The following is a 461,373-nucleotide window of genomic DNA, read 5'->3' on the forward strand; positions in this document are numbered from 1 at the left end:
TCGCGAAATGCCTCGTCCTCGACGGTCGGCACGTGTACAGCTGACAGGTCGCCAGCCCGTAGGGACCGCACAAGCTTGACCGCATCGCGCCGGTCCGTCTTGACGCGCTCGCCGGGTTTCCTTGGAATCAGTGACGGTGCGCACACCATGCAGTCGAATCCCTTCTGGACCAGTTGGCGGTAAAGCCCGTAGCCACATGGCCCTGCCTCATAGACGACGCGTACGTGTCGCGCTTTCGATTGAAGACGCTTGCACAGGCGATCGATATCCGTCTTCGTCGTACCGGTCTTGCCGGGCAGTTCGACCTCGCCCGCGCCGAGCGCATAGGCGACCGTGATCGACTCCTTGTGAACATCCAGTCCCACGTACACCGTGCTATCGTTTTCCATGCTGGCCTCCGTGCCGGAAATCGCCAGGTGTGGCGCTGTCCACACCATGCGGCTCTGGCAGAAATGCTAACCCGCGTCTGATTCCTCACGGCGGGCCAGCCTCTGCCTCACGGAAAGTCATAGTGTCTTATACAGGGCCGTAGTCCGCAGATATGACTCTCATATTTGGAGCCGTGGCTAAGCGAGGATTTTGCGGATGGCAGACGCGAACTCGACCGGAAACACCACCTGACCGCTGTCCGTCAGCACGCGGCCGAGTTTGCAGGTCTTCCAGGCCCAATGGTCCATCGTCTTGTCGGATATAGCCGACGCAAGAGCCTTTTTCTCTTGCGCGGTCAGTTCCACTCCATTACCTACAACGGAAGGCGGTTCCTGCGGCGTATCGCCCAGAACGGCCTTGTCAAGTTGACGTCTGTAGACTATCTGCCCAGCGCAAACGTACGTATCCTTACCAGATAGACTTATGAGAATGCGGCATGGACAGTCCAACCATGCCATGCGACAAAGCGCTCCTGGAGTAAGCGGTGACCGTGATAAAGCGATTTCGCTTTCTTCATCACTTCATTCTACCGCCGCCCCATCAACCTGACAGTGCCGCTGAAACTGGTCGCCGAATGTGGCACCGACATGTCGCGCTGGCCGACGGTGAAACACTTCACATCGTGGCTGTGTCTGGCGCCGGGCAACAAGATTTCCGGCGGCAAAGTGCTGTCCTCCAAAACGCGTCGCTCATCCAGCAAGGCTGCTGCTTCGCTGCGTCTCGCTGCCGTCACGATTGGCAAGACGGACACAGCACTGGGCGGTTTCTATCGACGGCTGTCAGGCTCGCGACGATCTGCGCGACGTGCTCGACGCGGACCTCTGCGCTGCTCGATGCGACGCGCTCTTTGCGCGCGTCGGTCGCGGCTTCGAGCTCCCTGCTCTTCGAGTCGACCTGCCTTTCGAACTGGCTCGCCCGCTCGAACTGCTGAGCGTGGCCGCATCCTCGCGCTCGCGCTTCAGCTGTGCGACGCTCGCCTCCAGCTCGCGGATTTCCGCCGGCCGCGAGGTAGCCGCCAGATGCACGCGCGCGCAAACCTGATCGATCAGGTCGACCGCCTTGTCGGGCAGGAAACGACCACTCATGTACCGGTCGGACAGCTCGGCCGCCGCGAAGATGACTTCGTCGTGGACGGTGGATGATGAGCTTCGAGACGGTCGCGCAGACCCCGCAGAATGCGGTTGTGTCGCGTTAAGGGCGATGAGACGATTAGGAGCCTGAGATGAAGAGGATTGCTTACATCACGAGAGAATAGAATTGTTCGGCTGCAGTCGATGCGGCGCCATCGTCACGCATCTGCCCCTTGCGGATCATGTGCGCGATCTCTATGCCCGACAGGATGATGCGTGCACAGCGAAAATCCTTGAATCCCATCATCGGTTTGATGATGCGTTTGATGGCACGGTGATCCTGCTCGACGACGTTGTTCAGGTATTTGTTTTGCCGAACCTTGATCGGCGTTGAACGCTCGGCATTGAGCGCTTCAAGCGCAGCCAGATTCGCGCCGCTCTTGTCCAAGGTAATCGTCTCGGGCTCGCCGTTCTGTTCAATTGCCTTCTCGAAGTAGCGGCGAGCGGCGGCCTTATCACGATGGGCGCGCAGCAGGAAATCCACCGTATTGCCCGCCTTGTCGACGGCACGGTACAAATATTTCCATTGGCCTTTCACCTTGACGTAGGTCTCATCGACACGCCAGCTCTTGCCGACAGGCCGTTTGCGTTTGCGGAATGCTTTTTCAAACACCGGAAGCAGCTTGATAACCCACCGGTGCACGCTGGAATGATCCACATCGATGCCCCGCTCGGCCATCATTTCCTCAAGGTTGCGTAGGCTCAGTGAGTACGCCACGTACCACCGGACGCACAGCACGATCACGTCCAGCGCATAGTGCAGCCGCTTCAGTACCTCGCTAATGCCAGCGGGCAGCGTCTTGCGCGGCGTCTTCGTCTTTGCCATCATGCTTGTCATGCGTTGCGGTCGACGAATTTTACTTGACCGCGTTAATGCGACAAAACCAGCAACCGACGTGGTGCTTGAAATCGTGCGCGAGGAACCGTACTGCGTGGTTCGCATTACAGACAACGGCTGCGGCCGCACGCCGGATCAGCGACCCACGGTGGACTCGTTCGGTCTGCTGGGAATTCGCGAGCGCGCTGGGACCTTGCGCGGTGACCTGCAGATCCGGACCGCGCCGGATCACGGCTTCGCACCCACGGTTTCGCTGCCGCCTGACGCCGTCGAAGCGTCCACCGGGAAATCTGTCCCGGGTCCGCCGGAGCCGACACGCTAGCGCGTCGGCTTGCGCTTTGCGGGCGCTGTGTGGGCGCTTTGTGCGCTTCGTGTGCGGCACAGTGGACACCGGTCGCACCGTCGTCGCCGCGCTCACCGCCCTCACAACGCGCCCGTCACATCGGCGTGAAAACGACCGGATATTCCAGATGATCCGTCACGTCCTTCACGCCCGGCACTCGCGCGGCGGCGGCGAGGATCGCCTTGCGCTCTTCCTCGGAGCGCACCACACCCCAGCAATGAACGACGCCCTCGGTGACTATCAGACCGTCGGCGGCCATGGCCCAGCGATGGCCGTCCAGTTCTTTCGCGATGGCCTGGCGGATCTGCTCGTCCGAAGGTTGCGTATCGAGCTGCGCCGGAGCGCAACTCGCGAGCGCGCGCACGAGGTTGGACCTGCTGACGATGCCAGCAAGCCTGCCCTTGCGCAGCACGGGCAAGCGCTTGATGTGCTTGCGTCCGAGCAGTTCGGCGACCTCGGTGAGCGGCGCGGCTTCGTCGACTGTGACCGCGGGTGTGCTCATGACGTCGCGTACCTTAATCGAGTGTTCCTTCAGATATTCGACCGCGAGCTGACGGGTGGGTGCGAGGAATTCGGCGAGCCAGGAGCGGCGCGGGTTTTCCGTACCGGTTTCGACACGCCTGAGCAGATCGCCCTCGCTGACGATGCCGATGACGTCCCCCGTCTCGTCGACGACGGGCATGCCGCTGACCCTGTTGTCGGCGAGCAGCCTGGCTGCGTCGTAGACCGAGCTGTCCGGTGCGATTGAAACAACCTGAGTGGTCATGATGTCCGAGGCTTGCATGGTAAGTCTCCGTTTCGAGAGGGGGCCTTGTTGCACATGAGTCTAGGCTGGCGCGAGGAAGCGCATTTGATACGGGTCAAACGACGCGTTAGCGGGCCGATCGCATTGGACGACATGATTGGTTGCCGCCTTCGGAACATGGTTGACCTGCGTCAATCCCGTGCGATGGCGCCTCCCGTCTCTGCGGAAACCTGGCGAAACGCGACGCTGAAGGCCGCCATGAATTCGTCGAGCCGTCCAGGTTCCAGGCCCTCGATTCCAGCGGCGCCGACCCGGCCGTTGCCACCGAACCTCCTGCAGAGGACGTCGGCGCCTTGTGGGCGCTCCAGCGGAGCCCTGACGCGCGCCATGTATCGGCCGTCGCTGCGAGTCGTCAGCACCGCGTGCGCCCGCGCCGGCTCGCGCCGCGCAATGAGATTGGCGAATTCGCCACGTACTCGTCGTGCCCAAGCCGCATCGGGAAGAATATGCAGCGTCCCGCTCGCGAGTCTCTGGATTGCCGCGAGTCGATGAGCATGGTCGATGTCTTCGGCGCGCAGCGTTTCGAGTTTGCGAAGCACACCAGTCGAGGCAATGAACTCCAACGGGCTCCGGAATGGCTGCCGGCGCTGTTGTCCCCATAGGCGTTGTAGTTGATCGCCATGCCGAGCCCGGGCAACTTCTGCTCGTCGGAAGAGCTCATCGCACAGTCTGCGGCGGCCCGATGCGCCGCGTGATGCAAGTTGTCGCCATAGGCCGGCACCGCCCATGGCCTGTGCCGGCCTTGCAGATGGCGATCCACGATCAGCCCTGTGCACACATCGGGTGACGTATCGATGTGCGTCGTCAACAGCGCGTGTTCGGGGACAAGGCCGGGAAAACGATGGTCGAAATATTCGATCTCCCCCCCCGATCGAGTAGGGCAGTGAGCGAATCGCGGTTCGAGTCGAGCGAAATATCGAGCACGCTCACACGATCGCGCATCTGAGCGTGCGCGTGACGCAACAGCGTCACTTCGCGCTTGGCGCCGGAAATCAGGATCGCGTCGGCGGGTTGGGCGAGCCGCAGCTGGTGCAGCGCACAGATGCCATCGGCATCGCCATTGAATATGTCGAATTGATTCATCGCCCCCTCCACTCGCGCCGGCCTCGCGGCGCCCCGTGCGGCATCTATCATCGCGCGCGGTTTGATCCGTCGCGGCGGTGACGTCTGATCCCTTCCACATCAAAGCGTACCTCCGCTCTCGCCTGCTTGATGTGGATCAACGCGACAGGGTGCCTCGACCGTAAGGTAGAACCCATTCCAGTATGGAGAAATTCATGGCAGGCGCACACAGTCGCCCCGCGCTGGGTCTCATGCCCGACGCCGACAACCGTCCTTCGTCGAACGACGCACAGCGCCTCAACGCGCCCACCCGGGTCGGGGCGAAGCGGCCCGCGCGCCACCTCGCGGGCGGCGCCGGACCGGCAACCCCTGCGCTGCCGCCGCGTGTGCGCCGCCTCGTCGAAAACCCGACCTATCTACAGGCGGACGAAGACCTCGGCTTCCTGCGCAGACCGGAAATGTGCGGCATCCGCCTGCAACTCGACTACTGGAAAACGGAAGAAAGCCTGCAGCGGCACGAGATTCGTCACACGATCGTCGTGTACGGCAGCACCCGAATTCCGGAGCCCGGCAACGCGCGCCGACGGGTTAGGGACGCACGACGCGCGCTGCAGGAGCGGCCTGATGCACGCGCGAACCAGCAAGCGCTGCAAGTCTCGCAGCATCTGCTCGAACTGAGCCGGTACTATGCCGCCGCCCGCGAACTGGGCCGAATCGTCGGCAGCGCGCGACGTACAGGCACGCTTTCGTCGCTTGCGATCGTCACCGGCGGCGGCCCCGGCGTCATGGAAGCGGCGAATCGTGGCGCCTACGATCGCCGCGCGCCAAGCATTGGTCTGAACATCGCGTTGCCCCACGAGCAGCAGCCGAATCCGTATATCACGCCCGACCTGTGCTTCAGGCTTCACTACTTCGCGATCCGCAAGCTTCATCTGCTGGAGCGCGCGCAGGCGGCCGTCTTCTTTCCCGGCGGTTTCGGCACCTGCGACGAACTGTTCGAAGTGCTGACCCTGCTCCAAACGAAGAAGATCAGACCACTGCCCGTCGTGCTGGTCGGCGAGTCATACTGGCGGCGCGCGATCGATTTCGCCTTCATGGTCGCTGAAGGCATGATTTCGCCGGAAGACACGGAGCTCTTTTTGTTCAGCGAAACGGCCGGGGAAATCTGGTCGGCGATCGTCGCCTGGCACGAGAAGCATCGAGCGGATCGGTGAGCATGCCTGTTGGCGCGGCGCTTTCTCGCGAAGCACGCCGCGCGAGCCCTTCGGTCCGGCTCTCAGACGATCACCAGACGATCGACGACCGCCTTCACGCCCCGGGTCCAACGCGCGGCGCAAAGGTCTCTTCACGCTCCTGCGTGCCTTCACGATTCGGCCGCGCGCGCGCTCTTACGTACACAGGCGTGCACGAGTCCGATGTCCTTGACCGAAGTCAATCACCGAGCCTGTGCTGCTTCATGCAATCGCGATGCATCGTCTTCCTTGACAGCCGATTGCTCCAGGACCGTGCGCGCGGCCTCGCGCCCGCGCTCTTGCAGCGCCTCGATGGTCGCGGCCGAAAAATCGAAATCCGCGGCAAACGGCAATGCGTCGCGCAACGAGATCCGCGACACATGGATCGGCGCGCGATTGCCCATCAAGCGGATATAGCTGGGCCGCTGGCTAAGGCGTCTCGCGGTGCCTGGATCGACTTCCTGCATCAGCTCGAGCACGAGATCGCTGAAGTCGTTCGCGTACTCTTCGAAGCGCAGGTCGCTACGAGTGCGATCGGTATAGACGAGCTCATCGCGTCGCCGCATCACCTCGACCAGATTCGCCGGCATCGGCCGTCCGCCGGAAAAAAGGTCGAGCGCGAACACCCGACCGCCGAGGCGTCCACATCGCTCGATCACGAGCTCCAGTGGTGAATTGCTGACGATACCGCCGTCCCAATACGCACGCCCGTCGATCGTGGTCCACGGCATCGCGGGCGGAAGGCTTCCGCTCGCGAGCAGATGCTCGGGCGTCAAGCGGTCCACATAGCTGTCGAAGATCCTCTGTTCGCCGCTCTCCACGTCGACTGCGCCGATCAGCAGCCGGGTCGGGCTGGCAGCCAGCGAATCAAAATCGACATAGCGGCGAATCAGCGCCTTGATGCCGGCGGGATCGTAATAGCTCGTCCACCATGGAGCCAGCGCATTCGCCCCGAGTTCGCCGTTCCACCAGCGTGGCCGCAGGAAATTCGGCACGCCTAGCCAGAGCGTGTACGAGAGCATGAGCATCTCGTGCAGCGAGGCGGCTGCGGGCATCGGCAGCGGGATGGAAAGATCGCGCCAGAACTGCTTCAAAGGCTCCGACGCGCAGCCGGGATGGCTCGCCACGATCGCGCCGTTGAATGCGCCGATAGAAACGGCCGAAATCACATCCGGACGCACGCCCCGCTCCTCGAGCGCCTGGATCGCACCACATTCGAAGGCCCCGAGCGCGCCGCCGCCTTGCAGGATCAGCGCGGTCTGCGTGGGCAGACTCGTCAGCGGAAAATGCACGTCCGGGAGCTGCGCGTGCGCCGCGTGCAGACCAACGCGGTGACGAATGAGCTCTTCGGCGGCGGCAATTTCCTCCGCGCCGCGACCTGCGGAAAACACCGCTCTCAATACGTTGTTTCGCAGATAAAGCACGGACCACGCGCCATCGGAGGGTGTGCCACGCTCGATCGTTTCGCACTCCGGCTCGGCGTCGCCCATGAACGTATAAGGGATGCCGAACGCGCTGCCGTAGAAGATCGACACGTCGCGATACGGTATCCCGTTGCCCAGCATGTTGCGCGCGGCCAGCCTGCCTTGCCGCGACGCATTGTCCCAGTGCTCGATGCGCCGTCTGATGGCGAACACGGGATCGAAAAAGTTCGCGACGTCACCGGCCGCGTAGATGTCGGGGTCGGACGTGCGCAGGCATTCGTCTACCAGCACGCCGTCGTCCAGTGCAATGCCGCTGTCTTCCAGGAACTCGGAATTGGGCGCCACACCGATCGCCACGACGACGAGTTCGCAACCGATCGTCTTGCCGGTCTCCGTGAGCACCCCCGTGACATGCGTGTCGCCGAGAAAACGGGTGACCGTGCAGCCAGTCAAGGTCCGGATGCCATGCTGCGCACAGCGCTCGGCAAACCACGAGGACAGCCCGTCGGCGTGCAGTTGCGGCATCACGCGCGCCTCGCGCTCGATCAGCGTGACCTCCGCCCCGGCCGCGCGCAGCGCACCCGCGACTTCGATCCCGACGAAGCCCGCGCCGAGCACCACCGCGCGCCGCGCCGATGCAGCCGCCTCGCGCAGTGCCGCCGCGTCGGCGATATCGTGGATGAACCGGATTCCCCGCAAATCGTGTCCCGGCAGGCAGAGGCGGCGCGGCGATGCACCGGTCGCAATCAACAGCTTGCCGTAGCCGAGCAGCCGCCCGCCGGAGAGTGTGACCACATGCCGGCTGGGCTCGACGCGCACGGCTCGCGCGCCGATCAGCACGTCGATGCGATGGGCTTCGTAGAACTCGGTCGGATGCAGGGCCAGTTGAGGGCCGCTGAGGGCGCCGCTCAGAAACTCCTTGGTCAATGGCGGTCGCGAGTACGGCAGCGCCGCCTCCGCGCACAGCAATGCGATACGGGCGTCGGAGCTTTCCCTGCGCAACGCGCGGCCCGCCGCGACACTGGCCGCGCCGCCGCCGGCCAGGAGGAAATCGTAGGTGTCGATAGCCGTCGACGGTCGCGCCATGCACTCGCTCCCCACCGGCCGATTCGTAGTTTCGTGCCGCCAGTCGATACGGCGCGCGTCGTTCATCGGCTCATCCCATCAACAGTGAATGAATATGAAGTTCGGCGTTGCGGGCCGTCCGCCCCGCGGATCCGGACCATAAACGTAAGCAACGACTTCACTGTAGCGTCGGCCCTTGCACGACTCATGATCCACGTCAAGAGGCCGCGGCACGCCTGCGATCAAATCAGGCCATGCGGGCAAATGTCGCAGCTCAATGGAGAAGCCATGAAACTGACCTTTCTCGGTGCAAGCGAGACCGTCACCGGTTCGAAGTACCTGCTCGAAGAACCCGGCTTGCGCATCCTCGTGGATTGCGGTTTGTTTCAGGGGGTGAAAAATCTGCGGCTTCGCAACTGGGCCCCGCTGCTGGTGCCGGCCGATTCGATCGACGCGGTGATCCTGACTCACGCTCACATCGATCACAGCGGCTACCTGCCGCTGCTGGTCAGGAACGGCTTTCGCGGTCCGGTGTATTGCACGCCGGGCACCGCCGCGCTTTGCGAGATCATGCTGCCCGACAGCGCAAGACTTCAGGAGGAGGAAGCGGCTTTCGCGAACCGGCACGGGTTCTCGAAGCATCAGCCGGCGTTGCCGCTCTACACCCTCGAGGACGCACAGCGAGCGCTGCACCTGATGGCGCCACGGCGCTTCGATACGCCGGTCGAGTTGCCGCATGGGCTGTGCTTCCGTTTCCTGTCCTCGGGACACATCCTCGGGGCGGCGAGCGTCATCATGTGCCGCAATCACAAGGTGCTGGCGTTTTCCGGCGACGTGGGCCGCCCCGACGATCCGATCATGCGCGCGCCCACCCCGCTCGCGCATGCGGATTACCTCGTCGTCGAATCGACCTATGGCGACCGTTTGCATGCGGACTCGAATCCCGAGGACGAACTCGAACGCATCTTCAGCCGGACTTTTGCCAAAGGCGGCGTGGTGGTGATGCCGTGCTTCGCCGTCGGACGCGCGCAGGAGATTCTCTACTACATCGCGAAACTGAAGGAGACCGGGCGCATGGCGCACGTGCCCGTCTATCTGGACAGTCCGATGGCGACCAGCGTGACGGAGGTGTATCGCAAGCATCTGGCGGAACATCGGCTGACGATCTCCGAGGCGGCCACGATCGACAAGGCCGCGATCATGGTCAGGAGTGTCGACGAATCAAAGGCAATTGCGTCGCACAACGGCCCGATGGTGATCATCGCCGGCAGTGGGATGGCCACCGGCGGGCGTGTGCTGCATCATCTGCGGCTGTATGCGTCCGATCCGCGCAACACCATCGCGCTCGTCGGCTATCAGGCGGCAGGAACGCGTGGCGCCGCGCTAGCCGCCCACGAGCCGTCCATCAAGTTGTTCGGCGAATATGTGCGCGTGCGCGCGAACGTTGAATCGATCTCCTCGCTATCCGCGCATGCCGATTACCGCGAGCTGCTGAGCTGGTTGTCGAGCCTGACCGACCCACCCACCCGCACCTTCGTCACCCACGGCGAGCCCACGGCGGCCGATGCGATGCGGCGGCGCATCACGGAGACACTCGGCTGGTCCTGCGAAGTCCCCACTTACCTGCAAACTGCCGATCTCGGAGACTTGTAAAGCGTTCAGCGGTCAATTGCCAGGGTCGGGCGCGGCAGGTTTGTTGCGCTGTGCACCGGAGATAACCGCTGGCCCGCGGTCGCCGTGCCATGACCTGCGTCGATCAACCCTTTGTCCAGCAGCCGCACATGGAGCCGCGAGCGCGCACCGCAACCGCAGCCGGGAGCGCGCATGAATTGACGCGCGCGGCGAGACTATCCGCGCGGCTCGTCAGGATGACAGGGACGCGAGCGCCCACCACGAGGCCGGCGCTCGCCGCGCCGCCGAGAAACTCCATCTGCTCGACCAGCATGTTGCCGGCTTCGAGGTCGGGCACAAGCAGGAGTCCGCATGTCCCGCGACGGGCGAGTCGATTGCCTTGATCCGCGCCGCGCGCATGGAAACGGCGCTATCGAAGGTGAGCGGGCCGTCGACCGTCGCACCCGTCAACTGACCGCGATCGGACATTTTGGCAAGCGCCGCGGCGTCGATGGTCGACGGCATACGCGGATTGACCGTTTCGACCGCGCACAGCACCGCGACGCGCGCGTGTGCGACACCGAGCGCATGGGCAAGGTAGATCGCGTTCTGCGCAATCGCCTGCTTCTGCTCCAGATCTGGGGCGATGTTGACGGCAACGTCGGTGATGATGAACGGACGCTCATACGCGTGTGTCTCGACGAGGAAACAGTGCGACAGGCGTTTATCCGTGAGCAGTTCCGAGCCTGGCGCGAGCACCGCGCTCATCAGTTCGTCGGTGTGCAGGCTGCCTTTCATCAGCGCGTCGGCCGCGGCGGCATGACTGTGTGCCACATCTTCGATCTCGAAGCGTTCGAGATCGACGCCAAGCGTACGCGCCAGCGCTTCGAGCTTTGCGCGCGGCGCCACGATCAACGGCGTAATGAGACCCGCACCGGACCGCGTTCGCGCCGCCAGCATGCCTTCGAGACTCAGTGCGTCGCACGGATGCACGACGGCCACGCGCAGCGGACCCGAGGCGCGCGCCAGTTGTTCAAGCGCCGACGGTTCGCCGCTCGCGCCGCGCAGCAGGGCGGGAAGCCTGTCGGCCACGCGCGGTGCGAGCAGGCGTAACCGGGAGTTCCGGTGTCGCGGGCTGACGGGCTTGCTCTTCGGCGGGCATGTGAGCAATATCGTCCATTTCAGGAGGGAAGCGTGGCAGTCATCGCGCGAATTTCATCCCTCATGCCTCACATCAGACCGTGATGGTGTGCGTCGACTTCAGCGCGATCCATGTCATGCCTTCGCGCAGCCCCTCGAGCACCGCTTCCCGCTCCGTTGCAAACGCCTTTGCATGACGGAACGAATGATTGAAATCGCCCTCCGCCGACGTATGCCGGACATCGATCGTCGCCTGGTATCCGCCATCCTGGGCCGCATCAGTCTTTACACTCACGGACCAGGTTCCCTCCTGCACGTTTGCCGATAAGGTCATGAGAGACTCCTTGTCTTTTCCCGATTAGCGCCCGCCGCACATCATTCGACGACGAGATCGTCGACCACCGCACACACACCGGGCGTGCTCCACGCGACGCCGCGCGCAAGCTTGCGTTCTGCGTAGGAGCCCACCTTGCCCGTCAGGGTGACCGTGCCGTCCTTCACGTCGATACCGATATGCTTGATTTCGCGCTCGGCGTGACGCCGCATCGCCTGTTCGATGTTTTTGCCGATCTCGTCTGACCCGATCTTGCGGTGCACCTCGATAGCGGTCGTGAGGCCTCGTACGCCACGCATGTGGCCGACAGCGCGCGCGATGATATGGCGCTGATAGGCCCAATCCACCGCGCCCGTCAGCGTGACCCAGCCCTTTTCTACCTGGATCTTCACCGCATCGTCGGGCGCAGCGACGCTCCAGTGCAAAATCGCGCGGACCGCGCTAGCCAGGTCCTCGTCAGTATGTTCGTCCTTTTTCGGCAAGCGGACCTGCATGTCCACTGCCACGCCCTTCACGCCGGCCACGCGCTGCGCCGCCTTTTCCGCCGCGAGTTTCTCCGCAAAGCTCGGTGGATGGCCGGAAAGCGTCACGACACCGTTCGTTACCTCCACGCCGATATCCGTCGCGGTGACGGCCGGATCCCACTCGAGTTCATCCGCGACGTCCCTTTTCAACTGCCAGTCGGTTTTCATGACGCCACTCCTTGCAGTGCATGCTTTTGACGAATCGTGGCTCGCGCCATCACCAGAAAGATTCGTCCCGCAGCGGCGCGGCGACCCTGATGCAGATCAACTGCGCGTGGATTGCCGCCTGTAATCTGATTCGGGCGTGGCCGCTCTTTTGTCGCGCTGTTGTGTCGATTATTAGCGCGGTGGAGCGTGCGCTCGGCGCTGCCAGACTGCTGAAGCTCCGCGCCACGAGCGTCATCTGCGGTGGGCTCATCCAGCTTCTGACCGCCATCGCTTTGCGCGGCGACGCGTACCCGACCGTCGGCGCGTCGGCCTGCATATTCGGCGTGCTCATCGCCTACGCGCTGCTTTTTCCTCGACGGTGGCTGGTCCTGCTGTTCTCCCACCCGTCCCGATGCCCGCAAGGCTGTACGCGACCGCGTACGCGCTGACCGAAGTGCTGCTGGGGGTATCGGGCGAAGAGCCCGGCGTCGCGCATTTCGCGCACCTCGGCGGCATGCTGGGCGCGATCACGATGATGTGGTATTGGCTGCGCAAGCCGCGTCACGATGCGTTTGACTGAAGTCAAACGCAGAGCGCCAGCTCACCGGTATGTTGAAAACGATGCATCGGCAAACCAGCGAACGCATCGTCTGCTCCCCGGAGGAATCGACCATGTCCGACGTGCAACTGCTGACCTATGAACCCGCGCCCGGTCGCGCGCCGTCCCACGCTCAGGGGGAATCCCCCTCTTTCATCGAATTGCCGATGCCCGACATGTTCTCCGGCGCGCCGCTGATGAGGGCGCTTGCGCTGCGCGCCAGCACACGTGAATTTTCCGACGCGCCGCTTGGGCTCACCACGCTCGGCGCACTGCTGTGGGCCGCCAACGGCGTCAATCGTCCTGCTACCGGTGGCCGCACGGCGCCGTCGGCGCATGCCTTCAACGAAATCGACCTCTATGCGGTGCTGCCCAACGGCGTCTATCGCTACGATCCGCCGTCGCACCGGCTCGTGCTCAAGCATGCAACCGACGCGCGCAATCTGACCGGTTATCAGGATTTCGTCGGCGCGGCTCCGCTGGACCTCGTGTACGTGGTCAACATGTCGCGCCTGCTCGAGATGCCACCGCAGCAGCGCGATATCTTCTCCGCTGTCGCGGCGGGCGCGATGGCGCAAAACGTCGCGATGTATTGTGCGTCGCAGGGGCTTGGTAGCGTCGTGCGCAGCTGGATCAATCACCGTCTGCTGAGCGACGCGCTGCGACTGAACGAAGACGAACTGCCGATCCTCGCGCAGACCGTCGGCGCGCTCGGCACAACGCTCACGTCTTTGGCCGACTGAGACAAACCAGACGCCTGCCGCAGCGAGTTCCGGCGATCTTCTCCATTCCAACACCGGGCTTCGTGGCATTGGCATAAAAAAAGCGCGCCGCATGCGGCGCGCCCTCTTCGCGCTCTCCCCGCCTTAGTTGACGGTCAAACGCTTGTGATCGCCCGAAGTCTTTTTCGGCAGGCTCAGCGACAACACACCGTCCTTGTATTCGGCTTTCGAGTTGCCCTCGTCTACTTCGCCCCCAAGCGCGAACGAGCGGCTGAAGGTGCCGGCATAGCGCTCGCGCCGAACCACGCGCTCGCCTTCCTTTTCCTCCTTGTTGCGCTCGACCTTCGCGTTGATCGACACGATGCGCCCATCGATCTGTACGTCAATGTCCTTCTTGTCCACACCGGGCAACTCGGCTTTCACCGAATAAGCTCCGTCGTTTTCCGTCACGTCGATCTTCATCGACGCGAGTTCGTTGTCCTGCGTCGTCAGCATCGATCGCATCGGCCGGAAAAACCCCTGAAACATTTCCGAAACAGGATCCAGCGAAAGCGGATCAAAACGCGTCAGATTGCTCATTGCCTCTCTCCTTCAGATAAGCAGGCCACAAGATGGCCCTGTTGGTCGGCCCGAAGCGGGTTCGCCGCATCGCCGCGGCGCCACAAACCCCTGGTGCGACAATTTCGCTGTTGCGGCTGTGTCACCGCGCGAGCAGCCCTTGCACCCCAGTGATGGGTAGAGCACTCGCGCGTCGTCGTCCCGCACCTTGAAACCGCACCTTCAGCGTAGCCGCGCGCCACATTGCGTCGTTGATCCACGTCAAGCGCGGCTGGACACATCGGCATGCCGCTGCGGGCCACCCGAGTCTCATGCGCCGCGCGCTGCGCGACTTCTTCCGCCGCCCCGGCGTCGTTGATACAGATCAATCCGGCAACCCTACGCATTGGCTTAAATACGCTCACGATCCCGGCGGCCAGCCGACGCAGATGCCGGCCGCCTCACCTTGTGGAGGTCTGCCGTGTCGCATGAAACACTCGTATTTCACCAGGACGCGCGGCAATTGCTGCTGAACGGTGTGAATGCACTTGCCGAGGCCGTGAAAGTCACCCTTGGCCCGGAGGCCGCAACGTGATCGTCGAGCGCCCGCCCGGTGCGCCGGTCGTTGCAAACTCGGGCGTGATTGTCGCGGGTGCTGTCGACCTGACCGATCCCTATGAGGAAATGGGCGCCCAGCTGCTGCGCGAGGTCGCCACACGCACGAGCGAAGTGGCTGGCGACGGCACGACCACCGCCACCACGCTCGCGCAGGCCATCGTCGTCGAGGGCAACAAATGCGTGACCGCAGGTTACGATCCGATGGCGCTCAAGCGCGCGATCGAAGACGCCGGCAAGCAGGTCGTCGCGGAGTTGCACCGGCTTGCGCGCCCGTGCGCGTCAGCCGACGAAATGCGCCAGATCGCGACGATTTCCGCGAACGGAGATGTCAGCATCGGCACGCTGGTGGCGCAGGCCGTCGAGCGCGTCGGCAAGGAAGGCGCGATCAGCATCGAAGATGGCTCGAAACTCGACGATGAACTGGAGACAGTCGACGGTTCGCTGCTCGACCGCGGCTTCGTCTCGCCGCTCTTCGTAGATGCGGATCACCGCGACGTCGTACTCGACGACCCACGAGTCCTGCTTTGCGACATGAACGTGTCGTCGATCGCGCAATTGCTGCCGGTCCTCGAAGCCGTGATGGGAACGGGCAAGCCCCTTCTCGTCATTGCGAACGAGATCGAAGGTGAGGCGCTCGCTACGCTCGTCGTCAATCATCTGCGCGGCACGTTCAGATCCTGCGCGATCCGTTCACCCGGTTTCGGCGCGAGCCGCACCGAACAGCTCGCGGATCTCGCCGCGCTCACGGGCGCCAAGGTCATCTCGGCACAGACAGGGCGCACCCTGGAGAACGCCACCCTAGACGACCTGGGCGCTGCGCGGCGCATCGAAGTCTCCCGCGACACAACCACGATCGTGGCGGGTCACGGCGATCACACGCACATCGCCGAACGGATCGCGGGGCTGAAAACACGGCTCGAGACGATCTCCGACACGCACGAGCGCGATGCGCTCAACCGGCGCCTCGCCAAGCTGGCGGGCGGCGTCGCAGTCATCCGCGTAGGCGCGGCGACCGAAACCGCGCTGCGCGAACGCAAGAATCGCTTCGAGGACGCGCTGCATTCGACCCGTGCCGCCGTCGAAGAGGGATTCGTGCCCGGTGGTGGCGTCGCCCTGCTGCGCGCGCGCCGTGTACTCGCGCAACACGGTGAAACGCAGCAACAGACAATCGGAACAAAGATTGTGCACGATGCGCTTGCCGCGCCGTTACGCCAGATCGCGCAGAATGCCGGCGCGGACGCGCAGGCCATCGTGCATGCGGTGGCCGAGGCCGACGGTGCGTTCGGCTACGACGCCGCTCACGCGGAATTCGGCGACATGATCGAGCGCGGCATCGTCGATCCGGTCAAGGTCGCGCGCACGGCACTGCAGAATGCGATCTCCGTCGCCTCGCTGCTGCTCACGACCGACTGCATGATCGTCCGCCCGCCGCCGGAACGCAACGGCGCGGCGGGGCGCGGCGCGTTGCCCCGGGAGTTCGTATGAGCCTGGCGCCGCTCCGCCTCGGACGGCGCCTCTCGTGACGAACATGCTGCGGCCGTCGTCGCGATGCCTCGCGCCATGTGCGATACGCTGTTCGGTTTCGATGCGGCAAGGCGCTACTCCCGTTCGAGTCAACATGAAATCGAAGCCAATGCGCGTGCGTTGCGCACGCCACGCACGCGCGACGGCTCAGCGCATCCAGCACGTTGCAAACCTTGTGCGCGCCGCGCGGCGCCGCGTGCGCGGGCTCGACGCGGCCCTGCGCAGGCCAAGCACATACCGTCACCCGGCGGGCAGGATCTTCAGGATCGAAACACATATCCCGGTCGTGTATCTCGCCGGCCGCTTCGCGTACAAGATCATCAGACTGTCTTTCAAAGTCCAATGTTGCCTCGCTGTATGCCAGGCATCGAGTAGCTTCCCAAGCCTACTTCCGCAAGATTGATCGCCTCGTCGACTGCTCCATGGTGAGTTCCAGACAAAGCAATCGCCGCCGGGTGGGCGACGCCAGCGTCATCGATCTCGTGATCGAGCTTCGCAGACGGCTGGACGGCGCGGACACCATGCTCGCGCTGAATGAGCTGCCGACGCCCGTACAGACCGCGGCTGGGCAACTGAGGGAAGCGGCGAGGCTTTGTCGCAGTAAGCGCCGGGTATCATGCACTCTGACAATACGAACGATTGGACGCTTGATGACGACTCTCAATCCAGCCTTGGCACGAGTGCTCAAGCGTTTGCACTATCCACTCGACGTGATCCTGACGTGCGTGCGCTGGTATGTGGCGTATCCGCTGAGCCTTCGACACCTGGAAGAGATGATGGCGGAACGCGGAATCTCGGTCGACCATTCAACTGTGCACCGCTGGGCCATCAAGGTGTTGCCGGTCCTGGAGAAGGCCTTCCGCCGCCACAAGAAAGCCGTCGGCCGGAGCTGGCGAATGGATGAAACGTATATCAAGGTCCGAGGCCAGTGGAAGTATCTGTACCGCGCAGTCGACAAAGAGGGTAACACGGTGGATTTTCTGCTGCGTGCCCATCGCGACAAGGCCGCGGCGCGGCGCTACTTCGAAAAGTCAATCGAGCAAAACGGCGAACCCGAGACGGTGACAATCGATAAAAGCGGTGCGAACCTGGCCGCGCTGGATGCTCTCAACGAGGAGCGGCAAGCACCGATCAGGATTCGCCAGAACAAGTATCTGAACAATGTTGTCGAGCAAGATCATCGGGCGATCAAGCGACGCACGCGGCCTATGCTTGGCTTCAAGAATTTTCGGTGCGCCCGGATCCTGTTGAGCGGCATCGAGCTCATGCATATGATCGCCAAGGGCCAAATGCAAGTCCGTGGCCTCGGATACACTCGTGCCGAGCAGTTCTACTCACTGGCGGCATAAGCAGTCCTACTTAAACTGCCGTTTGTTCGCATCGTGCTCTTACCGCGACAAAACCCATGCGGATGAGGTGGGCTTTGTGCTGCATGCAACTGCTCGTAAATGATCGGCGAGCGATAGCCAAGCCCGCTATGAAGGCGAAACGGGTTGTACAACGCCTCCAGGAAGTGAAAGATCTCGCGCCGCGCCTGTTCATGCGTGGCGAAGTGCGAGCGCGCAAGCAATTCACATTCAGGTGTGGCGAAGAAGGCTTCGCACATGGCGTTGTCAAAGCAGTCGCCAGCGCTGCCCATGGACGGGCGCACGCCAGCCTCGCGGCAGCGGCGGCCGAAGGCAATGGACGTGTATTGGCACCCCTGGACGCCCTTCTAAAGATCAAGGCGTAATTTGGACCTGCGCTATCTGGCGGTTTCTCTTTCGAATGATGTAATAGACTTCGCGGGCGATATAGCGCTTGAGGCAGCGGATCGCTTCGAGTTTTGAATGCCCCTCGCTGACGCGTTTGTCGACGTACGCCTTCGTACGAGCGTCGGTTCTCAACCGACCGATGGCGATGATGTGCAAGGCGCTGTTAGCTGCGCGGTCGCCACCGCGATTGAGCCGATGTCGCGTCACCTTACCGGAAGACGCCGGCACGGGGCTTACACCACAAAGAGCGGCGAAGCTGGCCCCTGACTGAAGCCGGTCGCTGTTGTCGCCAGCGGTCAGCAACAGCTGCGAAGCGGACTCATAGCCAATCGAATTGCGGGAGACGAGATCGGGGGCGAGTTCGTCAACGAGGGCCGCTATCATGACGTCGAGGTCGGCGATCTCGTCGTGCAACTCCAGATACCTACGTCCCAGTGACTTCAGCGTAATCCGGTAAGCAGAGGTCAGGTTCCGATAGTCGGACAGATCGGGACGCCACGCGGCCAATGTGCGGATGAGCTGCATGCGGGTCATCGCGCGTAGCGGTTCGCGTAACTCGTCAGGCGCGCAGACGATGGTATTGTGGATCAGCTGCAAGGCGACGCGGCGAGCCGAAATGGCCGTCTTCCGGCAGACTTTCAGAACGCGCAGCGATTCAATCATGCCATCGCGCGTCTTTGGCGTGACCGTACGCACACCGGCAAAGGCAGCGTGAGCCGCGTTGCAGGCATCCAGCGTATCGTCCTTGCCACGTTTGCGCCGGTCGCTCTTGTCCGGCGCGGTGACCTCCAGCACGGTTACATGGGCCTGCTGTAGGTAGCGGAGTAAGCCCGCGCCGTAGGTCCCGGTGCACTCGACGCCGACCCGGACAAGCTCACCAAATGAGCGCATCCAAAGCAACATCTGCTTGTAGCCATGCCGCGTGGTTGGGAAGCATTCACTGCCAAGCACGCGATCATGTTCGTCAACGACAGCCGCGAAATGCAGATCCTTATGCGTATCAACGCCGCCCACGATGCTGCGATGGCCAGCAGTAGCCTGTTCTTCTTTCATACAGCCTTGCTCCGGTTGCCGATGGGGTATGGGCGATTTCACCGGCATCGAGTACCTGGACAAGACAGTAAAGTGACAGGGCGTCAGGCCCTTCTTGAGTCACACGTATCGACGAGGCGAAACCTCGCCGTTCGGCGGTTCCGGACGACCGACAGGTCCAGGGAAAGACATTGAGTCGATCGGAATGTGGGTCAGGTCGCCCGGAACGCTCTACGGCAGCAGACCTCTCCTGAAAGCCCCCGTTGCAAAGCGCAGACTGCCCGGAAACATCTGGTACCCATGGCGGATTCAACGGGTCGTTGCAACATCTCCTAAAGGAGGTGTCAAATGGGACGACCACAGGGTTGGGGTTCGGAACAGACAGGAAGACCATAATGCAATCGCCCGGCAGGCCAGGTGTCAATCAGCGAGAGACAAAGCGAGCGTTCTGGACTTGTGTCGCGCAAGGCATGGAGAGCGAGGCTGCGGCGCGCGTGTGTGGCGTGTCCCAACCTTTGGGGCCAAGATGGTTTCGTGATGGAGGCGGAATGCCGCCGATCGAGCTGACGCCGGGCACTGCGCCTTATCTGTCTTTTTCTGAACGCGAGGAAATTGCGCTGCTACGGGCGCAGGATTGCGGGATCCGTGAGATCGCGCGAAGACTGCAGCGCTCACCTTCGACCATCTCGCGCGAGTTGCGCCGTAATGCTGCAACCCGTAGCGGCACATTGATATACAGGGCGACTGTTGCTCACTGGAAAGCTGAGCGGGCCGCGGAACGTCCGAAAGCTTCCAGACTGACCAAGAACGATAGATTAAAGAATTATGTGCAGAGTCGACTGGCGGGCTGCGCCTATCCTGAAGCCAGGATGGCGCAATGGAGACAATCATGGCCCCCCACCTCTTTGCGGGACTGCGCCCGTCCATACACGCGCGGCAACGTGAACGGCTCGCGCAGCGCGGCTGGCGAGCGCTAGACCGCGCGATGCAACAGCCCAGCACGTACCGGCACCCGGCGGGCCGCATCCGCCGTATCGAAACGCACATATCCGTTGTATATCTGGCGGGACGGTACGCATACAAAGTGAAAAACCCGTCGATGCCGGCTTTGTGGATTTCACGCGCACCGACGTGCGCGATCGCGCATGTGAGGACGAGTGCAGATTGAACCGGCGCTTCTCGCCTGAACTCTACTGCGACGTCACGACGATCATGCGCAGAGGGCGCGTGTATCGGGCCCACGGGACTGGCCATGCGACCGAGCGCGCTGTTCGTATGCGGCGCTTCGACGAGCGCGAGGTTTTCGCGGCACTGCATGCGCGCGGCGCGCTCGGCTTTGCAGAAGTGGACGCACTGGCCGCGGAGCTTGCATCCTTCCACAGGCGGGCGGCACATACGCCGCCGCGCGCCATGCTCGGCTCGCCGCCGGTCGTTCGGGATCAGATGCAGACCGTGCTGAAGGCGATCGAACGCGAGACCGGGACGCCTCTCGGCAGCCATATTTCCGCATGGTGTGAGCGCGAAGGCGAACGCCTCGCCGGCCATTTCGACGCGCGTCGTGCGGGCGGCTTCGTCCGCGAGTGCCACGGCGACCTGCACCTCGACAACATCGTGCGGCGCGTCAAGCGCGTGCTCCTGTTCGACTGCATCGAATTCGACGACGCCTTGCGCTGGATCGACGTCGCAAGCGACCTCAGCTTTCCCCTGATGGACCTGCAGGCGCGCGGTCGTCAGGACCTTGCGGCACGCCTGTTAAATGGCTGGTTGCAACGCACCGGCGATTTCGCCGCCCTGCCGGCGCTGCGCTACTACATCGTCTATCGCGCACTGGTACGCGCTCTCGTGGCCTTGTTGAAAGCGCGCCAATCCCCTGAAGAGACCGGCTTCGCCCGAGCCGCGCCGTATTTGAAGCTGGTGGATCGTTTGACCGCGTCGCAACGCCCTTATTTGTTGTTGTGCCACGGCTACTGCGGCTCTGGCAAGTCCGTGGCGAGTGAAGCGCTAGCGAGCCTGATTGGCGCGGTGCGGCTGTCGAGCGACGTCGAGCGCAAGCGCGGCCGTCTTTTTGCCCCCATCGATTGCAGGCCCCTTCCCGCTGCGTCCTACTCGACCCAATCGATTGATCAGCTATACGAAACGCTGCTGCGACTGGCGGAACAGGCGCTGCTGGCCGGCTATCCCGTGCTGGTCGACGCGACCTTCCTGAAGCGCCTACATCGTGCCCGCTTCGTCGCGCTCGCCAGCGCGCTTGCCGTTCCCGTGCTCCTGGTCGATTTCCATGCGCGCGTACATCAACTCGAAGCGCGCGTGCGGGCGCGTGCTGCCGCGTCGCAAGGCGAATCGGATGCCGGTCCGCTCATGCTGATCCGGCAACTTGCGAACGAGGAACCGCTGTCCCCGGAAGAACTGCAGCGAACGGTGAGCTTCGACACTGAAGTGCCGATCGCCAATTTTTTCAACCTGGGCTACTGGGGAAAACTGTTGCGGCGGCTCTGCGCGTTGCAAGCGGCCGCAGCGCCGGAAATGGCGCACGGCGAGAGCAGCCCGGAAGTCGTGTGACGCTCGGCCGGTCGTCTCACCGCATGTGCATGCCGCCGTTAATAGCGAAATCCGCGCCCGTGATGAACCCGGCTTCATCGGAGCACAGAAATGCCACGAGGGCGGCGACCTCGTCTGGTTGACCGAGACGGCCTACGGGTATCTGCGGCAGAATCTTTGCTTCCATCACGTCCTTGGGAACGGCTGCGGTCATCGCCGTGGCGAGATAGCCGGGCGATACCGTATTGACTGTCACTCCGTGCCGCGCCGTCTCCAGAGCCAGCGACATCGTAAAGCCGTGAATGCCCGCTTTCGCCGCCGCGTAATTGGTCTGTCCGAAGGCGCCGCGTGCGCCGTTCACGGAGCCCACATTGATGATTCGCCCAAATTGCTGCTTGACCATCTCACCGAGGAGCGGCTTGGTCACGTTGAACATCGAATCGAGATCGGTGCGCAGTACTTTGTCCCAATCCTCCTTGGTCATCTTTGCAAAGCTCGAATCGCCGGTGATGCCTGCGTTGTTCACGAGAATGTCGACCGTGCCAAATTCGGCGAGCACGCGCTTTGCGCAATGCGCGCATGAATCGAAGCTGGACACGTCGGCATCAAATGCGACGAAATGGCGCCCGGCATCGCGCTCGCGCGAGAGCCACGTAGCAACGTGATCGTTGCGCTCGGAGTGCGACATGGCGACCACCACGCCGGCATCGTGGAGACGCCGGCTTATTGCGGCGCCGAGGCCGCCCATGCCGCCCGTAACGAAAGCCACGCGCCTAGTCGACATGATGGTCCCCTTCCTGATCATGGCCGTTGGAGGCCGGCGATTTGACCGAATTCGGTGCGTTGACGGGCGCGCTCCGGCTGGCGGCATCGCCACGCGATGCACGTGCGAACGCCTGGTCCGCTACCGCGCTCTCCGCGGGCTGCAGCCACGCCTGCCACGGCAGCACGGCCTGACTCAGCGGCGCATGGGTCGGCCATTGCCGGAGCGAGGCAGACTGCCAGCTCGCGAGCGCTTCGTGCAGACCTTCGCTGAATTCGCCTTGTAGCCGCGCGGCAGAGCCAAGCCCTTGCTGCCAAAGGTTCATGGTGGCAGCGATGTAATCGCGCACCACCGTGTGGCAAGAAGCGGCGAATTCGCTCCAGTCATGAGCGGCCGACAGGCAATGCTGAATCGCGTGAGCCGCCGCGACGTCGCGCCGGATATGCTCCAATTCGAGCCTGCAGGCCTGTTGTCGAGCTTCGTGGTTGAATTCCAGCATCCGCAGCGCGAACGCAAGATTGGCGCGGCACAGGTCGAAGGGAGGAACAGATTTGCCAGCCATGACGAATCTCCTGACGTAAGCAAGCGACGAAAATGAGTGCAGCCAAGAATCTGCGGCGAACGCATACGCGACAGCGGTGCATCCAATGTAGGCGCGACCGTCAAAAGCCGGTTGACTTGCATCAATCAAGGAATGGCTCGCTGCAATCCGGTGCCGGCTGCTCGCAGGGCGAAAACGGTGAAGTGTGTAGCGCGCTGACGTTAGGCGGCAGAAAACGACGTACCAGTTGAAGACCGCTGTCAACTGTTGATCGACGCGGTGGAGGATCACGCGATCTCCATGCTCGACCCTCCGGGACGCTTGGCGAGCTGCAACAGCAGATCGACAGCATGCTGGGCTCGTTGCGCCGCATCGTCACGAATCTGCGGTCACCGATGCTCGATGATCTCGGACTCGGCGCCGCGCTCGGGTGACTGACCGACGATTTCATGCAGAAACGACGCCAGCGGATGGCCAACTGCACGGTGCGACCGACACCAGCGACGACATCAACCAGATCCTGCAACTAGCGCGTGAGGCGGGCATGCTCGTCACACTCGACGGCCAAATTGGCAGGCAGAAGTACCAGAGCGTCGCTGGATCGCTGAAGGCATTTCAGCGTTTCGCGCAGGCGCTACGCGAAATTGCAACGCATCCTTCGGCGCACTGAAAAATCGCGGTTGTGTAAAGCCCCTCCCATTCCTCATTAGACGGCGTGCGAAATGAAGCTACCTTTCTCGGTGCGACCGAAACCGTCACCGGTTCAAGGTATTTGCTCGAAGGCGCGGGACTGCGGATACTGATCGACTGCGGCCTTTATCAGGACACGAAGAATCTGCGCTTGCGCAACTGGAGCCCCTTGCCCATCGATGGCGGCCACACTGGACGCGGTGATTCTCACGCACGCACATCTGGATCACAGCGGCTACCTGCCGGCGCTTGCTCGGATCGGTTGTCGCGGGCCGGTTTACTGCACTCGCGACCTCTGCCAGATCATGTTGCGCGACAGCGCGAGATTGCAGGAAGAAGAAGCGGCCTATGCGAACCGGCACGGTTTCTCCAAGCACCATCCGGCACTGCCGCTGTCCACAGTAGAAGACGCCGAACATGCGCTTGAACTGCTCGAGCCGCGCGATTTCGACATGCACAAGCGCTTGAACGAGCATGCCTGTTTCCGACTGCTGCCGGCTGGACATATTCTCGGCGCGGCGAGCGTGCTGCTATGCGTCGAAGGCAAGGTGATCGCATTTTCCGGCGATGTCGGCCGGCCGAACGATCCGATCATGCGTGCGCCGATGCCGCTCGCACACGCGGACTATCTGATCGTCGAATCGACCTATGGCGATCGCCTGCATGCGAGAACCGATCCTGCCGCCGAACTGGCCGACATCTTCGCAAACACTTTCCGGCGCAGCGGTATCGTCATCATTCCGTGTTTTGTGGGACGAGCGCAGTCCATTCTTCATTACGTTGCCCAGCTCAAAGCGACCGGCCGGATGGCGAACGTACCGGTGTTTCTCGACAGTCCGATGGCGACGAGCGTCACGCAGCTTTACCGGCATCATGTAGGCGAACACTGACTGAGTTCGACCGAGGCGAACGCGATCAGCCATGCCGCTCAGATGGTGCACACCGTCGACGAATCGAAGGCTATCCTGGGCCGGCACGGCCCGATGGTGATCATCGCAGGTAGCGGCATGGCGACCGGCGGGCGGGTCGTGCATCACCTGAAAGCGTTCGCGCCCGACCATCGGAACACGATTGTGCTGGTGGGCTACCAGGCAGCGGGCACGCGCGGCGCTGCGCTCGCGGCCGGTGCGCCGGAAATCAAGATTCATGGCGAGTACGTGCGGGTGCGCGCTTCAGTGGTGAACCTCTCGTCGTTGTCGGCCCATGCAGACTATGCCGAATTGTTGTCGTGGCTGCAGTCGATACCGAAACCGCCGCAGCGTACGTTCGTCACGCACGGCGAGCCGGCCGCCGCCGACTCCATGCGCCGCCATATCGAGGAAACTTCTCATTGGCCTTGCGAAGTGCCGGTCTTTCTTCAAACTGTCGAACTCCCCGGGTCCGCCGGATATGCGGGCGTCGATCCGTGTGCCGCCGGCGCCGCCGCAACGACGGCCGATGGCGTCCCAAGGCCCCAGTTGGCTGGCGAGCGGCCAGCCCAGGAAAAGCCGATTCGCTCCGCCGAATTCAAGCTGGTTCTGTCAGTGCGCTCGGCGCTGCCGATCAACATCAGCCTGACACGCAGCGAGCGTGAAATAAGCTGCGACTCGCGCAGCACCACGGCTCGTCCTGATGCTCGAGCGTCAGGACAGCCGAGTACGCACTCGCGCCAGCTTGGGCCTGCGCCCGCGTGATACGGACCTCCTCCTGTAGCAACCCAGTTATTTCGCGCGTCGCTACAATTTGATCGGCATAGGCAGCGCGAGCGATCTGCGCATTGACGACGTTGGCCGTGAGCGTCAGATAGGTGACCAGGACGCTATATCGCTGCACGTCGTCACGCGCGCGCAATGCCTCGACCATGCGCGCATGTCCGCCCCAGATATCGAGAACGTAGCTGACGCTTGCAGACAGCGTGAACAGACTGAAGAGCGTCGATGGCTGATCGGAGCCGATGCGTACGGGCGAATATTTCTGCCGTGACGCGCCGAATCCCGCGTCGACCTGCGGAAGGAATACACCGGCGCCGGCCCGCATCTCGTCTTCGCTTTGACGCAATGCAGCCTGGGCACTCTCGATAGTAGCGTTGCCGGTCAGCGCCTCGCTGACGGCACTGTCGATCGCGGGTGAGCCGAAAAGCGTCCACCAGTCAGTCGGGAGATCAGCTAGCGCAGAGAGTCGTTGTGACGCGCCAGCCGCTCCAGATCCAGCGCTTTACCTGGCGCGAGCGCCATGTGGAACGACCAGTCGAGCGCCGCCATGGCAACCGAAGCAGGCGACAAACCACCGGTTAGTGTGGCGAGCGCCGCGTGAGCGGAAAGATCCAGTTCATTACGCAAAAGCTCGCCCCCCGAAAGCCCATGTATCGAAGTGGTATGGCCGTCCCGCGTGACGGATAGTCGATCAGCACTGGCGTGCGGCGCCGGCTGACGTACCAGACGCCTCGTCGTTTGCCTTGTCTTCGGGAATTCGCTCAAATGGTTTGCGCTCAATTTCCGTTCGCCCTTTGCTCACTCCGAATGCAACTTTGAAGTCCACTGGATAATCACCGGTACCAGCGTTGAGACTACGCAGACCGGAGCGAGGCGGCTTGATTTGCATCAACGAGATCGGGTTCGCATGATTACCGAACGATTCTGATGCTGCATGTCTCACATTTGATGCGCATCAAGGCACAGCGGTCCAGCGCGTCTAAGGTGAGCGCATGCGCCGATTCGTGTGTAAATGCATCGTCGCTTACTTCGAACGGAGTCAGCCATGACCGATATGCAACTGCTGTCCTACGAACCGGCGCCCGGACGCGCCCCTGCTCCCACGCGCGGCGAAACCCCCGCAGTGATCACGCTGCCCAAGCCAGACATGGCCGGCGGCGTGCCCCTGATGAAAGCGCTCGCGCTGCGCGCCAGCACCCGAGAGTTTTCCGATGCGCCTTTGTTGCCCGCGACTCTCGGAGCTCTGCTGTGGGCGGCGGACGGTGTCAACCGTCCGGCCAACGGCGGCCGCACGGCGCCGTCGGCCCATGCCTTCAATGAAATCGATATCTATGCAGTACTGCCGTATGGAGTCTATCGGTACGACGCGCCGAAGCATAGGCTCGTGCTGAAGGAGCAGAGCGACGCACGCAATCTGACCGGATATCAGGACTTTGTCGGCGAGGCGCCGCTGGATCTCGTCTACGTTGTCAGCACGTCGCGCCTTCTGTCCATGCCACCTCAGCAGCGCGAAATCTTCGCCGCCGTCGCGGCTGGAGCAATTGCACAGAACGTGTCGCTGTACTGTGCGTCAGCAGGACTGGGATGCGTCGTACGCGGCTGGATTGACCACCGCGTTCTTGGCGATGCTCTCAAACTGAACGAGGACGAATTGCCGATTCTGGCTCAAACAGTAGGCGCACTGGGAACGACATTGACATCGCTCGCAGACTGATGCGGGCAGATTGGCAGCGGGGCTGTGCAGGAAAGCGAGAACTGTCATCGGTGGATGGCCCGTTGTGGCTCGCTCATCGCGCGATGTCTGTGCAGCAGGCATGAGCTGACTACCGGCATACATCATCGACGGGATGCCGGCTTCGAAGAGGCGCCCATGTGGTACGGCTTACTTGATACACAGCGGCGCCTCGCCAAAGCCGTTGCCGACAGCGCCCTCAACGTCTGCCAAGCGGGTTGCGACGAGTGGGCAGCGGCCATGCCTCGTGCGTCGCGCGACTGGTTGGTCCGCGCCACGTGCGCATTCGACACCGCGCCACCGTTTGCGATTGCCGCCGTGCAAAGCGGGGGCGAATGGGTTCCAGTTGAAGAGTGCGTTGCGGACGAAATGGCGATCGGCACGCTTCGCAAGTTCACGCGAGCGGGCAGCACCGCCACCGGACCGGGGAGCCATCCGGTCCTTCTTTGCGCGCCGCTCGCCGGCCATCACGCTGTGATGCTTCGGGAAACCGTCGAAACACTGCTTGAAATGCGCGACACCGTCTATATCACCGACTGGGCGGACGCCCGCGACGTGCCACTCGCGGCCGGCCCACTCGCCTTGACCGATTATGTCTGCTCGCTCGAACGCTTCATGCGAACGGTTCGGGCATGTGGAAAGCGCATGCACATCGTTGCCATTTGCCAAGCCTGCGTGCCCGCTCTCGCCGCTGCCAGTCTGCTGGCCGGCAGCGAGCCGCATTTGCTTGACAGCGTCGCATTGCTCGGCGGTCCCATCGACACGCGCCTGCATCAGACTTCCGTGGATCGCTTCGCCAATTTGCACCCGCTGCAATGGTTCCGCGACAATGTGATCGACATAGTGCCGCCGCCGTACCGGGGGGCCGGACGCCGTGTCTACCCTGGCTTCATGCAGCAGGCCGCCATCATGGCCGCGCACCCCGGGCGTCAACTTGAGCTAGAGGCACGTTATTGGTCGAGCTGGTTCATGGGCAATCTGCGCGATGCGCAAAGCGCGCTCCGTTCGTTGAATGAATACGCCGCTGTGCTCGATATGAGCGAGTTCTATTTTCTCGACATGCTCCGCGTGGTGTTTCAGGAACACCTGCTGGCGCGGGGAGCGTGGGCTATCAGTGGGCGGTACGTCGACCCGAGCGCGCTCGCGCAAGTCCCGCTTTGCACGATCGAGGGCGACCGCGATGACATCACGGGCGCCGGCCAGACTCACTGCGCGCATGCGCTATGCCACGCGTCGGATGCGCCGCTCAATATGTGGATGACCGTCGACCGATGCGACCATTACGATCTTTTCACGGGATCGCGCTGGCGCAATGCAGTCCACCCGGTTCTATGCGAATACTGGCGTGCTGTCGAATGCGCCAGCGAAACGACAGCCCAAACGGGCCCCGGCATCCAATGATCCATATCAAAACTGCCCCGGGCCAATGCAGTGCAATGGCAAGACGGTTCACCATGATCCACGATGTGTCGAGAGATTGCCGCGCCTTCGCCGCGGTGGTGATCTGCCCGACATTGCGCGAATTGTCTGCTCGCTGATTACGGTCCCCCTTCAATTGTTCGATGCTTGCCGCCGTTTCTCCCAGCGACGCGGCTTGCTTTTCGTGCGTTGAGAAATCAGTGTCACCTTAGGCAAGCTTCCCTGAACCGGTCGCAATTGAATCGATGGTTTGCTGATTGCTTTTGCACCAGCTCGCGCAACTGTGCATCGTCGCGTCTCATCGTGCAGCCGGCGTTGAGCGACTGGTAGCCCCTTCTTGGCTCTGCGTCCGGCTACCCGCCGTATATCGACGCCGACATCACCGTGTTGCTCAAGGCTTTGCTCCGGCTGAAGAACAACGTCTTCGACGACCGTGCAATCGCGCTACGGAGTTGTCTGCAAAACGTCCACGACGCGTTTGGTGTCTGGGAATCGGCAGACAGGCTGTTCTCGATTGCCTCGTGACTGGAGTCTAAGCGAGCGCATGCGCCTTGCCGTGTGAGGCTAGAAAGGTCCCGTGAGCGTTGAGTAGGAAATTTCCTACGTGCGCTCCGAGACACCTACCCGAGCATCATCCCCCGCCGATTTCATCTCGGTCCCGCGCGGCCGATACTTCCATGCATGCCCGCGAACATGTCCATTAGTAATCCGTTGAAAATTTTCCTGATCGAGGACTCGATTCCGGTTCGCGGACAACTGGCAGCACTGATTGGCAACATCGACGGCGTTGAAGCTGTCGGCGAGGCAGAGACGGCAGATGCGGCGACGAGCGCTATTGGAGTTTGTGGTCCGGACGTTGCCGTGGTGGATTTCCATCTGGCCCAAGACACCGCAATGGATGTCCTTGCAAACCTGGCAGGAAGCAACCGCCACGTCATTACGATTGTGCTGACAAACCACGCAACCGCTACCGTGCGCGAGGCCTGCCGTCGGGCGGGAGCGGACTACTTTTCGACAAGACCAGCGAATTCAGTCTGGCACTCGACACCATCAGGGTAATCGCCCGCAACCGTAGAGCGTGCGCAACTGAATCGAAAGGAGGGAATTATGTTTGACTCTACCAACTGTGTTGCTGAAGAAGTGCCCGTTTCGCTACCCGCGTCGCGCACCGAACGTCAGGGAGGAGCCAATGGTCAGACACGACCCGGTACGCGCTGCTCCAGTTGCGCGATGAGGACCGTCTGCATGCCGCGGGGCCTGACCCCCGACGAAGTAGCTCGCCTCGATGCAATTATCTGTTCTACGCGCCTGGTCAGGCAGGGGGAAGCGTTGTATCGTGCGGACGACTCTTTTCAGAGCGTTTATGCTGTCCGCGCTGGATCGTTCAAGACCATCGTCATCCATCGCGATGGCCAGGAGCACGTAACGGGCTTCCATCTTGCGGGTGATGTACTCGGGCTGGACGGTGTCGGCTCCGGTCGTCACGGTATGGACGCAGTAGCCATTGAGGACAGCAATGTATGCATCATCCCGTTCCATCTCCTCGAATCCCTGTGCCGGGAAACGAAGGTTGTCCAGCAGCTGGTACACAGGATGATGGGCGGCGAGATCCTACGCGAAACGACCCTCATGATGCTGCTCGGCACGATGTCCGCCGAGGAGCGCGTTGCCACATTTCTGATCAATCTGTCCGATCGCATGAAGGCGCGCGGCTATTCGGCCGCTGCGTTCAATCTGCGCATGACCCGGCAAGAAATCGGGAGCTATCTCGGCATGAAACTTGAAACAGTCAGCCGCATGTTATCCAAGCTGCAAAGGGACGGGCTGATCGATACGAATGGCAAGCAGATTCGGATTCTCGATCTCACCGGCCTCAACCTCGTTTAGAGAAAAACCCGGAAGGCACGGCAGCACGCGGCCCGGCAGTGCCGATGTGCGAGAGAGCGGCGCCGGGAAACGATTCAACGCAGCGCCTTGCACGAACAAACGACGCGCCAATGTGACGGAACCGGAGTTTAAGAATTTGGCACGCACGTCACGTGGAAGGCGCGGCGTTGGCATCACGCGAATCAACCGACAGTACCCGGCGGCATTGGTCCATGTCGAGTCGTCCGGCACCTGGCTCGTAAGGGACATCGCATTACCATATCTGGGGACTGAATCAGACTTCCACAGCGTCTGACGTCACGGCCGGCTTTCCTCCATGATGCGCGAAAGCGGCACCCGTGCGGTAGTGGTAACGCCGCGCCCAAGGCTGCTGTCGACGGACAGAACGCCACCCAGCTGGCTGATCCGCTCCCGCATGCCAAGCAGGCCGAAGGAGTCGGTTCGCGGCGCCGAATCTGTCGGTAGCCCGGCGCCGTCGTCGTGGATTCGCAGGTGACAGTATCGGTCATCGGCCAGCAGCGTCACCGATACCTCGTTCGCCTGTGCGTGGCGCGCGACATTGGTCAACGCTTCCTGGACCACGCGATACAGGGAAATGGCGGCCAGATCGTTCACGCGTAATGCCTCAGACCGGATCTCGCATCGTACAGCACGCCGTAACGTTGCTCAAAGCCCTCCGTCATCCATTCGAGCGCCGATTCCAACCCCAGGTCATCGAGCACGGGGGGCGAAGATCGGCTGCAGTACGCCGCATCGATGCGGCCATTGCGCCGATCTGACCGGCCATTCCGCAGATTGAACCCAGACGCTCGCGGGTCTTCCCGGCGACAAGCTGCGCCAGTTCCGTTTCGTGAAGCGCGGGCGTCATTTTGAGCGCAGTATCTGCTGCCCGAGATCGTCGTGCAGTTCGCGTGCAATTCGCTTCTGCTCATTCTCACGTGCCTGCTGCACCAGTGCGGACGCAGCACTCGCACGCTCAAGCTCCTCCAGCCGACGACGCTCTGTCATATCACGGGTGATCTTCGCGAAGCCCAGCAACCCGCCATTTTGCGCACGCGCTATCCTTCGTCCTCGACGCGCCCCCGCGACGCCGCTGCGGCGAGCAACTGCTCAGGTTTTCCGGCGGCGATGTCTTCGTCGGTATAGAAAACTGAAAAGTGCCTGCCTATGATTTCATCAGGAGAATAGCCTTTGATTCGCTGGGCGCCCGATTCTAGCTCGCCACATTGCCCGACGCGTCAAGCACGAAGATCGCGTAATCCTGTACCGCTTCGATCAGCAACCGATAGCGGTGCACGATGTCGATGTCGCTCAGGTTCCGCGAAGTGCTCGAGTCGGAACTGCCCTGCCGCATGACGATTTCCTCGAAATTGGACGTAGCTTGGTGCGGGCGGCGGGATGGCAGGACAAATGGTCGGTTCAGACCCGACACTAGGTGATCAGTGATCTGATAAAAAATCCTAGATCAGTGATGGCGATCGGACAAGGTTCTGCGCAACGCAGCCCCGACGATTTCGGCGCCTTGCGAACCAGCGCCGCGTGCGGTCTGGCGCTCAGACGATGCGCCGCAGTCAACGCCGCGCAGCATCGCCGCCAACGATGAGGTGGCAGGATCGAGAACCCGGCGGTTCGTTAGCCGCGTTTCGCGAAGTCGCTCGCGCGAATGACAGGTTGATGATGGGTTTGCGGTTTCCCGGGTGGCTTCTGTGTCCGATCCGCGACTCAATTGAGAGAAACGGACGAAGCAAAATGCCAGTGATTGCCTAGCACGCAGGCAAACAGCGTCACGAGCACGACCAACCCGTGCGCCGGGTTGCGCAAGCATGCCTGGACCTGTTCGCTTTTGCCGTGCCCGAACAGACACCATAAACAGAAGTGCTCGCAATTGTTGGTCAGAAGCCGATAGTTGCGTTCGCCGAGACGTGACGCGGCACGGCGTACGGCCGCAAGGCCCGTGTATCGCGCAAAGGGATGGGAAATGACCTCAACACCGAGGCCCGCCGCAAACTCGTCGATCGAGACGATTTCAACCGGACCCCGGCAGAAGCGACGGGAAAAGCCCGCGTAGTGGATGACCTTTCCGTCTCCGATATAAATGCCGTGGTGTACGTAACCCGGCCGTCGCGTGGTCAGATGTGCTCCGCGCGGCAGGTCAGCCTGGAACGCATTGTTTGCGTTCTGCACATGATCGGGTTGGTTCATGGCTCGCTCCTGCGCGTCGAGATGCCTTCTGCTCGTGTCTGACCACACTGCCTGCATGAACGCGCAGGTCACTGCACGACTGACACTCGCTTGCTGACATCCTTCAGTATTGGGAACGGCTCGTTTCGCAGCAATCAGCCTCGGCTGGACTTGCCGTCCGATGTTTGGCAACGACGTAGGAACTCTCTGACAGCGGACGAGGGATGCACCATTTCTTTTGATTAACCTCAAAAGTTACCTCGACCAGACGCCCACAATCTTCATATCGGGGATCGCGCCTCGGATCGCGCACCTCAAAGGCAGAGGAGACATAGCGGAACCCCCTCGGAGACGTGTTCACATTCAAAGCGGTGATCTCATGGATTCATATTGGACGGATGACGAACCGCGATTTAGCGATCGCGCGGAGGCAGGACGCATGCTTGCGCGACAACTGAGCGGATATGCGGGACGCAGCGATGTGATCGTACTGGCATTGCCGCGTGGTGGCGTGCCAGTCGGCTTTGAGGTCGCGCAAGCTCTGGATGTCGAGCTCGACGTGCTGGTCGTGCGCAAGCTGGGGGTGCCGCACTATCCGGAACTGGCAATGGGCGCAATCGCGTCCGGCGGGGCACTTTATCTCGACGAGCAGACGATCCGGATGGCAGGCATCACCCAGCCAGAGATTGTCGCCGTACTCAACGATGAACGCCGCGAACTGGCGCGACGGGAAGCGTTATATCGTGGGCAGCGCGCGCCGCTGAATGTCTGCGGGCGTACAGTCATCATTGTCGACGACGGGATCGCCACCGGCTCGTCGATGCGCGTCGCCATCGACGCATTGCGCACCGGCAACCCAGCGCGAATTGTTGTTGCCGTGCCGGTCGCGCCCGAGGACACTGCGCAACGACTGTGCGGCCTCGCCGAAGAGTTCGTCTGTACGCATACCGCGCGTCATTTCGGCGGCGTCGGCCGGTTTTACCGGGACTTCGGGCAGACAAGCGATGCGCAAGTGCGCATGCTCCTCGCTCGCTCACATCAGGACATTTCGTAATGCACCCGGCCACCACGCCCTTTCTTGCCGTCCGCGAGCTCGCGCAACGGCTCAATGACAACGACAGCGACTACGACGTGCTGCTGGAGATGGCGCGCGATCGCGAGTTCGTGCTGCTCGGCGAAGCCTCGCACGGCACGCAGGACTTCTACCGAATGCGAGCACAGATTACGCGGCGCCTGATTACAGAGGGTGGCTTTGACGCTGTCGCAATCGAAGGCGATTGGCCCGACACCTGGCGCGTGAACCGTTTTGTGCAAGGCGAGGGCGATGCTAATGCAAATGCCGCACTGGAGGATTTCAAGCGTTTCCCTACCTGGATGTGGCGCAATCGCGAAATGCACGACTTCATCCTGTGGTTGCGTGACCATAACGCCTCGCTGGCGTCGGAAGAACGGGTAGGCATTTATGGCCTCGATCTGTACAGCATGTACCAGTCAGCCGATGCTGTGATCCGCTATCTCGAACAGGTCGACCCGGAGCAGGCCACGATGGCGCGCAAGCGGTACGCGGCCCTTGATCACGTGCGCGAACCCCAGGCCTATGGGTATGCCGCTGCGGTCGGTGCCCGGCCGGATGCACGTGAAGGAGTAGTCGCGCAGTTGCTGCAACTGCGCGCCGATGCGCTCCTTCATCTCTCGCAGGATGGCCTTGCGGCACTCGACGCACAGTTCTTTGCGCAACAGAACGCCGAAGTCGTCGTCGACGCGGAACACTACTACCGGTCGATGTTCGGACGGCGCCTGAACACATGGAATCTGCGCGACGCGCACATGTACCGGACGTTGTCCGCCCTCGCCCGTTATCGTCTGCGACGTGGCGGACGCGGCCGGACTGTCGTCTGGGCGCACAATTCGCACTTGGGCGATGCACGCGCGACCGAATCCTGTCTGCGCGGCGAGTGGAATCTTGGGCAACTGGTGCGTGAAGCCGTCGGTGCAAAAGCTTTGCTGGTCGGTTTCAGCACCTACACCGGCCATGTATCGGCTGCGTCCCAATGGGACGGTGACGTCGAACACAAATGGGTACGGCCGGCACTGCACGACAGCTATGAATATCTGTTTCACCGCACCAGGCTAGACCGGTTTTTCCTGCCGCTCAAAGGGGTTGCGGCAGAGCCGCTTCGTGAGGCCATGCTCGAACGGGCGATCGGCGTGATCTACCTGCCTCAGACCGAACGCGAGAGCCACTATTTCTGGACATCCCTCGCCCATCAGTTCGACGCCCTGTTTCATCTGGACGAGACGAGCGCCCTAGAGCCGCTCGATGCGCCGCCTCACTGGCACCGTCGTGAGGAGCCCGAGCAGGCGGCCTGACCACAACGATGAGATATAGAGGTACCACATGCGCGAAGCTCAGATGAATGATGTACTCAGATGAATGATGTATCGATACCGTCTGGCGACGTGCTGCTGAAGGGGGTTCTGGTGCAAATAGGAAAGCGGGTTGAGACGTTTCCTATCGGAAGGATACCTTATCGAGCGGACAGGACTGCATTCCATACGGCGGGCGCGGTAGCCTTCTTGAGGCCGAGCTCCGTGAGATCGAACTGGCCCTTGCGAATGCGATGCGTCGATTCGATACCCGAAATTGTGGTCGCGGCGCTCCTGAACCGCTTGAATCCAAGCATCACGTTGGTTCTGGATTTGATGCGACGATGGTCCTGTTCGATCACGTTGTTCAGATATTTTGAGGACCGGACCTTCGTGTCTTCGGGCAGCAGACCATCGGCCTTCATCTCGCGCACCGCGCGGTGCGAGGCTGCATAGCCATCGAGCGTGATGGTCTCCGGCGACCGGCCCTGATGCCTGATAGCCTTGCTGAAAAAGGCTCTGTCAACTTGTCGGGCGTAGACTACCTGAGCAGCTAAAGCATAGTTATCCTTATCAGATAACGCACTCGACTGCGGCAGTAACAGTCCATCCATGCCATGTGGCGAAGCGTTCCTGGAGTACGGCACGATGACATGCCGCGTTCATCTGATGTCTGGGCAACGCGAAGTGCTGCCGGATTGGGCCGAAGCATGAGAGGAACGCCTGCGTGCGACGCGCATCGCGAAAGCCGCACATCTGTCGTTCGCGCCTGCGGGTCGGCTGGTGGCTGTTCTCAGCACGGTTATTTACGCGTGCAGCCGCTTTGACGAAGACGTGCTTAATATGAGCGAGCTCGGGAATGTCGGCCTTTGCTGCGGGATAGCTGCGCAGCTGGTCGGTAACGATCTTGCGCGGCAGCGGGTTTGAACGCAGCACCCGCCGGAAGAAGCGCTTTGCCGCAGCCTTGTCGCGCCGCTTTTGCACCAGCACGTCGAGTTCGACACCATGCTCGTCGACCGCTCGCCACAAAAGATACGGCTCGCCGCGCAGTGTGACGAACATTTCGTCCAGATGCCATGTACTGCCCGGCTTGCGCCGCGCCGCTTTGGCACAACAGGCGAATCGAGCGCCGAACTTGTCACACCAGCAACGGACCGTTTCGTATGTGACCACGACACCACGCTCGAGCAACAATTCCTCGATGTCGCGAAGGCTCAGGTTGAACCGGAAATACCACCGAACCGCGCAACTGATGACGACTGCAGGGAAGCGGTGACCGTGATAAAGCGATTTCGTTTTCTTCATCACTTCATTCTACCGCCGCCTCCCCATCAACCTGACAGAGCCGGGGCGTTGAATGAAGATGGCTCCTGCTATTTCTCTGGTCACCTAAAATATAAGCATGCGTCTGACCGCAATGGGGGCTGCCATGAGCCAGTCAAGATCAGTTTTGTAGTGGCGATCCTGGTGCTGCTATGCGTCGCGATATTCGCAGCCGCACGGTACAGGCGAGAACACACGGACGAGCCGGTTACCCGTTGGCTAGACGCGCATCCGATCAAGGACTGGCTGCGCCATAAGCACTGAGTGATTCAACATGATTTTTTTGGAAACGCTGGGGCGCGCGCGAGCTATTTCTCTATCGTGCGGTTTGTCGCCTGATGTAAAGCGAGAACAGATTGAAAAGGATGATATGACGTACGCAATGTGGGGCATCTCGGTCGGGCTGGCACTGATGTTCGGCGTGTCGCTGCGGCGATACAGGCGCAGCCTTCTGCGCAAGCGGGAGATCCGTTGGATGGGTGAACACCATGTGTTGGACAGGCTACGCAAGCAATTGGGATTGTCGCTCCAGAAATGACACGCGCCGGGCAGATTGGCAGGTTGCAAAGACTACTTTTTGGAGGAGCTGGCGAAATGACCATGAATTACGCAGGCAGGTCGCATGATGAAGCCGTGGCAGCGCGGCACAGGCAGAAGCAAAAGGCACAGGAACAGGCCGGCGGCGAGATGGCGATAGAAGGGACGGAGGCCGACGCGGAGCATAGTTGCGGCGAGCTCTCCGAGCGGGGAAAGCAGGTATGGCGAAGTGGAAGCGGGATCAACGGTGGGGGGAAGGAGTGATATGGTCTCGGTGAGCTGATGCGATGCGGGCGGACATTCACTTCGCCCGCCATCGTGAGCAGGCCCCGTTCCGCTACTCCGGAACCCGTCTACGCGGTCTTGAGACGTAGACCGTATTAATTCTGTCACCGTTGCGACAATAAATTTGTCAATCTGCGGTCGTGCGGCGCGTCATCGCCTGAAAAGCCTTGCTGCATACGAAATCCATAGGGCGAAATAAAAGTGTCAACTGCAGGCGCAGATGTGATGAAGCGACTGCCCGGTCCGCGCCACTCCACACCGAAGGCAATCGGCTTGTCTCACCCCCGCCGCCCCGGTTGCCGGACTTCCGAGCTCGGCCCAGCAGCCGGTCGAGGCGTCTATCCACTTTGCATGCCCGAGGTCTCGTCCGTCCCTTCGCAATGGCCGGTTTCCGGCGAGCAAATTGACAGCGGTATTGCCTCATGGCGGCCATGAAGGGGCATTGGCGGACACCACTCTTGTGACGTACAGACGTCGGCTCTTCGACAACAAGCGGGCATTCGGTCAACCATGGCGACTGGGGCGGATTGTGCGAAGACTCCGCGGCCAACGGCGATCGCCATTCCCTTACGCTGAACCCAGTGGGCACAATGTCTCCTCGCAGCGTACGCGCATAGCAAGCGCGGCCTGTACCTGCGTATGATCTAACAACAGCGTAGCGAACATACTGCGGAGATCCGCACAGCAGCCGCGAACGTCGGCGAGAGCGAGCCAGCCGCAGCGAAACTCATTGCTTTTCCTTGACCGGAGCCGTCCGGATGGACTTTAACGTCGGCCTTTTCGAAGTCCTGTTGCTCGTGTCTGCATTGATGGCGATGCTTGTGCGGCGCTTACACATGCCGTACAGCGTCGGGCTGGTTATCGCGGGTATTGCCCTCTCTCTCGTCGCTTCTTCCAGATTTCCCGCTATCCCGCTCAACGAGGATTTCATCTACAACGTCCTGCTGCCGCCACTCATTTTCGAAGCGGCGTTTCACATGCGGTGGGGCGAGATTCGCAGAGACTTCGCCGTCGTGCAGACCTTAGCTATCGTCGGTGTGCTCGTATCGGCCGGCGTGACCGCAACGGCCATGCATTACCTGTTGCACTGGGAATGGATTTCCGGCCTGCTTTTCGGTATGTTGATTGCCGCCACGGATCCGGTCTCGGTCCTAGCAACATTCAGAGAGGCAGGAGTCGCAGGCCGCTTCAGGCAGTTAATGGAGGCAGAAAGTCTGTTCAACGACGGGACGGCCGCAGCGGGCTTTCGCGTTGTGCTGGCGTTCGTTGGTGGTACGCACGTTCATTCGATCGACGTGCTGAGGATCTCGGGCGTCGTGCTTCTCGGTTCGGTATTTTGCGGTTTGCTGATTGGCAACGTGGCGCTGTCGCTGCTACACCGCACCGACGATCATCTGGTCGAGATTGCGTTCGCAATGATCGCGGCCTACGGCTCGTTTCTGCTTGCCGAGAACCTTCACCTGTCCGGCGTGCTGGCAACGCTGGTTGCGGGCCTCGTGATGGGCACGCGTAACGCGGTCAATCCGATGACGAAGCGGGGCCGGGAAGCCGTTGAGAACGTGCTTGAATACGCGGTATTTTCCGCGAATTCATTCATCTTTCTCTTCATTGGGATCCAGCAGGCGCAGCGGGAATATGAAACGGTGTGGGCCTCGATCGGCGTCGCCGTCGTGGTCGTAATGGTAGCCCGAGCTGTAGCCGTTTACCCCTGCTGCATGCTTTTCTCGCGCACGTCGCTGCGCATCGAAGTGCGGCATCAACATATCCTGTTCTGGGGGGGCATGCGCGGTGCTCTCGCCCTGGCTCTCGCAATGGGGTTGCCGCCCGGCGTACCGCGTCGCGAGGAAATCGTCACGGTGTCCTTTGCCGTAGTCGCATTTTCAATTTTTGTTCAGGGCACAACGATGACAGCGCTGCTGCGGCGCTTGCGCGTCGTGTGACGCTGCCGCCACAGCCGGTGCAGATTTCAGTGGAGCATCGTGACCGGTGTTGAAGTCAGGCGCCATAGCCTGGCGAGAACGGTCCATCTGTGGAAAAAGCCCAGGTGGCTTGCGTCGAGCACCACGATATCCGCATGACCCTTTGCAGCACACTGCGCGATTGTCCGCTCCGCGGGCCCAAACACGCGTTTCCATGTGTACGGAACTCCGGCATCGTCGAGAATCGCCCGCGTCTGCATGAGCGCATCGAGCGCTAACTGCTTCTCCCGTCTGTGCAGCGCTGCCGGTGAATGAAAAGCGGCGGCACGACCCTGCGCCGCATCATCGAGCACTTCGATGATCTCAACCTCGGCTACGCACCGTTCGGCAAACAGGAACGCCCCGTGGCGCGCAGCCTCGGTTGCCCCTCTGGCACCGAGCACGGGAATAAGCAGTTTCAGCACACCAACCTCCAGTACACAACGACCGGGCGTTACAGTTTGATTGAAGCACGGACATCGCCACGATGACGTAAAGCTACAGGAGCAACGCATAAAAATGTCGTCAATATCCAAAGTCCATCGGTATCGTGGAGCCCTGAGCGGCGCAGCTCACCCGACGCCGACCAGGCAATATCCAACCCCGGTCTCCGTGACAATGTGCCTGGGTCGGGCCGGGTCCCCTTCAAGCTTCTGGCGCAGATGCGCCATATAGATCCGCAGATAGTGTGCATTTTCCGCATGGTCGGGTCCCCAGACCTCCTGCAGAAGCTGGCGATGAGTCAGCACGCAGCCCGCATGACGAATAAGGGCGACCAGCAGGCGATATTCGATGGGCGACAGATGGATCCTCTCACCGTTGCGCTGTACCGACCTCGCCGCCAGATCGACCGTTACCGCGCCGAACGATACCCTGGGCGAATCCGCTGTCACGGAGTGATCCTGCCTGCGCAGCTGCGCCCGGATTCGTGCCAGCAATTCGGCGATTCCGAACGGCTTGACCACATAGTCGTCCGCCCCGGCGTCGAGTGCCGTCACCTTGTCCTGTTCCCCCGAGTGTGCCGACAGCACAATGACCGGCACAGCAGACCAGCCGCGCAGTTGCCGGATCACGTCTACACCATCCACGTCAGGCAAATCCGGGTCGATAATCACCAGATCAGGCCTGGCGGTGGCGGTCGTGGCGAGACCCTCCTGACCGGTGCCGGTATCGAATACGCGCATCGCCTCGCGTTCCAGCGAGGCTCGCACATACCGGCGAATCTGTCGGTCGTCCTCGATCAGGACAACCGTGACGGTCGGATCGCTCATGACATTCAAAGGCGATTCATGCTGTTGCCGGAGACCTTCGACGACGAGCCCGGGGACGTTCCAATACCGGGAAGCTCCGGGACTTCCGTTTCCGTGGGCGGCGTTTCGTCCGCAGGCAACATGAACCAGAAACAGGCGCCGAGCACTTTGCCGTCCATATCGGTGCGGTTCGACGCGCCGATCCTGCCCCCGTGCGCCTCGACGATGGCGCGGCAAATGGCAAGCCCGAGACCCATGCCCGGGGGTGCCGACTCCTTCTCACCACGGGTGAATTTGTCGAACACCCGGGATTCCATTCCCGCGGGCAGACCTGGCCCGCTATCGCCGACTTCGACCCGCACGTAGCGGTGCGCCTCTTCCTGCATCATGGACGCATCGATGGTGACCGGCGACCCTGCGGGCGTGTATTTGGCCGCGTTCTCGAGCAGGTTCGCGAAGAGCCGGTCCACGAGTACCGCGTCGAGCTGCACGAGCGGGAGATCCGGGGGCACACGCGCCTCGACCCTGCGGTCCCCCAGCATGCGTCGGCAACCGGCCAGCGCGGCGCCGATCACCTCCTCGATCGATGACCACTGCCGGTTCAGCCGCATGCTGCCCTCCTGGAGTCGCGCCATGTCGAGCAGATTGATGATGAGTCCATTCATTCTCAGTGCCTCGTCTTGGATCGCCTCCGAGAGTTCCTGTGCCCTGGGGCCGCCCAATGCGGCGATGCCCTGTTCGGTCAGCACCGATGCGAATCCAACGATTGACGTAAGCGGCGTGCGCAGGTCATGGGAAATCGCGGACAACAACGAATTGCGCAGTCGTTCCGATTCCATGCTGACCAGTGCATCCTGCGCGATCTCGACGTAGTGCACCCGCTCGAGCGCCAGCGCGATCTGCGCGACGAAGGTGTCGAGCATGCGTCGCTGCTCGGGCACGGCAAATTCCGCCATCCGGTCGGAGACCAGCGCGATCACGCCGCGTGTGCGCATCGGTGCCTTGAGCGGCAGGTACAGCGCCTTCGCAGCGGGCAGTGTCTCCGTGCCTTGACCAGCCTGTTTCTGCTGGTCGTAGACCCACTGGGCGATATCACGATCGAGATCGGCGTCGTCGAGTGTGATCGCCGGGTCGGGATTCTCGACCTTGGGTCGTACCTTCTCTGCGCTGTCTGGCAGCAGGATCGCCGTGCGCGCCTGGAACACCTCGCTCACATGACGCATGCCGATCTCGATGATCTGGTCCGTCATCAGCGCGCCACCCAGTTCGCGCGTCATCGCGAACATTGCCCCCGTGCGCCGCTCGCGCAGCGTGGCCAAGTGCGCCTGGCGCTTGAGGCTCGCCGTCAGGTGACTGATCGTCAGCGAAGTCATCAGCATCACGGCGAAGGTAAGCAGATATTGCGTGTCGGCGACCGTGAACGACATCCGCGGCGGCACGAAAAAGAAGTCGAATGCCGCCACGCCGAGAAACGAGAACAGCACGCCTGGCCCGCGCCCGAGGCGTGCCGCGGTGAAGACAGCGCCAAGTAGGTAGAGCATCACAAGATTGGTCTGCGCGATCCGGTCGAGCAGCATGCCGGCAATAGCCGTAATTGCAGAACAGATTGCGAGTGCCCAGGCGTAGGAGGCCGGTGAAGAGCGGCTCGCTCCCAGATCGGGCCCTGCAAACCCGCTTGCGGCATCGTGGCGCTCGGCGGCTTCACGCACCGCGCCCGAGTTGACTACAGTGACGTCGATATCGCGCGCCGACCAGACCATCTGCTGCGAGACGGACGGCATGAGACGCGCGCGCCACCCCCTCACGGATGAGGCTCCCACCACCAGCTTCGATACGTTACGCATGCGAGCATACGCAATGACCGTCGGCGCAACCTCGCTGCCTTGCAGCGTGACGGTTTCCGCGCCCAGCTCGGACGCAAGCCGGAGCGCGTCGAGCGTGCGTTTACGAATGGAATCAGGCAGCCGCTCAAGCTTCGGCGTTTCGACGTAGACGGCCAGCCAGTCCGCTTTCTGGTTCGAAGCGAGGCGCGCCGCAGCGCGCACGAGATTGCTGCTCGCCTGGCCCGCGCCGACGCACACGATGATGCGTTCGCGCGCCTGCCAGATGCGCTCGATCGACTGGTCGGCGCGGTACTCGCGCATCTGCGCATCGACACGGTCGGCGGTACGGCGCAACGCGAGTTCGCGCAGCGCGATCAGATTGCCCTTGCGAAAGAAATTGCGAACCGCATGCTCTGCCTGCTGCGGCATGTAGACCTTGCCTTCGCGCAGCCGGTCGAGCAGTTCTTCAGGCGGCAGATCGACCAGCGTCACCTCGTCGGCGAGATCGAATACGCGGTCGGGTACCGTCTCCCACACGCGGATGCCCGTGATCTGACCGACCACATCGTTCAGGCTCTCGAGATGCTGGACGTTGACCGTCGTGAACACGTCGATGCCGGCATCCAGCAGTTCCTGCACGTCCTGCCAGCGCTTCAGGTGCCGGCTGCCCTGGACGTTGGAATGCGCCAGTTCATCGACGAGGATCAGCTGCGGCTTGCGCACTAGCGCGGCATCGAGATCGAACTCGGCGAGCAGGCGGCCGCGATATTCAATGCGCGCGGGTGCGATGACCTCCAGGCCTTCGATCAACGCGAGCGTCTCCTTGCGCCCATGCGTTTCGACGACTCCCACCACGACATCGGCACCTTCGTCCTTGCGGCGTCGCGCGGCCTGAAGCATCGCAAACGTCTTGCCGACGCCGGCCGACGCGCCGAAGAATATCTTGAGCCGTCCTCGCTGGCTTTTCTCCTCGTCACGCTGCAGCCTGTCCAGCAGTTCGTCGGGATCGGGCCGGTTCATCGCATGTCTCCTTGCGAGTCATCCCGTTATCCTGTCCTCGCGGGCAAGCGAGTTGGCCGCGTACCGCCGTGCCGGGAGAAACTCAATTCATCGGCTTGATCTCGTCGAGCGCGAGATTCAGCGTCAGCACATTGACGCGGCGCTCACCGAATATGCCCCATTGCCGTCCAGAGGTGTTTTGCGCGATCAGTCCGCTCACCTGGTCAAGCATCAGCCCGCGAGCTTTCGCCACGCGCGCGGCCTGATATGCCGCCGCAGCCGGCGTGATATCGGGATCCAGTCCGCTACCGGAGGATGTCACGAGATCCACGGGTATCGGGGTGGTGTTCGACGGATCTGCCTCATGCAGTGCCGCGATGCGCCCTTTCACTTCGTCGGCAAGCGCCGGGTTCGTCGGACCGAGGTTCGAGCCACCGGAATTCTGTGCGTTATAGGGATTTGGCGATGTTGCGGACAACCTGCCCCAGAAATAGTACGGTGCGTCGAACTGCTGGCCGATCAGCGCGGAGCCGACCGGCTTGCCGTCCTTCTCGATCAGGCTGCCGTTGGCCTGCCGCGAAAATATGGCCTGGGAGACCGCCGTCACCACGAGCGGATAGACGCCGCCTGTGATCACCGTCAGCAGCACAAACAACACCAGCACGGGGCGCAAGAAATTGTTCATGGCTCAGACCCATCCAAATACGGTAAGTACGACGTCAATCAGCTTGATGAACGGAAATGGTAAAAGAATCCCGCCGAGGCCATAAATCAGCAGATTGCGGCGCAGCACCGCTGCGGCGCCGAGCGCACGGTACCGCACACCCTTGAGTGCGAGCGGGATGAGCGCGACGATGATCAGCGCGTTGAAGATCACGGCGGACAGAATGGCGGACGACGGCGAAGTCAGGTGCATCACGTCGAGCACGCGCAGGTTCGGGTAGGTCGAGGCGAAGGCCGCCGGAATGATCGCGAAGTATTTCGCAACGTCATTGGCGATCGAGAATGTCGTGAGCGAGCCGCGTGTCATCAGCATCTGCTTGCCGATCTCGACGATTTCGATCAGCTTGGTCGGATTCGAGTCGAGATCGACCATGTTGCCCGCTTCCTTCGCGGCCTGCGTGCCGCTGTTCATCGCCACCGCGACGTCGGCCTGGGCGAGCGCGGGCGCGTCGTTGGTGCCGTCACCCGTCATCGCGACGAGCCGTCCTTCCGTCTGGTGCCCTCGAATCATCTTCAGCTTGGCTTCGGGCGTGGCCTCAGCGAGGAAGTCATCGACGCCGGCTTCGGCCGCAATAGCTGCGGCCGTCAGCCGGTTGTCACCCGTGATCATCACGGTCTTGATGCCCATCTTGCGCAGTTCGGCGAAGCGCTCCTTGATGCCGCCCTTGACGATGTCCTTCAGTTCGATCACGCCGAGTACGCGGGCCGGGCCACTGCCGTTACTGCCGTGGGCACCGGGTTTTTCCGCGACCACCAGTGGCGTGCTGCCGCGTCGCGCGACGTCGGTCACTGCGGTGTTGACCTCGCCAGGATAGCGTCCCCCCTGCGCCTCAACATACAGCTTCACCGCATCCGAGGCGCCCTTGCGGATCTCCCGGTCCGGCAGATCGACACCGCTCATGCGCGTCTGCGCCGTGAAGCCGAGAAAAGTGGCGTGCAACGCCCCCATGTCGCGCTCCCGGATGTTGAAGCGCTGCTTCGCCAGCACGACGATGCTGCGGCCTTCGGGCGTTTCGTCGGCAAGCGACGCCAGTTGCGCCGCGTCGGCGAGGTCCTGTTCCGAGACACCGAGAGCCGGTATGAAAGCCGACGCTTGCCGGTTGCCCAGCGTGATGGTGCCCGTCTTGTCCAGCAGCAGTACGTCGACGTCACCAGCCGCCTCAACAGCGCGTCCGGAAGTGGCAATCACGTTCGCCTGCATCATCCGGCTCATGCCGGCCACGCCAATCGCGGAAAGCAGCCCGCCGATGGTAGTCGGGATGAGGCAGACCAGCAGGGCCACAAGGGCCGTAATGGTCACGACATGGCCCGCCTGTGCAGCCGAAACGGAGAAAATCGAGAACGGCAGCAGGGTTGCCGTGGCGAAGAGCAGCACGAGTGTGAGCGCCACCAGCAGGATCGTCAGCGCGATCTCGTTCGGCGTCTTCTGACGCTTCGCCCCTTCGACCATCGCAATCATCCGGTCGAGAAATGCTTCTCCGGGGTTGACCGAGACCCGCACGACAATCCAGTCCGAGAGCACGCGCGTGCCGCCCGTGACCGATGAGAAGTCGCCGCCGGATTCGCGGATCACCGGCGCGGATTCGCCTGTGATGGCAGATTCGTCGACCGACGCGACGCCCTCGATGACCTCGCCGTCGGCGGGAATCGTGTCGCCCGTCTCGACCAGCACGACGTCGCCCTTTCGCAGGTCGGTCGACGTCGTGATCGTGACGGCCGATTTCGGATGCGGGTCGTTGAGCTTCTTCCCCACCACATTGTGTTTCGCGCTGCGCAGCGACGCTGCCTGCGCCTTTGAGCGGCCTTCGGCCAGTGCTTCGGCAAAGTTGGCGAAGAGCACGGTGAACCACAACCACAGCGCGATGGCAAGAATGAAGCCGGCGGGCGCCTCGGCCTGACCGGCAAGCGCGGCAAACCAGAGGATCGTGGTCAGCACGCTGCCCACGTAGACGCAAAACATCACGGGATTGCGCAACTGCGTGCGCGGCTCGAGCTTTCTGAATGAATCCACAATCGCCGGCTTCACGAGCACCGGGTCGAACATCGAGCGCGCGGCCGTTCGTGCCTGACCAAGGTTGTCGGGGCGATGGGTGGGCTGTTGACCGGACGTAGTCATGCTTACCTCCAACTCAGTGACCCGCAATCATTGACAGATGCTCGGCAACCGGACCGAGCGCAAGCGCGGGCACGAACGTGAGTGCGCCGATCAGGAGCACGGCACCGAGCAGCATCACGACGAACAGCGGGCCATGTGTGGGCAAGGTTCCTTCCGTCACCGCGATGCGCTTCTTCTGCGCGAGCGACCCCGCGACGGCGAGCACCGCTACCGCCGGCACGAACCGGCCGAACCACATGGCTATGGCCAGCAGAACGTTATAGAACGGCGTATTGACGGAAAGACCCGCAAATGCACTGCCGTTGTTGTTCGTGGCCGAGGTGAACGCGTAGAGAATCTGGGAGAAACCGTGCGGGCCGGGATTGGAAATACCCGCGGTGCCCAGCGGGGACAGCACACCGATCGACGCCCCAACGAGGACGATCATCGGCATGATGAGGACCGCGATCGACACCATCTTCATCTCGTACGACTCAATCTTCTTGCCGATGTATTCAGGCGTGCGGCCAATCATCAACCCGGCAATGAACACGGCGAGCAGTGCAAAGACCAGCATCCCGTAGAGGCCTGAGCCGACCCCGCCATATACGACCTCGCCCAGTTGCATCATAAGGATCGGCACGAAACCACCCATCGGCGTGAGCGAGTCGTGCATGTTGTTGACCGCCCCACACGATGCCGAAGTGGTGGCGACCGTGAAGATGCCGGAATCGGCAATTCCGAACCGCACCTCCTTGCCTTCCATGTTGCCACCGGTCTGCAACGCCGACCTGGTCTGGTCGACCCGCAGCGAGGTGAACAACGGATTGCCCGCCTGCTCGGACGAGATCTCACCCCAGCAACCAATCGCAAATGCAATGGTCATGGCCGCGAGCACCGCGTAACCTTGCCGGTTGTCGCCGACCATCCGCCCGAAGACGATGCACAGGGCCGCGCCGATGCTCAGCATGGCAACCATCTGGATAAAATTCGCCAGTGGCGTCGGGTTCTCGTACGGATGCGCGGAATTGGCATTGAAGAATCCGCCTCCGTTCGTGCCGAGCATCTTGATTGCTTCCTGGGAGGCTAGCGGCCCCATTGCAATGGTCTGCTTGTCCGCCTTCATGTCCTGCATCACGGGATTACCCTTTGCATCCTTGAGCGGATTGCCCTGCGCATCGGTCTTCGGCGCCTGGTAGGTCGTGACCTGAAGCGTCGGAACGTCCACGTACGACCTGAAGTTCTGGATCGCGCCCTGACTGACGAACACCAGCGCGATGACAAACGCGATTGGCATCAGGATGTACAGCGTGGATCGCGTCAGGTCGACCCAGAAATTGCCAATCGTCGTTGCCGTGTGGCGCGCGAATCCCCGAATCAGCGCCACGGCCACTGCAATGCCCGTCGCTGCCGAAAGGAAGTTTTGAACGGCCAGCGCCGTCATCTGTGTGAGATAGCTCACTGTCGTTTCCGGCGTATAGTTCTGCCAGTTCGTGTTGGTGATGAAACTCACCGCCGTATTGAACGCCGCATCAGGCGTCATGGGACCGAAGCCCTGCGGGTTCGCAGGCAGCCATTGCTGCAGACGCAGAAAGCCATACACGGCCAACGCGCCCAGCGCGTTGAAAAGAAGCACTGCGAACGCGTACTGCTTCCACGACATCTCGGACTCGGGATTCACGCCCGCAAGTCGATACAGGAAATGTTCGACCGGCCGCCCGAACTTGCGCACGACGGCAGAGGAACCGTCCAGCACCGAGGTCATGTAGTGACCAAGCGGGATGGCCACAGCGGTCAGGACGACGATAAAAAGCACGACGTGCAGAGTGTTGTAGGCGTTCATTCGAGATCCTCCGCGCGCAGCAGTGCGTAGACGAGGTACACGAACAGGAGAAGCGTCGCAGCGGCGGCGATCCAGATCATCCATGAGGTCATGGGCGGCCTCCCGGTGCGTTCCTGTGCAATTTCTCGCAGCCGATCACCAGCGCGAGAGAGAGCCCCAAAAAGGCGGCGACGCCGACTATGTAGATCAGGTCCATTTCTGTTCCCCCTGACGGATCGCGCAACGACGAGGTAATACCGACCCCTCGTGAAGGACATGACAAGCCTAGGCAACGGTAAATAAAAGAGGCGTAAAAATCGAGCGCTCAAATGCAAACGCCAAGGCAGCTAATACACCCCACTTCCTGGAAACCAGATGGATCAAGTAAATGAGTTATTTAATTAATAAACCGATGAATGCGGCATCGTGTTTGCGCAGGTTCTAACAGGACGAATGTTCACTTCCTGATATATGAAACGCGTTCTGTTCGAATGAACGGACTGCCCTGTCGTACGTAAGGTTAGATGTGGCGGACTGGCCGAGTTTGACTCACATCAAAGGCATATGATCCAAGGGTGGGACGCCGGGTGCTCCGAAGATCTCGCTGCCCGTAGACGGACACCATCCAGGCGCCAGTCCAGCCCGCCTCGTTCACGCTGTCAGGCACTGCATCCGTTAAAACCACACAGCTTTAACCTCAATGTCGAACCAGCCTAACGCCAGCATCGATCCGACTGACCAGCGCGCGAAGCACGCAGGTCCTCCTCGTGCACCGCGCGCCACGCACGGAACCGGTGCAATGGCATCGCTGGCCCTCGCAGCGCTCGGCATCGTGTTCGGTGACCTTGGGACCAGTCCTCTATACGCGATGCAGGAGGCTTTCAATGGCGCGCGTGGCGTGACCGCGTCGCCGGAAAACGTGGTGGGAATCGTCTCGCTATTCCTGTGGTCCCTCATTCTGATGGTGAGCATCAAGTACGTTCTTGTTCTTATGCAGGCCGACAACCGCGGCGAAGGCGGGCTGCTGGCACTCCTCGCGCTGCTGGTGGGAGAGCGTACTGGTCGCGAGACACGACGGGGGCTCTGTCAGGTTGATGGGGAGGCGGCGGTAGAATGAAGTGATGAAGAAAACGAAATCGCTTTATCACGGTCACCGCTTCCCTGCAGTCGTCATCAGTTGCGCGGTTCGGTGGTATTTCCGGTTCAACCTGAGCCTTCGCGACATCGAGGAATTGTTGCTCGAGCGTGGTGTCGTGGTCACATACGAAACGGTCCGTTGCTGGTGTGACAAGTTCGGCGCTCGATTCGCCTGTTGTGCCAAAGCGGCGCGGCGCAAGCCGGGCAGTACATGGCATCTGGACGAAATGTTCGTCACACTGCGCGGCGAGCCGTATCTTTTGTGGCGAGCGGTCGACGAGCATGGTGTCGAACTCGACGTGCTGGTGCAAAAGCGGCGCGACAAGGCTGCGGCAAAGCGCTTCTTCCGGCGGGTGCTGCGTTCAAACCCGCTGCCGCGCAAGATCGTTACCGACCAGCTGCGCAGCTATCCCGCAGCAAAGGCCGACATTCCCGAGCTCGCTCATATTAAGCACGTCTTCGTCAAAGCGGCTGCACGCGTAAATAACCGTGCTGAGAACAGCCACCAGCCGACCCGCAGGCGCGAACGACAGATGTGCGGCTTTCGCGATGCGCGTCGCACGCAGGCGTTCCTCTCATGCTTCGGCCCAATCCGGCAGCACTTCGCGTTGCCCAGACATCAGATGAACGCGGCATGTCATCGTGCCGTACTCCAGGAACGCTTCGCCACATGGCATGGATGGACTGTTACTGCCGCAGTCGAGTGCGTTATCTGATAAGGATAACTATGCTTTAGCTTCTCAGGTAGTCTACGCCCGACAAGTTGACAGAGCCGAAGTGAGATCGTCTCAGTCCTTGTCCTTGTCGTTCTTGTCCTTGAGACGAACGACGGGGTTCATGCGTTCATCTATCCATTCGATTGCCCATTTGTGCGCATAGGCTATTGCATCCGCCTCGTTGCCAAAATCCCCGAGGTCGCCTGACTCGTGCACTTCGTCCAGACCGGCCTCCGATAAATCTTGGCACGGTTCTATCCTCGCTCGAGGGAAGTACCGACCGAGCGAAAACTCCGCAGTCACGTCAATGTCGCATGTTCCATATAAAAAATGCATGATTTATCTCGAAGGTCATACCATGACGTCAGGTCACGATGCGTGCAAACTGAACGGTATACCCGCAACGTCAGGGCTGCATGACGCAAATCAAACGCAGACTATTTTCCCGTTGCGACGTGGGGCTAGATGGCCAGGGCTCTAGCAGAAGGTTCTGGTACGAATTCGCGGTGAGCTAAAGTAGAGGCTTTTAGCGGCGGTGATGCAGGATGGCGAAGAAGCTCCGGGATCTGGACGAACTGTTCAAAGGTCGGCACGTTGAACGCGAACTCATCATTCTCTGTGTGCGCTGGTATTGCCGCTACAAGCTCTCGTATCGGGACCTCGCCGAAATGATGGTGGAACGCGGACTGCACGTCGCACATACGACCATGATGCGCTGGGTCCAACGCTACGTGCCGGAATTCGAGAAGCGTTGGGCCCGTTATGCGCGCCAAACCGGCCGCTCGTGGCGCGTCGGCGAGACGTACATGAAGGTGCGCGGGCGGTGGGTCTACCTGTACCGCGCCGTTGATCGCGATGGCAATACGGTCGACTTCAGGCTCAGTCCGAAACGTGACGTGGCGGCGGCTAAAGCCTTCCTGCGCAAGGCGCTCAGAACCCAGGGCCGGGCTCCCACCAGCATCACGCTCGATGGCTACGCGGCGTCACATCGGGCAGTGCGCGACCTGCCCGGCGACAATCCGGCGTGGCGCAACACGAAGTGCCGCTCGTCGAAGTATTTGAACAATCTGATCGAGCAGGATCATCGCGGCGTCAAGTCGCGGATTGGCCCCATGTTGGGGTTCAGGAACCTCGACTGCGCGGCGATCACACTGGCCGGCGCCGAACTCCTGCATCGCATTCGCAAGAACCAGTTTGCCATCGGTCGCCTAAGTATCAAAGACCAAACTCCGCCTGCAATCTGGAGTGCCGTGCTTGCGGCATGACGCGACGGGGTGGCACACACTTCGCTCGCCCCCGATCTAAATTTTTGCACCACAACCGCTCAGGCCAAGACGTTTTCTCGCGCCGGGATCGTCGACGATTTCTTCGCGACCAACGTGGGTGATGATCAATGGGTGCTGACGCTGGTCGTCGTCAGTCGGCAGGGTCGTCAGATGCAGGTCCAGTTGCGCACTGCGCGCGAGCTCGATCCTCGCAACGTCCGCCATTCAAAACGCTGGACGCTGCGATCAGCGCGGCTGGCGAGATTGGCTTCGACGTCCGTACCATTGGGATTGCACGAATCGGTCAACGTCCACTATCGCGCGCCGGCAAGGCCAGGCGGGGCACGCAGGAAGCTCGCAGCATGCTGCCCGACGCGGACTAGATCCATCGACTGAAAATATGAAAAGAAGCGCCGAGAATAGGCTAAAGGTGGTGGCGGTCCGCGTCGATCCGCAGGTCGAGCACAGGTTGCGGCTGCTCGCTGAGGCCACTGGTCGCAAGCAGTCGTTTTTCCCGCAGCAATTGATCGAGCGTGGCATTGACGCGATGGAGGAAACATGGCTGCCGCCGGCGACGCTCGCGAAGATCCGTACGGGCGAGTTCCCAGAATTGAATGAGCCGGGTGCGTATTTCGGACGAAGGTGACCGGCCGTTTCGGGATCGTGACCGGCGATTTCGGCAACGTGACCGTCCGTTCCGGGGACGTGACCGATCGGACCGGACGGCAGGACTGGCGTTGCGCATGACATCAACCACGCGAGCTATGCTCGCCGGCTTTTGCCGGAGAGAGCATGCCCGCGCACCGGATGAACATGCGCATGATCAAGGACGTTTTACGACTTAAGTTCGACGGCGGTTTCTCGCATGATCGAATCGCCGCGTCGCTGGGCATTTCCAAGGGCGTGGTCACGAAGTACGTCGGACTGGCGGGTGCCGCCGGGCTGGATTGGGCGATCGCCTGTGATATGGACGAAGGCGAGCTCGAACGACGGCTTCTTGGCAAGCCCACCGGACCCGCGGCCTATGCACAGCCCGACTACGGTCGCATTCATCAAGAGCTGCGCCGCAAGGGCGTGACGCTGACGTTGTTGTGGGAGGAATATCAAGCAGAGTTCGCGAATCGGAAGACCTACCGCTACACGCAGTTCTGCGAGCACTATAAGGCGTTCACGAAACGGTTGAAGCGCTCGATGCGGCAGATCCACCGTGCTGGCGAGAAGCTATTCGTCGACTTCGCCGGTCCCACGTTGGCGTTGACCACAGGGCGCCGCGCGCACATCTTCGTGGCCGCCATGGGCGCATCGAGCTATACATTCGCATGCGCCACGCCGGCCGAGACGATGGAGGACTGGCTGAGCGGTATCGCCCGCGCGCTGACCTTCTACGGCGGCGTTCCCCAACTGATCGTGCCGGATAACCCGCGCGCGATGATCGCCGATCCCGATCGCTATGAGCCTCGCGCCGGCGACACCGTGCTGGACTTCGCGCGTCACTACGGCACCTCATTTCTGCCTGCACGCGTTTATCGCCCGCAGGATAAGCCGAAGGTTGAAGTGGCGGTTCAGGTGGTCGAACGTTGGATCATGGCGCGCCTGCGTCATCGCCAGTTCGAGTCGGTCCAGTCGGTGGACGACGCGATCCGCCCGCTACTGAAGAACTTGAACGAGCGCCCGTTTCAGAAGCTGCCGGGATGCCGCGCCAGCGCGTTCACCGAATTAGACGCGCCGGCCCTACAGCCACTGCCGGTGCAGCCGTATGAGCTCGCGCGGTTCAAGGCAGTAACGGTCCACATCGACTACCACATCGAGATCGATAAACATCGCTACAGCGTTCCTCACGCGCTTGTTGGACTCAAGCTCGATGCGTGCATCACTGCCGGCGCTGTCGAGTTGTTGCATCGCGGTCGCCGTGTGGCCAGCCATGCTCGCAATGATCGCGTAGGAGGCTACACCACCGTCGTCGAGCACATGCCGGCGGCACACCGCGCCCATCTCGAATGGACTCCGCAGCGGCTTATCCACTGGGGTCAGCAGATTGGCGGCGCCACCGGCGCGCTCGTCGCGCGGCTTCTGCAGGAACAGCGCCATCCCGAGCACGGCTATCGGGCGTGCCTTGGCTTGCTCTCGCTCTCACGTCGCTATGGTCGCGACCGTCTCGAAGCGGCGTGCGCGTTGGCGCTCGAATTGGGTGTACATCGTTACCGCCACGTGCGCGACATCCTCATTAACAACCGCGACCGCGCGGCAGCGACCACGCCTGTCGAATGGGTCAGTCCGAGTCACGCGCATGTCCGTGGCCCCAGCTACTACCAATAAAGAGAACCCGTCATGATGATGCACCAAACCTTGACGCAACTACGCACCCTGAAGTTGGATGGATTCGCCGACGGATTGGAAGAGCAACTGACGCAGCCCGGCACGGCGGCTCTGAGCTTCGAGGAACGCCTGTCGTTGCTGGTCGACCGGGAAGCAAGTTGGCGCGATGATCGTCGCCGCACCCGACTGCTCAAGCAAGCGCGCCTCAAGTATCCGCAGGCCGCCATCGAAGATCTCGACACTCGCGCTGGTCGAGGCGTGGACCCGCGTTCGCTCACAAGCCTAGCTCTTGGCGACTGGGTCGAATCGGGATACAGCCTGCTCATTAGCGGCCCAACCGGCGCAGGTAAATCATGGCTCGCTTGCGCCCTCGCGCAATATGCCTGCCGACGCGGGCACTCCGCGTTGTACCTACGTGTGCCGCGCCTCGGCGAGGAACTACGCGTCCTCCACGGCAACGGCGGCTTCACCAAATGGTTGCTGCAGGTTGCTCGAGTTGATGTTCTCCTGCTGGACGATTGGGGAATGGCTCCGCTCGACGCGATGGTTCGAAACGATTTGCTCGAGATGATTGATGACCGGTCTGCCGGCAAAGCCACGATCGTGACCAGCCAGCTACCAATCGAACACTGGCACGGCTGGATAGGCGACGAGACCATCGCCGACGCAATGCTAGATCGCCTCATGCAGCGTCATCACCGCATCAAACTGACGGGCGAATCTCTCAGAAAAGCATCTCCGAAGCCCAGCGTGCTGGAACCAGAACTCGACCAAAACTAGCGAGGAAATCTACAATCGATACCGCGCAACGCCCGACCCTGCCAAGTCGGTCACGTTCCCGAAATCGGCGGTCACGTTCGCCGAAATACGCACCATGAGAGAATTCTTGCTCTTGCACGTGTTCTCATCCTCGTCGCCTCATGAAGATCCTCGAATACACCGGGCTCGACACCTCACGCGTCAAGGCCAGCTACGACAAGGTGACGGCGGCCATCGCTCGCCACGACTTCCGTGCTGCCCAAGTCAAGAAGCTCGCTAATCTGAGCCACGGCAAGTTCTACCGGGCGAAGCTGGATGACGCCGACCGGCTGTTGTTCTCGCTGGTGCGCCACGGGGATGAAGTCTGCGCATTGATACTGGAAGTGATCGCCAATCACGCCTACGATAAGTCACGCTTCCTGCGCGGCGCGGCGATTGACGAGAGCAAAATTCCAGACATCAGCGCTGATGACGCCATCAGGGAGGCGCAACCTCTACGCTACCTTCATCCCGAACGTACCGGCATTCACCTGCTCGACAAACCGATCTCGTTTGATGACACGCAGGAGACCATTTACCGACAGCCACCTCCGTTGATTGTCGTCGGCAGCGCTGGCAGCGGCAAGACCGCACTGACGCTTGAAAAGCTCAAGCATGCCGAAGGTGAGGTCCTCTACGTCACTCACTCCGCCTTCCTGGCGCAGAGCGCCCGCGACCTTTACTACTCCAACGGTTTCGAACATGGCGGTCAGGAGGCCGTATTTCTGTCCTACCGGGAGTTTGTCGAGTCGATCCGCGTTCCGGCAGGACGCGAGGCTAGCTGGCGCGACTTTGCGGGCTGGTACTCCCGTATACGGCAGAACTTCAAGGATGTCGAAGCCCACCAGGCTTTCGAGGAGATTCGCGGCGTGATTGCTGCCGGGTCAGGCGGTGTCCTGTCGCGCGACGAGTATCAAGCACTGGGCGTGCGTCAATCGATCTTTCCCGTAGAACGGCGCGACCAACTCTACAATCTGTTTGAGAAGTATGGCGCCTGGCTGGCCGAGGCAAAGCTCTACGACCTGAATCTTGTCGCACACGACTGGCGAGCGCTGGCAGCGCCGCGCTACGACTTCGTGGTTATTGACGAGGCGCAGGACATCACCACCGTGCAACTCGCGCTCGTACTGAAAACCCTGAAGAAGCCTGGCCATTTCATGCTCTGCGGGGATTCCAACCAGATTGTCCATCCCAATTTCTTTTCCTGGAGCCAAGTCAAGAGCCTGTTCTGGAAGGACCCGAAACTGGCCGAGCGACAGGAATTGCGCGTGCTGGAGGCCAACTTTCGCAACGGCCTGGAGGCCACTCGCGTCGCCAATCAGTTGCTCAAGATCAAGCAGCGGCGCTTCGGCTCCATCGACCGCGAGAGCAACTTCCTGGTCCAGGCCGTTAGCGGCGAGACTGGCCAGGTTACGCTGATATCCGACAAGGACGCCGCCAGGCGCGAACTGGACCAGAAAATTCGCCAATCCACACAGTTCGCCGTCCTGGTAATGCGCGATGAGGACAAGGCCGACGCCCGCAAGCACTTTGCCACGCCGCTATTGTTCTCGATCCACGAAGCCAAGGGTCTCGAATACGAGAACATCGTGCTCTACCGCTTCATCTCGGATCACCGCGGCGAGTTCAACGATATCGTCGAGGGCGTCGCCAAGGCCGACCTAGCGGTCGAGACACTGAATTACAAACGCGCCAAAGACAAGAGTGATAAGTCGCTCGAAGTCTATAAGTTCTTCGTCAATGCCCTGTATGTAGCGCTGACGCGCGCCATCAAGAACATCTACATGATCGAGTCGGACACAGGGCATGAGTTGTTCGGGTTGCTGGATCTCGTCGTCGGCCAGACCAGGATCGAGGCCAAACAATCCACGCTCGAAGACTGGCAGAAGGAAGCACGCAAGCTCGAACTTCAGGGCAAGCAGGAGCAGGCGGAGGCCATCCGCCGCACCATCTTGAAGCAGGTTCCGGTGCCTTGGCCGGTGTTCGATGATGCCAAGGTCCGGGAACTGCTGATCAAGGTCTTCCGCGAGCAGTCTCCGGGCAACAAGGGCAAGCAGCAACTCTTTGACTATGCCACCTGTTTCGACGAACCGCAGCTCGCCGAGTGGCTGGCAGTTGAGGCGAAATTCGAGCAGGCACGGACCTTTGATCAGCAGCGCGCGGTGTTCGCCCGCAAGAGCTACGTCCCTTACTTCGCCAACCACTTCAAGGACATCCTCAGGCAGTGTGACCTGCATGGCGTCGATCATCGCCTGCCAATGAACCAGACGCCACTGATGGCCGCAGCTGCTGCAGGAAACGTGGCGCTGGTGGAAGCACTGCTGGAGCGCGGTGCCGACCGCGATGCCGTCGATCACTATGGTCACAACGCACTGCACTGGGCTTTGCGTCAGGCATTTGACGATGCAAAGTTCGCTGCTGGCCCGCTGGCGGCAATCTATGAATGCCTGGCTCCGCCCTGCATTGATGTCAGAGCGTGTGATCGCCTGGTCCGCATCGACCGGCATCTGTCTGAATACTTTCTGTTCCAGACCCTGTGGGTATTGTTCAAAGCCCGATTCAGCAAGATACGACGCAATGCAGACAGCGCGTTCCAGACCCAAATCATCCTCGATGCCTGGCAACACTTACCCGCTAACGTAGTGCGGCCGGAGCGCAACAAGCGCCAGCATCTTTCTGGCGTGCTGGCGAGGAACGAAATCGACAGAGACTATGCCTACAATAGATCCCTGTTTCTGCGTGTATCCACCGGACGGTACCAGTTCAATCCCAAACTCGCTGTGCGTCGCCGCCAGGGCGAAGAAGTAAACTGGATCCCGATCTACACGGCACTCAATCTCCCGTTGATTAGCGAGTTTGCCTACAACGACGGCTGGATCAGCACCTGGAACAATATTGACAAGCTTGTGATCCTTGCCGGACTCCCTGAACGAACCACACCAATCGCCGCTGAACGCTTCACCGAGCGGCAAGCGGCCAAAATGAGGGAGTTGGACGAACGCAGAGCCAATCAACTTGCTGCCAAAGCACGTATTCATGCCGCCGTCGAAGGCACCCAAAACAGAGCGCCACCATGGGGAACAAAGGAAGCCAAACGGCTTGAAATCGAACGTGTGAGACAAGAAATCGAAAGACGTAAGAAGAAGTGACTTGCCGCTCCTCGTTGGCCGTATAAAGCGCTTCGCATAACGCCGATCAATCGCTGCCGGACTCGAAGAGTCGAAGGCCGCTGTGCCCTGGAAGCAGCCGCCAGAGCCGCGCCGGATTGAACGGCGGCAACGGGTCGGGTCGCGTCAGCCCCGTCCTTCAGCTCATCGCCGAAAAGCGGCCGATGGGATTTGGCTTCTCGAAAGCGGCCTGTCGTCAGCGCGCACTCACGACCCATCTCTGCCGTTCGACGACGGGTCGCTGCTTTGTCTCTTCTTGCACTGAAGCGGTCATGCGCATTACGACGTCGCGGCTAGCTACGACCGTCGTGCTGATCACGTTGTCGTGAAGTTGAACGCGGGGTTACTCCTGTCGTTCCCTCTCATATGTCGGCAGGTCTGGGCGGCGCAGCACGGGAGATATAGCAGGTTCGTCAGCTTTGTGGGCTTTCCGTTGATGGGCAATGGATGGTCATCGATAACGGCCCAATGACCCGTCTGCCGCGCGACGCCGCCTGGTCCGCACGTGCGCGCGGAATCGGCCGCCTTGCCCCATACGCGAGTAAATCCCAAGTCTGAGAGCGCTTTCGCTTTGCTTTGCCGAGTTCTACCATTGTTAATGTAGCGTTGCTGTAGGCGTTACCGGTTCTTCCCGGATCTGTCTCGCGACCCTTGGCTGTTCTCTCTTCTTCCCTGGCTGATGTCGCTATGGCTATTCGATCGCTCGAACCTGACCTCAAGGGAGGTTCTGGTGGCTCAGGGTAACTTTTCGCCTCACAATTTCGCTAATCTCAGCGAGGTCGAAATCGATCACCGTTATCGGTTGTTGATTGACGCCGTTGAGGACTACGCGATTTTCATGCTTGATCGTTCTGGAAACGTCGCAAGCTGGAATCCCGGTGCGCAACGCGCCAAAGGCTATTCTCCAGACGAAATCGTAGGACGGCATTTCTCCGTTTTCTACACCGACGAAGATGCGCTGGCCGGAAAGCCCGCGCAACTGCTAGCCGCTGCGAGAGATCACGGCCGGGCCGAGGATGAGGGGTGGCGGATCCGAAAAGACGGTAGCCGGTTTTGGGCAAACGTCGTTATCACAGCCGTTCGGAATGAGGGTGGTGACCTGGTCGGATACGCCAAGATTACGCGCGACCTCACCGAGTCACGTCGGCTTAATGAACTGGAACGGGTTACCGCCGACTCGGCACTGGTCCAGCGTGCTCAGGAAAGCGAGAAAAAGCGCATTGCGCGTGAACTTCATGACGATCTGGGTCAGCGGATCTCCGCACTGAAGATGACGCTTGCCCTGCATGAGACGGATATCTCGCAATATGTTCCTAAGAACGTTACGGGGCGCCTGAGTGGGATTCGTGAGCTTGCCACCCAGCTCGACGCGATGGCCACGGCAATGCGACGTATCGCAGCCGACCTTCGTCCGCCAGTGCTCGATGACCTGGGGCTTGAGGCAGCACTCGAGTGGATGACGGAGAACTTCGAACTGCGCTACGGCATGCCGGTGCAGTGTGAGATTGACGTAGACGAGTTGCATCTCAACGACCTGGCAGCCATTTCGCTTTTTCGCGTGGCCCAGGAGGCGCTGACAAACATCGCAAGGCATGCGAAGGCAAGCCAGGTGGCCGTCACGCTGTCAACGGACGACAAGGACTGCGATCTGCGTATCCGCGACGATGGAATCGGTCTTCCGGCAGAATCGGAACTGCGACCAGACGCATTCGGCATGCGCGGCATGCGCGAGCGGATCGCGCAATTGGGCGGAAACCTGTCCGTCGAGAGTAAGCCTGGCGAGGGGGTGACCGTTGCCGCGAAAGTGCCGCTGTCCCGGATCACAGTCGCAAGCTAGTTCCTCTCGCCGGATCTTTCCGTGGCCGACCTAGAGATCGCCGCTTCGCTGTCGGGCCAGCGTGTTGATCGTGGCAATCGCGGCCGATATTTCGTTGGTCTTGTCAAAGAAATGGTCGGCCCCCGCTGCGGTAGCTGCTCGGCGGACCGCTGGGAGTGAATGATTGGTCAGGACGATCTGTATCGCTGCGCAGCGTGCCGCTTTCAGTTTTCCGATAACATCCAGACCGCTGCCGACCCGAAGGTGTATGTCGACGAGCACCACGTCTGGCATCAGCAGAAGAATCTCTTCGACGGCGGCGGTGGCGTCGTCAGACGCTCCCACCACTTTCGCCAGTCCCGATGATTCGATCAGCGCGACCAGGCGCCGGAGAACGATCTCCGAATCTTCGATTACATAAACGGAGAGTTTGGAGAAATGATGGTCCACGGGCACAAGCTCCAACCGATTCCACTTCAAACGCGCGAACTTCTCACGGTTCATCCACCGATGGTCCGTACGTCAGCGTCACGCAAGTTCGTCAGCCTGGGGTTGATCCAGATCAGTGCCTGCGTGCTCAGCCATTATGTAGTCTCTTCACGGAATTCCAGAGAGGCGCGCGCCGATCGGGCACCGGGGCTTCGGACTAAATCAGCCCTCTTGCGCAACTGACTTAAGGCGCTGAAAGCGTCAGCGACAGCGTTATGATCTGCGCCCGTTCTAATCGTCTTCGCTGGCCCAGGAGCCGAATGGTCGACCGATCGTCAGCGTCGGATCAACCGATCAACCGACGTCCAAACGTCAAGACGTGAAGCTCGGATTCGTAGGTCAATCACGGCCAGCGTGAACCGGCACAGAGCGCAAGAGAGATACGAACGGACACCATTTTGCTCCTGGCCGCTAAAACCGAGCGAAATAGCGCCAAGATGTTATTCGCTTGGCCGTTTTCCGTGAGTCCACGCGATACTGATCCCAATGATCATCCTAGTCGTATCTCTCTAATCGTAGGAAGATATGCATCTGCCCGTCGCTAGACAGCCGGTTCCCGAATTTCAATATCAGCAAGCCAAAGAGATCTACTCGAGGCTTTGCCGGGAATATATTGCGCATCGTGGCAGCGATGGCGATTATGTTGAATACGTGCGTTCGGTTGTCGCCAATGAAGCCAGCCTGGTGAGCTTGCCCCGGATTCCTGCATGTTGCGTTCTCTTCATCGCGACATCACCATATACGGCTGTGATATTTGCGCTGACGGGCAATTCAAGGAATTCCACGACTACGCAGGATTGCAGTTCACCACATTGAAGGACGAATACCTGCTTCCCTACAGAGATAATCAGTTCGACGCGGTGATCGGCAGTGGGGTGCTCGAGCACGTGGCCAGAGAGCAAAAAAGTCTCGACGAGCTGTGGCGCGTCCTCAAGGACAACGGGATATTGGTGATCACATTTCTGGAGCCTGTCAGAATTTTAGTGTGCCGAGGTCATGAGACGATAACGGAAACAACGTCCTATGACCGAAGCAACTGTGACTAAGAAGATCAAGAACCCGAAGGCGCCGAAGCTGTTTCCCGATGAACTGATCGATCAACTGCTGGCGCAGATTCAAAACAAGGATGCGGAGTCGGTTCTCGGCGAATCGGGCCTGGCCGGGCAACTGAAGAAGCAACTGGCTGAGCGCATGCTGGCGGCGGAGCTCACGCATCACCTGGAGAACGAGGTTGAGCAAGGCAAGGCCGGCAACCACCGCAACGGCACGAGCCATAAGACGGTCATCACGCCCAACGGCGAACTGAATCTGGATATCCCGCGTGATCGGCAGGCAACGTTCGAGCCGCAACTGGTCGGCAAGTATCAACGCCGGCTGCCGGGCTTCGACGATCACGTCATCAGCATGTACGCGCGCGGCATGAGCGTGCGCGAGATCCAGGGCCATTTGCTGGAACTGTATGGCCTGCAGGTGTCGCCCGATCTGATTTCGACTGTCACCGATGAAGTGCTGGCCGAGGTCGAACAGTGGCAGCAACGCCCGCTTGAGGCGATGTATCCGATCGTGTATTTCGACGCACTTCGGCTGAAGATCCGCGACGAAGGCACGGTCAGGAACAAGGCGGTGTATCTCGCGCTGGGCATTCGCGCCGACGGCCGCAAGGAAGTGCTGGGTTTGTGGATCGAGCAAACCGAGGGAGCCAAGTTCTGGCTGAAGGTCTTCAACGAACTGAAGAACCGTGGCCTGCACGACATCCTGATCGCGGTGGTTGACGGTTTGCGCGGCTTCCCGGAGGCGATCGAAGCGGTCTATCCGGCCGCCCAGATTCAGACCTGCATCGTGCATCTGATCCGCAATTCGCTGAATCTGGCGAGCTGGAAGGACCGCAAGCCGTTGGCGGCTGCGCTCAAGCCGGTCTATCAGGCCGCCTCGGCCGAGGCGGCGGCAGTGGCGCTCGACGCCTTTGCGCAAAGCGAATGGGGCCGCAAATTCCCTACCGTCGCGGCCATGTGGCAACGCCAATGGGAACAGGTGATTCCCTTCTTCGCCTATCCCCCCGAGGTGCGTCGAATCGTTTATACGACCAACGCCATCGAGAGCATGCACATGCAGTTGCGCAAAATCGTCAAGAATCGCGGCCACTTCCCCAGCGACGAAGCCGCCAGCAAACTGCTGTATCTGGCCTTGCGCAACATCGAAAAGGATTGGAAGATGCCGCCTATCACCTGGCGGCAAGCTGTCAATCAGTTCGCCATTCTGTTCGGCGAGCGATTCACCGCCGCCATGAGCTGAGATTTTTTAACCGACCTCAGCACACAAAATTCCTGACACCTCCCATTTCTGCCAAACCGATTGTCGCTGACAGAGAATGCCTGCCGTCTCATGAAGAAGCCTCAAGGCCACAATAGGCTATACAGCCTGAGCGATGCGAAAAATGGGCTTTGTCGCAGTAAGCGCCGGGTATCATGCACTCTGACAATACGAACGATCGGACGCTTGATGACGACTCTCAATCCAGCCTTGGCACGAGTGCTCAAGCGTTTGCACTATCCACTCGACGTGATCCTGACGTGCGTGCGCTGGTATGTGGCGTATCCGCTGAGCCTTCGACACCTGGAAGAGATGATGGCGGAGCGCGGAATCTCGGTCGACCATTCAACTGTGCACCGCTGGGCCATCAAGGTGTTGCCGGTCCTGGAGAAGGCCTTCCGCCGCCACAAGAAAGCCGTCGGCCGGAGCTGGCGAATGGATGAAACGTATATCAAGGTCCGAGGCCAGTGGAAGTATCTGTACCGCGCAGTCGACAAAGAGGGTAACACGGTGGATTTTCTGCTGCGTGCCCATCGCGACAAGGCCGCGGCGCGGCGCTACTTCGAAAAGTCAATCGAGCAAAACGGCGAACCCGAGACGGTGACAATCGATAAAAGCGGTGCGAACCTGGCCGCGCTGGATGCTCTCAACGAGGAGCGGCAAGCACCGATCAGGATTCGCCAGAACAAGTATCTGAACAATGTTGTCGAGCAAGATCATCGGGCGATCAAGCGACGCACGCGGCCTATGCTTGGCTTCAAGAATTTTCGGTGCGCCCGGATCCTGTTGAGCGGCATCGAGCTCATGCATATGATCGCCAAGGGCCAAATGCAAGTCCGTGGCCTCGGATACACTCGTGCCGAGCAGTTCTACTCACTGGCGGCATAAGCAGTCCTACTTAAACAGCCGTTTGTTCGCATCGTGCTCTTACCGCGACAAAACCGTTTTTCCTCATCTGGCCGGGTTGCTGTGTCGGACTTGGCTTGGTCCGCTGATTGGTGGGCGCGCCCGCCCATGCTAACGAACGACGATTCTCTGCCCATCGGCACGACGGCCATAGGCCCATCCCCGACACTCTCGCTGCGCGGCGACGGTCGCCGCACAGCGATTTGCGCCCAGCGGGAGCGCACTCAGCAGCTACCGTTGTTTGTTCTGCAAGGGTCTTTTACAAAGTCTGCTGTAATAACTCTCGACCTTTGGCCGTTAGCCACGTGAGGACCAAGGTGTACCGCCGTTCATACCTCCGCGTCCTTGACTTAATGGTTTTCCCGTCAGTCCACTAGTTCGAGGGTTGTAGAAGTATGAAACTGTCTTTTTCGCAGAAGCTCTGGCTGCCGCTGGTCCTCGGCCTCTTATGTCTTGCCGGAATGTCGATCTACAACGCTTACCAGACGAAAGCAATGCGCCTGGATGAGCGAAAGGCCGATCTGATACACGTGTCGGAACTCGCGCTGAGCGTGATCAAAGCCTTCGGCGATCAGGTGGCCGCCGGCTCCATGCCGGAAGCAGAAGCGCAAAAACGGGCCTTGGACAGCATCCGGAACATGCGGTACGGCGAAGCGGGCTATTTCACGATCTTCAATTCGCAGACGATTCTAATGCACCCGACCAACGCAAACATGATTGGTAAGGACGTCAGCGATTTCAAGGATCCAAACGGCGTCGCCATGTTCAAAGATGCAGTGGCCGTCGTGCAACGCGACGGCAAGGGTTTCAGCACGTATACCTTCGCGAAACCCGGCGCGAGCGACGCCTCTCCCAAGATCTCGTATGACACAGGCTATCAGCCGTGGGGCTGGTTCCTGATGACGGGAGTCTATGTCGATGACATTGACGCGGCGTTCCGCTCGACGCTGTACCAAAGCCTCGGCATCCTGGTGGTACTGGCCGGGGCCCTATCGGCGGTCGTGGTGTTGCTCAACCGGGGCATTCTGCGCTCACTCGGTGGCGAACCATCCTACGCTGCCGAAGTTGCCAACCAGATTGCCAACAATGATCTGACCGCGGTGGTCAGGACGGCGCCGAACGACCGCTCGAGTCTGCTGTTTTCGATGAAACGCATGCAGGAGCAGCTCACGCAGACGATCGGCGCCATCAAGGTTTCAGCTGACTCGATCGCTACTGCCACTCATCAGATTGCCGCCGGCAACCAGGACCTGTCGCAGCGCACCGAAGAGCAGGCAGCGTCGCTCGAAGAAACGGCCGCGAGTATGGAGCAGTTGACCTCAACCGTCACCCAGAACGCCGACAATGCGCACCAGGCAAATCAGCTCGCTGCACAGGCAGTCGAGGTGGCCGAACAAGGCGGTACCGTGGTCGCTCGCGTCGTGGAAACAATGGATAACATCAACGCCAGCTCCGACAAGATTGCCGATATTGTCGGCATCATTGAAGGTATCGCCTTCCAGACCAACATCCTCGCCCTGAACGCAGCCGTCGAAGCCGCACGTGCGGGCGAGCAGGGACGCGGCTTCGCCGTGGTGGCCGCCGAAGTGCGCTCGCTAGCGCAGCGTTCTTCGACCGCGTCGAAGGAAATCAAGGAACTGATTCACGCTTCCGTAGAACGGGTGCGGGCCGGCGCCGGCTACGCCCAGGAAGCTGGCACCGCGATGGACAAGATCACGCATGAGGTCCGGCGAGTGACAGACATCATGAGTGAAATCGCCGCATCATCCCAGGAACAGAGTAAGGGCATCGGCCAGGTCAACCAGGCTGTTACGCAGATGGACGAAGTCACGCAGCAGAACGCAGCGCTGGTTGAGGAAGCCGCGGCGGCGGCCAGTTCGCTGGAAACGCAGGCGGGCGATCTGAAATCCGCCGTTTCCATGTTCAGGCTGGATGCCTCGCGCGGTGCGGACTGGCGTTCTACAGCACAACCGCATACTGCAGTTGCGGTGCGCGCCAAGGCTCCGATCGCCCCAGCGCTGAAGCGACCCATGCCGCAGCCTGTTCAGGTAGCGAAAACCGCTGAGGCCAACGATTGGGCCACTTTTTGAATAGGCTGGCAAACCGGGAGCCTTCACGATTCGTGACGGAAGCGGATCCTGGCTGTCTCCCGGACCCGACTGGGCAGGGATAATACAGTCTGTGGAAGCAGTTAATCCGATAAGAACGCGTGCGCCTGGTCCATGACTGGCTCGCCGACGAATCTTAGGTGCCCGTCGCTTCGCCGAATGGCGACTCGTCGCTCATCAGCGGACCTTCGCCAACCGACTGCGAAGGACTCTTCATGGCCGGTCACTGCCTGATGAACCCAACTCAAACTGCCTCAGTTCACATCATGCCGCCGGTGGCGCTGCCTGTCCCGCCAGTGCCGGATGAAGGTGAGGACGTCGTGGTGAGCGGATGAGCGAGACCCGCTGCGGACAGCAGCGAAACGGCAACCGGATCGAGCATGCCATCGACATCGATGGCGCGTGCTGTCGCCAGCGCGCCGAGATCGCTGTCGACCCCTGCTTGCCCGACGATGAACTGCGTCGTCAGAAACGCCGGTGCCGTCAACGTGACCGCATATCGCTGCTGCAGATTCGTGACGACTGCCGATTGCGCAGCCAGTACAGCGGTCTGATTTGCCAGCACCTGCTGGAACTGCAAGTTGCTCGGGAAGCCCGCAATCAGACTGGTCTCGCTCGTGCCAAGTTGCGAAGCGAGGTAGACGAGCATCAGTTCCGTCTCGGGTGTCGTATTGAAAGTGCCGCCGGCAAATGCCAACGAATGCAAGGTGGTGCCGCCGGAGTTCACGGTGAGGATGCAGGGAAGCGTGGCGCTTAAGGTAATGCTGTAGCGCCCACCGCCGTCTGACAGTGTGGAGGCCGAACCCGAAGCACAACTGAAGCTAACCACCGCGCTGGCGAGCGCCTTGCCGGCAGCTGCGGTGCCGGATAGGGCGACGTTTGGCATCCCGTTTCCGCCGACACAACCGTCAAGGCTGACGCAACTGTTTCTGCCGCACGCGACGAGTGTTACGAGCGACGCTCCGCAAAGTGCGGCCAGCACCGGACGAACGAAACGTATATCGTGAGTGTTCATGGCCGCCTGCCGTTGATAGAAGGGGATAAGGCGAGCCGCGCCACGCAAAGGGACCGGCGCTTCGATTGATTTTATGCCCTATGCGCCCACGTTTGTCGCATCAATTACGTTGATCGCGCTATCGGCCATTGCGGCTATCGACGACCCGTCGTTTCAGCATTCGGCGAATCTCAGCATTCGAGCGAGGCGTGGGACTGGAGTCGACCCAACACGGTCAGACAGCATCCTCCAGACCGGTCACTCAGCCGAATCCATTTCCAGCGAACTGGAGCGCCAATAAGCGGCCGCTTGCGAAGTGACCCGATCGGCCAAGAGCCGCCGGTCGAGGTCACCGTCCAATTTGAACCGCCGCGGTATCGTCCGCCCTCGCTCAATGGCCGGTTTCCGGCGAGCGAATAGCCGGTGGCGCTGCCTCATCGCGGCCATGAGCGGGCATTCGCAGTCACGTCAACCACCTATCTTTTGAAGGCTTCCGTGCCAGCAACGCCCCCAGCCGCAGTCGCGTCGCCAACTGCAGTGGCGAATGTTTCGGTGACCGGTTCTGCCACTGAACTTAAGCGAACCAGCCCTTAGCCCGGATTCCGTAGGCTGCCGTTTCAACGCCATCGCCTGCTCACGGCGGATCCTTGAGCAGGCGCAACTCAGCGTGCGCTCGTGCTTTCTGCTCTTCGAGCGACGTCTGAATCTGCATCTGCGGCAGTAGCATCTCGATGCCAGCTTCTTCCATTCTTAGTTTGAGCCGCTCGTTGAACGCTCGCGCCACGCTCCAATGCTGTAAAGGAAGCGTCTTGATCTGCCCTTTGACGACGATGCAGTTTGCTTCAAAACGCTCGAGGCCGAATACCTCGAGCGGCGCAAGGATGTGGCTGCGATAGCGGAAGTCCGCGCTTAATTCGGCCCCCACTTCCACAATCATTCGCCTCACCTCCTCCAGGTCCGTACTGAACGGCACGCGGACTTCAAATACCGCATTGGCGAAATCGCGCGAGAGGTTTTTCACAATCTTGATTTGCGAAAACGGAATCGTGTGGACCGCGCCTTGTCCATCACGCAGGCGCACTGTTCGAATCGTGAGGTCCATTACGGTGCCGGCGTGTCCGTCCACATCGATCCAGTCGCCGACTGAAATCGTTTCCTCGACGATGATGAAGAGCCCGGTAATAAGGTCAGTGACGAGCGACTTGGCGCCGAAGCCGACCGCCAGACCGATGATCCCTGCCCCGGCGAGCAGCGGCGTCAGGTTGATCCCGAGCGCCGCCGCGGCCACGATGGCGGCAAGCGTGGCGACCGTAACGAAGACCGCGTTGCGTACGAGCGGCAGCATCGTGCGCGCCCGCACGCCAGGACTGAGGGCCTTGTTACGCGCGCTGTTCGGCCCAAACGTCTCGAGGATCACCGTGTCGATAATGATCCAGATAAACCACGCGCCGAACACGGTCGCGAGGACCGCTATCAGCCCCCGCCGGAAGCCGGGAGTCATCGTGCTGTGCTTAATGAGCCGTGCAATCGGTCCGCTCCACAGTTCCAGCTCGAAGCGCAGATACGCGAGCCAGATCAGCATCACGCCTAGCGTGCAGGCAAAGTGCAGCAGCCGCGTGAGATGGGGGGCGCGGCGGCGGCTGCGAGGGTCGCGCTGCCGAGTGAAATGACGCATCAGCGCAGACACGAATAGCGTGAGTACAAGCAGCGCCGCGCTTAGTAGCGAGGGCCGCAGCACATCGCCCTCTGCGCCGCGCCCGTCGAGTATCGCGACAACCGACGCTGCCGCGATAAGCAGTATCGGGATATGCCATAGCGACGCAAGGATATCGAGCGCCTCGGTTGCGAATTGATGATCGCGCCTCCGCGAATACGGACGATTGCGAATTAAGTGCGTAACGGGTCGCCGGTAAGCGAGCGCGAAATAGCCGGACAGCAAGGCCGCGGTCAGACTGGCGAAGGTCGACACGATGCCTGCGAGATTGGGTCCTACCTGGCGCATGACATCATTGTTGGCCATCGCGTCGCCGAGCGCGCCGCATGCACCGATCAAAAAGAGCGGCCAGGGCGCGCGCGCAAGCAGTTGCCGCGCCGCGACGCGTCGATGCGCCGTGCTGAACACGGAGATGATGATCAAGCAGACGGCGGAAAAGATCGATCCCGCGACGATTGAGTATGCGACGACGATGCCGAGTGTGCGGCCAAGCGCCTCGGGCATCGCACTCACGAAAACTAGCATCGCGACGAATGCGGCCAGCCAAGGCGCGGTCTGCCGGAATGCAAATGCAAGCAACTGTGTCCACGTTGGATTCGGCACAAGCGCGACGTTTTTGCCATAGCGCGCGAGAATGCGCCGCTGGACGTGGCGCAACGCTAATGCGCACAGGCCCCAGCCCGCTAGCGTCGCGCTCAGTCCGCCTAAAATCTGCGCGAGCGACCCGCCTCGCGTGCCCGTGACGATGCCTTGCAACTCGCCGGCGGCATCGCGCGAGCGCACTCCCCACGCACGAAGCGGAGCGCCTCCCCCAAGGTTGGTTTCAACGGAAGCGATCCCCGATGCAATCGCGCCCAGGAAATCCGCATGCCCCGTCGGGGGCGGCGGCGCCATAGTGTTCTGCGTCGAGTCACGAAGGGCTTTGAGTTGCGCGACAAAGGTCGAGCGTTGCGCATCGTTGTCGAGCGTTGCGATGAGGCCATCCAACGCTCGGACCATCTCGGCCCGGCTTGCGGGGGATGGCGCGGACGCGGCGGGCGTCTCCGAGGCTGGAGTCGGAACCAACCTTTGCACGGCGACCGTAAGCGGCGTAGCCCTCGCAGACGTCAGGCTCGCCGCACATCCTATGACGACAGTGAGCGCGATAGTGCACCTTGTCAATGCGCTCATGGAGACTCCCTCCAGGCACGTCGCCGGTTTGCCGGATCGCGAACAACGTAAACGCGCGGTCTACTCCACCTCTAGCAAAGATTAGCCGATTCAATCTCAACGTGCACCTGCGAAGCAGTGTTGTGTTACTGGGCAGCAGCGCCGCCTTCAAGACCTCCCGTACCCGCTAGTTCGGCCGAAGGAAGGTGCATCTGCCCGGCTCATGCCTACTCAACGGCTGCAGTCGGATATGCAGCGGTCGTTCTACTGACGGCTGCTCCCGAATCCCGAGGGGCCGCAACTGGCCGCATCAAGGCGATGCAACCGGCAATCCGCTCGCCCGAAAGCGGCCATTCAGCGAAGGCAGACCGAACCTCGACTATGCGAATTGGATGGTGACCTCGACCGGCGGCTTCTGGCCGTTCATCGACTTATGCGAACTGCATACACCGCGAATGTCGCGGGGTCGCGATCGACAGCGCGCGACCCGGAGGCGACACTCACAATCTCCCCACAGCGGCCACTCAGATTGGCGACAAAGTACGCCCTGTACGGTTTGAGCAGAGCCCGATTGGCCCCCACTCGTTCCGCGCGATGGCCAATACGGTCGTGGTGCACTCGTGGCCCTTGAAGCGTCGATCATTGACGCGTTCTGATTCAACACGCTTTCCAACCGTTTTGCAGAGCCTGATCGCCGCCTTGCTCTCCGACGTCTGCGCAATGATTCGCTGAACTGCGAATTCAAGGAAGCCAAATTCCAGCGAGGCGACCATTAAGCGATTGTGCCTATCTCGCCGCAATGCATTGTCACGGGATCTGCTGAACCCATTGACTCCGCCAACCGCGCATTCAGGGCTTCAATTATTTTCTCTTCCTGCATGGAGTGCCTCCGGCTACCTTACGTTCACCTATTGCGTGCGTCGTGGGATAAACCCGGGCGCCCGTCCAGACGACTTCGAGACTCCACGAAGCATGTGCTCAATGTGTGCTCTTGCCGAGGTCTAAACTTCATCGTGATGGGCAGTTGCTAGCAAGGGGACGACTTCACGAATTGTCTACGATCTTCGAGCCGGTGTCGAACGACCGTTCCTGGCCGAACCCGGTCCGATGCGGACCGAGGTCGATCGCCGATCGCCGCAGGGATGCGAAAGGCAGAGACCGACCCGAAGGAGCCGCTCAGATCGTCGCGGGTGTGGGGCGGATTTCTGCTGCACAACGGCCATTCGCTCCCGAAACGGTCACCAACAAAATATACGTCCGAAGGAGCGGCTCGCTCGCGGGACAAGAACTGACATTCACTGCCGGCGAAGTGTTACCGAAGTCGCTTCAGACATGACCCGACATGACTATCGGACGAAGCGGGCACCAAAAATTGAGTCTCGATGCGTCGCTGTCTCGCCCGGCTATCCAGCGGCCCCGTTCCCCCGCAATCTGCTCCGTCACTGCGAGGAATCTCGCGACGTCACTCGGTCCATGGCAATGCAGCGGGGAGATGCGCACGGCATCGTCGAGGCCGAACGACTTCAGCATTCGGCCGGAATAAAGGCTCGAAACGATGCGCTCGTACACGATCACTCCACGCTCTTCATATGCGCGCACGGCGGCCGTCGGGTCCAGACCACCGAAGCCGATGCCTGCAATCAGGTCACGGCGCGTGAGATCGTCGTGATCCCAGAATACTCGCACGCCTTCGATAGCTCGCAGACCGCGTCGTCCTTCAACCCCATCGAGCAACAGTGAAAGCAGCGCGCGCTCGTGCTCCTCAATGCGTTGCATGCCCCGCACGAACAACTCGCGCCGGTTTTCTGCGTCGCTGAATTGCGCGCCGATCCACGCGACATAATCGACGATCGCGCTCACCACAGCGAATTGCGCCGGCGCAGGACTACCAAGCTCCCAGATGCCCTTCTCTTTAGCGTCGAGCCGGTGATGCGGCAACTCTGCGAGACGTTCCGACAGCCACGCGACGCCCGCCCCTCTACATCCAAAGAACTTGTATGGCGCGAAGTTGATGCCGTCGACAGGTGTTTTCTGCAGGTCGATGACCGCATGCGGCGCATGCTGGACCGCATCGTAATGATAAAAAGGCCCGGTTTCTTTGCACGCGCGCGTTCGACGATCGTCGCGATGTCCAGCTTCGCACCCGAGATGTTCGATGCATACATGACGCTTAGCAACGCCGTCTCGTCGTCGACCAGTGAAACGATCGCGTCGAAGTCGACGCCGCCCGTCTCAGCGTCAGACTGGAGGAAATAAAATCCATCCCGCTTTTCCAAGATTCGGTAGATCCAGCCCCGTGCTCGTTTCCCACAGCGTGCCCACGCTGATCTGGTAACACGTCGCCGCCGGACCTAGCCAACTGCCAAATGCCTCTTCGAAAAACGGTCGCGGCGCAACAGCCCATGGCTTCCCAAGATCAGGCATGTTCGCGAGCGACGCGCTGGAGATGTGAAATGCCGATAGGTTCGTCGCCGTTTCGGATAGAAAGCTCCGCTGCATCGTTTAGGATTGTAGAAATGGCGCCGGTCAGCCCACCGCTCGCTTCCAACACATACTGGACGATCTCACGCCGGCAAGATCGGACGGTTTCCTCAGCGGTAACACCATTTCGAATGCGACGAGAAGCCGCCGAAGGCTATCGCTCTCCCTCCACCGCGGTATCTCGAATGGCCGGTATCGGCTCACTATCTGCGGATCGGTTTAACTTCCAAAGAACGAAGGCGTCGTTCACGTGCCCGCGCTGGAATCGGCGGAACTCTGGCCGAGCTAGCGCGCGGTCAGACTGGCGGTCCATCCGTATCACCGGGCACCAAGCTCGGCTGCACGAGCCGATGCGTGCAACTTGTGCGGTCGTCGATCGCATCCATCACGAGTTCCGCGATGATGCGCCCCGTCGACTGACCCGTACGCTGCACAACGGCCGTGACAGTGTGAGGAAACGCCACATCCGGCGGCACGCCGTCGTACACGATCAGCGAGACCTGGGTGCCGACTTTCTTGCCACTCTCTACAAGCACGCGGTACGCGCCCGTCCCTGCGATGTTGTTGTCGACCAACACGGCGGTGGGCGGCTGCGCGCGGCTGAGCAATGCGTGCATCGCCTCGTGGCCGCCGGTCCTGTCGAATGACGTATCAATCAGCAAAGACGCGTCCGGCTCGATGCCGCCACCGCGCAACGCAGCGAGGAAACCCTCGCGACGCTGAGCAGCAAAGCTCATCGACAGCGGCGCGCTGATCATAGCGATGCGCCGATGACCAAGCCCGATCAGACGTTCGGTTGCCGCGCGCGCGCCCGCCTCGTTATCGAAATCAAACCATCGATAAGGCTGCGATGTATTGGTGCGGCCGTACGCGACGAAACGAAAGCCGTGGTCCTGCAGAAAACGTATGCGCGGATCGTCAACGAGCGTTCGCGCTACGACGAGCGCATCCACCAGCTTGCTGCCGACGAGCCGGCGATATGAATCCAGTTCGGCGCCCGGCCGCGCCGACACGATGATCAGATCCAGCCCATTCTCCGCGAGCGTCTCCGTCATGCCTGCAACGACTTCGCCAAAGCGCGGGTCGCCGAGGTCACCCGCACCGAACGGATAGACAATGCCGACCGCCTCTGCGCGTCCGGTGGCAAGCCGGCGCGCGGTCGGGTCCGCATGGTAGCCGAGCGCTGCCGCGGCCGCCTTTACCCTGTCGCGGGTTGCTTCATTCACGTCGTCGTAACCATTGAGCGCACGGCTCACCGTCGTCCTCGAAAGGCCGAGCGAGTCGGACAGCGTCTTGAGATTTACCTTCACCGTTTCACCTTGCAAAACTAAAGGCACCGCACCCGCGCGGACGTACCTCGACAGCACCATTCTATCGTGTCACATAACTTTCTTTGCCTTCCAAACCGGTTTTGGCTATTATCCAAACCGGTTTGGATGTAACGCAACAGCAATCTTATTCACTTTTCGGGATGCGGCCCCATGACATTGCTTCCGTTTTTTTCGACCCCCACGCGCCCTCGCCTCCGAGCTGGCGTCGTCGCCGGTTCCTTACTCGCTGCCAGTGGCACGCCCGCCCAGGCCCAGTCGGCTGCCGGTTTCCCTGCCCCGACTCCACACTCGCAGCAGGCCTATGACCCCGAGAGCAGTTTCACCATGCGCTGGACCCGTGCTGACGTCCGCCAGATCAAGGCGCAGTCGCACACAGCGACGGCTGCGGACAAGAACTCACTGCCCGCCTCGCTGACGATGCCGGACATTGCATCGAACTTCCCACTGATCAACCCGGACGTGTGGGTATGGGATACCTGGCCGCTGTCCGATGTTCGCGCGAACAATCTGAGCTTCAAGGGCTGGGAAGTGATCTTTTCGCTGACGGCCGATCCGCATGCGGGCTATTCGTTTGACGATCGCCATGTGCATGCGCGGATCGGTTTCTTCTATCGCAAGGCGGGCATTCCGGCCTCGCAGCGCCCGGCCGACGGCGGCTGGACTTACGGCGGCCATCTGTTTCCGGACGGTTCCAGCGTCAGGGTGTTCGGCACCGCACCAATGACGCAGAACGCGGAGTGGTCGGGCTCGGCGCGTCTGACGAACGGCAATAACGTGAGCCTGTACTACACGGCGCTGTCGTTCAATCGCACCGCCGAGGGTGGCCAGGACATCACGCCGCCCATCGCCATCATCTCGCGCACGGACGGTCACATTCACGCCGACGACAAGCACGTTTGGTTCGACGGATTCGACAAGCACGAGGCTTTGCTCGAACCCGACGGCAAGCTGTATCAGTCACGCGATCAGAACGGTTACTACTCGTTCCGCGATCCGTTCGTGTTCGTCGACCCTGCACATCCCGGCAAAACCTATATGGTGTTCGAAGGTAACACGGCGGGTCCCCGCGGCGCGCGCACGTGTACTGAAGCCGATCTGGGCTATGCGCCCAGCGATCCGTACCGCGAAGACCTAAACGCCGTGATGGATTCGGGCGCCACATATCAGAAGGCGAACGTAGGGCTTGCCGTCGCGACGAACGAAAACCTCACGCAGTGGAAGTTCCTGCCGCCTATCCTGTCGGCCAACTGCGTGAACGATCAGACCGAGCGGCCGCAGATCTACATCAAGGACGGCAAGTACTATCTGTTCACGATCAGTCACCGCCCGACCTATGCGGCGGGCGTCGACGGGCCGGACGGCGTCTACGGTTTCGTAGGCGACGGCATTCGCAGCGACTTCCTTCCGCTGAACAAGGGCAGCGGTCTCGTGCTCGGCAATCCGACCGACTTCGACCAGCCGATCGGCGCGCCGTATGCGCTCGACCCCAACCAGAACCCGCGCGCGTTCCAGTCGTATTCGCACTATGTGATGCCCGGCGGTCTCGTCGAATCGTTCATCGATGCGATAGGTCCGCGACGCGGCGGCACGCTCGCGCCTACTGTGAAGCTGAACATCGCGGGCCCGTCCACGTCCGTCGACAGGACATATGGCAACGGCGGACTCGGCGGCTATGGCGACATTCCCGCCAATCTGGACGCCGGCCGCGGCCAGTCCGGCGATCACTAACCAAAGACCGCACCCGGTCAGCAGCGCGAGGACGACCATTGCAAAGCGCTGCAGCCGCATGGCAAGTGGACCGAAGCCCGGTCGCGGACAGCTGATCTGTCACGCCCGGGTACCGGTCCACTGCGCTGCGGCAACCGGCACTAGGATTGTGACCATGAACCGCTGCTGGATTCCAGACTTGCATCAATATCAAGGCCCGGCTTACCGCGCAGTCGTCGCGGCAGTCGAGGCCGACATCGCAACGGGCCAGCTCAGGCCCGGCGACCGCCTGCCGTCGCAGCGCGTGCTTGCGGATTTCCTCGGCCTGAATGTGAACACCGTGAATCGTGCGATGCGCGAGACGGCGCGTCGCGGGCTCACCGCCGCCAACACGCGCAAGGGCACCGTCGTGCTCGGTTTGGAATATCACCGGGCCGTTGTCAGTGCTGCTTGAGGCGGCGCTTACGCCCCGTGCCTTCGCGCAGGTGCTTCCCAGCACATGTGCGGCTCTGCCTCACACGAGGACGGGCCCACCACTCGTTAAGACATTACATGCACGCGCTCCAACGATTTTCCGACTTCACTCCGCACTTACGGCCCGCACGGCTGTTCGCCTTGCTGAGCGCATCTATCACGGCGTGCGTCGCGGCATGCGTCGCCTTGGCATCGCCGTCGTCTTCCGACGGCATCGAGAACGGCACCACCCAATGGCGGTCTGCGCTCCACTACACTCCACAGCGCAACTGGATGAACGATCCCAACGGGCTCGTGTACCACAACGGCGTTTATCATCTTTTCTACCAGTACAACCCTGGCGGAATTGCGTGGGGGAACATGTCGTGGGGGCATGCAACCAGCGGCGATCTGCTCCACTGGCGGGAACAACCCGTTGCAATGCATGCCGATGCGAACGAGGAAATTTTCTCGGGTTCGATCGTCGTCGATGCGCGCAACTCGTCCGGCCTCGGCCCGCCTCATTCGACGCCGCTCGTTGCGCTGTACACGAGCGTGTACAAGGAAGGTTCCGGACACGCACCGGGTGTCCAGGCCCAATCGCTTGCCTATAGCCTCGATGACGGCACTACATGGCAGCAGTACAAGCGCAACCCCGTGCTCACGCTCGAACCGGAATCGAAGCAGTTTCGGGATCCAAAGGTTTCCTGGTACGCGCCCGGAGCTTATTGGCTGATGACCGCAGTTGTCGCCGACGCGCATGTCGTGAAGATGTATCGTTCCAATAACCTCATCGACTGGATGTTTCTCAGCGACTTTTCGCTTCCCGATATTCCGCACCGCGAAGCGTTGTGGGAAATGCCGGACCTGTTTCCTCTTTCACTCGATGGCGACGGCAGCAAGCAGAAGTGGGTAATGATCGTCAACGTCAACCCCTGGTCGATTTCGGGCGGCTCCGGGGCGATGTACTTCATCGGCGAATTCGACGGCAAGAGGTTTACGCCGGAGCATATTCCGCCACCGGGTTCGGACCCGTCCCGCTATCTGTGGCTCGACCATGGTGCGGACTATTATGCTGCGGGCACGTTCGCGGGCGCACCTGGCGGAGCGCCTGTCACAATCGGCTGGATGAGCAACTGGGACTACGCGGACCGCATACCCACCACGCCGTGGAAAGGTGCAATGGCATTGCCGCGCAAGCTCGCACTCAAGACGCTCGACGGGGCGCCGAAACTGACCTCCGAACCGGTCGATCAATACGCGGCGCTCGTACATGCGAGTGCCACGACGAAAATCGGCGAGGTCAGTGTCAGTTCAGGCACTCAAGCTCTCCCACCATCAACGCGCGGGGTCGTGCAGGACATCGAGTTGACGATCGACCCGCAGTCAGCCCAGCGCATGGGACTCATCGTGCGCCGATCAGCGAATGGAAAGACTGGCACGCGAATCGTTTACGACGCCCGCCGTCAGACGTTGACGCTCGACCGGACGGACTCCGGCGTGACCGGTTTTTCGCCTGCGTTCAGCAAGCGGCACATTGTCAACTTCCCTCTCGCGGGCGGTGCATTGCGGCTTAGGGTCGTAATAGACAGAGACTCCGTGGAGGTCTTTGCACATGACGGCGCGACCGTCATCACCGATCTTGTCTTTCCGGCACTCGAGGACGACGGTGTCGCTGTTTTCGCCGACAACGGCACGGCGACTTTCCGTGACATCGCGATCACCGAGCTTTCCGCGAGGACGGCTCGTCGCAAGCAGACAGCCGCACCATAAACTTGGCATCATCTCACGCGGTGCGAAGAATCCCAGCACTAATGATGGAGGCGATGGAAGGGCTTGTCGCGGTAATGCTCAACGAGCGAGCGAAATTGATATGCGAAGTCCTGCTTATATTGCGAGGTCGTAGAATTGATCAGCGTCCGACCGATGCGGCCCGCGAGGACACTGCATCTGTCCTTTTGCGATCATATGCATCAGCTCAACTCCGGCGAGCAGGATCCGGGCACAGCGAAAAGACTTCAAACCGAGCATTGGTCGCGTCCGTCGCTTGATCGCCCGATGGTCCTGCTCGACCAGGCTGTTGAGATATTTGGACCGCCGGATCTTGATGGGCACCTCACGATCGGCATTGATCGCTTCGAGAGCGGCGAGATTGGCGCCGCTTCGGTCGATCGTCACGGTGTCGCTGTCGCGATAGATGCGACCAATCATGCAGGGAGCCATACCCGAAGGTTACATCTCAATGCTCAAACGAGTTGGCTGCCGCAAAGCACGTCAGGCAACCGTCGGCCATGAAGAGACGTTCGACACACATTTCTGATTCGTCGACAATTGGTGACCGCAAACAACCTTCGATGGAAAAGCTGAGATGCTGCTGCGGCCGACAGAAGTCCAGATTGAATCAACCCGGCTCTTGATCAAACCGTTCTCGGCCAACGACGCGGATGCCACGTTCTCATGTATAACCCCTTCGCTCACCCGTTACATGGCGTGGGAGCCGCCGGCATCCCGGCATGACTTCGATGGAGTTTGGCGGTCCTGGATACCGTCGATAAACGACGGGTCGGACTATGTATTTGCGATCCGGCAACGCGCTGACGGGAGTTTCCTTGGGCTGACCGGCCTTCACCGCGTACGCACCGAGAGCCCGGAACTCGGCATCTGGATTCGTGAAGATCGTCATCGAAATGGTTTTGGTCGCGAGGCCGTAACCCTGGTGGCACACTGGGCAACGCGAACCATTGGCTGTGCCAGTTTCACCTATCCGGTTGCCGAACAGAACCGCGCCAGCCGGCGCATCGCCGAAGCGTTGGGCGGCGTCATTGTGGATAGCCGGGCGACACCAAAGTACATATCCGTCGTTTACCGAATTCCTCGCCGGCCAGTCATGCGCGAGGTATAAGCGGTTCGGCCCACAAACTGACATCCGCCGGGCAGGAAGTGTCATTCGCCGCTACTCTTGAACAGACGTTGAGACGTCGGTTCTGCAACCGCAAGCGGCCATTGACCTCCGGAACGCAAACGCTTTCGGGCGTCGACGGCTCGCCGCGAGACTGGTACCGAAGAAAAAACAGTCCGTCGGGGCAAAGGCGCCGCCACCCCGCTGTCGCCAAAGAGCGCTCCTCATTTGCCGAAGTTGGGAAGATGATCTCGCACTTCTCATAGCAGGTGTTGACGAATTGGAAGAACAGATTGTCGCCGTTCAGCCCGAGAGAAAGAGATCGAATCTCATCGATTAATGTTGCCCGCAACCTTGATCTACGACTTTCCGCTAAACCCAGGAGCGCGGAGTTCGTCCTGACCATGAGCTGCCTGGCCCTTCATGTACGATGATGTGCCCGATGGATTCGACCGCATCAAGCGCCGCATGCTGATTGGCGCGATCGACGCGGATCGGAATTCGGCTTATCCGCAAGGGCCGTCCAGCCGTGAAGTCCACTCATGGATGGGCAAGTTGCCATCGGAGGATGGGGTGGCTTGCGCCGGCTGGCATTGCCCACGTGCCGTTTGGACCGAAGTCGTATGAAGCGAACGATGAAGCCATACTCATCTGCGCGGTGGTGAGGCCGTTAGAGGCCGGTAGTCCCGGTCCGGAGAGGACAGCCACTGGCGCGAGCGTCGTCTCTGTATTCCAGTAAACGTCAGTTGAGATCGGGGCGGAGTTGAAGGCCACTATCCCCGCCGGCTTCTGGATCACAGGTCCGACCGCGAACGACTCGCTGATAGCGCCCGAATTCCTCTGTACCAGGCCGGCGCTGCCGCAGGGGTTTCCTCCGGGGCAGGTTCCGATGTACCGGACGCTACCGGTTGCATACGATTGCGTTACTGATCCCTCGTTGCTACCCACCAGGCCGCCACCGCCGCCGCTATAGGGCCCGGCGGTGACGTTACCGCTGGCATAAGACTGCACGATACGGCCAGTCGCGAGATTTTTACCCACCAGTCCGCCGAGGGTGTATTGCGCGGAGACAGTAACGCTGCTCGACGACCGCTGGATGATGCCATAGTTGTATCCGACCAGACCACCGGAATCCGTGACATCGTTCAAACCGGTCATCAAGTTGATCGACCCGGCGGTGCTGTCAGACAGTACCGTTCCATAATTGACGCCGGCCAGGACGCCATAGGAGGCGAACTCGATAACAGAAGTACTCCTCGTAGCGCTTCCGACAACGGTCAGGTTACGAACAATTCCTCCTGTGCCGATAACACCGAACAAGCCCCACGCACCCATCACCGAACCTTGTTCTCCATGGTCCCCGCGAACTGCACCAAGGGTAAGATTGGTGATGGTGTGACCTGCGCCATCGAACTGCCCAGTGAACGGCAAATTTATCGACCCGATCGTCTCAAATAGCGTCGCACCGGCATCGATGTTCCTGCCCAGCGCATAGTTGCCGGCGGGGTCGCTCGCGACGCTTGTCAGATCGGTCAGGGAATTGACGAGTTTGTAGCTGGTGATCTGCGTCAGCAATCCGCTGAAGTCGGCCGCCGCCCAAGCCGGGTTGCGCCGCTGCGCGCCGGCGACGTATGTGCCGTTCATGTCGTAGAAGGCGCTGACCGCGCCAGTGCTCGCTGACCAGTCCAGCGTGCCATTGTTTGCGACGCTGCCGCCGTTATTGAGGCCTGATGCGTCGGCGCGCAAGGTCAGATTGCCCGCACCATTGTTGGTGATAGTCGCATCCGTCGTCACGGAGACGTTGTGGTACGCGGCGAGCGTAAGCGAAGCCGGACCGGACCAGCGCAGGCTCGACGCGACGCCGAGGTCACCCGTTGCACCGTTGGTTCCCGTCGTGGTCAGGTCGACCGACGTGCCCGCGTTCAGGCTGCGCTGCAACGCATGCGCGGCGGCATCATCAATCGTGAACTCGGGCGTCGACAGATTCCATTGTCCCGCTTGAACCACTGCGTGCCTGCCGAACGCCAGTTGCGCCGCCTGCGTATCGACGGCTCCCCCGCTGCCGTCTGCGTTGCTCGCGGCAATCTTGCCGGACTGGTCGATACGGCCGCTGTCGGCAACGAGCCAGACGTGCCCGTCGCGGCTTGCCGTGCCGGTTGCACGGATGCGCGTGCCGCCGCCCGCGAGGGCATACACGTTGCCGTCGGCGGACTGCAGGCTGATCTGCGCGGCGGTTATCCGTCCCTTGTTGACGACCGTACCCTGACTGCCCGTCTGCACGAACACCTGCCGGCTGCTCGTCGAATCCTGCAACAGCACCTGCCCGCCTGCGGCCAGTTCCGCCGTGCCGTTGGGCGCTGCCACGGTGCCGGCGTTGATGACGGCGTGTCGCGCAATCAGGAACACATCGCCGCCGCTCGAACTGATCTTGCCAAGGTTGATCACGCTTGCATCCGAGTCGCCCGACAGCGTGAGCGCGTCGCTGCCTTTCATGAAGGCGTCGTTGCAGGCATCCAGCGTGGACGCGACGAATCGTCCCCCGGTTGTCACCGCGCCCGACGGCCCCACGACGATGCCCTGCGGATTGATCAGATAGAGGCTGCCCGTGGCACTAAGCCGGCCGAGGATGGCGGACGGCGAGCTCCCCGTCACCCGGTTGAGCGTCGCGCCCGTGCCGTTGTCAAACGTCACGCTGTTGTTCCTGCCAATCGAAAAACTGTTCCACTCGATCACGCCGCGCGTCGAACCCGGTTGCGTGATCACGAGCCCGTTGCCCTGGCTTGCTATCGCGCCCGAGCCGGCCACGTAAGTGCCGCCTTGTGGAAGGACGCCCGCCGCGAGCGTCGCAGCGGAAAAGGACAACCCGATGAACGAAATACCGACGGCGAGCCACAGGCGTCCGTTTGCTTGCCCACGAAGGAGTGGGCGTCGCGCGGGCCGAGGTAGTTTTGGACGTGACATACATCCCCCTTTCCGCGCGGGGCGCGGAATGGTGCCAATGACCCCGCAGAGCCGACCGGAAACACGTGAGTCGCGGCGTCTGAAAGATAGTCGAGCGCCGAACAGTCTGGTTGACGTATGTCAAACGAATCAACGCCCAAGGGGAATGCTGGACGTCGATTTGTTAAATGCCGCAGACTTTTGTTGCGCCCCGATAAGACCTCCCCCAAAAATTTGACAAACTATCTTTAGATATATATCTTACGACACATCTTAAGACACAAATGGAGTGTGCGAGATGCGTCATCATCATCGTTCAGGCCGCCCGCACGGCGGGGACTATCCTTTCGGCGCGGGTTTCGAGCGCCGGTTGCTGCACGCTTGGTGGCATGCGTTCGGCCATGATCATGAAGCTCACGGCCGGGGTCCCGGCGAACACGCCGATGCGGGCCATCGTTTCTCGCCCCATGCGCTCTGGCATGCGATTGGACGCCACCATGACCACCGCGGCGGGCGCGGGCATTTCGGCGGCGGGCCAGGCGGGTTCGGCGGCGAAGGCGACGGGTTTCCGCGCGGCCGTAAATTCAGTTCCGACGATCTGCAACTGCTGTTGCTCTCGCTGATCGACGCGCAACCGAGCCACGGTTACGAACTCATCAAGGCGCTGGAAACACGCTCGAACGGCTTTTATAGTCCGAGCCCCGGCATGGTCTATCCGGCGCTCACGTACCTGGAAGAACTCGGCTACGTCACCGTACAACTCGAAGGCAATCGCAAGCGCTATGAACTGGCGCAGGCGGGGCGCGACTATCTCGCGGCCAACCGCGACCGCGTCGAGCTGATGCTCGCGAAGCTCAGCCACATCGCGCGCAAGATGGATTCGGTGCGTCGCGCGTTTGCCGGTGAAGAGCCGGCCGACATCAGCGAAGGCGGTTGGGCGCCCGAGTTGAACGAAGCGCGCCGCGCGCTGAAAAATGCGCTGCTGCGTCGTGACAATGCGCCGGCCGACGAACAGCGCCGCATTGCCGCGATCCTGATGCGCGCGGTGAAGGAGATCGAAGGCGGGCGCAATCCGGGCAGCGGTCATAGCGACGACGCATCCACGGCGTGACATCGCGAACGCCGGCGTGTCACGCCCGGCTCTTCATCCCACGCACGCCGCGCTAACGCGCGGTACGCGACTCACCGAACCCATCGCTTTGCATCGGACCAGCTCAATGACGACTTCAGAAAACCGACCCGACCTCGCCGTGCATCGCGTGCGGCACCCGCTCAAATTCCGCCTGCTGCAAGTCAGCAAAGTGCAGGCACTGACACCGCACCTGATCCGCGTGACCTTCACCGGCGAAGACTTGCACGACTTCGTGTCCGCTTCGTTCGACGATCACATCAAGGTGTTCTTCCCCGAACCGGGCGCGGACAAACCCGTGCTGCCGGAAGCCGGCCCCGACGGTCCGGTGTTTCCCGAAGGGCGGCGCCCCACCGCACGCGACTTCACGCCGCGCCGCTTCGATCGCGAGGCACATGAACTCGACATCGAATTCGCCATGCACGAAGCCGGCCCGGCAGCCACATGGGCTGCACAAGCGCAGGTCGGGCAGTATCTCGGCATCGGCGGGCCGCGTGGCTCACTCGTGATCCCCGCGGCTTTCGACTGGCATTTGCTGATCGGCGACGACACCGCGCTGCCCGCAATCGCGCGCCGACTCGGGGAACTGCCGGCCGGCAAGCGCGTGGCCGCCGTGATCGAAGTGGCCGACCCCTCGGCTCGCATCGAGTTCGAGACTCAGGCCGAGTTGCATCTGGTGTGGCGTTATCGCAGCGAAGCCGGCTCTCGCGGCGAGGCTTTGCTGCAAGCGGTCCGCGAAATGTATCTGCCCGAAGACGGCGAAGGCTACGTGTGGGCTGCGGGCGAGTCGGCGACCATCCGCGCGATTCGTCATCACCTGTGCACGGAGCGTGGCGTGGACAAAGCGCGTATTCGCGCGGCGAGCTACTGGAAGCAGGGCGCGGCGGCCGTGCATGAAACGATCGACGACTGAGCGCCGTACGAGCATCCGGCTTATGCGATGGGCGGCCAGACGCGTGCAAGCGGCGCGCTTATAACAACAACAAGGAATCTTGCCAATGTATTCAATTGACGCAAAGCATGAGCGCCGTTTGCTCTGGCTGCTTGCGCTGACCCAGTTCACCATCATCATGGACTTCATGGTGATGATGCCGCTCGGTCCACAGATCATGCACGCGTTCGGCATTGCGCCGGCCGGCTTCGCCACCGCGGTGTCGGCGTATTCGTGGTGCTCGGGCCTATCTGGGCTTTTCGCGGCCACCTACATCGACCGCTTCGACAGACGCCGTCTGCTGCTCACCATGTATGCGCTGTTCGCGATGTCGAATCTCGCGTGTGCGCTGGCGAGCAGTTTTACGTTGCTGCTCGCCGCGCGGGCTTTCGCAGGGATCACGGGGGGCGTACTGGCATCGGTGATCATGGCGATCGTCGCCGACGTGATTCCTGTGCAACGACGCGGCGCCGCAACGGGCACGATCATGACGGCCTTTTCTCTCGCCGCAATCGCCGGCGTGCCGGCCGGCGTGATGCTTGGCGCGCATTTCAGTTGGGCCGCGCCGTTCTTCCTGCTGGTCGGGCTGTCATTCGCCGTGTGGGTGGCGGGCTGGCAACTGGTGCCGTCGCTGGCCGGACATCTCAGCCGGCGCCAACCGCCGCTCGCCGAAATACTGCCCGATCTGATGCAGCTTCTCGGCAACCCGCGGCATATGGCCGCCTTTGCACTGACCTTCGTGATGATGGTCGCGCATATGCTGGTCATCCCGTTCATTTCGCCGGTGCTCGTTGCAAATCACGGCGTGTCGCCCGAGCAACTGTCGTGGCTATATATGGCCGGTGGAGCAGCAACGTTCTTCACCTCGCGACGGGTCGGCAGGCTCGCAGACCGGTTCGGTGCACGGCGCGTCTTCCGTATCACGGCGCTGCTTGCCTGTCTGCCAGTCCTTTTCGTCACTCACCTGCCGGACCTGCCGTTCTATGCGCTGCTTCTGTTCTTCCCGGTTTTCATGGTGCTGATGTCGGGGCGAATGGTGCCGATGCAGGCCCTCTTGACCACCGTGCCGCAGCCTGATCGACGCGGCGCGTTTCTCAGCGCAAATAGCGCGCTCCAGGCGCTCGGCACAGGATGCGGCGCTTGGATCGGCGGTCTCATGCTCGGTAGTTCGTCCGCCGGCAAGATAGTCGGCTATGGAACCGTTGGATGGGTGTCGGTCGCCGTCGCGCTTACCGGCATTCTGTGGGTTTCGCGAGTTCGAGGCGCTCAGAGCGATAGCGCCACACCGGCACCCGCGGTCGTCCACAGTGAGGTCGTCAGCGAAAGCTGAGACTCACGGCCCCTACCGCACGGCCCCGGCGCGGTCATCAGACCGGTTCCGCGCCGAGATCCGCCAACGGATGCGCCTCCTGCTTCCACGGCGAACTCAGAAAGTGCCTGACACGCTCGGGCCGCACTTCTGCGAGCGTGGCAGGCGCCCAGCGTCCTTTGCGATCTTTATCGATCAGCTGCGCGCGCACGCCTTCGCAGAAGTCGCCCTCCTCGATTGCGCGCTTCACGATGCCCAGTTCCATCCGGAAACACTCGGCGAGCGTCATCTGCCGGCCACGCAACAGCGCCTCACGTGTGACGTAAAGCATGGTGGGTGAATGCGCGGCGAGCGCGTCGTAAGTGGACTGTAGCCACTGCCTGACTTCCCGCGGCGGGTCGCGTTCGAGATCCTGCCGCAACGTAGCCATGATTCTGTCGACGCCGGAACGCCGGTCGAAGTGCCGCTGGATCAGTTGCGTGAATGGCGTGATCGCCGCGTGCGGCACGATGTTGCACGGCGGCTCGACGACCCCGCGCAATGCGCTCATCAGATCGCCCTCGTGCGACATGTGCTGCAATCGCTGTTCGCACGAAGCCAGCCAGTCGGCCGGCACACATTGATCGGCCAGTTGCAGCCGCAACGCATCGGCACCGGACAACGTCGCGCCCGTCAGGCCCACGTACAACTCGAGTTCCGCGGGCATCACGCTCAGAAAACGCGTTGCGCCGACGTCCGGCAGGAAGCCGATGCGCGTCTCCGGCATCGCAATCTTGCTGCGCTCGGTGACGACGCGCAAACGCGCCGCCTGTCCGAGGCCCATGCCGCCGCCCATCGCGATACCGTCGAGTATTGCCACCACCGGCTTCGGAAAAGTGTGCAGTGCGTAATCGAGCCGGTATTCGTCGACGAAAAACGCCAGCCAGCGGCCGTCGCCGTTTGTGGCGAGCCGGTGCACTTCGCGCACATCGCCGCCCGCACAAAAGCCCTTGTTTCCAGCCCCTTTCAAAGCAATCGCGACAATGCTGTCGTCGTTGCGGCAATGCTCGACGAGCACCGCGAGCTCGCGAATCATCGCGTGCGACAGCGCGTTGAGCGCGGCCGGCCGGTTCAGCGTGATGACCGCGACACGGTTGATCACGCGAAACTGGATTTCTCGTTGAGCTTCGCCGCCTGTAACGGACGCGTTCTCGCGCACGACGCTCTGCAAGGCGCTCATCGTTGCGTCTCCCCGTGAGCGTGCGCTGCGTGCGTCGAACTCGTTGCGGGTTCGCCTTGCGCGATCTGCCAGCGCGGCGTGCGTTTTTCGAGGAACGCATTGACGCCCTCGCGCTGATCGGCACCGTCAAACAGATCGACAAAGCGCTCGCGCTCCAGTGCAAGCGCGGCTGAGCGCGGCACGCCATTGCGCGCCTGATGAATCAGTGTCTTGCTGAAGCCGACTGCCTGCGGGCTCAGTGTCGCGACGCGCGCCGCCATGCTCAACGCAGCCTCGCGCGCGGCACCCTTCTCCACGACTTCTTCAACCAAACCGATGCGCAGCGCGGTCGCTGCATCCACGCGTTCGCCCGTGAGAATCATGCGTTTCGCCCAGCCTTCGCCGACGAGCCACGGCAGCGTTTGCGTTCCGCAACCGCAAGGCAACAGGCCAACTGCGGTTTCGGGCAGCGCCATCACCGCGTGCTGTTCGGCGATGCGTATGTCGCACGCCAACGCGCATTCCAACCCGCCGCCCATCGCAAAGCCATTGATCGCGGCGATCACCACGGGCCGCGCATTCTGCAACGCTTCAAAGGCCGCGCCGAAGCGCGTTGCCGCGACGCGCGCCATTTCGCGATTGCCGTCGGCGAAAGCGTTGAGATCGGCCCCCGCACTGAAGAACTTCGGACCTTCGCCGGTAATGACTATTGCGCGGACACGACTCTCGCCGTTCAGGCGCTCTACCGTCTGCTGCAATTGCAACAGACCGTCAGGTGTGAATGCGTTCGCAGGGGGACGCTTCAGCGTGAGTTGCGCGACGGCGCCCTCATATGCGTAGTCGAGTTCGATCATCGCGCATCTCCATTACCGCTGGCTTTGGCGGTGCTTTCTGCTGTCTCGCGACGATAGAGCTTGATGACTGCGGAAAAGTCCAGACGACCCGCGCCTTTTGCGCTCATCGTTTGATAAAGCTGCTGCGCGAGTGCGCCGAGATAGACCGGTTGACGCGCGAACCTGGCGGCGTCGGCGGCTAGCCCGAGATCTTTCAGCATCAGATCGGTGCCGAAGCCACCGCTGTATTCCCGCGACGACGGCGCACTATCGATTACGCCGGGCATCGGGTTATACGTGTCGGAGCTCCAGCACCGCCCGGTCGACGTATTGATAATACCGGCCAGCACTTTCACGTCGATGCCGAGCGCTTCACCCAGCGACATGGCTTCCGCCACGCCGGCCATCGTGATGCCGAGCACGAGGTTGTTGCAGATCTTCGCGATCTGGCCGGTGCCGGTATCGCCGCAATGCACGATGTTCCTGCCCATCGCCGACAACACCGGCTTGACCTTCTCGTACGCACTGGCACTGCCGCCGACCATGAACGTCAACGTGCCCGCAGCCGCACCGCCGGTTCCGCCCGACACGGGCGCATCGACAAACGTGTTGCCCCGTTGCTGCGCGAGTTCGGCAAACGCCTTCACACTTGCCGGATCGATCGTGCTCGAATCGACAATGGTCACGCCTTGCGGGATGCCGGCCAACACGCCGTCGTCCGCGGTCAGCACGCTGCGCACATGCGCTGCCGCAGGCAGCATCGTGATTACGCATTCGACGTCGGCCACCGCCGCTTTCGGCGAAGCGGCAGCGTGAGCGCCCGCGTCGCCGAGCGCCTGCACCGCTTGCGCATTGAGGTCGAATACGTTTACCGCGTGGCCGGCCTTCAGCAGGTTGTGCGCCATCGGCGCGCCCATGTTGCCGAGCCCGATAAAGCCTATTTTCATGATCTCGTCTCCGTTGTCGCGGCGTCGTTTAGCGCAGGCTGATGGTCGTGTTCACGCCGTCGTTGACCGTGTCGTCGTCGAACCAGCGCGCCGTGACGGTCTTGGTCTGCGTGTAGAACTGCACGACCTGCTTGCCATAGGGGCCGAGGTCGCCGAGCTTCGAGCCGCGCGAACCTGTAAAGCTGAAGAACGGCACCGGCACCGGAATCGGAATGTTGATGCCGACCTGGCCCACGTCGATTTCGCTCTGGAACTTGCGCGCCGCCGCGCCGCTCTGCGTGAAGAGGCCGACGCCATTGCCGAACGGATTGCTGTTGACTAGCGCGATCGCGTCGTCGAGCGTCGCCGCGTTCAGCACGAGCAGGACCGGCCCGAAAATCTCCGTGCGATAGATCTCCATTTCCGTGCTGACGTCCGCGAAAATCGTCGGGCCAATAAAATTGCCTTGCTCGTAGCCGGGCACCGTCACGTCGCGACCGTCGAGTGCGAGCGTAGCGCCCTCTTTCACACCGGCTTCGATCAAGCCGAGAATGCGCTCTTTCGCCGCGCGCGAGACAACGGGGCCGATATCGGTGTTCGGCTCGTTACCGGCGTTCACCTTCAGCGTCTTCGCCTTGGCGACGAGGTCCGGCAGCCATTGCTGCGCGGCGCCCACCAGCACCACCACCGAAGTCGCCATGCAGCGCTGCCCGGCCGCGCCAAAGCCCGCACCCGCAAGCGCATTCAAGGTCTGCTCGCGGTTTGCGTCGGGCAGCACGACGGCATGATTCTTAGCGCCCATCATCGATTGCACGCGTTTGCCGTGTTCGCTGCCGAGGCGGTACACATGTGTGCCGACCGCCGTCGAGCCGACGAACGAGACCGCTTTTACCAGTTCGTGCGTGCAGAGTGCATCGACCACGTCCTTGCCGCCGTGCACCACGTTCAGCACGCCTTTCGGCACGCCCGCCTCCAGCGCGAGTTCGACCAGCTGCATTGTCGACATGGGATCCTGCTCAGAAGGCTTCAGCACGAACGTATTGCCGCATACGATCGCCATCGGGAACATCCACAGCGGGATCATCGCGGGGAAGTTGAACGGCGTGATGCCGGCACACACGCCGAGCGGCTGGCGCAGCGTGTAGGTGTCGACTCCACCCGCGACGTTTTCCGCGAATTCGCCTTGCTGCAAGGTGCCGATAGAACAGGCATGTTCGACCACTTCGAGTCCGCGGAAGATGTCGCCTTCTGCATCGGGAATCGTTTTGCCCTGCTCGGCGCTCAACGTCTTCGCGATACGCGGCATGTGTTCGCGAATCAACGCCTGGTACTTGAGCATGATGCGCATGCGCGCGCCGATCGGCGTGTCCTTCCACGTTTTGAACGCGGCATGCGCCGAGCGGATCGCTTCGTCGACTTCACCGGCGGTAGCGAACGGAACGCGCGCGAGCATCTGTTGCGTCGCCGGGTTGACGACGTCGCGCCATTCGGTCGTCCTGGATTCGACGAACTCGCCGTTGATCAGCAGCTTGACGGTATTCGAAGCAATTGCGCTCATGCTGAAACTCCTGTGCGTTGGCCGCGTGACGGCCGGACAGTGACTGAAAACAGAAAATGTTCGGTAACGCTCTGCGCGGCTCAGCGCAGGTCCGGGAAATCTTCCTCCCAGTACTCGTCCGGCAAGCGCGCCGGTTCCGGCTGACGCTCCATTTCACGGCGCCGCAACTCGACGCGGCGAATCTTTCCGGAGATGGTCTTCGGCAACTCGCTGAACTGCAGACGGCGAATACGCTTATACGGTGCGAGTTTTTCGCGCGAGAACGCAAACACGGCGCGCGCGAGCTCAGGCCCCGCCTGATAGCCGTGGCGCACCGTGACGAATGCCTTGGGCACCGACAGGCGCAGCGCATCGGCGCTCGGCACGACAGCCGCCTCGCCGATAGCCTCGTGTTCGATCAGCACGCTTTCGAGTTCGAACGGGCTCAACCGGTAATCGGACGATTTGAAGACGTCGTCTGCACGACCGACATACACGTAGTAGCCGTCCTCGCGGCGCAGCGCCACATCTGACGTGCGGTAAAAGCCGTTGCGCATGGCTTGCGCGGTCGCTTGCTCGCTGTTCGCATAGCCTGTCATCAGACCGAGGGGCCGCTGCTTGCCATCGGGTCCAATCGGCAACGCGATCTCGCCTTCGGTCACCGGTTGATCGTCGGCGTCGAGCAACTCGATTCTGTAGCCCGGCAACGGACGGCCCATCGAACCCGCAACGACCGGTTGCCCCGGCGAATTGCCGATCTGGCAAGTGGTCTCGGTCTGCCCGAAACCGTCGCGAATCGTAATGCCCCAAGCGTGCTTCACGCGCTCGATGATCTCCGGATTCAACGGCTCGCCCGCGCCGACGATTTCACGCAGCTTCACCGGATAATCGGTAAGGTGCTCCTGCACGAGCATGCGCCACACGGTGGGCGGCGCGCACACCGTCGTGACGTTGAAGCGCACCAGCACATCTAGCGTGTCTTTCGGCACGAAGCGCGCAAAGTTGAAAACGAATACACAGGCCTGCGCATTCCACGGCGCGAAGAAGCAGCTCCACGCGTGCTTGGCCCAGCCAGGCGAACTGATATTCCAATGGATGTCGCCCGGTTGCAGGCCGATCCAGTACATCGTCGACAGGTGGCCGACTGGATAGCTTTGATGCGTATGCTCCACGAGCTTCGGCTTGGACGTCGTACCGGACGTGAAATAAAGCAGCAGCGGATCGGTGGCACGCGTCACACCGTCGGGCGTGAATTGCGGCGATGCGTCATACGCCGCCGCAAGATCGATCCAGCCGTCGCGCGGTGTGCCCACTGAGAGACGCGTCAACGGCACGTCGAGCGAATCGAATTTGGATAGCTCCGCGCTGTCGACCACCACGAAGTTCGCGCCGCCGATCTGCACGCGGTCGCGCACGTCGTCGGCGGAAAGCTGGGTCGTGGCCGGCAGCACGATCGCGCCGAGCTTCATTGCGGCGAGCATCACGTCCCACAGTTCGACGCGATTCGGCAGCATCAGCAGCACGCGGTCACCGCGTTTCACTCCGACGCTGCGCAGGAAGTTTGCCATGCGCGCTGAGCGCTCCGACATTTGCGCATACGAGAGACGCAGCCCTTCGCTGGCCGGGTCGTCGACGATCCACAGCGCGGTGTTGTCGTTGTCGCGTGCGATGACGTCGAAGTAATCGAGTGCCCAGTTGAACTGTTCCAACGCGGGCCATGCGAATTCGCGGTAAGCGCGCTCGTAATCGGTTCGATGGCGCAATAACAGGTCACGCGCGTCGAAAAAGGCTTTCGCTGCAGTCATGGTCGTCTCCTGATGGGCGCGGTATGAATCCGCGTTTGCTCGGGTTTAGTTTTATCCGCAAGCTATTTTGCGCTCAAACGCCGTTCGCACAGCGTTCAAACGTGACGCGCGATCACCATGCGCTGCACTTCGCTGGTGCCTTCATAAATCTGCGTGATGCGGGCGTCGCGGTAGTGGCGCTCCACCGCGTAATCCTCCAGATAGCCATAGCCGCCGTGAATCTGGATCGCGTTCGAGCAGACCTCTTCTGCGACCTCGGACGCGAACAGTTTCGCCTGCGATGCCTCCGACAGGCACGGCTCGCCCGCCGAGCGCAGGCGCGCCGCATGATGCACGAGCAGACGGGCGGCGTTCAGGCGCGTGGCCATGTCGGCGAGCATGTTCGCGATGGTCTGGTGGTCCTTCAGCGCCTTGCCGAATTGCATGCGCTCGCTCGCATAGGCTCGCGCGGCGTCGAACGCGGCTCGCGCAATACCCACGGCTTGCGCGGCGATGCCGATGCGCCCGCCTTCGAGATTCGACAGCGCGATGCGCAAGCCCTCGCCCGGTTCGCCGAGCAGATTCGCTTGCGGCACCGCGCAGTCGTCGAGTGAAATCGGACACGTGTCGGAGGCGCGAATGCCGAGCTTGTGTTCCGGCTTGCCGACGTTGAATCCCGGCGTATCCGTCGGCACGATGAACGCGGACAGGCCACGCTTGCCGCGGTCGGGATCCGTGACCGCGAATACGATCGCGATGTCGGCTCGCGCGCCGTTGGTCACGAACTGCTTGCTGCCGTTGAGTATCCATTTGCCGTCCCGTAGCACCGCTCGCGAGCGCAGATTGTTCGCTTCGGAGCCCGCCTGCGGCTCGGTCAGGCAGAACGCGCCGATGCGCCGTCCGGTCGCAAGGTCGTGCAAATAGCGGTCTTTTTGCGCGTCGCTGCCGAAGTTCAGGATCGGCCCGCAGCCGACCGAGTTATGCACGCTCATCAGCGTCGCACACGCGGCGCAGCCCGCGGCGATTTCTTCCAGGGCGAGCGCGTAGGCCACGTAGTCGGTGTACGAGCCGCCCCACTGCGACGGCACGATCATGCCGAGAAAGCCCAGATCGCCCATTTGCCTGACCACGTCCGCCGGGAGTTGCGCGTCGCGATCCCATTGGGCAGCGTTCGGCGCGAGGCGCTCGGTCGCGAAGTCGCGCGCTGCGTCGCGGATCATGCGTTGTTCTTCGGTGTAGAAGCTGTCCATGGGTCCGAGTCCTTTGCTTGCGTTCGAGGCAAGTGTAGGCAAGCGACCCGCCGGCTTCGATGCTCAGCCCGATCATTGTGTGTGAGCGCATTTGCCATACTGGTACGATGTAGTGCTGCCCACGCGGCCGCTCTCTCGTCCCCTGTTGATTCACCATAGGGAAAACGTTGAGCGCGATTGCCACTCTTGCCCGCTTGTGAACAAACGCCGATGAAGACCGATAAAGGCACGATCTCCGTAAGTCTCGTCGAGGAAACACTCGCGCTTGCCAGGGCATGCGGTTTCGATGCGCTCCCGCTCGCCGAAGCTGCGGGCATCGCCGCGCCCATGCTGGCATCGCCGAAAAGCCGCGTGTCGTCCGCGCAATACGGCGCGCTGTGGGCGGGCATAGCACGCGCGCTCGACGACGAGTTCTTCGGTCAGGACTCGCATCGCATGAAATGCGGCAGCTTCATCGCGATGACGCAGACGGCGCTCACGGCGCGCAACGGCGCGCAGGCGCTGGCGCGAGCGGTTGGCTTCATGCGGCTCGTGCTGGACGACCTGGGCACGTGCATCGAGACGGACGCCCAGCACGTGCGACTGCGCTTCGTCGAACGCAAAGGCGCAAAGCCGCCGACGATGTTCGCTTACGCGACGTATTTCATCGTCGTCTACGGGCTCTTGTGCTGGCTCGTCGGACGCCGCATACCATTGATCGAGGCGCGCTTTCGCTGCGCGGAGCCTCCCGCCGCGCACGAGTACCGGCTCATGTTCTGCGACGACATGGCATTCGGGCAACCGGAGTCGTACGTGGATCTGTCACCGGTGTTCGCCGACCTACCCGTGATCCAGACGGCCAAGTCGGCCAAGCCGTTCCTGAGAGACGCGCCGGCAAGCTTCATCGTCAAATACCGTAATCCCGGCTCCTTCGCGGCGCGCGTTCGCAAGACGCTGCGCGCGCTGCCCATGATGAACTGGCCCGCAGCTGACCAGATGGCCGCGCGCCTGCACGTCGCCGAGGCGACGATGCGGCGGCGGCTGAAACAGGAGGGTCATACCTATCAGTCGATCAAGGACGACCTGCGCCGCGACATTGCAATCGGCGAACTGCAGCAATCCGGGCGCACGATCGCGGACATCGCCGCATCGGTAGGCTTCGCCGAGCCGAGCGCATTTCATCGCGCATTCCGCAAATGGACAGGCATGCGGCCCACCGACTACCGGCCGGTGCGTGCGGACTTCACGCGGCGCCTGGAATCGGACTAAGCTGTAAGCAGCAGGCCAGTCTTACTGGAGTGTCGGCCCGCGCCGGTCGATACCCGTCGACGGCGCGCGGCGCCCTTAGCGATGAGCACGTATCCGCGTCGCCCGTTCCGGCAATCCGGCGCGCATCGGCCGTTTATCCACGGCGGTGTTGTGCGCCCGCTCATGCGCGGCATGACCGCGCGCGGGATGCTTTTGGCGTTCGTATTCGGGATCGCGGTTGCGTTCGTAAGTGGCTTGCTGTTCGCGTCATGCGAATACTCGTTCGCGCCCGCAGCCCAGGCAGCGCCGGTCACTACACAGGCCGCCACCGGGCATGCGCCCAACAGCGTCGTCGTGATTCCGATGAGCGGCGCGATCGGTCCCGCAAGCGCCGACTTCATCGTGCGCAGCCTGCAGCGCGCCGCCGACGACCACGCTCAGCTCGCGGTGCTGCAACTGGATACGCCGGGCGGGCTCGATACGTCCATGCGGCAGATCATCAAGGCAATACTCGGCTCGCCGGTTCCGGTCGCGACGTTCATCGCCCCGAGTGGCGCGCGGGCGGCGAGCGCAGGCACCTACATCGTCTATGCAAGCCACATTGCGGCGATGGCGCCGGGCACCAATCTCGGTGCGGCGACGCCGATCCAGATGGGCATTGGCGGCGCGGAGCCGCCAGGCCGCGAAAAGCCGGGACTGCCCGGCTTGCCCGGTACTGACGACCGGGAGCCGAAGGCGCCGGCCAGTTCAGCGGGGGCTGCTTCCGGCACTGCATCCGCCGGCGCTTCCGGCAACGCTTCGCGCGGCGCGGCGAGTGACGCCGCTACCAGCGGCGCAAGCGCGCTCCCGCTCGACACTCAATCGACAGAACTGCGCAAGCAGGTCCACGACGCCGCTGCCTACATCCGCGGCCTCGCGCAAATGCGCGGGCGCAACGCCGATTGGGCCGAACGCGCGGTGCGCGAAGCGGTGAGCCTGAGCGCTAGCGACGCGCTCGCGCAACATGTCGTGGATCTGAACGCGCGCGATGTGCCGGATCTGCTGCGCCAGCTCGATGGCCGCACTGTCACGACGAGCACCGGCAACGTCAAGCTCGCGACAGCCCAGGCCCCCGTCGTAATGCTCGAAGCCGACTGGCGCAGCCATTTCCTCGCGGTGATCACCGATCCGAACGTCGCGCTGATGTTGCTGATGCTAGGCATGTACGGCCTCTTCTTCGAGTTTGCCAATCCTGGCTTCGTGCTGCCGGGCGTAGTCGGCGCAATCAGCTTGCTGATCGGTCTGTTTGCCATGCAGATGCTGCCGATCAGCTACGTCGGCCTCGGTTTGATCTTTCTCGGCATTGCGTTTCTGATTGGCGAGGCGTTCCTGCCGACGTTCGGTTCGCTTGGCTTCGGCGGGATCGTCGCGTTCGTGATCGGCGCGTTGATGTTGATGGACACCGATGTGCCCGGTTACGGCATCCCGTTGCCGATGATTGCCGCCGTCGTCGTATTCAGCGTGGTGTTCGTGCTTGGCGTGTCGAGGCTCGCGCTGCGCGCGCGGCGCAGGCCGGTCGTGACCGGTTCGGAAGGGTTGATCGGCAGCGTGGGCGTCGTGCTCGAAGGCGGTCTGCCTGTTGGCTCCGCTGCGGCCAATGGCATGGCCGCCGGCTGGGCGCAGGTCAAGGGCGAGCGCTGGCAGGTGTCGAGCGCGGTTCCCGTCGCGGCGGGCCAGGCGGTGCGCGTTACCGCGCGTAATGGGCTGACGCTAACGGTTGTGCCCGTGGCGCCAGTCGAGGGCATGGTGGAGCAAAGGGCTCGCGCGGGAATGGGGTGATGTGGGATGGGGGTGATGGGCTGAAGCGCTAACTCTGGTCGACCGCTCTGCATGGGACCAGAGTAAGCGCTGAAGCGCTAACTCTGGTCGACCGCTTTGCATGGGACCAGAGTAAGCGCTGAAGCGCTAACTCTGGTCGACCGCTTTGCATGGGACCAGAGTAAGCGCTGAAGCGCTAACTCTGGTCGACACAGGAGACAGTTCATGATTGGGTTTACTTTTGGTTTCACCAGCATTCTGATCCTGATGGCGGCCGCGCTCATCGCTTCGTCAATCAGAATCTTTCGCGAGTACGAACGCGGCGTCGTGTTCATGCTCGGCCGTTTCTGGAAAGTCAAAGGGCCGGGGCTCGTGCTTATCATTCCCGTCGTCCAGCAGGTCGTGCGCATTGATCTGCGCACCGTCGTATTCGACGTGCCGCCGCAGGATGTCATCACGCGCGACAACGTCTCGGTGAAGGTCAACGCCGTCGTGTACTTTCGCGTCGTCGATCCGGAAAAAGCCGTGATCCAGGTGGCACGCTATTTCGAGGCGACCAGCCAGCTATCGCAAACAACGCTACGCGCAGTGCTCGGCAAACATGAACTCGATGAACTGCTCGCGGACCGCGAACAACTGAACGCCGACATCCAGAAAGTGCTCGATGCGCAGACTGACGCGTGGGGCATCAAGGTCGCGATCGTCGAAATCAAACATGTCGACATCAACGAAACCATGATCCGCGCGATTGCCCGTCAGGCCGAAGCGGAGCGCGAACGGCGCGCCAAGGTGATTCACGCGGAAGGTGAATTGCAGGCGTCGCAGCATCTGCTGCAAGCAGCACAGACGCTCGCGCGCGAGCCGCAGGCGATGCAGCTGCGCTACCTGCAAACCCTCACCACGATCGCCGCCGACAAGAACTCGACCATCGTTTTCCCTTTACCGGTCGATCTGCTGAACGCTGTGGTCGAGCGTCTCACCAGACCGCCGTCACCTTGATCCCGAACACCACTTTCGCTCGTCGGATGAACGGTGCACTGCCTCGCAACGCCTTATCCCGGATACGTGCGAAATTTACAATGTTCGAGTCGTCTATCACCGCTCCGAAGGAGCCCGTCATGAAAGTGTTCTTTCGATTTGTACCCGGCGCGCTCTTGGCCGCCGCCAGCATGAGCGCCGCGTTTGCGCAGTCGTCAACCCGCGCCTACGATCCCTCTGCGCCGAAGACGCGCGCCGAGGTCAAGGCCGATCTGGTCGAGTGGCGCGCCGCCGGCTATGACCCGCTCGACTGGATCAATTACCCGTACAACGCGCAGCGCGCCGCACGCATCGTCGCCGAACGGCGCGCGCAGCAACCGGCGCCGAGCGTCACGCAATAAACATCGCTCTGCCGAACGGCAGGCTGCGCTGCCCCGCACCCGCGATCGCAACGGTCGCGAGCGGCGGGCGGCTCGAATGCAGCCTGCCGTTCTTAGCTTGATTCCGGCTTCGGCCTTCTGGGCCATCTCAGCGCGACATCGTAAATTCGCTTGCGGCTGCGGCGGGGGCGCTGGCAAGGTATCATCTCGCCCCTACGACGAGAGACCCGCCATATGGATTCAATAAAACGTTACTTTGGCCTCGACGCGGCCGGCACAAACCTGCGCACGGAAGTGCTGGCCGGCCTGACGACTTTCCTGACCATGGCTTACATCATCTTCGTCAACCCGGCGATTCTGGGCGACGCGGGGATGCCGAAAAACGCCGTGTTCGTTGCGACCTGTCTGGTCGCGGCGCTGGCCTCGCTGATCATGGGCCTTTATGCGAACTACCCAATAGCGCTCGCGCCCGGCATGGGGTTGAACGCGTACTTCGCGTACACCGTGGTCAAGGGCATGGGTTTCACGTGGCAAGCCGCGCTCGGCGCAGTGTTCGTTTCCGGTTGCCTGTTCCTCGTGGTCACGCTGTTTCGCGTGCGCGAAGTGATCGTCACCGGCATTCCTCACTCCATACGCATTGCCATTACCGGCGGCATCGGCCTCTTTCTCGCGATCATTTCGCTGAAGACGGCGGGCGTAGTGGTCGGCAATCCGGCCACGCTCGTCACGCTCGGCGATCTGCATAACCCGCATGTGGTGCTCGCGGTCATCGGCTTCTTTGCCATCGTCACGCTCGACTACCTACGCGTGCGCGGCGCAATTCTGATCGGCATTGTCGGCGTGACCGTGCTGAGCTTTTTCTTTGGCGGCAACCAGTTTCACGGCATCGTTTCGGCGCCGCCGTCAATTTCGCCGACACTGTTTCAGCTCGACATTCGCCGCGCATTGTCTACGGGCGTGCTGAACGTGATTCTGGTGTTCTTCCTCGTCGAACTGTTCGATGCAACCGGCACGCTCATGGGCGTGGCCAATCGCGCGGGCTTGCTGGTGGAAGGCAAGATGCACCGCCTGAACCGCGCGCTGCTGGCTGACAGCACTGCCATTCTGGCCGGTTCGATGCTGGGCACATCGTCCACCACTGCTTACATCGAGAGCGCGTCGGGCGTCCAGGCAGGCGGGCGCACCGGCATCACCGCGATTACCGTGGCCGTGCTGTTCCTCGCGGCGCTCTTTTTCGCGCCGCTCGCGGGCGTGGTGCCCGGTTACGCGACGGCGCCGGCGCTGCTCTACGTGTCGTGCCTGATGCTGCGCGAAATGGTCGACCTGCCGTGGGACGACGCAACCGAAGTCGTACCGGCCGCGCTCACCGCATTGCTGATGCCGTTCACCTACTCCATCGCCAATGGCGTGGCGTTCGGTTTCATCTCGTATGCGGGGCTGAAGCTGCTCACGGGCCGCGCGCGTCAGGTGAAGCTGGTGGTGTGGATCATCGCCGCGATTTTTCTGTTCCGCTATTTCTATCTCGGCAGCGAGTAAGCTCACACCGGGCCCGGCGTGCCGCTCTCCTCAGGCACGCCAGTTCGCTTCATAAAAGCGCACATAGCCGCTTCGCAGCACGACGCACTGCGCGCTCGTTTCCGACAGCAGACGCCGCGTGGCTGCTTCGATTCGCTCACGGTGCGTGTCGAACGCGCCCACCATGTCTTCGAGACGCGGTGAAGCGGCACCAAAGTGATCTTCCAGCGCTTCCGCGGTGATCGTGCACTCGACCCTCTGCCCATCGACCAGCGCCGGAAACGCCAGGGTGAGTTCGCGACCTGAATATTCAGGACTTTCGTTCGGGAAAAGGATCTGCATGGGAGTCACCTGGAAGTTGGGCACTGCGCATGATTCGCATGGGTAATGCGCACGCCGGTTAAAGCTGGTCGCGCCTTCAGCTTCTTCCTCCTTGTCTAATGCTGGCGACGCGGGCTCGTCATCCGTCGCATGCGGACGCAGTTCGCGCCCCGCGAGGATGATTTGATTCACTTTAGACGAGTTCGCGCGCGGCGCAAGTTTTCCTTTTTGTTTGCATGATCGCGGTGCGGGGCGCGCACAGATTGTGCACGGTGCGTCGTGCCGCCGCGGTATTTTCCCTGCCGCGCACAACCGTTGACGTCCTGTACTATCGGTGTTGGGCCGCAAGCGTGCATGCTGCGCTGCGGCATCGAAAGGCGGGCAATGTACCCGCCTGTCCGATCACCGGAGACATGCCTTGACCCATCGCACTGCAACGCCGCCCACCGTCGGTCGGCCCGACGTCATCGCGCAAGCTCACGCGCGCTCGGTCGAACTCGGGCTGCGCGCATCGGAAGCGCCGGATTTTCATCCGCTGAACCGGCTTGCACTGCGCGAACTGGTGGATCGCAATCAGTCGCTTTATACGCACGCATTGCCGGTCATGGAAACGCTGCACGCGCAGATCGTCGATACCCAAAGCATGGTGCTGCTGACCGACAGCCGCGGCGTGATCCTGCATAGTCTCGGCGACAGCGATTTCGTCGAGAAGGCGAACCGTGTCGCGCTCTGTCCGGGTGTATCGTGGGCGGAGGCCGATCGCGGCACGAATGCTATCGGCACTGCGCTCGTCGACGCGCAGCCGACCGTCGTTCATGCAGATGAACACTTTCTGCACGCTAACCGTATTCTCACCTGTTCATGCGCGCCGATTGCGGATCCGTTCGGGCATACCATCGGCGCACTCGACGTCAGCGGCGACACACGCGGCTTTCACAAACATACGCTCGCGCTCGTGCGCATGTCCGCGCAGATGATCGAGAATCATCTGTTCTCCAATCAATTCGCCGATGCGGTCCGCGTGCACTTCCACGCGCGCGCCGAATTCATTGGTACGCTCTTCGAAGGACTTGCCGCGTTCGGCGCGGACGGTACGTTTCTCTCGGCAAACAGGAGCGCGTTGTTCCAGTTCGGCCAGCCGCTCGCCGCTTTGCAGAGACAACCGTTCCACGCGCTTTTCGGCGTCCCTTTCGCCCACGTGTTGCAGCAGATCGCTCGCGCGACCGGCGAGAACACCGTGCTCACGTTGCCGAGCGGCGTGCGGGTCGTCGCGCGCGGCGAATATGCCGCGCAGCGTTATGTGACGCCGTCAATCGGCGCAACGGAAGGGTCGCGCAGCGTTACGTCGAAAAGTGTGCGTGGTGTGCCGCATACCGCCAATCCGGCGCCCCTCGCTACGCTTGAAACGCTCGACACCGGCGACGCGAAAGTGGCCGCGATTCTGGCGCGCGTGGCCAAGGTTCGCGGCCGCGACATTCCGATCCTGATCCTCGGGAAAACGGGCACCGGCAAGGAGTGGCTCGCGCGCGCGATCCATCACGATTCGCCGCGGCGCGCGGCGCCGTTCGTCGCGTTGAATTGCGCATCGCTGCCCGATACGTTGATCGAAGCGGAGTTGTTCGGCTATGAGGACGGCGCGTTCACCGGCGCTAAAAAGCGGGGCAGCGTCGGCAAGATCGTGCAAGCCGACGGCGGGACGCTCTTTCTCGATGAAATCGGCGATATGCCGCTCGCCCAGCAAGTGCGGCTGATGCGCGTGCTGCAGGAACGCACGGTGCTGCCGCTCGGCGGTACTCGCGCGATTCCGGTGGACCTGCGGATCGTGTGCGCGACGCACCGCAATCTGCGCGCAATGATCGCAGAAGGCACCTTCCGCGAAGATCTGTACTACCGGATCAATGGACTCGTAGTGACCTTGCCCGCACTGCGCGAGCGCACGGATCTCGCCGCGCTGGTCGGGCGAATGCTCGAACTCCAGCCCGAGGCCGACGGCTTGCCGCGCCGCGTTTCTGCGGCGGTTCTCGAGCGCTTCATGCAATGCCGTTGGCCCGGCAATCTGCGGCAACTGGCCAATGTACTGCGTACCGCAAGCATCATGGCCGAGGGCACGGAGCAGATCGAACTCGACGATTTACCCGAAGACTTTCTGCACGATTGCGACGATGCGGCGGCCGACGACAACGCGCCGTCAACTGCCGGAGCCGCTGATGATGCGACAGGCGATGCAGGCAGCGCACACACACTTCAGCCTTCGCGAATGGACGACTGGCAAGCCGCGCTGATCGCGCAGACGCTGGCGCGCCTCGACGGCAACGTATCGGCCGCGGCACGAGAACTGGGGCTCGCGCGCAATACGGTGTACCGATATTTGCGGCGCGGTGGGGCGGCTCATTAGGGTGTTGTTGCTGCGGGGTTGTTGCTTAGTGCTTTCCGCTGCCATCAGAGTGCTCGCATCACAACGTCCACACTGCCGCCGCCCTCCTGTTGACCCCGCGCATTGTCCATCCGCCGTGTAAAGTGTGACGCGTCCAGCCACACATTCTCACGATGTCCGATCAAAACCGCCCGCCTCTCGTTCGCGTGGAGCCGCTCGGCTGCAGCTTCGAAGCACCCGATACGCTGACGATTCTCGAAGCCGCCGGCTTTGCGAACCTGCGTCTGCCCCGCTCGTGCCGCAACGGTACTTGCCGCACATGTCTGTGCAAAATGACGGCCGGACGCGTGCGCTATACGATCGAATGGCCTGGACTCAGCCGTGACGAAAAACAGGAAGGCTACATCTTGCCGTGCGTTGCGATCGCTGAAACCGACGTAGTGATTGAAGTACCGGAAGCGACAGAAATCCCGCCATCACGCTAAACAACGCGACGCGAGATCCCCGATGCTGATGCGTCCGGTGTGCGCGCGTTCACTCTATCGCAGCAAAGCGCGGCATCTTCGCGCCCTCATGCTCCACGAGCTCGAAGAACACCGACGCCGGGCGCGTCCAGATCGTGCCGTTGGCCGCTCTGTAGACGATCATCGTGACAGCCGGGTCCGACTCCAGCGTCGCCTCGCATATCAGTTCGTAAATACCGCCTTTGTAATGCCGGTAACGTGTGGTCTGCACCATTGAATAGTCCTTGTGAGGAAGCGCCAGATTCAGCCGCCCTCTTTCATCTGCTTCAGAATTTTGTAGACGGTCGCACGCCCCATCGTCAGCACGGCGGCCACATAGTTCGCTGAACTGCGTCCGCGAAACGCGCCCTGCGCATGCAGCGCCTCGACGATTTCGCGCTTATGCTCGCGTGTGAGCGCGTTGATGCCGATTTGCCGCTCGCGCAGCCACGTGTGCAGGTAAGTATTGATCCGGTCCTGCCAGTCGTCGCGAAAGAGGTCTTCGGCAGGAGCATCGGTCAGATTGCCACCCCGAATGAAGAGATCGAGCGTGGAGCGCACATCTTCGAACACCGCAATATTGAAGTTGATGCACAGCATGCCGGCAGGCTTGCCGTTGTCGTCGAACAGGATGTTGCTCACGCAACGCATGCGGCGGCCGTCCCAATTGAGCTTCTCGTACGGGCCGATGGTGCGGCCGCGCGCCGCATAGTGCACTTCGTCCAGCACCGAGGGTCCGCCTACTTCGAGCTTCGACAGATTGTTCACGAGGTAGGCGATGGTCTGATCCCGCAAGTCGTGAATCACAACCTCCGCGCACGGGTAGAAAAGCGCAGCGATGCCGTCGGCGATGGGAGCGTAACGCTCGAGCAGCAGGTCTTTCACAGGAGACACGGTTGTCTGGCGCATTGAAAATGGCAGCGTTCGAGGGCGCTGTGTTGAAGGCGAATGATCGAAAATCGGGCAGTTCAGCGACGTGCGGCCCGCCCGGCAACTCGCCATTGTAGCCACCCGCATGGCCGGCGGAGCGCGGCGAATTTTGTCCTCGTGGCAAGCGCTATTTTTTCGTGCGATAAAAGGCGATCTACTTCACGGAGCAGCAGATGGCAACGCTCGAAGCATTTCGCGCCGTGCTCGACGACAAGAGAACGCCGGAAATCATTCGCAACCACATCATCGATTCGCTGCAATACGCGCTGCGCAATCACGGACAGATTTTTACGTCGAAGGAAGTCGAATGGCTCGCCGCGTGGGATGACGCGCGCATTCCGCTCGCGGCGTCCCGCGAATTACAGAAGCGCATTGCCGAGACCTCCGGCTAGCCGGCTTTTCCGGTCTTTCCTGGTCTTTTGCGCTCTTTGGCGCTTTCTCGCGTCCCGCCGGACGCCCGCCTGCCGGGCGGTCTGTTCGTGCGGGGAACTTTTTGCTATCCAATTAGCCCTATTTAGTGCATCATATTGGAATAGTCGTATTCCGCATTTGCAGCACTGGCAGTCTCAACCCGGCATTTTTCGCGGCATCTCCGCAACATCCCCGACTGTTCGGCCGCCGCCCGCCGGCGATCCCGTCACTCCGGCAATGCGCCGCCTGCATTAGCCGTCGCGAGTTGTGCAGCTGTGTTGTTCAACGGGTTTCCGCTTCCCACCCGCTGTCCGCGCGACATCAGCGTGTTTTTTCTCCATCGAATCCGCGACTTTGCGCGGCGCGCTCAAGCCCTTCCCATTGGGCCTGTGCCAACCTTTTTCCATGGCGGCGCGCCTCAAGGTGCTGCGCTGCCCGGCCAGTCGTGCCGCGCGTAACACGCGTGACACACCGGCCACGTAATACAGGATACTTATATGCTTATGAACTCAGCAGTCAAGACGTACAAGGGTTATGAGATTCACCCGCTCGTCTATCCGCGCCGTCCCACAGACGGTCAGACGAGCCGCAACCCGGACGCAGGCTACGACGCGTCGGTGCGCATCTGCCGTGTCGGCGCCAATGCGGCGGCCGAGGGCCGGGTGTTCCGCCTGCAGTATCTGTTTCCGTTCGACGGCACGGGCAAGGCGCGCATTGCGTGCATGGCTCACGCCGAACAACTGATCGACGGCCGCGTGGATGGCCAGTCGGTCGCCGATCTTTGAGCGGCACGAGCCGCGGCAACACGCGCGGCACTAGTATCGGCGCATAAGCCGGTGCCGCAAGCGGCGGCCTCGAGCCCGCCGGCAACCGTATCAGATGCAGCGCCGCCGCAAGGCGTCGCGCACCCCTTATCCCATCGACCAGGAGTTATGCATGGCGAAAGAAGAACTGCTTGAACTTGACGGTATCGTCGACGAAGTACTTCCGGACAGTCGTTACCGCGTGACGCTCGACAACGGCGTTGTAGTTGGCGCTTACGCGTCCGGACGCATGCGCAAGAACCATATTCGTATTCTCGCGGGCGACCGCGTGACGCTGGAACTGTCGGTCTACGACCTGACCAAAGGACGGATCAACTTCCGTCACAAAGACGAGCGCGCAGGCGGTGGCGGCGCTGCCCGTAGCAACTCGCAATTCCGTCGCCGTTAAGGCGAACGGCACGCGGCCCCATTCGGGCTAGCTGGCGTGCCCCTGCAGCAACGTTGTTCGCGCAGCCTTTCGCGCGCCTTCTCCGGTTCGGCTCCGGTCGAATCTGAGCGGCGCGCAGCGGCGGCGCTTTATCTCAGCAGTTCGTCGCGACGATCGTTGCGATGTCAATCGCGCTTCGTGCGCTCTCCTTGTTTAGCTGTACCCACATGGTCGATTGCTCTCGCGCCGCTTCGGTGCATGGCTCTCGCACGCCCCTTCATGGTGCATGACTTCAGTCATCAGGCTTGCGTTGAATTCCCGAGTTGCCCGCAGACCAACGCTTAGCGGTTAATGGCATAGACGTTGCTTAAATGATGGTCAGTCGTCGATTGCCACTACTCCATGCTGCGTGTTCTCCTCGTCACCGATACCGACAAGCCGATAGGCGACCTGCGTGACGCGCTCGCACGCCTCGGCTACGAGATGCTCGCCAGCACCGCGACGCCGCACGCGTTGCATAGCGTGGTTCAGAGCGAACGGCCGGACGTCATCATCATCGATACCGACTCGCCTTCGCGCGACACGCTCGAACAGCTCGCGGTGATGAATGCGACCGCGCCGCGCCCGGTCCTGATGTTCAGTCACGACGCCAACCAGCAGTTGATCCGCGACGCCGTCGGCGCGGGCGTGACCGCCTATCTCGTCGAAGGACTCGAAACCGAACGGCTTGCGCCGATTCTCGAAGTCGCGCTTGCGCGGTTCGCGCAGGAATCGCAGTTGCGCGAACGCCTCGCGCAAGTCGAGAACGAACTTGCGGAGCGCAAGCTGATCGACCGCGCCAAACGCCTGCTGATGGATCAGCAGAAAATCACCGAGCACGCCGCCTACGCCACGCTGCGCAAACGCGCGATGAATCAGGGCGTCAAGCTCGCCGAGGTCGCGCGCGCGGTCGTCGCGTCGGCTGAATCGCTCAAGTGAAGCACGTCCATGAACACTGCCAGTCACCTCGCATCGTCAGCATTAGCGCCGTTGGAGAAGACCCACCTGCGGCTCGGCTTCGTGGCGCTCGCCGATGCCGCGCCGCTCATCGCCGCGAAGCTGCTTGAATTCGGTCACGCGCACGGCCTCACGCTCGAACTGTCGCGCCAGCCTTCGTGGGCAGCGGTGCGCGACAAGCTGCTATCCGGCGATCTCGATGCGGCGCACACGCTTTACGGCCTCGTCTACGGGGTGCAACTCGGGCTGGGCGGTCCGCAAACCGACATGGCCGTGCTGATGGTACTCAACCGCAACGGCCAGGCGGTCACACTGTCGAGCCGTCTCGCGGATGCACTCGCCGAACATGGCAACTTGCCCAAAGCGCTCGCTACACTCGGACGCAAGCCGGTATTCGCGCAGACGTTCCCGACCGGTACGCACGCGATGTGGCTGTATTACTGGCTCGCTGCGCAGGGCGTGCACCCGTTGCGCGACATTGAAAGCGTGGTGATTCCGCCGCCGCAAATGGTCGCGGCGCTCGCGGACGACAAACTCGACGGCCTGTGTGTCGGCGAGCCGTGGAACGCGATGGCCGAGGCGGAAGGCGTCGGCAGAACGGTCGCGTATACGAGCGAAGTGTGGCCCGACCACCCCGAGAAAGTGCTCGCATGCCGGCGCGATTTTGTGAGCGCAAATCCGAACACGGCGCGCGCCCTCGTACAGACGATGCTCGAAGCGTGCCGCTGGCTCGACGGCCCCGGTCACCGCACTGAAATCGCGCGTTGGCTCGCCAGGCCGGACTATATCGGCATCGACGAGGCTCTGATCGCGGCGCGCTTCGGCGACAGGATTCCGGCCTCCGTGCCGCGCGGTCTGCCGATGCGCTTCTTCGACAACGGAGAGGTGAATTACCCTCACCCATTCGAAGGCGCGTGGTTCCTGACTCAGTTCGAGCGCTGGGGCATGATCGACGCACGCAGCGATTACACGCAGATCGCGGAGAGCATCAACCAGACGCAGCTTTATCGCGAAGCCGCCGCACAGGTGAAGGTGGCGGTGGCCGCGCAAGAGAAATCCCGAACGTTCATGGACGGCAAGGTGTGGGACAGCGCGACGCCGTCCGCTGGTTTTGCGCGTGCATTCGACGTTCGACGATAAGCTTGCATGCCGGGCCCGGACTCCGATCCGGAGCAAGGTTAGAGCGATAGACGCAGATACTCAGGTCGGTGTCATCAAACAATGCGCGAGGCGCACCAGCGCTCACCAGCGCTCTATCGCCCCGCTTCCTGCGCACCTCGCTCTCCATCGCGAACGCTGCGCCCCCCGGAGCTCAGCCCCGCTCTCAGAAATTAAACTTGTCGATATTGCTCGCATCGAACGTTGTCGGCGGTCCGAGAATGATCTCGCCTTGCGGACCGATGGTGCGCTTGCCGAGCTTACCCGCATCGAACGATTCGCCCTCCTTGCCGTTGATCGTTCCCGACGCGAGCGCTGCCGCCGCGTAGCCGGCGAGATAGCCCAACTCGTTCGGATCCCACAACTGGAATGCCTTGACCGTGCCGTTTTTCACGAACGCGCGCATCTGGTTCGGCGTGCCGAGCCCCGTTACCGCGACCTTGCCCTTGCTCGACGACGACGAGATGTAACGCGCCGCCGCCGCAATGCCGACCGTGGTGGGCGCGACAATCGCCTTCAGGTTCGGATACGCCTGGAGCAACCCCTGCGTTTCGACAAACGACTTCTGATCGTCGTCATTGCCGTAAGCGATTTTCACCAGTTTGATCTTCGAGTACTCAGGCTTCTTCAACTCCTCCTGCATCCACTTGATCCACGTGTTCTGATTGGTCGCGTTCGGCGTCGCGGACAGCACCGCGAATTCGCCCTCGCCGCCCATCAGTTTCGACACGAGTTGAATCTGACCACGGCCGATGCCTTCCGCGTTCGCCTGGTTCACGAACAGTTGACGACCCTCGGGCGCCGTGTCCGAATCGAAGGTAACGACCTTGATGCCTTGCGACATCGCCTTCTTCAGATACGGCACGACCGCGTTGGCGTCGTTGGCCGCAATCACGATTGCATCCTGACGCTGGGTGATCAGCGTGTTGATGTACTGCACCTGCGACGACGCCCCGGCATCCGACGGCCCCACCACCTTGCCCACGCCTCCGAATTCCTTGATCGCGGCGAGGCCGCCGTCGTCGGCAATCACTTCGTATGGGTTGTTGATCTGCTTCGGCACGAATGCGATCTTCAGGCCATTTTTCAGGCCCGCGGCGGACGCCGCGCAACTGATCGCGAGCAACGCAACGCAGAGCGCCGCCGCGCCGGTGTGACGTAGTGGTTTGAACATGAAGTGTCTCCTGCCGTGTAGTTGGACGTTGTACTGTCCGGGTTTGATGATGACGTTATTGAGAAGAAGCGGACCTCGCGATGAAACGCCGGTCACGCGCCGCGCGCCAGCGCGCAACCAGATTGGGTATCAGCACCGATGCAAGCAGCAATACGCCGGTGACGATGGTGAGCGTCTCGCTCGAAACGTCGTCGAGCGTCAATGCGTTCTTGAGCACACCGATAATCAGCAGCGACAGCAGCACGCCGATCATCGAGCCGCGTCCACCGAAAATGCTCACGCCGCCGAACAAAACCGCTGCGATCACCGACAACTCGAAGCCCTCGCCGTTGTCGCCTCGCGCGCTGGTGAAACGCAGCGTGTAGACCACGCCCGCGAGCGCGCTCATCAGACCGGACAGCACGAACAGGCGTAACCTGATCTTCGTGACTTCGATGCCGGAGAATGCGGCGGCAGTCGGATTCGCGCCGATTGCGTACAGGCTGCGACCAAACGCGGTGGATTGCAGCAACACGGTGAACAGCACCGCGCCGACGATCACGATCGCAAACGGCAACGGAATAAAAGTGCCGCCGAGCGTATCCATGCCGAACGCCGTGTAGGCCGGGGGAAAATCAGCGACGGCCTGGTCGCCGAGAAGCACGTAGGCAAGCCCGCGAAAAAGCGCGAGCGTGCCGATGGTCACCGCGAGCGAAGGCAGGTTCAGCTTGACGATCACGAGCCCGTTCAGCAGGCCCGCCAACGCGCCGGCAACCAGTACGAGCGCGATCACGACAGGCATCGGCAAGCCCATGTGCCACAGCACACCCATCAATGCACTGGATGCACCGAGTACCGAAGCCACCGACAGATCGATTTCAGCGGCAACGATGATCAACGTCATCGGCAGTGCCATCAACGCGATCTCGGTGAGATCCGCCAACACGTTGCTGAGATTCGCACCGGTCAGAAAGACCGGAGACAGCACTCGCCCGAGCACGATCGACAGAATCAGCACGATCACGAGCAATACTTCCCATTGCAGCGGCGTTTCGCGTTTGCGCGTGAGCAGCGCGGAATCGGGTTTAGCCATGATCGCGTTTCCTCATCATGCGTTTGGCGACTGAGCGGGCGAGCAACGTATCGGCCGTAATGGCCGCGACGATCAGCGCACCTTCAATAGCCTGCTCCCAGAATGGAGAGACGTGGAGCACGACCAGCGCAATGCTGATCACGCCCAGCACGAGCGCGCCGAGCGTGGCACCGAGTATCGTGCCGACGCCGCCCGTGATCGCGACGCTGCCGACCACGGCAGCCGCGACGACCTGCAGTTCGATGCCCTTTGCGGTGCTGGCGTCAACGGTGCCGAAACGCGCAAGCCACAGTGCGCCCGCGAAGCCAGCAATTGCACCGGACAGCAGAAAGCCCGCCATGACCCGTCGTTCGACGTTGACGCCCGCGAGACGCGCCGCCTCGGGATTCGAGCCGATCGCATAATGCTCACGGCCGCCGCGAAACTGCTTCAGGTAAATAGCGAGAGCAAGCAGCACGACGAGCGCGATAAGCGCAAGCGTGGGTATGCCGAAGAAGGTGCCAGTCGCAAGCCGCGAAAAGGTATCGGGCAGACTGGTGGCGTTGATCTGTCCGCCGTGCACCCACGCATAATCTGCGCCCCGAAATATATAAAGTGTGGACAGCGTTGCAACGAGCGACGGCACGCGCCCCACCGCCACGAGCAGCGCATTGATGCCGCCCGCCACGAGACCGATGCCGAGCCCCGCCGCGAGCGCGACGACCACCGGCATCTGCGGAAATGCGACGTACAGGCTGCCCACTGCATAGGCGCTGATGCCGACCGTCGAGCCCACCGACAGATCGATATGACGCATCAGAATGACCACCGTCATGCCGGCAGTCAGCAGGCTGATGATCGACACATTGAGCAGCACGTCGCGCAGATTCTGCAGATTCAGGAACTGAGGCCTCGCGAGCGCGGTGCCCACGATCAGTAGAATCAGCACGACGAACAGCGTCGTCTCGCGGCTCTTTGCGAGGTTCGCTGCAAAGCCGCCCGCTGTGGCCGGCGGGCGCTTCGAAGGCGGCGGCGCCTGGACCGGCGCGGGATGAGTCGAAGAATGGCGCATCATGCCGCGTTCCCTAACGGTGGAATCGGTTGTCCCAGCGCCGCGGCCATGATGCGTTCTTCGTCGGCCTCGGCGCGTGCAATGTCCGCACTGATACGCCCTTCGTGCATGACCAGTACGCGGTCGGCCATGCCCAGTACTTCCGGCAATTCGCTCGAAATCATCAGCACTGCCATGCCGTCGCGCACCAGTTCGGCAAGCGCGCTATACACCTCCGCTTTCGCGCCGACGTCGATACCGCGAGTGGGTTCGTCGATCATCAAAACCTTCGGGTTCGTGGCGAGCCACTTGCCCAGGACGACTTTTTGCTGATTGCCACCCGACAGCGTGCCGACCGGCGCGTTGGGATCGCCCGCTTTCAGCCGTAGACGCGTGCCCCACTGATTAGCGAGCTGCGTCTCGCTGCGCGTCGTGATGAGACCGTGTCTGACGAGACGGCCGAGCACTGTCATCGACGCATTGCGCGCGATGCTCAACTCCAGCGCGAGCCCTTGCTGCCGGCGGTCTTCCGGTACGAGCGCGAGGCCTGCGCGCACGGCGGCGGCAGGACTGCCAGCCGCGAGCGGTTTGCCGCCTATCTGGATGTGGCCGGCGTCGAGCGGGTCGATGCCGAAAATCGCACGCGCGACTTCGCTGCGACCTGCGCCGACCAGCCCCGCCAGCGCCACGATTTCGCCTGCCCGCACGTCGAAAGAAATGTCCTTGAAAACGCCCACGCGCGTGAGCCCTCGCACCGAAAGGCGCACTTCGCCAGGCGGTCGCTCCGCTTTCGGATAGAACGTCTCCAGATCGCGGCCGACCATTTTTGACACGATGGCGTCGGTGTTCAGATCGGCGGTCATGCCGTCGAACACCTTCGCGCCGTCGCGCATGATGGTGACGCGTTGCGTCAGCGCGAAGACTTCATCGAGACGGTGCGTGATGAAGAGTATCGCCACGTCGCGCTCGCGCAGCTTGCGCACGATTGCAAAAAGACGTTCCACTTCCGTCAGCGACAAGGCCGCTGTCGGTTCGTCCATGATCAGTACATTGGCGTTTAGCGACAACGCCTTTGCGATTTCGATGACTTGCTGATCTGCAATGGACAAGCCGCGCACCAGTTGATCCGCGCGCAGATCGACGCCGAGCGAGGCGAGCAGTCCGTCTACCTCGCGGCGCATCGCGTCGTATTGAATGCGCCCGAACCGGTCGACCGGCTGCCGTCCCATGAAAATGTTTTCGGCGATCGACAGATCGAAGAACAGTGTAGGTTCCTGATAGATGACCGCGAGCCCGGCATCGCGCGCTTGAGCAGGCGTGGCGAAGCGGCGCGCCACGCCGTCCACCAGCAGTTCGCCGCTATCCGGCTGATGCACGCCTGCAAGGATCTTCACGAGCGTGGACTTGCCCGCGCCGTTCTCGCCGAGCAGCGCATGCACTTCACCCGGCCACAGCGAGAGATCGCCGTCCGAAAGCGCGCGGACCCGGCCGAACGATTTGCTCGCGTGCCGCAATTCGAGTCTCGGCACGGCGGATATAGGTTGCTGCACTGCGTGTCTCCTTCTTTCACGTTATGGCGTGCGCGGCCTGCTTGTATCCACGCGACCCGCTTCAGATGCGATAGAAACCCTCGGCATTACCGCAAAAGAGCGCCTCTTTCTCTGCAGCGCTCGCACCTTCGACAATCGTTGCATACGCATGCCACAAACCCGCGTAGGAGCCGAACAAGCGATCGACGGGAAAGTTCGACGCGAACATTGCGCGCTCGACTCCAAACGTGTCGATCGTTTCGAGCACGTAGGGCCGCAAGCTTTCCACAGTCCACTGATGATCGAACATCGCAAGTCCGCTGATCTTCACGCAGACGTTCTCGCAATCCGCCAGCATGCGCATGCCGTCGCGCCACGCCCGATAGCCGGCAACGCTGTCGCGATCGACGAACATGCCGGCATGGTTGACAGCGAAGCGCGTGTCGCCATGCGCGCGCGCCAACGCCGCGGCCTCTTCCATTTGCGACGGATAAAGTTGCAGGTCGAACGACATGTCGTAACGGCGCAGCAACGCAAAGTTCTCACGCCATTGCGGCTCGCGCATGAAATGGCGGCCCACATAGTCGAACAGCCTGTTCTCGTGCACGTTGAGAATCTGCCGGATGCCACGCGTATTGGCGAACGACGCATGCGCTTCGAGCAACGCGGGCGCATCCGCTGAAGACAGATCCACTGCCGCGACAATCGCGTTCGGCATGCCGCGCGATTCATGACGATCCGCAATGCCTTGCAGCCAGCGCGTTTCCTCGACGGGGTCGGCAGGATCGTGATTCGCTTCGACATGCACGACTTTCTTCACATCGATATCCCCGGCTTCGCCGAGCAGATCGGCGAGCAGATAGTCGTGCTTCAGGTCGCGCGCATCGCCAACAAACGACACGCCAGGATTTTCCAGCCACGGATAGCGATGCGTCTTCAGGTCCCACAAGTGAATATGCGAATCGACAACCTGCATGCGATGCCTCCGTCGTTTCAAGCGTGGATGTCAGCGCGAACGTCAGCCCAAACCTCAGCCGAGCGAACTCAGGCGGAACACTTGTTCGAGTGGTTGCTGATGCGGCGTGTGATCCGGCGCTGTATGCATGATGTCGGCCATGTAATCCCACCATTTGCGCATGACTTCGAGCTCAGGGAGCGCGTCCATCGTGTGATGCGTGGTTCGCGTGAGCACGGCGAATAGATGATCGGTGCCGGGATCGAAGAAAATCCGGTACTCGCGCACGCCCGCGTTGTGCAACGCGTCAACAAGCTCTGGCCAGATCTGGGCGTGACGGCGCTCGTACTCCTCGCGCATGCCGGGGTTGAGCACCATCCGGAAAGCGATTGTCTCCATTGCGGCTGTCTCGTCGTTATGGGCGCCTTCGCGGCGAAGCGCCTGCAAAGACTATAATTCGTGCGTCGATAGCATCTCAATCCGTTGTTGGGATTGGGCGATCCACAAACCGAATCGCACGGCAACCATGAGCCAACTCTCAGCAACTGTCGCACTCGTCAATCGGCTCAAGTTCAAGCACCTCGCGCTGCTCGTCGCGCTCGACGACGCACGCAACCTCCACCAGGCTGCGGAAGCAGTGAACGTTGCACAGCCGAGCGCCAGCCGCATGTTGGGCGATATCGAAGAGGCGTTCGGCTTCCTGCTGTTCGAGCGCAACGCGCGCGGCATGACACCCACGCCGCTTGGCGTCGTCACGCTGGCCTATGCACGGCGTGCGCTCGCCGAACTCACGCGTTTCGCCGAAGACCTGGAAGTCAAACGACGCGGCGGACATGGACAGTTGACCGTCGGCGCGATCATGGGCGCAGCGCCCGATCTGATGGCAATGGCCGTCGCCGCGTTGAAAACCGAAAGCCCGTTGCTGAACGTGCGTATTCTCGGCGAGACCAGCGACCAGGTCGTGCAATTGCTGCATCGCCGCGAAGTCGACCTTGCGCTTGGACGCCTGACGAGTCCGCTGCAACACAACGATTTCAGTTTCGAACCGCTCGCGCGCGAGACCTTGCTGCTCGTCGTGCGCTCGGTGCATCCGCTTGCGAGCCGCGCGCGCATGACGCTGCGCGAACTGATCGACTGGCCTTGGGTTGCGCAGCCGGTGAGCAGTCCGGCCCGCGTGCTGTTCGAGGAAGAACTCGCGCGTGCGGGGCTTGCCACGCCGGTCAATCTCACCGAATGCGCGTCGATCTTCGCCACATTGCAATTGCTGGAAAACTACGATGCTGTGGCGATGCTGCCGGAGTCGGTAGTCCGCGATCATTTGCGCGGCAAGCTGCTCGTCGCGCTGCCGCTCGAGATCGGCAAGAGCCTTGCGGGCTTCGGCATTCTCACGCGCAAGGAAGAAACGCTCGCCGAACCCGCGCTGCGCTTCATTGAACTGCTGCGGGGCTTCTCGCGGCTTCTTACGCGCGAGGATACCGCTGCGTCCGCGCAAGCCGCTGTTGCTTCCGCTCCGGTCAGTTGATTTCCGCATCGCGCGTCATTGCAGATTGACGAACAGGCCGCCGTCCACCAGTAACGCCGCACCCGTCACATAACGCGCGCGGTCGGACGCGAGGAACACCACGCATTCGGCCACGTCTTCGGGACGGCCCAACCGGCCCAGCGGAATGCGCTTTTCGAAGTAGGCCTTCTTCGCTTCGTCGGCGAGATCTTCGGCGTTCAGATCGGTTGCGATCGTGCCGGGCATGACTGAATTGCAGCGGATGCCGTACGGTCCCAACGCAACCGCGCATGACTGCATCAGCGAATGAACGCCCGCTTTGGTCGGCGTGTAATGCGTCTGCATGCCGCCGCCCACTAGCGCGCTGATCGAACTGGTCGCCACAATCGCCCCGCCAGTGCCTTGCGCTTTCATCTGCTGCGCGGCCGCCTGCGTGACGTAGAACGCGCCGTTCAGATTGACCGCGACTGTCGACTCCAGCACCTCCGCCGGCATGTCGAGAAACGCATGGAATGGACAAATGCCCGCGTTGCTGGCGAGCACGTCGACCTTGCCGAATGCGTCGACGGTCTGGCGCACCAGTAGCTGACCTGTTTCGCGCGCAGCAACGTTGCCTTCCACTGCGATCACGCGCCGCCCGAGCGCTTCGATCTGCTCGACCACTTCGGCGACCGCGGAACGGCGTCCGTACGACGCGTCGTTATCGCCCCAGTAGTTGATCGCCACATCCGCGCCTTCCGTTGCGCACGCGACGGCAATCGCGCGGCCAATGCCGCGTGAGCCGCCGGTGACGATCACGACCTTGTCCTTGAGAAGCACGTCACTCTCCTTTGCTGGGTGATCCTGACTACGGCAGCCATCAACGCGGATAAGGTCGCACCAGCGCACATTCCGGATTGAGCCTCACGCCGAAGCCCGGTGTGTCCGGCACCTTCATTCGTCCGTTGACGGGCACCGGTTCGTCGAGCAGAAGCGGCGTGAACATGGGCACCACTTCGTCGGCCTTGGGCGCCATCATCAGGAACTCGGAGAAAGGCGAGTTATGACGCGTGACGACAAAATGGTAGCTATACACGGACGAGCCATGGGGCACCACCATCACGTTATGAGCATCCGCAAGTGCCGATATCTTGATCAGCTCGGTGATGCCGCCGCACCAGCCGACGTCTGGCTGGATCAGATCGCAGCATTGCATTTCGAGCAGCATGCGAAAGCCCCAGCGCGTCGCCTCGTGTTCGCCCGTGGACACCATCATGCCGCGCGGCACGTTGCGGCGCAGTTCGGCGTAACCCCAGTAGTCGTCGGGCGACAGGCACTCTTCGATCCATTTGAGTCCATACTCGTGCGCGGCGTGCGCGAGGCGCGTTGCATACGGCACGTCGAGACTCATCCAGCAGTCGTACATCAGCCAGAAGTCGTCGCCCACGCGGCTGCGCATGTCCGCGAGCTTTTCGAGGTTGAGTTTGAGCCCGGCTTCCCCTTCAGCCGGGCTGTGCTGCAACGGCAATTTTCCGCCGATGAAACCCATCTCCTTCGCAAGGTCGGGACGTGCGCCGGTCGCATAGAACACGAGTTCGTCGCGCACGGGACCGCCCAACAGCTGATACACGGGCTCCTTACGCACCTTTGCGAGCAGATCCCACAAGGCGAGATCGACGCCGGAGATCGTATTGAGAACCACGCCTTTGCGCCCGTAGTAAAGCGTCGCGTAGTACATTTGATCCCACATCTTCTCGATGTCGGTCACGAGCTGACCTTCAAGAAAACGAGCGAGGTGTTTCTCGACGATGAACGCGCCAATTTCGCCGCCCGTCGTCACCGCAAAGCCGACCGTGCCGTCGCTTGCTTCTATCTCGACCACCAGCGTGCCCAGCACATTGATGCCGAACGACTGGCGGCTCTGGCGATACTCGGGATAGCGCGCCATCGGTGTGGAAATGTGATCGTCGATCCAGTGTCCGCCGGGCTGATCGTGGTAGTCCGCGCCGCCGCCGCGGACGATGAAGGCACGCACGTGCCGGATAGTAGGCATGGCCATGAGAGAGGGGCTCCGTGATAGGCGTCGAACGAGTCGCCGGAAATGTGCCCTTAGCGGGCGCGGTGCAGCAAGTCGTGGGTTTGGCCGGGTGCCTGCGCGTGACCACGCAGCAGCGTGCCGATCAGCAGCGCGGCGATGAGACTCGACGCGCCCAGCACGACCAGTCCCGCAGATGTCGAGGAAAACGCGTGTTCCGCAGCCGTGCGCAAGCTGGGCGCAATAAAGCCGCCGAGGCTGCCGAGCGAATTGATCAGCGCGATGCCGCCCGCGGCGGCCGCACCGGTTAGCAGGCGTGTCGGGAAGGTCCAGAAAAGCGGTTGAGCCGCGATGAAGCCGCTCGCCGCGCAACACAACGCAGCGAGCCCAATCGCGGGGTCATGAGCGAGACCCGACACGCCGATGCCAAGGCCCGCGACGACAAGCAAAGCCGACGCCCAGAGGCGGTGACCGCCCGTGCGATCCGCGCTGCGCGGCACATACCAGGTCACCACGAGCGCGCACAGCCAGGGCAATGCCGCGACGAGGCCGACATGAAATCCCACCGTCGTGCCGAGCAGAGCCGCGACTTGTTGCGGCAGATAAAAGATCACGCCGTACACGCTCATTTGAATCAGCAGATAGATCAGCGAGAGCAGCAGCACGCGACGATCCACCAGCGCGGCGAGAAGGCGATGCGGTCCACGCACGGATGCCGCACGCGCGTCTTCGTCGAGAGCCGAGCGCAGACTTGTGCGCTCCTGCTCGTTGAGCCAGCGGGCGTTTTCCGGACGATTGTCGAGATACCAGAACGCCCAGACGCCGACGAGCGTTGCCAGGCTGCCTTCGACGAGAAAGAGCCACTGCCAGCCCGCGAGACCGAGTGCGCCATTCAGTTCGAGCAGCAAGCCCGACAATGGACTGCCGAAAATAAACGCCAACGGTGCGCCGAAATAAAACATGCCGACGGCCCGAGCACGCGCGCGCTGGGGAAACCAGTGCGTCAGGTAATAGATCACGCCGGGGAAAAAGCCTGCTTCGGCAACGCCCAGCAAGAAGCGCAGCGTGTAGAACGTGGTGGAGGTATGAGCGAGACACATTGCTGCCGATACCAGTCCCCATGTCACCATGATGCGGCACATCCAGGCACGCGCGCCGACACGATGCAGCAGCAGATTACTTGGCACTTCGAACAATGCATAGCCAACAAAGAATACGCCCGCGCCGAATGCGAACGCTGCGTTCGAGAGCCCCGTGTCGTGTTGCAGCGCTTTTTGCGCGAAGCCGATGTTCGCGCGGTCAAGAAACGCCAGCACGTACATCAGCAGCAGGAACGGCAACAGCCGGCGCATTACCTTGCTGTTGATCGCCTCAAGTGAAGCGCTCGCATGCGGGTCCATGTCGTCTCCTTCGCGCAGCTCGCGTTGGCGGCTGCGCGGTTCTTGTATATCGTGCTGCGTGCGGCTCGTATTTTCCGGGGCGACGCATATCCGGGACGCCCGCGCGAATGCTCAGTAAGTCGCGCGTCCGCCCGACAGGTCGAATACCGAACCGGTGCTGAACGCGCAGTCTTCGGATGCGAGCCAAAGAATCAGCGACGCCGCTTCCTCGGGCAACAGGAAACGGTTCATTGGAATCTTCGAAAGCATGTAGTCGATGTGCTGCTGCGACATCGAATCGAAAATCTCGGTCTTGGCCGCAGCGGGCGTGACCGCATTGACGAGAATGTTCTTCGTCGCAAGCTCTTTGCCAAGCGATTTCGTGAGGCCGATCAGCCCCGCCTTCGACGCGCTGTAATGCGAGGCGTTCGGGTTGCCCTCTTTGCCCGCCACCGACGCGATGTTCACGATCCGCCCATAGCCCTGCTTCAGCATCTGCGGAACGACCGCGCGGCACGTGAGGTACGGGCCGATCAGATTCACGTCGATCACGCGGCGCCAGACGTCCGGCTCCAGTTCCCACGTGGTGCCGTTGCCGCCAGTAATGCCCGCGCAGTTGACCAGTACGTCGATCGCGCCGTGATCCGCAAGGGTCCGTTCGACGGCTTGCGCCACAGCCGATTCCTGTGTGAGCTCGACGGTCACTGCCGTCACCTTGCCGAGTTCGCTGAGCTCGCGCTGACTGCGCGCGAGACGTTCGGCGTCGACGTCCCATAGTGCGACCGACGCGCCCGATTGCAGCGCCCGTTGCGCCACCGCGTAGCCGATGCCGCGAGCGCCGCCGGTAATGGCGACAACGCGTCCGTCCAGATCGATTCGATTCATTTGTGTCTCCTGTCGCACGGTTCCCGCGCGCCCAAGTTGTTGTAGCCGTTAGCGTCCGTGTTGCGCTTCACGCCAATATACGAGCGACGCGATGCCTCAACAATCCGAGAATTGGAAAGGTCGATAACAAAAGCGGATCGGACCGCGGCGCCGAAGGTCATCATCGGAAAATCAGGGACCAGAACGAACCCGACGCGCAACGGGTCGGCCGCCGCTGCGATCATTTCGAGGGCGTTATTGGAGGATCGTTCCATCGTCGGGTCACCGGTCGGCGTTTGTGAACCGACAAACTTGCCCTTATTGCCGGAGAGTTGTCAACGATTGATCAGAAAGGAAGAAGCGGCCAGAGCGGAATAGGGATGTGATGCAAATCGCCTGGTAACTACAGAGTCGCGCGACCTGATGAGATGCGGCATGGCTGCGCGTGTACAGAAGAAGACGCCGTCCACATTCGCGGACATGACCTTGCGCCAGTCCGCCGTGGAGACGTCCGCGAACTTCCTTGGGACGAGAACAGTAGCGTTATTGGTGAGCGCATCGAGACGACCGAAGCGGTCAACGGTGGCATCGATGAGCGCTGTCGCCTGAGCTTCGTCCCCACGTCCGTGACCTGGACTAGCGTACGAGCACTATCTAGCCGCAACTATCACGCGGGAATTATCCGCTGTGCTTTCAGCCGGCCAAACAGATCGAAGAACGCCTGATCGGTCGCCTGAAAGTCCAGGAAACCGGCCTTCCGGCTCTTCGACATATCGGTAAGCACTTCCATCGGACGGCCGAGGTCGGCGTCCGAATGCCACCACGATGCAAGCCTGTCGATGTCGCCCTCGACGAGATCGAAGCGCGCGGCAATCTGCCTCCACTGTGCGCCCGCATCGCGCATGCGGCTTTCGAGAGGACGCACTGCTCCGTCAAATGCGACGGCCTCGACGCCAAAATAGTCTGCGATACGGGACCACATCCATTTCCAGCGGAAGACATCGCCGTTGACGACATTGAAGTCCTGATTGCGACCCGCTTCCGACGTCGAGGCCCATTCGAGATGCCGCGCGAGAAGACGCGCATCGGTCATGTCGGTCAGGCTGTTCCATTGCGTCGCCGAGCCGGGGAAAATAAACGGCAGTCCTGCTTGCTTGCAAAGCGTCGCATAGACTGCGAGCGTCGTGCCCATGTTCATCGCGTTGCCAACCGCGAATCCGATGATCGTGTGCGGCCGATGAACGCTCCATGTAAAACCCTGACGCCGCGCCGCGGCGAATACGCGGTCTTCCTGCTCGTAGTAAAAGTTGTCGACGTTCTGACGGCCTTGCTCTTCCCGAAACGGTGTCTGCGGAACGGCGCCTGTCGCATAAGCCTCGAAGGGGCCGAGATAGTGCTTGAGTCCGGTCACCAAGGCAACATGCTCGAGTTTCGACGGCCCGGCTTCGAGCGCATCGAGTACGTTGCTGACCATGGCGCCGTTCACACGGATGTTCTCGAGCTCGGTCGCCTGCCTCGCCCAGGCAGTGAAGAACACGTGAGTTACGTCGAGCGAGTGAAGCGCGGCCCGCACCGACTCCGCCGATGCCAGGTCGGCAATGATCGGCTGAACCGCTGGCGACACCTGTGTGCGGCCGCGAGATAGCCCGTAGACTCCCCAGCCGGCCTCGATCAGCCGATCGGCCAGATTGCTGCCTGCGATGCCGCTGGCCCCGATGATAAGAGCGCGATTTTTCATGAAATGAACGTTACTCGTTGAGATATCTGGGAAACGACTGCCTGCTTCGTGCTTTTGCAGCCGCGTGCGTGAAACGGTGTATCCGTCGGCTATTCAAGCCGGACTTTACGGAGGACCAAACGACGCCATGGTCGGGCGGACGCCTTCGAACGCCATCTGCAATACCTGCCTGATGCCACTTTGGGAAAGTGCGCGGGGATTGAAATACGGCGAGCGCATCGCGATTTCCGCGGCACGGTCGAGATCGCCCTCCTGAATGCCGAGCTCGGCAAGCGAACGGGGCGTTCCCAGGGCCCGGCCGAGATCAAAGAGCGCAGCCACTGGATCGCTCATATCGAGTGCCCGGCGCAGGCGCTGAGCGGCATCGGGCGCCGACGGCAGGTTGAACGCCATGGCGTAGGGCAGGACCACGGCATGCGTCTCCGCGTGCGGCAAATTGAAGGTGCCGCCAAGCGTATGGCACAGCTTGTGATGCAAGGCCATGCCCACATTGCCCAGCACAGTGCCGCAAAGCCATGCACCGTATTGCGTGATTTCTCGAGCAGCCAGATCGTCGGGACGTTCGCATACCGATACCAGGCCTCGCGCAAGACTGCGCACGCCCTCTTCCGCGAACATCGACATGACCGGATTGATGTCCTGCGCGTACAAGCCCTCAGCCGCATGGGCGATGGCGTTCAGTCCGCTGGTGGCGGTCAGCCCCACTGGCAAGCTCAGCGTGAGCGTGGCGTCATAGATCACCGTGCGCGGCAAAACGCGATGACTCTTGCCGGTCTTCTTCTCGCTGCTCGCGGTCAGCCCGTAGATGGGAGTGACCTCGGAGCCCGCGTAAGTCGTGGGGATCGCGACGATCGGCAAGCTCGTCTCCAGCGCGATTGCCTTCGCCAAGCCCAGTGTGGAGCCGCCTCCTGCCGCGACCAGTCCATCGGCTCCGGCATCGCGAGCCGCCTCGACACCGGCTTCGGCGGTTTCGACCGGCACGTGCATGACTGCCCGATCGAAAATCGCATGGCAGCGTCCTCCGCCCAGCTCGCGCACGCGCTCGGCTAGCGCGCGTTGCTCAAGCGTCGAAAGCACGAGCGCGCGACGGATGCCGAGTTCGTCGAGTTCGTCACTGAGCCGCGCGAGCGAGCCCGCGCCGAAAACAATGCGGGTCGCGCGGGTGGAATAGGTGAATGGCGTCGCGATGCTGGGTGTCATGATGAACGGTTCAGGACAAAGTCAAAGGCGAGCGTGCTGAACGGCGACTGCATGCGCGTGCCGTCGGGCGCCACTCCCTCTTCATGGTGAATCCAGTCCGCAATTAGCGACGAGCGCACACCGAACACGGCGTCGGAATCGAGGTAGCGGTCACCGTCGCGAAACACATGGGTCACAAGCCGCTCATAACCGGGCGCGGTGATCATGAAATGCAGATGAGCGGGACGCCACGGGTGGCGTCCAAGCGCGGCCAGCAGCTTGCCTACGGGTCCGTCGTGCGGAATCGGATAAGGCTCCGCCACGATCGAGCGAAAGTGATAGGAACCATCGGGCAAGCTGTGCAGCACTGCCCGCGCCCGGTGCGTATCGCCTTCGTACTGAACATCGTAGAAGCCAGCCGAATCTGCCTGCCAGACCTCGATCCGCGCATCTGGCACAGCTTCGCCCTCGAGCCCCATGATGCGGCCTGAGACGAAGCATGGCTCGCCGCCGGCACCGTTGGCAATGTCGTCGCCATTGCTATGCACTGGCGCGCCGCCGACGAAAAATGGCCCGAAGACCGTTGCCTCGGTGCATCCGACGGGCTTCCTGTTCGCCATTGCGGTGACGAGCATCGAGAGTCCGAGCGTGTCGGAAAGCAGAATGAACTCCTGACGATTGCCGTCCGTGATATGGCCGACCTCCGTCAGGAAGCGGATACCCGCTTCCCACTCCTCTTCGGTCAGCCGCACCTCGCGTGCGAAATCATGAAGATGCCGGACGAGACTCGTCATGACCGCCCTCAGACGGACATTGGACGCCCCTTCGTGGCGCTTGAGTACCGCATCAGTGATGGTGTTTTCGTCGAGATTACGCATGGCGATTTATCGGTCGTGAAGCATGGATCAGCGGTTGTCGACGCGCTTGAGAAACGGGCGGATGTCGACGCTCTTCCAGATGCCGGCCTCGTTGAACGGATCGTTCGTGTTGAAGCGGACAACCTGGCCGATGTCGTCGGCTTCATAGAGGAAGAAGCTGCCGATCATCGTCGCCTCGTCCGCCGCAAGCAGCGGGCCGGACATCACTATTTTGACCGGCGCCGTCGCGAGATAGGCTTTGTGGGCGTCGTAGTGGGACAGGCGGCGTTCGACCATGCCGTCATGGTCGAGGCAATAAACGGTGTAATGCATGTGCGACTCCTGATAGTTGTGATGCGAGCGGCGCTCAATTGTGCAAGCCGGAGCTCAATTCAACCGCGCGCACGATCGAGAAGAAATCGAGTTCCGCGCCGTCCGCGTCCACATACTCCGCGAACTGCTTGCGCACCAGGGCGGCGGCCGCCATCGGCACGCCTGCGGCTTCGCCGGCATCCACCACCAGCGACATGTCCTTGAGCATCTGCCGCGCTGAAAACGCCGGCTTGAAATCGCGCTGCTTGAGCGGATCGAGCTTGTACTTGATGAGCGGCGAAGCGGCGACGCTATCGCCGATCACGGTCAGCATCTCGGTCCAGTCGAGGCCGCCTTTCTTGCCGAGCGTGAGTGCTTCCGCAAGCAGCACCGCCGTCGACCCCACCAGATGATTGATGGCAAGCTTCAGATAGCGCGCCTGCTGGTCTTCACCAACGTAATACTGGCGTGCCGAGATCGCTTCGAATACACCGCGCGCCGCGTCGAACGCATCCTTGGGGCCCGACGCGAACACGGTGAGCTGGGCCTTCTCCGCGAGGACGGTGCTGCCCGAGACCGGCGCCGCGATATAGCCGATGCCCCGCTCTTTCGCAGCGTCGCGAACGGCTGCAGATGCTGCCGGCGACACTGTGCTCATGTCGACATACACGGCGCCCACCGGCAGGTTCGCGAACACACCTTGCGACCCGAGCGCGACCTTCAACAGAACCGCGTCATCGGGGATGATGGAAAAGACGAGTTGCGCCGATGCCGCGAGCGCCGCGATATCGGGCGCCGGCCTCACGCCGTGCGTAGCGAGTTCGCCGAGGCGTCCCGGATCGACGTCGTACACGACCACGTCGTAACCCGCCTTGAGCAGGTTGAGGACAATGGGTGTGCCCATCTTGCCGAGGCCAATCCAGCCTATCGAAGGCTTTTTCACCTTGTTTTGATCAGTCATTCGTGCGTGCTCGCTTGTCAGGTCGTCTGCGGGTTGATCAGGATCTTCATCTTGTCGCCACCTTTGTCGCTCAGGGCGTCGAAGCCCTTGGCCACGACGTCGTCCGCGTCGATCAGGTCGTGAATGAGTTTCTCCACCGGGAATTTTCCGTTCGCGATCATGCTGATGATGCGCGGCCAGATGGTGACCGGATAGCACCAGGTGCCCTCAATGTGAATGTCCTTGAGCGACCACTTCATCGGATCGACAGTGGCGGTCCCCACGTGCAAGCCGGCCTGAACGACTGCACCGGCCGACCGCACGGCGTCGACGCATGCGTTCAGCGCGTGCTGGTTGCCCGAACATTCGATCGCCACGTCTACTCCCACGCCTTCGGTCAGATCGCGAATCCTCTCCGGCAACTCGCCCTCCGTGGGATCGAAGATCTGCGTGGTCACGCCGAACTCCGACATCTTTGCGGCACGGGCAGGGTTCGGTTCGCTCACGAAGATCTGGGTGGCGCCGGCCGCATGGCACGCGAGCGCCGCCAGCACGCCGATCGGCCCCGCGCCCGTGATCAGCACAGACGAGCCGACCGTCACGCCGCCGCGATCCACCGCATAGAGGGCGACCGCCGCGGGCTCGATCAGCGCGCCCTGCTTGTCGCTGACGTTGTCCGGCAGCTTGTTCGCGTGATAGTCATTGAGAACTGTATATTCCGCCATGCCCCCACCGTCCCAGCTCAAGCCGACGCACCCCATCTTCGTGCAAAGGTGACGCATGCCCCGCGCGCAGTAATAGCACTGCCCGCACGATGCCAGCGGCATGACCGATATGCGGTCGCCCGGTCGCACGTTCTTCACGTCCCGCCCCACTTCGAGCACTTCGGCGCTGAACTCGTGGCCGAGCACCTGCGGCGCCTTGGCCCCCGTCAGCGGATGCGGCTCGGTCGGGACGACGATCGGACCTGCCTGGTATTCATGCAGGTCGGTACCGCAGATGCCGCACCACATCGGTTTAACGATCATCTGATCTGCGCCGATGCCGCTCGGGTCCGGCACGTTCTCCACGCGAATGTCGTGTGCACAATGAAACCTGACTGCTCTCATGCCTGCCTCTCCTCTGCTGGACGCTCGCCCGCGCTAGCGTCGTTCCTGAAATCCGGTCTGCTAGCGGTGCCGCCGGGTCACATAGCAGGCCGATGCGCCGATGATGATCACGCCCTTGACGATGGTCTGCGCCTGAACCGGCATGCCGATCAGCAACACGATGTTGAATACGATGATGAGAATCGCGGCGCCCATCAGTCCGCCCGGCAAAGTACCGCGCCCGCCTGACAGCGCGACGCCGCCCATAACCGCCGCAACGATCGAATCGAGTTCAAAGCCTTTGCCGACCCAGTTGTCGACGATGCCGACAAAGCCCGACAGGATGAGCCCCGCCAGTCCCGCCAACAGCGAACTGAGTACATAGCAGACAATGCGCACGAGATCCGGTCGTACGCCCACCAGACGCGCCGATTCCGAATTGCCGCCCACCATGAAGACGCGCCGCCCAAACGTGGACCGATGCAACAACACGCCGAACACCGTGGCGCACGCGGCCAGGATCAGTATGTTGACCGGCAGCCCCGCGGCAAAGCCGGTACCCATTTCGTGAAAAACGGGCGGGACGTTGCCTGAGGGCGCGCCTTGTGTGTAGGCGAAGCGAAGACCTTCGAGCACGACGGCCGTAGCGAACGTCGCGAGAAACGGCGAGACCTGCCGTTTTGTGATAAGCAGTCCGTTCAACAGGCCGGAGCACATGCACATGGCGACGGTCGCGCCGTAGATCGCGGGCGCCGATGCGTTCGTGCCGTCGAAGCCCGTAGCTATGACTGCAGCCGTCGCCATCACGGAAGCGACGGAGAGATCGAGCCCGCCCACGAGGATCACGAACACCTGCCCAATGACGACGATGCCAAGCGGCGCGAACTGCATCAGCATGTTCACGACATTGTCGCGCCGCAGGAAGGTAGGCGAAAACACACCGGAGGCAATGACCAGGACCGCGAAGAAGACATAGATGCCGTAGCGGCGCGCTGTATCTATCGAGAGATAGCGTGCAAGCGACGGACGTTTGGAGAGAACTGAACTCATGCTGTCACCCGTTTGCGCTGCGCATTGACCGACACCGCGATGATGACGGCTACCCCCTGGACAATCAGTTGGTACTGCGACGCGATCCCGGCGAAGTTGATCAGGTTGTTGAGAAGACTCAGCAGATACACGGCAATCAGGGTGCCGATCACGCCACCCCGGCCGCCGGTCAGCACGGTGCCGCCCACCACCACGGGCGTGATCGACGCCAGCGTGTAGTTCACGCCGAGATAGGGCTGTCCGGAACCGAATTGCGCAGCCAGATAGATGCCTGTCACGCCCGCGCAGATTGCGGAGAAGACGTAGACGAAGAGGATCACGCGCGCCTTGGGAACGCCTGTGAGGCTGGCCGCATGTTCGTCGTCGCCCACCATGTAGATGTAGTGTCCGAGGCGCGTGCGGCGCATGAAAAACGACAGCGCAAAGTAAAGCAGTACTACGATCGTCGCCGTCACCGGTATGTTCAGGAAGCGGCCGTAGGCAATCGAATCGAAGCCGTCGGGAACATTGCCTGCCGGCCCGAGTGAGTAGTACAGAATCGCGCCCTGCAAGACGGCGCCCATGCCGAGCGTCACGATCAGCGGATGGACCTTGAGCCGCAGCACGAGGCCGCCATTAATCAGGCCGACTACTGCTGAAAGCAGCAGCACGACAACGATGGCGCTCGTCCATCCGCCATGAGGGTTGTCCGCGAGGCCGGACGTGAGAGTCGCGCTCGCGCTGATGAGCGAACCTACCGAGAGGTCGATGCCGCCTGTCAGGATGGCGAGCGTCTGCCCGAGTGCCACAAGGGCGAGTCCCGTGGCTTGCTGATGAACATTCAGCAGGTTGCCGACGGTCGCGAAGCGGTCGCTGGCATAGGCGCCTGCGATCAGGAGCAAAACCAGCAGACAGAACCCTGCCAACGGAGCGGCGTTCTGTGCCATGTGGCGCCGCATGCCGGTTGCCCTGCCGTCGGTCCGATCAATAAGCGTGCTCATGCGCGTCTCCTGTGGTTTGTGAGGTTTCGGTCGTGGCAAGGCGCATGATGTCGTGCTCGGTCATCTGTTCGCCGCTCACTTCGCCGTTGATACGGCCTTCCCGCATGACCAGCACGCGATCCGACATGCCGATCACCTCCTGCAACTCCGAACTGATCATCAGGATTCCAAGACCTCTCGAGGTCAATTCGCGCATGACGCGGTAGATCTCGGCTTTTGCACCGACATCGACGCCACGGGTCGGCTCGTCGAGAATGAGTACGCGCTTGCACACACGCACCCAGCGGCTTATCAGCACCTTCTGCTGGTTCCCTCCGGAAAGCGTGGCAACGCCGCCGGCGGGATGGGCGCCTGCAATCCTGTATTCGTTGATCGCTGACTGTGCCGCTGCGCGCTCCAGCGCCGGTCGTATCAGGCCAAAGCGCGACACTTGCGCAAGGGTCGTGGCCGTGACGTTCTGCACGACATCGAGCAACATGAGCAGCCCCTGGGACTTGCGATCCTCGGTGACAAAACCCAGCCCGAGCCGGATGGCGGTTCGCGGCGTCATGCGGGTGCGCCGGGTACCACCTATATCGACGGTGCCGCGATGCGCTCTCAGCGCACCGAAGATTCCTGCGGCGAGTTCCGTGCGCCCCGATCCCACCATGCCCGCGATGCCCACGATCTCGCCGGCACGCACGGTAAGCGACGCGTCGAATACGCGATTGCCCACGCACAGACCGTTCACCTCCAGCAGATTCGGAACGCCGGGCGCGAGGACCGGCTTGCCCGGATAGATGTCCTTCATCTCGCGGCCCACCATAAGACGTACCAGTTGATCGCGCGTGGTCTCCGCGACGCTGTGCGTCGCGACCTTGCGGCCGTCCTTCATCACCGTCACCCGATCGCACAGCTCGAATATCTCGTCGAGCCGATGCGAGATATAGACGACCGCGACGCCCTTTGCCAGCAGCGCACGCACGCGCGCAAATAGCAGTTGCACTTCCTTGCCCGCGATGACCGCAGTGGGCTCGTCGAGGATCAACACGCGCGTCTCGCCGGCCATGGCCTTGGCGATCTCGACCATCTGCTGATCGGCGACGGAGAGGTTGCCGACGCGCTCGCGGGAATCGAGCCGCACGCCCAGTTCGCCCAGCAACGCCTGTGCATCCCGATTCATCCGGCCATGATCGAGTAGCCCGATCCGCGTGCGCGGCTCGGCGCCCGCGAAGATGTTCTCAGCGACCGTAGATTGCGGAAACAGCACCAGCTCCTGATGGATCACATGGATGCCATGGCGTTTCGCGTCTGCGGCCGATTTCCATTGCAACGGCTGGCCGGCGAAACGTATCTCGCCCGAATCCGGCGCATAGACGCCGGCCATGATCTTGGTGAGCGTCGATTTACCCGCGCCGTTCTCGCCCACCAACGCATGAATCTCACCGGCGCGCACACCGAGCGACACTTGGTCGAGGCTTTTCACGCCCGGGAATTCCTTGGTGATCCGGATCACCTCTAGCAGATCCCCGGCGCTGATGTCATCGCGCCCGTTCATTTCTCACCCGGTAGCTTGACCTTGAAGGTCGCCGGGTTGTAACCCGGGCCCATACCGCCGTCGATGATTACATCGGGCGGTCCCTTGCTGTCGACGATCTGATCGATGTACTGGTCCGGATGCGGCACTGACGCCGTCTCGTCCCCGCGCGTCAGCGCGATCTGCGGACTGATCTCGTAGATCTTAGGCACGGTCTGACCGCCGAGGACCTTGAGCGCAACCTCGATGGAAGTGCGGCCCATGGTTGGCGGATAACCGATCTCCAGCATTGGAATCTTGTACTTCAAAGCAAGCTGGAGCGGGCCGTTGAGGTCCGCCGTCGTATGAGGCGGGATTTCGCCGGCCTTGAAGCCCGCCGCAATGAACGCGTCAATGGACCCGGCGACGGGCAAACCATGGGCGCACCAGACCGCGTTGATGGCGTGTCCGTACTTGGCGATCATCGCCTGCATCTGCTGCTTGGCCTTGACAGGGCTCCAGTCCGAGTAGACCGTATCGAGTACCTTGATGTCGGGATACTGCGAGAACACCTGCCTCGCCGCAGCCTCGCGGTCGGCACTGACGCTCGAACCCGCCTGTCCCGCAAGCATGACCACGTTGCCCTTGCCGTGCAGCTTCTCGACGATCCATTGCGCCCACACTCGTCCCATCATGGCATCCGAGCCGGTCACGAAGGAGACAAAGTTATCCGAAGAGATCCGGCGGTCGGCCATCACGACGGGGATGCCCTGCTTCATCGCGCGCGAGACGACAGGATCGAGCGCCCTCTGGGTGTTCGCGCTGACTATCAGCAAGTCGACGCCGCGCGATATCAGGTCCTGGATGTCCGCGGCCTGCTTCGCGTCGTCCATGTTGCCGTTGGTGACGATGAGCTGCTTGATGACATCGGCGTGCTCCGCCGCCGCCTTCATCAGCGAGTGCTGCATGACTACGCGCCAACTGTCGCCAAGCCCCGCGTTGGCGAAGCCGATCACGTAGGGCGGCTTCTTTTTGAATTTAGCGGTATCGGAGAAAGGAATCTGAACGGCGGGGTTGAAAAGGAAGGTTCGCGCGGCTCCTGCGTAGTCGGCGCGTGCGCTCATGGATGGAATCATCAACGCGGCAGCGAGGGCAAGCCCGGTTGCGCGGATCAGGCGAAACGAAAGATGCATTTATGTCTCCGTGAATGTTTTTGTCGTCCTGCCAGTCGTTCATGCACGGGCCTTTCATCTTCATTCGGATCACGACATATAATCGTTTCACCGAACACCGGATGGTGAACGCCAGCGACGGGCTCAGAGTGACACGGTTCGTTTCGCTAAACTAGCAACTGCTATTACTAGTAATGGCAGTAACAGGAATAGGAAAACTCAAGGAGACGAATCGGTGGAAAAGCAGCAGCGGTTAAACGAACTGGCTGATTTCTTGCGCACTCGCCGAGCTCGTCTGCGTCCGGAAGACATCGATTTCCCATCCGGTCCACGACGGAAAACCCCTGGGCTTCGTCGTGAAGAGGTTGCTGAGAAGGCGGGAATCAGCGTCACGTGGTACGCGTGGCTCGAACAGGGCCGCGAAGTCAACGTGTCGTTTCGAACCGTTGAGAGCATAGCTAATGCATTGAAACTCTCTCCGCACGAACGGACACACCTCTTTGAACTTGCGAACCATTACACGCCGCCCGGGCCTTATCCAATCGCGCAAAACGTGACTGACACTGTGCGCCGGATGCTGAAGCAATTAGGCAACATGCCGGCGTATGTTGTCGACGGCAACTGGAACTATGTCACGTGGAACGAGGCTGCAACTAAAGTGTTCACTGACTTCAGAAACCTGCCGGCCGGCCGTTGCAATCTCCTATGGTTCACGTTTCATGCGGAAGGTGCCCGAAAGCTGTTTCGAGAGTGGGACGCCTATGCGAAATGCGTTCTCGCACAGTTCCGTGGAGACTACATTCTCCGTCCCTCTGGGGAAGTATTCCTTCGAGACCTCGTCGAAGAACTGAATGACACCGACTCCGAGTTTTGCAAATGGTGGGCGGAGCACGACGTGCTCAAGCGCAGCGACTGGCGAAAGGTGATCGAGCATCCCGTTGCGGGCGTACTCGAGCTGGATGCACTGTCGCTCGAGGTGCCCGATGCTCCGGGTACTCGCATCATGGTGTACACCCCCGCACCCTCCACGGATACCGCGGAACGCATCGAGGCGCTGATGAAGAGCACACGCTCAGCTACGAAATCTTTCGAGGCAGCAACGGTCCTGGAAACCTTCCGCAAACCGGTTGCGCCACCGCCGAAAAAAGCGTCCTATTGAACCAAACTGGCGACGCTGTCAGGCGCACTCGCCGACGCCCTGCGTTTGCGCGGTGTGCAGGAGCCTGACGCGAGCCTCGTCGCCGAAGCGGGCATTGCGGTTTTCCGGGTCGCGTTCGGCCAGTGGATTGCCGGCGCTGGAGAGCGTGCATATGGTGAGATCGTGAGCGAAGCGCTTGTGCGATTGCGGACGCTGGCTTCACTCTGAAGCCACCTCGAAGTTGGCAGTCTTGCTCCATCCTTGCCGGCGCGTCAAAAGTACGCCGACGTGAACGCCTTTCCCGCCGCTCGCCTTCGAAAACGAGCGCGGGCCGATCTCGTCAGGCACCACCTTCAGGAGCAAGGGTGAGTCCGTAGCGAATAGTGATGACAGAAACGCCCGTCTATATCGAGACGATCAGGGCGCGCGCAACAACTCAAATTCCTTCAGATGACCCGATGGCAACTTGTCCCGTCCCGGGTCCGCGGGCAGCTCAATACCATACTCCCGCCTGACTACGTCAGAGATAAGTTCGTAGCAGCTACCAATCCGAACCACTTCAACTTCAGGAAACCGGAGGATGGTTGCCGACCGTTGATAGTGGTGATACTTGCGCAAGCCGTAATTCAGGATGATGTCGGCGGCCGCTTTGATCTCCGGCTCGATATCGTCGACACGAAACTTGGGTCCGCTTCCGCTGAGGTTCGCCGACGAACCAAAAAGAGGTTGCACCGCTTCGCGACTCAGGCGACAGAGTTCGTTGTAAATGGGACCCGCGTTCAGCAACATGGCGATGGTGCCATTTGCTGTACTTGCCTCGAGCAACTCGTCGTCGATCTTCTGAAGAAGCGGGTGGTCGAGACGGCACGGTGCGATTGCACCAAGCGGCAAGTTGTAGTCGAGGGTGATCGACTCGATGATGTCCTGCGAACGTTTGTCTAGCGCATGAATCTCTCGTTGCGTGATTGCGTCGCCGAGGATGGCATTGCGCTTGTGGCTGCCTCGCTTCTTCGTGTCGAAGATTTTCTGCATGGCGGCCTTACTGCTGCCGACCATGCCGTATCCGACATCGTTTGGCCAGATTGCAATGCCTCCTCCAGCAACGACTTCAAAGACCCTGCGTACATCGCTTGCGATATCGATTCTCGGCATGCTCGTCTCCGATGTAAGAAATTCGTGAATGTTGTTTCGTTGGTCGTACAAAGCATTACGACCTGGCGGACGCGCGTAGCACCGGCGGGACGCTGCACTGGCCCTGCGAGTCCATCAGCCTTAATCGTACCTCATGTCATAACATCATTGTACATGGTAGTATACCTAGTACGGCATGCCAATACCCGCACATTTCTTTGGGCATGCGCTGCTACCAATGGAGGATTACCGCAATGAGTGTGACGACGCTCGATTCGAACACAGCACTAGTAGTCATCGACCTTCAGAAAGGCATTGCTGCCCTTCCCGTCATTCATCCGATCGACCAGATTACCGAGCGCGCCAATGCGCTTGCCGCGGCGTTTCGCAGCCGCGGGCTGCCGGTAGTACTGGTGAATGTCGCCGGTGGCGCGCCCGGTCGGGCAGAGTACGCCCACAATACGGCCGACTTCTCCGCCGATTGGACCGATCTGATTCCGGAACTCACGCGTGACGCGGAAGACCATCTCGTTACCAAACAGACCTGGGGCGCTTTCCCGGGCACGGCGCTCGAGTCCTGGCTTCGTTCTCAGGGCGTGACGCAAATTGTCCTCGCCGGCATCGCCACCAGCATCGGTGTCGAGTCAACGGCACGCGAGGCGCACGCTCTTGGCTTTAACGTAACGTTGGCAGTCGATGCGATGACCGATCTGAGCGCAGAGGCGCATGACAACAGCGTTTCGCGCATCTTCCCCTGGCTCGGAGAAACCGGTACGAGCGAGGAGATCCTGGCCCTCGTGCAGAAAGCAGGATCCTGAGGGGTAGCACCTACCTTTGTAAGTAGCTGGCCGAAGCAAAAGAAGGCCGCGTTGCACTAAAAGACATCGCGGCCTTGGCTCAGCTACAACTCCTCGCTCCGTCCGTCAACTGAACAACCCTGCCGCCTCCATCCTCATGGGCTGACCAGCCTCGGATTCAGAGGCCGATACGATCCGATACGTAAAGCTGTCCGCCCGGAAAGTGGCCGTCATGCTTTGTATGGGTCGTCCAGTCGTGTCGGACACGAGGCGCTCCATGACAAACACGGGATCGCCCTTTTTCAGTTCGAGATGCTCGGCGACTTTCGCGTCGCACGCTTGAGCACGCATCTCCATTTCGGTCCGAGCGGCGCGCAGACCGCGAGTCGCCAGCTGGTCGAGCATGTTGGTCGCTTCCAGTGCCTCTTTTGTCAGAAGCGCCCCGATCGGCGCCGGCACCCGCGCAACAGTATGCAGAACCGGACGATCATACCGGCGCCGCAAGCGCGCCACCTCGAGAACGGGTTCGCTGGCGTCGACCTGCAAGCGTTGCGCCTCGTCGGCACTTGGCATCTTCCAGACGTACGAAAGCACGTGGGCCACAGTGCCACGTCCGATCTCGAGGATCGACGGAAGGTCCTGGTCGATAGCCATGGTCGTCGATGCAACTAGCGGAGCAGCGACTCTGGCAGGCCGTCCCCGGCCGCGCTCGATCAACCCGGCTCGTTCGAGGTCATCCAGCGCCCGTCGCACGGTAATGCGACTGACTCCGTACTGCTTCTCCAGCTCCTTCTCGGTAGGAAGCACGGTTCCGGGCGCGAGTTTGCCACGCTGGATCGCCCCCACCAGGGCCTGATGCACGCGCGCGTAGAGAGGGCCTTCTTTGGGTTCTGTCATATCGCTAGCCACGCTTAAAGAAGTCATATTACCTCTCCGCCACATAGACTGCCAACGCCGGTTGTCCTGCCTACCGAGAAAGAATATTCCTCATGGTAAACACTTCCAACTAGATATAACAACAACTTGCATCTAGTCATAACACGTTATACAGTAAAAGCACGCTGGCACCACCGGAGAAGAAATTGGAAGCAGTCAACAAGCTGCGAAAGCAGCTGGAATCGAAGGAACTCATCGTTGCGCCGGGCGCGTGGGACGGCATAAGCGCGCGGCTCATCGAACAGGCGGGTTTTCCCGTCGCCTATATGACGGGCGCCGGTGTTGCAGCGGCGAACGGCTATCCAGATTTCGGGCTGGTCACCCTGACCGAAATGACCGCGGCCGCACGGACCTTGACCCGTTCGGTGTCGATCCCTGTTATCGCGGACGCCGACACGGGGTTCGGGAACGCCCTGAATGTGCGCCGCACCGTCCAGGAATATGAAAAATCCGGCGTCGCTGCCATCCAGATCGAAGACCAGTTGTTTCCGAAGCGCTGTGGTCATCTGGAAGGAAAGGAACTGGTCCAAACGACAGAATTCGTGGAAAAAATTGCGGCAGCCGCCGCCGCACGTGGCGAAGGCGGGATGTTGATCGTTGCGCGCACCGATGCTCGCGCTGTGACGGGGCTGGACGATGCAATCGAGCGCGTGAACCGGGCACTTGATGCCGGCGCCGACATCGCTTTCGTCGAGGCTCCGCAATCGGCCGAAGAGGCTGCGGCCATTGCTCGCCGAGTGAATGGCCCGTGCCTGCTCAACCTGGTCCCGGGCGGCAAAACACCCAATATTCCTTTGAAAGACGTTGCAGAACTCGGCTTCCGTATTGCGATTCTGCCCGGGCTGTTGCTGACCAGCATGATGGGCGCCGCAGATCTCGCACTCTCGACCGTACGCGACACGGGTCGCGTCGAGGTGCGTCCCGATGCGCTTCCTATTCGCGAATTGTTCAACCGGCTCGGTGCGCTCGAATGGCAGTATGCGGCTGCGTCGGCCACCGGTCGTGACGGAGCAAGATAATGGCGCAGACACTGTTCGACCGGATCTGGGATGCTCACGTCGTCACTGACCTGGGCGGCGGCTGGGCGCTGCTGGCAATTGACCGCCATCTCCTCCACGACCTCTCCGGCCCCGGAGGTTTTGAAACGCTCGCTGCGCGTGGACTCCCTGTGAGCCGGCCCGACCTCTCGTTCGCGACGGCGGACCACGCGGTCAGTAGCGCCCCGAACCGTACCGGCGAGACGAACCCGGCGGGCGCAAAGCTGTACGCGAGCCTGCGCCGCTTCTGCGACAGCGCGTCCGTTCCCTTCTACGACCTGGGCAAAGCGGGTCAGGGCATTGTTCACGTGATGGCACCGGAGATGGGCCTCACGCTGCCCGGAACGACTATCGTGTGCGGCGACAGCCATACCTGCACGCATGGCGGCCTGGGCGCACTCGCATTCGGTATCGGATCATCGGAGCTGGCACACGTACTGGCAACCCAAACCGTTCGCCAGAAGAAGCCCCGTCAGATGCGTATCACTTACACGGGTGCGCTGGCCAAGGGCGTGTTCGCCAAAGACCTCGCTCTCCATGTGATTGCAAAACTCGGTTGCTCAGCCGGCGTGGGTTACGCCATCGAGCACTCTGGGCCAGCGCTGAAAAGGCTGAGCGTCGAGGAGCGACTGACACTGTGCAACATGTCGGTGGAACTCGGCAGCAAGATTGCCTTCTGCCCACCCGATGACGTGACCTTCGACTTTCTCCGTGGCCTGCCCTACGCACCTGCAGGTGGCGAATTCGAGCATGCCGTCAGCGAGTGGCGCAAGCTCCGCTCCGACGACGACGCCCACTTCGACGTCGAAGTCGGCATTGACCTGAGCGACGTAGAGCCGATGGTGACCTGGGGCACGACACCGGAGCACGCGTTAGCCGTTACGTCGGCAGTTCCAGATCCGACAGACAGCACCGACGCTCAGCGCCGCAGGGGTGTTGAAGCCGCACTTGAATACATGGGTCTTTCCGGCGGGCAATCGCTGGCAGGCACCAGCGTGGACTGGGTGTTTATCGGTTCGTGCGCAAACTCCCGCATTTCCGACCTGCGCGAAGCGGCGTCGATCGTGCGAGGCAAGCACGTTGCGCCCAATGTGCGGGCATGGGTCGTTCCCGGCTCCCAGCGGGTCAAGGAGATCGCCGAGGCCGAGGGACTCGCGGACGTATTCCGCGGTGCCGGCTTCGAATGGCGCGAGCCTGGATGTTCGATGTGCGTCGCCGCCAATGGTGACGTCGTGCCGCCCGGCCAGCGCATTGTCAGCACATCTAACCGCAACTTTATCGGCCGTCAGGGACCGGGCGCGCGCACGCACCTCGCGAGCCCCGCAACGGCTGCGGCTGCCGCGATCGCAGGCGCCATCGTCGATCCAAGAAGGGGATAAGCAATGGAACGCTTCGAAACTGTCAGCGGGCCCGCAGCGCCCCTGCTGCGGCGCGACGTCGATACAGACATCATCATCCGTATTGAAAGGCTCACCGGCCTGCCAAAGGATCAACTCGGCCAATACGCTTTTGAAGTCTGGCGCGGACCCGATTTCGTCCTTGATCGGGAGCCCTTCGTCGGAGCGCCGATTCTGATTGCAGGTGCGAACTTCGGTTGCGGATCATCGCGTGAAGCCGCCGTATGGGCATTGCAGGGTTTGGGACTTCGGGTCGTCATTGCCCCGTCGTTCGGCGAAATCTTCATGTCCAACTGCTTCCAGAACGGCGTGTTGCCGGTCGTGCTCCCCGAACAGCAGGTCGCAAATCTTGCAGAGCAGGCGCAGAGCGGCGCAGCAGTCACTGCCGACCTCGACACCTGCGTCATCACGGCTCCCGATGGAACATCCTTTCCATTCCAGGTAGACCCCGTAAGGCGCGAGATGTTGATTGAAGGAGCCGATGAAATGTCGCTCACTCTTCGCAGACAAGACCTCATCCGCCAGTGGCAGGCAGACGACGCACGTCGTCGTCCATGGGTCTACGTCGGGTCACGCTCAGCTGACTAGCTGTTGAACTCGATGCTCAGAACTACTACGGAGACAGAAATGAAAGGCAAGAAGGGAATTCTGGTTGCGATATGGCTGCTGCAGGTCGTCAACTATATCGATCGCGTCGTCCTTGGTTTTGCAGGACCCGCGATGATGCAGACGCTTCATCTCAACCCGCAGACATTCGGTGTCATCCTGTCGGCGTTCGCCGTGGGTTATCTCGTATCGCAGATGCCGGGAGGTTGGGTCGCAGACCGCTTCGGCACACGAGTCGTTCTGGTCGTCGCACCGCTCTTCTGGGCACTGCTGACTGGGCTGACGGGGCTATTTACCGGAGTCGCGATTCTTGTCTTCGTGCGCTTTGCATTTGGTGTGTCCGAAGGCTTGTCGAACCCAGCGATCTACAAGCTGGTCGGCGACACGTTCGACGAGCGTGAACGCGCCCAGGCGGTTGCCTGGTGGGCCACGGCCATCGCGGCAGCGCCCGCCCTGTCCGGCCCGCTCGTCGGGACACTGCTCACCTCCTTTGGCTGGAAGGCGGTATTCGTCATGCTCGCCGCTCCGGCAATCGCAATCGCTGCGCTCAACGCTATTCTGCTGCCGAAGAAAGCCGAAGTAGCAGGTGCCGTCGGAACGACCGACCAAGTCAGAATCCCGTTCCGGATTCTGGCGCAACAACCGGCGCTCTGGCTTATCAGCGGAGTCTTCTGCTTCTGGAACGCCGCGTACTGGGGCCTGCTCGGCTGGATGCCAAGCTATCTCGCGCTCGAACGGCACATCGACCTGAAATCCGCTGGGATGCTCGGTGGCATTCCGTATGTCTTCGGCGTGATCGGGCTGATTGTGACCGGCTGGCTTGGCCGTGGCCCCATGCTCAAGCAACGACCTCAGCTTCTTAGCGGTATCAACCTGCTGGGCGCCCTTTGCCTGTTCGCCGCCTATTACAGCAACACACTTCAGTTGTGTATCGCTGGCTTGTGCGGTGCTGCGTTCTGCATCTACGGCGGTCTTGGCACATACGGCACCTTGGTGCTCGACTTCGCGCCGAAAGAAGCCCGCGCCGCCTACGCGGGGATCGTGGCAACCGTGGGCATGATCGGCAGCGTACTCGCCCCGCTCGTGATCGGAACACTGGTGAAGGACACGGGCACTTTTGCGAGCGGGTTTGGCGCAATGATGGCTTCGCTGTTCGTTGCTGGCTGCTGTGGTTTCGCGTTGGTCAAGCATGCGCCTGCGCGCTTGCAACCAGTAACCGGCGCCTGAGCGCTATCGACGGAGTTACAGCAAATGCGCTCTACGATGATGGACCAACCGCTCCTTATCTCTTCGATCATTCGTCATGCGGCAGCCTGTCACGGATCTACGGAAATTGTCTCGCGGATAAGCGACGGGTTGCTGCATCGAACGAACTATGCCGAGGTCTACGAACGCAGTAGCAAGCTTGCCAATGCACTCGCCTCCTGGAGATTGCAACGCGGAGACCGCGTTGGAACGCTCGGTTGGAATGACCATAGGCATCTGGAGATTTATTACGGTGTCTCGGGTGCGGGTTTCGTCTGTCACACCATCAATCCGCGACTGTTCCCGGATCAGATCGTCTATATCGTCAACCACGCCGGTGACCGTTTGTTGTTCGTGGATCCCAGCTTCGTTGGACTGGTAGCGGGTGTGCGGCAGCGCCTTCAGTCCGTAGAGCGAGTCATCGTTATGTGTTCGGCGAGCGCCATGCCGCCGGAGGCCATCGCTGAGGGTTTCGAGTGTTACGAGGAAGTCATCGCGGCGCATAACAGCACGTTCGACTGGCCGCGGCTGGATGAGACCGACGCGGCCGGCCTCTGCTACACGTCCGGCACGACTGGCGATCCTAAGGGCGTGCTCTATAGCCACCGCTCGACTGTGCTTCATGCGTTGGCGGTCTGTGCGCCAGATGCCTTCAACCTGGGCGAGTGCACGACTGTCATGCCGGTTGTGCCTATGTTTCACGTCAATGGCTGGGGGTTACCGCATGCCGCGCCGATGGTCGGTGCGCGGCTCGTTCTCCCTGGGCAAAAACTCGATGCGGCTAGCCTGTACTGGCTTATTACAACCGAGAAGGTCACGTTCACTGCGGGCGTGCCGACCGTCTGGGGCTCGTTGCTGGACTGGATTGACAACAACAAGGGTGAGATCGCCCCGTTGGAACGCGTCGCGATCGGAGGCGCTGCATGTCCTCAGATCATGGCCGAGCGTTTCCACAAACAGGGGGTTGACGTCGTCCATGCATGGGGCATGACGGAGACCAGCCCTGTAGGCCTGGCCAATCGCTGCCCAGTGCCCGCATCGACGGCGGCGGGGGAAATCATGTCGCCCCATCGACGACTGAAGCAAGGCAAGCCACTGTTTGGAGTCGAGACGCGGCTCCTCAACGATGACGGCCGAGTATTGCCGCACGATGGCACTACTTCCGGGCGCCTGCAGGTCCGAGGCCCATGGGTTGCATCTTCCTATTTCGACCTCCCGCTGGAAAGCGCAGATAGAGCCAATGACGGATGGTTTGAAACCGGCGATATTGCGACGATCGAGGCAGCCGGAACAGTTGAAATCGTCGATCGTGCCAAGGACGTGATCAAGTCGGGCGGTGAGTGGATCAGTTCCGTTACGCTCGAAAATGCCGCGATGTCCCATCCCGACGTCTACGAAGCGGCCGCTGTCGCCCGCGATGACGAGCGATGGGGCGAACGTCCGGTGCTTTTCGTGGTACTTCGCCCGGGAACAGCACCTTCTAGAGAAGGGCTGCTGTCTCATCTCGGCACGCGTGTCGCTCGTTGGTGGGTCCCGGATGACATCCACTTTGTCGACGATTTGCCCCATACCGCCACAGGCAAGGTCGTCAAGGCCACGCTTCGGAGGCGCCTCAGACAGTGACGTGCTTCGACACGGCCCAACGATCCATGCAGACCGCGCAGCGGTCAGCCGGCAATCTTGGCGAAGCGATCTGGGACGGCCGCATTGCTAGGCGCCTGACTTCACAGATCCGCCATCGGGCGCGTCGTGCGGAAGGGACCAGCCGAAATAGACCTCTGCCTCGACGATCTTGCCACCGCGGACGGTTAGCCTCTCCGTATTGCGGAATCGTCGATTGCGAACACTCGTTCCTTCGTAAACGACGAAGACCTGTTCGCCATGAACAACGACATCGACGAACTGAATGTCGGTGATCGTCTCGCTGTTGGGCCAACAACGCATGAAGTAGGTGTTGCGATCCAGGCGGTTATCCAGAGGGCTGGTGAAATGGAAGTCTTCGCCGATCAGAGCCTCGATGGCGGCGCGGTCCTTACGTACATAGGCGAGATAACTCGCACGGGCGATGTCGGCAGGATCTTGCTGCATATACGTCGTCTCCATTGAATGTTTCAAGAAGCGCCTCAACAGCCTGTTCCTGCAGGTGGTCCTGCAGGAAATTCAGGTGAATCGCAAGCTTCTGGCCATTGTCGACCGGCGCCACCTCCTTTGGCTCCTCATGCGTCCACGATCACTTCAAACCCGCCGTAGATCAGCCGCTTGCCGTCGAAAGGCATCGGATTCGTGTCAGGCTGCAGCCGTGGGTCAGCCATCACCGCTTTCATTCCGTCGTCTCGTGCCTGTCGCGAGGGCCAAACAACCCAGGAGAACACCACCGCCTCGTCATGCTGCCGTTTGACCGCCATCGGAAAAGACGTCACCTTCCCTTCCGGGACATCGTCTCCCCAGCACTCGACTACCTTCAATGCGCCGTGCTCCTTGAAGACGGCCGCTGCCGATTCGGCATGCTTCCGGTACGTTTCACGATTGGCCGTGGGCACCGCGGCGACAAATCCATCTACGTAAGTCATGAACGATCTCCGTTGGCGTTGATAATGAATAGGGGCGCAAAACCGGCGTCAGGACCGCATTGCCGCAATCTTGCCGCCCTATACGCACGACGAACGACGCTTGAGGAAATCGACAAAGCTCACGAGATATTTCGATGTCGTCTAAAACCTACGCTTGCGGGGGAGCGGCGTGCGGACTTCCCAACTTCTCAAAAGTGCGCAACGCAGTCAGAACAAAATATGTAGATCAACGTCAGCGAATGGTCAGGCTGCAGAGTGCGCCGATGTTGGCAGCCACGCGGAATGACTGTTCATAGTCAAACTTTACCAGGTACCGTCGGGTTTAAAATTAATCTGGATGGACTCAACGCGCTGTTGCATTGCGCGGCTCCTGACACAAGCTGGCTATGCACCCTTGCTGCCGGAAACCCATTGCCTCGTATATTGCTCCGGCATGGTAGGTTTCATCTGCAACTATGACAAGCCGGTCCGAACGCGCGGCGGCCAGGCTGATAACCTCGGTCATCAAGGTTTTGCAAACATTTCGGTTTCGATGCTGTGCCGCAGTTATAACTGTCTGGAACCGCCCAATGCCGTCAAGAAAGAACAATCCAAGACTTCCTACCTGCTCATCCCCGATAAAGGCCCCCCACCAGTTTCCCATGCCGCGTTCGATCAGGCTCCTGTAAGCCCTCTGTTGATGCGCCACGTAGCGCTGCGAGGTAATGCACGTCGGATCTTGCATGTCGGCGAGTTGCATTCGGGACCAATCGTCCCATTCCTTTTGCATGGCAAACGCGCGTACCTTGACAAATGAATTGGTCGCGACTGGGTGTATCTCATCAGGGCGGGCTACCAGCACCCGACAGACGGTCGCGTCGTAGCCTCGTTCCACGAATGCATCGAGGGACACAACGCTGTCGGCGCTTTCCGGCCAAGCAAATGTCCGGTGTGCAATGAGCGGTGGTGTGCCGATGAGGTGGCCGAAGTCATGCTCCAGCGATTTCAGGTCACTTACTGAGGGTCGCTGCTGCAAGACCAGCATGTTGCCGAAAAAGTATTCGGGCGCGTCGGGTGTGCGGACGACGATATAGTCACCGCGTGACTCGACCACCCCGATTTCCGTGTGCAGCAACAGATCCGTGGCGAGGCCAAGGCTGTCGGGGAATTGTTGCATTCTTAGTATCGTCAACAATGAACGCAAATCGTTCCTTGCTTTTATGCGTATCGATTGTTCGGTCAAGGCGGATCACAATGTGCTGACGGTCTCGTCGAAATCCAGCTCCACGGTTGCGATTGTCAGCGATCTACTCGGCCGTGTCGACCGGCCGAAATTGGCCGCACTGCATCCCACGACCGTGCTCAACGCGCGCCCTAAGCGCGTACTTCGTGCAAAGGCATGACGCGACCCTGAAGCGACATCCAACGTCCAACTCGCAGTTGTCCGCTCACAGGCGTGAGCAGACATCCCGGAAATCCGCTTGGGTGGCCTGTCCCTCGGCTGTTCCCGGCCGCCGTACACGGTTGCTACTCGCTCACCAATGTCGACTTTGCGGAAGGCCCCGGCGCTGAACCACGTCATCGCGTGACGTTGTCCCGTCCGACGATTGTTTGCACAGTGCCGCTATCAGCAGCAATTGCGGAAAGCGCCCGGGCTCTATCTGTGCCGATAGCAACGTCCGCCCGCTGGACGAGGCGATGCGAATGGACGGATCAGTCCATGCGCAGACCGATAGTTGAGGCTCGTTGGCCAAAACAGCGCTACACTCAAAATGGGATAAATTCCGGAGCAGTGCCATGACCGACTCCACCCCCCAGAGCACATTTCGCGGTCTTCCCCTGACGCCGGAGCAGGACGCGGAAGTCAGGCACTACATAAAGAAGAAAGGGCAGCATGGCGTGCCGTGGGACACTCCGGAGTTGGATGCCATGCTTCGAGACATGCTCGAGCCCCCGGGCGACGACGATGGAGGACTCGGTTCCACCGTCGACGAAACGAAGGCGGCCACAGAACGCGCGACAGCTTCCATCGACGAGACCATGGAACCCATTGAAGCCTGCGAAGAGCGGAATGCTGCGATGGAAACCGAGGGTATGAGGGGACCGAAGCGTTGAGTCGCAGGCAGTGCTCGCGACTGGCGGTGAATTAACCTACGCGTTCGGCCCGTGGCATGAGCCTGTTGGGAACCCGGAAACACATCGACTGCGGCTCCGCCGTTCATCTTTGCAATCAGCGTCCCCCAACGGCGAGAAGAGGGTCCTTGCCGTTTACTTCGGGGCCTGCTCCCCTGAGACATCCTTTCGATGTACGTCCTATCTGCATCAGGAGGAGATCGTGAAAGGCGATATGCATCTTGCACTCGCAACATTGAAGACTCTCGAGGAGGGAAAGCGCGCTCAAGGATGCGTTCGATGTTCCGAACCGGGGTGTGTGGTATCAGTTGAACGTGCTGGCCGACGCAGATCTCGTCCGCTCGATGGGTAGCGACTGGCGGCTAACCTGGGACGGCCACGAGTTTTTGAAGTCGGCGCAGCGCCACGGTCGCCCACGGCTTCACGTCGAAATTCATTCGGCCTCGAACTGGATGGCGGTATGGAACCGTACCCGTTCTTGTTATGTCTGCGCCAGCAGACCTGACATCAGAGCCCTTTTATGATTCTCCTACCGGGACGATGCACGCGTCACCGGAAAAAACCGGCTCTTCGCCGATTCTTCCACGTTCAGGGTCGCACAAAGCCGCTTCCAGCACCCAGCAATTTCCTTGCGTGCCTGACCCATTGCTTCGGCCGTCTGTACTGAGTCTTGTCGACGGCCCGCCCTTCATCTTCGGGGGCCACCGGCATGCCATCATCCGTCGCATTCGCCGCGGCTTCTCTCTGCTTCCTGCTTTCTGCCAGTTCTTCGGCATTTACCTGGTCATCAATCATGATGCACTCCTGCTATGGAAAAACTGGTTCGCCAACAGGCGGTTGGCGTCGCCCCCGATAGCCGGGACGACGCGACACATCGTAAGGGTTTTGGACACTGACGCGCTCGCGGCGTGGGATGTAAGCCGTCGGCGAATACCCACGGGAAAAAACGGCACCTAGGACAATTGCCCTTCGTCTCGGTTTCCAAGTTCGTGTATAGCAGCCAGCGTAAAGAACGTAGAGCGCGTCGAGTGTCGCTCTTTTGTTGCAGCATCTACTCTCTGCAGCAGACTCTCGGGCAGACTGAACTGGACGCTCACGGCTTTCGAGGTAACCCGCATCAGATTGATCTCGATGAAAATCCAGATTCCTTGCCCATCGTCCATGTCGAGCGATTGCAGTTCCGATGTACTGCAGGTGGGAGCGGGTATGAGTTGCTCGCTGCGGTTATACATCAGTTCGACAACCTCCTGTGCCATGCGTTTCAGTTCATCGAACGAATGGCCACGCGCAACTGCTCGGGGAAGATCCGGAAAACTGGCACGAAAGCCGGCAGCTCCATCACGGTGCACATAAAGCGGATATTGCATGACCTGCTCCACTCAAGCCTTGGACTGACATTCGATGTGTCAGAGTCGGGTCGCCTCAACCTTGCCATCGACGATGTCTTTGCCGTATTGCATCGCGACCTCGATGGCGTCGCCCGCGCTGGTTGGACTTCCCGCGTCGAACAACGTTGCGAAGCGCCGGGCCTTGACCTCGCTGAAGGGAATGGTGTCGATTCGCACGACGGATGAGAACTGGCGCGGACCTTTGGCATACGGGTCACGGTGCAGCGGGAATACCTGGTGAGAGTACGCACGTAGCTCGTACCCTCTGTATTCGATGGTGGGGATGGTCATGATGGCGCGCTCCTTAAGCTATACCGACCGTCATGAAGCCATGCCTGTCCGGATGCGAATAAGGACGGTCAGGTCATCTGGATGTTTTCACCATGCGCTCAATGCCATCGAAAAGCAAACTAAATCGTGACGTGGTGAATGTGACGGCTTGCGTCGTACTGGCATCGCAAAGACGACCTGCTCATGCACGCGGTTCTGCTGCTGCACGTGAGCCGCACACCACAATCGCCTACGCAAAGTCGGGTACCGCTTACACCGTTTGCGCGCGGCCATCGACGGTAACCACGCGACTGGCGCTCGACTCGGCAACAGCGACGCTGGAAGGACCGGCGCAAAGGGATACATTCTCGTTCCGGCAGTAACATCTGAAATGGGTCACATGTTAGTCTCCGTCGACAGAGGGGAGGCTTCCATGCAGCGAATCATCACATACCGCGGCTTCGAGATTCACGTCGAATTGACTCCGGCTGCAGAGCAAACGTTTGACGTGACTTTTCTGATCAAAGGCGGTACCAACCTCGAAGTGCTCGGCGCGCGGGGAGGCCGCGTAAGGTTGCGCAACGGCCCTTTTACCGAGCGATGGGCCTACCTGGTGGCTGAAATTGCAGGTCAAGCCGCAATCGACGTGTTACTCGGGCCGGTCGACTGATTCCGCTTTTGTTTCCTGACTCTGTATCGGCAAAAAAGCTGCGAGGTCGGCGTCGGCCAGCGCTATGCTTATACTTGGACCAAGCCGGGTTCCGTTGAAGTCACACAGGTCATCGGAAGCGTCTGCACCGCGGCATGCATCCCGACAACAAGACCGTCTGCGCCCGACACAAAGGAGCCCGAAAGATCTCTCCCGACGATTTTACGGCGGGTATAACCCTTGATGCGCTTTGCGCCGGCATCTCGTCGGTCATCTCGCCGGCCTGCGACAGCATGAAGACGGCGCAGTCGGTGCCCTTGGCCCAGCAGGCAGGATCGCTTGCTCGCTCCCAACGCAGAGTGAGGACAACGGTTTCGTTGGCAGTGTATCCGTGGCAAACGGTTCGCCGCACATTCTCCGAGGCCTGTTTGTAACTGGTCATGGGGTTGCCTGGCAGCGAGCTGCTCGCCGGTTCGTGACGGCGAGCTAGCGCGTCCGCATGCTCGGATCGCGCCGGCCGGTTTTGGCCTCTGCCTGGCTGACAGGTCCGGTGGTCAGCTATGGGCCCCCTCATCAAACGACAAACACAGGAAGACAGCCATGAGCGAACGACTGGTTGACGTCATAGATAGTAGCGGCACCGTGCTGCACACGTACCCGATTACGCTGGGCGAGTCGAGCAATGTCCCCGGCGACGCCGAATTCCAGGCGAAGGCGCTGGAAGCGGCAGCGCACAGCCGACTTGTCCCGGACGCTGAGCTCTGCACTCTGACAGCCAGGCTGCACACGGGTCGGGGCGGTCAGATGGCTCCATACGGCGATGACCTGGAGAAAAATTCAGAAACGAAACTGGGTTTGGACCAGGCTGTTCGGGAACGCGCGTATCTGCTCTGGGAGAAAGAGGGATGCCCTGATGGGCGCGCGGACGAGTACTGGCATCGCGCTCTCGACCAGCATCTTCGGGAGCGGGCCTATGTTCTGTGGCAGCAGGAAGGAAGTCCCGAAGGGCGACAGGACGAATATTGGCGTCGGCTTGTCGATTTCCAGGCTCAGTGATTCTTGCCGGGCCCGGAATGTCCGGTGCGTACAGGATGGTTAACGGCAAGCATTGGCGACATCAGCCTCGACCAGGCCGACCTGGTCGAGCGGATCGACTTCCGCTTCGCTGAACCACCGATATCCGAATTTGCGATACGCTTCCGCTCAGAAGCCCGGAGCGGCCTGCGCGTATTTGCGCCGACGGTCCGTCTAATGCCTGAGATGCCTGATACCAACAGCATTGACGGAAGCATCGAACTCAGGAATTTCATGTTGCTGTTACCGGTGACCAGTACGGCCCCGACGATACCTGATCGGCTCATGCTATTCACCTTGCGGATCAGCTTCTGAAAAAATCTTCAGACCTATGGCCATTTGTCACCGTCCAGGAATCAGCGCCTGCATAACCGAAACTGAACCTCAACCAGCCCAGGTAGATAAAGACGTTATGGCGCGTTAAAGGGTATACAGTGAGGATACCGGCCGCCCATTCGTGGCCTACAGCTTCAGGACGCTATCATGCAATCGCAAATTAAACGTACGTCGGGTGCAATTCGCAGCGAGAGTCCAGACGCCGTAGAACGCAGGGCACGTGCCCACATACTCGGCACTGCGGACGCTGCGAGAGCGGAGAAAAGACGCGCCAGTTACGCCACGATTGACTCCAACGCCACTAAATGGCGGTACTCGGCCGTGTACGGAAAAAGCTGATCGCGGTGCTTAACTTTCCCAACCCCAGCCGTAGCTACGATACCGCCCGACATTGCGTGTGTTTCTGGGGGTATGACAATTCGCGTGAAATCACCTTCATGGTCGACGACACGTTGCTCAGAACTCTGCAGCCTGGTCTTGGAACCGACGAGCGCTCGGTGCTTGGCGCCTTCGACGAGTTCCGTGAAAAGGTCCTCCAACTCGCCAACAAGCAGTATGTCGCCGGGCCACAGAATCGGTATTCGATTTCATGAGCTACCGCTCTGCCGCGACAATGCTTCCTGATCTGTCAGTTCGCGGCCTCGCGGAGCGCCCTGTCCTCCTCTAAAAGGGGCAACGCCGGTTGGCTTCTGACAGCGATAAGAAGTGCCACTATCGCCTGTGCTGCGTTCAAGAGCAAGGTAGCCTGAATCGGCCTTCCAGGCGCCTCCTCAATGGCAGTGTCGCAGGTGCAGCGGTCATGCGTGCCATCGTTCCGGCCGGATGGCGAAGCGAGCATGGATTCGACGCCGTAGTGGGCCAACGCCCCACCTGCAATTAGACTCGTACCGAGGGTTCGCGCCGGCCCGCATGGTGCAGCGCCCGGGCATGTGCCGGCTCGCCACCGTCTCCGGATTGTTTCTGACGTGGATGAGGCGCCAGCGGCCGCCACCGAGAAAACATGGCTCGCACCATGAAGCTGCGCGGTTCGCACGCGAAACAGGGAGCGTTGAACGAAGATGGCTCCTGCGATTTCTCTGTCCACCTAAAATATAAGCGTGCGTGCGACCTCGAAGAGGGTTGCCATCAACCAGACCATGATCAGTTTTGTAGTGGGGATCGTGGTGCTGCTATGCGTCGCGATATTCGCCGCGGCACGGGACAGGCAAGGACGCAAGGACGAGCCGGTTACCCGTCGGCTAGACGCGCATCCGATAAAGGAGTGGTTGCCCCATAAGCACTGAGTGGTTGAAGATGATTTTTCGAAACGCTGGGCCGCGCGCGTGCTATTTCTCTATCGTGCGGTCTATCGCCTGATGTAAAGCGGGAATAGATTGAAAGGACGATATGACGTACGCAATTTGGGGAATCGTGGTTGGCCTGGCGCTGATGTTCGGCGTGTCGCTGCAGCGGTACAGGCGTAGCCTTCTGCGCAAGCGGGAAATCCGTTGGATGGCTGACAACCATGTATTGGACAGGCTACGCAAGCAATTGGGATTGTCGCTCCAGAAATGACACGCGCTCGGCAGATGGAGAGTTGCAAAGACTACTTTTTGGAGGAGTGGCGAAATGACCATGAATTACGCAGGCAAGTCGCACGATGAAGCAGTGGCAGCGCGGCACATGCAGAAGCAAAAGGCACAGGAACAGGCCGGCGGCGAAATGGCGATAGAAGGAACGGAGGCCGACGCGGGGCATAGTTGCGGCGAGCTCTCCGAGCGTGGCAAGCAGGTATGGCGAAGTGGAAGCGGGATCAACGGTGGGGGGAAGGAGTGATAGGGCCTCGTCGATGCGATGCGGGCGGAAATCACTTGGGCCGCCGCCATTGGGAGTAGACCCCATTCCGCCACTCCGCCACTCCTGCACCGCGACGTTGATGGCGGCGAAATGACCGGCATTGAAGCTGGCTTCCCGAAAGGGTGATCGAATCCGGTGCACATCGATCCACCCGCTTATTTTGATTGCGATATGAGGCCGGTTACGGTTACTGCACTGGTACAGAAGAAGACTGCGTAACGTGCCACCATTTCTGGATCTTCGCGACCAACAAAAGGGCGCGCGGCCATAGGTTCCATTCACGCGCCCTAAATCGCTTTAACGCACAGCAAATTAAAGATTCAAAGTCCTGGGCGCCTGTCAGTCTGCCGATTTCCCGCGCTTCTTGTGTGACGAACAACAGTTGGACATACTCATCACCCTCCAAAAGCGAATCGCGGTAGGGTAATGGTGAAGACGCAGCCGACGCCCGGTAGGTCGCGGACGCTGAGAGTACCCGCATTTGCTTCCACGTTACGCCGCGATATGGCAAGACCTAGTCCCAAGCCTGTCCTGTCCTCGCTGTTCTGGGGAAACGGCACAAACATTCTTTCTGCATCTCCGGGCGGCAGACCACCGCAATGATCCTTGACGTCGATCAGGATCCGGTCAGACAGCGCATAAGCTTCCAACGTCACCTCTGTGTGAGGACGTGTGAATTTGAAGGCGTTTTGCAGCAGATTTGCTAATGCCGAATAGAGCTGATCACGGTCTCCGCTAATGGCAAGCCGTGCATCCACCGCCGAAACCGTGAGCGCGCAACCGCGAACCTTAGCCGCAAGGTCAGCGGCATACTTCACTTCAGCTATGAAATCAGTGACAGAGAACAGTCCGGATTGCCCTGAAATCCCGCTTGCCTTTCGAACCTCGTCCAGCGAGTGACTGATCAGATCGCGCAATCCGTCCAGGCTACGCTCCAGAACTGCGCCAGTAGCTCCGGACAGGTTCAGATTTCCGGTTTTTGCGGCTGTGAATGCCAGTGTTGCGGTTTGCAGGAAGTTACGCAGTTCGTGCGCGAAGGACCCGAGCCTTTGATGCATTTCGATAGCTTGACGATCCGCGATGGCAAAATCGCGTTGATAGCTGAATTCAGTGACCGCATCGGCAATGGCATTGTCCAGGCATCGGTTGAGCGTGCGAAATTCGTCTGTCAGAAATGGAGCATCGCGCTCAAACGCGAGGTCCGTGATCGCCTGGCACAGGTCGCCGTAGTCGTGAACGACCTGATCGACCGAGAAGCCGAGTGTCAGTAACGTCCGTCCGTGCTCTGCCGCTGACTTACCGATTTCAGATTGGGACGCTCCTCCGCCCGAGGGACCCGAAATCTTGCGACTGTCCATGGGCTGCGACGTCTGCTCCGTCCTGAGGGTCCTGATGAGCTGATCCAGGAAAAGCGGGATGCCATTTTGCAGTTGTTGCGCCGTAGCCTGACGCGCCGGCCTCTGAGCCACCTTCGCGCGGCACCGTTCTATCAACGCATCGCGATTGGTTGCGAGAAAAACATGCATCATGAAACACCCCCAGAGCGCCCGAGCCCGGCTTTTACAAAATGGCATGCCGACGCTTTCAGGCGCGTTCGCATTTGGCGATATGTCTTTGTCGCATCAATCGCGATCCCTTGAAGAAAAAGAAGCCGCAGCGTTTGCCGCGGCCTTTGGAAACACACGCGCCGGCATCAGCCAAACGCTAGACGATTATCCTGAGGATCGCCGTGGTTGTCGGTACGCTGTCGTACGGCTCGTCAGGGCGTTCCGACGCAATGCTGCGACTGAGAGGAGGAATGAAAACGGCTTCTCAGCCGTGCGGCGCTAGCGCCGATAGAAAAAGCTGCGCATGGATAACTGCGCACGGGCGTGTGATGCAGGGGTTATTCTTTGGGGTTCGTCGCCGCTTCAGAGGTTGCGGAAAAGCCGTTCGCATTCGCGGCGCACGACACCGTAGCACTCGCAAACGTGAGACTCGAGCGAGGAGCGGTCGATCACTTCTATCCGTCCACGGTTATAACGAATCGCGCCGCTCGCCTGGAGTTGTTGCGCCACCTCGGTCACGCTGGCACGCCGCACACCCAGCATATTCGCTACCAGGTCCTGCGTCATCTGCAACTCGTTGCTCTGAAGGCGATCCAGACTCAGCAACAGCCATCGGCAAAACTGTTGTGCGATCGAATGATGCCGGTTGCAGACTGCAGTCTGGGCCATCTGAGTAATGAGTGCCTGCGTGTAACGCAGAAACAGACGCTGGACATAGCCCCCGCGCGCAAACTCCTCGACGGCGAACTGGGCGCTCAGCCTATAGGCTTTACCCGCGCTTTGCACGACGGCACGATTGGAGATCGTGTCCCCGCCCATAAAGAGCGCTACGCCAAGAATTCCATCTTTACCGACGACCGCAATCTCGGCTGACTGCCCGTTTTCCATCACATGAAGCAGGGAGATAATTGCTGTGGTGGGCAGATAAACGTGCGTCAGGCGATCCCCCGGTTCATATACGACCTTTCCGAGAGACATGGCGACGGGAGACAGGTTCGGCAAGATGCGCGCCCGTTCTTCCGCGGGCAGACCTGCAAGCAACTGGTTTTCGTCCTGCACCGGCTCCCCGTCGTACAACGAGTTGCGACCCAAATCCCTTGCCTGCATGCCACGCGACACCCGCGCAGTCAGATTGATGTGTTGCCGCTCCAGTTCCTTCCGGTTCTGTTCTGGCAACAGGCTGAGCACAGCCGAACGCAACGTGTCATGCCCGAGCGCGTCGAGGATTTTGAGTTTGGTAAGCGTTCCCAGATCGCTTTTGCCCGTGCGCCACGCCGAAATCTGCGCGCGTGTGAGTCCCAGGCTCTCGGCCAATTGTGCATCGCTGCCAAACTCGCCGAACCGTTTCACGTCGTCGTACAGCGCATGCCAATCGAATGTCATTCAGTAAGGGCGAAAGGGTTTGTCAAATGAGTTTGACGCGAGTATGGTGGTATGAAATACTGCCGCGATACAAACTCCGCAAACTACGACGTAAAGTGTATTCGGGCGTTATAGCACATCGCGTGCGGACAACGAATGAAACGTCCCCACCCCCTCGACATTGCCTTCCGTTATAACCGGAGTCTTCGCTTGAACGATTTGACATCGTACGTGCGGCTGCCGCATGGGCACGACTCCGTAGATCCGCTAACTGTTGCGTCCGAGCCTATGGACGACGACCAGTTCTCAGCGCGTCGGATTGAATTCATTCGTCATTTGTTCGGCTATTCCGCTTATCTGCGCGAGCACGCCAGGGCGACGCCGGTGTCTGACGCTTTCCTGCCAGTATTCGTCATGCTGCTGGAGGTCCTCGAGCTGAACGCTCCAATCGAAGCACGTCAATGCGTCGCCCAACTCACCCAGGTGATACGGGTGACGTTTCCCGGCCTGGACGTCGATCCTGTACAGGCTCTGGAAACGGCCATCACCGAGCTCAAGCCGTCCGGGACCTGAGAAAGCTCTTCCCGAACTCCGGTGACTGGAGGTAGCTGAGCCCTCCAGTATCAACAACATTGCTCCGCAGCGCTAAGTAAATCGCAGATGGCAGATCAAGGTAGGGAAGCCAGATCGGGCGGTAACGGCAAGCGCCACTTCACCCGTATCTTTGCCATTTCGACTTTCAGCGACTGGCTCATCCTGGCGGGGACGACCGTCGCTGCCGTTCTGACGATCCTGTTCATGATCGGTTTGTATTGTTTGGGTGATGCGTGAGGTTTCCTGGCAGAGGGCAGCCTTCTTTACAGACGCGATAACCAGGCGCAAGACCTTGGTCAGCTAGCGCTGTGTGGCATGGGCCGCACTTTAAGGTCCGTCACCGCGCGCCGCGTCGGACGCGCCGATGACCCCCGGTGTCTTCCAGAATCGAGCCCCGTTTTCTTCAATTCACGTCTGCGCGGCGCGGATGGCGATGCCGAGCAGTTCGCGGGTTCCCACATGGTGATAACCTGATCCTCCATACTTTCTATTCAACGTCCTCCGCTGCCAAGTGCGTCGAACCGCGACGAGTTGACACTGTGATTGCAGATTGCCCGATCGAACGCATTGAAACCGTGCTGTGGCTTGGACGAATGGGGACAGCCCACATCCCGGACTTGGAGTCGCAACCATTGGCGGGCAGCTAAGCGTCGCTCAACGGACATTAAAAGACGCCTGCCGAACCGCCGCTCATGGCCGACAAGCGCACGCTCGCCGGCCACCGGTGATCACACTTCGGTTTGCTCCGCCATTTCGAGAGCATCGTCAACCTCAATCCCGAGGTATCGCACGGTGCTTTCTATTTTTGTATGGCCCAAGAGCAATTGGACCGCGCGCAAGTTCTTAGTGCGTCGATAGATCAACGACGCTTTCGTTCGTCGCATGGTGTGCGTACCGTACGCGGTGTCGTCAAGCCCGATTGACGCGACCCAACGATGAACGATGCGCGCATATTGGCGCGTCGACACATGCGCTGAGGCATGCAGTCGACTTGGAAACAAATAGTCGGCAGGCTTTAACCCCCGTGCCGAAATCCAGGCAGAGACACTTTGACGAGTCTGCTCCGTGATTTCGAACTGCACTGGTCGATGCGTTTTCTGCTGCATGAAAGTCGCGCGAGCTACGACATGACCTCCCATGGAGACGTCCTGCACTTGCAAGCGTGTCAAATCGCACGCTCGAAGCTTACTGTCGATCGCAAGGTTGAACATCGCCAACTCGCGAGCGTTGGATGACATGTGGAGCCTTGTCCGAATCGCCCAGATCTCACGAAGCTTCAACGGAGGCTTCTGTCCGGTCAGCCTCCCCTTATTCCACGGCACCCGACGAGCGGGCGAACAATTAAGCGCTTCCATGGCAACCTCCTCTTCGATGAAGGGAGATCAATCTTGCGCTCACGCCAGCGGTCGCTGTTCAACCCCGAACGGACTTTCGGCCTGCTCAAGACCGAACGACCGAAGTCAGACCGTTAACGCCCTTAGGAAAACTCCCACCACTTGCTGGTTAAATCCCGGGCGCGCGTGACTGGTGAACTTCAGTTCACGGATTCGTCGAGGTACGAGGTCCACACAAACCGGAGGCAGCGATCGCCGACGCAAGAGGGTGATACTCTTAGGCATCCGATTCGCAAATGTACGCGTGCTCTTCGCCGCTGCTCGTCGAGAGTAATATTCTTTGGAGAATTCTGATGGGGAAGAAATCGGCTTCTGTCGATGCCAGCGACTCGAACGAAACAACTGAACAGGCGTTGGCGGCACTGACAATACAGATCAAGGAGTTTGTGCAGAACAGGTCGCTCGACAGCCGGTTTGCTGCGAAACTCGTAAGGCGGTTGAAGAAGGAAGCAGATGCCATTCTGGAAGGCAGCAATGCAACGAAGACGGGGCAGAAGGAGCTAAAGAACGCCTTCGACGCAGTTGACGCGGTGCTGCGTGAACACGATGCAGCGCTGCTCGTCACGGCAAACGCGGCGCTGCGGCAGACAGACAACGCAGCTAGTAGCAAGAAGTCGCAGCAACGGCCAAAGGAAGGTTGAGCAAGCCACCGCCTGTCGAAAGCGTCTTGCTTCCTTACACCGGCAGTAGTTCTTTCCTTGGGCTACAGGTTTGCTTAGTGTATTGGGGGGCGTGACGGTGGCCCACTGATGCGAGCGGGCTTTTCCATGTCTGACCATCCGCAACAGTGCGCCATTTCGGTCCATCCTGCTCTTGCTAGCTAACGAATCGGGGATCTCACGAAATATCCGTACGACAACTTGGCCGCCGGCATCGTGTGTCTCACCATGGCGTTTGTATGCCTAGGCGCGTTGCTGCTCGGCTGCCCTGGTCGGCGGCTAGAAACCCCGCTTCTCGCTTAGAGGTCGCTGGGTCTGAGGCTGCCTGGATCGCCGACCATCGCCTCAAACACATCGAGTGTGAATTCAGCACTGACGATGTCCCATTCTGGTGAGCCGAAAGGCACGTCCTCAGGGTTCTTCTTTCCTCGCATCCGACGCACGATGCGCACCGTCGAGGTGTGCACCATTATCTGGTCATACAGGGGATGATCGGGGCCATCGGGGCGGTCCTTGTTCATGGTTGAATTCCGACGGTCGATGGATACACTGTAGTCCACACGTTGAAGGAAATGTATGAAGCCGACCAGATTGCGACTGCCGCGCGAGGAAACGAGCGACCTTGCCGACGACCTTACCGCCTGGGCAGCATCGAGTGGCGTTGATCCTGGCCTGACCGTCGTCAGTGAAACCGGCGGCCCGGCCAACGATAGTTCGCCTGTGCTGTACGCTGCCTACGTCAGCGAAAGCTTCTTCGAGCAGTTCCCGGAATGGCGGATGTATATCGAGCAGTAGTCCGTGCACTTATATGTCCCGCAGCTCGCGGTCGCACGCGGCAGAGATGCTGCGGACAACTGGAGATTCGTAGTCGAGCCTCCAGCTGTCCGTGAACAGTTCCGCAAGCTTGTGTTCATTGGCGAAGTGCGGCAGGTTGCCGAAGTCCGACGCCACGATTTCCGAGACACACTTGAAGTGCATTCGCTCAAGCCAGTCTACCTCTGCGCTATTGGCGTAGAGCCATATGTGCAGAGACTCGACGAAGTGGTCAGTCCTTAACCAATCGCCTGTGCGCGCGCGAGCGATCAATTGCGCTACGACCAGGTAGCAGAGCAGTTCGACCTTGGCTTTTGGCTGCATTGAATGTCAGGCGGGTTTAGAGTTCGAACAGCCTGACGAAATCTTCAGCGGACGGTCGCGCAGGGGCCTAGCTTTCGAGCATACTCTACGCCCGTCGCTTTGCCTTCTTCTTTTCGTCATCCGAGCCGATCCCGCGGACCCAGTGCACGCAGCCTTGTTCTGGTTGGGCGTTGACCTGCGGGCGACCGCCGTACATGCATAGAACGATCGAGCCGCCGGCGCGGTACTCCGCGAAGTGCTCGCACCCGATGCAGGGTGCGCGGATTCCCGTATGGGTCGAAATGAGGCGTGGTGTACACCCTGTATGGATGTACAGTATATGGCGAGACACAAGCCTATGGCTGATTCGCACTTGCCGGGAAACGGAATTAGCTGGACTAGAGCGCGCTTAGCTGGACTCCAACGCACGAAATTGTTTGGACTGTCCGGGTCGGCGGTGGTAGCCAGCAAGACCGGTCTCCCTAGGCGGTGGTTATGCGAGGGGACCGGCACTTCGCGACCCTAAGCTGTCGTCCCCTGTAATACCGTGTGACTAACTACGAAAGTCACCGTGCTACGATACCTGGAAGCGAGGGGGTGGCATGAACCCGAACCGATTTTGGGTCGGCAACATCGAGTGCACATTTCGAGCGGTTCCAATTGGCGAGAGCTGGGCGACACAGATTGTGCAAATGATCACGGCAAGTCTCCACCTGGACTTGCCCCCGCATGACCGGACATGCGGTCACGCTTAGGTTGGTGAATTTGCTCGCTGGCGAAACTCGCGTGGCGAGCAGTATTTCAGGGCGCTGTGCGGATGCGACTCGTTGTAGTGGTCAAACGCGATGGCCAGGTTCTGCAACGCGGTTCTCGCGTCCGGCTTGGGCATCCACGAGACGTAGTCTCTCTTCATCGTTTTGACGAAGCTCTCGGCCATGCCGTTGCTCTGCGGACTTCTGACCGGCGTCGTGATGGGTTTCAGGCCCACTTTTTTCGAGAACGTCAGCGTGTCCTCGGCCAGGTAGCAGGAACCGTTGTCGCTGAGCCATTCGATTTCGTTGTCGGCTTTCAGCGCACCATCGAAACGGTTTTCTACAGCCTGAAGCATCACATCGCGCACCATGTCTCCGGTATAGCCTCCAGTGGTCGCAGCCCAGCTCATGGCCTCCCGGTCGCAGCAGTCGAGTGCAAAGATGACGCGCAGCGGCGAGCCGTCATCACAACGGAATTCGAAGCCGTCCGAGCACCAGCGCGCATTGCTCCGGTCCACCGCGACCCTGCCGTCGTGTCGGCGCGTTGACTGGGCATGGCGCGGGCGGCGTTCGAGCAGCAGGCCGTAGGTATGCATAACCCGATAAACCCGTTTTGCATTAACGCGAGGCTGCCCCTGTGCGTCGCGGTTTCGCCGTAGCAGGGCCCAGGCGCGCCGGTAGCCGTAAGTTGGCAAATCAGCGACCAACTCCTGGAGCTCCGCGACGAGCGGCATGTCGTCACGGGCGGGCGTCTTACGCCTGTCGACCCATTCAGCGTCGCGCTTTGATTTCACCGCGAGATTCGAGCGCGACACACCCAGGACTTCGCAGACCGTCTTCATCGGTCGTCCCCCGGCAGCAATGGTGAGCGCGCAATCAATTTTTTTGCCCGGCCGTACTCCACTGCTTCGCGGAGGATTTCCACTTCCATCGTCTTTATATGGACGCCTCCGGCTTGCCAAGGACTTGTTGCGTTGTCGAACAGATGCAGGCTGCGGTTTTATATTCGGCCCGTGCAGGTCGATGCCCGCTGGCCCCAATGGAATCCGCTGACTCAATCCTCATTTTTGCCACGGACCATGACGTCCGGAAGACGATGCAGGTTTGATGAGTCTCGGTCTTACCTGTTTACCATTGCAACGTCACCTTGCGCAACCTTGAACGATAGAGTTGAGAATCAGAACGACGTGGTACGGTGGTGGGTCAAGTCGCCGCGACGGGCGGTGGGTAGCTAGCGCTGTATGAACGACCGTGGGCCAGCAGCGCCCATATAGTTCGGGCAATTTTGTTTGCCATCGCAACGACTACGACATTGAGCGGACGACGCATGCTTAATTGCACGGCCCACGAACCTGGGTCTTTCGCATGTTTCATGACGGAGCGGGCACCGTGAATCATAAGGGTCCGCAGATATCGGTCTCCTCGCTTACTGATGCCAAGCAGGCGGACCTTGCCACCAGTTCCGAACTGCGCGGGAACAAGCCCCAGCCACGCCGCGAATTCCCGCCCGGACCGGAAGGCTTTCGGGTCGCCCATGGAAGCGACAGCGGCAGTAGCAGTGAGGAATCCCACGCCCGGGATTTCTGCGATTGCCCTGCAGGCCGGGTTCTCACGTAACCATGCACGTAGTCGCTGCTCAATGACAGCAATCTGCTTGTCGATATCGACTAGCCGCTGCCATTGCTCTCGAAGAGAATCTATCAATACCCGTGGCAGGCGCGAATCGAGACGCTGCAGGACGTCTGGCATGGCCCGGTTCATTGCCGCACGCCCAACGCCCATCACTTCTCCGTACTCTCCCAGCAAACCCCTCAGACAGTTGGACTGGGAGCGTCGGAATATAACGAGCTGCTGCCGCATTCGATGCAACGCAAGAACGGCCTGCTGGGCTTCAGTCTTAACCGGCACGGCCCTCACACCCGGGTGTTTTGCTGCTGCCCAGATGGCACGCGCATCAGCTACGTCATTCTTGTTTCCTGTCACGAACGCCTTCACCAGCTTGCCGGGCATCAGCTTGACCTCGTGCCCGAGCTCAATGAGACGACGTGCCCAGTGCTGTGAACCTCCACAAGCCTCCATCCCAACAAGGCATCGTTCGCGATTAGCAAAGTGCTCCAGAAACTCGGTACGACGAAGCTGTCTGTCGAACACCTCGCCGGTATCTGTAACTATCCAGTGCAGCTGGAAAACCCGCTTGGCGATGTCTACGCCCACGACTGTCGGTTCCATTTGCGCTCTCCGGTAGGACGAGGCCTCAATTATGCGATGAGGAGGCGTCCATACCATTTTTGCCCAGCAGTCGCTGGAGTTCACGAATCTGCTTCATCGCTTCGGCCAGGTCGGATGCAGGCACAACCTGCTCGCCAGCACTGACTGCTGACAGGCTTCCGTCCTGATAGAGCTTGCGCCAGGCGAACACCTGGTTTGCATTCACCTGATGACGACGGGCAACTCCGGAAACGCTTGCTCCGGGCTCGAAGGTCTCGCGCACTATCGCGAGCTTCTCATCGACAGAGCGCCGGCGGCGCTGTTCGGGCTGGGTCAGAACTTCAATCGGTTCCACGTTAGAGCTGGGCTTAAACATAGGCGTAAGACTACCTCAAAGTTTAAGCGTTACCTCGTGTCCGGTTTTCGCGGGGGCCGGCCCACCACCGGAAGTGAGCACGAGTGGCGGCGTAGTGCTTTTCGGGACCGAGGCAGAGGCACTTTCCTTTGCCGAAGGGTTGGCACATGATCTGGCCGAATCGCATCTGAAGTAGGTTGCTCTGCCGTGACCTGGTCTGACTGCTTATCACGACTGGCGTAATGACGTTACTTTCAGGCAGCCTCGGTGACGCTCCGGTTAGCCGCTATCGAAGGCGAACCGGACTTTCGAGCGTCGTCGCACCACCTCCATCGAGCGGCAGTTCCTGGCCGCACAGCGACCGATGGTTCATCGCATCCGGCGTCGCCCGGGTTCAAACGCAGTGTGCTCCACTATCTCAAGCGCACCATCTGCCTCGAGGCCAAGAAGTACCATCGAGGTAAGGGAGACGTTGCAGAGCGTTCAATCCATTGCCGCGCTGGCTTCATCCATGCTCGATGCCAAGCAGCCGCGCGTCCAGCCGCCGCGCTAGCGCCGCGCCGCCTTCGCGCATCACTGCATCGTGGTTCCACTGGAAAACCGGTCGCAACAACGGCGCCAATGCATTCATCCAGGCGCGGTTCGTATGCACGCACCAGTCATAGCGGACCACGGTAAGGTTACGCCCGACGGTCGAAAAGCTCCACCGACCGGCCCCTTCAACGTCGCCACTGGCTTCCCCCTCGAGCGCGACCAACGGGTCGACGCGCGTCACCCGCATATCGAACACGAGGCGATAGGGCAACCAGCCTTTCCACGTATAGCGTTGCACGACGCCCACGCCCTGATCGGAACCAGCCTCGAGCTGGTCCACGCGCTCGACGTTATTCCACCACTCGGGCCAGCGCGCCGAATCCTGGATTGCCGCCCAAACTTCCTGCACTGGCGCATCGATGCGCCAAATGGTGGAAAAGCGGTATTCGACCGTCCGCAAGCTGCCTCCGTTCTTAGTATTTTTCTAGACGGTGTTATGCACTTTTGTTAAGGGATGCGAAGTGAACAAGCATAAGCACGGAGAACACGACAAAGTGCAAGCCAGCCAAGGTTTCGGGCAGTCGCTCGTAATCCCTGGCCAATCGGCGGAAGCGGTTGAGCCAGCCAAAGCTGCGCTCGACGACCCAGCGACGTGGCAACAGTACAAAGCCTTTTTTCGCCTCCGACAGCTTGATGACCTGAAGCTCAATGCCCTCGTCGAGTGCCGCCTGCGCGGGCTCTTCGCCGGTGTACCCCTGATCTGCAAATGCTACCTTGACCGTCTGCCCCGTGACCTGCTGGACCTGCCGCGCCAGTTCTCCAACCTGTGCGCGCTCCTGTTCGTTGGCTGGCGTCACATGCACTGCGAGCAGTTGTCCCAAGGTATCAACCGCGATGTGCACCTTGCTGCCTTTCTTGCGTTTGTACCCGTCATAGCCTGCACGCGGTCCGCTCTCGCACGTCGATTGCAGCGTCCGGCCATCAAGGATCACTGCACTGGGCTGACCTCGACGATCCTGCGCCACCCGGATGATCGAGCGCAGGTCATGGACCATGGCTTCGAAACAGCCCGCCTGAATCCAGCGTTGCGTCTGCTGATAGACCGTCTCCCACGGCGGAAAGTCATTGGGCAGCAGACGCCACGGCGCACCCGCGCGGACAATCCAGCGCAAAGCGTTGAACATTTCGCGCAATTCGTATCTGCGTTGTGGTGCGTCTTTGCTCATCAAGGTCAGGTACGGAGCAGCGAAGTACCACTCTTCATCCGACACATCCGTTGGATAGGGTCTGCGTTTTTTCATCCGGCCAGGATACCAGGTCTGGCCGAAAGTTCATAACACCGTCTAGAGATTTTGTCAGACGCTCATTGCACTTGCCATCACCGGCGAAACAGCACCGCGTTTCCACCCCTCGATACCTCGTTCGAGCTATCTGCAACAAAACGCAGGACAGAGACAGCCGGTCTGTGCACGAGGGCCGACGGCCGCGAGCTTCATCCAAACCCGGCCTAGTGCTGCCTGACGCGACCGCCTCATGTCGACCCGATGCAGACGGTCATAGTGCTCGCGGAGAGGGTCCGCTTTCAATACCGTGCTGCCGATGCCGTTACCCGGATTCGTGCGCTTCGTCACGAAGATCCTGCGCAATAAAATCGACAAACGCGCGGATTCGATTTGACATCTGATGTCGTTGCGAATACACGGCGAATATATCGGCGTTCGGCGTATCGTGATCGGGTAGCACGACGACCAAAGAACCGTCAGCCAGATAATGTTTGATGTCCCACTCGGCCCGCATCAGGATGCCGTGTCCTTCAAGAGCCCACTTTACGGCGATCTCTCCATCGTTCGTTGTCAGCGTGCCATTGATACGCACAGCCTCGGTTTTTCGCGACGAGCCCCTTCCCGAAGTCAGACGCCACACGCCATAGGCTTCGTCGCCCTGACGGATGCCGATGCAGTTGTGTCGGGTCAAGTCGTGCGCGGTCATCGGCAGCCCGCGTGACGCGATATACGAAGGTGCGGCACACAGCAAGCGCCGGTTCGCCGCAAGACGGCGCGCGACCACGCGCGTATCGGGCGGCTCGCCGAAGCGGATGCAGACGTCGAATGCATCGTCCGTCAGCGGCGGAGGCGTCACGGACAGTTGAAGTTGCACCGACACCTGCGGATATGTCGCGACAAAGCGCGAAATCGCGGGCGCCACATGGCTGCGCCCAAAACCGAGCGTCGCGTTCACCCGCAGCAGTCCCTTTGGACTTTTCTTCGCGGTACCCAGCAGTTCGGCCAGTTCGTCAATCTCGTCGAGGATTCGACGCGCGTGCTCGAGGTACAACTCGCCCTCTGGCGTGAGCATCATCCGGCGTGTCGTGCGGTTGATCAGGGCAACGCCCGCACGACTCTCCATCTGGGTTAAATGCTTGCTTACGGCCGGCGGCGTCAGGCCAAGTTCCCGTGCCGCCGCGCTCAGACTGCCTGACGCGGCGAGGGTCGAGAAGAAACTCAGATCGGACGGCTGGACGGTGTCGAGCATGGCCTCCACCTATGAATCCAAGTTAAAGATACTTTGAGTTTAGCACCGGTTTTTGTCTCTGGAGATGGGTAAAGTTCATTCACACCCACAACACCTGAAGGACGGAGACATGAAGACCTATCGCATCGCAACCATCCCCGGCGACGGCATCGGCAAGGAAGTCGTACCCGCAGGCGCGCAGGTGCTCCAGGCACTCGCAAAGACGACGAAGTCGTTCGCATTTGAATTCGAAAACTTCGACTGGGGCGGCGACTACTACCGCAAGCATGGTGTCATGATGCCCGAGGACGGCCTCGACTCGATCCGCGACAAGGACGCGATCCTGTTCGGCTCGGCCGGTGACCCGGACATTCCCGACCACATTACGTTGTGGGGTTTGCGTCTCAAGATCTGCCAGGGCCTCGATCAATATGCCAACGTCCGTCCGACGCGCATCCTGCCGGGCATCGACGGGCCGCTCAAGCGCTGCAAACCGGAAGACCTGAACTGGGTCATCGTCCGCGAAAATTCAGAAGGCGAATATTCCGGCGTAGGCGGCCGCGTCCATCAGGGACATCCAATTGAAGCGGCAACCGATGTGTCGATCCTGACCCGCGCTGGCGTCGAGCGCATCATGCGTTTCGCGTTCCGTCTCGCGCAATCGCGACCACGAAAACTGTTGACCGTCATTACCAAGAGCAACGCGCAACGGCACGCAATGGTGATGTGGGACGAGATCGCACTCGAAATCTCGAAGGAATTCCCGGACGTCACATGGGACAAGGAACTGGTGGACGCATCGACCGCCCGCATGATCAACCGTCCCGCGACACTCGACACGATCGTCGCTACCAACCTGCATGCCGACATTCTCAGTGATCTCGCCGCTGCACTCGCCGGCAGCCTCGGCATCGCCCCGACTGGCAATATCGATCCGGAGCGGCGCTTTCCGTCCATGTTTGAGCCGATCCATGGCTCGGCGTTTGACATCATGGGTAAGGGGCTGGCAAATCCGGTCGGCACCTTCTGGTCCGTCGTCATGTTGCTCGAGCACCTTGGCGAAGGCGACGCTGCCAGGCGCGTGATGCAGGCAGTCGAGGCGGTCACCGCCGACACGTCCTTGCATACACGTGATCTCGGCGGCACAGCCACGACGGCGCAAGTGACGGCCGCTGTTTGTTCGCTGATCGAGAAAGCTGCCGTCCCTAGCGGCAACGCTGCATAAGCACAAACACATCCGCGTACTTGCAAATCTCGGACCGCGAGCCCACCCGCCGGTGGGTTCGGTCGAAAAGCGCGGACTAAACACCTGACATAAAGACATCGCCGCTGCGCTGCGCGGTCGGCTGAACTCGTCCTTACGCGACAAATACAACGCAGGAGACAAGATGTTCACTCCCCTCAATCTCGCACCGTTCATCTCTGTTCCGGCTTGTGCGACCACACGAGAACAGACATGAAAACGGCCACCCACTTAAAGTCGTCGGCGGACATCGACACGCGCAGCGAACGGGATATCGATTGTCTGCTGCAAGACATGTTCGGGGCCGCTATCGCGACTGCACAGCCGGCACTACGTGTGCCCGACTTCCTTCCGACTCCGCCTCGCGGGCGAACAATTGTCATTGGCGCAGGCAAAGCGTCGGCCGCCATGGCAAAGGCTGTCGAAGATCACTGGACGGGCCAAATCGAGGGTCTTGTCGTCACACGTTACGGATACGCCGTTGCGTGCGAGCGAATCGAAATTGTCGAAGCGGCTCATCCGGTTCCCGATGAGAATGGGCTGAAAGCGGCTGGGCGAATGTTGCAGCTTGTCTCGGGACTGACAGCCGACGACCTCGTTCTCTGTCTCATCTCAGGAGGTGGATCTTCGCTGTTGCCGTTACCGGCTGAAGGCCTGACGCTGCAGGATAAGCAGGAAATCAACCAGGCCTTGCTATCCAGCGGCGCGACCATCTCCGAAATGAACTGTGTCCGCAGACACCTCTCGGCAATCAAGGGTGGTCGCCTTGCTGCGGCCTGCTACCCGGCCCGCGTCGTCAACCTGATCATCTCCGACGTGCCCGCCGACGCCGCAAGCGATATCGCATCGGGGCCGACCGTGCCGGATACGACGACTTGCGCGGATGCGTTAGCAGTGCTGCGACGCTACGAAATTTGTGCATCCCCCGCCGTCATCGATCTACTGGAAAGCAATCGCACAGAAACTCTGAAGCCCGATGACCCGCGCTTGCCCAACATCGAGACTCACCTGATTGCTACGCCTCAACTCGCTCTCGAAGCCGCAGCAACGCGCTCACGCGCGGCAGGAATTCAAGCGTACATCCTCGGTGACGCAATCGAGGGTGAAGCCCGTGACGTAGGTGCTGTGATGGCCGGCATCGCGAAGCAGGTTAGCCGACGCGGCCAGCCCTTCTTAACGCCCTGCATCCTGCTGTCCGGCGGTGAAACCACGGTCACCATCCGCGGGACCGGCCGCGGCGGTCGCAACGTTGAATTCCTGCTCTCGCTTGCGGTCGCGCTGAATGGTGAACCCGGTGTTTTTGCTATTGCGGGTGATACGGACGGCGTTGACGGCCAGGAGGAGATCGCTGGCGCATTGCTCAGGCCCGACACCCTGGCGCGCGCCCGGGATCGCGGCATCCGGCCAACCGAGCGTCTCGAAGACAACGACGCACACGGCTTTTTTCAGGCGCTTGGCGACTCGGTCATCACCGGGCCGACGCTGACCAACGTCAACGATTTTCGTGCCATTTTCATTGCCGCTCAGCACGGCGATCTTTCAGGGAGTAGATAAGATGCGCCGCAATCGAAATGCAAAAATTGTCGCCACACTGGGTCCGGCCAGCACTAGCCGTGAAACCATTGAAGCGTTGTTCAAAGCGGGAGCGGATGTCTTCCGGCTGAACTTCAGCCACGGAACTCACGAGGATCATCAACGTCGCCTCGAAGTCATCCGGTCTATCGAGCAAGACGCAGGTCGGCCCATCGGCGTGCTTCTTGACCTTCAAGGTCCGAAGCTGCGGATCGGCACGTTCGTCGACGGCCCCATCAAGCTTGAGAAAGGCGCAACGTTTCGACTTGATCTCGACGCAAAGACTCCCGGCGACATCAATCGCGTCGCCTTACCGCATCCGGAAATCTTCGCGGCGCTCAAGGCGCAAACAAATCTTTTACTTGACGACGGACGTGTGCAACTCCGGGTCGAGCGTTGCGGTCCGGACTTCGCCGAAACCTCCGTTGTCGTCGGGGGCGCGCTCTCCGAGCGCAAAGGCGTCAATGTTCCTGACGTGGTGCTTCCGCTCTCCGCGATGACGGACAAGGACCGTCGCGATCTGGAGTTCGGCCTCACGCTAGGCATCGACTGGTTGGCGCTTTCCTTTGTTCAACGCGTCGAGGACATCATCGAGGTCCGGAAAATTGTCGGCGACCGCATCGGCATCGTCGCGAAGCTGGAAAAGCCTGCGGCGATCGGAAGCCTTGATGCGATCGTCGCGGAAGCAGACGCCGTGATGGTCGCCCGCGGCGACCTCGGTGTAGAAATGCCGGCCGAGCAGGTGCCGGCAATCCAGAAGCGCATCGTGCGTGCCTGTCGCAAAGCCGGCAAGCCAGTCATCGTGGCCACGCAGATGCTCGAGTCGATGGTTACGGCCCCTGTTCCTACGCGAGCAGAGGCCTCTGACGTCGCGACGGCCATCTACGACGGCGCCGACGCAGTGATGCTATCTGCCGAATCGGCCAGCGGCAAATATCCCGTCGAAGCCGTACGGATGATGGATCTCATCATCGCCCAGACAGAAGCCGATCCGTACTACCGCGAGGTGATCGCGGCCTCGCATGCGGCACCTCATGCAAATACCGCGGATGCAATCGGGTATGCGATGCGCCATGTCACAGGTCTGCTTAACGCGATCGCGACGGTCGCCTACACGAGTTCCGGATATTCGGCGCTGAGGATGGCGCGTGAACGACCGTGTGCGCCGATTATCGGCATGACCCCGCGACAAGCTACGGCCCGTCGCCTGGCTCTTGCGTGGGGTGTCCACCCCGTCCTTTGTGACGAAGTCATCGACGTGCTCGAAGTCAGCGACCTTGCGTGCGACACCGTCCGCGAAGAAGGGTTTGGAGAAACAGGACAGACCGTCGTGATTTCTGCGGGAGTGCCTTTTGGGACACCCGGCACAACCAATCTTCTGCGTATCGCGCAAATCCAGTGAGGACGACATGACACGCATTCAAGACGTCAAGGGCTTCGAGCTGCTCGATTCCCGAGGCAATCCGACCGTCGCGGCGCAGGTGACACTCGACGATGGATCGAAAGGGTTCGCCGTGGCGCCGTCCGGCGCATCGACCGGCGCGCGCGAAGCGCTGGAACTACGCGATGGCGACAAGTCGCGATACGGCGGCAAGGGTGTGCGGCGTGCGGCAAGCCACGTCGATGGCGAGCTGCGCCAAGCGTTGCTCGGCCTGGATGCCGCCGATCAACCGGGCATCGACCGCCGCATGATCGATCTAGACGGCACGCCGACAAAGGCACGTCTCGGCGCCAACGCGATCCTCGCGGTCTCGCTGGCATCGGCGAAGGCGGCCGCGGCATCGGCGGGCCTGCCGCTGTACCGCCACGTCGCGACGACGCCGAGCGCCCGCCTGCCCTTGCCGATGATGAACATCATCAACGGCGGCGCGCACGCAGACAACAACGTCGATCTGCAGGAATTCATGATCCTGCCGCTCGGCGCGCCGAGCTTCTCGGAAGCGTTGCGCTGGGGCGTCGAGGTGTTTCATGCATTGAAGGGCGTGCTGAAGGGCCGGGGGCTCTCGACATCGGTCGGCGACGAAGGCGGGTTCGCGCCGGATCTGTCGTCGAATGAGGCCGCGCTCGACACGATCATGCTGGCGATCGAGACCGCCGGGTTCGCTCCCGGCAAGGACATCGGCCTCGGACTGGATACCGCGAGTTCCGAGTTCTTCCATGACGGTAAGTACGTGCTGGCGTCGGAGAACCGCAGCTTCGATTCGCAGGCATTCGTGGACTACCTCGCGAAGCTCGCCGATGGCTACCCGATCGTGTCGATCGAGGACGGCATGTCGGAAGGCGACTGGGAGGGCTGGAAGCTCCTGACCGATCGTCTCGGCGGCCGCATGCAACTCGTCGGCGACGATCTGTTCGTGACCAACACGGAGATCCTGAAAGAAGGGATCGAAAGGAAGGTGGCGAACTCGATCCTGATCAAGCCCAATCAGATCGGCACGCTGACCGAGACGCTCGCTGCCATCGCGATGGCGGACCGCGCGGGTTACTCGTCGGTGATCTCACACCGTTCGGGTGAGACCGAGGACACGACGATCGCCGACCTCAGCATCTGCACCGCTGCAACCCAGATTAAGACCGGTTCGCTCTGTCGTTCCGACCGGGTGGCGAAGTACAACCGGTTGTTATTGATCGAGGCGGAAGTCGGTGCTGAGGCTTTTTATTCCGGGTCGCAGGCGCTTGCGTCAGTTCGAAAGGCGTAACACGCAAGAGCGGTCTAGAAAGACCAGCTTGCAGAGCGAACCCAAACTTGAGGCCGCATAAGACGGCTGTTTATCAATCAGAAATCTGAAGTAGGAGACATATCATGGATCAGGACCTCGAAAAACGTACCTTGCGCAAAGTCACTTGGCGTATCGTGCCTTTCATTATGCTGTTGTACTTTATCGCCTATATTGACCGGGTCAACATAGGCTTTGCGTCCCTAACGATGAGGACGGACCTAGGGTTCACTGCCTCGATCCTCGGTCTTGGTGCCGGGATCTTTTTCTGGGGCTACTTCTTGTTTGAAGTGCCTTCGAACATTGCTCTGCACAAAGTGGGCGCCCGTTTGTGGATTGCTCGGGTTATGCTCACGTGGGGCATCATTTCCGCGTGCATGGCCTTCGTGAAAGGGCCCACAAGCTTTTACATTGTTCGTTTCCTTTTGGGCGCAGCCGAGGCAGGCTTCTTTCCGGGCATCATCCTGTATCTCAGCTATTGGTTCCCGGCACGTCATCGCGCAGGGGTGGTCGCTTTTTTCATGGCCGCGGCTCCGATCTCTACCGCCCTCGGGTCACCACTCTCTGCCGCATTGCTCGAAATGCACGGTGTCATGGGTTTGCACGGCTGGCAGTGGATGTTCATTCTGGAAGCAATACCGGCGGTGATTTTGGGTATCGTCGTCTTCTTTTACATGACGGACAGGCCCGAAAAAGCGAAATGGCTTAAGGACGACGAGCGCGCTTGGCTGGTCGGTGTAATGAACGACGAAAATGCAAGGAGAAGCTCAAGCGGTGCAAAGCACGGAATTATCAGTGGCCTGGCCAATCCTCGTGTACTCGCATTGTCCCTGATCTACTTCGGTACCTCAGCCGGTTTGTACACGCTTGGGATCTGGGCGCCTCAGATCATCAAGCAACTGGGAGTTTCGTCGATGACGGTCGGTTTGCTCAATGCGATTCCTCCCACTGTATCCGTGGTAGCAATGGTCTTATGGTCGCGCCATTCTGACCGTACTAACGAACGCACTTGGCACGTGGTGATTGCATGTGTGGCGGCGGCAATCGGGCTTTCGGTTGCGGCGGTTTCCAGCAGTGTTGTCGGTCTGATTGCTTCCCTGACGCTGGTCAATATCGGAATCAGTTGCGCCAAGCCTCCTTTGTGGACCATGCCGACCATGTTTCTGTCCGGTGCTGCGGCCGCCACGGGTATCGCCACGATCAATTCAATCGGCAATCTCGGCGGATTTGCCGGCCCTGTGATGATTGGGTGGGTCAAGGACCAAACGGGCAGCTATGCCGGCGGGCTCTATTTCGTTGCCGGCCTTCTCGTGTTGTCCGCTGTGATGACGCTGCTGCTAGCTCGCTCGCAGAAGTCGCCAGTCACGCCTGGTAGTGCGGCGGTGCATTGATTCTCCAAATGCAGGCCTTTAAGCTCAATCCGTTGTCGCCGCAGTCCGAGCTAATTGGACATGCGGACGGCAACGAGCTCTCGGCGCCATTGAACATCCGGGCGAGGGTCGACTACACGGGCAGCATGTAAGGTCAAAGTTTTTCTATAGTCACAGCATTAACAGTACAAGGCGATGGTCCGCGACGACGCCTGCCGATCCGCCGGCGCAACAGTGGCGCCGAACGCACCGGGTCGTCCGGCAGGTTCCGCTGAAAAGGAAGTATCGTCATGTTCCGAGTATGTTTCTTTCGGATGCCGGAGCGGCTGCGGTATTGCAATGATCAACTCGGTCGGCAATCTCGGGGCTTCGTCGGCCCCTTTGTGATCGGTTGGCTGAAGAATGTGACCGGAGGTTATTCGGCCGGGCTGTATGTTGTGGCTGCGACGTTGGCGGTATCTGCCGTCGTGACGTTGATGCTGAGTCGGCGAGCACGGCAAACACACGCACCGGTTGGCGAGCGACACCGTCACTAAACGTACTCATCGTCGGGCATCGAAGCGGTCGGCATATGGATTCAATCTGGCGTTGGCCGGCCGCCGGGATCTCATTGATGTCGCGAAGACGGCTTACTGAGAGACTTCATCGAAAGCGGTCGTTTGGTGCCACACCTGCGACCGTCCCTTCCTGGCCGACCTCTGCCCCACGCGCCCCGCCTTAGCTGACACGCTGCAGCCGTCATGCACCGAGGCGCGCGCCGTACCGGGTCCCGATCTCGACCAGCTTCGAAATGTCAGGCGGCATCGCGGTGACTTCGCTATCGATCGTCGTGAACAGGTTCGCCGCCTGGCTACTTTGGCTGGTAATCGACAGCATCTGGACCCCGCCGGGGCCGCACCGGAAGCTATGAACCGTGCCGGCCGGGACATGAACAAACGAGCCCGCGGCCGCCATCACCGTGGTGCCGTCATAAGTAATTTCGACGCTGCCGTCGATCACGTAGAACGACTCGTCCCAGTCATGGCTGTGCGGGGGCGGCCCGCTTCCTTCCGGGCCGTGCTGCAGGAAGACTTCGTAGCCGTGCGTAGTGGCATGGTCGGCGAGGACCGTGATTTTTTCGCCGAGGACATTCAGCGCACGCGCGTAGGTTTGTGGCGTCACGAACAAGGGCTGGGGTTTCATGTCGGTCTCCTCGATAGTCGATCAAAACCGTTGGGGGCTCGCGGCCGGCGCATAACTGTCTTGATGTTCGAAGCGAATTCCGAGCCGCCCCCGAAGTCCGTTCGATCAGGTCTAGCAGCGACCTGCTACCCCTTTCTCAGGTCGGGCGCGGTTCCGTAGTGCCTACCTCCTCGAGCAGCTCGGCTTGAACAAGGGATCGCTCGATGAGAAAGAAACCATTGAGGGTGCGCGCGTGCCGGTACACTGACATCGCGCGTATTCATGCACAACTCCTTCATGCCAGTTGTGCGCGCTGAAGATCAGAGCTTGTGCGCTTCGAACTCTTACCTAACGGGCTGCAACTAATATAGTGCAGGCGCGTTCGAAAAGGGTAAGTATTGGTTAAGTGGCGTGCGTGGACACGTCGTCACCTGGCACAAAACTGCGAATCGGTCTGCCACAATCGGCCACGGCCGAGCCATAGCCACTGGACTCATCCATGCGCTCGCGGCGATCAACGTCGGCGATGAACTGTTTATCGACTACGGTCTTGTCATTGATGGCGAGATCACCGACGACGTTTGGACACAATACGCCTGTCATTGCGGCGCTTCCGGCTGCCGTCAATCGATGATCGGCGCCACCCGCATGACTTTCAGCAAAGCCTGTCGTGGCGCTAATGCGCCATCGGACGGATGGTCATCCGCATGATCAACGCATGGAGTGTTCGGAGCGAGCCCCGACCTTGAATGCCTCGTGTCGACCCATCGGAGCCATTCGATCGGAAGCCGTAACGCGACCGCTTCGAAGACCGGACCGGCTAGTCGCAAACACCCCAACCAACCTTTGCTCGATGAAGATGCCGTTGCCAGCACGCCGTGCATGCGAAGTGCATCACGTAAGCTTGAAGTCTTGCTCACGTTCAATCCTCATACATGTTCGCGCTTGTATTGACGATGCCCGTTTGCTAACGCTTTGTAAGCGTTTGAAGCGCATTGCCGAAATTCGTTTATTTGTCTTTGCGTCCTTCCACCCAATGGAGGTTCTGCATGACGTCGAAAGTCACCCTGATATACAAGCGGACGAAAAACCTTCGGGCTGTTCAACTCCTGCTTGGCCATTCCAAACTGGAAAGTACCGTGAGATACGTTGGAATCGAGGTTGACGACGCACTCGAGATATCCGAGCAAACTGAGGTCTAAGCTGGTCATTTCCGGCCGCACGCGGCATTCGTTTGACAACGTGCGTGCGGCTGCTATCTGGCGAGATGTCGTGCGAGTACACCCGGCCAACTCCGTCCTCCCGATCCCGCTCCCCCTTACCGGCATCTATGTCGGTAAAGCGGTCGTCCGCGCTGGCGACCCGGCTGGCAAGTGCGCAGCCTTGTCGGATTAGGAGCGGGCGAAGCAGGTTCGGGGGAACTGCATCGGATCGTTGGTTTCGGCGTCGCCGCCGGGTTCGAAAAGCGTGACTGTCTGAGATCGGCCGGATTCGTTTGCGAAGCAAAATTTTCGCGCTGGCGAGCCAGTTCATCCTGTAGTCAGGGTTTGCGGGGCGACCCGGAGATTCTCGGACTGAAGGGGGCGGGCCTGGAACCGCCGCCGGCCCGAACCTTCCGCTATTGCAAGACCTGGTAGATCATGGGCCCCTGCCTGTATGGACGGGGAAATGGCGGCGCCCAGTATCCCGCTCGGTAAGCCGGGTACGAAATTGGGCTGGCGACGGCGACGACCGGCTGCACCACGGCCTGGACCGGGTACGGGTACTCCTGTGCGTCCTCCTCCTGGGTATAGACCGGAACGTACTGGACGGCCGGTGGTGGCGCTGCATAGGCCTGTTGCACGTACACCGGCTGCGGATAAGCCGACGGGCCGTTGTTATAAACCGGCGCTTGCGCATAGACGGGCGTCGGCTGGTAACGCGCTGGCGGCGGCGCGTACTGCGGCTGCTGCACCACCGCCTGGTACCTGGGCTGGTCCGTCAATGGGCTCTGGGCGACGCGCGGTTGTGGAACGGGCGCCTGCAACGCCTCGTCCCCGTCCGGTATGCCGGGCGGAAGCGGCGGCACATCGTGCGACTGGACCTGCTTCGGTGGATGCTTCAATTGATTCCGCAAGGACGCATACGTCTCGGCATCCTCCTTCGCCCGAGCGAGATAGCCATTGTGGTACGCATTGCCCAGGTCTTCCAGACGTGCTTTGTTTTCTTCGTCGGCGGTCATACTGTCTTCGCCGGGGTCGAGCGACGGATCCGCCGCACCGTCGGCATAGGCGGACTTCGGACCATCGGCCCAAGCTGGCATAGATTGCAGCGATGGCGCAAAGGCTGCCGAAGCAACCGCAATCCCTAACAATGATTTTATTCTCATAGTTTCACCTCGCAGCTAGAGAGAAAAATGGAAGCACTCCGGCCACCTCCCGGGGGTCCGCGAGCCAATCCGCAACGCCGCACCGCACACCAGAAGCTGAGTTCCTGGAGGCTGCGCACCCGCGAGTAATCCGGACTTGCGAGCATTTCCTGGCCTCTTTCAGGACCGCGCAGGCTGGCAAACGCACGGTTTGGCGATTGCAAGTCGTTGGCGAATGGCGCTTGACGGGGCCGCGGCGCTCCGTGGCACATTTCGCCACCGGCAACTCGGCTATCCATCTCTCATTTGCGGCTGCTTCCTCTCCGAAACAATCGAGCGGTGGTTCGGACATCCGGCCGGAACCACGCTAGATACCGCATGGTGTTCGCTCGAGAAGGGAAACTCCGTGCGGGAATACTCACATCTCGTCGACAGGCATACGCGGGAAAACCAGAATCGCGGAAGATGACAGTGGCGTGACGCACTACCGGTGAGTCGTCAGTGCGTACCCCGACCCACTCCGGTCCAGACAACTTTCTCCAAACCGGTCAGCCAGCCAAATTCAGGTTTTGCAAACGGGAGTGAGATGGTATGTAGGACTACCGGAGAAAGGTCCGTTTAGCTAAAACGGAATTTCCAACTCTGTGCGAGGTTGGCGTTGGCGTAGCTCATGTGCGGTCGTTATCAGCGTTGTTGTCGGAAATGAAGCGGGACCCAACGACGGTCGCGGCAGACCCCGTCTTGTGAACATTCGCCCGTTGACGCCCGGCTCGCTGAAATAATGCGCGGTCCCGATACGTTAGTGCAATGTGCCGGCTCTCCCGGCGCCTTAAGCTGGCCTCCATCGACGCCACGCGCGTGGCCGGCGCGTCGATCCGTCCATGCCATCCGCCCACCCGTCTTCCTTCGGAGCCAGTCCATGTTCACCTTCACGCATAGCCTTCCGGATATGCAACTTGACAAGGCGCGTACCGCGCTCGTTTTGACCGACATGCAGAACGAGTTCTTCGAAGAAGCAACCGACACGTACTACGAAATGATCGCACATTCGCTCAAGGAGCGGAATGTGATCGCGAATACGGAAAGGCTGCTCCAGACCGCACACGAGCTGGGTATTTACATCATCCACTCGCCGCACTGGTTTTATCCACACGATCTGCAATGGAAGGTGCAAGCGGCGGGTCCGCTCGGAAGCTACCTGGGTAGCATCGGTTTCTGCGGACGCTCCAGTCCGATCGATCTCGACGGATTTGAAGGCTCGCGCGCCGATCTCTACGAGCCGTTCAAGCGCTATCTGAAAGACGGACACGCCTGCAACTGTGCGCCGCACAAGCTCTTTGGCTGCGAGTCGAACGATGTCGTCAAACAGCTTCGCATGCGGCGCGTGACGCAGGTCGTGATGGTCGGGCCCGCCGCCAACGTGTGCCTCGAATCGCATATGCGCGACATCATCGAAGCGGGCTTCGAAGTGGCGATGGTGCGCGATGCCGTCGGCGGCGCAGCCAATGAAGAAGGCGACGGGTATCAGGCGGCGATGATCAACTGGCGCTTTATGGCGAATTCGCTGTGGACCACGGAACAAGCCGTCGCCGCGATGCGCGCGGCCGTGTGACCGCTGGCGTCCAGACTTTCGCATACAGGAATCGAACCACGAAAGCCCCTCAGTTGACCGCCTACGGCGAGCCGCGTGACGTCGTGACACTCGTCGATCTGCCCGATCCCGGCGCGCCCGCCGCCGACGAGATCATCGTCCGTGCGGCGGCCCGAATTAATCGGCAGCGCCTGCTCGAGTGCCTCGACCGTTTCGGCCAGCTCGTCATCTGGAGCGGCATGGGCCGCGAAGCGTCGTTCATCCAGCCGATTCCACTCATCTTCGGCCGACAGTCGCTGCATGGCAGCTGGATCATGAACTGGCTGAAGGAGCCGCGCAACATGGAACGGCTCGTCGCACTGTGCGGGGAGCTTGCGCCGCTGGTCGAGACGCCTGCCGATTGCCCGCTGATTACAGCCGCCCCACCGCACCTGCCGCCATCACGGCGAGCATCAAGACCGCCGCGCCGGTCCACATCGACGCATGCAGATTAATGTGATCGACCGCAAATCCGCCGATCAACGAGCCGCAGGTAATCGAAAGCTGGAATACGCAGGTGTTCATGCTCTGCGCCGCTTCAGGCGCGTGTTGGGTCGCACTGAAGAGCCATAGTTGCGTGCCGACCGGCGCCATGCCCCAGCACACGGCCCACACCACAAAGCCCGTCAGCGCAACGGCCACGTGATGCGGCGCTGCCGCCAATGCGAGCAGCGAGACGACGAAGAGCGCGACGTTTGCGTACACGGTCGCGCGAAGATTGCGGCTTGCCAGCGCACCCGCGACGAATGTGCCGACCACCGCTAGCGCGCCATACAGCAGCAGCACGACGCTGATGGCGCGCGATCCGATTTGCACGACTTGCTCCAGATACGGCGTGACGAAGGTGTAAGCCGCAAAGTGACCGGCGACGATTAAGACGATCGCAAGATAAATCGCGATAATTTTCTTCGACTTCAATAGGCCCACAAATTCGGCCGGCGTCACTGCGGCACGTGTCTGGATCTTCGGCAAAGCGACGAACTGGAATGCGCACACCGCGATCGCCAGCACGCTCGCGATGCCAAACGCGACGCGCCAGCCCGCGTGATCCGAGACATACGCGCCCAACGGCACACTCACGACCGTGGCCAGCGAAATGCCCGAGAACACCAGCGATGATGCTTTCGACACCCGATCCGCAGATACGAGCCGCGATGCCGCGATGATCGAGATTGACCAGAAGCCGCCGACGCCGATGCCGAGCAGCACGCGCGCGAGCAGCAGCACCGCGAAGTTCGGCGCGAGCGTCGACATCACGCCCGATGCGACGACGAGCGCAGACAGCGCGAGCAAAACGCTGCGCCGGTCGAGCCGCCCTACCGACAGCGCGACGACGGGCGCGGCGATAAAGCCGAACGCGGCCGTAGCGGTGACAGTCAGGCCGGCAGTGCCTTCCGATACGCCGAAGCCCTTGACGATGCCAGGCAGCAGTCCGACCGGCAGGAACTCGATCACAACCAGCGCGAAGCCGCCCAAAGCGATCGCTATTACGCCGCGCCAGCACGGGCGATCGTAGGAAGCGGCATTCGGGCGCGTTGAAGCAGTCGACATTGACAAGTCCTCGCGGTCGCGGTCCCACATCGACTGACAAACGATGCAGCACACGCTTGAAGGGCAGAAAAAAGACACGGAATCGATCCGTGCCGGCGACGCAAAAACGGGGTTGGAGGAGCGCCTCGCGTCAGCAATCGGTTACGACGGGCATCAGTACATCATGGACTGTGCGATTCGTCATCAGACGAAGGTGTCGGCCGCCATGCACGACGATACGAACGGTCCGCGCGAACAGCGATCACGACACGCCGACAACCTGCGCCATGCGCAGCAGTTCGGCGAGCGATTCCGCCTCCATCTTGCGCATGATCTGGCCGCGATGCGCCTTTACGGTGATCTCGCTGATACCGAGGTGCTCGCCAATCTCACGGTTGAGAAAACCTTCGACGATCAGCGGCAACACTTCGCGCTCGCGGCGCGTGAGTGACGCATGGCGCGCCTTCAATAGCGACTTGCGCGCCTCGCGTGCAACCAGGGTTTCGCTGTGCACGATCGCGGCACGGACCGCATCGAGCAACACGTCATCGTCGAAGGGCTTGGCGAGAAATTCGATCGCGCCCGCCTTCATCGCGCTCACTACGGTGCGCGTGTCGTCCTGCCCGGTGATAAAAATGATCGGCGTGGCGGGACGATCGACGACGAGCGACTTCTGCAATTCCAAGCCGGTCAAGCCGGGCAACTGGATGTCAAGCACCAGGCACCCTGGGCCGCGCGTTTGCGAGTGAGAGAGGAATGCATCGGCGCTCGCGAAACTCCTGACATCGAGGCCTTCATGACGCAGCAGCGCTTCGACCGACTCGCGAATCGCGATGTCGTCGTCGACCAAGAACACGGTCGGCGGAAGACTCGCCGGACGATGCACAAACGGGCGAGCCGTATGGACAAACGGAGCGTTCATGACAGTTCTCCCGATGGGTTGGATCGTCTTTCAATGGCCGCGCTCAACGCGTCCGCCATTTCCACGTCGCTAAACGGTTTGTACAGACAGGCCACGGCGCCTTCGGCGAGCAACTGATCGCGTAGAGCGTCGTCCTGATGCGCAGTGATATAGACCACGGGGACCAACCTGTTTTGAGTTTTCAGTTGCGCGATCAGATCGGGACCGCTCATTCCAGGCATCATCACATCGACGATCAGGCAGCGCGTTTGGGTCACCGCGTCAGAACACAGGAACGACTCGCCCGAAGCGAACGCGCGCACGTTGAATCCCAGTTCCCTGACGAGATCTGGCAGCGATTCGCGCACGGATTCGTCGTCGTCGACTACGCTGACCAGCGGCCACAGTTTCATTGCGGATCCCTACACGCGCCCTCAAAGCAAGCCGTTTCAATCTCTCGCCGTCGTCTTCAGGCGAGGCAATGCCACAGTCAGCTTAGCGTTCGCGCGTGCGCGGGTCATTATCCTAAGGTGTCGGTCAAAGCCTACGGCGCGCGAGATTCTCCTTCCGGGTCCGGGTCGCCCTGCGCATTGCGTCCAAACGGAATCGAAAAGCCGAAGGTTGCGCCGCGCCGCAGATTCTTCTTCGCCCACAACTGACCGCCATGCGCCTTGATGATCGAGCGGCTCACCGACAGTCCGATGCCCATGCCTTGCGTCTTGGTCGTGTAGAACGGCTTGAACAGTTGGTCGATCGCCTTATCGTCATAACCGACGCCGGAATCGCGCACGGACAGACACGCACCGCCACCGCATTCGCTCAGCTCGATCACAATCACGCGCGGGCCGTCGCTCGTCATGTTGATCGCGTCGATGGCATTGCGTACGAGGTTCATCATGACCTGCTGCAGCTGGATGCGATCGCCCTCGATGGGTTGCAGCACGCTGTCGAGCAAAGGCACGAGCGTGATTCGATGACGCCGCACATCGCCTTGCACCAGGTCAATCACCTCGCGCGTGGCCTCGCCAAAGTCCCACCAGCTCGCATTTATCTTCTCCTGGTTGAAGAGCGTGCGCAGACGCGAAATCACGGCCGCCGCGCGCTTGCCGTCGCGAACCGTTCGTTGCGCCGTGGCAATCGCGCCAGCGATGTTCGGCGGATCGCTGCCTAACATGCGCAGGCACACGTTCGCATTCGTGACGATGCCCGCCAGCGGCTGATTCACTTCATGCGCGATCGATGCGGTGAGAATGCCCAGACTGCTTGCACGGGCGGCCTGCGCGAGCTCGGCGCGCGCCTGCGCGAGCGCTTCGGAAGCGCGACGTCGCTCGGTAGTGTCCTGCACCGTGCCGACGTATTCGGTTTCGCCAGTCAGCGCGGTCGTCACATAGGCGCAGTAGTGCAGATACCGGATGGAGCCATCCGGCATCACGAGCCGCATGTCATCTTCGATGTCTCCGCGCTCGACGTCACGCCTTGCGGTGTCGAACATGAAGACGCGATCGCCCGGATGGGTACGTGGTTCGAGCGCCGCGCGTGTGATCGGCGTGTCCGTGTCGATGCCGAACATCCGATAGAGCGGCTCGCTCCACGCCATCCGGTCCGATCCCACCCGCCATGAAAAAATGCCGAGCCCGGCGAGCCTTTGTACTTCAGCGAGCAGCGCCTCGCTGCGCCGCACGCCGTCTTCCGCGAGCTTGCGATCTTCGATGTCGGTCGCCGCGCCGTACCAGCGCACGATCGCGCCTGATTCATCGCGGAACGGTTCGACGCGCAGCAGGAACCAGCGATAGACGCCGTCGCGCCGGCGAATCCGCACTTCCGCGTCGCTCGGCAGACCGGTCGCGAGCGAATAGCGCCATTGGTCCATGCGCCTGCCGAGGTCCTGCGGATGGATCGCGTTTTGCCAGCCGAAGTGACGCGACTGAGCGGCGCTCATGCCGGTGTAGACGGTGTGCGCGCGATTCAGATATTCGCAGGAGCCGTCCGGCAAACTGCTCCACACCATCATCGGAACGAGATCGAACATAAGGCGCAACTGCCGGTGAAAGAGCGCCTTTTCGATCAAAAGCGGAGACTGCCGCTCGCGCAACCAATCTTCGACGCAATGCGCCGCTTTGCGGGCGGCCACGCCGAGCGCGAGACGCTCCAGCGCATCCGGAAATCCTGCCCTGCTCGCGCTCGCGATGAACACGCCCGGCGTTGGTCCGGCGTGGAATTCGTAGCGGAACGTCGCTGCGGCGTGGGTCGCGCGCGCGTTGTCGTGCGCGACGTCCACGCGAAGATCGTGCGCGGCATCGTTCAGCGACACCTGCACGCGGTCGAGTCCAAGCGTGTCGACAAGGCCGCGCAGCAGCGTATCGATGGTGGCTCTGGCATCGCCATCAGGCGAGGTCAGCAAATTGGCCAGAGCGTCTTCGCGCTCGCCGGTGCGATCCTCGCGATCCGCATACCACCGCTCATTGCTCGCATCCTGGGTCGTCGCCCGGATCGGCCGCTCGGATCCGGCTCTGGCTGCGCCATCATACGGATATCGCTTCATGACTCGCTCCCGTCACAAGACCGCTTGTCGCGCGTCGATACCTGATCGATGGAATGAACGTCATGGTCAACACAGAACAAAGGGCACGCGGGAACGCTCGCGCGTTCGTCATGCATGCATCGGATGGATGGAGTGAAAACGACCGAAGCATCGGCCAGCGACGTTGACGTTGCCGTTAGCAAGTCGTGCAAGCCGGCTGACGTTCGATAATAATGAATGTTAGCAATGCCGCTTCCACCCTCTTATTCCGATTTGAGTGAATTCATGACTGCACGTTATAAGCTGTGCGAGGCCGCGCGGTGAAGTTCAAGCTGAGACAAATGGAGGTGTTCCGCGCAGTGATGCTGACTGGCACCGCGAGCGGTGCCGCCCGCATGCTGTATGTTTCGCAGCCCGCTATCAGCCGATTGCTGACGCATACCGAAACCAGCATCGGCCTGAAACTGTTCGAACGCGTCGGGCGCAAACTCGTGCCGACTGAGGCGGCGCTCGCGTTGTTCGAGGAAGTGCAGCAGGTGTACGACGCCGCACTGGGCGTGGACCGCTTCGTCGAAAACCTTGCGAGCCAGGCGGCGATCGAATTAAGCGTAAGTTGCAGTCCGGCGCTCGGCCTGAGTCTCCTGCCGCGCGCCATCGAGCTGTTTCACCGGCGCGAGCCGAAGCTGCGGATCCACTTCTATACGACCTTGACCGTCGACGTGCCCAACGAACTGTTGAGCAAGAAAACCGATCTTGCCGTGACGTTGCTCCCGCTCACGAACTCGAATTTGACGGTTGAGGCGATCGGCACCGGCCGAATCGTCGCGGCGATGATGGGCGATCATCCGCTCGCTTCGCAGACATCGATTAGCGTCAAAGACCTCGTCGGCCATTCCGTGATCCTGCCTGCGCCGAACATCGCTTATGGCCGGCTGATTCGCGCGGCGTTCGAACGCATCGGCGTGGACATCACGCCGACCTTCGAAGTGCCGCGTGCGGAGCTTGCGTGCGCGCTTGCGCGCCGCTCGCTTGGCATTGCGTTGACTGACGAATTTGTCGCGAGTCCGGATATCTGGACCGGCATGGTCGTGCGTCCACTCGCCGAACCAATCACGTATGACATCAACCTTATTTACCCAAAGTATTCGGCGCGTTCGAAAGCGGCGGAGGAGTTCATCCAGGTGTTGCGCGAATGCATGCATCTGCACGCAGCCGGCAAGCTATGCGTATGACGAGCGGCCCCGAGGCCGCCGGTCTGTTCTGAAATCAATGGAATAACGATGGATCGACTCGAAGCGATGGAAATGCTGCTCAAGGCAATCGACAGCGGGAGTCTGTCGGCTGCTGCACGTGAGCTGAAGATTCCGGTCAGCACGCTCACGCGCAAAGTCGCCGAACTGGAAGAGCTGCTCGACGTACGGCTGCTAATTCGGACGACGCGGAAACTGACGCTCACCGATTCCGGCACATCATACGTCGCTGCCGCGCGCCGCATTCTCGATCTCGTGCGCGAACAGGAACGCGAGGCGACCGGCGAATTTGCCACCGCGCGCGGCGAGCTGATCGTCACGGCGCCGGTGCAATTGGGACGACTTCACGTGTTGCCGGTCATCAACCAGTTTCTCACTCAGTATCCTGACATCACGGTGCGCCTGCTGCTGTCCGACCGCAATATCGACCTGATCGATTCGCACGCCGATCTGGCGGTACGCATCGGCGAATTGCCGGACAGCAGTCTGATCGCGACGCGCGTGGCGTCGTTGCGGCCGATCGTCTGTGCGAGTCCGGCGTTTCTGGAGCGGCATAGGCCGCCGCACGAACCTGCCGATCTCGTGAAGTATCCGTGCGTCGTGTTTAACAGCCCGTATCTTTCGCCGTGGCGCTTCCGCCAGCCGGACACGGACAAGGTGTTCACCGTCGAAGTCGCGCCACGACTGGAGGTGACGGCGCCCGACGCAGCGGTATCAGCCGCCGTCGACGGCGTGGGCATGACGCTCGTCTTCGAGCATGACGCGGACGAGATGCTCAGGGCGCGTCGACTAGCCATTGTGTTGCCGCAGTACGAAGTCGGTCCGGTGCCGGTTCATCTCGTCCACGTCTCGCGTAACCTGATGCCGGTGAAACTGCGCTTCTTCATCGATTTCGCCGCACCGAAACTGCGTGAATCGATGGCGCATTTCGGCAAGCGCACGGCGTGACGTCAAAACGCGTCTTCTCGTACCGCTTCGGCATCGTCGGACAAGTAAGGCCGCTTTAACCACCGTTCGCCCCATTGCGCTAGCGCAAGCAGCACCGGATACAGATCTTCGCCTTTGGCCGTCAGCCGATAACCGAACGTATTCGCGCGATCCGGCAATTCGAAACGCTCGACGATACGCAGCGTCATCAGTCTCTCGAGGCGAGCGGCGAGCACATTGCGGGCAATACCCAATGCGCCTTGCAATTCGACAAAGCGCGTGCGCCCTTCCATGCATTCCCGGACGATTAACAGCGTCCACCACTCGCCGACCTCATCGAGGGCGCGAGCGATCGGGCATTTCATCTCATCGAAGCGTTTGCGATACATGACGCATGTTTTATCACGCATCCGCCCCGCCATTTCCTCACATTTCGGGGAACACATTCCCGACGCCGGCCAATAGTCTCACGCAACCGCACTCCCTATAGTTTCGTCACGCAACCGATGAGTCGCCAAGCAACGGAACAAAGGGGATAAGGCGTTTCAATCGATACCTTGGTCTATTGCCGCTGCCAGGCCGGCGTGGCGTAATCGGCAGCGTCTTCGACTGACTGGACGGATTTCTTTTCTTCGATCGTTCGATGGCGGCGGGAGAGCTGCCGCCTGAAAAAGCCAGTACGCAAGCCACATCTCACTCAATCCGCCGCTGTGCATCTCATTCGCCACGGCGGTTCGATCAAGCGCTTAAAAGGAGTCGGAATATGTTGCTCAAAGGAAAGAAGGCCGTCGTAACCGGTGCAAGCCGCGGTATCGGCGCAGCCATCGCGAGGAAGCTCGCGCAGGAAGGCGCCGACGTCGTGATCACGTTCGAAAAGAGCATCGACAAGGCCAATGTGATCGTCGAAGCCATTCAGGCCGCCGGTCGCAAGGCACTGGCGATCCAGGCAGACAGCGCGCAAACCGAAGCCGTCAAGGCGTCGATCGATAAGGCGCACGCATTTCTCGGCGGCATCGACATTCTCGTGAACAACGCAGGCGTGATTCGCATCGGACCGCTGGAGAAGATGCCGCAAGCGGACATCGACGCGATGGTCAAGATCAACATTCAGGCGCCGATCGCAGCGACCCAGGCTGTGATGCCGCTTCTCGTCGAAGGCGGGCGCATCGTCAATATCGGCAGCTTCTTTGCCAATAACGTCGCGTGGCCGGAGCTCACCGTTTATTCGATGACCAAGTCTGCGCAGATCTCCTTCACCAAAGGACTTGCACGCGAACTCGGCGTGCGCGGCATCACGGCCAATCTCGTGCAGCCTGGCGCGATCGACACCGACATGAATCCAGCCGAAGGCGACTTCTCGTCGGTCACCAAGCCGCTGATTCCGGGCAAACAATACGGCACGGGCGAGGACATTGCCAACGCAGTTGCGTTTCTTGCCAGCGATGCAGCCAGCTATGTCAACGGCGCGGCGCTTACGGTCGATGGCGGCCTGACCGCGTAACGCGCGCTGCCCGCGCCGCCTGTGTCACAGCCGAGCCATCCGCAGCATGCCGACGGGCGAACCTCCCTTTCGAGAATCAACATGAACGATCGACTTGATCCATCCGAGGCCCGCCTCATCGCTCCCGAATCATCGGTCCCGCCCGACGCGCGCCGCTGGCTCTGGAAAGGCATCGCAGCAGCGGTGCTGGCTGCGCTCGCCGTCGGCGCGTATCGCTATCACGACTCGCGATCAGCCCCGGTCGCTGCACCGCCGCCGCCCTCTGTGTCGGTCAGCGCGCCGTTGCAGCGGGATATCGACAGCCGGCTCGGCTTTCTCGGGCAGTTTTCCGCGGTAGACAAGGTGGAGTTGCGCGCGCAGGTCGGCGGCACGCTCGCGAAGATCGACTTCAAGGACGGCGACATCGTGCATCGAGGCGACGTGCTGTTCGAGATCGATCCGGAGCCGTATCAGATTCGCCTCGCGCAGGCGACGGCGCAACTTGAAGCGGCCAATGCGAAGCTTGCGCTCGCCACGCGGCAACTGGCACGCGCGCAGGAACTGCAGAGCTCGGAAGCGGGTACGGTGGAAAACGTCGATCAGCGCGTCGCCGATCTTCACACGGCGCAGGCCGCCGTGAATGATGCCAATGCGGCGATCCGCGATGCAAAGTTCGATCTCGGCCGCTGCCGGATCGTCGCGCCGTTCACCGGCCGCATGGGTACGCATCTGGTATCGGTCGGCAATCTGGTGTCGGGCAGCCGGGCGGGCAGCGGACCGACCACGCTGCTCGCCACGATCGTGTCGATTGACCCCGTGTATCTCGACTTCGACATGAGCGAGAACGACTTCGCGACCTTCCAGCGCGCGCACGAAACGCAGAAAGGGCCCCTCGCCAGCACGGTTTACGTGTCGCCGACCGGCGATGCGGGCTTCAGCCGTCAAGGCACGCTCAACTTCATCGACAATTCGCTCGATCGTTCGAGCGGCACGATTCACGCACGCGCGACCGTACCGAATCGCGATCTGACGCTGACGCCAGGCGGCTTCGCGCGCATCAGGCTCGCGGTGTCTGGGCCGCAAACGGCGCTGCTCGTTCCGGACGCCGCCGTGCTGGCCGATCAAACCGATCACATGGTTTTCGTAGTCGGCAAGGACGGCGTCGCGACGCCGCGACGCGTGCAGATCGGCGATTTGCGCGGCGGCTTGCGCGTGATTCGCGCAGGCCTCACGCCGAACGACTCGGTGATCATCGACGGCATTCCGGCAGTTCGGGCCGGCGGAAAGGTGTCGCCGCACGCTGGCGCTATCCGATACGTGACGCAGCAGAACGACGGCGGAGAACACTCGTGAGAATGACCCACTTCTTCATCGAGCATCCGCGCTTTGCCGCAGTGCTCAATATCTTCGCCGTGCTGATCGGACTCGTGACGATGGTGTCGCTGCCGATCGCGCAATATCCGAACATCGTGCCGCCGACCATCCAGATTACGACAGCGTTTCCGGGCGCGTCGGCGGACACCATCGCGCGCACCGTCGCCACACCGCTCGAACAGGCGATCAACGGCGTCGAAAACATGGACTACATCACCAGTCAATCGACCGGCAACGGCTTGCTGACTATCACAGTAATCTTCAAGGTCGGCACCGATGCGAATCTTGATCTGATGCTTACGCGCAATCGCGTGGAAGACACGCTGTCGCGTCTGCCGGAAGAGGTGCAACTGCAAGGCGTGCAGGTGAAGAAGACGATCCAGGCGCTGCTGCTTGGCGTACATGTTTACTCGCCGGACGGCTCGCGCAGCGCCGAATACATGGCGAACTACATGCTGCGCATTCGCGACGAAATCGCGCGTTTGCCCGGCGTCGCGGATTTCCAGCTGTACGGCGACCGCCAGTACGCGATGCGCGTCTGGATCGATCCGGACAAGGCTGCGGCCTACAACATCAGCGCCGGCGAAATTCTCGCCGCACTGCGCGCGCAGAACGCATCGGTGTCCGCCGGCACGTTGAACGCCCCGCCGGTCACCCAGAACGGCGCCGCGTATCAGATCAACGTCGATACGCTGGGCCGGCTCGCCACACCTGAACAGTTCGGCGACGTGATCGTCAAGTCGGATCCGAACGGCCGCGTCACTCGCATCCGCGATATCGGGCGCGTCGAACTTGGCTCGGTCGATTACGGTTCAAAGGCGTATGCGGACCGCTTTATCGGCACGCCGTGGTTCGTGGTCGCGACGCCCGGCACCAACGTCGTGCAGCTCGAACACGCGATCTGGGCCAAGATGGCGGAGCTCAAGAAGAGCTTTCCGCCCGGCATCGATTACATCGACATTTACGATCCGACCACCTTCGTCGGCCAGTCGATCGAAGAAGTCGTGAAGACGATATTCATCGCCGTGCTGCTGGTCGTGGGCGTCGTCTATCTGTTCCTGCAGAACTGGCGCGCGACCATCATCCCGGTCGTCGCGATTCCGGTCTCGCTGGTCGGCACGTTCTCGATCCTGTCGCTGTTCGGCGCATCGATCAACAATCTGTCGCTGTTCGGGCTCGTGCTCGCGGTCGGCATCGTGGTGGACGATGCGATCGTCGTGGTGGAAAACGTCGAGCGCAACATGGCACTTGGCATGTCGCCGCGCGAGGCCGCGCATCAGACCATGAACGAAGTGTCGGCGGCGCTGATCGCGATCGCACTGACGCTGTGCGCGGTGTTCGGGCCCGCCGCGTTGATGTCCGGCATCACCGGCCTCTTCTTCAAGCAGTTCGCCATCACGATCGCAGCGTCGACGGTCATCTCCTGCTTCGTGTCGCTCACGCTGAGTCCGGCGCTTTGCGCAGTGCTCCTCAAGCCGCACGATGCGGAACACGAGCAGCGCGGCAAGACGGGCGTGCTGAACCGTCTGCACGATCTCGTATTCGACAACTTCAACTCGGCGTTTACGTGGCTTTCGTCGCGCTACGGCGATCTCACTGGACGCTTCGTGCGCGCGACCACGGTAATCCTCATCGTGTACGCGGGCCTGATCGCGGCGACCGGCTTCCAGATGTCGCGCATGCCGACGGCGTTCATTCCCGATCAGGACATTGGCTATCAGGCGATCATCGCTTTCCTGCCGCCAGGATCGAGCCTCGAGCGCACCGACGCGGTGGTCCGCGAGGTCAACGACATCGCGCTGAACACGCCCGGCATCGAGCACACGTCGCCGGTCTCGGGACTCGACGTGACGACCGGCACCATCGCGCCCAACGTCGGCACTGTCTTCGTCGGCTTGCCGTCACTGTACGGCAAGCATATTCGCGGCGTGTCCGCGTCGACCATGCTGGTTACGCTGAGAAAGCGGCTGTCGGCCGTGAAGGACGCGGTGGTGATCGTTGTGAATCCGCCGCCGGTGCAGGGCCTCGGCGCGGCGGGCGGCTTCAAGCTGATGCTGGAGGATCGCGGCGGAGTCGGATCGCAAGCGCTCGCGCAGGCGGCCAATGCGCTCGTCGCGGCGGCGAACAAGGATAAAACGTTCGGCGGCGTGTTCACGCTCTACAACGCGGGATCGCCATCGGTGTACGCCGATATCGACCGGCTCAAGGCGGAGAAAGTCGGCCTCACGCCCACCGACGTGTTCTCGACGATGGAGCTGTATCTCGGTTCGCAGTACGTGAACGACTTCAACTACCTGGGCCGCACGTATCAAGTGCGCGTGCAAGGCGACGAGGATTTCCGGCGTTCTCCCGACGATCTGGGTCGCCTGAAAGCGCGCAACGCCGTGGGCGAAATGGTGCCCATCGGCACGGTCGCGACCTTCAAAAACACCACGACGCCCTATCGCGTGCCGCGCTACAACCTTTATCCGGCCGCCGAAATCATGGGCGCGGCTGCGCCGGGCGTCGCGTCAGGCGATGCGATGGATCGCATGGAGCAACTCGCCGCGCAGGTTTTGCCGAACGGCGTCACGTTCGAATGGACCGATCTCGCGCATCAGCAGAAAGAGCAGACGACGTCGCCGTTGATGATCTTTGCGGCATCCGCGCTATTCGTGTTTCTCGTTCTCGCGGCGCAATACGAAAGCTGGAAGACGCCGCTCGCGATCGTGCTGATCGTGCCGATGTGTCTGCTCGCCGCCGCCATCGGCCTGAACATTCGCGGCATGCCGATCGACATTCTCGCGCAGATCGGATTCGTGGTGCTGGTCGGACTCGCCGCGAAGAACGCGATCCTGATTGTCGAATTCGCGAAGCAGCGGCAGGAGGAAGACGGCGTCGGCGCGGAGGATGCGGCGGTACACGCGGCGCACGTGCGGCTGCGCCCGATCCTGATGACGTCGCTGGCCTTCATTGCGGGTGTCGCGCCGCTTGCGGTGGCTTCGGGCGCGGGCTCGGAGATGCGCCAGTCGCTCGGCACGGCAGTGTTCTTCGGCATGCTCGGCGTGACGATCTTCGGGCTGGCGTTCACGCCCGCGTTCTACGCCTTCGTCCGCAAGCTCGGCGTGCGCGACCCCAAACCATTGCCGCGCAAGCTCGGCACCGGAGAAGTCAAATGAAGCCCACGTTGAAGTCGCTGACGGCAGGCGTGATCGCCGGCGCGTTGCTGTCGGCTTGCGCAGTGGGGCCGGACTACGTTGCACCGACGACGGACCTCGCGCCCTTTCACAACACCGACGCGCTGGCGAGCCGCAAACCGCCTTTACCTGCACCGCCGCTCGATCGCTGGTGGACCGGCTTCAACGATCCGGAACTCGAGAAGGTCGTGCAGCGAGCGCTCGACCAGAATCTCGGTTTGCAGGCGGCGATCGCGCGCGTGAGTCAGGCACGCGCGGCGGCCCAGGCGGCAGGCGCGCAGTTGTTGCCCACCGTCGATGCCGGCGCGTCCGCGACGTTCCTGCATCAAAGCACGACGAGTCCGCTTGGCGCGCTGGCGAGCGCGTTTCCCAACTACAGCCGCGATCAGCGCGAGTACGTTGTGGGCGCGACGGCGAGCTGGGAGATCGATCTCGCCGGCGGCTTGCGGCGCGCACGCGCCGGCGCTCGCGACGAGGAACAGGCCGCCGAGGCGGACCAGCTTGGCACGCGCGTCACGGTCGTGGCCGACGCGGCGGACGCCTACCTGCAGATTCGCGGCTTGCAGGCGCGCATCGCCGTCGCGCAGGATCAGATCGATACCGATGCACATCTGCTCGAACTGGTGCAAGCGCGCAAACGCGCGGGCGCGGCCACCGAACGCGAAGTCGCGCAGGCGGAAGCGCTCTACCGGCAGGCGCGTTCGTCGATGCCCGCGTTGCGCGTTGGGCTCGAAGCGCAACTGAACCGGCTCGACGTGCTGATGGGCGCGCAACCCGGCACCTACGCCGCCGAACTCGGCGCAAACAGCGCGGCGATTCCGGCAGTACCCGCTATCGGCACCGGAGATCAACCGGTCGACGTGTTGCGGCGGCGGCCCGACATCATCGCGGCGGAACGGCGCCTTGCGGCATCGAACGAGCAGATCGGCGTCGCCATCGCCGATTACTACCCGAAGATCTCACTATCCGGCGCGCTCGGCTTCGACAGCATCACGAGCAACCATCTGTTCAGCGCGAAGTCGTTCCAGCCCCTCGGCACGGGCGCGCTGCAATGGCGGCTATTTGATTTCGGCAAAGTCGATGCGCAAGTGAAGCAGGCGCGCGGTGCTTATGCCGAAGCGCTCGCCCAATACCGCCAGGCCGCGTTGAAGGCGACCGAAGACGTCGAGGACGCATTCGTGACGCTCGCGCAAACCGAAGTGCGCACGCAGGAGTTGCAGCAGGAAGTGACCGCGCTCGTGAAGTCGCGCGATCTGTCGGAGCGTGCATATCGCGCAGGATCGATCACGTTGACCGACGTGCTCGATGCCGACCGGCAACTGCTGTCCTCCCGCGACGATCTCGATGCGACCCGCGCTGATGCGGCGCGCGCGGCCGTCAGAACTTTTCGGGCGCTCGGCGGCGGCTGGGACACGCCGCAACAGGTCGCGCAAACGCTGAAACCGGCGCAGTCGCCGTAACACGGGACGACGCGCCGATGCACCCCTTCATCACACCAGGAGACGAAGCATGCGGAGAAACACTGAACTGCTGAGCGCGATCCTTTCCTTCATGCAGGAAGACAAGGACCCGACGCAATGCTGCAAGGATATTGAGACCGCCGTCGGCACGTCCGAGGGGCACACCTGGCCGGAGGTGCGGCTGCATCTGGCGCTGCTGAAGGACATGGGCCTCGTCACCGAATGTACGACGCCCGCCGAATATCGCCTCACGAGCGCGGGTTACGACGTGGTGGAAAGCGAAAATCCCATCGAGCGCATGAAGCTATGGACGCAGACCGCAGGCGGCGCCAATACGCCGGTCGCGCCGACGTTTTCAAGCTCGCGCCATCCGCTGCCGCCAGCCTTGCGCAGCCAGCGACAAACGTAACCTCACCAGATGTCGAGGAACTGTTTCCCAATGCCAGCCGGTAGTACGGCAACAGCGGCTTACCTATAGTTTCGTCACGCAACCGAACCCGCAGCAAAGAGAGCCACCGATATGGACCGCCGACTACTCACACTCGCGCTGGGCACGTTCGCCCTCGGAACAGACAGCTTCGTATTCGCGGGCATCCTGCCCGAACTCGCCCATTCGTTTGACACCAGCATTGGCGGCGTCGGGCAGCTGATCACCGCCTATGCGATCACCTACGCGCTTTTGGGACCGACGATCGCCGCGCTTGCAGCGCACGTCGGACGCAAGTGTTTGCTGCTGAGCGGCATCGGCTTGTTCGTGGTAGCCAATCTCGGCACCATCGTCGCGCCGAATCTGACCATCGCGCTCGTCACGCGTGCGCTCGCCGGACTCGGCGCCGCGATGTTTTCGCCGACCGCGAGCGGCACGGCGGCGATGCTGGTCCCGCCCGAGCGACGCGGCTATGCGTTGTCGGTCATTGTGGCCGGCCTGACTACCGCGACCGCGCTGGGCTCGCCTCTTGGCGCAGTGATCGGCGGCTTCGTCAGCTGGCACTGGACGCTCGTGCTGGTGGCCGCGCTTGGCGCGGGCGCGTTCGTCGGCATCTGGGCCTTCCTGCCAGACGTGCCGCTGCCGCCCGCGATCTCGCTTGCGCAACGGCTCTCACCGCTCACGGATTCCCGTGTGGGCCTCACGCTCGCCGCGACGGTGCTCGCGCAGATCGGCACGTTCATCATCTACAGCTATTTCTCGGTCGTATTCGACCGGGCCACGCATCACGATCCGGCCGTGCTCGGTGCTCTGCTAGTGTTGTGGGGACTCGCCGGCACGGCGTCGAACCTGCTGACCGGCCGCGTGCTGGACCGCATCGGCTCGCGCAAGGTGGTCATCGTGATGATGGCTGCGGTCGCCGCGGTGATTTTGACAATGCCGTGGTCTGGCGCGCACCTATGGAGCGCGGCAATCGCCGTCACGGTTTGGGGTGCCTGCGCCTGGGGCGTGCTCGTTCCTCAGCAGTTCAGACTCGCGAGCCTCAATCCGCCGATGACCGCCGTGCTGGTCGGGCTGAATACATCGGCGACGTATGTGGGCGTGTCGATCGCCGGCGGCATCGGTGCGTGGATGATCCCGGTGATCGGCAGTCATAACCTGGGTTATCTGTCGGGCGCGCTGGTGCTGCTTGCGCTTGTCGTTTCCGAACTCGCTACCTGGAGGATCCAGCATGTCGCGCGCTCGAAGCCTGCGAAAGAAGTGCTGACTGCCTGATCCGACTTTTCACTCAACTGAATATGGAGCACACCATGTCTAGCGTCGCCGCATTCCGCAAGCTGCACGACAATACCGTTCCGCTTCGTTTGGCCAACGCGTGGGACGCAGGCAGCGCGCGGTTGATCGAATCCCTTGGGGCAAAGGCAGTCGCCACGACAAGCGCCGGTTTCGCATGGGCGCTTGGTTATCCAGACGGCCGTCAGTTGCCGCCCGACGAAGTTGTGGACGAAGTCCGCCGCATCGCGCGCTTGCTGAAGGTACCGCTTACCGTCGACATCGAAAACGGCTACTCGGACGACGCAGCGAAGGTCGCGCAGTTCGTCATGCGGCTCGTCGATCTCGGCATAGCGGGCATCAATATTGAAGACGGCCGGGATGCGCCGCCCGTGCTCGAACGCAAGATCGCCGCGATCAGCGATGCGGTGGCGAAATCAAGCAACGATCTGTATATAAACGCGCGCAGCGACGTGTTTCTCGCAAGTCTGGTCGACAAGTCGAAACTGGTCACCGAATCGATCGCGCGGGGCAAGCGTTACATCGATGCGGGTGCGGACGGCCTGTTTTTGCCGGCGCTTTCGAACCCGAAAGACATCGAGGCGATCGTGGCCGCCATCGACGCCCCGCTGAACGTGATGGTCGTGCCCGGTCTCGCGGATGCGAAAACGCTTGGCCAGCTGGGCGTGCGCCGTCTGAGCGCGGGCGGCGCGGTCGCGCAGATCGTCTTTGATGACGCGAGGACGCTCGTCAAGCGTTTTCTGGAAGACGGCAGTTCGGAGCCGCTCGGGAAAGGGATGGCGTACGCCGAGATTCAAAGTCTATTCGCGCAAAAATGCTGAACTGGCGGTCGCGGTGGCGCTCAACCCCGGAAAAGTCCAAACCGATGGCGCGCCCGGTCCGCTTTCAGACCGGGCGATGAAAGCTTTGAGGGCGAGCCGGTATCAGCTCGGGTGGTGCCCCGTGTCGGCAGCGCCCTTCGCGTAGGCAATGCATTGCCTCGCGAGGACTTCAGTCGGGTCAACCAGTTGCACGCGCCCGCCGTTACGGTCGACGAATTCGCCAGCGGGAAGGAGAATCGGCAGCTCTGTGCATCCGAGGATGACGACGTCAACCCCGTCGGCAATCAGCCCTTCGACTGCCGCGATGATGTCTTGCTGACACTGACCCGTCGTAAAACCTGCCTTGACGCCGTTCTTTCCGTAGATGGCGTCCATCACCCGCGCCTGCAACGCGGCGCCAGGGGCAATCTGGTGCAGGCCCTGCGATTCGAGAGCCTCCTGGTATACCCCGCTGCCGATCGTGCCTGATGTCGCCAGCACGCCGACATCGCGCAAGCCGGGAAAGGATTCACGCAGGTAGCGAACGGTGAGGGTCAGCATGTTGACGATAGGTATCCCGAGATACGGCTGGATCCGGTCAACGAACGCATGCGCGGTGTTACAGGGGATTGCGATAATGTCTGCGCCACCGTCTTCCAGTTTTTTGCACGTGGCATAGAGCGAGACGGTCGGGTCCACCCCCTCACTGATAAGGTTCTCTGACCGGTCGGGAATCTGCGGATTATGCTCAACCAGCAGCTTGATGTGATCCTGATCGCGTGACGCCGGCGTATGGCGGATGACCTTGTTAAGGAAATCGACCGTCGCAGCAGGGCCAACGCCACCCACCACGCCGACCTTGAAGACGGGAGCAGGCGAACCGGGACTGCCGGAGACGACATACTGCGCATACGCCATGTTGGAATCGACAAGTGGCACCTGCAACTGACCGATTTCCCCGGCGACGAGCGCGATTTCCGTCATGCCCGGCACGATGACGTCGACGCCCTGATCCACGAGGCTTTCGCACGCGGCGCGCAGCAACGCCACAGGGCGGCCACGAAGATTACCGCTCTTGATACCATCGGTGCCGTAAATGGCTTCGGTTACCGTATCGGTATCGTCGGCAGTGTGCGGATACACCACCTCGAATTCGGGGGCGGCGAAATACCGTTCAAAGAGCCGCTTGCCACGAATGTAATCGGATGCGAGAACGCCGATACGCTTTGCGGCCGGGAACTTTCGCCGCACGTGGCTGCGAACCGCTTCGACGATATCGACAATCGGCAGGCTGGTGTTTGCTCTCAGTTCGTCGATAAACGTATGACTCAGAAAACATGGGAGCACGGCCATCGTTACCCCGCGCTTCTCGAAATCGCGGATCATGTCGAAGATGTAGAGCTTGCGCTCCGTCGTCGCAGTACTACCCGCCCCCTTAAACGGGCGCTGCTCGAAGATAACTTCGGCGTGCTCCGCATCGGAGGACGCCGGCGTCGCCTTCACGATCTTGAAGAACACATCGGCACTTGCTAGCGGGCCCAGTCCTCCGACTACACCCAGCTTGCGCCGGCTTTCCGCCACAGTCGCGCTCATTGTGCACGGGCCTCCGCCTGCTCGAAGGAGGTGTTCGTCGATTTTGCTTCGCGCGCAGCTTCCCATTTCGCGATCACAGCAGTCGCAACGCTATTGCCAATGACGTTGGTCATCGTGCGCCCCATATCGAGAATCTGGTCGATCGCCAGGACCAGCGCAACACCGGCGACGGGCAGATGAAACATCGGCGCAACGGCCGCAACGACGACCACCGACCCGCGCGGCACACTTGCCATACCCTTGCTGCTCAACATCAAAATCAGCAGCATGAAAATCTGCTGCGACACTGGCATGTGGACGCCAAAGGCCTGCGCAATGAAAATCGCCGCGAACGCCTGATACATCATCGAACCGTCCAGGTTGAATGCGTAGCCCAGCGGCAACGTGAAACCGACCACCTTCTTGTCGACACCGAACTTCTCCAGTTGCTCGGAAAGTCGCGGATATGCAGCCTCGCTGCTTGCTGTCGAGAATGCAATCATCGCGGGTTCACGCACTGCCTTCAGCAGACTACCCACCTTGCGGCCGAGGAACACGTAACCGATTGCGATGAGAATTGCCCAGAGGACCAGCAGCCCGAGGTAGAACGAACCGATGAGCTTGCCGTAGGTGTAGATCACGTCAAGGCCACGCAGCGTCACAGACGAAGCAATGGCACCAAAGACACCAAGCGGCGCAGCACGCATGACGTAGTTCGTGAGCCGAAGCATCACAGGGACCATTCCGTCGATCGCCTGGATAACGATCCCGACGCGCGGGTCGCGCTTCAGTGCACTAAGGCCGACGCCAAGAAAGAGTGAGAAGACGAGAATCTGCAGAATGTCATTGCGCGCCATCGCATCCAGCAGGCTTGTCGGGAACGCGTGCGTGATGACGTCCTTGACGTTCAGTGCGGCCGTATTGAGCCCCGTGTTCACTTCGCTGGAGCTTTCGGTCAGATGCAGACCTGCGCCGGGTTGCAGCACGTTCGCCATGACGAGCCCGAGTGCCAGCGAGATGAGCGATGCGCTGATGAACCATCCCACCGAGCGCAGCCCGATCCGGCCAACATCGTCGCCGCTATCCATCCCCGCCAGCCCCGACACGAGTGTGACGAACACCAGCGGCGCGATGATCATCTTGATCAAACGCAGGAAAATATCCGTGACAATGGAGAAGTAGCCGGCGACCGCTTTCAACGTGGCGGGCTCAGCAATGTTCGTGTGGCACGCGTAGCCAGCTCCGACTCCAAGGAGCATCGCTATCGCGATGCTCAGGGTAAGGCGATTCTTCATGGTCATCCGTCCTGTAGCGGCGTGGACGATGGAAAGCGACAGCCACGCGCGGGAGAAGAAATGAAAGCAACGCTGGGAGCGGCACTTTCACCGTAGAACGGATGGTAGGGGCGTTCAAAAATACGTTAATGCTGTTAAGACATGCTCCCATGCGAAACTCGCATAACGCGGGAGAACCCTATTCCAGCGTGGCGGAGCCGGCGCGCAGGTGATGCCACAGCGTGTCCAGGAATTCGCTGCGATTCGTTGAATCACGATAGGCGCGCAGTTCCACCTGCAGGTGCCAGCTCGCCGGCCCTGCCGGTACGAGGTCGCCATCGGCAAGTTCTTTCGTAATCGTGCTTTTGGGAAGCCAGGCCACGCCTTCCCCTTCCATGACGAGTTTCTTCAGGACTTCGGCCATGTCGGACTCGTAGTGCAGCCGTAACGACAGCGAATCTGAGGCTCGCTTGAGCAGCAGTGCCTGACACCGCCCGAAGTAGCTGGTTTCCGTGTAGGAGATGAGAGGTAGCGGGCGTTGCTTCGTTCCGGGCAAGCGGAACCTGGGTGCTGAACGCTCGTTTGACCTGCTGGTTGGCATCAGCGTATCAAGACCAACGGTGACATGCTCGTACCTCGCGGCATCGAGATGGAGGGGAAGCTCCGGATGATGATAGGCAAACATCAGTTCGCAGTTTCCGTTCACGAGCATGAGAATCGAATCGTGAACGTTCGTCGGAATGACGCGCGCCCGCACCTCCCCGAATTGTGGGGCGAGTGCCTTGAGCCACGTCGGAAGGAAATTCAGCGCTATCGTGTGTCCCGCACAAATCTGCAGACTCTTGCCCGCAATGCGCTGCTCGGTGCGGATGATGGCGCGCGTATCGAGAAGCCGGGCGAGAACATCGTCGGCGACTTCGCGAAACAGCTGACCCGCGGGCGTCAGGACGGGCGGAAAGCTGCTGCGGTCGATCAGTTCAGCGCCGACCCATTGTTCGAGGGATTGAATTCTGCGGCTGAACCCGGATTGCGTGACATTGCGAAATTCAGCCGCGCGGGAAAAGCTCTGGTACTGGGCAAGCGCGATGAAATCTTCAATCCATTTGATTTCCATGTTGGCCTTCGGACCGTATTCGGAATTGTCGATTTTAGCCGCACCGCGGCTTGGGGATCGTTCGGCTGCAGATGCCAGCTCACCGGACGTCCACGTTCCGGTGCTGATCGGTGCCGGGCATCATCCGAGGCACTGAAGATGCGTCGGGCGAGGACGACCAGCAAATGTTCATCCACTGCTTATGCGGAGCCGACGCTCCAATGTCCGCGAAGGGCTTTGAGGTGGCCGCGTCCTCTCGCAACCGCTTCTCCAAATGTCGCCCATGAAGAAACGGCTGGCGCAGGTCGCCTCCGTTCGCCTGTCGCTGCGTCGCATAACCGGCTACCGGATCAATTCTATGCAAACATGATCGGCATGTTGCATGAGCATATAGCCAGCAATACTTACGATGCTACGGAAAACAACGTCAACGCTCCCATGCAGTCGCGGGACCGCCTGTTCCAGCATGAGTCGATCTACCATGCAATCCGGGATGGTAATCCGGACGCGGCGCAGCACGCGATGTTCGTACACATCGATTATGTTGGGAAGCAGTTCAACTTATGAGTCAGACGGCCGAAATTGCGCGGTATTGGCAAGCGGTGTCAGGGGCGGGGTGGCATCCGATCGACAGCGTTGCCAGGCGCCGCACCTGGAAACAGCGACAGCCGGAGTCCAATGAGTGCATGCAGCGCACCTTTGCGCAGCTTGTAGCCGGGTGCATCCGGATCGGCCGCGAAGTTGGCCATGATCCGCGCGATGGCGGCATCAACGTCGATTGCAAGTGTCAGCGGTACGCTTTGACGGTGACCCGATTCGACACACCGTTCATAGTGCGACCGAACGTCGTCGAGCACCCGGTTTAACACGACTGGCAACCCTCCGGGAAACTTGCCCGAGAGTCTGCGGAGGTCGAGTGTATTGAGCGCGATGCGCATGTCGCGCAGGCTTTCAATCGACGGATCGGTGTAGTCCTCGCTTGGCGCCACGCGTGGAATAAGCTGCATGAGACGGTCGAGCATGCGCGCGTTCAGATCGCGTTGCTGATCGACTGATAGCGTGGACCCGCTCAAAATGACATCCCTCCAGCTGGACCGGGTCAGTCGCGCCGCCGCGGCATCTGCTCCGAACGGGCGGATTACTCCCGTCATCAACGAAGCGAAGAGCACCCCGGCCAGCCCTGCCAGATTGGCATTCAGGAAGTTGAGAATGTTCGCGTCATAGGCGCTATCGATACCGAGAAAGGTCGCGGTCGTCAGCGAAACAAGGGTCGATCTCAACGCCCATTTCGGGCGAGGCATCAATAGTCCAAGTGGAACGAAGACGAAAGAAAAGAAAATGACCAGCACCGGAAAGTCCTGGCCACTCGGTAACACGAGGAACAGATAGAACGCTGAAATGATAACGCCCATCGTCGCACACCTGACGAAAGTGATCATCATCGGCACGGGCTCATCGAGTGCGGCGAAAAAGCAGACGCCGATAGCGCCCAACGAGACAGCCGCCGCACCGTCCTGCCAGCCGGAAGCGATCCACAGGCACGACAAAACGAAAACGACGAGTCCCGCCGAGAAGGCGGAGAATAAGGCAAGACCTCGGTCGAGAAACGCGTGCCGGGTGCCGACCCGCCAATGCCGGAAGCGCGGCCGCCAGTTCCCTCGTTCGTGAACGATGATAAGGCGCAGGGTCCGGCAATCGACCCAAAGATCCACCAGCTGCCGCAACCGCCAGAGCGCGCTGGATGACAGCGCCGCCTGCCAGGTCGTCAGTTCGTTACGGGCCGATTCCAGTTGCGCAATACGCATCCGTAATAGTGGCGCCTCGCGCTCCGGGTCCTCGCTGAGCGGCGCGTCCATCCAGCGTCCGATATCGCGCAGCAGTTCACCGATGCCTGCGGGCGTGTCGGAGCCCGATTTCCGCGCGGCCGCGAGTACGTCCGCGAGCGCCGACGTGATCGGCAGTATCAGCTCCATCCGGCCTTGAAGTTCCTCGCTGCGCGCGAGTATCGCGGGGTTGGCGTGATCGTACGCCAGCTGGCTCAACAGCAACTCGAAGCCGCGCGCACTCGACGCCATCTTTTGACGGCTTCCCGAAACCAGCGCTCCCGCAACCCGGCCATCCAGCGACTCTTTAAGGTAGAGGGTGGCCTCGCGGAACCACGAGTCGGTTCGCTCGATCAGCGTTGGCGCGAGCCGGTTCGGGAAAAGAACGCTGCCGACGATGCTCGCGCAGACGATGCCAAGCGTGATTTCTTCGGTCCGCGCCACTGCAACATCGAAGATGGTCAGTGGGTTCGACAAGGCTGGCAGAGCAATGACGGACAGCGAATAACTGGCGAGCAGGAACACGTAACTGCGCGCGGCTCGCGTCGAGATCGAAATGTACACGAACACGCTTGTCCATAGCGCTATGAGCGCGCTCAACAGATAAGGCGTCTCCGCGAATGGCGGCACGAGGGCGACGGAGGCAAGCGCGCCAAGCACGGTACCGAGCACGCGGTATAGCGCCTTTGATCGTGTCGCTCCGACAAACGGGTTCGATACGATATAGACCGATGCCAACGCCCAGTATGGCCTCGGAAGGTCGAAGTAGAACGCGATGTAAAGCGCGAGCATCCCTGAGAGAAAGGTCTTTAGCGAAAAAATCCAGTCACGTAGCGAGGGGAGTTTCATCGGAAAGATCGCGTTGGGATGAGTCTCTCTCCCGGCAGGTCGGGTTGGGCTCGCAGTGAAACGACCAACAAGTGTGCTACGTTTCGCCGGAATCTGGGTGGTCAATCGCACCTGGCTGCGTGCGCGTCGAGGCCGCAAGGCCGTGGACACACTGCCGCGCCGCGCAAAGTATGCCGCCTCACTTGTCGGGTTTGTGCACCGCTTGCGGATTCGTGCGCCTGAGGCCTTGCGAACGGTCGCTTATGTCCATGTAACAACGTTCGACATTGCGGATTGAACGACCGCTACCTGGCCATAACCGACGCCTCCATGTCTGAGCAACGGGGCCAGCGGAAGACTCTTCATGGCCGACTGCACGCGCCCGCCCCGCATAACTCGCTGGCGTGACCCGGATGACCGCAATGGTCGCCGGACAAGGGCCGTTGACTGCCTTAGGACCAACGACGCGGGAGATCCGCCTCTCCAGCGAAGCTCCGAGGCAAAAGAGACTATCGTTAACTCCAAACGATCTAGCCGGTGGAACCGTTGGCATGTCTGGAGCTTTTTTCGACTGGGAGTCTTAATGGAAAATCGTATCCATCATTCATATCTCGTGTCCAAAGTGATGCCGGCCGAGCAGGCGGCGACTCAGATTCGACCGGGTATGACCGTCGCCATGAGTGGGTTTACCGGGGCGGGATATCCCAAAGCGGTGCCTTTAGCATTGGCCGTACAGATCGAAGCCGCGCATGCCCTCGGAGAAAAATTTGCTATTCGAATACTGACCGGCGCCTCCACCGCTCCTGAACTCGATGGCGCGCTCGCGAAGGTGGGAGGCATTGAATTCCGCTTGCCCTATCAGTCCGATCCGGAATTGCGTGCCCGAATCAATCGCGGCGAGATCGAGTATATGGATATCCACTTGGGACAGGTAGCGCAGTACACCTGGTTTGGCTTCCTGGGTAAGCTGGATGTGGCAATCATTGAGGTTGCCGGAATATTGCCTGACGGGCGTTTGATTCCATCGACCTCCATAGGCAACAACAAGACGTGGCTTGACCTGGCTGACAAGGTGATCATCGAAGTGAATTCGGCCCAACCAGCCGGGCTGGATGGCATGCACGACGTCTATTACGGCACCGCCCTTCCCCCGGACCGCAAGCCTATTCCATTAGTTCAGCCTGGAGACCGTATTGGCGAGCCGTACTTGCGGGTCGATCCAGCGAAGGTGATCGCTGTCGTGGAAACTCACGGTCCGGATCGTCTGAGCCGATTTTCCCCGCCCGATGAAACCAGCATCCGGATTGCGAATCACCTGGTCGAGTTCTTCCGGCACGAGATCGCGATGGGGCGGCTCGCACAGCAGTTGCTGCCGTTGCAGTCCGGCGTGGGGAATATCGCCAATGCGGTGCTAAGCGGGCTGCGAGATGGGGGATTTCAAGGGCTTACAGCCTTTACGGAAGTCATCCAGGACGGAATGCTGGATCTGATCAGGACCGGAACCATCCTGACCGCATCGGCGACCGCGCTGTCGCTGAGCCCCGAAGGCGTCGAGGAATTTGGCCGAAATATCGAGCTCTATCGCAGCCGCATCGTGTTGCGCCCTCAGGAAATTTCAAACCATGCCGAACTGGTTCGCAGGTTGGGCTGTATCGCCATCAACGGCATGGTCGAAGCCGACATCTATGGCAACGTCAACTCAACCCATGTGGCAGGCACTTCGATTATCAATGGTATCGGCGGATCAGGAGATTTCGCTCGCAACGGGTTTCTGTCGTGCTTCGTCACGCCCAGTACCGCCAAAAATGGCGCGATATCCTGTATCGTCCCGATGGTTAGCCATGTTGACCACACCGAACATGACGTAGCCGTAGTGGTCACCGAGCAGGGGCTCGCAGACCTGCGTGGCTTGTCGCCCAAACAACGCGCGCGCGTTGTCATCGACAATTGCGCTCATCCTGATTACCGTCCGCTACTAGATGACTATTTCGAGCGTGCGCTCCGCAACAGTCCGGGAAAGCATACGCCTCACCTCCTTGGCGAAGCCTTGTCATGGCATGAGCGGTTCATCGAAACCGGCCGGATGAAACCGTGAATACCTAGCCCATCTGTCAGTGCAGAAGGCGCTTGCAGCCCTCAACGCGTAACCGTGAGCACGCGGCGGAGCGACGGGCCGCCCGTCTGGCAAACCTTAAGAAAGAGCGCCCTGCCGAGATGTCGACGCCGCATCGCCGATCGGTCTTATAGGCCAATGGCACTGAGTCGAACGTGGCGTACCGCGAACGGCCGCTTCCAAAGCAAGCGTGGGAGAAGGTTCGGCAATTCAGCCGGACTAGGGCGCCCGCTGAAGGAGGTTCAATACGAAACTGGCCCGCTGCCGGGCATTGCCGCGCTAGCGAGCCAGTTCTTTAAATACGGGCGCGTAAGAGGTGCTGTGCGCTCAGAGGGCGGTGCTCAACGACTGGATGCGTCCGGCAGCCTGTTGGCATTCGGGCATCAACGCATTAGGGATGGTTGTACATCGCATTCCAGTCGGCCTTCGACACGGCCGGGCGTCCTGCGTCAGACGAACCGCTCACCACACCGCCGTAACCGCTCGTTGCACCGTTTTGCGCAGCCACCCTGGCTTCGGCAGCCTGGATGTCGGCGGGGTAAGACGGGTCTTCGCCGTGAGCCGGGTTATAGCCAGCCTTTTCGAGCTGAACCAGTTCAGCACGCACCTGCGCACGGGTCAAAGGTGCATTCGATTGGGCGAACACGGCAACGGGAGCAGCAAGGGCAGCGGCAACGACGACGGCTTGAATAAGGAACTTCATGGTACTTACCTCCAGACTTTGTTTGGTCCTGCTACGAACAGCCCTGTTCGTAATCCAGTGATTGCAGTCTAGGGAAGGTCTGCACAACATGTTTTCATGTGCGCCGATCTTTTTTCACGTTGGGCGTATCGGCCGCAGAGTCTGCCAGCAGGTTGATCGTGCGGCTTTTGAAGCATGATGACCTTCGTTTGCCGAGATTCACGGCCTGATGCGCCGGGCGTTTCACGCTTTGTTTAAAGCCTTGCGCGCCATCCAGAGGTTGCCCAGCGCAAACAGTGTCGTGATCTGCGCGGTGTTCTTCACCAATCCTCGGTAGCGGGTCTTCGTGTAACCAAACTGCTGCTTGAGCACGCGAAACGGATGTTCAACCTTGGCGCGCACGCCAGCCTTCAGGCGCTCAATCTGGTTGTATATCGCGTCCAGACGATTGGTCAGGTCCAGTTGTCGACGCTTGCCCGGTCGCATCGCGACATGCCAGCGTACCGGGTTCGCCTGACATCGCTTTTCTATACCCTGATATCCGGCGTCAGCGTACACATCCTTTTCCTGGCCGTGCAACAACGCTTCGGCCGCATTGATGTCGTGCACGTTGGCTGCCGTACCAATGACGGTGTGGACCAGCCCCGACTCTGCGTCCACGCCGATGTGCGCTTTCATCCCGAAGTACCATTGATTCCCTTTCTTCGTCTGATGCATCTCCGGGTCCCGTTTGCCAGAGCCGTTCTTTGTCGAACTCGGTGCGCTAATCAAGGTCGCATCGACCGCTGACCCTGCCTTCAACATCAAGCCTTTTTCACTCAGGATCTCATTGACCAGGGCGAGCATCTGCGCGGCCAGTCCGTGCGTTTCGAGAAGGTGGCGGAACCGCAGAATCGTGCTTTCGTCTGGCAAACGCGTCATACCTTCGTCCAGCCCCGCAAACTCACGGTACAGCGGCACGTCATAAAGCGCCTCTTCCATCGCCGGGTCCGAAAGCCCAAACCACTGCTGCATGAAGTGAATCTGCAGCATCGTCGCAACCGGAAACGGCGGCCTTCCAGTCTTACCCTTCGGATAGTGCGGTTCGATCAACGCAATCAACCTCGACCATGGCACAACGCGCCTCATCTCATCGAGAAATTCCCGCTTGCGCGTGCGTTTCGTTGAAAGATCCAGGCCAAGACCGAGCTGTGTCATCGAGGAACTCCTTTAATTCCCGTTCTTCCAGGATAGGACAACCAGACTTCGACGCCAGGACTTTTGCAGACCATCCCTAGGTAAGCATGCGCTTAAGATTAAGGCAACTGTCAGGAAGGGATTGTTGCAGGATTTGTGCAAACCTTAATTAGCGATCAGGACTGCGCCCCCCAGAGCCGATCTTCGGAGGGCGGGATAATGAGCCATGGAGGAGACAAGACAGGGTGTAGCCCTTAATCGCCAGAACGCGTTGCGGCACACTGTTCCAGCTTATCGGTTTGCTAGTCGGCAGACGGTTGGCCTCCCACGCAGTGGGCCCTTCGCGGCAGAAGTTTTGCGCGGCGCGTCACAATTGTCGCCAGTTAGCGCACTGGCCTCCTCCTAGGACCTGGCCGAACGGGCCGGGTTTTGTACATACTATTCCCGACTGTGACTCTGCAAATAAACAACACTCCATAACTAAGGATGGTCTGCAAAAGTCCTGGCGTCGAAGTCTGGTTGTCCTATCCTGGAAGAACGGGAATTAAAGGAGTTCCTCGATGACACAGCTCGGTCTTGGCCTGGATCTTTCAACGAAACGCACGCGCAAGCGGGAATTTCTCGATGAGATGAGGCGCGTTGTGCCATGGTCGAGGTTGATTGCGTTGATCGAACCGCACTATCCGAAGGGTAAGACTGGAAGGCCGCCGTTTCCGGTTGCGACGATGCTGCAGATTCACTTCATGCAGCAGTGGTTTGGGCTTTCGGACCCGGCGATGGAAGAGGCGCTTTATGACGTGCCGCTGTACCGTGAGTTTGCGGGGCTGGACGAAGGTATGACGCGTTTGCCAGACGAAAGCACGATTCTGCGGTTCCGCCACCTTCTCGAAACGCACGGACTGGCCGCGCAGATGCTCGCCCTGGTCAATGAGATCCTGAGTGAAAAAGGCTTGATGTTGAAGGCAGGGTCAGCGGTCGATGCGACCTTGATTAGCGCACCGAGTTCGACAAAGAACGGCTCTGGCAAACGGGACCCGGAGATGCATCAGACGAAGAAAGGGAATCAATGGTACTTCGGGATGAAAGCGCACATCGGCGTGGACGCAGAGTCGGGGCTGGTCCACACCGTCATTGGTACGGCAGCCAACGTGCACGACATCAATGCGGCCGAAGCGTTGTTGCACGGCCAGGAAAAGGATGTGTACGCTGACGCCGGATATCAGGGTATAGAAAAGCGATGTCAGGCGAACCCGGTACGCTGGCATGTCGCGATGCGACCGGGCAAGCGTCGACAACTGGACCTGACCAATCGTCTGGACGCGATATACAACCAGATTGAGCGCCTGAAGGCTGGCGTGCGCGCCAAGGTTGAACATCCGTTTCGCGTGCTCAAGCAGCAGTTTGGTTACACGAAGACCCGCTACCGAGGATTGGTGAAGAACACCGCGCAGATCACGACACTGTTTGCGCTGGGCAACCTCTGGATGGCGCGCAAGGCTTTAAACAAAGCGTGAAACGCCCGGCGCATCAGGCCGTGAGTCTCGGCAAACGAAGGTCATCATGCTTCAAAAGCCGCACGATCAACCTGCTGGCAGACTCTGCGGCCGATACGCCCAACGTGAAAAAAGATCGGCGCACATGAAAACATGTTGTGCAGACCTTCCCTAATCTCTGTGCCTCACTGAAATGACAGGCTACGCTCCCTTGATGGTCTTATTGTTCCGAGCGTTGAAAAACTTTCCCAGTCAGCTTACTAATTACTGTGGATTGCTAATGAATAAAGTACTCATTTCCATCGCCGCTGGCGTGCTATTCGCAGCCGGGGCATCGTCGGCATTCGCACAGAGCTCTGTCACGCTGTACGGCATCGTCGATGAAGCCATCCGGTATCAGACGAACGCTGGCCCGGGTGGCAACGACCAGGTCGCCATGACGTCCGGTCCGGAAACCCACAGCCGCTGGGGCTTGAGGGGCAGCGAGGATCTGGGGGACGGCTGGTCCGCAATCTTCCGCCTTGAAAACGGCTTCGAAGCCTTTAATGGGCAACTACACGCCCCTGGCACACTGTTCAGTCGGCAAGCTTTCGTGGGTGTGTCGAACAAAACGTGGGGCTCGCTAACCTTTGGCAGGCAATATGCGCCGGCCTACGACACCTTGGGCGATATCTTTGACCCGCTGACCGTTGGCAACTATTGGCAAAACAGCTGGATGTATAACGGCATCGGCCCTTACCTCGAAGTCAACAACTCGGTCAAGTACAAGGGCAGCTTCGATGGCTTGGATGTCAATGCCCTTTACGGCTTTGGCAACCAGCCGGGCGCGGTCGGTCTCGGCGCCACCTATGCCGTGGAACTGACGTACACGTACGGCCCTGCCATGCTCAACGCAGGCTTCCAGCAGGTCTCCGTTCCGACATCTGCAACTGGCTCGTCGGTTGGCACCAGTGTCGGCAGCTTAATCAATGGCGCCAAGACCAACTTCCTGCACATCAGCGGCGCGTTTCAGGTCACCCACGACATCCGCCTCCTGGCCGGCTGGCTGCGGGGGCAGGACCGGACTGGATTGACCGACAGCTACATGCAGCAATCTGGCGCGCCGACACTGAAGGGGGGCAGCCCCAACCGTATCGACGACACCTATTACGTCGGTGCGAACTGGCACGCCATGCCTGCGCTGCTGTTCACGTTCGCCTACTACTACGGGCAGACTCGCAATGCTGAACTGCTCGACGGCACGCTCGGCAGGGGGGTGAATCAATCGGCTACCGTTCTCGCCGAATACTCGTTCACGAAGCGCACGGAAGTCTACGGGATCACGGACTTCGCGCGCGGCACAGGCGCCTTCTCCGCCGACTACCCCGGCGGGGTCAACGGCCAGGGCGTCCCGACCAACACCATTGGCCGGACCAATCAGGTGGGCGTGGCAATCGGACTTCGCACGATGTTCTAAAGACGCGTTCGTACCCTCCGACGAGGACCCGCGTCGGGTGCACGGGCCAGCGCAACAGCGTCAGCGCGTGCGCCCTTTCTCGATGAGGTGAGTTTCCCACTCGGCGTCTTATTCGTTGCTGTGGCGATCTTGTGCCGAATGCTTTTCTTTGGGCCGGCTTTTTTTGATTGCAGTGTTCTTCGCAGCCGACTCCTTCGCCGGTACCTCAACCTTCTTCGCGGCAATGGTCTTCGCCTCCGGCGTGGCTTCAGTCGCTCCTGCGATCAGAAACCTGCTTCGATCTTTCGCATCAGCAATCCACGCCGGAGCCCGTCCACGGATTCGGTTTACGCAAGCCCGCGAGCTGGGGCACTACATCCTTCCTCGGAAGACCCGAACAAGCTTCGAGTGCACTACCGACGACATGGATGACTGGCAGGCTTACGACCGTGCTATGAAAATGAGCCGACAGGTTCGCAGCAAACCTGTTGATGCCTCTCGATGATTTTCGCAAACAGATATCCAATAGTGTAGATTTCGATCAAATTGGTGTTTGCGCCAGGCGCTACGGCGTCTCTCTAACAGCTGCGGCGTTGCGCTGGGTCGACGCGACCGACGCAAAGCTTGTCCTCGTCTCCTCGGCGGACGGCTTTATTCGCTGGTCGTTTTCGAGCAAATCAGCACGGGAATCGGGAGCGTTCCTCAGGGCACGCAAGAGCGTTGTCGAGGTGCCGTCGGGCTCTCTTGCCGCAGAGGTTAGCGTCACTCGCGAGCCGGAAGGCGTTCCGATCGACGCAAAACTTTGGTTCCCCGATGCCCACGCTAAAACAAAGATCCGAGAGATGAAGATTGCATCGGAGCAGTTTGGAATCTCTCGTTAATCGAACTGCCTCGTACTGAGTCAGTGTGGGCTCCGTGGGAAACGAAGCTGCAGTAATAGCGGCGGCTAAATCTCAACTGCCTGTCGTGTTGCAATCAGCGCCCTCGGTGTTCGTGGTGTCGTCGAATTGCGGTGCATTAGGCATCTGTGAAGCGCTTACACGCGAGGGGCCAAGAGTCTTGCCCTGAATCGCATGGACGCAATGGGCCAGCGCGAATGCCGCCTCTGTTCTAATGCAGAACATACGGTACCTGAAACCCGACCGTGCACGCAGCACTCTAGCGACAGCCCGAGAACTTACACGGGGTCTTAATTCGCGTCGTTACGATCTATCTACGGTCTGGGACTGCGAGAAGGGTTGCTGCCACTGCGATGCCTGGCCGCTACTAGCTTCGGGCGCGACCGTGCATCAATAAGGCGAGATCAGAGCGCTTCCTGGCAAAGCGCCATCATTCGCTGAACCATCGTGCTCGCTTCGTTCAGTTCCATTTCGCTAGTGAAGAGCGCCTGTACATTCGACAGTCGGACCGCAACGCCCGCGTCCTTCAGATCCCGGCTCGCGATCTTCAAAGCGAGTTGCCCGATGTTCACGCGCTCGAGCCATTCCATGCTCATGTTGTTTTTCGCGAGCCACTGACGGCAGCATTGGACGACGTGATCCACACGCCACTCCGCACTGAGTGCATAGGAGGCCGCTGCAATCGCTACGAGAAAGCACAGCAGTTCTGCGCGCGTGGCAGAGGGTTGTGTCGATTCCGTGTGTTTCATCCGCTTGTCTTTTGCGTGAGTGCGTCCGGCTTTCGCCTGGCTTCTGGCTCGTGCTTCATTCATCAGCACTCGCCGGGCGTGTCAAAGGTACAGATAGTCAGCAAACGAAATTGCGGGCGCGCGCTTGAAAATCAATACCGCGTCGACGCCCGCAGGCCTCGATGTGTGATTAGTCTCCACACGCCGCACTGCACTCGGCGCAAGCTACCGCTTTCGGCGCGAGTTTGCCCGCGCCGCTTCGGCCGAAGCTCACGAGCGCCGCCAGGCCGAGCAACGCGAGGCCGCTGCCGAACAGGAAGTCGGTAGAAATGCCGACCTGATCGACCACGATACCGCCGATTAGCGAGCCCGCCGCAATCGCCACTTGAATGATGCTCACAAAAAGCGCAGAGCCCGCTTCCGGTGAATCCGGCGTGGCCCGCTGAATCCAGATGCTGAAGCATAGCGGCAACGCGCCGAAAGAAACGCCCCACGCGAGCACGAGCGCGACGACGCCGATCGACGAATGCTGCAACATGGGCAGCAAAATGAGCGCGAAGATCAGCAGCGAGATCATCGCACCGAGCGAAATTTTCAGGCTGCGCGTGACCGTCGACGAAACCGCAAAGTTCGAGAAGAACCCGATGATGCCGAAGCCGAGCAACAACCAGGTGACAGTCGCCATCGAGAGATTTGCATTGCGCAGCAGGAACGGTGTGATGTACGTGTACGACGAGAAATGCGCGCCGAACACAAGCCCGACCATCAACATGCTCCTGCGCGGATAGGGCCTGCGCAACACCGAAACCAGATCGTTCAGACGCAATGCGGCGCTCGACGGCAAAGACGGCACGAACAGGAACTGCGCGATGAGCGCCGCCGCGACGAGACCGCCCGTGGCCATAAACGACGCGCGCCACGACGCGAGACTTGCAATGAAGGTTCCGAGCGGCACGCCGATTACCGTTGCGCAGGTAACGCCGGTAAGAATGGTGGCCATTGCGCGGGCCGAATCTTTCGGCTGCACGAGGCGCCCGGACGCGGCAGTCGCGAGTGTCCAGAAACCGCCCAAGGCGGCGCCGAGCAATGCGCGGCCCACCAGCATCAAACCGAAGTTCGGCGCGAATGCGGAAATCAGATTCGACGCCAGCAATAAGGCCGTGAGTAACAGAAACACGAGCCGCCGATCCATTCGACCGGCGACCAGCATCAAGCCGGGCGCCGAGATCGCGGCGATAACGCCGGGCACAGTGACCATTAAACCGGCCGTACCGGCAGACACGCCGAGATCCGCGGCGATGCGCGGCAACAGGCCGACTGGCAAAAACTCCGTGGTGACGAACGCGAAGGCGCCGATCGCCACGGCCACGACTGCGAGCCATGAACGTAGCGACGACGATGGCGCATCGCCGGGCGCGACGGCGCTCGCCGGCAGATTATCTTCTCTTAACATAGTATTGTTTGCGAGTTATTAACAACGAATGGGATTGGAGCGACTGCACATTGCTAATCACGCTCGAAGATCGACTCGCAAGCTGTACGGCACGAGTAAAAAAGCAGGCCATATTGGCCTGCTCTGAAATTCGATCGACGAAGTGGTGGGTGCATGCTGAAACGGAACACACCTTAACATCGTATTAAATCGCTCGCTGAGCCCTGCGAAAAATTGCAGTTGCGGGTGGGGTTATTCGAGCGATTCGAGTGCCGTTGAGCGCTCACCATTCCTGCGAAGACGACGCACGGCAGCGTTGGGCATGACGCTTGCTGAATGCGCGGACAGCATCCAGTGCACTCATCGCCCACACAAAGGAATTCGAATATGGTTAGCACCCGCCCCTGCACCGCGACCTGCGTCATCGACGGCATGCCGGTCACCCTGACCTTTTATCCCGACAGCGGCATACTGCGGATCGCCGATCCGTCGGGTACATGTATCAAGGAGACGCGCTGGCATGCGTCGTGGCGTTCGCTGCTCGACGAGTTCCGCCGCTTCGGCGAGCGGGCCGCGATGCAAGGGCCGGGGGTCGAGGCGATGGTGAGCCGCATCGTCGAAAGCTCCGAGGACACAAGCGCGCAACCCGCGCTGGCATGAACGGAAACGAGGTGGTACGCCAACTCAGAGCGCACCACCTCGACGTATTGCGCGGCTTACTGACCGAAGTAAATCCTGCATTGAGGGTCGCCCGAACAGGGCATATTTTGCCGGGTTCCCCATTCTGATCGCCCTGCCGCGGTCCCGCCATAAGAGACATTCTGAACGGACTGAGACGCCGTTCCCGCGGGTTCTATCAACGACATGTCGGTCGTTGCCTGTGCCGATTCGTTCGCATGCTGCATCAGCCTGTGGCCGGAGGTTGTGCCGGCGCCCGGCTGAGTCGGCGCGTCGTCGGCGATTGCGGCTCGCGGCGCGAGGAAAAGAACGGCGCTCACCACCGCCATCAATAAACGAAGTTTCATGGTCCAGACTCCTTGAATCCGGCGCAGCAGTATCGTCCCTCCTCATAATCGATCTGCGTAAAAGACCTTCTGGCCGATGGAGGCCGACGCAAGTGCCAATAGCGACGCGGGCCCGCTGCGTCGACCCGTCGAATGCAACCAGCAACGGGTCGCCCGCGCCCTGGCCGGCGCCGGATACGCGGGTACGATGCGGAATCAGGCGCCTCAGGCTGGAAAACACGGATTGTTCTCTCCGCTATTCTTTTATAGTTCGGCCGCCACGGAATTCAAATTGGCGCACGGAACCGGTGAACAATACTGGGGGCGGAGCGAACAACCTTCGCATGAGCGTTCAAATGCGACAAAATCAGTTAAAACGGTGCGTGCATTGCGCGCGCAGTGCGTTATGATGCTGTCATAACCACAAGAAAGGGCCGCGCGCGAAACGCCGTCGTAAGACAGTGCGTGGACGCGAGACCAGCCGCCCAAATCAGTGCATCGTCATCATCGTTGTTTCCAATTCGATCAATAACCTCACCGCGGACCGGCGCCATTTAATTGGACTCGAAGCTCTCGCGGGTTTTCCTCGCAATCTGCATTTGACAGAACGCTGGACGCTTTAGAAGGACTAATATCTTATGGACGAAAGGAAGCGAGATAGCATGATTGCGTATCTCCGCCATCGCATGGAAGAGTTTGGCATCAAACCGGAAGACCTTGCCGCCCTGCTAGCATCCGAACCTGCCGCGCAAAAGAACGCACGCTACCGCAGCGCGACAGGAGATAGCTGGGACGGCCAGGGGGAAATGCCCCAATGGCTCAAGCAGGCAATCAGCGCAGGCCAATCAATCGACCATTTTGAATTATCGGCTCCGCCCGCACCCGCGCCGCAGCCGAAAAAGCGCGTCGACTGGAAGAACGATCCATTTGCAGGCAGTCCGCTCGCGCGCTCGAACGAGCACTGAGCGGCCGGCGCCGCGCTATCGCTATACGTTACAGGTTGGGCAAACTGGCAGGAGCACGAGTGCGTGCACCGCGGGCCGACGTCGCTCGCGACAGCAGCGCATCTTGCGGCGCTTCAATAAAGGCGCTTAACTGACGCACGATTTGCCAGAACACCTTTTGAAACAGGCGAACGCGCTCTGACTCGGATATACCGTCGGCGAGCGGATCGGCGAAATGCCAGGCAGCGAGTTCGGGGTCTCCCGGAAAGGCGGGCGCATGCGGAGCCGAAACGCTCGCGTCGAGCGCGACCACGAGGTCCATGCGGGGCGCCCATTCGCCGGTGAATTCAAGCCAGCTTTTCGGGCATAGCACGCCGAGGTCCGACACGCCGGGCCGCAATTGCGCGACCGTCAATGGATGGACCCGCAAGGCCGGCTCGGGCCCTGCGCTGAATGCCTCGAACCGGTGCCCAGCCAGTTCCCGAAGCAGAGCTTCTGCCATGATGCTGCGTGCTGCATTCTCACGGCAGAGAAACAGCACTTTATATTTCCTGGTCACGCTTACCCCGTACTCTGTTTTTGTATCTTCTAGGTGCGATTGTGCCCGCTGAGTCTTGCGCCCCCGTGACAGTACGATGTCTTTAATCCGCGCGCTACGGGAATTTGCCCCTGGAAACACCCTGAAGAGGGCGAGGGAGGCCAGATAATCAGAACTTCAGCCCATTGAGGAACTGAAACCACAGCCCGCCCAAGCCTCCGGCCGGGTGTGCCTCCCCTGCCGCTTCCTCGCGTTTGCCGTGGGCTGCGCGAGCGGCATGCGCGTCGCGATCGGCAGTTTCTTCGCTATGGGCGCCCGCCGTTGCCGGTTCAAATGACCTGTCGGCGCTCGCTTCGTCGGGCGCGGCGTGAGTAGCAGTTGCGTTCACTGCGGTCTCGCGCCGCGAAGCGTGCAACGCCGCTACGCTATCCGCGATCTGCGCGGCGCGCGCGGGATCGCATTCCCGCCCGAGCAGTACGCCGAACACGACATCGCGGTTATGGCCTTCGTCGGCGAAACGCATTGCAAGTGCGACCATTCTGGCGTAAGCCGCCTCTTCTGCCGCACGTGCGGCCGCCTCGCGCTCCGCCTGTGCCTGTTGATGGCGCGAGCGCTGTCTCTCCCATTCCCGCATCTGCTCGGTGTAGACGGCGTCGTACACCTTGCGTTGCTGCGCGTCGGACAGAATCGCGTAGGCGTCGCTGATCTCCTGGAAGGTGGCGCGCGCAATTTCCTCGGAGCCCACGTTTCGGTCGGGATGCCACTTCATCGCGGCTTTGCGGTACGCACGCTTGATTTCTTCGCCGGTGGCGTGCATCGGCACGCCGAGGGTGTCATAGAGGGTTGCCATTTGCCTGCTCGAGCTCGCCGGGTATTGTGTCGCGAACCATCGTAGCACGCGATAAACGGCTGGACCGTGAACGCGCGGCGTCTGCACGTTGTGAGAACCGGCGGACAAAAAAAAGCCCCACCACTAATGTGGCGAGGCCGAGTCCCATGTCAAGGAGTGTCATGGAGGAGACGCTTCGATCATAGCGGCCAGCACTCGCGCTCCCAACCAATTGTTCGCCATATGCTTATGGGGCACGGTCAAGTGCGGATAATCAGGCGCAATCGGTACAAATCAACGCGGGCACAGCCCCCCACGCGCACACCCACGCCTCGCGGTTATATGGTTAGAACAAAAAGTCGCTTCGTGCGGGGCCCCGCGCTCATTAAGATGGTGCTTCAAAGTCCGGTTTACCGGGCCCGCCTCGGCGCGGACTCGCGCAAAAGCGCCATGATCCGCTACAGAAGGAGCATTTCGTTGACCAGTTTCGACCATAACCGCCGGCCGCTCGTTGTCGGCATTGGCGGCACGACGCGGGCGGCCTCGTCGACCGAGCGAGCGCTCGGCTTTGCGCTGCGTGGCGCTCAGGCTGCGGGCGCCACTACGCGGCTGTTCGGCGGCACGTTCCTGCATAGTCTGCCGCACTACGCGCCGGAACACAGCGAACGCACCGACGAACAGCTCGAACTGATCGAAGCGGTGCGCCACGCCGACGCGCTGATCATCGCGACGCCGGGCTATCACGGCGGCGTCTCCGGACTCGTCAAGAACGCGCTCGATACGCTGGAGGAACTGCGCGCCGACGAGCGTCCATATCTGGACGGCCGCGCGGTCGGCTGCATCGTTACGGCCTATGGCTGGCAAGCCGCGGGTTCCGTGCTGACTTCTCTGCGCTCGATCGTGCACGCGTTGCGCGGCTGGCCCACGCCATTCGGGGCTGGCATCAACACGCTCGAAACGCGCTTCGAGAGTGTCGACACCTGTTCCGACCCAAAGGTGGTCGATCAACTCGCTACTGTCGGCCAGCAAGCCGCGCAATTCGCGCTGGCCTTCAACGCGCATCGCGCTGCCAGCCCGAATGCATCAGGCACCTCACAGCAGCATGCGCAACCCGCGCGTCTGCTGCACGCGGTTTAATTCCCTCGCCTACAACGCCCCCCCGGCCGCGTCCGCGGACCGGGGCACTCGCGCTTGTACGAACCGTGCGCCACATAACAGACTAATAACGTTGCGCGCGGGATAGTGTGTCCGAACCGGGCAAACATGTCGTTACCCGGTCTTCTGACAAGCGTTCCGGACCTCCGCTAATTTGCTTGCGAAGAAAGATTGGTTCACGGGCCCTTCAGTGCGGCCTACGCTTGAGCCTGCCCGCCGACTCATCCGCCGCCTGATGCCCACGCAAACGCGTGGCGTCATATGCACCGGCTCCTTGCAACAATAAGCGGGCATCTTCACTGCCACAACTATGAATCCACATATCCGCTACAAGGGCTACGAAGTGGCACCGGCCGTGCAACGTTTGCCCAATGGGCTGTTCGCCGCCAACCTGACCATCGAAAAAGCCAGCACGAGCCGCAGCCAGGCATATTGTTTCGACGCGCTCGATTATTTCTTCGACGAAGAACACGCGCTCGACTACGCGTTTCTCTGGGGACGCATGTGGGTCGATAATCAGCAGTGACCCCGCAGTGACCCCGCAGTGACCGCCCCGTGACCACGATCATCAGGCGCCAGCAGTGGAGCGCACGCGCCATATCCGGGGGCAATGTGACAGAATAGGCGACACATCGAGTTCGCTCTCTGTAGGCTTGCCATGTCCGACACATTGACAGATGTAGCCGAAGACCACAGCCTGCGCCACTGGACGTTCACCGGCACCGCCCGCGTGAAGATCGGCTCCGAGGCGCACAAGCACATGTTCTGCCGCATGTTGCTCGAGACTCACGATCCTTATAAACCCGCCGTGATCGACTGGCCTGCGCTGTCGCCCGATGCGCTCGAGCGGCTGTGCTCGCTGCCCATCTGGGACATTGCGGTGCAGACCGAAGGCCGCGCGTCGATCAACGTTCACACGTACGCGGAGCGACTGAGCGACCCGCTGCTTCGCGAAGCCATCACGATGGACGGCGACGAAGAGGCCCGTCACAAACGCGTGCTTGCAAAACTGATTGCGGCATACGGCATCGAGATCGCGCCCGAACCGCACTATCCGCCGCCGCGCGATTCGGAATGGGCATGGATGCGAACGGGCTACAGCGAGTGCATCGACAGTTTCTTCGCTTTCGGCCTGTTTCGCGCCGCGCAGCAGTCAGGCTATTTTCCCGAAGCGCTCGTCGAAACTTTCGAGCCGGTGATCCAGGAAGAAGCGCGTCACATTCTGTTTTTCGTTAATTGGGTCGCGTGGTATCGACATAATATGCCGCTGTGGCGCAGGCCGTGGCACGCGTTGCGCGTGGCCGCGATCTGGGCCGTGCTGATCTGGGAGCGCGTGGCGATTGCGAGAGGCATCGACGCGAGCGGCGCCGCGCGCGACTCGAACTTTCTGCCTGCGAACAGCAATGTGATCGGCGAAGGGCTCGATACGCCAGAACTGATCGAGCTATGCCTCGCGGAGAACGAGCGCCGCATGAGCGGCTACGACTTGCGGCTGCTGCGTCCGCGGCTCGTGCCCGCGCTCGCGCGATTCGCGTTGCGTTTCATCAAACGTTCGGCTCGCACAAACACTGCACCATAAGGAACACGTCCATGACTTGGACCGTCGATGAACAGCTTGCGTTGAGTGCAACCGACGCAGTCGCCGCGATCCAGTCGGGCAGGCTCAAGGCAACAGATTACGTCGCGACACTTCTCGCGCGAGCGGCGGCGCTCGGCACGCTCAACGCACTGACCGTGATCGATCTCGACGGCGCGCTCGCGGCCGGCCGGCGCATCGACGCGCTGCCCGCGTCGGCGAGAGCGCAACTGCCGCTTGCCGGACTGCCGATCGTCGTCAAGGACAACATCAATACCGCGGGACTGCAGACCTCCGCAGGCACGCCCGCTCTGGAAGGTTTTGTGCCGGGCACCAACGCGCCTTCGGTGCAGCGTCTCATCGACGCGGGGGCGATCATTCTCGGCAAGGCCAACATGCACGAGCTCGCGTTCGGCATCACGAGTACCAATCTCGCGACGCATGCCCAGCCCGTGCGCAATCCGTACGATCCCACGCTCATTCCCGGAGGCTCGTCGGGCGGCACGGCGGTCGCAATCGCTGCACGCATCGCACCTGCGGGCCTCGGCACCGACACCGGCGGCTCGACACGAATCCCCGCCGCGTTGACCGGCACCGCAGGCTTTCGTCCGTCGGTTGGCAATGGCGGCGCCGAGCGGCGCTATCACGACCCCGATGCCGTGGTGCCGATCAGCCATACCCGCGACACCGTCGGGCCGATGGCGCGCAGCGTGGCCGATATCGCGCTGCTCGACGGCGTGATTACCGGCGCGGGTCCGTTGCCCACCGTCTCGCTGAACGGATTGCGCATCGGCTTGCCGGCGCCACTGTGGGAAGGTCTCGCGCAGCAGGTCGAGGACGTGGCGCGCGCCGCGCTGAAACGGCTCGAAGCAGCGGGCGTTGTTTTCGTGCCGGTGGCGATGAGCGAACTAAACGACCTCAACGGTATGGTCGGCGGCCCGATCGCTATTCACGAAGCGCGCGGCGATGTGAACGCCTGGCTCGTCGCCAACCAGGCGCCGGTGCAGACCGTCAGCGAACTGGCGGCTCGCATCGCGAGCCCCGATGTGCGTGCTATTTATGACGCGGTGATCGCGGGCTCGCTCGACGCGCACTACGAGCCGGCGCTCAATCACTGGCGGCCATTGCTGCAGGCCTATATCGCGACGACTTTCGCCGATGAACGTCTCGATGCGCTGCTGTTTCCCACCACACGGCTCACTGCGGCGCCGATCGACGAGATCAACGGTTCATCGACCGTCTCCATCGACGGCGCGCCGCCCATCGATACGATGGAAGCGTTCCTGCGCAATACCGATCCGGCCAGCACGTCTGGCATTCCCGGACTGTCCTTGCCCGCGGGAATGAGCGCACATGGTTTGCCGGTCGGTCTCGAACTCGATGGGCCGCTTGGCAGTGACAGGCGCCTGCTCGCAATCGGCGTGGCGTTCGAACAGTTATTGGGCACATTGCCGCCGCCCGTGCTTTAAGCAAGATAAAACATGCCCATAGAAATAACCCGCACTCAGGCTCACGTCAGCGATTACGATCACGCATCGATACAAACACCTTTAGACAGGCCTCGATTTTCCGGAGCCGATGGTCGCCGACCAATGGGGACATGCACGCGTTACTTCCGGCGTGTCGTCGCGGCGCTGGGCATCGCGCTTGCCGCCGCCGGATGCGCGCGTCTTGCGGCCGTCGATTCCAATGCGTTATGGAAGATCGTCGATATGCGCTGCGTGCCTTCGCAACAGGCGACCGGCACGCCCGGTCAATGCACGTTCGTGGATCTCGACAAACGCTATGCAATCCTGAAGGATATCGTCGGCCGCTCGCAGTATCTGCTGATTCCGACGGACCGTATCAGCGGCATCGAAAGTCCGCTCGTGCTCGCGCCGCATGCCCAAAGCTATTGGGCGGACGCGTGGGGCTCACGCGACTACGTGAATCACTCGGTCAAGCGGACGCTGCGCGACGATCAGTTGGGGCTCGAAATCAACTCCCAATTCCGCCGCTCGCAGAACCAGTTGCATATTCATATCGATTGCATGCGCCGCGATATCAGCGACGCGCTCGCGCGCCACGCGAAAGACGCGCCCGGCGAGTGGCATTGGGACACGCTCGACGGCACCCGTTACCGGGTCATGCGAATTACCGCGCTGAGCGGCACGAGCGATCCGTTTCGCCTCGTTTCGCGCGACAACCGTAACGCCGATGCAATGGCGATGCAAACCATACTTGTCACGGGCGCGGGACCATCGGCCGACAAAGATGGCTGGCTAGTCGTGAATAGCGGCCTCGATGCGGACAATGGCAGCGGCTCCGCCGAAGACCTACTCGATCACTCATGCCGCGTCGCCGACGCCTCATAGCAGCAGCTGATTCGAGAGGCGCTCCCGTGCGCGCGCAGGATGCGAGCGAGAACGCGCTCACCATGGCCGGCGCACCGAGTCCAGATAGCGCGTCAGAATAAAATGCGCTACATCGTTCGAGTGATAGGCCGACACCAGTTGCGCTACCCACGGCTCGCCCCGCTCGGCCTCGCGTACCGCCAGCACGCCGGCGTACGGTGAGCGGGCGTCCTCAATGCCGATGCTGTCGCGTGCAGGATAAAGTCCAGCGCGTTGCGCGCTCTCGCTGTCCATCACGACAATCGTTGCCGCATTCAACGCCGCGACGAGCCGGTTGCGGGGCAGCGCACGCAGCGTCAGGTTGAGGCGATTGCCCGTCACGTTCCGCAACGTCGCGTGGAGGCCGGCGCGGTCGTCGAAAGTTAGCAGTGTGTAGTTTTGCAGCAGAACGAGCGCGCGCGCCATGCCTTCCCGGTCGTCAGGAATGACGATGCTCGCGCCACGGCGGATTTGCGCGAGGTTCGTCAGTTGACGCGAGTAGAGCGCCATGGGCAGGGTGACCGTCGTCGCTACTGCATAAAGCGGGTAGCCGTGTTTTTTGCTCGACGCTTCAAAGCCTGGGCCGTCTTCGAAGCTCGCGGCGTCGATACGATGCGCGGCAAGCGCCGCGTCGATCTGCGCGCCGCTATCGAACGTCACCACTTCGATGTCGAGTCCGCGAGCGGTTGCGACGCGCCGCACTTCGTTCATGATTTCGGCATGCGTGCCGCGCGTGACGCCGACTTTCACGGCCGACGGCGCGGCATCCGCGAAAACTGCTGCTCCCCACATGGCCGCCGAGCCGATCAATACCGCGCTAATCGCTGCGTGCACAACACGTTGCGGATTCATCCTTTGGTGTCCCGCAAGATGGTCCTGAAACCGATATGCGATGCCGGCAGGTCCGCTTCCTGTTGCTCGCGCGAAGACGCCCGGTAGCGCACGCAGTAATCTCGCGAGCACAGGAACGAGCCGCCCTTGATGACCATCCGCGTGTCGTGTCTGCGCGTGGCCGGTGCGATTGCCGCGGTATCGCCATTCGTATGCGATTGGTGTTCGCCTGTGTAGACGTCCCTGGTCCACTCCCATGCATTGCCGATCATGTCGTACAGCTTGAACCCGTTGGCCGCATAACAGCCGACGGGCGACAGACCCACATGCTTGTCCTCGTTGGTATTGAGAACGGGGAAGACGCCTTGCCAGTAATTTGCGGCGGGCTTGCCGTGCGCGTCGCGCGGTGCTGTGTCGAGGTCCGCGCCCTCCTGCCCGCCCTTCGCCGCGTATTCCCATTCGGCCTCGGTCGGCAAGTCGCGGCCAAGCCACCGTGCATACGCAAACGCATCGGCTTGCGTGACGAGCGTCACCGGTTGACTCATTTTCGCGTCGATGTTGCTGCCCTCGCCCGTCGGATGCCGCCACGATGCCCCCTTGACCCAGCTCCACCACGCAAGGTCGCGCGCGTTCATTTCTTCCCGCGTCGGAACGTGGAAGACTGCCGCGCCGCCCTGCTTTTCGGCGTCAGTGACGTAGCCCGTCGCGTGGACGAACGCGGCGAATTGCGCATTCGTCACATCGGTCTGATCGATCCAGAAACCACCGACGCGCGTAAGTCCGTCGCCCACCGGCCGCTCGTTTGCATAACCGCGTGTGCTGCCGAGCACGAAGGTGCCGCCGTGCAGATGCACCATGCCGGCCTTCGCGTCGTCGCGCCAGCCAACGGGCAGACCCGCGTAGCGTTCGCACTGCGCTTCTGAGCCGAGCGGCGCAAGCGGGCGCGCGCGGTTCAGATCGTCGAAGCCCGCCGTTCGCGCGGGCCACGCCGCGACCGCGAACGCCACGCAGAAAACGGCGGCGAACAGGCCGCCAAAGCCGGCAAGCGTTCTTGCTCTGATGCTCATGACAGTGGCAATCCCGCTCAGTAGTAGCCGCGCGGCCGCAGGGGTTCGACGCCGCCGACAGTGGACATGTATGCGTTCCACTGCTGCACGAGCCCGTCGATGATCGACGGATTCTGCGCCGCGACGTCTGTCGTCTCGCCTCGGTCCGACGTCATGTCGTACAGTTGCCAGTGGCCATCGACGGGTCCCAGCGGCGGCTCCGTCCACAACGCCTTCCATTTGCCGTCCGCGCTGCGCAGGTAGCCGCGCCCGTACGCTTCATCGCCGAACGACGCGGTATGCACGGCGCTATTCGACTGGTCGTTCAGAACCGCCAGCAACGATTGCCCCGTCACGGGATACACGTAGCGGTTGTTGTAGACCACCTTGCCCTTGTTCTGATCGACGCCCGTCAAAGAGTTGATTAACGGCGGAGCCGGCTGCGTCGGCGGCGTGACACCCGCGACGGCGAGGAACGTGGCCGTGTTGTCGGTGACGTGAGTGAAGACACGCAAGGTCGGTTTCTGAATGGTCTGCCCGGGCAAATGCACGATCAACGGGGTCGATACGCCGCCCTCGCCGGAATAGCCCTTGGTCAGACGGAACGGCGCCGCGCTGACTTCGGCCCAGCGCAAGCCGTACTGCAAGCGCTTCGCGTTCTGCAGCCCGTTGTCGGTGCCGAGGGTCGAATAGACCGGCTCCGCCGCGTTCGCCGTATCTGTCGCCGTCGGGTCGGCGCCGGAGTCGATCGGCCAGCCTTCGGCCCCGTTGTCCGTCTGGAACATGATGAACGTGTTGTCGTACTCGCCGATGTCTTTCAGATGCTGGATCAGCAGGCCGATGTTGTGATCGAGGTTGTCGACCATGCCGGCATAGATTTCCATGTAGCGCGCCTGCGCTTTCTTTTCATCGGCTGACAAACTGGCCCACGACTTGTTCACATTGCCCGGACCGTAGTCGCTATAACCTTGCGCGGCGCTGTGGACGGCGCTGACGTATTTCGCGTTGACGGTGCCGTTGCCGGCGGTTGCCGGCGTAGCCGCGAGCGTTTCGGGCGCGCCCGCATACGGGTTGAAATCGGTGGGAATGATGCCAAGCGCCTTTTGCCGCGCTATGCGCGCCGCCCGAACCGCGTCGTAGCCGGCGTCGTATTTGCCCGCATACTTGTGCAGATACGGTTCAGGCACCTGCAGCGGCCAATGCGGCGACGTGTACGCCGCATACGCAAAAAACGGCTTACCGTCGGCTTTGTTCGAATCGATGTACGAAATCAGTCTTTGCGTATAGAAATCGGTCGAATAGAACACGGCCGGGCTGCCGCCCGCGCCGCCCGGTTGTCCCGGCTGACCCGGCTGAACGTACTGCCCGTCTTCGGTGTAGTTCTTCGAGCCGGCGGGCTCGTGTGCGAAGTGGTTCGTCGCCGCGCCGCCGAGCAGCGCGTAACTATGCTCGAAGCCCCATTGGTCCGGCGTCTGTCCACTGCCCGTCGCGCTGCCCACAATGCCCGAGCCGATATGCCACTTGCCTGCCATGTACGTGTGATAGCCGGCGTCCTTGAGCAGTTGTGCGACCGACAACGCGCGATCGTTCAGATAGCCTTCGTAGCCAGGCAGACCTTTGCGTTCGTCGGTCGGCACACCCATCGTGCCCTCGCCCACCAGGTGGTGGTCGGTGCCCGAAATCAGCATCGCTCGCGTGATTGCGCAAACCGTTCCTGTGTGATGGTTCGTGAGAATGCGTCCGGATTGCACGAGCGCATCGAGATTCGGCGTGTCGATGTCGCCGCCGAACGCATGAATGTCCGAGTAGCCCAGATCGTCCGCCATGATGTACAGAATGTTCGGGCGTTTCGCGGCGACCGGCGTGGCAGCCGGCGGTGTTGGAGAGACCTCGCCGGAACACGATGCAAGCGCAACGATGCTGGCAACGGCGGCACCGAGTGCCCGCAGCCTGGGAATGGTTGGGAACGCCGCCGGATGCGAACTCGAGCTTTTCATTGTTGTATCGGCCGTGGTTGTCTGAGCGCGAGATGGTAGCAACCGGTAATTCGCCGTCCAACCAAGGTTTAGTGAAAAGCTAGAGACGTTCTGTGCTAAAGGATCGTTGTGTGTCTGCGGCTGGGGATAGCGTCTGTGTTGCTTGCGGCTGCGGGTATCAGTGGTAAGTAGTCATGGACGACTGCAGTTTCGTCAATGCGCCGCGTCTGAACGCAAACCAGCCTTGTGAACCTTGCATCACGACTTCGTCGCCTTGCCAGAACACGCGCTTGACCGTCATACGCGCGGCAACGCGCTGCACAAGTGCAGGACGGCGGCGAAGGTCGTACAGCACCGGGCCCGAATCGGTCTGCACGAGCATGCGTCTGACCGCATCATTTGCGTTGCCCACGTCGTCGAAATGCGTGAGCGTATTTGCGCCGAAACGATCGAATACTTCGTTCTCGAGCATCGCCGTGAAATCATGCCCTGCGCGAACGAATTGCAGTTTGCCCGACGGTGTATCGAGCGGGCCCGAGTCGTTGCTTTGCGCATGAACGCCAGTCGCTAAAGAGGTGGCTGCGAGCGCAGCAACTAGTAGTCGTCTCATGTTGCCTTTGTTCAGAGTGACGGCAATCATCGGTCGGCCAGATCGCCAACCGGGTGCCAACCGAAAACCAACCGCACTATTAACGCTGCGGATGTTCAAGAAAGAATCGCAGCATTTCTGCGCTCGCGTCGGGACCTGCGGGATCTGTATAGCTGCCCCGCGCATTGCCTCCGGCCCATGCGTGCGCGGCGCCGTGAATGGTCCACAGTTCTGCGTCGACACCGTCCGCTGACACGAGCCGCGAGACGGTACACGCGCGTCCGCCTGCATCGGTCCGACGCTGCTCGCCGTCGCCATGCGGCCGCGCTGAGAAGCCGTCGACGAGTTGTGCCGCATTGCGTATGTTAACCGTGGCGTCAGCGTCACCATGAAACACGATCACCGGCCGCTTCGGTAACGAGGCCGTACCGTGCGCGGCGCGCCGTGCCTGTACTGGACGCTTGCCGCCTTTCATCGCTGCGAGTGCGGACGGAAGATCGTGCGCGCATCGTGCCGGAAGACCCGAATGCACGCCGGCCGCTGCGTAGAGTTCCGGATATTCGCCAATCATGATCGCCGCCATTGCGCCACCAGCCGAGAGCCCCGCGACGTACACGCGCGCAGGATCGACGTTCTGCTCGGCAATGATCTCGCGTGTGATGCCAGCGATCAACGAGGGCTCGCCGCGTTCGCATTGCTGGTCAGCAGGCTTGAACCAGTTCCAGCATTTTGACGGATTAGCCTGCTGCGGTTGCTCCGGGTAAGCGACCAGAAATCGATGCCGCTCCGCAAGAGCGTTCATCTGAGTGCCCGCGGCGAAATCGTCGGCGTTCTGTGTGCAACCGTGCAGCATGACGATCAACGGAAGCGGCTCGCCCTGGCTTTCCGCCGGCACATACAGCCGATATTGCCGGCGACCGGCGGCGTTCGAAAACGCGTGCGTGCTGAAGTGTCCCCGGTCCTGGATATCGGCGCGTGCTTCGCGCGCATTGACCGTCTCGGCGTGCTTTGTCGCCGGTCGCTCGAACGGAACGGTGAACGCTTCCGGCGTGGCATGCCAGGACGCTGTTCCGTGCATGGAGCCCTCGGCGTTACCGCCCAGAGCACGTTGTATTGCTTCAGTAGCTTCGGCGGGTCCACGGGTGCGCAGCAAGGTCATTGCTTCGCGCATCGAGGTCAAAAAACCTTCATCGAGTTTCATCTGTTTTGTCCGGTAAACGTGTTGAGTGTCGTGCGTCGGCAGTTAGCGGATTCTGCCGGCGAGCGCCGTCTTGACCGCAGCGGATGCGTGAAACGCGCCGAGCACGACAACGCTGTCAATGGTCGCGAGCGCGAGTTCGGGAGTGACGTCGGCAGCAATGCTGGCCAGTCCGAGCACCTGGATCGTGAGACGCTGATGCGCCGCACGAACCGTCTCGAGATCCTCTCGCGAAAAATGCTGTAGCCCGAGCACGAGCGCGCGGCGGCTCACGGTCTCCTGAACAACCTGCGCGTGGAGCGCAAGCTGGTTGCGGATAGCCGTGCGGATCAGATCGGTCCGGTTCGAATAGAAACCTTCCTGCACCAGCAGGTCGATTTGTCCAAGGTCAACGGGGCCGAGGTTGATCGTGATTTTTTCCGACTCACCGCCCTTCGGGCGGCTTGCGAGATTTGCTGTTGAATTTTCCATGTTTCCATCCGAACACCATCCAATGGGATGGTTATAGGCTTCTTTTGGATGCAGTGCAACATGAAAATTGGGGGCCACTACGTTCGTGAGCGGCCACGCGCGGTCGTTGCGCGGCGCTGTGTAGATCAGCGTTACGCGCCGCGTTTAGATGATCAGTGGGGAATCTGCTTCGACGTCTTACCGTGCGAAGCACGCAGGCCGCGCACGAGCTAGCCCAAAAACCGCGCCCAGGCCGCGCGGATGCGCCGCCCGCGATCTTCGAGGAGATATGAGCCGCCCAGCGCGAATAGACCTGAGATGATGCCCGTCAACACGTGCTCGACGACGGGGACGCGGTAACGACTCGGATGCGAATAGGCATCGCCGATCGCAGTCAGGCAGCCGACGACCAGCGCATTGCCGTATCGGTGCGCATAGAGTTTCCTCGCCGGTGTGAAAGTCAGCAGTACGGCGAGCACGCCGGTGAACAGTCCAGTCTGCAGTGCAATCGCCCAATGCGCGAGGCTCAGCAGGTTGCCCCAACTCCCGGGCATGCACGTCATGCATGCGCTGGTCGGCTGCCAGAATCGCCGGACGAAGAGCCTGAGCCGTTGCTTCCATTCGACTAACATGATGTGTTTCCGGTCGATGTCCCGTCGCGGACGCTAACTGCCTATCATCGGCATTCTCTTCACACGTTTGGTCCTGCCCATTCGCCGGATCAGCAGCAGGCCGGCATACTGCCCGGGACGCTTCGCTTGCCTGCCGCCGAACTGACACAGTAAGCAGAATACGGCCGAAAGAATATGCCGGGAGGCGCGGCTCGGTGGCGAACGCGTGTTCATCACATAACGATATGCGCTGTGCGACCGGTTCGCTAACGCGTTTCGCCACTACACCCTTCGACCGTTCCGCCGCCCACGCATCGCTCGCCGTCGACCGCCGACTACTTGCTCAAGCCAAGCATCTCGTGCACGGCATCACGATAGGTCCGCAACGGGCGTCCGAGCATCTTCGAGAGCTCATCCACTGCATTGTCACCCCCGCGCATACCGTGGCGCTGGATGCCGGCCATCATCAGGCGCATGTCGTAGGCCAGCCAGTCGGGCCCATTCCCCGCCAGTTGCCGCTCGAAACCGTCCAGGTCGTCGCCTGCGTAGCGGATTTCGCGCTGCAACGCTTCGCTCCAGATGCGCGCGACCGACTCGCCGGTCAACGCTTCGGGGCCGACCACGTCGAGCGTGCGGCCGGGCAGTGCATCGGGTGCGCGGTGCCGCGCCAGCAGTTCGGCGGCGGCGGTGTCGGCGATGTCCCGCACGTCGACCATGTTCACGCCAGCGTGGCCGATAGGCATCGGGTAAATGCCGTGGCTCTCGACGACGGATTTGATGCGCTCGTCGTTCTGTATGAAGTAGGCGGGACGCAGAATGGTCGCGGGCATGTCGAGGCTTTGGATCATCCGCTCGACGGTGTGCTTGCCTGTGAAATGAGGCACATTGGTATAGAGGTCGGCGTGAATCACTGAGAGATAGACGATGCGCTCGATGCCCGCATCTCGCGCCAGGTTCAACGTGACGAGTGCCTGCGTGAGTTCATCCGCCACGACCGCGTTGAGCAGAAACAGCGTGCGCACCGACGACAACGCCGCGCGCATCGAGCTCACACTGCTCATATCCCCGACGACTTCCGCCACGCCAGACGGAAGCGCCGTTTTACCCGGCGCTCGAACCAGCGCTTTGACTTCGACGCCGCTGGAAGCGAGGCGCTGGACGATCTGCATACCTACGGTGCCCGATGCACCGGTGACGAGAATACTCATGATTTGCTCCAATTCTGGAAAGTCGATTTAAAGGAAAAAATCCGCCACGGTTTTGCCGACCTGTGGCTGGGTCCGATTGCGTTCGATCGCCGTGGGCAACTCTTCGAAGCGTACGACGGCGCTGACCTTGGACTGCAAACGCCCGTGGGTCACGTCGTCGGCGATCTCTTGCAGCCGCGCGGCATCCGGCGTGTTCACGAACCACAAGCCGCGACGCCCGGCCGGGGCGCTCGTCACAATGTCCGGCGACGCGGTGCTCACGACCACCCCATCAGCAGAAAGCACGGACCACGAGCGGGCAAGCACGTCGCCGCCGACATAGTCGAGAACAAGGTCGACGCCGCTCACCAAGGTTTCGAACTGCTGCTGGTCGTAGGCGATTACATGGTCCGCGCCGAGGCTGCGGACATAGTCCACATCGCTGCTTAGGGCGGTCGCAAACACCTCGGCGCCGGCCTGATGCGCGTACTGCACCGCGAATCCGCCCAGACCGCCGGCCGCGCCTTGAATCAGGATGCGCTGTCCGGCACGTATCGGTCCGGCGAAGTTAAGGCTTTGCCATGCCGCCACCGCTGCGACCGGTAACGCTGCCGCCTCCACGCAGCTCATCGAGTCGGGCACCGTGGCGAGGTTGGCCGCATTCACGGCCACTAGCTCGGCGTAGGCACCCAGCGCGCCTGGCGCACCCATTACGCGGTCCCCTTTGCGCAACCGGGTAACGCCGGGGCCCACTGCCTCCACGACGCCGGCCAGTTCAATGCCGAGAACGGTCGGCAATTCGAGCGGAAAAGCGTCCTTCACGTAACCCTCCCGAACCTTCCAATCCAGTCCATTGACACCGGCGGCATGCACACGGACGAGAACCTGGCCAGCTTCCGCCAGCGGTGCGGCGACGGAAGAAATCGTGATGGCGTCAGGACCGCCGTACCCGGTCAGGACGACTGCGCGAACGTTGTTCATAAGAAGCTCCTTTGAGCGTTTGGTTGCGTACACCCCAACAATAAGGAGTTTCACATTCAAAACAAATACCATAAAATGGAGACGCTCTGTATCACTTTTGAGACACTATGGACCTGAACGCGCTGGACGACTTTCAACTCGTGGCCGCTCACGGCGGTTTTGGCAAAGCGAGCCGCGCCAGCGGCCGTTCCAAAGCCACACTGTCGCGCCGCGTCGCCGATCTCGAAGATGCGTTGGGCGTTCGGCTCATCGAGCGAGGCACTCGTAGCCTGGAGTTGACCGAGGCCGGTCAGTTGCTGCTGACCCGAACCGAAGGGCCGATGCACGAGGTAGCCGAAGCAGTCGCGGCGGCACGAGACGGGCTCGCCACGCCGCGGGGCCGCCTACGCGTCGCGGCACCGTTGCTGTTTTCGCAGATGGCGCTGGGGCATCTCGCCGCTCAGTTCCTTGCCAGCTATCCCGAAGTGGAACTCGAAGTGGTCGCCGACGATCGCGCCGTCGATCTCGTCGACGAGCATTTCGACGCGGCCATCCGCATCAATCCACATAGCGACAGCACATTGGTCGGCAGGTGCTTCGCCAAGGACCGGCTGGTACTGGCCGCCGCGCCATCGGTTCAAATGCCGCAAGGCAGCGGCGATAAACCTTTTCCGGTTCCCGCCGTCGTCATGCCGAGCTATCGCGACGGAGAAGTCTGGTCCGTCCGCAATGGTCAATTCACTGTCGAGCCGCAACCTGTTCTACGTCTGTCTTCACTGTTGATGGTCCGCGACGCCATTGCCGCCGGCGCCGGGGCGGCCATGTTGCCGGAGTCGATCATCGGAAGTCTGCTTGAGGACGGCAAACTGGTGACATGGGGAATCGCGGGCAACGACGTCGAGCTTTGGGTCCTGCACACGTCCCGTCGTTTGCAAAGCCCCAAAGTGCGGGCCTTCGTGGAGTTCATGTGCAGCCAGTATCCAGAAGGATCGTTCACCATTCCGACAAAGTGAGTTTGTCTGGGTCGTTGCCCACGTCACAGTTAGGCCCAATCCTGGCCGCCCTTACCCGTTGCGGCGAAAATGCAATCCTGAACAAATTGGTTCTGGCGCGGCGCATGGCTCGGTAGGATCGCTTCAAACATGCATCCGACCGATCCAGCCAATGGCGATCTACCTCGACGACACGCAACGCAAAGCCATTGCAAGGCTGGCAACGAGTTGGACCTGGCGCACGCAATGGCCAACGTGGCTACTGATCGTCGCGATTTACAGCGCATGGTTCGGCGTTGCAACCCATGCGCGCATGCTCGGCCTGCCGCTGACCGCAACCCTGCTCGCGTTGGTCAGCGCGTGGTACATGTCGCTGCAACACGAACTGCTTCACGGCCACCCGACACGCTCACCGCGCGTGAATGCACTGTTTGGCTTCGCGCCGCTGGCCGTGTGGTTTCCGTATCGCGTGTATCGCGAGTCGCATCTTCAGCATCATGACGACGCGCATTTGACGCACCCGGGGCGCGATCCGGAAAGCTATTTCGTCGATGCTGGTGTGTGGGAACGCGCCGGCTGGGCGATGCGCGCGCTGCTTATCTGGCGCAATACGTTCGTAGGCCGCCTGGTCGTGGGACCGGCGTTTGCGATTGCGGCGACAGGTGTCGATGCATTGCGCAAGGTAAAGCTCGGCGATTGGCGCGATGTGCCCGCCTGGCTCGCGCACTTCATCGCATTGGCCGCGCTCACCGCGTGGCTGCACTACGTGTGCACTATTCCGGCGTGGGTATTCATCGTCGGCGTGGGATATGGGTCGATGTCGCTCGGCTCTATTCGTTCATTTCGCGAGCATCGCACTGCAGACGATTCCGAACATCGCACGGTTTTGAACGAGGCGGCCCTCTTCTGGCAGCTGCTCTTTTTGAATAACAATTTTCATCTCGTTCATCACGACTTGCCGCATGTGCCTTGGTTCGCGCTGAAAACTGTCTATCAAGCATCCCGCGAACAATACATCGAGCGATCCGGAGGTTTTCTGGTCGCCGGTTATGGCGAATGGCTCACGCTCCACGCTTTCGCGCCGGCCGAGAACCCGCTGCATAACGGATCGCGCCGCTTCGAGCCTGTATCGCCGGAAGCAGAACTCACGTAGACAACGCGCGGTTCGTCAACACGCAGCGCGAGCAATTGGAAAGCCGCCAGGGGGCAACAGGGGTCAACTTGCGCGGACTGCTGCACGGTAAAACCCGAGCCTGGACTCGCTTTTACCAGGCTGCATCGTGAAGACAAGCAGGCGCCGGTCACTCACACTGCGCAAGGTTCCGCAGCAATCCCGCGCCCAGCAAACCGTCGCCACCATTCCCGAACCGGCAGCGCTGGTTCTCGAAGTCAGAGGCTCGGACGGCTTGAATACCAATCTCGTCGCGCAGCGCGCCGGCGTCAGTGTCGGCACGCTTTATCAGTATGTCCCCAACAAAGACGTGCTTATCGTTGCGCTGAGCAAACGCGAACTGGCCGTCTTCTTTGCAGAAGCGCAAGGCGCGTTGCACGAGCCGACGGGTCAGAGCGCGTTGAAGCACCTGATCACCGTCTCCGTGCGTCAGCAGCTTCGTCGTCCCTTGCAGGCCCGTGTGCTCGACTTCGAGGAAAACCGCCCTGCCATCGCAAGAGAACTCGCCAAAGCGAAAGCAGCTTTTCGCGATGTGATCGAGCAGATGCTGCCGCGCGCCTGAAGTCGAAGCTCGTCAAACGCCCACTCGCTGTTTTGCCCGAGCGCGCGGGGCGCCGCTGCGCGCCGGCGGCACAACATCCGCGAGCAGTTCGTCATGCAGGCCACGCAAGACTTCCACGAACGCCAACGCGAGCCGCTCCCGCGGCCTGTGCGGCGGAAACAGCAGATAGGTCTGAAAGCGCGTGGCCGGCACGAACGGGCGAATGGCGATGTCCGGCCCGGCATAGTCGCGCGCGACGATCGGATGCGCGAGCGTCACGCCCATGCCGTGACGGACCATCTCGCAGCACATCGCCGTGTATTGCGCCTCGATTGCCAGCACGCGCTGCACGCCCGCGCGCAGGAACACTTCGTCCATCAACGCGCGCGTGCCGTCACCGTGACAAAGCGAAATGAACGACTCGCCCTCCAGGTCCTCCGGCTTGATGATGCGTTTCGCCGCGAGCCGATGCGCCGCCGGCATCACGCACACGGCGGCCACGTCCGAAAGCTGCTCGACCTCGCAATCGGATGCCTCGCTCACGTACACAGCCACACCCAGGTCGCAGAACTGCGAAGCCGTCCAATGGTTGACCGTGGCCGACGTGTTCACATGGAGCGACACGGTCACGTCGGGAAATAGCTCGACAAAACGTTTGATCGCATGCGGCACCAGCGTCATGCCCGCCGAAGGCATGGCTGCGATGCGCAAACGTCCGCTGCCGAGGTTGCGAATCTGCGCGGCCGCATTCGCCAACCCCTGCAAGCCGACGAAAGCGCGGTCGACTTCGCGAAAGAACGCCTCGCCCTCGCTCGTCGGAATCAGGCGCACGCCGCTGCGCTGAAAAAGTTGCAAGCCGGTATCCCGCTCCAGCTGTGCGATGAGACGGCTCACGTTCGGCTGCGACGTGAATAGAGCCTTGGCTGCGGCGGTCATCGACCCCGACACCATCACCGCGCGAAACGCCTCGATGTGCTTGAGATTCATGCGTGTTTTCCCCAGGCTAATGCGTGCCAATCCATATCAATTATGCATGGATAGGTATTTTATTCGTATTGGACGACATGACCAGCCGGCGCGACACTGCTTTTCACCGACGGGCAGCGAAGCCCGCCCCCACACCTCGGAACTGGAGATCGTCGTCATGAAAAGAGCGTTGCATCGCCGTCTGTCCGCCCCGTCCCACACCGCAATCGCGGCCGTTTCCTTCGCCTTGAGCCTCGCCGCGCCGCTTCTCGCGCAAGCCGAGACCACTCTTTATGTGGCCAACGTTGGCGGTTCTAACGAGCAGGTCTACCGGCAAAAAATCATTCCGGCGTTCGAAAAGGCGCATAACGTCAAAATCGTTTACGTCGCGGGAAATTCGAGCGATACGCTCGCCAAGCTCCAGGCGCAGAAAGGTCACCAGCAGATCAACGTCGCGGTAATGGACGACGGCCCCATGTATCAGGCGATGCAATTGAATCTGTGCGCAAAGCTCGACGACGCGCCGGTGATGCAGGACGTCTACCCGCTCGCGAGGCTCGGCCCAACTGCGATAGGCGTCGGCATGGTCGCAACGGGCATTGGCTACAACGAGGAAGCATTCAAGAAGGCTGGCCTGCCGCCGCCCGACTCGTGGAAGTCGCTCACGGACAGTCGCATCAAAGGCAAGCTTGGCGTGCCGCCGATCACCAACACGTACGGCCTGCACACGCTCGTGATGCTGGCGCGTCTGTCCGGCGGCGGCGAGAAAAATATCGATCCGGGCTTTGCCGCAATGACGAAACAGGTCGCGCCGAACGTGCTGTCCTGGGCGCCGACGCCCGGCGAGATGGACGGCCATATGCAATCAGGCGACGTGATTCTCGCGCCGTATGGCAGTGGCCGCGCGGTGGCATTGCAGAACACCGGCTTTCCGCTGAAATTCATCTACCCGAAGGAAGGCGCGGTCGCGTTGCAGGTAGCGGCGTGCGTCGTCGCCGAGAATGCGCAGCCGCAGTTGTCGCAACAGTTCGTGCAATACCTGTTGAGCCCGGAAGTGCAAACCGTGCAGGCGCAAGGCATCGGTCTCGGTCCGGTCAACAAGACAGTGAAGCTGGCGCCCGACATCGCGGCGCGCGTGCCCTATGGTCCCGATCAGATCTCGAAGCTGACCTCGATGGACTGGGCGACCATCAACCAGCATCGCACGGAATGGACGGAGCGCTGGAACCGTTCGGTCGAGCGCTGATGCGCGGCACCGGCAAGTCCCTCGCGCGGCGCGCGATCTGATGAAGGAGCGAGGCGTATGGCCTTCCTGACTCTGCAAGGCATTTCGAAACGCTACGGCGATTTCACCGCGATCGAGCACATCGATCTGGACGTCGAACGCGGCGAGTTGCTTGCGCTGCTCGGCCCGTCCGGCTGCGGCAAGACCACCACGCTGCAGATGGTCGCCGGGTTCGTCTCGCCGACCACCGGCCGCATTCTGCTCGATGGCCGCGACATCACGAACGAGCGTCCTGAGAAGCGGGGCATCGGCGTCGTGTTCCAGAGCTACGCGTTGTTTCCGCACATGACGGTGGCAGGGAACGTCGGCTTCGGGCTGGAGATGCGCAAGGTCAGGCGCAAGGAGCGCGAGGAGCGTGTTGCCGAAGCGCTGTCTCTCGTGCGCCTCAGGGGCCTCGGGCATCGCTATCCGAAGGAACTGTCGGGCGGCCAGCGGCAGCGCGTCGCCATTGCACGCGCCATTGCCATGGAACCCGAACTGCTGCTGCTCGACGAGCCGATGTCGAATCTCGACGCCAAGCTGCGCGAAGAGATGCACATCGAACTGCGCGCGATCCAGAAGCGCCTCGGCATCACGACGATTCTGGTCACGCACGACCAGGTCGAGGCAATGACCATGAGCGATCGCATCGCCGTCATGCATCGCGGCGTCATTGCGCAACTGAGCACGCCCTACGACGCCTATGAGCGCCCCGCCACGCCTTTTGCGTCCACGTTTCTCGGCCGCACCAACGCGTTCTCCGGCGAGGTGTTGCGCCGTAATCCACGTTGCGCGGAGGTCGACGTCGCGGGCACGACACTGCATGTGCCGCACGAAGGCCGCCATGTGGACGGCGCAGTGCATGTATATATCCGGCCCGAGAAAGTGCACCTTGCCAACGGCGATGCCCGGCTGCGCGGGCGCATCGCGACGCGTGTGTTCGTCGGTAATCAGTGGCTGCTCGAAGTAGACACCGAACTCGGCAAGCTGCGGGTCGCGCAGCCGAACCACGGTGCGCCGCCGCCCGAGGAAGGCCATGAAGTGGGCCTCGCATGGACCGACGACGACCTGCGCGTGCTGACGCAAGACAGTCCGGAGGGCGCACATGGCCACGCTTGACGACGATCGCCCCGGCGCCGCGCCGTGGTTGCTGTCGGGTCCGGCGCTGCTACTCTTTGTCGGTCTCTTACTGGTCCCGCTGCTGCTTACACTGATGCTGTCGTTCCGCGTGTTCAGCGATACGGCCGGCGTCACCGCGGCCTATACGCTCAAGAACTACTGGGAGGTGATCAGCGACCCGTACTACGGCACGATCTTCCTGCGCACCGCCGGTCTGGCCTTCGCCGTCACGCTGCTGTCCATCGTGCTCGGCGTGCCCGAGACCATCGTGCTCGCGCGGATGAAGCGTCCGTGGCAGTCGCTGTGTCTGCTGGTCGTACTGGGGCCTCTGCTCATTTCGGTGGTGGTGCGCACGCTCGGCTGGCAGATTCTGCTCGGCAACAACGGTGTGCTGAACAACGTGCTCCAGTCGCTGCACGTCACCAGCGAGCCGATTCGTCTGGTATTCACCATGACGGGCATGATCATCGCGCTAACCCATGTGCTCGTGCCGTTCATGGTGATGTCGGTCTGGGCGACCATGCAGAAGCTCGATCCGCAAGTGGAATGGGCCGGCCGCTCGCTGGGCGGCTCGCCGTTCGCGGTGTTTCGCCGGGTGGTGCTGCCGCAGATCATGCCGGGCGTGCTGTCGGGCTCGATCATCGTGTTCGCGCTGTCGGCATCCGCTTTCGCCACGCCTGCGCTGATCGGCGGCCGGCGCCTGAAGGTGGTCGCCACCGCCGCCTACGACGAATTCCTCGGCACGCTCAACTGGCCGCTCGGCGCGAGCATCGCCGTGCTGCTGCTGATCGCCAACGTGGCCATCGTGATGGGCTGCAGTCGAGTCGCCGAACGCCGTTTCCGGCACATCTTCGATTGAGCGAAGGAGAGCGATCATGAAACAGAACGGCATTCTCGGGCTCGTCTACAACGCGTTTTTCCTGAGCTTCATCCTTGCGCCCCTCGTCGTGGTGATGCTCGTCGCTTTCACCGACAAGGGCTTTATCTCGATGCCTTTCGACGGTGCGTCGCTGCGCTGGTTTCGCGCGATCATCGAGAACGGCGACATTGTCTCGGCCTTCTGGCTATCGGTGCGGCTTGCGTTCGCGGCCGCGACCATCGGCGTGCTGCTCGCAGTGCCCGCCGCGCTTGCCATTGCGCGCTATCGCTTTCCTGGCCGCGCCGCGCTCACGAGCTTCTTTCTTTCACCGATGATGATTCCCGCCGTCGTGCTCGGCATCGCGTTCCTGCGCTTTCTGTCGCTGCTGCATCTGTCGGGCTCGTTCTGGTCGCTGGTCTGCGCGCATGTGGTCATCGTTCTGCCGTATGCGCTGCGTCTCGCGTTGTCGTCGGCAGTCGGGCTCGATCGCGATGCGCAACGCGCCGCGCTTTCCTGCGGTGCAAGCCGCTTTACCGCGTTTCGCCGCGTGGTCCTGCCGATGATCCGCACCGGCGTAGCGGGCGGCTGGGTGCTTTCGTTCATCCAGAGTTTCGACGAACTCACGATGACCATCTTCGTCGCAACACCGGGCACAACCACCCTGCCCGTCGCCATGTACAACCAGATCGCGCAGACGATCGATCCGCTCGTCGCTTCGGTGTCGGCGGTGCTGATCGTGGGCACGGTCCTGCTGATGGTCCTGCTCGACCGCATGGTCGGACTGGACCGCATTCTGATCGGAGAAGCGCAATGACATCGACAAGCACCGCCGCGAGTTCCGATACTCTCGCGGACGTGGTCGTCATAGGCGGCGGCCTCGTGGGTTCGGCCGTGGCCTACGGACTTGCCCGCGAAGGCGCGCGCGTAACCGTGCTGGACGAGGACGACGGCGGCTTTCGCGCGTCACGTGGGAATTTCGGCCTCGTCTGGATCCAGGGCAAGGGTTATGGCCTGTCTCCATATGCACGCTGGTCGCGCAGTTCGGCCACGCGCTGGCCGCAACTCGCGCAGGCGCTGCGGGACGAAAGTGGCATAGACGTGGCGCTAAAGCAGCCGGGCGGCTTCCACTTCTGCTTCAACGACGAAGAACTCGCCGAACGCGACAAGCGCCTCTCTACCCTGCAAGCAGAACTGGGCGATTACCCGTATCAGATGCTCGATGCCGCCGAAGTCCGTGCGCGCATTCCGCAAGTCGGGCCTGCCGTAATCGGCGCAAGTTACACGCCGATGGACGGCCACGTGAATCCGCTCAAGCTGCTGCGCGCGCTGCATACCGCAATGCAGGCTCGCGGCGTGCGCCTCGTGTCGAGCGAGCGGGCGCAGCGCATCGAGCCGCAAGCGCACGGCTTTGTCGTGCACGGGAAACGCGGGACCTATCGTGGTGCAAAAGTCGTGCTCGCGGCGGGACTCGGCAATCGCGTGCTCGCGCCGTTCGTCGGGCTCGACGCGCCGGTCGCGCCCAATCGCGGCCAGGTGCTGGTGAGCGAGCGCGTTGCGCCGTTTCTCCACTATCCGACGCTCAACGTGCGCCAGACCGACGAGGGGAGCCTGCAGTTCGGCGATTCGATGGAAGAAGTCGGCTTCGACGATTTCACGACTACCCATGTGCTTGCTGACATCGCCCGGCGTGGCGTGCGTGCATTCCCGATGCTGAAACACGTGCGGCTCGTGCGCATGTGGGCCGCGTTGCGCGTCTACAGTCCCGACGGCTTTCCGATCTACGACCAGTCCGAGGCGCATCCCGGCGCGTTCGTCGTCACTTGCCACAGCGGCGTGACGCTGGCGGCTGCGCATGCGCTGCGCGTCGCGCCGTGGATCATGGGCGCGCCGATGCCCGGCGAACTGCCCACCTTCTCCGCGCGACGCTTCGAGCACGCGCGAGAGCTGATTCCCGCACATTGAATTCGACATGACTACTCAATCGACTCAAATGCCGACTCACGCCCTTTTCAAGCCGCTGGACGGCGCGCAAGGTGCGGCCGCCACACCCGTCGCAATCTGGTTCAACGATCAGCCGCTGACCGTGCCAGATGGCCGCTCCGTCGCGGCAGCGCTGCTTGCCGCGGGCGTTTCGCGGTTTCGCGCCACGCCGGTTTCGGGCGCTCCGCGCGCACCGTTCTGCATGATGGGCGCGTGCTTCGAATGCCTCGTCGAGATAGACGGCGTGCCGAGCCGCCAGGCCTGCATGGTCGAGGTCAAGGCGGGCATGCGAATCCGCTCGCAGGAAGGCGCGCGCGACCTGCCACCCGCGGACCTGACAGATGTACCTTTGGAGAATGCCCATGGCCGCTGAATTTGTTTCCGAAGCAGTGGACGTCGTCGTGATCGGCGCCGGTCCCGCCGGCATGAGCGCGGCCACGCGCACGGCGCGCGCCGGGCTGAAGACGGTGCTGATCGACGAACAGGACGCCGTGGGCGGCCAGATCTATCGCGGCATCGGCCGCGCCGATGCGCGCCGCAAGGAGATACTCGGAGCCGACTACGCGGCGGGCGCGGCAATCGCCGATGCATTCGCCGCCTCCGGCGCGCGTCACGTGACCAACGCAACTGTGTGGCAAGTCACGCGCGAGCGCGGTATCAATTATCTGAAGGACGGCAAGATCGGCAGCTTCGACGCACAGCGCGTGATTCTCGCGAGCGGCGCACTCGAGCGCCCGTTTCCGATCCCCGGCTGGACGCTGCCGGGAGTGCTGACCGCGGGCGCGGCGCAGATCCTGTTGAAGAGCGCGGGCGAAGTGCCTGCCGCACCGCCGGTGCTGGCGGGCTGCGGACCGCTGCTGTATCTGCTCGGCTGGCAATACGTCCGCGCCGGCGTGCCGATCCGCGCGCTCGTCGATACCACGCGCCACGAGGATCGCTGGCGCGCGAAGCGTCACATGCTTTCGGCGCTGCGTGCGTGGCCGTTCCTGAGCAAAGGCCTGCAACTGATCCGAACGCTGCGCAATGCCGGCGTGCCCATTTTCGAGGCGGCGGACGACTTGCGCGTGGAAGCGCGCGTCGGCGCCGATCATGTGGAGCGCGCCGCCGCGCTGCACTTCACGACCCAGGGCAGCGCGCATCGTCTCGAAGCCGATGTGATTCTTCTGCATCAGGGCGTGGTGCCGAATACGCAATTCACGCAGGCGTTGCGCGCGTCGCACCGCTGGGACAACGACCAACTCTGCTTCACCCCGAAAGTGGACGCGTGGGGCGAACTGGACGTGCCCGGCATTTTCATCGCCGGCGACGGTGCGGGCATCGGCGGCGCACAGGCGGCAGCCTTGCAGGGCGCACTGGCCGGCCTCGCGGCAGCCGCGCAACTGGGCGCGATCACCGCCGCTGCACGCGATGCGCAAGCCGTCGGGCACCGCCGCGACCTCGCGGGCGTCATGCGTATCCGGCCGTTTCTCGACAGCCTGTACCGCCCTCGCGACATCAACCGCATTCCGCGCGACGAGACGATTGTGTGCCGTTGCGAGGAAGTCACCGCGGGCGAGTTGCGCAAGTTCGTCGAGTTGGGCTGCGTCGGGCCGAACCAGGCAAAGTCGTTCGGACGTTGCGGCATGGGTCCGTGCCAGGGGCGCATGTGCGGTCTGACGGTGACGGAGGTGATCGCCGATGCGCGCCGCGTCTCGCCCGCCGAAGTCGGCTACTACCGCATCCGTCCGCCGATCAAGCCGCTCACGCTCGGAGAACTGGCCGGTGAATGACACGACCGTCATCCAGGAAGCCGATGTGCTCGTGGTCGGCGGCGGGCTGCACGGCACGAGCAGCGCGCTTCATCTCGCGCGCCGCGGCGCGAAGGTGATCGTGCTCGAAGCCGATTACGTCGCGCGTCATTCGTCGGGCGTCAACGCGGGCGGCGTGCGAACGCTGGGCCGTCCGTTGCCCGAGATTCCGCTCGCACTGATGTCGCGTGAAATCTGGCATGGCATGACCGACCTGCTCGGCGAGGATGGCGGCTTCGTGCCTTCAGGCCAGTTGAAGATCGCCGAGACCGACGACGAACTGCAGGCATGCCGCGAGCGCGTTGCGCTGCTCGAATCGCACGGTTTCACACACGAGAAAGTGATCGACCGCGACACCGTGCTCGAACTCGAACCGGCGCTCGCGCGGCACGTCACAGGCGGAATCTGGGTCGAGCGCGACGGCTATGCACTGCCCTTTCGAACCACGACGGCGTTCCGCCTTGCGGCGCAGCGCCTCGGCGCCCGTTTTCTGGAAGGCACGGCCGTGCACCGCATCGAACAAGGCGGCACGCGCTGGCTCGCCGTCACGCCGCGCGGCACCTACAGTGCGGAGAAGCTGCTCGTCACCGCGGGTGCGTGGTCCGGCGAACTGGCGAAGCAGGTGGGCGAGCCCGTGCCGGTACACCCGGAGGGTCTGATGCTGATGGTCACGCATCGCGTCGCGCCGTTCTGTCGTGCCACGCTCGGTGCAACCGGCCGTCCGCTGTCGTTCAAGCAGTTCGACAACGGTACCGTGGTGATCGGCGGAAAGCTGATCGGTATCGCCGATCTGTCGAACCGTCACGGCGAAGTCGACTTCGCGCGGCTCGTGCGCAGTGCACGGACGGTAACCGACCTGTTTCCTCATCTGCGCAATCTCGGCGTGAACCGTGCGTGGGCCGGCGTCGAGGCCTTCACCGAAGACGAACTGCCAGTCATCTCCGCAAGTCGCAAGGCGTCGAACCTGTACTACTCGTTCGGCTATTGCGGCAGCGGCTTTCAGCTCGGACCCGGTTGCGGCAAGCTCGTGTCCGAGCTGATGCTCGACGGCACGCCGTCCATTTCGCTGGATGCATTCCGGATCGACCGGTTCGAGCGCAGCGCGGCTTCTTCGTCTGCGAGCGCGGCGCATCTCGTCACGCAATAAGCGGTTCCCTTTTTGCACCGTCGCGCGTTTCATGAGCGCGCGCGGCGGCTTCGTTCGACCTCAACCAGAGACATTGTCATGACCGATATTGTTCGCATCGAAACCAATCAACGCATGAGCCGCGTCGTCAAGGCTGCCGGCCTCGTATTCATCGGCGGTCAGACCTCCGCAGATCACACACCGGACGTGAAAGTGCAGACCGCGAAAGTGCTGGAGAAGATCGACGGCTTCCTGGAGAAAGCCGGCATCGACAAGACGAGACTCGTTTCTGCCCAGGTATGGGTCGCGGATATTGCGCGCGACTTCGCCGGCATGAACGAGGTGTGGGACGCGTGGGTTCCGCAAGGTTGCGCGCCCACGCGCGCCACCGTGCAAGCGCAGCTTGCCGCGCCGGAATTGCTGGTGGAGATCGCCGTGGTGGCGCTCGGCTGAGACCGGTCGAGGGGCGGCACGTGAGCGCGACTGCTGGTTCGCTCACGCGCCGGAGTCCGGTTCTGCCCTGACTCCTGCGGAGCCGACCCAGCGTTTGAGCCGGTCGCTCGCAAGAGAGATCGTCCGTGGCAATATTCGGTTGCCGGCCCGCTCTTCGAGCGAGGCCTGTATCAACGCAACAGGAAACCTGCCCATGGACGACGACGCCAGCGCCTTCAACGGCCTGCGCCCGCGCTTGCAGAAAATCGCTTATCGAATGCTCGGCTCCGTAGCGGAAGCGGAAGACATCGTGCAGGACGTCTGGCTGCGCTGGCATGCGGCCGCCCGCGAAAAAATCGACAACGCGGAAGCGTGGCTCGTTGCGGTCACGACCCGCGTGTCCATCGACCGTTTGCGCGCTGCCAAAACGCAGCGCGAGCACTATACGGGCATCTGGTTGCCCGAACCGCAAATGACCGGCTCGCCCGCTACGCCCGAGGAGGCGGTCGAACGCAGCGACGACGTGTCCGTCGCGTTCCTGATGCTGCTGGAACGGCTGACGCCCGAAGCGCGCGCCGCCTTCCTGTTACGCGAAGTTTTCGATGCCGACTACGACGAAGTGGCCCGCACGATCGGCAAGAGCGAGGCGGCCTGCCGTCAGCTCGTGAGCCGTGCCAAAGGCCAACTTCGCGATGAGCGTGCGCGTAATGCCGTGCCGCAGGAGACGCATCATCGTCTTTTGCGGATGTTCGCGCGGGCTGTCGAGCGTGGCGACTTCCCCGCGATCAACGCGTTACTTGCCGAAGACGCCATGCTGATCGGCGACGGCGGCGGCAAAGTGCCGAGCGCGCCCCAGCCGATGCTCGGCGGCCGCAGAATCGCGCAGCTGTTCTACGCGTCGTCGCGCCGCTATGGCAGCGAGCTCAGTATCAGGCTCGTGGTGCTCAACGGTGAGTGGGCACTGCTGCGCTTTATCGAAGGCAAGCTCGAATCGGCACAAGCGGTCGAAACGGACAATGAGCGTATTGTCCGCATCCTCGTGCAGCGCAATCCCGAGAAGCTCGCGCGCCTTGCCGCGGCCTTTCCGAACGCTTGAGTCCACATGCGGCGCGCGGCGCCGGCGCCGCAAAAGCGCGGGCGATGTCACAAACGGCGCGACTGATACGTCTAGCCGGTTTTAGACCTCACGAGTCGCGCCGCATGTCAGATTACCGATCACCTCGCCCTGTACCCGGCAGCCAGGACCCGTTCGCGAGCAGCTTTGCGACCACCTATGCCGGCGTCGTATCATTCCTGGCCGTCGCCAATGAAGGCAGTTTCGCCCGCGCGGGCGATCGCCTCGGCATCGGCCGCTCCTCCGTTAGCCGCAACGTGCAGAAGCTCGAGGCGCAACTCGAAGTGCGCCTGTTCCTGCGCACGACCCGCAGCACGTCGCTCACCCGCGAAGGCGAACTCTTCTACGAGAGTTGCCAGCCCGGCATCGAGCGTATCGTGGCGGCGCTCGACGGCATGCGCGATCTGCGCAGCGGGCCGCCGCGCGGGCATTTGCGCATCGCGTCGACGTCGGGCTTCGGCCGCAAGATCGTCGCGCCGCTATTGCGAGACTTTCACTCGCGCTATCCCGGCATCACGCTCGAACTGCTGCTGAACGATCGCCCCGCCGACTTCACCGCCGACCGCGTCGACGTGTCGTTTCGCGACGGGCGCATGGAAGACAGCGGGATCGTCGCGCGGCAGCTCACTGCGATGCAGATGATCGTCTGCGCATCGCCCGCCTATGCGCGCCAGCACGGTCTGCCGCGCCACGTCGACGAGCTTGCGGATCATCGCTGCATCAACCTTCGCAACGCCTCTGGCCGCGTCAAGGACTGGCAGTTCAAGGTGGATGGCAACCCGCTGCGCCATCAGCCCGCAGCGCAGCACACGTACAACGACCCTGACCTGATCCTGCAGGCGGTGCTCGACGGTCTCGGCATCGCACAATTGCCGGGTTATCAGGTGCGTGACCTGCTTGGCGACCGCAAGTTGCTGAGTTGCCTCGCGCAGTACGCGCCCGACGACGAAGGTCACTACATCTGCTATCTGAGCCGCCAGCACCTTCCGGCCCGCATCCGCGTGTTCGTCGACTATATGATCGAGCAAACGCGGGCGATGAATCCGCCATGTGAAACGACGGTGACGTCCGCGCCGGCTTTATCGACGGTCGAGTGAACCGCGAGTTCGTCAGACGGACGCGCGCGGTGCCGGATCGCGATTGATGCGGTAAAGACAACACCGTGAGTGCCCGCACGGGCCTCGCGTCACGGCCGGCGTCCGCCTACCATGAAGCTATGCGGCGTCTTGCCGTTAATTACGAAGGGGGCTCGATCATGAAGATCGTTGTTATCGGCGGCACCGGCCTGATCGGCTCGAAGACCGTCACGATTCTGCGCGACGCCGGTCACGACGTCCTCGCTGCGTCGCCCAGAAGCGGTATCAACACGCTCACCGGCGAAGGCCTTCAGGAGGCGCTCGAAGGCGCGCAAGTGGTAATCGACCTGGCCAATTCGCCGTCGTTCGAAGACAGCGCAGTGCTCGAATTCTTCGAGACTTCCGGTCGCAACCTTCACGCAGCGGAGGCCGCTGCGGGCGTCGGCCATCATGTCGCCCTTTCTATCGTGGGAACCGACAGGACGCCGGAGAACGGTTACTTCCGCGCCAAGGTCGCGCAGGAGAAGCTGATCGAGGCTTCGGGCATTCCGTACACCATCATTCGCTCGACGCAGTTCCTGGAATTTCTCGGCGGCATTGCCGCGTCGAGCGCCGAGGGCAACACGGTCAGGCTTTCGCCGGGACTCTTCCAGCCCATTGCATCCGACGACGTCGCGGCCTTTGTTGCCGATGTCGCGCTTGCAGCGCCGCGCAACGGCATCGTCGAGATCGCGGGTCCGCAACGAGCCCCATTCGACGAAATCATCGCGAGCTACCTGAAGGCGATCGGAGATCCGCGCGAAGTCGTGCGCGATCCGGAAGCGCGCTACTTCGGCGGTCGCGTCGAGGAGCTTTCGCTGGTGCCATTGGGCGAAGCGCGCCTTGGCCGCATCGGGCTGGAAGAATGGCTCAGCCGGTCAAAGGCGGCAGGCTGACTGGGCGTCGGTGGAAAGACCTCGGGCTCGGTGAAACGCACGTTGCCGTTGCGGAAAGATCGCTATCTAACCACTCTCAGCCGCGCGGCATTCTGTGCCGATTCGAGCCGGTTGCCGCCCAACGATTTGGCGCGGTAGAGCGCCTCGTCGGCCGCGGCCAGCAGTTCGGCAAGCGACTGGCCCGCGTCCCCGGAATGCGCGAGGCCGACGCTCACCGTAGCCTGGATATCAACGCCATCCACCCTGTGCGAAACGGTCTGTGCAAAGCGCCTGACAATAGCCTCGCCAACGTCGTGCGCGCGGCGTTCGTCATGGCGCGGCAACAGCACAGCGAACTCTTCTCCGCCGATTCTGGCAAGCACCGCCTCGCGCCCCACCACGCTGCGCGCAACTTCCGCGAATGACTTGAGCACTTCGTCACCGGTCTTGTGACCGTAGCGATCGTTGAGCTTCTTGAAGCCGTCGAGGTCGAGCGCAAGCAGCGACACGGGACCGCTTTCACGACCCTCACCGAGGACCCGCATGCCTTCCTCGAAGAACCATCTGCGATTCCCGAGACGGGTCAGGTAGTCGGTCTGCGATTCGTGCAGGAGTTGCCCATGCGTTTCCTCGCGGATCATCTTCAGCACGGTCATCGGCAGAATGACCGAATACAGGACACCCTCGTACATCGTGATTGCGCCGATGGTGGGCAGCAGGCCCATTCCGTAACGCGTCACGAGCCAAGGCAGAACCAGAGCCCGAAAGACATAGAAAAGCGCGTGGATCGCCGTCACCGCCACCGCGATACGCCGTGACTGGAAGGCTTTGAAGTCGTCGCTTCGAAGAAACTCGCGGGACGTCATGCCGCTCGCCGCCGCGATTGCGACCGCGCTCACGTAAGCCCACACGGTGCTCTCCCAGCGCGCACCGCCCACTGCCCATGTCAGCGCCATGAGAAGGAGCAACGCGAGCGAACCGGCCGGGTATCGCCGGCCGCTTAGCAACGCGACACCGTGCAGGACCAGCAGGTAGCCCGTCAGAATGACCAGATTGCTCAGCGCGGAGCCCCACGGCCCGGGCAGATTGTGACGAAACACGGCCGCCGCGCAACCGGTTGCGAGCGTCGCATATCCCGCTGCCAGTACTCGCAACTCACGGCTTCGCCGCGGATGGCTTTGGTGTTCCCAAAGCGTCATTCCGGAACTGGCGAATAGCGTTCCGATTAAAAGCAGGTAAAGGGTGAGGAGATCGACATGCATCGCTGACCGGACAGTTCCACGCCGGCAGGATGCGGCGACTGCGGCATTTTACTTGTATCGGAACGATGTGCTCCGCTAATAGAGGCAGCCACTCTTTTCCACGAGCTTGCCGATAACTCAATGCGCCATTAACCGCCGCACCTAAAAAGCACTCGACGAAGTGCCGCTGAACCATAAGTGCATTTCAATTGAATCGCATCGATGCCTCCCCCGACACCCCTAAATGCGACAGAAATAGTCGCAAAACGTTGTGATTCATCGGGTTCGTTTTTGAACCGCATCTGCTACCCTGAACCTGCCGATTTCGTGCGGGCCCGCGCGCATGCGCCGGCTTCATTGCCACATTTTCTTTGCAATCGGTCTACGCAGCGAAGCGAATCCGCGAAGTCTGCGCTACATCTGCTTCTACATATTCATCTTTAATCACCGCATGGAGTACGCGATGTTGGAACGGCTGGGCTCACGGTTTGTCGCCATTGGTGTTTTACTGATCGTCGCGGGTTGCGGCGGCGGAGGCGGCGGGGGTGCCTCGAACACGGGCGCCGCTGCACCGGCATCCGGCGCATCGGGCACGAGCGCGACTACACCGACACTGGCCGCCGCTACGCCTGTGATCGACGGCACGACGCTTGGCGATGCCAACTGGCCCACGGGCTCCACATCGTCGGGTGGCCTCGGCCAGCCGGTCGGCGGGCTGAACTGCGGGTTGCGCAGCAATGCCTATACCTACACGCATCTGTCGATCTATCAGAACGGCCGCCTGCTGTCGGTGCCCGCCAACATCGGCACGGTCGGCCCGACCATGACGGCGCAGACCGGTTGCGCGTATCCGCTGCACACCGTCGACGCAAGCGGCAAAATTCGCATGGATACGACCACTGGCGCGTCGTACACACTCGGTCAGTTCTTTGCGATATGGGGCGAAACGCTCGGTGCGTCGAACGTCGCGGGCCTGAGCGGATCACCCGTTACGATCTATGTAAACGACGGCGGCGCGCTTTCGCAATACAAAGGCGATCCCGCGAGTCTCGCGCTCCCGCCGCATGGCGAAGTCACCATCATGACCGGCACGCCGTTGACGCAGATTCCCACCTACACATGGACCGATCCGCCGCCCTTCGACCCGAATCCGGTCACGCTCGCCTATCTGGGCGTGGTGGGAAGCCAGTACTGGCCGGCCGGCAATACGGCGACCGGCGGGAACGGCGCCACGGTCGACGGTTTGGTCTGTGCTGCCGGGATGAGCGAGCTGTACCACGTGCATGCGCATCTCGCGATCATCAAGGACGGCCAATGGCTCGCTATGCCGGCGAACGTGGGCATACTGTCGCAGTGCAACTATGAAATGCACACGCATGACCAGACCGGCATCATTCATATCGAAACGCCGACCCTCAAGACGTTCACGCTGGGTCAGTTCTTCGACATCTGGGGCCAGCCGCTCTCCAGCACGAACGTCGCGGGCATCACCGGAAACGTCGTGGCGTATATCAACGACAACGGAGATTCGCGCCGTTACATGGGCGATCTGCGCAATATCGAGTTGACCTCGTTGCGCGACGTCACATTGCAGATCGGCACGCCGCCAATCACCTCGCTTCCGACATACTCGTGGTACGAGTCGCAGTAACTGGAAAGTTCGCAGCATGCGCGATTGCGGACAATAGCGGCGACGGCGGTGACGCTCAACGCGTCCAGCCGACGCCGCAAGACCGCAAACATCATTGCTGTCACCGCCGGTAACGGGCCGTGAAACCGCGGCTCACGCATGCATCAACTGCACGAAAAGCTGGCTGCTGAATTTACATCGCCGCTCTTATAGCGCGCGACCTTCGGATATGGACACAGCGGCCGTGTGCGGCCTGCGCCCCACTGCGCAGGCACTTCGCTATTCGGTATCGCATTGCTCGCATCGCGAGCGGTCGCGATGACGCTATCCGGTGCCTTGCCCTGCTCGACCCATGCGACCATTGGCGTGAGCATGTCGAACTGATCGGCTGCGGGGCCACCCGAGCAATGGTTCATTCCTGCGACCGTGAAGAGCCGCGCGAAGCTGCTCGCATCGCCGCCATTCGCCGCCATCACGCGTTGATACCAGTCGGTCGTATCGTTCGACGAAAACACCGGGTCGCTCGTGCCGTGATACACCATCAGCTTCGCGCCGCGTTGCCTGAGCGCGCTGAGATTGGCCTCGTCGGGCGGCGTCATGAACGACCACGACGATTCCGTGTACGCGCCGCTCGCCGCAAAGATCTTCGGTGCGTCGGTGTCCATGCTGAAGTTCAATGCATACGATGACAACTGGCTCAGCAGCGAAGCGCTCTGCGGCGGCGTCGCGAATGTAAATGCAGCGGCGGCGGGGTCGAGCGTGATGGAGTTGCTCTGCTTCCACGCCGCCCAGCCAGCGCCGCTCACGCCCGCATCGTAGGGAAAGCTCGCGTACAAGGCGGTGCCGGCGCTGTTGCGCGCGCCCGAGAACACATTGCCGACCGCTTCTTTTTGCGCGGTAGTCAGGCACGTTCCGTCACGCACATTGCCCGAACAGGTCGGCAAGTCAGCGGACAGGTTGAAATTCGCCTGGCATGCCTTAATGTCCTGCACCATGCCGTCGGCGACGCCATCCAGTGCATCGCACTTCGCAATGATCCGCGACGCCACTAGTTGGCGTTCAGCGGCAGTAAAGCCGGTCTTGATGTCGGGCAGGCCATTCGCGGTTGTTGCAGTCGCAACCTTCGCGAATTGCTGCGCGCCCCACATTTCGCCGATGGCCGCCTTCGGCAAATGAAAGCCTGGATCGCCCGCAATGATCCCGTCGAATTCGGCCGACGATCTCGCCGCCGCCACCATCGCGTGACGCCCGCCGTTCGAGCAACCGTCGAAATAACTGCGATCCGGCGCCTTGCCATAGGCGGTGCGAATGACCTGCTTGGCCATCGGCGTGAGCGTCGCTACCGCGTTATAGCCGTAGTCGACACGCGCCTGCGGGTCGAGACCAAATAGCGGATTCTGCGACGACGAGTGTCCCGCGTCGGAACTGATCACGGCGAACCCCATGTTCAGCGCATCGTTGAGCGGTCCGCCTCCGCCGATCTCGCCGGTCGCCGTCACCACGTTGCCGTCGAGCCCGCCGTTGGCCTGATAGAAGAACCTTCCGTTCCATGCAACGGGCAGACGCATCTCGAAGCCGATTGCGTAGGTCTTTCCGTCGACGGCGCTCACGCGCTGATTCATCTGCCCTTGAACGACACAGTGCTCGGCGATAGGCTTGCTCGCCACCGTCAGCGTTCCGGCCGGTACGTCCTGCACGGAATTGAACGTGGTGTTGGCGAAGGACAATTTGCTCGCCAGCGCCGCGCAGCTTCCGACGAGCGTTGCCGGTGTGGCCGCGCTCAGGTGCGGCAACGTCAATGTGTTATCGGAAGAGCCACCGCATGCTCCAAGCGTCGCGCACACGGATACCGCAATCACAGACTTTCTCATTCGATGTCTCCTAGAACGCGTGCTTGATACCGACCATCACACCTGTCTGACCGACGCCGGCGGCGGGCGTCGTGCCGCCACCACCGCCGCTCACCGAATAGCGCGCCTTCGCACTGTTCGCCAGATAGGCGGCCTGCGCATACACGGACGAGCGCTTGCTCAACAGATACGTGGTGCGCAGCGCGCCCATCGTCGCGCGGGAGTCGTGCACACTGTTGACGATGCGGAACACTTCTCCGTCGACCAGAAACGCGGGCGTCACGAAGTACGACGCGCCGACGAAGAACAGATCCGAGCGCACGTTCGGCACCGCCGGCGAGTCCGTCACGACGCGCCGACCAAGCCAGCCAGCGCCGAGCTTCGCGCCCGCGTACTGTGCATAGGCGCTCACATGCGTGCGGGCGTCCTTGTCCGCGGCGTTGCCAAGCGGCGTAGGAGCGACGCCGTCGAAGAAGTTCGCCTGCGCATTTGTGCCACCGCGTTGCTCCTCATATGAAGCTGCGACGCCGAAGTTGGGTGCGTCATATTTCAGCATTACCGACCAGTCGCGGCACTCGGTCGGATGGCCCGCTACCGAACCCGCGCAGGTGCCCTGCCCAGGCGAGTTGCCGGTACCGGCCGAATCGCGGCCGAACGAATACCCGGCGCCGAGCGTGAAGCCCTTGTACGTGCCCAGGTACGTCGCCGAATTATCGGCACGCGCGTTGGGCACATACGCGTCGAGCGAACCCATGCCGTAGATGTCCGGGCCGATGATGTCGGCGCCTTGCAATGCCAGATACGTCATCGTGTATTGCCGGCCGAATGCCACGGTCCCGTATAGACCCTTGAGGCCGACGAATGCCTGCCGTCCAAACAGTCGCCCACCCTGGCCGGAACTGCCGTCGCGAACGTTGAACCCGCTTTCCAGTGTGAAGACAGCGCTATAGCCGCCGCCGAGATCCTCGGCACCGCGCAGGCCCCAACGCGAAGGCAGCTCGCCCGTTACTGCCGGCATGCGAAACACATGACCGCCCGCGGCGTTCGCATGCGATACGTATTCCACACCGGTATCGATGATCCCGTACAGCGTGACGCTCGACTGCGCGAGCGCGGTCGTACTCAGCGCGCACAGGGCGCCGGATATAAAAAGGCGGGTCGTGACTGTTTGCATCGTTGTCGTCTCCAAACGTTGTGTTTTCTTTTTCAATTGATTTGATAAGGATGTCTGATCAGTCGTTTGCACGCGGACGGCGAATCAGCATCAGAGCCGCCGCCGCGGCAATCAGCGTGACGGGAATGCTCGCGCCGATCACCGTCGACGAACTGCGGCCCATGGCCAGCAACTGGCCGGCCGCAAGCGGGCCGACCACCGAACCGACCCGCCCCACGGCGACCGCTGCGCCGACACCCGTGCCTCGCATCGCTGTGGGATAGAACGCAGCAGAGAGCGCATACAGCACTGACTGGCCGCCGATCACGAACATCCCTGCGAAGAACGCGGATACCGTCAGCGCCGCGAAACCCGGCGCGATCGACAACGCCGCGAGCGACGCGATAATGCCGATGTACATGCCGGACACCACCACACCGCCGCGCAAACGGTCCATCAACATGCCGATGAAAAGCGCGCCAAGCCCGCCGCCGATGTTGAAGAAGATCTGCACATAACCGACTTCCGCGCGCGCGAGTCCGCGAGCCGCCATCAATGACGGCAACCAGTTCAGCAGGAAGTACAGAACGATCAGCGTGCAAAAGTAGCTAATCCAGATTTGCAGCGTGGAGAGCCCCCGGCTCCCGCCGAACAGCACTTCGCCGACGGGCGCGGGCTTCGCGTTCATGCCGTGTGACGCACGGCGAAACGCGGACGACTCAGGCAGGAATGCGAGCAGAAGCGGCACCAGAATGAGTGGCCCCGCGCCGCCCACATAGAAGATGTGTCGCCATTGCGTATCGCCGATGCTCACAATGCCGACAATCGAGGCGATGACTCCGCCAAAGGGAATACCGCAATACATCACGCTAACGGCGGTATTGCGCGACTTCGGCGAGACCGCCTCCGACGACAGCGCGATCAGGTTCGGCAACGCGCCGCCCAGCCCGATACCCGTCAACACGCGGACAAACACAAGCATGCCGAAGCTGCTGACGAACGCCGTCGCAATAGACAGCAGACCAAACAGACACGCGGACAGAATCAGTATCCTCTTACGGCCAATCCGGTCGGCGAGCCTTCCGCCCAACATCGCGCCCGGCAATAGCCCGAAGGTGCCCGCGCTGAACGCAAGCCCCATTTGCGCGACGCTCAAGCCGAACTCGCGCGCCATGCGCGGCGCCGCGACGCCCACCGATTGAAGGTCGAGCCCCTCGAGCAACGCAACCGCAAAACAAAGACTCAACGTGACGGCGGCGCCCGTTCGCGCGGTGGCTGGCGCCATGCCGTCTGCCGGCAGTGCTGTTCTGGTGGATTTCATGTCTGTCTCCTGTCGGCCGGAGCTGACGCTTTCGCGTCTTGTTCCGGTCACTGCAAGTTGATTGCTGTTTATTGTGTCGATGACTGCCAATGCATCCGTATCGCCGCCTTATATCAGGCTTCCTGACATCACGGGTGAACAAAAGCGCGTTCATGAGAACGCGCTACGGTCAGTTGCGATGGAGCATATTAAATATCAGGCGACCTGACAAAACAAGGTGAGCGTCTTTGGTAAATACCCCAGGTACATTCAACGCAAGGGTTTCCACCGATCACGTGGTGATTGTGCCCAAAGCCGCTTGATAATAGACTTGTATCAGGCTACCTGATACGGCGCGTGCATTGATGCTTTAAAGCAAACGCTATCGGGTGCTCGCACATCACGACAAACGATACGCGCCCAGGCGCGCTGGAGCTACGAAATGGCAAGTTATGAGGGTCGCTGGAAGACGGTGGACGTGAAAGTCCAGGAAGGCATTGCATGGGTGACGTTCAATCGCCCCGAGAAACGCAATGCAATGAGTCCCACGCTCAACAGCGAAATGATCCAGGTACTGGAGACGCTGGAACTGGACGCGGACGCAAAGGTACTGGTGCTGACAGGCGCCGGCGACGCATGGACGGCGGGCATGGATCTGAAGGAGTACTTCCGCGAAGTCGATGCCGGTCCGGAGATTCTGCAGGAAAAGATTCGCCGCGACGCATGCCAATGGCAATGGAAGCTGCTTCGCATGTACTCGAAGCCGACTATCGCCATGGTCAACGGCTGGTGTTTCGGCGGCGGCTTTTCCCCCCTCGTTGCGTGCGACCTGGCTATCGCGGCGGACGAAGCCGTGTTCGGCCTCTCTGAAATCAACTGGGGCATTCCGCCGGGCAATCTGGTCAGCAAGGCAATGGCGGATACGGTCGGGCATCGTCAGGCGCTGTACTACATCATGACGGGCGACACGTTCGACGGGAAAGAAGCCGCTGCAATGGGACTCGTCAACAGCAGCGTGCCGCTCGAACAACTGCGTGCGAAAACGGTCGCGTTGGCCGCGAAGCTGCTCGAGAAAAATCCCGTCGTTCTGCGCGCCGCCAAGCATGGTTTCAAACGCTCGCGCGAACTGACGTGGGAGCAGAACGAAGACTATCTGTATGCGAAGCTCGACCAGGCGCAATTGCGCGATCCCGAGAAAGGACGAGAAGAAGGCTTGCGGCAATTCCTCGACCAGAAATCGATCAAGCCTGGCCTTCAGGCGTATAAGCGCACTGAGTGACGAACAGGTGAACATTAATCCCGTAGCCTGCCCGCACCTACGCGCAGCACGGGAAAAAGCATGCAAAGGAGACAGCCATCGTGAACGAAGTAAGTATGTTGATCGGGGGCAAGGACTGTCCGGCGTCGGGCGGCGCCACGTTCGAGCGGATTGATCCGGTTACCGGCGGCGTGGCTTCGCGCGCGCCTGCTGCCACGCTCGCCGACGCGGACGCCGCTGTCGAAGTCGCCGCCGCCGCGTTTCCCGCGTGGTCCGCGCTACGGCCGACCGAACGCCGTGCGCGCCTGCTGAAAGCCGCTGACATCATGGACGCAAGAGCGGGCGCGTTCATCGAATGCGGCATGGCCGAAACCGGCGCGATGGCCAACTGGTACGGCTTCAACGTGCATCTCGCAGCCAACATGTTGCGCGAAGCGGCGGCCATGACTACGCAGATCGACGGCAGCGTGATTCCGACCGACACGCCTGACAACATTGCTCTCGCGGTGCGCCAGCCATGCGGCGTCGTGCTCGGCATCGCGCCGTGGAATGCGCCGGTGATTCTCGGCACGCGCGCTGTCGCGATGCCGCTCGCGTGCGGTAACACCGTCGTGCTGAAGGCATCGGAAGCCTGCCCGGCCGTGCACAGAATGATCGGCAGCGTGCTGCAGGATGCGGGACTCGGCGACGGCGTCATCAACGTGGTGACGAACGCGCCGGACGACGCGCCTGCCATCGTCGAACGGCTGATCGCGCACCCCGCCGTGCGTCGCGTAAATTTCACGGGATCGACCCACGTGGGCCGCATCATCGCGATGCACGCGGCCAGGCATCTCAAGCCCGCACTGCTCGAACTCGGCGGCAAAGCACCTGTTCTCGTGCTTGATGACGCGGATCTCGACGCAGCCGTGGACGCGATTGCGTTCGGCGCCTTCTTCAACCAAGGGCAGATCTGTATGTCGACGGAACGCGTGATCGCGCATCGCAGCGTGGCCGATGCGCTCGTCGACAAGCTCGCTGAGAAAGCGCGCACGCTGGTTGCCGACGCACCCACCGCGAAGGACTCCAAGCTCGGCGCGATGGTCAGCGCACAAGCTGCGCAACGCGCAACAGCGCTCGTGCAGGACGCACGCGAACACGGCGCGAAGATACTCGGCGGGGGCACCTTGACTGGCGCAATCATGCAGCCGACCATCGTCGACGGCGTTCTCCCGGCTATGAAGCTCTACGCCGAAGAATCGTTTGCGCCGGTGGTCACCGTGCTGCGCGTGGACACCGACGACGAAGCCGTGAAAGTGGCGAACGACAGCGAGTTCGGCCTGTCCGCCGCTGTCTTCAGCCGCGATATCGCACGCGCGATGAGCGTCGCGAAACGTGTGGAGTCGGGTATATGCCACATCAATGGACCGACCGTTCACGATGAAGCGCAGATGCCGTTCGGAGGCGTGAAGGGAAGCGGCTACGGCCGTTTCGGCAGTAAGGCGTCGATTGCCGAGTTCACGGACTTGCGTTGGATTACGATCCAGACGGGTCCGCGTCACTATCCGATCTAGGCCGCTCGATCAAACACATCTCGATCTGACACGAATGCCGCTCAGCGGCATCATTCGAATCCCGCATGCTTCGCAGCAGACGAAGACGGCGGGAAGGAGACAATAAGTGAATTTGCAGCCGACTCAATCCAGTGTCGATAGAGAAACGCCCGTGCGCTATCGCGAAGTGCGGATCGGTTCGGCGCCCGCTCGCGTTCGCCGTGACGGCGACGTGTGGTACATGGAGTCCGCCGCAATGCCCGGTAACTATCCGCAGCGCCTGACCGACCGGCTGGCGAGCGGCGCGCGTGCGCATCCGGACCGCTGGCTCGTCGCGCGCCGCGGCACGAACGGGGAATGGCAAGGCATCAGCTACGCGCAGATGTTGCAACGTGCGCGTGCCATCGGCCAGGCGCTGCTCGAGCGCAACCTGTCGGCCGAGCGGCCCGTCGCGATCCTCTCCGGCAACGATCTCGAACACATGATGATCGCGCTCGGCGCAATGTGGGCCGGCGTACCGTACGCGCCCATTTCGCCCGCGTACTCCCTCATTTCCAGCGATTTTGGCAAGCTGAGGCATACGCTTGATCTGCTCACGCCCGGCCTCGTCTTCGCAACCGATGCCTCTGCATTTGCCGCTGCAATCGACGCAACTGTTGCGGCCGATGTCGAAGTCGTGACGTCCACGGGCTCCTGTGCCCGCCCCGTGACGAAGCTGTCCGCGCTGCTCGACGCTACGCCTACTACCGTCGATGCCGCGCACGAAGCGATCGACCCGGACAGCATAGCCAAATTCCTCTTCACGTCAGGCTCAACGACGCTGCCGAAGGCCGTTCCGACGACCCATCGTATGCTTTGCAGCAACCAGCAGATGCTGCGCGAAACGTTTCCCGAGTTCGCCGACGAGCCGCCGGTACTCGTCGACTGGCTGCCGTGGAATCACACTTTCGGCGGTAGTCACAACGCGGGCATCGCGCTCTATAACGGCGGCACGCTTTATATCGACGACGGCAAGCCGGTCGGCAAGAAGTTCGAAGAAACGCTGCGCAATCTTCGCGAGATCGCTCCGACGATCTACTTCAATGTGCCCAAGGGCTGGGAAGAACTGACGAGTGCGCTTGAGACCGACGCCAAGCTGCGCGAGACATTTTTCTCACGCGTGAAGGTGTATTTCTTTGCGGGAGCGGGACTCTCGCAAGCCGCCTGGGACCGACTGCAACAGGTTACGGAGCGCTTTTGCGGCGAGCGTATCCGCATCATGGCGGGTCTCGGCATGACGGAGACTTCGCCGTCGTGCCTCTTTACGACGCTGCCCGCGAAGGGTGCCGGTTATGTGGGCGTACCCGCGCCGGGCTGCGAAGTGAAGCTCGTGCCCGTCGGGGACAAGCTGGAGGCGCGCTTTCGTGGTCCCCACGTCATGCGTGGCTATTGGCGAATGGACGGTGCAGCCACTGGGAATTCATTCGACGACGAAGGCTATTACTGCAGTGGCGACGCACTGAAGTTCGTCGACCCGCAACAGCCCGAACTGGGCTTGATGTTCGACGGCCGCATTGCCGAAGACTTCAAGCTCAGCTCCGGCACCTTTGTCAGCGTCGGCCCGATGCGCGCGCGCGTTATTTCGGCGGGCGCGCCGTATGTGCAGGACGTGGTCGTCTCTGGATTGAATTGCGACGACGTGGGCTTGCTCGTGTTCCCGCGACTCGACGACTGCCGGCGACTCGCGCAACTGCCTGCGTCGGCGAGCGCGTCCGAAGTCGTGAGCGCGCCCGCCGTGCGGCAGTTCTTCGTCGAATTGCTCGATCGGCTCAATCGCGAGTCGACAGGCGGCGCGACCACGATCGCACGAATGCGTCTGCTCGACGTCGCGCCGTCGCTCGATCTCGGTGAAATAACCGACAAAGGCTCGATCAATCAGCGCGCCGTGCTCACGCATCGCGCTGAACTCGTGCAAGCGCTGCATGACCCGATCCAGCGGGATCCGGCCGTCATTTACGCGCCGCATGTCCGGACCTGAAGCCGGGCAATGCGAGGCGCCGGCCGCAGCATGCGGCCTGAGCGCTTACTTGCGTGCCGGCACGGGAGCGAGAACTTCGTGCGTTCCGGCCGCGCGCTGCGCCGATTTGTGGACCATCGTGTACGCGTAGTCGACGCCCATGCCGTACGCGCCCGAATGTTCCTTGACGATGCCCATGACTGCGTCGTATGTCTCTTTGTGAGCCCAGTCGCGTTGCCATTCGAGCAGCACCTGTTGCCACGTCACAGGAACAACGCCGGCCTGGATCATGCGCTGCATCGAATATTCATGCGCTTCCTTGGAGGTGCCGCCCGACGCGTCAGCCACCATGTAGATCTCGTAGTCGCCTTCGTCCATTGCGCACAGCGAGAAGGTGTTGTTGCAGACCTCGGTCCACAAACCCGCCACCACCACTTTCTTGCGGCCGTTGGCGGCGAGCGAGTCGCGAACCTTCTGGTCGTCCCACGAATTCATCGACGTGCGTTCCAGCACCTTGTGGCCGGGGAACACGTCCAGCAACTCCGGGTACGTATACCCGGAGAAGCTTTCCGATTCCACCGTCGTGATGGTCGTGGGAATGTTGAACACGCGTGCGGCCTTGGCAAGGCCAACCACGTTGTTCTTCAGCACCTGCCGGTCGATCGACTGGACGCCGAAAGCCATTTGCGGCTGGTGATCGATAAAGATGATCTGCGAGTTCGCAGGCGTGAGGACTTGCAGTTTCGGATTAGCCATGGCTTTGTACGTCCTAGGTGTCGATAAGGGTTTGCTGAACAGGGAAAACATGCCGCATTCGCTTCACAAGCGAGGAAAAACTGGAATGCAGTCTATCGGCGGGCTTGCGGCGAGTCCTTGTCCAAGTCCTTAATCGTTCTTAAAAATAACAAACCGAAAGGTTTCATCCTTAAGGACCACCACACCGCAAGGCGCGAGCTACCGTGCGGCCACATCCTTTCGATTCGAAAACCTGTCCGCGCACAATCGGCCGCCTTCATGGGATTGGGCCAAAACACCTTCGTTTAGCGACGCTGGCAATTAGCGCGACTTCCGTACGTTAACCTCGCATCGTGATACATCGGCAGGCCTGGCCGGGCCCCTGATGTAGCGCGAATAACTTACGGGAATTCGAAAAATGACGACGACCAATTCAGTCCAGTTTCCGGGTGAATCCGGCCCCTCTGTGCCTCAACAAAAAGCGCCATCGTCCACAAGTACCGCCCCACTGCGCCGCCAATCGACAGTTCGCAAGATGAAAGAAGCGGCCAAGTCACTATTACCGGCGCCACTGTTCCTGAGCTTGCTGCATCACAAGGAAATTGGCCGCTATCCGAGCCTGCTGCGCCCTACTACCTTCAATGAGAAGATCTTGCGTAAAAGCCTGCGGCCCGATCCGTGGTTCGCAGAGTTGACCGACAAGCTTACGGTTAGAAAATATGTAGCGAGAGTGTTGGGAGAGGAGCACGTAATACCGCTGCTCGCAGCGCCGGACACCTTTTCGAAAGAAGTATTCGATGCGCTGCCGAACTCGTTCGTGATGAAAGCCAATCACGGCAGCAGCTATGTGGAAGTGGTGAGAGACAAGTCCACACGCTCGTTCGAGGAACTGCGAGAGCTTGCCGATCACTGGTTGACACTCGACTTCTACAAGATCGCGCGCGAGAAACACTATCGCCAGATCGAGCCACGCGTTTTCTTCGAGCACCTGTTGCTCGATGCGAGCGGCCAGATTCCTGCCGACTACAAACTGCACTGCTTCGGCGGCCGAAGTGGAAGGCCCACCATTTACATTCTGGTGATCTCGGACCGGTTCGGCCCGAACACGCGTGGCGACATATACGACGCCAACTGGAACCATCTGGACATGGCGATTGGCGCCTACAAACCCAGTGCAGAGCCGTCGCCCCGCCCGGAAAACCTGGAAGCCATTCTGGACGCCGCCACCAAGCTATGCAGCGATTTCGATTATGTTCGCGTGGACCTGTATGCGCCGGATAACCAGATTTACTTCGGCGAATTGACGTTTACGCCCGGCGCGGGCGTACTGCCATTCACGCCTGACAAGGTCGACTACGAGTGGGGAAAACTCGTGCCCGACGCGTTCCTTTCAACAAGGCCGCCTTTACCGACCCCGTCGACGCAACCGGCGTAACGTTTGCCGGTTTTTTTCGGCAACTTTTGTCACATGACGCGCGCCGCATGAGGGCATTTTCCCCGCTTTACCGAAGCTCACGCGAGCCGCGTCCAGTTGTGTTATCGACCGCACATATCGCACTACCGCCCATTGGCGGGGCAACGAACGGAAAGGTAAATTCATTCGTGCTGGCTTTAGAGGTCAACGCGAGCGGAACCCGAGGCGGCCTGTAGTCGCCGGTACGCTGCGCTTCCGGTTTATGACAGGTGGTGAATAAATATGCAAAACGTGACAATCGTCATCTGCAATTACAACTATGGCCGCTTTCTCGCCAAGGCCATCAACTCAGCCCTCGAACAGGATTATCCGGCCACTCAAGTGCTCGTAATTGACGACGGATCAACCGACGGTTCGCGCGAAATCATAGAAAGTTATGGCTGTCGCGTTAAAGCGCTTTACAAGCAGAATGGCGGCCAGGTGTCCGCCTATAACGATGCAGTGAACATAATCGAGACAGAATTTGTGATTCTGCTCGATTCCGACGATCTGCTCTATTCTCACGCGGTGTCGAAAGTGATGCGCGTGTTCGATAGCGGTAACTTTGTCAAGGTCCAGTTCCGGCTCGACGTCATCGATCCCGCAGGCAAGCCGTCGGGCACTTATGTACCGCACTCCGCAGCTCCCAGCGACTGCGGCAGCCCTTTGCGCCAAGGCTGGCTGTATCCATCGCCGCCTGCATCGGGCAACGCTTACCGCACAAGCGCATTAAAGAAGATATTTCCCGTTCCAGAGGCTGACATCAATCGTTACGGAGCGGACTTCTATGCGATCTACGGCGTCGCCTTGTTAGGAGCCGTTGCAACGATTCCAGAATCGCTTGGTGCTTACCGCGTGCACCGCACCGAAAACTCGGGGATCGATTTCGCAAACTCCGAAAGCAACGACAAAGCGCCCAAGGCGCTGACCAAACGCTGGGCCATTCTGCGGCAAATGGCGCGCGCGCGTCTGGGGATCGAACTTCCGCTGTCGTTTCATGACTTCTCGCTTGAGAAGGCCCATTTCTGCTCTGCCGTTTATCAGGCGCCGTTAACGAAACGCTGGCGATGGGTCAGTCGGCAGTCGCATAGTTACTTCCGCTCGATCGTCGGAAACCCGTTCTGGAGCTACAAGAAAAAGATTGGCACGCTCGTGTTGTCCAGTCTCTGTTTGCTGCCTTTCTCGGCGCTCTCCGATTTCGCCGTTCGTTACATTGCGAATCCCCTTGCCCGGCGTCGCCTTTAGTTTTCCGAAACAAGTTCAATCGTTGTTTGCGGTTGGCTTCAATCTTTAAAGCGTGCCCGGTGCGTTGCACCTGATGCCATCGCAACAATTTGCATGGAAGTGATGATGAACAAGTTCGTTGGCCTGGATGTACTGCGTTTCGCGCTGGCTCTGTATCTGATGGTGTTTCATTCGATACATCAGTATCCGCAATACGTGACGCTTCCGTTCGTTGAGTTGGCCAACCTGGGCGGGTTCGCCACGAGTTCATTCTTCATTCTGTCGGGCTTCATTCTCGCCCACGTCTACTTCGGGCGAACCACCGAGTTGCGAGGCGGCACACGCGAGTTCTTCGTGAAACGCCTTTCCAATCTTTATCCCGTGCATCTCATTGCGCTCGTACTGGTGCTGCTGGTCTCGGCGGCAGGCACGCGCGGATATCAGCAGTTCGCGATCATGTCGCTCGACGACGCAGAGCACTACGTCACGCTCGGCCCCACCGAGACCGCCATTAATTTCGTGCTGAACCTGTTCTTGCTGCAGGTGTGGAATCCGCTATACGGGTCGGTTAATCCGCCATCATGGTCGCTGACGACATTGTTTTTCTTCTATCTCGCGTTTCCATTTTTCGCGCCGCGGCTTCTCAAAGCCCGGAACAAATACCGGCTGTTATTGATTTTGTGGGTGCTTTATCTTGTCCCGCCTGTGCTTGCGACGCTGATGCACTGGTACGGCCCCGCGGCGGTCGGCATAGTCACCCGCAACCCGGTGCTGCGACTGCCCGAATTTCTGGTCGGTATCGTCCTGTATGGACTGTTTCGCGAAGGACATCTGGCCGCCATTCACCGCAGCGGCATGAAGCTCGCCGCAGCGTTGCTGGTGTTCGCAGCCTCGTTCGCAGCCGCTGCGTGGCTCGAGTCGCACGGATCCATCAATACACGTTATCTCGTTCATAACGGCGCATTGATGCCTGCAGAGCTGTTGCTCGTCGCCGTATTCGCCGGCCTTTCGGTTCCGTCCAGATTCGCGGCGCTATCGACTCGTTTAGGGAACTCGGCACTCTCGCTCTTTGCGATTCATGTGCCGATCTTCCTCGTCATGATGAAGGTGTTGAAACTGCTGTCTATCGGCAAATCGCCCCTATGGTGCGCTTCGCACTTTTCCGAATGCGTCGCGGCTTCGAAAGAAGTCATACCCAGTATGGCGACTTATCCGCTGTATCTGATCGGGACGGTGATTGCGGCCGTGTATTTCCAGGAGCGGCTGGTCGCTCCGTTGAGAGACTGGATTCGCGGCCGCTTCCTCAGGGCGAGGACGAGGGCGCCGGCAGCAGAGCCGGGAAGTGTTTGAGGATTGACGCGGCCGCGAGGCGGTTCAGCGCAAAGCGGCCGGCTTGAGAATCACCTTCAAAGGCACCTTCAAAAGCTCGCAAACGAATGCACGAGCCGATTGAAAGCTCCGGCGTTCGACACATTCATGCCGTGCGACGCGCCCGCAATGGTCTGCTTGTCCGCGTAGTCGATCCAGTCCGCGAGTTTTTCGACGTTGTTGCGGAACATGCGAGGGCTGCGTTGCCCTTCGATCAGCAGCGTTCTGCATTTCACACCGCGTGCGGCGCCGCGTGAATATGCGGGCAGCGGATCGCGCAGCTGTTTCGGCAAGGTGGCCGCATTGTCGGTGGCCATCGTGCGAAAGGCTACAGAACTCTTGCGCCATGAGCCCGGCGCGCTGACCGAGTCAACGAACAGTTCAAGACCTGCGTCGATCTCGCCTGCTTCTATCAAGTCCACAACGCGAGCGCGCAGCGCGTTCGTCGCGGTCGGCAGCGACGCGCCGGGCATGCCGTCTATCTGTAACGGACCGCCTGGGTCCGCAAGCGTAAGCGTCTTGACGAGTCGCGGGTACTCACGCGCCAGGTTGAACGCGACGCAACCGCCGCGCGAATGACCGACCAGATGCACAGGCGCGAGGCCGAGCGCCTCGATGAATTCGGCCAGTTCGGCAACATGCGTTTGCCAGCCGAACTCGCCCTGAATGCACGCGTAAGCCGCGGGCCAGTAATGGCTCAGGCTCACCGAGATGCAGCGGAAATGCCCGGCAAGCGCCGCCGTCTGTGCGCTCCAGTAGCGGTAGTCGCACAGCGAGCCATGCACGAACACGAGCGGCTCTCCCGTTCCGCACTCGACGTACGGCACGCTAATGCCCGATGCGATGGTCGCAAACGAGACTTCGGGCGCGGCAAGCAGGGAGAAATCGGTTCGGGCGTTCATACACTGGCTCCTTTGCCTGCACTATGCCGCACGTCAACATTTAAGAAAATCGCGTAATATTGATGGAATCCATTCGATTTTCTGATACCAGACCTTGAAAGCACTCGATCTCGATGTGATGACGATGATCGTCGCCGTCGCGGACACCGGCAATATCAGCCGCGCGGCGGAAGTCGTGCACCGCTCGCAGTCGGCGGTGAGCATGCAGATCAAGACGCTCGAAACCGCGCTCGGCAAGCCGCTTTTCGTGCGCAAGCCGAGGAACGTCATACCGACACAGGACGGCGAAGTGCTGCTCGCTTACGCGCGGCGCATGCTGGCGCTGCGCGACGAAGCCTGGGCCGCCGTGGTTCGGCCCGACGTCACCGGCCGCGTGAGTATCGGCGTGCCGGACGACTATGCCTCCTCGCTGCTGCCGCCGATCCTCAAAAAATTCTCCGCAACTTATCCGAAGGTCGAAATCCGGGTGGTCGGCCTGCCGAGCGTCGCGCTCGCGCCGATGGTGAAGGACGGCTCCGTCGACCTCGTGTGCGCAACGCGGGTCAAGGGATTGTCGGGCGAGTTTTTGCGGCTCGAGCCGATGGTCTGGGCGGCGTCGCCGAGCGCACACGACATCTGGCGCGAAAGGCCGTTGCCGATAGCCGTGTTTTTGCCCGGCAGCGTCGCGCGGGAAAATGCGATCCGCAGCCTCGAACACGCGAAGATCAGCTACCGGACCTCATATGAAAGTCCGAGTCTGATGGGACTCGTGTCGATGGCCGAAGCCGGCCTTGCGATCGTTCCGCTCGCACAATGCGCCGTGCCCGCGCATTTCGCGCTGCTTGGTCATGCGCAGGGGCTGCCCGAAATCGCGGCGCTCGAAGTCGTGCTCGCGCGAAGCACGGCATCGAAACGCCCTCCGTGCGATTTTCTCGCGGAGAAGATCATTGCGGAACTGAGGCGCTAGCTCGCCGCCAGAAACTGAACGGTGACAGGCGCGACCTTCTCCGCGCGAGGCAGGTCGGCCGAGTGTATAAAGGAAGCTGCATGTCGTCCAAACCGGGCTTGCCTCTTTCGATGAACACGTCCCTTCCCGATCCAGCCGGCGCGTTATGGCCGGCCATCGTCCGCCAAACCGCGCATGCGCTCGATTGCGGCGCGCTGCTTCCGATACAAACGAGCCGCACTACCATCGATGACAGCGGCGTGCGGTTTGTGGTCCGGCAAATTTCCAGCCTCGTCCGCAAAGAAAAGGACGCGCAGCAGCGCAAAGCCGGATCGAGCGGCGCTCGCGCGTCCAACCCTTTCCTGCCCTACGACCCGGATCTGTTCGTCGCCGACCTTTCCGACACGCATGTCGTCCTGCTCAATAAATTCAACGTTATCGATCACCATGTGCTGATCGTTACGCGTCGCTTCGAGCTACAGCGAGCCCTGTTGAATCTCGCGGACTTCTGCGCGCTCTTCACTTGCATGACGCAGTTCGAGAGCCTCGGCTTTTACAACGGCGGCCCCGAAGCCGGCGCAAGTCAGCTTCATAAGCATTTACAGATCGCGCCCTTGCCGCTCGACGACACTACGCCACAACTACCGATAGAACCGCTGCTGGCGTCGGCGCGCATGGACGGCTCCGTCGGTACGGTGCCGGGGCTCGGCTTTCCGCATGCGTTTGTCGGCTTCGATCCGGCACTTGTATCGCGTCCGTCGGAACTGGCGCGCAGTGCTTTCGAGCGGTACATGTCGTTGCTCGCCGCGACCGGATTGCACGCTGTCGATGTGGACGGTGAACCGCTGCAATCGGCACCTTATAACCTGCTCGTCACTACGCGATGGATGATGCTCGTGCCTCGCCGCGCCGAACACAGCGAGGGCATTTCGATCAACGCGTTGGGATTCGCCGGATCGCTTTTCGTGCGCAACCAAACACAAATGGACATCATCAGGACGCGCGGTCCGATGAGCATGCTGAAACAAGTCACGGGGACCATCTGAAGCATCGGCATCTGTATCCTCACTTAATCAGCGGTGAAGAACGAGGCGCAGCTGTCCATTGCTACGTCGTGATCGATTCCTCGCTTCGGGTGGCCGCTGTCCGCACGCTGCCGGCAATCGGTGCGCTCTCTGCGCGAGCGCCTCGCGCAGGACGGAAAAGGCTCGCGCCGACGCGCATCCACGCGAAGAGAAAGGCAGTATCCGGCATGAAGCGCCAGACGAGCAGCAGCAGCGCGAGCGCTGCGGGACACCAGCGCAAATCGGTCGGCACGCTTTCCCGGTGAGCGAGCCGTGCATCGAGCAACGCGCCGCGCAATGACGCGGCGTCGATGAGGCGCCCATAGCCGAAACCGACTTGCCCCGCCACCGACGACAGATAGTGCCCCTGCAACGCCGACAACTCCTCGCGACTGACGGCATGAGTCGCGGACGCGTGCATCTGCGGGACCTGTACCACCTGGTCCGCCTGCCAGTAGCCGATGCGATTTCCGTAGGCATCGCTGCGCGGAATAGGCGCTGGTTGATCGCCGCCCACGCCGATCAACCAACCCTTCACGTGAGCAGGATTGATATCTTGCTTCAGCGCATCGGAGGGCAGCAGCGGCGGCGCCTCCTGACCATCGGTCAGGAACACGACGGCCGTGCTGTCGCCGATCTCCTGCGCCACGCGAACCGCCGAGTACACACCGCCTTCGGCAATACGGCTGTAGTTAGTCCAGCGCATGTGCCCGTCGATCCGATCCAGCGACGACAGCAGCGCGTCATAGTTGCCGCAGACTTCCACCGGCGCCACGAGCAGAAAACTTCGCTGCCCGGTGAATGCACTCCAGCCGACTTTCGAGCCGCACGGCAATTGACCGAGTGCATCGCGCATCGCGGCGCGCGCAAACGCGAGCCGGCTCACCGGCGCGCCGTTCAGCACGACGTCCTCAACGTACATGCTCTGCGTGATATCGAATGTGACGACATAGCTCGACGTGTCGCGCGGCAACGCCACCGGCGGCAAGGTGAGCGCGAGAATCAGCAGCACGAGCGCGGCTGGCATCGTCCAGTGACGCCCTGCGAGAAAACCACGTGTTTGTGCCCCGCGGCTCACGGCAAATCCTTGCTTTCGGGATCGCGCACTTTGACGTCGTGCTGCTCCTTGACGTCCGGTGCGCCCGACGCGGAACGCGTTTCGGGGGCGAGCCACAACGCCCGTTCCAGGTTGTAGCGCGCATCCCAATCGTCCGCAGCAATGCGTAGCAGGCTGCGGTAGCGCGCCTTGGCTTCCTCGACCATTGCAAGCGATTCGATCGCGCCGGCAGGGCTATGACCAATTCCCTGCCGCAGGTACAGGTTGCCGAGATCGAACAGCGCCGTGCGTCCGACCTCGCCTTCGGGCTGCTCCCGAATCAGCGACTCGAAGAGTGGGCCCGCCGCATCGTAAGCGCCGTCGCTCGATAAGGCCACTGCGCGCGCGAGCCTGACCTGGGGGGCATCGTCGGTGCTGGCCACGCTGCGCTTCGCATCTTTGGACGCCGCTTTGGTCGCCACGACGGTCGCCGCAACGGTCCGGTTTACCTGCTCCGCCCGCTGCAATCCGATCCAGTTGTAAGCCGCCACTGCCGCGCAGCAAAGCGCCACGGCTCCGAAGATCATATGTACCGACGCGCGCTTCACGACCACACCCGCACCTGAAAAAGCCGTAGCGCCATCAGCAGGACGCAACTTGCGAGTGCGACGGCAAAACAGTACGGACTAAAGTCCTCGCGCGGCAAACGCTCGATAAACGTAGTCAGCGCATTTTGCTGGCGGTTGATCTCGGCCATCGCGTCCCTCATTGCTTTTGCGTTACCGGTCTGGAACAAACGATAAGGTGTCTTGAGCGACAGAAAATAGCGGTGCAGCTCCGCTTCGGCGGAAGACTCGCTGGCAGGTACTGCTGCATTCAGATCGGGGCTGTAAACGCTGCTGCGCAAATAGATGAAGTAAAGCGCAATCTGATTGCGCAGCAGACCGTCCTCGATCAACTGCCGCTCGCGCGCGTCGAGCTTCGCGCCGCCGTCCGAGACGAGCACGATCGCGCGGCGGCTCGACGAATGCTGCTGATTGAACTCACCGATTGCCGTGAGCAGCCCGAGATCGAGTTGCGTATCGGGCATGCCGCGGCCCACCGCAGTACCGGCGATAGCGGCGTCGATCGCACGATGGTCGTAAGTGAACGGCATCGCAAGCAACGGGCTCGTGCCGAACATCATGAATGCGAGCCGGTCGTTCGGCCTCTGCGCGACGAACTGCGTCAACGAAGCGCGCGCCACTCTGTTCTTCGATTCCCCTGCGCTCACCTCGACACCTTTGCTGTTCATCGGCTCGTCCATGCTGGCACTGCGATCCATCAGAATCAGAATCTGCGCGCCGCTGCCCGTACGCACCACCTCCCGGGGCGAACGCCCGGGACCGGACAAACCGACGACGATCGCGAGCATCGCCAGCACCGCACTGCCCTGCGCGACGGCACCGATCCATCGTCCGGCTCGATCGTCGGGCAGCCATGCGATCCATGAGAACGGGAGCGTGTCGGCGCGGCGGGGCAACAGCGGCAGCAACACGAGCGGCAGCAGCGCAAGCAGCCAGGGGTGAGCCAGGTCGAGCGCCATGTCGTTCATCGCTGGTGACGCCGCTCCGCGCGATACAGCGCCTCGCACAGAGTCCGCAGCGGATAGGCGTCGCCCGCGGACGCAGGCGTGAAAAAGCGCTCGGCCGATTGCCGGTAGAACTGCTCCAGTTGCGCGCGCAACGGTTGCAGATAGGGCGCTTGAACGAAGAGGCCCGACAGCGCGCCCACATGCACCACGTGGCCCGCCGTTTCGTTCACCGCGCGATGCAGGCAAAGCCATGCCTCCGCAGACGCGTCCGCAGGCGGCCCGCTCGCTCGTGGCTTTCGCTGCATGTGCCGCAGCTCCCGCCAGGCGCGTGCAAACGGCAGACGCGCCGACTCGCGCGCGTTGCGCCAGAACCACCAGCCTGCCCACGACAACAAGGTCAGCATGAGCAAGCCAAGCGCGAAGCCCGCCTGCCGTCGAAGCGGGGCTGTAGGCACCGTAGGCGCCAGGCGGTCCGGACGCAGCGCTTGCAGGTCGCCGACGTTGAACGGATTCGCTGGCGTTGCGGGACCGATGCTGAGCGGCCATTCGCCGACCTGAAGCGTCGCGCCGGACGACGACGTCAGCGATAACGCAGGCAACGCAACCTGCATGAGCGTTGTCGGCACGTTGACGACCTGGTAGTCGATCGCCATCCACCTCCGACCGTCGGTGTCGGTTTCGCTACGAACCCGCCGGCGTTCGAGCCACGCATCGGTACGACCGAGCGAAGGCGGCATTACGGTGCCGCTATCGTAGCCGTCGCCTTTCAGCAGAATGCGTTGCGTGAGGACGTCGCCGAGCAGATAGCCAAATGCGCGCGGTTCCTGCACCGTCGGTTGGATAACCGCGCCGCTCGCCGCTGCGGTGCTGGTGGACGGCATCATCGCCGGCATCAGCGAAACGGCGAGTACGAGGGCGAACCGGAGCCGGCGCGACGAAGCATCTGCTCTCATGCGACCGCCTCCAGAAAATAGCGTGACATCGCTTCCGGGTCGAACGCGCCTTCAATGTAGAACGGTTGCATCGCGCGCTTGCCGAACATCTGCGAGAGTTCCGCGCGGCGCCGTGCAACGCCTTCGTGCCAGCGTTCGCGCGCGCCGGCGCTTAACCAGAGCGTGCGCCGCGCACCGGACTCGGCGTCCCTCACTGCAAGCAGCGGACCGCCCGCAGGCGGCGCAATCTCGGCAGCATCCCACACGACGATGGGCACCACGTACGCATGCACCAGCAGATCGAGCACCGCCGGCAATGCTGTCAGCGGCCAGTGGAAATCGGAGACGAGAAAGACCAGCGTCTGACGGCCCGCAAGCGTCGACGCAATGCGCTGCAACGCGCCGACGCTGCCGCTGCTAGTGCCGTTTGGCTTGCCACGGCCACTGCCATCGCCGCTGCCGTTGCGGTTGCCGTTGGCGCTGCGCTTGCCCGAGGCCGCCGCCGCGCTTAAGCTCGCGCCCGCGTCCATGCGTAGGCCTGTGTCAGCGCCTGCATCTGCGCTCTCGCGCAACATCCCCGCGAGCAGATTGCCGATGCCGCGCCCGGAGCGTGGCGGCATGAAGAGGTCGTCGCGCGCGCCGCTATCGAACGCAAGCATCCCCAACGGATCGCCGGCGCGAAACGCGCTGTACCCCAATGCTTCGACGAAATCCGCGGCCACCTGCAATTTGCTCCGGCGCGTGCCGAAGCGCATCGACGCCGACACATCCACGAGCACCTGCACGGGCACTGCGGCTCGCTGCAAATGCACTCTCACGAGCCACTCCGAACGGGCCGCGCGCACGCTTGCCCGCAGATCGATGCGACGTGGGTCCGGATAGTCGAACAGGCGGCCATGCATTGCGAATTCCTGGCCGGCACCGAAACTCGATCCGCGATGCGAGCCGGGACGAAATCCAGACGAACGCATCGGCAAACGGTAATGGAATTCCGCGATTTCTTTCATGATTCAGGGCACTGCAAGCCTGTCGACGATCTGCGCGGTCAGCGCCTCCGCGAGTTCCTGACGACGCAACTCGTAGATCGGCGTGAAGAACACACGGTGGCCGAGCGCCGGCAGCAACACCGCATGAATGTCCTCGGGAATCAGATGCGTGCGTCCCGCGAGCCACGCAACCACCCGTGCTGCGCGCAACAGCGCGCTCATGCCGCGCGGGCTCGCGCCTGCCAGAATGAGGCGCTCCGTGTCCACGCCGTCGAGTGCGATACCAAAACGCTGCGGCGTTTCGGTTGCCTGCCAGATATCTAGCACATAACGTTCGATCGTCTCGCTCGACTGGACGCTGTGCTGAATGGCCGCGCCAGCCTGGTTCAGCTGTTCCCACGGCACGATAGCCGCAGAAAGCCGTGCCAGCAGCCGATCGACGTCGTGATAATTCGCGTCGAACACCAACGCGCGCCGCACATCGGTGTCATCCGGTGTCGGCATGCTCAGCTCGAACAGAAAACGATCGCGCGCCGCCGAGGCGAGCTCGAAGGTTTCCTCTTTCTCGACCTTGTTGCGATCGGCGAACACCGTCATGTGCGGGAAGCGGTATTCGCGATCGAACGCCCAGACGGAGCGCTCGGCCATCGCGCGCAACAGCAGCGACTGAACTTGCGGGCGCGCCCGATTGATTTCGTTGAAGAAGAATGTCGTGAGGCCTTCGCCATGTCGCAGAAGCGGGCCCGGATCGATACGCGGCCTGCCCTCGGCATCGACATACGTGTGATACACGAGATCTCCCGGCATCAGGTCGATTGTGCCTTCCACGCGCTCGAAATCGCCCCCTACTACACGCGCAAACGCGCGAAGCACCGTCGTCTTGCCGACGCCGACGCCGCCTTCGAGCAGCACATGCCCGCGCGCGAACAACGCAACGGTGATCAGCCGGATCACCTCCGCCTGGCCGATCACGGCGCTTGCGACTTCCTCCTCGATCTGCAGCGCATGCAGACGCCAGTCCTGAAGCTGTTCGCTGGATCCCATCGGTGCAATCTCCTATGGCCGGCACATGCTGCGCCGCCGGCAAAATTGCGAGTCACGCGGAAGCATCGTCGACTGCGGGTATGAGGACCTTCGGCTTGCTGGGCGGCCGTACGAATACCGCATACTCGCGCTCCAGATACGCTGCGGCCTGTTCCAGCAGAAACTGCCGGAACATCATGCAGGTCGGCGAAAGCTGCTTGGCGCGCAAATGCACGATCTGCCATGTGCGCTCGATCGGCGTGCCGTTCACATCGAGCAACGCGAGTTCTTTCGTCCGCAATTCCAGCAGCAGCGTATGCAGCGAAATGAGGCTTACGCCCATTCCGGCGATCACTGCCTGCTTGATCGTTTCGTTGCTGCCGAGCGTGACGACTTTCGCGGGCGTGAAAAGATGCTGCCGGAACATTTCCTCCGCGGCCATGCGGGTGCCCGAGCCGGGTTCACGCAGAAGAAACGTGTCGCCGCGCAACTCCTGCAAGTCGAAGCGCCGCGCGCCCGCGAGCGGATGATCAACCGGCGCGATCACCACTTGCGGATGCCACGCGAGCGGCTCCGTTGTCGTATCCAGTTCAGGCGGCGGACGTCCCATGATCGCGAGGTCGATCGCGTTGTCCTGAAGCAGGCGCAACAGCGCATCGCGGTTGCCGACCGAGAAGTGCACGTCGACTTTCGGATAGAGATGCGAATACATCGCGAGCAACTTGGGCGCGAAATACGTCGCGGAACTGACGATGCCCACTGCAATAGAGCCGCTATCGGCCTGCTTGAGCGAACTCATCGCGTCCTCCGCGTCCTTGATCTCACCGAGAATCCGGCTCGCGTGATGGCTGAACTTCTCGCCGGCCTCGGTCAGCGCGAGCTTACGCGCGATCCGCTCGAAGAGACGCAGGCCGACCGCCTCTTCCAACTGATGAATCTGCATCGACACGGCCGGCTGCGTCAGATGCAATTCTTCGGCGGCTCGCGCAAAACTCGTATAGCGGCTCGCCACGACGAAGATCTGCAATTGACGCAGCGTGAGCGAGCGGATGAAGTTCACGGCCGCGCGTCCGCTACCGGCTCGCGCGCGGCGCGTTCGACGACTTGACGGGCGCGTTCGGTGTGTTCGGTACGTTCGGCGCATTCCCCGGCGGCGGCAGCTTGCGCAACGCAGCCTGGAAACTGAGGGTGCGGCTATGCAGCGGATGCGCGAAGTCGTTGTTCGCGCCGGGCACCTCCGTGCGAATCAGCGCGACCTCGCCCGGTACTGTACTGGCGATCAGAAACGTGTAGCGCTTCGCGGTGTACTGAGCGAAACGTTCGGCATTGGGATCGTCGAGATAGGGCTGTACGACGATCTGCTGAGCCTTCACCGGCTTGCCGTCTATCTGGCTCGTCACCGTTTCGATCTTCGGCCCGGCGGCAAGCGCGAGGCGCAAGCGCTGCTGGAAATAGCGCCGTTGTCCGCCCGTCAACTGCTCCATCTCGGCGATGTCGCGCTCGAGGAAATAGATGATCACCGGGTTGCACTGCAAGCCGCCGTTCGGCAACGATACGGCTCCGCTGTGATCCGACACCTGGGCGTCGCCCTTCGCGTTGTCCGTGCTCGTCACGAGCACCTTGACGATGTCGGTGCCGCGCGCGGGCGGGTCGGAACTGAGCAGCGCGTAGTCGAGTTCGGTTTGCTGCACGACGCCATGCAGATGATCGGTCGTGAAGATCAGCCGCTCGGCCGGCGATATCTCATTGCTGCCCGCGGCCGGCGCGGCCGCGTGCACGTCACCGATCAGGCACGCGATGCTCGCAGCGCCTGCCGCGAGCATGCGCCGCCATTCTCGTCGCACACCGGCTCGCGCCGCCGTCATGGCGATGCGTCCGCGGGCTTGCCGGACGGCGCATCGACGGGCTTCAGAAGCGGTACTTCATAACTGGTCAGGATGCTGTCGATCTTGTCGTGGTTCGCGCCGATCCATTGATCGACCTTGTCCTTCCACGCCTTCTCGCCGTAACGCACGCCCATCGAGATCGTATAGTCGAAACGGATGCCCGGCGTGGCCGGAAAAGGCACGAGCTTCACCGAATCGCCGGAACGTTTCGCGAAGTAGCCGGCAATCGGCCCCCACAGAAACACGACGTCCACGTTGCCAGCCTGCAGGTCCTTTTCGATCATCTGGCCGGGATATTCCTGCGGATCGCCGCTCTGCACCTGATACGACACGGCCTGATCGATCAGGTTATGACTGAGCAGCCAGTCGACCGCCGGCGTCTGCGAGAAGATGCCGAAGCGCAGCTTGTGCAATTGATCCGGCGGCAGCTTGAGCAGATCGTCCGGCGTGTTGATGCCGGCCAGTTCGGGCCGCTTCTTGAACACCATTGCATAGGTGGAGCGCAAATACGGCTGCGTCGTCGAAGTCATGTCGTAGCCTTTCGGCACGCCGATGATCAGATCGCATTTATAGCGCTCGCTGTCGGCCACCTTCTCGCGCAGCGTGTGACGCACGAAGCCCATGCGCTGCGGAAAGTACGTGTATTCGAGCTTGTAGCCGAAGTCGCTCGCCATCTGGCTCGCGATGCGGTTCTCGTAACCCTCGCCCTTGTTGTTCGACAGGGGCATGTTGTTCGGGTCCGCGCAGACTCGCAGAACGCCGTCGGCGCCGTCGTTGTTCGGCAGCGCCGCCTCGCCCTGGGCGCGGACCGCGCCGCTTGCGAGCGCCGCATAGCACAGCGCGCCTGCCACGAGCACGGCGTGCGCGTGCATGAGTTTGCGATGACGCATCGATCACCTCCTGAAGTTGTGGCGCCGGCGTTATTTCGCGTCGATGGCCTGCAGATCGCCGGGCTTGATCTGCCCGTCGGAGCGCCCTTTCAGATAGGCGTAAAGGTTCTCCCAGTTCTTTTGCATCATCTGGCTGGAACTGAAGTCAGGCATGCCCTTGTCGACCCGCCCACCGAACACCGTGCGGTGAAACTCGTTCTTGTCGAGCGTCTTGAAGGCGTCGACAAGCGAGGGGCCCACCATGCCCTGCTGCTGAGCGCCGTGGCAGCGTTCGCATGCAAGCGCGCGCCAGGTCTTCCATCCCTGCAACGTATTGGCGTCCACCTTGCTGCCGTCGACCACCTTGTACGCCACCTGGGCCATCGCGGGATTGGTCTGGGCGTATGTGACAGGCAGCATGACGAAAACGACGGGCAGTGCCGCCCGCAACAAGATTGCTCGGCGTTTCATAGACAGATGTCTCCTGATGTTAGAGCCGCGCGCCGATGCGTTTCATCGACGCATTGCTGCATCTCTGCAAGCGCGCGGACCTGGTAATTCGTATGCAACTTGTGGTTTGAACCCGCATTGAACCGACCTGACCGAACCGGCGCCGCCGGCTGCCCCGGTGCTTCACCAGGAGCGAACCGGCCGCGCGATTCGAACGACCTGCGCTCAGCTGTTGCCGCCAGGAATGGCGAACACGAAGAGCGTACCGCCGAGCGCCGTATACTTCGCGAGCTCGCGATAACCGCCCACCGCGCCGAGGCCTTCCGTCGATTTCTCGAGTCCTGCCGCCATGCCGATGCCGGCCCAGCCGCCAATGCCCGAGTAGACGCCGACGTACTGCTTGCCCTGATACTGGTAGGTGAACACGTTGCCGATAATCCCCGACGGGGTCTTGAAACGCCACAACTCCTTGCCGTCCTTGATGCGAACCGCCTTGAGGTAGCCTTCCAGCGTGCCGTAGAACGCAATGCCGCCGGCGGTCGCGAGCGCGCCCGACCACACCGAGAACTTCTCCGGCTTGGACCAGACGATCTTGCCTTTCGCCGCGTCCCACGCGATGAAATTGCCCATCGCATTGTTCTCGTTCGGACCCGGATACATCGACAGCGTCGCGCCCACATACGGCTGGCCGGACACATAGTCAACATCGAACGGTTCGTAGTCCATGCAAACGTGATTCGTCGGCACGAGGAAGAGGCTCGAATTCGGGTCGTACGCTGCGGGCTGCTGATCTTTCGAGCCGAGCGCCGCCGGACAGATGCCCTTCACGTTGTGATCCGAACCCGCTGCCTGCGTCGAATACGCCGCGTTACGAATCGGCTTGCCGCTCTTCAGATCGACGCTGTCGGCCCAGTTCACAGCCGGGTCGAACTTCTGCGCAACGAGCAGTTGGCCGCTTTCGCGGTTCAACGTGTAGCCGAAGCCATTGCGGTCGAAGTGAACGATAGCGGGTACCTTCTTGCCGTCGATCGTCAGATCCGACAGGATCATTTCATTGACGCCGTCGTAGTCCCACTCGTCGTGAGGCGTCATCTGATAGACCCACTTCGCCATGCCGGTATTCAGATCGCGGGCCATGATCGACATCGACCACTTGTTGTCGCCCGGACGTTGCGTCGGGTTCCATGTGCCGGGATTGCCGGTGCCGTAGTAGACAAGGTTGAGCTTCGGATCCCACGCATACCAGCCCCACGTGGTGCCGCCGCCCAGCTTCCACTGATCGCCCTTCCAGGACTTCAGCGACGAGTCCGCGCCCACCGGCACCATCTTGCCGTCGGCGTAGGTCATCGTTTTGTCGGGGTCCATCAGCATGTCTTTATCCGGACCCGTGCTGTACGCGGTCCAGGCCGGTTTGCCGGTCTTGATGTCGTACGCGATCAGACGTCCACGCACGCCGAACTCGCCGCCCGAGATGCCCGTCAACACCTTGTCGCCGAAAACGTGCGGCGCATTGGTGTTCGTTTCGCCGGCTTTCGAGTTGCCGTTCTGCGCGGTCCAGACCACGTCACCGGTTTTCGCGTTCAACGCGACGAGCTTGGTATCGGCTTGCTGCAGGAAGATCTTGCCGTCGCCATAGGCGAGCCCGCGATTGACTGTGTCACAGCACATCACGGAGACAACCGAATCGTCCTGCTTCGGCTGGTACTGCCAGAGGAATGTTTGATCCTTCAGGTTGATCGCAATCACCTTGTTAGGGAACGGCGAGTGGATATACATGGTGTCGCCGATCACGAGCGGCGCGCCTTCATGGCCGCGCAGCACGCCGGTCGACATGGTCCACGCGACCTGTAGTTTGCCGACGTTGTTCTCGTTGATCTGCTTGAGAGGGCTGTAGCGGTGATTCGCATAATCGCCTGCCTGCGCCGCCCAGTTCGACGGACTTTTCATGAGCCCATCGAGCTGCGAATCGGCCTGTGCAACGATGGAACTCATGGCTGCCGACGCGAGGATCGCGAGCCCAAGAACCGTGGTGCGTAAGTTCATGTCTCCTCCAGAATGGTCTTGCTGTTCAACTCACGAATGACCCACGCTACCTCGTCGCACCGGGCGCGCCTCCACGGATGCAGGGTAACGATCAGCGCCATTCCCAATCGCTGTCGGGTTTGCGGCGCATGACGGCCAACGCATATTCCATGCCGGTCGCGCAGCTGCACCGACCGCCTTCGCCGCCACAAGCCGGTCTGAAAACGCCGCCTGGGCACACGGCATCAGGCTACGCGCCGTGCCTCGGGTACCGTTCGAGTCGCCGTGTGCAGGCTGTATGAAACGGCAATGACGTGAGATACCGTTCGGCGGTGTCACGCCGTCACACCACTTAATCCGGGCATGTGGAACATACTGTGTCATTGCCCGATACGAAGCGTGTCCGTCGCGTCGCAGGCCGCGCGAGAACCACTTCGCAAAAGCGCTGCGTCGGGTTCGCGTGAGTACGGCGGGGCCGGTGGCAGGTCGTTTGCAGCGCAACATGAGTGTTATCGATCGAACCAACATCCGCGGAGAAGCGATCATGGCAAAAACCGAAAAGGTCTATACCGACGACGAGATCCAGCAACGGCTCGTCGGCCCGCTCCAGCACTGGTACGTGGAAGACGGCTGGCTGCGGCGCAAATACCGCACCGAGGGCTGGAAAGGAACGTTGATGGTGGTGAACGCAGTGGGCCATCTCGCGGAAGCCGCATGGCATCACCCCGATCTCACGGTCTCCTATGCATTCGTGATCGTGAAGCTGAAGACGCACTCCGCGAAAGGGATCACCGACAAAGACTTCGCGCTCGCCAACAAGATCGAGTCGTTCATCCAGTGGCAGCCGGCCACCGAAGGCGGCCCGCTGGAAGGCACGCCGAGCGACGACCAGCGCTTTCGCTACATCAAGTACGACGCGCCCAAAGCGGAGGGGACGGCCGAAGGCGGTTGAAGCGCGAGCAGCGACAGCGGGAGCGGCGAAGCGGGCGCAGCCGGCACGTCATCTGGTACGTCCGAAAGCGGACGTCCCCGCATGTGCCTGGTACGGCTTTCGCTTAACGTCCTGCGCCGGCCGCCCGCGCGACGGCACACGCCGTCGCCATGGCGGCGTGTGCGGCTCGCTGTGCCCGATCTACACCGGATCACGCCCGAACAAGGACACTTGCGATGCAGCTTCACGTTCGCCGCCTTCCGCCTGACGCCACCGTGACGGTCGACGCCCCCGCGCGGTTGCATCTGGGCTTTCTCGACCCGAATGCGTCGCTCGGACGCGCGTTCGGCAGCGTCGGACTCGTGATTGACGGCGGCGGCACTCGCGTCGAAGCGCGGCTCGCTGAACGCGACCGCATCGACGGCGCGGTGTCGGATGCGGAACGCGAGCGCATCGCGGTATGTCTCGAACGGCTGCACGCCGCTTACGACCCCACGCCCGTCGCGATCGACGTCACCCAGACACCGCGCGCCCACACCGGCCTCGGATCGGGGACGCAGCTCGCGCTCGCAGTCGGCGTGGCGTTCGTCCGGCTGCTGGGTCACGTCGCGGCTAGCGCCGAACTGGCGGCCCTGCTCGGACGCGGCGCGCGCTCGGGCATCGGCGTGCTCGGTTTCGATTCGGGCGGCCTGCTAGTGGACGGCGGTCCGTCGGGCGATCTGCATCCGGGCGTGCCGCCGCTGCTCGCACGTCAGCCATTTCCCGACGACTGGCGCGTGCTGCTCGTCAGCGACAATGCGCGCGAAGGTCTGCACGGCGCTGACGAACGGCGCGGCCTTGCCGCGCTTGCGCCGTTTCCGCAGAAACTCGCCGCGCATCTGTGCCACCTCGTGCTGATGAAGATTTTGCCGGGCGCCGCCGAGCGGAACATCGTACCGTTCGCACATGGGTTGACCGAGATGCAGCAGACCATCGGCGAATATTTCGCGCCCGTGCAAGGCGGCGTGTTCGCGAGCCCCGGCGTCGAACGTGCGCTGCGCGCCGTGGCCGCGCAGCGCACCGCCGCGATTGGCCAGAGTTCGTGGGGGCCGACGGGCTTTGCGATCGTCGGCAGCGCGCGCGACGCCGAAGGCGCGCTCGCCGCAGCGCGCGAAGCCACGCGCGGCATGCCGCATATCGAATGCAAGATTGTCGCGGGGCGCAATCGCGGCGCGACTGTGCGCGTCGCCGAAGCGCGGCCGCACCGGCGCATCGACGCCGCATGATGTGCCTTTATTCCGCGCCGCGAGTTACGGACCGGGCAGCCGGCGAACGGGCGCGCCGAAATGGAGCGCGCTCGAACGCGCGATCTACAAACGGCCGGCTCGCGAAAGCCCGCACATGCACATACGGCGCTGGCAGCCTATGCAACAGGCGTGGCACACGCGCCATCGATCCGACAAGTACCCCGCCAGGCCCATACGCCCACGCGCGGCAACGCACTAGCCCTCGCGTTGCGCAGTTCATGACATCGTCACTGAAACGAGCCCCCTGCCATGTCCGACACTACTGAAAAACCCGCCGAAAAGCCCGCTGAAAGGCCGTACATCCTGCACATGTTCACGGCCACGCCGCAGATGAGTCCGTTCGACGTCAATATGGCCGCCGACGCCGGCTACCAGATCATCGTGCCGTATTGCAATGTCGACGGCGGAATGGTCGCCAACCTCACTCAGGACGCGATCTTTTCGCGCGGCCCGAAAGGCGTGGCGCGCACCGGCATCTTCATCGGCGGACGCGATGTGATGCTCGCCGCCGACATGCTCGACACCGCGCGCAAAGCCATGGTCCCGCCGTTCGAGGTGTCCGTGTTCGCCGATCCGAGCGGCGCATACACGACCGCCGCCGCGCTCGTCGCGCTGGCCGAGCGGCATCTGGGCAAGGCCTATGGGATGGAGTTGGGCGGCAAGCGTGTGTTGATTCTCGGCGGCACCGGCGCCGTCGGTCGCGTGGCGGCGGCGATGGCGGCTTCGCTCGGCGCGGATGTGTCGATCGGGAGCCACACCGACCAGGCGCGCGCGGTGCGGGTCAGCGACGATCTGAACCAGCGCTTTGGCATCGTGACCAAAGGCGTGGGCACGGCGACTCCCGCCGAACTGCGCGCGGTGCTCGGCGAGGCCGAGATCGTGCTGGCCACGGCGATCGCCGGCGTCCAGGTGGTGACCCGCGAGGACCTCGAACATGCGCGCCGTCTGCTGATCGCCGCCGACGTCAACGCGGTGCCGCCCGAAGGCATTGCCGGCGTCAACGTGATGAACGACGGCAAGCCGATCGAAGGTGTGCCCACCACGGGCGGCGCAATCGGCATCGGCGCACTGGCGATCGGCAATGTCAAATATCAGGTTGAACACCGGCTGTTCACGCGGATGCGCACGGGCGGCAAACCGGTCTACCTGAGTTTTCCGCAAGCGTTCGACGAGGCGCGCGCCGTCGCGGCCGGCCTTGGTTGAGCGGCGAGCCGTGCGGGAGCACCAGCCATGATCATGCGTCCATCTCCAGCGCGTGCGCCGTTCGTCGCGGTGGCGGGCCTGTCTGCGCGGATGCTCGCGCAGTCCGCCGCGCGTGCGGGCTTGCGGGTGGTCGCGCTCGACGTGTTCGGCGACCGCGATACGCGCGAGGCCTCCGAACTGTGGTTCGACATCGGCGGCGGCCCGTTATCGATCGACGCCGCGCGGCTCACCGACGCGCTCGAACGTAGCGCGCGCCTGCCGGGAATGATCGGCTGGATCGACGGCAGCGGGCTCGAACCGTTCGTTGCGCAGTTGCGCAGTGCGCCGGGCCTGCCGCGATTCATCGGCAATTCCGTCGACGCCGCCGCTGCGGTTCGCGATCCGCGGCGCTTCTTTGCGCTGCTCGACGAACTCGGCATTCCGCATCCGCCGGTCGCCTTCACGCGCCCCGCCGCGCCGCATGGCTGGCTCGCGAAACGCGCGGACGGCTGCGGCGGAACGCACGTCGAGCCGCTCGCCGCGGTTGCCGACGCACGCGTTCCCGCGCAAGTCTATTTCCAGCGCCACAGCCGAGGCCTCGCGATGTCCGCGCTCTTTATCGCGGCGCGCGGCAGCGCGCGCGTGATCGGCTTCGCGCACCAGCTCACGTGCGCGATGGGCAACTTGCCGTTCGTGCATGCGGGCTCCATCGGCCCAATCGACCTGCCGCCCGCGGTCGAGGTACGCGTTCGAGCGGCGATCGCCGCGTTGTGCGCGCGCGTCGGGCTTACCGGCATCAATAGCTGCGACTTTCTGCTCGACGGCGATTCGTTCGAACTGCTCGAAATCAACACCCGCCCTTCATCGACGATGACGCTTTACGAAACCGCCTCTCCCGATGCATGGGCACGCGGGCTCGTCGCCAGTCATATCGACGCCTGCCGTCACGGTCGTCTGCCCGCCGAACCCGCGCGTGCGACGTGGCGCGCCGGTCAACAGGTGCTGTTCGCGCCGCGTCCGTTCGCTGTCTCGCAAGCGTTCAGCGATGCATGCATGCGCGATCCGCGTTGCCGCGACGTGCCGATGCCCGGCACATGGGTCGAAGCCGGCCAGCCCGTCTGTACGCTCATCGTGCGCGCCGCTTCGGTGGACGCGGTGCGGCATGCGCTCGACGCCCAGCACACGCTGATGCTGCAACGAATCGAAACCTGCCATGAGCCCTGCTATGAGCCCGACTCTGCCTTCATCCACTGCCACTCCTGACGACCCCAGGCCGCCCCTCGCGGATGCCGCCTCACTGAGCGTCAACGCGCTCAGCGAACGCCTGGTCGCTCGTCTCGTCGACGACGCCCCGCGTTTCGGCGCCGCTATCAGCCGCACTGCGAACGGCACGGTGCTCGTCGACGCCGGCGTGACTGCGCCCGGCAGCGTCGCGGCGGGCGTGCTGATCGCGCGCATCTGCATGGGTGGCCTCGGCCACGTGACCGTGCGCGAGAGCCTGGACGCGAGGCCGTTGTGGCCGAGCACGATAGAAGTGCGCACGTCGTGGCCGGTGCTCGCCTGCCTCGCCAGTCAATACGCGGGATGGAGCCTGGCGGCAACGAAGGAGCAGACTGGCGGCAAGAAGTTTTTTTCTCTCGGATCAGGTCCGGCGCGCGCGCTTGCTGTGAAGGAGCCGCTTTTCGCCGAACTCGGTTATCGCGATCGTCATGAGCGCGGCGTGCTCGTGCTCGAAGTGGACCGTCTGCCGCCGCAGTTCGTCATCGACAAAGTGGTGCACGACTGCGGTCTCGCGCCCGAGCGGTTGACACTCGTCACTACGCCGACACAGTCTGTCGCGGGAACGGTGCAGGTAGTGGCGCGGGTCGTCGAAGTTGCGTTGCACAAAACGCATGTGCTCGGCGTAGCACTGGACGAGGTGGTGGAAGCCGGCGGCTCCGCGCCGTTGCCGCCGCCGGCGCCGGACGGCGTCCAGGCAATGGGCCGCACCAACGACGCAATCCTGTACGGCGGCCGCGTGCATCTCACGGTGAAGCACGACGCGGTGGCACGGCGGCTCGCCGAGGAACTGCCCGCGTCGACTTCGCGCGATCACGGCCGGCCGTTCGCGGATATCTTCAAATCGTTCAATTTCGACTTCTACCAGATCGACCCCGCGCTGTTCGCCCCGGCTGAAGTGTGGGTGAGCAGCCTGGAAAGCGGCGCGACCTATCACGGCGGCGCCGTCGACGCGGATCTGCTGCACGGTCAATGGAGCAGCAAACCATGAGTCTGCCTTTGGCAGGTGCCTCAACTGCTATGGACGCCGGGACCGACACGTCCGGCGCGCAGGCACCGCTGCGCATCGCGATCATGACCGACGAAACCGGCTGGCACACCGGGCGTCTGAAAAAAGCGTTTCGCGCGCGCGGTGCGGAGGCGCGCTGCATCGACCTCGCCGATTGCCGCATCGACACGACGTGGGAGCCGCATGGGCTCGTGCTGCCGGGCTTCGGCCATGGGCTGCCTGACGCGGTTTTTGTGCGCGGCATCGCAGGCGGCACGTTCGAGCAGGTGACGTTGCGGCTCGGCATCCTGCATGCGTTGCGCGAATCGGGTGTGCCGGTCTACAACGATGCGCGCGCGATCGAACGCAGCGTCGACAAGTCGATGACGAGTTTTTTGCTGCATCGCCATGGCGTGCCCACGCCTGCGACGTGGGCCGGCGAATCGGCGGCATTCGCGCAGCGCGTGCTGATGCGCGAGGCCGCGGCCGGACGCCAGGTCGTTCTCAAACCGCTGTTCGGCTCGCAAGGCCATGGGCTTAAACGGCTCGGCTTGCGCAGCACGCCGCCGCGCGCGCTGGCGCCGCTGCCTTCGCTGAAACCGTACAGCCAGGTGGCGTATCTGCAGCGTTTTATCGACGGCGGCAGGCCTGGCTTCGACTGGCGTGTGCTCGTGATCGGCGGACGCGCGGTGGCGGCGATGCGGCGCATCGGCGGCAAAGGCTGGATTCATAACTTCGCGCAGGGCGCCACGTGCGAGGCGGCCGATCTGGACGCGGCGCTCGCACAGACGGCGGTGAACGCCACCGAGGCGCTCGGGCTCGACTACGCGGGCGTCGACCTGATTCCCGACCCGCAGGACGCCGCCCCGCCGCTCGTACTGGAGGTCAACGGCGTGGCGGCGTGGCGTGGCCTGCAATCGGTCACGCCGATCGACATTGCAGCGGCGCTCGCCGACGATCTGTTGTTCCGCAAGCTGCCCGCGCAGCGCGGCGAGGCGGCAGTGGTGGCGCTGCACGAACGCCATGGCTGAGCGGTTGCGGGGTTTCCTGCGCGCGATAGGCCTGAGCGGCTGCTCGAGCGCCTGCAAGAGCGGCTACAGTGCGCGGCGAGTTCGAGCGGTTCTGGCGCTGCCGCCGATATGAACACGCCCCGAGCCGTCACCGACTTCGGGCAAGCTCGTGCTGCCTTCCTGACAGCTTGCCGGCTGGACGTCGAAACGCCGAAGCCTGGCAATGTCAGCGTAGATAGCGAAGGCCACGGTATGAGCGCGGCGCAGTTCATTGCTAGCGCCGACGCGGCCGCCGACGCGCTGTTCGCGCGCGGCATGCCCGTCGGCCAGCGCCTGCTCGATGCTGTCACGCGCACGCGCGCCACGGTCGGCTGCAATACGAACCTGGGCATCCTGCTGCTGGTCGCGCCTCTCGCCGCGGCGCTCGAAGAAACCGCGCACCCGTTGTCGCCCCACGCGTGGCACGCGGCGACCGGGCGCGTGCTTGCGCGCCTCGACATCGACGATTCGCGCCTCGCATACCGCGCGATCGCGCTCGCCAATCCGGGCGGTCTCGGCGAGGCTCCCGAGCAATCGGTGCACGATGCGCCGACAGTCGCGTTGCACGCTGCAATGGCACTCGCCGCCGCGCGCGACAGCATCGCGCGACAGTATGCCGAGGGCTATCACGACATTTTCGAAACCGGCCTCGCCGCGTGGCGCGAATTTCCGGCCGATGATCCGTGCGTCGCCACGCTGAACGTGTTCCTCACGTTCCTGAGCATTTGGCCCGACTCGCACATTGTGCGTAAGCACGGACTTGGGGTGGCGCAGAGTGTCACGCGAACGGCACGCGAGCGGCACGCGCAATGGCGCCGCACGCTCACGCAAACGAGTACGGCCGCGGGCAACCACTCCCTCGATACATGGGATGCCGAAATGAAAGCGGCCGCCATCAATCCCGGCACCAGCGCGGACCTGACGGTGGCGACGCTGTTCGTCGCCCTTTGCCTCGACGAGCCGGGTACCGCAAGCGGCGCGCCATGCGAGGCTAATGCGCCCCGCACTGGCACGGATTCTGTTAGTTAATGCCACCGTGCATCAACCGCTGCCAGGCGATCGCGGACCAGGACCGTTCAGGCGGCGTGTCAGTCAGTCGGCAAGTCCCCATTCCACTCATCGGAGGAACAGCATGGCCAAGATCAACCGCGTCCTGATAGGCGAGTCGCTCGTCGGCGACGGCAACGAGGTCGCACACATCGACTTGCTGATGGGACCGCGAGGTTCCGCTGCGGAGACCGCATTCTGCAATGCGCTCACCAACAATAAGGATGGCTTCACATCGTTGCTCGCGGTCGTCGCGCCGAACCTGCTCACCAAGCCCAACACGATCCTGTTCAACAAGGTCACGATCAAGGGTGCGAAACAGGCGGTGCAGATGTTCGGGCCGGCGCAGCATGCCGTCGCGCTCGCTGTCGCCGACAGCGTCGAGGACGGCACGATCCCGCAGGACGAGGCGGACGACCTGTTCCTGTGCGTCGGGGTCTTCATTCACTGGCAGGCGGAGGACGACAAGAAGATTCAGGAGTACAACTACAAGGCGACGCGCGAGGCGATCCAGCGTGCCGTCAAAGGCGAACCGAGTGCTGCGGAGGTCGTGTCGAAGAAGAGCAGCGTCGCGCATCCGTTCGCCCCGAACTGATGGCTCCCGGCCCGCGCGGACACAGCCGCAAAACGGGGCCCCGCGGGCCTCGAACGATGCCATCGTGCAATTGCTCTCACAGAGGCATGAGATGACCCTACGATGTCGCGCGCTGGCGGCCTTTGCCTGCATTGCGCTTGCCGCGCCGCTCGCCTGGGCGGACGGCGATCCGCAACAGGCGCCGGCCGCAGGCTACAACTACCCGACGCAGGGACGGGTCGAATACGTGCTCTCCTGCATGGACGACAATGGACACGATTTCGCGAACGTCTATAAATGCTCGTGCGTGATCGACAAAATGGCGACCGCGCTCCCGTATGACGAGTTCGTCGATCAATCGACCTTCGCCAAGTACGCGACGCTCGGCGGCGAAGGCGGCTCGGAGTTCCGGGTCGACCACGCGAAAGCGCAGACGAAGAAATTCCGCACGCTGCAAGCGGACGCCTACCGCAGTTGCGGACTGGGTAGCGATAAAACTGCGGCGTCGAAATAGCGTATATGGCCGGTTGACCCGGCGCGGGTGCGGGTGCGCCCGGACGATGCATGGTCCGGGCCTCGCGGGTTCAGTCCGGAATCAGCCCCTCGCCAAGCGACGCATAGCTCGTGGGCCCGCCCGCTTTCGGCATATCGCTGCGCTGCCGCTCGATCTGCACGCCCACGGCCGCTACGTCGTCGAATTTTGCCGGTTTCGCGAGCGATACGCGGACCCAGTGGGCGCCGAAATCGATAATCAGCAGGCGCGCCACCGCTTCGGCAAGCGCTTCGAGCAGACGCATACCGTGCGACTCCAGCAACGCATGCAACGCGCTGCGCACCGCGGCATAGTTGATCGTGTCCTCGATGCGATCCGTCGTACAGGCGCGAATCGAGGGCACGCCGATCGCGAGGTTCATCCGCACTGACTGCGGCACATGCAACTCGCTGCTGTCGATACCTATAATCGTCTGACCGATAAAGTTCTCGATAAACACGATGTCCATGCGCTTAGGCGTACCCGAGGTTAACCCTTCCGAAGGCGCACCCCAGGGCATACCCGCGCGAGGCGCCTGCGCATCCGCGGCGCAGAAGCTGGCAAGGCGAACGGTATCGATACGGTCCATGGTGTACTCCGCCGCGTAGCGGCAACAAGTTAAGAGACGCAACCCGGGTAAACGCAAAGCAGCACACAATGACTCGCGCGCGAAGCGCTCTGTGCCGTTGAACGTCAATGCAGACCCCAGGCAGGGCATGCCGACATTAAAAGCAAAAAGCGGGCACACCTTGTACTATTGATGCGACTTCTTATTGAACGTGAGCGACATCGAGCGTAAAGTTTTAAGCCAACGCCTGACAGTGAACGGAAACAGCAGGCGTATTACTCAGTGCGCATACGGACAGAGCACGACAGAGAAGCCGCGGCGCCAGGGGATGACATTATCGATAAGCGGCACTCGTGACACGCAGGCGAAGCCCACGCGAATGCAACACTACGCAAGGCAACGTCCGGCGCGCTTGAAGTTGCCGCAACGGAGACGAACCCCATGTCGTTGCTTGCTGACAGCTCCATGCACGTCCGTGAAATTCTCAACGTCGTCAATCATCAACTGGCGACACGCCCGACGAGCGAGCCAGTCGCTCAATCGTGGGCGCGTTGCGTCAACGAGTTCCAGCTCGACCCTTCCCGCTTCGTCACGCCGCCCATCCTGACGGACTACGAACTAAGCTCGCGTCGTGAGGCCATGGGCGATCTGATCGCGTGTTCGAAGCTGGAAATGACCACGCTCTATCAACAACTGGCCGATCCCGAACTTGCCGTGGTACTGGTCGACTCGGGCGGCGTGATCGTCCACCAGGTGTCGTCCGTACCTTTCGCCGAAGCGGTCGCTTCCGACGGCTTTCGCGTCGGCGCGCTGTGGAGTGAGCGCGAAGCGGGCACCAACGGAATGGGCACGTGCCTCGCCGAACGCGATTGCATTGCCGTCTGCCAGCACGAGCATTTCTATCCGCGCTACACCTCGCTCACCTGCTCCGCCGCGCCGATCTTCGACGACCGCGGCGAGATTGCCGGCGTACTCGACGTCACGAGCCGCTCGAAACTGTTGCAGCAGCACTCGCTGGTGCTCGTCGGGATGTCGCGCCAGATGATCGAAAACCGTTTGCTCGACGCGCGCTATCGTCATGCGAACATGATCCACTTTCACAGCCGCCCGGAGTTCGTCGGCACGCTGCATGGCGGGAAGCTTGCGGTGGCGGACGACAGTACCGTGCTGGCGGCGAACCGCAGCGCGCTCTTCCAGCTCGGCTTCCGCTCGCTCAGCGAACTGCGCGGACGGCGTATCGAGGAGGCGTTCAACGCGTCGCTCGAAGACATGATCGCCCGCAGCATTCGCGGCTCGTTTCATCCGGTCACCGTGTACAGCGCCAACGCGACGAACCGCTTTTTCCTCGTCGCGCAGACTGCACAAAACGCGGCAGCACGTGGCACGCGCGTCGCCGTGACAGCGCCCGTGGCGCGTACGAGTGCACCCGAAAAGCGCCCACCGCCGGCCCGACTCGATGAAATTGCGCATCTGGAGTTCGGCGATCCACGCATGGCCTCGCAGATTCAGCTAGGCGTGCGCGTGGTCCAACGCAAGATTCCAATCATCCTCAGAGGGCAAACGGGCACGGGCAAGGAGGTCTTCGCGCAGGCGTTGCATAGCATCAGCCCGCATTCGTCAGGACCGTTCGTGCCGGTGAATTGCGCGTCGTTGCCGGAGAACCTGATCGAGAGCGAACTGTTCGGCTATCGTGCGGGCGCGTTCACCGGCGCTCAGCGCGAAGGACGCCGTGGCAAGATCGTGCAGGCCAACGGCGGCACGCTGTTTCTGGACGAGATCGGCGACATGCCGCTCGCCTTGCAGGCGCGGCTACTACGTGTGATCGAGGAGCACGAGGTCACGCCGCTCGGCGCGGAAACCACCGTCAAGGTGAATTTCCAGCTGATCAGCGCGAGCCACCGCAACCTGCTCGAACTCGTGCACGGAGGGCAGTTCCGCGAGGATCTGTATTACAGGCTGAAGGGCGTCGAACTGAATTTGCCGCCGCTCGCCGAGCGCGTTGACAAGCTGCCGCTGATTCATCATCTGCTAGAGGCGGAAACCGATAACGATCCACCGGAGCTAACCAAAGAGGCAGAGCAGGCGTTGCTGAGCTACGCATGGCCTGGCAACATCCGGCAGTTGCGACATGTGTTGCAGATGGCGATTGCGCTATGCGACGGACAACCGATCCGCTGCGAAGATCTGCCCGTGGAAGTGACGCAGCGCGATCCGCTGGTGGCGACGCCCGCCGTGTCGCATCCGGTTGCCCAGCCGGCGCCGCATCCGGATGACGATCCCGATCTTTCCGCGCTGAACGCAATCCAGTTGAACGAACGTGGGACCGTTCTTGCGATGCTCGAAGAAAATCGCTGGAACGTCAGTAACGTGGCGAAGGCGCTGGGCATCAGCCGCAATACGCTGTATCGCAAGATGCGCCGGCTGCAAATCCGTCTGTCGCATGACGGCTCGGGGCACGACGGCGCCGACCTCGACGACCCAGCCGACGAACAGGCCTTCGACGGCACGCCGCCCGACGGTTCGCCGCCCGACGGATCGCCGCACGCTCATAGCGCATGACCCAGGCGCCCGCTCGCAAACTCGCGGATTTCAAGCCGGACGCGCGCTTTGCGTGGTGCGTGACGGGCTCGGGCCATCTGCTTGAAGAGTCGATCGAACTCGCACTGGCGTTGCCGCGCACGGACCTTTTTCTCTCCGCCGCAGCCGAAGAAGTGCTGCCGCTGTACGGCTGGAAACTGCCCAGACTGCGCGAGCGCTTCAACGTGTTCCGCGACAAGAGCGCGAGCGGCGTGCCGGTCGGCATGCTGTATCACGGCATGTATCACACTGTCATCATCGCGCCGGCCACCAGCAACACGGTGGCCAAATGCGCGTTCGGCATCTCCGACACGCTGCCGACCAACATGTACGCGCAGGCCGGCAAGCAGTGCATTCCGGGCATCGTCTTTGCATGCGACACCGAACCGACGGTCGTCACACAAAGCCCGAACGAATGGGTCGAACTAAGACCGCGCTCGATCGAACTCGACAACGTGGAGCGCCTGTCGCGCATCGAATACACGACGGTCGTGCGCTCGCTGGATGAACTGAAGACGGCGCTCGATCAACGCCTCGCGACGCTCGACCTGGTATGACACTGCCACTCGGCGCTCACTGACATGGACCACATTGTCTTCCTGACCGGTCGGCTCGCCGAAAAGAGCCTGCTCCGCGTGCTCGAAAGCATGGCGCCGGCGCCGTTCAGTTGGGAAATCCGCGAAATCGGTCTGCAAGTCGCCGCACTGATGACCGCCGACATGATCCGGCGCCGCGTGCCCGCGCCGCTCGCGGCGCAGCGCGTGATCGTGCCAGGTCGATGCCGGGGCGACCTCGCGGCGCTGACCGAACACTACGGCGTGCCGTTCGAACGCGGCCCGGAAGAAGTAAAAGACCTGCCGCAGTTCTTCGGCCGAGAGGCGAAGCCGGTGGACCTCTCGCGCTACGAAACCGAGATTTTCGCGGAGATCGTCGACGCGCCGCGCCTCGACCTGGACGGCATTGCCGCGCGTGCTCGCGACTATGCCGCTCAGGGCGCGAATGTGATCGACTTAGGCTGCTTGCCGGAAACACCATTCCCGCATCTCGAAGACGCGGTACGCCGGCTCAAGGCCGAAGGTTATCGCGTGAGCGTCGATTCGATGCATACCGACGAGTTGCTGCGCGGCGGACGCGCAGGCGCCGACTATCTGATGAGCCTGAACCTCGACACGCTGTGGATCGCGGACGAAGTGCCGTCCACGCCGATTCTCGTCGCACGCGATCCGCGCGATCCCGCTTCGCTCGACGCAGCCATCGAGCGGTTCACCGCGCGCGGCCGGGCTTTTTTTGCCGATCCGATTCTCGATCCGATTCCGTTCGGCCTCGCCACGTCGATCGCGCGTTACGTGAGCCTGCGCGAACGCTATCCAGACGTTGCGATCATGATGGGCATCGGCAACGTGACCGAGTTGACCGAAGCGGACACCAGCGGCATCAACGCCGTGTTGCTCGGCATGGCGGCGGAGCTTCGTGTAAGCGCCGTGCTTACCACGTCCGTCAGCCTGCATGCGCGGCGGGCCGTGCGCGAAGCCGACATCGCGCGTCGTGTGATGCATGCCGCCCGCGAATCACAGGTACTGCCCAAAGGTATCGACGGCGATCTTGCGACAGTGCATGCGAAGCGCCCGTTTCCATACAGTCCCGCCGAGATCGACGAATTTGCCCGACAGGTGCGCGACCCGAATTTTCGCGTGCAGGTGAGTGCCGAGGCCATTCACGTCTACAACCGCGACGGACATCTTCGTGGCGGCGATCCATTCCAGTTCTATCCGGACCTTCATCTGGAAGCAGACGGCGGCCACGCGTTCTATATGGGCGTGCAGCTTGCACGCGCCGAGATCGCGTGGCGGCTCGGCAAGCGCTTCGACCAGGATCAGCCGCTCGACTGGGGCTGCGCCGTCGATCGGCCCGAGCAGGACCTGTCGGTCTGGTGCGCGCCCGGCGAGACGATGAAGAAACGGTGAGCCCACACGGCACGACCGTTCAGCGCGCTTCCGCCAACGCTTCGTTCGCTTCGCTCATCTGCGCGAGCGCGGCACGCATCGCGCCCATGGCCTGCGCATAGTCGTCGGCGCCGAAGACCGCCGAGCCGGCCACGAACACGTCGGCACCCGCCGCCGCGATCGGCGCGATGTTCGACGCCTTCACGCCACCATCCACTTCGATCAGCAACGCGCGTCCGGTGCGCTGCATGGTGGCGTCGACGCGTTCGCGCAGTACGCGTAGCTTGTCCAGCGTCTCGGGTATGAAGGTCTGGCCGCCGAAGCCGGGATTCACCGACATGACCAGTACCACGTCGAGCCGCTCGATCACATGGTCCAGCACTGCGAGCGGCGTGGCAGGATTGAGCGCGAGTCCGACGCGCGCGCCGTGCGTCTTGATCAGTTCGATGGTCCGATGCACGTGCGGCGATGCTTCCGGATGAAAACTGATCGTGTTCGCACCGGCTTCGGCAAAGCTGATGACGAGTGGATCGACCGGAATGGTCATCAGATGCACGTCGATCGGCACGCGCGTATGCGGCCGGATCGCCGCGCAAACGAGCGGCCCGACCGTGAGATTCGGCACGTAATGGTTGTCCATTACATCGAGATGAATCCAGTCGGCGCCCGCTGCGGTGACGTCGCGAATCTCTTCGGCGAGACGCGCAAAGTCGGCGGACAGCAGCGAAGGAGCAATCAGAAAATCACGCATGCCGGTCTCCTTGCTCAGTGATATCGGCGCGCCATCGCCTCGAGCGGCAATGGCTTGATACGCGGCGCCTGCCCCGCGCAGCCGAACGCCTCGAAGCGCTCGACGCAGACACCACGCGCAGCCGCGGTTGCGGCCTTCAACGCGGCGCGCGGATCGAACTCGGCCCGCGCATTCGACAGCGACTTGCGCATTGCGCCGCTCATTGCGAGCCGGATGTCGGTGTCGATATTCACCTTGCGCACTCCATGCGCAATGCCGCGCTGGATTTCTTCGACCGGAACGCCGTACGTGGTGGGAATCTCGCCGCCGTATTCACGGATTATCGCGAGCCATTCCTGTGGCACCGACGACGATCCGTGCATCACGAGATGCGTGTTCGGAATCCGCTCGTGAATTTCGACGATCCGGCCGATGGCGAGAATATCGCCGGTCGGCTCCCGGCTGAATTTATAGGCGCCGTGCGACGTGCCGATCGCGATCGCCAATGCGTCGACGCCAGTGGATTCCACGAAAATCTGCGCCTCGCGCGGATCGGTCAGCAGATCGTCGCGCGTAAGCTGCCCTTGCGCGCCGACGCCGTCTTCGTCTCCGGCCATGCCGGTTTCCAGCGACCCGAGACAACCGAGTTCCCCTTCGACCGAAACACCCACCGCATGCGCTGCGTCCACCACGCGCCGGCTCACGTCGACGTTGTAGTCATAGGTTGCGGGCGTTTTTTGATCGGGCAGCAACGAGCCGTCCATCATCACGGATGTAAAGCCCGAACGGATTGCCTGCTGACACACCGCCGGACTCGCGCCGTGGTCCTGATGCAGCACGAGCGGAATGTCCGGATGCGCTTCGAGTGCGGCCAGCACGAGGTGGCGCAGATAAGGCTCGCCCGCATACCTGCGCGCGCCCGCCGACGCCTGCAATATCACCGGGCTCGCGGTTTCTTCCGCGGCCTGCATGATCGCGTGAATCTGCTCCATGTTGTTGACGTTGAACGCGGGCACGCCGTAGCCGTGCTCGGCCGCGTGATCCAATAGTTGACGCAGTGCTATAAAGGCCATTGCAAACTCCTCGAAGACGAATCGGATTCTGTTCATTTAGCGTGCAGCACGACGCGACGGGCTTCGTCCACCACAGCCTGTGCGGTCAGCTGGAAATGGTCGAACAGATCGGCGGCCGGGGCGGATTCGCCAAAGGTGTCGATACCCACCACGCCGCCTTCCAGACCCACGTATTGACGCCAGAACGCGCGCACGCCCGCTTCCACTGCAACGCGCGGCACGCCGGGAGGCAACACTGCATCGCGCCATGTGTCGGGCTGCCGGTCGAACACGCTCGTCGACGGCATCGACACGACGCGCGCATCAATACCTAGGGCAGCGAGCGGCGCAATCGCATCGAGCGCGAGCGACACTTCGGATCCCGTAGCGATCAGTATCACCCGCGATTCCATGTGCAGATTCGTGGGCTCCGACGCATCGTGCCAGTCCCACAGCACATAACCACCTCGCTCGATTGCGTCGATCTGCTCGCCGTCCCGTGCAACAAACGGCAGATTCTGCCGGCTCAGCAGAAGGCACGACGGTCCCTCGCGCTCTACCGCGCTCGCCCACGCGCGCGCGGTCTCTACCGTGTCGCATGGACGCCAGACGTCGAGTCCGGGAATCAGCCGCAAGCTCCCTGCATGTTCGATCGACTGATGGGTCGGTCCGTCTTCTCCGAGGCCGATCGAGTCGTGCGTGAACACGAAGATCGAGCGCGTTTTCATCAGCGCGGCCATGCGCAGCGCGTTGCGCGAGTAGTCGGAAAACGTGAGGAACGTGCCGCCAAATGCGATATACCCGTGATGCAGCGCGATACCGTTGATCGCCGCGCTCATGCCGAACTCGCGCACCCCATAGTGCAGATAGTTGCCGCCCTGCAGACCGGCTTCGTCGGCGTGAATGTCCACGGCGGCAGGCCAGTTGGTGAGATTGGAGCCGGTCAGATCGGCCGAGCCGCCCAGCAATTCGGGCAATGCGCGGGCGAGCACGGCGATGCTCTGCTGCGACGCCTTGCGCGTCGCGATGGATTGAGCCGCATTGTCAGCGTCGCGCAGCATCGCGCGAACCGTATCGCGCCAATGCGCGGGAAGCGCGCCTCGCGTTCTGCGCTCGAATTCGGCGGCCTCGTGCGGATAGTGCTCGCGATAGGCCTCGAAGCGGCGCTTCCAGTCCGCCTCCGCGGCCTCGCCACGCCCGACCGCATCCCACTGCGCGCGGATCTCTTGCGGAATCGCAAAGGGCGGATGCGGCCAGCCCAGTGCGCGCCGCGTTTTCTCGGCCTCTTCGGCGCCGAGCGGTGCGCCGTGCACGTCGTGCGTGCCCGCTTTTGACGGAGACCCTTTGCCGATCACCGTCCGACAACAGATCAACGTGGGCTTGCCGACCGCGCGCGCGTCTTGCAGCGCGAGGTCGACAGCGTCGACGTCGTGGCCGTCCACGTCGCGCACCACGTGCCAGCCGTATGCGGCGAAACGCGCGGGCGTGTCGTCGCTGAACCACTGCGCGACATGGCCGTCGATGGAGATGCCGTTGTCGTCGTAAAGCACCGTGAGCTTGCCGAGCTTCAGCGTTCCCGCGAGCGACGCCGCTTCGTGCGAGATACCTTCCATCAGGCAGCCGTCGCCGGCAAACACATACGTGCGATGATCGACGATCGTGTGACCGGGCCGGTTGAATTCGCGCCCGAGCAGTGCCTCGGCGAGCGCCATGCCGACCGCGTTGGCGAGGCCCTGTCCGAGCGGGCCGGTCGTCGTTTCGACACCCGGCGTTACGCCGACCTCGGGGTGCCCCGGCGTCCTGCTATGCAATTGACGAAACCGCTTGAGTTCGTCAATTGCAAGATCGTAGCCCGTGAGATGCAGCAGCCCGTACAACAGCATCGAGCCATGTCCGTTCGACAGCACGAAGCGGTCGCGATCGAGCCATGCCGGATTGCGCGGATTGTGTTTCATATGCCGGTCCCACAGCGCGACGGCGATCTCGGCCATGCCGAGCGGCATGCCGGGGTGGCCTGACTTCGCTGCTTCGACGGCGTCGATCGCCAGCATGCGCAGCGCGTTAGCCATCATGCGGGTCTCAGGATATGCAATGGATTCTGCGACGGCACTCATCGAATGTCTCCTTCAAAGCCTGCACTGAATGTCTCGCTACAAAGCCGAAGCTAGGAAGGCTCAGGCCCCTATGCCACAGGCCGTGCGGCTCATGCCCGTGAACGCCGGTCGATCAATTGCAGAATCATCGGCGTGAAGATGAGTTGCATGGCCAGTCCCATCTTGCCGCCCGGAACGACGATTACGTTCGGGCGCGACATGAAGGAATCGTGCAGCATCGTCAGCAGGTACTGGAAGTCGATACCTTTGGGCCGCGCAAAGCGGATCACGACAAAGCTCTCATCGGGCTGAGGAATTTCGCGCGCGATAAACGGGTTCGACGTATCCACGGTCGGCACGCGCTGAAAATTCACGTGCGTGCGCGAGAATTGCGGACATATGTAGTTCACGTAATCAGGCATACGCCGCAGGATCGTATCGACCACCGCCTCGTGCGAGTAACCGCGCATGGTCTGATCGCGATGCAGTTTCTGAATCCATTCCAGGTTGATGATCGGCACGACGCCGATCAGAAGATCCGCATGCCGCGCGATGTCGATGCGATCGGTCACTGCCGCGCCGTGCAAGCCCTCGTAGAACATCAGATTCGTGCCGGGCTGCACGTCTTCCCACGGTGTAAATGTTCCGGCATCCTGCTTGTAGAGCCGCACTTCAGTTTCGTCGTGCACATAATGGCGAAACTTGCCGGTGCCGTTCTCGCCATAGCTCGCGAACAGCGTCTCCAGTTCTTCGAGCAGATTCGCTTCGGGTCCGAAATGGCTGAAATTCAGCACGCCATCGCGCTCGTGCTGCTTCATCGCTTCGCGCATGCCGTTGCGGTCGTAACGATGAAACGCGTCGCCTTCCACGATCTGCGCGTTGATCTTCTCGCGCCTGAAAATATGGGTGAAGCTCTTCATCACGGTCGTAGTGCCGGCGCCGCTCGAACCGGTCACCGCGATGATCGGGTGTTTGACTGACATGCGTTTGTCTCCGGATAGTAGTGTTCCGTTCGGCCGGTTCTGGCGAGCTTGCGCGGCTCGCGCTCAGGCGGTGAAACCCGGCAGAAAAAGCGAGCGGCGGCCAAAGAGCGGCGACGTGAACGGCCGATCCTCGCCACGGTCGTATTCGCCGTGATAGCGGCCAATGCGCTCCACTTCGTTGCGCGAGCCGAGAATCACGGGTACGCGCCCATGCAGCGCATGCGGCACCACGTCGAGAATGCGCTCGCGGCCCGTGATGGAAAGGCCGCCGGCCTGTTCGACCAGAAAGCTCATGGGGTTGGCTTCATACAGAAGCCGCAGGCGCCCTTCCATGACCGGCGTTTTCGAGTCGCGCGGATACATGAACACGCCGCCGCGCATCAGGATGCGATGCACCTCCGCGACCATCGAGGCAATCCAGCGCATGTTGAAGTCCTCTGTGCGGCAGCCCGTGCGGCCGTCCTTGCATTCCTGCACGTAGCGGCGCACGGGCGGCTCCCAGAAGCGTTCGTTCGACGCGTTGATCGCGAACTCGGCGGTGTTCTCCGGAATGCGAATGTTCGAATGCGTAAGCACGAAATTGCCGATCTCGCGCTCGAGCGTGAAGCCATGCGTGCCGTTGCCCACCGAGAGCACGAGCATCGTCGAAGGGCCGTAAATCGCGTAGCCCGCTGCGACCTGCTCGCGGCCCGGCCTGAGAAACGCGGATTCGCTGACCGGTCGATCCGTGTCGGCGGAGCGCTCATCTAGATTGCGCAGCACCGAAAAAATCGAACCGACCACGCCGTTGATGTCGATATTCGACGAGCCGTCGAGCGGATCGAACGCGAGCAGATAGTCGCCGCGCGGGTAGCCTTGCGGAATCGTGTAGACGCTCTCCATTTCTTCGGAGGCCATCGCGGCAAGCAGCCCGTCCCACTCGCACTGCTGCACGAAGATTTCGTTGGTGGCGACGTCGAGCTTCTTCTGCTCCTCGCCATGTGTGTTGATGCTTTGCGCCGATCCGTAATTGCCGCCGAGCGCCCCCTTGGTCAGCATCGCCGAGATCGACTTGATGGCCGCGGCCACGTCGATCAGCAGCGCGGATAGCCCCGCGTTCCGTACCGTTCCCGCCGTGCAAGGCTGGCGGTCGAGCGTGTCGATGAGAAACTTCGAAAGGGTCGTGCGTCCGTCTTGCATGGCGATCTCCTGAGGTTGTTCTGTTTCAGCCTGGCGGCGCCGTCACGGCACGCGACGCAGCGGAGCCCGACGCAGCGGCGCCCGGCTCATCCGCGCCCGACGGAAGAAAGGGCCCGGACGGCTCGGCGATTTGCGCGAGCGGCTCGGTGAATACGCGGCTTGCGCGTATGTCATCGGTGGTGATGAGTGTCAACGCGGCCGCGTCGATCGGCGCGCCGCCCTGCATCGCCGCGGCGAAAAGACGATTCGCCTGGCGCAGCCGCGAGCGGTCCAGCGCGTTGCGCACCGAGCGCGCATTGGCGAAATTCGGCTGACGGGTGCGCCGCGCGAGGTAATCCGCGAAAGCGCGCCGTGAATCGGCGTCGAAGCGGTAATTCAAGGTCGAGAGCATGCGCTCGGCAATGTCGAGCAGTTCGGCGTCGCCGTAATCGGGAAACGTGATGTGATGCGCAATGCGCGAGCGAAAACCCGGATTGCTTTCGAAGAACACTTCCATGCGCGACGCGTAGCCGGCGAGTATCACCACCAGATCGTCGCGCTGGTTTTCCATTGTCTGCAGCAGAATTTCTATGGCTTCCTGCCCGTAGTCCCGTTCGTTTTCAGGGCGATACAGGTAATACGCTTCGTCGATGAACAGTACGCCGCCCATCGCGCGCTTCAACACGTCGCGCGTTTTCGGCGCGGTATGGCCAATGTACTGACCGACCAGATCGTCGCGCGTGACGGAGACGAGATGATTGCGGCGAATGTAGCCAAGCCGATGCAGCACCTCGGCCATGCGTAATGCCACAGTCGTCTTGCCGGTGCCGGGATTGCCTGAGAAGCACATATGCAGCGTCGGCGCGCCGCTCGCAAGACCGAGCGATTCACGCGCCCGCTCGACGAGCAGATGCGCGGCGATCTCGCGAATGCGCGTTTTCACGGGCGCGAGGCCGACGAGATCGCGGTCGAGTTCCGCGAGCACGTCGCCGATGCCGGAATCGCGATAAAGCGCGGCGAGGTCGATATGCGGCGGCAACCCGCGGCTTTCGTGCATTGCCGCGCGGTCGTCCGGTGCGTCGTGCCCGGCTGCGAAAGTCGGTGCGTCGGCGTCAATAGCGGCAGCTTCGGTCATGCTCTCTCCCTCCGGTCATCACGCTTTGGTCACGCTTTCGCGGGACCTCATTACGCTCTCGTCGCCACTATCAGCGCGCCGAACCGTAGCGCTCGCCCGATGGCTTGTCGCTCGCATAGCCCGACAACCCGTATCGCTGCACACGCCCGGGTCCATCACTACGAGTAAGCCGGAAGCCGGGCTCGTCATCGGGCCGGTTGACGATGAACGACAGCCGCATCGTCTCGAATCCGCGCACCGAGTCGAACGCGTTGACCTTGATGTAGTGCTGCGGCCGCGCCGCGCGGCACGCCTTCACTTCCTGCAGCACGCCAGCCGCATCGTGCAGGTCGAACATCGGCAGACCCCACATTTCCCAGTACGTGTTGCGCGGATGCGGGTCGTCGGTGAATTCGACGGAACAGGCCCAGCCCTGGCCGAGCGCGTAGTCGATCTGCAAACCGATCTCTTCGTCCGTGAGTTCCGGCAAGAAAGAAAACGTGCCTTGTGTAATGCGCATGACGTACCTCGCGATTGTTTGACTGCAACGTTCAGACGGCGCACACGGTCTCCCGCGCAGTGCGGCTGCACTGCTGCGAACCTGCGCCAGGACTCTTTCGATGCGCCGCTTATGCCGCGGTCGGCGTGGCGGCGAAATCCGGTGAATCGGTCGATGCGTAGTTGAAGCTCACGTCGCGCCAGGTATCGAGCGCCTGCTTCAGCGGCCCGCACCAGCGCGCCGCGGCTTCCAGGATGTCCGGCCCTTCGTGACGAATGTCGCGTCCCTCGTTACGCGCTTTCACCATCGCCTCGAGGGCGACGCGATTGGCGACGGCGCCCGCCTGAATGCCACCAGGGTGCCCGATGGTGCCGCCGCCGAACTGCAGGATCGCGTCGTCGCCGAACAGGTCGAGCAGTTGATGCATCTGTCCCGCGTGAATGCCGCCCGAAGCCACCGGCATTACTTTGCGCAGCCCCGCCCACGGCTGCTCGAAGAAAATGCCGCGCGACAGGTCGACTTCGTTGCGCGCCTCGCGGCACACGTTGTAAAAGCCCTGCACGGTCAGCGGATCGCCTTCGAGCTTGCCCACCGCCGTGCCCGCATGCGCATGGTCGACACCCGCCATGCGCAGCCACTTCGCGATCACGCGAAACGAAATGCCGTGATTGCGCTGACGCGTGTACGTGCTATGCCCCGCCCGATGCAGGTGCAGAATCATGTCGTTCCTGCGAGCCCAGCGCGACATCGACTGAATCGCGGTCCAACCGATCACGAGGTCGATCATCACGATGCATGAGCCCAGTTCCTTAGCAAATTCGGCGCGCTCATACATTTCCTCCATCGTGCCCGCCGTTACGTTCAGGTAGTGGCCCTTGATTTCGCCGGTCTCCGCTTGCGCGCGGTTCACGGCCTCCATGGAAAACAGAAAGCGGTCCCGCCAGTGCATGAAAGCCTGCGAATTGATGTTCTCGTCGTCCTTCAGAAAATCGAGGCCGCCGCGCAAACCTTCGTACACGACGCGGCCATAGTTCTTGCCCGATAAACCGAGCTTGGGCTTGACGGTGGCGCCGAGCAACGGGCGGCCATACTTGTCGAGCCGCTCGCGTTCGACGACGATTCCCGTCGGCGGTCCCTGAAAGGTCTTCAGATAAGCAACAGGTATGCGCATGTCTTCGAGCCGCAGCGCTTTCAGCGGTTTGAAGCCAAATACGTTGCCGATGATCGACGCCGTTAGATTCGCGATCGAGCCTTCTTCGAACAGATCGAGCTCATACGCGATGTACGCAAAGTACTGCGGCTCGGCCGCGTTCGACGCGGGCACCGGATCGACGCGATACGCTTTTGCGCGGTACATGTCGCATGCGGTCAACCTGTCGGTCCACACCACGGTCCATGTTGCCGTCGACGATTCGCCGGCCACGGCCGCCGCAGCCTCTTCCGGCTCGACGCCCGGTTGCGGCGTGATGCGAAAGAGTGCGATCACATCCGTGTCTTTCGGCGTGTAGTCCGGTTGCCAGTAGCCCATCTCGCGATACTTCATGACGCCGGCGGCATAGCGCTCACGCGCATTGCCCGCATCGCGCGGCTTGTGCAGGGACTCGATCACCGGTTGACTGAAATCGTTCATGACGTATCCTCGATTGTGAACAGGCGCGCTGCCGGAAGAACGAAGCGCTTGAGTGCACTGTAAGCAAGGACGTCATGGTTGAGAATTCACGATTTTATTTGGCAGACTTAATCGATCCGTTATCCATCGCATATCGTGGAGCGCGCTTTCGGCAAGTGCGAAGAAAGGAACCTGCCACCCACTCGTATGCGACTTGCTTCGGTGAAATCGCGGCGTAAGCATGAGGCCGGCTCCGGCTCTTGCAGGGCCACCGAAAGTGTGAAGCTGCACGCGCGCCGTATGTGACACGCGCATCAGGGTCTTTCGTGCGCGGTGGAACACTTTGCTGCAATATCGGAACAGTGCGCCGCGCAAGATGCTCGTGCGGCGCCCATGCCGCGCGGGCCTGCCCGCCGTCGTTATTCGGCGAACGCTGTATTGCGGCGCGGCATAGGCTGCTCCAGCCTTCGTTGCCGGTCCGGCACGGAGCTTGCGTAGACGATCAAGCCAATGCAGTCCGGCAATGTGTCGGGCCGACGGCGCAACGCTGTATCAACTCGATGGAGGAAGCACCTTATGCAATGGACGACTCCGAGCTACACCGATATGCGTTTTGGTTTCGAAATCACGATGTATATCGCTACGCGTTAAAAGCCCGCATGGGCCGCGTGATGCGGCCCCTCTGCGGATCGATTGTTAATCGTTAGCTGAACGGGCGGCCTAGAGCGCTGCCAGGACACGCGTTCCCATCCATGATTCACGAAACGATCGTCACTACGGCAGCGTGCGATGGCCGTCCTCATGTCGCGCCGATGGGAGCCCGTTACGAGGGCGAGTTCGTCATTCTTTCGCCGTTCCGTCCGTCCGTAACGCTCGACAATATCGTCGCCTCGCGCGCGGCGGTTCTCAATTTCACTACGGATGTCCGCATCTTTGCCGGCTGCGTCACGCATTGCGCGACCGATTGGCCGACGCTCGCGGCAAGCCATGTGGCGAGCGTGCGGCTCGCCGAGTCGCTCGCGCATGCGGAGCTCGAACTCGATGAATTGCGCGACGACAATGAGCGCCCGGTACTGCGCATGAAATGCGTGTACCGCGAAACGCATGCGCCGTTCGCCGGTTTCAACCGCGCGCAGGCCGCCGTGGTGGAAGGCGCAATTCTTGTAAGCCGGCTTTTCATGCTGCCGCCCGACAAGGTCGATCGCGAAATGGCCTACCTGCAGATCGCCATCGACAAAACAGCCGGCGACGCCGAACGGACCGCGTGGGGCTGGCTCACCGCCGCGATCGCGCGGCACCGCGAACGTCTTGCATCGCCGGGTGGCCAGGCCGCCTGACACGTACTACTCGCGTTTTTCCCGCTTTTTTCGGAGAACACCGATGACCGCATTGCTTGCGAGCGTCCGCTCGTACGACGAAGCATTGGATGCCGCCCGCGCAGGCGCCGACCTGATCGATCTCAAGGAACCGCATGCGGGCGCGCTGGGCGGGCTCGATATCGGCGACATCGCGCGGATCGTGCGCGAGCTTCGCGCCCGTTATCCGGTCAAGCCGATTAGCGCGACGATCGGCGATTTGCCTGCGGGTGCGCTGGATGAGATCACCGCGCGCGTGATCGAAGTGAGCGACACGGGCGTCGATTACGTGAAAGTGGGCGTGACGCCTGGATCGGCCGGCCGCCATTGCCTCGAACAACTGGCGAACCTGCCGGCGGCTGTCGTGCCGGTGTTGCTTTGCGATGGCGGCATGAACAGCGAGTTGGCCGCGCACGCGGCGTCGCTCGGCTTCGTCGGCGTGATGTTCGACACTTCCGCGAAAGACGGCACCACGCTGTTCGATCATGTGGACACCGACACGCTCGGGCGATGGCTGCGGCTCACGCGCGAACGAGGCGGAATGTGCGGCGTTGCCGGTTCGCTCGGCTGGGCGCAGCTGGAGCAGATTCGCGCGCTCGCGCCGGATGTGGCGGGTTTCCGGACCGCGTTGTGCGTCGACGGCAGGCGCTCGCGGCTCGATCCGCAGCGCGTCGCGCAATGGGCGGACGCATTGCATCGCGGCTCGGGCGAGGTTGGCGCGGCCGGTATGGCCGCAGATCGGGCAGCGGCCGGCGCGGTCCGCGTGTAGCACGCTGCAAGGGGGGCATGGCTCAATACCCAATGCCCTAACCTCGGCTATCGGCCACATCGGCAAGCTCAACCTCCTCTGCCACGCAGCGCAGTCAGATCACCGGCGTATTCAGCAACCGGTCGCGCATCAGTTCGACATTGTCCTTATTGAACAGCTCGACGACGTAGTTCGCCTCGTTCACGTAATCGAAAAAGCTGCGGTCTACCACGCCTGCGGCTGCAAGCGTCTCGAGCCGTTCGTTTCCCGAGATCGGGCACGACTTCACGACGATCAGCCGCTCGGCGTTCAGCATCGTCGAGAGCCACGCGGCGAGGCTGTCGGAGGTCGTGTCCCAATTGCTCATCGCGTCGGGGGTGTCGCGCATAAGCGCAGTCGGCACCCATACGGCGACGTGGCCGTCGCGCAGCGCACGACGGATCTTCGCCTCGCTCGATGCGAGCACGAGTTCGGGCAAGACTCCTTGCATGAGGAGCGCGTATTGCGTCATGGCCAGTAAACACATGTTGTGCGCGGCGAGATCGTCGAAGCTCCATTCGCTTTGGTACTGCCGCACCTTGTCCGCGAAATCGCCGCCGCCCGGAACGATGACGACGCGCCCGCCCCCCACTTCGCATAGCTCGATGAGCCATTGGCGCAGCGCCGGCTCATGACTCAGGCTGCCCCCGATCTTGACCACCCACATGATCGTTGTCCTCGTTTGCGATTAACCTCGTTTGCTTGTCCGCTTGCCTGCTGGCCCGCCTGTTTGCTCTTTGCGCCCGCCTCCTCCGGATGTCTCAGGGGGTTCATGCGGCGCGTGTAGCCGCATCGACGCTTCGAACGCCGCCGGCTTGCGCATAGCGCATCGCCGCGAGCAGCCCCACCGCCACGCTCGGCGCACACGTCGCTATCCAGTCCGCCTGATCGGCCGCGCCTCCCGCCAGCGAGCCGAAATCCATATAGCCACGCGCCTCTTCACGCGCGAGCGCCGCTGCCAGAAAGCGTCCGCAGCCAGCGCCCACGAGCGGTGCGGCGGCAAGCTCGGGATGCGCCGCCGTCACGCGTGTCAGGTTGGCGCCGATCTCGCGCAGCTGCAGTTCGCGCCAACGCTGCGCGAACGCGCGCCATTCGGCGGGGCTCGCTTCATGCGCGTCGCGGCCGATCATCCGCGCGACCCGCCTTCTGCTCGCGAGTTCGTCTTTCGGGCCGTTGTCGGCGCTCGGGTAAAGGTCGTAGTGCGGCGCGAGTTCGCCGGTGAGGCGGTAGACGTCTGCGGTGGTCGCAAACCATTCGTTCATCACGTTGACCGCCGCCCCGCCGAACTCGATGCGCTGCGCGATCCCGCACAACGGCGTGCGCACGACGCCCTGATAGACGAGTTCGCCGGTCGCGAGCCGCCCGGCATCCGTCGATGCACGCGCAACGACTCGCCCGTTCGCAAGCGGAATGATGTCAGTCGTCGTGCTGCCGATGTCGATCAGCAATGCATTCGGTACGCGCGTCGCTATCCAGCGAGCGGTCGCCAGCCAGTTCGCCGACGCGACGCTGCGCCAGCCGGCCGCGCAGGTCTGCGCGGTCAACCAGCCAGACTCGCCCGCATAGAAAGCGACGCGCGGCCCGAGCCGCTGCGCGAGCGCCGCCGCGATCGCCCGCACGCCTTGTGCGCGGTCCTCGAAAAGATCGACCATCTCGCCCGTCATCGTCACGGCGTGCCGCGCCGCGTAGGTTTTCGCGACCGGCCAGCGTTCGAACACGAGGTCGATGGTGCGTTCGAGATGTTCGAGCCCTTGCCATAACGGGCAAGCCCACTGCGCGACCTCGAGCACGACGCCGCTCGCATCGTTCATCGACACCTTGACGTGCGCGCCGCCGACGTCCCAGCCGAACACCGGCGCGGCGCCCACTGCATTCATGCGCGGCGCGTTCATGGCCGAACTCCGCAAAGAGGCCGGGCGTCGTGTGCGCGCGCCGCCGCGGCCGTAGGTCGGCCTTCTGTTGCCGATTTGCCCGATTCGCCCGGCCCGCGCGACTCACCTGGTTGGCCTAGTTCTCCAGTTCCGCCTGTATGACCGGTTTGACTACCTTGAACCCGCACGCCATGCGCCGCCAGCAACGCCGCCGCGAGATTGCCCCCCAGCGCGGCGGAAAGGCCTGCATAAGCCACGGTCAGGCGGGGATTGACTTCGATGACGACCGGCCCACGCGACGGATGCCACACCACGTCGATGCCCGCAAAGCCGCGCAGCCCAGGCATCGCCGTCGCGACGCGTCTCGCAAGCTCGCGCAGCGCCTCGCCCTGCTCGCCCGCCATGTCGATCTGATTGACCACCACGCCGTCGAATTCGACGATGCGCGCATGTTGCCCATGCGCCTTGCCTTCGCTCAAGCCGATCTGCTGCCGGTTGATGCTGACCAGTTCGACGCGCTCGCCATCGCAGATCAGAGAAAGACTGAGCGGCTCGCCGTCGACCCACTCCTGCAACACCGGGTTGCGCCCTTGCGCCGCGCGTGCGTCGAATTCGGCGCAAGCCTGCGCGAAATCGTCGAACAGGAATGTGTCGAGTCCCCCCGCGCCGTCGTCGGGTTTGACAACCCATTTGTCGCCTGTGTGGGCCACCGCCTGGCCGGGTTCGATGGCCGGCGTGGTTGCGATGCCGTGCGCCGCCAGACAGGTCGCCGTCGCGCTCTTGCTCGACGCGACGCGAATTGCCTCTTTCGCACAGCCGAGCCAGCGCGCCGCGCCGACCGCGTCGTACAGATGCAGCAGCAAGCCGTCGCATTCGGGCGCGATGATGCATGCGTAGTCGTGCTCCCGGGCCACGCGCGCGACGAAGGCCGTCATCGATTCACCGGGCGCGGCCATACAATGAGCCAACGCGGGATCGACGGTCTCAAAGCGCGAACTCGCAAAGCTGACGTGAACGCCGTCGAGTTCGCGCAGGTCCGCGACCAGCGCGTCGCGCATCACGCGGCCTTCTACGATCAGCGCGCTCAGGTCGGCGAGGCTGCCCGCGCCGGCAAGCGCAGGGTCGATGCCGCCGCCGGTGAGATACTCGAAGACAAAGATCTTGGTCAAAGGATGCGCCCCTATGCAGGTGATACCGGTTCTCGATCTGCTCGACGGCCACGTCGTTCGTGCGGTGCGCGGCGAACGGACTGCCTATCTGCCGATACGCTCGTCGCTGACGGCCACCAGCGAGCCGCTTGCCGTCGCCCGCGCGCTGCTTGCTGCGAGCGGCGCGCGCACGCTCTATATCGCCGACCTTGGCGCCATCCTCCAACGGGGCGCTCACATTCAAACGCTCACTGCTCTGCGTGCCGCGCTACCGGGCATCGACATCTGGCTCGATGCTGGCTACGCCGACTACGCGTCGATGCTCGCGCTCTTCGACCGTATCGACACAGGCAGCCGGCCCGCGACGCACGATCTGGCGACGCTCGTGCCAGTGTTCGGCACCGAATCGCTGCAAGACCCGCAAGCCCTGCGCGCCGCCGAGACCGCAGGGCTATCGCCGCTACTCTCACTCGACCATCGCGCCGGTCAACTGCTGACAGCCGCAACACCTTCCGACATCTCGACACTCACGCCCGCGTCGTGGCCCCGCAGAGTCATCGCGATGACACTCGATCAGGTTGGCAGCTACGATGGCCCCGATCTCGCCACTTTCGAGCGCGTTCGCGCCACTGCTCCAGCCCATACAGACGTGATCGGCGCAGGCGGGATTCGTCATCGTGACGACATCGCGGCGGCGGCTCGCACCGGCGCAAGCGCGTGGCTCGTGGCCTCTGCGCTGCACGACGGCCGCGTCGGCATGCCGCTCGCCGCGTCCACGTAGGCGAGCAAAACAAGTTCCATGCCAATCGGCGAACCGGGTGTGGCGGTAAACAAACGGCAAGCTTTGTCGAGCTTTAATGAGCCGCGCGTGACACTCTGCTCCAGAACGACACACAACCTGTGCGCTGCGTCAGACTTGCGCGGCGTGTGGTGACAAGGTCGCGCGCCCTCGGCCCTTGGTCGTACCTCGCCGAGGCTCCGCGAGTCACCTGGCAAGCGCTTGCGTAGGCCGCCGGAGCGCTGCGTGCCGCCGCTCACGCTGTGCACTCCAACGCATCGGCATGGAGCTTGCTAAATCTTGCTCCATGCACCCCTCGCCCACTGACCCGTCGACGACCATGCCTTCAGGCGCGGCCCACGTGCCCGCCGCGTCGATCACACGCGACTGGACCTGCCCGTTCTGTCCGCTGCTATGCGACGACCTCGCGATCGAATCGCGTGACGACGCAACGCTCGCCGTGCAGAACACCGACTGCCCGCGCCTATTGCAAGCGCTCGCGTGCTACGGCCCCGCAGATGAGCACTGCCGTGCGAGCGTTGACGGACACGACGTGGAACTGGACGCAGCGCTGACTCATGCGGCGCGGATTCTGTCGTCGGCCCGGCGTCCGCTGTTCGGCGGATTGACGACCGATGTGGCAGGCGCGCGTGCGTTGTACACGCTTGCTGCAGGCTGCGGCGCGATCCTCGATCATCAGCATGGCGATGCGATGAGCGCGGCCACGCTCGCCCTGCAGGACCGCGGTTCGTTTTTCACGACGCTTTCCGAAGTGCGCTCCCGCGCGGATCTGCTGATATTTTTCGGCTGTCAGTCGTCGCGCCGCTATCCGCGCTTCTTCGCCCGCACGATTGCAGGAACCGACACAGCGCGCGAACTGGTGTTCGTCGGCTGCGAGCCCGATCCGGCGGCAAGCCGCCTTGCAAACACGCGAGTCGAGTCGATCCTGACGGACGCCGATCCGTTCGATACGCTCGCGCTGTGGTCCACCATCAGCGACGCGCGTGCGCCAAACGCCTTCCCTGAAGACATGGCAGACGCCCAGGACTCGAAGCAGTCGCTCGATGTGTTGCAGGCGCTTCAGGCTCGCATCGCGGCGGCGCGCTACACCGTGTTCGTTTATGAGCCCGCTTCGTTGCCCGCCCCGCATGCGGCACTGTTGATCGAAGCGCTGAACCGGATCGTCAAGGCGTCGAATCTGAAGTCGCGCGCGGGCGGCCTCGCGCTCGGCGGCGATGACGGCGCGCTGAGCGTCAACCAGACCGTCACGTGGCTCTCGGGGCTGCCGCTTCGCACGCGGGTCTCGACGCCGGCACGCACCGCCGGCACCGCACCGCTCGATCACGACCCGTATCGCTATCGCACCGAACGGCTGCTCGCCGATGGCGAAATCGACGCGCTGCTGTGGGTCGCCAGTTTCGCGCCGCCCGCATGGCCGGAAGCATTGCCTCAAGACCTGCCGATCATTGTGCTCGGCCACCCCGCTCTCGCGCAGACCGCGGCGGCGCGTGGCGAGGGCACCGTGTTCATTCCGGTCGCCACGCCTGGCGTCGATAGCGGCGGGCATCTGTTCCGGGTCGACAGTTCGGTGGTGATGCCGCTCGCCGCAGCGCGCGGCGCGCCACTTGCCACGGTCGCGACCGTGGCGGCGCAGCTTGCCGCGCGGATGCCCAGCGGGTTCCCGGCGCCTGGTCCCGCACCTTCCGTCGCGCCGCCCGCCGCGCAGGTGCGGCCATGACGCTGATCCGGCTCAAGGGCGGCACGGTTTTCGATCCAGCCAACGGCGTCGACGGCGAGCGCCGCGACCTGGCCATTCGCGACGGCCGCATCGTCGATGTGCCTGCCAACGTCCCGGCCGACAGCGAATACGACGCCACCGGCATGATCGTGATGGCGGGCGGCATCGACATGCATTCGCATATTGGCGGCGGCAAGACGAATCTGTCGCGCCTTCTGCTGCCCGAGGATCATCGCGACGACCCCGTGCGCGACGCAGCCTACGAGTCTGTGCAGGACGCGAACGGCCGCTATTTGAGGCTGCCTTCGTGCGGCGTCTGCGCGCCCGGCACGCTGGCAACCGGCTACCGCTACGCGGAAATGGGCTACACCGCAGCGTTCGAGCCGGCGATGATGCCGTCCAACGCGCGGCACACGCATCTGGAAATGGGCGACACGCCGATCATCGATCACGGCGCCTACGTGATGCTTGGCAACGACGAACTGTTCCTGCAGATGCTCGCCGCGCGCGACGACTTCGAGCGGCTGCGCGACTACGTCGGCTGGACGATCCATTCCAGCAAGGCGCTTGGCGTCAAGGTCGTGAACCCCGGCGGCATTTCCGCGTTCAAGTTCAACCAGCGCGCGTTGAATGTCGACGAACCGCACGTGCATTACGGCATCACGCCGCGCGACGTGCTGCACACATTGACGCGCGCGCTGACCGAGTTGCGCGTGCCGCATCCGCTGCATGTGCATGCGAGCAATCTCGGCGTGCCCGGCAACATCGATTCGACCATCGCGACGATGGACGCCGCCGACGGTCTCCCCGTGCACCTCACTCATATCCAGTTCCACAGCTATGGCGTGGAAGGACCGCTGAAATTCTCGTCGGGCGCGCGCCAGATCGCGGAGGCCGTGAACGCGCGGCCGAACGTGTCGATCGACGTCGGCCAGATTATCTTCGGCCAGACCGTGACGGCCTCCGGCGACACGATGATGCAGTTCCGCAACGCGCCGCTCGCCCGGCCGCACAAGTGGGTCGTGGGCGACATCGAATGCGATGCGGGGTGCGGCGTGGTGCCGTTCCGCTATCGCGAGCAGAGCTACGTGAATGCATTGCAGTGGATCATCGGGCTGGAGATTTTTCTTCTCGTGGACGATCCGTGGCGCGTCGCCATGACCACTGATCATCCCAACGGCGGCCCCTTCACGAGCTATCCGCATCTGATCCGTCTTTTGATGGACAAATCGTTTCGCGACGAACAACTGGCGAAGCTCCATGCCGACGCGCAAGTGGCGAGTGCTTTAACGCAACTGACACGCGAGTTCTCGCTGTACGAGATCGCAATCATCACGCGCGCGGGACCGGCGCGCCTGCTCGGCTTGCGCGACCGCGGCCATCTCGGCGTGGGCGCGGCGGCGGACATTGCCGTCTATCGCGACGATCCCGATCGTGAACGGATGTTCACGTCGCCCGCTTACGTGTTCAAGGACGGCGAGCTGGTGGCGCGCGACGGCACGCTCGTCGCGACGCCGACGGGCGGCATCCACTTCGTGTCGCCGGAATTCGACCGGGGCATCGAGAAGCGGATACGCGCCTACAGCGAAAAAAATCTCGCGAGCAACTTCGCGCATGCAGCGATCAGCGACGACGAAATCTGCAACTGCTGCCGCGGCGGCAAGCTGCTGCCGGTCGAATGCTTTGCGCACGGTTGACATGGCTGACCTGAACGGCGACCCGCACACGATGAGCGACACGGCGACCCTGCAAATCAACGGCACCACGATCGACGCCACCTTTGCGGAAGCGTTTCCGATGAAGGCGACGCGGCTCGTCATCACCGCGCATACGCCGGCGTGGGCAATGAACGCGGCGCGCTCGCTGACGGGTTTTGCGACGTCGGTGATCGGCTGCGGCTGCGAGGCCGGCATCGAACGCACGCTCGAAGGCGACGAAACACCAGATGGACGGCCGGGCGCCGCGGTGCTGCTGTTCGCCGTGTCGTCGAAGGAACTGGCCAAGCAGATCGAACGGCGTGTCGGACAATGCGTGCTCACTTGCCCGACCACTGCCGTCTATCGCGGCATCGACCCGGAAACGAGCCGAGCGCCGCTCTCCGATCTCGCACCGCTCGGCAAGAATCTGCGTTTTTTCGGCGACGGCTGGCAGATCTCGAAGATGCTCGGCGACACGCGCTACTGGCGAGTGCCGGTGATGGACGGCGAATTCGTCTGCGAGGAAACCGCGCCCACCGTGAAGGCCGTGGGCGGCGGCAATCTGATTTTTCTTGCACGCGATATCGACGCGGCGCTGGCCGCTGCTGAAGCGGCCGTCGCCGCGATGCGCATGTTGCCGAACGTGATCATGCCGTTTCCAGGCGGCGTCGTGCGTTCGGGTTCGAAGGTCGGCTCGAAGTACCAAGGCGCCACCGCGTCCACGAACGACGCGTTCTGTCCGACGCTCGCGGGCCTGTCGGCGCGCAGCGAACTGAGCGCGGAAGTGGGCTGCGTACTCGAAATCGTGATCGACGGGCTGACCGAAGCGGACGTCGGCGCGGCGATGACGGCGGGCATCGTCGCGGCCGCCGGACTGGGACGCGCGGCAGGCCTGCTGCGCGTGTCGGCGGGCAATTACGGCGGCAAGCTCGGTCCCTACCACTTCCATCTTCACCAACTGGCGGCCGGTCTCGGCGGGAGCGGCGCATGAGTGTCGTGACTACGTTGCGCGTCAGGACGGCGCCGGGTTTTCGCGTCGACGCCTCGGCGTTGCTGCCGGCGTCGCTCGCGGCGCTCTCGATCGCGGACGTCGAGCGCATCGTGCTGCCCGCAGGCAACGACAGTTGCGCCGTCGGCGATGTATTCGACGTCTCGCGCAGCGGCGATGCGCCGGCGTCGGACGAAGCGGACCAGGGCGGCGCCGACTGCGCCCTGATGATCGAAGACGCCGTACCGTGGCTCGACCGCATCGGCGCGCGAATGACGCAAGGCCACCTCATCGTCGGCGGTTCGGTAGGCGATCAATGTGGCTTGCAGATGGCCGGCGGCGTGTTGCGGATCGACGGTGACGCCGGCCATTTCACCGCCTGCGAAATGCGTGGCGGACGGCTCACGGTTGCGGGCAATTGCGGCGATTTCGCGGCGGGCGCGCTCGCCGGCGACATGGAAGGCATGACGGGCGGCACGCTGACGATTCACGGTAACACGGGCGCGCGGCTCGCCGACCGCATGCGTCGCGGGCTCGTGCTGGTCGGCGGCAACGCGGGCGATTTCGCGGCGTCGCGGCTCGTCGCGGGCACTATCGGCATCGCCGGTCAACTGGGCACACACTATGCGTATGGGATGAGGCGCGGAACCCTGCTGCTCGCACAGCGTCCGACCGGTGTGCCGCCCACCTTCACCGACGGCGGCCGTGGGTTCGACGTATTCTGGTCTCTGCTCGTGCGCAGTCTCGCCAGCGAGATTGCGCCTTTCTCACAGTGGCGCGCGGCCTGTCTGCCGCGCCGCTATGCAGGCGACGTCGCCGTCGATGGACGCGGCGAGATCCTCGTGGTGGGCTAACCAAAGGAGGCAGACATGACGACCGCGCATTCTTCTTCCGCGCCCTCACTCGCCAGCGCGGCACCGCGCTACGCCGGCTCGATGATCGCACTGCATTGGCTGATCGCCTTCGGCATCATCGGCCTGCTCGCGCTCGGGCTGTATATGGTCGGACTGCCGAAGGGCCTGCCCGTCAAGGCGACGCTTCTGAACTTTCACAAGTCCATCGGACTCACAGTTTTCCTGCTGGTGCTTCTACGCATCGTGGCGCGTGTGGCCTTTCATCGGCCGCCCCTGCCGCCGATGCGACCGTGGCAACGCGCCGCCGCGCGCACTACGCAGGGCCTTTTATACGTGGCAATGGTGGCAATGCCCATGTCGGGCTATCTGGGCTCGTCGTTCAACCGCTATGGAACACGCTTGTGGGGCATCCCGCTGCCCAGGTGGGGCTGGGACGACGCGGGGCTGCGCGAACTGTTCTTCGGCATTCACCAAGTGACCGCCTATGTGCTGATCGCGCTGATCGTGTTGCATGTGGCGGGCGCGCTCAAGCATCAATGGATCGACCGTGACAATCTGCTCGCGAGGATGTTGCCATGAGGCGCACCCGCTCAGCCACGGAAATGCACACACGTATGCGCCCGCAAGCGGCGTCGACTGTGCACGCGCTGCGCACCCGCGACGCTCAGCGCGTGTCGTTCACGGTGGCCGGAGCCGCCGACGGCGTGCCCGTCGTCGTACTGCACGGCGGTCCCGGCAGCGGTAGCCAGCCCGACGCGACGCGGCTCTTCGACTTGACGCGCTTCAAAGTCGTGCTGATCGATCAGCGCGGCACCGGTCGCTCGACGCCTCGCGGCGGCGTGCGCCACAACCGCACGGATCTGCTGATCGAAGACATTGAGGCGGTGCGTGTACGGCTCGGCATAGAACGGTGGGGCGTGCTCGGCGGCTCGTGGGGCGCGGCTCTCGCGCTCGCGTATGCGGGGCGGCATCCGCAATCGGTGACGGGCGTGGTGCTGCGCGGCCTCTTCCTCACATCGGCGCGCGAGATTCGCGGTCTCTTCGTCACGTCGCGCAAACGCGCGCCGCATGCATGGGCGAAGCTGTGTGCCGCCGCACGTTGCACGCAGTCTGCCGGATTGCTCGCGCGCTGCGCCGCGCGCTTGCGGCGCGGCGGCGCGAGTGACGCGCAGCAGCGAGCGCTCGCGCTCGCGTGGCGCGGCTATGAAAATGCGGTGCTTGCCAGTGCGAGCACGCGACGCAAGCTCGTGTCAGCCAGAAGCTCACATGAGGAGAGCCACAAGCTGGTCGACAAATATCGCATTCAGGCTCATTACCTGACGCATCGTTGCTGGCTTGGAGAGACACGACTGCTGTCGCTTGCGCGCGTCGCCGCCGCAGCCGGTGTGCCGATCACCGCCGTGCACGGCTCACGCGATCCCGTGTGTCCGCCGGACAATCTGCGCCGGCTCGCGCGGGCCGTGCCCGCCGCATACATTGAGCGCGTGCGTGCGGGCCACCTGGCAAGCGATCCCGCGTTGCGCGAACGCGTGGCTGATGCGCTCGCGGCCATGTTTCTTCCATCTACTTACGAGGGGCGCACGGTGCGCCGCGCGGCATGAAAATCAAGGTACTGGGCTCGTCGGCGGGCGGCGGCTTTCCGCAGTGGAACTGCAACTGCCGCAATTGCGACGGCGTGCGGCGCGGCACGCTGAAAGCGACGCGCCGAACTCAATCGTCGATTGCGATCAGCGCGAACGGCGAGGACTGGCTGCTCGTCAATGCGTCGCCCGATCTGCTCGCGCAAATTGCCGCAAACCCCGAACTGCAACCGGCTCGACGCGCGCGCGACAGCGGCATTGCCGCGGCGCTCGTCATCGACGCGCAGATCGATCACGTCACAGGCCTGTTGATGCTACGCGAACGCGACACGCCGCTGCCGCTCTATGCGACCGATGCCGTCTGGCAAGACCTGACGAGCGGCTTTCCGATCGCGCCGATGCTCTCGCACTACTGCGGCGTCGAACATTGCCGCATCGCGCTGGACGGCGCGCCGCTCGCCGTCGACGCGTTACCCGGCGTACAGATCCACGCGTTGCCGCTCTCCAGCAAGGCGCCGCCCTATTCGCCGCATCGCAACGCACCGGAGCGCGGCGACAACATCGGGCTCGTCATCACCAACCGGCAGACAGGCAAGCGCGTGTTCTACGCACCGGGCCTCGGCGCGATCGAAGCACACGTGCTCGATGCGATGCGCGACGCGGATCTTCTGCTCATCGACGGCACACTGTGGACCGCCGACGAAATGATTCGCCTCGGCCTCTCGAAGAAAACCGCGGCGGACATGGGTCATCTGCAGCAATCCGGTCCTGGTGGCATGATCGAAGTACTGGACTCGCTTGGCGAGCAGCAGGTCCGCAAGGTACTGATCCACATCAACAACACGAATCCGATTCTCGTCGAGGACGGCGCCGAGCGCCGTATTCTCATGGAGCACGGCATTGAAGTTGCGTACGACGGCATGACGTTCGAACTATGAAGCGTGCGCAGGAAGCACTGACTGCGCACGAACCGGAGATCGCATGAACGCGAAAGACACCTTGAGCACAGCACCGCGCAACGCGGCGCAGAGCGGCGAAAAGCCCGGCGACGAAGCCTGGACGCGCGAGGAATTCGAAGCGCAGTTACGCGCGAAGGGCACGGCGTATCACATTCACCATCCGTTCAACGTGAAGATGAATAGCGGCGGCTGCTCGCGCGAACAGATTCGCGGCTGGGTCGCGAACCGTTTCTATTACCAGATCAATATTCCGCTGAAAGACGCAGCGGTGCTGTCCAATTGCCCGGATCGCGAGACGCGCCGCCGCTGGGTGCTGCGCATTCTCGATCACGACGGATATGGCGACGAGGAAGGCGGCATAGAAACATGGGCGCGTCTTGGCGACGCGGTCGGCCTGTCGCGCGACGAACTGTGGTCGCTCAAGCATGTGACGCCGGGCGTGCGCTTTGCCGTCGACGCGTACGTGAATTTCGCGCGCCGCGCACCATGGCAGGAATCGGTGTGTTCGTCGCTGACGGAAATGTTCGCACCGCAAGTGCATCGCGACCGGCTCGCAAGCTGGCCCGAACATTACCCGTGGATCGATGCATCCGGCCTCGCATATTTCCGCTCACGCATTACGCTCGCGCAGCGCGACGTGGAGCATGGTCTCCAGGTCACGCTCGATCATTTCACGCGTCGCGAGCAGCAGGAACGTGCGCTCGAGATTTTGCAATTCAAGCTCGACATTCTGTGGACCATGCTGGACTCGATCGAAAAGGCTTTTCCACAATGAACGACATGTCCAACGCGGAACGTCCCGCCCTCAACAAGCTGTTTCGCCTGCAATGGGAACCGGCGCAAGACGCTCACGTGCTGCTCTATCCGGAAGGGATGGTGAAGCTCAACCAGAGCGCAGCAGAAATTCTGAAACGGTGCGACGGCACGCGCGACATGAATGCGCTGATTGCCGATCTCGAGCAGGCGTTCAACGCCACCGGACTCGGTCCCGACGTGCGCGCCTTCGTCGCTGACGCGCATTCACGTGGATGGCTGGAGTAGCGCGATGACCGATCTTTCGCAACCCGTGGCCGACGCGCGGTCTCAAGCCGTGCCGGACGGCGTCGCGCCGCCGCTCTGGCTGCTCGCGGAGTTGACCTACCGCTGCCCGCTGCATTGCGCGTTCTGCTACAACCCGGTCGACTACACCGATCACAGTCGCGAACTCAGCACCGAGCAATGGCTCGGCGTGCTGCGCGACGCGCGCGCGCTCGGCGCCGCGCAACTCGGATTTTCGGGCGGCGAACCGCTGGTGCGCGACGATCTCGAAGTGCTGGTCGAAGAAGCACGCCGGCTCGGGTTCTACACCAATCTGATCACGTCCGGCATCGGTTTAACCGACAAGCGCCTCGGCGATCTGAAGGCAGCCGGTCTCGATCACATTCAGCTGTCGTTTCAGGATTCGACACAGGAACTCAACGACTTTCTGAGCAGCACGCGCACGTTCGATCTCAAACAGCGTGTTGCCGCGTCGATCAAGCGGCACGGCTTTCCGATGGTGCTGAACTGCGTGCTGCATCGCTACAACCTGCCGCACGTCGACAAGATCATCGAGATGGCGCTCGCGATGGGCGCCGAATATCTGGAACTCGCGAACACGCAGTACTACGGCTGGGCGCATCACAATCAGGCTCAACTGATGCCGACACGCGAGCAGCTCGACGAAGCAGAAGTCGTGGTGGAACGTTATCGACGCACGCATGGCGACCGGTGCAAGATTTTCTTCGTCGTGCCCGACTATTTCGAACGACGCCCGAAGCGTTGCATGAACGGCTGGGGCGCGGTCTTCCTTGGCGTGGCGCCAGACGGCGCAGCGCTGCCATGCCACGCCGCGCGCGGTCTGCCCGGACTCGTGCTGCCGAACGTCAAAGAGACGCCGCTGCGTGAGATCTGGTATCACAGCGACGCGTTCAACCGCTTTCGCGGTCTGCAGTGGATGAAGGAACCGTGCCGCAGTTGCGAGGAGAAGGAGCGCGATCTCGGCGGCTGTCGTTGCCAGGCGTATCTGCTCACCGGCGACGCAGCCAATGCCGACCCGGTTTGCGACAAGTCACCGTCGCATGAAAAAGTGGTGAACGTCACGCGTCTGGCGGCATCGGCAAGCGCGCCGCGTGAGCAACCGATCCTGTTTCGTAACGACGCAAACTCGCGCAAGCTTCTGGCTGCGCAAGCGGCGGATAAGCCGCATGACGGTGGCCGTCACGAGTAAGTTGCAGGGGACAGTGCTGCAGGGAACCAGAGTAAAGCGCTGAAGTGCGAACTCTGATCGACCGCGTTGCATGGAGGCTGGACATGGCAGGGGCGGACATTTCAGTGTTGCTCGTCGACGATCACGCCGTGGTGCGCGAAGGCTACCGGCGTCTGCTCGAAGTGAATGCCGACGTGCACGTGTGCGGCGAGGCGGCCGACGCCACCCTCGCCTATCAGCGCTTCTGTGCGCTGCGACCCGATGTCGTCGTGATGGACGTGTCGCTGCCGGGAGCAAGCGGTATCGAGGCGATGCGGCGCATGCTCGCGCGCGAGCCTGATGCCCGGGTGCTGATTTTCAGCGTGCATGAAGAAGCGATTTTCGTGCGCCGGGCGCTCGACGCCGGCGCGCTCGGCTATGTGACCAAGGCCAGCGCACCCGATGTGCTCGTGGAAGCGGTTCGCACGATCGCGAGGCGCGTGAGCTATCTGAGCCCTGACGTCTCGCAGGCGCTCGCACTGCGCAACGCCTTCAGCGAAGGCCCGCCTGGGCGGCAGTTATCCGCGCGTGAATTCGAAGTGCTGCGCCTGCTCGTACAGGGTTACACGCTGCCGAGCATCGCCGAAAAACTCGGTCTTAGCCAGAAGACGGTGGCCAATCATCAGTCGGTGATCCGGCAGAAGTTCGGTGCCGACAACGGCGTTCAACTTGCGCAAATGGCAAGCCGCCTCGGTCTTCAGTTCACCGGTTCGGCAAGCCCCGCCTGAGCGGGCACGCGCGCGCAAAACAGAAAGCCGCCTTGGGGCCTGCTCGCCACATGAAATTCGCCGCCAAGCGCCTCGACGCGCTCGCGCATGCCGATCAGGCCCAGCCCGTCGCGCGGTGCATCCAGGTCGACGCCGGGTCCGTCGTCGGCCATGGTCACGACGATTTCGTCAATCGGTTCGTTCACCTTCGCAGTGTCTTCTGACATGTGCGCTTCGCGCGGCGCGCGCACCATGAACACCTCCACGCGCGAGTTGCGCGCAAACTTCGACACGTTCGTCAGCCCTTCCTGCACGAGCCGGTAAAGCGTGATCGTCAACGCGTCACTGAGCGCCGAGTAATCGCCTTCTATTGTCAGCGAGAACGACGCATCTGGCAGCCGCTCGCGCCAGCCGTCGATGCAATGTTCAAGTGCACTCGGCAAGCCGAATTCGTCAAGACCGATAGGCCGCAGCCGCCGGATCATGCCGCCGATCTGCCGGTACACATGGCTCGCGCTCTGCATCAGACCGAGCGATATCCGATGAACCTCCGGTTCGCGCGCCGCTGAAAGATCGCGGATGCGCGCCGCGTCGAGTGAAATTGCGTTCAGGTATTGGCCGAGTTCATCGTGCAATTCCCGCGCGAGATGGCGGCGCTCGATCTCCTGCGCCTGCAAAGCCTGATTGCCGAGACGCCGGTTGTCGGCCAGCAGACGTTCGGCCTGTTCTTCCAGCGCGCGGCGATAGGCAAGCTCGCGGCGCGTCTCGCGATAGCGCCGCCAGGCGAACCAGGCGAGGCCCAAAGAGAGCACGCACAGCGTTCCCGGCAATTCGTCGAGCTGGAAGCGCTCCAGACCTCGCGTCCAGCGATACGCCTGCTCGCTGACATCGAACACCGAACTCAGCACCGCAGCCAGCGTAGTCAGTGCGAGCACACATGCGAGATCGCGCCGAACCGTCGAATGCGATGGCTCGCGGCGGGCGGACGAAGGTTTGGAGGAGTCGCTCGACATCACGTTTGCATTCTACTCAGGCCGGTCGGACACGAACTGTGGTTGCGACGAGTTAGGGAACGCTTCCTCGCGATTTCGGGAAAAGCTCCCGAGCTTCCGCGCGATGGCGCATGCGAAGCTTTGCACACCTTGAAAGAAAGCGCTACGCATGCCGCAACGCGGCTGCGCCATAAAGAAAGCGTCGCCCAGCAGGAGACAGAATAATGAATATCGCATCACGCGTGCGCCGTCCCAATACCGTGCTCAAACTGCGGCGACGCGCCGGCCTGACGCTGGGATTCGGCAGCGCGCTCGCAAGCATTTCGGTCGGCGCGTGGGCTGATGGCCAACCGGCGGCCGAGGTGTCGGCAGCGGCATCGGCGGAAGTTGTCGACGCGGGTGCGGACGGCCAGACGACCACGCTCGCACCGGTCGTGGTGGTCGGCACCACGCCGCTTCTCGGCATCGGCACACCGCTCGCTCAGGTCCCGGCCAATGTGCAAACGGTCCACGCGCAAGACATCGCGCAACAGCACCGCAGCACGCTCACCGATTACTTCGCGAAGAATCTGCCGAGCGTCGATATCGCCGATGCGCAGGGCAACCCGTATCAGATGAACGTCAACTATCGCGGCTTCACCGCGTCGCCATTGCTCGGCACACCGCAAGGCATTTCGGTGTTCGTCGACGGCGTGCGCGTGAACGAGCCGTTCGGCGACGTGGTGAACTGGGACGTGCTTCCGCAGCAAGCCATCGACACGATTCAACTGATTCCGGGTTCCAATCCGACCTATGGCCTGAACACACTCGGCGGCGCGCTTGCTATCACCACGAAGAACGGCAAAACGAGTCCCGGCGGGGAGGCCGAAGTGGCGCTCGGCTCGTGGGGCCGCAAGAGCGCGCAGATCGAGCAAGGCGGCACGATCGGACAGAACCTCGACTACTACGTGACCGGCAACGTGGCCAACGACAACGGCTGGGCCGAACAGAATGCAAGCCGCGTGTGCCAGATCTTCGGCAAGCTGCGTTATACCGATGCGGAAACCACGCTGTCCCTGTCGGCGGGCGGCGCGGACAACGATCTGCACGGCACGCAGACCATTCCGCGTTCGTTTCTTGGCAACCCGAAGCAGCCGTACACCTATCCCGACCAGAACCTGAACACGGCGGGCTACCTGACGCTCTCGGGCGAACACTACTTCAGCGACAACGTGGAACTGAGCGGCAATGCGTACTACCGGCATTTCCGCAACAGCAACCTGAGCAGCAACACCAATCCGAACTTCGGCTCCATCGGGGACGACGGCGACGTCGACACCACGCAGGCGACCAATGAAAAATCAGTGGTCTCGACCGAGAGTTACGGAGCAAGCCTGCAACTCACGTTGCTCGGCAAACTCGGCGGCATGGAGAATCAGTTCGTGGCCGGCGTGTCGGCCGACATTGCAAATTCGCGCTACACGGAATCGTCGCAAGACGCGGTGTTCACCGACTCGCGCGCGACGCTCGGCATCGGCGATTTCACGCAGCAGACCGCGGCGAAAACGCATAACGGCAACTACGGCATCTACCTGCAAGACACGTTGTCGCTGACGAAGCAATGGGCGCTGACGCTTGCGGGCCGCTACAACTGGGCGGATGCCACCATCGGCGACTCAAGCGGCCTTCAGCCCCAGTTGAACGGACACCATACGTTTTCCCGCTTCAATCCGGCAGTCGGCATCAACTGGAATCCGACCACGACGTTCACTGCCTATGCCACCTACAACGAAGGCATGCGCTCGCCCACCGCGATCGAACTCGCCTGCGCGGACCCCGCCGCGCCCTGCTCGCTGCCGAACGACTTCGTGTCAGACCCGGCGCTGCAACCGGTGATTTCGAAGACCTTCGAGTTCGGCGCGCGCGGACGGCTCGGACAGGGCGACGACATGGAGCGCGGCCGTGTATAGAACGACGCTCGATAACGACATAGAGTTCATCAGCAGCAACGGCGCCGCGAGCAATCGTGGCTTCTTTCAGAACGTCGGCCGCACGCGCCGGCAAGGCTTCGAGTTATCCGGGCGCAGCCAGGTGGGTCCACTCGCCGTAACGGCGAGCTACAGCTATATCGACGCAACCTATCGGTCGGCCTGGACCGAGAGCAGCCCGAGCAATTCGAGCGCGGACGCGAATGGCAACATTGATGTGAAGCCGGGCGACCATCTGCCCGGAATTCCGGCGAACACGGTCAAGCTGCAACTCGACTACGCAGCCACCGCAAAGTGGAAGGTTGGCGCGAACCTCACGTGGCGAGGCGGCATCTATGCACAGGGCGACGAAAACAACCAGGACGTCAACGGCAAGATCGCCGGCTATCTGCTGATCGATCTGGATACGTCGTACCAGGTGACCAAACAGTTGCAGGTCTTCGCGAACATCACGAACCTGCTCGACAAGCGGTATGCGAGCTTCGGCACGTTAGGAGAAAACTTCTTCAACGGCCCCAACCATACGTTCGACGGCGCGAACCCGAGCAACGAGCAGTTCGTCGGGCCAGGCGCGCCGCGCGGGTTCTGGGTCGGCCTGCGCTATGCGTGGAAATGACATGATGCAACACGATGCATACGCGAGGCGATGACACATGATGGACCTGTCATCGCCCCGCGAATGAGCGGCAGTCAGCGCGATTCGATCGAGCCGTCGCTATGCGGATAGGTAACGATTCCCCATGCGAGCGGCAACTGGCCGATCTGCGTAATCGGCTGATAGCTGCGCGCATCGAGCACATAGACCGCGTCCGAGCGCCCGCAGGCCACCAGTAGTTTCGCGCCGTCCGGCGTAAAGCTGAAATGCCAGCAGCGTTGTCCCACCGGAACGTCGGCGAGATGCTCGTAGCTGTGGCCGTCGAACACCTGGACCGTCTTGTCGCGCGCCGCGGCGACGAAGAGCCTCTTGCCCTCCGGACCGTATGCCACGCCGTATGGACCCAGCTTGGTATGCACGGTCCGGACGACCTTGAACGTGTGCGCGTCGATAACGACCAGCTTGCTCAACGACTCGAGCGTAACCACGTATTCCTTGCCGTCCGGCGACAGGCGGATGCCGCGCGGACGCCCGCCCGCCGCGAGCTTCACGGTTCTGAGCGGTGCGCCGGTGCGCGCGTGATAGACGGAAACCGTGTCGTCGCCTTCGTTCGTGACGAGCATGCTTTTGCCGTCGCGCGAAAACTCGATGCCCTCGGTTTCGTGACCGCTCGTTACCGAACGCATTACGCGCCAGGTTTTCATATCGACGATCGCGATCTCGGCGGGCGGCTTGTTGGCATCGTCATCGTCGTCGGCATGCGGTTTCTTGCCTGACTCGTTAGCCGGCTTGCCGGGCTGCGCATTCGCGGCGGGCGGCCCGCCGTCTTCGCCCGGCTCGTACGTCACATACGCATAGCCGTTGTGCACGCGCACAAACTCCGGATTCTTGCCGATTCTCACGCGCTGCACGACTTCCCCGGAAGCCGTATCGATGACAGCAAGGTCGCCGGTATTCTTGTTGGCCACCAGGAGGCGCGATCCGTCCGCATTCAGGCTCAGCCCGCGCGGACCGGCTTCGCCGACAGGAAACGTCTTCGCCAGCGTCATCTTGTCGAGGTCGATCACACCGACGCCCGCCTTCTCGCTCGTCACATAAGCCGTTGGCGTCGCGGCTAGCGCCGGGGCCGCCGCGAACGTGGCAAAGACAGCCGCGGCAGCCGCAGCTAAAACGATGGGACGTCCCCCTGTTGTTATACGAACGCGTGTCTCCAGCATATTTTTTACTCCGTTGTGAAAGCGCTGTGCCGCGCAAGCCCGGCATTCAAGCAAAGTAGTTCATTAAAGGAACGTTTGGCAACGCAGAGGGGCAGGAAATTTTCCCGAATTGACTTAGCAACTGCAGTAGCCGTTCTAAAACGCCGCTCCGCAGCGGAGAATGAATAAGCAGACATCGACGATGCAGCGCACGTCGCCTGCTTGTAGTCCGCTAGTCGCCTGGGTCTAACCTTCCATGCGAAGCGACTTGAAGGAAACGGTATGCAGCACTATGGTGTCGCGAATGTCTGGCAGAGCGGCGATCTCGTCACACGCGCGATCCTCGGCACACTTTTCATCATGTCCATCGTGTCGTGGACGGTCATCGTCGTCAAGTTGTCGCATGTCATGCGCATCAAGCGTGTGACCGGCCGCACCGACGCATTGTTCTGGCAAGCGGACAGCTTCGAACACGGGCTCGAAGACCTGGGTGGCCTCGACAGTTATAGCGGCGACGCATCGGCGGCCGTCCTACGGGCCAATCCGCTTCTGGCGCTTGCTGTGGCCGCCGCGGAGGCCGCGGCTCATCACCGGCAAAACAGGCCGCATCTGCAAGACCGCATCGGCGTGTCGGACTGGATTGCGCGCCGCCTGCAGGGCACCATCGACGACATCATCGCCCATATGCAAAGCGGTCTCGCGGTGCTGGCGTCGATCGGCAGCACCGCGCCGTTCGTCGGCCTCTTCGGCACCGTGTGGGGCATTTACCATGCGTTGATCGTGATCGGCGAAACGGGACAGGCATCGATCGATCATGTTGCCGGACCTGTCGGAGAGTCGCTCATCATGACTGCGTTCGGTCTCTTTGTCGCAATACCCGCGGTGCTCGGGTACAACGGCCTCACGCGCGCGAACAAGTCGATCGTCACCCGGCTCAAGCGCTTCGCGCATGGACTGCACGCGTACTTCGTCACCGGCCTGCAACTGCCGCGCGCGTGACGCGATCGCGCGCAAGCCTGTACTTACGCGGCACACGTGCAGCGTTAAAAGCCGTTAAAGGATCGGTTATCGCGGCCCAAAGAAACTCTGAGTTCAAATTGCCGTGCCGCTCCGCTATCGTGACTGCACACCGGCGACATGCATGACGCCGCTCTGCAAATATGAAGAGGACTGGCTCATGCAAGCCTTGATCTTCGATGTGGACGGCACGCTTGCCGATACCGAAAGCGCGCACCTGCACGCGTTCAATGCGGCATTCGCGGAAGTCGGTCTCGACTGGCACTGGGACGAAGCGCTCTACTCGCGGCTTCTCGCGGTAGCGGGCGGCAAAGAGCGCCTGCTGCATTACTGGCGCATTGCCGACCCGCAGCAAGCCGAGGGCTCGGGCGTGAGCCGCGTCATCGACACGGTGCACGCGATCAAGACCCGTCATTACGCGGCCCGCGTGCACAACGGCGGGTTGCCACTGCGGCCGGGCATTGCGCGGCTGATCGACGAAGCCGCCGAGGCCTCCGTTCCCGTGGCAATCGCGACGACCACCACGCCGGCGAATCTCGATGCGCTTCTGCAAGGCCCCTTCGGTCCCGATTGGCGCAGCCGTTTCGCTGCGATCTGCGACGCGAGCACCACGCAGAAAAAGAAGCCTGCGCCCGATGTCTACCTCGACGTGCTTCGGCAACTTGGCCTGCCAGGCGCGGCTTGCATCGCGTTCGAAGACTCCGCCAACGGTCTGCGGGCCGCGCGCGCGGCGCTGATACCGACTGTCGTAACACCGACCACGTACACGTCGCAGGATTCTTTCGACGGCGCGTTAGCCGTGCTGCCTCATCTCGGCGATCCTCATGCGCCGATTCCATCTGGAACAACCGGCGAGCGGCCCGCATGGGTGGACCTCGACACGTTGCGCCACTGGCACAGCAAGGCGTTGAACGAGGCCGCTGTCGTATGAGCAAGCAACCGGTTTTAGCGCCGCAAACGCGAACACGTGCCGTGCTGATCGACCTCGACGGCACGATGGTCCACACCGCGCCGGATATCGTCGAAGCGGCGAGCCGCATGCTCGCCGACTTCGGTCGGGCGCCGTTGCCGTTCGACACGGTCAGCAGCTTTATCGGCAAAGGTGTTCCGAACCTCGTTCGACGCACCCTCGAAGCGGCGGCGCTGGACCGGCAAGTCGATGTGAGCGAAGGACTCGCGACGTTTTATCGGCACTATGAACAGACCAATGGCAAGCATGGCCATGTGTTTGCGCACGTCGCCGCGGGTCTCGGCGAGCTTCGACGGCTCGGCTACCGGCTTGGATGCGTCACCAACAAACCGGAGGCGCTCGCAGCGCCGTTGCTACTGACGACAGGCCTTGCGGATCATCTCGACCTGCTGGTCGCGGGCGATTCGATCGAGCGCATGAAGCCCGATCCCAAACCGCTATGGCACGCTTGCCGATTACTGGGCGTAGATGCGGATTGCAGCGTGATGGTCGGCGATTCGCCGGTCGACGTGAGCGCCGCACAAGCGGCCGGTATGCCGGTGTTCATCGTGAGCTACGGGTATGGCGGACCGGATGGCCCCGAGGCGCTGCAATGCGAGGCGCTGATCGATTCGTTTGTGCAACTGCCTGCTTTACTTCGTCCGCACTAGAACCTGCGACGGATACCGATAAGCGCCCACGCTTGCGAATCAGTACCGTTTCCGATCCCACTTCGCGTGCCTGACTGGTATCCATCATCTTTGCCATGGTCCTTCGCGGCGCGCGTGTCCGCTCCGCTGGCCGATTTCACCGCGAATGCTGGCTCTCCCACATACTGGCGGCTTACAGCTTGTCATGCTGACAACTCAGGCGCGCGCGCGAAAGGAGGTCGCCATGTCGGTTTATGTAGATGAAGGGTTCCGGCCCTGTGTTACGGAGTGCGCAACGGTCGCGTTCAGAGTGTGCTGCGACGACCGGGCGCAGATTTTCGAAGTGAGCGCGGATGCGTTGATCACCTTTTGCGGCGCAGCAAGCGCGCGAAAAAAGGACTTACTGCTGGCATTCGAAGGCGCGCAAAACGAGATTCTCACGGTGGCCGCGCAAAAGTGGACCTTCACGCCGAGTGAGCCCGTGCGACTCGGTGTCGACGAATTCCGTATGATCATGCATTAGCATGATCACACGTTCGTATGACCACGCATCAGTACGACCATGTATTTCCCAGCAATATAGGTAAGCAAGACTTGCGTCATGACCTGGATCGCCGCCCTGCCGATGTACAACGTCACGCCCTCGCTCGAGACCGAGTGGCGCGGGTGGCTTTCCGACGTGCTGCGCATGGTCAAGCCCGCGTGCCGCATCGTCGAACCCGACGAAGAATTGCACGGCTTCTGGCGCCGGCCCAATCTGTTGATGTCGCAAACCTGCGGCTATCCGTTGATGCACGGTTTGCACGAACAGGTGCAGTTGATCGCCACGCCGCGCTTCGACGCGCCTGGTTGCGAAGGCGCGCATTACTCCAGCGTGCTGGTCACACGCTCGGATGCGCCGTTCGATACGCTCGCGTCGCTGCGGGGCGCACGCGCCGCCTACAACCAGGACGATTCGAATAGCGGCATGAATGCGCTACGCCACGCGGTCGCGCCGCACTCCCATGAGGGTGCGTTCTTCCGCGCTGCGGTGCGCACCGGTTCGCATGTCGGCTCGCTGCGTGCCGTCGTGGAGAACCGGGCAGACGTCGCCGCGATAGATTGTGTGACGTTCGCTTTTGTCTGCGATGAGATGCCGGAACTCGCACGGCGAGTCAGGCGCATAGGCATGACGGCAGCCTCGCCGGGGCTGCCTTTAATCGCATCGGACACGGTGCCCGCCGCAACGGTGGGAGCGCTGCGCGAGGCGCTTAACGAAGCGCTCGCACTGCGGCCCGATCGCGCGAGACGCTTGCGTTTGCAGGGCTTTTCCACGTTGCCGCTCGACGACTATAAACGCATTGCGCAACTAGAAAACGAGGCGCGTGCGGCAGGGTATACGCGCCTCGGCTGAGGTTTTGTTGCGGCTTTCGGGCGGCCGGAAATGATCACGCCTATTGCACGTCCAGCACCAGAAGCTGCGCACCATCGGCCACCTGATCGCCAACCGCATACAGCACTTCAGACACCGTGCCTGCTGCCGGGGCGCCGATCGTGTGCTCCATTTTCATCGCTTCCATCACGATTAGCGGCGTGCCTTTCTCCACGACCGCGCCCGGCTCGACCAGGACCGCGATCACTTTACCGGGCATCGGCGCGGTCAGGCGGCCTTCGCCATGTTCGGCGTCCGCGGCATGTGCGAGCAGGTTCTGCCACTCGAACGCCAGCGCGTGACCGAGACAGAACACATGGAATGTATCGCCGTCGATGAACACACGGCCCGTGGCGCGCGCATCGCCTATCGTCGCGCGGTACTCGTGCAAGCCCGCGCCGCTGGACCATGAGAAACTTTCGCGCACGCCGTCGTGTTCGAGCGTTTGTGTCGCGCCGTCGCGTGCAAAAGCGACTGTGAACGGGCTGCCGGTTTCCCCGCTGTTTTCGATAGCGAGCCAGCCCAGCGTTTGTGTAAAGCCGCTGTTCAGGCGCCAGTGCGATAGCGCGTCCCACGGCGACGCGCCGTGCGCGGTGCCGCCCTCGCGCGTGAGCAGCGCGGCGCACGCGAGCGCGAGCGCTTCCTTGAACGGCTTCTTTACAGGCGCGAACAACGCTTCGTGATGCCGCTCGATCAGGCCCGTATCGAGGTCCCCCGTCGCGAACGGCTCGCTCTCGACAATGCGTTGCAGGAACTCGACATTGGTGTGCGGACCGACCACCTCACAAGCGTGCAGCGCACGGCTCATTCGCGCGAGCGCTTCCTCTCGCGTCGCGCCGTGTACGATCAGCTTCGCGATCATCGGATCGTAGAACGGCGTGATCGTGTCGCCCTCGCGCACGCCGCTGTCGATCCGCACGGGCGCCTTGCGGCTTTCGCCCGCGCCGGCATGGATCATAAATTCCACGCCTTCAGGCATGCGCAAATGCTTGAGCGTGCCGGTCGAAGGCAGGAACCCGCGAGCCGGATGTTCGGCGTAAATGCGCGCCTCGATTGCGTGGCCGTCAGTTTTCAACTGGTCCTGCGTGAGCGGCAGCGGTTGGCCGGCGGCTACACGCAGTTGCCATTCCACCAGGTCCTGACCCGTGATCATTTCCGTCACCGGGTGCTCGACCTGCAAGCGGGTGTTCATCTCCATGAAATAGAAGTCGCCTGTGGCCGTCATGATGAACTCAACGGTACCGGCACCCACGTAGTTCACGGCGCGCGCGGCGGCCACTGCGGCCTCGCCCATTTCGCGCTTGATTTGCGCGGACAATCCCGGCGCGGGCGCTTCTTCCAGCACCTTCTGATGACGCCGCTGCACCGAGCAGTCGCGGTCGAACAGATAAACTGCGCCGCCGTGACGATCCGCGAAGACCTGCACTTCGACGTGACGCGGCCGCGTCAGATACTTTTCAATCAGCACTCGATCATTGCCGAAACTGCTCGCCGCCTCGCGCTTGCACGAAGCGAGCGCCGCGAGAAAGTCTTCGCTGCGCTCGACAACCCGCATGCCCTTGCCGCCACCGCCCGCACTGGCCTTGAGCAGCACCGGATAGCCGATCGCATCTGCTTCTCGATGCAATAGTTCGGGGTTCTGATCATCGCCGTGATAACCGGGAACGAGCGGCACCGCCGCCGCGTGCATCAGCGCCTTAGCCGCGGCTTTTGAGCCCATCGCCGCGATCGCTTCGACCGGCGGTCCAATGAACACGATGCCGGCGGCTTCGCATGCATGGGCAAAGTCTTCGTTCTCCGACAGGAAGCCATAGCCGGGGTGCACGGCCTGTGCGCCGGTCGCGCGCGCCGCCTCGATGATGCGCTTTACGCGCAGATAACTTTCCGCCGCGGTCGCGCCGCCGATATGCACGGCTTCGTCGCAGGCGCTGACGTGCTTTGCATCGGCGTCCGCGTCTGAATAAACGGCCACACTCGCAATGCCGAGCCGCTTGCAGGTCGCCGCGACGCGGCACGCGATTTCGCCCCGGTTTGCAATCAGGATCTTGTTGAACATGAGTTGTCTCGATCTCGGGATATTCTTCTGGTGAAGGCCTGCGGGCGCCTCGGAATGTCAGTGAGCCGCGCTTCAATCACGCCAGGCAGGCGTGCGCTTTTCAAGGAACGACGCGACGCCTTCGCGTCCTTCCGCGCCGGCTCGCGTGCGCGCGATGCGCGCGGCCGTATCTTCAATCAGTGCATCGTTCAACTCGCGGCCCGCCATGTCCTGCACGAGTTGCTTGCAATTGCGCACCGCTTGCGGACCGTTCGCGCACAGCGTCTGCGCGATCTGCTGCACGGTGGCATCCAGTTGCCCGGCGCTGACCGCTTCGCCGACGAACCCAAGGCGCAGCGCCGTCGCGCAGTCGAACTGCTCGGCAGTGATGAAATAGCGGCGCGACGCCTGCTCGCCCAACGCGCGAACCACGTAGGGCGCGATAGTCGCCGGAATGAGCCCTAGCCGCGCCTCCGACAGGCAGAAGCGAGCGCTTTCCACCGCCACCACGATGTCGCACGCCGAGATGAGTCCCATGCCGCCCGCATAGGCGTCGCCATTTACACGAGCAATTACCGGCTTGCTGCAGCGATAGATGGATGACAGCATGTTCGCGAGCAGCATCGCGTCGGCGCGGTTCTCCTCGTCGGAGTAGGCGGCCATCTTTTTCATCCAGTTCAGATCGGCGCCAGCGCAAAAAGCCTTGCCGTTCGCGGCCAGCACGACCGCGCGCACGTCGTCGCGCGTGTCCAATGCCGTGAAGGCCGATGTCAGTTCGGCGATCATTGTTTCGTTGAACGCGTTGCGCACGTCCGGACGATTCAGCGTAACGGTTGCAACGTGCCCGGCGAATTCGACATTCAGTGTTTCATAGTGCATCGTGGCGGCTCCATGCGTCGTCTGCGTCACATCCGGAACACGCCGAAGCGCGTATCTTCGATCGGCGCATTCATCGCAGCCGACAGACCGAGACCAAGCACGTCGCGGGTTTGCGCCGGATCGATGACGCCGTCGTCCCAAAGACGCGCGCTCGCATAGTACGGATGGCCCTGATGCTCGTATTGCTCGCGAATTGGCTGTTTGAAGGCCTCTTCTTCGTCGGCGCTCCATGAGCCGCCCCTGCTTTCGATACCGTCGCGCCTGACCGTGGCCAGGACCGACGCCGCCTGTTCGCCGCCCATTACCGAAATGCGCGCGTTCGGCCACATCCACAGGAAACGCGGAGAAAACGCGCGGCCGCACATGCCGTAATTGCCCGCGCCGAAAGAGCCGCCGATGATCACCGTGAACTTCGGCACTTTCGCCGTGGCCACCGCCGTTACCATCTTTGCGCCGTTACGTGCGATGCCTTCGTTCTCGTACTTGCGGCCCACCATGAAGCCTGTGATGTTCTGCAGAAATACTAGCGGGATCTTGCGCTGGCAGCACAGTTCGATAAAGTGCGTGCCCTTCAGCGCGGACTCTGAAAACAGAATGCCGTTGTTTGCAATGATGCCGACCGGATGGCCCCAGATATGCGCGAAGCCGCACACAAGCGTCGTGCCGTAACGTGCCTTGAATTCGTCGAATGCAGAGTCGTCGACAATGCGCGCGATCACCTCGCGAATATCGAACGGCTTTCTCGTATCCACAGGAATCACGCCGTACATGCTCTTCACGTCGTAGCGCGGCGGCTTCGGCTCCTGCAGCACGAGCGCCACATGCTTCGTGCGGTTCAGATTGCCGACGATGCTGCGCGCAATCGCCAATGCATGCGCGTCGTTTTGCGCAAGGTGGTCGACCACGCCGGACAGACGCGTATGCACGTCGCCGCCGCCAAGGTCTTCCGCGCTGACCACTTCGCCGGTTGCGGCTTTCACGAGCGGCGGACCGCCGAGAAAAATGGTCCCCTGGTTCTTCACGATGATCGATTCATCGCTCATGGCCGGGACATAGGCGCCGCCCGCGGTGCAGGAGCCCATTACGACGGCGATCTGCGGAATACCCGCTGCAGACAGATTCGCCTGGTTGTAGAAGATGCGGCCAAAGTGGTCGCGGTCGGGAAATACGTCGTCCTGATTCGGCAGGTTCGCGCCGCCCGAGTCGACGAGATATACGCACGGCAAGTGGTTTTCCGCCGCGATTTCCTGCGCACGCACGTGCTTCTTGACCGTGACCGGGTAGTACGTGCCGCCTTTGACCGTGGCATCGTTGCAGACGATCACGCACTCATGGCCCGCAATCCGTCCGATACCCGTGATCACGCCGGCGCCCGGCGCGTCGTCGTTATACATGCCGTACGCTGCGAGTTGCGAGAACTCGAGAAACGGGGTGCCCGGATCGAGCAGTTTTTCGATGCGCTCGCGCGGCAGCAATTTGCCGCGCCCTGTGTGCTTTTCGCGTGCGGCCTGCCCGCCGCCCAGCGCGAGCTGTTCGACCTTCGCACGAAGATCGGCGACCAGCGCCTCGAGCGCCGCCGCGTTCGCGCGGAAGTCGTCGGAGCGCGGGTTCAGCTTGGATTCGATGATCGGCATTGCGTGGCTTCTCCTGTGTCGATCGGAGAATCGGAGTCGGCGCTTTAGCGCTTACTGCGATCTCATGCCGCTTGTTTGGAAGTTGGCGCGTGAGCGCTTACGCAGTCTCGGCAAACAGCTCGCGGCCAATCAGCATGCGGCGGATTTCGCTCGTGCCCGCGCCGATTTCATACAGCTTCGCATCGCGCCACAAACGCCCGACCGGATATTCGTTGATATAGCCGTTGCCGCCGAGAATCTGGATCGCTTCGCCCGCCATCCATGTCGCCTTTTCGGCCGTGTAGAGGATCACGCCCGCGCAATCCTTGCGGACCTGGCGCACGTGCGCGGTGCCGAGCGTGTCCAGTTGACGGCCAACCGCGTAGAGATACGCGCGGCACGCCTGCAGCGTGGTGTAGAGATCGGCAACCTTGCCTTGGATCAGCTGGAATTCGCCGATCGACTGACCGAACTGCTTGCGGTCATGAATGTACGGCACGACCGCATCCATCACCGCGACCATGATGCCCGTGGGGCCGCCCGCGAGCACCGCACGCTCGTAGTCGAGGCCGCTCATCAGTACTTTCACGCCGCCGTTCAATTGCCCGAGAATGTTTTCCTCGGGCACTTCCACGTCCTGGAACACCAGCTCGCCCGTGTGCGAGCCGCGCATGCCGAGCTTGTCGAGCTTTTGCGCAACCGAGAAACCCTTCATGCCTTTTTCAACGATAAACGCTGTAATGCCACGCGAATTCGCTTCGACATCGGTCTTCGCGTAGACGACCAGCGTATCGCAGTCCGGGCCGTTGGTGATCCACATCTTCGTGCCGTTGAGCACATAGCGGTCGCCCTTCTTATCGGCGCGCAGCTTCATGCTGACCACGTCCGAACCCGCATTGGGCTCGCTCATTGCAAGCGCGCCGACATGTTCGCCCGACACGAGTTTTGGCAAGTACTTCTGCTTTTGCGCCTGGGTGCCGTTGCGATGAATCTGGTTCACGCACAGATTCGAATGCGCGCCGTATGAGAGACCGACCGAAGCGGACGCGCGCGAGATCTCCTCCATCGCGACCATATGCGCGGTGTAGCCCATGTTGGCACCGCCATATTCCTCCGAGACCGTCATGCCGAGCACGCCGAGATCGCCGAATTTGCGCCACAAGTCCATCGGGAACTGGTCCGTGCGATCGATCTCAGCCGCGCGCGGCGCGATTTCTTTCGCAGCGAATCCGGCGATGCTGTCACGCAGCATTTCGATTTCTTCGCCGAGCGGGAATTGCAAACCGGGCAGGTTGCTCATTGCGGTGTCTCCAGAGTTCATTGGCGGCCGGACAACGATGCCGGCGAATTCGAGCGCGGCCAGGCGGACGGCGGCCGCCTGATGGGCCGCGTCTCCCGCCATACTTGAGGCGCGCGACGTTCAAGACGCATTTCACGCTACATTTACGTGAGCGTCAATAGGTATTTCTGAGTTTGACTCAGAAAACGATGGGATCGGTTGATGGCTGCTGATGCTGTGATAGCATGAGATCAGCGCGGCGTTTTCAGCCGATCCCTTCCAGCAAATTGACTTCGACTCATATGACGGTTGCTCTCAAGGCCGAATTGCCCGCATCGCGCCGCCAGCCGGCCGGGCGCAAGTCGCAGCAGCGGGTCAAAGAGATTCTTCAGGCGGGCCGCGACGTGTTCTCCGAGAAGGGCTACGAGCGCGCCACGACCGCCGAGATCGCCCAACGCCTGGGCGTTTCCGAGGCGACCGTCTTCAGCTACTTTCGCGGCAAGCGGGAACTGTGCGCGCGCGTTATCGGCGACTGGTACGACGAGATCATCGACGCAATCGAATCCGGGCTGCCGCGCGACGGCACGGTGCGCCAGCAGTTCGCGTTTATCGTGCGGACGCATTTGCGGCTGATGCTCGTGAACGGCACCGACCTCTGCGCGCTGGTGTTGTCGGAAGGACGCGCGCGTCATCATGAGTTGAGCGAGGCGCTGACCGAGTTGCAGCGCCGCTATACCGCACCGCTAATGAGCGTCCTCGCTCAAGGCCAGGAAAGCGGCCAGATTCGCGCGGACATGCCGTTGCGCTTGTTGCGCTCCATGGTGTTCGGGCCGATGGAACATGTGTTGTGGGACGCGACGCTCGCGAACCGGCACACCGACATCGAAGCAACCGCGGATCAGTTGATAGACGTACTGTGGGCCGCGCTGACACCGCCCGATCTCGCGGTGAATGCGTTGCAACAGTTCAGGGCGGAAGTGGCGGAAGCAAACCGTCGTTTCGAGGAAGCCGCACGTGAGGCCGCTGCGCGCAACGCCGATCCGGCAAGCGGCGAATAGCGTCTGGTGTTCCCCTACTAATCGTAGTTCTCGCGAGTTCTGTCCGGTGGCAAAAAAGACGCTAATCTACCGGTCTCACGGTAGATAAAGCGCAGCCAAAAGGAGAACACCAGGTGGCAGATCTCAAGCCCGCGAAAGCCGCAAAATCTTCAACGAGCGCAAAGACCACTAAAGCTGCGAAGGCCGGCAATGTCAGGATCGGCATAGGCGGCTGGACCTATGCGCCGTGGCGCGGCACGTTCTACCCCGAAGATCTCACGCAAAGCCGCGAACTCGAGTACGCGAGCCGGCATCTCAGTTCAATTGAAATCAACGGCACCTTTTACGGTTTGCAAAAGCCGGCGAGCTATGAAAAGTGGTATCAGGAAACGCCAGACGACTTCGTCTTTTCGCTGAAGGCGCCGCGCTACTCGACCAACCGCAAAGTACTCGCGGAGGCCGGCGAGACCATCGAACGTTTCTTCGCAAGCGGCGTGCTGCTTCTCAAACAGAAGCTCGGCCCCATCAACTGGCAGTTCGCGCCGACCAAGAAATTCGACAGCGAGGATTTCGAGGCCTTCCTTAAGCTGCTGCCGGCGAGCATCGAAGGCATAAAGCTTAGGCATGCAATCGAAGTGCGCAACGACAGCTTCAAGACACCGGAATTCATCGCCCTTGCGCGCAAATACAAGGTTGCAGTCGTGCTGGCCGGCGACAGCGAGTACCCGCAAATTGCAGATATCACCGCGCCGTTCGTCTACGCCCGCATCATGGGTACGACCGATAAACAGGCGAAGGGCTACGCGACGAAAACACTCGACGCATGGGTCGAACGCGTTCGGCAACTAGCCGCGGGCACGACGCCCGCCGATCTGGAAACGTGCGCCGAGCCGCCCGCGAAAGCGGCCCCGCGCGATGTTTATCTCTACGTAATCAGTGGCTTCAAGGAACGCAATCCGGCCGCTGCAATGGCGTTGATCGAGCGGCTTTGAGCGGCGCCGTTTCGGCGGCGGCATGCGAGTGTCATAATCCCGGCAGCGAACCACACGCAACGACACCACATTCAAGGCCGCGAGGCCGCCTCACATCGAAAGTCCGGGAGATTACCTTGAGCGCCATCGACAATCCTCTGCACGACCGGGAAGTCGGCTCGGCCGACGCCACGCAGGACACTACGCGCATCGACGACGTTCGCATCGGCGCGGTCCGCCCGCTGATTTCCCCTGCGCTATTGCAGGACGAATTGCCCGTGCCCGCCACCGTGCAATCGCTCGTGGAAAAGACACGCGTGGAAATCGCCGACGTCCTGCACGAACGCGACGACCGGCTGGTGATGATCGTCGGGCCCTGCTCGATCCACGACCATGACCAGGCGATCGAATATGCACATAAGCTGAAGGCCGCAGCCGATGCTTACAAAGACGACCTGCTGATCGTCATGCGCGTGTACTTTGAAAAGCCGCGCACCACGGTGGGCTGGAAAGGCTATATCAACGATCCGCGTCTGGACGGCAGCTTCCGTATCAACGAAGGCCTGCGTCGCGCGCGGCAATTGCTGCTCGACATCAACGGGCTCGGCTTGCCTACTGCCACCGAATTCCTCGATCTGCTCAGTCCGCAGTACATTGCCGATCTGATCGCGTGGGGCGCAATCGGTGCACGTACAACGGAAAGCCAGAGTCATCGTCAACTCGCTTCGGGGCTCAGTTGTCCGATCGGTTTCAAGAACGGCACAGACGGCGGCGTACAGATCGCCGCTGACGCGATCGTGGCCGCGCGCGCCAGCCACGCGTTCATGGGCATGACCAAGATGGGCATGGCGGCCATCTTTGAAACGCGCGGCAACGACGACGCCCATGTGATTCTGCGCGGCGGCAAGAAGGGACCGAACTACGACAGCGCGTCGGTCGCCGCGAGTTGTGCCGCGCTCAAGTCAGCGGGTCTGCGTGAACAGGTGATGATCGACTGCTCGCACGCGAACTCGGGCAAATCGCATCTGCGTCAACTGGACGTGGTGCAGGACGTAGCGCAACAACTTTCCGCGCAGGAGCGCCGCATTATCGGCGTCATGCTTGAAAGTCATCTGGAAGAAGGCCGTCAGGATCTGAAGGCGGGAGAGCCGCTGCGTGACGGCGTGTCGATTACAGATGCTTGCGTAAGCTGGGCGCAAACCGAACCGGTGCTCGAGACACTCGCCGACGCGACACGCAAGCGCCGCGCGAGCTGATCGCGGACACGCCTGATAACTGCATGCGGCAAGCAGGCACACGCGCCGCGCCATCCGCCGATGGATTCGTCCTACCGGGGCTGGGCAGCGCGTGATTCCTCACACCCGAGGCATCGCTCGCGCCGCGCCATGACAGCGCATTGCGGATGCTCCGGCGTGAAGCGCGTTGCATTACGACGCGTTGACGGCTTCCTTGAACGCCTTGCCTGCGGTGAACTTCACCGTCTTGGCAGCAGCGATCTGGATCTCGGCGCCCGTCGACGGATTACGGCCCACGCGTGCTGCGCGCGCGCCGGTCGAGAAAGAACCGAAACCGACCAGTTGCACCGTATCGCCACCAACAACGGCTTTGGTCACCGCTTCAACGATAGCGTCGATGGTTTGGCCGGTGGCCGCTTTGCTTTCGCCCGTTGCTGCGGCGACTGCATCAATCAGTTCCTGTTTGTTCATAGCACTTCCCGTATGGTAATCATGGAACCGGCGCTACATCTGTCGCGCCGGGACCGACACACTAACGCATAGGCGCGCTTTCGCGCAAACCCTGCGTGTAAGCCTTGTATCACCCGCCCACAGCCGATTTGACGAATTTGTGCGGCAAAGTGCCCTAAGAATCGCGTGCTTACGTGTATTGCCCGCTTGGCCGGCATCGGTCGCGTATCACAATCCGTTGCAATTTCAGTGCTTTAGCGCGAAGCAAAAGGGTCGTTGGACAAATTTTTGCTTCGGCGGAGTACTCGAACGGCTATCGTGATTCGGGCAGCGCCGAGCGGGTTTTGAGTTTGCAATTGGGAGAAGAAAAAAATGAATTTTCGCCTTATAGCAACATGTGCACTCGTCGGCGCGCTCTCATGCACGACCGCCTCAGCCGACGAAAACAACTGCGCGACGTTGGCGGGAACGACGAATTCGACCGCGCTTCAGGCGTTCCGGGTGCGCGACGGCGAACCCGTCGACCTGATTAGCGGCGCAAAAACAGTGCACGGCACGCTGCTCGTATTCGGCGAAAACGGCGTGTTCCGCGCTTATTGGCAACCGGAGAACAGCGCCGAAAAATATGTACTGGCGAATGCCGGCGACAATGCAGTGCGCCTGATATCCACGCCTCCGCAAGGTAACCCGGCCGCGCCGGGCGAACCGGGCACCACCCTTGGACCATTGCGAGTACTGTCCTGTCCCAAGCTTTGAAGCGCACTCCGAGGTCAAAGTTACCCGCCGGGAGCCCGAAGCGCAGCGCCACCGGTAGTTCGGAGGTCTTTATTACCGGACCCCGGCTAAAGCTGGACGACGGAGCTGACGCATCGAGAGCACTCAAGGTCTGATTAGCATGTGCCGATATACCAAGCTGCGTATGCGGCGCAAACGTTAAGGGACAGGAATGGTTGGAATAGCCACTTTAAGGCAGGCATTTTCCGGGGCGGACACAGACCCCGATCTCGTGCGTTCGCAGCTCCAGGCGGTCGGCCGCCAGATTCCGCTTCTTTACTTCATCCTGTTCGTCAATACGCTGGCGGTCACGGTCACGCACGTGCACAGTGCGCCGGCATGGCTTTCGATCTACGCGCCGGGCGCGCTCTGCACGCTATGCGTCGTGCGATGCATACGGTGGTGGCGCGCGCGGCATCGCGTGCTGACGCATGACAAGGCAGTGCCCGAGGTACGCAAGCTCGTCTGGCTCTCGAGCACATTCGGCATTGCCTTTACCACCTGGTCGCTGATGCTGCTGCCGTACGGCACCGCGTACGAGCAGGCACAGGTTGCGTTCTACATGGCGACGACCGTGGTCGGCTGCGTGTTCTGCCTGATGCACTTGCGCGTGGCCGCATTGCTGCTTCTGTCCATAGTGATCCTAAGTTTTTCGACGTTTCTTGTCTTTACAGGATCACCGGTGTTCATCGCGATGGCGATCGACATGACGCTCGTCGGACTTGCACTCGCTTTCATCATCGAACTGTATTACCGGACGTTCTCCGGCGTCGTATATGCGCAGCGCGAATTGCAGGCGAGCCAGGAGAAAACTCAAAGGCTCAGCGACGAGAACTTTCGCCTTGCGAGCATCGACAGCCTGACTGACCTGCCCAACCGCCGCAGCTTCTTCGCTTCGCTGCGGGCATTGTCCGAGCAGGCGCTTGCCACCGGTGGCGGATTCAATGTCGGCCTCATCGATCTGGACGGCTTCAAGCAGGTCAACGACATTTACGGCCACGCAAGCGGTGACCTCGTGTTGCAGGAAGTCGGCTTGCGGCTGCTCGCGCTGGCCGAGCCTGGCATTTTCTTCGCACGGCTCGGCGGCGACGAGTTCGGCGTACTTGCCCAACACACGCAGTCGAACGAAACGCTATTCGAACTGGGCCAGCGCATTTGCGACTCGCTGAGTCAACCGTATCGTGTGGCAGGCAATATTGCGGAACTGTCGGGCACGATCGGCTGGGCCGCGTTCCCGGATGCGGGAAAGACCGTTACCCAGGTATTCGAGCGCGCAGACGCGGCGCTTTACGTCGGCAAGGAAGGCCGGCGCGGCACGGCAGTGATCTTCTCGACCGAGCACGAAACACGCATCCGGCGTTCGAGCCTCGTTACGCAGGAACTGCGTCACGCCGAACTGGAGTCGGAACTCTTTCTGGAGTTTCAACCGATTTCCGATGTCGTCACGATGCGAACCATCGGTCTCGAAGCACTGGGGCGGTGGCACAACCCAAGGCTCGGCGCCGTCAAGCCGGAAGAGTTCATCCGGATCGCGGAACGGACCGAGATCATTCTGCGCATCACTGAGGTGCTGCTACACAAGGCGCTCGCCGAGGTGCCGCACTGGCCGAGCGAGCTGTATCTGTCGTTCAATCTCTCAGCAATCGACATTTCAACGTCCGCGCGCGCGCGCCGCCTGATTGACATTGTCGCGGCAAGCGGCGTACCGCCACATCGCGTGTCGTTTGAGATCACCGAAACTGCGCTCACTCGCGATTTCGAGCAAGCGCGCTCGGCGCTCACGATGATCAAGCAGGCCGGTTGCCGCGTTTCTCTCGACGACTTCGGCACCGGCTATTCGAGCCTGAGTTACGTGCACCGTCTGCCCTTCGATTCGATCAAGATCGACCGCAGTTTCATGACCGACGTGGATTCGAACAGCGCATCGAAGAAGATCGTCAAATCGGTGCTCGACCTGTGCAAGAACCTCGGACTCGAATGTGTGGTTGAAGGACTCGAAACATCGTCACAGGCCGAAGTAGTCAAGGCACTGGGCGCTCGCGCAGTGCAAGGCTACCTGTTTAGCCGGCCCATGCGTTCGGGGGCGGTCTCGGGCTACTTGCAGGCAGCACAGGAGCAACGCCGCATGGACGACGGGGCCGCGTAATCGCAACGGCCGCAAAGGACGCCGCGCAGCGCAGCGCAGCGCAACCAGAGCTAACGCAGCGCGGTGTTGTACTCGAGTTTCGGATACCAGTCGCTGCCCCGACCGCCGGGCGTCATGTCGAGCACGGTCCAAAGAGGCATCACGTCGGGTGCGCCGCGCGGGTCCTGCCCGGGGTCGGCCGTCCACGGACCCATCTCCGCTGCCCAGAAGTGCCGTACCGTACCGCCGGACCGCGTGAATACGTTGAACGCGGGAACGTCGTCGCCATCCGGATCTTCGCCCGCATAGTCGCGATTAAAAGTATTGCCCGCCGACGAATACAACTGCAGATGACGCCAGCCTCGCTCTTTCGCGAAGGCGACGAGCTTCTCTATCGGTGAGCGGCCGATCACCGCGAACGCAACACGTTGCAGCATGTCGGGCATTTCGCCGTCGTAGGCGCTCAGAAGCGATGTACACATCGGGCAAGGCCGCTCGCGCCTGGGACCGAACATCCAGTTATATGTGACGAGCGTATCGTGCCTGCCGAACATGTCGGAAAGCGAAACGGGGCCGCTCTCCCCTTCAAAGCGATAGTCCTCCGGTACGATGCCGCCCGGCGGCAACGCGCGACGCTGCGCGGCAACACGTTCGATATGACGGCGCAGTTCTATTTCTTCGGCGAGCAGATCATTGCGCGCGCGGCGATATTCCGCGCTTTCGCCGGGAAAGCGGCGCGGCGAGTCCGCAAGTTCGCGGGCCGGCTTGAGGGTTGATGCTGCTTCGTTCAATTCGGTCATGTGCAATCTCCCTGTCGAGGAAAAGGACCAACGGGTAGCGAGCGTTCCGTACACCGCCACCCGTATACACGACGATCGAGGCCGCGGTGAATCGACAGCCGGCGAGAACATTTCCACACTGCATTTTCCGCACCGCATTCGCGCGGGCCTTTGCGCACCGCAGCGAAACGGTACGCGTTGCGACCGGCGCGACGCGGTATGCTGTCGCGAAACAGCAGCCACGTGGCCCTGCCCGCGCTGCGCCGCCAGGGGAGATGCAAAACATGCCGCTTCGTCTACCGCCTTTGCCCGCGCTTCGGTTTTTCGAAGCAGCCGGCAGGCATCAAAGTTTCAAGCTCGCCGCCGCCGAACTGAACGTCACGCCGAGTGCGGTCAGTCACGGAATCGTCGGTCTGGAGCAGACGCTAGGCGTTGAACTCTTCGTGCGCGAGCCTCGTGGCATTTCGCTCACTGCCAGCGGCGCGGACTATCTGTCATACGTGTCAGAAGCGTTTTCGCTGATTGCTATCGGCACGCAGCGTCTGCCGAACCATCGCGCGAACCGCCCCATCGCCCTAAGTTGCGCCCCGACCTTTGCGTCCCGCTGGCTGCTGCCGCGTCTGCAGAATTTCAGGGCGCGCTGGCCACACGTGAATGTCACGGTCGATACATCGCACCGCCAGGTCGGCTTTCCTGTGGACGGATTCGATTTCGCGGTCCGCATGAGCCGCGCGCCTGTCGCAGGCACGGCGTGGACCCGGCTCTTTGGAGAGCAACTCGTCCCTGTATGCAGCCCCGCCTATCTGGAGTCGCTTCGCGACGCGCACGGCACGCCGCTGTTGGGCAAGGCGACGTTGATTCACGTGAACGCCGCGAGCGAAGACTGGCAGGCATGGCTCGAAACCACCGGCATGGAAGGCGTCGATCCCAGCGACGGCTTGCATGTCGACACGATCCAACTCGCCTTTGAAGCTGCAAGCATGGGGCTCGGCGTTGCGCTCGGTCGCAGGCCGTTGGTGGATCGCGACCTCGTGAGCGGCGCGTTGGTCGAGGCGGCTTCCAGTACGATCGCTTCGTCCACCGCCTACTGGCTCGTCAGCGCGGAGGACGCGCAACGTCGGCCGGAACTACTCGACTTCAGGCAGTGGATGCTCGCAGAGGCCGCGCAGTCTTCGTGCGACTCGAGCGTTGGCGCGCACGCACCGCAATAGAGGCTATTGATGCTCGCCCGATCTCGCCGATCGGCGCGCCCCGTTCAATCGCACAGGTGAACGGCGCTCACCTGTCGTCAAAAACTTTTCTTTTGCTGCTTGCGACGCTCGCTGCGACCATTGTGTCGAAGGAGAACAGAACCATGTCGACCGCCAACAGCAAACGCATTGCGCCCGCGTTCAATCACACGACACTCGTCATTCTCGCCGCCGCGCTCATTCTCAGCGCGGCAATGGGAATCCGGCAAACGTTCGGGCTATTCATAGGGCCGTTTTCTTTCGATCGAGGTTTGCCCGTCACGCTGATCGCGTTCGCAATTGCGCTGCACAATCTCGTGTGGGGCTTCGCGCAACCGTTCGCGGGCGCGGCAGCGGACCGTTATGGTTCCGCGCCGGTCGTCGCATTCGGCGCGACGACTTTCGCGGCGGGCCTCGGCCTCTCGGCCGTCGCGCCGAGCGGGCCGATGCTGATCGTCGGCATGGGCTTGCTGGTGGGCATCGGCGTAAGTTGCACCACGTTCGGCGTCGTGTTGCCGGCGGTCGGCCGCGTGGCATCGGCGGAAAAACGCAGCATGGCGATGGGTCTCGTCAGCGCAGGAGGGTCCGCCGGGCAGGTACTGATGGTCCCGCTCGTTCAAGGGATCAGGCTCAATGCAGGCATTGCCACGTCGCTATTCGCACTGGCTTTCCTGATGCTGATGGTGGCTCCGCTCGGCATCGTACTGGACCGCCGCGCACGAACCGGGGCACCGCTTTCCGAGCCGCCGCTGGCGCCGCTACGCAACGTGCTTGCTCAAGCCGCGCAACATCGCGGATACCGGTTGCTCACACTCGGGTTCTTTACCTGTGGATTTCAGCTTGCGTTCATCGCCACGCATTTGCCCGGCTATCTGTCGCTATGCCATATGCCCATCGGACTCGGCGCGACCGCTCTTGCACTGATCGGCTTGTTCAACATGATCGGCAGTTGGGCTTGCGGCTGGTTAGGCGGCCGGTTCCGGCAGCATTACGTGCTTGGCTGGCTCTACCTGATTCGCAGCGTGACGATCGGCGCATTCTTTCTGCTGCCGAAAAGTGCGCTGACCGTAGTCGTATTTGCGGCCGTCATGGGCCTCACCTGGCTCGGCACTGTTCCGCTGACGAGCGGCCTCGTCGCGAAAGTATTCGGTACACGCCATCTCGGGAGTCTGTTCGGCGTCTGCTTTCTGAGCCATCAGATCGGATCGTTTCTCGGTGCGTGGCTGGGCGGCGTGGTCTTCGACCTGACGGGCTCGTACTCTCTACTGTGGCAAGCGACCGTAGCGAGCGGTCTCGTCGCCGCATTGCTGCACTTTCCGATTGACGACACCGCGCTGCACACGCCCGCACTGCGTTCGGAACCGGCGAGCGCATAAGCACTGCATAAGCAGTTAGCGGTCTATTTCTGCGGTGAATCGGAAGCGGCTTTCGGCACGCGCCCCATCAGATAGAACTCGTCGTTGGGGCGCATTGAAATCACATTGGCCATGCGGTTCGACAGGCCGAAAAACGCGGTAATCGCGGCAATGTCCCAGATGTCTTCGTCCGTGAACCCATGTTCTCGCAACGTCTGGAAGTCGGCATCGTCGACGCTGCCCGATTCGCGGCATACCTTCAGCGCAAAGTCGAGCATGGCTTTCTGCCGCGCGGTAATGTCCGCCTTGCGGTGGTTCACGGCAACCTGATCCGCGAGCAACGGCGCCTTTTCGTAAATGCGCAAAATCGCGCCGTGTGCAACCACACAATAGAGGCAATCGTTCACCGCGCTCGTGGCGACCACGATCATCTCGCGTTCGCCTTTCGTGAGCCCGCCCTCTTTCAGCATCAATGCATCGTGATACGCAAAGAACGCACGAAACTCATCGGGCCGATGCGCAAGCGTCAGAAATACATTGGGCACGAACCCGGCTTTTTGCTGTACTTCGAGAATGCGTGCGCTGATGTCGTCGGGCCATTCGCTCGGATCGGGCACCGGGTAGCGGCTGATTGGCTGAAGATTGGCCATGCTGTGTCTCCGTTATAGTGCTTTATGTCATGACGATTGTAGCGCTCGCGCGCATTAGCCGGGCGTAGCGCGAGCCCGTTTCGCATAACCGCGTCCACGCTCTTCCAGAAGTAGCTGCAATCCGGTATTTTCCATCGATTCACATTCGATGAGCGCGCGGATTCATGGACCGTCTTGAAGCAATGTCGATTCTGGTAGCCGCGGCTGAGACAGGCAGTTTCTCCGCGGCGAGCCGCAAGCTGCGTATGCCGCTGCCCACCGTCAGCCGCAAAGTCGCGGAACTGGAGGCGCATCTGAACGCGCGTCTCCTTGTACGCTCCACGCGCAAGCTCACGCTGACCGAAGCGGGCGTAGCCTACCTCGCCGCGTGCAAGCAGATTCTCGAGCAGGTCAGCGAAGCGGAAAGCGCCGCGGCGGGCGAGTACAGCACGCCGCGCGGCGAACTCGTCGTGACGGCGCCCATCGTATTCGGGCGGCTGCATATGCTGCCCATCGTCAGTGATTTTCTCGCGACGTTTCGCGACATAGCAGTGCGGCTCGTGCTCGCCGACCGCAACTTGCATCTGCTGGACGACCATATTGACGTTGCGCTGCGCATCGGCAAACTTCCCGACAGCAGCATGGTCGCGACGCAGGTCGGCACGGTGACCCGCGTGGCTTGTGCGAGTCCGCACTACCTCGCGCAGGCTGGCGAGCCCGAAACACCCGCCGATCTGATGAGCTTTTCGTGCGTGAATTTCGATTCGCTGCCTTCGGGCGACGTGTGGAACTTCGCCACGAGCAGCGGCCCGCCCGAAGCGGTTCCGATTCACGCGCGGCTAACGGTGAATACGGCGGAGGCGGCCATCGATGCCGCCATTGCGGGTGTCGGTGTGACCAACGTGCTGTCGTATCAGGCGGCGCGAGCCGTCGACGAAGGCAAGCTGAAACTGGTGCTGCGCAGCTTCGAACCGGAGCCCACACCCGTGAGCATCATGCATGCGGGGCAAGGAAAATTGCCGCTTAAAACGCGCAGTTTCATTGATTTCGCGGTGCCGCGTTTGCGCGCGGCGTTGGCGCGAGACAAGGACATGCTGAGCGCGAAAGCCATGCCGCGCAGCAGGCAGAAACGCGCATCGCGAACCTGATAAACGCTCCGCTCCAGGTTCGAAAGCGGCGTATCTATCGCCTAGACTTCACTTCACAACGCGGACCACGACGAACCTTCACCTTCCCGCTGTTGCCAAGGAGCCGCCATGTCAAACGTTTTGCACGACGCACAGCAAACCGTCGTCAGGGTTCGCCCGGACGAGGCGATCACGACAAGCCAGCGCTTGCCGTATTTTGTCGGCATTTCGCGAGGCACGGCTGGGGCAGCGGGTTTGTCGATGTACATGGTCGTCGTGCCGCCCGGCGGCCATGCGGAACCGCATTGTCACGCCGACTATGAAACGGCGATTTACATGCTCGAAGGGCGAGTCGAAACACGCTATGGTCCCGGTTTGCGCGAGTCGGTCATTACCGAAGCCGGCGATTTCCTTTTTATTCCTCCGGGCATGCCGCATCAGCCGTTCAATCTGGACGACACACTCGCAGCAAGAGCGATAGTCGCGCGCAATCAGCCGGACGAGCACGAACGTGTCGTGCCCTATGACCCTGCCGGAGATGCAGAGCGCGAGCCTCTTCTACCAGACGCATGACGGCGTGGGCATCGGAGCGATGCGATGCGCAACGGGCCACACGGCGACCCCATTGCAAATGAGTCGCGCGGAAATGCCGCGGTATCGCGAAGCGAATGCTTGCGGTGCCGGCTTACTGGCTCGCAGCCGATGCACCGCCCATGGGTGCCGCCGCGCCGCTGCTCATGGCAGCCGGCCCGCCTGTACCCGCGGTCCCGGCTGTGTCGTTCGAGCCCGAGCGCTTGCACCCCACGGTGCCGCCTGCCAGCGCCGCGATTAACACGGCGGTCATTACCTTCCTGAGCACTGGTTCCATCATCATCTCCTCACGGATCGGGCGCGTCGCACGTTTCATCGTCGGCAAAAAAGAACCACGACTTCGACAAAACGTGCGGGCGTCGGTCACTGCAAGCGCGAACGCAAGAGAACCTGACCCACTATCCGCATGCGAACTCGACACAGTGATAAAACACGACCGTTTGCCCTAGTACAACTTGCAATCACATGTAAAAAACGGGCAGCGTTCAAGTGCCATGCGCGTCGCCGCAACCATCGGTTTCACTGCACGATTGCCTGCGCACGCTCGCACAGGCCGCCACATTGCTTAGGACTTCGCAGTTCAGGGAAGAGACGCCCACGCATATCGATTACACATGCATGACTTGCGCCCGTTGTGAGAAGTTGAAGACGCAGTTTCAGGACGCACGAAACGCATTCCTCGATCGGATCGGCATTCACGCATAGCGCGCGAGGAACATATCGGCCGTTGAGTCCGCGATTGCCTGCTGTTCGGCACTGCCCAGCGGCGGCTGCCCCATTGTCACCTGCGGCCAGAAAGCGAATGCCTTCACGAGACCCTGCAACTGCTGCGCGGCAAATACGGGGTCTGAAATCCGCAGACGTTTGTCGGCGGCTGCCGCGCGGATCCACACAGTCAGGTCTTCCTCGCGCTCGCCAAGGCGCGCCACCATATCGCGCGCGCGTTCCGGAGAATGGATACCGGCGGCGATAGCTACGCGCGCCAGCGCCACGAAGGCCTCGTCGTTCATCAGCCTGAGCTTGCGCATCAACAGTTCGATCAACTGCTCCCGCAAAGGCGCCGCCGCCCGATAAGCGAACGCCTCACCCGAATGGCTTGCGTCCCACAACTGCCGCAATATCTCCGCGAAGAGCGCTTCCTTGCTGGGGAAATGGTTGTAGACGGTCCGCTTCGAGACGTTTGCGCGCGCGGCGATGCGGTCCATGCTGGTCGCGTCGAAGCCGGCCGCGAGAAATTCTTCGATAGCCGCGGAAACCACGGCGACGCGCTTGCGATCGGTCAGGCGTTGATGAGTGAGGCTTGGGTCCATCCAGAAATTTTACATCGAGTGGTTTACTTTTTGAGATTATAAATTACACTACCCAGTCTACTTTCCACGTCAGGACGTCACACATGACAGCGCTCATCGATTCGATCGGCCGTGTACTCGGTTTCACCGCTGCGAAGCGCGGGCGTGAGCTTTCCGGGTTGTCCCCGCAGCACGACGGCGAGCGCTTTCGCAACGTCAAGCCGCGTCCCGTCGAAGGATTCGGCAAAACCTTGCGCATTGCGTGGAATGTGCTGCTGAACAAGCCGCAGGGGACCGTTCCGGCCGGCGCACTGCCTGTCGACACGTTGACGCGGGAGCAACTCGATACAGCGCCGGACCGCAGCCTGTACCGGCTCGGTCATTCAACGGTGCTGCTGAAGCTGCGTGGCCGTTTCTGGCTGACCGATCCGGTGTTCGCGGAACGTGCATCGCCGTTCCAGCGTCTTGGCCCGAAGCGTTTTCATGCGCCGCCCATCGCGCTTGCCGATTTGCCGCCGCTTGCCGGCGTGATTCTTTCGCACGATCACTACGATCACCTGGATCGGGAAACGGTGCGCGCGCTGGCCACTACGACGAAGGTGTTTGTCACGCCGCTCGGCGTGGGCGACCGGCTGATCGACTGGGGCATTGACGCGAGCAAGGTGCGCCAGCTCGACTGGTGGCAAAGCGTTGAGATTGACGGCATCGCATTCACGGCAACGCCGGCCCAGCATTTCTCGGGACGCAGCCTGTTCGACGGCAACAGCACGCTGTGGGCGTCGTGGGTCATCGTCCACGAAGATCTGCGCGTGTTTTTCAGCGGCGACACCGGCTACTTCGACGGCTTCAGAACCATCGGCGAACGCCTGGGTCCATTCAACGTGACGCTCGTCGAAACGGGCGCGTACGACGCGCAATGGCCTCACGTCCACATGCAGCCCGAAGACACCGTTCAGGCGCATATCGACTTGCGCGGCCAGTTGCTTGTGCCGATCCATAACGGCACGTTCGATCTGGCGATGCACAGATGGTATGAGCCATTCGAACGAGTGCTCGGGCTTGCCGCCGCGCGTGGCATCGCACTTTCGACGCCGCGCATGGGCCAGCGGCTAGACCTCGCCGCGCCGCATCGAGGCGAGCGTTGGTGGCGCAATGTCGTTGAGCCGGTTAAGGCGCCGCAGCCATCGCAGGGCTTCCTCGCGCGTTCATTCGCACGCCTCTTCTCATGCAACCGCGCGGGCCGGGCGAACTCCTGAGGCAGCGTGCGGAGGTCCATTCAACGGACTTCCGCTGCCCCTTCAGAAGGTATGCTGGATGCCCACGCCATTCTCGGCCTGGTCAGCGAAGGCATCGGCTACGCAGTGGTGCCGCTCAACGCAACCGTGAGCGACGCGCTCAAACGGCGCTTTAGCGTCACACGCATTACCGAGCCGACGTTATTCAGCCGCCTTGCTATTGCGACGAGCAGTAAGCATACGTTGTCGCAACTGGCGGTTCGGGCGATTGCAATGCTCGAAGAGCGGGCATCGCCGCTCTACAGCGCCATGCGCAGCAGGTAAGAAAAGAGAGACGTCTTCGCCATAGCGCTTGCAGTACTTTAGATCGCTAATCCGTAATTACCACGGCAACCGCTTTTGCGTGGGTCAATTCGAATGTACTGAGCCGGCCTGCGCGAACGTCGAGTACGAGGCGCTCGAGAAACTCCAGTTCGCGTTGGCGTTGCACGTCGTCGCTGGTTGCGGCCGCAATCTTGTCGAGGCACACGCGCCGGCGCGCCAGCAGGAAATTCACGGCACTAGTACGCCGCATAAAGAACTGCTCCATCTTCGTGTGATCAGCGCATTGCTTATTCTGGAAAGCGACCATAGCACGCGCATACGGAGCAGGAGAGCCGCGCAAAGAACTCGAAATGAACAACGCTCGGCCGTCCTTTTCGGCTCTCGCCCCTCCCGATCAACGTTCAAATTTTAAGCGCCGCTTTAACGGCAATTGCCTCCTGTTCGCGGCCGCAAACGCCAACATCGCGCCAATCCGGCCGTAGCGACGGAATTGCCCAGAGGGCATCTGGTGGCCGGCGACGCTTGCCGCTTTGCTATTGTCGGCCGCCAATACGATACTAGTAGCCTGTTCGTATTCCGCCTTCGAGGAACTGCTAATGACTGCCCTGCTCACTCGCGAATTCGCTTCGAAATTCGCCAACCTTGCGCTCGCCCACCTCACGCGCGAATACCCGAACAAACTCACGCATTCGCTCGCCGGTCCCGAAGATGTCAAAAGCCCCCGTGCATTGCATCCGATCTTTTATGGCAGCTATGACTGGCATTCGTGCGTGCACGGCTACTGGCTGGTTCTTCATCTAATAGAGCGCTTTCCGGACCTGCCGGAAGCAGCACGTATCGTCGCTGTGGTCGACGAGCACTTCACCGCGGCAAACGTGGCCGGCGAGCGCGCTTATCTGGACTTGCCGCACAACCTGGGCTTCGAGCGTCCGTATGGCTGGGCATGGCTGCTCGCGCTCAGCGCGCAGTTGCATTCGTTGAAGCTGTCGGAGGCCGCGCGGTGGGCAAAAACGTTCGCGCCACTAACGGAGCTTTTCGTCGAACGCTTCCAGACGTTCCTTCCCAAAGCCACTTATCCGTTGCGCGTCGGCACGCATTTCAACATGGCGTTCGCGCTTGCACTCACGCTGGATTTCGCGCGGCAAACGTCACATAGCCAGCTTGAAGCGCTGATTGTCAGTACCGCGGAGCGCTGGTTTTTGCACGACGTAGGGTGCCAGGCGTGGGAGCCCGCGGGTGACGAGTTTCTGTCCCCTTCGCTGATGGAAGCGGAGTTGATGCGGCGTGTTTTGCCGCCCGCTCAGTTCGTCGACTGGCTCGGCCGCTTTCTGCCCGAGCTGGGTGCGAAAAAGCCCGCGACGCTGTTTGAACCGGTTACCGTCACTGATCGCACCGACGGCAAGATTGCTCACCTGGACGGCCTCAATCTGAGCCGCGCATGGTGTCAACGCTCGCTGGCTCGCGCGCTACCGGCGCAAGACATACGGCGCGCAGTGTTGTTCGATTCGGCGGAGCGGCATTTGCAAAGCGCACTGCCTCACGTGGCGGGAGACTACATGGGCGAGCATTGGCTGGGCACGTTCGCTACGCTCGCACTGGAAGCATGAGTTGAGTACAGGCCGGCTATGTCCGGCCTGCAAATCAGATCTGCGGTGGGGCGACGAATCGGATTACAAATCAGGCTACAAAATCGGGCTGCAAATCGCGCGCCTCATGCCGGGCTTCTTGGAAAAGCCCACGAATCCACCGCCACCTGCATCATTGCGTCGACAGCTTCTTCGGCTTCGCCGGCGCCTGGACCTTGTTGTACTGGAATTCCGGCGTTGCCTTCAAGGCTGCCTTCGTCGCGCCGGCCAGATAGAAATTTCCCGAGCGAATGTCGAGTGCTGCAATAGGCACCGCTACGTCATGCGACGCAACGCCAAGGAAGCCGCCCGCAGCGACGATTGCTGCTGAAAGCGAGCCGTCCGGTGCGACCACCAGATCGCGGATCGAGCCGATCTTCTCGTTCTGGTCGTTGTACACAGCCTTGCCAAGAATGCTCTTCTTCACGCTCCAGCCGTTCAGCAGCGCATTGGACTGCTCGACGGTGACACTCAGGGGTTGCGTGCCGGCGACTTGCGCCTGCGCGCCAAAGCTCGTTGCAGCTACCGCCACAGCCACCAGAAGTTTGCCCAAAGTCATTCTATTTACTCCCTTTCTTAGAAGATTTGACCGGCGCATCACCGCGCCGAACGAAACGCTGCGAAAGCATCATACCGGGTGCGACGCCCGGCTGCATGCTCGGTGACACAGGGGCGGAGCGCGCCACATAGACAGGGCGGTAAAATCGCATCGGGCGATAACGCGCTGTTTCCGAGGTGGTGAGTTTGACTGAGCTTGAACAGGGTTTCATCTTGACGCGGCACTGGCGGGACACACCCGCCGGTACCGAAGTCGATTTCTGGCTGGCAACGGACGGCGGGCCTCGTCATATCCGTCTGCGCCATCAAACATCGGTTGCATTCATTCCCGCTGAACAGCGCGAGCGCGCCGAAACCATTCTGCGTCGCGAAGCGCCGCTCGATCTGCGTTCACTCGAACTGCGCGACTTTCATCATCGGCCCGTGATGGGACTGTATTGTCCGCAATATCGTCAGTTGACCGGCTTCGAAAAGCGCCTGAAGCAAGGCGGCGTCGACGTCTATGAAGCCGACATTTTTCCGCCCGAGCGCTACATGATGGAGCGTTTCATCACCGCGCCGGTCACGTTCAGCGGTGACCATGCGCGCGACGGCGCGCTCGTGAATGGCGAGTTGAAACCGGCAGCGGACTATCGTCCTTCATTGAAACTCGTGTCGCTCGATATTGAAACGAGCGTTCACGCCGAACTCTACTCGATCGCACTCGAAGGTTGTGGGCAGCGTCAGGTGTATATGCTCGGGCCGCCGAACGGCGACGCGAGTGGACTCGACTTCGACCTCGAATACTGCGAAACGCGCGCACAGTTGCTCGAAAAGTTGAATACGTGGATGGAGCGGCACGATCCCGATGCGATTATCGGGTGGAATCTCGTGCAGTTCGATTTGCGTGTACTCCAGCAGCACGCCGAACAGTACCGCTTGCCGCTTCGGCTCGGACGTGGCGGCGCCGCGATGGAATGGCGCGAACACGGCCTCAAGCAGAACCACTATTTCGCGGGCGCCGCGGGGCGACTGATCATCGACGGCATCGAGGCGTTACGCTCCGCAACGTGGAGCTTCCCGTCGTTTAGTCTCGAACACGTTTCGCGCGCCGTGCTGGGCGAAGGCAAAGCTATCGACAATCCTTATCAGCGCATGGATGAAATCCAGCGCCGCTTCGACGAGGACAAACCGGCACTCGCCCGGTACAACCTGAAGGATTGCGAGCTCGTCACGCGCATTTTCGCCAAAACCGAACTGCTGCCGTTTCTGCTGGAACGCGCCACCGTAACCGGCCTGCCTGCCGATCGCAGCGGCGGTTCAGTTGCGGCGTTCACGCATTTGTATATGCCGCGAATGCATCGGCAAGGCTATGTCGCACCTAATCTCGGCGACGTGGCGGGCGCCGCAAGTCCCGGCGGATTCGTCATGGACTCGCGCCCTGGACTCTACGATTCGGTGCTAGTGCTCGATTACAAGAGCCTGTACCCGTCCATCATTCGCACGTTTCTGATCGACCCGGTCGGACTGGTAGAAGGCATCCTCAATCCCGCCGACGATCAATCGGTGCCGGGCTTTCTCGGCGCCCGCTTCTCTCGCACGCGCCATTGCCTGCCGTCGATTGTGAGCCAGGTGTGGCAAGGCCGCGAGACAGCGAAGCGCGAGCAGAACAAGCCGCTCTCGCAAGCATTGAAGATCATCATGAATGCGTTTTACGGCGTGCTCGGCTCGACCGGCTGCCGCTTTTTCGACCCGCGGCTTGCGTCGTCGATCACGATGCGCGGCCACGAAATCATGCACCGCACGCGCGAGCTGATTCAGGCCGAAGGTTATGAAGTCATTTACGGCGATACGGATTCGACCTTTGTCTGGCTCAAGCACGCGCACGGCGAAGAAGAAGCGAGCCGCATTGGACGAACGCTTGTCGACCATATCAACGCATGGTGGCGGCAGGATCTGCAACGGCGTTTCGGGCTCGATAGCGCACTCGAACTGCAATTTGAGCGGCATTACCGGCGGTTCTTCATGCCGACCATTCGCGGCGCCGAAGAAGGCAGCAAGAAGCGGTACGCGGGGCTCACTGTTTTGCCGGACGGCAGCGAAGAGATCGTTTACAAAGGGCTCGAAACGGTGCGCACGGACTGGACGCCGCTCGCGCAGCAGTTTCAGCAGGAGCTCTATCGGCGCATCTTCACACAGCAGCCGTATCAGGACTACGTGCGCGACTATGTGCGCGATACGCTCGCAGGCAAGCTCGATGATCAGCTCGTCTATCGCAAGCGCTTGCGCAGACCGCTTGGCGACTATGAGCGCAACGTGCCGCCTCACGTGCGCGCAGCGCGTGTCGCCGACGAATTCAACCGCCGGCAAGGTCGTCCGCTGCAATATCAGAACGGCGGCTGGATCAGCTACGTCATGACGATCGCCGGACCCGAGCCGCTCGAAACGCTACGCTCGGCCATCGACTACGAGCACTATCTGACGCGCCAATTGCAACCTGTTGCAGACGCAATCTTGCCGCTGCTGCGCGACGACTTTACGCGGCTGACGTCCGGGCAGAAACAGTTGTTCTGACGCGGTGCCAGCAGCGTAAAGTCGGGCAAGCCATATCATTCAGGCTTACTGCGGTGCCGGGAAGCCGAGCGCGTCCGCTTTGGTTCGCAACTCGGCAAAACGGCCACCCGGCGCACTAATCGCAGTGTTGGGCACGGTCTGGCTCTTGTCGAGTTGCTCGATGCCGCTCGCGCCCGAAGTCGCCGTCGATAGATTCGAGCAGGCGGAGCCGAAGGTGCCTTGCGTCACCGCGATCGCCGGCGCGTCGGTGCGCGCGGCGTCGGTAAAGTCGAGCGCATACGCCAGGTTGAAGGTTGTCGAATCGCTCGCGCGCACGCCGAGTGGATCCAGACCGAAGCGCCATGCGAGCAACTGGTGAATGGAGCTCGGGTCGAACGGATAGCGCGATACGTAGTTGGCGCGCACACGCGGTCCGAGCAGCATGCAGGGCACGCGAAAACCGAGCCGGCCGTCGTTGCCGAGTGCGGCCTCGGCGGCGGACACCGGCTTCACGGGCGGCGCGACATGTTCCATGAAGCCGCCCCACTCGTCATACACGATGATCATCAGCGTCCTGCTCCAGTTGGGGCTGGTGCGTAGCGCATCGTAGATCTGGCCGAGCAGTACCTGGCCGTTGCGCACGTCCGCGTGAGGATGGTCGTCGTTCGACGTGCCCTGCGCCTCGCCGCCAAAGCTCGGTTCGACCATGCAGAACGACGGCAAGGTGCCCGCGGCTGCGTCGGAGAGAAAGTTGGCAAAGAGCTTCGAGCGGCCCACGTAACGCGTACCGTAGAGCGCGGTGAACGGCACGTCGTGGAAATAATAGGTGGACGAGACATTTTTCGCGTCGAGGCGATCCCAGATCGTTGGCAGCGACGACGTGTCGAGCGTGTCCGACAAGCGGTCTGTTTCACCGCTGTGCAGATAGATACGGTTCGGATAAGTGTCGGCGAGAATTCCGCTCATGTAGTAGTCGCAGACGGTGTACTGCGGTACCGCGCCGCGATAGAACTCGAGGTCTGCCGCCTGAAAATAACCAATCGGCAACAGGTCGCCGCGCATAAGGCTCGTGTTCGGCGTGAGCAGAAAGCCATTCATTGCGCCATTGGCAAGATGAACGCGTCCGGCGTCGTATGAGTGATTGGGGTCGGCGAACGAGCAGGCCTGGAAGCCATAGGCGGCATTCGAGGGGAGCGAGAACGGCGTGTGAGTTTCGCCAAATGCATCTTCGAAGTTTCGACCGCTTTGTGCAGTTTCCGCATTGGGCACCCAGCCAAGCAGATGGTCGAACGAGCGATTTTCCATTGTGACGAGCACCACGTGGTCGATGCCCGAGGTAGCCGGATCGGGTAGCGCGGGACGCGGCAGATTCGCCCGGCCGGGAGGAATCGTACCGACGGCCGGCGTTCCTCCTGAGCCGCCGCTGCTACCGCCTCCACCGCCTCCTCCACACGCCGATAGTGCGATTGAGCCTGCCAGCGCGGCAAGAACCTTGCGGCGGCCCGCATCGGGCGGATTGGTTGGCCTGGTCGTCATGATCGTCTCCCTCTGTTAGCTGCTTGCTGTTTTCGCGGAAGAATTCGCGCGGCGGATTCTTACCGCCAGGCGATTTCGTGCAACGAAGAAGCAATTAGCGTTCCGCGAAAAGCAGAAGCCGTGCTGACAACACAGTCCGGCTTCTCACACGGCAACAGGTTGTGCGCGCAATGGAAATGGTGAGTGATATACCCACGCAGCGCTAGAGCCGAGAGATGCGGCACGACCGGGAACAGCGGCGGGCCACAAGCCTTCACAACGCCCGAGGTTCAGGGCTTATGCGTCGGCAACCGGACTACTGATGAAGCGCAGCGCAAGCCGGTTCATCACGATTGCAACGGCCGCGATGAGCGCGGGCACCGCCAGCACCGAAAACACTGCCTCGAAGCTGAACCCGAGCGACAGCAGCGCGCCGCCCACGAGCGAACCCAGAATCCCGCCGAGGCGCCCGAACCCGAGCATCCAGCTCACGCCTGTCGCCCGTGCCCGGGTCGGATAGCAACTCGGCGCCAGTGCATTCAAGCCCGTCTGCGCGCCGCTCATGAAGAAACCCGCACACGTAACGAGAACCGGCAGCAGGCTCGACTTGAGCGTCCCCATGCCGAGCGCGAAGATAAATACGCCGCCCAGCAGGTAGGCCGCACCGATCACGCCGTTGCGATCCAGACGGTCCATCGCGAAGCCCACCGCCACCGCGCCGACAGTGCCGCCCAACTGGAACATGCCGGTGATCGCGGCCGCGCGTTCGACGGGCAAACCGGCATCCTTGATCAGCGTCGGCAGCCAGCCCGTCAGCAGATAAATGATAAGCAGTCCCATGAAATAGGTAAGCCACAGCATCAGTGTGCTGAATGCGTAGCCGTCGGCGAACAGCATCCGCACAGGCGCCTTGGCTGCGAGCACTGGTTCAGGCGCCGTGAAGCGCACGTCGCTGCTGAATTCGTGGCCGCATACGCGCCCGAGCGTCACCGCGATACGTTGGGCGGGCAGTTTGCGCACCAGCATCAGACGCGCGGATTCAGGCAACAGCCAAAGCAGCAGCGGCACGCTCACGATCGGCAGACTTCCGCCGAACACGAACACCGCCCGCCAGCCGTAGTGCGGAATCAGCGAAGCCGCGACGAAGCCGCCCGCGCCGGAACCGAAATTGAAGCCCGTGAACATGATCGTGAGCAGCAGCGAACGATTGCGCGACGGCACATATTCGGAGAGCAGCGTGGTCGAATTCGGCATGGCCGCGCCGAGGCCGAGACCCGTGAGAAAACGCAGCGCGACGAGTTGCACAGGCGTCTCGGCAAATGCGCAGATCAGGCTGAAAAAGCCGAAGCAGAACACCGAAGCGATCAGCACCTTCTTGCGTCCAATGCGATCGGCAACGGGGCCCGCAGCCAAAGCGCCGACCGCGAGGCCGACCATGGCAGCGCTCATCACCGGGCCGAACGCGGTACGGCTCACATTCCAGTCGTGCATGATGACGGGCGCAACGAAGCCCAGCACGGCCGTGTCCAGGCCGTCCATCATGACGATGAGGAAACACAGAACGAGCACGAGCCATTGGTAGGGCGACACCTTTCGTGCGTCGATAAACGCCTTGATGTCGACTGAATCTGCAGATTTCATGCATGTCTCCGAAGAAAATAGTTTCCCGTCCCGGCTTTCCGTGGAAGCCGGGTTTTGTTCTTGCATCGAAATTAAAGTAGCCGCCAGCGCGCGGCTCAGGTGCTGCGCGCTAAACGGCTTCGGGCACGTTGCGCGTCTTCAGGAACGCCTCGAGGGTTTCGCCTCGCATGCTTGCGTACATGCCCAGGTTGGTGATCTTCACCACGCGCGCGAATTTCTCGAGCACGAAGAAGCACACGCCGTAGCGGATCAGGCCGATCCAGTCGGCGTTGTCGACGAGCGTGCGTTCCTGCGGCGTGAGACCTGCCTTGTCATACGCCGCCTGACGATTTTCGAGCCACAGTGCGCGCGCTGCCGCCTCGCGCATCTGCCAGAAGAAGCGGTTCAGGCGCATCGCCTTGATGCTCTGGCGGATGTCGAACGGATACGTGCCCGTTAGTTCTTCGACGCCGATCAGTTGCGGATTCATTGCGCCACCTCGTCTTCGTAAATCGTCACGGCCATGGCGGTGCTCGTTGCAAGGTAGTAGTTGCGATGCAACTCGTGGATCTTCGGACCGAGCGCACCCCGCATGGCGAGCCACATGATCGTTTCGACGCTTTCCGCGCCGCCGAGGCGCACGTAATCGACATGCTTCATCGCGGCGAGGCGTTGCGGTTCATGAACGATCAGGTCGAGGAACTCCATGTCCCACTCGGTGTTGTTAAAGCCGCTGCGCTCGCCGTGCACCTGGTGCGAAAGACCGCCCGTGCCGACCACTACCACGTCGAGGTCTTCTTCATACGATTCGATCGCGCGGCGCAATGCCTGGCCAAGGCGATAGCAGCGGTTCGCGGCCGGTAGCGGATACTGCAGCACGTTGACCTGCACGGGCACCAGCGCAAGCGGCCAGCCGCCGGCATGAGGCAGCATCAACGAGAGAGGCGAATTGCAGCCGTGATCGAGCGGACGGTCCTGAAAGATGGTGAGGTCGAATTCGTCGTTCACCAGTTGCTCGGCAATGTGGATCGCAAGATCGGGATGGCCCGCTATATCCGGAAGCGGACGCTTGCCCGCACCCTCGTCCGCGAATTCATGATTGCCCGACACGCCCAGCGCGAATGTCGGATAACAGTCGAAAAAGAAGCTGTTCGCGTGGTCGTTGTAGAACATCACCATAGCGTCCGGCTTACGCTCGGCGAGCCAGCTCGCAACCGGCTCGTAGCCCTTGAAGAGCGGCGCCCATGCGGGGTCGTTCTGCTTACCCTTGTCGTACGCCATGCCGATAGTCGGCACATGCGAGGTGCCGATGCCACCAATGATCCTTGCCATTTCGTTTGTCTTCCGTTGCTTCATGCTGCGCAATTGCTGCGGGTCAATCGGATACGTTGCAGGAAGGCTGAACACCTTCCCGTATTCCTCTTGGGATACCAAGATAAGAGTTGCGCAGCATTTTAGGAAGTACGGGTGAACGACCGCTAGCAGATGAATTGCTGCCTATTTGCAAGACATTACAGGTCAACGGTGCACTGCATCGGCCCTGAAAGCCGCCCTCTGCTTGGGCCTGTTTGTATCCCAATTCCCGTGCGCAGCATTTTTCAGCGAGTTTGGTCGAAAGCTATCGATAAACAAAATAGATGCCTCTGAAACCAACTCGCAAGGTGCATCTCTGCCGTGGTGCTGCGCGTTTTGCGTGGCTATACTGGACGACGTCCAATGAGCAGATGACTATGAACGAAACGACACAGCAGGCTATTGTTCTGACCTTACGTGAGAAGATCCTCGCAGGAGAACTGTCGCCGGGCCAACGCCTTGTCGAAGCGCAACTCGCGCAATCGCTCGGCGTATCACGTACGCCGCTGCGCTATGCGCTCAGTGTGCTGTCTTCAGAAGGACTGCTCGATCGTTCCGGCGCGCGCGGCTATGTGGTCCGCCGCTTCAGCGTACGCGACGTGCTGAACGCAATCGACGTGCGCGGCGTACTCGAAGGTCTCGCCGCGCGTGCGGTCGCCGAGAGCGGCGTGGGCATCGCACTCGCCACCGCGCTCGACGACTGCCTGCGTGAAGGCGACGACATCTTCCGCAACGGCAACCTTCAACCCGGCGACGACGTGCGCTATGCGGCGATGAACGGGCGCTTTCATTCGCTCATCATCGAGGCAGCGCAGAACACAGCGGTGAGCGCAGCGTTGAGTCTGAACGACAAGATTCCGTTCGTCTCGCCCTCCACCATCGCATTCGACGAAGCCGCACGCGAGCGTCAATTCATGATGCTGATGTACGCGCACCGACAGCACTACGCAATCGCGGACGCGTTGAAGAAAGGCGAAGGCGCGCGCGTCGAAGCGTTGATGAAAGAGCACACGCACATATCGAAGGAAAGTCTGAATCTGTCGCTGCCGGCATTGCATCTGATCGCGGGCGCCGCATGACGCGCGACGCATTGCTCGTTGCCGTCAGAGACGACGCGCCCGGCAAAGCGCCCGCGAAGGCCACGGCGCCCGCAAGCAGCAAGGACCTGCTCAATCTCGCGCAACTGCGCGCCTTCCGCCTTGTCGCGGACATGGGCAGTGCAACGCGTGCGGCCGCCGCACTGTTTCGCGCTCAATCGGCGGTGACGCGCTCGGTTCAGGAACTCGAGTCGGCAGTTGGAGAACCGCTATTCGATCGCGGTCCTTCGGGCATGCTGCCCACCCCCGTTGGCCGGGCGGTGCTGCTTCGCTGTGAACGGATATTCGTAGAACTCGAAGAGCTTGCACAATGGTGCGCCGCGCGGCAGGCGCGCCGCCGCCCTGCTGCTGAAGGCGCACTGCCGGCCTATCTGCTGAATACTCGTCGGCTGCAGATTTTCGTTGCGCTTGCACGGCACCGTCATATGCCGAGCGCGGCCAAAACGTTCGGCATCAGTCAGCCCGCCGTCAGCACCGCGGTCCGCGTGCTCGAAAGCGGCTCGGGACTGAGCCTCTTTCACCGGAGCCCGCGCGGCATTCTGCTCACCGCCGAAGGTGAAACGTTTCTGCTGCACGTGCGGCGCGCGTTGAACGAATTGCGTCACGTGCCCGACGATATCGCCGCCCTGCGCGGCAATATCCGGGGCGCGGTGACGGTCGGCGCATTGCCGCTCGGGCGCACGCTGATCCTTCCCAAAGCGATCGCGAAAATGAGCGCGGACAATCCGGGCGTGCGGGTAGTCACCGACGAAAGCGCGTATGAAGCGCTGGTCGCGGGATTGAGAGCCGGCGACATCGACTTCATTCTCGGCGCGCTGCGCGAGAACGACTCGACGAGCGGCCTGAGGAACGAGCGCTTGATGTCGGAAGACATGGTGCTTCTCGTGCGGCGCGATCATCCGCTTACGCGCGCTCATGAGCCGGGCATCGCGGATCTGCGTGACGCGCAGTGGATTTTGCCGCGCAGTCACGCGCCCGCGCGAGCGCTGTTCGAAGCCCAGTTCAAGCGGATGAAAATCAAACCGCCACTGCCCACGGTCGAAACCGCGGACCTCGCCGTGATTCGCGGCCTGCTGCTTGGCACCGACATGGTGGCGGCGCTGTCCGCGCAGCAGTTGCACTACGAGGTGCAAGCGGGGCAACTCGCAGTGCTCAAGGTGCCGCTGCACAACACGCGGCGCGAGATCGGGCTGACCATGCGCGCGGCAGGTACGCCCTCGCCGGCGGCTCGGGCGCTGATCGACGCAATTCGTCTGTCGGTGGTCGAGCTCACGCGCACAGTCAGTGCCGCGGCAAGTTAGCGGCAGCTTGCGGTGACGGCCCGATGACGACCTGCAGCGAGGACCACGGTCGTATCCGTCGCTAGACCTGCGGCTCCCATACCGAGGAAGGAATGCCGACCACACCGTCGAACAGCCAGCGCGCGGTGCGCAATAACGCCGCGCTCAGCACTTCGGGCCGCTCAGGCTCGCCGCCGAGCGTAAGTTCGACAGTGAACTCGCCGGTCGGATGCTCGACGGAAACCCGTTTGCGTTCGCCTTCGAGTTCCACTTTCGCAATGCCGTCGCACACCGTGCCGGGCAACACCGCTGCCCTCGCCACGCTGACTGCGCCAAGCACGCCAATCGATGCATGGCAGCGGTGCGGAATAAAACTGCGCGTGGAAATGGTGCCACCGTTGCGCGGCTCCGCGACGAGGCACATCTTCGGCACCGTTCGGGCGCTGACGTCGCCAAGGTTCATCATCGGACCCACGGCAAGCCGGATTTTTTCGATGCGCGCCTTCAGTTCGTCGTCTGCGTCGAGTTCTTCGCGCGTTTCATAACCGGTGCGTTGCAGGTCGCGCGCTCGCATCAGCACGAGCGGCATGCCGTTGTCGATGCATGTCAGTTCGACGCCTTCCACGGTGTCCTTGAGTCGTCCCGTCGGCAGCAGCGCGCCGCATGTCGAGCCGGCGGTGTCCCGGAACTCGAGCGGAATCGGCGCGGCGCCGCCCGGCACGCCGTCGATGCGCGCGTCGCCTTCATACGTCACGCGCAAGCCCGGCGTGCGCACGGTCGCGACCGCGATCTGCCGCGTGTTGACCATGTGAATGGCCACGTGCGTGCTGCCGTCTTCAGCGTTGACGAGTCCCCGTTCAATCGCATAGGGCCCGACGCCCGCGAGAATGTTGCCGCAGTTCTGGCCGAAATCGACACGCGCCTCGTTGACGACGACCTGCGCGAACAGATAGTCGACGTCGGCGTCCTCGCGCGACGATGGAGAAATGATCGCGACCTTGCTGGTTAGCGGATCTGCACCGCCGATGCCGTCGATCTGCCGCGGATCGGGCGAGCCCATCACCGCGAGCAGCACACGGTTGCGTTCGGCAGGATCGGCGGGCAAGTCGGACGCCATGAAAAACGCGCCTTTAGACGTTCCGCCGCGAATCATCATGCAGGGGATGCGGGTCTGGGTAGGACTGGGCATCGCGGGTCTCCATCGCTAATAGGCGGCTGTCATTGTAGTTTTCGATGACAACGGCACAGCACCTAAAGCGGCCCGTAAGTCCATCCAATCTGTTTATCGGCGAGGCCTACCGGCTGTCTGCAGCCTCGTCGCAAGCCGCGTGGAATGGCAGGAATCGGCGCCTGCGGGCATGCGTTGACGCAACGTCCTCGTGAAACCGTTTTCTCCATACGAAATGCGCGCGTTTACCCATCACCGCGGATTGGCTTCAAAACCGCCTTCTATTCGACCAATTGAAGCTCAGCCGCCCAGCGCACACTGACATTGTGCCAATTGCGTCAGGAGCTTCAGATGTCTTCCCATCATCGCCAGAATCGCCCGTTCGACGAAAACCTGCCCGAGCCGGGAACGGCCGAATGGACCAACCCTGCGCCCGACTCCGATGCGCAAACCATGCACGGCCTGCACATTGCTTCGCAAAATGTGTTGCGCCTCGCAACGCAGACGTACAATGCTGCGGCGCGCGGCGACGAAGCAGCGGCACAGGCAGCGCGCGCGTCGCTGGAACAGCAACTGGGTCTGACCACGCGTCTGATCGACGAGCTTGTTTCCGGCGAAGCCGGCCAGCCCACGATGCACTGACCGGCCCTTAATAAAACAAGGCCGACAGCAATAACCGCGGTTTCCAATCTTCGAGACAAGAAATGAGCGCTTTGACGGTAATTCTCTGCATCTGGGCAATGGTTGCGTTCTGCGCGGTGCTGTTCATCCGCGGAGCCACGGCGCGCGTCGAGCGCCCCAAGAAGTCGACACAAAGCCGTCCGGCGCGCTTCTCAATCGCCGAATAAGGGCTCGGCGGGGCTCGATGCATTGCGGTGAACGATCGTTGCACGGCGCAGCTTGAGTGCTGTTATTCCCTTGCCGGCCAGGGCAAACCCTGCGCCGACCAGTCGAGTTCGACGCCGATCACCGAACGCTCGTCCGAGAACTGTGCAGCGAGCGTCACCGCGATGCACGGCCTGCCGCTCGCTAGCGAAAGGTATGGATTGCTGGCGATCGCGACACCCGGCAACAGCACTGCATTGCGATAGTACGGTCGATGATCCCAGCGTGCGTCGCGTGGGTTTGCCACCGGATGCAGCGAAGCGCCTTCCATGCTCCACGCCGGCCCCGGCACTTCGGGACCGAGCTGGCGTCCGGAAGCGTCGAGAATAAAGCAGCTCACGCAACGCTCGAACGTCGCCAGAGAAGAGAACGCGCGATCCATGGCTAAGCCGGCACGCAACGCGTCCGCGGCCTCGTGCAACGCCAAGCGGTACGGCTCGACCACGGATTCGAACAGCGCATGCTGATGCGCACGGCCCTGCGCGATCACGTCGAAAGCATCGTCAATTCGTAGATGCACTGAGCCAGGCGAAGCGATCTGCGCTGCCGGCCGCCCAAGCAGATAGCCTTGCGCGAAGTCCACGTTCGATTCGACGGCGAGAATCAGCTCCTCGGTCGTTTCCACACCTTCCACTACCACCAGCATGCCGGCCTGATGCAACAGCGACACGAGCTTCGGCAAGATCGGCTGTCCGGTGCCGTGGCCCGTCGCGCGTATCAGTTCGCCGTCGAGCTTGACGATATCCGGACGGATGCGCAGCAGCCGGTCGAGGTTCGACTGACCGGCTCCGAAGTCGTCGACTGCAATCAGGAAACCGTGTTCGCGGTACAGCGCCGCCGCACGCGACATCTCGCCGACACTGCCGCCGTGCGACTCCAGAATTTCCAGAATCACCTGCTGCGGCGCGAGCCCCACCCTTCGCACGATGGCGGCGAGGTCATCCGCATAGCCGTCGGCGACGAACGTGGCCGGCAGAATGTTCAGGAACAGCCAGCCGTCCGCGGGCAGCGACGCGCGTGCGTTGGCAAGGTGCACGGCATGGCTCGCGCGGTCGAGCACGCCTTCGTCGTTGGACGGCTTCGGCGCGAACAGCGCGGCGGGCGGCAGTAGCGTGCCGTCGTCAAGCTCGCCCCGCAGCAGCGCCTCGAAACCCACCTGCTTCTGATGCGACAAGCTGAAAAGCGGCTGAAAATGAGAGGTAAGGTAATAGTCTTCCCATCGATACCGAGTGCCCGCTGAGCCCGCCGCGCCACAGGCGTCTTCGATCAGCGATTGCAGCGGTGCCTGCGGCAGCGGACGCTCCGAACACACGCGGTTCCTGCCCGAATGCTTGGCGCGCAGCAACGCTTCATCGGCGCGGTCGAGCAGCACCATGATGCTTTCGCCGCTGCGGTGTTCGGCCACGCCGAAGCTTGCAGTCAGATTGCCGTCCGGGCGCTCGATCGCGGCAATTGCGACGCGCAGCCGCTCGGCGAGGCGCAATGCGCCGGCAAGTCCGTCGCATAGCAATACGGCGAATTCTTCGCCGCCGATCCGGCTCACGCTGTCTGTGCCCCCGGTTCCGTCGAGCAGCACTTGCGCGACCTCGCGCAACGCAAGATCGCCCACTCCATGACCGAACCGGTCGTTCAACGACTTGAAGTTGTCGATGTCCAGAAAGATCGCGCTAACCTCCCCGCCCTGCGCCACGTCGGCGAGCCGCCGCTCCGCGTGGGCGACGAACGCGCGGCGGTTCTGCAGGCCGGTCAGTGGATCGGTGGCCGCCAGTTGAGCCAACTGGTCCTCCAGCAGGAAGTGATTGCGTCGGAACTGGTAGAAGCCGAAATGAAACACGACTGAGGTCGGCAAGCCGATCGCCGCGATCCACATCCACATGACGATGTCGACATCGGCCGTGCGCGGCGCGCCGGGTAGCAGTGGGATCGCTGCCGCATAAAAGAGCGCGCTGCCGACGAAGAAATGCGTTGGCGTGAGCCAGAGCGGCGCGGCGCAAACCGGTATCACGACCATCGCCGGCAGCGTCCAAAGTAGCGGCTGTTGCAAGCCCACAACATTCAGCGCGAGTCCGCCAACCAGCGCGAGCGAAAACGCCACGCCGATTGCCCCGAAGGTCCACGTCGACTTCGCGCGCGGGATGGCCAGCACCAGCAGAGCCAGCACGAGTGCGCAGCCAAGACGGTACGCAAGCGGCACCGCCGGTCCGCCGACAAACGCGCGCGCCGCGACGAGAGAGAGGAACGCAACGACGGTGAACGCCATTGTCACGGTCGACAGCGGACGCTGATGTTCGAGCGAGCGCCGGTGAAAGCGCTCGCGCAGACTGGCATCGGATGAGTGCTGCGGCGAAGTGAGGAGCATAAGGATGGGCTACAGGGCAGGTCCGGTCACTCTATCCATGTATATCGGCAAACCTCTGACGAATGTTGAGCCTTTCCAAAAATATCCGGAAATAAATACCCGGGCGCTCGCTGAATTAAGAGCGACGCAGCGGTTGGGCCGCACCCGCGCGTTGAATCCCGATGTTTTGGCCTCGGCGATCATACTCCGCGACCGGAAATTTATTCCGACGAGAAATAATCCGTTTGCGAAAACGCACGCCGGCAGAAAAAGAAAGGTGAAGAACCTCAATACAGTGAACGAAGTGGCCGTTAATACACTGGAAGTTGTGAGCGCAACAGTCGTTTGCGTGCCACGAAGTCATGCCAGAAGTCGCAATGCTTCGTGGTCCTTCTGTATGCAGCATAGGGTTCGCACGTATCGGCCAGGTGACCGAAAGTGGCTAAAAGTTAATGTCTTAAGTAGACTGCTTCAAAGTGTGCGGAAGCGCCTGGTTAAACCGGTAAAACTAGCCTACGCCGCCATGCGCGAGTCATGCGAGCACTCTCCCTGCACCCGGTCGTCGTGGTCCTTTTTAGCCAGTTGGCATCGACGGCCATTTTCCAGAAAACATGGTTCCAATCCTCGATTACCTTCTCGAACGCCAGATGTCGCCGCAATGGCGGGGCATGCTTTGCGCCTTGGCCTCGGAGTTCGAGGCGCAGATCGGCCGCGATGAATTGCGTCAACTGATGCACCGCGTGGGAAGTCGTTTTGCTGCGGCCCATCCGCTGCCTGCCTGCGACTCGACTACAGACCTTGAGCGGACCCTGAACGAGCGTTGGCAGGAAATCGATTGGGGATATGTCGAACTCGCCGACGACTCCGAGTCGCTACGCATCGTTCACTATTGCGCACCGCTGCCGGCGTTCGGCAACGACGCGCTCGCGTGGACCCCGGCATTCCTGGAAGGCGCGTATCAGACCTGGTTGAGCGCGCTTGGCGCGCAAGGCTTGTCGGTCGCACAAACCAGCGAGTATTCGCAAGACACGGCGCTCGAGTTCCGTCTCGGCCGTCATGTAGCGTGAAAGCCATAACAGGCCAGGGCCGAGCTGCGCGCAGGACCGGTGCGCGATCAGCAACGGGCAGTCAGGTTGGGCACCGGGTTTGGGCCGCGACCGGAAGTAAGGACCGGGCAACGTAAAGCACTAAATGAATGGCGGCAACATGAGTTCATCAAGCGACATCGAAAAATTATTCGATCATTTCGGCGGCGACGCCAACGCGTACCAGGAGATCGGGCGCGAGAACGAGGCGCATTCGGCGCGCACGCGCTGGCCGTTGCTGGTGACGCTCGATCTCAAGCAGCCGCTGATTCCCCCAATCGGGCAGCGCGCGCAAGCAAGACCTCAACCGGTGGCCGATGAGGCTGCGGCGCTTGCCATCGAGCGTCAGGACGCGGCCGCGCCGAAAGACGCGGCCTCGGTGACGCGCGCAAAGGCACCGCTTTTCACCCGCTCGCATCGGCGCGACATTCCGCCGGTTGCCGTGGCTGCGGCAACGCCGGCCGCGCCGCGCGGCGCATCGCGTTTCGGTGCGCCGGAAACGCATGGCGATGTCGCGCAGGCAACGGCTTCCAAGGCGGCTGATGCTGCTTCGATGCCGGTTTCGTCGTCGCTCGCGTCGTCGGCTTCGTCTCCAGTTCCACCGGCAACGAGACAGGTCGAGCCGGCGGGTGCCGTCGTCCCTCCAGTCAGGATCGCATCTCTCGCGCCGCTCGCGCCCGCCCCCGCCTCGGCCCGCGCACAACCCTTCATGTCCGCGCCAACGTCCATGGCAACTCCGCAACCGACGTCGATCCTCGGCAAACTGTTTAGCTCGCAAGCGGAAACCGCGCCGCTCCGCGCGGCCGCGCCCGCCACGCAAGCGGTCCCGCTGCAATCGCTATTCGACCGCCTGCGCGGCACGACGCGAGCAGCCGCGGCGTCTGCAGGCAGCGCCGAACCCGCCGGGTCCAATTCGTGGCTCGTCAACCGCCCGCGTCGCTCATGAAAGTCATTGCGGTAGTGTCCGCCAAGGGCGGCGTCGGCAAGACGACCCTCGCCGCGAACCTCGCGTCAGTGCTCGCCGCGAGCGGCCGGCGTGTGATCGCGCTCGACCTCGATCCGCAGAACGCGCTGCGTCTGCACTTCGGCGTGCCGCTCGACAGCATCGACGGCATCTCGCGTGCCACGTTGACCGGCGACGCATGGCATTCGGTCATGTTCGACGGCGTCGACGGCGTCACCGTGCTGCCATACGGCGCGGTACTGGAAGACGACCGCCGCCGCTTCGAGGCGCATGTCGACCAGGACCCGCTGTGGCTCGCGCATGCGCTGCGCAGCTTGAGGCTTGAAGCATCCGACGTCGTGGTGGTGGACACACCGCCGGGTTCGTCCGCGTATGCGCGCGCCGCCTTGTGCGCGGCCACCTTCGCGCTGAACGTGGTGCTGGCCGACGCCGCTTCTTACGCGGCGATCCCGCAGATGGAGCGGCTGATCGACACCTACGCGGCGCCACGCGCCGAGTTCGGCGGCGTCGGCTACGTGGTCAATCAGATCGACCAGTCGCGCCAGTTGACCAAAGACGTACTCAAGGTTCTGCGCCAGATGCTCGGCGAGAAACTTTTTCCCGGCGTGATCCATCTCGACGAAGGCGTGAGCGAAGCACTCGCCTGCGACACCACGCTCATCCACTACGATCCGCTTAGCCAGGCCGCCGCCGACTTCCGCGCGTGCGGCACGTGGCTGATGTCGGCGGTCGACGCGATCGCTGTCTCGCCAAGGAATGTCGCATGAGCACGACTCATCCTGAAGGCATTGAAGCGAGCGAGCCGTCGCGGTTCGAACGCTTCGTCGACGCACGCTTCTGGAATAGCCGCATCGTCACCGGTCTCGTCACGCTGTTCGCACTCGTGATGCTGTACTTCGTTTTCACGGTGCCGCTCGCTTTCTACGAGCAACTCACGTTCGCCACCTGCTGCTTCGTCACCGCGCTGCTGTTTCGCCGCCTGCAAGGCCGTTACGCGACGATGGTGATGATCATGCTCTCGGTGGTCACGTCGGGCCGCTATATGTACTGGCGGCTGACGTCGACGACTTACTGGGAGCATCCGCTCGACGCCGCGTGGGGTCTGCTGCTCGTGTCGGCGGAAGTCTATTCGACGCTCGTGCTGCTGCTCGGCTACTTTCAGACCGCATGGCCGCTCAAGCGCAAGCCGATGCCGCTGCCCGCCTCGCGCAGCGATTGGCCTACTGTCGACGTCTTCATCCCCACTTATAACGAGCCGCTTTCGGTGGTCAAGCCGACCATCTACGCGGCGCTTGCGCTCGACTATCCGGCCGAAAAGCTGTCCATCCACGTGCTGGACGACGGCCGCCGTCCCGAGGTCAAGGCGTTCTGCGAGGAAGTCGGCGTCAACTGGACGATCCGGACGCACAACCGCCACGCGAAAGCCGGCAACATCAACGAAGCGTTGAAGATCACCAAGGGCGAATACCTTGCCATTTTCGATTGCGATCACATTCCGACGCGCTCGTTCCTGCAGATCGGCCTTGGCTGGTTCCTGCGCGACAAGCTGCTGTCGATGCTGCAAACGCCGCACCACTTTTTCTCCGCCGACCCGTTCGAGCGCAACCTCGGCACGTTCCGCAAAGTGCCGAACGAAGGCGAACTGTTCTATGGGCTCGTGCAGGACGGCAACGATCTGTGGAACGCCACGTTCTTCTGCGGTTCGTGCGCACTGCTGCGCCGGACGATGGTCGAGGAGATCGGCGGCATCGCGGTAGAGACCGTCACTGAAGACGCTCACACCGCGCTGAAACTGCACCGTCTCGGCTACACCACAGCGTATCTGGCGATTCCGCAAGCCGCGGGGCTCGCGACCGAAAGCCTGTCGGGCCACATCGGCCAGCGGATTCGCTGGGCGCGCGGCATGACGCAGATCTTCCGGATCGATAATCCGCTCACGGGCAAGGGCCTGAAGTTCGGCCAGCGGCTTTGCTATCTGAACGCGATGATGCACTTCTTCTACGGCATCCCGCGTCTCGTGTTTCTCACCGCGCCGCTGTCGTATCTGTTCTTCGGCGCGCATGTGATCGAAGCCGCCGCGAGCACCATCGCCATCTACGCGTTGCCGCACATGATGCACGCGAGCATCACCAATTCGCGCATGCAGCGCTCGTTCCGCCATTCGTTCTGGGCCGAGGTATATGAATCGGTGCTGGCGTCGTATATCACCGCGCCCACCTTGCTCGCGCTCATCAACCCGAAGCTCGGCAAATTCAACGTGACGGCCAAGGGTGGCCAGATCGAGAAGAACTATTTCGACTGGGCGATCTCGCGGCCGTATCTGTTCCTGCTGTTGCTGAACCTGATCGGTTTCTGCGTGGGCGTCGTGCATATCTATCTGAACTGGCATACCCGCAGTATCGTGCAGACCACCGTGCTGAACCTCGGCTGGACCACGTACAACATGCTGATTCTCGGCGCGAGCGTGGCTGCCGCGAGCGAGCGCCGGCAGATTCGCGCGGTGCATCGCGTGGCGATGGAAATGCCGGTCATGCTCAGGTTCTCGACGGGCCGCACGCTCGCTTGCAAGACCATTGACTACTCGGAAGGCGGCGTAGGTGTCGCGCTGCCCGCGGCCATTCAGGTGCCGATGCACGAGCGCGTCACCGTATCGCTCTTTCGCGGCGACGAGGAATACGCGTTCCCCGCCACGGTCGGCTTCACGGCGCCGGGCCGGGTCGGCCTGCGCTTTTCCGCGATGACGCGCGAACAGGAATACGAGTTCGTCAAGACCACGTTTGCACGCGCCGACGCCTGGACCGGCTGGGCCGAAGGGCGCCAGCAGGACACGCCGCTGCGTGGGCTCTCGCACGTGCTGACGGTGGGCGTGCGCGGCATCGCAGGCCTCTTCGAGCATCTCTACAACGACCTGCGAAGCTCGATGAAAAGCCGTCCGATGGACGTCAAGAAGCTAAAAACCAAAGACTGATCTATGCGCAACTGGATGGCGAAGGGAAGCATCGAACGCTCGAATCAGCAGCGTTACGAGACGCACAGTGACACAATCTTGCAGCGCCGCGACGCGCAACGCCCTCGCTCTTCACGGCTGACGCGCGGCGTCGCGTGTTGGCTCGCGCTGCAGACCGCATTGGCCGCGCCGCTCGCGTCGGTGGCCGAAGCGGCCGCAGCGGCGTCGGGAGGTGCCGCGACGGGCACCGTCGGAAAGGCAGACACAGCCAACGCAGTCGAGACCGCCGCGCCGCGCACGCAAGCCGCGCTCGGAGCGCAGGCAACGCCGCCCGCAGCGGCGGCTTCCAACATGGCGGCACATGCGGCCACCGGCACGGGCAACGGCCCCGCGCCGAGCCCCGCCGTACCTTACGACCCGGCGATGATCGCGCAAGCGCCATTGGCGACGCCCACGCCGGCGCTCGCCGCGTCGGCCGTAAAAGCGCTGGGCGTCAAGACGCCGACCACCGCCGAACCGGGCACGCTGGTGCCGGGCGGCCGTCGCCAGACGCTCACGTTCGCCGACCTGGGCGCGCTCGATCCGCTGCAGTTGCGCGGCACCGACGGCCAGAACGGCGTCGCGTTCTCGGTGCGCGGCGACGAGGTGGTAACGGGCGCGATCCTGCATCTGATCTACAGCTACTCGCCCGCCCTGCTGCCGAACATCTCGCAACTCAAGGTGCTGGTCAACGGCGAGGTCGCGGCAACGCTGCCCGTGCCGCGCGACCAGGCCGGCATGCTGGTCGCGCGCGACGTGTCGCTCGATCCGCGCTTCGTCACCGAATTCAATCACCTGAACGTGCAGTTGATCGGCCATTACACGGCGAGTTGCGAGGACCCGGCGAACTCGTCGCTATGGGCCACCGTCAGCAATGCAAGCTCGCTCGATCTGACGTACGCGTCGCTTGCCAGCAAGCCGGATCTCGCGGCCCTGCCGCAGCCGTTCTTCGACCGGCGCGACGTGCGGCGCCTCGAACTGCCGTTCGTGTTTCCGCAGAAGCCGACAGCCGGCACGCTCGAGGCCGGCGGCATCGTGGCCTCGTGGTTCGGTGCGCTCGCCGGTTATCGCGGTGCGCTGTTCCCGGCGCAGCAGGACAACGTGCCGCTGTCGGGCAACGCCGTCGTGTTCGCCACCGACGACCAACGCCCGGCCGGCGTCACGATTCCAGCCGTCTCCGGTCCGACCATCGCCGTGGTCGACCGCGAAGCGCCGGCGCGCGGCAAGCTGCTGCTGGTGCTCGGACGCACCGACGCCGAACTGAAGATCGCCGCGCGGGCGCTCGGTATCGGACAGAACACGCTGACGGGACAAAGCGTGACGATTACGCAGCTCACCGAACTAGCGAAACGCGCGCCCTACGACGCGCCCAACTGGCTGCCCACGCATCGCCCGGTGCGCTTCGGCGAGCTTGCCGACGCGCGCGACCTGACCGTGTCGGGCTACGACGCCGACGCGGTCCACGTGAATCTCCGCGTACCGCCCGACCTGTTCATGTGGCATACCAAGGGCGCGCCGATCGACCTGCGCTACCGCTACACGGTGCGTCCGCAGCGCGACCGCTCGTCGTTGAACGTGAGCGTGAACAACGGCTTCGTGCAGGCGCTGCCCATTCCGGCCGAGTCCAGTTCGGTATTCGACCTGAGCCATTATTTCGCGCGCGTGCTGCCCGACAAGACGGCCGAGGCGCGCCGCACGCTGCATATTCCGCCGCTGCTGCTGACCCCGCGCGCGCAACTGCGCCTGCACTTTTATTACGACATTCCGAATACCGGCGAATGTTATGGGCGACTGCTTGAGAACGTGATCGGCGCGGTCGATCCGAATTCGACGATCGACCTGTCGTCGTTTCCCCACTACATGGCGCTGCCCGATCTCGCGGCGTTCGCGAACAGCGGCTTTCCGTTCACGCGCATGGCGGATCTGTCGGAAACGGCGGTGATCCTGCCGAACGACGCCGACTCGAGCGACTACAGCCTCTACCTGCTGACCATGGGACGCATGGGCGCATCGACCGGCTATCCGGTCGCTGGCGTGACGGTGGGCACCGCCGACGACGTCGACAAATTCGCCGACAAGGACCTGCTGATTTTCGGCGCGCCCGGCAAGCAACCGCTACTGCAACGCTGGGCCAAGTCGATGCCGTTTTCGAGCGACGGCGACTCGCGCACCTTCCAGCTGTCCGACATCGTCTTCAAACTCGAGGACTGGTGGCACGGTGAGCGCGGCGTCGAGCGCCTGCCCGCGCGCGCCGACCTCACGCTGGTTAGCTCGAACGGCGACGCGCTTCTGACCGGCTTCGAATCGCCGCTGAAAAAGACCCGCAGCGCGGTGGCTCTCGTGAGCGCGGCCGGGCAGTCGGACGCCGATCTGTCGGCCGCCCTGCTCGACGCCGACGTGCTGCCGGAGATTCAAGGCGCGATGGCCGTGATCCACGGCCGCACAGTCACGATCACGTCGAACGGCGACGCGTACTATGTCGGCCATTTGTCGCCGCAGGAGTATCTGCGCTGGGCGCTCTCGTCGCATCCGTTGCTGCTGATGCTGGGCGGCGTGCTCGCGGCGCTGATCATCGCGGCGCTGTTCTACCGGATGCTGCGTTCGGTCGCGGCGCGCCGTTTGAAGGACTAACAGGACTGACATGCGGGTTCGAATCAACAAAAAACAAGGTGTGAAATTGGCACTCTCGCTGGCGCTGGGCGTCGCGGCATCGGCGGCGTGCGCGAACGTGCTGAAGGTCGCGCAGAATGCCGCCGCGCCCGGCGCGTGCGGCGACTGGGCTGGCTATCGAACTTTCGTCGAGCGCTTCGTGCAGGCCGACGGTCGCGTGATCGATTACTCCACGCCCACCCAGCAGACCACCTCCGAAGGCCAGTCGTACGGCCTCTTCTTCGCACTGGTTGCGAACGACCGCGCCACGTTCGACCGGCTGCTGAACTGGACGCGCACCAACCTCGCGGGCAATCAGTTCGATCCGCAAAATCTGCGCTTGCCGTCGTGGCAATGGGGCAAGAAAGCGGACGGCTCTTACGGCGTGCTCGATCCGAATTCCGCGTCGGACTCCGACTTGTGGATCGCCTACGATTTGCTGCAGGCTGGCCGCCTGTGGCATGAAGCAAGCTACACGCAGCTCGGCCAGGCGCTCGCAGCGCGCATCGCGCGTGACGAGATGACGAACCTCGCCGGCGTCGGTCCGATGCTGCTGCCGGGGCCCGAAGGCTTCAAAAGCGGCGGCGTGACGCGCCTCAATCCGAGCTATCTGCCGCTGCCCGTGCTACGCGCGCTCGCCCATGAGATGCCGAACGGCCCGTGGGCGAAGCTCGCCGACAACGCCTACAAGCTCGTCAAGACGACGGCGCCGCAAGGCTTCGCACCCGACTGGGCGGCGTGGCAAAACGGCCAGTTCGTGGTCGACCCAAAAAACGGTGACACCGGCAGCTACGACGCGATCCGCGTCTATCTGTGGGCGGGCATGGCGTCGCCTGCCGATCCGCTTGCGAAGCCGTGGCTCGCCGCGCTCGGCGGCATGCGCGCGAAGGTCCAGCAAAACGGCTTCCCACCGGAGAAGGTGTCGTCGACCAACGGCTCGGCGAGCGGCGAAGGCCCGCTCAGCTACTGGGCCGCGCTCGCGCCGTACTCCAAGGCGCTCGGCGACGCGCACGGCCTCGGCCTCGCGCGCACGCATCTGGCCGCGCTCGACGCCAACGTGCCTGGCCGCGAGCCTGTTTACTACGACAGGGTACTGGGCCTGTTCGGCACGGGCTTTATCGACGGACGCTATCGCTTCGACGAAAGCGGACGTCTCGTGCCCAGCTGGAGAACCGCATGCGATTGAGCGCCCTCGCGTTGTCAATGCGCTTCGCGCTGAGCCTCCCGCTCGCCTGCTGCCTCGCGGCGGCCGCACCCGACGCGTTGGCTCAGGCGCCGGCACAAGGGTCGAAAGATCCAATGGGCGTGCTGATCGATCAGGGCAAGTACTGGCAATCGCATCAACGCGGCGACCTCGCGGAGCAGGCCTGGCTGAAGGTGTTGCGCATCGACCCGAAACAGCCCGACGCGTTGTTCGGAATGGGCATGGTGCTCGCCGACCGCAAGGACGGCGCGGGCGCGCAGCAGTATCTGTCGCGACTGAAGGCGGTGGCGCCGAACTACCCGAGCCTCGATGAACTCGGCCGGCGGCTCGGCGAGTCGAGCCTGCGCGACCAGACCGTGAACGACGCGCGGCGGCTCGCGCAAAGCGGCCAGAGCGCGAGCGCGGTGCAGGAGTATCAGCGCGCGTTGAGCGGCAAGCCCGCCACGCCCGCGTTGCAACTCGAGTACTACCAGGCGCTGTCGGCTACGCCGCAAGGTTGGGATCAGGCGCGTCGCGGCCTCGAACAACTCGCGCGTGATAACCCGGACGATCCGCGTTACGCGCTCGCCTACGCTCAGCATCTGACTTATCGCAACGTCACGCGCCGCGACGGTATCGCGCGGCTGCAAAAGCTTGCCGGCGACAGCACGGTGGGCGCGGCGGCGAAAAAGAGCTGGCGGCAGGCACTGCTCTGGCTTGACGCGCGTCCCTCGGACGCCGCGCTGTACCAGGCGTATTTGCAAAGCGCGAACGACGACGCCGCGGTCAAGGCACGCTTCGATTCGATGGTGCAGCAGGACAAGGCGGCACGTGAGCGCGCGCAGGAAAACGCGTCCGTCGACGCACGCGGGCGCACCGTCGCCGAGGGCTTCGCCGCACTCGATCACAACGACGCGGCCACGGCGCGCGCGAAATTTTCGTCGGTGCTGGCTACTAGTCCGAACGACACCGACGCGCTTGGCGGCATGGGCATTGCCGCGCTCAAGCAGGAGCACTTCGCCGAAGCGCGCAACTATCTGGAGCGCGCGTCGCGCAACGGCAACCCCGCTCGCTGGAAGACTGCGCTGGATAGCGCAACGTACTGGACCTACACGAGCGACGCAATCGGCGCACGCAGCAACGGCGAATTCGCGAAGGCAAAATCGCTGTTCGAACGCGCCATCGCGATGAATCCTTCAGATGTCACCGCGCAAGTGCTGCTCGGTGAAATGCTGCTTGCGAACCACGACGCGGCCGGTGCCGAACAGGCATACCGGATGGCGCTGCGCCGCCAGGCAGACAATCCCGACGCAATTCGCGGACTCGTCGGCGCATTGGCCGCCCAGGGTCGCGGCGACGAAGCGTTGCAGTTCGCCAATCGACTGAACACGGAACAGCAGTCGAAGGCGGGCGGCATCAACCGTCTGCGTGGAGAAGCGCAGGCGGCTCAGGCGCGCGCGGCGGAAGCACACGGCGATCTGGGCAGCGCACGCAGTCTCTTCGAAGACGCGCTGCTCAACACGCCCGACGACCCGTGGCTGCGTCTGGACCTCGCACGTATTTACGTGCGCCAAGGCGCGGTCGCGAACGCGCGCAGCATGATGGACGGCCTGCTCGCCGCGCATCCGGACATGACCGATGCGCTGTATGCGAGCGCGCTGCTGTCGGCGGAAACGCAGGACTGGTCAGCCGGTCTCGCCCAACTCGAACGCATTCCCACAGCGCAACGCACCGACGCGATGGCGGCGTTGCAGCATCGGCTATGGGTGCATCAGCAAGCTGAACTCGCCACGCGCATGGCGCGCAGCGGTCAGACCCAACAGGCGCTCGCAACCTTGTATGCGGCCGAGCCGGTGGCGGGGAACAGTCCTGAACTGATCGGTGTAATCGCGGCGGCATACCAGCAGGCCGGCGATCCGAACCGCGCGCTGAGCCTGGTGCGCAGCGCGATGAACGCATCCCCCGGCAACACCGATCTGCTGCTGCAATACGCGGGCATTCTGTCGGCCACGCAGCAGCAAGCAGAGCTCGGCATGGTGATGCGCCGTCTGTCGTCGATGCAGTTGACGCCGCAGCAGCGCACCGACTTCGCCAATCTGAATCTCGGCATCGTCATCAAACAATGCGACGCCGTGCGCCAGCGTGGCGACCTCGCCAGCGCCTACGACGTGATCGCGCCGTGGCTCGCGGCGATGCCCGACAATCCCGATCTGCAGGCCGCTTTGGGCCGCCTGTATGCGTCGGCCGGCGACGACCGCAACGCGCTCGAAAGCTATCGCGTTGCATTGCGGCGCAAGCCCGACGACCTCGATCTGCTGCAGGCGGCGATTTCCGCCGCGTCCGGTGCGAAGCAGTTCAGCTACGCCGAATCGCTGGCGTCGCAGGCCTTGAATGCGGCGCCCAACGACCCGGGCGTGCTTGCCACCGTCGGCCGCATGTATCGCTCGGAAGGCAAGCTGTCGCTTGCGTCGACCTATCTGCAGCGCTCACTAGTCGCCGCCAATACACCGTTGATGGCAAATGCGCCGCGCAATGCCGCAGCGAGCAACGTGCCGCGCGGCTGGGAAGCGGCGATGCGCCGTATCGGCGCGACGCCGCTGCCCGGTACCAATCCTTTCGAGGGAAAAACGTCGACGCTCGCGCCGACCGACGCAGATAACACAGCGCCCGGCTTCAACGCTTCTTCGAATGCCGCGCGAGCTTCCCTTCCGTACTCGCAGTCCTCCTTGCCGACACAGACCGTGCCGAACTATCCGCCGCCCATGCAGCCCGCGCCGTACGTCGCACCTTACGCGGCACCCGCGCAGCCCTACACGCCGAACGGCGCGCCCGCCGCGCTGCCGTACAACGCGCCTCGCCAGGGAGCCGACGCTGGCGGCTACGGTGAGGACGGCTATGGCTCGAGCCAGTCCGGCGCGCCGTTGCAGCCCTACCCTGGGCAGAACGGCCCGGCCGCGCAGCCGCAGATGCCGATGCAGATGCCGATGCCGATGCAAGCTCCGATGCAGCAGCAATACAACCCGGCTTACGCGCAGCAGGCGCCGTATCCGCAGCAGCAATACGGCACGCCCGATGGCTATGCGCCGACGCCCTGGCCCATGTCGCCCGCCGCACGCGAGGCGCAGGCCAACGCCGGGGCAATGCAGCCGCAGCCGTATGGCTCGACGACCGCAGCCTCAACGAACGGCAAACGCACCACGAGCAAAAAACAAAGCGCGTCGAAGAACAGCAGCAACGCAGCCGGTTACGCACAGCAACAGCAACCCTATTACGGACCACAAGCCTATCCGCAACAGCAGCAACCGCAAGGCTACGCGCAACAGCCTTATCAGCCGTATCCGCAGCAGCAGGCTTATGGCCAGCAGGCGTATCAACCCTATCAACCCTATCCGCCGCAGCAGCAGGCCTATGGCAATCAGGGCTATTACGGGCAGCAACAGCCTTACATTCCGCAGCCGCCGAGTGGTTACGCGCAAGCGTATTACCCGCAACAGCCGGGCATGAACAGCGGCGGCGGTGGCGCGAACTACGCACAGCCAAACGTCGCCAATACGCAGACGCTCGGCGTAGCCGAAGAACTGGCGCAGGTCAATCGCGAGCAGGCGAGCACGGTCTCGGGCGGCATCGTGTTTCGCAATCGCAGCGGCGAGGACGGCCTCTCCGCGCTCACCGACATCGAAGCGCCGATCCAAGGCCGCATCAAGGCGGGCAACGGCCATGTCGTGGTGACGGCGACTCCCGTCACGCTGGATGCCGGCACTGCGGCAGGCAACGTCTCGACGCTCGCGCGTTTCGGCGCGGGGCTATCGAACAGCACGTCGGCAGCGGCGGCCGTTGCAGGCACCAACAATTACGGCAGCCAGACGGCGACCGGCGTGGGACTCTCAGTTGGCTACGAAAGCCGCAAGCTCAGCGGCGATATCGGCGTGACGCCGATCGGCTTTCGCGAGACGAACATAGTAGGCGGCGCGCAGTACAACGGCGGCATCACCGACAAGGTCTCCTATTCGCTCGCCGTCGCGCGGCGCGCGGTAACCGACAGTCTCTTGTCCTACGCCGGCACGCGCGACGCTGCGTCCGGCCTCGAATGGGGCGGCGTCACATCGACCGGCGGCCTCGCGAGCCTTGCGTGGGACGACGGTACCAGCGGTCTGTACGTGAACGCGGCGTTCCAGTACTACGATGGACACAACGTCGTGACGAACACCGCCTGGAAGGGCGGCGGCGGCGTCTACACGCGCCTCTTCAAGGACGCCGACCAGACCTTCACCATCGGCGTGAACACGACGCTGATGGGCTACGACAAGAACCTGTCGTACTTCACGTATGGCCAGGGCGGCTACTTCAGTCCGCAACAGTATCAGATCCTCAATCTGCCGATCGAATGGACCGGCCGCAATGGTGCATTCACGTATGACCTGAAAGGATCGATCGGCGTGCAGCACTACCGGCAGGACGCATCGAACTATTTCCCGCTCGGCAGCTCGGGCTCGTTGCAAGCGGCGGCTGCGGGTCAGGCGGCGCTAATCGGCAGCAGTGTCGATAGCGGCGCCCAGTACCCGGCGCAAAGCAAAACCGGCGTGTCGTATTCGCTGAGCGCTGTGGGCGAATACCAACTGGCGCCGCAACTGTCGTTCGGCGCAACGGCTTCGCTCGGCAATGCTTATCAATATCGCGAGTGGCTCGCCGCAGTCTATGTTCGCTACAGCTTTACGAGGCAGACAGGTCTGCAGCCGTTCCCGCCCACGCCGCTCAGTTCGCCGTATTTGTCGCTGTCCAACTAGCGTACGTTCGATCGGGCTCGCGCGTCTGATTCCGCGGCGGCCCGATTTGCTGGACCGCCGTCATGGCCGTTTCAGGCCGCGTCGGAGCCGGTTGCGTATTTGCGGCAATGCTCGAGGTATCCGGCGGCGTGGCTGCTCACCAGCTGCACGATGCTTTTCCAGAGCCAGCCCGGTGCGTCGAGTGTCTTCGAGCGGTTCTTGCGCAACTCGGCGAGCCATGCCTTGCGTTCGGCGAAATGCATCTGCCGCGCGTGCGCCTTGCCCACTACCAGCGCAAGAAAACGCGCCGCCCTCGTCGCTTCGTCGCGAGTCAGTTGCTCGATCGTCAGCTTCATGTCCTGCGGCAGCAACTCGCGTATCACCACCGCGCGATCCGCAAGGCGCGCCGATCTCATCCGGTCGCCGAGCGAAGGCGACAGATGCCGCGCGCCCTCCACCACACGCTCCGCGTTATCGCGTGGCATTCTCACACCCGCATAGCGAGGCGCCGCAGCGGGTGCTGCCTCCTTGATGTCGATCAGGCACAGATCGTCGCCGTCGACTGCGGCGCCGTCGATGTCGAGCAGCACCGCGTAGCGCAACCGTCCGAGCGAGCTGCAGCCCTTGACCCAGTAGGCAGCGTCGAGCACTTCGACGTCCGCCTCGTCGCCCGCGCCACGCAATGCAGTGGCGAGTGCGGCAACCGATGTTTTGCTGAAGAGCTCGTCGATCTCGCGCCGCTCGTTTTTGGCAAGCGGCCAGAAACGGGAACCGAGCGGGATAGTCGGCTCGCTATCCTCGATACGCTCTTCGGCGAGATGGCGCCATGAGCGTCGCACTGCCTCCTTCATCACGACGCGCACCGCCTCCGGTTTCTCGGCGTGAATGTCGGCCTCGCCCGCGCTTTCGTCGAAGGCGCGTTCATAGCCGTCGGCCAGCGCCTCCATCATTTGAACGATTGTCACGCCTGGCAGGTCCGAACCGCGCGCGGCCGTCGCGAGCGACAGCCCGAGCCGGAGGAGGTCGTGCGCGGGATTGCCGATCACCGTCTGATCGAGATCGCGGATCTGGATCTCGACGCGGCCATTCGCATCGGCGACGGGCCCGAGATTGCCGGTATGACAATCGCCGCAGATCCACACAGCGGGACCTTCGGGTAGCGCGTGCCCTTCGATTCCGTCGAGCCACTCATAGAATCTGTTGGTGCTGCCTCGCACATACGCATGCGCGGAGCGCGCCATTCTCGCGTTGCGGCGGGCGGTCAGAAGCGGCTGGCGCGCTTCGGCTTCGGGGAGCTTGTTCGCCCGCTTGGTAAGCGGTTTCGACAGCTTGCTCGTTGCGACGGGCTTCTTCGGCATTTGTACGGTCCGCTCTTATCGATATTCAAGCCGACGCGGCACTTGTCCTCGCCAGCGCTTGTCGCGCGCATTGTCGCGTGCGCAAGCAACGACCTTCAGCAGGAATCGCGCCTATCGTGTGAAGCATTCTGTAAGGGCACATCAGGCTTCAACGGTTGTTCATGCGAGATATAAACCGCCGCCGGAGAGGACGTCCTGTAGTTCTCTTCCACGTATGGGCATCGGCGCTTCTTTCCGTTTCCAGATGCGCTCGCTCACTTCGCACAGGTAAAACTTGCGGGAGCATACGGCGACCGAAGGCTAAAGCGTGCCGGCGCCATAGGAAGCCTTTACGGGCGCTATGTGAACCGGCAGACTGGAGTCCACTCGTCCATGTGACCCCTTGTGGAGCGCAGCATGCCATTTCCGGCACTAGATCATGGCTGTCCTGGTTGGAGCGGCGAGATGGCGCGGCGCATCAGCGAATTCGACTGGTCGGCAACCGACGTCGGCGCGATCCCTAACTGGCCTCGCAGCCTGACCGCAACCGTGCAACTGCTGCTCGCGTCGCCTGTGCCGCTCGTGCTGCTGTGGGGCAAAGCCGGCCACATGATTTACAACGACGCCTACGCGGTTTTCGCGGGCGGACGCCATCCATATCTGCTGGGCTGTCCCGTCGAGACAGGCTGGCCCGAGGTTGCCGACTTCAATCGTCACGTCATGAATACGTGCCTTGCCGGCGGCACGCTGTCATATCGTGACAAGGAACTCGTGCTGCTGCGCGAAGGCAAGCCCGAAGACGTGTGGATGGATCTGTACTACAGCCCCGTTGCAGACGACAGCGGCGCGCCTGCGGGCGTACTCGCCATCGTTGTCGAGACGACGGGGCGTGTGTTGACCGAGCGCTGGCGGCAACGCGCAGAAGCCGAACTGCACGAGACGAACGAACGCCTGCAACTCGCGCTGAATACGGGCGCCGTGCTCGGCACTTGCGTCGTCGATATGCGCACCCAAAAGATCACCGGCGACGAGCGCTTCGCCCGTACTTTTTCGTTGTCGGTGGACGAAGCCGCTCGGGGCGTCGATCACCGCGCGGCGACAAAAATGATCCATCCGGACGATCAATCGCTGCTCGAACATCTGACCTTCAAGGCGCTGTCCGGCGGAAAACCGTTTCGCGCCGAGTACCGGATTCGCCGCCCCAATGGCGACTACGTGTGGGTGCAAGCGAACGGCCAGTGCGAATTCGACGATAACGGCGTGCCCACCCGGTTTCCCGCCGTGCTGATCGACATCCACGAACGGAAGATCGCCGAACAGTCGCTGCGCCAGTTGACCGAGACGCTTGAACAGCGCGTTGCGGATGCAGTCGCCGCGCGCGCCTTCGCAGAGGAACAGTTACGCCAGGCGCAGAAGATGGAAGCGATCGGCAGCCTGACAGGCGGCGTCGCGCACGACTTCAACAACGTGTTGCAAGTGATCAACGGCAATCTGCAGATGATGGCCGCCGACGCCGGCGATAATCCCGCAACGCTGCGCCGTTTGTCGGCGGCGACCGATGCGGTGAAGCGCGGCGCGAAACTGGCCGCGCATCTGCTGGCGTTCGCGCGCCGCCAGCCGCTTTCGCCGACGGTCCTCAATCCGCGCCGGCTGCTCGCGGGCATGAGCGAGATGCTGCATCGCGCGCTCGGCGAGACCATCACGATCAAGACGGTATTGAGCGACGATCTGTGGAACGTGCAGGCCGATCGGAACCAGCTCGAAAACGCACTGCTCAATCTCGCGATCAACGGACGCGACGCTATGAAAGCCGACGGCACGCTCACTGTCCGTGCCGCGAACCGTGTGCTGGATGCCGCGTTTTGCAACGACAACGCGGAGCTGTCGCCGGGCGAATATGTCGTGTTCTCCATCACCGATACCGGCGCGGGCATGCGGCCAGAGGTGCTTGAACACGCGTTCGAACCGTTCTTTACGACCAAGCCCAACGGTCATGGAACGGGCCTCGGCCTCAGTATGGTGTTCGGCTTTGTCCGGCAAAGCGGCGGCCATACGCTGATTGAAAGCGAGGTGGGACAGGGCACGACCGTGTCGCTGTACTTCCCGCGCTGCTACGAACCCGAGACTCCCGAAACCGTCGATCAGACCGCTACGCCGGTGGGCGGCGGCGAAACGATCCTCGTTGTCGAAGACGATGCCGACGTGCGTCTGACCGCCGTCGAAATGCTCGCGCAACTCGGCTACAAGGTGCTGACTGCATCCAGTGGCGATGCGGCGCTCGAATTCATCCAGAGCGACATGCCGATCGACCTGTTGTTCACCGACGTGGTGATGCCGGGCAAGATCAAAAGCGTCGAACTGGCGCGGCGTGCCGCGGCGCGCTCGCCTGCGGTGCCGACTTTGTTCACGTCCGGCTATACGCGCGACGAGATTGTCCATCACGGCAAGCTCGATGCCGGCATTACGTTGCTGTCGAAACCGTATCGCCGCGACGATCTGGCGCGCAAGGTGCGAAGCGTGCTGCGCGCGTCGGCAGGGCCGGTTGCCGGTGCAACGCGTGTCGGCAAGATGACCGACCGGGAGATCGCTGCGTGCGTGCCGCCCGTGGCCTACGATCCGTCGAGCGTCGAGACGCCAGGCGTTGAGACACCGGGCGTCGATGCGCCAGGCGTTGAGACGCTGGACGGCGCCGCGCGCGGGCATGAAGCTCGTCAAGACGTCACGCCCGAAGCTGCGCCGGCGCGCTCACCGGCGCACGTGCTGCTCGTGGAGGACGACGCCGATTCGCGCGAGGCGCTGAGCAGCCTGCTTGGCGCGCTGGGCCTCGACTGCACGTCGGTGGCGAGCGCGGAAGAAGCGCTGCCGCTCGTGCCTGCGCAGCGCTACGACATCTTGTGCACCGACATCACGCTACCGGGCATGTCGGGCGACAATCTCGCACGCGCGGTTCTGCGTGCACAGCCGGACGTGCAAGTGCTGCTGGTGTCCGGTTACGGCGCGCATGCGCCGATCGGCGACAGCATTCCCGGCGCGAGGATGCTCGGCAAACCGCTCGACCTCGCCCAATTGCGGCGCGAGCTTGCGCAGTGGCTCGATCCAATCGAAGCCGCCTGGTGACGCCGCGCGCCTCCAGGCGCGGCATGCGCTTTTCGCACCGCAAACCGGAATGCGGCATATATTGGTTTATATCGATGAAGCCGCACGCGGCGCGAAGCCCGCAGCGCATACGCGCCCTGGTATGATGCCGGGCGCGCGCCTGCTTTCCTGTCGCATGGGCGCCTGACCTTCCGCCGCTTTTTGTCACGAGAGCTATCATGCCTTCCCAACACGACCCAGCCCCCGCTGCGAGCCCAAGCCCGACCAAGGCGAGGCGCAAAGAGCTGTCCATCACGGCGCGCAATCTTCTGATGGTAACCGTCGGCGTGCTCGTCTTCGCGATAGTCTCGGGCGTGGTGCTGTATCAGCCGATCACCTATGGCGATGCAGTCCCCAACTTCGGCATCATTCTGATGCTGACGGTGCCGGTAATCGCGGGCGTCGCGTTCCGGGTGGGACTGGATGCGTGGCTCGATCGAGAGTAATAGACGAGCGGGCAGCGGGTCGCCGCTATCGCCGCCGCTACCCCACCCCGCCCGGCACCACCGCCCATACCTCCAGGCCGCCGCCCTCGCGCGCGTGAAACTCCACCCTGCCGCCGTGCAGCCGCGCGATCCGCTCGACAATCGCAAGCCCAAGCCCCGTGCCGCCGCTATGCGCTCGCGCGTTCCTGCCGCGTTGGAAGGGCGCCTTCAACTGCTCGAGTTCTTCCGCCGATAACCCCTTGCCGCGATCGCCCACTGCAACATACACCGAGTCGTCGGTCGCCCAGCTACGCACCGCCAGTCCACTGCCGCCGTACACGATCGCGTTCTGCATCAGATTCATCAGGAGCCGCATCATGCTCACCGGACGATAGGGAATCAGCGGCAAGCGCGCGAGCGACAGTTCGAACTCATGCCCGAGTCCCGCGAAGTCCCCTGCAAGCCGCTCGATCAACGCGTTCAGATCGCCGGGTTCGGCTGGCTCCCGCTCGCCGGTGCCTGCGTAGTCCATGAACTGCTGCAAGATGGTTTCGATCTGGTCGAGGTAGGACTCCGCCGCCACCACGAAACTGCTGTCGCCGCTCTCCGGCATCGCCATGGCCATCGAAAGGCGTAGCTTGGTGAGCGGCGTCCGGATGTCGTGCGAGATGCCGGCTAACATCAGTGCGCGGGTCGCTTCCGCTTGTTGCAACGCGTGCGTCATCTGATTGAAAGCGGTGCTGACGGCGGCAATTTCCAGCGGGCCGCTGGTCGGCAACGGCGGCGGCGTGTCGCCGTCGCTCAGGCGCTGCGCCGCGCGCGTCAACTCCTGAAGCGGCCGGTTCAGGTGAAGCTGGATTGCGTAGCCTGTCAACGCCGCCAGCGCGGCAAGGCCGAGCGACAGCAAAATGGCCGCGTCGAGCCCATTGCCCTGGGCGTCTTCGGGAATCGGCAGTGCGATCCAATAGGGCGCAGCGGATGTGTTGGCCTCGGACGCAGCAGCGCCCGAGGCGACGGCTGCCGGCGCAGAGGCTCCGGAAGCAGCGGCTGCCGACGCAGCGGCTGCCTGTGCAGCGCCGCCCGGTCCATCGGCGGGCGCAAGCATGCGAATCCACAGGCGTTGGCCGCCTTCGGTCTGCCAGCGCGCCTCCATGTCTGCCGGAAGATGTTCACGCAGGCTCGCGAGAAACACCTTGCGCTGATAGTCGCGATATCCGCGCAAGACACTCCACGGCGGCTCCTCCAGCGCACTGCCGGGAAGCCGTGCACGCGCGTCCAGACGCGCAGCCAGTGCATCGCGCGCGGCGCGCGGCGTGCTTTGCAGCAGGTTGTCGAGCGTCGTAACATAGGTCGCGAACACTGCGGCCGCGCGCTCCACGCGAGGCCGCTGCACATAATGCAGCAGCACGCCGAGCGAACACACCTGGCTTAATACGACGAGCGCGATCAGCAATGCAATATTGCGCGCGAGCAGGGTCCGCGGCAGCGCTCGTTGCAATAGTGGACGGCTCATGAATCGACGTCCGCGCTCAGCATGTAACCGACGCCCCACACCGTCTTGATGAAGCGCGGCTTGGACGGATCGTTCTCGACGATCTGCCGCAGGCGCAGCACCTGCACGTCGATGCTGCGGTCGAGCGCATCGTGATCGCGCCCTCGCGCGCGCGCGAGCAGATTGTCGCGGCTTACCGGCCGATTCGGCGACGACGCGAGCGCAACCAGCAGCAGCATTTGCGCCGAGTGGATTTCCAGCGGCGCGTCGCCGCGCCTGAGTTGCTGCTTGCCGACATCGAGCACGAATTCGCCGAAGCGCACGCATTGCGACGTGACCGTCACTTCGCCCGAAGCCATTTTCTGGCGACGCAGCAGCGCATTGATTCGCGCCACCAGTTCGCGCGGAAGAAAAGGCTTCGCAAGATAATCGTCGGCACCGGTTTCGAGACCCAGCACCCTGTCGAGCGGATCGCCCTTCGCGGTCAGCATCAGAATCGGCAACGTCTGCCCTTGCTCGCGCAAACGTGCACAGATCGCGAGCCCGTCTTCTTCGCCGATCATCAGATCGAGCACCAGCAGATCGAACGGCTCGCGCTCGAGATAGCGGTCGAGCCGCTTGCCGTCTTCCGCGACTCTGACGTCGAAGCCCTGCCCGCGCAAGAAACGCTGCAGCATGTTGCGCAGCTCGACTTCGTCGTCGAGCACGATGATTTTAGCGGGGCGATCCATGCGAAAGCTCCTCGTTTCAGGCATCGCTCGGTGCTTTGCGCGCGGCCTGGCGTTCGGCAATGCGTTGCAATAGCACGTAGAACGACGGAATGAACAGCACGGCAATGCACGTTGAAGCGAGCATACCGGAGAACACCGCGATACCGAGCGAGCGGCGCGCGCTCGCACTGGCGCCGGTGGCTATCACGAGCGGCACGACGCCGAGAATGAACGCGAACGACGTCATCATGATGGGCCGAAAACGCAGGCGTGCGGCTTCGACAGCGGCTTCTGCAATGCCGACGCCTTGCATACGCAAATGCCGGGCGAATTCGACGATCAGAATCGCGTTCTTCGCCGACAACGCGATCAACAGCACGAGGCCGATCTGCGTGTACAGATTATTCGCGGCGCCGAGCAATGCGAGCGTGCCAGCCGTGCCCAGCAGCGCGAGCGGCACCGCGAGCACGACCGCGACCGGCAACAGCCAGCTTTCATATTGCGCGGCGAGTACGCAAAACACGAGCAGCACACCGACCGCGAAGACCCAGTAAGCGGAGTTGCCAACCAGCTTTTCCTGGTACGACATCGCCGTCCATTCATAGCCGATGCCGGCCGGCAGAATGCGCGCGGCTTCCTGCTCGAAGGCCCGGATCGCGTCCCCGGTGCTGTAGCCGCTAGCCGGGTTGCCGTTGATGGCCGCCGCCGGTGCAAGGTTATAAAGCGTCGCGACCGCCGGACCGACGCTCGTATGCGCGTCGATGAAAGTGCCCAACTCGACCATGTGGCCGCTATTGCTGCGAATCTGCAAGCGGCGAATGTCGTCGGTCTCGCGGCGAAACGCGCCGTCCGCCTGCACGAATACGGGGAACGTGTGATTGAATGCAGTGAACTGATTGACGTAGGCCGAGCCCACGTAATCTTGCAGCAGATCGAATACATTGCCGACCGGCACTTGCAGCGATTCCGCCTTCGTGCGGTCGAGCGTCAGTTCGACGCTCGGCACCGACGCGCGAAAAGGACTGAACACGCGTTGCAGTTCCGGACGTTTCGACACGCTCGCGATCAACGCATCCGTCGCGCTTTGCAGCCTTCGATAGTTCTGCGAGCCGTCGGTGAGCATTACCTGCATCTGCACGCCGCCGCTATTGCCGAGCCCCTGGATCGGCGGCGGCACGATTACGACCGAGCGCACGTCGGGCAGCTTCGCCAGTTCCCTGTTCATACGCAGATACAGCGAGCGCAGGTCTTCGCCCTGGCCGCGCTCGCTCCAGTCGTCGAGCGTCACGTAGATCAGCGCGGAATTCGGCAACGACGCGTTGTTATCGAGCGGCGAAATGCCGCCAATCGACACCACGTGATTCACGCCGGGAATCGCGCCGATCCGTCTCTCGATCTGTGTGCTGGCCTCGCGCGTTCGTCCGAGCGACGCCGCGTCGGCGAGTTGCGCGGCGATCAGCATGTATCCCTGATCTTCGAGCGGAATGAAACTGGTCGGCACCCGCGTCAGCAGGAACGCCGATGCCGCGCCCAACGCAAGCGCGATAACGAGCGCGAGCTTGCAGCGCGCGACGAACCATGAAACCACCTTGACGTAGCCATTCTCTACGCGCGCATAGGCCTTGTCGAACACGCGGTATACCACGTTCGGTTTGCCCGGCCGCTGGTGCCGCAGCCAGCGCACGCTCTGCACCGGCTTGAGCGTCACCGCATTGATCGCGCTGATGATCGTGGTCGCAACCACCACGAGCGCAAACTGCCGGTACATCTGGCCGGTGACGCCGCCAAGAAACGCCGAAGGCAGGAACACCGACACCAGCACGAGCGTAATGCCAATGATCGGACCGAGCAGTTCATGCATGGCGTCGATGGCGGCCTGCTTCGGCGTCTTGCCCTGCTCGATATGCTGCGTGATGCCTTCGACGACGACGATTGCATCGTCCACCACAATGCCTATGGCGAGCACGATCGCGAACAACGTCAGCAGGTTGATGGAAAAACCCATCATGTAGATGGCGCCAAACGTGCCGACAGTCGTGACCGGAATCGTCGTGGCGGGCACGAGCATCGCACGCCAGTTCTGCAGAAACAGCAGGATCACCGCGAGCACGAGCAACGCCGCCTCGAAGAGAGTCTTGTAAACGTCGATCACGGATTGCCGCACGAAGGTCGTCGTATCGAAGGGCAATTGATAGGTGACGCCCTCCGGCATGTCTTTCGCGAGACGCGCCATGGTCTCCTTTACCGCATTGCCGACCTCGAGCGCATTTGCTTCGGGCAACTGATAGATCGCGATACCGGCCGCGGGCTTGCCGTCGAGATTGAAGAACTGGCCGTAGCTCGACGAGCCGAGCTCGGTGCGCCCAATATCGCGAATGCGCACGAAATGGCCGCCGTCGTTCGAATCCGACTTCACGATGATGTCGTCGAATTCATGCGGATCGGAAAGCACGCCACGCATCGTCACGGTAAGCTGAAACGCACGGCCTCCCGCGTTGGGCTCCGAGCCGAGCTGGCCCGCGCTTACGTCCTTGCTCTGGCTCTGTATGGCCTGCATTACGTCGGCCGCGCTCAGATTGCGCTCGCTCAGCTTTTTCGGATCGAGCCAGACGCGCATGCTGTACTGGCCGGTGCCGAACACAGTGACGTCGCCAACGCCCGGCAAACGCGCGAGCGTATCGCGCAGATAAATGACCGCGTAGTTGCTGAGAAAAAGCGAATCGTATTTCGGGTTGGGCGATTGCAGCGTGTACAACTGCAAAATCGCGGTGGAGCGCTTCCTCACGGTCACGCCCTGCTGCTGAACTGCTTGCGGCAGTTGCGCGGTGGCGGCCGACACCCGGTTCTGCACGAGCACCTGCGCCTTGTCGACGTCGGTGCCCACGGCGAACGTGACGGTGAGCGTGTAAGTGCCGTCGTTCGTACTCGTCGACTGCATGTACAGCGCATTCTCCACGCCGTTGACCTGTGCTTCTATGGGCAACGCGACGCGGTCGATCACCGTCGTCGCGCTCGCGCCCGGAAAGTGCGCGACCACCTGCACGGTGGGCGGCGTGATCGGCGGATATTGAGCGATAGGAAGATTGATGAGCGCGACCGCGCCGAGCAGCATCGCAATCAACGCAATCACGTTGGCGAACACGGGGCGCTCGACGAAAAAGCGGATCATGAACGGCCCTGCGCTATGGCATCGACTGTCTGCACCTTGATGCCCGGCGCGACGGCAAGCCCCCCGCCGGTCACGACCCTATCTGCCGGACCGAGGCCGCTTTTGATCGCGCGCAGCGAACCGTACAGGCTGCCGGTCGTGACGCCACGCTTCTCGATCACGCCGCCGGCGTTCACGACCAGCACCGATGCGCCGGCCTGCTCGCGCAGCAACGCGGTATCCGGCACGAGCAGCACCTTCTGCGGCTCACTTGCCGGAATATGCACCTCGACCGACATGCCCGGGATCAGATGCGTGTCGCGATTGGCAATATCAGCGCGCAACTTGATTGCGCCGCTCGCCGGATCGACTCGCGTATCGACGAATTCGAGCGCGGCGTCCTCACCTTGCTCCGGCTTGGCGCCGATCAGATTGACTCGCACGGTACGCGGCGCTCGGGTAAAGAGGCCGATGCGATTCGCGTCACGCTCGTTCAACGTGAAGTTCACATACACCGGCTGGATGCGATCCAGCGTGGCGAGTTTCGTCGAATCCGATCCACCCACCACATTGCCGACGTCGAACGCGCGTGCGCCGATGCGGCCCGCGAACGGTGCGCGTATTTCCGTATAGCCGAGGTTGATGCGCGACATGTCTCGCTTCGCAAGCGCCTGGTCGCGGGTGGTCTGCGCCTTTTGCAGCGACGACGCCGAAGTCGCGTTGTCCGACGTGAGCTCCTTCTGGCGCGTCAGTTCCTGATCGGCGTTATCGAGCGAGGCCTGGTCGTAGACGAGTTGCGCGCGATACGTGTCCGGCTCGATGCGAAACAGCAGTTGCCCTTGCTTTACATTGGCGCCGTCTGTAAAGCCGATCTCCTTCAGTACGCCCTGAACGCGCGCGACCAGCGTCACGGTTGCCGACGGTGCGACGCTGCCGGTCAGATCGAGTTGCTCGCGCACTTCGCGCGACTCGGGATGCATGACGCTGACTTGCGGCAACTGCGCGGCCTGTGCGGCTGGCGCATTGCCGTCGTGGCATCCGCTGAATGCAACGCTCAATACCGCGCTGAAAGTGGTCAGCAAGGCAACGCGAGGCAAGGCACGCAACGGACGGTACAACACGGCGTGAAACGCTGGACGTCGCGGCTCTGCCGGCACACAGGCATTCGATGCACCCTCGCCCACCGCTCTTCGATTGGCCATGTCGTTATTCCCCGCTTCGTTACTTACTGCCCGGCGGCGCGTTCGCGTTCGCGCGCGCCAGCGCCGAATCGGCAGGCGGGTTCAACAGACGTCCCCAATCCGTGCGCCGCGCCATCTCTTCGGCGATCCGCTCGCTCACCACCTGCTGACCTTGCGCGACTTCCCATCCTCCGCCAAGCGCGCGATACAGCGACACCGCCGCAAGCGCCGCAATCCCCTGGTTCTGCGCGAGCGAATCGCCGTCGCGCAACGCCGAGCGTGAAGCGTCCAGCACCGAGTCGTAAGTCACGGAGCCGGAGCGATATTGAATGTTGGCAAGCCGCAATGCGCGCTGCGATGCGTCAGAAGCGCGCGACGACGCCGCCAGCGCATCGAGCGATGTGCGAAGCGCGGCAATCGCGTCTTCCACTTCTTTTTGCGCCTGCAGCACGGTGTTCTGATAGTCGAGCACCGCTTCCTGGAACGCCGCATCCTGAATTCGCACCGCGTTCTGAAGTTGCGCCCGGTCGAGAATGGGCAGAGAAATGCCTGCCGAAAAAAGGCCGATCGTCTTGCCGCCCCATTGCGTTAGTCCGATGCCATGCTGTTCGCCGGATGACAAGCCGAACAGTCCCGTCAGCGATAGCGACGGGTACAACTTCGCCTTCGCCGCGCCGATCAGCGCCGACTGCGCCGCCGCGTTGAGCGCGGCCTGGCGCACGTCGGGACGGCGCCGTAATAGATCGGCGGGAATGCCCACGTCGATCTGCGTCGGCGGCACGGGGATCGCACTGCTGCCTTTCAGTTGCGCGTCGACGGCATCCGGCGGATCGGCCAGCAGCACTGCGAGCGTGTCGCGATCCTGCACACGCGCCTTGATGAGCGGCGGAATCTGCGCCTCGGTTTCGGCTACCAGCGTGGCGGCCTGCTCGACGTCGAGCTGACTCGATGCGCCGCGCTTGTAGCGCGCCTGCGTGAGCGTGAGGCTATCCTGAACGGACTTGAGGTTCTGCCGCGCTACGGCGATGCGTTGCTCCAACGCGCGCAGGTCGATATATGCGTTGGCGACATCGGCGAACATCGACACCAACGCGTTGTCGTACGCCGCCTCGGACACGCGCAATTGCGCGCGATCCGATTCGATCTGCCGGCGGTATTTCCCCCAGAAATCGATCTCCCAACCGGCGTTTACGTGCAGATGCTCGGCCCATAAATGAGCCGGCGGTATCGGCCCGACCCCGCTCGTGTTGATATGGCTCGCGCCAACCGACGCGCTGCCCGATTGCGGCAGGAGATTTTCCCCGCTGATCGCAAGCTGCGCCCGCGCCTTGAAGATATGCAGCCCCGCGACCTGCAGCGACAGGTTGCGCTCATAAGCGCGTTGTTCGAGCGCGCTCAGCACCGGGTCGTTGAACGCTTTCCACCAGGCGGCCTCGCCAGCAGGCGTGCTCTGCGCGGCAGGCGGCAAGCTCTCCAGCCACTGGTTCTCCAACGTGACGTCGGGCTCCCTGAAGTCCGGGCCAACGCTGATGCAACCGCTCAGCGCCGCGCCCATCGACACGACGATCGATGCGCTTACAAGACGCAAACGGCTTGACGTGGCAGGTTTCATCGCGTGAATCGGGCGTCAATGGTTGAGGGAGGGGTTCATGACGGTTGCGACAAGCGCCCGGCACCGGCGTCGTATGGTTTCGCGGCAAGGCGCGCTGCTCAGTGCGCCGCTCACTGCCCCGCTTAATGCGCTGCACCGCGTTCGCGCATATACGCCTCGATCTCCGGCAACGTGACGTAGCCGAGCTTCTGCGTGTCGATCTCGTCGAAGTGGCTAGCGACCATCGGCATACCGGCCGCGGCCTGGTCTTTCGTAAGCTTGCCGTCGTGCGTGGTATTGGCGTTCGCAAAACGCGTTTGCAACTGCGCAACCATGCGCTCCATGCGCTGCGGATTGCCGCCTTGCGGCGCGGCCTGAGCGAACGTGACGGTGGACGCGCAGCACAGCAGGACGGCGGCGAGCAATTTTTTCATGACTGACTCCTTCGATAAGCCACCGAGCGTCGCCTGCTTGTGCCGCGATCCGTTCAATGACAGGCCGAATTCTTGTGGAACCCACGCCGCAAAGCAATTGCAGAGTTATGTCGATTAATGTCATGAAGCGCCGGCCGCCTTGGGAAGCGCCGGGCGCATGGCGGAGTGCCGCCCTGTTGCCGCCATTCATTGCCGAATATTGCCGCCCGTTGTCACGTATTGACGGCCCACAGCTGTGTATTGCCGCGCGCGGCGACAGGCGCGGCGTGACATCGAATGAAATGAACGAGTGCTACCGTCTGGCGACGATTTGCGTAATTCTGATCTCGCGCCGCTCCGTGATGGAACAGGCCGATAGCGCAGTGGCGCGTGCTTGAGCATACGACATGCGGACTGCGAGAACGCCTGGTGAATTCCCGTTGTCCTGAGGAATTGGGGAACACTACTTGCTCACCCACATAGGTAGTGCCGGAGCAGCTTTACCGTTCACCTCTTTTTCCCGGACCACGTCGATGAACTACCCGAACCTGGACAGCGAGATCGCCCATCTCGAACTCGTGTTGGGGCGGATTTCGGTCAATGACCGCATTCCTCTTTCGTATTGGGAAAACCGCGTGCGCCTCTTGTCGCGTGCGGCGCTGGTGCCGGTGCAGCGAGCCCGGCTGGCACGTCTCGAAGCCGTGCTCGGCGCATTGCGGGATTCCGAAGAAGCCGTCTGCGAAGCGCCTGGCGTGCGCTCGAAGGACAGCCGTTCATGACCGAGGCGACCAAGGAACCGCAACACAAAGCACCCCATGCAGCGGCCGGCAACGACGCGCCGCGCGCGCAGGACGCCGGCGCGGACTCGCCGCATCTGAACGAGGGCGAGCAGGATCAGGCGGCGCATCACACCGCCCCGCACGCGCTCGTGCTGCACGAGATCGTCCGCGAGGAGGGCGAAGCCGCGCTCGAGCGGACCATCGGCGCGTTGATCTGGTCATCGCTCGCGGCCGGTCTGTCCATGGGATTTTCGTTTCTCACACAAGCCGTGCTCGATGCGGGCTTGCCGGACACGCCGTGGCGCCATCTGGTGTCGAGCTTCGGTTATTCGATCGGTTTCGTGCTGGTCATCATGGGGCGGCAGCAGCTCTTTACCGAGAGCACGCTGACCGTGGTGCTGCCCGTATTGACGCGGCGCGATCCTCGCACACTGCTTAAAGCGATGCGTCTATGGGCCGTGGTGCTCGTCTTCAACCTTATCAGCACATGGATCTTCGCGGCGATGCTACGCATTCCCGATGTCTTCTCGCCCGCGGTGGTGGATGCACTCGGCGAGGTATCGCGTGCGGCGGTCGGCTCGGAACACATGCTGCCGACCATGGTGAAGGCGGTCTTCGCGGGCTGGCTGATCGCACTGATGGTGTGGCTGTTGCCGAGCGCGCGGTCCGGGCGGCTGCTGACCGTGCTGCTGATTACCTACGTGGTCGCCGTCAGCCATCTTTCGCACATCATCGCCGGATCGACGGAGGTTGCTTATGCGTTCCTGACCGGCGACGCGAGCCTGCACGACTATTTCTTTCGCTTCCTCGTGCCGACGCTTGTGGGCAACACCGTAGGCGGGATGTCGCTGGTTGCGCTGCTCAATCACGCGGCCATTGCGCCGGAAATAAACGGCCACCGCTGAGCGCGTCGAGCTGCCCGGGCCGCTTCGCGTCGTAAACGCGGCGGCCCTCGCGGCGCCCCTTGGGCGGCCCTGGCGGCGAGCCGTGCGTCAGCCGATCAAAATCCGCGCGCCGAGCGCGAGCACCAGCGCGGGCAGCATAACCACGACGCCAACCTTCAGGAACTTCACGAAGCTCACGTCCTCGCCTTCGCGGCGGATCGCGTTGAGCCAGAGAATCGTCGCAAGCGAACCGGTGATCGACATGTTGGGGCCGAGGTCGACGCCGATCAGCAGTGCGTCGATCACGCGCTCCGGGCTATGCGCCTGCATCACCGTGGAACTGGCGATCAGGCCGGCCGGCAGATTGTTCATCAGATTGCTGCCGATCGCGATGGCGCTGCCGGCCCAGCCGGCCGTTGTCATTTCGTTGTGCGCGGCCGCTGAACGGGTTAGCGCTGCCAGCGTGCTGATCACGCCGGTGTAGTCGAGCATTTCGACGAGAATGAACAGCGCGGCCACGAGCGGCAGCACGCTCCACGATATCTCGCGGATGATCGGCAGCGGCGATTTGCGCTCCTGGATCAGCACGACGAGCGCGGTCGCCGCGCCGAGTATCGCGGTGGGCAGCCCCAACTGAATGTCGAACGCCGATACCGCCAGCAGCACGACGGCGGTGACGGCGATGCCGGCAAGCGCCACGCGTCCGCTCGACGAAAGCTGAAGCGGCTCGAGGTTCGCCTCGCAGCTGCCTGCGAGCGCCTTGCGTTGGGTCCAGCGCAGCAGCATATATGTGGCGGCGATCGACAGCAGCGACGGCAACGCGAAGCGCATCAGCCACGGCACAAGCGCGGGCGTGTGATTGCCGTACAGCACGATATTGGCCGGATTGGAGATCGGCAGCACGAAGCTGGCTGCGTTTGCAATGAACGCGCACACGAACAACAACGGCAGTGGGTCCGTCTTCGCCTTCTTCGCGGCGGCGAACACAGCCGGCGTGAGGACGACCGCGGTGGCGTCGTTCGAAAGAAAGGCGGTAATCACCACGCCGACCAGATAGACCAGCAGGAAAAGCTTGCGCGGCGAACCTTGCGCATGGTTGACGGCAAGCACCGCGACCCAGTCGAACAGCCCTTCCCGACGCCCCACCTCGGAGAGCAGCATCATGCCGGACAGGAACAGATAGACGTCAGTGCCCTTGCCGACGGCCTCTACCGCGAGATGCAACGGCAACAGCCCGAGCGAGACCAGCAGCAGCGCGCCGGCCACCGCCCACACCGCTTCCGGCCATTTGAAGGGACGGGCGATCACGCCGGCCGTCGCAAAGGCGGCAATACCCCATGAAAGGAAAATCGAAGTCACAACGAAAGCCCTGAATGGATGGTTGTACGTGGGCAAGGCCCGGTGCGCAGGATACCCCAACTCGGCCCCGGCTCCGCTTGCGTTCGCCCGACGTTGCAAGTCGCGAGCCAGCACGCATTAACGTCACCAGTACAACAATGTGTTCTCGCGCCCCCGCCTATTCAGTCTCCATTGACCTGCCTACTATTCGCACTCACCGCCACCACGCATAACCGACGCGTATGAACGACATATCCTCCCGCACTGAGACAGGCCGTTACCACGGCGCCGCAATCGCTCTGCACTGGCTGATCGCCGTGCTGATCGTCGGCGGCTTTTATCTGGGCTGGATCATGACGGACATTCCCGGCTTCACGCCGACGAAGCTCAAGTATTTCTCGTGGCACAAATGGATCGGCGTCACCGTATTGATGCTCGCCGTGGCGCGCGTTTTGTGGCGAGCGACGCATCGCGCACCGGCTCTGGATAGCGCAACGCCCGCGTGGCAAAAGGCGGCGGCGCACGTCGTACACGGCCTGCTGTATCTGCTGATGCTGGCGATTCCGGTGTCGGGCTACCTCTACAGTTCGGCGGCGGGCATTCAGGTGGTGTACCTCGGCATCGTGCCGCTGCCGACCTTCATTGGTCCGGATCAGGCGCTGAAGGCCACGCTGCGCACGGTGCATGTGTTGCTCAATTACACGCTGCTCGCGCTCGTCGCCATGCATGTCCTCGCGGCGCTGAAGCATCAGTTTGTCGACCGCGACGGCCTGCTCGCACGGATGATTCCGTTCCTCAAGTGACACCCATCGGCGCCCATTCGCTACAGCCTGTTGGCAATCAAATTCTTCGCTGTGCGCAATGAACGCGCCCGGGTTCGATAGGATGCGTACCACCATGAAAAACACACTCCATCACTCTATTCTCGCCGGCGTCGCCGCCCTTTCCCTGCTCGGTGCGGGCCTCGCGCACGCCGACGTCGACCCGAGCAAAAGCACCGTCATTGCCACGACGAAGCAGATGAACGTGCCCGTCGACGGCAAGTTCAGGAAGTTTTCGGCGCAACTGTCGTTCGATCCGGCGAAGCCGACCGCAGGAAGCGCGAACGTGTCGATCGACACAGGCAGCTACGACCTCGGCGCGGACGACTACAACAAGCAGGCGCAAGGCAAGGAATGGTTCGACAGCGCCACGTATCCGGCCGCGACGTTTGTCTCCAGCGCGATCGCACCGGCGGGCGGCAATCAGTACAAGATCACCGGCAAGCTGACCATCAAGGGCAAATCTCAGACCGTGGTGGTGCCCGTCACGATTGCAAGCCAGGGCCCGACGCAAACGTTCGACGGCTCGCTGCCGATCAAACGCTCGCAGTTCGACGTCGGCACCGGCGAATGGAAGGACACGTCGGTCGTAGCCGACGAAGTCGTCATCAAATTTCACCTCGTCGCTTCGAAGAAGTGATTAGAAAAACCGAAGTAAAAACCACAAGCCTCATAGCACTTTTCGAAACCTGGAGAACATCTTGAAGAAACAATTCCTGCTCGCCACTGGCGTTCTCGCCGCCGCATTGTCGTTCAACGCAATGGCCGCCGACACTTACCAGCTCGATCCGACCCACACGTCCCCCAGCTTCGAAACCGATCACTTCGGCGGCGTGTCGATCTGGCGCGGCAAGTTCAAGAAAGGCAGCGGCACCGTTGTGCTCGACCGCGCGGCAAAGACCGGCACGGTCGACGTGACGATCGACATGAGCTCGGTGGATATCGGCAATGACAAGCTCGATTCCGAACTGGTGAGCGACAAGTTCTTCGACGTTGTGAAGTACCCGAGCGCGACCTACAAGGGCACGCAGATCCGCTTCGACGGCGACAAGCCTGTGGAAGTGATCGGCACGCTGACCATGCATGGCGTGACCAAACCGGTCAACCTGAAGATCGAGTCGTTCAAGTGCTTCGTGAACCCGATGCTCAAGCGCGAAGTCTGCGGCACCGAGTCGACCGCAACGTTCAATCGCGACGACTTCGGCGTCGACTTCGGCAAGACCTACGGCTTCAAGATGCAGACCACGCTGCACATTCAGGCCGAAGGTATCAAGCAGTAAAGTCACGGCGGGCGCTGCCAGGCGCCTGCCCGCGCGCGCTCTAGCAGCGCGCGCATTCAGCCGCGCCTTCGGCCACGGTCACGCTGCCGCGGGTGATGCCGTATGTCGGGATCGGCTATGGACACAAGCCGGTTTCCAAGGGCTTCGGCCTGACGTTCGATCCTGGCGTTCCAGGCGGCAGTCGCGGCGAGGCTTGAATCGCGTCGCGACGCTGTCGTCCGATGCCGGCAGGCCCTTCGCAACGTCGCAACGCGCACGCGTTCCTACGCCGTCACTTCAAGCGCGGTTCGCACTCAGGCTGCTCTCACCTGGAAGCATTGCAGTCGCCAGCGCCCCAACTGCCTGTGCCCTTATGTTTGAGCGCAATGGTGAGCGTGCTTCCTCTGTTCGCCGTAATCATCTGTCCGTAACTGACGGTCGGGATGAACTGGATATCCGGCGCGACCGCGACAGGAGGATTGCGTGAACCATCGATCGTCAGGTCAAGTTGCACGGTGACGGTGTCGATATCGACGTCTCCGTCCCGCTTACGCGCCGCCTCCTGCTTCGTGAAGTTGCACAATCCGTCGAGGACCTGTTCGAGGGCAGTCGGGATATCGACTGACTTGCCAGGAGGAATTGGCGGCGTATTGCAGCCGACAAGCAGCAAGGGAAAAACGAACATAGGCAGACAGCGGTGGGCACGCATCAGCATCTCCTTTTCCGATCGTATGAGGAACGGCATATTGCGTCGCCGCGAATGAGATACGGTTCTTCCGGTCGTCAGCCGCCGCCTGCGTGACCGGGCAACGAAGCTTCCGCCCCCGAACGGATGTGACCGCCGCACGCCGCAGGCGAACTAGAAACTCACCGCAAAGCCGAACGACACGCCATGCACATTGTGTCCGAACACATATCGCACTACCGCGCGCGTCCTGGTGATGATGACCGGATACCTGCTGCTGTCGAGTTCGAGGCCGACGCCCAACGAGGTGAGGTCGTTGAACCCCAGCACGCCCGCGCTTTCGCCGAAATAATGTGAGTAGGCCGCTTCGAGCACATAGCGGACTGGCCGGTCCAACGCATGCCATCCGGTAGGCGCGCGCCAGCGAGTCCACAGGCTGACTTGCTGCGCCATGGATGAACCCTGCACTGCCTGGGAAGAACCGCCGAAGCTGCGCAGATAAATGTCCGTGGCCCGTAGCTCAGCGTCGATTTCGTAGTTGTCACGGTAGCGCTCATAGTCGAGCATCAGCGAACCGCCATAGCCATACGCGTCCAGCGAACCGTTGTCGAGGAACTGGAGGTTGGCATCGGTGGCGCGGTTGAAGATCGTTTGCCCGACCTTCAGATCGCTGGAAACGCGACCTAGCGTTCCGTTAAGGATCGGACGAAACACCAGTTCATTCGTGATCCGGAAATCCCATCCAATGCCGACCGTGCCGCTGAACGTGTTCCATTTCGTCGGCACCGGACGCTGTGCCGAGCCGTCGGACGCAACGAACACCGGATCGTAGCGGCTGTAGGCGAGCGTGCCTTCCAAATACAAAGGAAACGACCGGCTCATCGTGAACCCGCCGCCGAACTGTGTCTGGCCGAAGCTGGGATTGCCGGTAGTGCCGCTATTAACCGACAGGTTACTGGTCGTGACGTCCGGAACGGTCGTATAGCTCATGACGGCGAGCACGGCGTCCGCGTGCTGTTTCACGTTACCCCCAACCACAGCGGGTCCCGACGACCGGCCCGGAAGGTCCTGCGCAAACGAAAGGCAAGGCAGAACGCTGAAGGCCATGGCTGCACATGCCAACGACGTCTGGCGCCGGCCATTGAGCCGCAGTACATGTATCGCCCGATCGACTGAAAGTCTGTCCGCGCCCAGTACGAACCAGCACACAGCGTACAGAACGCACATTGCACACTCCTGTATGTTGGGCCATTGCTTCCTGGTTCCGAAACACACGCCTCGTGCGGCGTATGACGTTTGCCTTGTTTCTTCGATCACCCAAAGGCGGCGGGCACATGTCGAATTCAGAATAGACAAAATACGCCGACTTGGCGGGAATATCACCGCGCTGCAGCGCCCACTTGTTTAAACGCTCCATCACGGCATCGTCGTGCCCGGCGGGCTGGCCGAGGCGGGAAAAGGCATCTGCGCCGGCCTTTGATCGTCCGGATCCGCCAGCGATGCCGCAGGCGGTCCGATGAATACTGGCAGTAGAACGACATCGCGCTCGGCAGCCGGCATTCTCGCGAGAGCATGCAGCGTCACTCTTGTCATCCAGCAGACATCGGCCGGGGTCGCAGTGGAAGGATTCGCGGTATATGTCATATACCGATCGACATTGACTGGATCGCCGCCTAGTTCGATGACCACTGCACGAGACATTGCCTCGGACGCTGCCGCGTATTCTTCCCGCGTCGGCACGCGTACCGGCGCCGCGGAACCGCTGCTCACCATGATCTTGTAGATAAGATCGAGGTATAGCTCCGCTTGGGCGTCGGACATCTGCGCGATCGTGACGCGGTTCATTATCGTTACGACGTCGACGAGCCCAAAACAATTGACCGGGACCAGCTCGTCGAGCACACGGGTGAGCAGCGCGAGGTAGCGCGATCGGTCGGCCGGCGTGAGACGGGCAAGGCCACTCGACATCATGGCTTCACGCTGTTCCGGATCGAGCAGCACATGAACGAGCGCCGGTGCGCCGCCTGGCACGCGCGCAGCGATAACGGGGTCGCGCATTACCTTGTCGAACCACTCGAAGATGATGCGGGCTTTGGTCGTACCCTGGCTGATCCCGTACTGCCGCAGGATTTCATCGATATCGACGGCGCCGCGTTGGCGCGAAGCCGGCCCGGTTGCAGCAACGTCCGGCGACTCATCGTGGAAGTCCAGATGAACCGCCGCATTCGCGCTCAACGAGATGAGGAGCGTGAACCATACAGTCAGCCGCAGCATCTCTCTCTCCGCAATAGCGACAGGCGCAGGGCTCGCGATACGTTTCAAAATACATCCGGTCTTCTCTGCATGGACACGTTAAGTGGCATGAAGATCGACGCTGCGAAGCTCGCCGCCCAGTGACTCGATATACGGCCTCTTCCTCTCGTGCTTGCTTGTCGTGCGCGACTCTCCTTGTTCTCAGGTGCCGATCAGCGCGCGAGTGTGACGGGCGATCATTAGTTCCTCGTTGGTCGGGACGACCCACACGCCGACCCGGCTCGCGGGTGTACTGATGCACGAACCGTTCGCCTGGTTCGCACCGGGATCGATATCGATGCCGCACCACTGCGCGTGTTCGCCGATACGCTGCCGAACCTGCGTCGCATGCTCTCCGATGCCCGCCGTGAACACCAATGCATCGATACCGTTGAGCGCCGCGATCAGCGAGCCGAGCTCGCGGCAGATCCGATACACATACAGTTCAACGGCGAAGCGGGCACGAGGATCGTCACTCGCGAGGAGCACGCGCATGTCGCCGGAAATGCCGGAAACGCCGAGCAAACCAGACTGGCAGTACAGCAGGTTTTCCACTTCGCGCGTGCTCATGTTCAGTTCGTCGAGCAGATACAGGATCACGCCGGGATCGAGGTTCCCAGAGCGCGTACCCATCATCAGGCCGTCGAGCGCCGTGAAACCCATCGTGGTCGCGACACTGCGGCATGCCGAGAGCGCACACAGGCTCGCCCCATTGCCGAGATGCGCGACCACCGTGCGGCCGGCCGCGGCTGCCGGCGAGATCTCCGGCAGCTTGCTGGCGATGTACTCATACGACAGTCCGTGAAAGCCGTAGCGGCGTACCCCGCGTTCGGTAACTGCAACGGGCAGCGCGAAGGCCTTCGCCTGTTCGGGCTGCGTTGCGTGAAAGGCGGTATCGAAACAGGCAATTTGCGGCAGCGCCGGATTGCGTTCCGCGATGACCGCGATCGGCTTCAGGTTATGTGGCTGGTGCAGCGGCGCAAGCGGTGTCAGCGTGTGGAGTTCCGCGAGCACGCCGGCATCGACGAGCACCGGTGCGACGAAACGCGCGCCGCCGTGCACGACGCGATGCCCGACCGCCGTGAGGCGATGGCCTCCGCGATGTCCGCGCAAAAACTCCGCGATATGCGCGATCGCCCCGGCGTGGTCCAGGCTCGCGCCGTCGCCCCATGCGTGAGCGCCGGCCTGCGCGCCGGCCGCATCGAAGGCAGCGAAGTGCGGTGAACTGAACAGCCCGTCGATCTGACCTCGCAACACACAGGCGAGCTCGGCGGTTTGCGCATCGAAGGCGCTGAACTTGATGCTCGACGATCCAGCGTTCAATACCAGGATGACGTCGGCCATGATCTACACCACCAGCCGATCTTCGCGGCCTTTGCTCGCCACCAGCGACGCGACCGCGCACGACGCGAGCCGCGTGATGATCGAATCGGCGCGGCTCGTGAGGATGATCGGCACGCGCGCGCCGAGAACGATGCCGGCCGCGTCCGCGCCGGCCAGAAACGAAAGGCTTTTTGCCAGCATGTTGCCGGCTTCGAGATTGGGCACCATCAGAACATTGGCGCGCCCGGCGACTGGCGAGTCGATCTTCTTCATGCGCGCCGCCTCGAGGTCGATTGCGTTGTCGAGCGCGAGCGGTCCGTCGACGAGCGCCCCCGTGATCTGATGACGATCGACCATCTTGCAGAGCGCCGCGGCTTCGATCGTCGACGGGACTTTCGGGTTCACGATCTCCATTGCCGAGAGAATCGCAACCCGCACTTCGTCGATGCGAAGCGCATGGCCGAGATCAATCGCGTTTTGCAGTATGTCGGCTTTTTCCGCGAGCGTCGGCGCTATGTTGATCGCGGCATCGGTGATAATCAGCGCGTTTGCGTGCCCCGGCACGTCCATCACGAAGCAGTGGCTCACACGCCGTTCGGTGCGCAAGCCGCCGTCGCGGTGGACGACGGCGGCCATCAGCTCGTCGGTGTGAAGGCTGCCCTTCATGATGGCCTCGGCCTTGCCTTCGCGCACCAGTTCGACCGCTTTCGCCGCCGCCGCGTGACTGTGCGGCACGTCGATCAGCGGATAGTCGGCTATCTGCAGCCCGCATTCTTCGGCGACGGCGACAATGCGCTCGCGCGGACCTACGAGAAGCGGCGCAATCAGCCCCATCTGTGCCGCCTCCACGGCGCCTTCGAGCGATGCGCGATCGCATGGATGCGCCACGGCAGTCGTTAGCGGCGGATGGCTTTGGCAAAACGCGATAAGCCGTTGATACTTCTCGTGCGTACGCTCCACGATTCCTCCCATGCATTGCGACAGTCGGTGTGCCGCGCGCGGCGACGCCGGCGACGCTGGTCATAGCCCGTGCATAACGACTATCGCCGCCGCGCGGAGCCACGGCAATAGGACTTTGGACCGATCTCCCGCAACTGCACTTCGCGAGCCGCGAGTCGATTTGACGCCTAAAACCGTCCACGCCGGGTGTTGTCGTACATAGGATCGGGTGCCTTCTGCGTTTGCCGCAAAATGCCTGCGTCGTCGAAATAGAAGTGGAAGAGCATGTGATTGATATTGTTCTCCAGATAGCGATACGACCACACATCGCGCTGCATTCTTGGAAAGCGCGCGGTTTCGAACGGGCGCCCGAAGTTGATGAGCACATCGTCGCGCGTCCACTTGCCGACCTCCGCGCGATAGAACTCGCTCTCCTGCAGCACCTGACGCATGCTCACCACTTTGCCGGACGCGTCGATATCCGCGACGGTCGTCGTGGTGCCCATCGGTTGCGTCGGCCACATCAGGCGCTGGCCGCCATCCGGCAGCTTGTAAGTTTCCTTGGGTGGGCCGAGCCGCGCAATCGCCGTCGACTGATCCGCGCCGGCTTCCACCTGTTGGTGAGGTTGCACGCAGCCCATGAGCCCGGATATCAGCGCGCAAATCAACGCGGATCTGATCTGACTATTCATGAACTTCTCCCATCGATGATGAGTGCCTGTTGTGCAAGACACGCACTTCGCACGGCACAACGACCTACTCGCGCGATGGCGGCAGATCCGTTATTTCCGCGAGGATCGTCGTGAACGAGTCGATCCGCATTCATTGGACGCCGGCTCCTGCGTAAGCCCTCCCCAAATTGTTGCGAGCGAAGGAGGCGTGAGCATATCGGACGAAGGTCCTACGCTCGAACCTGCGGAGTGATGGCTAGAATCAGATTTTTGGCCCAGCACGGATTGCCGCGATGGCACTCGAAACAATGGAAGTCGACGCGAGCCAAAGAGGGATTTGTTAAGCGCGACGTTTTCTCACGTAACCGTCACAGCAAGGCTGCAGGGCCACGAGTCGAGGCGATGCCCGCTTACTGCACTAGCGGGCTCCTTGTTGACACGAAATCCGGCCGCGTTACTACCGCCGTTCGGCTTCGAAAGAATTCGGCGGACGGTGCATGATCCGCCGCAACCGTTAGTGCCTTTCGCGGCGATTAGTGCTTGCGGCGATACGCGCGACAAGCGGTACCAGGCGAGGATTGAACATGGGGATTGAACTGGCACGACCGCTCGCCCGCGCGACGATTGCATCGATGGTGACTCGCGCGACCGCGCGTTGCGCCCGTCTTGCGAACTGCTTCAGATGCCGGTTACTGACCGGATGCCTCGCCCATACCAACGCTGCGAACCAACCGATAACCGTCCACCCCAGCAGAATGTTCACCATGGTCACCGCGAACGCGTCCTCACGCTCTCTGGCGTCGGCAATCATTGCGGGTACCAGGTACAGCATGACCGCGCCCACAACCAAAGCACCTTCGATAATTTTCAACATTTCGACACCTCGTGGCAGCTTCGCTTAGCAGACGGCTTTCAGATTAATGGCCTAAGTACACACGACCGACAGAGTCGACGGTTTGACGGCCGCCGGATTCCGAAGAGGACGCAGCTACGCCGCCATACGAATCATTGACGAAACCGGCCGCACTGTTGCGTTCCGCTGCAACCGTTTGAGCACTTGGGCCCCGTTGGGAAGCAGGCGCCCCCACTGACGGGCGGTAAGAAGGCGCAGGACCATAGCCGCTGGCAAACACAGGAGCGGCAAACGAAGTAGTGACGGCGACGAGCACAGCTGCAAGAAGTTTGCTTTTCATGATGACTCTCCGATGCGATTCTGAGGCAGCGCGAATCGGTGAGACACGCGCCGTTGACAAGAGTCAGTGTAGACGGCGCCTATCCTTTTTCTATGCCCATAGGGTGAAATCACAATTGCTGCAGACCGAACAATGCCTCGCTCCCGGCCATGGCGGATTCGCGGGCCTGCTGCGGTTGAATGGTTCTCATCGGTTAAGTCGAGAGACCTCCAATATCGGGGACCCCGAAAGATAGAAATGAAACAGGACTGAGCCGTTGCGACCAGCCGCGTCGACCATTGTTTTGCGCGAGCAGCTGGTGTTTCACCGTTTGCTCGCGCGCCGTCAGTGTATGGTCAGCTTCCGCCGAAGAAGATGTTGCATTGCGGGTTCACTCTGCACGGCCTGGCATGTTTCGCGCCGCTTTGTGACATCGTATCGGAGGTGCCACCGTACGCTTCCATCCCCGCACTGGGGTTGGAAACCTGAACCTGACCGCTGTCTTGCGGAGCGGTCTGAGGAGCTTGGGGCGTGCCTTGCGAATGCGCCAGCCCAGCGATCAAAAGCAGCCCGGCAACCGATCCAACCATCCGTCTTAATTTCATATTGCCTCCTGATCTGCGTTGGATTACCCAATCATGCCGTTTCGTTATTCGCGCGGCGAACTCGAAAACGAACACGCGATTTTCGGATTCGGGAAGCGCGCCTGCGGCCTGCGGGTAGAGTCGCCCGAGACCGTGATCCAGGAAAGTTGGGAAGCTACGAAGTGCAGTGCGCCCGGCCGAGACGGGACGCAAATTGGCGTGCGCATTGGCAGTATCGATGGATTTTGTGGACCCCTCGACACGAATAGTCACCCTGCAACTACGTTATAGCGTGTGGGATGACGATTCGTTAGTGATTATTCGACCACTCTCATGCGAAAAACCGCAAAGCGATTCTTCGCCACGTCTTCGCCGGCGGTGGTTGCTGTGCCGACCCTCGGACCGTTGACTGAGCACAGTCAACGGTGGTGTTGGTTTTTGGCGCAACAACACCTCGCCGTGTTTGATCGATTCCAACAACGGGCCGCTGCTGCGGGACCGCTCTGTTCGTTCGTTGCTTTACCAGCGGGCTTTCCAGGCGCGTCAGCGGTTTCGGGGCGTTGTCGGCACGCTAGTTGCAAATGGTAGCTGCGCCACCAGGAGACAGTCATGATGCGGCTCTTTGCAAACTCAGTGCACTCGAAACCGACGTACAGTAATGCAATCGTCGTCGTTGGCGCTATCGCATTCGTTGCGGTATGCGCGACCGGAATTGCTGCGTTCGCCGGGTTATTGCCCCAATCCGAAAGCGTCGCCGCCACGGTGACTGCTACACCGTTGGTAGACCTGCAGACTCAAATCAAACAAACAATCACGAGTCCATGATTCGGGAACCGCGAGAAGCGCGGATCGCATTTGCGTGGAGTCGCGAATAGTCGCCGCCGCCCGGCCGCGTTCTACGCCTTTGCGTTTCGTTGTCCTACCATATCAACTGCGATAGGTTTGCACGTAACTGGCCGCGGCGCTTCGTCTTCAAGTCTTGCTTCGTGTCCCGTCGCGTTTTGCCCATCTCCTTCGCGTTGCCGTGCCGCACATCGGGCAAATTGGCCGCGCACAGATCTCTGGACAGGAGCGGCCATGAAACGGATCGTCGTGATCGGCGGCGGCTTTGCCGGGTTGTGGAGCGCCATCGGTGCGGCCCGCAAGCTCGACGAGCAAGGCGCGACCAATCAGGTCGACGTCGTCATGATCAACCCGCACGCGCACCACAGCATCCGGGTGCGCAACTACGAAGCGGATCTCGCGGCGACGCTCGTACCGCTGAGCGATGTGCTCGGCCCCGTCGGCGTGCAATGGATCCAGGGCACAGTTACGGACATCGACGTCGCCGGCAAACAGGTCACTGTGAGCGTCCGCGGACGCGCTACGCCGCTGACTTTCGACAAGCTCGTGCTGGCCTCGGGAAGCCGCCTTGTCGACGCGCCGATTCGTGGGCTCGCGGACCATGCATTCAACGTCGATACATACGAAGGCGCCGAACGCCTCGAACGACGGCTCCTGAAAATGGTGCATTCACACGCCGCTGGAAGTCTGACCTTCGTTGTTATCGGCTCAGGCCTCACGGGCGTGGAAGTCGCCTCCGAGTTGCCGCATCGTGTGCGCGACCTCCTGGCCGCGAGTGGTGAGCGCCTGCGTGAGAGCGAGGTTCGCGTGATGCTAATCGAGCGTGCGCCACGGATCGCGATGGCGATGGGCGGAGCGCAACCGGTCATCGAGCAGGCATTGACGCAACTCGGCGTCGAAATGATGACCGACGTCGAGATCGAGCAGATCGACGACACGGGGATGACGCTCGCAGGTGGCAAGCGCGTGGACGCATCGACGATTATCTGGTGTGGCGGCATGCATGCCAGTCCCTTGACACGGTGCATTCCTGTCGAGCGCGATGCGCTCGGGAGGGTACCGGTCGACGAGAACCTGCGCGTAAAAGGTGTCTCCGACGTTTTCGCAGCCGGCGACGTGGCGCGCGCGCTCTTCGAAGACGGCAAGCATCAATCCGTCATGTCCTGCCAGCACAGCAGACCGATGGGGCGTTTCGCGGGGCACAACGTCGTCTGCGATTTGCTGGGTCTGCCGATGCTGCCGCTCGACATCGACTGGTACACGACGATTCTCGACCTTGGCCCTTGGGGCGCCGTCTATACGGAGGGTTGGGAGCGCAGGCTCGCCGCACAGGGTCAGCAGGCGAAGAATGTCAAACGCGTCATCAACACTGAGCGGATCTATCCGCCCCGCACCCGCAACCGCGCGTATCTTTTCGCGGCGGCGGCTCCGATTGTGCAGGCGCCGCCGCCCATCGGCGGATAACAGGGCGTCAGCACTTTGCGCGCTGGTGAATCGGCGTTCGGAAAACGGACTGCCGGCTGAGGCCACGCGCGCTCCGAAAGCGCACCGGCACCGCTTGGTCATCGGCGTCCAGCATGCTCTGCGAAGTACGTTCGAGCCCTTATGTGGTATTGCTCACAAATTGTTGCACTTTGTTTCAATCGGCCGAAGTCCCCGTCCGGCAACGGTTTTCGCCCAATAGAACGGCTCGCGCGTGGCCAGGCTCGCCGCGATAGGGTGAAGATTTCAAACGCCATACCGTTAAAGAACTTAACAAGTGAGGGACACACACCATGAAGATTGAACCCAGCAACTACCCGCTCGCGGCGCCGCGCAACACCACGCAGCGCGCAACGAACAACAGCGATACGAATGGCGCGATCGAATCCGTGAGCCCCACCGGCGCTTCCGGTGCGCAGAATGCCGAGGTGAGTCTCACGTCAATGTCCGCGCTACGCTCGTTCAGTGATCCGGATATCGACACCGCAAAGGTCGAGCAGATCAAAGCCGAGTTGCGTCAAGGCAGCTACAAGATCGATTCGGGCAAGATCGCCGACGGCGCCCTGAACGCCGCGCGCGAGTTGCTGCAAACGAAAACCCGGTAACCGGCGACTGAATCTGGCGACACTGCGGGGCAGTTAACGCACGTCGCTGCGGCTGCTACTTTTTCCCCCGGATGGCTCGCGTCAAGGCCGATTCGTCATAGGGCTTGGCCAGAATCACCGCCCCGGCAAGCCATTCGTTGCTCAACACGCTCGGGTCTGGATTGCCCGATGCAATCACGACATGCAGCCTCGGGTACTTCTTGCGCGCCTGAACTGCAAGCTCGCTGCCCGACATACCGGGCAAGCCCAGGTCCACGACCAGCACGTCTACAGGATGGGCGTCCAGAATAGGCAGCGCCTGTTCGCCACTTGCCGCGGTGAGCACCTGGTGCCCCAGACTCTCGAGCATGTCTCCGGTGGACATCAGGATCAATTCCTCGTCCTCGACCAGCAGCACCCGCAGCGCGGGGGACGCAACGTCGATGACAGGCCGTTCACGGGTATGCCGCGAACGGACCGCCGGGGCCGGACGCTGGCTGTTCAGTTGCCGTTGATTCGCCAATACGTGACGGAGCCTTCGTGCCAAGGCCTCCCGGGTGTACGGCTTACTCAGCAACTCGATGCCTTCATCGAGGCGGCCGCCATGCACGATCGCGTTTTCCGTATAGCCCGACGTAAAAAGCACTGCAATGTCCGGCAACCGCTCCCTCGCTTTTCGAGCGAGTTCGGGACTGCGTAGCGGGCCAGGCATCACCACATCGGTGAAGAGCAGATCGATCGGCACGCCGCTTTCTATGATGGCCCATCCGCTTTGCGCATCCCTCGCTTTCAGCACCCTGTATCCGAGGTCCGTGAGCATATCGACGACCGTATTGCGCACGTCTTCGTCATCCTCCACGACCAGGATGGTTTCCGTCCCCCCAACCGCCGGTGCAGTTTCAGCCTCCGGGGTGCGATCCTCCTCCTGGCGGGACCGTGGCAAGTAGATACGGATGGTGGTGCCTTCGCCCACCTCACTGTAGATTTTTATGTGACCTTCCGACTGCTTGACGACGCCCCACACCATGCTCAGGCCAAGGCCGGTTCCCTGCCCTTCCGGCTTTGTGGTGAAGAACGGTTCGAACGCGTGCTCGATGACTTCTCCCGACATTCCGGAGCCCGTGTCGGTGACGGCAAGCATCACGTACTGGCCTGGCCGGACGTCGGGGTGAGCTGCGGCATAGACGGCATCGAGCGACGCATTGCCGGCCTCGATCGTCAACTTGCCACGGCCTTTCATCGCATCGCGCGCGTTGATGGCGAGATTGAGCAACGCGTTCTCCACCTGGCTCGGATCGACCATGGTGTTCCAAAGACCGCCGGAAATGACGGTTTCGATCTCTATTTCCTCGCCCAGAGCGCGACGCAGCATATCGTCCATGTCGCGGATGAACCGGCCAAGGTTGACCACCTTGGGCCGCATCGGCTGGCGTCGCCCGAAAGCGAGCAATTGCGAGGCAAGTTTCGAGCCGCGCGTGACCCCGGCTAGCGCGTTACGTAAGCGCCTTTCGCCGGCTTCATGACCATTGATATCTCTCGCCAGCAGCTGGAGGTTGCCCGCTATCACCTGCAGCAGGTTGTTGAAATCATGAGCCACGCCACCGGTCAGTTTGCCGATGGCTTCCATCTTCTGTGCGTGGCGCAGCGCCTCTTCGACGCGCTCACGCTCCTCGGCCGCGGTCAGTAGCTGTTCGTTCGCGGCCTGCAGTTCCAACGTCCTTTCGACGACCTTCGCTTCCAGCGTCTCGTTCAAGCGTAGCTGCCGTTCCTCGCTTTCACGCAAAGCCTGCTCGGTCAGAGTTCGTTGCGCGATCTCAGTCTGTGCCGCCTGATACAACCGTGCATTGTCGATGGCAATCGCCGCCTGGGCCGCGACTCCGAGCAGCAGGCGCTCGGCGCGCTCGGTAAATACATCCGGTTCGGGATGACCGAAGAAGAGCCCGCCCAGCACCTCGCCGGAGCGCGACACGACCGGAGCCGCCAGATAGCTGCACACGGGCAGATGCCCTTCAGGCATGCCGAAATACGGCGCGCTTTTGCCGTAGCGCGGGTCCTGCTTGATGTCGGCGGAGCGCACGATAGCTTCGCCGTTGAACGTAGGCGCGAACACCTTCGTGTTGCGCGGCATCGGAAATTTCGAAAATGCTTCGCGTGGCACGCCCGAGATCGAATAGAGCGTATAGCGCTCGCCACGCTCATCGAGCACGTTGTAGAAAAACGCTCCAAACGCGGCGCCCGTGAGTTCTTTCGCGGCATCGGTCACGACCTGCACCGCCTGGTCCAGATCCAGCTCCGCCGCGATCGTCGCGCCGATTTTATTGAGGACCTCGAGCAGGTTGGCCTCGTCGCGCAGAGCGTGGCTCATCTGCCTGCGAAGTGTCGCCATGGCAAGCGCTGAGTCGACGCGGGCGACGAGTTCGCGCGCGGAAAATGGTTTGACGAGGTAGTCGTCGGCGCCGGCAGCCAAGCCATCGAGGCTCGCCTCCTCCCCCGCACGCGCCGACAACGCGATGATAGGCAGGTCCTTCAGCGTCGCGTCGCCGCGGATGGAACGTATCAAGCCAAAGCCATCGAGCCTAGGCATCATGATGTCGGTGAGCAGAAGGTCGGGACGGCGGCGGCGAATCGTCTCCAATGCAGCCTGCCCATCCGCGACGACCTCCACATGATGAGAACCGCCTAGCAGACGTTGCACGTAGGCCCGCATGTCGGCGTTGTCGTCGGCCAGAAGGATGTGGGCGCTATCGGTAGCGGGCCGCGCCTCACTCGTAACGGACTCGCTAGCTCTCGCTGTACCGGAGGTCTCGTCAGGCGCTTCCGCGTCGGGCAACCAGCGCTCAGCCTCGCCGACGTAGGCCTCGGCACGTAACGCGCTCGAGCCCACCGGTCCTTCATGTTCGATCAGCGGAGTCGCGAGGTTCTTCGTGCCAAAAGGAATCGCAACGGTGAATACCGTCCCTTTGCCGATCTCGCTTTCTACGCGAACGGTGCCGCCATGCAGCCTGACAAGTTCCTCGACAAGCGCGAGACCAATGCCGCTGCCCTCGAATGAGCGACCGCGTGCTCCCTCGATACGGTGAAACCGCTCGAAGATCCGTGGCAGTTCCGCCGCTGGAATACCGGTGCCGGTATCGCGAACAACCAGTTCTGCCGTGTCGCGCTGCCTCAATTCGACCGATACCCCGCCTTCGAACGTGAACTTGAACGCGTTGGAGAGCAGGTTCAGAACGATTTTTTCCCACATGTCACGGTCGACATAGACCGGCTCCGTGAGCGTCTCGCAACTGACAGTCAGGGTCAGCCCCGCACGCTCCATGGCCGAGCGGAAATTGCTGGCGAGGTCCATGGTCAGCTGCGCAAGATCCGTGGCTTGAAAGCTGGCCTGCAGGCGACCTGCCTCGATACGCGAAAAATCCAGCAGGGAATTGACGAGTTTCAGGAGCCGCAAGCCGTTGCGGTGCGCGAGCTGAATTTGCCGAAGGCCTTCCTCGCCAAGTTGCTCCGGATCGGCGAGCAATTCTTCTATCGGCCCTAGCATCAGGGTCAGAGGTGTACGGAACTCATGACTGACATTGGAAAAAAACGTCGTCTTTGCGCGATCGATCTCGGCCAACGCTTCGGCACGTCGCCGTTCTTCCTCGTAGGCGCGGGCGCTCGCCAGGCTCGTCGCAATGTGTGAGGCGGCTCGCTCAAGGAAAGCCTGGTAGTCGTCGTCGGCGGCGCCGCGTGGGCTTATCCCCGCGACAAGAATGGCGGCGACCGCTCCTGGGTGCGCCGTCGCCTGAATCGGAAGGATGAGCGCCTGAGTACACGGCTCGGGCCACGGACCGCCCCGAAGCGGCTTCGTAAAACGTTCGCCAAGATCTTCCACGAGCCGTTTCTGCCCTGTGCGCACCACGGTGGCAAGAGGCCACGGCGCGTCGGCGTCGCCAAGGTCGATTACCGTCGGCGCAGCCGGACTGTCCCGGTCGATGCCGGTGAGTCCCATCAGGTGCGCCCGTTGTGCGTTGTCGTCGATCCGGTAAAGCAGACTGAATGGCACATCGACGCTTTTCGTGGCGAGCAGCGTCGCAGCGACTGCAAATACCTCCGGCTCGTCCCGCCTCGCCGCCAGGGCCTCGGCAAGTTCACGCAGCGCACGTTCACGCCGCTCTGCCAGAACCGAGGAAGTCGTTTCGAGGACGGCATTGAAGATGCCCTCTACCTGACCACCTTCGCCCCGAATCGGGCTGAACGTGAAATTGAAATAGCACTCTTCGGTGTATCCGTGGCGGTGCATGGGAAGCAATTGGTCATGCTGCCAAACCCCGGCTCCGGTCTCCTGCACTTGATGGAATAGCGGACCGATCGTGTCCCAGATCTCGGGCCACACTTCCCTGCCCGGCCGACCCAGGGCACCAGGGTGCTTCTTGCCGGGAATCGAACTCCACGCATCGTTGTAGAGCAACGCCAGTTCCGGTCCCCAGTAGATGGCGATGGGGAAGTTGGCTTCCAGACAAATGCTCAACGCGGACCGCAAGCTTTGTGGCCACGTTTCCGGTTCGCCTAGAGGCGTGGCGCTCCAGTTATGCGCGCGCAACAGAGCGCCCATTGCGCCGCCGCCATAAAGAAAATCATGAGCCACAGACACTGCTGCACGTTTTGCATCGGATGATGTCTGGTCGCTCACGGCCACCTCAACGGGACAAAAAGGCAGACATTATCCGTCAAATAATGCGGTTCGTTGTGTGGTCACGTTGGACGATTGTCGTTGGCTCCGTGCTGACTATTAGCCCTCCACGGCCATTGCATCCAGGGTGGAAAGACAGGGCGAAAAACGCGCGTGAGTGCAAAATTTTCCGCTTGCAGAATCGCGATGGTTTAAGCGTCGGTCACTCGTCCCGTTGCTTGGACAGTCAGCGCCGCGCACGGCAAGAGTTGCGTATGTGCTCGAGATCGATGTGACGTTACTGGCCCCGCCGGTCGGGAATTCCAATGCAAGCATGCCGTTTCGTGGTTTAACTCGCGCACGAGATCGCCCTGCCTCGACCGGGGCAAGCGCGACAGACCGTTAGTTGCGTAAGCGCAGCTGATCGCCTGACGCGAACAATGCACAGACGATGCGAGGAGAACAGGATCGTCGACCGCCTTCGGCCGCTGGCGCTTAGGAAGTTTTATACCGGGCGGGCGCGCTAGCCACGCGACTTGCGCAGCGCCTCGCCTTTATGAACCGCGCGCTTGCCGCTCTTCTCGCTCTCCACTTCATACGACGGACTGGACGGCGATGCCGCAACAACGTGTCCATCGACCTTCGCGCGCTCAGTAATGACGCGTTTGACGTGCCCGTGGGTCTCGCCCTGCGGTGTGTTCCAGCTGACGCGATCCTTCGGTTTGAGATCGTTGCTCATTGCGACTCTCCGTTCATCAAGTTGACGGGACTTGCGTGCGCAACCGACATGCCGTGCACGCTGCGCATTCATCGCGCAGCGCGACACGGTTACCGGCGCACCGCAGCTACCCATTAGCGATCAGTAGCAGTCACCAGCAATCATGTCGGCATCGCTCCATCGTTCGGACGATGGGGAGTCTCGCCTGCGATGGCCGCTCCTGTGCGGTCGTTGCGCACGTCGCCTTGCTGCCACGTCGACGCCTGGTCCTCCGGCAAGCAATCTCCCTTGCTGAGCGAGATCAGCACGGGCACCGACTTATACGACGGCGTCCCGCTACGGGCGTCGCAGTCATGTAACGCGATGAGTCCGTTCGCCTCGGGATAGTAGGCGGCCATCGATCCCCGGGGAATGTCGTAAGCGACCGCGGTCAGGCCGCACAGACGACGCGATCCGCCGAGGCTCACGGTATCTTCGATCGCTTCGACATCGACGAGATCGCCATGCTGCAGTCCGCGCGAGTCGAGATCCTGCTCGTTGACGAAAATCACGTCGCGGCGACCCGATATGCCGCGATAGCGGTCGTTGTAGCCGTAAATGGTGGTGTTGTACTGATCGTGGCTGCGTATCGTGGCGAGCAGTAGCGCGTCACTGCGATTGACGCGCGGATCTTCCATGACGCCGCTATGGGCGATGAAACGCGCGCGGCCGTCGGGCGTGTCCCAGCGGCGCGCAGACGCGGCGTTGTAGAGCCGGAAGCCGCCCGGCTCACGTATGCGCTCGTTGTAATGCTCGAATTGCGGAAAGACCGCTTCGATCAGGTCGCGAATGCGGCTGTAGTCCGCGACCCAGCCGTCCCAGTCGAGCGTCGGATCGTCGAGCGATGCCTTGGCAATGCCTGCGACGATCGCCGGTTCTGAACGCAGATGCTCCGACGCCGGCGGCAGCGATCCTTGCGACGCATGCACCATCGACATGGAGTCTTCGACGGTGACAGACTGAGGCCCGCTTGCCTGAACATCCAGTTCGGTGCGTCCGAGACACGGCAGCAACAACGTCTCTTTTGCGGCCAGCAGATGCGAGCGGTTCAGCTTCGTGGCGATATGCACAGCCAGGTCGAGCTTGCGGATGGCGTCGAAGCAGACGCCGGGGTCCGACATCGCGACGGGCAGATTGCCGCCCAGACAGATCAGCGCCTTCGCGCGCTCGTCGCGCATGGACTGCATCGCGGCGATCGCGCCGTGCCCATGCTCGCGCGGCGGCTCGAAGCCGAACACGCGTTTGAGCGAATCGAGGAACGCCGGCGGCGGCACTTCGGTGATGCCCACCGTGCGATCGCCTTGCACGTTGGAATGGCCACGCAGCGGACAGATGCCTGCGCCATCGCGTCCGATGTTTCCTCGCATGAGCAACAGATTCGCAATCTGCTGGACGTTCGCGGTCCCGCTGCGATGCTGTGTGATGCCCATGCCATAACATACGATCACGGCGCGAGACTCTGCATAAATGCGCGCAAGCTTTTCGATCTCGTCGCGCGCAACGCCCGACGTCGACACGATCTGGTCCCACGGCGTGGCTTCCAGATCGCGCATCAACTCGTCGAACCCGATCGTGTGTTCGTCGATGAACGCGCGATCCACTACGCCCTCGCCTCCGTTCCCGCGGTTCTCACGGTCGATGTCGAGCAGCGTTTTCATCATCCCTTTCAGGACCGCGACGTCGCCGCCGATCTTGAGTTGCACATAGTCGGTGGCAATGGGCGTAGAGCGCCCCGTGGCCATTTCCATAGCGTCTTGTGGCGAAGTGAAACGCTCCAGTCCGCGTTCGCGCAACGGATTGAGCGCCACGATTTTCGCCCCGCGCCGCGCGGCGGCGCGCAACGTCGCGAGCATGCGCGGATGGTTGGTGCCGGGATTGTGTCCGATGCAGAATATCGCGTCGCAATGATCGAAGTCAGCGAGAGTGACCGTACCCTTGCCGACACCGATTGACTCGGGAAGGCCCACGCTCGTGGGCTCGTGGCACATGTTCGAACAATCGGGAAAGTTGTTCGTGCCGAACCGGCGCGCGAGCAGCTGGAACAGGAACGCCGCCTCGTTCGAGGCCCTGCCGGACGTGTAAAACTCCGCCATGTTGGGATCGGGTAAGGCGCGCAGCGCGGCGCCGATACGGGCGAACGCCTCGTCCCAGTCGATCGGCACGTAACGGTCGGTGGCGGCGTCGTAGCGCATTGGATGCGTCAGCCGCCCCTCGTCCTCAAGCGCGAAGTCGCTCCAATGCCACAGTTCGCTGAGCGAATGCCGTGCGAAAAAATCGGGTGTCGTACGTTTGCTCGTTGCTTCCCAGGACACAGCCTTCGCGCCGTTTTCACAAAACTCGAACGACGACGTGCTGCGCGGGTCCGGCCATGCACACCCCGGGCAATCGAAGCCGGCCGGCTGATTCACCTTCAACAGCATCGTCGCTTCGCGCGCCACACCCATTTGCTGGCGCACGGCGCGAGCCACTGCCTGCAACGCCCCCCAACCTCCGGCCGGGCCCCCATAGGGCCCGACTCCCGGTACATCCCGCTTGCTCATTTCATGGTCCTCCGGTAAGCATCTGGGGAAATGCGCAAGCGATGTGCCCGTGCGAGCGGGCGGCAGTGCAGCAAGGCGCGCGCTGTGACACGGGGCCGATACCCACCAGACACACTGAGGAACCAAAGCAAGTTTTCCCCGATAGTGCATATATGCACTTCCGAACAGAAAGAGTTACTTCGCTTATGGCGCGAATGCGGACGCCAGCCGAATGGCATTCGGACTTAACGATGCAGCTTACGGGACGCATACGCTGCGTAGGACCACGGCGTTGCTGATCAATAGTCGCACGAAGAATTTGAAGGCGGCACAAGTATTTCTCGGACACAGCAAGCTCGATGTCGTCGAGACAGCGCCGTCCGAGCGACTGCTGCGAATCAATCATCGGGCCCAATGCGCTTTACCTCGTCGCGTTCGACGACGCGTGAGAAGCGCTTGATGTCGAGCATGAACGTCAGGTATGCACAGATGAAATACCAAACCTTATGGGAACCTTAAGCACTGCATCGACTACCTGGGAAAACGATAAGGATAACTGCGTACGGGAATGGATAAGCTATAGCAACGTCTACTATCTCTTCCGGCGCGCCGTTGAGATAGGTCTATTCCGACGACGATGATGATGGGAGGTGTACGATGCCGAAGCACATATTGGCGAACGCATTGGTGGCGTCTGCCGCTATCGCGATTGCAGGTTGTGGCGGGGACGATCTCAGCATTAACGGGCCGCATTATGTATCGGACATCGCGGTCCCGAACATCAAGGCAGGCGTAAATTTCTCATTCGACATCGGTGCTGTATCAGGTAGCCGATACTTTTTCACCGACAGGAATAACGCAGCTCTGGATCAGATCGACATACCGTCGAAGACCTTTATTAAGGCCATTCAGGGAAGCGGGCCGCTAGCGTTCACAGGGCTTGGCCCCGGGCCGAATTCGCAGGCGGGCCCGGACGGCACGACCCCTGTCGGCAACTTGATGTACGTGGGGGACGTGAACTCTGTGAAGGTGGTCGATCCCGCAGTGGGCGCCGTGACGAGCAAAATCACGGTTAGCACGACGGGCGTACGCGCAGATGAAGGTTGTCTGGACCCCACGCATGGCATCTTTATGATCTCCAGCCCGGAGGAGACGCCCCCGTTCGCTACATTCATCAACACGTCCACGCAGAGCATCGTCGCCAAGGTGACGTTCACGGACCTTTCGGGCAAGCCCACCGCGGGCCTCGAAGCGTGCAGGTACGACGCCGCCAGCGACAACTTCTATGTGAACGTTGACGGAAGCACGGCCAATCCTCATGGCGAACTGGTGAAATTGCCGGGAGCGTCCATTCGAGCAATACCGACCGGTGGCACGCAAAACTACACGTCGCTAACGGGCGTCGCGATGTACTCCGAAGGCAATTGTGATCCTACAGGGCTGGCACTGGGGCCCGGCAGCGATATTGCGGTCGGGTGTCGCGAAGGTACGACTGGCGCGCCATTGCTTTTGCAGATCTTCAACCGTTCGAACGGTGCACTGGTGGCGTCTCTGAACGCAGGCGGCGGCGATCAGCTTGAATATGATGCGCCCACCAATCGCTACTACAACGCGGCGAGCCGGTGGACGTCTTCTGGCAATGCGTCGACGAACGGCACCTGCTCTGCCGCGTCGCCATGTACGCCCGTATTGACGATCGTCGACGCCGGCAATCGCAGTGTCGTCGCCCGTCTTAACACGGGCAATAACGCGCATTCGGTTGCGATCGACCCAGCGACCGGGCTGATTTTCGTTCCGTACTCTTCCGCGACATCGCCAGCGGGATGTCCGGGTTGCGCGGCAAACGGGTTCGTCAATGGCGGGGTGTCGGTATTTGCCGCCAGATGATGCGCGGCAATGCTGCGGGCTTCACTTTGTGCGGCATCTGAAGGCGGGGAACGTGCTCATGGAGGTCGCGGGTCGTCGCAATAGCCCTCCTGGATGTGCGCAGCGACCCTGACGGGGTTGGCGTCAGGGTGGTTCGCGAAGGCCGGAGCGGTTCTGGAACAGAACTGAGTGGTGCAGAACCTTATTCGGCGTCCCCGTCCACTTCAGCCTCAATGGCAGCTAGCAGGGAGAGCGCATCACGCCCCAGCTTCGCCGGATGCATCGCCGCGTGGATCTCCTTCAGTTTGCCGATCGCCACCTGCGTGTAGATCTGCGTGCTCGACAGGTCCGCATGGCCCAGCAGCGCCTGGATGAACCGGATATCCGCGCCGTTCTCAAGCATGTGCGTCGCGCATGCGTGCCGCAGCACGTGACACGCCCCGTCTCGGATGCCCGCCCTCTCCATGTAACGCTTCACCAGATCAGACAGCCGTCCCTTGCCGAACGGCTCGCCGTAGACCGTCAGGAACAGTGTCCACTCGTCCGCCCTCACCGCAAGCGACGGACGTATCCGGTCGCAGTACCACTCCACCCCGCAGCACGCGCGCTCGCCCAGCGGGATATAACGGTCCCGCCGACCCTTGCCCTGCCGGATCATCACTGTGCCGCCAGACAGATCACCGTCGAACACCAGAAACTCATCATTACGCCGCTTCAAAAGCAGAAGGGCCGCGAATGCGGCCCTTCTACAGTCCCAACGTGCGGACTGACGGTTAGACACTCAACACATCAGTTGCCTCCAATCCAGATTCTGCAGTCCTCGTAATGATCTTCTATCGTCCCAAGAGCTGCATCACGATCGCTATCCTTGGACATATCGAAACTGGTGTTGAATTTCGTAATCGCATATTGATGTGTATCGATACCTTCCAAATCCACCCCTCCGTTCACCCATAACTCTAAGTCCAAGATTTTGGATTTGATGTCAAGGAATCTCTCCACTCCCCCTAGTCCGCGCAAAAAAAATGTCCATGGCTTCCTCGGTAACAATTCGCGCCCGCATTGAACTTACATTGCCGTCGGCAGGGTGATCAGACATCCTCCGTCAGAAGGGCGCCTCACCACTACCTCGCTTTCCGTCTCGCCAAACGTGGATATGCGGCACATCTCATCATGACTATGGCTCACGTCGATATCTAGAACTGGCTTCCCGTCTGGGCCATAAAATCTACTATCCCCCGTTATCGGATGTACATACGAAGTACCCGGAAGTCCATTGTATGGTCGCCCTCACAAACGATACTGCGTCGCCCCCGCGCCAACTACACGTTGGCGGTCACGTCGTACTCGAAGAAATTGGCGCGACATACGGCTCTATTCGAGTAATCTCGGCAGACGTACACGCAATGAAAACGCTGGCGCCACTATTAGGATCAAGTTCAAAAAGCAATAGGTTGTCGTCTGTCCTCGTGAAGCAAACGTCACCTACGGAGTTATCTTGAACGAAAGCGTCCATAGATACGTCTGCGATTTTTACCTCAAGTAGGGTCAGCGTAATGACGCAGTCTGGTCCACGTGCAACCCAGTTTGGGTCATCCTGGCCCCAATGTCGCAATTCGATTGCGACATCTACCTCTCGGGCACCACGTTTTCCGTACCCCATCTTGATAGACAGCACATGTGCATCGTGGAAAGCCGGCCAGTATCCGAATAGCTTCTTGAGCAAGATGGAGTTGCCTACCTCGCCCCACCCATAGTCATCTACTTCACACATTATTTGGCCCCATTCCGCAACGGTGTTTGCACCCGTCGAATCATCAAGATTGCGATCGGTCATGACGACCTTCTGACAAGGGCGGCGACCGCATTGATCGCGCACCAACGCCCAAATCAAAATCCAATTTTCAAGGGATCGGACAAAGCGGAAGCCCCTCGTCGCGGTCAAAATTCGGCCCGGCGTTATGACCATGCGGCCTCATCCCATCGTGAGAATGGTCACCGTGATACTGAGCCGACAAATCACCATTTGAATCGTAGTAGTTTACTTTGGGCTTAAACGGATGAACGATAAACCCGCCCGGCGGCCCGCCCGTAATCGGCATGAGTTTAGACTCGCCAAACGGATCGTTGAATTGCACCGGATTGCCGTTGACGTAAGCATACGCATTCGTCTGCCCACTCGCCCACCCAACCGGATCCTCACTGATGAATCGTGCTGTGGCCGGGTTGTAATACCTATTGCGATAGTAATACAACCCGGTCCCGTCATTCTCCCGTCCTGTGTACTGCTGCATGTTCGGATCGGCCAGCCCCGTCCGCATCGTCGCACCATACGGCTCATAGCTATATTGCGTCTGAGTTTGCTGCTGCGCATCCGTCAACGCGAGCACATTGTTGTTCGCATCGCGCAGAACGTACCTGTCCTGGCTCGAATCGTCTCCAATGCGTCGGAACGCCAATTCGTCTACGCCATTCGTAGGGTACGGGGAGAACACCCGGATCCGCTGCGACCAGTCCCCGTCCGGCACCATGAAGTTCATCTCATCGCCGATCCAAGTGGTTTGCATACGGTGGCCGTTGATCGTGCGGTCCTTGCGGCGACCGAACATATCGTAGCTAAAGCTCGCCGTCGCGGCGCCGCTTATCTGGCCAAGCAGGCCTTGTTCGTTCCAGCTGTATTGATTCGTCCCGTCGCTTAGGACATTACCGTTGAGGTCGTATGAGAACGTCTTACCCGCCCAACGCGTCAACTGGTTCGCGGCGTTGTACTGTGCGTCGCCGACCGCCTGCGGCAAACTTATCTTGGCAAGACTGCCACCCGCTTTGACACGTCGCCCGGCGAGGTCATATCCATACGTCAGATCACCCAGAACGCTGCCGTCGACGCGCTTGTACGTGATCCCCGTCAACTGGCTCGCAGCATCCCAGGCGTAGATGGCAGCGATTCCATTGGCAAACGTGACTTTACTCAGACGACCAAGCGCGTCATACGAGTAACCGAACGTACGCACGTCTTCGTCATTCACCTGATACTGGATCTGCGTCACGCGATGTTCCGCGTCGCGGCTGTAATTCACGGTTGCCCGGTCCATGTCGATACCGGCGACCTCGCGTGTGTCAGGTGCGTAGCGGTATGTCCAGATGCCCTGGATCGTCGGAGCATCCAATGTACGTATAAGCTTGCCAGTTACGGCATCGTAGTAAAAAATCGTATCGACTTCTTTCTGGTTGCGGCCGTCAGCTGTCGGGAAAAAGTCCTGTGTGCCGCTCAAGTTTCCAGTCTTGTTATCCCAGCCGTACACCCAGCTTCGGACGGGCGCAGCGCCTGCTGCCGTTCTGAAATCGGTCTGTACTGTGCGACCGGCTGCGTCGTAGATATAGGTCGTTACCTGTCCCTTGCGGTCGGTCACCGCCGCTATTTGCCCTGCGCTATTCCATTCGTAGCTCTCGCTGTTGCCCAGAGGATCTGTCCTGGTCTGAGGACGTCCAATGGAGTTATATTTGTATCGCGTCGTGACGCCCTTGGGATCAGACTGGCTCAGCAGGTGGCCGTTGCGATCCCATGTGAGACGTATCACGTTGTTGAGCGCATCAGTAATGTCAAGGGTGCGGCCGAGTGCATCTAGCGTCCGCTGCGTCCTGTTGCCCTGCGGATCCTGAACCGCCGTCACCCGACCGGCCGCATCAGTTGTGAACTGAGTGGTCCGGTTCAACGGATCTGTCACACCAGTAAGATCGGCGCCCGTCCAAACATACGCGATCAAGCCCTTCAGCGGGTCGGTGACCGTCAAACGGCGGCCCTGGCTATCATTCGTGAAGGTTGTGCGGTTGCCGAGCCGGTCGGTAGCGGATAGCAGATTTCCCTTGGAGTCATATGTGTAGGCGAGACTTACGGCGCGTTGAGGATCGCCTGCCTGCGCTTTAGTGAGCAGCCGACTGTAGGCATCGAAGGTTCGCGTCACAAGAGTGCCGTACTGATCCGCATCGGTGATGCGGTTGCCGTTTGCATCGTAGGCGAACGCATACTGACGGTCGCCGACTGTGGCGCTCGTCATGCGGCCCGCCGCGTCGTAGACGTACGTCTGAACCTGAGCGATGCTCTGTCCGGCCGGATAGGTGTTACGCTGCACTCGTCCGTTCACATCGAACTCCAGACGACGGATGCTGCCGCGTCGGTCGGTCACCTCCGTCTGGGTGATCGTCCCACCCGTGATGGTGTAGGCCATCGCAAATGTGCTGCCGTCCGCGAGCTTCTGGCGCACCACGCGGTCATTGTCGTCATAGGTGTTGATGACCTGCTGGTTGCCCTCAGGGTCCGTAACGCCGACAAGCCGACTCTTGTCGTCCCAGCTATATTTCCAGAGGCCGCCCGCTGCATCCGTTATCTGAATCAGGCGGTCCTGACCGTCGTACTGGTAACTCACCTGACGGTTCAGCGCGTCCGTTACGCGAGAAACCAGTGGCGTGCCGCGCGTACCGGTCACCGATGTAAACGCTAGCGATCTACCGTTGGGGCTCGTCAGCTTCGTAACCGCGCCCGTCTTACTGTCGCGGGTGATCGTTACCGTGTTGCCATTACGGTCTTGAAGGCGTGTCAACCGGTACACCCCGCCGATCATCGTGAACTGCATGGTGCGGCCGTCGCGCAGCGTCAGCAGTTTGGTACCGCTGCCAGTGATAGTGGCGCGGAAATACTTCCCCGGGCTCGTCAGATCGTCCCACGTCGACGTACTGCCGGAGCGAAGCGTGAATGAAACGCGGATTCCGCTCGGCAGATACAGCTGGATGAGCTGCCGCAAATTGTTGCTGTCTGCGGCGCTCACCGTTAAATAGCTGTCGTAGTTAAACGTCGTGCCGACGCCAAAGGCGCCGGCCATCGGTCTACCTGACGAGTCGTATGCGCCGCTGCGGTAGACACGTGCGAGATCCAGCGAAATAGTGTCGCCGACGCGCAAATCATGAGCAACGAGATGGAACTGACCGGTGTTCAGTTTCACCGGGTCCGCACCCGACGTGCTGCTGCCACAGCCGGCTGTCGCCCCCCCGTCGCCACAGCCGCCAGCATCACCCGAGCCGCCTGAGCTATCGGAACCGTCTGGACTCGCTGAGCCGCCAGAACCGTCGGCTCCGCCCGTTTGATCGTCAGCGTCGTCCGTGCCGTCGCCATCAGCAGTTATCGTTCCGTCGGGCGAGGACGGCTCGGACGTTGTACCGGTCGTGGGGCCGCTGCAGTAAGCGGCAATTGTTGAGGTATCTCCGCACACGTAACCGCCCGTACCACCAAAATCGGCGGACGCGGCATTCAACGGGCATTGCGGATCAGCAGGATAAGCGCCTGAATTGATATACCTTGTCTCGCAGTCTATTGCCGCATGGGCATGCGGTGACACGAAGCCTGACAAAAGAGCAAAGAAGAACAGGACGAACGGACGCATCAGCGCCCGGCGCCCCGCAATGGCATCGGTGACTTGCATGGATTTCTCGAGGAAAGAACACGAATTGCCTGGCTAGCGCGAGATTTGCGCCCAAGCAACGGATGAAGAAGTCACTCCGGGCTAACCAACGCCGAAGAATTCAGCGCATCTGTAGGCGTTGAAGACACCGCCACTTGTCTGCGAATCCCCGATATGTTGCCCGCCGCGTCGTAGTCGTAATAGGCAGTCGCGCCCGCGACCGATACCGACGTGAGGCGACCTATTGAGTCATAGGCATACGTGATGTCGTCAGCGTGCGCCGCGATAGGCAGAATCGCAATGTAGGCCGCTGCACTGGCGCACGTGATTCGCCGCGCCCATCCCCAACCTCGCTCGGCTGAGCTATACAAATGAGCACCTCGGTCCCCTGTAAAATATCTCATCGGTATCCTTATTATCGCCTAGATAGCGTTATTAACGGCTTATACAATACCGAAGCGTAAGGCGGATCTCTATCAGACCGGTCTCTATTTAACTAATACTCCTCCTGCCCCTTGTAGGGATTTTCTTATATATTCCGATTATCCGTATAAGCCCGTTTGTTGCATGCCGCAAAACAAAAAGCGCACCACACCGCCGCGGGGATACAAAACGCAACCTGAAAATCCCACCGATCATCGTCTTCGACACGATAGCCAGAGCAAGAAATCGCCGTCACCCTCTGCCAGGCGTTGCCAGTCGGGATTCAGAAGAACGACTCAATTCAAGCACGCGATCCTGATTTCGCTGGCGGCGCAAATCGTCCGTCGCTCTCGGAGGCTGGTCGCAACGACAAAATGATAGGTGCGAGAGAGGCAAGAGCATTACCGGATGTCCGAAGATCGGCGGACGACGGGGTAGTTTCGGCGAGGGGAGGCACTTTGCCGCCGTTAACGGCACGCTTAAACCAAACACTGTGGCATGCGATGGTCTGCGCGTGACTCTTGCGCACACCGTGCCCACGGCGACCGGGCGCGGTCGGCGTTCCCCGCTGGCGCCACGAACGGCGCGCCATTCCCCGTCGAGCCGAATGAAATCGACCGTGGACAAACAGCCAGAAAAATCTTTCCTTTAACCGGGAAACCAACCGTCTCCTTGAGCCAATTAGCAAGCCTCCGCTGAGCCCCTTGGCGGGCGCAACCCCGCCTAGTAGTCGTCCGATCCACATTCCGAGCTGTCCAATCGATCCCGCGTTATCGAATCTAGCCGCCCGTGCCCCGGTCCAACGAATTCCTTCCCGACAAATCCGCAGACCGGATTCCAGGAACCCTGACAAAAAATACTGTACAAACGTACAGTCCCGGTAAAATACCCGTCAAACGCACGTACCTTCGTCCGCACGCTCCTTTCTGAAGGTGCGGACGAGCGCCCCTTAGGCCCGGGCGGCACCACCGAACGCCACTAACGAGCAAACACGGCATGCCAGATGAACGGCGCATAGCCCACATCGACATGGACGCATTCTTTGCGTCTTGTGAACTGTCGCAGTATCCAGAACTACGAGGCGAGGCCATGGTGGTCGCCGGTCGTCGCACGGACGCGCCGCGAACCAATCCGGACGGCACACGCGAATTTTCGCGTCTACGCGACTACGTGGGCAGAGGCGTCTTGACCACCGCCACCTACGAAGCGCGCGCGTTCGGAGTTCACTCCGGCATGCCCACCATGAAGGCCGCCCGGCTAGCGCCGGATGCGATTATCCTTCCGGTGAACTTCGACCTCTACCGAACGTATTCGCGACTGTTCAAAGATGCAGTGCGGTCGGTCACTTCGAGCATAGAAGACGTCGGTATCGACGAGGTATACGCAGACGTCTCGCTCACGAGCGGCAGCTCAGAGGAAGTAGCGCGCAAGCTGAAGTCGGCGGTGTTGGAGGCAACGAATCTCACGTGCTCAGTGGGAATCGCACCCAACAAGCTGCTTGCAAAGCTATGCTCCGATATGCAAAAACCAGACGGCATCACGATCCTGAAGTTCGAAGACGTGCAGTCCAGGATCTGGCCAATGGCCGCGAATAAGATCAACGGTATTGGCCCCAAGGCCAGCGCGAAACTTGCGTCATTGGGAATAACGACCATCGGCGGAATCGCTGAGCGCGACGAGTCGTGGCTTATAGAGCACTTTGGCCGAAGCTACGGTGCGTGGCTTCGCCGAGTGTCCCACGGTCTTGACGAGAGGCCCGTGGTGACATACAGCGAACCGGTCTCGATGAGCCGCGAGACCACATTCGAACGGGACCTTCATGCCGTACGGCATCGGCAGGAACTGGGCGCCGCATTCACCCGTCTGTGCGAACAGGTGGCCGCCGATCTGCAGAGAAAAGGCTATCTGGCGAGGAAGATCGGCATCAAGCTTCGCTTCAACGACTTCAAAACAGTCACGCGCGACATCACGCTTCCCGAACCCATTGCCAATGCAGAAGCGTTGCGTCGCGCGGCGACCGACTGCCTGAAGCGAGTGGAGCTCGTTAAATCCATCAGGCTGCTCGGAGTCAAGGCCGGCAACCTGCAACCCGCCGGACAAATTCCGCGTGACGAGTCGGTTCAATTCACGCTTGATTTCTAGTTCATGTGTTCGGTTCCATGAAGCGCGACACGGAGTGCCGAAGCGGTAGCCCCGTTCAGGCGGACTTTCCTTTTACCAGTGACGAATACGAAGCCGGTGCTGGCGGAGTGTTTGCGTTCGCCGCACCATTTCCCACGCCATTCCCCGGCAGTTTCGCCGCATTGGAACGTACTGACAGCGTGACGCTGTCCGCAAGCGAAGCAGCAATCGAAAATGCAAACGTATTGACGCCGTTCGCGCTTTGCACCGACACGCTGCCGCGATGCATCTCCGCAATTGCCTTAACGATCGCGAGACCGAGGCCGTGGTTCTCGCGGCTATTGGTGCGCGACGCTTCAGCACGATAAAACCGGTCGAACAGATGTTCGAGCACGCCGGGCTCGATCGGCTCGCCGGGATTCGCAACTTCAATGCGCACCTGTTGCCCGTCCCGCACAATGCGCACGTTGATCTGCGCACCAGGCTGGCAATGCTGGATCGCGTTCATCAACAGATTCGTGCAGGCGCGACCGAACAGCGAGCGGTTCACATGCGCTGTGGCGTCGCCATGCAAGCGCGCATGCACGCGAGCTTCTTCGAGTGGAATCTCCAGAAACTCCAGCGTGTGGGCAACTTCAGCCGCGAGCGATACTTCAACGAGGCCCGTTGCGCGCTCGCCCTGATCGGCTCGCGCGAGGAACAGCATGTCGTTGATGATCGCGCGCATACGTTCGAATTCCTCGAGATTCGACTGTAGCGTATGACGCAAATCTTCCACGGAGCGGTTGCGTGTCAACGCCACTTCCGTCTGCCCGATCAGGATCGTGACAGGCGTACGCAATTCGTGCGCGACGTCCGCATTGAACGATTCGAGGCGGCAGTACGCACCGTCGAGGCGTTCAAGCGCGCCGTTGAAAGAATTAGCGAGGTCATTCAATTCATGCGGCAACGACGTGGTATTCAGCCGTTGCGAGCGATTGTTCGGGCTGACGGCGGACGCGTCGCGGGTAAGACGCGTCAACGGTGCGAGGCCGATGCGCGTCACCGAATAACTGAGCAGCAGCACCGCGAGGCTGCCAAGCGCCGACAGTGCCGCAAGCGCGAAACCGAACACACGCATCGTGCGAATGTTGGGCGAATAGCTCGATGCAACCTGCAACTGCATGGGGGGCCGCGTCGAATAGCCGGGAATGGACACCGTGGTGGTGAGCATGTCTTCACCGCCGCCCACCGGCCTCACGCGGGCGTAGCCGCCGGGCCAGGTCTCGACGGTCGTACCCTCGATGGGCTTGCCATAGTTGTAGGACGGCTCGATGCTCGTTACCGCATATACGGTGCTGCGGTCATGAGGCGTCATGTCGGTAAGCTTCTCGCGCGACATACGCCATTTTTCAGGCGTCAGCCCGTGATTGCAGATGAGCCGCGCGATCTGGGCACGGTCGTCGAGCGACTCGCGCAAGTGGTTCTCGAGTTGCGAGCGCAACACCGCAAAAAGCCCCGCACCGACGAGCGTAAATACGAACAGCGCGACGAGCGCGAACATCAGTGCGAGGCGCCGTGCTATTGAACGGTTCATGGCTGTTCCGCCTCTTCGCGCACTTCGAGCACATAGCCCATGCCGCGCACGGTATGCAGCAGTTTGGAAGAAAACGGGCCGTCGAGCTTCGCGCGCAACCGTTTGATCGCAGTTTCCACGACGTTAGTATGACTATCGAAGTTGACATCCCAGACGAGTTCGGTGATCGCGGTCTTCGACAGAATATCGCCTTGCCTGCGAGCCAAAACGCTCAGCAGCTGGAATTCTTTCGCGGTGAGATCGAGACGCACGCCCTCTCGCGTCGCCCGCCTTCCGATCAGATCGACGAACAGATCGCCGACTGAAATGAGCGTGGATTCCTGCGAGCGCGTGCGGCGCGCCAACGCATGCAGACGCTCGACGAGTTCGAGGAATGAGAATGGCTTGGTCAGATAGTCGTCGGCGCCTTCGCGCAAACCGCGCACGCGGTCGTTCACATGATCGCGTGCCGTCAGCATGATGACCGGCGTCGACTTGCGCATGCGCAGCGCCTTCAGCACGCTGAAGCCGTCGCGCTTGGGCAGCATGACGTCGAGCACGATCACGTCGTAATCGAACTCGGTGGCCAGATGCATCCCCTCTTCACCATCGAGCGCGACGTCCACGACCCAGCCCTGCTCTGTCAAACCGGAGCGCAGGTAGTCCACCACCTTGTGCTCGTCTTCAACAATCAGCAATTTCATGCGCGTCCCCTAGTGTCTGCATTATACGAAACGCCTCGTATTGCTTGCCGTGCACTATGCCGGCCTCACTGGGCAGCGGCACGTGTCTGAACGGGCCCGGCGCCCTCCGGCTGCATGTCCTGTTGCCCAACGCCCGGGTTACCGCTCGTCGGTCCTGTGCTCGCGTCCCAGCCGCCGCCCAGCGCCTTGACGAGCGACACCGAAAGCGTCATCTGCTGGCCGCGAATCTGCGCGTCCTGGCGCTTGCTGTTGAGCAACGACTGCTGTGCGGTAATGACATCCAGATACGCAGCGAGGCCGCCCGAGTAACGGTCGTTGGCCAGCGCGAGCAGACGTTGCGAATCCGCGACCGCTTGCTCCGATTGCTTCGCCGCGCCGTCGAGCACGGCCAGACCCGTAATGCCGTCCTGCACCTGCTGGAATGCGTTGAGCACCGTTTGCCGATAGTCGGCCTCGGTCGCTTTATAACCTTCGCTTGCGAACTGCACGTTGGCTGCGCGCCGCCCGCCGTCGAACAGGACCTGGCTCGCCGCCGCACCGAGCGTCCACATCAGCGTGGGCGCGCTCAGCAAGCTCGCGAACTGCGTGCTTTCCCAGCCGATGCCGGGCGTCAGCGTGAGGCTGGGAAAAAACGCCGCCTTCGCAACGCCGATCTGCGCATTGGCCGCTGCCATTGCGCGCTCTGCCGAGGCGATGTCGGGCCGCCGTTGCAGCACGTCGCTCGGCACGCCGAGCGCGATCGCCGGCACCTGGAAGTTCAGGACCTTCGGCTCGATTGCGAATTGAGGCGCGGGCACGCCGACGAGCGCCGCGAGCGCATGCTCGAATTGCGCGCGCTGGTTCAGCAGCAACTGCGCCTGCACACGCGTCGTGTCGAGCAGCGACTTTTGCTGCAAGACGTCGAGCCCCGACACGGCGCCGAGTTCATGTTCGGAGTTCACATAATCGAGTGCTTTCTGCTGCAGCGTGACCGATTGGTTCAGCACGTCGATTTCGGTGTCGAGCTCACGCAATGAGAAGTAGTCGCTCGCCACCTCGGTAGTGAGCACGAGCCGCGCGTTGGCGAGATCGTCTGCGGATTGCTCGGCGGACGCCGCCGCGCCTTCGACCTGGCGGCGTATGCGGCCAAAAAGGTCGGTGTCGTAGCTGATCGTGGGACCGATCTGCAGATTGTTCTGCACCGTCGATGTGGTCGGCACGGCGTAGTTCGTGCGCGGTCTGTCGCGAGAAATCCGGAAGCGTGACGCCGATGCGGCGAGGTCCACTTCGGGAACCTGCTGCGCACGCGTGTTCGCAAGCGTCGCCTTCGCCTGAGCATAGTGCGCGCTCGCGGCCACCAGCGTCTGATTCTGTGCGAGTGCCTGTGTTTCCAGCGTGGCGAGCGTGGAGTCGCGATAGACGTTCCACCAGTCAGGGTCCATCGGCGCATGCGACGGAGCCGCGACACGCCAGTACGAATCGGTCTTCCATTCGGGCGGCACCTCTGCCTGCGGCCGTTTGTAATCCGGACCCACCGTGCACGCGGCGAGCATGGCCGCACTGGCAGCCGCACCGACCGCAGCGGCAAACCTGACGACGCCCCTGCCGCCGCGCGTGGGTTTCACGACGCCCCCTTCGTGTTCTTCTGCGGTTGCGCGATCTCGACATGATCGCCGTCCGCAATAGAATCACTCGGGTTGATGATCACTCTGTCGTTTCCATCGATCCCGCTTTCTATCTCGAGGGTCTGCCCGAGATCCTGCGCGATCACGATCTTGCGCAACTGCACAATGCCTTTTGCGTCGACGACTGCAACCCGCGGACCCTCGGCGCGAAACAGCAATGCGTTGCCAGGCACCATCCATTCCGCGCGGGCAGCCGACGGCAGCGCCACTTGCACATAAGCGCCCGGACGCAGCTTGCTATCGGGATTCGGCAATGTCACTTCGACCTGCAGCGAGCGAGTCGGCACGTCGATCGCGCCCGAGATATGCGTGACGGTGCCATGAAACTGCTGGCCGGGAAGTTCGGCCTGCGTGACCACCACGTTCTGTCCGACCGACACGTTCTGCGCATACGCCTGCGGCAGTTGCACATAAACTCGCAGCGGGTCCGACTGCGCTAGCGCGAACAGCGCCCGGCTTGTACCGCTACCCGCATCGATCAGATCGCCGACGTCGACGTTGCGTTGCGTGACCACGCCCGCAAACGGCGCGACGATCCGCTTGAACGATTCGAGCTGGCGCAAGCGCTGCACGTTGGCGTCGGCGGCGGCCAGGTTCGCCACGTCCTGCGTATACGTGCTCTGCCGTTCGTCCAGTTCCTGTTGCGAGACCGCATCGCGCTGACGCAATTGCTGCCAGCGTTCGAGCGAGCTTTTCGCAAGCGCAAGACTCGAACTGGTTTGCTGGCGCTGCGCGAGTGCCTGCGCAAGTTCCTGATCGATTTCCGGCGTATCGAGTTCGGCGAGCAACTGCCCCTGCTTGACGCGCGTGCCGATGTCGGCGTACCAGCGCAGCAAATAGCCGGTCGAGCGCGCGAATATCGGAGATTCGACACTGCCGCGCAGCGTGCCCGGCAACGTCGTGCTGCCACCGCCTTCGGCCCGCGTTGGGCTCGCCACGGTCACGTATTGCGTGGCGTTCTGCTTCGTCGTTTGCTCGACGGTGCGGTTTTGCATGAGGTTTGCAATCACAGTGCGCAAGCCGCCCAATGCGAGCAATGCCAGCACGATCCAGATGGCGACCTTCGCGCGCTTCCATTCGCGATTGCGCGGCGGCAGTGCATGGCCGCTTTCGGTCTCTCGCGACGGAATCGCCAGCGATGCATGAGTTTTTTCGGTCATCTCAGTTAGCCATCTTGGTTAGCTAGCTCCGTTAGCCTGGGTAGCCGTTTTCTTCACGTTTCGGCAATTTGTCTGTTTTGCCTGTTCGACTTCAGGCCGGTTCGCCGGCGTCGCCATTGCCGTTGCCACTCTCTTCGTGATCGTTGCGATGGCGACGCGCGAGGCGGGTATGAATGCCAGCGAACACCAGCGGCACGAAAAATAGCGTGGACACCGTCGCAAACAGCAATCCGCCGATCACCGCGCGGCCGAGCGGCGCGTTCTGCTCGGCGCCTTCGCCAAGACCGAGCGCCATTGGAATCATGCCGATGATCATGGCGAACGCGGTCATCAGCACCGGGCGGATGCGGCTCGCTCCCGCTTCGAGCGCCGCGGTGAGCGGTGGCGCGCCGGCGGAAAGCCGCTGACGCGCGAACGCAACCATCAGAATACTGTTGGCCGTGGCGACGCCCATCGTCATGATCGCGCCCGTGAGTGCAGGCACGCTCAGATGCGTGCCGGTCAGGAACAGCATCCACACAATGCCGGCGAGAGCCGCAGGCAAAGCGCTCACGATAATGAGAGGATCGACCCACGACTGGAAATTCACGACGATCAGCAGGTACACGAGCACGATCGCCATCGCTACGCCCAGGCCGAGCCCGAAATAGGAACTGCGCATCGTCTGTACCTGGCCGCGCACGGTGATCTGGCTCCCACGGGGAAGCGACGCGCGCGCCTGTTCGACGAGCTTGTCCACCTGATCCGCGACGCTTCCCAGGTCGCGTTTATCGACGCTCACGTAAAGGTCGATGACCGGCCTGATGTTGTAGTGTGTGACTACCGCGAACTGGTTTTGCGGCTGTACCCGCACGAGGTTGCCGAGCAGTTGCGTCGGCCCCGTTGCGGCGGCCGACACTGGCGTGCGCAACAGGTCGTCGATCGACGAAATGCTGTACTGCGGCGTTTGCACTGCAACGTTGTACTCGACCCCATTGCGGTCGTTGTACCAGAAGCCCGGCGACGTCTGCGAACTTCCCGATAGCGAAATCAGCACGTTTTGCGCGACATTGCTGGCCGTGAGATTGAGTTGCTGCAAACGGGTGCGGTCCATTTGCAGGTTGATGGCGGGCTCGTCGAGTTTCTGCTGGATGTGCGTGTCGACAGTGCCTGGAATCATGCGCACCTGTTTGAGCAGCTTGCGCGCGACGTCGAAGTTGCCCTGTTGATCCGCGCCGGCGATCTGTACATCCACGGCTGCCGGAAGCCCGAAGTTGAGAATTTGAGTCACGATGTCGGCCGGCTGGAAGAAAAACTCCACGCCCGGAAAGCGTTGCGGCAGCAAGGCGCGCAGCTTGTCCACATAGAGCTGTGTCGGCTCGTGACCTTCTTTCAACGCAATCTGTATTTCGCCGTCGAGCGTACCGATCGTCCCCGCATTGCTGTACGAAAGGTTGATACCGCTGTACGGCAAACCAAGGTTGTCGAGGATCGTGCCGAGTTCTTTCTCGGGCACGACTTCGCGGATCACCTTTTCGACTTCGTCGGCAAGACGTGCGGTTTCCTCGATCCGTGTTCCCGTCGGCGCGCGCATATGCAAGCGGATATTGCCCGCGTCGACACTCGGGAAGAAGTCTTCGCCCAGCACGAATGCAAGCCCCATCGACACCACGCAAAAGCCCAGAAAAATGCTGCCGAAGCGGGCACGGCGCACGAGCAGACTGCTGAGAATCACAATGTAGGCGGCCCGCATGCGCTCGAAGCCGTTATCGAAGCGCCGATAAAGACGTGCGAACACACTCGGCTTCGCATCGGCCTTCGGCTTGTGCGCGTGACCCATCAGCAGCATGGCCAGCGTGGGCACGAGTGTGCGCGACAGAACGTACGACGCAAGCATCGCGAAGACGACCGCTTCGGCGAGCGGCACGAACAGGTAGCGCGCCACGCCTGTCAGAAAGAACATGGGCACGAAGACGATGCAGATACATAGCGTCGAGACGAGTGCCGGAATGGCGATTTCGCCTGCGCCTTCCAGAATCGCATCATGCAGGTTGGTGCCCATATGCAGATGCCGTTCAATGTTCTCTATCGTTACGGTCGCATCGTCGACGAGAATACCCACCGCGAGAGCGAGGCCGCCGAGTGTCATGATGTTGATGGTCTGCCCGAGCGCATGCAAAGCAATCAGCGACGACAGGATCGACAACGGAATCGAAATTGCGATGATGCAGGTGCTGCGCCAGTTGCCGAGAAAAAGCAGAATCATCGCGGCGGTCAGCGCCGCGGCTACCACCGCCTCGCGGACCACGCCCTGCACTGCTGCCTTCACGAACACGGACTGGTCGAACAGCGCGGTAATCTTCAGATCCGGCGGAAGCGCCGCGCGCGCGGCCGGCAGCAAGCCGTGCAGCGTGTTGACGATCGAGAGCGTCGACGCGCTGCCGTTTTTCAGCACCGACATCAACACGCCGCGATGGCCGTTCTCGCGAACAATATTGGTTTGCGGCGAAAAACCGTCGCGCACGTGAGCGACTTCGCGCAGATAGGTCGTCGCGCCGTTGACCGTGCGCACCGGAATATCGTTGAGCCCTTCGAGCGTGGACGGCGAGCCGTTCATGTTGATCGTGTATTCCTTCGGTCCGATCTTCGCCGTGCCGGTGGGGAGAATCAGGTTTTGCGCGTTGAACGCGCTGACCACGTCCAGCGGCGTGAGACCTTTGGAGAGCAACGCGCGTGTGTTTAGATCAACGGAGATCAGCCGCGATTTGCCGCCATACGGATAAGGCACGGCCGCGCCGGCGATCGTCACCAGTTGCGGCCGCAGGAAGTTCAGCGCGGTATCGTTGAGCTGTTGCTCGGAGAGTCTGGTGCTCGACAGGCCCAGTTGAATCACCGGAATGCTGGAGGCCGAATAACTGATCACCAGCGGCGGCGTGGCGCCCGGCGGCATCTGCTTGAGCTGCGCCTGTTCAACGGCCACCGTCTGCGCAATCGCGGTCTGTATGTTCGCGGTCGGCTGCAGAAACACCTTCAGGATCGTGATGCCTGCGAGCGATTGCGACTCGATATGCTCGATGTCGTTGACGGTGGTGGTCAGACTGCGCTCATTAACCGAGGCGATCCGGTGGGCCATGTCCTCGGCGGACAAGCCGTTGTATGTCCAGATGATGCTGACTACCGGAATGTTGATTTCCGGGAGCACGTCGACCGGCGTGGTGAACAGCACGAAAGGCGTCGCCAGCACGATCAGAATGGCCATCACGATGAACGTGTACGGCCGCTTAAGCGCAACGTTGACAATCCACATGAAACGCGCCTGAGTAAAGTGCAGGTGACTGCCGTGAGCAGGTAAGGATGGAGAACTGGCGCTTATGCTAGATCGCTAGTACCAACACCTGCATGACGCGAAAATGGCGAGAATGTCAGGAAGCTAATCGTAAGGAAAAGCCATGGACGGACGGCCGTCCGTTACGGCCGGCCGCCGTCATATTTCAGTCAGCCTACGCTTTTTTCATACCTTCACTTCGCGAACAGCGACGACATGTCGGCGAACGCCTTGAATTCGAGCGCGTTGCCCGACGGATCGAGAAAGAACATGGTCGCCTGTTCGCCGACCTCGCCCTTGAAACGCACATGTGGCTCGATGATGAAGTCGATGCCCGCTTTCTGCAGCTTGTCCGCGGCGGCCTGCCACTGCTCCATCGAAAGCACGGCGCCGAAGTGGCGCACCGGCACGGCATCGCCGTCCACCTTGCTGGTCTGGCGGTGGCCCACTTCTTCAGGCGCGAGATGCGCGACTATCTGATGCCCGTAAAAGTTGAAATCGACCCATTGCTCGGAACTGCGTCCTTCGGGGCAGCCGAGCAATTCGCCATAAAACTCGCGCGCAGCGGCGAGACTATGAACAGGAAACGCCAGGTGAAACGGCGGCAAGACGGTGTCGGCAACGCTCATGATGTGAGGCTCGCTGGTTGAGTAGGTATTACGGTTGATGATTTCGGCGGCAATCTGCCTGAGCGAGTTGCCTGAGTCGCCATTAGCTTAACCACAATTAAAATTGGTGAAAAACGATATATATTTGATCTGACCAACACCATAATCGATCAATTGAAGCATGCTTTCCGAACTCAAGACTTTCATTGCCGTGAGTCAGTACGGCACTTTTTCCGGCGCGGGTGCTCGCATCGGGCTCACACAGTCGGCCGTCAGCGCGCAGATGCAGCGACTCGAAGAAGAGCTTGGCTTTGCGCTGTTCGATCGCACGGGCCGCTCCGCCACGCTGAACGACGCGGGACGCGAAACGCTCGCGCTCGCCGAAGAAATGATGGCGCTCTACGCGCGTCTGTCCGAACGGGGCGCGGTCGCAGCAGAGAGCGGCATGCTGCGGATAGGCGCCATTGCATCCGCGCAAGTGTCGTTTCTCGCGGATGCACTGTCGCGTTTTCGGGTGGACCGTCCCGGCTGGCGGATTCGCGTCGTGCCCGGCGTATCGCTCAATCTGCTCGGGCAGGTCGACTCGGGCGAACTGGATCTGGCGGTCATCATCAAGCCGCCGTTTGCGATGCCCTCGGAACTGGAATGGCGCACGCTCGTCACTGAACCGTTCGTGCTTCTCGTACCGAAAGCGCTTGGGCGCGGCAAGCGATCGTGGCGCGAGCTGTTGAAAAGCGAGCCATTTGTCCGCTACGACCGCACCTCGTTCGGCGGGCGCCTGGTCGACCGCTTTTTGCGGCGCTCGCGGCTGAATGTACAAGACGTGCTGGAACTCGACGAATTGCAGGCTATCGTGCAACTGGTCGCGCGCGGCATCGGCGTTGCGTTGATCCCTGACACTGCGGGCCTCGGCAAATGGCCCGCCGGCGTGGTCGCTCTCTCGCTCGAAGAGTCTACATTTCACCGCGAGATCGGCCTCGTACAGCGTCCGCGGCACAGCCGTCAGGCGGTGGCCGGCGCGCTCGCCGAGTGCATCGGCACGGCGGCGAACCAATAAACCGCAGCGTAGATGGCGCATTGCGCACGAGTGTGCCGATCGACGCGCGTTCAACTGTACCTGTGCGCTGCATGCTTCGGCGCGCAGAATCGGCGTTCCCACTATCCGCCCCTGAGTCGCAGCCCATGACGCCTACTGCCTTTCTCACCGCCGACGTCCTGATCGCCTATAGCGCCTACTTCGTCGGCACGGCAAGCCCCGGCCCGAGCAATCTGGCGATCATGTCTCTCGCTATGAGCGCGGGGCGCCGCTCGGCGCTCACCTTCGCGTTGGGCGTGGTGTCCGGATCGTTCTTCTGGGCGCTTCTGGCTTCGCTCGGTTTATCGGCGGTACTCGCCACTTGCTCGGAATGCCTCGCCGCGATCAAGGTCGCCGGTGGAATTTATCTGCTGTGGCTAGGCGTTAAATCGGCGCGCTCGGCCTTCGCTCCGCGGGCAATGCCCGCGAGCGACGCTCGCCGCAACGAGCCGCTCACGCGGCTCTATCTGCGTGGCCTGCTGCTGCATCTGACCAATCCGAAGGCCGTTCTCGTGTGGATGTCCATCGTGTCGCTCGCCATGTCGCCCGCGGACGGTACGTCGCACATCGCGCCAATCGTGCTCGGCTGCATGTGCATTGGCACGTCCGTGTTCAGCAGTTATGCGCTGCTGTTTTCAACGGCATCCGCTCGGCGCGTGTACATTGCGGTCCGGCGCTGGCTGGACGGCTCTCTTGCGATCATGTTCGGCATTGCCGGCCTGAAGATGCTGACGTCGAAAACCTAACGCGTTCATTTCGCCTCGGGCTGGTCCACGCCTGCCGCGCGCAGTGCTTCGTGCAACGTGCCGAAAATGCAGCTTCCGTCGATGATCGGCGTGATGCCGTGCCGGTCCATATCCGAGCGTAAATAGGGGTTCACACGAGCGAAAATCACCTTGATGCCGCTTCGTTTCAGCAGCCCGCATAGATCGCCCACGGAGCGCGACGCCGAGTAATCGAGGTCGGTAATCGCGCTCGCATCCACCACGAACCAGCGCACCGCGCTCGGCGCGTGGTCGATCAGGCGCCGTGCGTCGTCGACGAAAAAGTGGTCATTCGCATAGAACAGGTCGGCGCCGAAGCGATAAACGATCAAACCCGGCGCAGTCTGTGAGCCGGGAATCGCGGGCACCGGCACCCAGGCGCCGTCGTCACCGGGCGCGAGAATCATCGTATGCGGACGGTAGCTATGGCGCACATGGCGCAGTAACGACAAGGCGACCGCCACCAGAATGCCGTGTTCTACGCCGATCAGTACCACGGCTGCGGCCGTGAACACCGCGAGCGCGAATTCACCCGGACTCTCGCGGCGAATCGCGAGCAGGGTCGTCAGGTCGATCAACCCGACGGCGATCGTGAATACGATGCTTGCGAGAATGCAGCGCGGCAGATACTGCAAGAACCGGCTGGAAAACAGCAGAACGACTACCACGACGGCCGCGAATACGATCTGCGCGAACTGGCTGCGCGTGCCGGCTTGATCAGCCATCGCAGTCTGCGTCGGACTGCCGTTCACCACGAACGCACCGGAAAACGCAGCCGCTGCGTTGGCCGCGGCGATGCCGAGCAGGTCGGCATTCGTGTCGCTCGCTTCGTGATGACGCTCGGCAAATACGCGGCTCGCCGCGGCGCTTTGCGCGACGATCATTACGAAACACGAGGCGGCGACCGGCACGAGATCGAGCATCTGCTCCCATGTCACCGACGGCATACGCAGCGGCGGCAAGCCTCCGGCAACCGGACCGATCACTGCGATGCCATGCGCGGCGAAGCCGTACATATCGCTCGCGGCAATTCCCGCCACGACCGCAATCAACGGCACCGGCAACCGCGGCCAGACACGTTTGAAGAACAGAACTGTCACGACGACCAGCACGGAAATCGCAAGCGTCGGAACATCGAGTCGCGCCCAGTCACGGGCGACGAGAACAAGCTGATCCACACTGCGCGCCGCGTGTCCTGTCAGGCCGAGCATGTCGCCCAGCATCGCAATGCCCACTTGAACGCCGACTCCGGCGAGAAAGCCTACGAGCACAGTGCGCGACAGGAAGTCGGCTAGAAAGCCAAGTTTGAAAATGCGCGCGACGAACAACAGGGCAGCGGTGAGCAATGCGACCATCGCGGCGAGCGATGCGTATTCCGCGCTCGAAACGGGCGCCATGGTCGACAGGCGGCTCGCGAAGATGGTGGCGGTGGCTGAATCCGCTGCGACGACGAGATGCCGCGATGCGCCGAAGAAGGCAAACGCAATAAGCGGTAGAAAGACGGTGTAAAGGCCGGTAACAGCAGGCATGCCAGCAATGCGCGCGTAGCCGAGCACCTGTGGGATGTCCATCGACGCGAGTTGCACGCCCGCCAGCGCATCGCGTAACGCCGCCGCGCGGCTCAATGGAAGCACGCCCTTGAGCACGCCTGCGCGTGTCGCCAGATTTCCCAGAAAGTCTCGCATACGCGATGCCGCCCCAAACTCAGGTTATCGCGCATCGTGCCGCGATTCGGTACCTGAAGGCAAGGCCCGCGGACAAGACCGGCCACAACTGAAGGCCGGCAACGGCATTTACCTGCCGGTGCCGGCGAAAATCGCAGCGTTGAGAATCAACGTTTGAAGTGACCCGTGCGCGGATCGACATGCCGCGCGAAACCGAACAACGCCGCAATGCAGATCGGACAGGCGATAAAGAAAACCGCCAACATCTCACACCCCGTAACCAGTTTTCGTTGCCCACGAGTCTACGCGATAAGGTCGCGGAGACAATGCGCGAAAACCGCACAGCACTGTTGCGGACTATTACACCATTGGCAGCCCGCGGCGCATTTTGGCCCCTGAAATAGGGGGTGAAACTGCAAAGCGTTTCGTCGGAGCAGATGCTGGTGGTGTTAGTGGCTAGCGCAAACGTTGTCGCGACTACCGCGGCGCCAGGAGCGCCAACGTTCCAGTTCGGTGCGCGAGGAACGTGTTTTTGACGCGGGCATCCGTGAATCTCGCTGGATCGTGTGGCAGCAGCGGCTCGCATCGTTAAAGATGCCGCACGAGCGCAGCGTTTATAATCCGGCATGACTCGATTCCCGCACCACTTCTCCCCGCCCCCCGCCGCGCACAGCTGCCGCGCCTGCCGCCACATCCGGGCGGTCGCATGAAAACGCCGAAACGTTTGCTCCCGCTAGTCGAAGAAGGCCTGATCGACGAAGTCATATCCCAATTGATGAGCGGTAAGGAAGCCACCGTGTACGTGGTGCGCAGCGGCGACTCCACGCGCTGCGCGAAGGTCTATAAGGACGTCAAACAGCGCAGCTTCCGTCAGGCTGCGTCGTATCGCGAAGGTCGGAAGGTCAAGAACAGCCGTCAGCAACGCGCGATGGAAAAAGGGAGCCGTTACGGCCGCGAAGTGCAGGAACAGGCCTGGCAGAACGCCGAAGTCAGTGCGCTTTTCCAGTTGGCCAACGCCGGCGTGCGCGTGCCGCAACCCTTCGTTTGCAGCGACGGAGTGTTGCTGATGGAACTCGTGACCGACGCGGAAGGCAATGTGGCGCCGCGTCTGAACGATGTCGATATGAGCGAGGCGCGCGCGCTCGAACTGCATGCACTGCTCGTCAATCAGGTCGTGCGTATGCTGTGTGCCGGCATGATTCACGGCGATCTGTCCGAATACAACATTCTGCTTGCCGCCGACGGCCCCGTGATCATCGACCTGCCCCAAGCGGTAGACGCCGCCGGCAACCTGGAAGCGCCCGCGATGCTGGAACGCGACGTGAACAACCTCGCCACGTATTTCGGCCAATTCGCGCCGGCGTTGCTGAAAACGAATTACGGCAAGGAAATCTGGTCGCTTTACGAAGCCGGCGCCTTGCACGTGGATGCACAGTTGACGGGTCACGTCGAAGCCGATACGACGCCGGTCGATCTGGAAGCGGTGCTGCAGGAACTCGAGGACACGCGGCTCGAAGAAGAGGCGCGCCAGCGCCATGAAGAAGCGCTGCGCAGCGGCGCCTAACGCTCAGTGAGCGCTGCACGCGGCCTTCCGCAAGAGACGATCAGGCGCCGCCGAAGCGCGACGCGCCGATCGAAGCGGGCTTGGCGCCCGGCGCCGGCCCCACCGACTCGCGCGTTGTGACGCTCACCGGAAACTCGCGGAATATCTCCCACGTCGTTCGATAACACTGGTTGAGTAGCCAGCGCACCGCGTTTTGCGTCAGTTCGGCGGTTGGAATGTGCACCGACGTGAGGCCGGGCGCCGTATAAGCGGCGGAGTAGTCGTCGTCGTAACCGATCACCGACAATTCGTCCGGCACTGAAATGCCGGCTTCGTGGAAACGCGCGAGCGCGCTAACCGCCATTGTGTCGTTGGCGCAGAATAGACCCGTGTAGCGCCGCTTGGAATCGAGCAGTTTCTGCGCGGCACCGTAGCCGCCTTCCGGCGAGAAGTCTGATTCGATCAAGGTCACTTCGCTGCGCGAAATGCCGGCGCGCTCAAGCTCCGCGAAGAAGCCTTCGAGCCGTGTGAGGTTATCCGAAGCCGTAAAAGGCCCGGAAATCACAGCGATGTCGCGGTGACCATGCTCAAGCAGCGTGCGCGCCGCCAGTTCGCCGCCGTACCGATGATCCGCGCAAAACGACGCCTCTGGGACCTGGTCAAATGCTCGATTGAGGAACACCATTTTCGGATGCATTCGATGCAGCATAATCAGGTCTTCATCGTGCAGATCATGGCTGATCACCACGACGCCGTCGCAGTCGCGGCCAATCAGAAAACGCACCGCCTCGATAGCCTGCTCGCGCGGCGACACTTCTCCGCAGCCGGTTGCGACCACCACATGCCGGCGCACGGCGCGCAGCTCCGTGTCGGTCTGTTTGAGGATGGTGCCGTAATAGGAGCCGAAAAACGTCGGCACGAAAATACCGATCATGCCGAGCGACTGCGTGGCCATCGCGCGGCCGATGGACGACGGACGGAAGTTCAACTGCTCGATTGCAGCCCGCACGCGCGACGCGGCGTCGGCTGAGACCGGGCCCTTACCGGATATAACGCGCGACGCGGTGGACATGCCGACACCAGCCAGCGCCGCGACATCTTTCAGTGTTGCCACACGGTTCTCCGTCACACCTTGCCGTTTTCAACGACCCTCACACCGGCGCGTTACAACCGCGCGCCGCTCGCCGCGTCGAAGAGCGAGACATGTGTGCTGTCGAGCGAGAACGCCAGCGTATCGCCGGGCATTACCGGCGTCTTGCTTTGATCGATCGACGCGATCTGCACTCCATGATAGTCGAGCCAGACGACGCGGTGGTTGCCCATCGGCTCCGCGAGCGAAATTCTCGCGTGCTCGCCAGCGCCTCCGCTCTGCGTTGGACCAATGCGCACGTCTTCTGCGCGAACACCTAGCACGCATGCGCGGGGTGGCGATTGCGGTTGTGATTCCGACTGTGAGTCGCCCGATCGATCGACGAACGCATAGTTCGACACGTCGAGCCTCCACTGCCCGGTGCAGAAATGCAGTGCGTCGTCGCGCTGCTCCAGCGTGCCGTTGACCAGGTTCATCGCGGGCGTGCCGAGAAACGTCGCGACAAAGAGATTGGCGGGCCGCGCATAGACCTCGGCAGGTGTGCCGAACTGCTGGATCGCGCCGCCTCGCATCACGGCCATGCGCGTGGCGAGGGTCATCGCTTCGACCTGGTCGTGCGTCACGTAGATCATCGTTGCGCCGAGACGCTGATGCAATTGCTTCAACTCGCGGCGCAGCTCGGTCCGCAATTTGGCGTCGAGATTCGACAGCGGCTCGTCGAACAGAAACACGTCGGCTTCGCGCACGATCGCGCGGCCGATCGCCACGCGTTGCCGTTGCCCGCCTGACAGTTGAGCCGGCTTGCGTTTGAGCAGCGGCCCGAGTTGCAGCATCTCGGCGGCACGCGCCACACGCCGCGCGATTTCCGCCTTCGGGGTACCGTTGATGCGCAACGCAAACGACAGATTGCGCTCCACGCTCATCGTCGGATACAACGCGTATGACTGGAATACGAGCGCAATGCGCCGATCTTTCGGATCGGCCCACGTCATGTCTTCGCCGGCGATTTCAATGTTGCCGTCGGTCACGTCGATCAGTCCGGCAATACTGTGCAGCAACGTGGACTTGCCGCAGCCCGAGGGCCCGAGAAGCACGACGAATTCGCCGGGTTGCACGTCGAGATCGAGATTTTCGATCACCGTGTTGCCACCGAGCCGGATGGTCAGATTGCGCACCGCAACGTTCGCCGCATGCGCGGTGTCGGCGGCGTCTGCGACGCCAGGCATGTTGTCTGTTCGTGCCGTGTCCGCGGATTCTGTCATGTCAGCCGCGCCTGTCAGTGGACTCGCGAGCGTGTTCGCCTGTTTAACCACGTAGGTCATCGCTTTATCCTTTGACCGCACCGGACGCAATGCCGCGGACAAACCAGCGGCCCGAAATGAAGTACACAGCAAGCGGCACCAGCGACGTCAGGATCGTCGCCGCCATGTTGACGTTATAAAGCCGCTCGCCGGTCGTCGTATTAATGATGTTGTTCAGTTGCACGGTCATCGGCAGATTCTTCGTGCCGGCGAACACGAGGCCGAGAATGAAGTCGTTCCAGATGCCCGTCACCTGCATGATGACCGCCACCACAATGATCGGTGTGGACATAGGCAGCATCAGTTGGACAAAGATACGCCAGAACCCGCCGCCGTCGATGCGCGCCGCCTTAAAAAGCTCTTGTGGAATCGACGCGTAGTAATTTCGGAACAGCAACGTCATCACGGGCATGCCGAAGATCGTATGAATCACGACGATACCCGTCAGCGAACTGAACAGATGCACGCTCGCGAGCACTCGCACGAGCGGATAGACCATCACTTGCACAGGGATGAATGCGCCCATCAACAACACGCCGAACAGCACGCCTGCGCCGCGCGGACGCCAGAACGACAGCGCATAACCGTTCACCGCGCCAATCGCAATCGAGAACACGGTGCTCGGCACGACGATACGCACGGAGTTCCAGAAGCCGACCTGAATGCCATTGCAATCGAGCCCCGTGCACGCGGACTCCCACGCGGCGCTCCACGCGTGCAACGTGAAATGCGCCGGAAGAGCGAGCAGATTGCCGAGACGGATCTCGCTCATCGGTTTGAAGGACGTGACCAGCATCACATAGAGCGGTAACAGAAAAAATAGTGCAGCGCTGAACAGAAACAGATAGACGCCGACGCGCGCCGGTGTGAATGCCGTACGGCGGCGCCGCTTTGGCGCGGTGTGCGGCGCAGCGCTTTTCAGCGGAGAACTGAGGGTGTTCATCACACCTCCTTGCGCAACGCCGCGCGGCTGCGGGCATAGAAGAACGGCGTGAGAATCGCGAGCACGGTTGCGAGCAGAACGATCGAAGCCGCCGACGCGAGGCCGATGTTCGCGCGGCCAAACAGATAGTCCATGATGAACTTCGCCGGCACCTCGCTCGCGGTGCCGGGGCCGCCTTGAGTCATCGCGACCACGGCGTCGTAGAGCTTGACGACCATCACGAAGAGCAGCACGAACGCGGTGGAGATCGACGGTCCGAGCATGGGCACGACGATGCTCGCATAGACCCGCCAGCGCGGAATGCCGTCGATACGCGCGGCCTTCCACAATTCGTCGTCTATTCCTCGCAAGCCCGCCAGCAGCAACGCCATCACGAGACCCGACGCCTGCCATACGGTGGCAATGACGATCGTGTAGATCGCCCAGTCCTGATCGACGATCCAGTCGAATTGTGCATGGACGAAACCAAGCTTGTGCAGCACAGCCTGCGCGCCGAGCGCCGGATTCAGAATCCACTGCCAGACAAGTCCTGTGGCCACGAACGACATCGCGTACGGATATAGAAACACCGTGCGCAACGCACCTTCGGCGACGACACGCTGATCGATGAAGATGGCGAGCAGCAAACCGATCACCATGCACGCGACAATGAAACATGCACCGTAAATCACGATGTTTTGCAGCGACAACAACCACCGGGCGTTGTTGAAGAGCCTCACGTATTGCGTCAACCCCGCGAAGTCGCCCGATGGAAACGTGCGCGAATTGCTAAGCGAAACTCGCGCGGTCCAGACCATCGTGCCGAGATAGGCAAACACGACGGTCAGGATCATCGGCAGCAATGCGAGCCATGCCGCAATCGAAAAACGCTTCTTTAGCGGCTTTTTCAAGGGCTTTTTGCGCGCCCCGGCTCCGGACCGCGACGCATGCAGCTTGAGCGCGTGCATATTGCGCCTAGCTCTTCAACGCGCCGGCAAACGCTTTCTGCGCGTCGTCGACCGACTGGTTCTTGTTCCAGAAGTTAGTGACGACGTCGATCAATGCGCCTTGCGTATCGGGTGAAAGCAGCATTTCCGGATTCGGCAGCTGACGCGACTTGTCCTTCATGATTGCAATGCCCTCCTTCGCGCAAATGTCGAGACTGCCCGCATCCACATCGGGGCGAATCGGAATCGAGCCTTTCTTCGCGCTGAATGCGACTTGCGCAGGCGGCGAGGTCATCACCGTGGCAAGAAGGTTCTGTGCTTTTACAGTGCTGGCGTTATCGCTCTTTGGGAACACGAATACGTCGCCCGCGACGAGGTATGGCGAATGCGGGCCGAAGCCAGGGAAGCAGCCAAATTCCTTGCCCGCGCTCTGCTTCGCCGCCGAGAATTCGCCCTTCGCCCAGTCACCCATGATCTGCACACCGGCCTTGCCGGAAATGACGAGCGCAGTGGCATCGTTCCAGTTGCGGCCAGGCGAACCGGCATCGACGAAATCGTGCAAGCGCTTGAATGCAATCAACACCTTTTTGAACGCGTCGGATTTCACCGCATTCGCGTCGTGGTCGCGATACACCTTCAGGTAAAGATCGGGGCCGCCGACGTCGGCGAGCACGGCATCGAACGTGATTTTTTCCTGCCACGGCTGACCGCCGAATGCGAGTGGAATCACGCCTGCGGCTTTCAGCTTGCCGAGATCGGCGATGAACTCGTCGTAGCTTTGCGGTTCGGCGGTAATGCCGGCTTTCTGAAATGCGGGCTTCGAGTAGAAAAACCAGGCCGGCATGTGAATGTCGACGGGCGCGGCATAGTAGTGCCCTTTCACCTTGATACTGTCGAGTATCGACTGCGGGAACACGCCGCTCCAGTTCTCTTTTGCGGCGACGTCGTCCACATTGTTGAGCAGCCCCTGATCGATCAGATCATGAAACTGTTTCGACGTATTGAACTGCGCTGCCGTGGGCGGATCGCCGCCGACGATACGGTTGATCGCGGTGGAGCGCGCCTGATCCGCGCCTGCAACTGCGTTGTCGATCCACTGACCGCCGGCCTTGTTATAGGCATCGGCGAACTGGCGGATCGCGGCGGACTCGCCGCCCGACGTCCACCAGTGAATGACGTTGGCTTTCAAAGGCTCCGCATAAGCGAGCACTCCGTGCATTGCCAATGCCGCAACCATGGCTCGCAAGACCGTTTTTCTGCTGTTCATCCCGTCTCCTCCAAAGGCTCGCGCCCGTGTTTCAGGTCGACATGCAAATCAGCTTCTGTTTCTTCTTCGTTGCTCTATCGTTGCTCTTTCCTTTGCTTTCTCGTTCACTGTTACGCACGTTGGCTTCTCTCTCTGCGCTCCTTGAGGAATTGCGACACCAGTTCGGCGCTGCGCTTTAACGTGCGTTTCTGCGTGACGTAATCGACATGCACGATACCGAAACGGCGCTCATACCCGAATGCCCACTCGAAGTTGTCCATCAGCGACCACAGAAAATAGCCGCGTATATCGACGCCCGCCTTGATCGCTTCGTCCACCGCCGCAAGATGGCGCTTTAGAAACGAAATGCGTTGCGTGTCGTTCACGCGTCCGTCGATCACTGCGTCGTCGGAGGCCATGCCGTTCTCGGTGATGTACACCGGCGGCAGGTTCGCATACTCACGGCTGAAGCCGATCAGCAGATCGCGCAAGCCGTCCGGATACACTTCCCATCCCATCTGTGTGCGCTCGACGCCTTCGAGCGGCACTTCCGTGAAGCCGTGTGCGCCGTCGCTCGCGACATTGGTGCGGAAGTAATAGTTGATGCCGAGAAAATCGAGCGGTGCGGAAATGGTCCGCATGTCGCCGTCGAGTATCAACGGTTCGGTGCGCGGCCACAATTCGAAAAGCGCCTCAGGATAGGTACCTTTCAGCAACGGATCGAGAATCCACGCATTGTGCTGGATCTCGAACAGTTGCGCGGCGCGCTGGTCCTCGGCACTGTCGCTGTTGGGCGTGCCGCGCCCGACATTCGCGACGATGCCCTTTTGAGAAGAGGGATCGTTCTCGCGCAGCACAGGAAGCGCGAGTCCATGCGCAAGCAGCAGGTGATGCATTGCCTGCGTGGCGAAGCGTCCGTTGGCCAGACCGGGCGCATGATGGCCGTTGCCATAGCCGAGATAGGCGGAACACCACGGCTCGTTGAGCGTCGCCCATGCATCGACGGTGCCGGCCAGCTCGCGGCTCATCAGATCCGCGTAATCCGCGAAACGGTATGCGGTTTCGCGATTGAGCCAGCCGCCGCGATCTTCCAGATGCTGCGGTAAATCCCAGTGATAAAGCGTCACGAAGGTGGTGATGCCCTTCTCTTTCAGACGCGTCAGCAGGCGCTTGTAGAAGTCGAGTCCCTTGCGATTCGGCGCACCGTTGGCGTCCATCACGCGCGGCCATGCAATCGACAAGCGGTAGCCTTCGAGGCCAAGGCCAACGAGCATATCAACGTCGGATTCCCAGCGGTGATAGTGATCGCATGCCACGGCGCCGCTGTCGCCGGCGAGCACTTTGCCGGGCGTCGCGCAGAAGGTGTCCCAGATGGATGGCAGGCGCCCGTCTTCGTTGACGGCGCCTTCGATCTGATACGAAGCGGTGGCTGCACCCAACAAAAAGTTCTCGCGCCACAGTGCCGAGTCGGCGGCAGGCGTGAACGGATCGGCGGACGAATGAGAGGAAAGTGCGTCGTGTGCCACGGATTCTCCATGCAAGCAAATGCTCGGCTGAGTTGAGTGAACCGGGTACGGCGAGATACGAGGAGCGACTGCGTTGACATCCGCGCAGGCGGAGGTGGAAGCGCTTCCACACAACGCTCGCGAACAATATCAGCGGCCTCTTTGACGCAGCAATCAGGGTTTGTCTGGAGCGGTTCTGGCATGCCGATTCAACGCATGCCCGATGCATTGCTCAGTCGCGCGTTAGCGGAAATGCGGCGCGATGGTGAAGCCTCGCGATGTGCTTATCGACGGCCAGGATCTGCCTTTCGCATTACGTTGCTTGCAAGTCAGGAGAGCATGGCTTCTGGCCGTCCGAGGTCACCACTATGTCTGGGGCAGGATTTCACGGGCCACGCCTGCTTCTAATGTGACAGCTCAATTCAACGGGCAGTAAGCGCCACCCCCGCCACCTCCGCGCGCTTAGCGGCAAAATTCCAACGCAGCGCTTCGGACGTCTCCACGGGCGCGGGGAGAAGCCCCGCCCGGTAGAACGTATCGGCGATCTTTTGCTGTTCACCGAAGTTTTGCGTCTCCACTGCGCGCACCGCATAACTGCGGCGTGCGTTCGCGCGCTCGATCGTCGCAGCGTCCAATCCCCAGATGGGCGCGAGCAGCTTCGCTGCATCGTCGGGATGGCTGCGAACCCAAGCTCCCGCCGACGACAACTGCGCGAACACGGTGCTGATCACTTCCGGGTGGGCTGCGGCAAAGCTACTCGACGCGAGGTAGTACCGCTGATACGAGGCAAGGCCGGCCCCGTTGGCGAGGATGCGTACCTCCGGCGCCTGATCGACAGACGCGACATACGGATCCCATGTGACCCACGCGTCCACGCTGCCGCGCTCGAATGCGGCGCGTCCGTCGGCGGGCGTGAGATAGCTGATGCGCACGTCAGCGGGTGCGAGGCCCGCCTTGGCGAGCGCGGCGAGAAGCAGGTAATGGCTGCCGGCGGCCTTGGTCACCGCGATGCGCCGGCCTTTCAGGTCGGCGAGCGTGCGCACCGGGCCGTTGCGCTTCACGATGATCGCCTGCGCGCCTGGCGACGGCGCTTCCTGTGCGACGTATACGAAGCGCGCGTGAGCCGCCTGCGCGAACACCGGAACCGTGTCGGCAACGTCGGCGCTGAAGTCGACCGCGTCGGCGTTGAGCGCCTCGGTCAACGGCAGGCCGCTCGCAAACTCGTTCCAGCTAATGCTCACCCCCAACGGCGCCAGTGCCTGCTCGAGCGAGCCGCGCGCTTTCAGGATGGTAATGAGCGTCGAAGACTTCTGATAGCCGATCCGCAACTTCAGCGGAGCCCGAACATTACCTGTGGTTTGCGCATGGGCTGCGCTGACAGCGAGCAACGTGCTCAGCGCCACGCGGGCGAGCAATCGAAAAATAGAAAGTGTCACGACTCGGAATTCCGGAGAGGTCATTACGATCAAACTGCGATCGTAGCAACGACGGATCGCCCGGATAAGCGAGCGTTTTAACTATGCTTAGCAGGGGAACGCATAACGTTTGGTGTCGTCGCGATCTCTGCGAGGTGGCTGCTTGAACCTCCGCACCCGATGCGTCATCGCAGCGCAACATTGCACGGCAAGCTCTGACACGCCCGCGATAACACCGCGCATCCGGAGCGGAGGTCTGACCGTATATCCGTCATAGGTCCGCGATGACGGCCGGCAACGTCGATACAGCACTAAATCCGGAAGACAAGGCGTCGCTCGTCGACGCGCACCTGGTTGCACCTCGCCGCGTGGCAACCGGGTGTTTTGTAGCGGCACAAAAGGCTCAGACGCTGGCACCGCCAGCGCCGGGTTTCAATGGAGAGAATCATGGAAAAGTTGAGGCAAAACCTGCTCTGGGCCAGCATCACCGTCGCAACGGTCTGCGCGTGCAACGCGACTTTTGCTCAGGCGGGCGGCAATGGCAATGGCGGCAACGGCAGCGGTGGATCTCACGGAGCAGCGACTGCAGGCATGACTTATCACAGCGAGCCCGTCTCGAGTCCATGGAACCGCGTTCCCGGTGACATGGCAAATCAGCCGAAAATGTCCGATAAGGACAAGCAGAACATGTCGCCTGACGGCAATGGAGAGTCGGTCAAGACCGGACAGTGAGTAGGCGTGGAACGTCGTCGCTTGTCACGCATCGGCGGCCTTCCCGCTTTCTGGGAAACACCAGGGATCCTCGCACGCAAGTGTCTGGTCTTACGCATCAGAGACCATCAGCGGGAGGGCAAGGACGATAGCTAAACATCGTCGTACTAACAACTCTTTAAGCGGCGACGCGGCATCCAGCAGGCTCGCGACCCCCAGGCTTATCGTCGCCCTCAACTACCCTACTCCAGTGTTCATGGACGCACGTTCTAGCGCCTTCGTGAGGCGCTCGGCGAGCGACGATCCGCCTCTATCCCACACCAGAACATCTTCGATGTGCGAACCGTCGTCACGCGTCAGCGCAATACGCTCAGGCGAGCGGTCCCACGGATGCGAGCCTATCGAAGATATCTTGACGCCTTCGTCTCTCGTCAAAGGCATTAAACGCTGAGCCGCGAGCGGCGTTCGAACCACATTCCCCAACGGAATATGCCACGCGCATATGTACCGCCCCTATTTAATCCTCGTCTGATAGTCGTGGTCCGCCACTACGTCCAACATCATTGCGGCATGAGCCGATGATCGCGGCTGCGCGTGTCTTAAACGGGCTCTGTCCAGTCAGACAACCACCTCGACACGGCAGGACACGCCGCTTTCGACTGTCGGTCACTTGATAAAAACAGGAATCGCGGATGAAGGATGCAACAACCGGTAGAGAAATGGGCCGCCTTGGGGACTCGACGGACCACGGCGGCGAAGTCATCGAGGCAGCGTCAAACCTCACACATCTCGGCGTGGGCGTCGCACTGGACGGACACCTTGTGAAGTGCCCTGACTGCGGCGGCGCCTGGCCAATTATCGCTACCGGCAGAACCACGCACGCAGGTCGCCGCGTCGCGCTCATCGGCGACAGGACTGCATGCGGAGCCACACTCATCCGGGCGTGACGAACTTATGATCTGGCATGTCAACACGCGAAGTATCACGTTCAGCGGACGCGCCCTTCCTGAAATAGTCGGCATTGCCAGCGCCCGCGAAGAGGTGCGCGAGCCAATGCTCACCGTGCGTAGTGTGCGCGGGCGTGAAGCGGTGGGAGAACTGTTTGAGTATGTGGTCGTCGCGGAAAGCCAAGCTGCTCTTCTGTTAAACCCGACTGATGCGACGCAGATCGATCTGACGCAGATTGTCGGCACTGACGGCACTGTTGCAATCGAAATTTCAGGCATTGGCACTTTTATAGCGGGCCAGCCGGGCGACATCGGGCGTTCGAACATCGGTGCCGATGTCCGTTACATCAACGGTGAAATCGTCTCGGCGCGCATTCAGTGTGTGGAAGATCGAGCGGCCGTTTATGAGTTCGTATTGCGGCCTTTCATGTGGCGGGCTACGCAGAATTCCGACTCTCGAATTTTTAGCGGCACTGTCGTGGATATTCTGCAAAAAGTGTTCGGGCGATATCTGGGATCGGTCGACTGGCGGATTGGCGGACCGTGGAACGGCATGCGTCGCTACCCGATGCGCGATATGGTGCGACAGACGTGGGAGTCGGACTGGACTTTCGCACTCCGACTCATGGAAGAGTGGGGTCTGGTGTTCTGGTTCGAACACGCGAAGGACCGGCATACTCTCGTCGTGTCCGACACGTCAGGCGGGTTCCACCGGCACGGCATTGCCTATGAGGCACTGCGTTTTCACACGGGTGGCCGGATTGACGAGGAACACATCAGCAGCCTGGCCGTAACGCATACCGTGACGGCGGGGAAGGCGTGCGTCAATGACCATGACTACATGCAGCCACGTCTGCGCGGGTCCAATGCGCCGAACCGGCACACATACGAAGCGGCTGGCGGCACAGCCGACCCGAACATCGAAATCTACGCGCCGGCCGAGTTCGCGCAGCCCGATACGTTCCCATCGTCCTACCCCCACGACGCGAGGGAGGAAGGCCAGTATCTGGCGCGCGTGAAGGTGGAAGCAGCGCGCTGCAAGGGATTGCGTGCGAAGGGCACGGGTCGTCTGCGGGGGCTGCAGCCGGGTCGCACATTCAGGCTTGTCAACTATCCGCAGGACAGCGCAAACCGCGAGTATCTGGTGCTCGCCTGCGAGCTGGATATAAGCGAAGTCGGCACGTCAACGAGCGCGTGGCGCACCTATGCGGTAAAGGCAGAGTTCGAACTCCACCCGGTTGGCGAGTATTACCGCCTGCCGCAACTGACACCGAAACCGCGCGTCGAGGGTTACGAGTATGCGGTGATCGTCGCGCCCCAAGACCGGGAGATGTGGATCGACAGCCGGAACCGCCTGCTAATACAGTTTGACTGGGACCGCGAGGCCCGGTTCGACGGCGCAACGTCGATTTGGGTCCGGGTCGTCACGCAATGGCAAGGGGGCGAACTCGGCGTTGTGACGCCGGGACGCGCCGGGCAGATGGTGGTGATTTCACACGTTCACGGCGACCCGGACCGGCCCGTTGTGGCGGGCTTCGTCGCTGACCGTTTCAATACGCCACCGTGGGAACTGCCCGCGAACGCTGCCTTAAGCGGCATACGAAGCAAGAGCCTTGACCACGGCGCGCAGTCGAACCATCTGGCGCTGGACGATACAGCGGGAAAACTTCAGGCTCAACTTGCGAGCGACCACGCCAAGTCGAGTCTTAGCCTGGGGCATATCACGCGGATCGACGGTAACAAGGGACGACAGGACGCGCGCGGCGAAGGCTTCGAATTGCGTAGTGATCGCTGGGGCGTTCTGCGCGCTTCGATGGGATTGCTATTCACTTCATGGGGGCGCTCGGGGGCAGCGGGCAAGGTCAAGGACATGGACGAGACACATGCCCGGCTGACCGAGGCGCGCAGCATCCACGAAGAACTTGCGCTGTCCGCACAGCAGCACGGCGCTCAGCACGCCACAGGTGCGCAACAGGACGTTGCGAAGGCGCTCAGCGATGCAAACGCCACGCTACGTGGCAGAGCATCGGACGGTGCTCATGACTTCCCCGAGTTCGGGCAGCCTGACATTGCAGTGTCCAGCGCGGCGAATCTGCATGCGGCGGCGCAGGACAACACGCATATCGTCAGCGGGAAACATACGGCATTGACGGCGGGCGGTAACGTCGCGATTGCCGCGCTTAAATCGCTGTTTGCTTCCGTGCGCGAAGCGATTGCATTTTATGCCGGCAAGTCGATAACAATGATCGCCGCGACCGGACGCATATACCTCGAAGCGCGTACCGATGGACTCCAGGCAATCGCGCGGGAGGACGTGACGGTGACCAGCCAGAACGGATGGCTGCGGCTGGCCGCGCTGAAGGGTATTGAAATCAACGCGGGCGGAACCCTGCTGCGGTTGACGCCGCAAGGCGTCACAGTTCACACGAACGGGCATTACCTCGTTCACGCAGCGAGCCACGCGACAGACGATCCGCAGGCTGCGCCGGTCACATTGCCAGCGACGCAGGAGAACCCGGGGCGGCTGGTTGCGCATCATGTTCTGGTTGAGGACGGCGGCGGGTTCATCCTCGGTGGCCAGCCATACCGGATCACGCTGGATGACGGTCAGGTGATCAAGGGCGTGACGAACGGGCGCGGCGAGATGCAGGTGGCGACGAGCAACGCTGTCTCGTTCGGCCTTGTGGAACTCATGTCGCAAAGCGAACCGGATAAGGTCATATCGGCGAGCACGACAACTGTGTGGCGCGATGACAGTCTGCCCACACCTGAAACGGTCGAGATGCCGGAAAAGCGCACGACGAAGGTGGGCGGCAAGTCAGCCGAAACGCCGGGAGAAGGACTGACGGGCGATGGCAAGCCGCCTGTGTTCGTTGGTTGTGATCCGATGAACTGGGGTTTGCGGACGTGTCACCTGCTCAGGAATGCAAAGGGCGCAGATACACCGCCAGCGGTCCAGTATCGGAGTGATATCGAGTATCCGGTTGCAAAGAGCTACACGGCCGCTGTGAAGGAAAGTCTTTGCAGAATCGAGTGGGCGAGTCTCGCGGGAAAACCGGACAATGAGCTAGCGGCGGCCATCCTGCCAGCGGTCCAGCCCCAGATCTGGAAGGCACTCCAAGCAGGTCCGTTCGGCATGCCAGATGGTATTGCAACGGACGGCGGCGCCATGCCCGCTATTGTGATTGTTTCCGCCGCGAACGCGCCCGAATATAACTTCCCCCTTGCTGCGCATGGGACTTTTACAGCCAAATACTGGACGCTCTGTCTGTCGAGATGGGATATTGATGACGTTATCTGGAGCGTTGCAGGCCATCCAGAAACTAACGCCCCGCTAATTGATTTCGCCGACACCATCTACCACGAAGCGCGGCACTGTCAGCAGCTGTTCTGGGAGATTTCATTGCTCAGCGCATTTCCCGACGACTACAGCGCATTCTCCGGTATGCAGAAGTGTTTCAAGCAACTCGCCGGCGACAGCATATTTGATCTGGCCTGCGCCACACCATTCCCGAATGACAGCCTCGCCCGAACCGGAATCCATGCGATGCTGATCTTCTATTACTACTGGGTGATTAGCCAGACGAAGGGAGTCGAATACTGGAAATTCATTCAGGCCGATCTGGTAAAGGTCGAGGCCGAAGTCTGCAAGGTGAGAAACGTCACACCCGAGCAAGCCCGAACAATGGCAGTCACGTATGCGAGTTATCTACATGAACAGGATGCATTCTTGTGCGGTGAAGTGGTTCAGTATTGCTGGACTGGCCGTTCTCAATTGCGTAACCCAGGCACATGCACAAGCGTCTATGCGCACGTTCTCCAGTCAATCGGAGCAAAGTGACATGAGTGGCGACATTACCCAATCCCAGGAACAGGCGCTCCTGCAACTGCTCGGAAAGGTCATGGAGATCATGCGGGATGACAGGCCGTTCAGTCCGGAGGACCCCGCCTTCGGCAAACTCAAATCGTCCTATTTCATAAAACCAGGAGAAGCTGGAATACATTACTCGTTTGCGATTAGTGCTTTTCCTGATGCAAAAGTAGATTTGTCGATGTGGACCGACCCACTCGACTATTCCGACGACAGGACGCGGGTGCAAGCGGTCCCCGCCTACTTTGAGCTATGGCTCCGCAACGCTCTCGCCAGAATCAGTCGCCGCGTGCTTGAGCAGCGCCTTGATCTTGCAAACTATTGGGCCGGCGGCGACGGGGTGAGGGAGGAAGGAAACGACTTAGGGGCCGGGCCCCCGCCCGACAACCTGCTGCACTCTTACCGCTATCGGGCGAATGCCGGTGCAAACGGACGCTTTCCCGTCAACGTCGAACTGTTTTTCCTGGACCCCAGGCCCAATGATCCCTCCGGGAAGGTGCGGCTTGATCGAATCACGATTCATCGCGTCTACCCCTATCTCACGCCCGCGATGCGCAAGAAAAAGCGCGAGGAACAGAACCAGAAAAAGCGGCATACCTACGGCTACATGGACCTGTGCACGGGCGCGACGTGCCCGGAATCTGGCATATGGGAAGGCTGGACAAAGGACGGTCCGACCGACGTGATGAAGGTCGAACGCGGGCAGAAGTTCGATGCTGTACGCACCGTGTCGCTGGAACAAGGGGGCTCATGTCCGATGGTTCGCGGCCAGTGGTACTGGCTATGCAATGTCAATGAGGAATCCGGCACCGTCTGGAAAGGCATTGCGCTGAAGGGATAAGCGAAGGCGCATGGTATTCCACGTATGCGAGTTATCTACATGAACAGGATGCATTCTTGTGTGGTGAAGTGGTCCAGTATTGCTGGACTGGCCGTTCTCAGTTGCGTAACCCAGGCACATGCACAAGCGCCTACGCCCACGTCATCCAGTCAATTGGAGCGCGCTGAAATGAGTGACGACATTACGCCGCCGCAGGAACGGGCGCTATACGCGCTGCTTGACAAGGTCATGGAGGTGATGCGCGACGACAGGCCGTTCAACCCGGGCGACCCTGCTTTCGGGACGCTCGAATCGTCCGAATACTTTGTCCCTGAAGGCGGGGGCAAAAAATACGCGTTCACGAAGGAAGCCTTTCCTGATGCGAGGGTGCGGCTGTCTACATCGCCAGATCCGCTCGACTACTCGGACGACAGGTTGAAAGTGCGAGTCGTGCCGGTTTCCTTTGAACTCTGGTTCCATAACGCTCTCGCCGGAATCAATCGCCGCGTGCTTGAACAGCGTCTTGATCTTGCAGGCTACTGGGTAGGCGGAGGGGTGAGGTATGAAGGAAACAGCCTGGGCGTTGGTCTACCGCCCGCTAAACTGCTGCACCCTTACCGCTACCGGGCTAATGATGGCGAGAACGGACGTTTTCCCGTAGACGTTGAACTGTTTTTCCTGGATCCCGCGCCCGACGATCCCTCCGGGAAGGTGCGGCTCGATCGAATCACAATAAGTCGTGACTACCCCTATCTCACGCCCGCGATGCGCAAGAAAAAGCGTGAGGAACAGAACCAGAAAAAGCGGCAGACCTACGGCTACATGGAGCTGTGCACGGGCGCGACGTACCCGGAATCCGGCACCGTCTGGAAAGGCATTGCGTTAAAAGGATAAAGCTCCGCCAGCCCTCTTACGCAGCAGATAATGCGCGACGCCCCATTCCTGTCCGTGCGCATAGCCGAACAGTTCCGCGACGGCCATATAGAACATGCGCCAGCGCTGGAATGCCAGGCCCGCATTGCCGCTTGCCGCGAGAAGCGGCAACACGCGCTCGCGCGCGGCGTCGAGAGAAGCCAGCCACTGATTGGCGGTCCGTTCGTAATGCGTGCCGTCGATCCACCACTGACGCGTCACGCAGAGATCGTCCTGAAAACGCAGCAACAGGTTTGCCGAAGGCATCGTGCCGCCGGTGAAGAAATGGCGCGACATCCAGTCGCTGCCGTCGCGCACGTCGAAAGAATATGCGAGCAGCCGGTGCGCGAAGATGTGAACGAAAAGCTGCCCATCGTCGCGCAGCCACCGTGCGATCTTCGCGAGCAGCAATCCATAATGCTTCATGTGCTCGAACATCTCGACGGAAACGACGCGGTCAAAGCCCGCGTCGCCCGGCGCGAACTCGAAGGTCGTGACGTCGCCCGTCACCACGCGCAAATTGGAAAGTCCGCGCTCGGTCGCGCGACGCTCGATAAACGCGCGCTGCCCATGCGAATTTGAAAGCCCGACGATCCGTGCATGCGGATACCGCTGTGCGAGCCACAGCGATAACGCGCCCCATCCGCACCCGAGGTCGAGAATGGACTGCCCGTCCTCGATACCTGCGCGCTGAGCGTACAGCGCCAGCATAGATTCTTCGGCTTCGGATAGCGTTTCATCGCCCTTTGGATAATAGCCGCAGGAGTACTTGAGACGCGGGCCCAGATGCGCCTCGAAGAACTCGCCAGGGATCTCGTAGTGCTGCACGTTGGCCGCCTGCGTTTCAATCGCGATCGGCTTTGCGCGCAGATCGTCGATGAGCAGTTCGAGCGCCTCGCCACGGCGCTCTCCGTCGTTCGCATGTTCATCGGCGAGCCGCCTCGCCATCAGCGCCCGCATGCCGGCGCGAATCGCAAAGTCCGGCAGCCAGCCGCGCTCGCACCAGCGAATCGTCCAGTTCGGGTCATAGGCGCTCGCGGCCGGTCTGCCGGATGCCGGTTCGACGCGTCGGGACGCAGGCGTGGGCGTGACGGTAAAGGTCATGATCTCAGTTCCTCTTCGAGTGTCGGTCGTCCGAATCCAGATCGGTTCCGCGTTGGCGGGCGCCCGCGCGCGGCGGCCACGGAATCAACGCGCTCGTCGTCGTCATGTATGCGCGGTAGCCGGTGCGGGTCTGGACGAGTCGCGCTTCGAGCATCGGCACACCCGATACCTTCATGAGCAGCCAGGCCATTGCGCAGGGCGGCACGAGCGTCGCCCAGCCCCACGGCAGGCTGATCGACCACGCCGCATAGGCACACCAATGCAGGCATTCGAAGAAGTAGTTCGGATGTCGCGAGTAGCGCCACCAGCCGACAGTGCAAACGCGGCCGCGATTGCCCGGATCGGCGACAAAGCGGCGCAGTTGACGGTCGGCGGCAGCCTCGCCTGCGAGCGCCGTCAAGCCGATTACTAGTGCTGCGACGATGAACCCGAACGAGGGTATCGCCTCGCTGTACGCAGGCACCAGGAATGCAATAGACAGCACCATCGAGATCACCGCTTGCAGCAGGAAGAACGCCAGCATGTTGCGCGGGGCGGCAGCGCCCCAGCGCTCGCGTAGCGCCGCGTAACGGGCATCTTCGGCGTGTCCGCTGTTACGGCGCCAAAGATGCACCGCGAGCCGAAGTCCCCACGCGCCTCCGCTGACTGCAACCGCGGCGCGATTCAGCGACGCGCCGGGCCCGGCCGCCGCGACAAAAACCGCGACACCGCCAAGCGTGCCTGCCCAGACCGGATCGATCATCCCCGCATTGCGCGTACGCAACTGAACGACCCAGACACCGACAAACGTTATGACGAGGCCCGCGAATGCGAGCGCAAGGGTGGCGGCAACTGGCATGCAGAATTCCGAAGCGACAAATAACGGAATCTACGGATGCCGCGGTCAAACGGATGCAACGCGCCGCTCTCTTCTTATCAGACGCCCGAGCGGACCTGACCCGTGGCAACGACCGGCCCGGTAGGCTGCCCCGTCTGCGACCCGCCCAGCGGTTCGAGCGAGACGGCCAGCACCGCGCGTGCGCTCAGTTGCGCAACGACGGCGTCGGCAAGCGTCATACGCGCCGGTGCATCAGCCGGAAACACACCGAGCGAGATGGGTTTGTCGCCTGGCGGAATGAGCCACAGTTCGGTTGCGCGGTCTGCGGCGAACGTCGGCTTGACGGCCGGCACCACGACCATCTCGCGACGCAGCAGATCGACCGTCGCTGTCCAGTGGGCGACGCCGTCCGGGCGCGCGATCGTCGCGACCATATAGCCCTGCACCGGGTTGACGGCGACGTTCGCGGGACGCGGCGCCTCGCGTAGCGAGACCAGGTTCACCGCGACGAGCGCGAGTGTCGCGAGGCTCGCTCCAATGCCGACGAAGCGCCACAGATCGAGGTTGTTCCACCAGCCCTGCCCGCGCGCGACGTCCGGGGCCGACGATCGCGCCGGCAGGAAGCCAAGATCGCGCTGGATACGAGTCCACACGCGCGCAGGCACGGCCACGGGGCGCAGATCTTCGGCAAGCGGTGTAAACCGGTTCTGCCAACGCGCAAGGGTCGAGGCAAGCACGGGGTCGGTGGCCACGGCATCTTCGAGCGCGCGGCGTTCGTCGGCGTCGAGGACGCCCAACGCATATTCTGCGCAGCGCAGTTCGGATTCGTTTTCTGCGGGCGTATTCATCGCTCGAGGCAGGTCTTGAGTTGCATCAGGCTGCGCCTGATCCAGCTTTTTAATGTGCCGAGCGGCACGCTCAGATGAGCAGCCAGCTCGCTATAGGTAATGCCGCTGAAGAACGCCTCGCGGACCGCGCCGCGCTGCTGCGGTCCAAGCTGCTCCATGCAGCGCTCGAGTCGCACGCGCTCTTCACTCGCCTCGGCAAGTGCAACCGGCGTGAGTCCTTCGTCGACGAGTTCTTCGGCGGACTCGTTATCGAGCGGTGTCTCGCGGTGCTGGCGCAAGCGGTCGATCGTGCGGTTGCGCGCCAACGTCACCAGCCACGTCATCGCGCCGCCGCGCGCGGGATCGAACACATCGGCGCGTCGCCAGGCGGCAGTGAAAACGTCCTGTAAGAGATCTTCGGCTTCGGCGCGGTCGTGTGTCATGCGCAAGATGACTGCAAACACCCGGCTCGACGCAAGGCGGTACAACTCGGCGAATGCGGCTTGATTGCCGTGCGCCGTGGCCTGCAGCAATCCGTTCAGGTGCGCCCGCCGCTGCGCGTCGATGCCGCGTCCATCCGGGTCTGCCTGCGCAGGCGAGACCGGTTCGTCGTTGTCTGCGCTATTCGACTTATCATTCATGCGCGGGTAGTGGCGTGCATCGCCCTCACGAATTAACCTCGCGCAATATAGCACCGACAGCCGCGCTCGCGGTGGACTGGCGGTTGGGCGGGCGGTTGGCCTGACATTTGGACTGCCAGTTAACGAAGGCCGCGTATCAAGCATGAAGGGACCTCCTGCTCTCGTGTCGTGAATCCTATCTACGGCTGAGCGGATCGGATGGACGCCTTGCATGACGCAAATCTCGACTTACCGCGTGCTTTTATCCAATTCGACTCACATGCTGCATCCGGTTTCGCTCGTCGTTCGTAACTCTGCCCGAGGACGCGCACTCCCCTTTAACTTCCAATAGCCACGCGCGTCCCATGATCGGGAGATGCGCACATGAGTCAGGCCAGGAGGACCGCCCCATTGACGCGAGGCTCACGCGTGGCGGTCATAGGTGCGGGTATTGCCGGCCTTGCGAGCGCCTATCTGCTCGCGCGCAACCATCGGGTGACGCTGTTCGAATCCGCAGGCTACCTTGGCGGTCACACCAATACCGTCGATGTCAGGCTCGATGGGCACAGTCATCCCGTCGACACCGGTTTTCTCGTCTTCAACGATCGCACCTATCCGAACCTGATCGCGCTGTTCGCGGAACTGGGCGTGAAGTCGCATGCGAGCGACATGAGCTTTTCGGTTTCGCTCGACAAGGGCCGCCTCGAATGGGCGGGCACCAATCTGAATACGCTATTCGCTCAGCGGCGCAACATGTTCTCACCGACCTTTATCGGCATGCTGCGCGATGTATTCCGCTTCAACGGCAGCGCGGAGCGCAACCTGCAAATCGCCACGGCAACACGCGTGTCGATGAGCGAACTGCTGACAATGGGCGGCTACGGCCATGCGTTCCAGCGTCACTATCTACTGCCGATGGCCGCGGCGATCTGGTCGAGCGCAACGGCCGACATACTCGCTTTTCCCGCCAGCACTTTCCTGCGCTTCTGTCTGAATCACGCGCTGCTTCAGGTGAACCGCAGACCGCAGTGGAAGTCGGTGATCGGTGGAGGCCGAAGTTACGTGCAGCGGATTGCCGCAACGCTCGATGACGTGCGGCTCAGAACCCCGGTGCGAGGCGTCCGGCGCGGCGACCAGGGCGTCGACATATTCACCGACGATGGCACGCAGCACTTCGACGCAGCGGTGCTTGCAACACACGCGCCGACCGCGCTGCACATGCTGGAAGACGCCGGTGCCGACGAGCGACGCGTGCTCGGCGCAATCGCTTACCGGCCCAACGTGGCGGTGTTGCACACGGACACGAGTCTCTTGCCACGACGTCAGCGCGTCTGGTCTGCGTGGAATTACCTGGGCAGCCGCTGCCACGACGGTACGCAGCCAGTGTGTGTGAGTTACCTCGTCAACCAGCTCCAGCGCTTGCCTTTCACGACGCCGCTCATCGTGACGCTCAACCCGCTGACCGCGCCTGCGCCAGGCACTGAATTACGGCGTTTTGTCTACGATCACCCGCTCCTCAATCTCGGCGCGATCGACGCGCAGCAACGTCTGCCGATGCTGCAAGGTCAGCGACGCACGTGGTTCGCCGGTGCATGGACCGGTTATGGATTCCACGAGGACGGTCTGAAATCCGCGCTGCGTGTGGCCGCCGATTTCGACTCGTCTCCCGCATGGGCAAAGCTGTGAAGCCCGGCACCGCGCATGGCAGTGCGAGCGCCGCCGCCATTCAGGAGCCATCCGCATGGCTGCTGAATGGCAAGATCATGCATGAGCGTCTGCGGCCGAAGCGTCATCGCTTCGTTTATCCGGCGTTCTATGTGCGCGTCGACCTCGATCGGCTCGACTCGCTCGGCAATGCGTGGTTCGGTGTCGATCGTCACCGGCCGCTCAGCTTGCGTCGCCGTGACCACGGTCCGTGCGACGGCAGCGATCTCGCGACATGGATGCGGGCGCAACTACGTGCCGCCGGCCTGCACGAAGCGGATGGCCGCATCTGGCTGCAAGCATTCCCGCGCGTATTCGGCTACGGATTCAACCCGATCGCCTTCTGGTTTTGCCACGACCGCGATGGAGGCCTGCGAGCGTTGCTCGCCGAGGTGCGCAACACGTTTGGCGAGCGCCACTGTTATTTGCTGCATGCGCCTGATCGCGAGGCGATCACCCGCTCCACCGTTCTGCGTTGCAAGAAGGTACTGCACGTATCGCCGTTTTGCCGTGTCGAGGGCGGCTACGTGTTTCGTGTCGGCGAGACACGCGGCAACACATCGATCTCCATCGATTACCACGACGCACAGGGACTCCTGATTCGCACGGCGCTGCACGGAGCACTCGTTCCGCTAACAGGTACAAGCGCGCTCAGCGCGCTCACGCGTCAGCCGTTCCTGTGCCTCGGCGTGGTGTTCCGCATTCATTGGCAGGCGCTGCGTCTGGCGATAAAGAAAGTGCCGTTCCATGGCAAGCGCCCTGTGCCTGATCCCGTCGCTGACAAGTCATCGACGCAGTCGTGACTGCGAAACCGTTTTGCACTGCACAGTCCATTTCGTCCTAGTGAGGAGTTTCATTCATGGCGCTTTCGAGAACCGTTTGCGGTGACGAGGCCACGCCGCCGTCGGCGCGCTTATTCCTGTCTTTGCTCGAACGGATTCAGGCCGGACATCTGGTCGTCGTTACACCCGATGGCCAGCAGCGCACCTTCGGCGATCCCCATGACTCGCCGCGCGCCCGGCTCGAGCTTCGCGATTGGCGGGCATGCGGCGCGATCCTGCGCAAAGGCGACATCGGGTTCGCGGACGCCTGGCGCGCGCTCTGGGTGGATACGCCCGACCTCGTCACGCTGCTGCGGATAGCGATCCGCAATCAGAATGCTTTGCAGCGCACTGTGTATGGCAACTGGCTTGCCCAACTCTGGTATGGACTCCGCCACCGGCTCAGGCGCAACACCCGCGCGGGTAGCCGGCGCAATATTCATGCACATTACGACCTCGGCAATGCGTTCTACGCGCGCTGGCTCGACCCGACATTCACCTACTCCAGTGCTCTATTCGACGGCCATTTCGAGCGGACGCTCGAAGCGGCGCAGCAGGCCAAATATCAGCGCATTGTCGATACGCTCGAATTGCGCGCCGGCATGCACGTGCTGGAAATCGGCTGCGGCTGGGGCGGGTTTGCGATGTTTGCAGCACGCCAGGGAATTCATGTTCATGGCGTGACAATCTCGTCGGCGCAACTGCAGTTCGCGAAACAGCGTGTAAGCGAGGCGGGTTTAAGCGAGCGCGTGCAACTCGAACTGCGCGACTACCGCACGCTGAGTGGCCAGTACGATGGCATTGTGTCGATCGAAATGTTCGAGGCGGTCGGCGAAAAATTCTGGCCCATGTACTTTCGCACTTTGCATGACTGTTTGCGGCCGGCGGCTCGCGCGCTGGTGCAAACCATCACGATCGGCGACGAGCACTTTGCCGCGTATCGCTCAAGCAGCGATTTCATCCGCGAGTTTGTTTTTCCGGGCGGAATGCTGCCCAGCCCGCAGCGTTTCATCGACGCGGCGCAGCGCTACCATTTCTCAGCGCGCGCATTGTTGTCATTCGGTCGCGACTATGCGGAGACTTTGCGCCGCTGGCGTTTTGCGTTCGAAGCGGAGGTCGACACGATCCGCACCTTGGGCTTCGACGAAGTTTTCATGCGCACATGGCGGCTGTATCTGGCCTACTGCGAAGCGGGTTTCGACGAGGGCCGCACCGACGTCATGCAGTTCGTGCTCAGCAAGGCGGGCTGACCGGGTGTGCTGAAAATGGCATCACCGGAACAAACGGCGGGCGGCGGCAGGTGAAAGCTGCGCACCCCACGTCTGAAGTTTCACAACCACCGCGCACAAACAAACGCGCCCGGTTTTCTTGCGTGCGCGACCGCTCACACAACCGCCCACCGGGTATGCTTACTGCTTCCTCGCGAGCACGGACCGCAAAACGTCACGGCTTGTCGCGCAACACAATGGAGAAAGCACATGCGCCTCGATGATGAAGTAGAAAGCGAGAACGTCGAAGACCGGCGAGGCGGCGGCATGCGGATGGGCGGCGGCATCGGCATTGGGACGATTGTGATCGCACTGGCCGCGTCGTACTTCTTCGGCATCAATCCGATGACGATTATCAACGGCGCGCAAGTGCTGCAAGGCAACGCGCCACAGCGCAGTGCGACGACAAACGCACCGCCCGCCGAAGATGCCGGCAGTCACTTCGTGCGCCGCGTGCTCGGCAACACCGAACGCACCTGGCAGCATATCTTTCGCACGCAGTTGAATCAGGACTATCCGGCGCCGAAGCTCGTGCTCTTCAGCGACGCCACGCCCACGGCATGCGGCACGGGACAGTCCGCGATGGGGCCGTTCTACTGTCCGCCCGACCGCACCGTTTATATCGACTTGTCGTTTTACCGCGAGCTGCGCGAGCGCTTCGGCGCGGGCGGCGACTTCGCGCAGGCGTATGTCATCGCGCACGAGGTCGGGCATCACATACAGAACGTGGTGGGTATCTCGGACAAGTACGAAGCGGCGCGTGCGCGCATGTCGCCGACGCGCGCCAATGCGCTGTCCGTGCGGCTCGAATTGCAGGCGGATTGTTTTGCCGGCGTGTGGGCAGCGGTCGCGCAGCAGTTGAATGCCAAGCTGATGGAACCGGGCGACTTCGAGCAGGGGCTGACCGCAGCAGGCGCGATCGGCGACGACCGGTTGCAGCGGCAATCGCAGGGACGCGTCGTGCCCGAGGCCTTTACGCACGGCACCAGCGAGCAGCGGCAGCGGTGGCTGCGACGCGGCCTCACGACAGGCGATGTCCGTCAGTGCGATACGTTCTCAGCGCAGTCGTTGTGATGTAGCTGTGATGTCGGGGTGGCGTCGCGTGTAGCGCGGTGAGTGGCTACATAAGCGGCTACAGTGTCAAGCCAGCAGCGCGCGCGCTTTGTCGCCGCGCGGCGTCAACACAGCGAGCACTGCGGCGACAATGAACAGCGCGGGCACATCGCCCGCCAGATGGCCGAGATGGCGCGCCCCGTCCATCTCGACGCCAAAAGACTGCACGGCCATGATTGCGCCGTGTACGACGCTCGACCATACCGTGAACCAGATCAGGCTCAGATGTTTGAGCGGATCGCGCGACGCCCTTAGCAGGAACACGCCGAGCGTCGCGTAGATGCCGACCATCATCAGCGGATAGTCGGAATGACCGCTATGCCATGCCCAACCGGACGGCCACAGGATCATGAGCGGCCCGAACGCGAACAGGGCGATCAGACCTACGACGATCAGGACGATACGCAAGGCGGCGAGTCGTTGAGCTTCGTTCATTGCGGGTCTCCGGAGTGCGGCGCGTGCATCGACCACGATACTCCGCGCGCGTGGTGAGCGCAGTGCCTCGCGCCTCGTAGATGGACGCGTTTGCACCGAGCTTCCTACCGCGTCCGGCGAGCGTCGCGCATTATCGAAATCCCTACAAACAAAAAACTAACATTACAGAATACTTTCATCTATAAAAGCAGGAGTGCGGCGAACAGCCTTGTCTTGCCGCATGCCCTCTGCCCGCCGGCGTTGCCGGCGGGCTTTTTTTGACTCATACGCATGAGTCGCCAAAACTCCTTCATTTACCTTTCATATCAGGAAAAGTCGCGTTACGAGACTAGTGTTTCTTTCGCTTGACTTACTTGATATATCACATACTGTATGGGTTCGACCAACGCTTTCACGACGTCTAAAGGTCGGTCGGGGTGCCACCTACCGCAATCAAAAGACAAGGCATGCCAAAGGAGACAGTGATGAAAACGGATCATCAGGAAGGAGCGTCGTCGTGGACAGCGTCACCGTGGGTGCAACTCGTATTCGGTGTGATCTGCATGGCGATGATCGCCAACATGCAGTACGGCTGGACCTTGTTCGTCAATCCGATCAACGAAAAATATCAATGGGGTCGCGCGGCGATTCAGGTCGCGTTCACCATCTTCGTTGTCACCGAAACATGGCTGGTGCCCGTTGAGGGTTATCTGGTCGACAAGTACGGGCCGCGTCCCGTTGTAGTCGGGGGCGGCCTGCTATGCGGAATTGCGTGGGTGCTGAACTCGATGGCGTCGTCGCTGCCCTTGCTCTACATCGCGGCGGCGATAGGCGGCGTCGGCGCGGGCGCGGTCTACGGCACTTGCGTGGGCAATGCGCTCAAGTGGTTTCCCAATCGTCGCGGCCTTGCAGCGGGGATCACGGCAGCCGGTTTCGGTGCGGGGTCCGCGGCCACCGTGATTCCGATCTCCAACATGATCAAGAGCAGCGGGTACGAAGCGACCTTCCTGTCGTTCGGCCTCGGCCAGGGCATCATCGTTGTCCTGCTCGGGCTCGCCTTGCTCGCGCCGCCGGCCAGTCTGCTCGCCACCGCAAAAAGCACGATCAAACGCGTGGTCTACAACGCCACGCCGCGCGAAGTGGTCAGCTCGCCGGTGTTCTGGGTCATGTACCTGATGTTCGTGATGATGGCTGCGGGCGGCCTGATGGCCACCGCGCAACTCGGACCGATCGCAAAGGACTTCGGCCTGCACGACTCTCCAGTTTCGTTACTCGGGTTGACATTGCCGGCGCTGACGTTCGCATTGACGATCGATCGTGTGCTGAACGGTTTGACGCGGCCGTTTTTCGGCTGGATTTCGGATCGCATCGGACGTGAAAATACGATGTTCATCGCATTCGCGATCGAAGCGGTCGGCATTCTGGCACTGTCGAAATACGGCCAGAGTCCGGTGGCGTTCGTCGTGCTGACCGGTATCGTGTTTTTTGCGTGGGGCGAGATCTACAGCCTGTTCCCCGCGACGTGCGGCGATACGTATGGACCGAAATTCGCGGCTACGAATGCGGGCCTGCTCTATACGGTAAAAGGCACGGCTGCGCTGCTCGTGCCGTTCACCAGCGTCATTACGGCGGCAACCGGCAGCTGGCATGCCGTCTTCATGCTTGCGTCCGGCATGGCGGCAGCCTCCGCGCTGCTCGCGCTCCTGGTGCTGAAGCCAATGCGCCGCGCGCATGCGGCGCGTCACGCGAGTCCGGCGAGCGAGAGCACCTATAGCGGCCCATTGATAAGCGAATCGGCGCGCGTCTCGGCCGACGGCGGTTGACCAGTCTTAATCGAATGGCTGCATCGCCGCATAGCGGCGACTGCGTGCCCGGGAATGCGGGAGTGCGATTTCCCGATCCGCTCGACCGAATAGTTGAACAGGAGCGGGAATAAATGACTGGCTGCAGGTGTTCACCGAAAGAGGCATGTTGTCGCCCGACGTTCGACGAACAGCGAAGCGCAACTTGTAGCCGCCTCTATCGTCGTTCCACATTACCGTGAGCCATCCATGAACGTATCCGAACGCCTCGCGCAGTTGGGGCTCCAGTTGCCGCCGCCGATCAACCCGCTCGGCTCCTATCGAACGGTATCCGTTTCAGGCAATCAGCTCTATGTGTCCGGTCTCGGCCCGTTCGAGGATGGCAAGCCGATGGTCGGCATCGTCGGCGGCGACATGTCGGTCGAAAGAGCACAGCACGCGGCACGTCTGACCATGCTGATGATCCTCGCCTGCGTCGATCAGGCGTGCGGGCTCGACAACGTAGACAGATGCAGCCGGCTGACTGTCTACGTGCGTGCTGAACAATCGTTCACGCAGCATCCCCAAGTGGCCAATGGCGCGAGTGATCTTCTGCTCACGTTGTTTGGTCAGAGCAAGCTTCCAGCGCGTAGCGCCCTTGGCGTGCACACGTTGCCAATGGGCATCCCCGTCGAGATCGACAGCATCTTCGAGTTGAAGGGCTGAACATGAGCCGGCACGCCCGAGAAACTACTCGCCATATCCCACGCCGTTGCGGCGCCTTAACTGCACCACATCGCGAAGCGGAGGCGCCCCGAACAGCCGGCTATATTCGCGGCTGAACTGCGAGGGGCTGTCATACCCGACCCTGACAGCCACCGACCCGACATCGCCCTTCTGTCCAAGCAGCAGTTTGCGGGCTTCGTGAAGCCGCAGTTGCTTCTGATACTGCAGCGGACTCAGCGTCGTGACGTTCTTGAAGTGATGATGGAACGACGACACGCTCATGTTCACCTCTTGCGCCAGCATCTCGACCCGCAAGATCTCGGTGTAGTGATTCTGGATCCACTCGATCGCGCGCGCGATCCGGTAGGTCTGACTCCCATTCACGGCAATGTGCCTGAGCCGCTTGCCCTGCTCGCTCGTCATCAACCGGTAGAGCAGTTCCTTTTCGATGAGCGGCGCGAGAACCGGAATGTCATCCGGAGTATCGAGCAATCGCACGAGTCGCAGCGCCGCGTCGAAAACCGGTGCCGACAGCGAGCCCACCGCGATGCCCTCGCCCGCCGACACGGCCCCCGGTTCCGGCAGACACAACTGCGTCGCCAGTTCCGCGATGGCCTGCGGATCGAGCGTGAGCTTCACGCACAAATAAGGCGCTTCGGACGACGCTCGCGTGACCTGCGATGTCATCGGCAGATCGACGGACGTCACGAGGCAATGCAGATGATCGTAGTCGTAAGCCTGCCCCGCGACCACGACCCGCTTGGCCCCTTGCGCCGCGAACACGAACGCGGAGTTCGTCACGCCGCAGCCGAGATCGGCGGGTGCCGAGTATCGGTAGAAAGCGAGCGAGGGAATTGCCGTCTGATGCGCGCCGTCGACTGGGGCGAACCGGCTGACGAGCGCGGCCAGCTCGCGGCGTGCCGCTTCGCGCGACGCCGAGGGATCCATCCCGGAAGAAACCAGATTCATGTGCATTGAACTCCGTTGACGGAAGCGAGCATACTCAACCGCTGCCGGACTGCCACCTCCGGCTTGCTGGATTTGCAGAATTGTTCAATATTTTTGCAGGATTGTGTAAGCAGAATGCCCCGCTGTCGTTCACACTGCCGCGTACACCCGGCGCCAAGTTCGGGCTTTCCCCACGGAGAGGTTCCATGTCCACATCCTTTGTCCTGAACGGCAAGAACGTCACGCTCGACGCCGATCCCACCACGCCGCTCCTCTGGGCAATTCGCGAGAACGCCGGCCTGCACGGCACCAAGTTCGGCTGCGGCATGGCGCAATGCGGCGCCTGCACGGTTCATCTCGAAGGCGAGGCCACGCGTTCGTGCGTGCTGCCGCTCGCCGCCGTCGCGGGCAAGCGCATCACGACCATCGAAGGTATCGAAAGCCGGCCTGCGAAGGCCATCCAGGCGGCATGGGTGAAGTTGCAGGTGCCGCAGTGCGGATACTGCCAGTCCGGACAGATCATGTCGGCCACAGCCTTGCTCGAACACAACGCCACGCCCACCGACGCGGACATCGACGCTGCGATGAACGGCAATCTGTGCCGCTGCGCAACTTACTCCCGCATACGCGCGGCCATCCACGAAGCCGCCGCTACCCTGAAGGCCTGACCATGACGACCGGATCTGATCTCACCGACGCAGTGCGCCCGTCGCGCCGGACCTTCCTCAAAGCAGCCGGCGCCGTGGCCGCCGTCGGCGCGAACATCGGCCTCACTATCGGCTTCGAGTGGGCCGGCATGGGCCGCCGCGCGGTCGCTGCCACGGCGCCCGACGCGACGTTTGCACCCAACGCCTTTCTGCGGGTCGCGCCGGACAACAGCGTGACCGTCATCGCGAAGCACGTCGAGATGGGCCAAGGCGCTTACACCGGTATCGCGACGATCGTCGCCGAAGAACTGGACGCGAACTGGCAGGACGTACGTGTCGAAAGCGCGCCCGCCGACGCCAAGCGCTATGCGAATCTGGCCTTCGGCACGATGCAGGGCACGGGCGGCAGCTCGGCAATGGCGAACTCGTGGATGCAACTGCGCGAAGCGGGAGCGACAGCGCGTGCAATGCTGGTCTCGGCCGCCGCCGCGCAATGGCAGGTGCCCGCAACGGAACTCGTGACGCGCGACGGCAGCGTGCATCACGCGGCCACGAACCGCAGCGCAACCTACGGCTCGCTCGCGTCGGCCGCTGCACGGCTGCCGGTGCCGCAAAAGGTCGCGCTCAAATCGCCGAAGGATTTCCGTTTGATCGGCCATCAGTTGCCGCGCGTCGACGTGCCGCCGAAAACCGACGGCACCGCGCAGTTCACGCTCGACGTCACGTTTCCCGGCATGCTGGTCGCGCTGCTGCAGCGTCCGCCGCTCTTCGGCGCGACGGTCAAGTCGTTCGATGCATCGGCGGCCAAGGCAGTGCCCGGCGTCGTGTCGGTCGTGCAGGTGCCGGGCGGTGTGGCGGTGGTCGCAAAGGGCTTCTGGGCGGCGAAACAGGGCCGCGATGCGCTGAAGGTCGAATGGGACGATTCGAAGGCGGAAAAGCGCAGCTCGGACGCCATCATGGCCGAATACCGGCGGCTCGCCGAGCAGCCGGGCGCATCCGCCCGCAAGGACGGCAACGCGGAGCAGGCGCTCTCGGGCGCGACGAAGAAAATCTCCGCATCGTACTCGTTCCCGTATCTCGCTCACGCGCCGATGGAACCGCTCGACGCCGTCGTCAAGCTCACGGCCAACAGCTGTGAGATCTGGGCCGGCGATCAGTTCCAGACCGTCGACCAGGCGAATGCCGCGCGCACGGCCGGGCTCGATCCGCAGCAGGTGAAAATTCACACGCTGTATGCGGGCGGCAGCTTCGGCCGGCGTGCGAATACGCGCTCGGACTATATCGTCGAGGCCGTGTCGATCGCTCGGGCGCTGGGCGCGAACGGCACGCCGGTCAAGCTGCAATGGACCCGCGAAGACGACATCCACGGCGGCCTGTATCGGCCCATGTATTTCCACAAGCTGGACGCAGGGCTGACAGCGGACGGCAAGCTCGTCGGCTGGCGGCACCGGATCGTCGGTCAGTCGATCCTCGGCGACACGCCGTTCGCGAGCGTCATGGTGAAAAACGGGATCGACGCGACCTCGGTCGAGGGCGCCGCCAACCTCGCCTACGCGATTCCGAACATCTCGGTCGAACTGACGACCACCCAGACCGGTGTGCCGGTGCTGTGGTGGCGCGTGGTCGGCAGCTCGCATACGGCATTTGCGGTCGAGGCGTTCATCGACGAAGCCGCGCACGCCGCAGGCAAGGACCCGTTCGCTTTCCGCCGCGATCTGCTCGCGCACGAACCGCGCATGCGTGCCGTGCTCGAACTCGCCGCGCAGAAAGCCGGCTGGGACCCTGCCAAACCGTTGCCCAAGGGCCGCGGGCGCGGCATCGCCGTCGCTGAAGCGTTCAAGACATTTGTTGCGCAAGTGGCCGAGGTTTCCGTCGATCAGGACGGTAATGTGAAAGTGGAGCGCGTTGTCTGTGCAGTGGATTGCGGCACGCCGATCAATCCGGACGTGATCGCGGCGCAGATGGAAGGCGGGATCGGTTTTGGCCTCGGCGCGGCGTTGCACAGCGCTATTACGTTGAAAGACGGCAAGGTCGAGCAGAACAATTTCGACTCTTATCAGGTGCTGCGAATCGCCGAAATGCCGAAGGTCGAGGTGCATATCGTGCAGTCGGGCGAAGCACCGACGGGCGTCGGCGAGCCCGGTGTCGCGCCGGTCGGGCCGGCGGTTGCCAACGCGATCTTTGCAGCCACGGGCAAACGGCTTTACGATTTGCCGTTCCCGGCCGCTGCGGGAAAAACCGTCTGACAGGCACTCGCGAGGCGACCGGTTTTTCGGCCGGAAGCCTCGCGGCCAGAGCACGACACCGTGACTAACATATTGAAAATAATTAAATAAACGTCCCAATGTGTCGATAACAGGTTCAGCCGCTTTTCCGTTGCGGTTGGACTTCACATGCAGAGCTCATACAACCCTTGGCTAGTGGCAATGTCGTTTGTCGTGGCGACGCTCGCGTCGTACACGGCACTCGATCTCACGGGCCGCATCTTCGTGCTGGCGTCGCCGCGGTTGCGGCACGTCTGGCGCATGGGCGGCGCGGCGGCACTCGGCGTCGGCATCTGGTCGATGCACTTCGTGGCCATGCTGGCATTTTCGCTGCCGATTCCGCTCGGCTACGATTTCGCGGACACGACCTATTCACTCGCACTGGCTATGGGCGCGTCGTATCTCGCGCTGTACCTCACCACTCAGGCTCGGATTACAGCCACGCGACTGCTGGCAGGCGGCGCCTTCATGGGCGCAGGCATCGCAGGCATGCACTACAGTGGTATGGCCGCTTTGCGCATGTCGCCCGCCATCGGCTACCGACCGGCGTGGTTCGCTGCTTCGCTCGCTGTTGCCGTGGGCGCTTCAACGGCCGCGCTGTGGATGGCGCGCGCGCTCAGTAACGACGACGCACGGCACGTACTGCGCAAGCGCTTCGGCGCGGCCCTCGTAATGGGCGTCGCGATCAGCGGCATGCATTACGCCGGCATGGCCGCCGCCGAGTTCGCGCCAGACGCGATCTGCGGCGCGGCGGCCGGCGTGAATGCCGCATGGCTCGCCACTTCGGTGATCCTGTTCACGTTCGCGATACTGATCGTCACGTTGTTGCTGTCGCGTTTCGATGCGCGCACGAGCTTCCTGGTCGGCGCGGTGTCGAAACTCAACGGGCAGATTCTGCGTCTCGCCACGCTCGACACGCTGACCGGACTGCCGAACCGCGCCACGCTCACCGATCGCATCGAGCGAGCGATTCATGCCTCGCGCCGGCAACGCTCGCTCTTCGCGATCCTCTTCATGGATCTGGACGGTTTCAAGACGATCAACGACTCGCTCGGCCACTCGGCCGGCGACCAGGTACTGTCCGCGTTCGCACAACGCCTGCTGGTGTGCGTGCGCGCCGGCGACACCGTCGCGCGCCTCGGCGGCGACGAATTCGTGGTGCTGTCGGAGAACATGGCTTCGCGCAACGACGCGGCCGCGCTCGCCGAAGGAGTGCTCGAGCGCATGCGGCGCGATACATGGGCCGACTCGCAACCGCTTCAGGTGATGCCGAGCATCGGCATTGCATTGTTTCCCGAGGACGGCGACACGGTCGACACGCTGCTCAAGCATGCGGACGCCGCGATGTACGAAGCGAAGCGCGCCGGCCGCAGCACCTACCGCTTCTTCGAACGGAGTATGAACGAAGCCGCGACCCGCACGCTGCAGATTCAGAACGCGTTGCGCGAGGCGTTGGCCGAGCGTCATTTCACGTTGCACTTCCAGCCCAAATTCGACGGCAAGAGCGAGTCGCTGGCCGGTGCTGAAGCACTGATCCGTTTGCACCATCCGCAACTCGGCACGGTTGCGCCGCTCGAATTCATTCCGATTGCAGAACGCTCCGGGCAGATCGTGCAGATCGGCTACTGGGTATTGCGCGAAGCCTGCCGGCAGATTCGCCGCTGGGCTGCGCAAGGCCTGCCGCCGGTCAAGGTCGCGATCAATCTGTCACCGCGCCAGCTATTGCAGGCGGATCTCGTGCCGACCATGCTCGATATCGTGAAGGCAGAGGGCGTCGGATGCGAACAGATCATGTTCGAGATCACGGAAACGGTGGCAATGCATGACGCGCCGCGAACCATCGACATGCTTCGGGAATTTCAGGCAAGCGGCTTCGAAATAGCAATCGACGATTTCGGCACCGGCTATTCCAGCCTCGCGTATCTGCAACGGTTTCGCGTGAAGCAACTGAAGATCGACCGCTTCTTCACCAACGGTCTCGATGCGCACGGCGCCGAAGGCAGCGCGATCGTCTCGGCGATCATCGCACTCGCGCATTCGCTCGAAATGGATGTGGTGGCCGAAGGCGTCGAAACCGAGTCGCAACTGCACATGCTCAAGGCGATGCGGTGCGACGAGATGCAAGGCTTCCTGCTCGGCAAGCCGCTGACGGCTGACGACTTCGGCGATTTGCTGCGGGGAACCGCGGCGACGGCGGAGGTCTGCTGATCGGCGCAACCGGGGCAACCAGCGCAGCGCCGGTTGCTTCCGTAGGTGCGATCAGATTCAGTCACGCGCGACGTCGGCTATCGATGTAAGCGGTACTGCCGCCTGAGCTGCGTCGTGCCGCGTGAGCTTGCCGTCCACCGTCGCGCCGCAATCCATGCGCAATTGCTGATAGTAGATGTTGCCCGTTACATGCGCATTGACCTGCAACTCGACGAAATGATCGGCAATCACGTCGCCGACTATCTTGCCGTTGATCATCACGTCGTAACCGTGCACGTTTCCTTCAATCGATCCCCGGTCGCTCAGCACGAGCAGCGTCTGGCCGCCGGGCTCGCCGCTGACGTTGCCCTTCACGTGACCGTCGAGGCGTAGTCCGTCGGTAAACTGAAGATCGCCCGCGATGCGCACGTCGTGCGCGATCAGTGTGGCGAGCTTCGTTTGCTGGATGCCCGCGGCTTTTTTCTTGCTGAACATAAGTACTCCGGAAATGTAGAGGTGTGTCGCGTGGATCATGTCGATGCCGCGTCGGCGCCTAGTCGCGCCTAGCGGCGAGACGTGGCGGTCTGCGCGAGTGGCTGCCTGACAGGCTGCCCGAGTGTCTGCATGGGCGGCGCGCTTCTCTTCTGGCCGCGCAGGAACTGCAATTCTTCGTTGAGCCGCGCGACGTCGGCAGCGGCGCTATCGGCCGTTTTCTGTATCGCCGCGCGCGCCGCCGACTCCTGCGCCAAAGCAAGGCGCGCGCGGGCCAGCTCGATCTGCTC

General features: G+C 61.9%; 412 protein-coding genes and 14 pseudogenes (2 of these 426 running past the window's edge). 213 read left to right on the forward strand and 213 right to left on the reverse strand.

What is annotated here, in order from left to right:
- Positions 1–389, reverse strand: partial view of an IS110 family RNA-guided transposase gene (locus OH764_RS26450; RefSeq protein ID WP_498848679.1) — the 5' portion only. 742 nt of this gene lie to the left of the window's left edge; only the first 389 of its 1,131 coding nucleotides appear in the window; its start codon is at positions 387–389; its stop codon lies off the left edge, out of view.
- A 177-nt stretch (positions 390–566) separates the two neighbouring features.
- A complete protein-coding gene (gene gmtX, locus OH764_RS26455) occupies positions 567–734 on the reverse strand; it encodes a gamma-mobile-trio protein GmtX (RefSeq protein WP_498849110.1) in 168 nt (55 codons plus the stop codon).
- 282 nt (positions 735–1,016) lie between these two features.
- On the opposite strand from gmtX, the pseudogene OH764_RS26460 reads away from it, so the two are divergent.
- A pseudogene (locus tag OH764_RS26460) lies at positions 1,017–1,106 on the forward strand (transposase); the annotation flags it as partial.
- 102 nt (positions 1,107–1,208) lie between these two features.
- On the opposite strand, the gene OH764_RS26465 reads toward OH764_RS26460, so the two are convergent.
- On the reverse strand, positions 1,209–1,514 hold the full coding sequence (locus OH764_RS26465; RefSeq protein ID WP_498849111.1) for a hypothetical protein: 306 nt from the start codon (positions 1,512–1,514) through the stop codon (positions 1,209–1,211).
- 151 nt (positions 1,515–1,665) lie between these two features.
- Positions 1,666–2,385, reverse strand: a complete 720-nt coding sequence (locus OH764_RS26470) for an IS6 family transposase (protein WP_498851303.1) — start codon at positions 2,383–2,385, stop codon at positions 1,666–1,668.
- Between the two features lie 106 nt (positions 2,386–2,491).
- Here OH764_RS26470 and OH764_RS26475 point away from each other — a divergent pair, with 106 nt between their 5' ends.
- A complete protein-coding gene (locus OH764_RS26475; protein WP_498849112.1) occupies positions 2,492–2,719 on the forward strand; it encodes an ATP-binding protein in 228 nt (75 codons plus the stop codon).
- Positions 2,720–2,834: 115 nt separating this feature from the next.
- Here OH764_RS26475 and OH764_RS26480 read toward each other — a convergent pair whose 3' ends face one another.
- The 3 genes from OH764_RS26480 to OH764_RS26490 all read right to left on the reverse strand — a co-directional run bounded on the left by OH764_RS26480 (position 2,835) and on the right by OH764_RS26490 (position 4,628).
- On the reverse strand, positions 2,835–3,524 hold the full coding sequence (locus OH764_RS26480) for a CBS domain-containing protein (RefSeq protein ID WP_498849113.1): 690 nt from the start codon (positions 3,522–3,524) through the stop codon (positions 2,835–2,837).
- A gap of 152 nt (positions 3,525–3,676) precedes the next feature.
- A complete protein-coding gene (locus tag OH764_RS26485) occupies positions 3,677–4,084 on the reverse strand; it encodes a hypothetical protein (RefSeq protein ID WP_498849114.1) in 408 nt (135 codons plus the stop codon).
- 265 nt (positions 4,085–4,349) lie between these two features.
- Positions 4,350–4,628, reverse strand: coding sequence for a hypothetical protein (locus OH764_RS26490; protein ID WP_498849115.1), 279 nt, complete (start codon positions 4,626–4,628; stop codon positions 4,350–4,352).
- 174 nt (positions 4,629–4,802) lie between these two features.
- On the opposite strand from OH764_RS26490, the pseudogene OH764_RS26495 reads away from it, so the two are divergent.
- A pseudogene (locus OH764_RS26495) lies at positions 4,803–5,821 on the forward strand (LOG family protein).
- Positions 5,822–6,042: 221 nt separating this feature from the next.
- On the opposite strand, the gene OH764_RS26500 reads toward OH764_RS26495, so the two are convergent.
- On the reverse strand, positions 6,043–8,328 hold the full coding sequence (locus tag OH764_RS26500; RefSeq protein ID WP_498851305.1) for an FAD-dependent oxidoreductase: 2,286 nt from the start codon (positions 8,326–8,328) through the stop codon (positions 6,043–6,045).
- Between the two features lie 288 nt (positions 8,329–8,616).
- Between OH764_RS26500 and OH764_RS26505 the strand changes: the two genes are divergently transcribed.
- The gene (locus tag OH764_RS26505) at positions 8,617–9,981 is read left to right on the forward strand and encodes an MBL fold metallo-hydrolase RNA specificity domain-containing protein (protein WP_498849116.1); all 1,365 of its coding nucleotides are present in this window, start codon (positions 8,617–8,619) and stop codon (positions 9,979–9,981) included.
- 103 nt (positions 9,982–10,084) lie between these two features.
- Here the strand turns inward: OH764_RS26505 and OH764_RS26510 are convergent.
- The 4 genes and pseudogenes from OH764_RS26510 to OH764_RS26525 all read right to left on the reverse strand — a co-directional run bounded on the left by OH764_RS26510 (position 10,085) and on the right by OH764_RS26525 (position 12,421).
- Positions 10,085–11,046: pseudogene (locus tag OH764_RS26510) on the reverse strand (bifunctional enoyl-CoA hydratase/phosphate acetyltransferase).
- A 127-nt stretch (positions 11,047–11,173) separates the two neighbouring features.
- A complete protein-coding gene (locus OH764_RS26515; RefSeq protein ID WP_498849117.1) occupies positions 11,174–11,413 on the reverse strand; it encodes a hypothetical protein in 240 nt (79 codons plus the stop codon).
- A 41-nt stretch (positions 11,414–11,454) separates the two neighbouring features.
- Positions 11,455–12,105: a BON domain-containing protein gene (locus OH764_RS26520; protein ID WP_498849118.1), complete on the reverse strand. Its 651-nt coding sequence runs from the start codon at positions 12,103–12,105 to the stop codon at positions 11,455–11,457.
- A 49-nt stretch (positions 12,106–12,154) separates the two neighbouring features.
- Positions 12,155–12,421, reverse strand: a complete 267-nt coding sequence (locus tag OH764_RS26525) for a hypothetical protein (protein ID WP_498851346.1) — start codon at positions 12,419–12,421, stop codon at positions 12,155–12,157.
- Between OH764_RS26525 and OH764_RS26530 the strand changes: the two genes are divergently transcribed.
- The 3 genes from OH764_RS26530 to OH764_RS26540 all read left to right on the forward strand — a co-directional run bounded on the left by OH764_RS26530 (position 12,315) and on the right by OH764_RS26540 (position 13,425).
- Positions 12,315–12,533 (forward strand): rhomboid family intramembrane serine protease, encoded by a 219-nt coding sequence (locus tag OH764_RS26530; protein WP_498851306.1) that lies wholly within the window; start codon positions 12,315–12,317, stop codon positions 12,531–12,533. The genes OH764_RS26525 and OH764_RS26530 overlap by 107 nt on opposite strands.
- Complete coding sequence (locus tag OH764_RS26535; RefSeq protein WP_498849119.1) at positions 12,497–12,664, forward strand: hypothetical protein; 168 nt, start codon at positions 12,497–12,499, stop codon at positions 12,662–12,664. Before OH764_RS26530 ends, OH764_RS26535 begins: the two co-directional genes overlap by 37 nt.
- 92 nt (positions 12,665–12,756) lie before the next feature.
- Positions 12,757–13,425 carry a nitroreductase family protein gene (locus OH764_RS26540; RefSeq protein WP_498849120.1) on the forward strand — a complete coding sequence of 223 codons (669 nt, stop codon included), beginning with the start codon at positions 12,757–12,759 and terminating at the stop codon, positions 13,423–13,425.
- A gap of 123 nt (positions 13,426–13,548) precedes the next feature.
- Here OH764_RS26540 and OH764_RS26545 read toward each other — a convergent pair whose 3' ends face one another.
- Positions 13,549–13,983: an Hsp20/alpha crystallin family protein gene (locus OH764_RS26545; protein WP_498849121.1), complete on the reverse strand. Its 435-nt coding sequence runs from the start codon at positions 13,981–13,983 to the stop codon at positions 13,549–13,551.
- 439 nt (positions 13,984–14,422) lie between these two features.
- Between OH764_RS26545 and groL the strand changes: the two are divergent.
- Positions 14,423–16,044, forward strand: a pseudogene (groL, locus tag OH764_RS26550) (chaperonin GroEL).
- 689 nt (positions 16,045–16,733) lie between these two features.
- Positions 16,734–17,432 (forward strand): IS6 family transposase, encoded by a 699-nt coding sequence (locus OH764_RS26555; RefSeq protein WP_498849158.1) that lies wholly within the window; start codon positions 16,734–16,736, stop codon positions 17,430–17,432.
- 77 nt (positions 17,433–17,509) lie between these two features.
- Here OH764_RS26555 and OH764_RS26560 read toward each other — a convergent pair.
- Positions 17,510–17,788 (reverse strand): annotated as a pseudogene (locus tag OH764_RS26560) (transposase); the annotation flags it as partial.
- A 16-nt stretch (positions 17,789–17,804) separates the two neighbouring features.
- The gene (locus OH764_RS26565) at positions 17,805–18,890 is read right to left on the reverse strand and encodes an IS110 family RNA-guided transposase (RefSeq protein ID WP_498849122.1); all 1,086 of its coding nucleotides are present in this window, start codon (positions 18,888–18,890) and stop codon (positions 17,805–17,807) included.
- Between the two features lie 327 nt (positions 18,891–19,217).
- On the opposite strand from OH764_RS26565, the pseudogene OH764_RS26570 reads away from it, so the two are divergent.
- The 3 genes and pseudogenes from OH764_RS26570 to OH764_RS26580 all read left to right on the forward strand — a co-directional run.
- Positions 19,218–19,717, forward strand: a pseudogene (locus OH764_RS26570) (transposase); the annotation flags it as partial.
- Between the two features lie 41 nt (positions 19,718–19,758).
- The gene (locus OH764_RS26575; RefSeq protein ID WP_498851347.1) at positions 19,759–20,037 is read left to right on the forward strand and encodes a hypothetical protein; all 279 of its coding nucleotides are present in this window, start codon (positions 19,759–19,761) and stop codon (positions 20,035–20,037) included.
- Positions 20,034–21,428 (forward strand): bifunctional aminoglycoside phosphotransferase/ATP-binding protein, encoded by a 1,395-nt coding sequence (locus OH764_RS26580; RefSeq protein WP_498849123.1) that lies wholly within the window; start codon positions 20,034–20,036, stop codon positions 21,426–21,428. The genes OH764_RS26575 and OH764_RS26580 overlap by 4 nt, the downstream gene beginning before the upstream one ends.
- A gap of 16 nt (positions 21,429–21,444) precedes the next feature.
- Here the strand turns inward: OH764_RS26580 and phbB are convergent, their stop codons facing one another.
- Both phbB and OH764_RS26590 read right to left on the reverse strand, forming a co-directional pair.
- Complete coding sequence (gene phbB / locus OH764_RS26585; RefSeq protein WP_498849124.1) at positions 21,445–22,191, reverse strand: SDR family oxidoreductase; 747 nt, start codon at positions 22,189–22,191, stop codon at positions 21,445–21,447.
- Complete coding sequence (locus OH764_RS26590) at positions 22,181–22,732, reverse strand: hypothetical protein (protein ID WP_498849125.1); 552 nt, start codon at positions 22,730–22,732, stop codon at positions 22,181–22,183. The genes phbB and OH764_RS26590 overlap by 11 nt, the downstream gene beginning before the upstream one ends.
- Before the next feature lie 409 nt (positions 22,733–23,141).
- On the opposite strand from OH764_RS26590, the gene OH764_RS26595 reads away from it, so the two are divergent.
- Entirely contained in the window at positions 23,142–23,381 is a 240-nt protein-coding gene (locus tag OH764_RS26595; protein WP_498849126.1) for a hypothetical protein, read from the forward strand.
- A 45-nt stretch (positions 23,382–23,426) separates the two neighbouring features.
- A pseudogene (locus OH764_RS26600) lies at positions 23,427–24,774 on the forward strand (MBL fold metallo-hydrolase RNA specificity domain-containing protein); the annotation flags it as partial.
- Between the two features lie 175 nt (positions 24,775–24,949).
- Here OH764_RS26600 and OH764_RS26605 read toward each other — a convergent pair.
- Both OH764_RS26605 and OH764_RS26610 read right to left on the reverse strand, forming a co-directional pair.
- Positions 24,950–25,438, reverse strand: coding sequence for an outer membrane factor lipoprotein domain-containing protein (locus OH764_RS26605; protein WP_498849127.1), 489 nt, complete (start codon positions 25,436–25,438; stop codon positions 24,950–24,952).
- Between the two features lie 107 nt (positions 25,439–25,545).
- On the reverse strand, positions 25,546–25,719 hold the full coding sequence (locus OH764_RS26610) for a poly-beta-hydroxybutyrate polymerase N-terminal domain-containing protein (RefSeq protein ID WP_498849128.1): 174 nt from the start codon (positions 25,717–25,719) through the stop codon (positions 25,546–25,548).
- A gap of 418 nt (positions 25,720–26,137) precedes the next feature.
- Here OH764_RS26610 and OH764_RS26615 point away from each other — a divergent pair, with 418 nt between their 5' ends.
- The 4 genes from OH764_RS26615 to OH764_RS26630 all read left to right on the forward strand — a co-directional run bounded on the left by OH764_RS26615 (position 26,138) and on the right by OH764_RS26630 (position 30,130).
- Entirely contained in the window at positions 26,138–26,806 is a 669-nt protein-coding gene (locus OH764_RS26615; protein ID WP_498849129.1) for a nitroreductase family protein, read from the forward strand.
- A gap of 156 nt (positions 26,807–26,962) precedes the next feature.
- Positions 26,963–28,225, forward strand: coding sequence for a polyhydroxyalkanoate depolymerase (gene phaZ, locus OH764_RS26620; RefSeq protein ID WP_498849130.1), 1,263 nt, complete (start codon positions 26,963–26,965; stop codon positions 28,223–28,225).
- Between the two features lie 711 nt (positions 28,226–28,936).
- On the forward strand, positions 28,937–29,302 hold the full coding sequence (locus tag OH764_RS26625; protein ID WP_498849131.1) for a response regulator: 366 nt from the start codon (positions 28,937–28,939) through the stop codon (positions 29,300–29,302).
- Positions 29,303–29,350: 48 nt separating this feature from the next.
- Positions 29,351–30,130: an FNR family transcription factor gene (locus OH764_RS26630; RefSeq protein ID WP_498849132.1), complete on the forward strand. Its 780-nt coding sequence runs from the start codon at positions 29,351–29,353 to the stop codon at positions 30,128–30,130.
- Between the two features lie 297 nt (positions 30,131–30,427).
- Here the strand turns inward: OH764_RS26630 and OH764_RS26635 are convergent, their stop codons facing one another.
- The 4 genes from OH764_RS26635 to OH764_RS26650 form a co-directional block, all read right to left on the reverse strand.
- Positions 30,428–30,745 carry an ATP-binding protein gene (locus tag OH764_RS26635; RefSeq protein WP_498849133.1) on the reverse strand — a complete coding sequence of 106 codons (318 nt, stop codon included), beginning with the start codon at positions 30,743–30,745 and terminating at the stop codon, positions 30,428–30,430.
- A 249-nt stretch (positions 30,746–30,994) separates the two neighbouring features.
- Positions 30,995–31,168 carry a hypothetical protein gene (locus OH764_RS26640; RefSeq protein WP_498849134.1) on the reverse strand — a complete coding sequence of 58 codons (174 nt, stop codon included), beginning with the start codon at positions 31,166–31,168 and terminating at the stop codon, positions 30,995–30,997.
- Positions 31,169–31,343: 175 nt separating this feature from the next.
- Positions 31,344–31,484 (reverse strand): hypothetical protein, encoded by a 141-nt coding sequence (locus OH764_RS26645; protein WP_498849135.1) that lies wholly within the window; start codon positions 31,482–31,484, stop codon positions 31,344–31,346.
- Positions 31,485–31,852: 368 nt separating this feature from the next.
- On the reverse strand, positions 31,853–32,332 hold the full coding sequence (locus tag OH764_RS26650; RefSeq protein ID WP_498849136.1) for a lecithin retinol acyltransferase family protein: 480 nt from the start codon (positions 32,330–32,332) through the stop codon (positions 31,853–31,855).
- A gap of 358 nt (positions 32,333–32,690) precedes the next feature.
- Here OH764_RS26650 and OH764_RS26655 point away from each other — a divergent pair, with 358 nt between their 5' ends.
- Together OH764_RS26655 and OH764_RS26660 are read left to right on the forward strand one after the other, a co-directional pair.
- Positions 32,691–33,365, forward strand: coding sequence for a phosphoribosyltransferase (locus OH764_RS26655; RefSeq protein WP_498849137.1), 675 nt, complete (start codon positions 32,691–32,693; stop codon positions 33,363–33,365).
- Entirely contained in the window at positions 33,365–34,681 is a 1,317-nt protein-coding gene (locus OH764_RS26660) for an erythromycin esterase family protein (protein ID WP_498849138.1), read from the forward strand. Before OH764_RS26655 ends, OH764_RS26660 begins: the two co-directional genes overlap by 1 nt.
- A gap of 158 nt (positions 34,682–34,839) precedes the next feature.
- On the opposite strand, the pseudogene OH764_RS26665 reads toward OH764_RS26660, so the two are convergent.
- Positions 34,840–35,199, reverse strand: a pseudogene (locus OH764_RS26665) (DDE-type integrase/transposase/recombinase); the annotation flags it as partial.
- Positions 35,200–35,251: 52 nt separating this feature from the next.
- Entirely contained in the window at positions 35,252–35,983 is a 732-nt protein-coding gene (locus OH764_RS26670; protein ID WP_498849139.1) for an IS6 family transposase, read from the reverse strand.
- Positions 35,984–36,275: 292 nt separating this feature from the next.
- Between OH764_RS26670 and OH764_RS26675 the strand changes: the two genes are divergently transcribed.
- From OH764_RS26675 to OH764_RS26685, 3 genes are all read left to right on the forward strand, one after another.
- Positions 36,276–36,539: a hypothetical protein gene (locus tag OH764_RS26675; RefSeq protein WP_408197717.1), complete on the forward strand. Its 264-nt coding sequence runs from the start codon at positions 36,276–36,278 to the stop codon at positions 36,537–36,539.
- A 56-nt stretch (positions 36,540–36,595) separates the two neighbouring features.
- Positions 36,596–36,802 (forward strand): hypothetical protein, encoded by a 207-nt coding sequence (locus OH764_RS26680; protein WP_029972085.1) that lies wholly within the window; start codon positions 36,596–36,598, stop codon positions 36,800–36,802.
- A gap of 779 nt (positions 36,803–37,581) precedes the next feature.
- The gene (locus tag OH764_RS26685; protein ID WP_498849140.1) at positions 37,582–38,763 is read left to right on the forward strand and encodes a cation:proton antiporter; all 1,182 of its coding nucleotides are present in this window, start codon (positions 37,582–37,584) and stop codon (positions 38,761–38,763) included.
- Between the two features lie 26 nt (positions 38,764–38,789).
- On the opposite strand, the gene OH764_RS26690 is transcribed toward OH764_RS26685, so the two are convergent.
- The 7 genes from OH764_RS26690 to kdpF all read right to left on the reverse strand — a co-directional run bounded on the left by OH764_RS26690 (position 38,790) and on the right by kdpF (position 47,606).
- Complete coding sequence (locus OH764_RS26690) at positions 38,790–39,206, reverse strand: universal stress protein (protein ID WP_498849141.1); 417 nt, start codon at positions 39,204–39,206, stop codon at positions 38,790–38,792.
- A gap of 147 nt (positions 39,207–39,353) precedes the next feature.
- Complete coding sequence (locus OH764_RS26695) at positions 39,354–40,052, reverse strand: response regulator transcription factor KdpE (protein ID WP_498849142.1); 699 nt, start codon at positions 40,050–40,052, stop codon at positions 39,354–39,356.
- Positions 40,053–40,057: 5 nt separating this feature from the next.
- Positions 40,058–42,874 (reverse strand): KdpD family sensor histidine kinase, encoded by a 2,817-nt coding sequence (locus tag OH764_RS26700; RefSeq protein WP_498849143.1) that lies wholly within the window; start codon positions 42,872–42,874, stop codon positions 40,058–40,060.
- An 82-nt stretch (positions 42,875–42,956) separates the two neighbouring features.
- Complete coding sequence (gene kdpC / locus OH764_RS26705; RefSeq protein WP_498849144.1) at positions 42,957–43,538, reverse strand: potassium-transporting ATPase subunit C; 582 nt, start codon at positions 43,536–43,538, stop codon at positions 42,957–42,959.
- A gap of 3 nt (positions 43,539–43,541) precedes the next feature.
- On the reverse strand, positions 43,542–45,692 hold the full coding sequence (kdpB, locus tag OH764_RS26710) for a potassium-transporting ATPase subunit KdpB (RefSeq protein ID WP_498849145.1): 2,151 nt from the start codon (positions 45,690–45,692) through the stop codon (positions 43,542–43,544).
- A gap of 13 nt (positions 45,693–45,705) precedes the next feature.
- Entirely contained in the window at positions 45,706–47,514 is a 1,809-nt protein-coding gene (kdpA, locus tag OH764_RS26715; protein ID WP_498849146.1) for a potassium-transporting ATPase subunit KdpA, read from the reverse strand.
- Positions 47,511–47,606 (reverse strand): K(+)-transporting ATPase subunit F, encoded by a 96-nt coding sequence (gene kdpF, locus OH764_RS26720; RefSeq protein WP_498849147.1) that lies wholly within the window; start codon positions 47,604–47,606, stop codon positions 47,511–47,513. Before kdpF ends, kdpA begins: the two co-directional genes overlap by 4 nt.
- Before the next feature lie 686 nt (positions 47,607–48,292).
- Between kdpF and OH764_RS26725 the strand changes: the two genes are divergently transcribed.
- Both OH764_RS26725 and OH764_RS26730 read left to right on the forward strand, forming a co-directional pair.
- Positions 48,293–48,610, forward strand: coding sequence for a KUP/HAK/KT family potassium transporter (locus OH764_RS26725; protein WP_498849148.1), 318 nt, complete (start codon positions 48,293–48,295; stop codon positions 48,608–48,610).
- Positions 48,611–48,614: 4 nt separating this feature from the next.
- Positions 48,615–49,346, forward strand: a complete 732-nt coding sequence (locus OH764_RS26730) for an IS6 family transposase (RefSeq protein ID WP_498849139.1) — start codon at positions 48,615–48,617, stop codon at positions 49,344–49,346.
- 72 nt (positions 49,347–49,418) lie between these two features.
- On the opposite strand, the gene OH764_RS26735 is transcribed toward OH764_RS26730, so the two are convergent.
- Positions 49,419–49,682, reverse strand: a complete 264-nt coding sequence (locus tag OH764_RS26735) for a hypothetical protein (protein ID WP_498849149.1) — start codon at positions 49,680–49,682, stop codon at positions 49,419–49,421.
- A gap of 209 nt (positions 49,683–49,891) precedes the next feature.
- Here OH764_RS26735 and OH764_RS26740 point away from each other — a divergent pair, with 209 nt between their 5' ends.
- On the forward strand, positions 49,892–50,611 hold the full coding sequence (locus OH764_RS26740; RefSeq protein WP_498849150.1) for an IS6 family transposase: 720 nt from the start codon (positions 49,892–49,894) through the stop codon (positions 50,609–50,611).
- Between the two features lie 36 nt (positions 50,612–50,647).
- On the opposite strand, the gene OH764_RS26745 is transcribed toward OH764_RS26740, so the two are convergent.
- Positions 50,648–50,836, reverse strand: a complete 189-nt coding sequence (locus tag OH764_RS26745) for a hypothetical protein (protein ID WP_498849151.1) — start codon at positions 50,834–50,836, stop codon at positions 50,648–50,650.
- 175 nt (positions 50,837–51,011) lie between these two features.
- On the opposite strand from OH764_RS26745, the gene OH764_RS26750 reads away from it, so the two are divergent.
- The 5 genes from OH764_RS26750 (at position 51,012) to OH764_RS26770 (ending at position 58,729) form a co-directional block, all read left to right on the forward strand.
- Positions 51,012–51,257, forward strand: a complete 246-nt coding sequence (locus OH764_RS26750; RefSeq protein WP_498849152.1) for a hypothetical protein — start codon at positions 51,012–51,014, stop codon at positions 51,255–51,257.
- Between the two features lie 146 nt (positions 51,258–51,403).
- A complete protein-coding gene (istA, locus tag OH764_RS26755) occupies positions 51,404–52,927 on the forward strand; it encodes an IS21 family transposase (RefSeq protein ID WP_498849153.1) in 1,524 nt (507 codons plus the stop codon).
- Between the two features lie 12 nt (positions 52,928–52,939).
- Positions 52,940–53,707, forward strand: a complete 768-nt coding sequence (gene istB, locus OH764_RS26760; RefSeq protein WP_498849154.1) for an ATP-binding protein — start codon at positions 52,940–52,942, stop codon at positions 53,705–53,707.
- A gap of 140 nt (positions 53,708–53,847) precedes the next feature.
- Positions 53,848–56,874, forward strand: a complete 3,027-nt coding sequence (locus tag OH764_RS26765; RefSeq protein ID WP_498849155.1) for a DEAD/DEAH box helicase — start codon at positions 53,848–53,850, stop codon at positions 56,872–56,874.
- 745 nt (positions 56,875–57,619) lie between these two features.
- Entirely contained in the window at positions 57,620–58,729 is a 1,110-nt protein-coding gene (locus OH764_RS26770) for a PAS domain-containing sensor histidine kinase (RefSeq protein ID WP_498851307.1), read from the forward strand.
- 30 nt (positions 58,730–58,759) lie between these two features.
- Here OH764_RS26770 and OH764_RS26775 read toward each other — a convergent pair whose 3' ends face one another.
- Positions 58,760–59,158, reverse strand: coding sequence for a response regulator (locus tag OH764_RS26775; RefSeq protein WP_498849156.1), 399 nt, complete (start codon positions 59,156–59,158; stop codon positions 58,760–58,762).
- Between the two features lie 746 nt (positions 59,159–59,904).
- Here OH764_RS26775 and OH764_RS26780 point away from each other — a divergent pair.
- From OH764_RS26780 to OH764_RS26795, 4 genes are all read left to right on the forward strand, one after another.
- Positions 59,905–60,243 carry a class I SAM-dependent methyltransferase gene (locus OH764_RS26780; protein ID WP_498849157.1) on the forward strand — a complete coding sequence of 113 codons (339 nt, stop codon included), beginning with the start codon at positions 59,905–59,907 and terminating at the stop codon, positions 60,241–60,243.
- Positions 60,221–61,489: an IS256 family transposase gene (locus OH764_RS26785; RefSeq protein ID WP_408968216.1), complete on the forward strand. Its 1,269-nt coding sequence runs from the start codon at positions 60,221–60,223 to the stop codon at positions 61,487–61,489. Before OH764_RS26780 ends, OH764_RS26785 begins: the two co-directional genes overlap by 23 nt.
- Before the next feature lie 207 nt (positions 61,490–61,696).
- Positions 61,697–62,395 carry an IS6 family transposase gene (locus tag OH764_RS26790; RefSeq protein WP_498849158.1) on the forward strand — a complete coding sequence of 233 codons (699 nt, stop codon included), beginning with the start codon at positions 61,697–61,699 and terminating at the stop codon, positions 62,393–62,395.
- A gap of 413 nt (positions 62,396–62,808) precedes the next feature.
- Complete coding sequence (locus OH764_RS26795; protein ID WP_498849159.1) at positions 62,809–64,503, forward strand: methyl-accepting chemotaxis protein; 1,695 nt, start codon at positions 62,809–62,811, stop codon at positions 64,501–64,503.
- A 277-nt stretch (positions 64,504–64,780) separates the two neighbouring features.
- Here the strand turns inward: OH764_RS26795 and OH764_RS26800 are convergent, their stop codons facing one another.
- The 4 genes from OH764_RS26800 to OH764_RS26815 form a co-directional block, all read right to left on the reverse strand.
- Positions 64,781–65,536 (reverse strand): hypothetical protein, encoded by a 756-nt coding sequence (locus OH764_RS26800; protein WP_498849160.1) that lies wholly within the window; start codon positions 65,534–65,536, stop codon positions 64,781–64,783.
- A 613-nt stretch (positions 65,537–66,149) separates the two neighbouring features.
- The gene (locus OH764_RS26805; protein WP_498849161.1) at positions 66,150–68,228 is read right to left on the reverse strand and encodes a mechanosensitive ion channel family protein; all 2,079 of its coding nucleotides are present in this window, start codon (positions 68,226–68,228) and stop codon (positions 66,150–66,152) included.
- Between the two features lie 1,476 nt (positions 68,229–69,704).
- Positions 69,705–70,535 carry an aminotransferase class V-fold PLP-dependent enzyme gene (locus tag OH764_RS26810; protein WP_498851308.1) on the reverse strand — a complete coding sequence of 277 codons (831 nt, stop codon included), beginning with the start codon at positions 70,533–70,535 and terminating at the stop codon, positions 69,705–69,707.
- Positions 70,536–71,155: 620 nt separating this feature from the next.
- Entirely contained in the window at positions 71,156–72,229 is a 1,074-nt protein-coding gene (locus tag OH764_RS26815; protein ID WP_498849162.1) for a helix-turn-helix transcriptional regulator, read from the reverse strand.
- A 111-nt stretch (positions 72,230–72,340) separates the two neighbouring features.
- Between OH764_RS26815 and OH764_RS26820 the strand changes: the two genes are divergently transcribed.
- The 3 genes from OH764_RS26820 (at position 72,341) to OH764_RS26830 (ending at position 76,123) form a co-directional block, all read left to right on the forward strand.
- Positions 72,341–73,918, forward strand: a complete 1,578-nt coding sequence (locus OH764_RS26820; RefSeq protein ID WP_498849163.1) for a glycoside hydrolase family protein — start codon at positions 72,341–72,343, stop codon at positions 73,916–73,918.
- A gap of 154 nt (positions 73,919–74,072) precedes the next feature.
- Positions 74,073–74,351, forward strand: a complete 279-nt coding sequence (locus tag OH764_RS26825; RefSeq protein WP_498849164.1) for a GntR family transcriptional regulator — start codon at positions 74,073–74,075, stop codon at positions 74,349–74,351.
- A gap of 98 nt (positions 74,352–74,449) precedes the next feature.
- Positions 74,450–76,123, forward strand: a complete 1,674-nt coding sequence (locus tag OH764_RS26830; protein ID WP_498849165.1) for a glycoside hydrolase family 32 protein — start codon at positions 74,450–74,452, stop codon at positions 76,121–76,123.
- Positions 76,124–76,237: 114 nt separating this feature from the next.
- Here OH764_RS26830 and OH764_RS26835 read toward each other — a convergent pair.
- Positions 76,238–76,534 (reverse strand): annotated as a pseudogene (locus tag OH764_RS26835) (DDE-type integrase/transposase/recombinase); the annotation flags it as partial.
- 184 nt (positions 76,535–76,718) lie between these two features.
- Between OH764_RS26835 and OH764_RS26840 the strand changes: the two are divergent.
- A complete protein-coding gene (locus OH764_RS26840; protein WP_498849166.1) occupies positions 76,719–77,252 on the forward strand; it encodes a GNAT family N-acetyltransferase in 534 nt (177 codons plus the stop codon).
- Between the two features lie 537 nt (positions 77,253–77,789).
- Here the strand turns inward: OH764_RS26840 and OH764_RS26845 are convergent.
- Complete coding sequence (locus tag OH764_RS26845) at positions 77,790–80,210, reverse strand: two-partner secretion domain-containing protein (RefSeq protein WP_498849167.1); 2,421 nt, start codon at positions 80,208–80,210, stop codon at positions 77,790–77,792.
- 277 nt (positions 80,211–80,487) lie between these two features.
- On the opposite strand from OH764_RS26845, the gene OH764_RS26850 reads away from it, so the two are divergent.
- The 3 genes from OH764_RS26850 to OH764_RS26860 all read left to right on the forward strand — a co-directional run bounded on the left by OH764_RS26850 (position 80,488) and on the right by OH764_RS26860 (position 83,579).
- Positions 80,488–81,300: a PadR family transcriptional regulator gene (locus tag OH764_RS26850; protein WP_498849168.1), complete on the forward strand. Its 813-nt coding sequence runs from the start codon at positions 80,488–80,490 to the stop codon at positions 81,298–81,300.
- Positions 81,301–81,406: 106 nt separating this feature from the next.
- On the forward strand, positions 81,407–82,231 hold the full coding sequence (locus OH764_RS26855; protein ID WP_498849169.1) for a siderophore-interacting protein: 825 nt from the start codon (positions 81,407–81,409) through the stop codon (positions 82,229–82,231).
- An 85-nt stretch (positions 82,232–82,316) separates the two neighbouring features.
- On the forward strand, positions 82,317–83,579 hold the full coding sequence (locus OH764_RS26860) for an MFS transporter (RefSeq protein ID WP_498849170.1): 1,263 nt from the start codon (positions 82,317–82,319) through the stop codon (positions 83,577–83,579).
- A 37-nt stretch (positions 83,580–83,616) separates the two neighbouring features.
- Here the strand turns inward: OH764_RS26860 and OH764_RS26865 are convergent, their stop codons facing one another.
- The 6 genes from OH764_RS26865 to OH764_RS26890 all read right to left on the reverse strand — a co-directional run bounded on the left by OH764_RS26865 (position 83,617) and on the right by OH764_RS26890 (position 91,086).
- On the reverse strand, positions 83,617–84,777 hold the full coding sequence (locus OH764_RS26865; protein ID WP_498849171.1) for an enoyl-CoA hydratase/isomerase family protein: 1,161 nt from the start codon (positions 84,775–84,777) through the stop codon (positions 83,617–83,619).
- A complete protein-coding gene (locus OH764_RS26870; protein WP_498849172.1) occupies positions 84,774–85,610 on the reverse strand; it encodes an enoyl-CoA hydratase in 837 nt (278 codons plus the stop codon). Before OH764_RS26870 ends, OH764_RS26865 begins: the two co-directional genes overlap by 4 nt.
- Positions 85,607–86,536 (reverse strand): HIBADH family dehydrogenase, encoded by a 930-nt coding sequence (gene mmsB, locus OH764_RS26875; RefSeq protein ID WP_498849173.1) that lies wholly within the window; start codon positions 86,534–86,536, stop codon positions 85,607–85,609. The genes OH764_RS26870 and mmsB overlap by 4 nt, the downstream gene beginning before the upstream one ends.
- Before the next feature lie 28 nt (positions 86,537–86,564).
- Positions 86,565–88,073, reverse strand: coding sequence for a CoA-acylating methylmalonate-semialdehyde dehydrogenase (locus OH764_RS26880; protein WP_498849174.1), 1,509 nt, complete (start codon positions 88,071–88,073; stop codon positions 86,565–86,567).
- Positions 88,074–88,153: 80 nt separating this feature from the next.
- Positions 88,154–89,857, reverse strand: coding sequence for an acyl-CoA synthetase family protein (locus tag OH764_RS26885; protein ID WP_498849175.1), 1,704 nt, complete (start codon positions 89,855–89,857; stop codon positions 88,154–88,156).
- A 95-nt stretch (positions 89,858–89,952) separates the two neighbouring features.
- Entirely contained in the window at positions 89,953–91,086 is a 1,134-nt protein-coding gene (locus OH764_RS26890) for an acyl-CoA dehydrogenase family protein (RefSeq protein WP_498849176.1), read from the reverse strand.
- Between the two features lie 210 nt (positions 91,087–91,296).
- On the opposite strand from OH764_RS26890, the gene OH764_RS26895 reads away from it, so the two are divergent.
- The 5 genes from OH764_RS26895 to OH764_RS26915 all read left to right on the forward strand — a co-directional run bounded on the left by OH764_RS26895 (position 91,297) and on the right by OH764_RS26915 (position 97,004).
- Positions 91,297–92,334, forward strand: coding sequence for an AraC family transcriptional regulator (locus OH764_RS26895; protein ID WP_498849177.1), 1,038 nt, complete (start codon positions 91,297–91,299; stop codon positions 92,332–92,334).
- Positions 92,335–92,415: 81 nt separating this feature from the next.
- Positions 92,416–94,131 carry an NfeD family protein gene (locus OH764_RS26900; RefSeq protein ID WP_498849178.1) on the forward strand — a complete coding sequence of 572 codons (1,716 nt, stop codon included), beginning with the start codon at positions 92,416–92,418 and terminating at the stop codon, positions 94,129–94,131.
- Between the two features lie 204 nt (positions 94,132–94,335).
- The gene (locus tag OH764_RS26905) at positions 94,336–95,109 is read left to right on the forward strand and encodes a slipin family protein (protein ID WP_498849179.1); all 774 of its coding nucleotides are present in this window, start codon (positions 94,336–94,338) and stop codon (positions 95,107–95,109) included.
- 119 nt (positions 95,110–95,228) lie between these two features.
- Positions 95,229–95,489 carry a DUF4148 domain-containing protein gene (locus OH764_RS26910; RefSeq protein WP_498849180.1) on the forward strand — a complete coding sequence of 87 codons (261 nt, stop codon included), beginning with the start codon at positions 95,229–95,231 and terminating at the stop codon, positions 95,487–95,489.
- 213 nt (positions 95,490–95,702) lie between these two features.
- On the forward strand, positions 95,703–97,004 hold the full coding sequence (locus tag OH764_RS26915) for an NCS2 family permease (protein ID WP_498849181.1): 1,302 nt from the start codon (positions 95,703–95,705) through the stop codon (positions 97,002–97,004).
- 30 nt (positions 97,005–97,034) lie between these two features.
- On the opposite strand, the gene OH764_RS26920 is transcribed toward OH764_RS26915, so the two are convergent.
- A complete protein-coding gene (locus OH764_RS26920) occupies positions 97,035–97,325 on the reverse strand; it encodes a DUF1488 family protein (protein ID WP_498851309.1) in 291 nt (96 codons plus the stop codon).
- Positions 97,326–97,722: 397 nt separating this feature from the next.
- Here OH764_RS26920 and OH764_RS26925 point away from each other — a divergent pair, with 397 nt between their 5' ends.
- Together OH764_RS26925 and OH764_RS26930 are read left to right on the forward strand one after the other, a co-directional pair.
- Positions 97,723–99,699 carry a sigma-54-dependent Fis family transcriptional regulator gene (locus OH764_RS26925; RefSeq protein WP_498849182.1) on the forward strand — a complete coding sequence of 659 codons (1,977 nt, stop codon included), beginning with the start codon at positions 97,723–97,725 and terminating at the stop codon, positions 99,697–99,699.
- A 152-nt stretch (positions 99,700–99,851) separates the two neighbouring features.
- On the forward strand, positions 99,852–100,163 hold the full coding sequence (locus OH764_RS26930; protein ID WP_498849183.1) for a 2Fe-2S iron-sulfur cluster-binding protein: 312 nt from the start codon (positions 99,852–99,854) through the stop codon (positions 100,161–100,163).
- Between the two features lie 49 nt (positions 100,164–100,212).
- Here OH764_RS26930 and OH764_RS26935 read toward each other — a convergent pair whose 3' ends face one another.
- Together OH764_RS26935 and OH764_RS26940 are read right to left on the reverse strand one after the other, a co-directional pair.
- Positions 100,213–100,416, reverse strand: coding sequence for a DUF1653 domain-containing protein (locus OH764_RS26935; protein WP_498849184.1), 204 nt, complete (start codon positions 100,414–100,416; stop codon positions 100,213–100,215).
- A gap of 29 nt (positions 100,417–100,445) precedes the next feature.
- Complete coding sequence (locus tag OH764_RS26940) at positions 100,446–101,090, reverse strand: helix-turn-helix transcriptional regulator (RefSeq protein ID WP_020066237.1); 645 nt, start codon at positions 101,088–101,090, stop codon at positions 100,446–100,448.
- A gap of 194 nt (positions 101,091–101,284) precedes the next feature.
- On the opposite strand from OH764_RS26940, the gene OH764_RS26945 reads away from it, so the two are divergent.
- The 5 genes from OH764_RS26945 to OH764_RS26965 all read left to right on the forward strand — a co-directional run bounded on the left by OH764_RS26945 (position 101,285) and on the right by OH764_RS26965 (position 104,849).
- Positions 101,285–101,503, forward strand: coding sequence for a hypothetical protein (locus tag OH764_RS26945; protein WP_020066239.1), 219 nt, complete (start codon positions 101,285–101,287; stop codon positions 101,501–101,503).
- Positions 101,504–102,025: 522 nt separating this feature from the next.
- Positions 102,026–102,307, forward strand: coding sequence for a hypothetical protein (locus OH764_RS26950; RefSeq protein WP_027775843.1), 282 nt, complete (start codon positions 102,026–102,028; stop codon positions 102,305–102,307).
- Between the two features lie 151 nt (positions 102,308–102,458).
- Positions 102,459–102,734 (forward strand): translation initiation factor IF-1, encoded by a 276-nt coding sequence (infA, locus tag OH764_RS26955; protein ID WP_013343004.1) that lies wholly within the window; start codon positions 102,459–102,461, stop codon positions 102,732–102,734.
- Positions 102,735–103,115: 381 nt separating this feature from the next.
- Positions 103,116–103,691: an ANTAR domain-containing response regulator gene (locus OH764_RS26960; RefSeq protein ID WP_027775844.1), complete on the forward strand. Its 576-nt coding sequence runs from the start codon at positions 103,116–103,118 to the stop codon at positions 103,689–103,691.
- Between the two features lie 9 nt (positions 103,692–103,700).
- Entirely contained in the window at positions 103,701–104,849 is a 1,149-nt protein-coding gene (locus OH764_RS26965; RefSeq protein ID WP_498849185.1) for a CmpA/NrtA family ABC transporter substrate-binding protein, read from the forward strand.
- A 184-nt stretch (positions 104,850–105,033) separates the two neighbouring features.
- Here the strand turns inward: OH764_RS26965 and rhaS are convergent, their stop codons facing one another.
- The 6 genes from rhaS to OH764_RS26995 all read right to left on the reverse strand — a co-directional run bounded on the left by rhaS (position 105,034) and on the right by OH764_RS26995 (position 111,026).
- Positions 105,034–106,041, reverse strand: a complete 1,008-nt coding sequence (rhaS, locus tag OH764_RS26970) for a rhamnose ABC transporter substrate-binding protein (protein WP_020066244.1) — start codon at positions 106,039–106,041, stop codon at positions 105,034–105,036.
- A 55-nt stretch (positions 106,042–106,096) separates the two neighbouring features.
- A complete protein-coding gene (locus OH764_RS26975) occupies positions 106,097–107,113 on the reverse strand; it encodes an ABC transporter permease (RefSeq protein ID WP_498849186.1) in 1,017 nt (338 codons plus the stop codon).
- Positions 107,106–108,167: an ABC transporter permease gene (locus OH764_RS26980; protein WP_131318747.1), complete on the reverse strand. Its 1,062-nt coding sequence runs from the start codon at positions 108,165–108,167 to the stop codon at positions 107,106–107,108. Before OH764_RS26980 ends, OH764_RS26975 begins: the two co-directional genes overlap by 8 nt.
- Positions 108,164–109,693, reverse strand: coding sequence for a sugar ABC transporter ATP-binding protein (locus OH764_RS26985; RefSeq protein WP_498849187.1), 1,530 nt, complete (start codon positions 109,691–109,693; stop codon positions 108,164–108,166). The genes OH764_RS26980 and OH764_RS26985 overlap by 4 nt, the downstream gene beginning before the upstream one ends.
- A gap of 61 nt (positions 109,694–109,754) precedes the next feature.
- Entirely contained in the window at positions 109,755–110,648 is an 894-nt protein-coding gene (locus OH764_RS26990) for an amidohydrolase family protein (protein WP_498849188.1), read from the reverse strand.
- A 54-nt stretch (positions 110,649–110,702) separates the two neighbouring features.
- The gene (locus tag OH764_RS26995) at positions 110,703–111,026 is read right to left on the reverse strand and encodes an L-rhamnose mutarotase (protein ID WP_027798380.1); all 324 of its coding nucleotides are present in this window, start codon (positions 111,024–111,026) and stop codon (positions 110,703–110,705) included.
- A 127-nt stretch (positions 111,027–111,153) separates the two neighbouring features.
- Between OH764_RS26995 and OH764_RS27000 the strand changes: the two genes are divergently transcribed.
- On the forward strand, positions 111,154–112,149 hold the full coding sequence (locus OH764_RS27000; RefSeq protein ID WP_498849189.1) for a LysR family transcriptional regulator: 996 nt from the start codon (positions 111,154–111,156) through the stop codon (positions 112,147–112,149).
- Between the two features lie 15 nt (positions 112,150–112,164).
- Here the strand turns inward: OH764_RS27000 and lra1 are convergent, their stop codons facing one another.
- The 16 genes from lra1 to OH764_RS27080 form a co-directional block, all read right to left on the reverse strand.
- A complete protein-coding gene (lra1, locus tag OH764_RS27005) occupies positions 112,165–112,947 on the reverse strand; it encodes an SDR family NAD(P)-dependent oxidoreductase (protein WP_498849190.1) in 783 nt (260 codons plus the stop codon).
- Between the two features lie 40 nt (positions 112,948–112,987).
- Positions 112,988–114,166 carry an L-rhamnonate dehydratase gene (gene rhmD, locus OH764_RS27010; protein ID WP_214879299.1) on the reverse strand — a complete coding sequence of 393 codons (1,179 nt, stop codon included), beginning with the start codon at positions 114,164–114,166 and terminating at the stop codon, positions 112,988–112,990.
- 50 nt (positions 114,167–114,216) lie between these two features.
- Positions 114,217–115,542 carry an MFS transporter gene (locus OH764_RS27015; protein WP_498849191.1) on the reverse strand — a complete coding sequence of 442 codons (1,326 nt, stop codon included), beginning with the start codon at positions 115,540–115,542 and terminating at the stop codon, positions 114,217–114,219.
- Between the two features lie 111 nt (positions 115,543–115,653).
- Entirely contained in the window at positions 115,654–116,406 is a 753-nt protein-coding gene (locus OH764_RS27020; protein WP_498849192.1) for an SDR family NAD(P)-dependent oxidoreductase, read from the reverse strand.
- Positions 116,403–116,660 (reverse strand): hypothetical protein, encoded by a 258-nt coding sequence (locus tag OH764_RS27025; protein ID WP_498849193.1) that lies wholly within the window; start codon positions 116,658–116,660, stop codon positions 116,403–116,405. Before OH764_RS27025 ends, OH764_RS27020 begins: the two co-directional genes overlap by 4 nt.
- A 60-nt stretch (positions 116,661–116,720) precedes the next feature.
- A complete protein-coding gene (locus tag OH764_RS27030; protein WP_498851310.1) occupies positions 116,721–116,978 on the reverse strand; it encodes an SDR family NAD(P)-dependent oxidoreductase in 258 nt (85 codons plus the stop codon).
- 74 nt (positions 116,979–117,052) lie between these two features.
- Positions 117,053–118,123: an SDR family oxidoreductase gene (locus tag OH764_RS27035; RefSeq protein WP_498849194.1), complete on the reverse strand. Its 1,071-nt coding sequence runs from the start codon at positions 118,121–118,123 to the stop codon at positions 117,053–117,055.
- Between the two features lie 105 nt (positions 118,124–118,228).
- Entirely contained in the window at positions 118,229–119,323 is a 1,095-nt protein-coding gene (locus OH764_RS27040; protein ID WP_498849195.1) for a maleylacetate reductase, read from the reverse strand.
- Positions 119,320–120,180, reverse strand: coding sequence for an intradiol ring-cleavage dioxygenase (locus OH764_RS27045; protein WP_498849196.1), 861 nt, complete (start codon positions 120,178–120,180; stop codon positions 119,320–119,322). The genes OH764_RS27040 and OH764_RS27045 overlap by 4 nt, the downstream gene beginning before the upstream one ends.
- 27 nt (positions 120,181–120,207) lie before the next feature.
- Complete coding sequence (locus tag OH764_RS27050; protein WP_498849197.1) at positions 120,208–120,492, reverse strand: YciI family protein; 285 nt, start codon at positions 120,490–120,492, stop codon at positions 120,208–120,210.
- A 34-nt stretch (positions 120,493–120,526) separates the two neighbouring features.
- Positions 120,527–121,432 carry an NAD(P)-dependent oxidoreductase gene (locus OH764_RS27055; RefSeq protein ID WP_498849198.1) on the reverse strand — a complete coding sequence of 302 codons (906 nt, stop codon included), beginning with the start codon at positions 121,430–121,432 and terminating at the stop codon, positions 120,527–120,529.
- Between the two features lie 17 nt (positions 121,433–121,449).
- Complete coding sequence (locus OH764_RS27060; protein WP_498849199.1) at positions 121,450–122,520, reverse strand: 2,3-butanediol dehydrogenase; 1,071 nt, start codon at positions 122,518–122,520, stop codon at positions 121,450–121,452.
- Between the two features lie 60 nt (positions 122,521–122,580).
- On the reverse strand, positions 122,581–123,549 hold the full coding sequence (locus OH764_RS27065; RefSeq protein ID WP_498849200.1) for an ABC transporter permease: 969 nt from the start codon (positions 123,547–123,549) through the stop codon (positions 122,581–122,583).
- Positions 123,546–124,529 carry an ABC transporter permease gene (locus tag OH764_RS27070; protein ID WP_498849201.1) on the reverse strand — a complete coding sequence of 328 codons (984 nt, stop codon included), beginning with the start codon at positions 124,527–124,529 and terminating at the stop codon, positions 123,546–123,548. The genes OH764_RS27065 and OH764_RS27070 overlap by 4 nt, the downstream gene beginning before the upstream one ends.
- Positions 124,513–126,066, reverse strand: coding sequence for a sugar ABC transporter ATP-binding protein (locus tag OH764_RS27075; RefSeq protein WP_498849202.1), 1,554 nt, complete (start codon positions 126,064–126,066; stop codon positions 124,513–124,515). Before OH764_RS27075 ends, OH764_RS27070 begins: the two co-directional genes overlap by 17 nt.
- Positions 126,063–127,217 (reverse strand): ABC transporter substrate-binding protein, encoded by a 1,155-nt coding sequence (locus tag OH764_RS27080; RefSeq protein WP_498849203.1) that lies wholly within the window; start codon positions 127,215–127,217, stop codon positions 126,063–126,065. The genes OH764_RS27075 and OH764_RS27080 overlap by 4 nt, the downstream gene beginning before the upstream one ends.
- Before the next feature lie 214 nt (positions 127,218–127,431).
- Between OH764_RS27080 and OH764_RS27085 the strand changes: the two genes are divergently transcribed.
- Complete coding sequence (locus OH764_RS27085; RefSeq protein WP_498849204.1) at positions 127,432–128,355, forward strand: helix-turn-helix transcriptional regulator; 924 nt, start codon at positions 127,432–127,434, stop codon at positions 128,353–128,355.
- Positions 128,356–128,751: 396 nt separating this feature from the next.
- Here OH764_RS27085 and OH764_RS27090 read toward each other — a convergent pair whose 3' ends face one another.
- Complete coding sequence (locus tag OH764_RS27090) at positions 128,752–129,486, reverse strand: Sua5/YciO/YrdC/YwlC family protein (RefSeq protein WP_087750728.1); 735 nt, start codon at positions 129,484–129,486, stop codon at positions 128,752–128,754.
- Between the two features lie 233 nt (positions 129,487–129,719).
- On the opposite strand from OH764_RS27090, the gene OH764_RS27095 reads away from it, so the two are divergent.
- On the forward strand, positions 129,720–130,283 hold the full coding sequence (locus OH764_RS27095; RefSeq protein ID WP_498849205.1) for a cysteine hydrolase family protein: 564 nt from the start codon (positions 129,720–129,722) through the stop codon (positions 130,281–130,283).
- Positions 130,284–130,388: 105 nt separating this feature from the next.
- Here OH764_RS27095 and OH764_RS27100 read toward each other — a convergent pair whose 3' ends face one another.
- Positions 130,389–131,186 (reverse strand): GntR family transcriptional regulator, encoded by a 798-nt coding sequence (locus OH764_RS27100; RefSeq protein WP_498849206.1) that lies wholly within the window; start codon positions 131,184–131,186, stop codon positions 130,389–130,391.
- Positions 131,187–131,344: 158 nt separating this feature from the next.
- Here OH764_RS27100 and OH764_RS27105 point away from each other — a divergent pair, with 158 nt between their 5' ends.
- From OH764_RS27105 to OH764_RS27125, 5 genes are read left to right on the forward strand one after another with little or no spacing between them, the layout of a single operon-like run.
- Positions 131,345–132,217 (forward strand): isocitrate lyase/PEP mutase family protein, encoded by an 873-nt coding sequence (locus OH764_RS27105; RefSeq protein WP_498849207.1) that lies wholly within the window; start codon positions 131,345–131,347, stop codon positions 132,215–132,217.
- Entirely contained in the window at positions 132,217–133,614 is a 1,398-nt protein-coding gene (leuC, locus tag OH764_RS27110; protein WP_498849208.1) for a 3-isopropylmalate dehydratase large subunit, read from the forward strand. Before OH764_RS27105 ends, leuC begins: the two co-directional genes overlap by 1 nt.
- Before the next feature lie 3 nt (positions 133,615–133,617).
- Positions 133,618–134,220: a 3-isopropylmalate dehydratase small subunit gene (gene leuD, locus OH764_RS27115; protein WP_498849209.1), complete on the forward strand. Its 603-nt coding sequence runs from the start codon at positions 133,618–133,620 to the stop codon at positions 134,218–134,220.
- A gap of 39 nt (positions 134,221–134,259) precedes the next feature.
- Positions 134,260–135,465, forward strand: a complete 1,206-nt coding sequence (locus tag OH764_RS27120) for an MFS transporter (protein ID WP_498849210.1) — start codon at positions 134,260–134,262, stop codon at positions 135,463–135,465.
- Between the two features lie 24 nt (positions 135,466–135,489).
- A complete protein-coding gene (locus tag OH764_RS27125; protein ID WP_498849211.1) occupies positions 135,490–137,106 on the forward strand; it encodes a long-chain fatty acid--CoA ligase in 1,617 nt (538 codons plus the stop codon).
- 87 nt (positions 137,107–137,193) lie between these two features.
- On the opposite strand, the gene OH764_RS27130 is transcribed toward OH764_RS27125, so the two are convergent.
- The 3 genes from OH764_RS27130 to OH764_RS27140 all read right to left on the reverse strand — a co-directional run bounded on the left by OH764_RS27130 (position 137,194) and on the right by OH764_RS27140 (position 139,209).
- Positions 137,194–137,571, reverse strand: coding sequence for a nuclear transport factor 2 family protein (locus OH764_RS27130; RefSeq protein ID WP_498849212.1), 378 nt, complete (start codon positions 137,569–137,571; stop codon positions 137,194–137,196).
- Positions 137,572–137,699: 128 nt separating this feature from the next.
- Entirely contained in the window at positions 137,700–138,053 is a 354-nt protein-coding gene (locus OH764_RS27135) for a DUF1428 domain-containing protein (RefSeq protein WP_020067568.1), read from the reverse strand.
- 343 nt (positions 138,054–138,396) lie between these two features.
- Positions 138,397–139,209, reverse strand: a complete 813-nt coding sequence (locus tag OH764_RS27140) for a GNAT family N-acetyltransferase (protein ID WP_498849213.1) — start codon at positions 139,207–139,209, stop codon at positions 138,397–138,399.
- A 620-nt stretch (positions 139,210–139,829) separates the two neighbouring features.
- On the opposite strand from OH764_RS27140, the gene OH764_RS27145 reads away from it, so the two are divergent.
- The gene (locus tag OH764_RS27145) at positions 139,830–140,147 is read left to right on the forward strand and encodes a hypothetical protein (protein WP_087751454.1); all 318 of its coding nucleotides are present in this window, start codon (positions 139,830–139,832) and stop codon (positions 140,145–140,147) included.
- A gap of 606 nt (positions 140,148–140,753) precedes the next feature.
- Here OH764_RS27145 and OH764_RS27150 read toward each other — a convergent pair.
- From OH764_RS27150 to OH764_RS27160, 3 genes are all read right to left on the reverse strand, one after another.
- Complete coding sequence (locus tag OH764_RS27150; protein ID WP_087751455.1) at positions 140,754–140,960, reverse strand: hypothetical protein; 207 nt, start codon at positions 140,958–140,960, stop codon at positions 140,754–140,756.
- Between the two features lie 158 nt (positions 140,961–141,118).
- A complete protein-coding gene (locus OH764_RS27155; protein ID WP_498849214.1) occupies positions 141,119–141,532 on the reverse strand; it encodes a type II toxin-antitoxin system HicB family antitoxin in 414 nt (137 codons plus the stop codon).
- A 39-nt stretch (positions 141,533–141,571) separates the two neighbouring features.
- On the reverse strand, positions 141,572–141,844 hold the full coding sequence (locus OH764_RS27160) for a hypothetical protein (protein ID WP_087751457.1): 273 nt from the start codon (positions 141,842–141,844) through the stop codon (positions 141,572–141,574).
- A gap of 412 nt (positions 141,845–142,256) precedes the next feature.
- Here OH764_RS27160 and OH764_RS27165 point away from each other — a divergent pair, with 412 nt between their 5' ends.
- From OH764_RS27165 to OH764_RS27185, 5 genes are all read left to right on the forward strand, one after another.
- Positions 142,257–142,493: a hypothetical protein gene (locus tag OH764_RS27165; RefSeq protein ID WP_087751458.1), complete on the forward strand. Its 237-nt coding sequence runs from the start codon at positions 142,257–142,259 to the stop codon at positions 142,491–142,493.
- A 579-nt stretch (positions 142,494–143,072) separates the two neighbouring features.
- Positions 143,073–143,528: a DUF2934 domain-containing protein gene (locus tag OH764_RS27170; protein WP_087751460.1), complete on the forward strand. Its 456-nt coding sequence runs from the start codon at positions 143,073–143,075 to the stop codon at positions 143,526–143,528.
- 24 nt (positions 143,529–143,552) lie between these two features.
- Entirely contained in the window at positions 143,553–143,861 is a 309-nt protein-coding gene (locus tag OH764_RS27175) for a hypothetical protein (protein ID WP_408193029.1), read from the forward strand.
- 326 nt (positions 143,862–144,187) lie between these two features.
- The gene (locus tag OH764_RS27180; RefSeq protein WP_408193031.1) at positions 144,188–144,475 is read left to right on the forward strand and encodes a DUF1488 family protein; all 288 of its coding nucleotides are present in this window, start codon (positions 144,188–144,190) and stop codon (positions 144,473–144,475) included.
- Between the two features lie 1,015 nt (positions 144,476–145,490).
- The gene (locus OH764_RS27185) at positions 145,491–145,697 is read left to right on the forward strand and encodes a hypothetical protein (protein WP_087751464.1); all 207 of its coding nucleotides are present in this window, start codon (positions 145,491–145,493) and stop codon (positions 145,695–145,697) included.
- Between the two features lie 416 nt (positions 145,698–146,113).
- On the opposite strand, the gene OH764_RS27190 is transcribed toward OH764_RS27185, so the two are convergent.
- Positions 146,114–147,247 (reverse strand): sensor histidine kinase, encoded by a 1,134-nt coding sequence (locus OH764_RS27190; RefSeq protein WP_498849215.1) that lies wholly within the window; start codon positions 147,245–147,247, stop codon positions 146,114–146,116.
- 381 nt (positions 147,248–147,628) lie between these two features.
- Positions 147,629–148,648, reverse strand: a complete 1,020-nt coding sequence (locus tag OH764_RS27195; RefSeq protein ID WP_498849216.1) for a helix-turn-helix domain-containing protein — start codon at positions 148,646–148,648, stop codon at positions 147,629–147,631.
- Between the two features lie 189 nt (positions 148,649–148,837).
- Between OH764_RS27195 and OH764_RS27200 the strand changes: the two genes are divergently transcribed.
- Both OH764_RS27200 and OH764_RS27205 read left to right on the forward strand, forming a co-directional pair.
- Complete coding sequence (locus OH764_RS27200) at positions 148,838–149,200, forward strand: hypothetical protein (protein ID WP_498849217.1); 363 nt, start codon at positions 148,838–148,840, stop codon at positions 149,198–149,200.
- A gap of 87 nt (positions 149,201–149,287) precedes the next feature.
- Positions 149,288–149,458, forward strand: coding sequence for a hypothetical protein (locus OH764_RS27205; protein WP_179214121.1), 171 nt, complete (start codon positions 149,288–149,290; stop codon positions 149,456–149,458).
- A 491-nt stretch (positions 149,459–149,949) separates the two neighbouring features.
- Here OH764_RS27205 and OH764_RS27210 read toward each other — a convergent pair whose 3' ends face one another.
- Entirely contained in the window at positions 149,950–150,576 is a 627-nt protein-coding gene (locus OH764_RS27210; protein ID WP_408471290.1) for a tyrosine-type recombinase/integrase, read from the reverse strand.
- Positions 150,577–150,908: 332 nt separating this feature from the next.
- Between OH764_RS27210 and OH764_RS27215 the strand changes: the two genes are divergently transcribed.
- Positions 150,909–151,256: a hypothetical protein gene (locus OH764_RS27215; protein ID WP_087751467.1), complete on the forward strand. Its 348-nt coding sequence runs from the start codon at positions 150,909–150,911 to the stop codon at positions 151,254–151,256.
- A gap of 317 nt (positions 151,257–151,573) precedes the next feature.
- Here OH764_RS27215 and OH764_RS27220 read toward each other — a convergent pair whose 3' ends face one another.
- Entirely contained in the window at positions 151,574–151,795 is a 222-nt protein-coding gene (locus OH764_RS27220) for a hypothetical protein (RefSeq protein ID WP_498849218.1), read from the reverse strand.
- A gap of 55 nt (positions 151,796–151,850) precedes the next feature.
- On the opposite strand from OH764_RS27220, the gene OH764_RS27225 reads away from it, so the two are divergent.
- Positions 151,851–152,069 (forward strand): hypothetical protein, encoded by a 219-nt coding sequence (locus tag OH764_RS27225; RefSeq protein WP_087751468.1) that lies wholly within the window; start codon positions 151,851–151,853, stop codon positions 152,067–152,069.
- Positions 152,070–152,078: 9 nt separating this feature from the next.
- Here OH764_RS27225 and OH764_RS27230 read toward each other — a convergent pair whose 3' ends face one another.
- The 7 genes and pseudogenes from OH764_RS27230 to OH764_RS27260 all read right to left on the reverse strand — a co-directional run bounded on the left by OH764_RS27230 (position 152,079) and on the right by OH764_RS27260 (position 158,771).
- Positions 152,079–152,411, reverse strand: coding sequence for a hypothetical protein (locus tag OH764_RS27230; RefSeq protein ID WP_087751469.1), 333 nt, complete (start codon positions 152,409–152,411; stop codon positions 152,079–152,081).
- 730 nt (positions 152,412–153,141) lie between these two features.
- Positions 153,142–154,079 (reverse strand): annotated as a pseudogene (locus OH764_RS27235) (IS3 family transposase); the annotation flags it as partial.
- 266 nt (positions 154,080–154,345) lie between these two features.
- A complete protein-coding gene (locus tag OH764_RS27240) occupies positions 154,346–155,371 on the reverse strand; it encodes an IS110 family RNA-guided transposase (protein WP_498848681.1) in 1,026 nt (341 codons plus the stop codon).
- A 46-nt stretch (positions 155,372–155,417) separates the two neighbouring features.
- Positions 155,418–155,726 (reverse strand): annotated as a pseudogene (locus OH764_RS27245) (transposase); the annotation flags it as partial.
- Between the two features lie 484 nt (positions 155,727–156,210).
- Complete coding sequence (locus tag OH764_RS27250) at positions 156,211–156,699, reverse strand: SRPBCC family protein (RefSeq protein ID WP_149669161.1); 489 nt, start codon at positions 156,697–156,699, stop codon at positions 156,211–156,213.
- Positions 156,700–156,733: 34 nt separating this feature from the next.
- Complete coding sequence (locus OH764_RS27255) at positions 156,734–157,540, reverse strand: IS5 family transposase (protein ID WP_498849038.1); 807 nt, start codon at positions 157,538–157,540, stop codon at positions 156,734–156,736.
- A 304-nt stretch (positions 157,541–157,844) separates the two neighbouring features.
- The gene (locus OH764_RS27260; protein WP_498849219.1) at positions 157,845–158,771 is read right to left on the reverse strand and encodes a LysR family transcriptional regulator; all 927 of its coding nucleotides are present in this window, start codon (positions 158,769–158,771) and stop codon (positions 157,845–157,847) included.
- Between the two features lie 109 nt (positions 158,772–158,880).
- Here OH764_RS27260 and OH764_RS27265 point away from each other — a divergent pair, with 109 nt between their 5' ends.
- The 6 genes and pseudogenes from OH764_RS27265 to OH764_RS27290 all read left to right on the forward strand — a co-directional run.
- Complete coding sequence (locus OH764_RS27265) at positions 158,881–159,975, forward strand: isocitrate/isopropylmalate dehydrogenase family protein (protein ID WP_498849220.1); 1,095 nt, start codon at positions 158,881–158,883, stop codon at positions 159,973–159,975.
- 312 nt (positions 159,976–160,287) lie between these two features.
- The gene (locus OH764_RS27270) at positions 160,288–161,547 is read left to right on the forward strand and encodes a glycerate kinase type-2 family protein (protein ID WP_498851311.1); all 1,260 of its coding nucleotides are present in this window, start codon (positions 160,288–160,290) and stop codon (positions 161,545–161,547) included.
- A gap of 1 nt (position 161,548) precedes the next feature.
- The gene (gene pyk, locus OH764_RS27275) at positions 161,549–162,967 is read left to right on the forward strand and encodes a pyruvate kinase (protein ID WP_498849221.1); all 1,419 of its coding nucleotides are present in this window, start codon (positions 161,549–161,551) and stop codon (positions 162,965–162,967) included.
- Positions 162,968–162,974: 7 nt separating this feature from the next.
- The gene (gene eno / locus OH764_RS27280; RefSeq protein WP_498849222.1) at positions 162,975–164,264 is read left to right on the forward strand and encodes a phosphopyruvate hydratase; all 1,290 of its coding nucleotides are present in this window, start codon (positions 162,975–162,977) and stop codon (positions 164,262–164,264) included.
- Between the two features lie 104 nt (positions 164,265–164,368).
- A complete protein-coding gene (locus OH764_RS27285) occupies positions 164,369–165,673 on the forward strand; it encodes an MFS transporter (protein ID WP_498849223.1) in 1,305 nt (434 codons plus the stop codon).
- Positions 165,674–165,944: 271 nt separating this feature from the next.
- Positions 165,945–166,188: pseudogene (locus tag OH764_RS27290) on the forward strand (MFS transporter); the annotation flags it as partial.
- Positions 166,189–166,390: 202 nt separating this feature from the next.
- Here OH764_RS27290 and OH764_RS27295 read toward each other — a convergent pair.
- Both OH764_RS27295 and OH764_RS27300 read right to left on the reverse strand, forming a co-directional pair.
- Positions 166,391–166,834, reverse strand: coding sequence for a cupin domain-containing protein (locus OH764_RS27295; RefSeq protein ID WP_498849224.1), 444 nt, complete (start codon positions 166,832–166,834; stop codon positions 166,391–166,393).
- Between the two features lie 381 nt (positions 166,835–167,215).
- Complete coding sequence (locus tag OH764_RS27300) at positions 167,216–167,416, reverse strand: hypothetical protein (RefSeq protein WP_498849225.1); 201 nt, start codon at positions 167,414–167,416, stop codon at positions 167,216–167,218.
- Positions 167,417–167,868: 452 nt separating this feature from the next.
- Between OH764_RS27300 and OH764_RS27305 the strand changes: the two are divergent.
- Positions 167,869–168,015, forward strand: a pseudogene (locus tag OH764_RS27305) (tyrosine-type recombinase/integrase); the annotation flags it as partial.
- Positions 168,016–168,431: 416 nt separating this feature from the next.
- Here OH764_RS27305 and OH764_RS27310 read toward each other — a convergent pair.
- A complete protein-coding gene (locus OH764_RS27310; protein WP_498849226.1) occupies positions 168,432–169,115 on the reverse strand; it encodes a hypothetical protein in 684 nt (227 codons plus the stop codon).
- Between the two features lie 964 nt (positions 169,116–170,079).
- On the opposite strand from OH764_RS27310, the gene OH764_RS27315 reads away from it, so the two are divergent.
- Complete coding sequence (locus tag OH764_RS27315) at positions 170,080–170,772, forward strand: cysteine hydrolase family protein (RefSeq protein ID WP_498849227.1); 693 nt, start codon at positions 170,080–170,082, stop codon at positions 170,770–170,772.
- Between the two features lie 53 nt (positions 170,773–170,825).
- Positions 170,826–171,245, forward strand: coding sequence for a hypothetical protein (locus tag OH764_RS27320; RefSeq protein WP_498849228.1), 420 nt, complete (start codon positions 170,826–170,828; stop codon positions 171,243–171,245).
- Here the strand turns inward: OH764_RS27320 and OH764_RS27325 are convergent.
- The 4 genes from OH764_RS27325 to OH764_RS27340 form a co-directional block, all read right to left on the reverse strand.
- A complete protein-coding gene (locus OH764_RS27325; protein WP_498849229.1) occupies positions 171,163–172,341 on the reverse strand; it encodes an MFS transporter in 1,179 nt (392 codons plus the stop codon). The two genes, OH764_RS27320 and OH764_RS27325, sit on opposite strands and share 83 nt — an antisense overlap.
- 241 nt (positions 172,342–172,582) lie before the next feature.
- On the reverse strand, positions 172,583–173,242 hold the full coding sequence (locus OH764_RS27330; protein WP_498849230.1) for a response regulator transcription factor: 660 nt from the start codon (positions 173,240–173,242) through the stop codon (positions 172,583–172,585).
- Positions 173,239–173,634, reverse strand: coding sequence for a response regulator transcription factor (locus OH764_RS27335; RefSeq protein ID WP_498849231.1), 396 nt, complete (start codon positions 173,632–173,634; stop codon positions 173,239–173,241). The genes OH764_RS27330 and OH764_RS27335 overlap by 4 nt, the downstream gene beginning before the upstream one ends.
- A 131-nt stretch (positions 173,635–173,765) precedes the next feature.
- Positions 173,766–175,763 (reverse strand): ATP-binding protein, encoded by a 1,998-nt coding sequence (locus tag OH764_RS27340; protein WP_498849232.1) that lies wholly within the window; start codon positions 175,761–175,763, stop codon positions 173,766–173,768.
- A gap of 299 nt (positions 175,764–176,062) precedes the next feature.
- Here OH764_RS27340 and OH764_RS27345 point away from each other — a divergent pair, with 299 nt between their 5' ends.
- Together OH764_RS27345 and OH764_RS27350 are read left to right on the forward strand one after the other, a co-directional pair.
- Positions 176,063–176,974: a LysR family transcriptional regulator gene (locus OH764_RS27345; protein ID WP_498849233.1), complete on the forward strand. Its 912-nt coding sequence runs from the start codon at positions 176,063–176,065 to the stop codon at positions 176,972–176,974.
- Between the two features lie 48 nt (positions 176,975–177,022).
- Positions 177,023–177,940: a LysR family transcriptional regulator gene (locus OH764_RS27350; RefSeq protein ID WP_498849234.1), complete on the forward strand. Its 918-nt coding sequence runs from the start codon at positions 177,023–177,025 to the stop codon at positions 177,938–177,940.
- Between the two features lie 2 nt (positions 177,941–177,942).
- On the opposite strand, the gene OH764_RS27355 is transcribed toward OH764_RS27350, so the two are convergent.
- Positions 177,943–178,329 carry a winged helix-turn-helix transcriptional regulator gene (locus tag OH764_RS27355; protein ID WP_498849235.1) on the reverse strand — a complete coding sequence of 129 codons (387 nt, stop codon included), beginning with the start codon at positions 178,327–178,329 and terminating at the stop codon, positions 177,943–177,945.
- 353 nt (positions 178,330–178,682) lie between these two features.
- Here OH764_RS27355 and OH764_RS27360 point away from each other — a divergent pair, with 353 nt between their 5' ends.
- The 7 genes from OH764_RS27360 to OH764_RS27390 all read left to right on the forward strand — a co-directional run bounded on the left by OH764_RS27360 (position 178,683) and on the right by OH764_RS27390 (position 187,950).
- The gene (locus OH764_RS27360; RefSeq protein ID WP_498849236.1) at positions 178,683–179,420 is read left to right on the forward strand and encodes an SDR family NAD(P)-dependent oxidoreductase; all 738 of its coding nucleotides are present in this window, start codon (positions 178,683–178,685) and stop codon (positions 179,418–179,420) included.
- Between the two features lie 81 nt (positions 179,421–179,501).
- Positions 179,502–180,752, forward strand: a complete 1,251-nt coding sequence (locus OH764_RS27365) for an efflux RND transporter periplasmic adaptor subunit (protein WP_498849237.1) — start codon at positions 179,502–179,504, stop codon at positions 180,750–180,752.
- The gene (locus tag OH764_RS27370; RefSeq protein WP_498849238.1) at positions 180,749–183,931 is read left to right on the forward strand and encodes an efflux RND transporter permease subunit; all 3,183 of its coding nucleotides are present in this window, start codon (positions 180,749–180,751) and stop codon (positions 183,929–183,931) included. The genes OH764_RS27365 and OH764_RS27370 overlap by 4 nt, the downstream gene beginning before the upstream one ends.
- The gene (locus OH764_RS27375) at positions 183,928–185,409 is read left to right on the forward strand and encodes an outer membrane factor lipoprotein domain-containing protein (RefSeq protein ID WP_498849239.1); all 1,482 of its coding nucleotides are present in this window, start codon (positions 183,928–183,930) and stop codon (positions 185,407–185,409) included. The genes OH764_RS27370 and OH764_RS27375 overlap by 4 nt, the downstream gene beginning before the upstream one ends.
- 49 nt (positions 185,410–185,458) lie before the next feature.
- Positions 185,459–185,818, forward strand: a complete 360-nt coding sequence (locus OH764_RS27380) for a hypothetical protein (protein ID WP_498849240.1) — start codon at positions 185,459–185,461, stop codon at positions 185,816–185,818.
- Positions 185,819–185,929: 111 nt separating this feature from the next.
- Complete coding sequence (locus tag OH764_RS27385; RefSeq protein WP_498849241.1) at positions 185,930–187,111, forward strand: MFS transporter; 1,182 nt, start codon at positions 185,930–185,932, stop codon at positions 187,109–187,111.
- A gap of 35 nt (positions 187,112–187,146) precedes the next feature.
- Positions 187,147–187,950: an isocitrate lyase/PEP mutase family protein gene (locus OH764_RS27390; protein ID WP_498849242.1), complete on the forward strand. Its 804-nt coding sequence runs from the start codon at positions 187,147–187,149 to the stop codon at positions 187,948–187,950.
- A gap of 102 nt (positions 187,951–188,052) precedes the next feature.
- On the opposite strand, the gene cuyB is transcribed toward OH764_RS27390, so the two are convergent.
- The 3 genes from cuyB to OH764_RS27405 all read right to left on the reverse strand — a co-directional run bounded on the left by cuyB (position 188,053) and on the right by OH764_RS27405 (position 191,889).
- Entirely contained in the window at positions 188,053–189,522 is a 1,470-nt protein-coding gene (gene cuyB, locus OH764_RS27395; protein ID WP_498849243.1) for a cysteate racemase, read from the reverse strand.
- The gene (locus OH764_RS27400) at positions 189,519–190,796 is read right to left on the reverse strand and encodes a dicarboxylate/amino acid:cation symporter (protein ID WP_498849244.1); all 1,278 of its coding nucleotides are present in this window, start codon (positions 190,794–190,796) and stop codon (positions 189,519–189,521) included. Before OH764_RS27400 ends, cuyB begins: the two co-directional genes overlap by 4 nt.
- Before the next feature lie 178 nt (positions 190,797–190,974).
- A complete protein-coding gene (locus tag OH764_RS27405; protein ID WP_498849245.1) occupies positions 190,975–191,889 on the reverse strand; it encodes a LysR family protein in 915 nt (304 codons plus the stop codon).
- Positions 191,890–192,234: 345 nt separating this feature from the next.
- Between OH764_RS27405 and OH764_RS27410 the strand changes: the two genes are divergently transcribed.
- Entirely contained in the window at positions 192,235–192,435 is a 201-nt protein-coding gene (locus tag OH764_RS27410) for an FCD domain-containing protein (RefSeq protein ID WP_498849246.1), read from the forward strand.
- 38 nt (positions 192,436–192,473) lie between these two features.
- Here the strand turns inward: OH764_RS27410 and OH764_RS27415 are convergent, their stop codons facing one another.
- Positions 192,474–194,540, reverse strand: a complete 2,067-nt coding sequence (locus OH764_RS27415) for an FUSC family protein (RefSeq protein WP_498849247.1) — start codon at positions 194,538–194,540, stop codon at positions 192,474–192,476.
- Positions 194,541–195,102: 562 nt separating this feature from the next.
- Between OH764_RS27415 and scpC the strand changes: the two genes are divergently transcribed.
- The gene (scpC, locus tag OH764_RS27420; protein ID WP_498849248.1) at positions 195,103–196,614 is read left to right on the forward strand and encodes an acetyl-CoA hydrolase/transferase family protein; all 1,512 of its coding nucleotides are present in this window, start codon (positions 195,103–195,105) and stop codon (positions 196,612–196,614) included.
- A 409-nt stretch (positions 196,615–197,023) separates the two neighbouring features.
- Here the strand turns inward: scpC and OH764_RS27425 are convergent, their stop codons facing one another.
- Positions 197,024–197,335 (reverse strand): DUF4148 domain-containing protein, encoded by a 312-nt coding sequence (locus tag OH764_RS27425; RefSeq protein WP_498849249.1) that lies wholly within the window; start codon positions 197,333–197,335, stop codon positions 197,024–197,026.
- Positions 197,336–197,557: 222 nt separating this feature from the next.
- Positions 197,558–198,511 carry an IS5 family transposase gene (locus OH764_RS27430; protein ID WP_498847679.1) on the reverse strand — a complete coding sequence of 318 codons (954 nt, stop codon included), beginning with the start codon at positions 198,509–198,511 and terminating at the stop codon, positions 197,558–197,560.
- A gap of 539 nt (positions 198,512–199,050) precedes the next feature.
- Here OH764_RS27430 and OH764_RS27435 point away from each other — a divergent pair.
- The 3 genes from OH764_RS27435 to OH764_RS27445 all read left to right on the forward strand — a co-directional run bounded on the left by OH764_RS27435 (position 199,051) and on the right by OH764_RS27445 (position 202,299).
- Positions 199,051–200,004: an IS5 family transposase gene (locus tag OH764_RS27435; RefSeq protein ID WP_498847679.1), complete on the forward strand. Its 954-nt coding sequence runs from the start codon at positions 199,051–199,053 to the stop codon at positions 200,002–200,004.
- A 259-nt stretch (positions 200,005–200,263) separates the two neighbouring features.
- The gene (locus OH764_RS27440) at positions 200,264–201,439 is read left to right on the forward strand and encodes a porin (protein WP_498849250.1); all 1,176 of its coding nucleotides are present in this window, start codon (positions 200,264–200,266) and stop codon (positions 201,437–201,439) included.
- A gap of 470 nt (positions 201,440–201,909) precedes the next feature.
- Positions 201,910–202,299 (forward strand): hypothetical protein, encoded by a 390-nt coding sequence (locus OH764_RS27445; RefSeq protein WP_498849251.1) that lies wholly within the window; start codon positions 201,910–201,912, stop codon positions 202,297–202,299.
- A gap of 422 nt (positions 202,300–202,721) precedes the next feature.
- On the opposite strand, the gene OH764_RS27450 is transcribed toward OH764_RS27445, so the two are convergent.
- The gene (locus tag OH764_RS27450) at positions 202,722–203,066 is read right to left on the reverse strand and encodes a hypothetical protein (protein WP_498851312.1); all 345 of its coding nucleotides are present in this window, start codon (positions 203,064–203,066) and stop codon (positions 202,722–202,724) included.
- Positions 203,067–203,235: 169 nt separating this feature from the next.
- Positions 203,236–204,498 carry an MFS transporter gene (locus OH764_RS27455; protein WP_498849252.1) on the reverse strand — a complete coding sequence of 421 codons (1,263 nt, stop codon included), beginning with the start codon at positions 204,496–204,498 and terminating at the stop codon, positions 203,236–203,238.
- 366 nt (positions 204,499–204,864) lie between these two features.
- Between OH764_RS27455 and OH764_RS27460 the strand changes: the two genes are divergently transcribed.
- Positions 204,865–205,137, forward strand: a complete 273-nt coding sequence (locus OH764_RS27460) for a hypothetical protein (RefSeq protein WP_087753327.1) — start codon at positions 204,865–204,867, stop codon at positions 205,135–205,137.
- A gap of 56 nt (positions 205,138–205,193) precedes the next feature.
- On the opposite strand, the gene OH764_RS27465 is transcribed toward OH764_RS27460, so the two are convergent.
- Positions 205,194–205,502 carry a hypothetical protein gene (locus OH764_RS27465; protein WP_498849253.1) on the reverse strand — a complete coding sequence of 103 codons (309 nt, stop codon included), beginning with the start codon at positions 205,500–205,502 and terminating at the stop codon, positions 205,194–205,196.
- Between the two features lie 617 nt (positions 205,503–206,119).
- Between OH764_RS27465 and OH764_RS27470 the strand changes: the two genes are divergently transcribed.
- The gene (locus tag OH764_RS27470) at positions 206,120–206,446 is read left to right on the forward strand and encodes an H-NS histone family protein (RefSeq protein WP_027775861.1); all 327 of its coding nucleotides are present in this window, start codon (positions 206,120–206,122) and stop codon (positions 206,444–206,446) included.
- A 28-nt stretch (positions 206,447–206,474) separates the two neighbouring features.
- Here OH764_RS27470 and OH764_RS27475 read toward each other — a convergent pair whose 3' ends face one another.
- Positions 206,475–206,927, reverse strand: coding sequence for a low molecular weight phosphatase family protein (locus OH764_RS27475; protein WP_498849254.1), 453 nt, complete (start codon positions 206,925–206,927; stop codon positions 206,475–206,477).
- A 205-nt stretch (positions 206,928–207,132) separates the two neighbouring features.
- On the reverse strand, positions 207,133–207,813 hold the full coding sequence (locus OH764_RS27480; RefSeq protein ID WP_498849255.1) for a J domain-containing protein: 681 nt from the start codon (positions 207,811–207,813) through the stop codon (positions 207,133–207,135).
- 456 nt (positions 207,814–208,269) lie between these two features.
- Between OH764_RS27480 and OH764_RS27485 the strand changes: the two genes are divergently transcribed.
- From OH764_RS27485 to OH764_RS27505, 5 genes are all read left to right on the forward strand, one after another.
- On the forward strand, positions 208,270–208,929 hold the full coding sequence (locus tag OH764_RS27485) for an NADPH-dependent FMN reductase (protein WP_498849256.1): 660 nt from the start codon (positions 208,270–208,272) through the stop codon (positions 208,927–208,929).
- A gap of 328 nt (positions 208,930–209,257) precedes the next feature.
- Positions 209,258–209,473: a transcriptional regulator gene (locus tag OH764_RS27490; RefSeq protein WP_498849257.1), complete on the forward strand. Its 216-nt coding sequence runs from the start codon at positions 209,258–209,260 to the stop codon at positions 209,471–209,473.
- A gap of 132 nt (positions 209,474–209,605) precedes the next feature.
- Positions 209,606–210,526, forward strand: coding sequence for a ferritin-like domain-containing protein (locus OH764_RS27495; protein WP_498849258.1), 921 nt, complete (start codon positions 209,606–209,608; stop codon positions 210,524–210,526).
- A gap of 11 nt (positions 210,527–210,537) precedes the next feature.
- Complete coding sequence (iaaH, locus tag OH764_RS27500) at positions 210,538–211,992, forward strand: indoleacetamide hydrolase (protein ID WP_498849259.1); 1,455 nt, start codon at positions 210,538–210,540, stop codon at positions 211,990–211,992.
- 123 nt (positions 211,993–212,115) lie between these two features.
- Entirely contained in the window at positions 212,116–212,877 is a 762-nt protein-coding gene (locus OH764_RS27505; RefSeq protein ID WP_498849260.1) for a CDP-diacylglycerol diphosphatase, read from the forward strand.
- A 57-nt stretch (positions 212,878–212,934) separates the two neighbouring features.
- Here OH764_RS27505 and OH764_RS27510 read toward each other — a convergent pair whose 3' ends face one another.
- The 9 genes from OH764_RS27510 to OH764_RS27550 form a co-directional block, all read right to left on the reverse strand.
- Positions 212,935–213,747, reverse strand: a complete 813-nt coding sequence (locus OH764_RS27510; protein ID WP_498849261.1) for a MetQ/NlpA family lipoprotein — start codon at positions 213,745–213,747, stop codon at positions 212,935–212,937.
- Positions 213,744–214,793, reverse strand: a complete 1,050-nt coding sequence (locus OH764_RS27515) for a formylglycine-generating enzyme family protein (protein WP_498849262.1) — start codon at positions 214,791–214,793, stop codon at positions 213,744–213,746. The genes OH764_RS27510 and OH764_RS27515 overlap by 4 nt, the downstream gene beginning before the upstream one ends.
- Before the next feature lie 17 nt (positions 214,794–214,810).
- Positions 214,811–216,769: an arylsulfatase gene (locus OH764_RS27520; RefSeq protein WP_498849263.1), complete on the reverse strand. Its 1,959-nt coding sequence runs from the start codon at positions 216,767–216,769 to the stop codon at positions 214,811–214,813.
- A gap of 157 nt (positions 216,770–216,926) precedes the next feature.
- On the reverse strand, positions 216,927–217,358 hold the full coding sequence (locus OH764_RS27525) for a hypothetical protein (RefSeq protein ID WP_498849264.1): 432 nt from the start codon (positions 217,356–217,358) through the stop codon (positions 216,927–216,929).
- Between the two features lie 79 nt (positions 217,359–217,437).
- Positions 217,438–218,538: a CE1 family esterase gene (locus OH764_RS27530; protein ID WP_498849265.1), complete on the reverse strand. Its 1,101-nt coding sequence runs from the start codon at positions 218,536–218,538 to the stop codon at positions 217,438–217,440.
- Between the two features lie 42 nt (positions 218,539–218,580).
- Complete coding sequence (locus tag OH764_RS27535; protein ID WP_498849266.1) at positions 218,581–219,006, reverse strand: CopG family transcriptional regulator; 426 nt, start codon at positions 219,004–219,006, stop codon at positions 218,581–218,583.
- 209 nt (positions 219,007–219,215) lie between these two features.
- Entirely contained in the window at positions 219,216–219,617 is a 402-nt protein-coding gene (locus OH764_RS27540; RefSeq protein ID WP_498849267.1) for a hypothetical protein, read from the reverse strand.
- A gap of 314 nt (positions 219,618–219,931) precedes the next feature.
- Positions 219,932–220,804: an SDR family oxidoreductase gene (locus tag OH764_RS27545; RefSeq protein WP_498849268.1), complete on the reverse strand. Its 873-nt coding sequence runs from the start codon at positions 220,802–220,804 to the stop codon at positions 219,932–219,934.
- 27 nt (positions 220,805–220,831) lie between these two features.
- Complete coding sequence (locus OH764_RS27550) at positions 220,832–221,764, reverse strand: NADP-dependent oxidoreductase (protein WP_498849269.1); 933 nt, start codon at positions 221,762–221,764, stop codon at positions 220,832–220,834.
- Between the two features lie 107 nt (positions 221,765–221,871).
- Here OH764_RS27550 and OH764_RS27555 point away from each other — a divergent pair, with 107 nt between their 5' ends.
- The 3 genes from OH764_RS27555 (at position 221,872) to OH764_RS27565 (ending at position 224,468) form a co-directional block, all read left to right on the forward strand.
- On the forward strand, positions 221,872–222,756 hold the full coding sequence (locus OH764_RS27555) for a LysR family transcriptional regulator (RefSeq protein WP_498849270.1): 885 nt from the start codon (positions 221,872–221,874) through the stop codon (positions 222,754–222,756).
- Positions 222,757–222,907: 151 nt separating this feature from the next.
- Complete coding sequence (locus tag OH764_RS27560; protein WP_498849271.1) at positions 222,908–223,888, forward strand: fatty acid desaturase family protein; 981 nt, start codon at positions 222,908–222,910, stop codon at positions 223,886–223,888.
- Between the two features lie 127 nt (positions 223,889–224,015).
- Entirely contained in the window at positions 224,016–224,468 is a 453-nt protein-coding gene (locus OH764_RS27565; protein ID WP_498849272.1) for a TetR/AcrR family transcriptional regulator, read from the forward strand.
- Positions 224,469–224,480: 12 nt separating this feature from the next.
- On the opposite strand, the gene OH764_RS27570 is transcribed toward OH764_RS27565, so the two are convergent.
- Positions 224,481–225,434, reverse strand: coding sequence for a LysR family transcriptional regulator (locus tag OH764_RS27570; protein ID WP_498849273.1), 954 nt, complete (start codon positions 225,432–225,434; stop codon positions 224,481–224,483).
- 157 nt (positions 225,435–225,591) lie between these two features.
- Between OH764_RS27570 and OH764_RS27575 the strand changes: the two genes are divergently transcribed.
- From OH764_RS27575 to OH764_RS27630, 12 genes are all read left to right on the forward strand, one after another.
- Positions 225,592–226,659 carry an ABC transporter substrate-binding protein gene (locus OH764_RS27575; protein ID WP_498849274.1) on the forward strand — a complete coding sequence of 356 codons (1,068 nt, stop codon included), beginning with the start codon at positions 225,592–225,594 and terminating at the stop codon, positions 226,657–226,659.
- Between the two features lie 57 nt (positions 226,660–226,716).
- The gene (locus OH764_RS27580) at positions 226,717–227,796 is read left to right on the forward strand and encodes an ABC transporter ATP-binding protein (protein ID WP_498849275.1); all 1,080 of its coding nucleotides are present in this window, start codon (positions 226,717–226,719) and stop codon (positions 227,794–227,796) included.
- On the forward strand, positions 227,783–228,655 hold the full coding sequence (locus tag OH764_RS27585) for an ABC transporter permease (protein WP_498849276.1): 873 nt from the start codon (positions 227,783–227,785) through the stop codon (positions 228,653–228,655). Before OH764_RS27580 ends, OH764_RS27585 begins: the two co-directional genes overlap by 14 nt.
- A 16-nt stretch (positions 228,656–228,671) precedes the next feature.
- Positions 228,672–229,469 (forward strand): ABC transporter permease, encoded by a 798-nt coding sequence (locus tag OH764_RS27590; RefSeq protein WP_020066286.1) that lies wholly within the window; start codon positions 228,672–228,674, stop codon positions 229,467–229,469.
- Positions 229,466–230,617, forward strand: a complete 1,152-nt coding sequence (locus OH764_RS27595; protein ID WP_498849277.1) for an NAD(P)/FAD-dependent oxidoreductase — start codon at positions 229,466–229,468, stop codon at positions 230,615–230,617. Before OH764_RS27590 ends, OH764_RS27595 begins: the two co-directional genes overlap by 4 nt.
- Before the next feature lie 7 nt (positions 230,618–230,624).
- Positions 230,625–231,008 (forward strand): (2Fe-2S)-binding protein, encoded by a 384-nt coding sequence (locus OH764_RS27600; RefSeq protein ID WP_027804346.1) that lies wholly within the window; start codon positions 230,625–230,627, stop codon positions 231,006–231,008.
- Positions 230,998–232,404 carry an FAD-dependent oxidoreductase gene (locus OH764_RS27605; protein ID WP_498849278.1) on the forward strand — a complete coding sequence of 469 codons (1,407 nt, stop codon included), beginning with the start codon at positions 230,998–231,000 and terminating at the stop codon, positions 232,402–232,404. The genes OH764_RS27600 and OH764_RS27605 overlap by 11 nt, the downstream gene beginning before the upstream one ends.
- Positions 232,397–233,569: an NAD(P)/FAD-dependent oxidoreductase gene (locus tag OH764_RS27610; RefSeq protein ID WP_498849279.1), complete on the forward strand. Its 1,173-nt coding sequence runs from the start codon at positions 232,397–232,399 to the stop codon at positions 233,567–233,569. Before OH764_RS27605 ends, OH764_RS27610 begins: the two co-directional genes overlap by 8 nt.
- A gap of 78 nt (positions 233,570–233,647) precedes the next feature.
- Complete coding sequence (locus tag OH764_RS27615; RefSeq protein WP_498849280.1) at positions 233,648–234,001, forward strand: RidA family protein; 354 nt, start codon at positions 233,648–233,650, stop codon at positions 233,999–234,001.
- A 193-nt stretch (positions 234,002–234,194) separates the two neighbouring features.
- A complete protein-coding gene (locus tag OH764_RS27620; protein WP_498849281.1) occupies positions 234,195–235,076 on the forward strand; it encodes a sigma-70 family RNA polymerase sigma factor family protein in 882 nt (293 codons plus the stop codon).
- Between the two features lie 104 nt (positions 235,077–235,180).
- A complete protein-coding gene (locus OH764_RS27625; RefSeq protein ID WP_498849282.1) occupies positions 235,181–236,191 on the forward strand; it encodes a LysR family transcriptional regulator in 1,011 nt (336 codons plus the stop codon).
- 158 nt (positions 236,192–236,349) lie between these two features.
- Positions 236,350–237,105 (forward strand): SDR family oxidoreductase, encoded by a 756-nt coding sequence (locus OH764_RS27630; RefSeq protein WP_498849283.1) that lies wholly within the window; start codon positions 236,350–236,352, stop codon positions 237,103–237,105.
- Between the two features lie 62 nt (positions 237,106–237,167).
- Here the strand turns inward: OH764_RS27630 and OH764_RS27635 are convergent, their stop codons facing one another.
- Positions 237,168–238,346 carry a GGDEF domain-containing protein gene (locus OH764_RS27635; RefSeq protein WP_498849284.1) on the reverse strand — a complete coding sequence of 393 codons (1,179 nt, stop codon included), beginning with the start codon at positions 238,344–238,346 and terminating at the stop codon, positions 237,168–237,170.
- Between the two features lie 442 nt (positions 238,347–238,788).
- On the opposite strand from OH764_RS27635, the gene OH764_RS27640 reads away from it, so the two are divergent.
- The gene (locus OH764_RS27640) at positions 238,789–239,976 is read left to right on the forward strand and encodes a hypothetical protein (protein ID WP_498849285.1); all 1,188 of its coding nucleotides are present in this window, start codon (positions 238,789–238,791) and stop codon (positions 239,974–239,976) included.
- A 143-nt stretch (positions 239,977–240,119) separates the two neighbouring features.
- Here the strand turns inward: OH764_RS27640 and OH764_RS27645 are convergent, their stop codons facing one another.
- Genes OH764_RS27645 through mhpT form a run of 3 tightly spaced genes read right to left on the reverse strand, consistent with a single transcriptional unit; the run spans position 240,120 to position 244,279 of the window.
- The gene (locus OH764_RS27645; RefSeq protein WP_498849286.1) at positions 240,120–241,826 is read right to left on the reverse strand and encodes an alpha/beta hydrolase family protein; all 1,707 of its coding nucleotides are present in this window, start codon (positions 241,824–241,826) and stop codon (positions 240,120–240,122) included.
- A 10-nt stretch (positions 241,827–241,836) separates the two neighbouring features.
- Positions 241,837–242,979 carry a porin gene (locus OH764_RS27650; protein ID WP_498849287.1) on the reverse strand — a complete coding sequence of 381 codons (1,143 nt, stop codon included), beginning with the start codon at positions 242,977–242,979 and terminating at the stop codon, positions 241,837–241,839.
- A gap of 58 nt (positions 242,980–243,037) precedes the next feature.
- Positions 243,038–244,279 (reverse strand): 3-(3-hydroxy-phenyl)propionate transporter MhpT, encoded by a 1,242-nt coding sequence (gene mhpT / locus OH764_RS27655; RefSeq protein WP_498849288.1) that lies wholly within the window; start codon positions 244,277–244,279, stop codon positions 243,038–243,040.
- Between the two features lie 421 nt (positions 244,280–244,700).
- On the opposite strand from mhpT, the gene OH764_RS27660 reads away from it, so the two are divergent.
- The 3 genes from OH764_RS27660 (at position 244,701) to OH764_RS27670 (ending at position 249,065) form a co-directional block, all read left to right on the forward strand.
- Positions 244,701–245,537, forward strand: coding sequence for a p-hydroxycinnamoyl CoA hydratase/lyase (locus OH764_RS27660; protein ID WP_020066301.1), 837 nt, complete (start codon positions 244,701–244,703; stop codon positions 245,535–245,537).
- Positions 245,538–245,617: 80 nt separating this feature from the next.
- Entirely contained in the window at positions 245,618–247,069 is a 1,452-nt protein-coding gene (locus OH764_RS27665) for an aldehyde dehydrogenase (RefSeq protein ID WP_498849289.1), read from the forward strand.
- A gap of 106 nt (positions 247,070–247,175) precedes the next feature.
- Positions 247,176–249,065, forward strand: a complete 1,890-nt coding sequence (locus OH764_RS27670; RefSeq protein WP_498849290.1) for a feruloyl-CoA synthase — start codon at positions 247,176–247,178, stop codon at positions 249,063–249,065.
- Positions 249,066–249,110: 45 nt separating this feature from the next.
- On the opposite strand, the gene OH764_RS27675 is transcribed toward OH764_RS27670, so the two are convergent.
- The gene (locus tag OH764_RS27675) at positions 249,111–249,800 is read right to left on the reverse strand and encodes a hydrolase (RefSeq protein ID WP_020066304.1); all 690 of its coding nucleotides are present in this window, start codon (positions 249,798–249,800) and stop codon (positions 249,111–249,113) included.
- A gap of 397 nt (positions 249,801–250,197) precedes the next feature.
- On the opposite strand from OH764_RS27675, the gene OH764_RS27680 reads away from it, so the two are divergent.
- From OH764_RS27680 to OH764_RS27690, 3 genes are all read left to right on the forward strand, one after another.
- Positions 250,198–251,214 carry an ATP-grasp domain-containing protein gene (locus tag OH764_RS27680; protein WP_498849291.1) on the forward strand — a complete coding sequence of 339 codons (1,017 nt, stop codon included), beginning with the start codon at positions 250,198–250,200 and terminating at the stop codon, positions 251,212–251,214.
- A 261-nt stretch (positions 251,215–251,475) separates the two neighbouring features.
- Positions 251,476–252,477, forward strand: coding sequence for a glycosyltransferase family 2 protein (locus OH764_RS27685; protein ID WP_498849292.1), 1,002 nt, complete (start codon positions 251,476–251,478; stop codon positions 252,475–252,477).
- A 105-nt stretch (positions 252,478–252,582) separates the two neighbouring features.
- The gene (locus tag OH764_RS27690; protein ID WP_498849293.1) at positions 252,583–253,806 is read left to right on the forward strand and encodes an acyltransferase family protein; all 1,224 of its coding nucleotides are present in this window, start codon (positions 252,583–252,585) and stop codon (positions 253,804–253,806) included.
- Positions 253,807–253,874: 68 nt separating this feature from the next.
- On the opposite strand, the gene OH764_RS27695 is transcribed toward OH764_RS27690, so the two are convergent.
- Complete coding sequence (locus tag OH764_RS27695) at positions 253,875–254,726, reverse strand: alpha/beta fold hydrolase (RefSeq protein WP_498849294.1); 852 nt, start codon at positions 254,724–254,726, stop codon at positions 253,875–253,877.
- Between the two features lie 124 nt (positions 254,727–254,850).
- On the opposite strand from OH764_RS27695, the gene OH764_RS27700 reads away from it, so the two are divergent.
- Together OH764_RS27700 and OH764_RS27705 are read left to right on the forward strand one after the other, a co-directional pair.
- Positions 254,851–255,672 carry a LysR substrate-binding domain-containing protein gene (locus OH764_RS27700; RefSeq protein WP_174447015.1) on the forward strand — a complete coding sequence of 274 codons (822 nt, stop codon included), beginning with the start codon at positions 254,851–254,853 and terminating at the stop codon, positions 255,670–255,672.
- Positions 255,673–255,752: 80 nt separating this feature from the next.
- Complete coding sequence (locus tag OH764_RS27705; protein ID WP_498849295.1) at positions 255,753–256,697, forward strand: ATP adenylyltransferase family protein; 945 nt, start codon at positions 255,753–255,755, stop codon at positions 256,695–256,697.
- 61 nt (positions 256,698–256,758) lie between these two features.
- On the opposite strand, the gene OH764_RS27710 is transcribed toward OH764_RS27705, so the two are convergent.
- The 11 genes from OH764_RS27710 to OH764_RS27760 all read right to left on the reverse strand — a co-directional run bounded on the left by OH764_RS27710 (position 256,759) and on the right by OH764_RS27760 (position 267,462).
- Positions 256,759–257,742, reverse strand: a complete 984-nt coding sequence (locus OH764_RS27710) for a vWA domain-containing protein (RefSeq protein WP_498851313.1) — start codon at positions 257,740–257,742, stop codon at positions 256,759–256,761.
- 47 nt (positions 257,743–257,789) lie between these two features.
- A complete protein-coding gene (locus OH764_RS27715; protein WP_498849296.1) occupies positions 257,790–258,359 on the reverse strand; it encodes a tetratricopeptide repeat protein in 570 nt (189 codons plus the stop codon).
- Positions 258,356–259,345, reverse strand: a complete 990-nt coding sequence (locus OH764_RS27720; RefSeq protein ID WP_498849297.1) for a vWA domain-containing protein — start codon at positions 259,343–259,345, stop codon at positions 258,356–258,358. The genes OH764_RS27715 and OH764_RS27720 overlap by 4 nt, the downstream gene beginning before the upstream one ends.
- The gene (locus OH764_RS27725; protein WP_498849298.1) at positions 259,342–260,277 is read right to left on the reverse strand and encodes a calcium incorporation protein MxaA; all 936 of its coding nucleotides are present in this window, start codon (positions 260,275–260,277) and stop codon (positions 259,342–259,344) included. The genes OH764_RS27720 and OH764_RS27725 overlap by 4 nt, the downstream gene beginning before the upstream one ends.
- A complete protein-coding gene (locus tag OH764_RS27730) occupies positions 260,274–261,263 on the reverse strand; it encodes a DUF58 domain-containing protein (RefSeq protein ID WP_498849299.1) in 990 nt (329 codons plus the stop codon). The genes OH764_RS27725 and OH764_RS27730 overlap by 4 nt, the downstream gene beginning before the upstream one ends.
- 3 nt (positions 261,264–261,266) lie before the next feature.
- Positions 261,267–262,286, reverse strand: coding sequence for an AAA family ATPase (locus OH764_RS27735; protein WP_498849300.1), 1,020 nt, complete (start codon positions 262,284–262,286; stop codon positions 261,267–261,269).
- 52 nt (positions 262,287–262,338) lie between these two features.
- The gene (locus tag OH764_RS27740) at positions 262,339–263,325 is read right to left on the reverse strand and encodes a LysR family transcriptional regulator (protein ID WP_498849301.1); all 987 of its coding nucleotides are present in this window, start codon (positions 263,323–263,325) and stop codon (positions 262,339–262,341) included.
- A gap of 13 nt (positions 263,326–263,338) precedes the next feature.
- Complete coding sequence (locus OH764_RS27745) at positions 263,339–264,130, reverse strand: hypothetical protein (protein ID WP_498849302.1); 792 nt, start codon at positions 264,128–264,130, stop codon at positions 263,339–263,341.
- Positions 264,127–265,041, reverse strand: a complete 915-nt coding sequence (locus OH764_RS27750; RefSeq protein WP_498849303.1) for a substrate-binding domain-containing protein — start codon at positions 265,039–265,041, stop codon at positions 264,127–264,129. The genes OH764_RS27745 and OH764_RS27750 overlap by 4 nt, the downstream gene beginning before the upstream one ends.
- 30 nt (positions 265,042–265,071) lie before the next feature.
- Complete coding sequence (locus OH764_RS27755; RefSeq protein WP_020066320.1) at positions 265,072–265,491, reverse strand: c-type cytochrome; 420 nt, start codon at positions 265,489–265,491, stop codon at positions 265,072–265,074.
- Between the two features lie 204 nt (positions 265,492–265,695).
- Complete coding sequence (locus OH764_RS27760; protein ID WP_370687530.1) at positions 265,696–267,462, reverse strand: methanol/ethanol family PQQ-dependent dehydrogenase; 1,767 nt, start codon at positions 267,460–267,462, stop codon at positions 265,696–265,698.
- Positions 267,463–268,036: 574 nt separating this feature from the next.
- Between OH764_RS27760 and OH764_RS27765 the strand changes: the two genes are divergently transcribed.
- From OH764_RS27765 to OH764_RS27805, 9 genes are all read left to right on the forward strand, one after another.
- Positions 268,037–268,444, forward strand: coding sequence for a 4a-hydroxytetrahydrobiopterin dehydratase (locus OH764_RS27765; protein WP_498849304.1), 408 nt, complete (start codon positions 268,037–268,039; stop codon positions 268,442–268,444).
- A 215-nt stretch (positions 268,445–268,659) separates the two neighbouring features.
- The gene (locus OH764_RS27770) at positions 268,660–269,688 is read left to right on the forward strand and encodes a beta-ribofuranosylaminobenzene 5'-phosphate synthase family protein (protein ID WP_498849305.1); all 1,029 of its coding nucleotides are present in this window, start codon (positions 268,660–268,662) and stop codon (positions 269,686–269,688) included.
- A gap of 270 nt (positions 269,689–269,958) precedes the next feature.
- Positions 269,959–270,912, forward strand: coding sequence for an NAD(P)-dependent methylenetetrahydromethanopterin dehydrogenase (locus OH764_RS27775; protein WP_498849306.1), 954 nt, complete (start codon positions 269,959–269,961; stop codon positions 270,910–270,912).
- A 27-nt stretch (positions 270,913–270,939) separates the two neighbouring features.
- Positions 270,940–272,154, forward strand: a complete 1,215-nt coding sequence (locus OH764_RS27780; RefSeq protein ID WP_498849307.1) for an ATP-grasp domain-containing protein — start codon at positions 270,940–270,942, stop codon at positions 272,152–272,154.
- Positions 272,117–273,160, forward strand: coding sequence for a methenyltetrahydromethanopterin cyclohydrolase (mch, locus tag OH764_RS27785; protein ID WP_498849308.1), 1,044 nt, complete (start codon positions 272,117–272,119; stop codon positions 273,158–273,160). The genes OH764_RS27780 and mch overlap by 38 nt, the downstream gene beginning before the upstream one ends.
- Positions 273,157–274,188, forward strand: a complete 1,032-nt coding sequence (locus OH764_RS27790) for an ATP-grasp domain-containing protein (protein ID WP_498849309.1) — start codon at positions 273,157–273,159, stop codon at positions 274,186–274,188. Before mch ends, OH764_RS27790 begins: the two co-directional genes overlap by 4 nt.
- Before the next feature lie 108 nt (positions 274,189–274,296).
- The gene (locus OH764_RS27795; protein WP_498849310.1) at positions 274,297–275,235 is read left to right on the forward strand and encodes a triphosphoribosyl-dephospho-CoA synthase; all 939 of its coding nucleotides are present in this window, start codon (positions 274,297–274,299) and stop codon (positions 275,233–275,235) included.
- A gap of 103 nt (positions 275,236–275,338) precedes the next feature.
- The gene (gene fae, locus OH764_RS27800) at positions 275,339–275,848 is read left to right on the forward strand and encodes a formaldehyde-activating enzyme (RefSeq protein WP_128592084.1); all 510 of its coding nucleotides are present in this window, start codon (positions 275,339–275,341) and stop codon (positions 275,846–275,848) included.
- A 91-nt stretch (positions 275,849–275,939) separates the two neighbouring features.
- Complete coding sequence (locus tag OH764_RS27805) at positions 275,940–276,341, forward strand: hypothetical protein (protein ID WP_498849311.1); 402 nt, start codon at positions 275,940–275,942, stop codon at positions 276,339–276,341.
- A 70-nt stretch (positions 276,342–276,411) separates the two neighbouring features.
- Here the strand turns inward: OH764_RS27805 and OH764_RS27810 are convergent, their stop codons facing one another.
- Complete coding sequence (locus OH764_RS27810) at positions 276,412–276,948, reverse strand: dihydroneopterin aldolase (RefSeq protein ID WP_498849312.1); 537 nt, start codon at positions 276,946–276,948, stop codon at positions 276,412–276,414.
- Between the two features lie 420 nt (positions 276,949–277,368).
- On the opposite strand from OH764_RS27810, the gene OH764_RS27815 reads away from it, so the two are divergent.
- Genes OH764_RS27815 through OH764_RS27825 form a run of 3 tightly spaced genes read left to right on the forward strand, consistent with a single transcriptional unit; the run spans position 277,369 to position 281,468 of the window.
- A complete protein-coding gene (locus OH764_RS27815; RefSeq protein ID WP_498849313.1) occupies positions 277,369–279,486 on the forward strand; it encodes a sigma-54-dependent Fis family transcriptional regulator in 2,118 nt (705 codons plus the stop codon).
- Positions 279,483–280,061 (forward strand): flavoprotein, encoded by a 579-nt coding sequence (locus tag OH764_RS27820; protein WP_498849314.1) that lies wholly within the window; start codon positions 279,483–279,485, stop codon positions 280,059–280,061. Before OH764_RS27815 ends, OH764_RS27820 begins: the two co-directional genes overlap by 4 nt.
- Positions 280,062–280,085: 24 nt before the next feature.
- Complete coding sequence (locus OH764_RS27825; protein WP_498849315.1) at positions 280,086–281,468, forward strand: DUF6513 domain-containing protein; 1,383 nt, start codon at positions 280,086–280,088, stop codon at positions 281,466–281,468.
- Between the two features lie 19 nt (positions 281,469–281,487).
- Here the strand turns inward: OH764_RS27825 and rpe are convergent, their stop codons facing one another.
- The 8 genes from rpe to OH764_RS27865 form a co-directional block, all read right to left on the reverse strand.
- Positions 281,488–282,198: a ribulose-phosphate 3-epimerase gene (rpe, locus tag OH764_RS27830; RefSeq protein ID WP_498849316.1), complete on the reverse strand. Its 711-nt coding sequence runs from the start codon at positions 282,196–282,198 to the stop codon at positions 281,488–281,490.
- Between the two features lie 14 nt (positions 282,199–282,212).
- Entirely contained in the window at positions 282,213–283,250 is a 1,038-nt protein-coding gene (gene fba / locus OH764_RS27835) for a class II fructose-bisphosphate aldolase (RefSeq protein ID WP_498849317.1), read from the reverse strand.
- 32 nt (positions 283,251–283,282) lie between these two features.
- Complete coding sequence (gene tkt, locus OH764_RS27840) at positions 283,283–285,343, reverse strand: transketolase family protein (RefSeq protein WP_498849318.1); 2,061 nt, start codon at positions 285,341–285,343, stop codon at positions 283,283–283,285.
- 89 nt (positions 285,344–285,432) lie between these two features.
- Entirely contained in the window at positions 285,433–286,305 is an 873-nt protein-coding gene (locus tag OH764_RS27845) for a phosphoribulokinase (protein WP_498849319.1), read from the reverse strand.
- Positions 286,306–286,368: 63 nt separating this feature from the next.
- Entirely contained in the window at positions 286,369–287,484 is a 1,116-nt protein-coding gene (locus OH764_RS27850; protein ID WP_498849320.1) for a class 1 fructose-bisphosphatase, read from the reverse strand.
- A gap of 25 nt (positions 287,485–287,509) precedes the next feature.
- Positions 287,510–288,598: a CbbX protein gene (gene cbbX / locus OH764_RS27855; protein WP_498849321.1), complete on the reverse strand. Its 1,089-nt coding sequence runs from the start codon at positions 288,596–288,598 to the stop codon at positions 287,510–287,512.
- A 70-nt stretch (positions 288,599–288,668) separates the two neighbouring features.
- On the reverse strand, positions 288,669–289,097 hold the full coding sequence (locus tag OH764_RS27860) for a ribulose bisphosphate carboxylase small subunit (RefSeq protein ID WP_498849322.1): 429 nt from the start codon (positions 289,095–289,097) through the stop codon (positions 288,669–288,671).
- 109 nt (positions 289,098–289,206) lie between these two features.
- Positions 289,207–290,706, reverse strand: a complete 1,500-nt coding sequence (locus tag OH764_RS27865; protein ID WP_498849323.1) for a ribulose-bisphosphate carboxylase large subunit — start codon at positions 290,704–290,706, stop codon at positions 289,207–289,209.
- A gap of 555 nt (positions 290,707–291,261) precedes the next feature.
- Here OH764_RS27865 and pqqA point away from each other — a divergent pair.
- The 3 genes from pqqA to OH764_RS27880 all read left to right on the forward strand — a co-directional run bounded on the left by pqqA (position 291,262) and on the right by OH764_RS27880 (position 292,809).
- The gene (gene pqqA / locus OH764_RS27870; RefSeq protein WP_013342881.1) at positions 291,262–291,336 is read left to right on the forward strand and encodes a pyrroloquinoline quinone precursor peptide PqqA; all 75 of its coding nucleotides are present in this window, start codon (positions 291,262–291,264) and stop codon (positions 291,334–291,336) included.
- Between the two features lie 101 nt (positions 291,337–291,437).
- Entirely contained in the window at positions 291,438–292,022 is a 585-nt protein-coding gene (locus OH764_RS27875; protein WP_498849324.1) for a DUF447 domain-containing protein, read from the forward strand.
- Positions 292,023–292,065: 43 nt separating this feature from the next.
- On the forward strand, positions 292,066–292,809 hold the full coding sequence (locus OH764_RS27880) for a (5-formylfuran-3-yl)methyl phosphate synthase (RefSeq protein WP_498849325.1): 744 nt from the start codon (positions 292,066–292,068) through the stop codon (positions 292,807–292,809).
- Between the two features lie 94 nt (positions 292,810–292,903).
- On the opposite strand, the gene OH764_RS27885 is transcribed toward OH764_RS27880, so the two are convergent.
- The 3 genes from OH764_RS27885 to OH764_RS27895 all read right to left on the reverse strand — a co-directional run bounded on the left by OH764_RS27885 (position 292,904) and on the right by OH764_RS27895 (position 295,867).
- Positions 292,904–293,494 carry an amino acid kinase family protein gene (locus OH764_RS27885; protein ID WP_498849326.1) on the reverse strand — a complete coding sequence of 197 codons (591 nt, stop codon included), beginning with the start codon at positions 293,492–293,494 and terminating at the stop codon, positions 292,904–292,906.
- A 103-nt stretch (positions 293,495–293,597) separates the two neighbouring features.
- Complete coding sequence (locus tag OH764_RS27890) at positions 293,598–294,719, reverse strand: hydantoinase/oxoprolinase family protein (protein ID WP_498849327.1); 1,122 nt, start codon at positions 294,717–294,719, stop codon at positions 293,598–293,600.
- A complete protein-coding gene (locus tag OH764_RS27895; RefSeq protein ID WP_498849328.1) occupies positions 294,716–295,867 on the reverse strand; it encodes an ATP-grasp domain-containing protein in 1,152 nt (383 codons plus the stop codon). The genes OH764_RS27890 and OH764_RS27895 overlap by 4 nt, the downstream gene beginning before the upstream one ends.
- A gap of 13 nt (positions 295,868–295,880) precedes the next feature.
- Between OH764_RS27895 and OH764_RS27900 the strand changes: the two genes are divergently transcribed.
- The 12 genes from OH764_RS27900 to OH764_RS27955 all read left to right on the forward strand — a co-directional run bounded on the left by OH764_RS27900 (position 295,881) and on the right by OH764_RS27955 (position 307,434).
- Complete coding sequence (locus OH764_RS27900; protein WP_498849329.1) at positions 295,881–296,627, forward strand: HisA/HisF-related TIM barrel protein; 747 nt, start codon at positions 295,881–295,883, stop codon at positions 296,625–296,627.
- 304 nt (positions 296,628–296,931) lie between these two features.
- Complete coding sequence (locus OH764_RS27905; RefSeq protein WP_498849330.1) at positions 296,932–298,362, forward strand: molybdopterin-binding domain-containing protein; 1,431 nt, start codon at positions 296,932–296,934, stop codon at positions 298,360–298,362.
- The gene (locus OH764_RS27910) at positions 298,359–300,059 is read left to right on the forward strand and encodes a formylmethanofuran dehydrogenase subunit A (RefSeq protein WP_498849331.1); all 1,701 of its coding nucleotides are present in this window, start codon (positions 298,359–298,361) and stop codon (positions 300,057–300,059) included. The genes OH764_RS27905 and OH764_RS27910 overlap by 4 nt, the downstream gene beginning before the upstream one ends.
- 31 nt (positions 300,060–300,090) lie before the next feature.
- Positions 300,091–301,050 (forward strand): formylmethanofuran--tetrahydromethanopterin N-formyltransferase, encoded by a 960-nt coding sequence (fhcD, locus tag OH764_RS27915; RefSeq protein WP_498851314.1) that lies wholly within the window; start codon positions 300,091–300,093, stop codon positions 301,048–301,050.
- Complete coding sequence (locus OH764_RS27920) at positions 301,047–301,901, forward strand: formylmethanofuran dehydrogenase subunit C (RefSeq protein WP_498849332.1); 855 nt, start codon at positions 301,047–301,049, stop codon at positions 301,899–301,901. Before fhcD ends, OH764_RS27920 begins: the two co-directional genes overlap by 4 nt.
- A 15-nt stretch (positions 301,902–301,916) precedes the next feature.
- A complete protein-coding gene (locus OH764_RS27925) occupies positions 301,917–302,480 on the forward strand; it encodes a cytochrome b (RefSeq protein WP_498849333.1) in 564 nt (187 codons plus the stop codon).
- The gene (locus OH764_RS27930) at positions 302,477–303,502 is read left to right on the forward strand and encodes an alpha/beta fold hydrolase (protein ID WP_498849334.1); all 1,026 of its coding nucleotides are present in this window, start codon (positions 302,477–302,479) and stop codon (positions 303,500–303,502) included. Before OH764_RS27925 ends, OH764_RS27930 begins: the two co-directional genes overlap by 4 nt.
- Positions 303,499–304,419, forward strand: coding sequence for a pyrroloquinoline quinone biosynthesis protein PqqB (pqqB, locus tag OH764_RS27935; RefSeq protein ID WP_498849335.1), 921 nt, complete (start codon positions 303,499–303,501; stop codon positions 304,417–304,419). The genes OH764_RS27930 and pqqB overlap by 4 nt, the downstream gene beginning before the upstream one ends.
- Positions 304,420–304,462: 43 nt before the next feature.
- Positions 304,463–305,215 carry a heme oxygenase-like domain-containing protein gene (pqqC, locus tag OH764_RS27940; RefSeq protein WP_498849336.1) on the forward strand — a complete coding sequence of 251 codons (753 nt, stop codon included), beginning with the start codon at positions 304,463–304,465 and terminating at the stop codon, positions 305,213–305,215.
- On the forward strand, positions 305,212–305,481 hold the full coding sequence (pqqD, locus tag OH764_RS27945; protein ID WP_498849337.1) for a pyrroloquinoline quinone biosynthesis peptide chaperone PqqD: 270 nt from the start codon (positions 305,212–305,214) through the stop codon (positions 305,479–305,481). Before pqqC ends, pqqD begins: the two co-directional genes overlap by 4 nt.
- Positions 305,482–305,485: 4 nt before the next feature.
- Positions 305,486–306,688 (forward strand): pyrroloquinoline quinone biosynthesis protein PqqE, encoded by a 1,203-nt coding sequence (gene pqqE, locus OH764_RS27950; RefSeq protein ID WP_498849338.1) that lies wholly within the window; start codon positions 305,486–305,488, stop codon positions 306,686–306,688.
- 83 nt (positions 306,689–306,771) lie between these two features.
- Positions 306,772–307,434 carry a response regulator transcription factor gene (locus tag OH764_RS27955; protein ID WP_498849339.1) on the forward strand — a complete coding sequence of 221 codons (663 nt, stop codon included), beginning with the start codon at positions 306,772–306,774 and terminating at the stop codon, positions 307,432–307,434.
- On the opposite strand, the gene OH764_RS27960 is transcribed toward OH764_RS27955, so the two are convergent.
- Positions 307,404–308,426 carry a sensor histidine kinase family protein gene (locus OH764_RS27960; RefSeq protein ID WP_498849340.1) on the reverse strand — a complete coding sequence of 341 codons (1,023 nt, stop codon included), beginning with the start codon at positions 308,424–308,426 and terminating at the stop codon, positions 307,404–307,406. The genes OH764_RS27955 and OH764_RS27960 overlap by 31 nt on opposite strands.
- Before the next feature lie 203 nt (positions 308,427–308,629).
- Here OH764_RS27960 and OH764_RS27965 point away from each other — a divergent pair.
- Positions 308,630–310,988, forward strand: a pseudogene (locus tag OH764_RS27965) (TonB-dependent receptor).
- A 74-nt stretch (positions 310,989–311,062) separates the two neighbouring features.
- Here the strand turns inward: OH764_RS27965 and OH764_RS27970 are convergent.
- Positions 311,063–312,184, reverse strand: coding sequence for a beta-propeller fold lactonase family protein (locus tag OH764_RS27970; protein ID WP_498849341.1), 1,122 nt, complete (start codon positions 312,182–312,184; stop codon positions 311,063–311,065).
- A 261-nt stretch (positions 312,185–312,445) separates the two neighbouring features.
- Between OH764_RS27970 and OH764_RS27975 the strand changes: the two genes are divergently transcribed.
- The 5 genes from OH764_RS27975 to OH764_RS27995 all read left to right on the forward strand — a co-directional run bounded on the left by OH764_RS27975 (position 312,446) and on the right by OH764_RS27995 (position 316,172).
- A complete protein-coding gene (locus OH764_RS27975; protein ID WP_498849342.1) occupies positions 312,446–313,162 on the forward strand; it encodes a MotA/TolQ/ExbB proton channel family protein in 717 nt (238 codons plus the stop codon).
- Positions 313,163–313,340: 178 nt separating this feature from the next.
- Positions 313,341–314,111, forward strand: a complete 771-nt coding sequence (locus tag OH764_RS27980) for an HAD family hydrolase (RefSeq protein ID WP_498849343.1) — start codon at positions 313,341–313,343, stop codon at positions 314,109–314,111.
- Positions 314,108–314,800, forward strand: coding sequence for an HAD family hydrolase (gene gph / locus OH764_RS27985; RefSeq protein ID WP_498849344.1), 693 nt, complete (start codon positions 314,108–314,110; stop codon positions 314,798–314,800). The genes OH764_RS27980 and gph overlap by 4 nt, the downstream gene beginning before the upstream one ends.
- 223 nt (positions 314,801–315,023) lie before the next feature.
- Positions 315,024–315,302 (forward strand): DUF1488 family protein, encoded by a 279-nt coding sequence (locus OH764_RS27990; RefSeq protein WP_498849345.1) that lies wholly within the window; start codon positions 315,024–315,026, stop codon positions 315,300–315,302.
- A gap of 78 nt (positions 315,303–315,380) precedes the next feature.
- On the forward strand, positions 315,381–316,172 hold the full coding sequence (locus OH764_RS27995) for a phosphate/phosphite/phosphonate ABC transporter substrate-binding protein (RefSeq protein ID WP_498849346.1): 792 nt from the start codon (positions 315,381–315,383) through the stop codon (positions 316,170–316,172).
- Positions 316,173–316,212: 40 nt separating this feature from the next.
- On the opposite strand, the gene OH764_RS28000 is transcribed toward OH764_RS27995, so the two are convergent.
- The 4 genes from OH764_RS28000 to OH764_RS28015 form a co-directional block, all read right to left on the reverse strand.
- The gene (locus tag OH764_RS28000; RefSeq protein ID WP_498849347.1) at positions 316,213–318,246 is read right to left on the reverse strand and encodes an acetyl/propionyl/methylcrotonyl-CoA carboxylase subunit alpha; all 2,034 of its coding nucleotides are present in this window, start codon (positions 318,244–318,246) and stop codon (positions 316,213–316,215) included.
- Between the two features lie 72 nt (positions 318,247–318,318).
- On the reverse strand, positions 318,319–319,104 hold the full coding sequence (locus OH764_RS28005; RefSeq protein ID WP_114200231.1) for an enoyl-CoA hydratase/isomerase family protein: 786 nt from the start codon (positions 319,102–319,104) through the stop codon (positions 318,319–318,321).
- Between the two features lie 26 nt (positions 319,105–319,130).
- A complete protein-coding gene (locus OH764_RS28010; protein ID WP_498849348.1) occupies positions 319,131–320,738 on the reverse strand; it encodes a carboxyl transferase domain-containing protein in 1,608 nt (535 codons plus the stop codon).
- A 97-nt stretch (positions 320,739–320,835) separates the two neighbouring features.
- Positions 320,836–322,017 (reverse strand): isovaleryl-CoA dehydrogenase, encoded by a 1,182-nt coding sequence (locus OH764_RS28015; protein WP_498849349.1) that lies wholly within the window; start codon positions 322,015–322,017, stop codon positions 320,836–320,838.
- A gap of 281 nt (positions 322,018–322,298) precedes the next feature.
- Here OH764_RS28015 and OH764_RS28020 point away from each other — a divergent pair, with 281 nt between their 5' ends.
- The 3 genes from OH764_RS28020 (at position 322,299) to OH764_RS28030 (ending at position 325,260) form a co-directional block, all read left to right on the forward strand.
- Positions 322,299–323,054 (forward strand): TetR/AcrR family transcriptional regulator, encoded by a 756-nt coding sequence (locus OH764_RS28020; RefSeq protein WP_498849350.1) that lies wholly within the window; start codon positions 322,299–322,301, stop codon positions 323,052–323,054.
- A 113-nt stretch (positions 323,055–323,167) separates the two neighbouring features.
- Positions 323,168–324,025 (forward strand): DUF72 domain-containing protein, encoded by an 858-nt coding sequence (locus OH764_RS28025; RefSeq protein WP_498849351.1) that lies wholly within the window; start codon positions 323,168–323,170, stop codon positions 324,023–324,025.
- Positions 324,026–324,141: 116 nt separating this feature from the next.
- Positions 324,142–325,260, forward strand: coding sequence for a 3-deoxy-7-phosphoheptulonate synthase (locus tag OH764_RS28030; RefSeq protein ID WP_498849352.1), 1,119 nt, complete (start codon positions 324,142–324,144; stop codon positions 325,258–325,260).
- Positions 325,261–325,431: 171 nt separating this feature from the next.
- Here OH764_RS28030 and OH764_RS28035 read toward each other — a convergent pair whose 3' ends face one another.
- Positions 325,432–325,710 carry an HU family DNA-binding protein gene (locus OH764_RS28035; protein WP_006049832.1) on the reverse strand — a complete coding sequence of 93 codons (279 nt, stop codon included), beginning with the start codon at positions 325,708–325,710 and terminating at the stop codon, positions 325,432–325,434.
- A gap of 351 nt (positions 325,711–326,061) precedes the next feature.
- Here OH764_RS28035 and OH764_RS28040 point away from each other — a divergent pair, with 351 nt between their 5' ends.
- Positions 326,062–326,445: a hypothetical protein gene (locus OH764_RS28040; RefSeq protein WP_498849353.1), complete on the forward strand. Its 384-nt coding sequence runs from the start codon at positions 326,062–326,064 to the stop codon at positions 326,443–326,445.
- 190 nt (positions 326,446–326,635) lie between these two features.
- The gene (locus OH764_RS28045; RefSeq protein ID WP_498849354.1) at positions 326,636–328,609 is read left to right on the forward strand and encodes a putative bifunctional diguanylate cyclase/phosphodiesterase; all 1,974 of its coding nucleotides are present in this window, start codon (positions 326,636–326,638) and stop codon (positions 328,607–328,609) included.
- Between the two features lie 50 nt (positions 328,610–328,659).
- Here the strand turns inward: OH764_RS28045 and OH764_RS28050 are convergent, their stop codons facing one another.
- Positions 328,660–329,388 (reverse strand): thioredoxin domain-containing protein, encoded by a 729-nt coding sequence (locus OH764_RS28050; RefSeq protein WP_498849355.1) that lies wholly within the window; start codon positions 329,386–329,388, stop codon positions 328,660–328,662.
- A 263-nt stretch (positions 329,389–329,651) separates the two neighbouring features.
- On the opposite strand from OH764_RS28050, the gene OH764_RS28055 reads away from it, so the two are divergent.
- On the forward strand, positions 329,652–330,578 hold the full coding sequence (locus OH764_RS28055; protein ID WP_498849356.1) for a LysR family transcriptional regulator: 927 nt from the start codon (positions 329,652–329,654) through the stop codon (positions 330,576–330,578).
- Positions 330,579–330,721: 143 nt separating this feature from the next.
- Complete coding sequence (locus OH764_RS28060; protein ID WP_498849357.1) at positions 330,722–331,972, forward strand: MFS transporter; 1,251 nt, start codon at positions 330,722–330,724, stop codon at positions 331,970–331,972.
- A 23-nt stretch (positions 331,973–331,995) separates the two neighbouring features.
- Here OH764_RS28060 and OH764_RS28065 read toward each other — a convergent pair whose 3' ends face one another.
- On the reverse strand, positions 331,996–332,601 hold the full coding sequence (locus OH764_RS28065) for a peroxidase-related enzyme (protein WP_498849358.1): 606 nt from the start codon (positions 332,599–332,601) through the stop codon (positions 331,996–331,998).
- 164 nt (positions 332,602–332,765) lie between these two features.
- On the opposite strand from OH764_RS28065, the gene OH764_RS28070 reads away from it, so the two are divergent.
- On the forward strand, positions 332,766–333,728 hold the full coding sequence (locus tag OH764_RS28070; protein ID WP_498849359.1) for a LysR family transcriptional regulator: 963 nt from the start codon (positions 332,766–332,768) through the stop codon (positions 333,726–333,728).
- A gap of 108 nt (positions 333,729–333,836) precedes the next feature.
- The gene (locus OH764_RS28075; protein ID WP_498849360.1) at positions 333,837–334,280 is read left to right on the forward strand and encodes a cupin domain-containing protein; all 444 of its coding nucleotides are present in this window, start codon (positions 333,837–333,839) and stop codon (positions 334,278–334,280) included.
- Between the two features lie 112 nt (positions 334,281–334,392).
- Here OH764_RS28075 and OH764_RS28080 read toward each other — a convergent pair whose 3' ends face one another.
- Together OH764_RS28080 and OH764_RS28085 are read right to left on the reverse strand one after the other, a co-directional pair.
- Positions 334,393–334,551 carry a hypothetical protein gene (locus OH764_RS28080; RefSeq protein WP_498849361.1) on the reverse strand — a complete coding sequence of 53 codons (159 nt, stop codon included), beginning with the start codon at positions 334,549–334,551 and terminating at the stop codon, positions 334,393–334,395.
- Between the two features lie 442 nt (positions 334,552–334,993).
- Positions 334,994–335,608: a TetR/AcrR family transcriptional regulator gene (locus OH764_RS28085; protein WP_498849362.1), complete on the reverse strand. Its 615-nt coding sequence runs from the start codon at positions 335,606–335,608 to the stop codon at positions 334,994–334,996.
- 83 nt (positions 335,609–335,691) lie between these two features.
- Between OH764_RS28085 and OH764_RS28090 the strand changes: the two genes are divergently transcribed.
- Together OH764_RS28090 and OH764_RS28095 are read left to right on the forward strand one after the other, a co-directional pair.
- Entirely contained in the window at positions 335,692–336,843 is a 1,152-nt protein-coding gene (locus tag OH764_RS28090) for an MBL fold metallo-hydrolase (RefSeq protein ID WP_498849363.1), read from the forward strand.
- A gap of 51 nt (positions 336,844–336,894) precedes the next feature.
- Complete coding sequence (locus OH764_RS28095) at positions 336,895–337,146, forward strand: type 2 periplasmic-binding domain-containing protein (protein ID WP_498849364.1); 252 nt, start codon at positions 336,895–336,897, stop codon at positions 337,144–337,146.
- Between the two features lie 46 nt (positions 337,147–337,192).
- Here the strand turns inward: OH764_RS28095 and OH764_RS28100 are convergent, their stop codons facing one another.
- Positions 337,193–337,396, reverse strand: a complete 204-nt coding sequence (locus OH764_RS28100) for a hypothetical protein (protein ID WP_498849365.1) — start codon at positions 337,394–337,396, stop codon at positions 337,193–337,195.
- 346 nt (positions 337,397–337,742) lie between these two features.
- On the opposite strand from OH764_RS28100, the gene OH764_RS28105 reads away from it, so the two are divergent.
- Positions 337,743–338,753 (forward strand): DUF2891 domain-containing protein, encoded by a 1,011-nt coding sequence (locus OH764_RS28105; RefSeq protein WP_498849366.1) that lies wholly within the window; start codon positions 337,743–337,745, stop codon positions 338,751–338,753.
- Between the two features lie 151 nt (positions 338,754–338,904).
- On the opposite strand, the gene OH764_RS28110 is transcribed toward OH764_RS28105, so the two are convergent.
- The gene (locus OH764_RS28110; RefSeq protein WP_020066394.1) at positions 338,905–339,330 is read right to left on the reverse strand and encodes a PRC-barrel domain-containing protein; all 426 of its coding nucleotides are present in this window, start codon (positions 339,328–339,330) and stop codon (positions 338,905–338,907) included.
- A gap of 185 nt (positions 339,331–339,515) precedes the next feature.
- Here OH764_RS28110 and OH764_RS28115 point away from each other — a divergent pair, with 185 nt between their 5' ends.
- Entirely contained in the window at positions 339,516–341,882 is a 2,367-nt protein-coding gene (locus tag OH764_RS28115) for a DNA polymerase II (protein WP_498849367.1), read from the forward strand.
- Positions 341,883–341,927: 45 nt separating this feature from the next.
- On the opposite strand, the gene OH764_RS28120 is transcribed toward OH764_RS28115, so the two are convergent.
- The 4 genes from OH764_RS28120 to OH764_RS28135 all read right to left on the reverse strand — a co-directional run bounded on the left by OH764_RS28120 (position 341,928) and on the right by OH764_RS28135 (position 346,328).
- The gene (locus OH764_RS28120; protein ID WP_498849368.1) at positions 341,928–343,397 is read right to left on the reverse strand and encodes an alkaline phosphatase family protein; all 1,470 of its coding nucleotides are present in this window, start codon (positions 343,395–343,397) and stop codon (positions 341,928–341,930) included.
- A 276-nt stretch (positions 343,398–343,673) separates the two neighbouring features.
- Entirely contained in the window at positions 343,674–345,017 is a 1,344-nt protein-coding gene (locus OH764_RS28125; RefSeq protein WP_498849369.1) for an MFS transporter, read from the reverse strand.
- 109 nt (positions 345,018–345,126) lie between these two features.
- On the reverse strand, positions 345,127–345,486 hold the full coding sequence (locus OH764_RS28130) for a protocatechuate 3,4-dioxygenase (protein ID WP_498849370.1): 360 nt from the start codon (positions 345,484–345,486) through the stop codon (positions 345,127–345,129).
- Positions 345,483–346,328, reverse strand: coding sequence for a class III extradiol ring-cleavage dioxygenase family protein (locus OH764_RS28135; protein ID WP_498849371.1), 846 nt, complete (start codon positions 346,326–346,328; stop codon positions 345,483–345,485). Before OH764_RS28135 ends, OH764_RS28130 begins: the two co-directional genes overlap by 4 nt.
- Before the next feature lie 398 nt (positions 346,329–346,726).
- Between OH764_RS28135 and OH764_RS28140 the strand changes: the two genes are divergently transcribed.
- Together OH764_RS28140 and OH764_RS28145 are read left to right on the forward strand one after the other, a co-directional pair.
- Positions 346,727–347,428, forward strand: coding sequence for a GntR family transcriptional regulator (locus tag OH764_RS28140; RefSeq protein ID WP_498849372.1), 702 nt, complete (start codon positions 346,727–346,729; stop codon positions 347,426–347,428).
- Positions 347,425–348,747: a LysR family transcriptional regulator gene (locus OH764_RS28145; RefSeq protein WP_498849373.1), complete on the forward strand. Its 1,323-nt coding sequence runs from the start codon at positions 347,425–347,427 to the stop codon at positions 348,745–348,747. Before OH764_RS28140 ends, OH764_RS28145 begins: the two co-directional genes overlap by 4 nt.
- 61 nt (positions 348,748–348,808) lie before the next feature.
- Here the strand turns inward: OH764_RS28145 and OH764_RS28150 are convergent, their stop codons facing one another.
- Complete coding sequence (locus OH764_RS28150) at positions 348,809–349,915, reverse strand: 2-methylaconitate cis-trans isomerase PrpF family protein (protein WP_498849374.1); 1,107 nt, start codon at positions 349,913–349,915, stop codon at positions 348,809–348,811.
- A 330-nt stretch (positions 349,916–350,245) separates the two neighbouring features.
- Here OH764_RS28150 and OH764_RS28155 point away from each other — a divergent pair, with 330 nt between their 5' ends.
- Positions 350,246–350,536: a hypothetical protein gene (locus OH764_RS28155; RefSeq protein ID WP_498849375.1), complete on the forward strand. Its 291-nt coding sequence runs from the start codon at positions 350,246–350,248 to the stop codon at positions 350,534–350,536.
- 62 nt (positions 350,537–350,598) lie between these two features.
- A complete protein-coding gene (locus tag OH764_RS28160; protein WP_167455775.1) occupies positions 350,599–350,742 on the forward strand; it encodes a hypothetical protein in 144 nt (47 codons plus the stop codon).
- Positions 350,743–350,804: 62 nt separating this feature from the next.
- Here OH764_RS28160 and OH764_RS28165 read toward each other — a convergent pair whose 3' ends face one another.
- Positions 350,805–353,138: an EAL domain-containing protein gene (locus OH764_RS28165; protein WP_498849376.1), complete on the reverse strand. Its 2,334-nt coding sequence runs from the start codon at positions 353,136–353,138 to the stop codon at positions 350,805–350,807.
- Between the two features lie 590 nt (positions 353,139–353,728).
- Between OH764_RS28165 and bcsD the strand changes: the two genes are divergently transcribed.
- The 7 genes from bcsD to OH764_RS28200 all read left to right on the forward strand — a co-directional run bounded on the left by bcsD (position 353,729) and on the right by OH764_RS28200 (position 366,768).
- Positions 353,729–354,184, forward strand: coding sequence for a cellulose biosynthesis protein BcsD (bcsD, locus tag OH764_RS28170; RefSeq protein ID WP_027775990.1), 456 nt, complete (start codon positions 353,729–353,731; stop codon positions 354,182–354,184).
- 139 nt (positions 354,185–354,323) lie between these two features.
- Positions 354,324–355,148 (forward strand): cellulose biosynthesis protein BcsP, encoded by an 825-nt coding sequence (gene bcsP, locus OH764_RS28175; protein ID WP_498849377.1) that lies wholly within the window; start codon positions 354,324–354,326, stop codon positions 355,146–355,148.
- Positions 355,145–355,933 carry a cellulose biosynthesis protein BcsQ gene (gene bcsQ / locus OH764_RS28180; RefSeq protein WP_498849378.1) on the forward strand — a complete coding sequence of 263 codons (789 nt, stop codon included), beginning with the start codon at positions 355,145–355,147 and terminating at the stop codon, positions 355,931–355,933. Before bcsP ends, bcsQ begins: the two co-directional genes overlap by 4 nt.
- Positions 355,930–358,134, forward strand: coding sequence for a glycosyltransferase family protein (gene bcsA, locus OH764_RS28185; RefSeq protein WP_498849379.1), 2,205 nt, complete (start codon positions 355,930–355,932; stop codon positions 358,132–358,134). The genes bcsQ and bcsA overlap by 4 nt, the downstream gene beginning before the upstream one ends.
- A gap of 3 nt (positions 358,135–358,137) precedes the next feature.
- The gene (bcsB, locus tag OH764_RS28190; RefSeq protein ID WP_498849380.1) at positions 358,138–360,783 is read left to right on the forward strand and encodes a cellulose biosynthesis cyclic di-GMP-binding regulatory protein BcsB; all 2,646 of its coding nucleotides are present in this window, start codon (positions 358,138–358,140) and stop codon (positions 360,781–360,783) included.
- A 10-nt stretch (positions 360,784–360,793) separates the two neighbouring features.
- On the forward strand, positions 360,794–361,987 hold the full coding sequence (gene bcsZ / locus OH764_RS28195; protein ID WP_498849381.1) for an endoglucanase: 1,194 nt from the start codon (positions 360,794–360,796) through the stop codon (positions 361,985–361,987).
- Positions 361,978–366,768, forward strand: coding sequence for a cellulose synthase subunit BcsC-related outer membrane protein (locus tag OH764_RS28200; protein ID WP_498849382.1), 4,791 nt, complete (start codon positions 361,978–361,980; stop codon positions 366,766–366,768). The genes bcsZ and OH764_RS28200 overlap by 10 nt, the downstream gene beginning before the upstream one ends.
- Before the next feature lie 71 nt (positions 366,769–366,839).
- Here the strand turns inward: OH764_RS28200 and OH764_RS28205 are convergent, their stop codons facing one another.
- Positions 366,840–368,105, reverse strand: a complete 1,266-nt coding sequence (locus OH764_RS28205; protein WP_498849383.1) for a DUF2252 domain-containing protein — start codon at positions 368,103–368,105, stop codon at positions 366,840–366,842.
- A gap of 396 nt (positions 368,106–368,501) precedes the next feature.
- On the opposite strand from OH764_RS28205, the gene OH764_RS28210 reads away from it, so the two are divergent.
- Together OH764_RS28210 and OH764_RS28215 are read left to right on the forward strand one after the other, a co-directional pair.
- The gene (locus OH764_RS28210; RefSeq protein WP_498849384.1) at positions 368,502–371,201 is read left to right on the forward strand and encodes a hybrid sensor histidine kinase/response regulator; all 2,700 of its coding nucleotides are present in this window, start codon (positions 368,502–368,504) and stop codon (positions 371,199–371,201) included.
- Between the two features lie 197 nt (positions 371,202–371,398).
- Positions 371,399–371,665: a hypothetical protein gene (locus tag OH764_RS28215; protein ID WP_498849385.1), complete on the forward strand. Its 267-nt coding sequence runs from the start codon at positions 371,399–371,401 to the stop codon at positions 371,663–371,665.
- 37 nt (positions 371,666–371,702) lie between these two features.
- On the opposite strand, the gene OH764_RS28220 is transcribed toward OH764_RS28215, so the two are convergent.
- The 6 genes from OH764_RS28220 to OH764_RS28245 form a co-directional block, all read right to left on the reverse strand.
- Positions 371,703–373,157, reverse strand: a complete 1,455-nt coding sequence (locus OH764_RS28220) for a sensor histidine kinase family protein (protein WP_498849386.1) — start codon at positions 373,155–373,157, stop codon at positions 371,703–371,705.
- Positions 373,154–373,867: a response regulator transcription factor family protein gene (locus OH764_RS28225; RefSeq protein WP_498849387.1), complete on the reverse strand. Its 714-nt coding sequence runs from the start codon at positions 373,865–373,867 to the stop codon at positions 373,154–373,156. The genes OH764_RS28220 and OH764_RS28225 overlap by 4 nt, the downstream gene beginning before the upstream one ends.
- Positions 373,868–373,883: 16 nt before the next feature.
- Positions 373,884–377,015 carry an efflux RND transporter permease subunit gene (locus OH764_RS28230; RefSeq protein WP_498849388.1) on the reverse strand — a complete coding sequence of 1,044 codons (3,132 nt, stop codon included), beginning with the start codon at positions 377,013–377,015 and terminating at the stop codon, positions 373,884–373,886.
- Entirely contained in the window at positions 377,012–378,196 is a 1,185-nt protein-coding gene (locus OH764_RS28235; protein WP_498849389.1) for an efflux RND transporter periplasmic adaptor subunit, read from the reverse strand. The genes OH764_RS28230 and OH764_RS28235 overlap by 4 nt, the downstream gene beginning before the upstream one ends.
- 19 nt (positions 378,197–378,215) lie before the next feature.
- Positions 378,216–379,787, reverse strand: a complete 1,572-nt coding sequence (locus tag OH764_RS28240) for an outer membrane factor lipoprotein domain-containing protein (protein ID WP_498849390.1) — start codon at positions 379,785–379,787, stop codon at positions 378,216–378,218.
- A gap of 122 nt (positions 379,788–379,909) precedes the next feature.
- Entirely contained in the window at positions 379,910–380,200 is a 291-nt protein-coding gene (locus OH764_RS28245; protein ID WP_498849391.1) for an EF-hand domain-containing protein, read from the reverse strand.
- A gap of 74 nt (positions 380,201–380,274) precedes the next feature.
- Here OH764_RS28245 and OH764_RS28250 point away from each other — a divergent pair, with 74 nt between their 5' ends.
- The 3 genes from OH764_RS28250 (at position 380,275) to OH764_RS28260 (ending at position 381,863) form a co-directional block, all read left to right on the forward strand.
- Positions 380,275–380,577 (forward strand): hypothetical protein, encoded by a 303-nt coding sequence (locus OH764_RS28250; protein WP_498849392.1) that lies wholly within the window; start codon positions 380,275–380,277, stop codon positions 380,575–380,577.
- A 135-nt stretch (positions 380,578–380,712) separates the two neighbouring features.
- On the forward strand, positions 380,713–380,958 hold the full coding sequence (locus OH764_RS28255) for a hypothetical protein (RefSeq protein WP_498849393.1): 246 nt from the start codon (positions 380,713–380,715) through the stop codon (positions 380,956–380,958).
- The gene (locus OH764_RS28260) at positions 380,955–381,863 is read left to right on the forward strand and encodes a formate/nitrite transporter family protein (RefSeq protein WP_498849394.1); all 909 of its coding nucleotides are present in this window, start codon (positions 380,955–380,957) and stop codon (positions 381,861–381,863) included. Before OH764_RS28255 ends, OH764_RS28260 begins: the two co-directional genes overlap by 4 nt.
- A gap of 87 nt (positions 381,864–381,950) precedes the next feature.
- Here OH764_RS28260 and OH764_RS28265 read toward each other — a convergent pair whose 3' ends face one another.
- Complete coding sequence (locus OH764_RS28265; RefSeq protein ID WP_498849395.1) at positions 381,951–383,201, reverse strand: arsenic transporter; 1,251 nt, start codon at positions 383,199–383,201, stop codon at positions 381,951–381,953.
- Positions 383,202–383,422: 221 nt separating this feature from the next.
- On the opposite strand from OH764_RS28265, the gene OH764_RS28270 reads away from it, so the two are divergent.
- The 3 genes from OH764_RS28270 (at position 383,423) to OH764_RS28280 (ending at position 385,281) form a co-directional block, all read left to right on the forward strand.
- Complete coding sequence (locus OH764_RS28270) at positions 383,423–383,983, forward strand: cytochrome b (protein ID WP_498849396.1); 561 nt, start codon at positions 383,423–383,425, stop codon at positions 383,981–383,983.
- Between the two features lie 94 nt (positions 383,984–384,077).
- Positions 384,078–384,641 (forward strand): YceI family protein, encoded by a 564-nt coding sequence (locus OH764_RS28275; RefSeq protein ID WP_498849397.1) that lies wholly within the window; start codon positions 384,078–384,080, stop codon positions 384,639–384,641.
- A gap of 61 nt (positions 384,642–384,702) precedes the next feature.
- Complete coding sequence (locus tag OH764_RS28280) at positions 384,703–385,281, forward strand: YceI family protein (RefSeq protein WP_498849398.1); 579 nt, start codon at positions 384,703–384,705, stop codon at positions 385,279–385,281.
- A gap of 304 nt (positions 385,282–385,585) precedes the next feature.
- Here the strand turns inward: OH764_RS28280 and OH764_RS28285 are convergent, their stop codons facing one another.
- The 8 genes from OH764_RS28285 to OH764_RS28320 form a co-directional block, all read right to left on the reverse strand.
- Positions 385,586–385,969: a hypothetical protein gene (locus tag OH764_RS28285; protein WP_498849399.1), complete on the reverse strand. Its 384-nt coding sequence runs from the start codon at positions 385,967–385,969 to the stop codon at positions 385,586–385,588.
- Between the two features lie 150 nt (positions 385,970–386,119).
- Positions 386,120–387,052 (reverse strand): hypothetical protein, encoded by a 933-nt coding sequence (locus tag OH764_RS28290; RefSeq protein WP_498851315.1) that lies wholly within the window; start codon positions 387,050–387,052, stop codon positions 386,120–386,122.
- 309 nt (positions 387,053–387,361) lie between these two features.
- Positions 387,362–388,219, reverse strand: coding sequence for a hypothetical protein (locus OH764_RS28295; RefSeq protein WP_498849400.1), 858 nt, complete (start codon positions 388,217–388,219; stop codon positions 387,362–387,364).
- Positions 388,220–388,399: 180 nt separating this feature from the next.
- Complete coding sequence (locus OH764_RS28300; protein WP_498849401.1) at positions 388,400–389,581, reverse strand: acetate/propionate family kinase; 1,182 nt, start codon at positions 389,579–389,581, stop codon at positions 388,400–388,402.
- Positions 389,582–389,584: 3 nt separating this feature from the next.
- Positions 389,585–390,520 carry a phosphate acetyltransferase gene (locus OH764_RS28305; RefSeq protein WP_498849402.1) on the reverse strand — a complete coding sequence of 312 codons (936 nt, stop codon included), beginning with the start codon at positions 390,518–390,520 and terminating at the stop codon, positions 389,585–389,587.
- A 167-nt stretch (positions 390,521–390,687) separates the two neighbouring features.
- Positions 390,688–391,191, reverse strand: a complete 504-nt coding sequence (locus OH764_RS28310) for a hypothetical protein (protein ID WP_498849403.1) — start codon at positions 391,189–391,191, stop codon at positions 390,688–390,690.
- A 493-nt stretch (positions 391,192–391,684) separates the two neighbouring features.
- On the reverse strand, positions 391,685–392,044 hold the full coding sequence (locus OH764_RS28315; RefSeq protein WP_498849404.1) for a superinfection immunity protein: 360 nt from the start codon (positions 392,042–392,044) through the stop codon (positions 391,685–391,687).
- A 43-nt stretch (positions 392,045–392,087) separates the two neighbouring features.
- Positions 392,088–392,363, reverse strand: coding sequence for a hypothetical protein (locus OH764_RS28320; RefSeq protein WP_498849405.1), 276 nt, complete (start codon positions 392,361–392,363; stop codon positions 392,088–392,090).
- Positions 392,364–394,003: 1,640 nt separating this feature from the next.
- Here OH764_RS28320 and OH764_RS28325 point away from each other — a divergent pair.
- Both OH764_RS28325 and flgM read left to right on the forward strand, forming a co-directional pair.
- Positions 394,004–395,233 (forward strand): NAD(P)/FAD-dependent oxidoreductase, encoded by a 1,230-nt coding sequence (locus tag OH764_RS28325; protein WP_498849406.1) that lies wholly within the window; start codon positions 394,004–394,006, stop codon positions 395,231–395,233.
- A gap of 311 nt (positions 395,234–395,544) precedes the next feature.
- Complete coding sequence (gene flgM / locus OH764_RS28330; protein WP_498849407.1) at positions 395,545–395,856, forward strand: flagellar biosynthesis anti-sigma factor FlgM; 312 nt, start codon at positions 395,545–395,547, stop codon at positions 395,854–395,856.
- 55 nt (positions 395,857–395,911) lie between these two features.
- Here the strand turns inward: flgM and OH764_RS28335 are convergent, their stop codons facing one another.
- The 3 genes from OH764_RS28335 to OH764_RS28345 all read right to left on the reverse strand — a co-directional run bounded on the left by OH764_RS28335 (position 395,912) and on the right by OH764_RS28345 (position 403,780).
- Positions 395,912–400,426 carry a response regulator gene (locus OH764_RS28335; RefSeq protein ID WP_498851316.1) on the reverse strand — a complete coding sequence of 1,505 codons (4,515 nt, stop codon included), beginning with the start codon at positions 400,424–400,426 and terminating at the stop codon, positions 395,912–395,914.
- 580 nt (positions 400,427–401,006) lie between these two features.
- On the reverse strand, positions 401,007–401,222 hold the full coding sequence (locus OH764_RS28340; RefSeq protein ID WP_498849408.1) for a hypervirulence associated TUDOR domain-containing protein: 216 nt from the start codon (positions 401,220–401,222) through the stop codon (positions 401,007–401,009).
- Positions 401,223–401,362: 140 nt separating this feature from the next.
- Entirely contained in the window at positions 401,363–403,780 is a 2,418-nt protein-coding gene (locus OH764_RS28345) for an FdhF/YdeP family oxidoreductase (RefSeq protein WP_498849409.1), read from the reverse strand.
- A 636-nt stretch (positions 403,781–404,416) separates the two neighbouring features.
- Between OH764_RS28345 and OH764_RS28350 the strand changes: the two genes are divergently transcribed.
- The gene (locus tag OH764_RS28350) at positions 404,417–405,646 is read left to right on the forward strand and encodes a YncE family protein (RefSeq protein WP_498849410.1); all 1,230 of its coding nucleotides are present in this window, start codon (positions 404,417–404,419) and stop codon (positions 405,644–405,646) included.
- A gap of 181 nt (positions 405,647–405,827) precedes the next feature.
- Here OH764_RS28350 and OH764_RS28355 read toward each other — a convergent pair whose 3' ends face one another.
- The 3 genes from OH764_RS28355 to OH764_RS28365 all read right to left on the reverse strand — a co-directional run bounded on the left by OH764_RS28355 (position 405,828) and on the right by OH764_RS28365 (position 411,099).
- Complete coding sequence (locus OH764_RS28355) at positions 405,828–406,316, reverse strand: site-specific integrase (RefSeq protein WP_498849411.1); 489 nt, start codon at positions 406,314–406,316, stop codon at positions 405,828–405,830.
- A gap of 645 nt (positions 406,317–406,961) precedes the next feature.
- Positions 406,962–407,462, reverse strand: coding sequence for an Imm50 family immunity protein (locus tag OH764_RS28360; RefSeq protein WP_498849412.1), 501 nt, complete (start codon positions 407,460–407,462; stop codon positions 406,962–406,964).
- A 67-nt stretch (positions 407,463–407,529) separates the two neighbouring features.
- A complete protein-coding gene (locus tag OH764_RS28365; protein ID WP_498849413.1) occupies positions 407,530–411,099 on the reverse strand; it encodes an RHS repeat-associated core domain-containing protein in 3,570 nt (1,189 codons plus the stop codon).
- 671 nt (positions 411,100–411,770) lie between these two features.
- Between OH764_RS28365 and OH764_RS28370 the strand changes: the two genes are divergently transcribed.
- Complete coding sequence (locus tag OH764_RS28370) at positions 411,771–412,019, forward strand: CPCC family cysteine-rich protein (RefSeq protein ID WP_498849414.1); 249 nt, start codon at positions 411,771–411,773, stop codon at positions 412,017–412,019.
- A gap of 478 nt (positions 412,020–412,497) precedes the next feature.
- Positions 412,498–413,643, forward strand: coding sequence for a Y-family DNA polymerase (dinB, locus tag OH764_RS28375; protein ID WP_498849415.1), 1,146 nt, complete (start codon positions 412,498–412,500; stop codon positions 413,641–413,643).
- A 55-nt stretch (positions 413,644–413,698) separates the two neighbouring features.
- On the opposite strand, the gene OH764_RS28380 is transcribed toward dinB, so the two are convergent.
- The 6 genes from OH764_RS28380 to OH764_RS28405 all read right to left on the reverse strand — a co-directional run bounded on the left by OH764_RS28380 (position 413,699) and on the right by OH764_RS28405 (position 422,638).
- Positions 413,699–415,198 carry a sensor histidine kinase gene (locus tag OH764_RS28380; RefSeq protein WP_498849416.1) on the reverse strand — a complete coding sequence of 500 codons (1,500 nt, stop codon included), beginning with the start codon at positions 415,196–415,198 and terminating at the stop codon, positions 413,699–413,701.
- Positions 415,195–415,881: a heavy metal response regulator transcription factor gene (locus tag OH764_RS28385; protein ID WP_020066467.1), complete on the reverse strand. Its 687-nt coding sequence runs from the start codon at positions 415,879–415,881 to the stop codon at positions 415,195–415,197. Before OH764_RS28385 ends, OH764_RS28380 begins: the two co-directional genes overlap by 4 nt.
- Before the next feature lie 65 nt (positions 415,882–415,946).
- Positions 415,947–417,413: an outer membrane factor lipoprotein domain-containing protein gene (locus tag OH764_RS28390; protein ID WP_498851317.1), complete on the reverse strand. Its 1,467-nt coding sequence runs from the start codon at positions 417,411–417,413 to the stop codon at positions 415,947–415,949.
- 68 nt (positions 417,414–417,481) lie between these two features.
- Positions 417,482–418,705 (reverse strand): efflux RND transporter periplasmic adaptor subunit, encoded by a 1,224-nt coding sequence (locus tag OH764_RS28395; protein WP_498849417.1) that lies wholly within the window; start codon positions 418,703–418,705, stop codon positions 417,482–417,484.
- Between the two features lie 91 nt (positions 418,706–418,796).
- Entirely contained in the window at positions 418,797–421,991 is a 3,195-nt protein-coding gene (locus OH764_RS28400; RefSeq protein WP_498849418.1) for an efflux RND transporter permease subunit, read from the reverse strand.
- Between the two features lie 212 nt (positions 421,992–422,203).
- Positions 422,204–422,638, reverse strand: a complete 435-nt coding sequence (locus OH764_RS28405) for a VOC family protein (protein ID WP_027776038.1) — start codon at positions 422,636–422,638, stop codon at positions 422,204–422,206.
- A gap of 160 nt (positions 422,639–422,798) precedes the next feature.
- Here OH764_RS28405 and OH764_RS28410 point away from each other — a divergent pair, with 160 nt between their 5' ends.
- Together OH764_RS28410 and OH764_RS28415 are read left to right on the forward strand one after the other, a co-directional pair.
- A complete protein-coding gene (locus tag OH764_RS28410) occupies positions 422,799–423,674 on the forward strand; it encodes a LysR family transcriptional regulator (RefSeq protein ID WP_498849419.1) in 876 nt (291 codons plus the stop codon).
- A 125-nt stretch (positions 423,675–423,799) separates the two neighbouring features.
- Positions 423,800–424,438, forward strand: coding sequence for a LysE family translocator (locus OH764_RS28415; protein WP_498849420.1), 639 nt, complete (start codon positions 423,800–423,802; stop codon positions 424,436–424,438).
- 5 nt (positions 424,439–424,443) lie between these two features.
- On the opposite strand, the gene OH764_RS28420 is transcribed toward OH764_RS28415, so the two are convergent.
- A complete protein-coding gene (locus OH764_RS28420) occupies positions 424,444–426,141 on the reverse strand; it encodes a SulP family inorganic anion transporter (RefSeq protein WP_498849421.1) in 1,698 nt (565 codons plus the stop codon).
- A gap of 685 nt (positions 426,142–426,826) precedes the next feature.
- Between OH764_RS28420 and OH764_RS28425 the strand changes: the two genes are divergently transcribed.
- Positions 426,827–427,684: a PA4780 family RIO1-like protein kinase gene (locus tag OH764_RS28425; protein ID WP_498849422.1), complete on the forward strand. Its 858-nt coding sequence runs from the start codon at positions 426,827–426,829 to the stop codon at positions 427,682–427,684.
- 40 nt (positions 427,685–427,724) lie between these two features.
- Here the strand turns inward: OH764_RS28425 and OH764_RS28430 are convergent, their stop codons facing one another.
- From OH764_RS28430 to OH764_RS28460, 7 genes are all read right to left on the reverse strand, one after another.
- A complete protein-coding gene (locus tag OH764_RS28430) occupies positions 427,725–428,777 on the reverse strand; it encodes a LacI family DNA-binding transcriptional regulator (RefSeq protein ID WP_498849423.1) in 1,053 nt (350 codons plus the stop codon).
- 50 nt (positions 428,778–428,827) lie between these two features.
- Entirely contained in the window at positions 428,828–430,015 is a 1,188-nt protein-coding gene (locus OH764_RS28435; RefSeq protein ID WP_498851318.1) for an ABC transporter ATP-binding protein, read from the reverse strand.
- A 64-nt stretch (positions 430,016–430,079) separates the two neighbouring features.
- A complete protein-coding gene (locus tag OH764_RS28440) occupies positions 430,080–430,997 on the reverse strand; it encodes a carbohydrate ABC transporter permease (protein WP_498849424.1) in 918 nt (305 codons plus the stop codon).
- Positions 430,997–431,944: a carbohydrate ABC transporter permease gene (locus tag OH764_RS28445; RefSeq protein WP_498849425.1), complete on the reverse strand. Its 948-nt coding sequence runs from the start codon at positions 431,942–431,944 to the stop codon at positions 430,997–430,999. Before OH764_RS28445 ends, OH764_RS28440 begins: the two co-directional genes overlap by 1 nt.
- A 7-nt stretch (positions 431,945–431,951) precedes the next feature.
- Positions 431,952–433,190: an ABC transporter substrate-binding protein gene (locus OH764_RS28450; RefSeq protein ID WP_087753490.1), complete on the reverse strand. Its 1,239-nt coding sequence runs from the start codon at positions 433,188–433,190 to the stop codon at positions 431,952–431,954.
- A gap of 110 nt (positions 433,191–433,300) precedes the next feature.
- The gene (locus tag OH764_RS28455; protein ID WP_498849426.1) at positions 433,301–434,695 is read right to left on the reverse strand and encodes a beta-glucosidase; all 1,395 of its coding nucleotides are present in this window, start codon (positions 434,693–434,695) and stop codon (positions 433,301–433,303) included.
- Positions 434,696–435,096: 401 nt separating this feature from the next.
- Complete coding sequence (locus OH764_RS28460; protein WP_498849427.1) at positions 435,097–436,110, reverse strand: aliphatic sulfonate ABC transporter substrate-binding protein; 1,014 nt, start codon at positions 436,108–436,110, stop codon at positions 435,097–435,099.
- A gap of 426 nt (positions 436,111–436,536) precedes the next feature.
- On the opposite strand from OH764_RS28460, the gene OH764_RS28465 reads away from it, so the two are divergent.
- Positions 436,537–436,821 carry a hypothetical protein gene (locus OH764_RS28465; protein ID WP_498849428.1) on the forward strand — a complete coding sequence of 95 codons (285 nt, stop codon included), beginning with the start codon at positions 436,537–436,539 and terminating at the stop codon, positions 436,819–436,821.
- Positions 436,822–437,037: 216 nt separating this feature from the next.
- Here the strand turns inward: OH764_RS28465 and OH764_RS28470 are convergent, their stop codons facing one another.
- The gene (locus OH764_RS28470; protein WP_498849429.1) at positions 437,038–437,241 is read right to left on the reverse strand and encodes a hypothetical protein; all 204 of its coding nucleotides are present in this window, start codon (positions 437,239–437,241) and stop codon (positions 437,038–437,040) included.
- Between the two features lie 251 nt (positions 437,242–437,492).
- On the opposite strand from OH764_RS28470, the gene OH764_RS28475 reads away from it, so the two are divergent.
- From OH764_RS28475 to OH764_RS28490, 4 genes are all read left to right on the forward strand, one after another.
- Positions 437,493–437,747 carry a PAAR domain-containing protein gene (locus OH764_RS28475; protein ID WP_087753494.1) on the forward strand — a complete coding sequence of 85 codons (255 nt, stop codon included), beginning with the start codon at positions 437,493–437,495 and terminating at the stop codon, positions 437,745–437,747.
- Between the two features lie 7 nt (positions 437,748–437,754).
- Complete coding sequence (locus OH764_RS28480; RefSeq protein WP_498849430.1) at positions 437,755–441,588, forward strand: type VI secretion system Vgr family protein; 3,834 nt, start codon at positions 437,755–437,757, stop codon at positions 441,586–441,588.
- 1 nt (position 441,589) lies between these two features.
- Complete coding sequence (locus OH764_RS28485; RefSeq protein ID WP_498849431.1) at positions 441,590–442,459, forward strand: hypothetical protein; 870 nt, start codon at positions 441,590–441,592, stop codon at positions 442,457–442,459.
- Between the two features lie 168 nt (positions 442,460–442,627).
- Entirely contained in the window at positions 442,628–443,332 is a 705-nt protein-coding gene (locus tag OH764_RS28490) for a hypothetical protein (RefSeq protein ID WP_498849432.1), read from the forward strand.
- Here the strand turns inward: OH764_RS28490 and OH764_RS28495 are convergent.
- From OH764_RS28495 to OH764_RS28510, 4 genes are all read right to left on the reverse strand, one after another.
- Positions 443,321–444,454: an SAM-dependent methyltransferase gene (locus tag OH764_RS28495; RefSeq protein WP_498849433.1), complete on the reverse strand. Its 1,134-nt coding sequence runs from the start codon at positions 444,452–444,454 to the stop codon at positions 443,321–443,323. The two genes, OH764_RS28490 and OH764_RS28495, sit on opposite strands and share 12 nt — an antisense overlap.
- 4 nt (positions 444,455–444,458) lie before the next feature.
- Complete coding sequence (locus OH764_RS28500; protein ID WP_498849434.1) at positions 444,459–445,292, reverse strand: DUF1295 domain-containing protein; 834 nt, start codon at positions 445,290–445,292, stop codon at positions 444,459–444,461.
- A gap of 77 nt (positions 445,293–445,369) precedes the next feature.
- Positions 445,370–446,119, reverse strand: coding sequence for an anti-sigma factor (locus OH764_RS28505; RefSeq protein ID WP_498849435.1), 750 nt, complete (start codon positions 446,117–446,119; stop codon positions 445,370–445,372).
- Entirely contained in the window at positions 446,116–446,739 is a 624-nt protein-coding gene (locus OH764_RS28510; protein WP_498849436.1) for a sigma-70 family RNA polymerase sigma factor, read from the reverse strand. The genes OH764_RS28505 and OH764_RS28510 overlap by 4 nt, the downstream gene beginning before the upstream one ends.
- 363 nt (positions 446,740–447,102) lie before the next feature.
- On the opposite strand from OH764_RS28510, the gene OH764_RS28515 reads away from it, so the two are divergent.
- The 4 genes from OH764_RS28515 (at position 447,103) to ypfJ (ending at position 451,585) form a co-directional block, all read left to right on the forward strand.
- Positions 447,103–448,404: an NAD(P)/FAD-dependent oxidoreductase gene (locus tag OH764_RS28515; RefSeq protein WP_498849437.1), complete on the forward strand. Its 1,302-nt coding sequence runs from the start codon at positions 447,103–447,105 to the stop codon at positions 448,402–448,404.
- The gene (locus OH764_RS28520) at positions 448,389–449,225 is read left to right on the forward strand and encodes a DUF1365 domain-containing protein (protein WP_498849438.1); all 837 of its coding nucleotides are present in this window, start codon (positions 448,389–448,391) and stop codon (positions 449,223–449,225) included. Before OH764_RS28515 ends, OH764_RS28520 begins: the two co-directional genes overlap by 16 nt.
- 56 nt (positions 449,226–449,281) lie before the next feature.
- The gene (locus OH764_RS28525) at positions 449,282–450,493 is read left to right on the forward strand and encodes a class I SAM-dependent methyltransferase (protein ID WP_498849439.1); all 1,212 of its coding nucleotides are present in this window, start codon (positions 449,282–449,284) and stop codon (positions 450,491–450,493) included.
- Between the two features lie 228 nt (positions 450,494–450,721).
- Positions 450,722–451,585, forward strand: a complete 864-nt coding sequence (gene ypfJ / locus OH764_RS28530) for a neutral zinc metallopeptidase (protein ID WP_498849440.1) — start codon at positions 450,722–450,724, stop codon at positions 451,583–451,585.
- Positions 451,586–451,651: 66 nt separating this feature from the next.
- On the opposite strand, the gene OH764_RS28535 is transcribed toward ypfJ, so the two are convergent.
- Positions 451,652–452,059 carry a DUF6632 domain-containing protein gene (locus OH764_RS28535; protein WP_087753505.1) on the reverse strand — a complete coding sequence of 136 codons (408 nt, stop codon included), beginning with the start codon at positions 452,057–452,059 and terminating at the stop codon, positions 451,652–451,654.
- Positions 452,060–452,523: 464 nt separating this feature from the next.
- On the opposite strand from OH764_RS28535, the gene oxlT reads away from it, so the two are divergent.
- On the forward strand, positions 452,524–453,861 hold the full coding sequence (oxlT, locus tag OH764_RS28540; protein WP_498849441.1) for an oxalate/formate MFS antiporter: 1,338 nt from the start codon (positions 452,524–452,526) through the stop codon (positions 453,859–453,861).
- Positions 453,862–454,089: 228 nt separating this feature from the next.
- Complete coding sequence (locus tag OH764_RS28545) at positions 454,090–454,545, forward strand: RidA family protein (protein ID WP_498849442.1); 456 nt, start codon at positions 454,090–454,092, stop codon at positions 454,543–454,545.
- 24 nt (positions 454,546–454,569) lie between these two features.
- Here the strand turns inward: OH764_RS28545 and OH764_RS28550 are convergent, their stop codons facing one another.
- On the reverse strand, positions 454,570–455,514 hold the full coding sequence (locus OH764_RS28550) for an AraC family transcriptional regulator (protein ID WP_498849443.1): 945 nt from the start codon (positions 455,512–455,514) through the stop codon (positions 454,570–454,572).
- Between the two features lie 185 nt (positions 455,515–455,699).
- Between OH764_RS28550 and OH764_RS28555 the strand changes: the two genes are divergently transcribed.
- From OH764_RS28555 to OH764_RS28565, 3 genes are all read left to right on the forward strand, one after another.
- Positions 455,700–456,161, forward strand: coding sequence for a (2Fe-2S)-binding protein (locus OH764_RS28555; RefSeq protein ID WP_020066501.1), 462 nt, complete (start codon positions 455,700–455,702; stop codon positions 456,159–456,161).
- A gap of 2 nt (positions 456,162–456,163) precedes the next feature.
- Positions 456,164–458,386 (forward strand): xanthine dehydrogenase family protein molybdopterin-binding subunit, encoded by a 2,223-nt coding sequence (locus OH764_RS28560; RefSeq protein WP_498849444.1) that lies wholly within the window; start codon positions 456,164–456,166, stop codon positions 458,384–458,386.
- 147 nt (positions 458,387–458,533) lie between these two features.
- Positions 458,534–460,612, forward strand: a complete 2,079-nt coding sequence (locus tag OH764_RS28565) for a putative bifunctional diguanylate cyclase/phosphodiesterase (protein WP_498849445.1) — start codon at positions 458,534–458,536, stop codon at positions 460,610–460,612.
- Positions 460,613–460,669: 57 nt separating this feature from the next.
- On the opposite strand, the gene OH764_RS28570 is transcribed toward OH764_RS28565, so the two are convergent.
- Positions 460,670–461,086 (reverse strand): bactofilin family protein, encoded by a 417-nt coding sequence (locus tag OH764_RS28570; RefSeq protein WP_498849446.1) that lies wholly within the window; start codon positions 461,084–461,086, stop codon positions 460,670–460,672.
- A gap of 68 nt (positions 461,087–461,154) precedes the next feature.
- Positions 461,155–461,373, reverse strand: partial view of a hypothetical protein gene (locus OH764_RS28575; RefSeq protein WP_498849447.1) — the 3' portion only. 216 nt of this gene lie beyond the right edge of the window; the window shows 219 of its 435 coding nt (coding positions 217–435); the start codon falls outside the window, past its right edge; it ends in the stop codon at positions 461,155–461,157.

It is taken from the genome of Burkholderia sp. M6-3 (genome assembly GCF_050858985.1).
GTDB classification, from domain to species: domain Bacteria; phylum Pseudomonadota; class Gammaproteobacteria; order Burkholderiales; family Burkholderiaceae; genus Paraburkholderia; species Paraburkholderia caledonica.

Coding starts and splice junctions, on each gene's coding strand:
- OH764_RS28225 (WP_498849387.1), bottom strand. CDS start 373,867: ATGGATCGCCCCGCTAAAATCATCGTGCTCGACGACGAAGTCGAGCTG.
- bcsP (WP_498849377.1), top strand. CDS start 354,324: ATGAGTTCATCAAGCGACATCGAAAAATTATTCGATCATTTCGGCGGC.
- OH764_RS28345 (WP_498849409.1), bottom strand. CDS start 403,780: ATGAGCAAGCGGGATGTACCGGGAGTCGGGCCCTATGGGGGCCCGGCC.
- OH764_RS26825 (WP_498849164.1), top strand. CDS start 74,073: ATGAACCGCTGCTGGATTCCAGACTTGCATCAATATCAAGGCCCGGCT.
- OH764_RS27040 (WP_498849195.1), bottom strand. CDS start 119,323: ATGACACCCAGCATCGCGACGCCATTCACCTATTCCACCCGCGCGACC.
- OH764_RS27125 (WP_498849211.1), top strand. CDS start 135,490: ATGCGCTCTACGATGATGGACCAACCGCTCCTTATCTCTTCGATCATT.
- OH764_RS27465 (WP_498849253.1), bottom strand. CDS start 205,502: ATGAAACTTCGTTTATTGATGGCGGTGGTGAGCGCCGTTCTTTTCCTC.
- OH764_RS26850 (WP_498849168.1), top strand. CDS start 80,488: ATGCGTCATCATCATCGTTCAGGCCGCCCGCACGGCGGGGACTATCCT.
- OH764_RS27735 (WP_498849300.1), bottom strand. CDS start 262,286: ATGGGATCCAGCGAACAGCTTCAGGACTGGCGTCTGCATGCGCTGCAG.
- OH764_RS26865 (WP_498849171.1), bottom strand. CDS start 84,777: ATGAGCGCCTTGCAGAGCGTCGTGCGCGAGAACGCGTCCGTTACAGGC.
- OH764_RS28200 (WP_498849382.1), top strand. CDS start 361,978: ATGCGATTGAGCGCCCTCGCGTTGTCAATGCGCTTCGCGCTGAGCCTC.
- OH764_RS26575 (WP_498851347.1), top strand. CDS start 19,759: ATGGCCCCCCACCTCTTTGCGGGACTGCGCCCGTCCATACACGCGCGG.
- OH764_RS27140 (WP_498849213.1), bottom strand. CDS start 139,209: ATGCAACAATTCCCCGACAGCCTTGGCCTCGCCACGGATCTGTTGCTG.
- OH764_RS28350 (WP_498849410.1), top strand. CDS start 404,417: ATGCCGAAGCACATATTGGCGAACGCATTGGTGGCGTCTGCCGCTATC.
- OH764_RS27875 (WP_498849324.1), top strand. CDS start 291,438: ATGATTCACGAAACGATCGTCACTACGGCAGCGTGCGATGGCCGTCCT.
- OH764_RS28400 (WP_498849418.1), bottom strand. CDS start 421,991: ATGTGGATTGTCAACGTTGCGCTTAAGCGGCCGTACACGTTCATCGTG.
- pyk (WP_498849221.1), top strand. CDS start 161,549: ATGCGCCGCAATCGAAATGCAAAAATTGTCGCCACACTGGGTCCGGCC.
- OH764_RS27970 (WP_498849341.1), bottom strand. CDS start 312,184: ATGCTGGAGACACGCGTTCGTATAACAACAGGGGGACGTCCCATCGTT.
- OH764_RS28450 (WP_087753490.1), bottom strand. CDS start 433,190: ATGAACAGCAGAAAAACGGTCTTGCGAGCCATGGTTGCGGCATTGGCA.
- OH764_RS27405 (WP_498849245.1), bottom strand. CDS start 191,889: ATGGAAATCAAATGGATTGAAGATTTCATCGCGCTTGCCCAGTACCAG.
- OH764_RS27060 (WP_498849199.1), bottom strand. CDS start 122,520: ATGAGAGCAGTCAGGTTTCATTGTGCACACGACATTCGCGTGGAGAAC.
- OH764_RS27340 (WP_498849232.1), bottom strand. CDS start 175,763: ATGAAGCGATATCCGTATGATGGCGCAGCCAGAGCCGGATCCGAGCGG.
- OH764_RS26735 (WP_498849149.1), bottom strand. CDS start 49,682: ATGCATTTTTTATATGGAACATGCGACATTGACGTGACTGCGGAGTTT.
- OH764_RS27905 (WP_498849330.1), top strand. CDS start 296,932: ATGCACCCCTCGCCCACTGACCCGTCGACGACCATGCCTTCAGGCGCG.
- OH764_RS27460 (WP_087753327.1), top strand. CDS start 204,865: ATGGTTAGCACCCGCCCCTGCACCGCGACCTGCGTCATCGACGGCATG.
- OH764_RS27330 (WP_498849230.1), bottom strand. CDS start 173,242: ATGAACGCTCCGTTTGTCCATACGGCTCGCCCGTTTGTGCATCGTCCG.
- OH764_RS27685 (WP_498849292.1), top strand. CDS start 251,476: ATGCAAAACGTGACAATCGTCATCTGCAATTACAACTATGGCCGCTTT.
- scpC (WP_498849248.1), top strand. CDS start 195,103: ATGGAAAATCGTATCCATCATTCATATCTCGTGTCCAAAGTGATGCCG.
- kdpA (WP_498849146.1), bottom strand. CDS start 47,514: ATGAACGCCTACAACACTCTGCACGTCGTGCTTTTTATCGTCGTCCTG.
- OH764_RS27795 (WP_498849310.1), top strand. CDS start 274,297: ATGAACACGCCCCGAGCCGTCACCGACTTCGGGCAAGCTCGTGCTGCC.
- OH764_RS27255 (WP_498849038.1), bottom strand. CDS start 157,540: ATGAAAAAACGCAGACCCTATCCAACGGATGTGTCGGATGAAGAGTGG.
- OH764_RS28090 (WP_498849363.1), top strand. CDS start 335,692: ATGACAGCGCTCATCGATTCGATCGGCCGTGTACTCGGTTTCACCGCT.
- OH764_RS26740 (WP_498849150.1), top strand. CDS start 49,892: ATGGCGAAGAAGCTCCGGGATCTGGACGAACTGTTCAAAGGTCGGCAC.
- bcsZ (WP_498849381.1), top strand. CDS start 360,794: ATGCGGGTTCGAATCAACAAAAAACAAGGTGTGAAATTGGCACTCTCG.
- iaaH (WP_498849259.1), top strand. CDS start 210,538: ATGACTTGGACCGTCGATGAACAGCTTGCGTTGAGTGCAACCGACGCA.
- OH764_RS27430 (WP_498847679.1), bottom strand. CDS start 198,511: ATGACACAGCTCGGTCTTGGCCTGGATCTTTCAACGAAACGCACGCGC.
- OH764_RS28495 (WP_498849433.1), bottom strand. CDS start 444,454: ATGACCTTTACCGTCACGCCCACGCCTGCGTCCCGACGCGTCGAACCG.
- OH764_RS27080 (WP_498849203.1), bottom strand. CDS start 127,217: ATGCATCTTTCGTTTCGCCTGATCCGCGCAACCGGGCTTGCCCTCGCT.
- OH764_RS26945 (WP_020066239.1), top strand. CDS start 101,285: ATGGCAACGCTCGAAGCATTTCGCGCCGTGCTCGACGACAAGAGAACG.
- OH764_RS27545 (WP_498849268.1), bottom strand. CDS start 220,804: ATGAGTATTCTCGTCACCGGTGCATCGGGCACCGTAGGTATGCAGATC.
- OH764_RS28005 (WP_114200231.1), bottom strand. CDS start 319,104: ATGCACTATGAAACACTGAATGTCGAATTCGCCGGGCACGTTGCAACC.
- flgM (WP_498849407.1), top strand. CDS start 395,545: ATGAAGATTGAACCCAGCAACTACCCGCTCGCGGCGCCGCGCAACACC.
- OH764_RS26670 (WP_498849139.1), bottom strand. CDS start 35,983: ATGAAGAAAACGAAATCGCTTTATCACGGTCACCGCTTCCCTGCAGTC.
- OH764_RS26845 (WP_498849167.1), bottom strand. CDS start 80,210: ATGTCACGTCCAAAACTACCTCGGCCCGCGCGACGCCCACTCCTTCGT.
- OH764_RS27900 (WP_498849329.1), top strand. CDS start 295,881: ATGCAGGTGATACCGGTTCTCGATCTGCTCGACGGCCACGTCGTTCGT.
- OH764_RS27645 (WP_498849286.1), bottom strand. CDS start 241,826: ATGAGAAAGTCTGTGATTGCGGTATCCGTGTGCGCGACGCTTGGAGCA.
- OH764_RS27730 (WP_498849299.1), bottom strand. CDS start 261,263: ATGAAAGAAATCGCGGAATTCCATTACCGTTTGCCGATGCGTTCGTCT.
- OH764_RS27765 (WP_498849304.1), top strand. CDS start 268,037: ATGGCAAAAACCGAAAAGGTCTATACCGACGACGAGATCCAGCAACGG.
- OH764_RS26490 (WP_498849115.1), bottom strand. CDS start 4,628: ATGAATCAATTCGACATATTCAATGGCGATGCCGATGGCATCTGTGCG.
- OH764_RS27615 (WP_498849280.1), top strand. CDS start 233,648: ATGACCGATATTGTTCGCATCGAAACCAATCAACGCATGAGCCGCGTC.
- OH764_RS27955 (WP_498849339.1), top strand. CDS start 306,772: ATGGCAGGGGCGGACATTTCAGTGTTGCTCGTCGACGATCACGCCGTG.
- OH764_RS27160 (WP_087751457.1), bottom strand. CDS start 141,844: ATGACCATCCCCACCATCGAATACAGAGGGTACGAGCTACGTGCGTAC.
- OH764_RS27725 (WP_498849298.1), bottom strand. CDS start 260,277: ATGAGAGCAGATGCTTCGTCGCGCCGGCTCCGGTTCGCCCTCGTACTC.
- OH764_RS26680 (WP_029972085.1), top strand. CDS start 36,596: ATGACCATGAATTACGCAGGCAGGTCGCATGATGAAGCCGTGGCAGCG.
- OH764_RS27165 (WP_087751458.1), top strand. CDS start 142,257: ATGCAGCGAATCATCACATACCGCGGCTTCGAGATTCACGTCGAATTG.
- OH764_RS27180 (WP_408193031.1), top strand. CDS start 144,188: ATGGCGGTACTCGGCCGTGTACGGAAAAAGCTGATCGCGGTGCTTAAC.
- OH764_RS27490 (WP_498849257.1), top strand. CDS start 209,258: ATGAATCCACATATCCGCTACAAGGGCTACGAAGTGGCACCGGCCGTG.
- OH764_RS27755 (WP_020066320.1), bottom strand. CDS start 265,491: ATGAAACGCCGAGCAATCTTGTTGCGGGCGGCACTGCCCGTCGTTTTC.
- OH764_RS27215 (WP_087751467.1), top strand. CDS start 150,909: ATGGGGAAGAAATCGGCTTCTGTCGATGCCAGCGACTCGAACGAAACA.
- OH764_RS27890 (WP_498849327.1), bottom strand. CDS start 294,719: ATGAACGCGCCGCGCATGAATGCAGTGGGCGCCGCGCCGGTGTTCGGC.
- OH764_RS27470 (WP_027775861.1), top strand. CDS start 206,120: ATGGACGAAAGGAAGCGAGATAGCATGATTGCGTATCTCCGCCATCGC.
- OH764_RS27860 (WP_498849322.1), bottom strand. CDS start 289,097: ATGCGCATTACACAAGGCACGTTTTCTTTCTTGCCGGAACTCACGGAC.
- OH764_RS28080 (WP_498849361.1), bottom strand. CDS start 334,551: ATGACCGCCGTGTTAATCGCGGCGCTGGCAGGCGGCACCGTGGGGTGC.
- OH764_RS28060 (WP_498849357.1), top strand. CDS start 330,722: ATGTCGACCGCCAACAGCAAACGCATTGCGCCCGCGTTCAATCACACG.
- OH764_RS28505 (WP_498849435.1), bottom strand. CDS start 446,119: ATGAATACGCCCGCAGAAAACGAATCCGAACTGCGCTGCGCAGAATAT.
- OH764_RS28135 (WP_498849371.1), bottom strand. CDS start 346,328: ATGGCAAGGATCATTGGTGGCATCGGCACCTCGCATGTGCCGACTATC.
- OH764_RS27920 (WP_498849332.1), top strand. CDS start 301,047: ATGAGTGTCGTGACTACGTTGCGCGTCAGGACGGCGCCGGGTTTTCGC.
- OH764_RS26545 (WP_498849121.1), bottom strand. CDS start 13,983: ATGAGCAATCTGACGCGTTTTGATCCGCTTTCGCTGGATCCTGTTTCG.
- OH764_RS27130 (WP_498849212.1), bottom strand. CDS start 137,571: ATGCAGCAAGATCCTGCCGACATCGCCCGTGCGAGTTATCTCGCCTAT.
- OH764_RS26765 (WP_498849155.1), top strand. CDS start 53,848: ATGAAGATCCTCGAATACACCGGGCTCGACACCTCACGCGTCAAGGCC.
- cbbX (WP_498849321.1), bottom strand. CDS start 288,598: ATGACCGAAGCTGCCGCTATTGACGCCGACGCACCGACTTTCGCAGCC.
- OH764_RS27205 (WP_179214121.1), top strand. CDS start 149,288: ATGGCAGATCAAGGTAGGGAAGCCAGATCGGGCGGTAACGGCAAGCGC.
- OH764_RS27095 (WP_498849205.1), top strand. CDS start 129,720: ATGAGTGTGACGACGCTCGATTCGAACACAGCACTAGTAGTCATCGAC.
- OH764_RS28365 (WP_498849413.1), bottom strand. CDS start 411,099: ATGCAAGTCACCGATGCCATTGCGGGGCGCCGGGCGCTGATGCGTCCG.
- OH764_RS27555 (WP_498849270.1), top strand. CDS start 221,872: ATGGACCTGAACGCGCTGGACGACTTTCAACTCGTGGCCGCTCACGGC.
- OH764_RS27820 (WP_498849314.1), top strand. CDS start 279,483: ATGACCCAGGCGCCCGCTCGCAAACTCGCGGATTTCAAGCCGGACGCG.
- OH764_RS26505 (WP_498849116.1), top strand. CDS start 8,617: ATGAAACTGACCTTTCTCGGTGCAAGCGAGACCGTCACCGGTTCGAAG.
- fae (WP_128592084.1), top strand. CDS start 275,339: ATGGCCAAGATCAACCGCGTCCTGATAGGCGAGTCGCTCGTCGGCGAC.
- OH764_RS28035 (WP_006049832.1), bottom strand. CDS start 325,710: ATGAACAAACAGGAACTGATTGATGCAGTCGCCGCAGCAACGGGCGAA.
- OH764_RS28440 (WP_498849424.1), bottom strand. CDS start 430,997: ATGAACACCCTCAGTTCTCCGCTGAAAAGCGCTGCGCCGCACACCGCG.
- OH764_RS26795 (WP_498849159.1), top strand. CDS start 62,809: ATGAAACTGTCTTTTTCGCAGAAGCTCTGGCTGCCGCTGGTCCTCGGC.
- OH764_RS27045 (WP_498849196.1), bottom strand. CDS start 120,180: ATGCGTAATCTCGACGAAAACACCATCACTGATGCGGTACTCAAGCGC.
- OH764_RS28380 (WP_498849416.1), bottom strand. CDS start 415,198: ATGAACCGTTCAATAGCACGGCGCCTCGCACTGATGTTCGCGCTCGTC.
- OH764_RS26935 (WP_498849184.1), bottom strand. CDS start 100,416: ATGGTGCAGACCACACGTTACCGGCATTACAAAGGCGGTATTTACGAA.
- OH764_RS27640 (WP_498849285.1), top strand. CDS start 238,789: ATGTTGGAACGGCTGGGCTCACGGTTTGTCGCCATTGGTGTTTTACTG.
- OH764_RS28315 (WP_498849404.1), bottom strand. CDS start 392,044: ATGTTGAAAATTATCGAAGGTGCTTTGGTTGTGGGCGCGGTCATGCTG.
- OH764_RS27845 (WP_498849319.1), bottom strand. CDS start 286,305: ATGTCAGTCAAACACCCGATCATCGCGGTGACCGGTTCGAGCGGCGCC.
- mhpT (WP_498849288.1), bottom strand. CDS start 244,279: ATGAAATCCACCAGAACAGCACTGCCGGCAGACGGCATGGCGCCAGCC.
- OH764_RS28075 (WP_498849360.1), top strand. CDS start 333,837: ATGTCAAACGTTTTGCACGACGCACAGCAAACCGTCGTCAGGGTTCGC.
- OH764_RS26890 (WP_498849176.1), bottom strand. CDS start 91,086: ATGGACAGCTTCTACACCGAAGAACAACGCATGATCCGCGACGCAGCG.
- OH764_RS26725 (WP_498849148.1), top strand. CDS start 48,293: ATGGCATCGCTGGCCCTCGCAGCGCTCGGCATCGTGTTCGGTGACCTT.
- OH764_RS26675 (WP_408197717.1), top strand. CDS start 36,276: ATGATTTTTTTGGAAACGCTGGGGCGCGCGCGAGCTATTTCTCTATCG.
- OH764_RS28565 (WP_498849445.1), top strand. CDS start 458,534: ATGCAGAGCTCATACAACCCTTGGCTAGTGGCAATGTCGTTTGTCGTG.
- OH764_RS26465 (WP_498849111.1), bottom strand. CDS start 1,514: ATGAGTGGTCGTTTCCTGCCCGACAAGGCGGTCGACCTGATCGATCAG.
- OH764_RS27270 (WP_498851311.1), top strand. CDS start 160,288: ATGTTCGGGGCCGCTATCGCGACTGCACAGCCGGCACTACGTGTGCCC.
- OH764_RS27035 (WP_498849194.1), bottom strand. CDS start 118,123: ATGAAAAATCGCGCTCTTATCATCGGGGCCAGCGGCATCGCAGGCAGC.
- OH764_RS28140 (WP_498849372.1), top strand. CDS start 346,727: ATGAACGAAACGACACAGCAGGCTATTGTTCTGACCTTACGTGAGAAG.
- OH764_RS27520 (WP_498849263.1), bottom strand. CDS start 216,769: ATGAAAAGCTCGAGTTCGCATCCGGCGGCGTTCCCAACCATTCCCAGG.
- OH764_RS27865 (WP_498849323.1), bottom strand. CDS start 290,706: ATGAACGATTTCAGTCAACCGGTGATCGAGTCCCTGCACAAGCCGCGC.
- OH764_RS28525 (WP_498849439.1), top strand. CDS start 449,282: ATGGCGCTTTCGAGAACCGTTTGCGGTGACGAGGCCACGCCGCCGTCG.
- mch (WP_498849308.1), top strand. CDS start 272,117: ATGAGCCCGACTCTGCCTTCATCCACTGCCACTCCTGACGACCCCAGG.
- OH764_RS28260 (WP_498849394.1), top strand. CDS start 380,955: ATGACCGAGGCGACCAAGGAACCGCAACACAAAGCACCCCATGCAGCG.
- OH764_RS27770 (WP_498849305.1), top strand. CDS start 268,660: ATGCAGCTTCACGTTCGCCGCCTTCCGCCTGACGCCACCGTGACGGTC.
- OH764_RS27975 (WP_498849342.1), top strand. CDS start 312,446: ATGCAGCACTATGGTGTCGCGAATGTCTGGCAGAGCGGCGATCTCGTC.
- OH764_RS26515 (WP_498849117.1), bottom strand. CDS start 11,413: ATGACCTTATCGGCAAACGTGCAGGAGGGAACCTGGTCCGTGAGTGTA.
- OH764_RS28410 (WP_498849419.1), top strand. CDS start 422,799: ATGCTTTCCGAACTCAAGACTTTCATTGCCGTGAGTCAGTACGGCACT.
- OH764_RS28015 (WP_498849349.1), bottom strand. CDS start 322,017: ATGAGCAACCTGCCCGGTTTGCAATTCCCGCTCGGCGAAGAAATCGAA.
- OH764_RS26525 (WP_498851346.1), bottom strand. CDS start 12,421: ATGCAGGCCGACGCGCCGACGGTCGGGTACGCGTCGCCGCGCAAAGCG.
- OH764_RS26540 (WP_498849120.1), top strand. CDS start 12,757: ATGTCCGACGTGCAACTGCTGACCTATGAACCCGCGCCCGGTCGCGCG.
- OH764_RS27120 (WP_498849210.1), top strand. CDS start 134,260: ATGAAAGGCAAGAAGGGAATTCTGGTTGCGATATGGCTGCTGCAGGTC.
- OH764_RS28545 (WP_498849442.1), top strand. CDS start 454,090: ATGAACGTATCCGAACGCCTCGCGCAGTTGGGGCTCCAGTTGCCGCCG.
- OH764_RS28240 (WP_498849390.1), bottom strand. CDS start 379,787: ATGAAACCTGCCACGTCAAGCCGTTTGCGTCTTGTAAGCGCATCGATC.
- cuyB (WP_498849243.1), bottom strand. CDS start 189,522: ATGAGCGCGACTGTGGCGGAAAGCCGGCGCAAGCTGGGTGTAGTCGGA.
- OH764_RS27195 (WP_498849216.1), bottom strand. CDS start 148,648: ATGACATTCGATTGGCATGCGCTGTACGACGACGTGAAACGGTTCGGC.
- pqqD (WP_498849337.1), top strand. CDS start 305,212: ATGAACGACATGTCCAACGCGGAACGTCCCGCCCTCAACAAGCTGTTT.
- OH764_RS28550 (WP_498849443.1), bottom strand. CDS start 455,514: ATGAATCTGGTTTCTTCCGGGATGGATCCCTCGGCGTCGCGCGAAGCG.
- OH764_RS27230 (WP_087751469.1), bottom strand. CDS start 152,411: ATGCAGCCAAAAGCCAAGGTCGAACTGCTCTGCTACCTGGTCGTAGCG.
- OH764_RS27620 (WP_498849281.1), top strand. CDS start 234,195: ATGGACGACGACGCCAGCGCCTTCAACGGCCTGCGCCCGCGCTTGCAG.
- OH764_RS26980 (WP_131318747.1), bottom strand. CDS start 108,167: ATGATGCGCCATTCTTCGACTCATCCCGCGCCGGTCCAGGCGCCGCCG.
- OH764_RS26660 (WP_498849138.1), top strand. CDS start 33,365: ATGCACCCGGCCACCACGCCCTTTCTTGCCGTCCGCGAGCTCGCGCAA.
- OH764_RS27775 (WP_498849306.1), top strand. CDS start 269,959: ATGTCCGACACTACTGAAAAACCCGCCGAAAAGCCCGCTGAAAGGCCG.
- dinB (WP_498849415.1), top strand. CDS start 412,498: ATGCCAGATGAACGGCGCATAGCCCACATCGACATGGACGCATTCTTT.
- OH764_RS27145 (WP_087751454.1), top strand. CDS start 139,830: ATGACCGACTCCACCCCCCAGAGCACATTTCGCGGTCTTCCCCTGACG.
- OH764_RS27360 (WP_498849236.1), top strand. CDS start 178,683: ATGTTGCTCAAAGGAAAGAAGGCCGTCGTAACCGGTGCAAGCCGCGGT.
- ypfJ (WP_498849440.1), top strand. CDS start 450,722: ATGCGCCTCGATGATGAAGTAGAAAGCGAGAACGTCGAAGACCGGCGA.
- OH764_RS27450 (WP_498851312.1), bottom strand. CDS start 203,066: ATGAAACACACGGAATCGACACAACCCTCTGCCACGCGCGCAGAACTG.
- OH764_RS26790 (WP_498849158.1), top strand. CDS start 61,697: ATGACGACTCTCAATCCAGCCTTGGCACGAGTGCTCAAGCGTTTGCAC.
- OH764_RS26630 (WP_498849132.1), top strand. CDS start 29,351: ATGTTTGACTCTACCAACTGTGTTGCTGAAGAAGTGCCCGTTTCGCTA.
- OH764_RS28535 (WP_087753505.1), bottom strand. CDS start 452,059: ATGAACGAAGCTCAACGACTCGCCGCCTTGCGTATCGTCCTGATCGTC.
- pqqE (WP_498849338.1), top strand. CDS start 305,486: ATGACCGATCTTTCGCAACCCGTGGCCGACGCGCGGTCTCAAGCCGTG.
- kdpC (WP_498849144.1), bottom strand. CDS start 43,538: ATGAACAATTTCTTGCGCCCCGTGCTGGTGTTGTTTGTGCTGCTGACG.
- OH764_RS28205 (WP_498849383.1), bottom strand. CDS start 368,105: ATGCCGAAGAAGCCCGTCGCAACGAGCAAGCTGTCGAAACCGCTTACC.
- OH764_RS28130 (WP_498849370.1), bottom strand. CDS start 345,486: ATGAATCCGCAACTGATCGGCGTCGAAGAACTAACGGGCACGTATCCG.
- OH764_RS26590 (WP_498849125.1), bottom strand. CDS start 22,732: ATGGCTGGCAAATCTGTTCCTCCCTTCGACCTGTGCCGCGCCAATCTT.
- OH764_RS27455 (WP_498849252.1), bottom strand. CDS start 204,498: ATGTTAAGAGAAGATAATCTGCCGGCGAGCGCCGTCGCGCCCGGCGAT.
- OH764_RS27355 (WP_498849235.1), bottom strand. CDS start 178,329: ATGCGTGATAAAACATGCGTCATGTATCGCAAACGCTTCGATGAGATG.
- OH764_RS28425 (WP_498849422.1), top strand. CDS start 426,827: ATGAAAACGCCGAAACGTTTGCTCCCGCTAGTCGAAGAAGGCCTGATC.
- OH764_RS27410 (WP_498849246.1), top strand. CDS start 192,235: ATGATCGGCATGTTGCATGAGCATATAGCCAGCAATACTTACGATGCT.
- OH764_RS28065 (WP_498849358.1), bottom strand. CDS start 332,601: ATGGCCAATCTTCAGCCAATCAGCCGCTACCCGGTGCCCGATCCGAGC.
- OH764_RS28155 (WP_498849375.1), top strand. CDS start 350,246: ATGTCTTCCCATCATCGCCAGAATCGCCCGTTCGACGAAAACCTGCCC.
- OH764_RS28160 (WP_167455775.1), top strand. CDS start 350,599: ATGAGCGCTTTGACGGTAATTCTCTGCATCTGGGCAATGGTTGCGTTC.
- OH764_RS26615 (WP_498849129.1), top strand. CDS start 26,138: ATGACCGATATGCAACTGCTGTCCTACGAACCGGCGCCCGGACGCGCC.
- leuC (WP_498849208.1), top strand. CDS start 132,217: ATGGCGCAGACACTGTTCGACCGGATCTGGGATGCTCACGTCGTCACT.
- OH764_RS28470 (WP_498849429.1), bottom strand. CDS start 437,241: ATGCCTTTGACGAGAGACGAAGGCGTCAAGATATCTTCGATAGGCTCG.
- bcsA (WP_498849379.1), top strand. CDS start 355,930: ATGAGCACGACTCATCCTGAAGGCATTGAAGCGAGCGAGCCGTCGCGG.
- OH764_RS28085 (WP_498849362.1), bottom strand. CDS start 335,608: ATGGACCCAAGCCTCACTCATCAACGCCTGACCGATCGCAAGCGCGTC.
- OH764_RS27930 (WP_498849334.1), top strand. CDS start 302,477: ATGAGGCGCACCCGCTCAGCCACGGAAATGCACACACGTATGCGCCCG.
- OH764_RS26805 (WP_498849161.1), bottom strand. CDS start 68,228: ATGGTCCGAGCGTTGGATGGCCTCATCGCAACGCTCGACAACGATGCG.
- OH764_RS27650 (WP_498849287.1), bottom strand. CDS start 242,979: ATGCAAACAGTCACGACCCGCCTTTTTATATCCGGCGCCCTGTGCGCG.
- OH764_RS27435 (WP_498847679.1), top strand. CDS start 199,051: ATGACACAGCTCGGTCTTGGCCTGGATCTTTCAACGAAACGCACGCGC.
- OH764_RS28120 (WP_498849368.1), bottom strand. CDS start 343,397: ATGACGACCAGGCCAACCAATCCGCCCGATGCGGGCCGCCGCAAGGTT.
- OH764_RS28270 (WP_498849396.1), top strand. CDS start 383,423: ATGAACGACATATCCTCCCGCACTGAGACAGGCCGTTACCACGGCGCC.
- OH764_RS26910 (WP_498849180.1), top strand. CDS start 95,229: ATGAAAGTGTTCTTTCGATTTGTACCCGGCGCGCTCTTGGCCGCCGCC.
- OH764_RS27675 (WP_020066304.1), bottom strand. CDS start 249,800: ATGGCTAATCCGAAACTGCAAGTCCTCACGCCTGCGAACTCGCAGATC.
- OH764_RS27625 (WP_498849282.1), top strand. CDS start 235,181: ATGTCAGATTACCGATCACCTCGCCCTGTACCCGGCAGCCAGGACCCG.
- OH764_RS26745 (WP_498849151.1), bottom strand. CDS start 50,836: ATGGCGGACGTTGCGAGGATCGAGCTCGCGCGCAGTGCGCAACTGGAC.
- OH764_RS27960 (WP_498849340.1), bottom strand. CDS start 308,426: ATGTCGAGCGACTCCTCCAAACCTTCGTCCGCCCGCCGCGAGCCATCG.
- rhaS (WP_020066244.1), bottom strand. CDS start 106,041: ATGTTCAAACCACTACGTCACACCGGCGCGGCGGCGCTCTGCGTTGCG.
- OH764_RS28245 (WP_498849391.1), bottom strand. CDS start 380,200: ATGAAAAAATTGCTCGCCGCCGTCCTGCTGTGCTGCGCGTCCACCGTC.
- OH764_RS26820 (WP_498849163.1), top strand. CDS start 72,341: ATGACATTGCTTCCGTTTTTTTCGACCCCCACGCGCCCTCGCCTCCGA.
- OH764_RS26870 (WP_498849172.1), bottom strand. CDS start 85,610: ATGATCGAACTCGACTACGCATATGAGGGCGCCGTCGCGCAACTCACG.
- OH764_RS28290 (WP_498851315.1), bottom strand. CDS start 387,052: ATGGCCTTCAGCGTTCTGCCTTGCCTTTCGTTTGCGCAGGACCTTCCG.
- OH764_RS26885 (WP_498849175.1), bottom strand. CDS start 89,857: ATGACTGCAGCGAAAGCCTTTTTCGACGCGCGTGACCTGTTATTGCGC.
- OH764_RS27825 (WP_498849315.1), top strand. CDS start 280,086: ATGGACCACATTGTCTTCCTGACCGGTCGGCTCGCCGAAAAGAGCCTG.
- OH764_RS27805 (WP_498849311.1), top strand. CDS start 275,940: ATGACCCTACGATGTCGCGCGCTGGCGGCCTTTGCCTGCATTGCGCTT.
- OH764_RS27365 (WP_498849237.1), top strand. CDS start 179,502: ATGAACGATCGACTTGATCCATCCGAGGCCCGCCTCATCGCTCCCGAA.
- OH764_RS27570 (WP_498849273.1), bottom strand. CDS start 225,434: ATGAATCTCAAGCACATCGAGGCGTTTCGCGCGGTGATGGTGTCGGGG.
- OH764_RS27310 (WP_498849226.1), bottom strand. CDS start 169,115: ATGCCAGCTTGGGCCGATGGTCCGAAGTCCGCCTATGCCGACGGTGCG.
- OH764_RS27850 (WP_498849320.1), bottom strand. CDS start 287,484: ATGCAAGACGGACGCACGACCCTTTCGAAGTTTCTCATCGACACGCTC.
- OH764_RS27065 (WP_498849200.1), bottom strand. CDS start 123,549: ATGAGTTCAGTTCTCTCCAAACGTCCGTCGCTTGCACGCTATCTCTCG.
- OH764_RS27595 (WP_498849277.1), top strand. CDS start 229,466: ATGACATCGACAAGCACCGCCGCGAGTTCCGATACTCTCGCGGACGTG.
- leuD (WP_498849209.1), top strand. CDS start 133,618: ATGGAACGCTTCGAAACTGTCAGCGGGCCCGCAGCGCCCCTGCTGCGG.
- OH764_RS27380 (WP_498849240.1), top strand. CDS start 185,459: ATGCGGAGAAACACTGAACTGCTGAGCGCGATCCTTTCCTTCATGCAG.
- OH764_RS27260 (WP_498849219.1), bottom strand. CDS start 158,771: ATGCTCGACACCGTCCAGCCGTCCGATCTGAGTTTCTTCTCGACCCTC.
- OH764_RS27600 (WP_027804346.1), top strand. CDS start 230,625: ATGACTACTCAATCGACTCAAATGCCGACTCACGCCCTTTTCAAGCCG.
- OH764_RS28020 (WP_498849350.1), top strand. CDS start 322,299: ATGACGGTTGCTCTCAAGGCCGAATTGCCCGCATCGCGCCGCCAGCCG.
- OH764_RS28110 (WP_020066394.1), bottom strand. CDS start 339,330: ATGACTTTGGGCAAACTTCTGGTGGCTGTGGCGGTAGCTGCAACGAGC.
- OH764_RS28490 (WP_498849432.1), top strand. CDS start 442,628: ATGAGTGACGACATTACGCCGCCGCAGGAACGGGCGCTATACGCGCTG.
- OH764_RS26480 (WP_498849113.1), bottom strand. CDS start 3,524: ATGCAAGCCTCGGACATCATGACCACTCAGGTTGTTTCAATCGCACCG.
- OH764_RS27510 (WP_498849261.1), bottom strand. CDS start 213,747: ATGAATCCGCAACGTGTTGTGCACGCAGCGATTAGCGCGGTATTGATC.
- OH764_RS26990 (WP_498849188.1), bottom strand. CDS start 110,648: ATGCAGGTTGTCGATTCGCATATTCACTTGTGGGACCTGAAGACGCAT.
- OH764_RS27220 (WP_498849218.1), bottom strand. CDS start 151,795: ATGAACAAGGACCGCCCCGATGGCCCCGATCATCCCCTGTATGACCAG.
- OH764_RS26695 (WP_498849142.1), bottom strand. CDS start 40,052: ATGAGCGATCCGACCGTCACGGTTGTCCTGATCGAGGACGACCGACAG.
- fhcD (WP_498851314.1), top strand. CDS start 300,091: ATGAGCGACACGGCGACCCTGCAAATCAACGGCACCACGATCGACGCC.
- OH764_RS28435 (WP_498851318.1), bottom strand. CDS start 430,015: ATGACAGAATCCGCGGACACGGCACGAACAGACAACATGCCTGGCGTC.
- OH764_RS28405 (WP_027776038.1), bottom strand. CDS start 422,638: ATGAGCGTTGCCGACACCGTCTTGCCGCCGTTTCACCTGGCGTTTCCT.
- OH764_RS27020 (WP_498849192.1), bottom strand. CDS start 116,406: ATGAATCGAATCGATCTGGACGGACGCGTTGTCGCCATTACCGGCGGC.
- OH764_RS27815 (WP_498849313.1), top strand. CDS start 277,369: ATGTCGTTGCTTGCTGACAGCTCCATGCACGTCCGTGAAATTCTCAAC.
- OH764_RS27990 (WP_498849345.1), top strand. CDS start 315,024: ATGTCGGTTTATGTAGATGAAGGGTTCCGGCCCTGTGTTACGGAGTGC.
- OH764_RS26920 (WP_498851309.1), bottom strand. CDS start 97,325: ATGCAGATCCTTTTCCCGAACGAAAGTCCTGAATATTCAGGTCGCGAA.
- infA (WP_013343004.1), top strand. CDS start 102,459: ATGGCGAAAGAAGAACTGCTTGAACTTGACGGTATCGTCGACGAAGTA.
- OH764_RS27925 (WP_498849333.1), top strand. CDS start 301,917: ATGACGACCGCGCATTCTTCTTCCGCGCCCTCACTCGCCAGCGCGGCA.
- OH764_RS27720 (WP_498849297.1), bottom strand. CDS start 259,345: ATGAACGACATGGCGCTCGACCTGGCTCACCCCTGGCTGCTTGCGCTG.
- OH764_RS27560 (WP_498849271.1), top strand. CDS start 222,908: ATGGCGATCTACCTCGACGACACGCAACGCAAAGCCATTGCAAGGCTG.
- OH764_RS27980 (WP_498849343.1), top strand. CDS start 313,341: ATGCAAGCCTTGATCTTCGATGTGGACGGCACGCTTGCCGATACCGAA.
- OH764_RS28045 (WP_498849354.1), top strand. CDS start 326,636: ATGGTTGGAATAGCCACTTTAAGGCAGGCATTTTCCGGGGCGGACACA.
- OH764_RS26995 (WP_027798380.1), bottom strand. CDS start 111,026: ATGGAGACAATCGCTTTCCGGATGGTGCTCAACCCCGGCATGCGCGAG.
- OH764_RS28445 (WP_498849425.1), bottom strand. CDS start 431,944: ATGCACGCGCTCAAGCTGCATGCGTCGCGGTCCGGAGCCGGGGCGCGC.
- OH764_RS28420 (WP_498849421.1), bottom strand. CDS start 426,141: ATGCGAGACTTTCTGGGAAATCTGGCGACACGCGCAGGCGTGCTCAAG.
- OH764_RS27050 (WP_498849197.1), bottom strand. CDS start 120,492: ATGCATTACACCGTTTATTGCCTCGACCATGACGGCATGGTCGAACGC.
- OH764_RS27055 (WP_498849198.1), bottom strand. CDS start 121,432: ATGACTGATCAAAACAAGGTGAAAAAGCCTTCGATAGGCTGGATTGGC.
- OH764_RS28570 (WP_498849446.1), bottom strand. CDS start 461,086: ATGTTCAGCAAGAAAAAAGCCGCGGGCATCCAGCAAACGAAGCTCGCC.
- OH764_RS27295 (WP_498849224.1), bottom strand. CDS start 166,834: ATGAAACCCCAGCCCTTGTTCGTGACGCCACAAACCTACGCGCGTGCG.
- OH764_RS28285 (WP_498849399.1), bottom strand. CDS start 385,969: ATGCGTGCCCACCGCTGTCTGCCTATGTTCGTTTTTCCCTTGCTGCTT.
- OH764_RS28230 (WP_498849388.1), bottom strand. CDS start 377,015: ATGATCCGCTTTTTCGTCGAGCGCCCCGTGTTCGCCAACGTGATTGCG.
- OH764_RS28100 (WP_498849365.1), bottom strand. CDS start 337,396: ATGCGGCGTACTAGTGCCGTGAATTTCCTGCTGGCGCGCCGGCGCGTG.
- OH764_RS27780 (WP_498849307.1), top strand. CDS start 270,940: ATGATCATGCGTCCATCTCCAGCGCGTGCGCCGTTCGTCGCGGTGGCG.
- OH764_RS26840 (WP_498849166.1), top strand. CDS start 76,719: ATGCTGCTGCGGCCGACAGAAGTCCAGATTGAATCAACCCGGCTCTTG.
- OH764_RS27660 (WP_020066301.1), top strand. CDS start 244,701: ATGGCAAGTTATGAGGGTCGCTGGAAGACGGTGGACGTGAAAGTCCAG.
- OH764_RS28465 (WP_498849428.1), top strand. CDS start 436,537: ATGGAAAAGTTGAGGCAAAACCTGCTCTGGGCCAGCATCACCGTCGCA.
- OH764_RS27300 (WP_498849225.1), bottom strand. CDS start 167,416: ATGACAGGCGTATTGTGTCCAAACGTCGTCGGTGATCTCGCCATCAAT.
- bcsQ (WP_498849378.1), top strand. CDS start 355,145: ATGAAAGTCATTGCGGTAGTGTCCGCCAAGGGCGGCGTCGGCAAGACG.
- OH764_RS28520 (WP_498849438.1), top strand. CDS start 448,389: ATGGGCAAAGCTGTGAAGCCCGGCACCGCGCATGGCAGTGCGAGCGCC.
- eno (WP_498849222.1), top strand. CDS start 162,975: ATGACACGCATTCAAGACGTCAAGGGCTTCGAGCTGCTCGATTCCCGA.
- OH764_RS27750 (WP_498849303.1), bottom strand. CDS start 265,041: ATGCGTCATCGCAAACTCATGCACGCGCACGCCGTGCTCGTGGCAGGC.
- OH764_RS28300 (WP_498849401.1), bottom strand. CDS start 389,581: ATGGCCGACGTCATCCTGGTATTGAACGCTGGATCGTCGAGCATCAAG.
- OH764_RS27475 (WP_498849254.1), bottom strand. CDS start 206,927: ATGGCAGAAGCTCTGCTTCGGGAACTGGCTGGGCACCGGTTCGAGGCA.
- OH764_RS27590 (WP_020066286.1), top strand. CDS start 228,672: ATGAAACAGAACGGCATTCTCGGGCTCGTCTACAACGCGTTTTTCCTG.
- OH764_RS26975 (WP_498849186.1), bottom strand. CDS start 107,113: ATGGCTAAACCCGATTCCGCGCTGCTCACGCGCAAACGCGAAACGCCG.
- OH764_RS28560 (WP_498849444.1), top strand. CDS start 456,164: ATGACGACCGGATCTGATCTCACCGACGCAGTGCGCCCGTCGCGCCGG.
- OH764_RS26685 (WP_498849140.1), top strand. CDS start 37,582: ATGGACTTTAACGTCGGCCTTTTCGAAGTCCTGTTGCTCGTGTCTGCA.
- OH764_RS26655 (WP_498849137.1), top strand. CDS start 32,691: ATGGATTCATATTGGACGGATGACGAACCGCGATTTAGCGATCGCGCG.
- OH764_RS26940 (WP_020066237.1), bottom strand. CDS start 101,090: ATGCGCCAGACAACCGTGTCTCCTGTGAAAGACCTGCTGCTCGAGCGT.
- OH764_RS27760 (WP_370687530.1), bottom strand. CDS start 267,462: ATGAGTTCCATCGTTGCACAGGCCGATTCGCAGCTCGATGGGCTCATG.
- OH764_RS27185 (WP_087751464.1), top strand. CDS start 145,491: ATGACCATGAATTACGCAGGCAAGTCGCACGATGAAGCAGTGGCAGCG.
- OH764_RS26565 (WP_498849122.1), bottom strand. CDS start 18,890: ATGAAAGAAGAACAGGCTACTGCTGGCCATCGCAGCATCGTGGGCGGC.
- OH764_RS26930 (WP_498849183.1), top strand. CDS start 99,852: ATGTCCGATCAAAACCGCCCGCCTCTCGTTCGCGTGGAGCCGCTCGGC.
- rpe (WP_498849316.1), bottom strand. CDS start 282,198: ATGCGTGATTTTCTGATTGCTCCTTCGCTGCTGTCCGCCGACTTTGCG.
- OH764_RS28295 (WP_498849400.1), bottom strand. CDS start 388,219: ATGCTGCGGCTGACTGTATGGTTCACGCTCCTCATCTCGTTGAGCGCG.
- OH764_RS27190 (WP_498849215.1), bottom strand. CDS start 147,247: ATGATGCATGTTTTTCTCGCAACCAATCGCGATGCGTTGATAGAACGG.
- OH764_RS27415 (WP_498849247.1), bottom strand. CDS start 194,540: ATGAAACTCCCCTCGCTACGTGACTGGATTTTTTCGCTAAAGACCTTT.
- OH764_RS28390 (WP_498851317.1), bottom strand. CDS start 417,413: ATGCTCGCCGCGTGCACGGTGGGTCCGGATTACAAACGGCCGCAGGCA.
- OH764_RS27335 (WP_498849231.1), bottom strand. CDS start 173,634: ATGAAACTGTGGCCGCTGGTCAGCGTAGTCGACGACGACGAATCCGTG.
- OH764_RS26900 (WP_498849178.1), top strand. CDS start 92,416: ATGAGCACGTATCCGCGTCGCCCGTTCCGGCAATCCGGCGCGCATCGG.
- OH764_RS27210 (WP_408471290.1), bottom strand. CDS start 150,576: ATGGAAGCGCTTAATTGTTCGCCCGCTCGTCGGGTGCCGTGGAATAAG.
- OH764_RS28415 (WP_498849420.1), top strand. CDS start 423,800: ATGACGCCTACTGCCTTTCTCACCGCCGACGTCCTGATCGCCTATAGC.
- OH764_RS27540 (WP_498849267.1), bottom strand. CDS start 219,617: ATGTTAGTCGAATGGAAGCAACGGCTCAGGCTCTTCGTCCGGCGATTC.
- OH764_RS27325 (WP_498849229.1), bottom strand. CDS start 172,341: ATGTCGACTGCTTCAACGCGCCCGAATGCCGCTTCCTACGATCGCCCG.
- OH764_RS28125 (WP_498849369.1), bottom strand. CDS start 345,017: ATGAAATCTGCAGATTCAGTCGACATCAAGGCGTTTATCGACGCACGA.
- OH764_RS27385 (WP_498849241.1), top strand. CDS start 185,930: ATGGACCGCCGACTACTCACACTCGCGCTGGGCACGTTCGCCCTCGGA.
- OH764_RS27580 (WP_498849275.1), top strand. CDS start 226,717: ATGGCCTTCCTGACTCTGCAAGGCATTTCGAAACGCTACGGCGATTTC.
- OH764_RS27350 (WP_498849234.1), top strand. CDS start 177,023: ATGGATCGACTCGAAGCGATGGAAATGCTGCTCAAGGCAATCGACAGC.
- OH764_RS27070 (WP_498849201.1), bottom strand. CDS start 124,529: ATGAGCACGCTTATTGATCGGACCGACGGCAGGGCAACCGGCATGCGG.
- OH764_RS26555 (WP_498849158.1), top strand. CDS start 16,734: ATGACGACTCTCAATCCAGCCTTGGCACGAGTGCTCAAGCGTTTGCAC.
- OH764_RS26830 (WP_498849165.1), top strand. CDS start 74,450: ATGCACGCGCTCCAACGATTTTCCGACTTCACTCCGCACTTACGGCCC.
- OH764_RS28070 (WP_498849359.1), top strand. CDS start 332,766: ATGGACCGTCTTGAAGCAATGTCGATTCTGGTAGCCGCGGCTGAGACA.
- OH764_RS27170 (WP_087751460.1), top strand. CDS start 143,073: ATGAGCGAACGACTGGTTGACGTCATAGATAGTAGCGGCACCGTGCTG.
- OH764_RS27265 (WP_498849220.1), top strand. CDS start 158,881: ATGAAGACCTATCGCATCGCAACCATCCCCGGCGACGGCATCGGCAAG.
- OH764_RS28255 (WP_498849393.1), top strand. CDS start 380,713: ATGAACTACCCGAACCTGGACAGCGAGATCGCCCATCTCGAACTCGTG.
- OH764_RS27790 (WP_498849309.1), top strand. CDS start 273,157: ATGAGTCTGCCTTTGGCAGGTGCCTCAACTGCTATGGACGCCGGGACC.
- OH764_RS27075 (WP_498849202.1), bottom strand. CDS start 126,066: ATGAACGGGCGCGATGACATCAGCGCCGGGGATCTGCTAGAGGTGATC.
- OH764_RS27400 (WP_498849244.1), bottom strand. CDS start 190,796: ATGAAGAATCGCCTTACCCTGAGCATCGCGATAGCGATGCTCCTTGGA.
- OH764_RS27635 (WP_498849284.1), bottom strand. CDS start 238,346: ATGCATGTCGATCTCCTCACCCTTTACCTGCTTTTAATCGGAACGCTA.
- OH764_RS28325 (WP_498849406.1), top strand. CDS start 394,004: ATGAAACGGATCGTCGTGATCGGCGGCGGCTTTGCCGGGTTGTGGAGC.
- oxlT (WP_498849441.1), top strand. CDS start 452,524: ATGAAAACGGATCATCAGGAAGGAGCGTCGTCGTGGACAGCGTCACCG.
- OH764_RS27025 (WP_498849193.1), bottom strand. CDS start 116,660: ATGGAACGATCCTCCAATAACGCCCTCGAAATGATCGCAGCGGCGGCC.
- OH764_RS28360 (WP_498849412.1), bottom strand. CDS start 407,462: ATGACCGATCGCAATCTTGATGATTCGACGGGTGCAAACACCGTTGCG.
- OH764_RS26520 (WP_498849118.1), bottom strand. CDS start 12,105: ATGAAAACCGACTGGCAGTTGAAAAGGGACGTCGCGGATGAACTCGAG.
- OH764_RS26730 (WP_498849139.1), top strand. CDS start 48,615: ATGAAGAAAACGAAATCGCTTTATCACGGTCACCGCTTCCCTGCAGTC.
- OH764_RS27995 (WP_498849346.1), top strand. CDS start 315,381: ATGACCTGGATCGCCGCCCTGCCGATGTACAACGTCACGCCCTCGCTC.
- OH764_RS26960 (WP_027775844.1), top strand. CDS start 103,116: ATGCTGCGTGTTCTCCTCGTCACCGATACCGACAAGCCGATAGGCGAC.
- bcsD (WP_027775990.1), top strand. CDS start 353,729: ATGGTTCCAATCCTCGATTACCTTCTCGAACGCCAGATGTCGCCGCAA.
- OH764_RS27315 (WP_498849227.1), top strand. CDS start 170,080: ATGTTCACCTTCACGCATAGCCTTCCGGATATGCAACTTGACAAGGCG.
- bcsB (WP_498849380.1), top strand. CDS start 358,138: ATGCGCAACTGGATGGCGAAGGGAAGCATCGAACGCTCGAATCAGCAG.
- OH764_RS27700 (WP_174447015.1), top strand. CDS start 254,851: ATGATCGTCGCCGTCGCGGACACCGGCAATATCAGCCGCGCGGCGGAA.
- OH764_RS27015 (WP_498849191.1), bottom strand. CDS start 115,542: ATGGACCCGCATGCGAGCGCTTCACTTGAGGCGATCAACAGCAAGGTA.
- OH764_RS28220 (WP_498849386.1), bottom strand. CDS start 373,157: ATGAGCCGTCCACTATTGCAACGAGCGCTGCCGCGGACCCTGCTCGCG.
- OH764_RS27515 (WP_498849262.1), bottom strand. CDS start 214,793: ATGAGCATCAGAGCAAGAACGCTTGCCGGCTTTGGCGGCCTGTTCGCC.
- OH764_RS27585 (WP_498849276.1), top strand. CDS start 227,783: ATGGCCACGCTTGACGACGATCGCCCCGGCGCCGCGCCGTGGTTGCTG.
- OH764_RS27375 (WP_498849239.1), top strand. CDS start 183,928: ATGAAGCCCACGTTGAAGTCGCTGACGGCAGGCGTGATCGCCGGCGCG.
- OH764_RS27425 (WP_498849249.1), bottom strand. CDS start 197,335: ATGAAGTTCCTTATTCAAGCCGTCGTCGTTGCCGCTGCCCTTGCTGCT.
- OH764_RS28275 (WP_498849397.1), top strand. CDS start 384,078: ATGAAAAACACACTCCATCACTCTATTCTCGCCGGCGTCGCCGCCCTT.
- OH764_RS26785 (WP_408968216.1), top strand. CDS start 60,221: ATGACCGAAGCAACTGTGACTAAGAAGATCAAGAACCCGAAGGCGCCG.
- OH764_RS26915 (WP_498849181.1), top strand. CDS start 95,703: ATGGATTCAATAAAACGTTACTTTGGCCTCGACGCGGCCGGCACAAAC.
- OH764_RS28040 (WP_498849353.1), top strand. CDS start 326,062: ATGAATTTTCGCCTTATAGCAACATGTGCACTCGTCGGCGCGCTCTCA.
- OH764_RS27605 (WP_498849278.1), top strand. CDS start 230,998: ATGGCCGCTGAATTTGTTTCCGAAGCAGTGGACGTCGTCGTGATCGGC.
- OH764_RS28340 (WP_498849408.1), bottom strand. CDS start 401,222: ATGAGCAACGATCTCAAACCGAAGGATCGCGTCAGCTGGAACACACCG.
- rhmD (WP_214879299.1), bottom strand. CDS start 114,166: ATGGCCATGCCTACTATCCGGCACGTGCGTGCCTTCATCGTCCGCGGC.
- OH764_RS28095 (WP_498849364.1), top strand. CDS start 336,895: ATGCTGGATGCCCACGCCATTCTCGGCCTGGTCAGCGAAGGCATCGGC.
- OH764_RS26800 (WP_498849160.1), bottom strand. CDS start 65,536: ATGAACACTCACGATATACGTTTCGTTCGTCCGGTGCTGGCCGCACTT.
- fba (WP_498849317.1), bottom strand. CDS start 283,250: ATGGCCTTTATAGCACTGCGTCAACTATTGGATCACGCGGCCGAGCAC.
- OH764_RS27690 (WP_498849293.1), top strand. CDS start 252,583: ATGAACAAGTTCGTTGGCCTGGATGTACTGCGTTTCGCGCTGGCTCTG.
- OH764_RS26625 (WP_498849131.1), top strand. CDS start 28,937: ATGTCCATTAGTAATCCGTTGAAAATTTTCCTGATCGAGGACTCGATT.
- OH764_RS27150 (WP_087751455.1), bottom strand. CDS start 140,960: ATGATTGATGACCAGGTAAATGCCGAAGAACTGGCAGAAAGCAGGAAG.
- OH764_RS27495 (WP_498849258.1), top strand. CDS start 209,606: ATGTCCGACACATTGACAGATGTAGCCGAAGACCACAGCCTGCGCCAC.
- OH764_RS26860 (WP_498849170.1), top strand. CDS start 82,317: ATGTATTCAATTGACGCAAAGCATGAGCGCCGTTTGCTCTGGCTGCTT.
- OH764_RS27695 (WP_498849294.1), bottom strand. CDS start 254,726: ATGAACGCCCGAACCGATTTCTCCCTGCTTGCCGCGCCCGAAGTCTCG.
- OH764_RS28215 (WP_498849385.1), top strand. CDS start 371,399: ATGCCTTCCCAACACGACCCAGCCCCCGCTGCGAGCCCAAGCCCGACC.
- OH764_RS26700 (WP_498849143.1), bottom strand. CDS start 42,874: ATGAACCGGCCCGATCCCGACGAACTGCTGGACAGGCTGCAGCGTGAC.
- istA (WP_498849153.1), top strand. CDS start 51,404: ATGCCCGCGCACCGGATGAACATGCGCATGATCAAGGACGTTTTACGA.
- OH764_RS28480 (WP_498849430.1), top strand. CDS start 437,755: ATGATCTGGCATGTCAACACGCGAAGTATCACGTTCAGCGGACGCGCC.
- OH764_RS28395 (WP_498849417.1), bottom strand. CDS start 418,705: ATGACCGAAAAAACTCATGCATCGCTGGCGATTCCGTCGCGAGAGACC.
- OH764_RS27100 (WP_498849206.1), bottom strand. CDS start 131,186: ATGACTTCTTTAAGCGTGGCTAGCGATATGACAGAACCCAAAGAAGGC.
- OH764_RS27880 (WP_498849325.1), top strand. CDS start 292,066: ATGACCGCATTGCTTGCGAGCGTCCGCTCGTACGACGAAGCATTGGAT.
- OH764_RS27530 (WP_498849265.1), bottom strand. CDS start 218,538: ATGAAACTCGATGAAGGTTTTTTGACCTCGATGCGCGAAGCAATGACC.
- OH764_RS27745 (WP_498849302.1), bottom strand. CDS start 264,130: ATGACGGCGGCGCGAGCCGGTGTGCGACGAGAATGGCGGCGCATGCTC.
- OH764_RS26780 (WP_498849157.1), top strand. CDS start 59,905: ATGTTGCGTTCTCTTCATCGCGACATCACCATATACGGCTGTGATATT.
- OH764_RS26905 (WP_498849179.1), top strand. CDS start 94,336: ATGATTGGGTTTACTTTTGGTTTCACCAGCATTCTGATCCTGATGGCG.
- OH764_RS26815 (WP_498849162.1), bottom strand. CDS start 72,229: ATGGTGCTGTCGAGGTACGTCCGCGCGGGTGCGGTGCCTTTAGTTTTG.
- OH764_RS28385 (WP_020066467.1), bottom strand. CDS start 415,881: ATGAAATTGCTGATTGTTGAAGACGAGCACAAGGTGGTGGACTACCTG.
- OH764_RS27550 (WP_498849269.1), bottom strand. CDS start 221,764: ATGAACAACGTTCGCGCAGTCGTCCTGACCGGGTACGGCGGTCCTGAC.
- kdpB (WP_498849145.1), bottom strand. CDS start 45,692: ATGACTACGTCCGGTCAACAGCCCACCCATCGCCCCGACAACCTTGGT.
- tkt (WP_498849318.1), bottom strand. CDS start 285,343: ATGAGTGCCGTCGCAGAATCCATTGCATATCCTGAGACCCGCATGATG.
- OH764_RS27480 (WP_498849255.1), bottom strand. CDS start 207,813: ATGGCAACCCTCTATGACACCCTCGGCGTGCCGATGCACGCCACCGGC.
- phbB (WP_498849124.1), bottom strand. CDS start 22,191: ATGTCGACTAGGCGCGTGGCTTTCGTTACGGGCGGCATGGGCGGCCTC.
- OH764_RS28310 (WP_498849403.1), bottom strand. CDS start 391,191: ATGAATAGTCAGATCAGATCCGCGTTGATTTGCGCGCTGATATCCGGG.
- OH764_RS28165 (WP_498849376.1), bottom strand. CDS start 353,138: ATGCTCCTCACTTCGCCGCAGCACTCATCCGATGCCAGTCTGCGCGAG.
- pqqB (WP_498849335.1), top strand. CDS start 303,499: ATGAAAATCAAGGTACTGGGCTCGTCGGCGGGCGGCGGCTTTCCGCAG.
- pqqC (WP_498849336.1), top strand. CDS start 304,463: ATGAACGCGAAAGACACCTTGAGCACAGCACCGCGCAACGCGGCGCAG.
- OH764_RS27885 (WP_498849326.1), bottom strand. CDS start 293,494: ATGTGGGTGGTCAAGATCGGGGGCAGCCTGAGTCATGAGCCGGCGCTG.
- OH764_RS26895 (WP_498849177.1), top strand. CDS start 91,297: ATGAAGACCGATAAAGGCACGATCTCCGTAAGTCTCGTCGAGGAAACA.
- OH764_RS28320 (WP_498849405.1), bottom strand. CDS start 392,363: ATGAAAAGCAAACTTCTTGCAGCTGTGCTCGTCGCCGTCACTACTTCG.
- OH764_RS26950 (WP_027775843.1), top strand. CDS start 102,026: ATGAACTCAGCAGTCAAGACGTACAAGGGTTATGAGATTCACCCGCTC.
- OH764_RS27135 (WP_020067568.1), bottom strand. CDS start 138,053: ATGACTTACGTAGATGGATTTGTCGCCGCGGTGCCCACGGCCAATCGT.
- OH764_RS27810 (WP_498849312.1), bottom strand. CDS start 276,948: ATGGACCGTATCGATACCGTTCGCCTTGCCAGCTTCTGCGCCGCGGAT.
- OH764_RS28210 (WP_498849384.1), top strand. CDS start 368,502: ATGCCATTTCCGGCACTAGATCATGGCTGTCCTGGTTGGAGCGGCGAG.
- OH764_RS26965 (WP_498849185.1), top strand. CDS start 103,701: ATGAACACTGCCAGTCACCTCGCATCGTCAGCATTAGCGCCGTTGGAG.
- OH764_RS28000 (WP_498849347.1), bottom strand. CDS start 318,246: ATGTTCAACAAGATCCTGATTGCAAACCGGGGCGAAATCGCGTGCCGC.
- kdpF (WP_498849147.1), bottom strand. CDS start 47,606: ATGACCTCATGGATGATCTGGATCGCCGCCGCTGCGACGCTTCTCCTG.
- OH764_RS28050 (WP_498849355.1), bottom strand. CDS start 329,388: ATGACCGAATTGAACGAAGCAGCATCAACCCTCAAGCCGGCCCGCGAA.
- OH764_RS28010 (WP_498849348.1), bottom strand. CDS start 320,738: ATGCCGATCATCGAATCCAAGCTGAACCCGCGCTCCGACGACTTCCGC.
- OH764_RS26880 (WP_498849174.1), bottom strand. CDS start 88,073: ATGAGCGCAATTGCTTCGAATACCGTCAAGCTGCTGATCAACGGCGAG.
- OH764_RS28145 (WP_498849373.1), top strand. CDS start 347,425: ATGACGCGCGACGCATTGCTCGTTGCCGTCAGAGACGACGCGCCCGGC.
- OH764_RS26855 (WP_498849169.1), top strand. CDS start 81,407: ATGACGACTTCAGAAAACCGACCCGACCTCGCCGTGCATCGCGTGCGG.
- OH764_RS27505 (WP_498849260.1), top strand. CDS start 212,116: ATGGGGACATGCACGCGTTACTTCCGGCGTGTCGTCGCGGCGCTGGGC.
- OH764_RS26535 (WP_498849119.1), top strand. CDS start 12,497: ATGCCCGCAAGGCTGTACGCGACCGCGTACGCGCTGACCGAAGTGCTG.
- mmsB (WP_498849173.1), bottom strand. CDS start 86,536: ATGAAAATAGGCTTTATCGGGCTCGGCAACATGGGCGCGCCGATGGCG.
- OH764_RS27390 (WP_498849242.1), top strand. CDS start 187,147: ATGTCTAGCGTCGCCGCATTCCGCAAGCTGCACGACAATACCGTTCCG.
- OH764_RS28055 (WP_498849356.1), top strand. CDS start 329,652: ATGCCGCTTCGTCTACCGCCTTTGCCCGCGCTTCGGTTTTTCGAAGCA.
- OH764_RS28510 (WP_498849436.1), bottom strand. CDS start 446,739: ATGAATGATAAGTCGAATAGCGCAGACAACGACGAACCGGTCTCGCCT.
- OH764_RS27575 (WP_498849274.1), top strand. CDS start 225,592: ATGAAAAGAGCGTTGCATCGCCGTCTGTCCGCCCCGTCCCACACCGCA.
- OH764_RS27630 (WP_498849283.1), top strand. CDS start 236,350: ATGAAGATCGTTGTTATCGGCGGCACCGGCCTGATCGGCTCGAAGACC.
- OH764_RS27680 (WP_498849291.1), top strand. CDS start 250,198: ATGACGACGACCAATTCAGTCCAGTTTCCGGGTGAATCCGGCCCCTCT.
- OH764_RS28105 (WP_498849366.1), top strand. CDS start 337,743: ATGACTGCCCTGCTCACTCGCGAATTCGCTTCGAAATTCGCCAACCTT.
- OH764_RS28335 (WP_498851316.1), bottom strand. CDS start 400,426: ATGGGCGCTCTGTTGCGCGCGCATAACTGGAGCGCCACGCCTCTAGGC.
- OH764_RS27000 (WP_498849189.1), top strand. CDS start 111,154: ATGAGCCAACTCTCAGCAACTGTCGCACTCGTCAATCGGCTCAAGTTC.
- OH764_RS28555 (WP_020066501.1), top strand. CDS start 455,700: ATGTCCACATCCTTTGTCCTGAACGGCAAGAACGTCACGCTCGACGCC.
- OH764_RS27155 (WP_498849214.1), bottom strand. CDS start 141,532: ATGCAATATCCGCTTTATGTGCACCGTGATGGAGCTGCCGGCTTTCGT.
- OH764_RS27445 (WP_498849251.1), top strand. CDS start 201,910: ATGCCTCTCGATGATTTTCGCAAACAGATATCCAATAGTGTAGATTTC.
- OH764_RS28515 (WP_498849437.1), top strand. CDS start 447,103: ATGAGTCAGGCCAGGAGGACCGCCCCATTGACGCGAGGCTCACGCGTG.
- OH764_RS26650 (WP_498849136.1), bottom strand. CDS start 32,332: ATGAACCAACCCGATCATGTGCAGAACGCAAACAATGCGTTCCAGGCT.
- OH764_RS26470 (WP_498851303.1), bottom strand. CDS start 2,385: ATGGCAAAGACGAAGACGCCGCGCAAGACGCTGCCCGCTGGCATTAGC.
- OH764_RS26750 (WP_498849152.1), top strand. CDS start 51,012: ATGAAAAGAAGCGCCGAGAATAGGCTAAAGGTGGTGGCGGTCCGCGTC.
- OH764_RS27440 (WP_498849250.1), top strand. CDS start 200,264: ATGAATAAAGTACTCATTTCCATCGCCGCTGGCGTGCTATTCGCAGCC.
- OH764_RS28485 (WP_498849431.1), top strand. CDS start 441,590: ATGAGTGGCGACATTACCCAATCCCAGGAACAGGCGCTCCTGCAACTG.
- OH764_RS27535 (WP_498849266.1), bottom strand. CDS start 219,006: ATGGAAAATTCAACAGCAAATCTCGCAAGCCGCCCGAAGGGCGGTGAG.
- OH764_RS27910 (WP_498849331.1), top strand. CDS start 298,359: ATGACGCTGATCCGGCTCAAGGGCGGCACGGTTTTCGATCCAGCCAAC.
- OH764_RS26645 (WP_498849135.1), bottom strand. CDS start 31,484: ATGCGGCAGGGCAGTTCCGACTCGAGCACTTCGCGGAACCTGAGCGAC.
- OH764_RS27285 (WP_498849223.1), top strand. CDS start 164,369: ATGGATCAGGACCTCGAAAAACGTACCTTGCGCAAAGTCACTTGGCGT.
- OH764_RS28235 (WP_498849389.1), bottom strand. CDS start 378,196: ATGGCCAATCGAAGAGCGGTGGGCGAGGGTGCATCGAATGCCTGTGTG.
- OH764_RS28500 (WP_498849434.1), bottom strand. CDS start 445,292: ATGCCAGTTGCCGCCACCCTTGCGCTCGCATTCGCGGGCCTCGTCATA.
- OH764_RS27705 (WP_498849295.1), top strand. CDS start 255,753: ATGTCGTCCAAACCGGGCTTGCCTCTTTCGATGAACACGTCCCTTCCC.
- OH764_RS27240 (WP_498848681.1), bottom strand. CDS start 155,371: ATGGAACCGACAGTCGTGGGCGTAGACATCGCCAAGCGGGTTTTCCAG.
- gph (WP_498849344.1), top strand. CDS start 314,108: ATGAGCAAGCAACCGGTTTTAGCGCCGCAAACGCGAACACGTGCCGTG.
- OH764_RS28475 (WP_087753494.1), top strand. CDS start 437,493: ATGAAGGATGCAACAACCGGTAGAGAAATGGGCCGCCTTGGGGACTCG.
- OH764_RS27710 (WP_498851313.1), bottom strand. CDS start 257,742: ATGCCAGCCGCGCTCGTGCTGCTGATTCTCGCGCTCACCTTGCCGCCG.
- OH764_RS27225 (WP_087751468.1), top strand. CDS start 151,851: ATGAAGCCGACCAGATTGCGACTGCCGCGCGAGGAAACGAGCGACCTT.
- istB (WP_498849154.1), top strand. CDS start 52,940: ATGATGATGCACCAAACCTTGACGCAACTACGCACCCTGAAGTTGGAT.
- OH764_RS27525 (WP_498849264.1), bottom strand. CDS start 217,358: ATGAGACGACTACTAGTTGCTGCGCTCGCAGCCACCTCTTTAGCGACT.
- phaZ (WP_498849130.1), top strand. CDS start 26,963: ATGTGGTACGGCTTACTTGATACACAGCGGCGCCTCGCCAAAGCCGTT.
- OH764_RS27090 (WP_087750728.1), bottom strand. CDS start 129,486: ATGCCGAGAATCGATATCGCAAGCGATGTACGCAGGGTCTTTGAAGTC.
- OH764_RS28150 (WP_498849374.1), bottom strand. CDS start 349,915: ATGCCCAGTCCTACCCAGACCCGCATCCCCTGCATGATGATTCGCGGC.